At 43.3% G+C, this 461,373-nt stretch carries 382 protein-coding genes, 3 tRNA genes and 15 pseudogenes (1 of these 400 only partly in view); 203 read left to right on the top strand and 197 right to left on the bottom strand.

Features of this window, described 5'->3' with window-relative positions:
* From VIB_RS13765 to VIB_RS13755, 3 genes are all read left to right on the top strand, one after another.
* Positions 1-470, top strand: the 3' portion of a protein-coding gene (locus tag VIB_RS13765) for an IclR family transcriptional regulator (protein WP_004396815.1). 265 nt of this gene lie to the left of the window's left edge; only the last 470 of its 735 coding nucleotides appear in the window; the start codon falls outside the window, past its left edge; it ends in the stop codon at positions 468-470.
* 6 nt (positions 471-476) lie between these two features.
* Complete coding sequence (locus VIB_RS13760) at positions 477-1,307, top strand: arginase family protein (RefSeq protein WP_004396814.1); 831 nt, start codon at positions 477-479, stop codon at positions 1,305-1,307.
* A 172-nt stretch (positions 1,308-1,479) separates the two neighbouring features.
* A complete protein-coding gene (locus VIB_RS13755; RefSeq protein WP_004396813.1) occupies positions 1,480-2,232 on the top strand; it encodes a phosphatase PAP2 family protein in 753 nt (250 codons plus the stop codon).
* Between the two features lie 40 nt (positions 2,233-2,272).
* Here VIB_RS13755 and VIB_RS13750 read toward each other — a convergent pair whose 3' ends face one another.
* The 3 genes from VIB_RS13750 to glgX all read right to left on the bottom strand — a co-directional run bounded on the left by VIB_RS13750 (position 2,273) and on the right by glgX (position 7,121).
* On the bottom strand, positions 2,273-2,977 hold the full coding sequence (locus tag VIB_RS13750; RefSeq protein ID WP_004396812.1) for a DUF445 domain-containing protein: 705 nt from the start codon (positions 2,975-2,977) through the stop codon (positions 2,273-2,275).
* A gap of 158 nt (positions 2,978-3,135) precedes the next feature.
* Positions 3,136-4,980: an ABC transporter ATP-binding protein gene (locus VIB_RS13745; RefSeq protein ID WP_040905174.1), complete on the bottom strand. Its 1,845-nt coding sequence runs from the start codon at positions 4,978-4,980 to the stop codon at positions 3,136-3,138.
* A gap of 167 nt (positions 4,981-5,147) precedes the next feature.
* Positions 5,148-7,121 (bottom strand): glycogen debranching protein GlgX, encoded by a 1,974-nt coding sequence (gene glgX / locus VIB_RS13740; protein ID WP_004396810.1) that lies wholly within the window; start codon positions 7,119-7,121, stop codon positions 5,148-5,150.
* 446 nt (positions 7,122-7,567) lie between these two features.
* Here glgX and lamB point away from each other — a divergent pair, with 446 nt between their 5' ends.
* From lamB to VIB_RS13725, 3 genes are all read left to right on the top strand, one after another.
* Positions 7,568-8,758, top strand: coding sequence for a maltoporin LamB (gene lamB / locus VIB_RS13735; RefSeq protein ID WP_004396809.1), 1,191 nt, complete (start codon positions 7,568-7,570; stop codon positions 8,756-8,758).
* Positions 8,759-8,867: 109 nt separating this feature from the next.
* Positions 8,868-9,695 carry a MalM family protein gene (locus VIB_RS13730; protein WP_004396808.1) on the top strand — a complete coding sequence of 276 codons (828 nt, stop codon included), beginning with the start codon at positions 8,868-8,870 and terminating at the stop codon, positions 9,693-9,695.
* A gap of 271 nt (positions 9,696-9,966) precedes the next feature.
* Entirely contained in the window at positions 9,967-11,121 is a 1,155-nt protein-coding gene (locus tag VIB_RS13725) for a tetratricopeptide repeat protein (protein ID WP_004396807.1), read from the top strand.
* A 132-nt stretch (positions 11,122-11,253) separates the two neighbouring features.
* Here VIB_RS13725 and sstT read toward each other — a convergent pair.
* The 7 genes and pseudogenes from sstT to deoD form a co-directional block, all read right to left on the bottom strand.
* Positions 11,254-12,470 (bottom strand): annotated as a pseudogene (gene sstT, locus VIB_RS13720) (serine/threonine transporter SstT).
* A 373-nt stretch (positions 12,471-12,843) separates the two neighbouring features.
* Positions 12,844-13,767 carry a polyprenyl-phosphate transporter gene (locus VIB_RS13715; protein WP_040905172.1) on the bottom strand — a complete coding sequence of 308 codons (924 nt, stop codon included), beginning with the start codon at positions 13,765-13,767 and terminating at the stop codon, positions 12,844-12,846.
* Between the two features lie 390 nt (positions 13,768-14,157).
* Positions 14,158-14,811, bottom strand: a complete 654-nt coding sequence (locus tag VIB_RS13710) for a flagellar brake protein (RefSeq protein WP_244262445.1) — start codon at positions 14,809-14,811, stop codon at positions 14,158-14,160.
* Positions 14,812-15,094: 283 nt separating this feature from the next.
* Positions 15,095-16,675, bottom strand: a complete 1,581-nt coding sequence (locus VIB_RS13705; protein WP_004396804.1) for a GGDEF domain-containing protein — start codon at positions 16,673-16,675, stop codon at positions 15,095-15,097.
* Positions 16,656-18,152, bottom strand: a pseudogene (locus tag VIB_RS13700) (hypothetical protein). Before VIB_RS13700 ends, VIB_RS13705 begins: the two are co-directional and overlap by 20 nt.
* A 349-nt stretch (positions 18,153-18,501) precedes the next feature.
* Positions 18,502-19,971 carry a hypothetical protein gene (locus VIB_RS13695; protein ID WP_004396802.1) on the bottom strand — a complete coding sequence of 490 codons (1,470 nt, stop codon included), beginning with the start codon at positions 19,969-19,971 and terminating at the stop codon, positions 18,502-18,504.
* A 23-nt stretch (positions 19,972-19,994) separates the two neighbouring features.
* Positions 19,995-20,705 carry a purine-nucleoside phosphorylase gene (deoD, locus tag VIB_RS13690; RefSeq protein WP_004396801.1) on the bottom strand — a complete coding sequence of 237 codons (711 nt, stop codon included), beginning with the start codon at positions 20,703-20,705 and terminating at the stop codon, positions 19,995-19,997.
* Positions 20,706-21,109: 404 nt separating this feature from the next.
* On the opposite strand from deoD, the gene VIB_RS13685 reads away from it, so the two are divergent.
* The 7 genes from VIB_RS13685 to VIB_RS13655 all read left to right on the top strand — a co-directional run bounded on the left by VIB_RS13685 (position 21,110) and on the right by VIB_RS13655 (position 29,480).
* Entirely contained in the window at positions 21,110-22,066 is a 957-nt protein-coding gene (locus VIB_RS13685) for a YbgA family protein (RefSeq protein WP_004396800.1), read from the top strand.
* A complete protein-coding gene (locus VIB_RS13680) occupies positions 22,056-22,868 on the top strand; it encodes a MerR family transcriptional regulator (RefSeq protein WP_004396799.1) in 813 nt (270 codons plus the stop codon). Before VIB_RS13685 ends, VIB_RS13680 begins: the two co-directional genes overlap by 11 nt.
* Positions 22,865-24,292 (top strand): deoxyribodipyrimidine photo-lyase, encoded by a 1,428-nt coding sequence (gene phrB / locus VIB_RS13675; RefSeq protein ID WP_004396798.1) that lies wholly within the window; start codon positions 22,865-22,867, stop codon positions 24,290-24,292. The genes VIB_RS13680 and phrB overlap by 4 nt, the downstream gene beginning before the upstream one ends.
* Positions 24,282-25,202 carry a L,D-transpeptidase family protein gene (locus tag VIB_RS13670; protein WP_004396797.1) on the top strand — a complete coding sequence of 307 codons (921 nt, stop codon included), beginning with the start codon at positions 24,282-24,284 and terminating at the stop codon, positions 25,200-25,202. Before phrB ends, VIB_RS13670 begins: the two co-directional genes overlap by 11 nt.
* A gap of 643 nt (positions 25,203-25,845) precedes the next feature.
* Positions 25,846-27,072, top strand: coding sequence for a sodium/glutamate symporter (gltS, locus tag VIB_RS13665; RefSeq protein ID WP_004396796.1), 1,227 nt, complete (start codon positions 25,846-25,848; stop codon positions 27,070-27,072).
* Positions 27,073-27,448: 376 nt separating this feature from the next.
* Positions 27,449-28,675: a sodium/glutamate symporter gene (gltS, locus tag VIB_RS13660; protein WP_040905170.1), complete on the top strand. Its 1,227-nt coding sequence runs from the start codon at positions 27,449-27,451 to the stop codon at positions 28,673-28,675.
* Between the two features lie 418 nt (positions 28,676-29,093).
* Positions 29,094-29,480, top strand: coding sequence for a hypothetical protein (locus VIB_RS13655; RefSeq protein WP_004396794.1), 387 nt, complete (start codon positions 29,094-29,096; stop codon positions 29,478-29,480).
* A 160-nt stretch (positions 29,481-29,640) separates the two neighbouring features.
* Here the strand turns inward: VIB_RS13655 and nhaD are convergent, their stop codons facing one another.
* Positions 29,641-31,077, bottom strand: a complete 1,437-nt coding sequence (gene nhaD, locus VIB_RS13650; RefSeq protein WP_004396793.1) for a sodium:proton antiporter NhaD — start codon at positions 31,075-31,077, stop codon at positions 29,641-29,643.
* A gap of 241 nt (positions 31,078-31,318) precedes the next feature.
* Between nhaD and VIB_RS13645 the strand changes: the two genes are divergently transcribed.
* On the top strand, positions 31,319-31,603 hold the full coding sequence (locus tag VIB_RS13645; protein ID WP_040905168.1) for a DUF134 domain-containing protein: 285 nt from the start codon (positions 31,319-31,321) through the stop codon (positions 31,601-31,603).
* A gap of 69 nt (positions 31,604-31,672) precedes the next feature.
* Here VIB_RS13645 and VIB_RS13640 read toward each other — a convergent pair whose 3' ends face one another.
* Together VIB_RS13640 and VIB_RS13635 are read right to left on the bottom strand one after the other, a co-directional pair.
* Positions 31,673-32,287, bottom strand: a complete 615-nt coding sequence (locus tag VIB_RS13640) for a PGAP1-like alpha/beta domain-containing protein (RefSeq protein WP_040905166.1) — start codon at positions 32,285-32,287, stop codon at positions 31,673-31,675.
* 63 nt (positions 32,288-32,350) lie between these two features.
* Positions 32,351-33,067 (bottom strand): NUDIX hydrolase, encoded by a 717-nt coding sequence (locus VIB_RS13635; RefSeq protein WP_004396790.1) that lies wholly within the window; start codon positions 33,065-33,067, stop codon positions 32,351-32,353.
* Between the two features lie 294 nt (positions 33,068-33,361).
* On the opposite strand from VIB_RS13635, the gene pncB reads away from it, so the two are divergent.
* Both pncB and VIB_RS13625 read left to right on the top strand, forming a co-directional pair.
* Complete coding sequence (gene pncB, locus VIB_RS13630; RefSeq protein ID WP_004396789.1) at positions 33,362-34,669, top strand: nicotinate phosphoribosyltransferase; 1,308 nt, start codon at positions 33,362-33,364, stop codon at positions 34,667-34,669.
* A 159-nt stretch (positions 34,670-34,828) separates the two neighbouring features.
* On the top strand, positions 34,829-35,869 hold the full coding sequence (locus VIB_RS13625) for an oxidoreductase (protein WP_004396788.1): 1,041 nt from the start codon (positions 34,829-34,831) through the stop codon (positions 35,867-35,869).
* Positions 35,870-35,973: 104 nt separating this feature from the next.
* Here the strand turns inward: VIB_RS13625 and VIB_RS13620 are convergent, their stop codons facing one another.
* Positions 35,974-36,603 carry a response regulator transcription factor gene (locus VIB_RS13620; RefSeq protein WP_004396787.1) on the bottom strand — a complete coding sequence of 210 codons (630 nt, stop codon included), beginning with the start codon at positions 36,601-36,603 and terminating at the stop codon, positions 35,974-35,976.
* 160 nt (positions 36,604-36,763) lie between these two features.
* On the opposite strand from VIB_RS13620, the gene VIB_RS13615 reads away from it, so the two are divergent.
* On the top strand, positions 36,764-37,153 hold the full coding sequence (locus VIB_RS13615; protein ID WP_040905163.1) for a hypothetical protein: 390 nt from the start codon (positions 36,764-36,766) through the stop codon (positions 37,151-37,153).
* Positions 37,150-37,929 carry an EAL domain-containing protein gene (locus tag VIB_RS13610; RefSeq protein WP_004396786.1) on the top strand — a complete coding sequence of 260 codons (780 nt, stop codon included), beginning with the start codon at positions 37,150-37,152 and terminating at the stop codon, positions 37,927-37,929. Before VIB_RS13615 ends, VIB_RS13610 begins: the two co-directional genes overlap by 4 nt.
* 11 nt (positions 37,930-37,940) lie before the next feature.
* Here VIB_RS13610 and VIB_RS13605 read toward each other — a convergent pair whose 3' ends face one another.
* Positions 37,941-38,795: a hypothetical protein gene (locus VIB_RS13605; protein WP_004396785.1), complete on the bottom strand. Its 855-nt coding sequence runs from the start codon at positions 38,793-38,795 to the stop codon at positions 37,941-37,943.
* A 216-nt stretch (positions 38,796-39,011) separates the two neighbouring features.
* On the opposite strand from VIB_RS13605, the gene VIB_RS13600 reads away from it, so the two are divergent.
* From VIB_RS13600 to VIB_RS13550, 11 genes are all read left to right on the top strand, one after another.
* On the top strand, positions 39,012-39,608 hold the full coding sequence (locus tag VIB_RS13600; RefSeq protein WP_147280979.1) for a hypothetical protein: 597 nt from the start codon (positions 39,012-39,014) through the stop codon (positions 39,606-39,608).
* 82 nt (positions 39,609-39,690) lie between these two features.
* Positions 39,691-40,257 carry a hypothetical protein gene (locus tag VIB_RS13595; RefSeq protein ID WP_040905154.1) on the top strand — a complete coding sequence of 189 codons (567 nt, stop codon included), beginning with the start codon at positions 39,691-39,693 and terminating at the stop codon, positions 40,255-40,257.
* Positions 40,254-42,998, top strand: coding sequence for a TcfC E-set like domain-containing protein (locus VIB_RS13590; protein ID WP_004396783.1), 2,745 nt, complete (start codon positions 40,254-40,256; stop codon positions 42,996-42,998). Before VIB_RS13595 ends, VIB_RS13590 begins: the two co-directional genes overlap by 4 nt.
* Positions 42,999-43,094: 96 nt before the next feature.
* A complete protein-coding gene (locus tag VIB_RS13585; protein ID WP_004396782.1) occupies positions 43,095-43,718 on the top strand; it encodes a hypothetical protein in 624 nt (207 codons plus the stop codon).
* 21 nt (positions 43,719-43,739) lie between these two features.
* On the top strand, positions 43,740-44,843 hold the full coding sequence (locus tag VIB_RS13580) for a hypothetical protein (protein WP_004396781.1): 1,104 nt from the start codon (positions 43,740-43,742) through the stop codon (positions 44,841-44,843).
* Positions 44,827-45,882 carry an OmpA family protein gene (locus VIB_RS13575; RefSeq protein ID WP_004396780.1) on the top strand — a complete coding sequence of 352 codons (1,056 nt, stop codon included), beginning with the start codon at positions 44,827-44,829 and terminating at the stop codon, positions 45,880-45,882. Before VIB_RS13580 ends, VIB_RS13575 begins: the two co-directional genes overlap by 17 nt.
* Before the next feature lie 34 nt (positions 45,883-45,916).
* Positions 45,917-47,764: an Lcl C-terminal domain-containing protein gene (locus VIB_RS17095; protein WP_004396779.1), complete on the top strand. Its 1,848-nt coding sequence runs from the start codon at positions 45,917-45,919 to the stop codon at positions 47,762-47,764.
* 132 nt (positions 47,765-47,896) lie between these two features.
* The gene (locus VIB_RS13565) at positions 47,897-50,449 is read left to right on the top strand and encodes an Ig-like domain-containing protein (RefSeq protein WP_004396778.1); all 2,553 of its coding nucleotides are present in this window, start codon (positions 47,897-47,899) and stop codon (positions 50,447-50,449) included.
* Between the two features lie 153 nt (positions 50,450-50,602).
* Complete coding sequence (locus tag VIB_RS13560; protein WP_004396777.1) at positions 50,603-53,206, top strand: Ig-like domain-containing protein; 2,604 nt, start codon at positions 50,603-50,605, stop codon at positions 53,204-53,206.
* A gap of 156 nt (positions 53,207-53,362) precedes the next feature.
* On the top strand, positions 53,363-53,971 hold the full coding sequence (locus VIB_RS13555) for a response regulator transcription factor (protein ID WP_004396776.1): 609 nt from the start codon (positions 53,363-53,365) through the stop codon (positions 53,969-53,971).
* Positions 53,968-57,552 (top strand): ATP-binding protein, encoded by a 3,585-nt coding sequence (locus VIB_RS13550; protein ID WP_004396775.1) that lies wholly within the window; start codon positions 53,968-53,970, stop codon positions 57,550-57,552. Before VIB_RS13555 ends, VIB_RS13550 begins: the two co-directional genes overlap by 4 nt.
* A gap of 68 nt (positions 57,553-57,620) precedes the next feature.
* Here the strand turns inward: VIB_RS13550 and gdhA are convergent, their stop codons facing one another.
* Both gdhA and VIB_RS13540 read right to left on the bottom strand, forming a co-directional pair.
* Positions 57,621-58,973 (bottom strand): NADP-specific glutamate dehydrogenase, encoded by a 1,353-nt coding sequence (gdhA, locus tag VIB_RS13545; protein ID WP_004396774.1) that lies wholly within the window; start codon positions 58,971-58,973, stop codon positions 57,621-57,623.
* A gap of 294 nt (positions 58,974-59,267) precedes the next feature.
* Positions 59,268-59,729 carry a Dps family protein gene (locus VIB_RS13540; RefSeq protein ID WP_004396773.1) on the bottom strand — a complete coding sequence of 154 codons (462 nt, stop codon included), beginning with the start codon at positions 59,727-59,729 and terminating at the stop codon, positions 59,268-59,270.
* 649 nt (positions 59,730-60,378) lie between these two features.
* On the opposite strand from VIB_RS13540, the gene katG reads away from it, so the two are divergent.
* Positions 60,379-62,553 carry a catalase/peroxidase HPI gene (katG, locus tag VIB_RS13535; RefSeq protein ID WP_004396772.1) on the top strand — a complete coding sequence of 725 codons (2,175 nt, stop codon included), beginning with the start codon at positions 60,379-60,381 and terminating at the stop codon, positions 62,551-62,553.
* Between the two features lie 93 nt (positions 62,554-62,646).
* Here the strand turns inward: katG and VIB_RS13530 are convergent, their stop codons facing one another.
* Positions 62,647-63,282: a DsbA family protein gene (locus tag VIB_RS13530; protein ID WP_004396771.1), complete on the bottom strand. Its 636-nt coding sequence runs from the start codon at positions 63,280-63,282 to the stop codon at positions 62,647-62,649.
* Entirely contained in the window at positions 63,276-64,139 is an 864-nt protein-coding gene (locus tag VIB_RS13525) for an MBL fold metallo-hydrolase (protein ID WP_004396770.1), read from the bottom strand. The genes VIB_RS13530 and VIB_RS13525 overlap by 7 nt, the downstream gene beginning before the upstream one ends.
* A gap of 125 nt (positions 64,140-64,264) precedes the next feature.
* Here VIB_RS13525 and VIB_RS13520 point away from each other — a divergent pair, with 125 nt between their 5' ends.
* Positions 64,265-65,167: a LysR family transcriptional regulator gene (locus VIB_RS13520; protein ID WP_004396769.1), complete on the top strand. Its 903-nt coding sequence runs from the start codon at positions 64,265-64,267 to the stop codon at positions 65,165-65,167.
* A 109-nt stretch (positions 65,168-65,276) separates the two neighbouring features.
* Here VIB_RS13520 and VIB_RS17790 read toward each other — a convergent pair whose 3' ends face one another.
* The 5 genes from VIB_RS17790 to VIB_RS13500 all read right to left on the bottom strand — a co-directional run bounded on the left by VIB_RS17790 (position 65,277) and on the right by VIB_RS13500 (position 72,347).
* A complete protein-coding gene (locus VIB_RS17790) occupies positions 65,277-65,417 on the bottom strand; it encodes a hypothetical protein (RefSeq protein WP_004396768.1) in 141 nt (46 codons plus the stop codon).
* 138 nt (positions 65,418-65,555) lie between these two features.
* On the bottom strand, positions 65,556-67,004 hold the full coding sequence (gnd, locus tag VIB_RS13515) for a decarboxylating NADP(+)-dependent phosphogluconate dehydrogenase (RefSeq protein WP_004396767.1): 1,449 nt from the start codon (positions 67,002-67,004) through the stop codon (positions 65,556-65,558).
* Between the two features lie 13 nt (positions 67,005-67,017).
* Positions 67,018-67,734, bottom strand: a complete 717-nt coding sequence (pgl, locus tag VIB_RS13510) for a 6-phosphogluconolactonase (protein ID WP_004396766.1) — start codon at positions 67,732-67,734, stop codon at positions 67,018-67,020.
* Complete coding sequence (gene zwf / locus VIB_RS13505; protein WP_040905143.1) at positions 67,731-69,233, bottom strand: glucose-6-phosphate dehydrogenase; 1,503 nt, start codon at positions 69,231-69,233, stop codon at positions 67,731-67,733. The genes pgl and zwf overlap by 4 nt, the downstream gene beginning before the upstream one ends.
* A gap of 234 nt (positions 69,234-69,467) precedes the next feature.
* Positions 69,468-72,347, bottom strand: coding sequence for an HD domain-containing phosphohydrolase (locus VIB_RS13500; RefSeq protein ID WP_004396764.1), 2,880 nt, complete (start codon positions 72,345-72,347; stop codon positions 69,468-69,470).
* Between the two features lie 209 nt (positions 72,348-72,556).
* Between VIB_RS13500 and VIB_RS13495 the strand changes: the two genes are divergently transcribed.
* Positions 72,557-73,306, top strand: coding sequence for a phosphatase (locus VIB_RS13495; RefSeq protein WP_004396763.1), 750 nt, complete (start codon positions 72,557-72,559; stop codon positions 73,304-73,306).
* A gap of 142 nt (positions 73,307-73,448) precedes the next feature.
* Entirely contained in the window at positions 73,449-73,820 is a 372-nt protein-coding gene (locus VIB_RS13490) for a cytochrome b562 (protein WP_222434489.1), read from the top strand.
* Positions 73,821-73,870: 50 nt separating this feature from the next.
* On the opposite strand, the gene VIB_RS13485 is transcribed toward VIB_RS13490, so the two are convergent.
* The 3 genes and pseudogenes from VIB_RS13485 to VIB_RS13475 form a co-directional block, all read right to left on the bottom strand.
* Positions 73,871-74,806, bottom strand: coding sequence for a LysR family transcriptional regulator (locus tag VIB_RS13485; protein ID WP_004396761.1), 936 nt, complete (start codon positions 74,804-74,806; stop codon positions 73,871-73,873).
* Positions 74,807-75,193: 387 nt separating this feature from the next.
* Complete coding sequence (locus tag VIB_RS17090) at positions 75,194-75,502, bottom strand: hypothetical protein (RefSeq protein ID WP_050782754.1); 309 nt, start codon at positions 75,500-75,502, stop codon at positions 75,194-75,196.
* Positions 75,503-75,727: 225 nt separating this feature from the next.
* Positions 75,728-77,395: pseudogene (locus tag VIB_RS13475) on the bottom strand (S8 family serine peptidase); the annotation flags it as partial.
* Positions 77,396-77,956: 561 nt separating this feature from the next.
* Between VIB_RS13475 and VIB_RS13470 the strand changes: the two are divergent.
* From VIB_RS13470 to tdh, 3 genes are all read left to right on the top strand, one after another.
* Complete coding sequence (locus tag VIB_RS13470; protein ID WP_004396759.1) at positions 77,957-79,213, top strand: SGNH/GDSL hydrolase family protein; 1,257 nt, start codon at positions 77,957-77,959, stop codon at positions 79,211-79,213.
* A 295-nt stretch (positions 79,214-79,508) separates the two neighbouring features.
* On the top strand, positions 79,509-80,705 hold the full coding sequence (locus VIB_RS13465; RefSeq protein WP_004396758.1) for a glycine C-acetyltransferase: 1,197 nt from the start codon (positions 79,509-79,511) through the stop codon (positions 80,703-80,705).
* A complete protein-coding gene (gene tdh / locus VIB_RS13460; protein ID WP_004396757.1) occupies positions 80,702-81,736 on the top strand; it encodes an L-threonine 3-dehydrogenase in 1,035 nt (344 codons plus the stop codon). The genes VIB_RS13465 and tdh overlap by 4 nt, the downstream gene beginning before the upstream one ends.
* A gap of 83 nt (positions 81,737-81,819) precedes the next feature.
* On the opposite strand, the gene VIB_RS13455 is transcribed toward tdh, so the two are convergent.
* From VIB_RS13455 to VIB_RS13440, 4 genes are all read right to left on the bottom strand, one after another.
* Entirely contained in the window at positions 81,820-82,569 is a 750-nt protein-coding gene (locus tag VIB_RS13455) for a substrate-binding periplasmic protein (RefSeq protein WP_004396756.1), read from the bottom strand.
* A gap of 285 nt (positions 82,570-82,854) precedes the next feature.
* Positions 82,855-83,091: a hypothetical protein gene (locus VIB_RS13450; protein WP_004396755.1), complete on the bottom strand. Its 237-nt coding sequence runs from the start codon at positions 83,089-83,091 to the stop codon at positions 82,855-82,857.
* 127 nt (positions 83,092-83,218) lie between these two features.
* Positions 83,219-85,108: a sigma 54-interacting transcriptional regulator gene (locus VIB_RS13445; protein ID WP_004396754.1), complete on the bottom strand. Its 1,890-nt coding sequence runs from the start codon at positions 85,106-85,108 to the stop codon at positions 83,219-83,221.
* A 94-nt stretch (positions 85,109-85,202) separates the two neighbouring features.
* On the bottom strand, positions 85,203-86,288 hold the full coding sequence (locus tag VIB_RS13440; protein ID WP_004396753.1) for a glycerol dehydrogenase: 1,086 nt from the start codon (positions 86,286-86,288) through the stop codon (positions 85,203-85,205).
* A gap of 334 nt (positions 86,289-86,622) precedes the next feature.
* Here VIB_RS13440 and VIB_RS13435 point away from each other — a divergent pair, with 334 nt between their 5' ends.
* The 4 genes from VIB_RS13435 (at position 86,623) to VIB_RS13420 (ending at position 91,110) form a co-directional block, all read left to right on the top strand.
* On the top strand, positions 86,623-87,621 hold the full coding sequence (locus VIB_RS13435) for a dihydroxyacetone kinase subunit DhaK (protein ID WP_004396751.1): 999 nt from the start codon (positions 86,623-86,625) through the stop codon (positions 87,619-87,621).
* Positions 87,622-87,624: 3 nt separating this feature from the next.
* Positions 87,625-88,266 (top strand): dihydroxyacetone kinase subunit DhaL, encoded by a 642-nt coding sequence (gene dhaL / locus VIB_RS13430; protein WP_004396750.1) that lies wholly within the window; start codon positions 87,625-87,627, stop codon positions 88,264-88,266.
* A 372-nt stretch (positions 88,267-88,638) separates the two neighbouring features.
* Entirely contained in the window at positions 88,639-90,294 is a 1,656-nt protein-coding gene (locus VIB_RS13425) for a dihydroxyacetone kinase subunit DhaK (protein WP_004396749.1), read from the top strand.
* Between the two features lie 207 nt (positions 90,295-90,501).
* Complete coding sequence (locus VIB_RS13420) at positions 90,502-91,110, top strand: 2OG-Fe(II) oxygenase (protein ID WP_004396748.1); 609 nt, start codon at positions 90,502-90,504, stop codon at positions 91,108-91,110.
* An 88-nt stretch (positions 91,111-91,198) separates the two neighbouring features.
* Here VIB_RS13420 and VIB_RS13415 read toward each other — a convergent pair whose 3' ends face one another.
* The 9 genes from VIB_RS13415 to VIB_RS13380 all read right to left on the bottom strand — a co-directional run bounded on the left by VIB_RS13415 (position 91,199) and on the right by VIB_RS13380 (position 102,190).
* Positions 91,199-92,362, bottom strand: a complete 1,164-nt coding sequence (locus VIB_RS13415; RefSeq protein ID WP_004396747.1) for an oligogalacturonate lyase family protein — start codon at positions 92,360-92,362, stop codon at positions 91,199-91,201.
* A 139-nt stretch (positions 92,363-92,501) separates the two neighbouring features.
* On the bottom strand, positions 92,502-94,274 hold the full coding sequence (locus tag VIB_RS13410; RefSeq protein WP_004396746.1) for a sodium:solute symporter family protein: 1,773 nt from the start codon (positions 94,272-94,274) through the stop codon (positions 92,502-92,504).
* A 409-nt stretch (positions 94,275-94,683) separates the two neighbouring features.
* On the bottom strand, positions 94,684-96,114 hold the full coding sequence (locus tag VIB_RS13405) for an EmmdR/YeeO family multidrug/toxin efflux MATE transporter (protein ID WP_004396745.1): 1,431 nt from the start codon (positions 96,112-96,114) through the stop codon (positions 94,684-94,686).
* 9 nt (positions 96,115-96,123) lie between these two features.
* Entirely contained in the window at positions 96,124-97,764 is a 1,641-nt protein-coding gene (locus VIB_RS13400; protein WP_244262439.1) for a pectate lyase, read from the bottom strand.
* A 162-nt stretch (positions 97,765-97,926) separates the two neighbouring features.
* A complete protein-coding gene (locus VIB_RS13395; protein ID WP_004396743.1) occupies positions 97,927-99,210 on the bottom strand; it encodes an ABC transporter substrate-binding protein in 1,284 nt (427 codons plus the stop codon).
* Between the two features lie 18 nt (positions 99,211-99,228).
* The gene (locus VIB_RS13390; RefSeq protein WP_004396742.1) at positions 99,229-100,371 is read right to left on the bottom strand and encodes an ABC transporter ATP-binding protein; all 1,143 of its coding nucleotides are present in this window, start codon (positions 100,369-100,371) and stop codon (positions 99,229-99,231) included.
* 17 nt (positions 100,372-100,388) lie between these two features.
* Positions 100,389-100,613 carry an ABC transporter permease family protein gene (locus tag VIB_RS17960; RefSeq protein ID WP_244262438.1) on the bottom strand — a complete coding sequence of 75 codons (225 nt, stop codon included), beginning with the start codon at positions 100,611-100,613 and terminating at the stop codon, positions 100,389-100,391.
* A gap of 57 nt (positions 100,614-100,670) precedes the next feature.
* Entirely contained in the window at positions 100,671-101,303 is a 633-nt protein-coding gene (locus VIB_RS13385; protein WP_004396740.1) for a carbohydrate ABC transporter permease, read from the bottom strand.
* Positions 101,304-101,305: 2 nt separating this feature from the next.
* Positions 101,306-102,190: a carbohydrate ABC transporter permease gene (locus VIB_RS13380; RefSeq protein WP_004396739.1), complete on the bottom strand. Its 885-nt coding sequence runs from the start codon at positions 102,188-102,190 to the stop codon at positions 101,306-101,308.
* A gap of 493 nt (positions 102,191-102,683) precedes the next feature.
* Here VIB_RS13380 and VIB_RS13375 point away from each other — a divergent pair, with 493 nt between their 5' ends.
* From VIB_RS13375 to VIB_RS13360, 4 genes are all read left to right on the top strand, one after another.
* Complete coding sequence (locus VIB_RS13375; protein WP_004396738.1) at positions 102,684-103,415, top strand: oligogalacturonate-specific porin KdgM family protein; 732 nt, start codon at positions 102,684-102,686, stop codon at positions 103,413-103,415.
* An 84-nt stretch (positions 103,416-103,499) separates the two neighbouring features.
* Positions 103,500-105,728, top strand: a complete 2,229-nt coding sequence (locus tag VIB_RS13370; protein WP_004396737.1) for a right-handed parallel beta-helix repeat-containing protein — start codon at positions 103,500-103,502, stop codon at positions 105,726-105,728.
* A 99-nt stretch (positions 105,729-105,827) separates the two neighbouring features.
* Complete coding sequence (locus VIB_RS13365) at positions 105,828-107,864, top strand: methyl-accepting chemotaxis protein (RefSeq protein WP_004396736.1); 2,037 nt, start codon at positions 105,828-105,830, stop codon at positions 107,862-107,864.
* Positions 107,865-107,926: 62 nt separating this feature from the next.
* A complete protein-coding gene (locus VIB_RS13360) occupies positions 107,927-110,491 on the top strand; it encodes a pectinesterase family protein (RefSeq protein WP_004396735.1) in 2,565 nt (854 codons plus the stop codon).
* Between the two features lie 273 nt (positions 110,492-110,764).
* Here the strand turns inward: VIB_RS13360 and VIB_RS13355 are convergent, their stop codons facing one another.
* From VIB_RS13355 to kduD, 10 genes are all read right to left on the bottom strand, one after another.
* On the bottom strand, positions 110,765-111,388 hold the full coding sequence (locus tag VIB_RS13355; protein ID WP_004396734.1) for a bifunctional 4-hydroxy-2-oxoglutarate aldolase/2-dehydro-3-deoxy-phosphogluconate aldolase: 624 nt from the start codon (positions 111,386-111,388) through the stop codon (positions 110,765-110,767).
* Between the two features lie 10 nt (positions 111,389-111,398).
* Positions 111,399-112,331 carry a 2-dehydro-3-deoxygluconokinase gene (gene kdgK, locus VIB_RS13350; RefSeq protein ID WP_004396733.1) on the bottom strand — a complete coding sequence of 311 codons (933 nt, stop codon included), beginning with the start codon at positions 112,329-112,331 and terminating at the stop codon, positions 111,399-111,401.
* A gap of 456 nt (positions 112,332-112,787) precedes the next feature.
* A complete protein-coding gene (gene cydX, locus VIB_RS17390) occupies positions 112,788-112,889 on the bottom strand; it encodes a cytochrome bd-I oxidase subunit CydX (RefSeq protein WP_083797780.1) in 102 nt (33 codons plus the stop codon).
* Positions 112,890-112,905: 16 nt separating this feature from the next.
* Positions 112,906-114,042 carry a cytochrome d ubiquinol oxidase subunit II gene (gene cydB, locus VIB_RS13345; RefSeq protein ID WP_004396732.1) on the bottom strand — a complete coding sequence of 379 codons (1,137 nt, stop codon included), beginning with the start codon at positions 114,040-114,042 and terminating at the stop codon, positions 112,906-112,908.
* Positions 114,043-114,054: 12 nt separating this feature from the next.
* Positions 114,055-115,641, bottom strand: a complete 1,587-nt coding sequence (locus VIB_RS13340) for a cytochrome ubiquinol oxidase subunit I (protein ID WP_004396731.1) — start codon at positions 115,639-115,641, stop codon at positions 114,055-114,057.
* A gap of 131 nt (positions 115,642-115,772) precedes the next feature.
* Positions 115,773-117,200: an aminotransferase-like domain-containing protein gene (locus VIB_RS13335; protein ID WP_004396730.1), complete on the bottom strand. Its 1,428-nt coding sequence runs from the start codon at positions 117,198-117,200 to the stop codon at positions 115,773-115,775.
* 202 nt (positions 117,201-117,402) lie between these two features.
* Complete coding sequence (locus tag VIB_RS13330; protein ID WP_004396729.1) at positions 117,403-118,038, bottom strand: RpiB/LacA/LacB family sugar-phosphate isomerase; 636 nt, start codon at positions 118,036-118,038, stop codon at positions 117,403-117,405.
* Between the two features lie 51 nt (positions 118,039-118,089).
* Positions 118,090-118,413: a cupin domain-containing protein gene (locus tag VIB_RS13325; protein ID WP_004396728.1), complete on the bottom strand. Its 324-nt coding sequence runs from the start codon at positions 118,411-118,413 to the stop codon at positions 118,090-118,092.
* 14 nt (positions 118,414-118,427) lie between these two features.
* The gene (locus VIB_RS13320) at positions 118,428-118,949 is read right to left on the bottom strand and encodes a YgjV family protein (protein ID WP_040905139.1); all 522 of its coding nucleotides are present in this window, start codon (positions 118,947-118,949) and stop codon (positions 118,428-118,430) included.
* Positions 118,950-118,971: 22 nt separating this feature from the next.
* On the bottom strand, positions 118,972-119,733 hold the full coding sequence (gene kduD / locus VIB_RS13315; RefSeq protein ID WP_004396726.1) for a 2-dehydro-3-deoxy-D-gluconate 5-dehydrogenase KduD: 762 nt from the start codon (positions 119,731-119,733) through the stop codon (positions 118,972-118,974).
* Positions 119,734-119,989: 256 nt separating this feature from the next.
* On the opposite strand from kduD, the gene kdgR reads away from it, so the two are divergent.
* The 3 genes from kdgR to VIB_RS13300 all read left to right on the top strand — a co-directional run bounded on the left by kdgR (position 119,990) and on the right by VIB_RS13300 (position 123,442).
* Entirely contained in the window at positions 119,990-120,772 is a 783-nt protein-coding gene (gene kdgR, locus VIB_RS13310) for a DNA-binding transcriptional regulator KdgR (protein ID WP_004396725.1), read from the top strand.
* A gap of 83 nt (positions 120,773-120,855) precedes the next feature.
* On the top strand, positions 120,856-122,727 hold the full coding sequence (locus tag VIB_RS13305; RefSeq protein ID WP_004396724.1) for a DUF294 nucleotidyltransferase-like domain-containing protein: 1,872 nt from the start codon (positions 120,856-120,858) through the stop codon (positions 122,725-122,727).
* Between the two features lie 4 nt (positions 122,728-122,731).
* Positions 122,732-123,442, top strand: coding sequence for an exonuclease domain-containing protein (locus tag VIB_RS13300; protein WP_004396723.1), 711 nt, complete (start codon positions 122,732-122,734; stop codon positions 123,440-123,442).
* Between the two features lie 82 nt (positions 123,443-123,524).
* Here the strand turns inward: VIB_RS13300 and speG are convergent, their stop codons facing one another.
* Together speG and VIB_RS13290 are read right to left on the bottom strand one after the other, a co-directional pair.
* On the bottom strand, positions 123,525-124,052 hold the full coding sequence (speG, locus tag VIB_RS13295) for a spermidine N1-acetyltransferase (RefSeq protein ID WP_004396722.1): 528 nt from the start codon (positions 124,050-124,052) through the stop codon (positions 123,525-123,527).
* A 99-nt stretch (positions 124,053-124,151) separates the two neighbouring features.
* Positions 124,152-125,570, bottom strand: coding sequence for an aminotransferase-like domain-containing protein (locus tag VIB_RS13290; protein ID WP_004396721.1), 1,419 nt, complete (start codon positions 125,568-125,570; stop codon positions 124,152-124,154).
* 95 nt (positions 125,571-125,665) lie between these two features.
* On the opposite strand from VIB_RS13290, the gene VIB_RS13285 reads away from it, so the two are divergent.
* Positions 125,666-126,568 (top strand): DMT family transporter, encoded by a 903-nt coding sequence (locus VIB_RS13285; RefSeq protein ID WP_004396720.1) that lies wholly within the window; start codon positions 125,666-125,668, stop codon positions 126,566-126,568.
* Positions 126,569-126,623: 55 nt separating this feature from the next.
* Here the strand turns inward: VIB_RS13285 and malK are convergent, their stop codons facing one another.
* Positions 126,624-127,745, bottom strand: coding sequence for a maltose/maltodextrin ABC transporter ATP-binding protein MalK (gene malK / locus VIB_RS13280; RefSeq protein WP_004396719.1), 1,122 nt, complete (start codon positions 127,743-127,745; stop codon positions 126,624-126,626).
* Positions 127,746-128,458: 713 nt separating this feature from the next.
* Between malK and malE the strand changes: the two genes are divergently transcribed.
* The 3 genes from malE (at position 128,459) to malG (ending at position 132,201) form a co-directional block, all read left to right on the top strand.
* The gene (gene malE, locus VIB_RS13275; protein ID WP_004396718.1) at positions 128,459-129,640 is read left to right on the top strand and encodes a maltose/maltodextrin ABC transporter substrate-binding protein MalE; all 1,182 of its coding nucleotides are present in this window, start codon (positions 128,459-128,461) and stop codon (positions 129,638-129,640) included.
* Positions 129,641-129,719: 79 nt separating this feature from the next.
* A complete protein-coding gene (gene malF / locus VIB_RS13270; protein WP_004396717.1) occupies positions 129,720-131,297 on the top strand; it encodes a maltose ABC transporter permease MalF in 1,578 nt (525 codons plus the stop codon).
* A 13-nt stretch (positions 131,298-131,310) separates the two neighbouring features.
* On the top strand, positions 131,311-132,201 hold the full coding sequence (gene malG, locus VIB_RS13265; protein WP_004396716.1) for a maltose ABC transporter permease MalG: 891 nt from the start codon (positions 131,311-131,313) through the stop codon (positions 132,199-132,201).
* A 298-nt stretch (positions 132,202-132,499) separates the two neighbouring features.
* On the opposite strand, the gene VIB_RS13260 is transcribed toward malG, so the two are convergent.
* From VIB_RS13260 to VIB_RS13245, 4 genes are all read right to left on the bottom strand, one after another.
* Entirely contained in the window at positions 132,500-132,751 is a 252-nt protein-coding gene (locus VIB_RS13260) for a hypothetical protein (RefSeq protein WP_040905134.1), read from the bottom strand.
* Positions 132,752-133,125: 374 nt separating this feature from the next.
* A complete protein-coding gene (locus VIB_RS13255) occupies positions 133,126-133,377 on the bottom strand; it encodes a DUF2999 family protein (RefSeq protein ID WP_004396715.1) in 252 nt (83 codons plus the stop codon).
* 118 nt (positions 133,378-133,495) lie between these two features.
* Positions 133,496-133,744, bottom strand: coding sequence for a DUF3297 family protein (locus tag VIB_RS13250; RefSeq protein ID WP_040905130.1), 249 nt, complete (start codon positions 133,742-133,744; stop codon positions 133,496-133,498).
* 255 nt (positions 133,745-133,999) lie between these two features.
* A complete protein-coding gene (locus tag VIB_RS13245; RefSeq protein WP_004396713.1) occupies positions 134,000-134,494 on the bottom strand; it encodes an acyl-CoA thioesterase in 495 nt (164 codons plus the stop codon).
* Positions 134,495-134,910: 416 nt separating this feature from the next.
* Between VIB_RS13245 and VIB_RS13240 the strand changes: the two genes are divergently transcribed.
* Positions 134,911-135,492 carry an acyl-homoserine-lactone synthase gene (locus tag VIB_RS13240; protein ID WP_040905124.1) on the top strand — a complete coding sequence of 194 codons (582 nt, stop codon included), beginning with the start codon at positions 134,911-134,913 and terminating at the stop codon, positions 135,490-135,492.
* Between the two features lie 2 nt (positions 135,493-135,494).
* Here the strand turns inward: VIB_RS13240 and VIB_RS13235 are convergent, their stop codons facing one another.
* The 3 genes from VIB_RS13235 to VIB_RS13225 all read right to left on the bottom strand — a co-directional run bounded on the left by VIB_RS13235 (position 135,495) and on the right by VIB_RS13225 (position 138,312).
* Positions 135,495-136,217, bottom strand: a complete 723-nt coding sequence (locus VIB_RS13235) for a LuxR family transcriptional regulator (protein ID WP_004396712.1) — start codon at positions 136,215-136,217, stop codon at positions 135,495-135,497.
* A gap of 253 nt (positions 136,218-136,470) precedes the next feature.
* Complete coding sequence (locus VIB_RS13230; protein ID WP_004396711.1) at positions 136,471-137,235, bottom strand: DeoR/GlpR family transcriptional regulator; 765 nt, start codon at positions 137,233-137,235, stop codon at positions 136,471-136,473.
* A gap of 174 nt (positions 137,236-137,409) precedes the next feature.
* A complete protein-coding gene (locus VIB_RS13225) occupies positions 137,410-138,312 on the bottom strand; it encodes a DMT family transporter (protein ID WP_004396710.1) in 903 nt (300 codons plus the stop codon).
* Between the two features lie 97 nt (positions 138,313-138,409).
* On the opposite strand from VIB_RS13225, the gene VIB_RS13220 reads away from it, so the two are divergent.
* Entirely contained in the window at positions 138,410-139,201 is a 792-nt protein-coding gene (locus VIB_RS13220; RefSeq protein WP_004396709.1) for an AraC family transcriptional regulator, read from the top strand.
* Between the two features lie 124 nt (positions 139,202-139,325).
* Here the strand turns inward: VIB_RS13220 and VIB_RS13215 are convergent, their stop codons facing one another.
* The gene (locus VIB_RS13215; protein ID WP_004396708.1) at positions 139,326-140,258 is read right to left on the bottom strand and encodes a M14 family metallopeptidase; all 933 of its coding nucleotides are present in this window, start codon (positions 140,256-140,258) and stop codon (positions 139,326-139,328) included.
* Positions 140,259-140,332: 74 nt separating this feature from the next.
* Positions 140,333-141,361, bottom strand: a complete 1,029-nt coding sequence (gene pyrC, locus VIB_RS13210; protein WP_004396707.1) for a dihydroorotase — start codon at positions 141,359-141,361, stop codon at positions 140,333-140,335.
* 201 nt (positions 141,362-141,562) lie between these two features.
* Here pyrC and VIB_RS13205 point away from each other — a divergent pair, with 201 nt between their 5' ends.
* The gene (locus tag VIB_RS13205) at positions 141,563-143,386 is read left to right on the top strand and encodes a hybrid-cluster NAD(P)-dependent oxidoreductase (protein WP_004396706.1); all 1,824 of its coding nucleotides are present in this window, start codon (positions 141,563-141,565) and stop codon (positions 143,384-143,386) included.
* Positions 143,387-143,455: 69 nt separating this feature from the next.
* Here the strand turns inward: VIB_RS13205 and VIB_RS13200 are convergent, their stop codons facing one another.
* Positions 143,456-144,562: a 1-acyl-sn-glycerol-3-phosphate acyltransferase gene (locus VIB_RS13200; protein ID WP_004396705.1), complete on the bottom strand. Its 1,107-nt coding sequence runs from the start codon at positions 144,560-144,562 to the stop codon at positions 143,456-143,458.
* A 178-nt stretch (positions 144,563-144,740) separates the two neighbouring features.
* Here VIB_RS13200 and VIB_RS13195 point away from each other — a divergent pair, with 178 nt between their 5' ends.
* The gene (locus VIB_RS13195; RefSeq protein ID WP_004396704.1) at positions 144,741-145,349 is read left to right on the top strand and encodes a hypothetical protein; all 609 of its coding nucleotides are present in this window, start codon (positions 144,741-144,743) and stop codon (positions 145,347-145,349) included.
* 22 nt (positions 145,350-145,371) lie between these two features.
* Here the strand turns inward: VIB_RS13195 and VIB_RS13190 are convergent, their stop codons facing one another.
* Both VIB_RS13190 and VIB_RS13185 read right to left on the bottom strand, forming a co-directional pair.
* Positions 145,372-145,971: a hypothetical protein gene (locus tag VIB_RS13190; protein WP_004396703.1), complete on the bottom strand. Its 600-nt coding sequence runs from the start codon at positions 145,969-145,971 to the stop codon at positions 145,372-145,374.
* 127 nt (positions 145,972-146,098) lie between these two features.
* Positions 146,099-146,398 (bottom strand): YfcZ/YiiS family protein, encoded by a 300-nt coding sequence (locus tag VIB_RS13185; RefSeq protein WP_004396702.1) that lies wholly within the window; start codon positions 146,396-146,398, stop codon positions 146,099-146,101.
* A gap of 387 nt (positions 146,399-146,785) precedes the next feature.
* On the opposite strand from VIB_RS13185, the gene VIB_RS13180 reads away from it, so the two are divergent.
* Positions 146,786-147,256, top strand: coding sequence for a TetR family transcriptional regulator (locus VIB_RS13180; protein WP_040905120.1), 471 nt, complete (start codon positions 146,786-146,788; stop codon positions 147,254-147,256).
* Here VIB_RS13180 and VIB_RS13175 read toward each other — a convergent pair.
* The 3 genes and pseudogenes from VIB_RS13175 to VIB_RS13165 all read right to left on the bottom strand — a co-directional run bounded on the left by VIB_RS13175 (position 147,253) and on the right by VIB_RS13165 (position 149,924).
* Positions 147,253-148,032, bottom strand: a complete 780-nt coding sequence (locus VIB_RS13175) for a heme ABC transporter ATP-binding protein (RefSeq protein ID WP_004396700.1) — start codon at positions 148,030-148,032, stop codon at positions 147,253-147,255. The two genes, VIB_RS13180 and VIB_RS13175, sit on opposite strands and share 4 nt — an antisense overlap.
* Positions 148,032-149,064, bottom strand: a pseudogene (locus tag VIB_RS13170) (FecCD family ABC transporter permease). Before VIB_RS13170 ends, VIB_RS13175 begins: the two are co-directional and overlap by 1 nt.
* Before the next feature lie 5 nt (positions 149,065-149,069).
* On the bottom strand, positions 149,070-149,924 hold the full coding sequence (locus tag VIB_RS13165; protein WP_040905117.1) for a heme/hemin ABC transporter substrate-binding protein: 855 nt from the start codon (positions 149,922-149,924) through the stop codon (positions 149,070-149,072).
* Positions 149,925-150,120: 196 nt separating this feature from the next.
* Here VIB_RS13165 and hutX point away from each other — a divergent pair, with 196 nt between their 5' ends.
* A complete protein-coding gene (gene hutX, locus VIB_RS13160; RefSeq protein WP_004396697.1) occupies positions 150,121-150,624 on the top strand; it encodes a heme utilization cystosolic carrier protein HutX in 504 nt (167 codons plus the stop codon).
* A 22-nt stretch (positions 150,625-150,646) separates the two neighbouring features.
* A complete protein-coding gene (gene hutZ / locus VIB_RS13155) occupies positions 150,647-151,177 on the top strand; it encodes a heme utilization protein HutZ (RefSeq protein WP_004396696.1) in 531 nt (176 codons plus the stop codon).
* 102 nt (positions 151,178-151,279) lie between these two features.
* Here hutZ and VIB_RS13150 read toward each other — a convergent pair whose 3' ends face one another.
* A complete protein-coding gene (locus tag VIB_RS13150) occupies positions 151,280-151,852 on the bottom strand; it encodes a mechanosensitive ion channel domain-containing protein (RefSeq protein ID WP_040905112.1) in 573 nt (190 codons plus the stop codon).
* A gap of 578 nt (positions 151,853-152,430) precedes the next feature.
* On the opposite strand from VIB_RS13150, the gene VIB_RS13145 reads away from it, so the two are divergent.
* The 7 genes from VIB_RS13145 to VIB_RS13115 all read left to right on the top strand — a co-directional run bounded on the left by VIB_RS13145 (position 152,431) and on the right by VIB_RS13115 (position 158,970).
* A complete protein-coding gene (locus VIB_RS13145; protein WP_115152640.1) occupies positions 152,431-153,255 on the top strand; it encodes a tetratricopeptide repeat protein in 825 nt (274 codons plus the stop codon).
* A 308-nt stretch (positions 153,256-153,563) separates the two neighbouring features.
* Entirely contained in the window at positions 153,564-155,474 is a 1,911-nt protein-coding gene (gene speA / locus VIB_RS13140; RefSeq protein WP_004396694.1) for an arginine decarboxylase, read from the top strand.
* Positions 155,475-156,401 carry an agmatinase gene (speB, locus tag VIB_RS13135; RefSeq protein WP_004396693.1) on the top strand — a complete coding sequence of 309 codons (927 nt, stop codon included), beginning with the start codon at positions 155,475-155,477 and terminating at the stop codon, positions 156,399-156,401.
* A gap of 232 nt (positions 156,402-156,633) precedes the next feature.
* On the top strand, positions 156,634-157,800 hold the full coding sequence (locus VIB_RS13130; RefSeq protein ID WP_004396692.1) for a D-alanyl-D-alanine carboxypeptidase family protein: 1,167 nt from the start codon (positions 156,634-156,636) through the stop codon (positions 157,798-157,800).
* A 288-nt stretch (positions 157,801-158,088) separates the two neighbouring features.
* Entirely contained in the window at positions 158,089-158,433 is a 345-nt protein-coding gene (locus tag VIB_RS13125) for a helix-turn-helix domain-containing protein (RefSeq protein WP_004396691.1), read from the top strand.
* Between the two features lie 350 nt (positions 158,434-158,783).
* Positions 158,784-158,870 (top strand) — tRNA-Leu (locus VIB_RS13120).
* A gap of 26 nt (positions 158,871-158,896) precedes the next feature.
* Positions 158,897-158,970: transfer RNA gene (locus tag VIB_RS13115), tRNA-Cys, on the top strand.
* Between the two features lie 178 nt (positions 158,971-159,148).
* Here VIB_RS13115 and VIB_RS13110 read toward each other — a convergent pair.
* The gene (locus VIB_RS13110; protein ID WP_004396690.1) at positions 159,149-160,729 is read right to left on the bottom strand and encodes a BCCT family transporter; all 1,581 of its coding nucleotides are present in this window, start codon (positions 160,727-160,729) and stop codon (positions 159,149-159,151) included.
* A 328-nt stretch (positions 160,730-161,057) separates the two neighbouring features.
* Here VIB_RS13110 and VIB_RS13105 point away from each other — a divergent pair, with 328 nt between their 5' ends.
* A complete protein-coding gene (locus VIB_RS13105) occupies positions 161,058-161,531 on the top strand; it encodes a LabA-like NYN domain-containing protein (protein WP_004396689.1) in 474 nt (157 codons plus the stop codon).
* Here the strand turns inward: VIB_RS13105 and VIB_RS13100 are convergent.
* The 3 genes and pseudogenes from VIB_RS13100 to trxC all read right to left on the bottom strand — a co-directional run bounded on the left by VIB_RS13100 (position 161,520) and on the right by trxC (position 163,604).
* Positions 161,520-161,711 (bottom strand): DUF2986 domain-containing protein, encoded by a 192-nt coding sequence (locus VIB_RS13100; RefSeq protein ID WP_004396688.1) that lies wholly within the window; start codon positions 161,709-161,711, stop codon positions 161,520-161,522. The two genes, VIB_RS13105 and VIB_RS13100, sit on opposite strands and share 12 nt — an antisense overlap.
* A 102-nt stretch (positions 161,712-161,813) precedes the next feature.
* Positions 161,814-162,976, bottom strand: a pseudogene (locus tag VIB_RS13095) (MFS transporter).
* A gap of 193 nt (positions 162,977-163,169) precedes the next feature.
* Entirely contained in the window at positions 163,170-163,604 is a 435-nt protein-coding gene (trxC, locus tag VIB_RS13090; protein ID WP_040905111.1) for a thioredoxin TrxC, read from the bottom strand.
* 186 nt (positions 163,605-163,790) lie between these two features.
* On the opposite strand from trxC, the gene VIB_RS13085 reads away from it, so the two are divergent.
* Positions 163,791-164,882, top strand: a complete 1,092-nt coding sequence (locus VIB_RS13085; protein ID WP_004396686.1) for a ketoacyl-ACP synthase III — start codon at positions 163,791-163,793, stop codon at positions 164,880-164,882.
* 91 nt (positions 164,883-164,973) lie between these two features.
* Here VIB_RS13085 and glpC read toward each other — a convergent pair whose 3' ends face one another.
* The 3 genes from glpC to glpA are packed head-to-tail and all read right to left on the bottom strand — an operon-like array spanning position 164,974 to position 169,156.
* A complete protein-coding gene (glpC, locus tag VIB_RS13080; RefSeq protein WP_004396685.1) occupies positions 164,974-166,200 on the bottom strand; it encodes an anaerobic glycerol-3-phosphate dehydrogenase subunit GlpC in 1,227 nt (408 codons plus the stop codon).
* A complete protein-coding gene (gene glpB, locus VIB_RS13075; RefSeq protein ID WP_004396684.1) occupies positions 166,197-167,510 on the bottom strand; it encodes a glycerol-3-phosphate dehydrogenase subunit GlpB in 1,314 nt (437 codons plus the stop codon). The genes glpC and glpB overlap by 4 nt, the downstream gene beginning before the upstream one ends.
* A complete protein-coding gene (glpA, locus tag VIB_RS13070; RefSeq protein WP_040905485.1) occupies positions 167,507-169,156 on the bottom strand; it encodes an anaerobic glycerol-3-phosphate dehydrogenase subunit A in 1,650 nt (549 codons plus the stop codon). Before glpA ends, glpB begins: the two co-directional genes overlap by 4 nt.
* Positions 169,157-169,815: 659 nt before the next feature.
* Between glpA and VIB_RS13065 the strand changes: the two genes are divergently transcribed.
* Positions 169,816-170,670, top strand: a complete 855-nt coding sequence (locus tag VIB_RS13065; RefSeq protein ID WP_004396682.1) for an MIP/aquaporin family protein — start codon at positions 169,816-169,818, stop codon at positions 170,668-170,670.
* Positions 170,671-170,720: 50 nt separating this feature from the next.
* The gene (gene glpK / locus VIB_RS13060; protein WP_004396681.1) at positions 170,721-172,241 is read left to right on the top strand and encodes a glycerol kinase GlpK; all 1,521 of its coding nucleotides are present in this window, start codon (positions 170,721-170,723) and stop codon (positions 172,239-172,241) included.
* 103 nt (positions 172,242-172,344) lie between these two features.
* Here glpK and VIB_RS13055 read toward each other — a convergent pair whose 3' ends face one another.
* Complete coding sequence (locus VIB_RS13055; RefSeq protein ID WP_004396680.1) at positions 172,345-172,596, bottom strand: YgjV family protein; 252 nt, start codon at positions 172,594-172,596, stop codon at positions 172,345-172,347.
* A 323-nt stretch (positions 172,597-172,919) separates the two neighbouring features.
* On the bottom strand, positions 172,920-173,249 hold the full coding sequence (locus tag VIB_RS13050) for a DUF496 family protein (RefSeq protein WP_004396679.1): 330 nt from the start codon (positions 173,247-173,249) through the stop codon (positions 172,920-172,922).
* A gap of 390 nt (positions 173,250-173,639) precedes the next feature.
* Between VIB_RS13050 and VIB_RS13045 the strand changes: the two genes are divergently transcribed.
* From VIB_RS13045 to VIB_RS13025, 5 genes are read left to right on the top strand one after another with little or no spacing between them, the layout of a single operon-like run.
* Positions 173,640-173,843: a hypothetical protein gene (locus tag VIB_RS13045; RefSeq protein WP_040905109.1), complete on the top strand. Its 204-nt coding sequence runs from the start codon at positions 173,640-173,642 to the stop codon at positions 173,841-173,843.
* A 42-nt stretch (positions 173,844-173,885) separates the two neighbouring features.
* On the top strand, positions 173,886-174,518 hold the full coding sequence (locus VIB_RS13040; protein ID WP_004396678.1) for a YceH family protein: 633 nt from the start codon (positions 173,886-173,888) through the stop codon (positions 174,516-174,518).
* Positions 174,519-174,520: 2 nt separating this feature from the next.
* Positions 174,521-174,802 (top strand): GIY-YIG nuclease family protein, encoded by a 282-nt coding sequence (locus tag VIB_RS13035; protein ID WP_040905107.1) that lies wholly within the window; start codon positions 174,521-174,523, stop codon positions 174,800-174,802.
* Positions 174,803-174,852: 50 nt separating this feature from the next.
* Positions 174,853-175,944, top strand: coding sequence for a substrate-binding domain-containing protein (locus VIB_RS13030; RefSeq protein ID WP_004396677.1), 1,092 nt, complete (start codon positions 174,853-174,855; stop codon positions 175,942-175,944).
* A gap of 57 nt (positions 175,945-176,001) precedes the next feature.
* Positions 176,002-178,533, top strand: a complete 2,532-nt coding sequence (locus VIB_RS13025) for a LuxQ periplasmic sensor domain-containing protein (RefSeq protein ID WP_050782753.1) — start codon at positions 176,002-176,004, stop codon at positions 178,531-178,533.
* A 63-nt stretch (positions 178,534-178,596) separates the two neighbouring features.
* Here VIB_RS13025 and VIB_RS13020 read toward each other — a convergent pair whose 3' ends face one another.
* Positions 178,597-179,121 (bottom strand): hypothetical protein, encoded by a 525-nt coding sequence (locus VIB_RS13020; RefSeq protein ID WP_040905104.1) that lies wholly within the window; start codon positions 179,119-179,121, stop codon positions 178,597-178,599.
* 189 nt (positions 179,122-179,310) lie between these two features.
* Here VIB_RS13020 and modA point away from each other — a divergent pair, with 189 nt between their 5' ends.
* Genes modA through modC form a run of 3 tightly spaced genes read left to right on the top strand, consistent with a single transcriptional unit; the run spans position 179,311 to position 181,884 of the window.
* Positions 179,311-180,093, top strand: a complete 783-nt coding sequence (gene modA, locus VIB_RS13015; protein ID WP_004396674.1) for a molybdate ABC transporter substrate-binding protein — start codon at positions 179,311-179,313, stop codon at positions 180,091-180,093.
* Positions 180,074-180,772, top strand: a complete 699-nt coding sequence (gene modB, locus VIB_RS13010) for a molybdate ABC transporter permease subunit (RefSeq protein WP_050782752.1) — start codon at positions 180,074-180,076, stop codon at positions 180,770-180,772. Before modA ends, modB begins: the two co-directional genes overlap by 20 nt.
* On the top strand, positions 180,772-181,884 hold the full coding sequence (gene modC / locus VIB_RS13005) for a molybdenum ABC transporter ATP-binding protein ModC (protein WP_004396672.1): 1,113 nt from the start codon (positions 180,772-180,774) through the stop codon (positions 181,882-181,884). Before modB ends, modC begins: the two co-directional genes overlap by 1 nt.
* A 60-nt stretch (positions 181,885-181,944) precedes the next feature.
* Here modC and VIB_RS13000 read toward each other — a convergent pair whose 3' ends face one another.
* The 3 genes from VIB_RS13000 to yccS form a co-directional block, all read right to left on the bottom strand.
* Positions 181,945-183,204 (bottom strand): hydroxymethylglutaryl-CoA reductase, encoded by a 1,260-nt coding sequence (locus VIB_RS13000; protein ID WP_004396671.1) that lies wholly within the window; start codon positions 183,202-183,204, stop codon positions 181,945-181,947.
* A 133-nt stretch (positions 183,205-183,337) separates the two neighbouring features.
* Positions 183,338-183,631 (bottom strand): hypothetical protein, encoded by a 294-nt coding sequence (locus VIB_RS12995; protein ID WP_004396670.1) that lies wholly within the window; start codon positions 183,629-183,631, stop codon positions 183,338-183,340.
* Between the two features lie 92 nt (positions 183,632-183,723).
* Positions 183,724-185,877, bottom strand: a complete 2,154-nt coding sequence (gene yccS / locus VIB_RS12990; protein ID WP_004396669.1) for a YccS family putative transporter — start codon at positions 185,875-185,877, stop codon at positions 183,724-183,726.
* 184 nt (positions 185,878-186,061) lie between these two features.
* Here yccS and helD point away from each other — a divergent pair, with 184 nt between their 5' ends.
* Both helD and pncA read left to right on the top strand, forming a co-directional pair.
* Positions 186,062-188,125: a DNA helicase IV gene (gene helD / locus VIB_RS12985; RefSeq protein ID WP_004396668.1), complete on the top strand. Its 2,064-nt coding sequence runs from the start codon at positions 186,062-186,064 to the stop codon at positions 188,123-188,125.
* A 13-nt stretch (positions 188,126-188,138) separates the two neighbouring features.
* Complete coding sequence (gene pncA / locus VIB_RS12980) at positions 188,139-188,756, top strand: bifunctional nicotinamidase/pyrazinamidase (RefSeq protein ID WP_004396667.1); 618 nt, start codon at positions 188,139-188,141, stop codon at positions 188,754-188,756.
* Between the two features lie 109 nt (positions 188,757-188,865).
* Here pncA and VIB_RS12975 read toward each other — a convergent pair whose 3' ends face one another.
* The 4 genes from VIB_RS12975 to VIB_RS12960 all read right to left on the bottom strand — a co-directional run bounded on the left by VIB_RS12975 (position 188,866) and on the right by VIB_RS12960 (position 192,651).
* Positions 188,866-189,321 (bottom strand): methylglyoxal synthase, encoded by a 456-nt coding sequence (locus tag VIB_RS12975; RefSeq protein WP_004396666.1) that lies wholly within the window; start codon positions 189,319-189,321, stop codon positions 188,866-188,868.
* Between the two features lie 185 nt (positions 189,322-189,506).
* Positions 189,507-190,595: a calcium:cation antiporter gene (locus VIB_RS12970; RefSeq protein WP_004396665.1), complete on the bottom strand. Its 1,089-nt coding sequence runs from the start codon at positions 190,593-190,595 to the stop codon at positions 189,507-189,509.
* Positions 190,596-190,895: 300 nt separating this feature from the next.
* A complete protein-coding gene (locus tag VIB_RS12965) occupies positions 190,896-191,303 on the bottom strand; it encodes a hypothetical protein (protein WP_040905101.1) in 408 nt (135 codons plus the stop codon).
* Between the two features lie 199 nt (positions 191,304-191,502).
* Complete coding sequence (locus VIB_RS12960; protein ID WP_004396664.1) at positions 191,503-192,651, bottom strand: iron-containing alcohol dehydrogenase; 1,149 nt, start codon at positions 192,649-192,651, stop codon at positions 191,503-191,505.
* Between the two features lie 205 nt (positions 192,652-192,856).
* On the opposite strand from VIB_RS12960, the gene VIB_RS12955 reads away from it, so the two are divergent.
* A complete protein-coding gene (locus VIB_RS12955) occupies positions 192,857-193,765 on the top strand; it encodes an AraC family transcriptional regulator (protein ID WP_004396663.1) in 909 nt (302 codons plus the stop codon).
* A gap of 396 nt (positions 193,766-194,161) precedes the next feature.
* Positions 194,162-196,942: pseudogene (locus tag VIB_RS12950) on the top strand (chitinase C-terminal domain-containing protein); the annotation flags it as partial.
* A gap of 82 nt (positions 196,943-197,024) precedes the next feature.
* On the opposite strand, the gene glgC reads toward VIB_RS12950, so the two are convergent.
* Together glgC and VIB_RS12940 are read right to left on the bottom strand one after the other, a co-directional pair.
* Positions 197,025-198,239, bottom strand: a complete 1,215-nt coding sequence (gene glgC / locus VIB_RS12945) for a glucose-1-phosphate adenylyltransferase (protein ID WP_004396661.1) — start codon at positions 198,237-198,239, stop codon at positions 197,025-197,027.
* A gap of 392 nt (positions 198,240-198,631) precedes the next feature.
* Positions 198,632-200,032, bottom strand: coding sequence for a sensor domain-containing diguanylate cyclase (locus VIB_RS12940; RefSeq protein WP_004396660.1), 1,401 nt, complete (start codon positions 200,030-200,032; stop codon positions 198,632-198,634).
* Positions 200,033-200,228: 196 nt separating this feature from the next.
* Here VIB_RS12940 and VIB_RS12935 point away from each other — a divergent pair, with 196 nt between their 5' ends.
* The 4 genes from VIB_RS12935 (at position 200,229) to secF (ending at position 204,304) form a co-directional block, all read left to right on the top strand.
* On the top strand, positions 200,229-200,897 hold the full coding sequence (locus VIB_RS12935; protein WP_004396659.1) for a hypothetical protein: 669 nt from the start codon (positions 200,229-200,231) through the stop codon (positions 200,895-200,897).
* Positions 200,898-201,023: 126 nt separating this feature from the next.
* Positions 201,024-201,500 (top strand): hypothetical protein, encoded by a 477-nt coding sequence (locus tag VIB_RS17085; protein WP_050782751.1) that lies wholly within the window; start codon positions 201,024-201,026, stop codon positions 201,498-201,500.
* Between the two features lie 66 nt (positions 201,501-201,566).
* Complete coding sequence (gene secD / locus VIB_RS12925; RefSeq protein ID WP_004396658.1) at positions 201,567-203,399, top strand: protein translocase subunit SecD; 1,833 nt, start codon at positions 201,567-201,569, stop codon at positions 203,397-203,399.
* Positions 203,400-203,401: 2 nt separating this feature from the next.
* Positions 203,402-204,304 carry a protein translocase subunit SecF gene (gene secF / locus VIB_RS12920; protein ID WP_004396657.1) on the top strand — a complete coding sequence of 301 codons (903 nt, stop codon included), beginning with the start codon at positions 203,402-203,404 and terminating at the stop codon, positions 204,302-204,304.
* 162 nt (positions 204,305-204,466) lie between these two features.
* On the opposite strand, the gene VIB_RS12915 is transcribed toward secF, so the two are convergent.
* Together VIB_RS12915 and VIB_RS18230 are read right to left on the bottom strand one after the other, a co-directional pair.
* Positions 204,467-205,213, bottom strand: a complete 747-nt coding sequence (locus VIB_RS12915; protein WP_050782750.1) for a sigma 54-interacting transcriptional regulator — start codon at positions 205,211-205,213, stop codon at positions 204,467-204,469.
* Positions 205,182-205,463: a sigma 54-interacting transcriptional regulator gene (locus VIB_RS18230; RefSeq protein WP_256593213.1), complete on the bottom strand. Its 282-nt coding sequence runs from the start codon at positions 205,461-205,463 to the stop codon at positions 205,182-205,184. Before VIB_RS18230 ends, VIB_RS12915 begins: the two co-directional genes overlap by 32 nt.
* A gap of 236 nt (positions 205,464-205,699) precedes the next feature.
* On the opposite strand from VIB_RS18230, the gene VIB_RS12910 reads away from it, so the two are divergent.
* From VIB_RS12910 to VIB_RS12900, 3 genes are all read left to right on the top strand, one after another.
* Positions 205,700-206,287, top strand: coding sequence for an RBBP9/YdeN family alpha/beta hydrolase (locus tag VIB_RS12910; protein ID WP_050782748.1), 588 nt, complete (start codon positions 205,700-205,702; stop codon positions 206,285-206,287).
* A 259-nt stretch (positions 206,288-206,546) separates the two neighbouring features.
* Positions 206,547-207,542, top strand: a complete 996-nt coding sequence (locus VIB_RS12905) for an isopenicillin N synthase family dioxygenase (RefSeq protein ID WP_004396655.1) — start codon at positions 206,547-206,549, stop codon at positions 207,540-207,542.
* Between the two features lie 14 nt (positions 207,543-207,556).
* Positions 207,557-208,744 carry a trans-sulfuration enzyme family protein gene (locus tag VIB_RS12900; RefSeq protein WP_004396654.1) on the top strand — a complete coding sequence of 396 codons (1,188 nt, stop codon included), beginning with the start codon at positions 207,557-207,559 and terminating at the stop codon, positions 208,742-208,744.
* 71 nt (positions 208,745-208,815) lie between these two features.
* Here VIB_RS12900 and VIB_RS12895 read toward each other — a convergent pair whose 3' ends face one another.
* Both VIB_RS12895 and VIB_RS12890 read right to left on the bottom strand, forming a co-directional pair.
* The gene (locus VIB_RS12895; protein ID WP_040905099.1) at positions 208,816-210,447 is read right to left on the bottom strand and encodes a methyl-accepting chemotaxis protein; all 1,632 of its coding nucleotides are present in this window, start codon (positions 210,445-210,447) and stop codon (positions 208,816-208,818) included.
* 367 nt (positions 210,448-210,814) lie between these two features.
* Positions 210,815-212,098, bottom strand: a complete 1,284-nt coding sequence (locus tag VIB_RS12890) for a hypothetical protein (RefSeq protein WP_004396652.1) — start codon at positions 212,096-212,098, stop codon at positions 210,815-210,817.
* 135 nt (positions 212,099-212,233) lie between these two features.
* Between VIB_RS12890 and VIB_RS12885 the strand changes: the two genes are divergently transcribed.
* From VIB_RS12885 to VIB_RS12875, 3 genes are read left to right on the top strand one after another with little or no spacing between them, the layout of a single operon-like run.
* Positions 212,234-213,373, top strand: coding sequence for a hypothetical protein (locus VIB_RS12885; protein WP_050782763.1), 1,140 nt, complete (start codon positions 212,234-212,236; stop codon positions 213,371-213,373).
* The gene (locus VIB_RS12880; RefSeq protein ID WP_004396650.1) at positions 213,357-214,256 is read left to right on the top strand and encodes a metal ABC transporter solute-binding protein, Zn/Mn family; all 900 of its coding nucleotides are present in this window, start codon (positions 213,357-213,359) and stop codon (positions 214,254-214,256) included. Before VIB_RS12885 ends, VIB_RS12880 begins: the two co-directional genes overlap by 17 nt.
* Complete coding sequence (locus tag VIB_RS12875; RefSeq protein WP_004396649.1) at positions 214,256-215,038, top strand: ABC transporter permease family protein; 783 nt, start codon at positions 214,256-214,258, stop codon at positions 215,036-215,038. Before VIB_RS12880 ends, VIB_RS12875 begins: the two co-directional genes overlap by 1 nt.
* Before the next feature lie 79 nt (positions 215,039-215,117).
* Here the strand turns inward: VIB_RS12875 and dcuC are convergent, their stop codons facing one another.
* Together dcuC and VIB_RS12865 are read right to left on the bottom strand one after the other, a co-directional pair.
* Positions 215,118-216,485, bottom strand: coding sequence for an anaerobic C4-dicarboxylate transporter DcuC (gene dcuC, locus VIB_RS12870; RefSeq protein WP_040905096.1), 1,368 nt, complete (start codon positions 216,483-216,485; stop codon positions 215,118-215,120).
* 339 nt (positions 216,486-216,824) lie between these two features.
* Entirely contained in the window at positions 216,825-217,949 is a 1,125-nt protein-coding gene (locus tag VIB_RS12865) for an acyl-CoA desaturase (RefSeq protein WP_004396647.1), read from the bottom strand.
* Positions 217,950-218,137: 188 nt separating this feature from the next.
* Between VIB_RS12865 and VIB_RS12860 the strand changes: the two genes are divergently transcribed.
* Positions 218,138-218,758 carry a beta-phosphoglucomutase family hydrolase gene (locus VIB_RS12860; protein ID WP_004396646.1) on the top strand — a complete coding sequence of 207 codons (621 nt, stop codon included), beginning with the start codon at positions 218,138-218,140 and terminating at the stop codon, positions 218,756-218,758.
* A 106-nt stretch (positions 218,759-218,864) separates the two neighbouring features.
* Here VIB_RS12860 and VIB_RS12855 read toward each other — a convergent pair whose 3' ends face one another.
* Positions 218,865-219,335, bottom strand: coding sequence for an FKBP-type peptidyl-prolyl cis-trans isomerase (locus VIB_RS12855; protein WP_040905093.1), 471 nt, complete (start codon positions 219,333-219,335; stop codon positions 218,865-218,867).
* A 15-nt stretch (positions 219,336-219,350) separates the two neighbouring features.
* A complete protein-coding gene (locus VIB_RS12850; RefSeq protein ID WP_040905475.1) occupies positions 219,351-219,977 on the bottom strand; it encodes a thiol:disulfide interchange protein DsbA/DsbL in 627 nt (208 codons plus the stop codon).
* Between the two features lie 152 nt (positions 219,978-220,129).
* On the opposite strand from VIB_RS12850, the gene VIB_RS12845 reads away from it, so the two are divergent.
* The 3 genes from VIB_RS12845 (at position 220,130) to VIB_RS12835 (ending at position 223,689) form a co-directional block, all read left to right on the top strand.
* On the top strand, positions 220,130-220,756 hold the full coding sequence (locus VIB_RS12845) for an OmpA family protein (RefSeq protein WP_004396643.1): 627 nt from the start codon (positions 220,130-220,132) through the stop codon (positions 220,754-220,756).
* A gap of 167 nt (positions 220,757-220,923) precedes the next feature.
* Positions 220,924-222,483, top strand: coding sequence for a methyl-accepting chemotaxis protein (locus VIB_RS12840; protein WP_004396642.1), 1,560 nt, complete (start codon positions 220,924-220,926; stop codon positions 222,481-222,483).
* 3 nt (positions 222,484-222,486) lie between these two features.
* The gene (locus tag VIB_RS12835) at positions 222,487-223,689 is read left to right on the top strand and encodes an acetate and sugar kinases/Hsc70/actin family protein (protein ID WP_004396641.1); all 1,203 of its coding nucleotides are present in this window, start codon (positions 222,487-222,489) and stop codon (positions 223,687-223,689) included.
* 81 nt (positions 223,690-223,770) lie between these two features.
* Here VIB_RS12835 and tkt read toward each other — a convergent pair whose 3' ends face one another.
* Positions 223,771-225,765, bottom strand: coding sequence for a transketolase (gene tkt / locus VIB_RS12830; RefSeq protein WP_174900841.1), 1,995 nt, complete (start codon positions 225,763-225,765; stop codon positions 223,771-223,773).
* Positions 225,766-225,840: 75 nt separating this feature from the next.
* Positions 225,841-226,791: a transaldolase gene (gene tal / locus VIB_RS12825; RefSeq protein ID WP_040905471.1), complete on the bottom strand. Its 951-nt coding sequence runs from the start codon at positions 226,789-226,791 to the stop codon at positions 225,841-225,843.
* 488 nt (positions 226,792-227,279) lie between these two features.
* On the opposite strand from tal, the gene VIB_RS12820 reads away from it, so the two are divergent.
* Positions 227,280-228,269: a sugar-binding transcriptional regulator gene (locus VIB_RS12820; RefSeq protein WP_004396638.1), complete on the top strand. Its 990-nt coding sequence runs from the start codon at positions 227,280-227,282 to the stop codon at positions 228,267-228,269.
* Positions 228,270-228,309: 40 nt separating this feature from the next.
* On the opposite strand, the gene VIB_RS12815 is transcribed toward VIB_RS12820, so the two are convergent.
* The 3 genes from VIB_RS12815 to moeA all read right to left on the bottom strand — a co-directional run bounded on the left by VIB_RS12815 (position 228,310) and on the right by moeA (position 231,216).
* Positions 228,310-229,140, bottom strand: coding sequence for a sulfurtransferase (locus VIB_RS12815; protein ID WP_004396637.1), 831 nt, complete (start codon positions 229,138-229,140; stop codon positions 228,310-228,312).
* 79 nt (positions 229,141-229,219) lie between these two features.
* Positions 229,220-229,972, bottom strand: a complete 753-nt coding sequence (moeB, locus tag VIB_RS12810) for a molybdopterin-synthase adenylyltransferase MoeB (RefSeq protein ID WP_004396636.1) — start codon at positions 229,970-229,972, stop codon at positions 229,220-229,222.
* Between the two features lie 8 nt (positions 229,973-229,980).
* A complete protein-coding gene (gene moeA / locus VIB_RS12805; protein ID WP_004396635.1) occupies positions 229,981-231,216 on the bottom strand; it encodes a molybdopterin molybdotransferase MoeA in 1,236 nt (411 codons plus the stop codon).
* 150 nt (positions 231,217-231,366) lie between these two features.
* On the opposite strand from moeA, the gene folE reads away from it, so the two are divergent.
* Complete coding sequence (gene folE / locus VIB_RS12800; RefSeq protein ID WP_004396634.1) at positions 231,367-232,020, top strand: GTP cyclohydrolase I FolE; 654 nt, start codon at positions 231,367-231,369, stop codon at positions 232,018-232,020.
* 168 nt (positions 232,021-232,188) lie between these two features.
* Here the strand turns inward: folE and msrB are convergent, their stop codons facing one another.
* From msrB to gcvH, 6 genes are all read right to left on the bottom strand, one after another.
* Positions 232,189-233,313, bottom strand: a complete 1,125-nt coding sequence (gene msrB / locus VIB_RS12795) for a peptide-methionine (R)-S-oxide reductase MsrB (RefSeq protein ID WP_004396633.1) — start codon at positions 233,311-233,313, stop codon at positions 232,189-232,191.
* Between the two features lie 216 nt (positions 233,314-233,529).
* The gene (locus tag VIB_RS12790; RefSeq protein ID WP_004396632.1) at positions 233,530-235,269 is read right to left on the bottom strand and encodes a formate--tetrahydrofolate ligase; all 1,740 of its coding nucleotides are present in this window, start codon (positions 235,267-235,269) and stop codon (positions 233,530-233,532) included.
* A gap of 390 nt (positions 235,270-235,659) precedes the next feature.
* Positions 235,660-235,872, bottom strand: a complete 213-nt coding sequence (cspE, locus tag VIB_RS12785; RefSeq protein ID WP_004396631.1) for a transcription antiterminator/RNA stability regulator CspE — start codon at positions 235,870-235,872, stop codon at positions 235,660-235,662.
* A 312-nt stretch (positions 235,873-236,184) separates the two neighbouring features.
* Positions 236,185-236,421: an RNA recognition motif domain-containing protein gene (locus VIB_RS12780; RefSeq protein WP_004396630.1), complete on the bottom strand. Its 237-nt coding sequence runs from the start codon at positions 236,419-236,421 to the stop codon at positions 236,185-236,187.
* A gap of 178 nt (positions 236,422-236,599) precedes the next feature.
* A complete protein-coding gene (gcvP, locus tag VIB_RS12775; RefSeq protein WP_040905090.1) occupies positions 236,600-239,464 on the bottom strand; it encodes an aminomethyl-transferring glycine dehydrogenase in 2,865 nt (954 codons plus the stop codon).
* 189 nt (positions 239,465-239,653) lie between these two features.
* Positions 239,654-240,034: a glycine cleavage system protein GcvH gene (gene gcvH, locus VIB_RS12770; RefSeq protein WP_004396628.1), complete on the bottom strand. Its 381-nt coding sequence runs from the start codon at positions 240,032-240,034 to the stop codon at positions 239,654-239,656.
* A gap of 324 nt (positions 240,035-240,358) precedes the next feature.
* On the opposite strand from gcvH, the gene VIB_RS12765 reads away from it, so the two are divergent.
* The 3 genes from VIB_RS12765 to VIB_RS12755 all read left to right on the top strand — a co-directional run bounded on the left by VIB_RS12765 (position 240,359) and on the right by VIB_RS12755 (position 243,807).
* Positions 240,359-240,982, top strand: a complete 624-nt coding sequence (locus VIB_RS12765; protein ID WP_004396627.1) for a helix-turn-helix domain-containing protein — start codon at positions 240,359-240,361, stop codon at positions 240,980-240,982.
* A 239-nt stretch (positions 240,983-241,221) separates the two neighbouring features.
* Positions 241,222-242,355, top strand: a complete 1,134-nt coding sequence (gcvT, locus tag VIB_RS12760) for a glycine cleavage system aminomethyltransferase GcvT (protein ID WP_004396626.1) — start codon at positions 241,222-241,224, stop codon at positions 242,353-242,355.
* A gap of 345 nt (positions 242,356-242,700) precedes the next feature.
* Positions 242,701-243,807 carry a S1 family peptidase gene (locus VIB_RS12755; protein WP_004396625.1) on the top strand — a complete coding sequence of 369 codons (1,107 nt, stop codon included), beginning with the start codon at positions 242,701-242,703 and terminating at the stop codon, positions 243,805-243,807.
* 5 nt (positions 243,808-243,812) lie between these two features.
* Here VIB_RS12755 and VIB_RS12750 read toward each other — a convergent pair whose 3' ends face one another.
* The 3 genes from VIB_RS12750 to VIB_RS12740 form a co-directional block, all read right to left on the bottom strand.
* The gene (locus VIB_RS12750) at positions 243,813-245,510 is read right to left on the bottom strand and encodes an EAL domain-containing protein (protein WP_004396624.1); all 1,698 of its coding nucleotides are present in this window, start codon (positions 245,508-245,510) and stop codon (positions 243,813-243,815) included.
* 266 nt (positions 245,511-245,776) lie between these two features.
* Positions 245,777-247,081, bottom strand: a complete 1,305-nt coding sequence (locus VIB_RS12745) for an inosine/guanosine kinase (RefSeq protein WP_004396623.1) — start codon at positions 247,079-247,081, stop codon at positions 245,777-245,779.
* A gap of 165 nt (positions 247,082-247,246) precedes the next feature.
* Positions 247,247-247,723 (bottom strand): CreA family protein, encoded by a 477-nt coding sequence (locus VIB_RS12740; RefSeq protein ID WP_040905087.1) that lies wholly within the window; start codon positions 247,721-247,723, stop codon positions 247,247-247,249.
* Between the two features lie 171 nt (positions 247,724-247,894).
* Here VIB_RS12740 and VIB_RS12735 point away from each other — a divergent pair, with 171 nt between their 5' ends.
* Both VIB_RS12735 and VIB_RS12730 read left to right on the top strand, forming a co-directional pair.
* The gene (locus VIB_RS12735; RefSeq protein WP_244262437.1) at positions 247,895-248,428 is read left to right on the top strand and encodes a hypothetical protein; all 534 of its coding nucleotides are present in this window, start codon (positions 247,895-247,897) and stop codon (positions 248,426-248,428) included.
* Positions 248,429-248,728: 300 nt separating this feature from the next.
* Positions 248,729-249,430 carry an HAD-IA family hydrolase gene (locus VIB_RS12730; protein ID WP_004396620.1) on the top strand — a complete coding sequence of 234 codons (702 nt, stop codon included), beginning with the start codon at positions 248,729-248,731 and terminating at the stop codon, positions 249,428-249,430.
* 25 nt (positions 249,431-249,455) lie between these two features.
* On the opposite strand, the gene VIB_RS18280 is transcribed toward VIB_RS12730, so the two are convergent.
* Entirely contained in the window at positions 249,456-249,686 is a 231-nt protein-coding gene (locus tag VIB_RS18280; protein ID WP_040905084.1) for a hypothetical protein, read from the bottom strand.
* A 640-nt stretch (positions 249,687-250,326) separates the two neighbouring features.
* On the opposite strand from VIB_RS18280, the gene VIB_RS12720 reads away from it, so the two are divergent.
* The gene (locus VIB_RS12720; protein ID WP_004396613.1) at positions 250,327-250,950 is read left to right on the top strand and encodes a DNA-J related domain-containing protein; all 624 of its coding nucleotides are present in this window, start codon (positions 250,327-250,329) and stop codon (positions 250,948-250,950) included.
* Positions 250,951-251,059: 109 nt separating this feature from the next.
* Here the strand turns inward: VIB_RS12720 and VIB_RS12715 are convergent, their stop codons facing one another.
* The 3 genes from VIB_RS12715 to tesA form a co-directional block, all read right to left on the bottom strand.
* Positions 251,060-252,715 (bottom strand): ABC-ATPase domain-containing protein, encoded by a 1,656-nt coding sequence (locus tag VIB_RS12715; RefSeq protein ID WP_004396612.1) that lies wholly within the window; start codon positions 252,713-252,715, stop codon positions 251,060-251,062.
* A gap of 205 nt (positions 252,716-252,920) precedes the next feature.
* Positions 252,921-254,117 (bottom strand): enoyl-ACP reductase FabV, encoded by a 1,197-nt coding sequence (fabV, locus tag VIB_RS12710; protein ID WP_004396611.1) that lies wholly within the window; start codon positions 254,115-254,117, stop codon positions 252,921-252,923.
* A 154-nt stretch (positions 254,118-254,271) separates the two neighbouring features.
* Positions 254,272-254,889, bottom strand: coding sequence for a multifunctional acyl-CoA thioesterase I/protease I/lysophospholipase L1 (gene tesA, locus VIB_RS12705; protein ID WP_004396610.1), 618 nt, complete (start codon positions 254,887-254,889; stop codon positions 254,272-254,274).
* Between tesA and VIB_RS12700 the strand changes: the two genes are divergently transcribed.
* From VIB_RS12700 to VIB_RS12685, 3 genes are all read left to right on the top strand, one after another.
* Complete coding sequence (locus VIB_RS12700) at positions 254,888-255,583, top strand: ABC transporter ATP-binding protein (RefSeq protein ID WP_004396609.1); 696 nt, start codon at positions 254,888-254,890, stop codon at positions 255,581-255,583. The two genes, tesA and VIB_RS12700, sit on opposite strands and share 2 nt — an antisense overlap.
* Positions 255,580-258,021: an ABC transporter permease gene (locus tag VIB_RS12695; RefSeq protein ID WP_004396608.1), complete on the top strand. Its 2,442-nt coding sequence runs from the start codon at positions 255,580-255,582 to the stop codon at positions 258,019-258,021. The genes VIB_RS12700 and VIB_RS12695 overlap by 4 nt, the downstream gene beginning before the upstream one ends.
* A gap of 396 nt (positions 258,022-258,417) precedes the next feature.
* Complete coding sequence (locus VIB_RS12685) at positions 258,418-259,887, top strand: FAD-dependent oxidoreductase (protein WP_004396607.1); 1,470 nt, start codon at positions 258,418-258,420, stop codon at positions 259,885-259,887.
* Here VIB_RS12685 and VIB_RS12680 read toward each other — a convergent pair.
* Complete coding sequence (locus tag VIB_RS12680) at positions 259,884-260,615, bottom strand: 5-oxoprolinase subunit PxpA (RefSeq protein WP_256593218.1); 732 nt, start codon at positions 260,613-260,615, stop codon at positions 259,884-259,886. The two genes, VIB_RS12685 and VIB_RS12680, sit on opposite strands and share 4 nt — an antisense overlap.
* Before the next feature lie 260 nt (positions 260,616-260,875).
* On the opposite strand from VIB_RS12680, the gene galE (VIB_RS12675) reads away from it, so the two are divergent.
* Complete coding sequence (gene galE, locus VIB_RS12675) at positions 260,876-261,901, top strand: UDP-glucose 4-epimerase GalE (protein WP_004396605.1); 1,026 nt, start codon at positions 260,876-260,878, stop codon at positions 261,899-261,901.
* 155 nt (positions 261,902-262,056) lie between these two features.
* Here the strand turns inward: galE (VIB_RS12675) and VIB_RS12670 are convergent, their stop codons facing one another.
* The gene (locus VIB_RS12670) at positions 262,057-263,481 is read right to left on the bottom strand and encodes a methyl-accepting chemotaxis protein (RefSeq protein ID WP_040905075.1); all 1,425 of its coding nucleotides are present in this window, start codon (positions 263,479-263,481) and stop codon (positions 262,057-262,059) included.
* A gap of 231 nt (positions 263,482-263,712) precedes the next feature.
* Positions 263,713-264,918: an aromatic amino acid transport family protein gene (locus VIB_RS12665; RefSeq protein ID WP_004396603.1), complete on the bottom strand. Its 1,206-nt coding sequence runs from the start codon at positions 264,916-264,918 to the stop codon at positions 263,713-263,715.
* A 310-nt stretch (positions 264,919-265,228) separates the two neighbouring features.
* Here VIB_RS12665 and VIB_RS18225 point away from each other — a divergent pair, with 310 nt between their 5' ends.
* Both VIB_RS18225 and VIB_RS12660 read left to right on the top strand, forming a co-directional pair.
* The gene (locus VIB_RS18225; RefSeq protein WP_256593214.1) at positions 265,229-265,360 is read left to right on the top strand and encodes a hypothetical protein; all 132 of its coding nucleotides are present in this window, start codon (positions 265,229-265,231) and stop codon (positions 265,358-265,360) included.
* Between the two features lie 164 nt (positions 265,361-265,524).
* Positions 265,525-266,787 carry a DEAD/DEAH box helicase gene (locus tag VIB_RS12660; protein WP_004396602.1) on the top strand — a complete coding sequence of 421 codons (1,263 nt, stop codon included), beginning with the start codon at positions 265,525-265,527 and terminating at the stop codon, positions 266,785-266,787.
* Positions 266,788-266,850: 63 nt separating this feature from the next.
* On the opposite strand, the gene VIB_RS12655 is transcribed toward VIB_RS12660, so the two are convergent.
* Positions 266,851-267,630: a TetR/AcrR family transcriptional regulator gene (locus VIB_RS12655; protein WP_004396601.1), complete on the bottom strand. Its 780-nt coding sequence runs from the start codon at positions 267,628-267,630 to the stop codon at positions 266,851-266,853.
* A gap of 120 nt (positions 267,631-267,750) precedes the next feature.
* The gene (locus tag VIB_RS12650) at positions 267,751-268,266 is read right to left on the bottom strand and encodes an NUDIX hydrolase (RefSeq protein WP_040905070.1); all 516 of its coding nucleotides are present in this window, start codon (positions 268,264-268,266) and stop codon (positions 267,751-267,753) included.
* Positions 268,267-268,603: 337 nt separating this feature from the next.
* Between VIB_RS12650 and VIB_RS12645 the strand changes: the two genes are divergently transcribed.
* Positions 268,604-270,253, top strand: coding sequence for an ATPase RavA domain-containing protein (locus VIB_RS12645; RefSeq protein WP_004396599.1), 1,650 nt, complete (start codon positions 268,604-268,606; stop codon positions 270,251-270,253).
* Positions 270,254-270,266: 13 nt separating this feature from the next.
* The gene (viaA, locus tag VIB_RS12640; RefSeq protein ID WP_004396598.1) at positions 270,267-271,709 is read left to right on the top strand and encodes an ATPase RavA stimulator ViaA; all 1,443 of its coding nucleotides are present in this window, start codon (positions 270,267-270,269) and stop codon (positions 271,707-271,709) included.
* 3 nt (positions 271,710-271,712) lie between these two features.
* Here viaA and VIB_RS12635 read toward each other — a convergent pair whose 3' ends face one another.
* From VIB_RS12635 to VIB_RS12620, 4 genes are all read right to left on the bottom strand, one after another.
* Positions 271,713-272,372, bottom strand: coding sequence for a hypothetical protein (locus VIB_RS12635; protein WP_040905069.1), 660 nt, complete (start codon positions 272,370-272,372; stop codon positions 271,713-271,715).
* On the bottom strand, positions 272,293-273,036 hold the full coding sequence (locus VIB_RS12630) for a hypothetical protein (protein ID WP_004396595.1): 744 nt from the start codon (positions 273,034-273,036) through the stop codon (positions 272,293-272,295). The genes VIB_RS12635 and VIB_RS12630 overlap by 80 nt, the downstream gene beginning before the upstream one ends.
* A gap of 180 nt (positions 273,037-273,216) precedes the next feature.
* A complete protein-coding gene (locus tag VIB_RS12625; RefSeq protein WP_004396592.1) occupies positions 273,217-273,690 on the bottom strand; it encodes a peroxiredoxin in 474 nt (157 codons plus the stop codon).
* A gap of 193 nt (positions 273,691-273,883) precedes the next feature.
* Complete coding sequence (locus tag VIB_RS12620) at positions 273,884-274,576, bottom strand: tRNA (adenine(22)-N(1))-methyltransferase (protein WP_004396590.1); 693 nt, start codon at positions 274,574-274,576, stop codon at positions 273,884-273,886.
* A 105-nt stretch (positions 274,577-274,681) separates the two neighbouring features.
* Here VIB_RS12620 and VIB_RS12615 point away from each other — a divergent pair, with 105 nt between their 5' ends.
* The 3 genes from VIB_RS12615 (at position 274,682) to VIB_RS12605 (ending at position 276,612) form a co-directional block, all read left to right on the top strand.
* On the top strand, positions 274,682-275,089 hold the full coding sequence (locus VIB_RS12615; protein ID WP_004396588.1) for a VOC family protein: 408 nt from the start codon (positions 274,682-274,684) through the stop codon (positions 275,087-275,089).
* Positions 275,090-275,179: 90 nt separating this feature from the next.
* Positions 275,180-275,533: a GlpM family protein gene (locus VIB_RS12610; RefSeq protein ID WP_040905067.1), complete on the top strand. Its 354-nt coding sequence runs from the start codon at positions 275,180-275,182 to the stop codon at positions 275,531-275,533.
* A gap of 32 nt (positions 275,534-275,565) precedes the next feature.
* Positions 275,566-276,612, top strand: coding sequence for an AbrB family transcriptional regulator (locus VIB_RS12605; RefSeq protein ID WP_004396587.1), 1,047 nt, complete (start codon positions 275,566-275,568; stop codon positions 276,610-276,612).
* Positions 276,613-276,683: 71 nt separating this feature from the next.
* Here the strand turns inward: VIB_RS12605 and glpD are convergent, their stop codons facing one another.
* The 4 genes from glpD to ahpC all read right to left on the bottom strand — a co-directional run bounded on the left by glpD (position 276,684) and on the right by ahpC (position 281,605).
* On the bottom strand, positions 276,684-278,228 hold the full coding sequence (gene glpD, locus VIB_RS12600; RefSeq protein ID WP_004396585.1) for a glycerol-3-phosphate dehydrogenase: 1,545 nt from the start codon (positions 278,226-278,228) through the stop codon (positions 276,684-276,686).
* Between the two features lie 360 nt (positions 278,229-278,588).
* Entirely contained in the window at positions 278,589-279,026 is a 438-nt protein-coding gene (locus VIB_RS12595; RefSeq protein ID WP_004396583.1) for a DUF3069 domain-containing protein, read from the bottom strand.
* Between the two features lie 273 nt (positions 279,027-279,299).
* The gene (gene ahpF / locus VIB_RS12590) at positions 279,300-280,868 is read right to left on the bottom strand and encodes an alkyl hydroperoxide reductase subunit F (protein WP_004396581.1); all 1,569 of its coding nucleotides are present in this window, start codon (positions 280,866-280,868) and stop codon (positions 279,300-279,302) included.
* Positions 280,869-281,047: 179 nt separating this feature from the next.
* Entirely contained in the window at positions 281,048-281,605 is a 558-nt protein-coding gene (gene ahpC / locus VIB_RS12585; RefSeq protein ID WP_004396579.1) for an alkyl hydroperoxide reductase subunit C, read from the bottom strand.
* A gap of 318 nt (positions 281,606-281,923) precedes the next feature.
* Here ahpC and VIB_RS12580 point away from each other — a divergent pair, with 318 nt between their 5' ends.
* From VIB_RS12580 to VIB_RS18365, 9 genes and pseudogenes are all read left to right on the top strand, one after another.
* The gene (locus tag VIB_RS12580) at positions 281,924-283,063 is read left to right on the top strand and encodes an ISAs1 family transposase (RefSeq protein WP_004396577.1); all 1,140 of its coding nucleotides are present in this window, start codon (positions 281,924-281,926) and stop codon (positions 283,061-283,063) included.
* A gap of 125 nt (positions 283,064-283,188) precedes the next feature.
* Entirely contained in the window at positions 283,189-284,448 is a 1,260-nt protein-coding gene (locus VIB_RS12575; RefSeq protein ID WP_004396576.1) for a S1 family peptidase, read from the top strand.
* Positions 284,445-284,804 (top strand): hypothetical protein, encoded by a 360-nt coding sequence (locus VIB_RS12570; RefSeq protein WP_050782746.1) that lies wholly within the window; start codon positions 284,445-284,447, stop codon positions 284,802-284,804. The genes VIB_RS12575 and VIB_RS12570 overlap by 4 nt, the downstream gene beginning before the upstream one ends.
* Before the next feature lie 594 nt (positions 284,805-285,398).
* Complete coding sequence (locus VIB_RS12565) at positions 285,399-286,958, top strand: AbgT family transporter (RefSeq protein ID WP_004396572.1); 1,560 nt, start codon at positions 285,399-285,401, stop codon at positions 286,956-286,958.
* A 253-nt stretch (positions 286,959-287,211) separates the two neighbouring features.
* Positions 287,212-288,225, top strand: coding sequence for a UDP-glucose 4-epimerase GalE (galE, locus tag VIB_RS12560; RefSeq protein ID WP_004396569.1), 1,014 nt, complete (start codon positions 287,212-287,214; stop codon positions 288,223-288,225).
* Positions 288,226-288,311: 86 nt separating this feature from the next.
* Entirely contained in the window at positions 288,312-289,364 is a 1,053-nt protein-coding gene (locus VIB_RS12555; protein ID WP_004396567.1) for a UDP-glucose--hexose-1-phosphate uridylyltransferase, read from the top strand.
* Between the two features lie 99 nt (positions 289,365-289,463).
* Positions 289,464-290,624, top strand: coding sequence for a galactokinase (gene galK, locus VIB_RS12550; protein WP_004396550.1), 1,161 nt, complete (start codon positions 289,464-289,466; stop codon positions 290,622-290,624).
* Positions 290,625-290,633: 9 nt separating this feature from the next.
* Entirely contained in the window at positions 290,634-291,698 is a 1,065-nt protein-coding gene (galM, locus tag VIB_RS12545) for a galactose-1-epimerase (protein ID WP_004396549.1), read from the top strand.
* Positions 291,695-291,832 (top strand): annotated as a pseudogene (locus VIB_RS18365) (MFS transporter); the annotation flags it as partial. The gene galM and the pseudogene VIB_RS18365, both read left to right, overlap by 4 nt.
* A 73-nt stretch (positions 291,833-291,905) precedes the next feature.
* Here the strand turns inward: VIB_RS18365 and VIB_RS12540 are convergent.
* The 3 genes from VIB_RS12540 to VIB_RS12530 form a co-directional block, all read right to left on the bottom strand.
* On the bottom strand, positions 291,906-292,904 hold the full coding sequence (locus VIB_RS12540) for a substrate-binding domain-containing protein (protein ID WP_004396547.1): 999 nt from the start codon (positions 292,902-292,904) through the stop codon (positions 291,906-291,908).
* Between the two features lie 240 nt (positions 292,905-293,144).
* Positions 293,145-294,161, bottom strand: a complete 1,017-nt coding sequence (locus VIB_RS12535) for a substrate-binding domain-containing protein (RefSeq protein ID WP_040905065.1) — start codon at positions 294,159-294,161, stop codon at positions 293,145-293,147.
* A 153-nt stretch (positions 294,162-294,314) separates the two neighbouring features.
* Positions 294,315-297,419 (bottom strand): beta-galactosidase, encoded by a 3,105-nt coding sequence (locus VIB_RS12530; protein WP_004396542.1) that lies wholly within the window; start codon positions 297,417-297,419, stop codon positions 294,315-294,317.
* A gap of 691 nt (positions 297,420-298,110) precedes the next feature.
* On the opposite strand from VIB_RS12530, the gene VIB_RS12525 reads away from it, so the two are divergent.
* Both VIB_RS12525 and melB read left to right on the top strand, forming a co-directional pair.
* Positions 298,111-300,228, top strand: coding sequence for an alpha-galactosidase (locus tag VIB_RS12525; RefSeq protein ID WP_004396541.1), 2,118 nt, complete (start codon positions 298,111-298,113; stop codon positions 300,226-300,228).
* 328 nt (positions 300,229-300,556) lie between these two features.
* A pseudogene (melB, locus tag VIB_RS12520) lies at positions 300,557-301,907 on the top strand (melibiose:sodium transporter MelB).
* A 66-nt stretch (positions 301,908-301,973) separates the two neighbouring features.
* Here melB and VIB_RS12515 read toward each other — a convergent pair.
* Positions 301,974-303,676 (bottom strand): annotated as a pseudogene (locus VIB_RS12515) (FAD-dependent oxidoreductase).
* Positions 303,677-303,838: 162 nt separating this feature from the next.
* Between VIB_RS12515 and VIB_RS12510 the strand changes: the two are divergent.
* From VIB_RS12510 to VIB_RS12500, 3 genes are read left to right on the top strand one after another with little or no spacing between them, the layout of a single operon-like run.
* Entirely contained in the window at positions 303,839-304,159 is a 321-nt protein-coding gene (locus VIB_RS12510) for an ArsR/SmtB family transcription factor (RefSeq protein WP_004396534.1), read from the top strand.
* A 10-nt stretch (positions 304,160-304,169) separates the two neighbouring features.
* Positions 304,170-304,589 carry a YeeE/YedE family protein gene (locus VIB_RS12505; RefSeq protein WP_040905060.1) on the top strand — a complete coding sequence of 140 codons (420 nt, stop codon included), beginning with the start codon at positions 304,170-304,172 and terminating at the stop codon, positions 304,587-304,589.
* A gap of 33 nt (positions 304,590-304,622) precedes the next feature.
* A complete protein-coding gene (locus VIB_RS12500; RefSeq protein ID WP_040905058.1) occupies positions 304,623-305,054 on the top strand; it encodes a YeeE/YedE family protein in 432 nt (143 codons plus the stop codon).
* 103 nt (positions 305,055-305,157) lie between these two features.
* Here VIB_RS12500 and VIB_RS12495 read toward each other — a convergent pair whose 3' ends face one another.
* Positions 305,158-306,057, bottom strand: a complete 900-nt coding sequence (locus VIB_RS12495; RefSeq protein ID WP_004396532.1) for an endonuclease/exonuclease/phosphatase family protein — start codon at positions 306,055-306,057, stop codon at positions 305,158-305,160.
* A 289-nt stretch (positions 306,058-306,346) separates the two neighbouring features.
* On the opposite strand from VIB_RS12495, the gene nrdD reads away from it, so the two are divergent.
* The 4 genes from nrdD (at position 306,347) to VIB_RS12475 (ending at position 310,879) form a co-directional block, all read left to right on the top strand.
* Positions 306,347-308,467 (top strand): anaerobic ribonucleoside-triphosphate reductase, encoded by a 2,121-nt coding sequence (nrdD, locus tag VIB_RS12490; RefSeq protein WP_004396531.1) that lies wholly within the window; start codon positions 306,347-306,349, stop codon positions 308,465-308,467.
* A gap of 34 nt (positions 308,468-308,501) precedes the next feature.
* Positions 308,502-308,969, top strand: a complete 468-nt coding sequence (gene nrdG / locus VIB_RS12485; RefSeq protein ID WP_040905056.1) for an anaerobic ribonucleoside-triphosphate reductase-activating protein — start codon at positions 308,502-308,504, stop codon at positions 308,967-308,969.
* Positions 308,970-309,044: 75 nt separating this feature from the next.
* The gene (locus VIB_RS12480; RefSeq protein ID WP_004396530.1) at positions 309,045-310,229 is read left to right on the top strand and encodes an amino acid aminotransferase; all 1,185 of its coding nucleotides are present in this window, start codon (positions 309,045-309,047) and stop codon (positions 310,227-310,229) included.
* Between the two features lie 23 nt (positions 310,230-310,252).
* On the top strand, positions 310,253-310,879 hold the full coding sequence (locus tag VIB_RS12475) for an ATP-dependent zinc protease family protein (RefSeq protein ID WP_004396528.1): 627 nt from the start codon (positions 310,253-310,255) through the stop codon (positions 310,877-310,879).
* A 109-nt stretch (positions 310,880-310,988) separates the two neighbouring features.
* Here VIB_RS12475 and fruA read toward each other — a convergent pair.
* The 3 genes and pseudogenes from fruA to fruB form a co-directional block, all read right to left on the bottom strand.
* A pseudogene (gene fruA / locus VIB_RS12470) lies at positions 310,989-312,729 on the bottom strand (PTS fructose transporter subunit IIBC).
* Between the two features lie 152 nt (positions 312,730-312,881).
* On the bottom strand, positions 312,882-313,808 hold the full coding sequence (gene pfkB, locus VIB_RS12465) for a 1-phosphofructokinase (RefSeq protein WP_004396518.1): 927 nt from the start codon (positions 313,806-313,808) through the stop codon (positions 312,882-312,884).
* 10 nt (positions 313,809-313,818) lie between these two features.
* Positions 313,819-314,967 (bottom strand): fused PTS fructose transporter subunit IIA/HPr protein, encoded by a 1,149-nt coding sequence (gene fruB / locus VIB_RS12460; RefSeq protein WP_004396515.1) that lies wholly within the window; start codon positions 314,965-314,967, stop codon positions 313,819-313,821.
* 436 nt (positions 314,968-315,403) lie between these two features.
* Here fruB and cra point away from each other — a divergent pair, with 436 nt between their 5' ends.
* The 4 genes from cra (at position 315,404) to VIB_RS12440 (ending at position 322,751) form a co-directional block, all read left to right on the top strand.
* Entirely contained in the window at positions 315,404-316,384 is a 981-nt protein-coding gene (cra, locus tag VIB_RS12455; protein ID WP_004396512.1) for a catabolite repressor/activator, read from the top strand.
* A 74-nt stretch (positions 316,385-316,458) separates the two neighbouring features.
* Entirely contained in the window at positions 316,459-317,601 is a 1,143-nt protein-coding gene (locus tag VIB_RS12450) for an exonuclease SbcCD subunit D (RefSeq protein ID WP_004396509.1), read from the top strand.
* Positions 317,602-317,604: 3 nt separating this feature from the next.
* Entirely contained in the window at positions 317,605-320,649 is a 3,045-nt protein-coding gene (locus VIB_RS12445) for an AAA family ATPase (protein ID WP_004396507.1), read from the top strand.
* 53 nt (positions 320,650-320,702) lie between these two features.
* Complete coding sequence (locus tag VIB_RS12440) at positions 320,703-322,751, top strand: ATP-binding response regulator (RefSeq protein ID WP_004396505.1); 2,049 nt, start codon at positions 320,703-320,705, stop codon at positions 322,749-322,751.
* Between the two features lie 179 nt (positions 322,752-322,930).
* On the opposite strand, the gene cqsA is transcribed toward VIB_RS12440, so the two are convergent.
* Both cqsA and elbB read right to left on the bottom strand, forming a co-directional pair.
* Complete coding sequence (gene cqsA, locus VIB_RS12435) at positions 322,931-324,112, bottom strand: alpha-hydroxyketone-type quorum-sensing autoinducer synthase (protein WP_004396503.1); 1,182 nt, start codon at positions 324,110-324,112, stop codon at positions 322,931-322,933.
* Between the two features lie 591 nt (positions 324,113-324,703).
* The gene (gene elbB / locus VIB_RS12430) at positions 324,704-325,354 is read right to left on the bottom strand and encodes an isoprenoid biosynthesis glyoxalase ElbB (RefSeq protein WP_004396501.1); all 651 of its coding nucleotides are present in this window, start codon (positions 325,352-325,354) and stop codon (positions 324,704-324,706) included.
* Between the two features lie 94 nt (positions 325,355-325,448).
* On the opposite strand from elbB, the gene yjjG reads away from it, so the two are divergent.
* On the top strand, positions 325,449-326,123 hold the full coding sequence (gene yjjG / locus VIB_RS12425; RefSeq protein WP_004396500.1) for a pyrimidine 5'-nucleotidase: 675 nt from the start codon (positions 325,449-325,451) through the stop codon (positions 326,121-326,123).
* 53 nt (positions 326,124-326,176) lie between these two features.
* On the opposite strand, the gene rnk is transcribed toward yjjG, so the two are convergent.
* Positions 326,177-326,587 carry a nucleoside diphosphate kinase regulator gene (gene rnk, locus VIB_RS12420; RefSeq protein WP_004396497.1) on the bottom strand — a complete coding sequence of 137 codons (411 nt, stop codon included), beginning with the start codon at positions 326,585-326,587 and terminating at the stop codon, positions 326,177-326,179.
* A 240-nt stretch (positions 326,588-326,827) separates the two neighbouring features.
* On the opposite strand from rnk, the gene phnR reads away from it, so the two are divergent.
* Positions 326,828-327,547 carry a phosphonate utilization transcriptional regulator PhnR gene (phnR, locus tag VIB_RS12415; RefSeq protein ID WP_004396495.1) on the top strand — a complete coding sequence of 240 codons (720 nt, stop codon included), beginning with the start codon at positions 326,828-326,830 and terminating at the stop codon, positions 327,545-327,547.
* A gap of 88 nt (positions 327,548-327,635) precedes the next feature.
* On the opposite strand, the gene VIB_RS12410 is transcribed toward phnR, so the two are convergent.
* The gene (locus tag VIB_RS12410) at positions 327,636-328,424 is read right to left on the bottom strand and encodes a siderophore-interacting protein (protein WP_004396493.1); all 789 of its coding nucleotides are present in this window, start codon (positions 328,422-328,424) and stop codon (positions 327,636-327,638) included.
* 170 nt (positions 328,425-328,594) lie between these two features.
* Here VIB_RS12410 and VIB_RS12405 point away from each other — a divergent pair, with 170 nt between their 5' ends.
* Together VIB_RS12405 and VIB_RS12400 are read left to right on the top strand one after the other, a co-directional pair.
* The gene (locus tag VIB_RS12405; RefSeq protein WP_004396491.1) at positions 328,595-329,122 is read left to right on the top strand and encodes an NUDIX hydrolase; all 528 of its coding nucleotides are present in this window, start codon (positions 328,595-328,597) and stop codon (positions 329,120-329,122) included.
* A 127-nt stretch (positions 329,123-329,249) separates the two neighbouring features.
* Positions 329,250-329,753 carry an RNA-binding S4 domain-containing protein gene (locus VIB_RS12400; RefSeq protein ID WP_004396489.1) on the top strand — a complete coding sequence of 168 codons (504 nt, stop codon included), beginning with the start codon at positions 329,250-329,252 and terminating at the stop codon, positions 329,751-329,753.
* Positions 329,754-329,792: 39 nt separating this feature from the next.
* Here VIB_RS12400 and VIB_RS12395 read toward each other — a convergent pair whose 3' ends face one another.
* Positions 329,793-329,981: a hypothetical protein gene (locus tag VIB_RS12395; RefSeq protein WP_004396488.1), complete on the bottom strand. Its 189-nt coding sequence runs from the start codon at positions 329,979-329,981 to the stop codon at positions 329,793-329,795.
* Between the two features lie 117 nt (positions 329,982-330,098).
* Here VIB_RS12395 and VIB_RS12390 point away from each other — a divergent pair, with 117 nt between their 5' ends.
* On the top strand, positions 330,099-330,536 hold the full coding sequence (locus tag VIB_RS12390) for a TM2 domain-containing protein (RefSeq protein WP_040905052.1): 438 nt from the start codon (positions 330,099-330,101) through the stop codon (positions 330,534-330,536).
* Between the two features lie 76 nt (positions 330,537-330,612).
* On the opposite strand, the gene VIB_RS12385 is transcribed toward VIB_RS12390, so the two are convergent.
* Complete coding sequence (locus tag VIB_RS12385) at positions 330,613-331,845, bottom strand: L-lactate MFS transporter (protein ID WP_004396486.1); 1,233 nt, start codon at positions 331,843-331,845, stop codon at positions 330,613-330,615.
* Positions 331,846-332,241: 396 nt separating this feature from the next.
* Between VIB_RS12385 and VIB_RS12380 the strand changes: the two genes are divergently transcribed.
* A tRNA-Gly gene (locus tag VIB_RS12380) sits at positions 332,242-332,316 on the top strand.
* Positions 332,317-332,515: 199 nt separating this feature from the next.
* On the opposite strand, the gene VIB_RS17075 is transcribed toward VIB_RS12380, so the two are convergent.
* The 4 genes from VIB_RS17075 to clcA all read right to left on the bottom strand — a co-directional run bounded on the left by VIB_RS17075 (position 332,516) and on the right by clcA (position 338,895).
* Positions 332,516-335,125 carry an EAL domain-containing protein gene (locus VIB_RS17075; protein WP_167535090.1) on the bottom strand — a complete coding sequence of 870 codons (2,610 nt, stop codon included), beginning with the start codon at positions 335,123-335,125 and terminating at the stop codon, positions 332,516-332,518.
* A 203-nt stretch (positions 335,126-335,328) separates the two neighbouring features.
* Positions 335,329-336,279 carry a tripartite tricarboxylate transporter substrate binding protein gene (locus VIB_RS12370; RefSeq protein ID WP_004396483.1) on the bottom strand — a complete coding sequence of 317 codons (951 nt, stop codon included), beginning with the start codon at positions 336,277-336,279 and terminating at the stop codon, positions 335,329-335,331.
* Positions 336,280-336,424: 145 nt separating this feature from the next.
* Positions 336,425-337,381, bottom strand: a complete 957-nt coding sequence (locus VIB_RS12365; RefSeq protein ID WP_004396481.1) for a TDT family transporter — start codon at positions 337,379-337,381, stop codon at positions 336,425-336,427.
* Between the two features lie 116 nt (positions 337,382-337,497).
* Positions 337,498-338,895 carry a H(+)/Cl(-) exchange transporter ClcA gene (clcA, locus tag VIB_RS12360; RefSeq protein ID WP_004396480.1) on the bottom strand — a complete coding sequence of 466 codons (1,398 nt, stop codon included), beginning with the start codon at positions 338,893-338,895 and terminating at the stop codon, positions 337,498-337,500.
* A 471-nt stretch (positions 338,896-339,366) separates the two neighbouring features.
* Between clcA and VIB_RS12355 the strand changes: the two genes are divergently transcribed.
* A complete protein-coding gene (locus tag VIB_RS12355) occupies positions 339,367-340,350 on the top strand; it encodes a CobW family GTP-binding protein (RefSeq protein WP_004396479.1) in 984 nt (327 codons plus the stop codon).
* 73 nt (positions 340,351-340,423) lie between these two features.
* On the opposite strand, the gene VIB_RS12350 is transcribed toward VIB_RS12355, so the two are convergent.
* From VIB_RS12350 to VIB_RS17950, 8 genes are all read right to left on the bottom strand, one after another.
* The gene (locus VIB_RS12350; protein ID WP_004396460.1) at positions 340,424-341,128 is read right to left on the bottom strand and encodes an ABC transporter ATP-binding protein; all 705 of its coding nucleotides are present in this window, start codon (positions 341,126-341,128) and stop codon (positions 340,424-340,426) included.
* Complete coding sequence (locus tag VIB_RS12345) at positions 341,121-342,401, bottom strand: ABC transporter permease (protein ID WP_004396458.1); 1,281 nt, start codon at positions 342,399-342,401, stop codon at positions 341,121-341,123. The genes VIB_RS12350 and VIB_RS12345 overlap by 8 nt, the downstream gene beginning before the upstream one ends.
* Before the next feature lies 1 nt (position 342,402).
* Entirely contained in the window at positions 342,403-343,620 is a 1,218-nt protein-coding gene (locus tag VIB_RS12340; RefSeq protein WP_004396456.1) for an ABC transporter permease, read from the bottom strand.
* A complete protein-coding gene (locus VIB_RS12335) occupies positions 343,620-344,891 on the bottom strand; it encodes a TolC family protein (protein WP_004396454.1) in 1,272 nt (423 codons plus the stop codon). The genes VIB_RS12340 and VIB_RS12335 overlap by 1 nt, the downstream gene beginning before the upstream one ends.
* Positions 344,881-346,008: an efflux RND transporter periplasmic adaptor subunit gene (locus VIB_RS12330; protein ID WP_004396452.1), complete on the bottom strand. Its 1,128-nt coding sequence runs from the start codon at positions 346,006-346,008 to the stop codon at positions 344,881-344,883. Before VIB_RS12330 ends, VIB_RS12335 begins: the two co-directional genes overlap by 11 nt.
* 297 nt (positions 346,009-346,305) lie before the next feature.
* The gene (gene ylqF / locus VIB_RS12325; RefSeq protein WP_004396449.1) at positions 346,306-347,250 is read right to left on the bottom strand and encodes a ribosome biogenesis GTPase YlqF; all 945 of its coding nucleotides are present in this window, start codon (positions 347,248-347,250) and stop codon (positions 346,306-346,308) included.
* A 312-nt stretch (positions 347,251-347,562) separates the two neighbouring features.
* On the bottom strand, positions 347,563-348,234 hold the full coding sequence (locus VIB_RS17955; RefSeq protein WP_004396446.1) for an ABC transporter substrate-binding protein: 672 nt from the start codon (positions 348,232-348,234) through the stop codon (positions 347,563-347,565).
* Positions 348,218-348,649 (bottom strand): TroA family protein, encoded by a 432-nt coding sequence (locus VIB_RS17950; protein WP_004396444.1) that lies wholly within the window; start codon positions 348,647-348,649, stop codon positions 348,218-348,220. The genes VIB_RS17955 and VIB_RS17950 overlap by 17 nt, the downstream gene beginning before the upstream one ends.
* A 387-nt stretch (positions 348,650-349,036) precedes the next feature.
* Between VIB_RS17950 and VIB_RS12315 the strand changes: the two genes are divergently transcribed.
* The gene (locus tag VIB_RS12315; RefSeq protein ID WP_004396441.1) at positions 349,037-350,089 is read left to right on the top strand and encodes a FecCD family ABC transporter permease; all 1,053 of its coding nucleotides are present in this window, start codon (positions 349,037-349,039) and stop codon (positions 350,087-350,089) included.
* A gap of 1 nt (position 350,090) precedes the next feature.
* Positions 350,091-350,858: an ABC transporter ATP-binding protein gene (locus VIB_RS12310; protein WP_004396438.1), complete on the top strand. Its 768-nt coding sequence runs from the start codon at positions 350,091-350,093 to the stop codon at positions 350,856-350,858.
* Between the two features lie 54 nt (positions 350,859-350,912).
* Here VIB_RS12310 and VIB_RS12305 read toward each other — a convergent pair whose 3' ends face one another.
* From VIB_RS12305 to VIB_RS12275, 7 genes are all read right to left on the bottom strand, one after another.
* Positions 350,913-351,335 (bottom strand): hypothetical protein, encoded by a 423-nt coding sequence (locus VIB_RS12305; RefSeq protein WP_040905049.1) that lies wholly within the window; start codon positions 351,333-351,335, stop codon positions 350,913-350,915.
* A gap of 188 nt (positions 351,336-351,523) precedes the next feature.
* Positions 351,524-352,405, bottom strand: a complete 882-nt coding sequence (locus tag VIB_RS12300; protein ID WP_004396432.1) for an L-ribulose-5-phosphate 3-epimerase — start codon at positions 352,403-352,405, stop codon at positions 351,524-351,526.
* An 8-nt stretch (positions 352,406-352,413) separates the two neighbouring features.
* Positions 352,414-353,061: a 3-keto-L-gulonate-6-phosphate decarboxylase UlaD gene (locus VIB_RS12295; protein WP_004396430.1), complete on the bottom strand. Its 648-nt coding sequence runs from the start codon at positions 353,059-353,061 to the stop codon at positions 352,414-352,416.
* A gap of 5 nt (positions 353,062-353,066) precedes the next feature.
* Positions 353,067-353,888, bottom strand: coding sequence for a Cof-type HAD-IIB family hydrolase (locus VIB_RS12290; RefSeq protein ID WP_004396427.1), 822 nt, complete (start codon positions 353,886-353,888; stop codon positions 353,067-353,069).
* Between the two features lie 5 nt (positions 353,889-353,893).
* Positions 353,894-354,586, bottom strand: a complete 693-nt coding sequence (locus tag VIB_RS12285) for an L-ribulose-5-phosphate 4-epimerase (protein WP_004396424.1) — start codon at positions 354,584-354,586, stop codon at positions 353,894-353,896.
* A 7-nt stretch (positions 354,587-354,593) separates the two neighbouring features.
* Positions 354,594-355,076 carry a PTS sugar transporter subunit IIA gene (locus tag VIB_RS12280; RefSeq protein WP_040905046.1) on the bottom strand — a complete coding sequence of 161 codons (483 nt, stop codon included), beginning with the start codon at positions 355,074-355,076 and terminating at the stop codon, positions 354,594-354,596.
* A gap of 74 nt (positions 355,077-355,150) precedes the next feature.
* A complete protein-coding gene (locus VIB_RS12275; protein WP_004396420.1) occupies positions 355,151-356,911 on the bottom strand; it encodes a PTS ascorbate-specific subunit IIBC in 1,761 nt (586 codons plus the stop codon).
* A 391-nt stretch (positions 356,912-357,302) separates the two neighbouring features.
* On the opposite strand from VIB_RS12275, the gene ulaR reads away from it, so the two are divergent.
* From ulaR to dmsD, 7 genes are all read left to right on the top strand, one after another.
* Positions 357,303-358,058, top strand: a complete 756-nt coding sequence (gene ulaR / locus VIB_RS12270) for an HTH-type transcriptional regulator UlaR (RefSeq protein WP_004396418.1) — start codon at positions 357,303-357,305, stop codon at positions 358,056-358,058.
* Between the two features lie 123 nt (positions 358,059-358,181).
* Positions 358,182-359,249, top strand: coding sequence for an L-ascorbate 6-phosphate lactonase (gene ulaG / locus VIB_RS12265; protein WP_004396415.1), 1,068 nt, complete (start codon positions 358,182-358,184; stop codon positions 359,247-359,249).
* A 491-nt stretch (positions 359,250-359,740) separates the two neighbouring features.
* Positions 359,741-362,191 carry a DmsA/YnfE/YnfF family dimethyl sulfoxide reductase gene (locus VIB_RS12260; RefSeq protein ID WP_004396413.1) on the top strand — a complete coding sequence of 817 codons (2,451 nt, stop codon included), beginning with the start codon at positions 359,741-359,743 and terminating at the stop codon, positions 362,189-362,191.
* 15 nt (positions 362,192-362,206) lie between these two features.
* Entirely contained in the window at positions 362,207-362,821 is a 615-nt protein-coding gene (locus VIB_RS12255; RefSeq protein ID WP_004396412.1) for a DMSO/selenate family reductase complex B subunit, read from the top strand.
* A 1-nt stretch (position 362,822) separates the two neighbouring features.
* Positions 362,823-363,359: a DmsC/YnfH family molybdoenzyme membrane anchor subunit gene (locus VIB_RS17945; protein WP_244262436.1), complete on the top strand. Its 537-nt coding sequence runs from the start codon at positions 362,823-362,825 to the stop codon at positions 363,357-363,359.
* Complete coding sequence (locus tag VIB_RS17940; RefSeq protein WP_244262443.1) at positions 363,259-363,669, top strand: DmsC/YnfH family molybdoenzyme membrane anchor subunit; 411 nt, start codon at positions 363,259-363,261, stop codon at positions 363,667-363,669. Before VIB_RS17945 ends, VIB_RS17940 begins: the two co-directional genes overlap by 101 nt.
* A gap of 70 nt (positions 363,670-363,739) precedes the next feature.
* Positions 363,740-364,324, top strand: a complete 585-nt coding sequence (dmsD, locus tag VIB_RS12245) for a Tat proofreading chaperone DmsD (RefSeq protein ID WP_040905042.1) — start codon at positions 363,740-363,742, stop codon at positions 364,322-364,324.
* Positions 364,325-364,417: 93 nt separating this feature from the next.
* Here dmsD and VIB_RS12240 read toward each other — a convergent pair whose 3' ends face one another.
* The 6 genes from VIB_RS12240 to ltnD are packed head-to-tail and all read right to left on the bottom strand — an operon-like array spanning position 364,418 to position 370,504.
* Positions 364,418-365,920, bottom strand: coding sequence for a GntP family permease (locus VIB_RS12240; protein ID WP_004396410.1), 1,503 nt, complete (start codon positions 365,918-365,920; stop codon positions 364,418-364,420).
* Complete coding sequence (denD, locus tag VIB_RS12235) at positions 365,920-366,891, bottom strand: D-erythronate dehydrogenase (protein WP_004396409.1); 972 nt, start codon at positions 366,889-366,891, stop codon at positions 365,920-365,922. The genes VIB_RS12240 and denD overlap by 1 nt, the downstream gene beginning before the upstream one ends.
* Positions 366,892-366,934: 43 nt before the next feature.
* Positions 366,935-367,711: a 2-oxo-tetronate isomerase gene (otnI, locus tag VIB_RS12230; RefSeq protein ID WP_004396408.1), complete on the bottom strand. Its 777-nt coding sequence runs from the start codon at positions 367,709-367,711 to the stop codon at positions 366,935-366,937.
* Positions 367,711-368,343, bottom strand: a complete 633-nt coding sequence (gene otnC, locus VIB_RS12225; RefSeq protein WP_004396407.1) for a 3-oxo-tetronate 4-phosphate decarboxylase — start codon at positions 368,341-368,343, stop codon at positions 367,711-367,713. Before otnC ends, otnI begins: the two co-directional genes overlap by 1 nt.
* A complete protein-coding gene (gene otnK, locus VIB_RS12220) occupies positions 368,340-369,596 on the bottom strand; it encodes a 3-oxo-tetronate kinase (RefSeq protein ID WP_004396406.1) in 1,257 nt (418 codons plus the stop codon). The genes otnC and otnK overlap by 4 nt, the downstream gene beginning before the upstream one ends.
* Before the next feature lie 2 nt (positions 369,597-369,598).
* The gene (gene ltnD / locus VIB_RS12215; protein ID WP_050782744.1) at positions 369,599-370,504 is read right to left on the bottom strand and encodes an L-threonate dehydrogenase; all 906 of its coding nucleotides are present in this window, start codon (positions 370,502-370,504) and stop codon (positions 369,599-369,601) included.
* A 260-nt stretch (positions 370,505-370,764) separates the two neighbouring features.
* On the opposite strand from ltnD, the gene VIB_RS12210 reads away from it, so the two are divergent.
* The 18 genes from VIB_RS12210 (at position 370,765) to VIB_RS12120 (ending at position 394,719) form a co-directional block, all read left to right on the top strand.
* Positions 370,765-371,535, top strand: coding sequence for a DeoR/GlpR family DNA-binding transcription regulator (locus VIB_RS12210; protein WP_040905030.1), 771 nt, complete (start codon positions 370,765-370,767; stop codon positions 371,533-371,535).
* A 300-nt stretch (positions 371,536-371,835) separates the two neighbouring features.
* Complete coding sequence (locus tag VIB_RS12205) at positions 371,836-372,816, top strand: Bug family tripartite tricarboxylate transporter substrate binding protein (RefSeq protein ID WP_004396403.1); 981 nt, start codon at positions 371,836-371,838, stop codon at positions 372,814-372,816.
* A 102-nt stretch (positions 372,817-372,918) separates the two neighbouring features.
* Complete coding sequence (locus VIB_RS12200; RefSeq protein ID WP_040905025.1) at positions 372,919-373,410, top strand: tripartite tricarboxylate transporter TctB family protein; 492 nt, start codon at positions 372,919-372,921, stop codon at positions 373,408-373,410.
* 12 nt (positions 373,411-373,422) lie between these two features.
* Positions 373,423-374,925, top strand: coding sequence for a tripartite tricarboxylate transporter permease (locus VIB_RS12195; protein ID WP_004396402.1), 1,503 nt, complete (start codon positions 373,423-373,425; stop codon positions 374,923-374,925).
* Positions 374,926-375,517: 592 nt separating this feature from the next.
* Positions 375,518-376,828, top strand: a complete 1,311-nt coding sequence (ltrA, locus tag VIB_RS12185; RefSeq protein ID WP_000381813.1) for a group II intron reverse transcriptase/maturase — start codon at positions 375,518-375,520, stop codon at positions 376,826-376,828.
* Between the two features lie 114 nt (positions 376,829-376,942).
* Positions 376,943-378,598, top strand: coding sequence for an ATP-binding protein (locus tag VIB_RS12180; RefSeq protein ID WP_004396401.1), 1,656 nt, complete (start codon positions 376,943-376,945; stop codon positions 378,596-378,598).
* A 20-nt stretch (positions 378,599-378,618) separates the two neighbouring features.
* On the top strand, positions 378,619-379,305 hold the full coding sequence (locus VIB_RS12175; RefSeq protein ID WP_004396400.1) for a response regulator: 687 nt from the start codon (positions 378,619-378,621) through the stop codon (positions 379,303-379,305).
* Between the two features lie 222 nt (positions 379,306-379,527).
* A complete protein-coding gene (locus VIB_RS12170; RefSeq protein ID WP_004396399.1) occupies positions 379,528-381,123 on the top strand; it encodes an ABC-F family ATPase in 1,596 nt (531 codons plus the stop codon).
* Between the two features lie 525 nt (positions 381,124-381,648).
* The gene (locus VIB_RS12165; RefSeq protein WP_004396398.1) at positions 381,649-382,623 is read left to right on the top strand and encodes an autoinducer 2 ABC transporter substrate-binding protein; all 975 of its coding nucleotides are present in this window, start codon (positions 381,649-381,651) and stop codon (positions 382,621-382,623) included.
* A 67-nt stretch (positions 382,624-382,690) separates the two neighbouring features.
* Positions 382,691-384,184 carry a sugar ABC transporter ATP-binding protein gene (locus tag VIB_RS12160; protein WP_004396397.1) on the top strand — a complete coding sequence of 498 codons (1,494 nt, stop codon included), beginning with the start codon at positions 382,691-382,693 and terminating at the stop codon, positions 384,182-384,184.
* Positions 384,177-385,175 (top strand): ABC transporter permease, encoded by a 999-nt coding sequence (locus VIB_RS12155; RefSeq protein ID WP_004396396.1) that lies wholly within the window; start codon positions 384,177-384,179, stop codon positions 385,173-385,175. The genes VIB_RS12160 and VIB_RS12155 overlap by 8 nt, the downstream gene beginning before the upstream one ends.
* Entirely contained in the window at positions 385,175-386,134 is a 960-nt protein-coding gene (locus VIB_RS12150) for an ABC transporter permease (RefSeq protein ID WP_004396395.1), read from the top strand. The genes VIB_RS12155 and VIB_RS12150 overlap by 1 nt, the downstream gene beginning before the upstream one ends.
* Before the next feature lie 11 nt (positions 386,135-386,145).
* Complete coding sequence (locus VIB_RS12145) at positions 386,146-387,780, top strand: FGGY-family carbohydrate kinase (RefSeq protein WP_040905023.1); 1,635 nt, start codon at positions 386,146-386,148, stop codon at positions 387,778-387,780.
* 486 nt (positions 387,781-388,266) lie between these two features.
* Positions 388,267-389,253 (top strand): inositol 2-dehydrogenase, encoded by a 987-nt coding sequence (iolG, locus tag VIB_RS12140; RefSeq protein WP_004396393.1) that lies wholly within the window; start codon positions 388,267-388,269, stop codon positions 389,251-389,253.
* Positions 389,254-389,347: 94 nt separating this feature from the next.
* Positions 389,348-391,054, top strand: coding sequence for a solute:sodium symporter family transporter (locus VIB_RS12135; RefSeq protein WP_040905021.1), 1,707 nt, complete (start codon positions 389,348-389,350; stop codon positions 391,052-391,054).
* Between the two features lie 103 nt (positions 391,055-391,157).
* Positions 391,158-393,017 (top strand): DUF294 nucleotidyltransferase-like domain-containing protein, encoded by a 1,860-nt coding sequence (locus tag VIB_RS12130; protein ID WP_004396391.1) that lies wholly within the window; start codon positions 391,158-391,160, stop codon positions 393,015-393,017.
* The gene (locus tag VIB_RS12125) at positions 393,014-393,727 is read left to right on the top strand and encodes a 3'-5' exonuclease (RefSeq protein ID WP_004396390.1); all 714 of its coding nucleotides are present in this window, start codon (positions 393,014-393,016) and stop codon (positions 393,725-393,727) included. Before VIB_RS12130 ends, VIB_RS12125 begins: the two co-directional genes overlap by 4 nt.
* A 155-nt stretch (positions 393,728-393,882) precedes the next feature.
* Positions 393,883-394,719: a MurR/RpiR family transcriptional regulator gene (locus tag VIB_RS12120; RefSeq protein ID WP_004396389.1), complete on the top strand. Its 837-nt coding sequence runs from the start codon at positions 393,883-393,885 to the stop codon at positions 394,717-394,719.
* A 76-nt stretch (positions 394,720-394,795) separates the two neighbouring features.
* Here the strand turns inward: VIB_RS12120 and iolB are convergent, their stop codons facing one another.
* Complete coding sequence (gene iolB, locus VIB_RS12115; protein ID WP_004396388.1) at positions 394,796-395,620, bottom strand: 5-deoxy-glucuronate isomerase; 825 nt, start codon at positions 395,618-395,620, stop codon at positions 394,796-394,798.
* Positions 395,621-395,869: 249 nt separating this feature from the next.
* On the opposite strand from iolB, the gene iolD reads away from it, so the two are divergent.
* From iolD to VIB_RS12095, 4 genes are all read left to right on the top strand, one after another.
* Complete coding sequence (iolD, locus tag VIB_RS12110; RefSeq protein WP_040905015.1) at positions 395,870-397,918, top strand: 3D-(3,5/4)-trihydroxycyclohexane-1,2-dione acylhydrolase (decyclizing); 2,049 nt, start codon at positions 395,870-395,872, stop codon at positions 397,916-397,918.
* A gap of 352 nt (positions 397,919-398,270) precedes the next feature.
* On the top strand, positions 398,271-400,187 hold the full coding sequence (locus VIB_RS12105; protein ID WP_004396385.1) for a bifunctional 5-dehydro-2-deoxygluconokinase/5-dehydro-2-deoxyphosphogluconate aldolase: 1,917 nt from the start codon (positions 398,271-398,273) through the stop codon (positions 400,185-400,187).
* 20 nt (positions 400,188-400,207) lie between these two features.
* Positions 400,208-401,098 (top strand): myo-inosose-2 dehydratase, encoded by an 891-nt coding sequence (iolE, locus tag VIB_RS12100; RefSeq protein ID WP_004396382.1) that lies wholly within the window; start codon positions 400,208-400,210, stop codon positions 401,096-401,098.
* Between the two features lie 353 nt (positions 401,099-401,451).
* Positions 401,452-402,963 (top strand): CoA-acylating methylmalonate-semialdehyde dehydrogenase, encoded by a 1,512-nt coding sequence (locus tag VIB_RS12095; RefSeq protein WP_004396381.1) that lies wholly within the window; start codon positions 401,452-401,454, stop codon positions 402,961-402,963.
* 112 nt (positions 402,964-403,075) lie between these two features.
* Here the strand turns inward: VIB_RS12095 and VIB_RS12090 are convergent, their stop codons facing one another.
* From VIB_RS12090 to VIB_RS12080, 3 genes are all read right to left on the bottom strand, one after another.
* Complete coding sequence (locus tag VIB_RS12090; RefSeq protein WP_004396378.1) at positions 403,076-404,569, bottom strand: methyl-accepting chemotaxis protein; 1,494 nt, start codon at positions 404,567-404,569, stop codon at positions 403,076-403,078.
* A gap of 10 nt (positions 404,570-404,579) precedes the next feature.
* Positions 404,580-405,428 carry a type 2 periplasmic-binding domain-containing protein gene (locus VIB_RS12085; RefSeq protein WP_040905428.1) on the bottom strand — a complete coding sequence of 283 codons (849 nt, stop codon included), beginning with the start codon at positions 405,426-405,428 and terminating at the stop codon, positions 404,580-404,582.
* A gap of 92 nt (positions 405,429-405,520) precedes the next feature.
* On the bottom strand, positions 405,521-406,693 hold the full coding sequence (locus VIB_RS12080) for an iron-containing alcohol dehydrogenase (protein WP_004396376.1): 1,173 nt from the start codon (positions 406,691-406,693) through the stop codon (positions 405,521-405,523).
* A gap of 326 nt (positions 406,694-407,019) precedes the next feature.
* Between VIB_RS12080 and VIB_RS12075 the strand changes: the two genes are divergently transcribed.
* Both VIB_RS12075 and VIB_RS12070 read left to right on the top strand, forming a co-directional pair.
* Positions 407,020-408,387 carry a GntP family permease gene (locus VIB_RS12075; protein WP_224215228.1) on the top strand — a complete coding sequence of 456 codons (1,368 nt, stop codon included), beginning with the start codon at positions 407,020-407,022 and terminating at the stop codon, positions 408,385-408,387.
* Positions 408,388-408,539: 152 nt separating this feature from the next.
* Complete coding sequence (locus VIB_RS12070; protein ID WP_004396374.1) at positions 408,540-409,715, top strand: Gfo/Idh/MocA family protein; 1,176 nt, start codon at positions 408,540-408,542, stop codon at positions 409,713-409,715.
* A gap of 183 nt (positions 409,716-409,898) precedes the next feature.
* Here the strand turns inward: VIB_RS12070 and alr are convergent, their stop codons facing one another.
* Complete coding sequence (alr, locus tag VIB_RS12065; RefSeq protein WP_004396373.1) at positions 409,899-410,999, bottom strand: alanine racemase; 1,101 nt, start codon at positions 410,997-410,999, stop codon at positions 409,899-409,901.
* Between the two features lie 450 nt (positions 411,000-411,449).
* Between alr and VIB_RS12060 the strand changes: the two genes are divergently transcribed.
* The 6 genes and pseudogenes from VIB_RS12060 (at position 411,450) to VIB_RS12040 (ending at position 416,566) form a co-directional block, all read left to right on the top strand.
* Entirely contained in the window at positions 411,450-412,973 is a 1,524-nt protein-coding gene (locus VIB_RS12060; protein WP_115152582.1) for a YjjI family glycine radical enzyme, read from the top strand.
* Positions 412,973-413,782 (top strand): 4Fe-4S cluster-binding domain-containing protein, encoded by an 810-nt coding sequence (locus tag VIB_RS12055; protein ID WP_004396367.1) that lies wholly within the window; start codon positions 412,973-412,975, stop codon positions 413,780-413,782. Before VIB_RS12060 ends, VIB_RS12055 begins: the two co-directional genes overlap by 1 nt.
* 534 nt (positions 413,783-414,316) lie before the next feature.
* A pseudogene (locus VIB_RS17935) lies at positions 414,317-415,000 on the top strand (DUF1538 domain-containing protein); the annotation flags it as partial.
* A gap of 75 nt (positions 415,001-415,075) precedes the next feature.
* A complete protein-coding gene (locus tag VIB_RS17810; RefSeq protein WP_374058305.1) occupies positions 415,076-415,804 on the top strand; it encodes a DUF1538 domain-containing protein in 729 nt (242 codons plus the stop codon).
* Positions 415,801-416,166 carry a hypothetical protein gene (locus VIB_RS12045; protein WP_004396364.1) on the top strand — a complete coding sequence of 122 codons (366 nt, stop codon included), beginning with the start codon at positions 415,801-415,803 and terminating at the stop codon, positions 416,164-416,166. The genes VIB_RS17810 and VIB_RS12045 overlap by 4 nt, the downstream gene beginning before the upstream one ends.
* A gap of 13 nt (positions 416,167-416,179) precedes the next feature.
* On the top strand, positions 416,180-416,566 hold the full coding sequence (locus tag VIB_RS12040; RefSeq protein WP_004396362.1) for a CBS domain-containing protein: 387 nt from the start codon (positions 416,180-416,182) through the stop codon (positions 416,564-416,566).
* 65 nt (positions 416,567-416,631) lie between these two features.
* Here the strand turns inward: VIB_RS12040 and VIB_RS12035 are convergent, their stop codons facing one another.
* Complete coding sequence (locus VIB_RS12035) at positions 416,632-417,267, bottom strand: hypothetical protein (RefSeq protein ID WP_004396357.1); 636 nt, start codon at positions 417,265-417,267, stop codon at positions 416,632-416,634.
* A 521-nt stretch (positions 417,268-417,788) separates the two neighbouring features.
* On the opposite strand from VIB_RS12035, the gene VIB_RS12030 reads away from it, so the two are divergent.
* Positions 417,789-418,328 (top strand): cytochrome b, encoded by a 540-nt coding sequence (locus tag VIB_RS12030; RefSeq protein WP_004396356.1) that lies wholly within the window; start codon positions 417,789-417,791, stop codon positions 418,326-418,328.
* Positions 418,325-418,888, top strand: coding sequence for a YceI family protein (locus tag VIB_RS12025; protein WP_004396355.1), 564 nt, complete (start codon positions 418,325-418,327; stop codon positions 418,886-418,888). The genes VIB_RS12030 and VIB_RS12025 overlap by 4 nt, the downstream gene beginning before the upstream one ends.
* 112 nt (positions 418,889-419,000) lie before the next feature.
* On the opposite strand, the gene focA is transcribed toward VIB_RS12025, so the two are convergent.
* On the bottom strand, positions 419,001-420,455 hold the full coding sequence (gene focA, locus VIB_RS12020; protein WP_004396353.1) for a formate transporter FocA: 1,455 nt from the start codon (positions 420,453-420,455) through the stop codon (positions 419,001-419,003).
* 217 nt (positions 420,456-420,672) lie between these two features.
* Between focA and VIB_RS12015 the strand changes: the two genes are divergently transcribed.
* Both VIB_RS12015 and VIB_RS12010 read left to right on the top strand, forming a co-directional pair.
* Positions 420,673-421,578, top strand: a complete 906-nt coding sequence (locus VIB_RS12015; RefSeq protein ID WP_004396351.1) for a LysR substrate-binding domain-containing protein — start codon at positions 420,673-420,675, stop codon at positions 421,576-421,578.
* 163 nt (positions 421,579-421,741) lie between these two features.
* Positions 421,742-422,236: a DUF1097 domain-containing protein gene (locus VIB_RS12010; RefSeq protein ID WP_040905013.1), complete on the top strand. Its 495-nt coding sequence runs from the start codon at positions 421,742-421,744 to the stop codon at positions 422,234-422,236.
* Between the two features lie 210 nt (positions 422,237-422,446).
* Here VIB_RS12010 and VIB_RS12005 read toward each other — a convergent pair whose 3' ends face one another.
* A complete protein-coding gene (locus VIB_RS12005) occupies positions 422,447-424,078 on the bottom strand; it encodes an ATP-dependent endonuclease (protein WP_004396350.1) in 1,632 nt (543 codons plus the stop codon).
* A gap of 250 nt (positions 424,079-424,328) precedes the next feature.
* Between VIB_RS12005 and VIB_RS12000 the strand changes: the two genes are divergently transcribed.
* The 3 genes from VIB_RS12000 to VIB_RS11985 all read left to right on the top strand — a co-directional run bounded on the left by VIB_RS12000 (position 424,329) and on the right by VIB_RS11985 (position 427,871).
* The gene (locus VIB_RS12000; RefSeq protein ID WP_004396349.1) at positions 424,329-426,068 is read left to right on the top strand and encodes a bifunctional metallophosphatase/5'-nucleotidase; all 1,740 of its coding nucleotides are present in this window, start codon (positions 424,329-424,331) and stop codon (positions 426,066-426,068) included.
* A 405-nt stretch (positions 426,069-426,473) separates the two neighbouring features.
* Entirely contained in the window at positions 426,474-427,451 is a 978-nt protein-coding gene (locus tag VIB_RS11990) for a TerC/Alx family metal homeostasis membrane protein (RefSeq protein ID WP_004396348.1), read from the top strand.
* A gap of 228 nt (positions 427,452-427,679) precedes the next feature.
* Positions 427,680-427,871: a hypothetical protein gene (locus VIB_RS11985; protein WP_004396347.1), complete on the top strand. Its 192-nt coding sequence runs from the start codon at positions 427,680-427,682 to the stop codon at positions 427,869-427,871.
* Positions 427,872-427,966: 95 nt separating this feature from the next.
* On the opposite strand, the gene VIB_RS11980 is transcribed toward VIB_RS11985, so the two are convergent.
* The gene (locus VIB_RS11980; RefSeq protein ID WP_040905009.1) at positions 427,967-428,533 is read right to left on the bottom strand and encodes a PhnA domain-containing protein; all 567 of its coding nucleotides are present in this window, start codon (positions 428,531-428,533) and stop codon (positions 427,967-427,969) included.
* Positions 428,534-428,671: 138 nt separating this feature from the next.
* A complete protein-coding gene (locus VIB_RS11975) occupies positions 428,672-429,466 on the bottom strand; it encodes a M48 family metallopeptidase (RefSeq protein WP_004396345.1) in 795 nt (264 codons plus the stop codon).
* Positions 429,467-429,613: 147 nt separating this feature from the next.
* On the opposite strand from VIB_RS11975, the pseudogene VIB_RS11970 reads away from it, so the two are divergent.
* The 4 genes and pseudogenes from VIB_RS11970 (at position 429,614) to VIB_RS11955 (ending at position 432,998) form a co-directional block, all read left to right on the top strand.
* Positions 429,614-430,070: pseudogene (locus VIB_RS11970) on the top strand (hotdog fold thioesterase).
* A complete protein-coding gene (locus VIB_RS11965) occupies positions 430,067-430,300 on the top strand; it encodes a DUF3389 domain-containing protein (protein WP_004396339.1) in 234 nt (77 codons plus the stop codon). Before VIB_RS11970 ends, VIB_RS11965 begins: the two are co-directional and overlap by 4 nt.
* Positions 430,301-430,380: 80 nt before the next feature.
* The gene (locus VIB_RS11960) at positions 430,381-432,069 is read left to right on the top strand and encodes an SgrR family transcriptional regulator (protein ID WP_004396337.1); all 1,689 of its coding nucleotides are present in this window, start codon (positions 430,381-430,383) and stop codon (positions 432,067-432,069) included.
* A gap of 41 nt (positions 432,070-432,110) precedes the next feature.
* Positions 432,111-432,998, top strand: a complete 888-nt coding sequence (locus tag VIB_RS11955; RefSeq protein WP_004396336.1) for a LysR family transcriptional regulator — start codon at positions 432,111-432,113, stop codon at positions 432,996-432,998.
* 17 nt (positions 432,999-433,015) lie between these two features.
* Here VIB_RS11955 and VIB_RS11950 read toward each other — a convergent pair.
* Positions 433,016-435,703, bottom strand: a pseudogene (locus tag VIB_RS11950) (bifunctional acetate--CoA ligase family protein/GNAT family N-acetyltransferase).
* 279 nt (positions 435,704-435,982) lie between these two features.
* Here VIB_RS11950 and VIB_RS11945 point away from each other — a divergent pair.
* Both VIB_RS11945 and VIB_RS11940 read left to right on the top strand, forming a co-directional pair.
* Positions 435,983-436,558, top strand: a complete 576-nt coding sequence (locus VIB_RS11945) for an SPOR domain-containing protein (RefSeq protein ID WP_040905007.1) — start codon at positions 435,983-435,985, stop codon at positions 436,556-436,558.
* A gap of 195 nt (positions 436,559-436,753) precedes the next feature.
* On the top strand, positions 436,754-437,758 hold the full coding sequence (locus tag VIB_RS11940; RefSeq protein WP_004396333.1) for a D-alanine--D-alanine ligase: 1,005 nt from the start codon (positions 436,754-436,756) through the stop codon (positions 437,756-437,758).
* Here the strand turns inward: VIB_RS11940 and VIB_RS11935 are convergent.
* Positions 437,742-438,695: a tyrosine-type recombinase/integrase gene (locus tag VIB_RS11935; RefSeq protein WP_004396331.1), complete on the bottom strand. Its 954-nt coding sequence runs from the start codon at positions 438,693-438,695 to the stop codon at positions 437,742-437,744. The genes VIB_RS11940 and VIB_RS11935 overlap by 17 nt on opposite strands.
* 101 nt (positions 438,696-438,796) lie before the next feature.
* Here VIB_RS11935 and VIB_RS11930 point away from each other — a divergent pair, with 101 nt between their 5' ends.
* The 3 genes from VIB_RS11930 to VIB_RS11920 all read left to right on the top strand — a co-directional run bounded on the left by VIB_RS11930 (position 438,797) and on the right by VIB_RS11920 (position 441,067).
* Positions 438,797-439,183, top strand: a complete 387-nt coding sequence (locus VIB_RS11930) for a DUF3319 domain-containing protein (RefSeq protein ID WP_004396330.1) — start codon at positions 438,797-438,799, stop codon at positions 439,181-439,183.
* A gap of 18 nt (positions 439,184-439,201) precedes the next feature.
* Complete coding sequence (yciH, locus tag VIB_RS11925; protein WP_004396328.1) at positions 439,202-439,513, top strand: stress response translation initiation inhibitor YciH; 312 nt, start codon at positions 439,202-439,204, stop codon at positions 439,511-439,513.
* Between the two features lie 282 nt (positions 439,514-439,795).
* Positions 439,796-441,067 (top strand): O-acetylhomoserine aminocarboxypropyltransferase/cysteine synthase family protein, encoded by a 1,272-nt coding sequence (locus tag VIB_RS11920; protein WP_004396326.1) that lies wholly within the window; start codon positions 439,796-439,798, stop codon positions 441,065-441,067.
* Between the two features lie 346 nt (positions 441,068-441,413).
* Here the strand turns inward: VIB_RS11920 and VIB_RS17370 are convergent, their stop codons facing one another.
* The 11 genes and pseudogenes from VIB_RS17370 to VIB_RS11870 form a co-directional block, all read right to left on the bottom strand.
* Positions 441,414-441,578 (bottom strand): YoaH family protein, encoded by a 165-nt coding sequence (locus VIB_RS17370; protein ID WP_004396324.1) that lies wholly within the window; start codon positions 441,576-441,578, stop codon positions 441,414-441,416.
* 40 nt (positions 441,579-441,618) lie between these two features.
* The gene (locus tag VIB_RS11915; protein ID WP_040905005.1) at positions 441,619-442,782 is read right to left on the bottom strand and encodes a conjugal transfer protein TraF; all 1,164 of its coding nucleotides are present in this window, start codon (positions 442,780-442,782) and stop codon (positions 441,619-441,621) included.
* 58 nt (positions 442,783-442,840) lie between these two features.
* Positions 442,841-443,716: a DUF2861 family protein gene (locus VIB_RS11910; RefSeq protein WP_004396322.1), complete on the bottom strand. Its 876-nt coding sequence runs from the start codon at positions 443,714-443,716 to the stop codon at positions 442,841-442,843.
* Positions 443,717-443,719: 3 nt separating this feature from the next.
* Entirely contained in the window at positions 443,720-444,379 is a 660-nt protein-coding gene (gene vxrB, locus VIB_RS11905) for a response regulator transcription factor VxrB (protein ID WP_004396321.1), read from the bottom strand.
* Positions 444,354-445,163: pseudogene (locus VIB_RS11900) on the bottom strand (sensor histidine kinase); the annotation flags it as partial. The gene vxrB and the pseudogene VIB_RS11900, both read right to left, overlap by 26 nt.
* A gap of 24 nt (positions 445,164-445,187) precedes the next feature.
* Positions 445,188-446,498, bottom strand: a complete 1,311-nt coding sequence (gene ltrA / locus VIB_RS11895) for a group II intron reverse transcriptase/maturase (RefSeq protein WP_004396314.1) — start codon at positions 446,496-446,498, stop codon at positions 445,188-445,190.
* A gap of 534 nt (positions 446,499-447,032) precedes the next feature.
* Positions 447,033-447,719: pseudogene (locus VIB_RS11890) on the bottom strand (DUF3404 domain-containing protein); the annotation flags it as partial.
* Positions 447,720-447,904: 185 nt separating this feature from the next.
* A complete protein-coding gene (gene pntB, locus VIB_RS11885) occupies positions 447,905-449,281 on the bottom strand; it encodes a Re/Si-specific NAD(P)(+) transhydrogenase subunit beta (protein WP_004396312.1) in 1,377 nt (458 codons plus the stop codon).
* Between the two features lie 12 nt (positions 449,282-449,293).
* The gene (locus tag VIB_RS11880) at positions 449,294-450,835 is read right to left on the bottom strand and encodes a Re/Si-specific NAD(P)(+) transhydrogenase subunit alpha (RefSeq protein ID WP_004396311.1); all 1,542 of its coding nucleotides are present in this window, start codon (positions 450,833-450,835) and stop codon (positions 449,294-449,296) included.
* Positions 450,836-450,930: 95 nt separating this feature from the next.
* Positions 450,931-451,209, bottom strand: coding sequence for an HlyU family transcriptional regulator (locus VIB_RS11875; RefSeq protein WP_004396310.1), 279 nt, complete (start codon positions 451,207-451,209; stop codon positions 450,931-450,933).
* A 2-nt stretch (positions 451,210-451,211) separates the two neighbouring features.
* Complete coding sequence (locus VIB_RS11870) at positions 451,212-451,589, bottom strand: late competence development ComFB family protein (protein WP_004396309.1); 378 nt, start codon at positions 451,587-451,589, stop codon at positions 451,212-451,214.
* A 298-nt stretch (positions 451,590-451,887) separates the two neighbouring features.
* On the opposite strand from VIB_RS11870, the gene VIB_RS11865 reads away from it, so the two are divergent.
* The 3 genes from VIB_RS11865 to VIB_RS11855 all read left to right on the top strand — a co-directional run bounded on the left by VIB_RS11865 (position 451,888) and on the right by VIB_RS11855 (position 455,520).
* Positions 451,888-453,123, top strand: coding sequence for a GGDEF domain-containing protein (locus tag VIB_RS11865; RefSeq protein WP_004396302.1), 1,236 nt, complete (start codon positions 451,888-451,890; stop codon positions 453,121-453,123).
* Positions 453,124-453,276: 153 nt separating this feature from the next.
* Positions 453,277-455,034: a diguanylate cyclase domain-containing protein gene (locus VIB_RS17070; protein ID WP_050782743.1), complete on the top strand. Its 1,758-nt coding sequence runs from the start codon at positions 453,277-453,279 to the stop codon at positions 455,032-455,034.
* 153 nt (positions 455,035-455,187) lie between these two features.
* On the top strand, positions 455,188-455,520 hold the full coding sequence (locus VIB_RS11855; protein WP_040905003.1) for a PBPRA1643 family SWIM/SEC-C metal-binding motif protein: 333 nt from the start codon (positions 455,188-455,190) through the stop codon (positions 455,518-455,520).
* 145 nt (positions 455,521-455,665) lie between these two features.
* Here VIB_RS11855 and VIB_RS11850 read toward each other — a convergent pair whose 3' ends face one another.
* From VIB_RS11850 to gloA2, 8 genes are all read right to left on the bottom strand, one after another.
* Entirely contained in the window at positions 455,666-456,379 is a 714-nt protein-coding gene (locus tag VIB_RS11850) for a Fic family protein (protein ID WP_172465333.1), read from the bottom strand.
* 165 nt (positions 456,380-456,544) lie between these two features.
* A complete protein-coding gene (locus tag VIB_RS11845; RefSeq protein ID WP_004396299.1) occupies positions 456,545-457,144 on the bottom strand; it encodes a glutathione S-transferase family protein in 600 nt (199 codons plus the stop codon).
* 141 nt (positions 457,145-457,285) lie between these two features.
* Positions 457,286-457,687, bottom strand: coding sequence for a type II toxin-antitoxin system death-on-curing family toxin (locus tag VIB_RS11840; protein ID WP_004396298.1), 402 nt, complete (start codon positions 457,685-457,687; stop codon positions 457,286-457,288).
* Positions 457,687-457,857: a hypothetical protein gene (locus VIB_RS11835; RefSeq protein WP_001080654.1), complete on the bottom strand. Its 171-nt coding sequence runs from the start codon at positions 457,855-457,857 to the stop codon at positions 457,687-457,689. The genes VIB_RS11840 and VIB_RS11835 overlap by 1 nt, the downstream gene beginning before the upstream one ends.
* Before the next feature lie 189 nt (positions 457,858-458,046).
* Entirely contained in the window at positions 458,047-458,442 is a 396-nt protein-coding gene (locus tag VIB_RS11830; protein ID WP_040904981.1) for a DUF3465 domain-containing protein, read from the bottom strand.
* A gap of 150 nt (positions 458,443-458,592) precedes the next feature.
* Entirely contained in the window at positions 458,593-459,219 is a 627-nt protein-coding gene (locus VIB_RS11825) for a hypothetical protein (RefSeq protein ID WP_147280978.1), read from the bottom strand.
* A 153-nt stretch (positions 459,220-459,372) separates the two neighbouring features.
* Positions 459,373-459,732: a VOC family protein gene (locus VIB_RS11820; protein WP_004396253.1), complete on the bottom strand. Its 360-nt coding sequence runs from the start codon at positions 459,730-459,732 to the stop codon at positions 459,373-459,375.
* 149 nt (positions 459,733-459,881) lie between these two features.
* A complete protein-coding gene (gloA2, locus tag VIB_RS11815; protein ID WP_040904977.1) occupies positions 459,882-460,268 on the bottom strand; it encodes an SMU1112c/YaeR family gloxylase I-like metalloprotein in 387 nt (128 codons plus the stop codon).
* A 560-nt stretch (positions 460,269-460,828) separates the two neighbouring features.
* On the opposite strand from gloA2, the gene tnpA reads away from it, so the two are divergent.
* Together tnpA and tnpB are read left to right on the top strand one after the other, a co-directional pair.
* Positions 460,829-461,137: an IS66 family insertion sequence element accessory protein TnpA gene (tnpA, locus tag VIB_RS11810; RefSeq protein ID WP_040904403.1), complete on the top strand. Its 309-nt coding sequence runs from the start codon at positions 460,829-460,831 to the stop codon at positions 461,135-461,137.
* Positions 461,131-461,373: IS66 family insertion sequence element accessory protein TnpB (gene tnpB / locus VIB_RS11805; protein ID WP_040905415.1), on the top strand; the 243-nt coding region annotated here is incomplete at its 3' end. The genes tnpA and tnpB, both read left to right, overlap by 7 nt.

Raw genomic sequence — 461,373 nt, 5'->3', positions numbered from 1 at the left:
CAGTGGAAGCGGTGCTAAGTCGTTTACAGAAACAGACTGGTGAAATGGCGGCCTACATGGTTCCGGTGGGATATCGAGCTTTGTGTGTCAGCCAAAAAGAGAGCATGCAGGCACTTCGATGCAGCTTCGTCCAGGGTCAAAGTCAACCCCTGCTTCGAGGTGCCTCATCTAAAGTGATGTTGGCGTTTATGCCATCTCAGCGCTGTGAAAAAATACTGCGCTATTTTGGTGAAGATCATCAAATGGAAAAATGGCAAATCGAATTAGAGAAAATTCGTCGCCATGGTTATGCCGTGAGCACCTCTGAAATTGATCCTGGGGTTTCTGGGATCAGCGCTCCGGTAATGAAAGGGAGTAAATTGATCGGGGCGATTTCTGTTATGGCACCGGCTCATCGTGTCGAGACCCATCGGCAACGGATCATTTTACATGTATTACAGGCCGCGCGAGCGTTGCCACCAGAGAGGTAATTCATCATGCTCAGTCTATTCAAACGCTACCGTCTCAGTCGTCCTGAGCCTCAGTCGATGTCTGCTTTTACGTTTTGTACTGTGTGCGAACAGATAAAGCCAATGTCTCAAGTAGAATTTGAATTGGCTCAGCAAAGTTTAGAATTTGCCGCCGATTGGCTTTATCAACAAGGTATCCATGCCCACTATGCTGATGCTGGTCATTTAGTCTTACATGATCCTGCCGATACTCGTTTTCGTGACTTGCTCAGTCATCATTTTACCTTGCATTCTATTCCGGTGATATTGGGCAATTGCCATGAATTGTTGCTCAATGCCTTACCGTTGTTAGCGCTCGATAATGACGAACTCGGGATTATTCATATTGGCCATGAATTTGAATTAAAACAGACTTTAGATCGTCAAGTTGGGTCTGCTTATCATTTTGCATTATCTCGTTATGCTCAGACGCGGTTACTCTATTTAGGGATTGATGCCCAGCGAGTAAATAGCCAAACTTTAGATTATGCAGAAGATTTAGGTTGCGATTGGTTAACCGATCAAGAATGTCATTTTCGGCAACGAAACCAAGTCAAAAGCCAATTGAATCATTATATTGAGCACTGTGACCAATTGGTGATTTCTATTGATCTTGCTTCATTGATCCCATTGAATCGATTAGATGAGCATCATGTTATTGATTGCCAAATGGTGCTGCGTATGCTTCGTCAGCTTGTTCTCTCTGGTAAAGTAAAAATGATTCAGTTAATCGGAGCCAAAGATAAGTTGATCTACTCTAAGGAGACGAAAGCGATTATTGATGAGTTGAATCGTTTGTCTGTTGATATGGCTGGTTGAGCGTTTAAAGTGATGACGGTTTGTCTAAGAACAAGTACCGTGATTAGGCGTTGATTATTGTGTAACCGTCGAAGATCGCGTTTTTAAAAAATTGACAAAGAAATGAATAGAGTTTGATAGAAGTGGATAAAAACTCGTTTACACTCCCTAGCTTCAAAGTGGAGGTGTAAACGTGTTGAAGCAACCAATTACTCAATCTAAATTTGGATTGATGCTATTTATAGCGCTCATGCTGCTATTAATCCCCATCAGTCTTGTCGGGACACAAGTCAACTTATTCGCTTTAGACGATGATCGTCTGACCCAATGGCTGGTCTTACTCACTCACTCTGCCGGTAAAGAAGGGTTTTTGCTGACTTTAGTGGTACTGATGGGTTGGACTTGGTATCGCGTGCCTGAGTGTCGACGCCAATGGCTAGATAAAGCGATGCAACTCGGGGTACTGTTAGTTCTGGCGATGATCCTAAAAACAGGCATCAAACACGTGACTCAAAGCCCTCGTCCTTACACTGAAGTGATGACTCAATCACTCACTCTGCCTTCTCCGCAACACTTTTATCGCTTAGATGCCCAGCAACAAGCGTTAGCCATGGAGCAAATGAACGGTAAAGTCTCTTCGGCACGTTTAGCGGTGTGGGAACAAGAGCGAGATTACTCTTTCCCTTCAGGCCATACCGTGTTTGCTGCACTCTGTTTGCTGTTTTTTGGTGGTATTTGGTTAGAGCAAAAACATCGATTAAGCGCTTTGCTATTATTAGCTTGGAGTGGCTCTATCGCTTTTTCTCGCTTATGGGTTGGTATGCATCGGCCTGAGGATTTATTTGCAGCGGTTTTGTTAATCGGTGCCTTGTATCTCTTCGTTCCGAAACGGTATCCTTGGGCTTGGCGCTATTTACCGTCTTTTTTACGTTATCAAAAACAATAAAAAATGGGCATTACGCCCATTTTTTTCGAGTATTAATGGCCTATAGTGCACCGGCCACGACACCAATTAAACCGCCAAATACTCCGCCCCATACAACGAGCCAGCCTAAATGTTGTTTAATCATTTTCTGGACGATTTCTTTAACCATTTGTGGTGTTAACTCGTGCAAACGTTGATTGATGATCTGCTCAATATTGGTTTTGATTTCATCCAGCATCGCCGGAGACTCAAGCTGGGTTTTTAAGGCGTTTTTCACGGAATCGCTCTGACTGATGTCGATCATGGACGCTTGCATCTTTTCAACAAAAGGAGCTCTAAGCGGTTGCAGTGCGTCTGCACCGCCAAACATAGCCAGCATTCCACCAAAGGAAGATTGCTGAATCACCTCAACCAAGGAATCAAACGCTGGATTAAAGTCAACCTGAGCAATTACCGGTTCAAGATTGATGGATTGCGAACTGCTCATTTCTTGATTGAGAAAACGCTCAATATTCGCATCAGTAAAAAACTGCTCCATCATCAGGGTCTTAATCGCGTGTTTAAAATCATCGAATCGCGCAGGGATAACCCCTGAACCATAAAGAAAAGGCACTTTTTCAAATAACATATGAATGGCTAGCCAGTTGGTCACCGCACCAGAAAAAGCGAATAATCCTGCACTAAATATCATAGGATAAGAGAAGTAATAACCACCGATTAATACCAGTAAGGCAATGAGGTTGGTCATAATGCTTTTGTTGTTCATGATAAAGTTACACCAAAATGAAATGTCCCAAAGGGACGAAAGAGATAGAAAAAATTAGCTAATATTGTTGAGTCGACGTCGTATAAACGTTGGTTGCATGGGAGGCAGCCAGCATTCATAACGATGATGATAGGAAGTACTCACTTTATACCTATCGATTACGCCAAATCGTCTTCTTCACCACCAATAAAACCGCCAGTCTGATGTGCCCAGAGTTGTGCATAGATGCCATTTTGTTGAATCAACTCTTGATGAGTGCCCTGTTCAACAATGTGTCCTTTATCGAGTACAATCAAGCGATCCATAGCGGCAATAGTCGATAGCCGATGGGCAATCGCAATCACGGTTTTATTTTGCATCAGCTCATTGAGGCTTTCTTGAATGGCGGCTTCGACTTCTGAATCGAGCGCTGAGGTGGCCTCATCCAACACCAGCAGTGGCGCATCTTTCAGTAGCACTCGCGATATGGCAATCCGCTGACGCTGTCCACCTGAGAGCTTAACGCCACGTTCGCCAACCTGTGCATCATAACCGACGTTACCAAATGGGTCGGTTAAAGTTTCAATAAACTCATGAGAATGCGCCTGACGTGTGGCTCTTAACATCGCTTCTTCCGAAGCATTGGGGTTGCTGTATAAGATATTTTCACGAATCGAACGATGGAGCAAAGAAGTATCTTGCGTCACCATACCAATGGCAGCGCGCAATGAGTCTTGAGTCACTTCTGCAATATTTTGACCGTCGATTTTGATAGCGCCACCTTCTACGTCGTGAAAGCGTAGCAGGAGATTAACCAAGGTCGATTTCCCAGCTCCGGAGCGACCGACGAGGCCAACTTTTTCTCCAGGTTTAATGGTCAGGTTGAGGTGATTGATCACCCCTTTATTTTCACCATAATGAAAACTGACGTTTTCGAACTCGATTTTCCCTTCACGTACTTGCAAGGTTTGGGCATTAGGGCTGTCTTCAATCGCAATCGGTTTAGAAAGCATTTTCATACCATCGACCACCGTGCCCATGTTTTCAAACAGAGCACCAACTTCCCACATGATCCATTTTGACATGCCGTTGATACGCAGCGCTAAACTGATGGCAATCGCAATCGCTCCAACAGTGATCGCACTGCCCATCCATAAATAGATCGACATAGCAGCAATCGTAAATACCAAGACATAATTGGCGATTTCGACGCAAATATTAAAACCGGTCACTAAGCGCATTTGGCGGTGCACCGTATCGAGAAACCCTTCCATACCTTGCTCGGCATAATCGGTTTCACGTCGGCTATGAGAAAACAGTTTTACGGTCATGATATTGGTATAACTGTCAACAATTCGCCCGGTCATTAGCGACCGAGCATCGGCTTGCTCGGTAGAGATTTTTTTTAATTTCGGCACGTAGTGCACTTGAATCGCGATATAAGCGGTAAGCCAGAGCAACATCGGCAGCATAAGTCGCCAATCGGCTTGAGCTAAAATAAACAGCATGGCTGAGAAATAAACAATCACGTAGACAAAGACATCCAATGTCTTCATGACCGTTTCACGTACCGCTAAAGCGCTTTGCATCACTTTCGTGGCAATGCGACCGGAAAATTCATCTTGATAGAAAGAGAGGCTTTGTTTGAGTAAGTAACGATGTGCGAGCCAGCGAATCGACATCGGATAGTTACCCAGCATGGTCTGATGAATTAATAATGAATACACCGAAACGAGCAGCGGCATTCCCACTAAAAGGAGCAGCCCTAGACCTATCAGTGTATTGCGATTCTCACTGAGAAATGTCTCTGGTTGGCTGGTGGATAGCCAGTCGACCAAGTGCCCCATAAAACCAAATAAAGATACTTCAATGACGGCGATTAAAGTACTTAATAGCGCCATAGTGATTAACGGTTTTTCAAAACCTTTGGTGTAGTGTAAGCAAAAAGCCCACAAGGTATTGGGTGGGCGCTGTGGCTCTTGTTTGGGGAAAGCATCGGTCAAACTTTCAAATCGTTTATACATGCAAAAACCTTAATCTACGCTCTATAGTTTGGGAGAAATAGCGTTTCTAATAAATAGGGGACATCAATGAGGAAGCGCTGTTATAACAGAAGTGGTGTGGGAGATCAAAATCGCTATTATCGACAGCAAGTAGGTGGTCGAGCCGATGAACACCTACTTGCTAGAGGCTATTTGTGCGATTTTTTCCGCGGATGGCTGTGCAAAATCGCCATCGACATGGGAAGGAGGACAACCTCATCTTTTACCGAGTCTTGATGTACGGTGCGCATATTCGTATCACAGATCACACACCATTCTTGATCCGTTTCTCCTGGCAGTGTGAAGCGTGTATTAGCGTTGGTTTGATTAATCAAATAAGCGAGCTCTTGGCCATGATCACCAATGCCAATATGCAGTATTACCGAGTTACGTTGATTCCAGTCATCTTGCTCCATTAATGTACCGTCATTACGTCGCCAAAAAACGCGGTTTGAATTGCGAGTTTCACCACTGAAGGCGCGAATAAACGGCACCATATAACGCTGACGAGCAGCAACCATTTCACCGAGCCATTGTCTGAAATATTCTTTACGTTCCGTCAATTGCCAGTTTAACCAACTGATGTCGTTATCTTGGCAATAAGCATTGTTATTACCTTGCTGAGTATGTGAGACGACATCCGCAGTAAGAATATGGGGGATCCCAAACGCAAACAATAAACTGGCCATAAAATTACGTTTTTGTCGCTCACGAATGGTACGAATGACCATATTGTCGGTATCACCTTCGAAACCATAGTTATCCGAGCGATTATCACCATGACCATCACGATTTTGTTCGCCATTGGCTTCATTGTGTTTATGTTTGTAAGAAACCAAATCTTGCAAAGTAAAGCCGTCATGATAGGTGATGTAGTTGACGGTTAATTTATAGGGCCACTGTGATGCGCTGTATAAATCGCGTGAACCCATGATTCGTGTGGCAAACTCTTTTAAAAAGCCTTGATCGCCACGCCAAAAACTTCGCGCAATATCTCGTAATTTATCGTTAGTTTCATTCCAGCCAAAAGGAAAATTACCGACTTGATAACCATTTGGACCAATATCCCATGGCTCGGCAATCAACTTCACTTGTTGTAATACAGGGTCTTGAGCTACGGCTTTAAAGAACGCGGCTTCACGACTAAAATTATCGCCATCACGCCCCAAAGTGGCGGCTAAATCGAAACGAAAACCATCAATCTGATACTCATTGACCCAATAGCGCAAAGTATCCATGACAAGATTTAAGGTGGGCTGATAAGTGAGGTTAAGTGTATTGCCGCATCCGGTAAAATTAGCGTACATTGAGCCGTGCTTGAGGTAGTAATTAGGATCTAGCCCTTTCAGATTAAAAACGGCACCCCCTTCACCGCCCTCAGCCGTATGGTTATAAACGACATCCAAAATCACTTCGATGCCTTGTTTATGCAGTTCGCGGATCACGGTTTTCAATTCCTGTACCGCATCACTTTTGGCGTAACGTGGGTCCGGCACCATAAATAAATAGGGGTTATAGCCCCAGTAATTGACTTTACCCATTTCGAGTAGGTGAGGCTCATGCATACAGGCGGCGATGGGTAGCAGTTGCAATGTATTGATATTTTGTTGCTGATAAAAGCTCAGCATTGGTTCACTAATTAACCCTAAATAAGTACCGCGTTGTGATTTAGGGACATTAGGATTGAGTTTAGTCAGCCCCTTGACATGGGTTTCAAAAATAACCATCTCATCACGTGGCCGTTTAGGGCGTTGCACGCCTTGCCAGTCAAATTGATCATCGACCACGACACATTTGGGCAAATCAAAACTACCATTTGGTGTTAACGGCGGCTGATAGGTCAGTGGGCCATCTAAGGCCTGAGCGTAAGGGTCAGACAGATAAAATAGCTCGCCTTCGACTTGAGTAATAAAACCGTAACGTTGTCCCGCCTTAACGCCTTCCACGTAGGTGTGCTGGATACCGGCATATTCGTGATCCAAAGGATGGGTTTGGTAGCTGCCATCGACATGAAAAAGTGCTAACACAATATCTTTGTTAGCGGGGGCGAAGACAGCAAAATTGCATCCATCGTTATCGAGTGTCGCACCGAGTGGGTACGGCTGAGAGAGCATGGCTTTCATGGTAAGTTACCGTTGTTATTCTATTTTCAGTCACTGACTTATTAAGTAAAAGGCTTTGTCAGCATAAGGTCAAGCGCCTAGTCACAAATATTATTATGTAATTTTATTTCACTCTTGCGGTTAACTTATTGTGAAATAGTGATCGCTCATACATTTTGTATGAATTAATGGTGTTGGTTGGTACCTATCTCCCCCCTAATTCCGTGATCAACCTATTAAAAACACCATTCGGTAAAATCTCTCATCCTTTCTCATCCCCCCTAAATATAGTTAGGGTGGAGGACGTCACCCTTGTGTACTTTTAGTAACCTGCTCAGCAGCTGAAACAACGGGGGATTCATCCCGTCTCACCTCTACTTTTCGTTATTCATTTCTGCCTTTATGAGTCGCGTCATGGTTGAGGATAAAAATAGAGTGATAAAAGAAAACCCTAAATGGAGTTAACAATGAAAAAAGTAAGTGTAATTGCTGCCGCAGTGGCTGCTTCTTTAGCAGCAGGTTCTGCTTTTGCTGTCGATTTTAATGGTTACATGCGTGCTGGTACAGCCATCAGCAATCATGGTACTGGTGATCAAGCGTTTGAAAAAAGTGGCGTAGGTCGTCTAGGTAATGAAGATGACAACTACTACGAGTTTGGTTTTGCTAAAGAGTTAAAAACTGGTGAGCAAACTTGGAAAGTTGAATCAATGATTGCCAGCTCGGACGAAGGTAAGAGTGGTTGGGAAAGCAAAGAAATTAACGTTGCTCAGTTTAACGTGCAAGCAAAAGGTTTGTTTGCCTCAGATCCTGACGCGGTTCTTTGGGCAGGTAAACGCTACTATCAACGTAAAGATATCCACATTACGGATTTCTACTTCCTAAACACGTCAGGTACTGGTGGTGGTATTGAAAATGTTTCGATTGGCGATCAAAAGCTCTCTGTTGCATTGATTCAAGATGGTGCTCATGAAAACTCAACCGGCTATATTTTTGATGCTCGTCTAGCGAATATTGGTGTATGGGATAATGCTTCTTTAGAACTTGCTGTTGCTTATAACTTTGCTACTGATAAAGATAATGTCAGTGAGCAAGCAGATGATGGTGTACTACTCAGTGCGATTTTACATCAAGGCTTAAGCAATGGATTTAACCAAACTATTCTACAATACGGCACTAATGGTTATGGAAAACAAGTGGCAGATTTTGGCTCAGGTGCGTGGTATGACCGTGGTACGTCAGCGAATAATGACGCAAGCGCGTTTCGTTTGATTAACTGGGGTGTAATGAGCCTTGGCGAACAGTGGGAAATGGGCCACCAATTGGCTTATATGAACGGCTCAGATATCAGCGCTGCGAAGTTAAGTACAGACCAATACTCGGCAGTAGTACGTCCGATGTATAAGTGGAATGATACGATGCGTACCGTCTTTGAAGCCGGTTATCACGGCGGTAAGAAAGCTGCAGGTACAGAAACCGAAGACTTTGGTCATGCTAAGTTGACTGTTGCTCAAGCTTGGGCAATGGGTGATAGTTTCTGGTCTCGTCCGGAGTTACGCGTTTATGGTAGCTACCTACACGATACGAAAAATGATGATCGTTTCGGTACAGGTAATGATTCAGAGTTTGTTGTTGGTGTGCAAGTAGAAGCTTGGTGGTAAACTGCTAACAGTTTCACATTATTAAGTCCATAGATAAATAGCTGACTTAGGTCAGCTATTTTTTTAAAGGTTTATGCGAATCTTTAAAAAAATAAAATAGGGGATCCTTATGTATTTTCGAGCATTATTATTAGGAGGCTGCATTGCTTTAGCAGGGTGTCAGTCTAACCCGCTTATCGAACAGACTTCTGCAGATTCAGCAAGACAACAATTTGAAATGGTTGCTCAATTACAAGCTACCAAAGTGAGGTTGCCTAGCACAACAAAGGTCTCTATCACGCCTAGTACACAATATTTAAAGAATGATCTTATTTCTAGCCCTGTCGCGATGTTTGAAATCCCAGCAGATCGAGGCCAACTTTCTTTAACTATAACGAGTGAAATTAAAGATTCTGTTTTTTACCCACACGTTATGGTTACAGATAAGCAAGGTCAAGTGATTGAGTCATTTGATAGCGCGAGTTTTGAGTATCGTAAACCTCGGCTTAATAAAGGAAATCGTTTAGTTTCAGAACTGGATTTTTTTCCACCTCAAGGATATAGCACACTCTATTTAATCGTTTATACAAAATCATCTGATCTTCAAGCAAGTACATATGTTGCACATCCTGGCCGCATTGACGCAGAGGCTCGCGGTAACTATATGCCTGAACTTAAAGATATTCCAATACCTCATCATTTAACGGGGACCATTGAGCTTGATGTTGCCGGTCCAAGTTGGTTGTCATTCAATCGTTCTCCATCTAAAACGTCAGTATCAACCGAAGCAGCAACAGTTCAGCCAGATACTAAAAATTATTATCACACTGCTATCCAACAAGCGGTTGCTGCAAATGATATTCCTAAAGCACTTGGTCTGCTGGATGAAGCTAAAGCCTTAGGGATTGAGAGTGCACAAGCGGTATTTGTGAAAGCCGTTAATAGCAGAACTCACTAATGAGCGCTTTAGAACATTTGGGGTAGCGCTAGGGTTGATTTTTAAGCCATGAACATGCCGCATTTTCTAATGCGGCATGTTCTTATTTAATCATCGAATGTGTTACTCTGCCTTGACTTAATGGTTAAAACCAACGCATAGCTTTCTTCGTTTACTGAACGTTGTCGTCAGGAAGAATCATCAGTTTGATGATCATTAAGGTACTTTTATACACCAGCATCACTATTTTTCACGCTATGATTAGTCACAAACGGATTAAGAACTTTATTACATGAACACCATTGGAATTGCTATTGGCGCTACCGGTCTCTCACTCATCCTGATTTTTATCTGGATGATTTCGTTATCGATTCGTAAAAAACGCCTAGAAGCAGAGAAGAAAGCGCGTGAAGAAGCGTATCGTAAAACGTTAGAGCGAATGCGTGAGCAGGAGAAAAAGGATCGGCTTTTTAAAGCAGAGTCTGGTCATGTACCGACGATGCTGTTCCTTGCTAAAGAAGCGGAACGAAATAACCTTAAAGAAGCGTTATTTTGGTATGAACGTGCAGCGAATTTCGACAATATTAACGGTATGTACGGCGTAGTACGTGTCTGTGGGAAAATGCGTGAAGATGTTCTGATTAAAGAGAAAACTAAGTTTTGGCAGCAATTTATTCGAGCGGTTGAAGGTGATTTGGCAGCAAAACTCGCCACTGGAGAGGCGTTGATTTATGGCCGAGGGACGGAAATTAACGTCGTTAAAGGCGTTGAGCTCATTCAAGAAGCGGCAGAAAGCCAACACATTGACGCCATGCTGTTTATGGGAGAATGGTGTGTTTCAAAAGACAATCTATCACCATCACCACAAGATTCGTTTTATTGGTATTCAAGAGCGGCAGAGCTCAATAGCTTAGAAGCAATGATCAAGCTGGGTCTCAATTATCTTGAAGGTATTGGTGTGGTGCGTGATCATGCTAAAGGTTGTTATTGGTTAGAGCGGGCGGCAGAGAAAGGTCATCCAGAAGCGATGTATCTCGCGGGTAAGGCGTGGATAGAGCACGGAGAGAATGGTAATGAAGTCGCTTATATATGGCTATTTTTGTCGGCGGCTTTCGGTCATAAGCCAGCGATTTCTTTGCGGGATCAGGTGGGTACTAAGATTGGTGTCGACTCGGTTGTTGAGTTGCAATTTCTGGCGAAGCCACTACAAAGAAAAATAGCCACTTATACCGTCAACAATCATGGCATTATTCGTGCACTCAATAAGTTTTATAAGCGTTCGGTTCCCATTCCGAAGAAAGGGGAAGACGTTGGCCCAGAGGAGCGAGTGGAAGTTCCTCAAGATGAGGATAGCCCTCAAGTGAATGAGCTAACCGCCGATGTTGAAACCGATCCAGCACGATTGGACTTCTCACACAGTCCGATTGATAAACCTAAAACTCCTTAATCTTATCAAGCAATACAAAGTGGTCGTTGGCTGACTGAGCCATGCTATTGATTACCTCAGTTGAATAACTTGCCAACAAAAACGCCCCTTAATAAAGGGGCGTTTTGTATTGTGCACAGACGCTTTATCAGATTAAGCTTGGTTCTGTTTCGCCTGACAAACGGCAGCAGTAAACACCACATCGGTTGAGCTGTTGAGTGCTGTTTCAGCAGAATCTTGAATCACTCCGATAATAAAGCCAACCGCGACGACTTGCATTGCCACATCATTCGAAATACCAAATAAACTACATGCAAGTGGTATCAAAAGTAGCGAACCGCCCGCCACTCCAGAAGCACCACAGGCTGAAATTGCCGCGACAACACTCAATAATAATGCGGTGAAAATATCTATTTCAATGCCCATGGTATGAACGGCTGCTAGCGTTAATACGGTAATTGTAATCGCTGCACCGCCCATATTAATCGTCGCGCCAAGGGGAATAGAGACGGAATAAGTATCTTCATCAAGCTTTAATTTCTCACACAGTGCCATATTCACAGGAATATTTGCTGCGCTTGAACGGGTGAAAAAGGCAGTCACTCCACTTTCACGTAAACACTGGAAGACTAATGGGTAAGGGTTGCTTTTGGTTTTTGCATAAACGATAGCTGGGTTGACAATTAACGCAATAAAGAGCATCGCGCCTAGCAAGACAGCCAGCAGTTGAGCATAGCCGATTAGTGCATCAAATCCGGTTGAGGCAAAGGTGGATGCAACAAGGCCAAAAATACCAAATGGAGCTAAGCGGATAATAAAGCGAACAATTTGTGATACTCCGTGGCTAAGATCTTCAAATACGGATTTAGTGGTCGCAGAAGCATGATGATGCAGTGCTAAGCCAAGGCCAACCGCCCACGCAAGAATACCAATGTAGTTGGCGGACATCAGCGCGTTGACTGGGTTATCGACTAACTTGTATAAAAGTGTTTGGATGACTTCGCTAATACCCTGAGGTGGTGTCGCTCCTTCTGCTCCGGCAACCAGTGTCAATGTGGTTGGGAACATAAAGCTTAACAAAACCGCCGTTAATGCGGCCGCAAAAGTACCGAAAAGGTAAAGCACCACGATAGGGCGCATATAAGTGTGTTTGTTTTTCTTTTGGTTAGCGATTGAAGCGGCGACCAAGATAAACACTAAAATCGGTGCAACGGCTTTGAGTGCACCGACAAATAGATTACCAATCAGGCTCGCACTTTCTGCTCTTTCTGGTGAAATAATAGCTAGTGCGATGCCTAGACGATCCCAGCTAAAATTTGTAATACCAGATTTCCACGAGCAAAACGGGCAAGGAGAGAGTTGCTTTGCATAATTATCCCTGTGTTCAAATGTAATTATTAGAGTGTTGAGCCTTGAAATCGAACCAATGGGCAGATCTGATCAGTGTTCAACGACCGATTCGATGCGTTGAGCAGCCAATGTGGTTGGTCATCATCCGTTTCAAGGCATTGTTAGCTTCAGCGATCTTGTTTAGTCAAGATCCATCCGTGCTATTTACTTCAGTGATGATTGACTGAAGGTAGCCAATAATAATCCACCCGATATCTGGTGTCTAGGTTTAATTACTCACAATCATGAAAAATATCGATGTAAAATGAAAGTAATTGCATTGCCTTTATGTTGTTAGATTATCTCGGTTCTGTTGTTGAAGTGTGAATTCAATGGTGAGCACATGAACTCGCTTTAATGGCTCTGTTCACGCTGAGCAATTTTTTCTAGTCCAAGGACGATGATCACCGCACTTAGCATGCATAGTATGGCAATGCCTAATTGTGCTGGTTGAGTGGTGAGTTGCTCGTAATCCCAAGGCAATAGGTTGTGCTGTAATACCGGAACTTCTTGGCCACTGGAGTTGGTTCGCCACGTTAACGTTTCTTTCCACGGCCAAATTTTAGGTAGTGTTCCCATCATCAGACCCGTTAAAAAAGTCAGAGTGACATCTCGATAACGTTTGAGTAGCCATGATAAAAGATGGGAAAAGCTGGTAATGCCTAGGATACAGCCAAACATAAATAAGCTCAGCATATCAATTTGTAACGTCTTGACAGCATTGAGGATCGGAGTATACATGCCGAGTAATAGAAGAATAAAGCTGCCTGAAATGCCAGGTAAAATCATTGCACAAATCGCAATGCTGCCTGCTAGCACGATATTGAATGTTGTCACATCGAGTTGAATAGGATTAATCATGGTGATGGTATAAGCGAAGACACCACCGACGATAAAAGCGAGAAAACGTGAAGCCTGCCGTTTTTCTACTTGCTGCAGCATATGCCACACCGAGACCATGATTAATCCGAAGAAAAATGACCACGTGGGAATAGGTTGGTTAACTAATAGCCAAGAGATGAATTTCGCTAAGGTGAGTATGCTGGTAAAAATGCCACTGAATAAAACCAATAAAAATCCGCCATTGATATGGCGAAAAGTGGAGAGCAACCCATGTTGTCGCCAATGTTGGATTAGGTGTGGGTTAATGCGCCGAATACTTTCTAATAAAGTATCATAGATTCCGGTAATAAAAGCGATAGTGCCGCCAGAGACACCTGGAACAACATCTGCTGCTCCCATAGCGATCCCTTTTAAAAATGTGCTGAGATAATTCATTATACTGACCTAAAGGTGGCTATTAAGCGATGGAGAAGTATAGCGAAGTCCACTTCCCCCTCCTACCGTTGTTATTGCTAACCGCGATTCATCACTGAGCTTGAAGGCTTTAATCGCTGCCGTGTTTGAGTGTGATCTAAACCTTGTTTTTCTGAGTTTAATGATGTTTTTTTGCAATTAACCGAATGAAAATATTAGTAAATATAACGCCAGTCACTGATTGCAACTTTAAATATAATTAAACCTAGTGCATAATTTGTTGCGGCCCTTCTTAAGCCGAGGGCCGTTTTAATCAACTGACGTTGTTAGTGAACGACAATTTGTTCACCCAATACAAGCCAGTCGCCGTGTTGCGACTGGCTATTTTTTTGTTGTTAAGAAAATGATGTTTTATTGAGATGATTTCGTCAGCATCAGTTTAGTACCATTGAATTTCAACTGTCCGAGCAGCGTTTTCGCACTTTCTCTTCCTGACTCGTCAAATTTCAAGCCATACCGAACGTGATGAATCGAGCGCTGTAGATTGCAAATTCGTCCAGTTAGAGGCGAAAAAACTTGGCTATGCTGTCGCTCAGTCGAGATATCAATACTGACATGATCGCCAACTTGCCAATGGCGGCTTAATGGTGGTGTGATAAAACGGCAACCATTTTTCGATAGATCTCTCACCTCACATTCAGAACGCTGGTTTTCACAAGTCACACGAGCCGCCAAATTAACCTCATAACGGGGTTCTTGACGCAATTGCGTCACCTGCATGGTATTGGGGATAGAAAGTACCAAAAGAGCCAAAGGATCTTGAATGGTATGCAGCAGTTGGCTACGGAAATGAATTTTTGCCCCTTCACCGCGCGATGAAATAGCGCGAATATGGATCCAAAAACCTTGCTGGAAGTAATAATTCAAGTCATCGGCTGAAATTTTAGGCGTTTCAATCAGTAAATAAGTGTCTGAATGAGTACCAATAAACGCGGTTTTGCAAAGAAATTTTGTTCCTACCGGTGTGGTAATACTTAAGGTTAACTCACTGCCATGCTCTACCATCGCTAAAGCATCAATACTGTTGACCGTGGTGACGGTATCGGCTGTTGATTGTGGTTTAGGGTGAGCCAGTTTTTCATGATTGATTAATGACGTTGTATGCATAAATGCTCCGCGTTCAGACTCTTGGGTGTAATCGTTGCTTTGTCGATTTTTTATGGGGTCTGAATTCGCTTTTTGTTAAATTTATAAAAATAATCAATGGCCGATCTTAGGTGGATTCGAGGCCTTTTCCAAGCAATTTAAGCAAAAATTAAGCGTTTTAGATCAAGTTTGTAGTTGATGACTATTCACTACAAACTTGATTGCGGCCATTGGCTTTCGCTCTGTAAAGCGCTTTATCAGCACGATAGAAGGTTCGCTGAGTATTTTCACCATCACGATGGAGGGTTATACCAATACTGACGGTGAGACCTCGTTCGCCTAATATGGTTTGCCAATCGTAATTGACGATGCGTTCTCGAAAGGTATCGGCATGCATGATGGCTTGATCTAATGAACAGCCTTCAAGGATGACTAAAAATTCTTCTCCACCAAAGCGCACACAGGAGGCGCCACGAAACTTAAAATAATCGGCAAGCGTTTCAGAAACATGAGTAATCGCTTTATCACCGACTAAATGGCTTAATTCATCATTAATCGATTTAAAGTGATCAATATCCACCACTAAAAAAGCAAAGGACGTCTCGTGGAGCAGTAAATCTTTCAGCTTTATTTCTAACCAACGGCGGTTATGTAATTGAGTCAATGGATCGGTGAACACGTCTTGTTGTAATTGAGCAACGGTGTTTTTTTGATGCTCAGTCGTTTCTTTTAGCTCACGATTTTCTTGTTCAGAGAGAATCAGTTTTAATTGTGGCTCAAAACGAGCCAAGCGGCGCAGTTGAGCCGCACCCAGTTCACCAATCGGAATACGTTTTACTAAATCAGACTCTAAGCGAAAGCCTTTTTTCTCATAATATAAAGCGCGTTGATAGTCGCCTTGGCGTTCACACACTTCACTGAATGCCGCATACAGACTCTGCTCTAAAATCGGTACGTTAAGTTTCTTAAGACGTTTTTCCGTGGTAGTGAGTAGCAACGCGGCCATGTGTGCTTTATCTAACTCTAATAAGCAATAAGCTTGTTCAATGCGTATCATGTTAGATAGCCACATCGAATGGACGTTACCACTGACGTATTGGACATGGGATAGTCGAGTGACTGCTTGATCCAGTTGACCGTGTTGACGACATAACTTCGCTTGATACAGCGCAATTTGCCCCATCAAGGTTTTATCACTGACCAAGATACTGAGCTCTTCGCACTCCTTGAGTAAATCATAAGCCGCCGAAAAACGTTGAAGATGCAGATAGCAGGCCAGCATATGTAATTTATAACGTAAGCGTAACGATCGGCTACTGAGAGCGTGGTCAAGCGCATCGATTTTTTGGTAATAACGCAGCGCACGGTTATGATCGCCGTAGGCATCACATAAGTTTCCCATCCCAAGTACTGATTGTGCAAAGTCATCAATATAGCCATGGGTGACGGCAAGGTGGGAGATAGTCACGTATTCGTTGAGTGCCGCATGGTAGTGGCTAAGCTCAATTAAGCGTTCGCTGAGACTCTGTTTAATACTTAAAATTAGCTCAATGTTTTTGCTGGCACTGAGCAGTTCCAGTGCTGCATTTAACTCCTCAGAGCTGGCTGCTAATTGGTTTAGTTCCGCGCGATACTCGGCACTTAACGTAAGACACAAGGCTTTTTCTTCAGGAGAATTGGCGATATGTTGATAAACATGATGCCAAAAGATGATCGCTTCTTCCCCATTCACGGCGGTGACGTCTAACCCTGCATCCTGAATTTTATTGAGCAGTGTTTCCATTGGCCTCTTCCTGTGCTTGAAGTTGTTCTAATTGTTCTAATTGTTCCAAAGTAAACGGAAAACTCAATATATCATGCCAAGTTAATCGTGGTTTTGGTCCGGTTAAGCCTTTGCGTTGCCATGGATAAACATCCAATATTTGCTCAAGGGTATGATAAAACTGCTGGGCTTGAGGGCCGGTTTCCGCCAACAATAACGCTAATCGTGTTGGGCTTAAACGGGATAATAAATCCGGCGCGACACATAATGAATGGATGATTTCCGTACAGGTATCTCAATAGGAGGGATCGTCATGACGAATGATCAACACGCAATGTTTACTTTGCTTTAACTCTGCTTTGTAAAGCATTAGCTGCTCCCACCAGTAGTTTTCGGACACCACATTAGATAAATGTTTTTGTGGATCATATTCATACTGGGAGCGAATACGGTGAGTGAGTTTTCTAGCCCGCTGCTCCAATTGCCGTTTTGAGAGACGCGCCTTATCTAACCCTAAGTGCGCGGTATGTTCACGCTGCATGCTAAGAGAAAGCTGTCGATATTTTTGAAAGGCGGCCAAGGCTTGCGGATAATTGCCACTCTCTTCCGCGACCAACGATTGTTGATAGCAAATTTGCGAGAGCAGCTCTCGATCATCGAATTTCTCTGCAGATTGTTCGGCCAAAGCGAGTAACTGGCCAGCTTTATCGATGTTTTTACGCAATAATTCTAATCGTGCGCGGCTAATATAAGCGTGAGCTTTCATCCATGGCAGGTTATGTCGCTCAGCTAAATCATGCGCGCGTTGTGTGGCTTGTTCGGCATCCGCTAAACGTTCTAACCCCAATAATGCGAGGCTACGAAAATCCCATATTTCTGCTTGCCAAGTTTGATCGGCATGAGTTTGCAAGGCTTCTTCTGCGCCATCGAGCACAGAAAGCATATCTAAGTAATGATTGAGCAGATAAAGGTCCCAAGCCCATAAAATCCGAGCTTTGCCTTCTAACCAAGCGATTCGACAATTATTGGCGACTTTGACGGCTAATTCATGGGTAGAACAAGCCAGTTGATAGTCATGAGTCATGCGCCAAATATTACCCAGTCCGATAAGGCTTTCGATTAGGATTTCGGTATCATCGACAAGGGAAGCTTGCTCAAGCGCATTAATCCAATACTGTTGTGCGGTGTAATATTTTGCTTGTCCCCAGAAGTGCAGAGCATGAACATGAAAAATTTCGGCGAGATAATCATCATTATCTTGGCTGTGTTGGTGGAGATAAGCTTGCTTAATGGTTTTCAAACCAAGGCGATAATCGCCATTGACCCAAGCGCAACGTGAGAGAATGATCTGTGATTGCAAGATACCCTGAGAATAATCCAACTGCTCGGCTCGAGATAAACATTGCTGAGCGATAGGGATGACCTGTTGAGGTTCAGAATCAATTCTCGATTTTAGTTGTTTAATTTCCTGTTCGAGGAGGCGCTGATGCTTATCCAAATGATCATCCTTATCAGTACCATGCTGATTGATTAACCTTAGGCCATCTTTCCTAATCAAGGATGATTGAACCTTTTTGTGCATGGTCTTTAGGCTTAAGCTTATCTCTATCGACAAGTAATGTACTGTGAATTACTCGATGACACCGTATTTATTGATCTTAGTTCACATTTCTTGATTCACCCCAAGGTGCGGTAAGAAAGTCACTTCCCTCTTAGTTTAGTGTGAATACGTGATGGGGTCGATAGACCTTGTGTTCGAGTCTATAACCTTGATTGAGTACTGAATACCGCCCGCAGGGGATGAAGAGTGTTTTTGCGGGCGGTTTTTAATGCTGCCGGAGGCTGCGTTATGATAAAAGCTCTTTTAATGTTAAAGGATGTTGAGTTACGCCTAAGTTTTGTGCTGCGGTGAAACCATATTTATCTTGATAACAGAGGTTATGCCAAGCACGGAAAATATCCAATAACGGCAAGATGCCGCCGGGACGTAATTTACGACGCGGCTCATTAATCAGCGATTCAAACAGTAATTGGAAGCGCTGTTGGTAGAAAGCTATTTGACGGGTGGAAGCGATCGATAGCCAATGCTCGGGATCGGGCTGATTACCCGCTAAATAACAGATCCCTTTCGCGCTATTCTGATGATTAATAATCGCCCATCGATCTCGCCACCAGCCCATGAGAACGATATCGATTTTGTTGAATGCATGATGGTTTGACCAGGTTTCATCCTCTTCAACGTACATCAGATGTACGGTGTTATTTTGGATACGAGGTAAGCAAACACTCATTGATGCGGAGCGTAATAAGGGATCTTGTGGCATGAAAATCGTCACAGGTTTATCGCTGTGACACAGATCGAGCACATGCAGATAATGAGCATACGCGGTATAGGGCGGGCGAATTAATGCTCCTTTTGATGGATAATCAAAACGCGTTAAATTCCCCATTGGGTCTTCAACATTGCCTCGCGCTAAAATCGTTTGATATTTTTGATCAATCCGTTCCCGTAAAATAGATGAAGAAACTGACAGCGGGAGGTTTGATTCTGAAGAGTAATCTTTACTGACAAAACGTGCAGGTAGATGATAAGGATCGTGATCGTTCGTTCCTTGCGCCTGTTCATGGATTGAATAGTTGACATGCTGACACAAAATATAACCGGTTTTGGCATCACCCGTTGCCATCCACAGCGCGCCATTATTGCTGCGAGGTTGTAGCGGCAAATAATAAGAGGCTAACTGATACGTCTTGGCGTGATTGACCCATCGAGCGTCAATCATGGCTAATTTACGTCGACATCGGCTGGCAATGTGTTCGACGTGATCATAAAAAGTTTTAGGATTGATGTGTAACTTGCGGCAAATTTCGCGCACAGAATATCCGGTAAACAGCAAGCCGAGTAAGCTCTCTTGTAATAAAAGTTTATTATTCGAACCTGACCATTTATCGACAAAAGTCGAGTGGCACTGTTTACAGCGATAACGCTGTCTGTCGCCACTGTAACCAAAAGCGTGATAAAGGTGCTTGTGAGTGTGCACCGATAAGCCAAAATTTTGACAATTATCGCGCCGGCACGCGGGCAAACCATCACTGTGTTGCTGACGTAAGCGATGCAGCTCATTAAGCACATCGCGATTATTAAGTAAGGGGGGGAAAGCTCCACACTCACGACAAACCATCGTTGGCCGCTTTGGGTTCGCATGTTGCAGAACATAATGTTTTGCGTCGCTCAAGCCAAAGTTATCACACGCCAATGTTTTACAAAAGTTGAGTTGCAAACCTTCAGCGGCCGCTGGTAGTTGGTCGTTAGACACGATCTCCCCCTCGGGGTAAAAAATTAAAGGTTGATTGCTGTATCGAGCGCAATGGTCATCATCTCATGGAACGATTTTTGACGTTCTTCTGAGCTGAGTTTTTCACCACGCAAAATATGATCAGAGACGGTGAGAATAGCGAGTGCGCGAGCGCCGTGCTCAGCCGCAACACCATAAATACCAGCGACTTCCATATCGACACCTAAGATGCCTAGCTTTTTCATCTTTTCAAAAATTTCTGGCTCTGGAGTATAGAAGAGGTCGGCAGAGAAAATATTACCGACTTTAACTGGAATTTGATGAGCGCGGGCTTGATTGACGGCGGTTTCTAGCAAGTCATAATCGGCCACTGCAGCAAAATCATGTCCGCCGAAACGGATGCGGTTTACTTTAGAATCGGTTGATGCGCCCATCGCGATCACTACATCCATTAAGTTAACATCATCACGAACAGCGCCACAGCTACCGATACGAATAATATTTTTTACGCCGTATTCAGCCAGCAGTTCGTGTACATAAATGCTCGCGGATGGAATTCCCATGCCGTGACCCATAACGGACAGTTTGACACCTTTGTAAAAACCGGTGTAACCGAACATGTTACGGACATCACAAACTTGGGTCACATCGTCTAAATAGGTTTCGGCGATGAACTTTGCGCGAAGCGGATCGCCAGGCATCAAAATGGTTTCTGCAAATGCGCCTGCTTGTGCGTTGATATGTGGGGTCGCCATCATTTTTCTCCAAGAGTTAATCAGTCACAATAGTTAATTACGATTATTGTTGACTGATGAATGTTCAGTTACAGCAATACTATCTTGTCGTACCAGCACTCCGTGAGAACTAAGTCACAAAAATACCTTGATAATCTTTTGAATGCCCAGTTGATAACTAAATCTGTTTAATTTGATGGCGCAATCGATTTGTTAATCGTTTGAATCACAAAGCACTCGTTTTCTCGCTGTAATTTTAGGCTTTTTAGCTGCTTGATCGAATAGGGAGACAAAAGATGCTCAGTTTCATGTACAAAAAAATAATTTGTATAACTTTGCGGAGCTGTGCTATACCTTATACAAATAAAATAATTGTACAACCATGAGTGATGTTACCCAACATTATCGTCATTAGGAGAAAAAAGATGGAATCGACCCCTATTCGCGTTGGTATTAGCGCTTGTGTACTCGGTGAACCGGTTCGCTTTGACTCAGGGCATAAAGTAAGCAACTTTGTAACCAAAGAGTTAGCCAACTTCTTCGAATTTGTTTCCGTTTGTCCTGAAGTCGGTATGGGGCTACCAGTGCCGCGACCAACCATACGTTTAATATCGAATAATGAACGCATCGCCTTGGTGGAGACAAAAGATGCCAGCCGTGATCATACGGCGGCCTTACTCAACTATTCTGAGCAGAAAATAGAGCAGCTGCAATCTGAACATCTATCCGGTTATATCGTGTGTGCTAAATCGCCGACTTGTGGTATGGAAAGAGTCAAAGTCTACGGTGAACGAGGCGGTGCTGAAAAAAATGGCGTCGGGTTGTACACGCAACAATTAATGCAACGCATGCCTTGGTTACCGGTTGAAGAGGATGGTCGATTAAATGACCCTGTGCTGCGAGAAAATTTTATTACTCGCGTTTTTTGTTTAAATGATTTTTACCAATCGCTTGGCTCACAGCCAACGGCAGGTAAAGTCGTAGAATTCCATTCGCGTTATAAACTCTCTTTAATGGCTCATCATCCGATGTCCTACAAAGCTTTAGGGCGTTTAGTCGCGGAAGTGACCAAATATCCGACCGACACCTTTATCGAGCAATATCGCTTAGGCTTAATGCAAGCACTTACTCACCGTATTAGCCGTAAAAATAATACTAACGTGCTAATGCACATCCAAGGTTATTTTAAACGCTCTTTGACCGCACAACAGAAAGCCGAGTTAGCGCGAGTGATTGATGAATATCGTCAAGGTTTATTGCCTCTGCTCGCGCCTTTAACGTTAATTAAGCACTATTTATCCATGTATCCTGATGAGTATCTTAGTCAGCAGCGTTATTTAGATCCCCACCCACAAGCATTGAGATTACGTTATGGACTATGAGGCGAAGCACTATGCGATTCGTGAAGTTGCGGAGTTAACCGGTGTTAAGCCTGTAACGTTACGTGCTTGGCAGCGTCGCTACAGCTTGTTGCAACCTTTACGTACCGAGAAAGGGCATCGGCTGTATACCGAACAGGATATTCAGACGATCCAAACCATTCAGAGCTGGTTATTAAAAGGCGTCTCGATTGGCAAAGTAAGTCAGTTGTTACACAACAATCAACTACCGGAAAGTGAGGTGCTGGACCCGGGTGGAGAGCTTGAAGCGTGTTCGGCGTTACTGGACGCGTTGGCTAAATTGAAACGAGCTAAAGCCGCGAATGTGATTGCCACGGTAATGAAAGAATACCCTTTGGATATTATTGAAGCGCAGTTTGTGTTGCCGGTGATTGAAGCTCTGGAAAAGGTCAAAGGACCATTACGCTCGCTGCAAAAGGGGCTGTTTAGCAGCCTGATGCTCAGTAAATTATCGAGTATTCTCGAATCGGAAAATAAAGCGGCGCATCGTGGTCCTTGTTTGTGTATCAGCTTTGATGGACACGGTAGCATTCTTGCTTGGCTTTGGGCGGTAATGTGGGCTGAAAAAGGCTATCAAGTGACGTTTATTGAAGGCGTTGACGATATGAGTGGCTTGCTCCAGCACGAAAGTTTGCACGACTGGCAAGGAGTGAGTGTGTTTTCACATCGAAGTTTAGCAGAAGCGCAGCGCTCTGCGTTGGCTCAGTTGAAAACCCAACTGCAGGATCACTTGGTCTTATCCAGTGTTTTGGATGTCTTAACCCATCAGGAGAATGAGTCATGAAACTGGTCTGGTTGCGCCGAGATTTGCGCGCGATAGATAACACAGCATTACAGCAGGCGATTGCCAGCGGTGAATCGGTTTCGGCCCTTTTCGTGGCCACACCTCATCAGTGGCAACGTCATGACTTGGCTCCGATCCAAGCGGATTTCATTTATCGCCGTTTGTTTACTTTGCAGCAAGAATTAGCGGCATTAAATATTCCTTTATTTTACAAACAGGTTGATGACTATCAACAAGCAAGTCAAGTGGTCAGTGAATTTGCACAAAGCTTGTCGGTCAATCAAGTGTTGGTCAATCGCGACTATGAATGGAATGAACAGCAGCGGGATAGCCAAACTGAACAGGCATTAAGTACGCTCGGGATTGATTGGTTAGCTTGTGATGATAAGTGTCTACTTACGCCTGGGCAGGTATTAAATAAACAAGGCGAGTATTTTAAAGTCTTTACACCTTTCAAACGGGCATGGTTGAGTCGGTTTACACCGCCAGTCATCGTTTCAACGCCAACTGCCGCAGTCAATCCGTTGTTAGATTCTGAACACAACGCGTTGTGGAATGAGAGGCAAGACTTTGCTTATCCACGAGTATCGAGTGATCAATGGCCCGTAGATTTTGAAACTGTACGCCACCAATTACGTCAGTTTTGCCAGCAATCGATCGATGATTATCATCAGCAACGTGATTTTCCTGCTCAGGAAGGCACGAGTCGGCTTTCTCCTTATCTGGCGATTGGCATGCTCTCGGTCCGGCAATGTATTGCGCGAATGTATGCGCAATCGCAATCTGGCCTGTTATCTTCTGGCGCGGAAATCTGGTTGAGTGAATTGATTTGGCGCGAGTTTTATCAGCATCTATTGGTGTTTGAAAGTAAATTATCGAAAGGCAAAGCTTTTCATTCATGGGGTGATCAACTGCAATGGTCTGATGATAAGCAAGCTTTTGCTCGTTGGTGTGAGGGTAACACTGGCTATCCGATTGTCGATGCGGCGATGCGGCAATTAAATCAAACCGGTTGGATGCATAACCGATTAAGAATGGTCGTAGCGAGTTTTCTGACCAAAGATTTGCACATTGATTGGCATTGGGGAGAGCGCTACTTTATGCAGCAATTAATCGATGGTGATTACGCGGCGAATAATGGCGGTTGGCAATGGTGCGCTTCCACCGGTTGTGATGGTCAGCCCTATTTTCGAATTTTTAACCCGATCACTCAAGGTGAGCGGTTTGATCCCAGTGGGCAATTTATTCGCCAATGGGTGCCTGAACTGGCCAGTGTGCCTACTGCCTATATTCATACGCCTTGGAAATGGCCTGGTGTTAAGTCTCTGTTATATCCTTCACCGATGGTTGATCATAAAGTAGCAAGAGAAGTAACCTTACGTCTCTACAAAGAAGCAAAGGATAATCCTATTGATGTTGCGTAACGGGTTTCTCATCGGTTTACTCTGGTTAAGTGGGCTTGCCTCTTTGCAAGCGGCAGTCTATGACTTGCCTAAAGAGGGCAGTCGCCTAGTCGGGCGGATGCATTATCATGAAGTGCAAGAAGGACAAACGTTGGCGCAGATAGCAGGCCAATATGATGTCGGTTTTCTGGCTTTAATGGCGGCCAATAAAGGCGTCGACCCGTTTCTCCCCCAAGCGGGTTTGGTGTTGACGATTCCTTCACAGGTCATTTTACCTGAGGTTGAGTATCAAGGCATTGTGGTCAATCTTGCCGAGTTGCGTTTGTATTATTTTCCACCTAATACTCAGCAGGTGCATATTTTCCCGGTTGGAATTGGTCGAATTGGCCGTGATACGCCAGAAATGACCACACAAATCAGCCAAATGCGCCGTAACCCAACTTGGACTCCGCCGCAGTCAGTACGTAATGAGTATTTGCAGCGTGGTATTGAGTTACCCGCGGTGGTTCCCGCCGGTCCAGATAATCCGATGGGTAACTATGCGATGCGCTTAGCCTATGGTTCAGGAGAGTATCTGATCCATGGTACTAACAAAGACTTTGGGATTGGCATGCGCGTGAGTGCGGGCTGTATTCGTATGGATCCGAAAGACATTGAGTGGCTCTTTCATCAAGTGGATCGCGGAGTAAAAGTGCGGATCATCGATGAGCCGATCAAAGTCACCTTAGAGCCTGATCGCAGTGTATACCTTGAAGCTCATGAGTCTCTAACCCGTAGTGATGGGAGTAAAAAATCCCTTGATTTGCCAGTTGAGTTAACCTGGTGGCTGAGCGCCTCTCATCATTCTGACGCACGTGCTCGAGCGGTCATTGCTGCGCAAAATGGTTTCCCGGTACAGGTGGTGGCGCCATCGGTCAGTGATGATTGGTGAGAATTATTTACCTTTGTGATTATCCTAATTCATATTTTTGTCACATATTTGTAATAATGTGCGTTCCGCCAATGGGATAGGGTTACCTAAAATCGTGGTTCCTGTGCTATAGTCCGGCCCGGTTATGGCCATGCAGCCTGTTGCGAACTTGAGTTTTTCCTTGGTTTCGACTCACAACCTATCCATGAGTCAGAGTATTCCACTACGATAGGAACAAGTAAATTGCAGGCTAGGGCGTGTTGATTTTTAGCTGAAAAAACATCGCTAAAGGTCAATTCGCCCTAGGGACATCTTCTCTTGTTCTATCCCAAATGATTTGGCGATAGAGGTTATAGCCACAACGCTATCCGATAGCATCGGTCATTTCTGTTGATGTAAAGGAGCCTATTGGCCCAGAAAGACCCGCTTTCGCGCACGCTCAACAGCAAAAAGGAGCGCAACCACCCACTTGTGGTGTGCTCCTTTTTACATTTTAAAGGGTAAACAGCGTGAGTTAACCATCGCTTATTCCACCCATTAAATCAGCCTAAGGCGCACAACATTGGTTGAGATACGTATCTTTGTGAACGTGAGCTATCGAATAGACTATCCCATTAACCCTCAATCATCATGGAGGATGAAGAGCATATTATGATGAGGTTGTATGAATCATTTAATTTCAGTTGGGGCACTGGAGTCCTTTTTAGTGGCGATCAGCGTACTGTTTTTAGGCCACTTTGTTAATGCTAGGCTACCGATTTTAAATAAATTCAATATACCAGAGCCGATTGTCGGCGGTTTAATTGTTTCATGCCTGATCAGCATGCTGCATTTTTATGGTATGGATTTAGAGTTTGATTTACCGCTGCAAAATACCTTTATGCTGATGTTTTTTGCCACTGTTGGCTTAGCGGCGAACTACACGCAACTTATCAAAGGCGGGGCCAAGGTGTTTCTCTTTTTGGCCATCGCGTCGTTTTATATCATTATCCAGAATGGCATCGGAGTCTCTATGGCGACTGCGTTAGGCTTGGATCCATTAATGGGCTTAGTGGCAGGGTCGATTACGCTTTCTGGCGGACACGGTACTGGTGCCGCTTGGTCGCAAACTTTCCAAGAGATGTATGGCCTTGATAATGTGCTTGAGATAGCCATGGCATCGGCCACCTTCGGTTTGATCATTGGCGGCTTAATTGGTAGCCCGGTCGCTCAGCGTTTGGTAAACAAACACAATATGGAATCTGTGTATGGTCGAAGCTCTAAAACCCATGAACGGCATCCTGAAATTATCACTTATAACGAAAATGAGGAAGATAAAGTCACCGGAAAAAAGGTGGTTGAACAACTGTTCTTTTTGATTGTTTGCGTGGTTGGAGCGCGATACGTTTCACAATGGGCAAGTACTTTAGAAATCCAATGGCTGATGATCCCTGATTTCGTTTATGCTTTGTTTATCGGAGTGATCATCACTAACGTACTCGAAGTGACGAAAGTTCGTAAGCTCGATACTGAAACCATCGACATGCTGGGAACCGTCTCGCTGTCCTTATTTTTGGCGATGGCGTTGATGAGTTTAAAGCTGTGGAATGTGCTCGATTTAGCCATCCCATTTTTAATTATCCTCACTGTACAATCCATCGTCCTCGCTTTCTTTACCTATTACGTGACTTTTAAATTCATGGGTAGCAATTATGATGCTGCGGTGATTGCTGGTGGGCATTGTGGTTTTGGCTTAGGAGCGACACCAACCGCAGTGATGAATATGGGTTCGATTGTCAATCGTTATGGCCCTTCACCACAAGCCTTTATGGTCGTGCCTATTGTCGGTGCCTTTTTTATTGATATTGTTAACCTGATCGTTTTGCAAGGGTATATCAGCATCTTTGGTTAAGTCTCGTTTTGAGACGATGACTGAGGTTAGCGTTTGAATAGCCTTCAATAGAAAGAAAGCCCAAGTCGCTAAACGCCGCTTGGGCTTTCTTTTTTCCTTTCTCTTTTTCCGCGATTGTTTATATCTCCTTCCTACCTGCAACTCTAAGTTGTTTGGCTATAAGCAACCTTTTTCAATCATGATTCTGTTTGAGGGCTGATGCTTGCATTTTTCTCAAATTACGAGAATTAATAGCGATTAATTTGCTTTTTATTCTTATTTTTTGGGAATTAAACAGCAATTGGTTCTAGAAATAGAAGCTATTGCTAGGCACCCTGCCAAAGTACCCATTTCAATTAGGGAATCACCGAAATCATACATGCAGTTGAGAGGTAACATGAATCAGGTTATTGCTATTGGTCCCCTAGAGTCTTTTCTAGTGGCAATCAGTGTGCTTTTTTTAGGGCGTTCTATTAATTTTCACATCCCGATCTTGAAGAAATTCACCATACCAGAGCCGATCGTCGGTGGCTTGGTGGTCGCCAGCGTACTGACCATATTACATTTTAATGCGGTAGATATACGTTTTGATTTGCCGTTACAAAACACCTTTATGTTGATGTTTTTTGCTACCGTTGGCCTTGCCGCGAATTACACTCAATTGGTTAAAGGCGGTCTCAAAGTCTTTTTATTTTTGGCTGTCGCTTCTGTTTTTATCGTTGTTCAAAACGCCGTAGGCATTTCGTTAGCGACTTTGCTTGGGTTAGATCCGTTAATGGGGCTGATTGCGGGTTCGATTACCCTGTCAGGCGGTCATGGGACCGGAGCGGCTTGGGCACAGACTTTTCAAAATGCCTATGGCTTAGATAATGTGCTCGAAATTGCCATGGCTTCTGCGACTTTTGGCTTAATCATTGGTGGGATCATTGGCAGTCCAATGGCGAAAAGATTGATTGATAAACATCATCTACAATCTGACTACGGTATTGGCAATCAAACCCATCAGCGCTTTCCTGAGCTTGTCACGTACAACGAGCATGAAGAAGACCGTGTGACTGCTAAAAAAGTAGTTGAAAGTTTAGCTACGATTTTACTGTGTGTCACAGGGGCACATTATGTTAGCCAATGGGTGGCACATTTTCAGATCGCTTGGTTAATGGTTCCGGATTTTGTTTATGCGCTCTTTATCGGTGTTGCTATCACCAATCTGTTGGAGGTGAGCAAAATGGGTAAGATCGATACCGAAACGGTCGATATTCTAGGCACTGTATCGCTGTCATTATTTCTCGCAATGGCGCTGATGAGCCTTAAGTTATGGAATGTGTTTGATCTTGCGCTGCCCTTTTTAATTATTCTTAGTGTTCAATCGGTGATATTAGCGCTGTTCGCGTATACGGTGACTTTTCGAATAATGGGCAAAACTTATGATGCCGCGGTGATGGCGAGTGGCCATTGTGGTTTTGGCTTAGGGGCGACACCAACGGCAGTGATGAACATGGGGTCGATAGTCAACCGTTATGGACCTTCTCCCCAAGCTTTTATGGTGGTGCCGATTGTCGGGGCCTTTTTCATTGATATTGTGAATCTGATCGTTTTGCAAGGGTACATCACTCTATTGCGCTAATGTTGATTATCCCCTTTCGAGTTAAAGCGGTAGCGTTAAATCGGAAAGGGATAAGTTCCGTAACGCTCTCTCGATGACGATTAACGCTTTTGTAGGGGATTTTACTGACTATTCATTTTGCGTATCTCTAGGTACGATAACCAGATACCATTTGATACTCTCACCGTTAGTGACTGGCGAAAAGGTAGGTATCAGCAAATGGGTTTGGTTGATCACGCGAGGAGTTGGTTAATTAATCGACGATCACGCTAAGGTTAAGTCAGTAAATCGAATCTTGTTCTATACTTATGCATATTGTTCATTACCAAAATATGTGTATTTATTTGAGCGCTAGAGGTTGTGATGCTTGGCTCAACGGAATCAATCAGCGGTCGTCATTCGCAGGATAGTAAGCAGCACATAGCAGGAGGAGAGGAGCATGCATCGTCAGTGGTTTAAAACAGCAATTACCCTGCTGTTGCTTGCTCTGTTAGTCGCTTGTAGCCAAGAAGAATTAGAGCGTCTGGCAGATAGACCGACGTTCTCTTTTGAAGGTAAGTACGATAATCAACACAATCAAGATATGTTGCTCTTCAAAGACGGTGAAGTGGCGTTTGAGTCAAACGGTACTCGTTTGTGGCAACGCAGTTTTATCGTTAAAGATAATCAATTGGCGATACAGTTTCGGCAAAGTTCGAAAGAGAAGCGGGATGATTTAGTTATGCGTATTCACGGTGGCGGGGAAGTTTTAACCTGCAGTGCGTGTGCGTTGTATCAGATGAGCCATGTCTGGGTACGTTTAGATGCCGATCCACAAAACAACTAACGGCAGTGTATGGTTTAGCAGTACTACCGTAAATGCTGGTCGATGATCAATAAAATCAAGGCAGAGGATTTGATGATCATCATCCCTCTGCCTTGGTTTATTGAGCGTTGCTAGCGGTGTCGATGACTGTCTTCAACACCATAGCAATATTGAGACAAGATTAGGTAAATAGTCCTTGGTTGAGCAGTAGGTGCACGGCAATACTCGCTACGTAACCCAGCATGATCACCGGAGCCCATTTTAAGTGGCCGACAAAGGTGTATTTACCGTGTGCTGCCCCCATTAAAGCCACTCCAGCTGCTGAACCAATAGAAAGTAAGCTACCACCAACGCCCGCAGACAAGGTAATTAATAACCAGTTGCCGAGCGACATCTCCGGTTCCATACTCAATACCGCAAACATAACAGGGATGTTATCGACAATCGCCGACAAGATACCCAGCGCAATATTCGCCCACACAGGATCCCACTGGGTATACATCAGCTCCGACATCAGACCTAAATAACCGAGCAGGCTTAGCCCGCCGACACACATCACCACGCCGTAGAAAAACAGGAGCGTGTCCCATTCGGCATGAGAAATACGTCGAAAAACATCGAAAGGAACCACAGAACCGAGACGTTTTAACGCGGCCTCATCATTTTTCGCCATCGCCATTGCGGCTTTTTTAGCTAATGAGCTGGCTAATGTTTTTCTGAGGAAATATCCAAAGAATTGTAAGTACCCAAGCCCCATCATCATGCCAATCACGGGTGGGAAGTGGAATAGGGCATGAAAAGAGACCGCGGTTGCGACGGTAAAAATAAACAGCGCGACAATTCGTCGTGCGCCGCGCTTCATTTCTACCTGTTCATAAACCGCGTCTGGCTGCTCTTTAGGTAAAAACCACGACATAATGAAGGCAGGGATCAGATAATTGACCACTGAAGGTACAAACAGATCCATAAACTGCATAAACGTGACATGACCGGCTTGCCATACCATGAGAGTGGTAATATCCCCAAATGGACTAAATGCTCCCCCTGCGTTAGACGCTAAGACAATATTGATACACGCCAGATTGACAAACTTGGTGTTGCTACCACCAACTTTCATCACGACCGCGCACATCAGTAGTGCGGTGGTTAAGTTATCGGCAATCGGTGAGATAAAGAAAGCCAAAATACCGGTTAGCCAGAATAAAGTTTTAAAATTAAAGCCTTTACCGACCATCCAAGCTTGCAGCGCATCAAATAAGCGCCTCTCTTCCATCGCACTGATGTATGTCATGGCAACCAGCAAGAACAGCAATAGTTCTGCGTATTCCAGCAAGTTATGTTCGAGCGCTGCTCGTGCAATATCAACATTACCATGCTGTTGATAGGCATAGCCAATCATCGCCCAAATCAGTCCGGCAGCAAGCAAAACCGGTTTCGATTTACGCAGTTGTAAGTACTCTTCTAGCATCACCAGCGCATAGGCGAAGCAAAATAAAATTAAAGAGGCATAGCCAATCGTCGAATGAGTAAGTACAAGTGGTGCGTCATGGGTGGCATTACTTGCAGACGCGAGTTGAGGGATCAATAACAAGCCAAAACCGATCCACAGTCGATTCATTATAGGTACTCCAATAGTCAAAAACCGGCAGAGTGTACTGATTATTAGCTAAGTTGAATGTGAGATAGGTTATAAATGTTTAATTTGTTTTGCTTTTGTATCATTTTGTTAAATTTATCAATCAATAGCAGCATCAGCTTGATTCTAAAGCGTTACGTTGCCTTTTCTTGCTAAAATGACACAATACCGATTAACGGCGCTATGAATGCCCAGAAAAGAGAAAAGAGAAAAGAGAAAAGAGATGGCTCGTCCTAAAATTCCCAGACACATTTGTGGTGTGCCTGCACAAACGTGTTTCAAGCCTAACGGTATTCCGATGGCACAATTACCACGCGTCACATTAGCAGCCGATGAGTTTGAAGCGATCCGATTAGTCGATTACCAAGGTTTACAACAGCAAGAGGCGGCGTTGGTCATGGGCGTATCGCGGCAGACACTCGCTAATTTAGTCAAAGCGGCCAGACGTAAAGTCGCGGACTGTTTATTGCATGGTAAAGCGCTGATGATGGAAACGCCCTCTGAATAAGTCGTGGGTATGTTTTCAATCACCAGCGGTTTGATACGAAGTGCAATATCGTCTGAAGTTTAAACAGCTTTAGTGTCGGAAGCGGTCATAACGAAGAAAGTGGTCGATTTGCTCGGCAACGGAATGATTAAACAGCATGCTCGTATGAGTGGTCGATATCGCGATGTGATCCGTCATGCCAGCTATTTTGGTTTCTTGTACGGTAACGGTGCCATCGGAGTCCAGTTGATCACGCAGTAAAAGGCTGCGCAGACCTAAAGGTATTGTGCCGGCAATACTGCCAAGCTTTTGCGGATAGCGCCATTCGTCGTGGTGTTGTTTTAACCCAAATTCGGCAGAATTACCTAATGCTGCCCCTAAACCTAATTGCTCAATTTTATTGACGATCGAAGCGCCTTGCAAAGGAGAGCCAATGGCGACGACATGGGAGACGGTATCACCAGAAGGCGTGCGTGATTCTAGATAACGTTTAATCACCAATCCGCCTAAACTGTGTCCGACTAAAGCATTGTGGGAACCATGAGCGATCGCCCGGTCAAGGCGGCGGAAAATAGTCTCATCATCAATGGCTAGTGAGTTGTAGCTAATGGTTTGAGTACGATAACCCAATTTATGCAGACGATGGCTCAGAGGATGCATTACCAATCCATGCATATAGAGTCCATGAACAAGAATAATCTGCATTGCTTCCTACCTATCTATTATCAGTTGACCTCATCACCGTTACTGTACATGATTTTCGATCGGTTAACCTCGTAAACAGGTTTGAAAATAGGTCACTTCGTGACTAGCCAGACGATAAACGGTGGCTGGCTTGCCACCTTTGCCTTTACAAGAGGCGGCCATCTTATTGGTACTAACGATCACTCCGGTATTGATCAAGCGGCGTTTAATGGTCATACGATTGACTTCGACACCAAATTTGGTGTAGGCGTCAATAATGTCAGCCACTAAAAACTCTTTTTCTAATGAAAATAATACCACCGACGTGTATTCAACCGCAGCGCGTAATTTTTGCCATGCATGCTGAATTTGTGCGACATGATCAAAAGCCAGTGCCATTTCCCCGTTAAGTAGGGGAGGAAGATCAAACCAATTGGCTCGTTCGGGGTCGATGCCAAAATCTTCGATTTGTTTAACATTAGAAGCGTTTAATAAAGCGTAATGAGAAATGCTGACACTCCAGCCATTCGGATCGCGTTTGGGATTACCATCAACCAGCGGATCGCTGATAAAGTTGGGATAGGTATGGACTTTTTGCCGACAAATACGTCGTCTCGCCGCATCAAAATCCTCATCGACCGGTTCACCACCATGAGCGGTCATATCTTCGTCATAGACTATCCCACCGGGCAATGCCCATTTACCACAATCCGGCCGATTTGGATTAGAGCGTTTCACCAGTAAAACCTGGATAGATTTCGGCGCAAGACGCAGACAAATCATATCGATAGTGACAATCATAATGGCTTCCCTAATAAACAACGGGCTTATTTTAGGTAAGTGCATGGTGATGGTCAAATGTAAATAACACTTTGTGACAAACATAACTCAGATAACAAGCGTACTGTAATTGTTGTTATGGCTACGTCCTTACCCCTCAATATCCATAATTATAATAAGGCTAAATAACGACTGACTAGGTTTGTCACAAAAGTTGACAAACTTACAAGGGTACTTTATTGTTCGCCCAAAGTTAGCAACACGTTGTTACTAACGTAATGACTGAATGAAACCGAACGAAAGGATGGCATCATCATGAGCGCTCGCCTATTTTCTCCTCTTTTTATCCGCAGTTTATTGGATCTTGATGCCTATAAAATCAATATGATGCAGGCCGTTCATTCGTTGTATCCGGATGTTGAGGTGCGCTATGAATTGATTGTACGCAGCGATGAAGACATCAGTGGCTTATTAGAAGAAGTTCGCCAAGAAATCAATCATTTGGCTTCACTGCGTTTTTCGGATGTTGACATTGTTTATTTAGAGCAACATGCCCCGCACCTTAATCACACTTTTTTACAGTCATTACGCTATTTCCATTTTCAACCAGAGCGTCAAGTAGAAATGGGGATCATTAAGCAAGAGGGCAAACGCCAGCTACGCATAGCGATTCAAGGTACGTGGCGAGACACCATTTTATATGAAACATTAGTGATGGCTTTGATCTCGGAAGTTCGTAGCCGTCGTCACTGGGCGCAAGTGCCCGCCGAGTTACCGATGCAAGTATTGGCTGATAAAGTGCAAGCTTTAAAAGCAGAAATTGCTCAGCGTGGGATCAGCAACTTCTCATTAACCGAAATGGGTACGCGGCGACGCTTTTCCAGCCAAGTTCAGCGAGATGTGATTGCTTACTTACAACAAGAAATTCCCGAGCAGTTATTAGGCACCAGTAATTATCATTTTGCTCGTGAATTTAATCTCAAGCCGATTGGTACGATTGCTCATGAGTGGTTTATGGGCCATCAAGCGTTGGTTAATGTCGGAGACTCACAACGCGTTGCCCTTGAACAGTGGCTGCGCGCTTTTGATGGTCAGCTTGCTATTGCGCCAACCGACACCTTGAATATTGATGCTTTTCTCAACGATTTTAACGTCCATTTAGCGAAAGCGTACGATGGGGTACGGCATGACTCAGGTTGCCCATTTATCTGGGGTGATAAGATGATTGCTCACTATGAGAAGCTTGGCATTGATCCACGTAATAAGCTGTTTATTTTTTCTGACGGGCTTAATTTTGCGCGAGCACTTGATTTGTGTGAATACTTTGCTGGTCGGGTGCCAGTTTCGTTTGGGATTGGTACTTTCTTGACTAACGATCTGGCGGATTGGAAAAATGCGCAAGGCAAAGTCTATAAGCCACTGTCTATCGTGATTAAGTTAACGGAATGCCGCGGTCGACCCGTCGCCAAAATCAGCGATGAGCCACAAAAAGCGATGTGTGAAGATCCTATCTTCCTCGCCAATCTCAAACAGCGTTTCAATATCGAGGTCGATATTGATGCGTTGATAGCCGAGCTGAAACAAAAAAAGCATACGAAACGACATTACATCGCCGCCGCCTAATTGAGTTCTATTTGCTAACCACTATCTTTTTGATGGTGGTTTTTTCTTTTATGGGCTGCTGACTATCAAATGCTTTCTATGATAAACAAACCTTTACCCCAAGAGCGGCATTGGGCATGATGAAGATAGTCTCGACATACTAAAAGAGAAGATTCAATTATGACTTACCACCCAATAAAAACCGCCGTTATTGGCTATGGCTACTCGGCAAAAACCTTCCATTTACCTTTTATTCAAAGTTTACCTGAACTGACATTGTGCGCGATCAGTTCCAGTCAGCAAGCGGCGGTCGAAGCTGATTGGCCACAAGCTCAGTGGTATCAAGATGCAGAGAGTCTGCTGGATAATAGCGATGCTGAGTTAGTTATCATCACCGCGCCCAATGATGTCCATTTTCCTCTAGCAAAGCGAGCGCTAGAAAACGGTAAGCATGTGATCGTCGAAAAACCATTTGTCACCAGTGTCGAAGAGGGACGGGCCTTGATCGCTCTTGCGCATCAGCAAGGTCTGTTACTGAGTGTCTTTCATAATCGACGTTGGGATGGGGATTTCCTCACCGTGCAAAAACTGATTAAAGAGGGACGATTAGGTGAAGTACGCCTGTTTGAGTCACATTTTGATCGCTATCGCCCGCAAGTACGTCAACGCTGGCGTGAACAGTCACAACAAGGTGGCGGAATATTGTTTGATCTTGCTCCTCACCTACTTGATCAAGCGCTGGTGCTGTTTGGTTTACCACAAGCCATTAATGCCCAATGCCGTATAATGCGTCCCGGCGCGCAAACCATTGATTACTTCAACCTCATCTTACACTATCCCGATCACCTGGTGCATCTGCACGCTAACCTCTACAGCCCAGAGCCTAATTTACGTTTTAATGTGTTGGGCACGAAGGCCAAGTTTGTTAAGCAGGGGCTTGACCCACAAGAAGACTATTTAAAGCAAGGTAGGTTGCCTGACAGCCCCGAATGGGCAAAAGAAGACTTATATCTCTATGGGCAACTATACAGTGAGCAAGGCTCAGAATTAATCGAGACAGAAGTCGGTGGTTATCAACACTACTTTAAAGCCATTGCCGATGCGATTCGACTTGGCAGCGACAACCCAGTACCCGCAGAGCAAGCGCTACAAAATATTCAATTGATAGAGATGGCGCTGCAAAGTAGCGAGACAGGGAATATTCTAATTGTTGATATTTAAAGAATAAATCAGTCTTGCACTGTAACTATTATTTAATTAAAAAGGGGATTTTCTTATCCCCTTTTGATATATAATTCATCATGTATTAACCTTTTTATCACAATCTAATCGTTTTCTTGATCTACTTTATTATTTGCAATGTGAGATAACTCAATAATATTTTTCGCATTGAGTTTTTCTAATATTCTATTCTTATAAGTACTTATTGTTTTGCTACTCAATATCATTTCTTTTGCTATTTCTTTATTGGGCATACCAGAAACCAAATAATTGAAAACTGTCAACTCTCGTGGAGAAAGAATGGATAGATCATTATCTTTTTCTATTTGTTGTTTAAAATTTAACGAATCAGGAAAATATTTATATCCAGAAGAAATAGCTTTAAGAGCCTCAATAACATATGATATATCTGCATTTTTAGATAAAAAACCGGATGCTCCCGATAGAAGGGCTCGATTAGCATAAAAGTTGCTAGGTTGCGCAGTTAAAACTAAAACTTTAGGTGGATTATCAATATTCTCTAGCCTTTTTATAACTTCCAGACCATCTAACATAGGAATACCTATATCTAATAAAAGAATATTAGGTTTTTTAAGTTTAGTTAAATTTAAAGCATCTACACCATTATCAGTCGTAGCAACAACTTCGTAACCATGTTGAGTAAGTAAAGCTGACAGGGCCATTACAATAACTGGATGGTCGTCAACAATAATGACAGTGTTTTTATTCATCATAAGAGAGTAATCATCATAATACAGAAAAAGGATGTAAGAATAAAACAACTATCCCTGATTTTATGTAGGGTAATTCTTATGTCTCATTGGCTTTATTCCTATAGTTTAACTTTTAGCTGTAAACTATATTGGATGATTATTAAGTCACTTGGTGTTTGATATGATTGCGGCTATTGTTGATAATAATAATTCTTATTTCAAATTGATGTTAGAATGTAGAGAGTTAACTAAAAAATTACAGATTGATTCAATAATGTTTTTTAAAGATAAAGCAAGTTTAATGGAATGGGATTCTAATTATACTTATAATGATTCTAAGTTGTTTTTAGTTAATCCTGAGTTTTTAAAAAATGAAGATCTTATATACATGTTAAATAGAGAGGGTGGGGTGAGCAATTATTTGGCAATAATTGCTGGGAGAAGTGATAAAATAGATTTGTCTTGTTATATAGAATATGTGAACTGTAAGTATGTAGGTATGTTAGATAATGATTCAACTTCAATTAAAAAAGTGTTTTTTATATTAAAAAGATTAGAGTTATTACAATGAGAAATGAATGTAAAATTGATCTTAATATAATTAAAGATGGAATTGTCAATAATGAGTTTTTTGGTTTTTTTCAGATGAAAATTGATATTCATAATGATATGATAATAGGTTTTGAAGTTTTAGCTAGGTGGGATTGTAAATGGTTTGGAAAAATATTAGATCCTAAGTTTTTTTTAAATGGAGTTAAAGAGCTGAATCTTCTTGATAAGATGTTTATTTCCATTTACAAGTATGGCCTTGATTTCCATAAAAAATTAAGTTTTATAAAAAAAGACTTCACTTTTTCTTATAATTTAGATATTAGTCAGATAAGAAATAGAGAGTTAATGGAGGAGATTGATTGGCTGGCGGAAAAGTTTAAATTAGATAAAAGTTTAATTGAGATTGAAATAACAGAGGACGAGAAGGATTATTATCCAATTGAAACAAAAGAAAATATTTTATATTTGATTGGTAAAGGATTTAAGGTATCTATAGATGATTTTGGTACGGGATATTCTTCATTGGAAAGACTTTGTTATTATCCATTCTCAGCTATAAAGCTTGATGCTGTTTTTATAAAAAATATAGAAAACAGCACAAAGCAAAAAAACATAGTAAAAAATATATTAAATCTAGCAGATGATCTTGGTGTAGATGTTATATTAGAAGGTGTTGAATCAAAAATCCAGTTAGATACTGTAAAGTTGTTAGGTTGTAAGTATGTTCAAGGATTTTATTATTCTGTTCCTTTGTCTAAAAATAATACTTTTAAAAAAATAATAAAGTATCAATAGAAATTATATTATTAATTACTTCTATCGTTTACGCAGATAATGTTTAGTCTAGATGATGTTGGCATTATTGTACTTTTTCCTGTAAGGAGCAGTCCTTTTTCATCATGCCCCCAATAAGGTAAATCCTTTGGTAACTTCTCATCAATAAAAACTTCAGTTAGTAACAAATTTTTCCATTCATCATGAGATGGAAGTCTCATATTAATATATTCACAGACTTCAGTAGCTTCTACATAATTAAGTCTATTCCATGCCTGATTGTTCTCAACATAAAATGGAATTTTTGTTGATGTGACATAAGGAAGAGAAAATTGTAAATTTTTAACTATCTTAGACATTCTTATGCTTATAGGGTCGCCATTAAAATTTTTCTTCTCACTATTATTTATATTTTTCATATTATTCTTACTACTTATGGTATCTTTATTGGTTTTATTTGAATTTATAAAAACTTCGCGTAAAAACGCATTTTCAAATCCTTTGATTGATTGTACGATTCTTAGTGTGTCTTTAGCTTGGTCATATTTTTCTATTGGACCAATAAGGCATCTATCAGCTTTAAATTTTTCATCAGGTTTTAATAAAATATCATAAGATATTTTATTATGGAAATGACTAAGATCATTCAAAAAGAAAGGTTTTCTGAACATTCCACATTGAATCCAAAATACTGAATCGATATTTTTTGGTTTTTTATCATGCCATAAACCACTACCTATTGGACAGGAAGACTCTAATATAGGGGGTAGATTATTATTTTCTTGGTTAACTTTACAGGGGAAACCATTAGCAAATCCTTGAGTGGGAAGTAGAATGATAATGAATAGAGTTATGTATAAATACATTGATTTATTATTAAATTCCATAGTGTTACAAAATAGTTATTTAAAGAGTTAGTTTACAATATAAACTATAAATTTTATAAAAAAAGTAGAAATAATAAATTTTTAGATAAATATAAACCCAATCCATGCGAGGAATTTTCCTACATTCTACAAAGAATGATACTACATTCGAGGTGTTATTTTTAGTTTATTATATAACTGAATTGGTTAGCCCAATTGAAAAAGCAGTGTAACTAAATGAAATTTAATAATTTAATAGAGAGTAAAATTATGTTTAATAAAAAATCAGTCTTAGCCGTTGTTGTTGGTAGCTTGGTTTCAGGTGCAGCATTTTCAGCAGTGGATGACACTGCTCGTGTTGATAACCTTAAGTGGGTCGCTGATATTACTACTCAAGTACCAAATGGTAACATTGTTATTACAGATATTAATGATAAAATTATTGAAGCTGGTCATGAGTTTGACTTAGGTCGTGTAGCTCCAGATTTAAGTTTTGACTACAACTTTGGTAGTGAAGCGATTCTTAAAGCTTGGGGCTGGGAAGATGCGAATGACGACGGCAAACCACAACAAAATGAATTAACCGATCTTGTATCTGCGGCATGGACTGTGAATTCTGTCCGTTATCACGCTGTTTCAGGTGGTGCTGTTACGCCACTATCAAGCAATATCACTGTACAGATTAATGGTCAAGAGGTGACGTTAGGTGCTGAGGATATTACAGAAGCTTCACAACTTTCAATTCTTCTAAAATCTGATGCTCCAACGGAAGAACTAGAAAATGTCTCTAAAGTTGTGGCAACGATGTCTATTACTGCACGTCAAGACGTTTAATTAGTATAACGTTTCTAATATAGTCTTAGGCTGTATTTAAAAGCCTGCAGTAAAAACTGCAGGCTCTACTTTAGAGGGTGTTATGTCATTATCTATAAACCGCCAATTAGCATATTTTATTACAACTATATTGTTTTTGTTTAATAACTATGCACTTGCAAAACCTATAGCACATAGTATGACAGTTAGCACCTCAATTGACAAAAGTGCATTTTTTAATGGTGATATTTCCATTAAATTCAAAGATGAAATGCTTTATCCAGAGATAAATAAAGATACAGATGAAATAATGCCAGTGATGACACAAGTCTACGTTGAAGCAACATTACTTAATGATTCATCAAGTAAGCAAGTGAATCATGCAATTACATTAACCAGAAATGTGTCACAATGCTACAAATTTAACGAACAAGGGATTAAAACAGGTATTGATGATATTACAGATAATGATAGAAAAGAATTTACCACTGTATACTTAGATGGAATTATTTTAAAAGATAATATGCCATTGGTACTTCATTTTCAAAACAAAAACACAGATGAGAATTTTTCATCTTTGTATGAGTTTAAACTAAAGTTTGGAAAAATTCCTAATGAGGCCATTTCCTGTTCCGGTGATATCCAGTTGATGGTAGGGTTTGATCTATGATATTCAAGAAAACATTTCTCGTTACTGGCTTACTTATAACAAGTTTTAGTTTAAGTTCATCTCCTGTTCCTGATGAATTCAAAAACCTTTTTGAAGTTAAAAATCGTGAAGTTACAGCGGTCGGAATTGATGGAACGGAAGTTACTATCCTAATTTATTCTGGATATGATTATATTCAAATTAAAGATAAGGCATCACTAGAAATCTATAAAAATTTTTTAGAACGTAACGGAATTGAAAAATCGCAAGTAGATAAAATAATCTCTGAATTGAGCTATGGCCGAAAAAATAAACCAGTTTGTTCTGGTCTGATTGAGCGGTGTGTTCACATTCCAGAAAAATATGACATCTACTTTGATTACTATACAAATAAATTTTATTTTTATGCGAACCCAAACATTTTAGTTAAGAATATAAATTTTAGTGATGAAATTATTTATGTCGACCCTTTGAAAGAAAATTGGTCTATCATAAATCATATTGATGCTTATGCTAATGTATCTAAAGATAATGAAAATAGCTTTAGCCTTTATAATAGTTCGGTTTTAGGTTTACCATATGGGAATGTTGTTAGTGATATTTATTATCAAAATGGAACTAATGATATCAAGCTAAATGAATTAAATTATAATTTAGAAGTAGAAAACTATCGTTATGTTTTAGGTTTAACACGCTATGGAGCGAATACAAACTCAACCTCATTTTTAAACGCTAAGAATAATAATAAAGAAATAGGTTTAACGGTCAGTACATCAAAAAACTTGATATCTGGTCCTAAAAACCAGACTCAAAAATTATTTTTCTTTGCTCCTAATGAAGGTGTATTAACTGTATATAGAGATGACAGAATTATTTTGCAGAAAAATGTTTCTGCGGGTCAAGGATACATTACAAATGATGAGTTACCGAGAGGGCGCTATGAAGCTATTTTTGTGATTTCTTCAGGAGGAAGTGAAATATCCAAAGAAGTAAAAAGTGTTTATAACACCAATAGTGATGTACTTGCAGTTGGTAGTTATGACACTTCTTTTACTATGGGAATGTTTGATGGATATGCAAGTACTCAACAAGATGATCATGACTTTTCCGGCAATGGTTTCTTTAGAAGTATGCTTTCTTATCGCCCTTTTGAACCACTAGTTGTTGGAGCTAGTTCAGTTTTTACTAAAACAGACTCTGCTTTTACATTAGGAGCTAACGCCTATTTGCCAATGAATGCTCGCTTAACATTAATCGGTGAATACTTTATTAATGATGCTTATTACTATGACATGTCATTAAATATAATTGGATGGGATCTTTCTTACCAAAAGTTTAGTGGTTCAGAGGAAGCTGATTTTGCACGTTACTTCTATGGAAGAAATAATTTTTCTAGAGCGACGATTGGCAAAGGATTTGGCTTGCCTTACTCTATTTTAGGTTATATGAATTATTCATATTATAGCAATGATAATATATCATCGGAAAAATCAAATAAATTTGAATCATCTCTGTTAGGGTTAGGATTGAGTACCTATATTTTAAATGGGACCTCTTTACAGCTAAATTTAGACTATGACTTCAAACAATCTAATAGTGATAATTTTACAGCACAACTGGCAGTAAGCATTCCGTTCGGTAATGATTTTTCAGTTCGTTCTCGTATGGATACAAGAGGTGACGAACTAAGAAGCTTACGAACAACGGTAAAAAAAGAAAATTTATTTTCTAACACAAATAACATACAAGGTGATTTAACAATTGGTCATAATTACTATCCAGATAATCATGATGAACATACCTATGATATGTCTGTCAATACAACATTAACAGATGATGCTTATAAGTTAACCTCGTATGTGTACGCAAATAGTAATAATAATCTATCGGGAATTGGATCATTTTCTTCAAGTCAGATCATTACAAAAAATGGTTTTGCAGCAACAAAAAATAAATCAAATTCTTATTTAATTATTGATTCTCAAAACAAAATAGACTCTGAACATTGGAAAGAACAAACAAAAGGCTTATTGCTTGTTGAAGAAAATGGTAAAGCTAGAACTAAGAGGTTTATAGAGAGAAATAAAGAGGTAGTACCTCTTCGCGACTACCAAAAATATCGTTCTTTTATTGATAGTGATACAGTTGGTCTTAGAAATTCGGGTGAAAAATTTGCCGAATCCTATTCTTTACCAGGAACAGTAAAATATATTAAAACTGATATGGCGAGAGTATTATCTTTCATATCAGGTTTCAGAGATATTTTCGATAATGAGATTTTAGATATCAATTGTAAAGGTGATGCTTGCTTATCCAATGAGATGATTACTTACGGAATATATAAAGTCTCAGTAAAAGAAGGAGTAGGCTTTCATTTAGGAAACGAACAACTGGTATGTTTTATTCCACCAGTGGAAAAATCAACCATGTTGAATTTTGGTTACAATTATTGTGTGCCAAAATTGGAGCCTATGGAGCAATACGTAAGTAGAAACGAAGATCAATCAATAACACTAACATTTGTCGGTGGATTTAATAAAAAAGATTACAGCCAATTTATTAAAAAACAGATTGAATCAGTTATAGCTAAAAATGAAGATGTTATTGAAAAAGAAATTGGAGAAGTTGTCTATGTATATGTAAATAACCAACATACAGCGATGAGTAATAATAATGTAGAGTTATTGTATAACATACAACGTTTTGCTAAAGATAATGAGCTGTTAAATGGTGAAAGCATTTTCACTTTAGTTAATCTATAATCAATTAATTTAGGAAACATAGATAATGAAAAAGAATTTTATTTTTGGTTTGATTTTTTTATATCAAATATAGCTAACGCCCTGTCAATAGATACAATGTTACTTGTCGGTGATAAATCAGGTAATGGTGTTTTTACATTAACGAATGATGACTCATATACTACCTATGTATCGGGTTCTATTATCAAATTTGATGTTCAAGGAGAAGAAATCATTAGGACTCCATACGATAATTCAAACCTAATGGATTGGGAGATTACATTAACGCATCCACAAGTTATTATAGAATCAGGTTTAAAAAGAAATGTCGGTGTTCGTTCTTTATGTATTGGAGAATGTAATTTTGATAAAGATAGAGTATATCAAATTAACTTTGCTCCAGCTCCATACTCTGAAAATGAAGGGGAAGCTCCAGTCGTAGCATTAAATGTCGGCTATGCACCACTTTATATTATTCCAGCACATGAATCTAAAGTTTCATACAATATAGAAAACAATGGCGAATATCTTTATGTAGAAAATACAGGTAATACTTTCCTTAGAGTAGGTATTGATCAATGTACTAAAGAAATAATTAATAACTGTCGTGCGGCTTTTACTGTTTTAGCCGGAAGAAAGAAGAGCTTTTTGTTACCAGAGGGGATACAAAGCCATACACTGAATGCGGTGATTCTTAATCATGATAGTACTTATGTAAGAAGAGTTAGGCTGACACAATAGTAAAAACTCAGAGGAATTATAATGTATAGATGGCGAATAATAGTATTGGCATTTTGTTTTGTTGCATTTCCTAGTCTATCCGCAACACTAAATATTAGTCTTAACGGTGATGAAATGTTACTCAGAAATGCACAGCAAACATCATCGACTCACCTTTATACTTTGAGTGACTGGCAAGTAGTCAGTAATTTAGCTCCAACTACCCACTGGCAGCCGGGTATGATAATGACAGCGATTAATAAATTTGAACTAGTTGGGCCTGGAGGTAAAGTTGATTTGCCAATAAAATTAGTTGGTATTGAGTATAATACGGCAGGTGTTTCAGGTTTAACTCGTGAGGCTATTCCGATTGTCACTGGATCGGTTTGTAATAATGGTACTTCGTTTTCAGGAACGAGTGTTTCTCTTTCGGTCTTTCCTAACTCATTAACATCGATTGGTTTATCATCAGAAAGTTGTTTTTCTAATACCAGTTTTCTACTTTCAAGTAACGTTCAGCCTTTTTATTTTGTTAGACCTATATTTTATTTAGATAAAGATGCACTTGTCACTGCATTTGAAGGTTTAAGTGACCCCATTGGTGGTATTTATACTGGTAGTATACCTGTTAGTTTAAAATATTATTATAAATCCAATGGTATTATCACTTATCGTAATATACCCATGTCTTCATTTTCTGTACAATTAGAATATAGCCCAGAGTATTTAAAAGAGATCATTGCTGATTCCAAGAAAACTATTGAACCCATTTATGATACAACAAATTATACAGCATCAGGTGAAACACAATTCTCTATTAATGTAAATGGTTATTTTCAATCAGGTATAAGGATGGTTTTTCCGAATAGAGAATATAAAATGAAAAGGCTAATAAAAGATGAAACATTTTTCAAAAAAAGTGAGATAAACTATTACATACGTTGTCCTAGTTGTGAAGTGGTTTCTATTGTTGAAGATGGTCAGCTAACTGCACAAGCAGCTCAACCAGTAGAACGGCGAGTATCAACAGCAACTAATTCATTTGAATATGAGCTTTTAATTGGTTATGAACATGTCTCTGCAGAAGAGCTAGAGTCTGGTGAACATATAGATACGTTTACAGTTATTTTTGAAGAGATATTATAATGACTATACAAAAAAAATTACAATTATATTTTTATCATTTTTATCATTTTTATCATTTAATTTTGCTCATTCTAATGATGATGTTTATAATGAAAGCGAGAGTTATTTCTATGCTGGTCAGAAATTAGGATGGGCTAGGTATAGTAATAATTGTGATGATAAAGTAAATTGTAAAATAGATACTTTCGGATACTCTGTTTTTTCTGGTTTCCAGTTTAATCGTTGGTACGCTCTAGAAGGTTCGATCAGTAATTATGGTAGTCCAGATTATAAAATAAATTCTGATTTTATAGAGAGTAATACGAGTATTTGGGGTGGGGAAATATTAAGTAAATTTAGAGTTCTCGATATAACTAGTCATTTACATGCCTATGCTAAGTTGGGATTGGGGTATCAATACCTTAATCAACCTTCATCATATACAAATAAAAGTCACTATTTTGGCTTATTGGGAGCTGCAGGTTTAGAATATGACATAACAGATCAATGGTCTTTAAGAGCAGAGGTTCAGCATATAGATTTTAAAGAAAAAGAGGACAACTTTAATCAAGGTAAAGATGTTACATTTAGCTCAATTGGTTTGAGTTATAAGTTTGGTCAGTCCAGAACGAAGACAGTTTTTCAAGAAGTTGAAAAGATTGTTGAAAAAACTGAAATTCAGCAAGTAAATTATGAACTTGTTTCAGAAAGTTTTTATAGTAACTTTGCAAATGACAGTTATGAACTAATCTCAGCTAACGACATTGATAAGCTAATTCCTAAAATTAAAAAATCTCAAGGTATGATTACTATTATTGGCCATACTGATAGTATTGGTCGACCATTGTATAATTATCAATTATCGTATAAAAGAGCTCAATCAGTGGCAGATTATCTTATTAAAAATGGTATTAAATCCGACCAAGTTGTTGTTATTGGAATGGGGGAAGATAAGCCAATTGCAGATAACCTAAGCTATGAAGGACGAGCAAAGAATCGACGTGTTGAGGTTATTTTCAATAGATTATTAAAACATAATAATAATATTGAAACCTATTAATTTGATACCCATCATTTAAATGAGTATGTTGATCATGAATGATATAAAAATAATAAGTATTCTTCTGTCTGGATTACTTTTAGCTGGATGCAATGGAAGTGATGATAAAGATATTATCGAGCGGCCTCAATCTTCACCGAGTGCATCAAATATTAACGCCTCTTTGCATAATATAACTAGAACCGTGTTAATAGATAAACCTACGACTATAGCCTTAGCGAAGCGTAATAATGAACGTATTAGTGATATTGAATTAATTGCCGAAGTAAATGAGTTTGACTGCTATAATTTCAATATCAATGATTCAGAATTAGTAATAAATCCAGATACAGTGGGTAACTGTATCTATCAATATCAAACTGAGTCGTTTGATGGATCTTTCGGTAGTCAGGGAATTTTACACCTTGCTAAAAGCGCATCGTTATCAGCTATAAATACTACAGGTTCGTTAAATTCTTTGAATTTTGATGCACCGAGGTTGCCTATTTATAGCTATGCTGTACAAATTCAAGATAACCCTTTATACATTGATATAAATCAACTTCATTCAGATAAAGTTAATCAAGGATTTAGTATTAGTACTGCCGCGTTATCTGGCCCATCTGGTGCGATGTTTGAATTTTTTGAAAGTGGTTTTCGTTTTGCAACAGATCAAACAACTCAACTTGGTGCCTATCGTATTTATTATGGCTTGACTAATGGTATGGAAACCTATCTAGGTCAAATAGATATCGCTGTGGGAAATAAAACGAATATGGGATTTTCTGTACAAAGCTATCGGTATAACACGTCATTAGAGGTTGACCAAACTGTGACTATTTCATTATCACAGTTATCGAGTGTGGTTGATAATCCAGAAGGTGACACGCTTGAAATAGTTCAGGTTTCGACCATTAATGCGAGTGCAAGCACTGATGGTACGTCTTTAACTTTTTCTGCGCCCAGTCGGGGAGATTACAGTTTATCTTATTTGTTAACGGATAACCTCGGTGCTTTTGTAATGGGACAGGTGATGTTCTACGTTAAGGGGCCATTTGAAGATATTAAAACGCCCTTAGGAACTTTGATGGCGCCAATCACATTAGAAGATGCTTTAGAGATTGGTTTTGACTATTCTTCACCAAATGTAGACACGCAAAAAAGTGCCGAAATAGCAACGTTCACTTATGACGTTGCCGAAGCGATTTGTACCTTATATGGTGCAAAATTGCCGAGTAAATCAATCATCGACTCAATATATAAATTGTCGGCTATTAACGACATTAAGACACTATGGCCGATTGATAAGCCATATATTCTTCAGGGAATACAAACGGATGAACAAGGTACTCAAGTCTATACAGGGCAATCTTTTAAAACAGATATTTTGAATACTTTATATGTCGGTGATAATGAAATTATCCCAGAAACAAGTTACTTAAGTTGCTATAAGAATAAAGATAAAGTGTGTGACGATTTAACTGGTCCATGTATTGATATTTTTAATACAGGTAGTGGTAAACTATTTACTAACTCACCGTCTGTAGCCTTCTTTAATAGTATTGGTGGTAGTCAAGATGTAGATGCTATCATAAACAACGACATAGGTGGTAATTTCTACACATTCACCTGGTATAGAGCACGTGATCTATGTGTCAGTTATAACACCAATATTATTGGTGGACGAACTAATTGGCGTTTACCAACAGTAGATGAGTTAAAAAGCGAGCTGTTTAATGTCTTCGGAAATATGACTTCCGCTCGTGGTTGGCCAGTCAGTACTCCCTATTGGACGACGCTATCTGTTGCGGATAACTATTACCATGTGAACCTCGCTGATGGTTACAGTGGTGACATGTCTCCCATCAACAGTTTTTACACGTCCTGTGTATCAGAGCCTTAACATGTAATATGTTAATTTTTAAGTGCTAGAGTAACGGCTAGCACTTTATTTATTAGACGATATTTAATGTTCATATTGAGACTATAATTAGTTGTAGTTATGCTAATACGAAAATTTTTATTAGAAGGTCATATGTCTAAAAGTCAAAAAGGGTTGGTCATTTTATTTTGTTTACTTTTATTCGCTTGTAAACAAGAAGATAGTGTTTCTCCAATAACGCCACCACAACAAAAAGCAGTATCTTTGCATACTCAAGATATTACTCGGATGGTTAAACCTTATTCTCGTGCGGCGGTGATGATTGATCGCGATGTGATTGCATCCGATGTAAATGCAACGGTGACGCTGTTAAGTGTTGAGCCGCTAACGAATCATCAAGGCTGCCAAGTAACGAGTGTTGGTGATACCCAGTTTGAAATTGAGACTAATGATCCAACCACCTGCAGTTTCAAATACACAGTCAGTGCAAATCAAAGTCAAACACCAGTTACGGCAACTGGCTATTCACGTGTATTGGTGCAAGAAGAGGTATCGGTAAATACGGCAAGCTTAGCGTCTTTTACGCTACCACCAAAGTCAATTGCATTGGAAGCTCAAACTTGCTCATCCATTTCTTTGCAAGATGTTATCCCCAATGGGGCGAGCCTTCAGCCAAATATAGACGTGATTGGCTCAGGTGTGGTGAACTCCTTTGATTCCTCGATGAATACACTCAATTATTGCGTACAAGAAGCGGGTTATAACCGATTATTCTATAGCGCGTATAATAGCAATACGAGTCAATATTATATTGGTACCGTATTAGTTGGTGTGTCGGGAGAAGGCAACCAGCCGCCTGAGGTGGGGTCGTTCAGTTACTATTATGACCCAGGTAATATGATTAGAGCTGTCCCCGCTTATGAAGAGATCATCATTGATGTGAGTGATTTTATCTCTGATCCGGACGGGGATCCGTTACAAATTATTGATGTGCAATCAACGAATGCATCAGTCAGCCTCCCATTTGATTCGGAAAAGCTTGATACGATAGATTTTTATAATAAAAAAATTAAATTCTTAGCTAAAGTCCCCGGTCAGTATTACATTAATTATATGATCTCTGATCATAATGGTGGATATGGTGTTGGTGTGATAAATATTCGTGTTTCCTCACCAATAAAAGACTATTACTATGATACGGGTGATGTTAGATCCAGTTTTACTCTTTCAGGTCCTCTAGTGCAGTCGATAAGTGATAAATACGGTTTTAACTATCAAAGCACACAAACAATAGATGGTTTTGTTTCTGAACCACTTAATATCGCACTGTTTGATGCTAAAACAGCAGGAGCTTACTGCAAAGCAAAAGGAGGACGGCTACCTGAAACAGGAGAGATCGAGTTAATTACTAGCAAGCAAGCAAATGCGTTGGCAAATAATGCAGGATGGCCTCAAGGATTGTCGTACTGGACGGAATCTTTAAGTAGTGGGAAACTAAGTGTTTATAACGACATAAATCCAAGTGATGCGAGTGTACCCTCGGTCGCTTCTGTGGCTTGTTTAAACCTCAATTTATTAGATTTTAAAATACGTGATCCTAAATATATAGTTATTGATACCTTCAGGGATCTTGTTGTTAGATATACTAATTCAACGGGTGAACAGAGTATCTACACAAGGCCTCTTCAATGGCATTCAAGTGATCCATCAATTTTAAGTATCGATCGACTAACAGGTCGAGTGATAGGAAAAAGAAAAGGTATAGTTACGGTAACGGCTATTACACCTGATGGTAAACTTACTGATAAAATTGATGTTGAGGTTATTGACGAATTAGTTATTGTCGGCATGGGAACTGGAAATAATGGATATAATCTTGCAGTAGAATTTGGTAGTGGCGGAAGAGTCAATCCAGTAAATGCTGTTTTTAAAAGTCGTAATAATTTTGGTGATGATGGCACTGTAAGATTGCGAGCAACTCTCATTTTTGAAGATTTTGGTACGAATGATTCAAATTTAAGACGAGCTTTAGAAAGGGATCTACCACCTGCTGTTGTGCATATCGGCTACCCTTATTCTCCTAGTTCTACTACGGTTAATTTACTTCGGGACTTTCTCTATGATGGTGGCGTTATTATATACTTTACTGAAGGAGTAACATCAACTAGAAATCTTTTTAGAGCTATATTTGGTGATAGTGTTCAGGTTGGTCGTTTTGCTCGTTCTGGTGCGGTTCATCAATTTGAAGATATTGATGATCCTATAATAAATGGACCATTTGGTGATTTAAGAAAAGAATACTGGGGGCAAGATAGATCGGCTACAGATTATGTGTATAACTTACCAAAAAATTCTTACGTATCTTTAAGTAATGCATACGATTGGTCAGGAATGCGAGGAGCTACTTCTGATGAACAATATAAAAGTTACTCAACAGCTATCAGGCATAAAAGGTATAAATTTGTATGGGCAGGAGATGCTGGTTTCACGTCTTTTTATTCTGCAAATCCTAGATCGTCCATAGCAAATCTTACTGGTTATCCATTTAACGTTAAAAATTATGCAGATAATTTTGATGATATTGTTGCTGATTGGCGACCTGGGACAAAAGAGTTTGGTCATGGAGTTAGGTATGAGGTATCTAATTCCACTATGTTTGCTAATGCAATATCATGGCTTTTTGGCTCAGTTCAATCACAAGATTAAATGAATATATTATTATAACAATAGTAAGTTCAGTCACTACACTTAAGCTTTGCGTTTTCATATTTCAACCACCGCTTAGGCGGTGGTGACCCCTTTTTACTAGTATGAACTAAAGTAAAGGTGTCTGATTGTTAAACATAAACTGAGGTAGTTATGCTGGTACGAAAATCTTTATTAGAAGGTCATATGTCTAAAAGTCAAAAAGGGTTGGTCATTTTATTTTGTTTACTTTTATTCGCTTGTAAACAAGAAGATAGTGTTTCTCCAATAACGCCACCACAACAAAAAGCGGTATCTTTGCATACTCAAGATATTACTCGAATGGTTAAACCTTATTCTCGTGCGACGGTGATGATTGATCGCGATGTGATTGCATCCGATGTGAATGCAGCGGTGACGCTGTCAAGCGTTGAGCCGCTAACTAACCAGCAAGGCTGCCAAGTAACGAGTGTTGGTGATACCCAGTTTGAAATTGAAACTAATGATCCAACCACCTGCAGTTTCAAATACACAGTTAGTGCAAATCAAAGTCAAACACCAGCTACGGCAACTGGCTATTCACGTGTATTGGTGCAAGAAGAGGTATCGGTAAATACGGCAAGCTTAGCGTCTTTTACGCTACCACCAAAGTCAATTGCATTGGAAGCTCAAACTTGCTCATCCATCTCTTTGCAAGATGTCATCCCCAATGGGGCGAGCCTTCAGCCAAATATAGACGTGATTGGCTCAGGTGTGGTGAACTCCTTTGGTTCCTCGATGAATACACTCAATTATTGCGTACAAGAAGCGGGTTATAACCGATTATTCTATAGTGCGTATAATAGCAATACGAGTCAATATTATATTGGTACCGTATTAGTTGGTGTGTCGGGAGAAGGCAACCAGCCGCCTGAGGTGGGGTCGTTCAGTTACTATTATGACCCAGGTAATATGATTAGAGCTGTCCCCGCTTACGAAGAGATCATCATTGATGTGAGTGATTTTATCTCTGATCCGGACGGGGATCCATTACAAATTATTGATGTGCAATCAACGAATGCATCAGTCAGCCTCCCATTTGATTCGGAAAAGCTTGATACGATAGATTTTTATAATAAAAAAATTAAATTCTTAGCTAAAGTTCCCGGTCAGTATTACATTAATTATATGATCTCTGATCATAATGGTGGATATGGTGTTGGTGTGATAAATATTCGTGTTTCCTCACCAATAAAAGACTATTACTATGATACGGGTGATGTTAGATCCAGTTTTACTCTTTCAGGTCCTCTAGTGCAATCGATAAGTGATAAATACGGTTTTAACTATCAAAGCACACAAACAATAGATGGTTTTGTTTCTGAACCACTTAATATCGCACTGTTTGATGCTAAAACAGCAGGGGCCTATTGTAAAGCTAAGGGAGGACGGTTGCCTAGTGCTGAAGAAATTGAATTAATTACTCAAAAACGCTCGAATCAGTTAGCGAAATCTGCAACATGGGCTAAGAATTTAAACTATTGGCTTAAGGATGTTGGGACAGAAGAAATAAGTATCTATCAAGATAATCGCGGTAGTGTGTCTAGTGGAGAAGAAACCCAGCTTGCATCTGTAAGCTGTCTGAATCTAAATATTAGAGATTTTGAAATTCGAGATCCATTCTACATTATTACTGGAACCTATAAAGATCTAGTTGTCACTTATACTAATAGTACTGGTGACAATACGTTCTATACTAAAGGTCTAACTTGGACAACAAGCGATCCATCAGTTTTAACTGTTAATACGATGACAGGAAGAGCAGTAGGGCGAAGTAAAGGCACAGCAACCGTTACTGTAACCAGTCGTGATGGTCAGTATACCTCTTCAAGAGTGATAGATGTCATTGATGAAATATTTATGTTTGGCATGGGTAGCTTAAATAATCAGTCTTATAGTGGATTTAATTCTGCTGCTGAAGTTGATCCTGTATCTAGACGAACAATTGCTGCAAATGCAGTGTTAAAAAGTAAGCTTAACTTTGGTCCGGAAGGTAAAGTGGGTTTGGATGCACAGTGGGTTTTTGAAACTGCACGAGATTATCAATATGCGGTGCTACGCGCTGCGTTAGATAGAGATTATCCACCAGCTATTGTTCATATAGGTTACCCTAATCGACCAGATGCGGTAACCACAAATCGATTAAGAGATTTTCTTTATGATGGCGGAGTATTAATGTACTTTTCACAAACTAACGCATCAACTAGGGATATTATGTTTGCAGTATTTGGTGATCAAGTTAATTATGGAACTACTTCTGCCGCTGGTGGTGTTTTTCAGTTTAAGGATATCGATGATCCACTTGTTAATGGTCCTTTTGGTGACATCAGAAATAAATACTGGGGACTTGATCAATCGAGTGTTTCTTATGTTCATAACTTACCCAAAAATAGCTATGTCGCTTACAGTAATGGATTTGATGTATCAGGCAATACTCAGCCTAGAGAAGGTGATGCTGCCATTACGGCATTAAGACATAGCAAGCTAAAATTTGTATGGACTGGTGATGCTGGTTTTATTGGATTCAGAGTTTCAGGTACTCCACCCAATGATAATAATAGAGCGTATCCATTTTATGTAAAAAATTATAAGATTAATTTTGATGATCCTGAGGCGGATTGGACGCCTGTAGATAAGCCAAACTATGGTAGAGGTGCTCGTTATGATGTATCAAACTCTATCTTTTTTGCTAATGCAGTTACTTGGTTATTTGGTGCTGATCCTCATGAAGAGGATTAATTCCCTATTAATTGATTTTATTTAGAAACATAAAAAAGCCCAAATCGTTGGGCTTTTTTATTGCACGTTAATCAGTAACTGCTAAACTGATAACGAACATAAAAACTTATTATTATAAATGATAATTATTTTCCTTATTCTTTCATTAGGAGTGTTATGACAAATATTATTTTAGTTGATGATCACCCAATTGTATTGATGGCTGCAAAAGTTATATTAGAGAAAAACAATTTTTCTGTTGTGGCTGAAGCTAAAAATGGTGTGGAAGCTATAAAAAAAATAAAAGAATATCAACCACATATTGTCGTTATTGATATTTCTATTCCCTTGATTGATGGGATATCCGTTATCGAACGTTGTACTGCAATGGGGATTACAACAAAGTTTTTGGTATTAACGTCACAGCCTAACTCACATTTTGTGAGTCTATGTATGCAGGCCGGTGCTTATGGTTATCTTTCAAAAGAAACAGGTTTAGAAGAGCTGGTTACTGCAATGAAAGCAATTGCTGCTGGGTATAAATTTTTCCCCGACTGTGTAACTCACTTATCAACTGTACAAGATCAAAATGATTTATCTATCTTATCAGCTAGAGAAATAGTCGTGTTTAACTATCTAGTTTCGGGACTTTCTAATAACGAAATAGCAGAAAAAATGTTGATCAGCAACAAAACTGTCAGCACGTATAAAAAAAGAATTATGGATAAATTAAATGCTAAAAATATAGTTGATCTTATCTCTATAGCAAAGAGAAATAATGTATGAGATTTGTATTATCGATTCTTTCAAAATCTATTTTTATTTTCATTTTCTCTTTTAATTGTTACACATATGAAATAAGTAGTTCAGTTAATTATCAATCTTATGATTTAGATTCGATTTCAAGTTATTTTCTAAACAGTTATTCAGGGTATAAACCTGAAAAGTTGAAAGTAGGTTTTGTTTTAAATGACTTTTCCCCTTATGATACTGTAAGCAGTGGTAGAAATGTTTTTTATGAGGGATTAACCGCTGATTACTTAAGAGTTATTGAATTGATAGCTGGTATTGAAGTGACTTTAATACCATATCAAAATCGAGTGGATGCTATTAATGCCATAAAAAAAAGTGAAATAGATTTATTAACGACCTCTAACTCATATGAAGAATATTTTGGTCTCCAGTTAAGTTTACCTTATAAGCAAGATGTACCATCTTTATTTACTTTGAGAGATTTATCTGAAAATGCTTTAATAAATAAAATAGGTATGGTTAATGAGTATTTAAAAAATGAAGATATATTAAAAATGTTTCCAGATTCAAAATTGACTCTATACAAAACACCATCTGAGGTTATATCTGCTTTGATTCAAGGTGAGGTCGATTATATTATTCTTGATTTATACTCAGCCAATTATCAAATTAACCGAGAGTTTATCGGTAAAATAAAGTTTCATGATTTGATTGAAATTGATTCTAAAGGATTCGCCTTTTCAGCTAAAAAGGAAAATTATCAGTTAATAGAATTTATCGACTTTATTTTATCTAAAATAGATAGTAATTTATCTTATAGACTATCTAACTATTGGAATGGTGGTGGTATGTCTGTTCCAGAAAGAGATACCTTATTGTATGCAAGATCTTTAGCGAAAGAAAATTTTAAGAGCAGTACTATAAATGTTGTACTTTCTAAATATTCAGCACCTATCAGTTATTTAGATGCAAATGAAATTCCGAGAGGGATTATTATAGATGTTTTGGAGCTTTTTAGGCTTCTTAGTGGTATTGAATTTAAATATCAATTTGTTACTAATGAGCGGGAGCAATTAGATATTTTAAATTCAGGTAAAGCTGACCTTACTGTTTTACCAAAGTCTAATTTGAATGATAATACTCAAGTTTTTAATCGATTTGTTGCGAAATCAACTTTAGTTACTATTACTAAAATGGGCTTTAATGGTGATTTTGATATTGTTTTTATTCCAGAATCAGAAAGTTTGAAAAATAGTATCAATGAGTTGTATCCTGATAAAAAAATTGTGATGTCAAAAAATTATTTAGAAGCTTTAACTGATTTAACAAAAACATCGAGTAAAGCCATATCAATAGCGCCTCTAATAACAAGCAACTATTATTTAGATAAATATTTTAGAAATGAATTAATGATAAAAGATTTAGTAACCGAAATTAAACCAGATATTTTTAATTTTGTTATAGATAAAAATAATGAAGAGGTTATTAACATTAATTACGAATTGTTGAAATTAATTACTATTGAAGATATGAATCTTATTGCTAATCGATGGCAAAGAAATGCAGTACCTGTTTCACAAACATGGAGGGATTATCGATATACTATATATACAATGATAGTATCTGTGTTTTTTATTTTGTTAATTATTGTGTTAAGTGGTGTATTTTTATATAGGAGCTATAAGAAAACTTTACTTGTAAAAAAACAGCTTCATCAGCAATTAAACTTTATGCAAATAATAGTGGATAGTATTCCACACCCGATATATGTGAGAAATAGTAATTTGGAATATATTCTTTATAATAAAAGCTATAGTCGATTTATAGATAAGGAAAATGTAAATCTTGTCGGAAAAAAAACTTCTAATAGCTTCATTGCTCATGAAACTAGACAAGAAATTCATAGTGATCATCTAATTTCTATTAATGAAGACTCAGCAATTTTTAAAGATAGAAAAGTTTTCAAAGATAATAAAATACTTTATTTATATCATTGGATACAGCCATTTAGAGTAAAAAATGGAAATAGTGTTGACGGTGTCATTGGTGGATGGATAGATATTAGTGACCGTGCCGAACTAACTCAACAACTATTTGATGCTAAAGAGTTGGCCGATTCAGCTAATATTGCGAAAAGTCGATTTTTAGCAACGATGAGTCATGAAATTCGAACTCCGATTAATGCTATTGTTGGTTTATTAGATTTAGCCTTGAAAAAATCAAAACATCAAGAGTTTGATTTTCACTCTATTAGTATTGCTAATGAAGCTGCACAAGATTTATTAACCTTAATTGGTGATATATTAGATATTGCAAAAATTGAAGCTGGACGATTAACGTTAAAACCTAAAAGGAATAATTTAAAGAACTGTGTTAATTCTATATATAACATATATAGTCATCTAGCTAAACAAAAAGGCATATCTTTAACTCTTCATTTTGATGAGAATATTTTCGAAGATTTTACTTTTGATGAGACACGAGTAAAACAAATACTGCTTAATATTATAAGCAATGCAATAAAATTTACAGATAAAGGTGAGGTTAATGTTAGCATAACACTAATTGATAAATCAGAAGATATTCGCATTATTAAACTTGTAGTCAAAGACACTGGGATTGGTATTCCAGAATCTGAATTAGAAAATATATCTGAAGCTTTTAATCAGGCGAATAACCATCTAGGACGAGGTGGGACAGGGTTAGGTTTAATGATTGTTAAATCGATTTGTAGCTTAATGGAATCTTCGTTTAGTATTGAGAGTACAGAAAATATAGGGACCAAAATTACTATTATTACGCCCTTTATGATAGCAATTGATAATAAAGACGAGTCATCAAAAGAAGTTAGTCATATTAATATGGAAATTAAAAGTATAAACATATTAATTGTTGATGACTATTTCCCTAATAGATTGTTACTATCTGAGCAATTGAAGTTTCTTGGTCATCAAGTTGATGGAGTTGACGGTGGGCGCAGTGCATTGGATTTAATTAAGAATAAAAATTATCAGATTATAATAACTGACTGTAATATGCCAGATATTAATGGTTATGAATTGGCAAGGAAAATAAGAGAATATGAGAATGAAAATAATAATGGTCCAGCTTATATTATAGGTTACACTGCAAATGCTCAACAAGAAGTAGTTAATGAGTGTCTTCAGTCTGGAATGAATGATTGTTTATTTAAACCAATCACAATTGATGGATTGGAAAAAGTGTTACTCGATATTTCCATGGAAAATCAATTATATTATATTCCGGGAAATGAAATTAAGAAAAAAGATGAATTATTAGATATTAATAAGCTTGTATCGCTCATTAATAATGAAGAAGTTGTGCTTGAGATATTAAGACAGTTCTTAATTCAAAATGAAAAAGATATTAATATGCTAACTTCCTTTGTTTCAGATGGAAAAATAAAAGAAAGCCAGTCTTTAGCTCATAAAATGAAAAGTGGTTCTAATATAATAGGATGTATTTCGATGTCTGAAAAATGTGCAATGATTGAACAATCTCAATCTATAGAGGAAGTGATATCTATAATTAATGATTTAGTTGAAATTAATAGTAGTGTAACAATCACGATCAATGAATATTTAAAAAAATAGCTAACAATAAGTATGTTTGATTATGGTCGGTAATGATGCATGAGGGGGACGATTCCCCCTCATTTATTTTAAACCACGCCTTGCTCTATCATTGCGTCGGCAACTTTACGGAACCCCGCGATATTAGCGCCTAGCACTAAGTTATGTGGTTCGCCAAATTCTGCTGCCGTATCACGAGCGCTGCAGTAAATGTTTTTCATGATGACTTTGAGTTTTTCATCGACTTCATCAAAACTCCACGTTTGCATGCTCGCGTTTTGCGCCATTTCTAATTGGCTGGTTGCTACGCCGCCAGCGTTTGCGGCTTTCCCCGGGCCGTAATAAATTTTAGCGGCAAGGAAGACTTCTACAGCATCTTGAGTGGATGGCATGTTGGCCCCTTCAGAGATACCGATAATTCCATTGGCGACGAGGGCCTGTGCATCTTGTTCCGTCAGTTCATTTTGTGTCGCGCATGGGAAGGCTAACTGAGCTGGAAAGCGCCAGACGGCGTGTCCATCTTGTGGATAATCACTGGCTGGGATATAGCAAGCGTCAGGATGCTCAGTGAGATACTCTTCTAAGCGCACTTTACGTACTTCTTTTAATGTTTTTAACGTGGCTAAATCAATCCCGGTTTCATGATAAATCGTCCCGTTAGAGTCTGAGCAGGTAATCGGTTTTGCGCCCAGTTCGTAGAGTTTTTCTATGGTGTAAATCGCGACGTTGCCAGCGCCGGAAACTAAGCAAGTTTTCCCGCTTAGCGAGAGGCCGTTGTCTTCCAACATATTTTGTGCGAAATAAACGCAGCCATAACCGGTGGCTTCCTTACGTACCAAAGAGCCGCCCCACAGTAAGCTCTTACCAGTAAAGACACCATCATAACGGCCAGTTAACCGTTTGTATTGACCAAACATATAACCAATTTCACGGGCACCAACGCCAATATCGCCAGCCGGGACATCGCATGTCGGTCCGATATGACGATACAACTCATTAATAAACGATTGGCAAAAGCGCATGATTTCGCCGTCGGATTTGCCTTTAGGATCGAAATTGGCTCCGCCTTTACCGCCGCCAATCGGTAAACCGGTCAACGCATTTTTGAAAATTTGCTCAAAGCCTAAGAATTTAATGATGCTCGCATTGACGCTCGGATGAAACCGTAGCCCACCTTTGTATGGACCTAATGCAGAGTTAAATTCAACACGATAGCCTTTATTGACCTGAACCTGTCCTTGATCGTCTACCCAAGGCACTCGAAACATGATTTGGCGTTCAGGTTCAACAATTCGTTCAATAATCGCATGCTGTTTGTATTTATCGTTGGTTTCTAGAATGGGCTGTAAAGAATCTAAAATCTCTTCTACCGCCTGATAAAATTCAGCTTGTGCAGGACTTGTTTTTTGTAATTTGACAATGGTGTTGTGAATATAAGTCACGATGTGGTCCTTGTGATGTTATCCCTGATACTGGACGGTATTCGTTGGTCATCAGATGATGATAGCGATACCGCCTCCTCGTCATTAACAGTAACAGACTGAGCTTTGGTTATTTTTATAACTGTCACCAATGAGAAATAATGCACGGAAAGTAGTTAAAAATCTATGGCAAAACAAAGGGAAGAGGAATTTTTTGTGAGGAGGAAAATAAAAAGGGATGCGCGATTACACCCCTTTATTGATTTTTTAGACGTTTAACCTTGATAGGAAGTCAAACGAGGAGCGTTATGACGCTTATCGGTAAGTAGCGCGTAGCATCCATGCGGTTTTTTCATGGACACGCATTCGGTCAGAGACCAGTGAAGCGGTAGATTCATCGTCTGCTGCTTGAGCGAGTTTCAGTACATCACGGCAAGTACGGATCACTTGTTCATGAGATTGAGTAAGGATGTTAACCATCTCCACGCCATCAGTTAGCCCTACCACTTCTTTAATTGAGCTAAGCTCAGCAAATTCTTTGTAGGTTCCCGGCGCCGCTACGTCTAAAGAGCGGATACGTTCGGCGATATCATCCACTGCAACCGCGAGCTCAGTGTAGTGCTCTTCAAACATTAAATGCAGCTCACGAAATTGTGGCCCAGTAATGTTCCAATGGAAATTATGGGTTTGTAGGTACAGGGTGTACGAATCGGCGAGTAACCGTTTTAGTCCTTGGGCAATGTTAATGCGATCAGATTCATTGATACCAATATTCATCTTTATCTCCTTTATTGACTTATACCTTTGCGACTTGAACTTACGTGCTGGTAGCTAGGTTCGCTCGCCCCAATCACATCGTTGTCTATGGGGGCTTACTCACTTACCGTCTTTCTGTAACGCCAAATTGTTTAGGTATATAACTTTTTAGTTGAAGCTGCAGTGTTGGTTTACTTTGCTTATTTCACGCCCATGATCATCTATGTTCATAGGCTAAACTCTCTGACTACCTACCTGCAACGTCAACGGGTTTAGGTATGAGCACCGATACATACTTCACATAATGGGATAGAACTCGTGATAGATGCAATACAGTTTGATTATGGTTAATGTTATCGAATGCCATCCAACTACTATCTACCTACCTTACTGAATCTTCAAGTTATTTGGACAGTTACCTATCAGATTAATCGTTCGAGGCGATTAGCCGCCATAAGCGATATTGTCTATTCTATGCATAACGCACTGAACGTTGAGAAGATTTTCTCTAACTCGTGAAGGTACGCAAGTTTATTGATGGCAGAAGATTCAGTTTGTTCTAAAGTGTACTAGAGCAAAAAGTAACGTAATGAAAGCATAAGATTTTTTGATAGAAATCTACCCGTGAAGATGATGATTCATCGAAGCAATGTGTCGCAAGGAGAAGATAATGGAAAACAATAACACCTCGTCAGGTGGCAAATGTCCAGTTATGCATGGTGGCGTGACGTCCAATGACATGACCAATATGGATTGGTGGCCTAAAGCGCTCAATCTTGACATTTTGCATCAACACGATGCGAAAACAAACCCAATGGGGGCTGATTTTAATTACCGTGAAGAATTAAAAAAACTCGACGTTAATGCCTTAAAAAACGACCTGAAAGCGTTAATGACCAATAGCCAAGATTGGTGGCCAGCTGACTGGGGGCATTATGGCGGTTTAATGATCCGCATGGCGTGGCACTCGGCCGGAACTTATCGTATTGCTGATGGCCGCGGCGGTGCGGGTACGGGTAACCAGCGTTTCGCTCCTCTCAATTCTTGGCCAGATAACGCCAACTTAGATAAAGCTCGCCGTTTACTGTGGCCAATCAAGCAAAAATACGGCAATAAAATCAGCTGGGCTGATTTGATGATCCTTGCTGGTAACATGGCCTATGAATCGATGGGTCTTAAGACCTTTGGTTTTGCTTTTGGTCGTGAAGATATTTGGCATCCAGAAAAAGACATTTATTGGGGTTCAGAAAAAGAGTGGTTGGCTCCGAGTGGCGCTAAAAACAGCCGTTATTCGGGAGAGCGTGATCTGGAAAACCCACTAGCGGCAGTAATGATGGGGCTGATTTATGTCAATCCAGAAGGGGTTGATGGTAAACCAGATCCACTGAAAACCGCTCATGATATGCGCGTTACTTTTGAACGCATGGCGATGAACGATGAAGAGACGGTTGCGTTAACAGCTGGTGGTCATACCGTTGGTAAATGTCATGGTAATGGCGATGCGGCGAATTTAGGCCCAGCGCCTGAAGGCGCTGAACTGGATGAGCAAGGCTTAGGCTGGATGAATCATACCAAGCGTGGCATCGGTCGTAATACGGTGACCAGTGGTATTGAAGGGGCTTGGACAACCCATCCAACTCAATGGGATAACGGCTATTTCTATTTGCTGTTTACTTATGATTGGGAACTGAAAAAGAGCCCAGCTGGCGCTTGGCAATGGGAGCCTATTAATATCAAAGAAGAAGATAAGCCGGTTGATGTTGAAGATCCAAGTATTCGCTATAACCCAATCATGACTGACGCCGATATGGCGCTGAAAATGGATCCTGCTTATCGCAAGATTTCTGAGCGTTTTTATCAAGACCCAGCTTATTTCTCTGAGGTGTTTGCTCGCGCTTGGTTCAAACTGACGCACCGTGATATGGGGCCTAAAGCTCGCTATATTGGTCCTGATGTTCCTAAAGAAGATTTAATTTGGCAAGATCCAATTCCAGCGGGACGTAGCGATTATGACGTTGATGCGGTGAAAGCGAAAATTGCCGCCAGCGGCTTAAGTATTAGCGAAATGGTCTCCACCGCTTGGGACAGTGCTCGTACTTTCCGAGGATCCGATAAACGGGGTGGTGCGAATGGTGCGCGGATCCGTCTCGCGCCACAGAAAGATTGGCAAGGGAACGAACCACAGCGTTTGGCGAAAGTGTTAGCGGTATTAGAGAAGGTTGCTGCTGAAGCAGGGATCAGTGTCGCTGATACTATCGTACTGGCTGGTAACCTTGGGGTAGAAATGGCGGCCAAAGCGGCGGGCGTGGCTATCACCGTACCGTTTGCTTCTGGTCGTGGTGATGCGACACTTGAGCAAACGGACGTTGCTTCGTTTGATGTCCTTGAGCCGGTAGCTGACGGTTTCCGCAACTGGTTGAAAAAAGATTATGTGGTCAAGCCTGAAGAGCTGTTATTGGATCGCGCACAGTTGATGCGTTTGACCGCTCCAGAAATGACGGTACTGATCGGCGGTATGCGTGTACTGGGGACTAACTATGGCGGTACGCCGCATGGTGTATTGACCGATAACGTGGGCGTATTAAGTAACGACTTTTTCGTTAATTTAACCGACATGCGTTATACATGGAAACCGACGGGGCGTAACTCGTATGAGATTTGTGACCGGAAAACGGGTCAGGCGAAATGGACGGCAACACGAGTCGATTTAGTCTTCGGTTCAAACTCGATTTTACGTGCTTACGCTGAGATTTATGCGCAACAAGATAACCAACAAAAATTTGTGCATGACTTCGTTGCTGCCTGGAGCAAAGTAATGAATGCCGATCGTTTTGATCTGTTATGATCATTGATTGATTTAATCTGTAAACGTCAATAGCCCCCAAATCTGGGGGCTATTTTTTTAGTCGCCTTATGGCTAGATGTTAAGAGAATCTGGCTAGGATGAGGCGGCTATCATTGACTGCCAAAAAGCTTGCCACGCTTCAGGTTTACCATAGTAGGCACTCGGCTGTACCGAGCGCCACTGTCCATTTGCCAATTCAATCATCATCGATGGGAATCCCCGTAATTGATACTGAGCCATCAGTTGTTTGCTATTGGCAATCGTGGCTGGTAAATCAGATTTGGCTTGCTGCATGGCGTTGTGCCATTTATCTTGATCAATACCTAATTGACTTGCTAACTGAGCCAATACCTCTGGCTCGGCAACGGTTAATCCTCGTTGATAATGGGCTTGCTGAATTTTTTTCAACATCGCCAACCCTAGGCCTTGCAATGCCTCAGCAGCGATGATGGCCTGAGCGGTAAGGTAAGAGTCAACGATGAGCGGCTGCTGGCTGGCAATTCGCGAGCGGTACGCTTCACCAAAAACTTGTTCAGTCACCAGGCTAATCTGTTGGTCTGCTTCTAATATATGCGCTCGAAACTCGGCGGCCAACTCGGAGCGTGGCAGCATACCTCCAGGATGTAACTTGAGTGTGATAGTCGGCATTTCAGCCAGTGTTTCTAGTAGTGGGCTAGCACCGAAACACCAGCCACACATTGGGTCAAAAAAGTAGTGTACCTTTACCATTGCATTTCACCCATATGTACTTTCGCGCCAATCTCTAATGCCATTGGTAAACCGGCTTCAGGGTAAAGCTTAAGCATACGTTTGATTAATTGTTGGCTATCTTTACTGGTTTGTTTCGCTTGGGCAAAATCCGCTAAATAGCGCTGAGCAAAGCTAATCGCTGAGGCATCTAATGGAGTACCGGCAATCATGTGGCCAGGGATCACCACTTCTGGTTTTAAGGCTTGCATGCGCTCAAGCTGCTGTGCCCACGCTTGACGGCTCGCATCGCTTTGCGCATCGGCCATCCATAGGTGAACGTTACCGTAGACCGCCACATTGCCCAAAATGGCTTTGTTGGCTGGGATCCATAAGTAAGGGCGATGGGCTAGCTCACCTTCTGCATCGTGGATCTCAATAGTTTGTCCATCAATGGTCAGTGTTTTACCATGATAAGCAGTCGGCAATACTGGCTTCACTGGCGCGTTAGTCCCCATTTTCGGAGCCCAGAACGCTAATTTGCCATCGAGCTTCTCTTCAATCGTCGCGCGAACTCCCGGAGTGGTGAGGACTTTTGCATCAGGGAATAGCTCATGCAATACTTCCGCGCCAAAATAGTAATCAGGATCCGCTTGGCTAATAAAAATCGTGGTTAGGTTTTTGCCTGAATCGATGACTTTAGCGGCAATGCGTAAAGCATCGGCTTTGGTAAAGCCAGTATCGATCACCATGGCTTCTGTTGCGCCGTAAACTAAGGTTGAGTTTACATGAAAGCTATTGCCATCGGCGTTGTAAACGTCCAGTGTTAGAGGTTGCTGCGCTGCAAATGCAGTGCTGGTGATCAGTGTGGTTGCGGTCAGTAGAGTGAGTTTTTTCATGATGATTTATCCTAAAATAGAGTATCGAAAGTCGGTTATCGGTTCGGGAGCTATCATACGAATTAGACTTGTTCGGATATATAGCTAATAATTGACATCATTGTTTCTTAATTCGAACTAATAAGATGGATAAACTGACCGCTGCTCAGGTATTTCTCGACGTTGCGATTACGCAAAGCTTCACGGCCACAGCCGATCGACTGGATATTTCGCGCCCGATGGTGACACGGCATATTGAAACCATGGAAAGCTGGTTACAAACGCGATTACTGAATCGAACCACACGTAAGGTGTCGTTAACCACAGCTGGAGAGCAGTGTTTAGAGGCGATTAAACTCTGGGTCGAGCAAGCTCAGCAGTTAGAACATCAACTGATGGATAGTCAGTCGTTAGCGGGAAAAATTCGTATTGCGACCAGCATGTCGTTTGGTTTTGCCCAGCTTATCCCAGCGGTAAAGCCGTTCCTCGCCAAGCATCCGCAAGTTGAGATCGATATTGATGTGCAAGATAAAACGGCGGATCTGATTGCTGAGCGGATTGATTTGGCAATTCGGATTGCCGCCGATCCGGATCCTTCGCTAATTGGTCGCCCGATAGCAAAATGTGATTCGATATTAGTGGCTGCACCCAGTTATTTAGCCGCGCATCCGGCGATCACGCAGCCGAGCGATCTTACTCAACACGCTTGTTTAGGATATAAAAATTTCGAGCGACATATTTGGCATCTCACAAAAGGTGAGACATTACAATCGGTGGAAGTGAGCTGCCGTTTGACCGCCAATGAGGCGACCACTTTGCTTCACGCTGCAGTGCATGGCATGGGTATCGCGTTGCAGCCAACGTATTTAACCAGTGGTGCGTTAGCAAAAGGTGAGGTGGTATCGGTTTTAGCCGACTGGCAGCCAAAAACCATGTCGATTTATGCTTTGTATCCGTCAAGGCGACATTTATCACCGGCGGTCAGAGCATTGATCGATCATTTAGCGGATTACTTTGCTAGTCATGACTGGCAGGATATTGTTTTATAGTTATATCCCCGTCCTACCTGCAACTCCAAGTGATTTGGGTATAGATAAACGTGAAGAGTAAGTAAAGAGAGGTAAGCAGAGCGAGCAATGAGCTGGCTCTGCTTATTGATTAAGCCAGTGCGCCTTGTTGTTGCGCTTGTTTTACCAATGCTTGACGTTGAGCTTCCATTGCTGATTGCACTTCACTCTCCGTATGTGCGTCTTCTTCCACTGCCTGTGGGACAAATACATAGAACTTGTTAATGGTCATCGTTGGATCTCAATGTTGGTGTTGGAAACAAAAAATAGAGGATGTTAACTGAGTTAACATCCTCCTTGATGCTTATTTTTTAGGCGTAGATACTAAGGATGAATTTATCAGTAGTCAACCCTTTCGCTAGCCAATCGTTTAGACATCATACGTCGTGGAAGCGGTGTCACCACCAGTACCAGTCCAGTTAGTATGGAAAAACTCACCCCGTGGGCGATCAATACGCTCATAAGTGTGTGCGCCAAAGTAATCACGCTGAGCTTGCAGCAAGTTCGCTGGTAAACGAGCGGTGGTATAGCCATCGAGGAAGGTTAATGCAGAGGTCATGCACGGCATCGGGATGCCCACTTCCATTGATTTCGCCGCGACTTTACGCCATGCGCCAAGGCAGTTGTCCAAAATACCTTTGAAATAAGTATCAGAGCCTAAGAAAGCAATGTCTGGATTGGTTGCAAACGCATCACGAATATTACCGAGGAAAGCGGAACGAATAATACAGCCGCCGCGCCACATTAACGCTACGTTGCCGTAGTTAAGATCCCATCCATTTTCGTTAGAAGCTTCACGCATCAACATAAAGCCTTGCGCATAAGAGATGATCTTCGATGCCAACAAGGCTTGACGAAGCGCATCAACCCATTCTTGTTTATCACCTTCCACTGGAGTGATGGTTTTTGCAAACAGTTGTTCCGCTGCAACACGTTGCTCTTTAAGTGCGGATAAGCAGCGAGAGAATACGGACTCAGTGATGAGCGTCAGTGGAATACCCATGTCTAAGGCATTAATCCCCGTCCATTTACCCGTGCCTTTTTGACCAGCGGTATCAAGGATTTTTTCCACTAATGGTTGGCCATCTTGATCTTTATAGCCAAGAATATCGGCGGTAATTTCCACCAAATAGCTATCAAGTTCAGTTTTGTTCCACTCGGCGAAGACTTTTTGCATCTCGTCGTGGTTCATACCCAAGCCATCTTTCATAAACTGGTAAGCTTCAGTGATGAGCTGCATATCACCGTATTCGATACCGTTATGAACCATTTTCACGAAGTGACCAGCGCCATCGTTGCCTACCCAATCACAACAAGGTTCACCGGCTTCAGTTTTGGCTGAAATACCTTGGAAAATCGGTTTGACCGCTTCCCAAGCTTCTGGTGCGCCACCGGGCATAATGGATGGGCCAAAGCGCGCGCCTTCTTCACCACCCGATACGCCAGTACCAATGAAGTGAATGCCTTTTTCGCGTAGCGCGGCCACACGGCGGTTGGTGTCTGGGAAGTTGGTATTACCACCGTCGATAATGATGTCACCTTTATCGAGTAAAGGAACTAATTGATCGATAAATGCATCCACCACATCTCCAGCACGGACCATCAGCATGACTTTGCGAGGCGTGGCGAGCTTATCGACTAAGTCTTGTAGTGAGTAAGCACCGACAATCTTGGTGCCTTTGGCTGGGCCTTGTAAAAACTCATCCACTTTCGCGGTAGTACGGTTATAAGCCACCACGTTAAAGCCGTGATCGTTCATGTTGAGAATTAGGTTTTGGCCCATCACTGCTAGGCCGATTACACCAATATCACCTTTCATTTATTTCTCTCCTTTACGCAATCTTTTTCGCTGCGTCTAAATCTAAAAACCACTCTGTTTCACCCGTTATCGACTGAATTTTTGCTGCTGGATAAGGTAAATCCTCGGCAGGAGTAGTGTGAATTTCATGGACGATGTCTGCTTTACCTGCGCCAAGCACAAGATAGCTGATCCGTTTCGCCGCTTGTAAAACTTTGGCGGTTTTTGATACTCGTAACTGACCTGATTGAGGGTGAGTTGCCACTACCGATAAATGTGGATCATGATAATCGGTTACATCAGGGAACAGTGACGCCGTATGGCCGTCGGCACCGACGCCAAGTAATATCCAATCGAAGACGGGAGTACCGTTCTCGGCAGTCATGTATTGCAGCATCTCAGCGGCAAAGCGCTCAGCTTCGGTTTGTGGATCCGCTTCACCGCGAATACGATGAATATTTTGTGCAGGGATCGCGACTTGGCTAAAGAGTAACGCATTGGCTTCACCGTAGTTGCTTTCTGGATCATCCGCCGCAACGCAGCGTTCGTCACCCCACCAAAAATGCAGATTTTGCCAATTAATGGCATCCGCGTAGGGCGCACTCGCTAATCGCTGAAAGAGCATTTTTGGCGTGCTGCCACCAGAAAGGGAGATATGTACGGGGTGGTTTTGCTGGCTGTAGCGCAGCATCTCATCCGCCAGCGTATCCACCACCTGTTGTGGTGTTTGAAAAATTTTATGATTGATCATAGTTCACAATAATCCGTGTCAGTGAGATTCTTACAAGGGAAACGCCATGCGCGACCATCTCGCTCCAGTAGTTGATCGGCCTCTATCGGCCCCCAGGTGCCGCAGGCATAACCAAACAATGCTTGTGGATCTTGTTTAAAATCGAGGATCGGTTGCACAAACTTCCAGCACGCTTCCACTGCATCGGTGCGGGCAAATAAGGTCGCATCACCATTAAGTGCATCCAATAAAAGGCGCTCATAAGCGGTGAGCATTTTGGTTTCGGCCAGTGAGGTGTAATGAAAGTTCATCGACACTTCTTTGGCTTTAAATCCAGCGCCGGGTTCTTTTAAGCCAAAGCTCATTTGAATGCCTTCGTCCGGTTGAATACGAATGATCAGCTTATTGTCAGGGGCATTTTGGCCAAACACTGGGTGCGGGGTACGTTTGAAGTGAATAACCACTTCGGTCACGCGGGTTGGCAGGCGTTTGCCAGAGCGCACATAAAACGGAACCCCATTCCAACGCCAGTTGTTGATGAACATTTTCAGCGCAACATAAGTTTCAGTGCGCGAATCATCGGCAACGCCCGGCTCGTCTCGATAACTGGGCAGGAACTGGCCACGAATGTCTGATTCTGTATATTGACCCAGTACGAGGTTATTGCGTAAATCCGCCTCTGAAAGAGGTTGTAAGCTTTGTAAAACCTTGTTCACTTCATTACGGATAGAGTTGGCATTGATTTCTGCAGGTGGTTCCATGCTGACCATCGCCAACACTTGCAGTAAGTGGTTTTGGAACATATCCCGCACAGCGCCAGAGCCATCGTAATAGCCGCCACGCTCTTCAACCCCTAAAAATTCCGCGCCAGTGATTTCGACGTAATCAATAAAATTACGGTTCCAAAGGGGTTCAAACATGCCATTGGCAAAACGGAATACCAGCAGGTTTTGCACCGTTTCTTTACCCAAATAATGGTCAATGCGATAAATCTGGTGCTCAGCAAAGTGACGATGAATTTCAATATCGAGCGCTTGAGCTGACTGCAAATCGTAACCAAAGGGTTTTTCGATGATCAAGCGCTTCCAGCCGTCTTGTTCATCATTTAAGCCATGAGCTGCGAGGCAGGCAGGAATGACGCCATATAAACTCGGTGGGGTGGCGAGATAGAATAAGGTATTGCGTTGCTGTTGTTGATACTGCTCGGCGAGCTCAGTCAAACGCGTTGAGAGTTTGGCATAATCGTCCATGTCGGACGTATCAAGTGCTTGATAGTGAAGATGTTCACAAAAGGCATCAAGAATAGCTGGCTCGGTTTGCTCTAATTCACGCAGTGAGCGTTTTAATTTTTCACGATAAGAATCGTCACTGTACTCTGTACGACTGACACCTAAAATAGTAAAGGATTCAGGTAGTTGCTTACTTGCATATAAATGATACAGAGCAGGCACTAACTTTCGATAAGTTAGGTCGCCCGATGCACCAAAAATTACGATGCAACTGTTTTCAGGTATTACCATCATCTTTCCCTTAAAAACGAGGTACTTAGCATGCGCCAACCCTAGCAGCGCAATACCAAAATAAAAAGTAGGTTTTGACTATTGTTGGTATCGTCAAAACCGATATACCTGACCACTTGAGGCGATACGTCCAAGTCGTGAGGTATGGCTTAATCACGCTGGCTAGCGTGATTAAGCGAGGAGGGTATTGTCTACGACAATTTGACACACATCAACTATTGATAGCGCAATCGATTAAATATTAACGCTATCTCGTAAATAGGTTTTTACGGTCGTGATGTAGGATGAGGGGTCAAAGCTAGCTAATTCTATGTTGGTTAGAAACTGTTGTGCATAATCGAGATACACGTGTTGTTCTAAAAAGAGCAGATAGAGTTTAGGGTCAATATGCCCGCTGGTGGCCATCGTCGTCATGATTTGCATGGCTTCTTCCAGACTCTTGCCTTTTTTATAGGGACGATCGCTAGAGGTCAGCGCTTCAAACACATCAGCAATCGCCATGATCCGCGCAGGAATCGACAGTTGCTGTTCGTTTAATCCTCGTGGATAGCCTTTACCGTCCATACGTTCATGGTGACCACCTGCAATGTCAGGCACTTGCTTGAGGTGCTCAGGATAGGGAAGCCGTTTTAGCATCACAATGGTTTGTACAATGTGATCGTTAATCATAAACCGCTCTTCTTCGGTTAAGGTGCCGCGGCGCACTCTGAGGTTATACAGCTCACCTCGGTTATAGCGCAGCGGTTTGGGCTTAAGCACAAAGCCTTCTTGTTCTATTGTGGCTAGCGGATCGCTATCCCACGGAATCTGGTGAACGATTTTATCGGCGAGCACGTTTTCCATCACCGGTAAATTGGGCTTGTTGGTGTGGCGCTGTGCTTCTAACCAAGAAATACCAATCTGATCGTCTAAGGTACGCTTCCATTGCCGTTGAGCAATCTGTTCAAGACGGGCGATATCTTGATCCGTCATTGATTCACTGCCGATGTTGCACTGTGCGACAAAGGCAAAATCATCATCAAGGGCTTGCTGTTGCTCAGAGAGCGTTTTTTTAAGTAAATCAGGGTCGCCTCCGGTAGCGAGCCCTTGCCAGTAATCGGCTTCAGCCTGAACTTTAAGTAGTTCAAAGCGCATGCGAACTTCATGAATTCGATCATAAATGGTTTCCAGTTTGGTGGCTTTATCGACCACGAATTCTGGTGTGGTGACTTTGCCGCAATCGTGCATCCAAGCGGCGAGCATTAATTCTTCCCACTGCTCAGTTGATAAGGTGAACTCTGGGAAATAACGCTTATCTTTGGTGGCGGCTTTGGCGAGCATTTTGGTTAATTCAGGTACTCGTTGGCAGTGACCGCCGGTATAGGGAGATTTAGTATCAATAGCTGAGGCGATTAAGGTAATAAACGCATTAAGCATTTGTTTTTGTTGCTGCATTTTATCAATATTATCTTTGGCAATTTCAGCAAAACTAAGCACTTCACGTAGAAAAGCGTGTTTATCCGCTTGAGCCTTAGTGATGGCTCGTTCGTAACCTAAATTCAACACACCAATCAATTGGCGTGATTTATTGAGCAGCGGGAAGAGATAAATGTCGCTGTTATAGAGCTGTTCTTTCAGTGGGAACAACACATTGTCGTTACGATTCAAATGCACTGTTTGTCCTTGGCGAAGTTCAGCCAATAACCAAGGTGTATTTTGCACCAGTGAATTAATATCAATTTTAAACGGAATGATCGCATGGTTGGCCGCCGTGGTGAAATGCTGCTGCTCGTGGTTGTAGGTATAGAGCAAGATCGTTTCGGCTTTGGTGATTAAATAACTTTGATGGGTAATGGTTTTCGCAAATACCTCAAAGTCTTGGTTAGAGGCGGTATCACGCAGCAAGCGCAGTAAATCATGTAAGGTATGTTCCATTAATTCGATGGATTTCGTTAAATCCGCTACTTCTTTAATGATGCTTTTCGGATAGCGAGTTTTTTGGAAATCAAAGCGAGAGATATTATCGGTTTGGACGACTAAGTTACTGAGGGGACGAGCAAGACGCTGAGCAACAAACCAAACGATAATGAAACCTAAGCCGAGCATCATAAAAGCGGCCCCAATTTGTCGATTACGCATACTGAGCAATGCGGCAAGAAGTTCCTTTTGGGGGGTTGCTTGAGCTAACGATAATTGAACGTGTGGACTTAATGCAATAGGGATTAAGGTAACCGACCAGGTTTGCCCACTAAAAGCCACATCGCTAAATATCGCTTGTTGGGTAACACGTTGTGCTACACCAGCAAAGACACTGGTGGATAATTTTTGATTAGTGATCAACGCATCATCGGTTAATGATAGTGGACTATTATGTTCGGCTAAAAGACGAAACTGTTGATCAAATAAGGCTAATTGAGTGTTAGCCGAGTAAGCAATCGTCGCCAATTGTTGAGATAAGCTATCAAGAGTGAAGTCTGCGCCGACTACAGTGCTGTTATCCCTTGAACGACGTGAAAGTGTTACTCCAAAAGTTTGTAGAAAGTGGAAAAAATAGGGTTCCGTTAAACGAATCTGACCATCCTCATGGGCATTTTGATACCAAGGACGCTCACGCGGATCAAAGATATTGTTACCATGTTCTTGACGACCAACGGTGAGAAAATTCTCATCTAAGAAAATAACAATGTCTCGACCATCCATTTTTGTTTGATTTATGAATAGTCTAGCCTGATCAGGTGCTTGAAAGCGTAATCGAGTTTGTGGGTTGAAGAGTGGACGAATCATGGTGAAATCACCCTTGTGATTACCAAAATAGAGGGCGACAAGATTATCGTTGCGTTCAAACACTAAACGTAGTGAAGCTAAAAAATGAGAATTTTCTGTTGGTAGTTGCTCCATTTCAATAAAATGACTTAATGCCATAAAGTCGAGAGTGGTTAAAATAGGGGTAATACTTTGTTGAAAGGCAACTTCAACCTTTTTGCTATTTTCATGGCTGATATTATCCGCGATATTACCCATCAGTTGACGTGAATGGTAATAACTGATGGAAATAAGAGTGATACCAATCAAGCTCACTAACACCATAAATAGTGTGCTGATTTGTATGCTGAGAGAGAAATAACGCTTCACCATGACGATGCCCTAAGCTATGCAATGGAGTAAGTATTGTTCACGTCGATTGACTTGCCAAGGTAGCTGATCGATTGTGTGAATCTAACCTGACTTTCTTGAGTAGGAATTGGATAGATCAATAGATTCGTAGCGAACTCGTATTACAGCTGATTGGTAAGCCGATGGTAGGACTGGTAAACTGTAAGCTCACTAAATAAAGGGAGTTGATTATGAAACTTGCCGTCGATACTCATACCCATACCTACGCCAGTGGTCACGCTTATAGTACCTTGATTGAAAATGCCAAAGCGGCTCAGGAGAAAGGGCTGCAGATGTTTTGCACCACCGACCACGCCCATTCGATGCCGGGCGCTCCCCATTACTGGTTTTTTTCCAACCAACGTATTTTGCCGCGATTTCTACATGATGTGGCGATATTACGTGGCGTTGAGGCGAATATACTTAATCTTCAAGGAGAGATCGATCTCCATCCTTCTGTTGATCAAAATCTCGATTGGGTGATCGCCAGCTTTCATGAGCCCGTATTTAAACCCAGAGATAAAGCAACCCATACCCAAGCGTTAATCAATACCATCAAAAGCGGTCGAGTGGATGCGCTTGGTCATTTAGGGAACCCGAATTTTGATTTTGATTTCGCGGAGGTTGTCGCTTGTGCTGCTGAACATCATGTGGCGATAGAAATTAATAACAGTACCCTAAAAGGCCATAGTCGAGTAGGCAGTGTTGATCGTTGCTATCAGATAGCCGAAGAAGCCAAAAAGCACGGAGCATGGTTAACTACGGGCAGTGACGCCCATTTTTGTCATGATATTGGTAACCTGACATTAGCCAGTGAGTTGTTAGACAGCTTAGCGATGGATAGCGCTAAAGTGATTACTCACACTCCTGTACAGTTTTTAGATTTTTTAGCATTAAGAGGAAGGGCCAGAATTAGCGAATATCAGGATTACTATCGTTAATGATGTGTTGGGATAAGTTGTATGGAGTCATGAGTGGTTTTCGACTTTTGGTGACGTCACTTTTTTCAATCATTGACTATAATGGTGCAGTAGAAGTCTTAGATAGCAAATAACTAATACGATAATAACAAGGAAGCCAGTGATGCAAAAAAGGATCATTCAATCGAGTGTGTGGTTAACAATCGGATTACTGTTGAGTAGTCAAGTATGGGCAGCGGATGTCGATTTGCGCCAAGTGATGCGTCAAATGAGAGCTGAATTTTCTCAGGCGGCGAGCGCGCAAACCGTGCAAGAAATGCAAGTGCCTGTCACTAAGTTAACGGAGTTAGTAAATAAAGCCCAACAAGGTCAATATCCTCCTCGTCGACATGATGTTTATCAAGAAGGATTCACTAAGCTAATAGCGGTGTTGGATCGGTTGAGTGATGAACTTGACAGCGGTCAGTTAGCTCAAGCTAAGCTCACCTTGAGAGAAGTTGATCAATTACGTATGGAATACCATCGAAGACGCTAACGATTTACCTTTTGTTATCATCAAGCCCAAGCTCATTGCTTGGGCTTGATTTATTCGGGCGTCGGCATGGTTAATTTGGGCTTTAAATGGGCTAAGACAAAGTCGATGAAGACTCTTAAGCGCGCTGGCATGTACTTAGTCTGAGCATATTGCATGGCAATCGCCCCGTGGTAGTTACTTTTTATCGTCCAGTTTTGCAGCAGTTGCACCACTTTTCCCTCGGCGATGGCATCTTGAACTACAAAATCATGGAAGATACCAATCCCTAAGCCACTTTTTACCGCATTTAAGCGGATTTGGGATTGATTGACTGCGTATCGACCGGTGACAGCAACGGTATGAAATTCATCCTCTTTAAGAAAATCCCAAATATGATCGCGTTCGGTTTCAGCTAAATAGAGACAGTCGTGCTCGATGAGTTCAGTGGGATGAGCGGGTACTCCACGTTGCTGAAGATAATCTGGGCTAGCGCATAGCACCAAATTTGTTTTACAGAGTTCACGCATCACTAAATTTTCATCGGGTTTATCGGTCAGCTTAAAGGCGACGTCAATATTATGTCGAAATAAATCGATTTCACCATCGGCGGCTCGTAGTTTTAATTGGATATAAGGATATTGCTTAAGAAAAGGCAGTACAAAAGGCTGCAGCACCGAATGCAGAAAAGCTTCAGGGGCGGCGACGGTCAGTGAACCGGATGGCTCACTATGATCAGCATCAGATAAGTCAACGGCTTGTTGAGCCGCGTTAATCATCACTAAGCATTGGTCGTAAACCCGTTGCCCGGCTTGAGTGATCATTAATTTTCGTGTGGTACGCTCAAACAGTTTGACATTGAGAGCCAGCTCTAAGCGAGTGATCAGTTTACTGAGCGCTGAGGGAGTGACCCCAAGCTTATGAGCAGCAGCAGTAAAACTGCCTTCATTGACGACCAGTATAAACGTCGCAAGATCAGGAAGTAGACTGATAAGTTTGGTGTTAAGCATAGTGCCTGTGCTTATCTAATTAAGTGTTAATAATATTAACCTCAACTCCCAACTTAGGAAGGAGGATTGGTTTTGCTTACCGCTTTTAACAACAGTACTTTTAACAATAGTGATCGGTTCATTTTTTCTCGTGGCGACACAGAGACGAAATCATCGGCAATATGGTTGTTTACTTTACAGAGTGCAATGCGGTTATTTTGAAAAAGCGCATCATTTTGGCAGATTAATAACCAAATCGTCGCTATGTATCATTATTAATATTTACTTTTGTGACTTGTGCCAGAGATTTTGTAGGGAGAATGCAGTGTGGGATATATGCCATTGATTAATTAGTCATTATTTATATGAAAGGTGATGTAATCCCCTTCCTTAATAACCCGCTAATCATTAAAAAAGAGAGCGAATAGGAACGGGTTCCGTATATTCAATCGATGGACTATCGTTGAGTAATTCGACAATCGATGATTCACCTTCGACGACGAGCACCTGTTGGTCATCGAAGCTATCAATTAAGGTCAGTTCCAAACTTTTTAGTAATTCGAGCGCCACGGCTTTTTTATCGGTATGGTATTTGACATAAAAACGTGACGTAGATTGATTTTGTTCGATGGTGCTATCCTCCGCAAGAAAATTGGTCTGAGTGGCAGTGGGGAGTGGTGATAAGCTGGTTATTATCAATAGTAAGGATGCTAACATAATGGCCTCTCTTCCTTAATCAATATCCTCTGCCTCTTTAAAGCTGCAGCGGTGTTGGTTTCTCTTTGTTCACCCTGCCTGCAACTTTTAGAGGTTTCGATAGGGTGTCGTCTTATCATCGTTTATATTATTGAAAATAACGATCCCCAAGACAACATGGACAGTAAATCAAGGGGATCGCGCCGTTTGACTGGCTTGACATTTTAAGCCTAACGAGAGGAATTAACCTCGCGGACCATTACACCCCGCATCCAAATAGTTTTTCGCTGCGAGTGCATTCACTAACCCGTAGCCAGTGCGATTATCTCGACCCGGGACATCCAAATCCAGAGCGGTTTGAGTTAATGCTTGGCGGATTTGTTTTGCAGAGCACTGTGGATGATAACTCCACACTAAGCCTGCAACGCCTGACACGTGCGGTGTTGCCATCGAAGTCCCATTATAGTACTGATAATCTTCACCGGTACGAGTGGATACGGTAATGTCTTGCTCGACTAAAGCCGCCAGTTCTTGTCCCACGGTGCGATTAACACTGACAGACAATAACGGATGAGTGTCGTATTGATCGAGAACAAACGGGTTTTGGAGGCCAGGACGTTGCTGATTACTGTAGACAATTGCGGCTAACGCGCCTGCATTGTTACAGGCTGCAACAGCATTAATTTCTGGACGAACGGATGGCGTTTCATTAGCGATTCGTTCAGTGAGACAAATTTTGCCACGCATATCGCCACATTGATAGCGACCAGAGCTCGTATCACATAACGCTAAAGGTGCGGTGTATTGCCCTGCAATCGGTGCCGATTCAAAACCAAAACCATTATTATTTAAGCGATTATGTGGCACGACACCACGGCGAAAATAATCACGATCTTCAGTGATTATTGTTGATAAAACCCCTTCACCTACACTGACGGTAGAGAGTACGGCAACTCCAGGCGCAGCGATTTCTACTTGGTTAGTAGCTTGAGAGAACGAAGCATGATCGTAATTGCTGTCGACGGCAGCGACAGACATCACTGAATCATAAGAGGCAGGATAACTGTGTGCGGTATTACCGGAGTTACCCGCAGCGGCAATCATTAATACTCCTTGTTCATACAATGCATTCATTGCATTTTGTTCGGTGCGGCTTGATTGACTACCCCCTAAGCTCATGTTGACAATGTTTGCCCCATTATCCGCACAGGTTTGAATCGCTCGCACGAGCGTCGATGAATAGCCCCAACCGGATTCATTGAATACTTTGACAATATGTAGGTTAACATTTTGATTTGGTAGTAAGCCTTTTACACCTTCGTTGTTGGCGATGGCGGCAATCGTACCCGCGACATGGGTGCCATGAGCATTGCTGCTACCCGGAATGTACCATTGCCCAGTTCCACGATCGTTCGTCCCTGTGACTCGGTTACCGCTCAAATCGTTATGGGCGAGATCGTAACCAGAATCAATAATACAGATGGTTTGATTATCAGCTTGACTATCCTCTAACTGATCGGCTTTAACGGCAAAGTAACCCCAAGGTGTGGTTTCGCTCATTAAAAAACGCGGTGGGTCGATTTCTACATACTCGACATCGGGGCGTGAACGGAGGGCTTCAACGCGCTCTTCTGCAAGTTTCGCGCTGTATAAAGCATCATGACCAATAGGTTCAATATCACTGGCTTGTACCTGTGATAATAGAGCTTGCTGACCAATTCGTGGGCCCCAGAATGGGTTATTGGCCATCGAGAATGGCTGTTCATCTTGTTTAAATTTGACAATGTAACGAGTAGGAATACTCGCTTCATCAAATGCAAGCGTTGGGTGAGCCATCGCGGAAGTCGCACTACCGGCGACAATCGCTATTGTACCTAGTTTAACGTAACGTTTTAATTGGTTTTTTTTTATCATTTGCCCTGTCCTTTTTGAGCGATATTTTTGCAGGTTGATCATCCTATATTACCCAGTTGACTTGCAGCTACTGCGCTATTTGGTTCACTCACTCCAATCGTGTTGTTACTGATACTCATGGATAATCATGGATTTGTCAGCAACGTCAAGTCGGTTGGTCAGATCGTATAATCAACCGCGAACATTTCATATTTTAATCATGTCACTGCGCGAGATTTCATAATCAAGACTAATGACTTGATCACGTATAGCGCAAAATAATTAAACAGAAAAGAAAACAATTATAATTAGTATTTTTATTGAAATAAGATCACAAAATAAACGAATTAAGTTAATAGGTTCTGATTAACCCACTGATATTTATGTGGTTATTTTGTTTTTTCTTATCAGGATGATATCGGTATGAAAATAAATGACGATAGGAGAATCGCGAATTTGACCTTAGTGCCACAATTTTTATCAGTCACTACTTATTGTCATATAACTCAGGGTAATATGTTTTGATTCACTAATCAGATAATGATGTACCAATTATCTACCGTATACATATGGGGTATAAATATGAATATATCAACGTTTCTTTTAAGTGTAACTTTACCTATTGGTACATCGGTTACTCCTACTCCCACTTTTTCTATTCCTGAAGCTGCGCAGTCAAACTACTCAGTGGCTCCTACAGGTAGACAAACTTATACCTATGTGCGTTGCTGGTATCGCACGAGTCATAGTCGTAATGATCCTGCAACCGATTGGCAGTGGGCGACAAATAATGACGGCAGTTATTTTACCTTGGAAGGTTACTGGTGGAGCTCGGTCGGGTTAAAAAATATGTTTTATACTCAGACCTCACAAAATACCATTCGTCAGCGCTGCGAACACACTTTAAGCATTAACCATGATAATGCGGATATTACCTTTTATGCGGCGGATAATCGTTTATCTTTAAACCATACGATTTGGTCGAATGATCCTGTGATGCAGGCTAATCAAATCAACAAGATTGTCGCCTTCGGTGATAGCTTGTCCGATACGGGCAATATTTTTAATGCCGCTCAGTGGCGTTTTCCGAATCCAAATAGTTGGTTTTTAGGACATTTTTCTAATGGGTTGGTATGGACAGAGTACCTTGCTCAGTCTAAAAACATGCCGGTCTATAACTGGGCGGTTGGTGGTGCAGCGGGGGCTAATCAGTACGTGGCTTTAACCGGTGTCACTGGGCAAGTAGATTCTTATTTACAGTACATGGGTAAAGCACAAAATTACCGTCCAGAAAATACCTTATATACTTTGGTCTTTGGCTTGAATGATTTTATGAATTATAACCGCGATGTTGCTGAGGTTGAGGCAGACTTTACGACAGCGTTACAACGTTTAACGCAATCGGGTGCGCAAAATATTTTAATGATGACGCTACCAGATGTGACTAAAGCACCGCAGTTTACCTATTCGACACCGGCGGAAATTGATTTAATTCGCGGTAAAATTACCGCATTGAATACCATTTTAAAGCAGCTAACCGCGCAATATATCGTACAAGGTTACGCCATTCATCTCTTTGATACTCATGCATTATTTGATTCAATGGTCGCTGAACCTGAAAAGCATGGTTTTACCAATGCCAGTGAACCCTGCTTGAATCTCACCCGTTCTTCTGCAGCAGATTATTTATATCGTCACCCGATCACCAATACCTGTGCTCGTGATGGTTCAGATAAATTTGTATTTTGGGATGTCACCCATCCAACCACGGCGACTCATCGCTATATTTCACAAACGTTGTTAGCTCCTGGTAATGGACTGCAATATTTTAACTTTTAACTTTTAACTTTTAACTTTTAACTTTTAACCTCTTGCGTGTTTTTTAGTCATCGAGTCAGCCTGAAGATGCTTTGTGTCTTCAGGCTTTTTTATTCTGATTGCGTTCGTCGAGCGGTATCGCTTGCTCTTATGCGATGGTTGAGTACATTGGTCGCTAGTTATTAGTCAATGAAGTCTATTTGTGAATTAAGTTCATGAATGCTTTTCCGCAAAGCGAGATAATCCCATTCATAGGCTTCTATTACACTGACTATCTAATTTGCTGGAGATAACGGCAACCAATAAGGAAAATGCAATGTCTTGTGATTTTTATCAACAAATACGCCAACAGCTGGATGATGTTAAAACCGAAGGCCTCTATAAATCTGAACGCGTGATCACCTCACAGCAACAAGCGGCGGTTTCTATCTCAACCGGTCAAGAAGTGCTTAACTTTTGCGCCAATAATTATCTTGGTTTGGCTAATCATCCGGCTTTGATTGAAGCGGGCCAGCAAGGTATGGCGACCCATGGTTTCGGGATGGCTTCGGTACGTTTTATTTGTGGAACGCAAGATATCCATAAACAGCTTGAAGAGAAGCTATCAGCCTTTTTGGGTAAAGAAGACACGATTCTTTATACCTCGTGCTTTGATGCGAATACTGGGTTATTTGAAACGTTACTTGATAAAGAAGACGCCATCATCTCTGACGCGCTCAATCATGCTTCAATCATTGATGGCGTTCGTTTATGTAAAGCGATGCGTTTTCGTTATAGCAATAACAATATGCAAGAGTTGGAGCAGCAGCTGATTGCTGCCGACCAAGCCGGCGCACGCCATAAGCTGATTGTCACCGATGGTGTTTTCTCTATGGATGGCGTAGTGGCGAACTTGCCTGCGATTTGTGATTTAGCGGACAAGTATCATGCTTTGGTGATGGTGGATGACTCCCATGCGGTGGGCTTTATGGGCGAAAATGGCCGCGGGACTCATGAGTACCATAACGTTATCGACAGAATTGATATTATTACCGGAACGCTAGGCAAAGCGATGGGCGGCGCTTCTGGTGGCTATACTTCCGGTAAGAAAGAAGTGATTGATTGGCTACGCCAGCGTTCACGTCCTTATCTGTTCTCAAACTCGGTTGCACCAGCAATTGTCGCCGCCTCTCTGCGAGTTTTAGATCTATTAGCTGAGAGTGGTGAGTTGCGCGATAAATTGTGGAGCAACGCAGCACATTTTCGTACTCGTATGGAAGCGGCAGGTTTTACCATGGGCGGCGCTGATCATGCGATCATCCCGATTATGCTGGGTGATGCGAAAGTGGCCGCTGAGTTTGCTGAGCGTGCATTAGTGAAGGGCATTTACGTGGTTGGTTTTTCATTCCCGGTGGTACCAAAAGGTCAGGCGCGGATCCGCACGCAAATGTCAGCGGCTCATAGTCGCGAGCAGCTCGACAGAGCGATTGACGTCTTTATTCAAGTCGGCCAAGAGATGGGGCTTATCAAATGAAAATTAAAGCATTAGCAAAGCTAAAACCCGAGCAAGGCATCTGGATGACTGAAGTGGATATGCCAGAGCTGGGTCATAATGACTTACTGATTAAAATCAAAAAGACCGCGATTTGCGGTACCGATGTGCATATTTACAACTGGGATGAATGGTCGCAAAAAACCATCCCTGTGCCGATGGTGGTGGGTCATGAATACGTTGGTGAAGTAGTTGGTATTGGTCAAGAAGTTCGCGGTTTTGAGATAGGGGATCGCGTTTCCGGTGAAGGTCATATTACTTGTGGTCACTGCCGTAATTGCCGCGGCGGTCGTACTCACCTTTGCCGCAACACCATTGGCGTGGGGGTGAACCGCACCGGTTCATTCTCAGAGTATTTAGTGATCCCAGCGTTTAACGCGTTTAAGATCCCCGATGGTATTTCTGATGATCTCGCGTCTATCTTTGACCCGTTTGGTAATGCGGTTCACACCGCTTTATCGTTTGATTTAGTGGGCGAAGATGTGCTGATCACTGGAGCAGGTCCAATCGGGATTATGGCGGCGGCGGTGGCGAAACATGTTGGTGCGCGCCATGTGGTGATCACTGATGTTAACGAATACCGCCTAGATTTAGCGCGCAAAATGGGTGTAACGCGAGCGGTTAACGTGGCGGAGCAAAAGCTTGAAGATGTGATGAATGAACTGGGCATGACAGAAGGCTTTGATGTCGGCCTTGAAATGTCTGGAGTGCCAAGTGCGTTTAGCTCAATGCTGCAAACCATGAATCATGGCGGACGCGTGGCTCTGCTGGGCATTCCACCTTCATCGATGGCGATTGACTGGAATCAAGTGATTTTTAAAGGCTTAGTCATCAAAGGCATTTACGGTCGTGAAATGTTCGAAACTTGGTACAAGATGGCCAGCCTCATTCAATCTGGCTTAGATTTAACGCCAATCATCACCCACCACTTCAAGGTCGATGATTTCCAACAGGGTTTCGACGCTATGCGTAGCGGGGCTTCTGGCAAAGTGATTCTTGATTGGCAAGCGTAAATTTTCTTGGGTAATTTTATCCGTATCAACTAAAAAGGAGCTTATTGAGCTCCTTTTTTATGTCGTCATTGAGGCATATCTTTCTATCTATAGTTAGCAAGTACGGCCTCGATATGACCTTGCAGTCGAAATAGCGCCATTTGTCGATTAAATTCAGGGAGCAGGGTGTTAAAGGGTGAACTTTTGCCAATGCATAACGAAAATTCTACTTCAGCCAGTATGATTGGCAGCTCGACAATCAATCCTTGAAGACTTAGTTTAGCCATTAAATAGTCCGCAACGATTTTATCCGTCGCAATCACATCGCCTCTACCATGAGCCAACATAGTTAAGGCATTGGATAAGTTTGAGGTTAACAATCGGCGAAAGTTATCTTCAGGAAAATGCTGATTACCCCAGTTATTACCTTGATAATCGAGGATTAAAAAAGGACTTAGATCATCCGTTGTTTGGACATGCTCAATTTGAGTGAGATTGCTGTTGCTTGGGTTAACAAACAAGTTCATGGGGCCAACAATAACAGGTGCACTCGACACATTAGTGTATTCGCGCCGTGCTTGTGTGGCGACGGTGATAAAGGCGTCAGCTTCTCCCAGTTCAACCATTTTCTGCGCTCTTGCCCATGGATAGCCTTTATGAATAATGGGTAATCCCATCTTTTCTTGTAAAACCTGATCGGCGATATCAATAAAAATACCTGCCATGTTACCGTTTTCATCTCGAAAAGAGTAAGGCGGAAAAGAGTCATAATAAACAATCGTCATTGAAGGTTTGGTAAACGCGGATGTGCTCACCAAGGATAAAACCAGTAGAAACAGCACTCTTATCGACATAATTCACGTTCATTAATAATAGTCTTATTATTATAGTCAATTCTGAGTCACGCCGAGTGCTTTGTTATTCATCATTATCGTGAAGAGGGAAAATCAAACGTTAATAGTTTGAGAAAGAGCGGAAGCATAATGCAATCTGCGTTGCAAAATGAAATTGTTGCATATCGCCTGGTTGATTAAGGAGTAGTGGTTTGTGCTTGAGCTCTATGACTAATGTGCGTTAACCACTCTGTTTTGGTTAAAGCACATCAGCGATATGTGGCTGGTCTCGTGACAATGAATTCGTTAACAAGCGATCTGATTATCCAGCACTTCGAACTGACTTTTATCCCATTCGGTGAGATTATCGGTGACTTTGCCAATCAATGGCAGTAAACGTCCGGCGTCTCTTTCTTTAAAAGGGTGATTGGTGATCACCGCAAACCCTGCGATGCAGCATTTGCCCCCTTTGGCTTGAATGAATTGAGCAAGTGTTCGCACCGCTTCTTCGCTGTAAGATTCAATTTTATAGAGATGGCCCATAATGCTTTCCTCTAAACGTGGTATTCAGCATGATGACAAGTGAGTGCTGAGTTATTTTTATTAAGCATATTTGGTGCCAGTTTATATTGATTGAAGACGATTGATGTCAGGCATTTCTGTTCGTTAGCTAAGAAGATTCAACAATCGCGGTTTCATCAATGTCGTATTTGCGGATCTTACGCCATAAGGTTGTCCGGCCAACGCCCAATGCTTTAGCGGTTTGTTGCAAATGCCCCTGATGATGTTTTAACGCATGAATAATGGCATTTTTTTCCATTAATTCGAGGCTTTGAATGGGTTGCGCTTGGTCGGTGCGTTGGCGAATTCTATCGGGAAGATCGCAAAGGCGGATAACGTGATGAGCCGAACTGAGCAGTACTTTGTCCATCACACTCAATAGCTCACTGCGATTACCTGGCCAGCTATAATCCAAGAGCCTTTGCAAAGCGTCAGCGGCAAGCGTGTAGTTGGCTCGGTGGACAATATGCGAGATAAGGCTACGAGTATAATCGAGCGCTTCTCGCTGCGGAGGTATACACACCTCAATCCCTTGCATGGCGTAACACAATTGACGGCTAAACAACCCTGATTCGACTAACTTGTCTAAATCAGCACTGCTTGTGCTGATCACGCGCACATTAACGGGAATCACTTGCTGACTATGTAAACGAGTGAGAAACCCGGTTTTTAAAATCGCTAATAAGCTCGCTTGTAAGTTAGGCGGTAGATATTCGATATGTTCTAAAATCAGCGTGCCATTGTAAGCCAGTTCAAATTTCGATGGTTGGCTTTGCTGATCATCCCCAAGTAGTGCTTGGGCTAATTGCTCCGGTTGTAAAGCAGCACAATCAATAATCATCAGTGGTGCGAGACGTTGCTGGCTTTTATGATGAATGGCTAACGCGAGAGAGAGTTTACCGACGCCATCTTCGCCTTGCAGTAGTACCGGTACTGAGACTTTGGCTGCCTTTTCAATCCGCTGCTGACAAGGGTGGCCTTCCAGTAACCACAGGTTTTCGCCCGGCTGCCAATAGTCGCCGCCAATAAAGTGACGTTCATGAGGTTGGGTTAGTGGTTCGCTAGGATGAAACAGTGCCATCACTTCACCGCTACTTAGCGGCTTAAGAGAGAGGATCACTTTCAGCAATTGTTGCTGACAATCCACCATGACTTCGACTTTTTCTAGTTTGGTTCTCTCCGCTAAGGCTTGTTCAACCACGGGCGGAAAATGAAATAACGCCTCAATGTGTAGGCCAATATGACTTTCATCTAAGCCTAACCACTGCCGAGCACAGTGATTAATGTATTGCACGTATCCTGACGCTTGCCAAGTGACCACGCCTTGTTCTATTCCCTCTAGCAGTACATCACGCTGGGTCAGTAGCGTATTGGCTTGAGTCAGGCGCTGCTCTGAGCTGAGTAGCGTTTCAATTTCCCGGGCGGCACTTTCCATTAATGCATCGATCATGATGGTGTGTTGTTGGGTTTCCCCAATTAACGTCAAGCTTGCCAGTAACTCGCCCATGGGATCGAAAATAGGCACCGCCGAGAAAAACCAAGGATGCAGCGCTTTACTCAGATGTTCGGCTCCACTTGATAACTGCGCTTGATGAGTGACCAAACAGCGCTCGATAGCGTGATTACCGATCCGTTTATCTGTCCAATCTGCTCCGACGCATAAACCTAGGCTTGATAGCGCTTGGCTAATTGTTGCCGTACCTTGCAGGTGTAAGGTGATCCCTTGTGCGTTAGTGATACAAAATAACCAGGCGGGTGCGCGTAGTTTTTCGGTAATCGCATCTAAGACTCGCTGAGTAAAACAGAGTAGATTTTGTTGTGACTGCAGAGTCTCGTTAAGCGTTGAGCCTCTTAAGTTTTTGGGTGGTTGCCAAGCTTTCGCTTGGCAACATTGGCTGGCTTGCTGCCACTGTTGATAGAGTTCGGTTTGCTGGCCTTTAGTGGGTAACCAGCCAGTATCGACAAAAATTTTCCATTGTTTATAGGTATCGGCAACCATAAATACATCTACGGGTAGGGAGGCTGGGGATATCGTAACAAGAAGCTCACCAAAAAACGAATCCCCCAAGCAAGATGGGGGATAAATAGTACCGTTAGGCGGTGGTTAAGGCATGGGTGGTGAGTATCGCCGCATAGACTTGGTCTGCACTCACTGGGAATGGCATGTTATGGATGGTTTCCCCTTCCGCACAGGCCATTTCTGACACCGCCATGATTTGTGCTAAATCGATAGTGGTGACGCCCATTTCGTGTAAATTAGTCGGTAAGCCTACTTGACGGCAGAAAGCCAACACTTCGGCGAACTCTTCTTTAGGGGCATTCTCTAATACCAATTGAACTAGGGTACTGAACGCGACTTTTTCACCATGATAGAGGTGATGACACTCTTCCAGTACGGTTAAACCGTTATGGATCGCGTGTGCGGCCGCCAGCCCGCAGCTCTCAAAGCCGATACCACTTAAATAAGTATTGGCTTCAATGATGTTTTCCATCGCTGGAGTAACCAGACCTTGTTTACCCGCCATCATCGCGCTGTAGCCGTCTTCCATTAGCGTTTGATAACAGGTTTGAGCAATCGCAAAAGCGGCTTTGGTGGCGAGGCCCCCTGCCATGGTCGCCTTACCAGAGGCAATGGTTGCCCGCGCTTCAAAGTAAGTGGCGAGTGCATCACCCATTCCAGCAACCAATAAACGTACCGGAGCTTTAGCAACGATTTCGCTATCGACCAACACCATATTCGGATTTGCAGGGAAGAATAGATACTCGCTAAACTCGCCTTGTTCGGTGTAGATCACCGCCAGTGAGCTGGTTGGCGCATCAGTTGAGGCGATGGTAGGAATGATCACCACAGGCAAACCTAAGTAGTAAGCGACACTTTTCGCGGTATCAAGCGCCTTGCCACCACCGATGCCCATAATCACTTGAGCCTGATCCTCTTTGGCGACCTGAACTAAGCGCTCAATTTCATTACGGCTACATTGACCATGGAAAGGCGATAGAGTGAGATGCATGTCGAGGCCAGCAAACTGAGTCGCTAGGCTATCTTCAACCAGCGGTAGAACCATCGGGTCGGTGATCGCGAAAGCCCGTTGACCAAAGCCCGTAACATGACGAGCTACTTGATGAATAGCGCCTTTGCCTTGAATGTATTTGCTGGGTGAGATTAAGATTTTTTCCACGTTATTGATCCTTATTATTTGCATGAACCATTTTTATAGTGAGCCTGACGGTGAGAAGAGATGCCGTGCTCGGTTGGCTCTAGTAGTAAGTGGTTAGGCTTGGCTTGGCAATCAGTTTTGCCAATCTGATCGCCAATCAAATCCTTGTTTCACATTTCATTGCTTTTCGCCGCCTCTCGTTAAACAAGGAAAGACACAGTTCACAAATTTAACTCGATTGGTTCATCATGAAACGCTGGGGTAGCCCTGAGAGTTTCATAATGAAACCATTGGCTGATAAATTGCTTAATTTAGCGCTCGTGGTAGAGTTTTGGGCTAAAAATAGCCTGGAGCGATGTCTGTGTATAATGTGTTTGATGGCCACTTTTTGAGCTATTCTCCTTCCCCTGTTGCGGTGATTAGCGGTGGTGGTCAAGGCCACGAGCCTCTGCACAGTGAATTTGTTGGTCGAGGGATGCTGGCCGCTGCGTGTATCGGTGAGCATTTCACCGCGCCATCGGCACTGCAAATTACCGACCATGTGAACGCGCATTTTTCATCGTCAGTACCGATTTTGTTTTTAGTGAAAAATCACACCGGTGATGTGCTGAATTTTCAAATGGCTACCGAGTGGTTAACCGAGCAAGGTTATTGGGTCGATTTTTGTCTGGTTGATGATGATTGTGCCCCTTTGCCAGACCACTGCTCGATGGGGGGCAAAGGACTGGCGGGGATCGTCTTACTACAAAAACTGCTGGGTGCTTACAGTTTACAATTGGCCGGTTCGGGATTGTCTGGTCAACAACAACTCAGCGTTTTGGTGGAGCAGGCCCGGCAATGGACAGCACAATGTCATACCATCAGCGTAGGTTTTGTAGGGGCTCAAGCTCCCGAGCCAGATCAAGTGCTTGAACAGATCAAAGTCGGGGTAGGTCTGCACAATGAACAAGGGATTATGCAGTTAACCTCAGGGACATTTTCCGAGGTGTTGCAACATTTGCAGCAGCAGCTAGCGAATGCGCCACAGCGCGATCGATTACAAATCCAGTGGTCGAGTGCAGCCCATGACTGGCAGCAGCAATTTATCACGATGCCTTTGGTGGCACATCCGCGGTATTTATTATTACTTAATGGCTTGAGTGGGCAAAATCAGCAGCAGTTGGGCCACCTTTGTCGATTGGTCAGTCAGCAATTAGCCCAGTGTGAGATGACTATCGTTGACTCGATTGCGCAAGCGGTATGCCGTGGCGCGCACCCTAATGCTTTTTCTGTGACTTTATTCGCCCTTGATGATCGGGCTTTATCTTGCTGGCAAGCTCCAGTGGACACTGCCTATTGGCAATGGGGGAAATAAACCATGCTCAGCCAAGCGATGGTCTATCACTGGTTACAGTTGCTCAGCCAAAATTTACTCCAACACAGTGAATACCTTAATCAGTTGGATGCCGAAATTGGCGATGCCGATCATGGTGTGAATATTCAACGTGGCTGTACGTTACTGGTCAGTAAGCTGCCGAGTTTAGCAGACATGAGTATTGCTCATTTATTACAAAATTTAGGGTTTGTGTTTCTTTCCGGCGTTGGAGGTGCCAGCGGGCCTTTGTACTACACCTTATTTCAGCGCGCGGCGCACAGCGTTGAAGGTAAAACGGCGCTCAGTGTTGATGATCTCTATCGAGCGTTATTGAACGGCCAGCAAGGGGTAAAAACGCGCGGCTATGTACAGTACCAAGATAAAACCTTATATGACATTTGGTATGTCGCGACACAAACCTTACAGCGCTGTGTGGTTAATCAACAGACGATGGCGCAAAGCTTAATTGAATTGGAGGATGCTTGCCAACAAGCGGCCCGTGATTCGATTGCCCTGCCAGCTAAGCGCGGTAGAGCGGCCTACTTAGGCGAGCAAAGCTGTGGGTATTTGGATCCTGGGATTGAATCAAGCCGAGTGATGATCGCCAGTTTACATCAAGCGTTTGAGCATCTCTCTGCCGCGTAGTTCTGTTTCTTCCCCCTTCTTCTCTTGATCTTGTCTGTTCATAAAGCAGCACCAGTATCGGCTGCTTTACCTTTCTATTCACGCTCCCCACAGTAACGCAGCATTTGGTAAGATTTTTTCGTTACCATGAAAGTGGCAAAGCCCAGTCTTTCTAGTGATTCATCAACGTTTAGGGTCAATCATCTGGCTCTTTTCACGGCATATTGTCTAAGCTCACAATCTAATTTGAGGGACGGTTAACGGTGTTTCATTATGAACCAATCGTGGGATTAATGACGTTTCATTCTGCAACGTGAGATTTTTTTTGCTGATCCCTGTTCTCATACGCACAATCAAGGCTGTTGATTTACTTTCAATCCAAGGAATAACGTGATGACTCAATTTTTTATTAATAATAAAGAGCAATTAGTAAATGAAGCGATTGAAGGGGCCGTGTTAACCAGCCCTTGGCAAAACCTAGAGCAACTGGATATCGACCCACACATTCGCATCGTGGTTCGCCGTGATTGGGATAAAAGCAAAGTAGCGATTATTTCTGGCGGTGGCTCGGGCCATGAGCCCGCTCACGTTGGCTTTGTGGGTAAGAATATGCTGACCGCCGCGGTGTGCGGTGATGTGTTTGCTTCGCCCAGTGTTGATGCGGTGTTCAATGCCATTGTTCAAGTGACCGGTGAAGCGGGCTGTTTGTTGATTGTCAAAAACTACACCGGCGACCGATTAAACTTTGGTTTAGCGGCAGAAAAAGCTAAGCGTCTCGGTTATCAAGTTGAAATGGTGATGGTCAGTGATGACATTGCCTTGCCCGATAATAAGCAGCCTCGTGGTGTGGCTGGTACCTTATTTGTGCATAAAATTGCCGGCTATGCGGCGGAACAAGGTCAATCACTGTCTGCAGTCGCTGAAGCGGCGCAAGTGGCGATTCAACGCACCGCCAGTATTGGCGTGGCCTTATCCAGTTGCCATTTACCGGGTGAAACGCACAGCGAACGAGTCGCTCCGGGTCATGCTGAGCTAGGGTTAGGCATTCACGGTGAGCCCGGAGTTTCGGTCTTAGCAACCCAAAATAGCCGCGATATTCTGGCGATGATGATTGAAAAGCTGCTGAGCGCTTATCCGTTAACGGGTGATGATAAAGTCGCGGTGCTACTCAATAACTTGGGTGGCGTATCCAATCTTGAAATGAGCTTGTTAACGCGCGATCTGTGTCATTCTTCTCTTGCGCCCTCAATCCAGTATTTAGTGGGTCCAGCGCCCTTGATGACGGCGTTGGACATGAAAGGCTTCTCTATCTCATTACTGCATTTAGATGCGCAGCTGGAAGCGGCATTATTGGCTCCAACCGAGGTCAGCAGTTGGCCAACGCCTTTAGCGGTCAATGATGTGGCGCGTCGCGCAGTCGAAAAGCAAGCCGATCAACTGCACTATCAAGCCTCCGAGCATGCTGAGCATCAAATGATCGTTAACTGTATTTGCCAGACCTTGATTAATCATGAAAGTGAGCTTAATCGTCTCGATAGTTTAGTTGGCGATGGCGATACTGGCTCAACCTTTGCTGCTGGTGCACGACAAATCTATCGTGAGAGCCAAGCTAATCAATTGCCATTCGCGCAAGTTGATAAGTTATTAGGCGTAGTGGGTGAGCGTCTTGCCACCGTGATGGGCGGCTCAAGTGGGGTGTTACTGTCGATTTTCTTTACCGCTGCGGGTCAGCAGATGAGTGAAGGGAAACCACTGGCGAGTGCATTAGTGGCGGGATTAAATAAAATGAAACAGTACGGCGGCGCTGAGTTGGGTGACAGAACCATGATTGATGCGCTGCAGCCAGCATTGGAAGCGTTAGTCGCTGGGCAAAGCCTAACCGAAGCAGCAAGCGCCGCTGAGCAAGGCTGTGCTTCCACCGCATTAATGAACAAAGCCAATGCTGGGCGCTCGTCTTATTTAGCCAGTGACAGTTTAAGTGGTGTTAAAGACCCCGGTGCGGTAGCGGTCGAAAGCGTCTTTGCAGCGCTGACCAAGCTGAATCGCTAAGCTTTAGCGATTAACGATTTTTTATCTTAGCCACCGGTTTTCCGGTGGTTTTTTATTATCGAAGCAACTCAATATTCCTCGCATCGTTGTGTTGCGCCTATTATTGACAACGATAACGATTATTATCCTTATGGATTAACATCGTGATTTGTGCGGCTAACCGAGTCTGGTTATAACCCATGGTTCGTTAACCAAGTAGTGAACATCATGGGATTAGAGAAGTTGCTGGACGCGATAGCGGAGCAAGGTTGGTATGTGTGGGATGATTTTTTGACTCCCGATCAAGTCAGCCGTTTACGATCTTGCGCCCCTGAAAGTTGGCAGCAAGCACGTATCGGCCGGCAAGATGAAGCCCAGCGAATTAGCCAGATCCGCAGTGATAAGATTCAATGGCTGAGAGAATCGATGGGTCAGCCAATACAAGATTATTTGGAGCGGATGGAGCAAATTCGCCAGCAAGTGAATCAAGACTTCTTTTTAGGATTATTTGAATACGAAGCGCATTTTGCGAAATACGAAGCCGGTGATTTGTATAAAAAACATCTCGATGCGTTTCGCGGTAATGAAAATCGTAAGCTAACGACAGTGTTTTACATGAATCCCAATTGGCGCGCCGCCGATGGCGGAGAACTAAAACTTTATGATTTGAACGATCAGCTGATTGAGACGATTGCGCCTATCTCAGGTCGCTTAGTCGTCTTCTTATCGGAAAAATTCCCTCATGAAGTGCTGCCGACCCAAGCGGAGCGGATCAGCATTGCGGGTTGGTTTCGAACCAACGGGGTGACGGAAAACCGTTTGGATATTGCTCGTTAATCCACTCGTCATTTACCTGTCTGCTGCCTCAAGTGATTTTTGGATAATGATTGTAAAAAAGTGGAAGCTTACGCCTCCACTTTTTACGTTATTTAAAATTATCAGGAAGATCTGCGATATAAACCGCAGGAACGCCTTGGAAATCACTGGTAAAAAGCACTCCGGTATCATTAGGAGTAAATGATGGGTGTGGATGAGTGATCTGACGGTCACCGTCTAAGACCTCCCAAGATGTACTGTGTTTCGCTAACTTGGCATACGTTTTCTCTTTGGTATTGAGAATATACAAGAAAGGGTCGTTTTCAATATCATAGCTCTGGGCATCTGCAACATCGACGGGCGCATCACAGCCATCACCAACCATTAATGATCCATCAAAATTACTCATTAGATGTGAACAGGGGGGCATGACCATGATTGCTTCATTTTCTAATGTTTCTGGATTTGCTTTATAGATAACGCGCTCAGTTTGACCTTTAAAATAAGAGACATAAGCCATTGCGCTACCATCCGGGATCCAAAACTCATGTGTACATGACTCTCCCGGATCTTGTGCTTTAATTTTACGTACATGACGACCATCTTCGTTGACTAGCCACATGCGTGCATCGACTAAATCGTGCGGACCTTCATGACAAAAACCGATGGTTGAATCATCAAACGGACGGTAAATAGGGTGGCCTAACCAAGCGTTATCTTGATGAACTACCTCTAACTCTCCACTTTGAATATCCACTTTGATCAAACGGCACGTTGGCTTGGTGTGATAAAACTCAGCAAATTTTTCCCAAGAGGTTAATGGTTGCCAATCACGTTTAAGAATCTCAATGCCCACTAACTTTGTGCACTCTGAATTTGCGACCCAAGTTCCATAACCTTTCCACTCATCATCCACGGTGTAAATGATCTGCTCTTCTAGGCTGTCGAGATCAACTTTAATTAAATTAAGCTCATTTTTTACATAGAAAAAGGCGCGGTCATCGTGAGAGATAAAACCACCAAAAGTATTATCGCCTTTTCCTTCTGTAAGCTGAGTTGCTTGTTGAGTGGTAAGATCGACTAAATAATAATTACGGTTACCATCAAAATCTCCGGCAAACAATAAGTTATTACCATCTTGGGTAAAGCATTTTTGATAAAAGTAGTTGCGGTGACAAATCACATCAATAGGAGTAAGACGGGTGACTTTGACTTGTGTATCGCTATCGATAAACGTATCAAATTTAAGTTGGACTATATCGCCTTTGGCCATAAAAAATCTCCGATAAAGGTGCTGCCAAACCAGTTGGCAGCAAAAATGAATCGATACTCTTTCAACGTGAAGCGGTCGTGGGAACCCCAATCACATGCTTGTTTTCAATTTGGGGGTATCGATGAATAACGAATATCGATTAACGAGACGTCGATATCACTGGTTTAGTGAGGCTGCTTTCCAGCCCAGCACTGCGCTTGAGGGCGTAACCGACAATCCCAATAGCAACCGCGCAGCCTAAAAACAGCAAGCGCCCCCATAATGGATTAGGGATCAGCACCATTAGCGTTAGACCAGCAGCCATGTAGATGACTAATGTCCCTAGTTTATTACGTTGCAAACGGTCAACAATGTCTTGCCCCTCTTCAGCAATACACTCGGTGTTGACGTCTTCAAAGAAGCGTGTTGTTTGCTCTTTATAGGGGTCATTGGCTTCTTTGTAGAACAGTGTGGTTAGGCAGAAAAAACCTGCTGTTAAGAATAAATGGGCAGCGATGGTGATCATGGTGCGCATCTCACCAATTTCACGGCGAGTGAGTTCTTCCATATTGAACCATTGCCCCACGGTTTGTGGTGTAAATACATTAACCACTAACCACGAGACGAACATACCAAAGACAACGGTTGCCCAAGGTGCCCATTTAGGCGTCTTGCGGATGATAATGCCCAAAAACAACGGAACTAGGATTGGAGATTGCAATAGCGTCGCGACTTGCATCATCAAATCAAACAAGCTGAGATGTTTCAGTGAGTTGAAAAATTGCGCCATAAAAATGACCAAAATACCATTCACTAAACAGGCAACTTGCCCAGCACGGAGTTGCTCTTTATCGGTGGCTTTCCCTTTGCGTAAAATAGGTGCGTAGAAACTGCGGACAAAAATACCAGAGTTGCGGTTTAATGCTGAATCCATTGACGACATGGTCGCTGCGAAAAGGCCTGCCATCAGTAGGCCAACCGTGCCTAACGGCATAGTTTCACGAGCAAAAACAAGGTATACCGCGTCACTGGCTTTTGCACCAAGTGCTGAGTATTCCGATGCCGCATCTGGATAAAGGATGGCTGAAGCCCAAGGAGGAATAAACCAAATTACAGCACCAATCACCATCATGCCTAATGCTAACAATGCTGCTTTGCTGGCATTTTTCGAGTCTTTCGCATTTAAAAATCGGTAAGACTCTTGCATGTTATTGATGCTTTGTAATTGTTTGACAACAAAGAAGATAAAGGTACAAACCAGTAACAATGGGTAGTTCATGTCTGGCCCCATCACGAAGCCACCGGGGAAATTATTAATAATTTCGCCAGGCCCACCCACCGCATAGAGTGCCACTAACGCACAGGCAACGGAAATGACGGCAACTACTAATGTTTGAATGAAATCTGAAGCGACCACTCCCCATGCACCACTTAATAGTGATATGGCGAGTACGGCTAAGCCAGTAATCCAAATAGTCGTGACGATATCGGCATTAAATACGGCAGAAGCAAATACGCCCAAACCGTTGAGCCATACCCCAGCGTTGATCACGCTTAACGGAATAATTACCCAAGTGAAAAATTGTTCGTTAACTTCTCCGAAGCGGCGTTTTACTCCTTCGGTTGGTGTATCGACTCGCATCTGACGGAAACGGCGAGCAAAAAAGAAATAAGCAAACACATAAGCGACCATATTGCCGATAAATACAGCAAGTACAGCAAAGCCATCAGTAAACGCTTTGCCGGCTGCACCGGTAAATGTCCAAGCTGAAAACTGAGTCATAAAGGCGGTTGCTCCTACCATCCACCAGAGCATCTTACCGCCGCCACGAAAGTAATCACTGGTACTGTTACTGGCCATCTTTTTGAAGATTAAGCTAATCGCTATCATTAGGGCAAAATAGCCCGCAATGACAAGATAATTGTATTCCATGTATAAACCTCGAAACGGTGTTTTGATTTATATTTAGTATAAACAAATAACATGAAACGATATGTGATAAAAATCGAAACAACGGTTCATTTTTTTATTTTTTTGCCAGTTGGTGATCTATATCATAAATTAATCCACTTGACTGATGATGGCAGGTTCGATGTGTTTTGAGAGTAAGAAAGAGTGTGTGAGTATAAAATCGCTTTTCAGCATAAAGGAAAAGACGATTTATATTCATAATATAAGGAAGAAAATAAGAAATTTGTGACCCCACCCAATGCATCAAAATGCATTAGGTGGGTTTAATTATCCAGCTTTGCTGTTCACGGAGCTAGCTTACATGATACATAAAATCGGATTAAGGGTAACGCTTCGGGCATTTCAAATGGTAATAAGATTACACAATACATTAACGGTCTCTATGGGAATAGAAAACGTGTAACCAACGTTGGGTAACCATACGGTATAAAAACAGTAAGCCTCGAATCCACCAATCGGCAAACATGCCAAGCCAAATGCCATAGATACCCATTTGCCAATGGATCCCGAATAGATAGCCTAAAACAATTCGCCCCCCCCACATACTAAGAATGGCTACCCACATACTGTATTTTACATCTTTGCCACCTTTAAACGCTGAAGGTAAAACAAAAGAGGCCGCCCAAATCGGCATCATCAAGGCGTTGAGGAAAATAAGGTTGACGACTACATTAATCACGGCTTGGTCATCCGTGTATAAATGGGCAATCGCACTAGCAAAGGGGAGGCAGACTAACGCCAGCACGATTAACGCTATACTGGCAAGCCAAAACAGCAACTGCATTTCTATTTGTGCGGTCTGACTACGGTTTTGGCCGAGTCGTTGCCCAATTAAGATAGTAGCAGCGGTCGCAAGAGCATTACCGGGAATATTAATGAAGAGTAGCGCCGAGAAAGTGATCACATTACCGGCCATCGCGACTGTGCCCATTCCTGCAACCATAACTTGAGTAATGAGTTTACCAATATTAAACATTAATGATTCGATGCTGGCAGGAATGCCAATCGCAAGGATTTCTCGGGTGATCAAAAGGCTAAATGGCTGTATAAAAGTGTTGATAGGCATACGTAATGAAGGGTTACGCGCCAGAGAAAATACAATCATTATTGCCCCTAACCACCTTGAAATCGTCAAACCTAAGGCCGCCCCTTGCATATTTAAACCAGGCCATGCTAGTGCATCAACGCCATAAATAAGCGGGTAACTGAACGAAATATTAACCAAATTCATAACAATATTAATTGTCGCAGGAGAGCGAGAGTTACCCACTGCACGTAAAATGCCGCTGGCAGCAAGAGTGATCGCCAAAGCGGGGTAGCTCAATAGTACAATGAGTAAAAAGCGTTCGGCTAAGACAATAACCGCCGGCTCAGCACCATATGCGACGATCGTCAGTAAAGGGTGAGCAAACATACTCATGATGAGTGAAGTCATAATGCTTATAGCCAAAGCTAAATGCATGGTGTGACTTGCTCCACGTAGAGACTTAGTACGATCCCGACGGGAAAAAGCTTGTGCGATCATTACCGATCCACCTAAAGCGACGGCAGTTAAAAGAGAAAGCACAATGAATGTGATGCTCTCTGTAATACCGACTGCAGCGGTAGCGTCTTTACTGATGCGACTGACTAAAATAGTACTGACAATCCCCATGAATACCACACCAATCAATTCAATAAGGATGGGTAAAGTAAAGGGAAGAATACGTCGGATTATTAAGACCTTGTGACGGTAACGAACCCTAGCTAAGACATTTACTTTACGCCATTTTGCTAGGGTTTTAGATGGTTTTTTGGTCAAAGTGGTGCCTTATTGCGCTGATACTACGTTGTAAATTACCTCATAGTCATAGACGGTTTTGAGTTCATCACCGTATAGCCATTCACCATGTAAGTAGCCTCCTTTGGAAATGGCGAGAGGAATCTGGTTATACTGCCCGGCATAAGCCGCTTCCAGCGCTAATAGAGCATACGGAATAGGATCATCAATACGTGCATAACGGTGCGCTGCGCTGGGTAGGAAAAATCCATGATGGTAGTGTTGCTCGATTAAGTTATGAGCAATCACGTCGGCTAATTTGAGTAAGCGTCGATCTTGGTTGAGTTGGTATAATTCAATTAAGGCTAATAATAAATAGGCTGAGCAAAGAGAGCTATGCTCAGAGATCGATTCTATCTGTAAGGTATCAGGGTCAAGTGCACCTAATGAAAATCGATGAAACATACGACACAGTAACTGACGTAATGTTGGGTCGGGGTGGATAGCATAAGCTCTCACTAACGGTAATAAGTAAGCTGGGTCTGCCGCTTGTCGAGTGAGTTGGGTTCCTTTATCACCATAATAACCATCACGAACAAACCGGTAGTTGGTCATATCTTGGCCATTATTCCACATCGGAACGATTTCATTGTTTACTTCATCCCACGCATAATCGAAATAAGCAATGATGCCTTCAATGGCCCATGTCGCCATTTCATCATCGTCAAGGAGCTTGGCGCATTCAAGGATAGCTAGTGGGTTATCGACCACCACAGGCCAGCTATCACGAAACAGAACATTAGCCTCTTTGGCAATCTCTCCAAATTCTGGCCCAAACTGGCGTTTCGCTCGGTCTCCAAACCATGAATAGGTTAAACGATCATCCTCGGGGATTGGTTGGCGTTGTAAAGGTGATGAAAATTGATAGACCGGCATCCGTGTTTGTGGATGACGCGCGAGTACAAACTGATGATAGAGGTGTTTTGCCCACCGTTTTGCTTCGTGATCACCCGTATATTTGAAGTAGTGGCTTGCGGCGTAGATAAGGTCGGTAGAGGCATTAACAAAGGTTAATCCTATTGTTTCTGGTAAATTTGGCCAGCAGGATGGGTCCACTACGGGGTTGGGTATATGTAAAGAAAATAACGCATCAGGAAAAGACTGCTGATATTGGCCGTGGCGGCTTAAATCAAGGCGCTGCCAGTCGGTGACATGCGCCGCCCAAAATCCGGTCAAGAAACGTTCGGTGGCCTGAGGATTAACTTCATGAAGTAAGTCATAGAAAGGAAAATGATGCTTGAGTTCATGCACGCACTCTTTACTCGCGGGCCCCTCTATGGTGCCGTCTTCAAGATGAATAAAGCGATGCCCGCCCCAATGAAGTAACCCACTGATCGGGTCAACATAGTGGGTTAAAAAATATTGACTTAATTCGGTCGCTTGACGTTGATAAGCAGGGTTTTGGGTTAAGGTAGATAAGGCGACTAAACCGCGTAAGAAATTTTGTTGGCTGGCAAAGTTACTCATTGGTACGCGACTCCCATCAGGGTAAAGCCAGCAGACAGGGAGCAAAGATTGGCTATCTAAGCCATCGGCCAGCAGAGGTGAGCGTGTGGAACGCGCATGTTGTAAAATACGTTGGTAATAATCGAGCAGTAATGGAAAGAAACTTGTGCGCAAAGCTTTCATCATACACCTCCAAAAATATTGATAAATCTAAATAAACTTGCCATTTTCCCAAAGGAAATTACCCTCCAGAAGAAAATAAATGGAGGGCTTATTGTTCCTTAAGGGCACTATCCCTCGCGGCTTGCTGTGGCAGTGATATTGGCAAACCGCGTGGCTATTAATGGGTTAGTTCATACGAGCCAGCACTCGATTTCCACGGCGCAAGAAGTTTTTCGCGGCTTGCTCTACGTTAGACTTTCCGTAATCCAGATGCTGCATCTCTTCACTAAACAGCTCCATTAATTGAGCGTTATCGGTATAAGTTGTTGGTAAGACTACTTGAGGCAGTTGCTGGGCTTGCTCATAGCCTAGGAAAGACAAACTCTCTTTCTCAATGTGACCTGCGGCTTGTAGGGTACTTAAACCTTTTTGACTCATAGGTATACCGCGAGTTAGGCCTAGTGCTTCAATACCTTGAGGATCATTAAGTAAGAAATTTACTAATTTTGCTGCCGCTTCCGGATGTCTGGTATTACGTCCAATAGAAAACATCATCGATGGACGAGCCAATAAACCAGCATCTTTGGCATTTGGCAGCATTGGATAGGGGCCTAATTCTAATGACATTGGCGGTTGAAGGTTATCCGCGTATTTTTCTACTGCGGTATCCCACATGTATAAGCCACCAAATCGGCCATCAATCCAAGGGCGCATTTCATATAGGTTGCCTTTACCATAAGAAGAAAACTCTCTGGTGGATGGGAATACATGGTTATTGATTTGGTCCACATACAATTGGAAGAACTCAATCATTTCTTGCTCATTAAGATTGAGTAAATTAGTTTGATGGTTGATGATGTCTTTACCGTGTTTTTGAATATAAAGAGATCGGTTCATGGCAAAGATATCACGCGCTTCAATCACCAATGGGTAATGGTCATTGCCTAATTTTTCTTTAAAGGTTCGCCCTGCCGCCAGTAGATCATCCCATGTAGTTGGGTAGGCCACTCCCGCCCGGCTCCAAATCTCTTGGTTATAGTAAAACACACGAGAGGTCATACTGACCGGAATGCCATTGACCTTGCCATCTATCGTTGCCATATTGATCGCTTGGGTAGGGAACTCGTTCAATTGCAAAATATCAGACTGATTATTCATATCGTAAAAGCCGCGGCCATCACGAGAGAAAATGGGTAACCAGTTCCAATTAGTTTGCATTACATCAGGCTCAGTATTGCCAGCGACTTGAGTCGTTAGGCGTGATAAATGCCCATCCCACCCCGTGTATTCGCCTTTAACGACAATATCGGGGTATTGATCTTGAAAGCGTTTGAGTGCTTCTAAGGTTGCCTGATGGCGAGCATTTCCTCCCCACCAAGACATACGAAGTTCAGTTTGAGCATAAGCAGTGACAGAGAGACTACCGAGCATCATTGCGGTGATGGTAGCCAGTAGGGTTTTGTTGGTCATAATAGCCTCCGAGCTATTTTATTGTTGTAGAGAGATGTTTTTTTCTGTGTCTTTATCAAAGATGTGTGCTTTGGTCATATCGATCATGAACGTCACTTGCTTCTTTAACTCCATATTCAGCTTGGCTTTTACGTCATCCACAGGCACTCGAGCGGTAAATTCATTCACGCCAACACGGAAATAAACGAATACCTCATGCCCCATATTTTCCATACGGATAATATCTCCGGTGAGGGTTTGTATGCCTTCAGGATGATCGTCAGTTAATGATAGGGTGATATTGTCGGGACGAATGCCTAGTACTGTATTGCGATAGCCATGAGCTCGAATGTTGGCGACCTTTTGATCAGGAATGCGCAGGTGCTGCCCATCCAAGTTAACCAACAATTCATCACCGACATCTTCCAGCTTAATATCGCGAAGGTTCATTTCTGGTGCGCCAATAAATCCAGCAACAAACATATTGACTGGGTTGTTATACAGCTCTTCAGGTGTATCGACTTGCATGATTTCACCCAGTTTCATTACGCAGATACGATCACCCATGGTCATGGCTTCAGTTTGATCATGGGTTACATACACTGCCGTCGCGGGGCGTTTTTCCGCTTTCAAGTGCTTATGTAAATCGGAAATTCGTACCCGCATCGAAGCACGTAGCTTGGCATCAAGATTGGAGAGTGGTTCATCAAATAGGAATACTTCTGGCTTTTTAACAATCGCTCGTCCCACAGCGACTCGCTGTGCCTGTCCGCCAGATAACTGCCGAGGAAGGCGATCCAGTAACTCTTCTATTTCCAGTATTTTTGCTGCTTCATTAACGCGTTGCTCAATTTCTTGTTTAGGGAGTTTTTGCAGTTTTAAGCCAAAACCTAGGTTTTCCCGTACGGTCATATGAGGATAAAGAGCGTAGTTTTGAAACACCATAGCAATACCACGATCCTTGGGGGCCAAATTATTGACGACTCGTTTACCGATAGTAATTTCACCGCCAGAAATATTTTCTAACCCAGCCAACATACGTAACGTGGTCGATTTCGCACAGCCTGATGGACCAACGATAACCAAGAACTCACCATCACGAATCGTGAGGTCAATACCGTGTACCGCTTTAAATCCGTTTGAATAGACTTTTTCTAGTTGTTTAAATTTCACTTCAGCCATTGTCTTTACTCCAAAAATTAACCTTTAATACCGCTGTTATTGACACCTTCAACGAAATATTTCTGAGACATGAAGAACACGATGATCGATGGAATAATCGCAATCGAAGCCATCGCTAAAATTTCATTCCAACGTGCGCCTTCGGTGACGTCGATAGACATCTTCAGTGCGAGCGCAATTGGGTATTTCTCGACACTGGAGACGTAGATCAGAGGTCCCAAAAAGTCGTTGACAGACCACATGAATTGGAACAACGCGACTGAGATAATGGCCGGACGAATAACGGGCACCACCACATACTACAACACTTGGAAAGAGTTACAACCGTCAATCATCGCCGCTTCTTCCATATCGGTTGGTACTCCACGTAGAAATTGCACCAACATAAAGACAAAGAAGCCTTGGGTAGCAAAAGCCAGTGGTAAATAAAGTGGTAAGTAGCTATCAAGTAAACCCATCTCGCGGAACATTAAATATTGCGGGATCAATAGAACGGATTGAGGCAACAAAATGGTACCAATTAGAGTCGCAAACCAAAACTTCTTCCATGGAATCTCAAAGCGTGCAAACGCATAAGCAACAATGGTTGAAGAGACAACGGTAAAAAAGACTTTAGGAAGTACATACAAAAAGGTATTGATGATGTAATGACCAAAAGTAAATTCAGTGCCGGTTTTCCATCCATTAATAAATCCTTCTAAGCTCCATTGACTTGGAATCAAGCTCATTGAAGAGAATATTTCATGATTAGGTTTCATGGCTGCAGAAAACATCCACAACAGTGGATAGAGCATAAGAATGCCAACAATGATTAATACCGTATAACGAATAAAAGCATTGATTTTTTCTCGACGTAGCGTGCGTTCATTTTCAAGATTATTGATTAAGGAATCTTGAGATTGAGTAGAGACTGTTGTTATGCTTGAAGACATTATTATTTACCTCCCTTATCGCCAGAGTAAAACACCCAATATTTTGATGAACGGAATGAAATAGCAGTAAAAATAGCCACCACAATAAACAGTGACCAAGCCAGAGCACTGCCATAGCCCATATCGAAGAACTTGAATGCCGTCTCATAGATGTAGAGTGAAATCAAATAGGTTGATTTCATCGGTCCACCTCCTGTAACCACATAAGGCGCAGTGAACTCTTGAAATGCTTGCGTCGTTTGCATAATAAAATTGAAGAAGATAACCGGCGTGATCAAAGGAATGGTGACTTTCAGGAACATTTGCCATTTACTGGCACCGTCAATCATCGCCGCTTCATATTGTGATTGCGGTACGTTTTGTAAGGCGGCCAAAAAAATCACCATCGCAGAGCCAAACTGCCAGGCTCGTAATAATGTGATGGAAAAAAGGGCAAACGCGGGTTCTCCCAGCCAGTTGATGGGATCAATGCCAATAAAGTCCAGCATGCCATTGAGTACACCATCAATGGCGAACAACGCACGCCATAACACTGCGATTGCAATGCTACTGCCTAAAATAGAAGGGATGTAATACGCGGTGCGGAAAAAGCCGATGCCTTTTAGCTTAAAATTAAGAATAAAAGCGATAAAGAGTGCAAAGGCTAACTTTACTGGAATGGTCAAGAAAACGTACAGAAACGTAACGCTCATTGATTTCCAGAACAGATCATCTTCGCTAAGCATATAACGATAGTTCTCAATGCCGACAAATTTCGGTGCCGTCATTAGGTCATAATCGGTAAAGCTCATTAAAAATGATGATACAAACGGAAAAGCGGTAAACACTATCAACCCTATAATATAGGGCGACAGGTACGCTAGTCCCAGTTTACGACTTTCATACATTTTCTCATCCTCATAAAGTTTTGTTGTTACGGGAGAGTTGAATGCCTTTTACCTTGATAACTCGCCCGCTTCTGATTTTTATTTAGCCTATGATTTCTGACTATTACTAGATGATGAAAAGATATTTGTGATCTGAGATATCATTTTTTAATATTTAAATATAAAAATGTGAAACATCGTTTCTTTTTTGTGTTTTGGGGTTATTTGACATATGCATATTGTTTTTTTATGCTGTAAAGCATTTTGGATTGTGTTTTAATTTATTGTTTTATAAGGTTTTTATTTTTGTTTGCTAGTGTTTTTCTGTAAGGTTTTGGTTTTCAGTTTTCTTGGTTAAAAATTGAAACGATATTTTATTTTGATCACATAATTGATATTAACCCGAGATTAACTTGACTGTTGGATCACGTTTTTATTTTTGTTGTCTTTATTGTTTTGAGTTGAATGTGTAACTTGAAAATCAATTCACAATAAAACAAAACGGTGTTTCAATATGAAAAATAAGTTATTATATTCTGCCATCCTACTTGCTTTTACCTCCACAGCCGTTAGCGCAGCTACGGTTAACGTCCGTCATGAATACAAGCCAAAATTTGGTGAGCAAGGCGCGAGTAACGTTGACCGAGTTGCAGTGAGCCATCGTTTTAAAAATGGCATAGGCTTTGAAGTCGAGGCAAAGTGGAAGTCAAATGTTAAGACGGGTAAAACCAACGCTGCACCTCTTGATTTTGATCAAATGTCGGGCAATGGGCAGCAAGCCAACATCAGTTATGCTTATAAATTGTCAGATTCATTCACCTTAACTCCCCAATATAAATGGGAGTCGAATGACAGTAAATTCGGTCAACAATTTAACCTGACCTTAGGTTATCGAGTGAATAGTGATTGGAATGTTTCATTCCGTCAACGTTATCACTATGAAACTAGACCGAATAACGATAAAAGCTCTCACTATAATCGTTGGACATTTGGTGCAGGTTATCGAGGCTTAGAGAGTTGGAACTTAGGTACCAGTGTCGATTATACCTTTAAGCAAGATGGGCAAGTGGTTTATAAAGATAAAGATGCCTATTTTAGTGAAGTGAATTTCACCTTTGAATATACCCAGTTAGAAAGTGGCTTCCGTCCTTTCGGTGAAATTGGTTTTAACCCATCAAGAAAAGACACGAGAGAAGTTGACGCTTGGCGTCCGATGTTTCGTGTGGGCGTGAAATATAGCTTCTAAGTATTCCCTTCCTGTTTACTGTCGTTTATTAGGGCTAGCTGAGGGTGACCACAAGTTAGCCTTTTATTTATTAAGGTGATTATTATGAAAATAACCCCCGCCGCGCTGTGTCTTTCATCCTTTATCGCGATGACCGCATGTTCATCAACCGTGTTGGATAGTTATGATGTCAGCCAGCTCACTTGGCATGCGATGACTTTTGGACAATCTACCGACCTAAACTTTGGTTCGACTATCTTGCCTGAAAAAGTTGGTCTAAACCAAGTGACTGTCGAAGGTAAGCTTGTTGAAATTGGCCCTATTGCGGAAACCTTTACCATTGAAAGCCGTGGCGGGAAAATTGCCAATTCTCATGAAGGTGGCACTTTTTATTACACTCAACTACCAGCTGATGTCAATTTTAGATTATCCGCACAAGTGATTGTTGAGCAGCTTGGTCCAGAAACGGGATCAACACCAAATCGTCAAGAAGGGGCTGGGTTAATGGTGCGTGATATTCTTGGTGAGCCACGCTTAGATCCTCAACCTGATGGGCTGGAGGAGTTTCCGGCAGCATCGAATATGGTAATGAACCTTATTCGAGCTAATAAAAGAGAGCACAATGGTTTAGTTGACATCGATGCGACGTATCGTGAAGGCATTTATCAACCTTGGGGTACCGCGGGAAACCGTATGGGACGTGATGCTTTTGTCAAAGGAGTTGAATTTGGGGTCGATAACCCTTATCGGATGACCTTGACTCGAACCGACGCTGGTTATTTAGTGAGTTTTGATGATGGTAAAATATTTCAAAGCCAAGAAGTGAAAGGGGCTCATGCGAATATTGTACAGATGCAGGATCCTCAGTATCAATACGTCGGTTTTTTTGCGTCTCGTAACGCAAAAATCACCATTACCGATGTCGAGCTAACCTTAGCAAAAGCGAACACGGTGAACGCGCCTCGCTATCAAGCGACATTAGAAAAGCCAGTTGTCCAGCAAGCCTCCCCCGAGGTTTCAGCACTAGATAATTATACATTCCAAGCACGAGCGAACTACACGGGTACTTTCAGCTTGACTCAAAATGGGCAACGACAGATTGACCAGCAGCCAGTCTCGGCAGGAGAGATGTTCAGCTTCCCGACCACATTATCGCAAGCGCAAACCGCTTTTGAGATCACTTATATCCCAATTGAAGGACCGGATTTGCAACCGATTAGTTATCAGCAGACGGTCACCAAACAAGCTGTGAATAACCCGATGGAAATCCGAGTCAACCCGCAAGGAGATCAGGGCCGTTTAACCCTAGCCAAAGCAGTAGAGCTATTACCACCGGGCGGAACGATTTTACTTGAAGATGGTGATTATGATGGCTTGATTATTCCTGTATCTGCTAGTGGAACTCCCGAACAGGTTAAAACCCTACAAGCGATAGGTAGTCAGGTTCGCTTTGTTGGTGAATACTTACATCAGGCTAATTATTGGAACGTCTCGGGAATCGAAGTTTTTGGGGCTCGTACCATCGTCCATGGGAGTCATAATCACTTCTCGCAGATGGTGACTCATGGTGCGCCTGATACGGGCTTCCAGATCACCTCACCAGATAAGATAGGCCGTGCATTGTGGGCCAGTTTTAATACCGTGACCGATAGTGAAAGCTTCAACAATATGGATAAGTCACAGATTAATGCCGATGGCTTTGCAGCCAAAATGCGCATTGGTGATGGGAATACCTTTATTCGTTGTATCGCTCATCACAATATTGATGATGGCTGGGACCTATTTAATAAAGTGGAGGATGGAGCTAATGGAGTCGTGACCATTCTGGATTCAATATCCTATATGAATGGCCAAACAATGGAGGTTCCTGCCAAAGGTGGCACGCGCGGTAATGGTTTTAAACTCGGGGGGGAAGGTTTGCCCGTGGCGCATGTGGTCAAAAACAGTATCGCTTTTCGTAATAATATGGACGGATTTAGCGACAACTTTAATCCAGGTGCTTTGATACTAGATAATAATCTGGCCATCGACAATGTTCGTTTTAACTACCTATTCCGTAAAAGTCCTTATGCCGCTGCAGGTAAACAAGGCTCGTTCATCAATAACCAATCTTACCGTTTTTATGTCAATAGCCCTTACAGTGACGTCATTAACGCCGATTACCTTGAAGGAAATCGATTCATTGTTGATGGAAAAACGCGTGACCAACAAGGGCGAGAAATCAGCGCTCAAACGCTGGATCGGTTAAAAGCAGAGGTGCAGACTCAAGAATCAGGGCGTCTTAGCCAAGCACAGCTTGAACAGCTCCAACATCACTTGATGTCGTTTCACTAGCAAGCTGAGTAAGGCTTACTGCGACTTGATCAGTCAGCCTTACTGCTTCTTTTTTATCCGGGGTAGTTCATCGCTTATCACAGCGAAGCAAGGATCATTATGCGCGCTTTTTTTGTTAATCGCAGTGTTGGGTTTCAGTTAAAATCGATTATTCTCGGCTGTTTACTCTTGTCGTTTCTGAGCATTGCCAGTTTTGTGTATCGTCATGCGTCAAATGCGATGCTAGATAACTCATACAATGAGCAATTCTCGAAAATTAATGCGGTCGCTGAAACCGTCAGCGGTCAGTTCAATGCCTATGTCGATACTACACGGGTATTGAGTTCGACTTTTAAAAATGGATATCTGGCGGGTTTTGAAGTCAGTGATCAAGTCGTTGAATACGGTGGAAATCCGATTCGTAATCTTCATCTTTATGGTCTGCCATTGGTTAATAATACCGATATTATCGATATTTTTACCCAAGATACAGGCGCACTGGTCACCATTTATGTTGCATCACGCGACCATTGGGTGAGTATTGCGAGTTCGTTTCGTGGTGCGGATAACCAGCGTTGGTTACAGCGTCGGTTAGATGATACTCATAATGGATTTCAACATTTAAAGCAGGGACAAGCGTTCGTTGAACAATCGACTAACGCTGGTCAAAGTTATATCAGTTATTACGATCCGATCGTCGATTCGCAAGGAGTCGTATCTGCAGTTTTTGCCGTTGCTTTACCGGTAGCACAAGTGACCGCAGATATTTTGGACTCTCTTCAAAATATTCGCTGGGGAGAGACGGGTCAAACCGTAGTGGTGGATCGTAATTCTGAGCGATTAGGGGACTACTTACTTGGCTCTATCGCTGGAAATCAAAATGACCGTAATATTTTCCAATTTCGTGATGAGAAGGGAATTGCTTCTTTTTCTGCTTTAGCCACCGAACAACAAGGTATGATTCACTACCGGACGCTCGTGAATGGAGAACGGCAAGAGCAGTATCGGCTCTACACTTATATTCCCGGTTGGGATTGGATTCTACTGGGAGGAACTTCTACAAAGGAAATGACCGAAAGTAGTCAGCATTTATTGATGTTGATTGGGGGAATTTCTCTGATCGTTGGTCTAGTCACCTATTTAGTGATGACTTGGGTTATTAATCTTATGCTCCAACCTCTTAAACAACTGCATCTTTGTATGCGGCAGCTAGGGAATGGGCAAGTGAGTTTGTCTCTTCCTCGTACTTCGTCAGCAGACAACGAAATCGCTCAGTTGATGGCAGGGGTTGGAGCGATGGCTAATAAACTAGAGCAGTTAGTTGGCGGGATTCGAGAAACCAGCGGTCGAATCAATCAGCAATCACGCAGTATTGCCCAAGATGCGCAAGATAATCTTCGTCAGTCTGATCAGCAACAGCAACAAGTTGAACAAGTGGTGACGGCTATCGAACAGATGGCAACCTCTGCGAGATCATCCGCTAGGCAGGTAGAAGTGATTGCTGAAAATGTGCGTTGCGCAGATGCAGATACGCAAGCGGGATTGGCCGTTGTAGGGTCGGTACTTCGTTACGTTGAAGCCTTAAATCAACAGTTGAACCATTCTACTGCGGCGATTCTCCAAGTGGGTCAAAACAGTGAACGTATTCAAAAAGTCACGCAAATGATTGATGAAATTGCTGAGCAAACTAATTTGTTGGCCCTTAATGCCGCTATTGAAGCAGCACGAGCAGGGGAGCAAGGACGTGGCTTTGCTGTGGTTGCGGATGAAGTCCGTACTTTAGCTCACCGAACGCAAACATCGGTGCAGGATGTTGTGAGTATTATTAATGAGTTACGTGCCTCAACGGAGCGATCCATCCGCTTGACCGAGCAAAGTCAAACTCAGGCAAGCGAAGTATTAATTCATGCCCAAGGCGCAGGATCTGCTTTGCAAGCTATCGCTAAGCAGGTGCAGTCGATAGCGGTTGAATCAGAAGCTATAGCGACGGCGGCGGAGCAACAAGCTCAAGTATCATTACAAATTGCCAGTAATGCGACCCAGATTAGTGAACTGAATAAGAATGGCCGGCAAAGCAGTGTCAAAAGTGCGAAAAGTGCACAATCACTTCAGCAAGAGGCGACGGCTTTGAATGAACAAGTGGCTTATTTTCATTAATCATCAGACGCAATGTGTGATGTGCTTACGCATGTGTCTATCCAATCATAATAAGGGTGAGTATGAATCGATTATCTCAATTGGCTTGGGCAATCTCTACGCTAGTATATGGCTGCGCGTTAATGGCTCAGCCTCTTTATCATGTTGTTGTTGATCAAAGTGGAAACGGTGATTTTACTTCAATTCAGGCAGCGATTAACCATGCTCCAGCGGGCGACTCTCCATATGTGGTTTATATCCGCAATGGTGTCTATCAAGAAAAATTATCTATTGACCGGCATCACGTTTATTTGATCGGTGAAGATAGAGATCGCACCATCATTACCGCGACAACCGCAAATGGCACGGTGGATGATCAAGGTAAAAAATATGGTACGTCTGGGAGTCGAACGGTGTTGGTCAATGCTCATGACTTTAAAGCCCGTTCTTTGACGATTGAAAACGGGTTTGATTTTATTGCAAATCAAGCAAAACGCGATGATGACCCGAGTAAACTCCGTGATACTCAGGCGGTTGCTTTACTGATCGCGAAAAATGCGGATCGGGCTCAGTTCAAAAACGTCAGTTTGAAGAGCTATCAAGATACGTTGTATTTACGAGGTGGCCGCACGGTTTTTGAACAATCTCAGATCAGTGGCACGATTGATTTTATATTTGGTCATGGTACAGGGTTATTCATTAACAGCGATATCATTGCTCGTAATCGTAAAGATGTTGAGCATGGTAATTCTTATGGCTACATCACGGCTCCTGCAACCAATATAGATCAACCTTTCGGATTGGTTTTCAAAGACTGCCGTTTGAAAAAAGAAACGGGTGTCCCCGCAAAAAGTTATGCCCTTGGTCGGCCTTGGCATCCAACGACGACCTTTGCTGATGGCCGTTATGCGGATCCGAATGCGGTTGGTCATGCGGTATTTATCAATTGTGAGATGGACGATCATATTTATGGCTGGGATAAAATGAGCGGTAAAGATATTGATCAACAAACGATTTGGTTTTATCCCGAGGATTCACGTTTTTGGGAATTTTCCAGTCGAGGAACTGGTGGAAGGGGCGAAGATAAACGGCCGCAATTGAATAAAGAAATGCGCCAGCATTATCGGCCAACCACTATATTATCTGGCTGGCAACCGACGCTTTCTCTTGGCGAGCAAAGTCAATTAGCAGGAGAAGTCTTACATCGGCAAATTCAGTTTCCGGCTTTAGTCACTATTCAAGACAGTATTGGGCAAACCGCCGTCACGCAAACTAATCTTCAAGGTCACTATAAGGTCTCGATAGCGAGTATGACGCCGCCGTTATTGGTGAGTGTGGACGATCAAAGTGGTGAGTCGTGTTTATATAGTGATCAAAAACGCTCCGTTTGTTTGAGCGCATTGGTGGTAGAGACTCAGTCTAATCAGACGACCCGTGGTCACGTTAATCCATTTTCTGATTTGATCGTGTCGAATCTTGCCATTCATGAAGGCATTGATGGGCCAGCACTCTTAGGACAACGCTCAGTATTGCCTGCCTTTTCTTATTCGGTGTGGTTAAAGGCTAATCAACACTTTCGTCAACAAATGCTGGGTTCGGTGGAATCTCAGCCAGACCCTGTCAGCTATCTACCAAGCGATCACGTTGTCATGAATACTCTCATTCAGCAGGTTGTACACAATCGCGGTTACAACACCACAACCGGACAGGCATCAAGTGTTTATTTAACTGATTTGTCGTTCCGTCCGATCATCGATCTCAGTCCGATTTCACAGTATTTATCTACAGCGACTTCCTTAGCGGATAGAGCTGAGCGTATTGAGAAGGCCTCAACCCGTTTATTTATTGTCGGTGATTCTACCGCTGCACATTATGAGCCTGAGGTGTATCCAAGAATGGGCTGGGGACAGGTATTAGCGGAACGTTTAGAAGATCATCAAACTCTGATGGTGGTGAATGCAGCGCGATCAGGCCGTAGTTCTCGTGATTTTATTAATGGCCGCTGGCTTGACTATCTGGAGCCTATGGTTCGAAAAGGAGATTATCTGTTGATTCAATTTGGGCACAATGATGCCAAATGTAATGGCGCCGATATTAGCCGAGGAGCTATCGATATTGCTAATTTGTGCACTTATCCTAATGATCAACAAGGACAATTACAGGCACCGGATGGAGCTGAAGAGTACTCTTTTCAATATTCACTACAACGCTATTTGACGTTTGCTCAGCGGCATCAGTTACAGGCCATATTACTGACCTCAGTGCCAAGAGCGAGAGATATAAAAAACCAACCAGGTCTGCCGATTAATCCCAAACAACATGAGACAAGACAAAATAAACAGCAAGGTTACCAGTATGTCGGCAGTTACTATCAAACCGTGTTAGATACTGCAAAGAAAGAGCAAGTACCGCTGCTGGATATTCAGCAACGGATGATAACAGCCGCTAATGAATACGGCGATTGGCGTTCATTGTGGTTAGCCGTTGACCCAGAACACTACCCGTATTATCGAGAGCGTACTGGGAGCTTATCAAAGCCAGATACTACCCATTTTCAGCGTCAGGGTGCCGAAATGGTGGTGGAGATTGTGCTAGATGAAATTCGTCGTCATCCACAGTTGACCCTCCTAGCTGAGCAGTTGCAATGAGTTAAGGTCCCCTTAAGCCTACAGATTTTGCTTGAGATAAAAGGCTAAATTTATATTTGGCCTTTTTGCTTGATGAAGATATTGCGTTGGCGGCTATCACAACACAGGTAACGACTGAGTCGTAAGAAAGAGGCGGTAAGATAAAAAAAGCCCATCGGTTGATGGGCAAGGAGCAACTATGCTAAAACTCTGTTTCTCAGTCAGTATTAACGGCGACTTTCGTTTCAGAGTGAACATAAAAAAGAGTGCTGATCTTTGGTAAAGGGTTAGCGATTAAGCGATGATCGTCGCTACTTCTTTGACTAAAGCCGCCAGTTCATCCCATTGCTCATTGTCAATCAGATCATTCGGGACCATCCAAGTTCCCCCGCAAGCCAGTACGGATGGAATTGCTAGGTAGTTTTTCACATTACTTGGGCTTACACCGCCCGTTGGCATAAAGTGAATAGGGTATACGGCGGTTAGTGCCTTCAGCATACCAATACCGCCGGATGGCTCTGCAGGGAAAAACTTCAGAGTGTTTAAACCCATTTCCATGGCTTGTTCAACTAAACTTGGTGTGTTGACTCCGGGAATTATGGTGATTCCACGTTGTTGACAATATTTTACTGTGGTCGGATTAAAGCCTGGGCTAACGACAAAATCGACACCAGCCTCAATCGCTTGATCCACTTGTGTCGTTGTCAGAACAGTACCAGCGGCAATCAACATCTTCGGGAAGGCTTCACGCATATTCTTCATGGCTAATGCCGCTTGCTCGGTACGAAAGGTTACTTCAGCACACGGTAACCCATTATCAATTAATACTTGCGCTAATTTAACGGCTTTATTGGCATCCTTGATTGCAATCACGGGGATCACTTTAATGTGCTGCAATTGGTCATTCAGGGTCTTCATTTTTCAATCCTTATAGTTTAGGCATAGCATTATGGGTAATGATAGCGCCGCGATGCTGAATCACAGCGCCAGCTAGGGTGTGTCCGGCAATGGCTGATTGCAAAGGATTCCCCCCCGTCAGACGTTTAGCTAAATAGCCAGCACTGAAAGAATCCCCGGCGGCGGTGGTATCGATAATCTTTTTAACGTCAACATCACTGCTTGGTACGGTAAACCAGTCATCGCCGACCACCACATAGCAATCATCAGCGCCACGCTTGATGACAATTTCTGACACAGCAAACGCTTGTGTTCGTTCAATGGCTTGTTGTTCATAGGTATCGCCATATAGCATCTTTTCATCATCAAAAGTCAGAAACGCAATGTTGGTCAGACGCAGAATACGTTCATACGCATGACGAGCCTCTTCGGCAGAACTCCATAGGGCGGGGCGGTAGTTATTATCGAAAACGATCTGTACGCCATCTTTACGGCACAATGTCAGCAACTCAATCAAAGTATCACGACAATCGGCAGGTAAAATGGCTAAGCTTATTCCGCTCAGATAAATGACTTGATGTTGGCTAAGTTTTTGAGCAAGGTTGAGCTGCTTATGCTCGCGCAGCCAATATTTAGCTGCGGAATCGTGACGCCAATAATAAAAACTTCGTTCCCCTTCAGGAGTGGTTTCAATAGCGTAGATTCCCGGTAGCTTAGTCTCAGAGATTTGCACTAGGTCAGTATTAATCCCCTCTTGTTGCCAATTATGGAGCATTTCTTTACTAAACGGGTCAATGCCAAGACCTGTTAAATAAGATGTCGTGATGCCATAGGACTGAGTCAGACGAGAAAGATAAACCGCAGTATTGAGCGTATCGCCGCCAAAACTTTGCTTTAGTTGCCCATCTACTTTTTGCAGCTCTACCATACATTCGCCGATGATGGCGACTCGATTCACCTTCATAATAGAAGTACTCCTCAATGTTTTCTGACGACAGTATGGCAATTATTTAAATACTAAACAATAAAATTAAAACGATGGTTCATTTAATTTGTGAGTTAGATCTTCGTTTTTGTTAAATCAGTTCGGGTGATATGACCTTTTAATCCACAATCATCAAGTTACGGACTGGTCTCTGCGTCTTGGGTTGAGGGATAGATAAGCGGTTCGATGAGTTGCATTAAGCGAATTCTTGATTAGGGTTGGTGGTAAATTAAATGTATATCCTTCCTACTTTAAGCTGCAGAGCTGTTGGCTGCGTTCGTTCACCCAAATCACATAGTTTGTCTATGATCATGGGGATTTATCCACTTGCCGCCTACCTGCAACTCCAAGTAGTTTGGATATATGTAGAGAGGCCAATAGTTAATTGTTTGACTTTATAAACGATGTGTTTTTGTACGGCAACGACGAGACACACTAAGATTCAATTTCTGAATCACTCTTTTCTACCCTAACCACATGCCAAATAGTGAATGAAGCGGCTAAAAATAAACCCAATATCCAAATAAAATACCACATAAAAATTCCTTAATTTTTAATATAACGAATGGTTGTTGCGTTTAATGTATTCACTGTCCAATCGCCCAAACATAGTTCGATAACTGAAAGCGGTATAACACAGAATGATAGGGACCATAACAAACGCAACACCAGTCATGATATTCAAGGTCAGCTCACTGGATGTTGCATCCCACAAGGTTAGACTGTGGCTTGGGTCAAAGCTTGATGGAATAATGAAAGGGAACATTGCAAACCCAGCGGTTAAGATAATGCAGGCGTTGATGAAACTAGCACTAATGAATGCTACAGCATCGAATTTTAATCTTGCACTGAGTAATGCCAATAATGAAATAACGACGCTGCCGATGGGCGCGAACCACATCCAAGGATAAAGCTCGAAGTTAGTTAACCAAGCCCCAACAACCATAATTGCTTCCTTATTTAATGGGTTAGACACTGAGCGATGATCCAATGAACTGATGATTAAATAGCCATCGATGTTGTTCACAATGAATCCTCCGATAACTAACAAAATAGCCGTACATAACGCACTGATTTGTGTAACTAACCGGGCTTTTTCATAGAGTCTATTGGTTGTTTTCATCATTAACCAAGCACTACCTTGTAGTAGCGCCATGACTAATCCAACAAGACCACACAAAAGGCTAAATGGATTAAATAATTGAATAAACGATCCATGATAATCAACCATTAATAGGTTATTGAGTGAAAAAGGTAATCCTTGCAGTAAATTACCAAAAGCCACACCAAATAAGATCGGTGGAAGGAAACCTGAGAACGAAATTGAAAGATCGCAAACCTTACGCCATATTGAACTGTCTATCTTTGCTCGGTACTCAAGAGCTAGAGGGCGTAACCATAGCGCGATCAGTGTCAAATACATTGCGCCGTATAGACTTGAAAATGAGGTCGCATAGACCAGTGGCCAAGCCGCAAATAACGCTCCTCCTGCGGTAATTAACCACACTTGATTACCGTCCCAGTGCGGAGCAATAGAGTTGATCATCACCCGTCTATCCGACTCTGTTTTACCAAGAAAAGGCAATAAAGCACCCACTCCCATATCAAAGCCGTCGGTCACCATAAAACCGATTAGTAATACACCGATTAGAGTCCACCAGATCAAACGTAAAGTGTCGTATTCAAACATGAGTTATCTCTCCTAGTGTTGTGTTTGATAGGCTAGTTTGTCTTCAAGTGAGGCTGGCTGTTGTTCATCATGATAACGACCAGTTTTTAAGCTACTTGGGCCCTTTCGAGCGAAGGTGATCATCAGATATCCTTCAATGATTATGAAAACAGTGTACAGGCTGAGAATAACGATAAGAGATGTAATCAGGTTTTCAACCGGTTGAGAGGATGCGGCAATTGCCACAGGGAGAATTTCACCGATTGCCCAAGGTTGACGACCATATTCAGCGACAAACCAGCCCGCTTCTATAGCAATCCAAGGTAGGGGAATAGACCATAGTGCGGCTTTTAACACCCAAGGTTTTTGAGTGATTTTTTGCCGATACGCCTGTATGAATGCAGCCCCAAAAACAAACAACATGATAAAACCGCAGCCAACCATGATTCTAAATGACCAAAAAAGTGGCCATACTGTTGGAATTGAATCATCCGCGGCTTGCTGGATTTGTTGTTCGGTAGCATCGGTAACGGTATCGGTATAGCGTTTAAGTAATAGACCATAACCGAGATCTTGTTTTTTTTGATCAAATGCTTGCTCTGTTTCGTGAGACTTATCTCCATCACGTAAGCGTCCAAGCAGTTCATAAGCCTTGATCCCATTACGAATTCGAACCAAATGTTCAGATCGCAAATCATGAAGTCCGATTACTGGTTTATCTAAAGAACGAGTGGCGATCATTCCCATCAGATAGGGAATTTTTATTGCATAATGCGTTTCGCCTTTTTGTTGGTTTGGTAACCCCAATATGGTGAACGCTGCAGGTGCAGGTTCGGTGTACCATTCCGCTTCAATGGCTGCTAGCTTGACTTTTTGAACATCACCCAGTTTATAACCAGATTCATCGCCCAGTATGATGACCGAAATTATCGAAGCCATACCGAAAGAAGCCGCTACTGCAAATGAACGCCGTGCAAAAGCGACATCTCGATTTTTCAATAAGTAGTAAGAGCTCACCCCAAGAATAAACATCGCACCACAGGTATAAGCAGAAGTGACCGTATGTAGAAATTTAACCTGAGCTATAGGGTTGAGCACAACTTCGGCAAAGCTGGTCATTTCCATACGCATGGTTTGATAGTTAAACTCGGCTCCAATCGGGTTTTGCATCCAACCATTTGCAACTAAAATCCATAGAGCTGAAAAGCTAGAACCTAAAGCAACCAGCCAAGTTACGACTAAATGTTGACGTTGAGATAAACGTTCCCAGCCAAAAAAGAACAGGCCGACAAAAGTTGATTCAAGGAAAAAAGCGACCAGTGCTTCAATCGCGAGAGGAGCACCAAAAATATCCCCTACATAATGGGAATAGTAAGACCAGTTAGTACCAAACTGGAACTCCATGGTTAACCCCGTAGTCACACCTAATGCAAAGTTAATCCCAAATAGCTTACCCCAAAAACGAGTCATATCTTGATAGATCTGTTTGCCAGTGAGTACATAGATCGACTCCATAATGGCAAGTAGGCAAGACATTCCGATAGTCAGCGGGACGAAAAGAAAGTGAAACATGGCGGTTAACGCGAATTGTAAGCGTGATAATTCAACAACATCAATCATTAAAGCTCCAAACATCATTATGATGGTCTTAATATCAAGAACTGGAGCGCATTTCAGCACAGTTATTGCAAACTAAACTAGAACAGATTGATGGTTAAAAAACAGAACAGAATAACTGAGAGCATGTTTAGTTAATTGGCTCGAGTCTGTACTTCCATTGTTCGAATGAGAGTACCAAGGGTTTTAATGGCTTTCTCTATTTTTTCATCACACACGTATGAACAGTTGAGTCGGATATGATGAGAGAAGCGTTTATCGCTACTAAATATAATCCCGGGTGCAATGGATATGTTGTGCTCTAGGGCTTGTTCATAAAGTGTTTCTACACAAATACTGTCGGGAAGTTCAATCCATATAAAATATCCACCTTTATTTCTGTGAATAATCACACTGGCTGGAAAAGAGGTTTGCAATAAATCAATATGGTTTTTTTTACGGTCATTCAAAATCTTACGTAGCTTTTTAAGATGATTGTCAAAGCTATAAAAGGTTAAGTAATGGGATAAACCGAGCTGAATTGGAATGCTGCTTGAAAGTGTCGAAAAATGCTGCAAGCGTTGTATTTTTAATGCATGGTTACCAGCGACTACCCAGCCAATTCTAAATCCAGGTGACAATGATTTTGAGAATGAACCGCATAACATGATGCTCCCTTCTTTATCATAAGCTTTAGCTGGCAATGAACTTTGATTCCCTGCATAAAGTTCACGATAAACATCATCTTCGATCATAGTGATCTCATGCTGATTAACTAACTCGGCTAAGCGTTTTTTACGATGATTACTCATTGAATAACCAACCGGATTTTGTGATTCTGTCATGAACCAGCAGGCTTTTATATCCATAGAGACAAACACAGATTCTAATACATCAAGATCGATTCCATTTTCAGGGTCGGTGGGTATCTCAACCGCCGTTAGGTTAAGTCTTTCAATCACTTGTAATACGCCATAAAAAGCAGGGTATTCTATGGCGACTAAATCACCGGGTTCAGTACAAGATTGTAAACATAGATTTAATGCTTCCATTGCTCCTGAAGTAATGACAATGTCGTCAGGCAATACATTTAACCCGCTCACTTGATAGCGTTGAGCTATTTGCCGGCGAAGCGTTTTACTACCGGGAGGTAAATTAGTTAACATACTATTACCAAGCATTTGTCGGCTGGCATTCGCTAAGCTACGTGATAGAGCTTGATGAGGAAACAAAGCCGGGTCTGGAAATGCAGAGCTGAATGGGATGATACTCGGGTCTTTGGCTCGCTGAAGGACATCGTATAACAAATCACTGATTTTAACCGGGTACGGCTTTATCACTTTTTGGGTAGAGTTCTCTGAGGTTAGCTCATTTCTTCTAGGGAGAACAAAATAACCTGATTTAGGTTTTGATCGCACATAGCCTTGATCTTCTAGCTGTTGGTAGGCTTGAAGTACAGTTTCAATACTTAGTTTATAGCGTTGACACGCTGCTCTAATGGATGGAATCTTCTCTCCACTGAGCCAAATGTTCTGTTCTATTTGACTTTTAATGGTATTGGCGAGTACTTGTGATTTCTTCATCAAAAGCCCTTCTTGATAAATAGCTTAAATCGATTGAGATTATCTCAACCTTAAAACACAGCTAAGAGAATAACTCAAGTGAGAAATAAAATACCTTCAGAAAAGATCATACTTAAGGTAAGCGATTGAAACACCGCCCATAGCAAAAAAGCCAGCATAAGGCTGGCTAAAGTGACACATTGAAAAAGTAGTGGTGCGGTGATTAGTTAAGTAGTGATTGAACGTATTCTGCAATTTCTGGTACTTGGCAATGCGCGAAGAAACACTCTTGGAAACGCGCACCACCTACCGCAGTTTTGACCAAATCTTGATCAATCGAACGTAGAGCCGTCACCACGTCTTTTGCTACGGCAGATTTCACTTGGCTAAGAATGCCTGCGTTGCGCTGTTGTGGCTCAGCGCGCTCAATGGGGTAGCCTTGACCTCTTTGACCTGTAAAGGCTTTTTCAAAAATGTAGCGAACATTTAATTCGCCCGCCCAACCGAATCCTTTAGCAAAAGCTAATGCGAGAGCATTGCCATTGTTGATCTGGTTAAATAAGAAAGCATCTGAGGGCTCTAAACAGTAACCACAAATAACACCGGGATGAAGGTTACAAGACATCATGGCGCCTTGCCCTGTACCACAACCTGTAACAACAAAATCGACCGCTTTTGAGTTTAGCAAAATACTGGCCATGATCCCTAAATGGATATAAGTCAGGTGATGGTCATTGTCATCGGACATACCGACGTTGAATACATCGTTGCCTAATGGTGTCGCGACGGTGTTCAGTTCATTCAGTACCATAGCATTCTTCGCTGCTTGGCTGTTTTCCATCATCAGTGCGATTTTCATGGTGTTTCTCCTGCGGCTAAGCCGCTTAACATAAGAGTAAAAATAAAGTGATTATTGAATAAAATCTTTGCGCATCGGAGTAAAGTTATCTAACAATACGCCAGCTTCTCGGCAGACACAGCCATGCATAACATTCGGCTCTTTGTATAAGGCATCGCCAGCTTTGACGATTTTGGTTTCATCGCCAATGGTGAATTCGAACTCTCCCGACAGCACATAAGTTAATTGCTCATGTGGATGACTATGCATTGGGCCTACGGCCCCTTTCTCAAAGTACACTTCGACACTCATTATATTGTCACTGTACGCGAGAATTTTGCGTGATACACCTGCGCCGAGATCTTCTAGCTTTACCTCTTTGTTATAGACAAACATCGTATCTCCTTCTTTTATAGAGTTTGGGTTGCGATGATTCGTTTTTGATCACGTAACAGCCGATAAATGGTCACACTATTGACCATGATCACGGTTAGTTCGAGCAGAGTTCCGCCGATGGAACCGATCAAAATATTATTGGTTAGCCAGCAACATGCGCCAATTAAAAAGGCAATGCGCATTGATACACCACGCAACATGAAAATAGCAAACGTACCAATCATAGTGCCGATGACTGGCCATAAATCCGACCAGTGTTCAGCAATCGATATCCCTAATACGCCTCCCGCAATCAAAAAAAGCATCGCAACATATTTGGAGGAGGTATAAATAGAGCTGCCTGTTCTTAATGCAGATAGTGCCGCGCTGAACGCGGATACCATCGAGCCAAGCAAGAAAAAGTGGAGAAGATGATTGAGATTAAAAATCAACATAATGATTTTTAATCGTCGGTCGTCTTTTTGGTAAAAAGTGGAGATCCCTAAAGCAAAACTAACCAACCCTAAAGCTTGAGCCAGTGATAAATCTACCATCATCTTCTCGAATACTTATGTGTGATTAACGTGCTAACCAACCACCATCAACGGCAATCGTGTAACCATTGATATAATCAGAGGCTGAAGAGGCTAAAAAGATAACCGGGCCAGCTAAGTCATTCGGTGTTCCCCAGCGACCGGCTGGAATGCGGTCAAGAATTTCTTTACTGCGTTCTTCATCAGAGCGAAGAGCTGCAGTATTGTTGGTTGCCATGTAACCTGGAGCAATCGCGTTGACATTTACGTTGTGCTGAGCCCATTCATTGGCCATCAGACGTGTAATACCCATTACGCCACTTTTGGATGCTGTATAAGAAGGAACACGAATACCGCCTTGGAAAGAGAGCATTGAAGCGATGTTGACGATTTTCCCGCCTTTACCTTGTGCAATAAATTGTTTGGCTACGGCTTGTGACATGAAAAATACCGATTTGATATTGATGTTCATGACATCGTCCCAGTCTTTCTCGCTGAATTCGATGGCATCATTACGGCGAATGATACCTGCGTTATTAACTAAGATATCGATATGTCCTAGCTCGGTCACTGCGCGATCAACAATTGATGGAATATCGTCTAACACCATGAGGTTGGCACGGATATCGATAAACTTACGTCCCGTTTCAGCCATTTTTTCTATGGTTTCTGTTGGCTCGACAATATTTACTCCAACAATATCACATCCAGCTTTAGCGAGACTGAGCGCCATTCCTTGACCTAAGCCTGTATCACAACCTGTAACGATGGCAACTTTGCCTTCTAAGTTGAATGAATCAAGAATCATAATATTTTTCCTTCATAGCAGTGGTGTTGTGATTCGGCTAGATTCGCCATCTCACCCAGTAGTTGTATCGTCCCTGAAAATTAACCTAAACGCAAATATTTTTGAAAAGCTGTTTTAAAAATATTGATGCCGGTCTTGTTTTTTTGTCATTGAGATTTGCGCGGTTTCAAAATATTGAAAAGGCTTTTTAAAAATAGTGGTTAACATAAAGTGAATGGTTATAATAAAAACACAAAAGAAACAGCAAGGATCAATAATGGAAAAATCAACGCAGCCAGAACCAGTATCTTCTGTTCTGAAAGTCTTTAGCATTCTTCAAGCTTTGGGTGAGCAAAAAGAGATCGGTGTTTCTGAGCTTTCTCAGCGCTTGATGACATCGAAAGCTACCACTTATCGATTTTTACAAACAATGAAATCGATGGGCTACGTGGCTCAAGAAGGCGAAGCTGATAAATACCGCCTCACTTTAAAATTGTTTGAACTCGGTTCTAAGTCACTTGAATATGTCGATTTAGTCGAATTAGCGGATAAAGAAATGCGCTTTATTTCACAGCAAACGAATGAAGCACTGCATTTAGGTGCGTTGGATGGTAACGGCATCATCTATATTCATAAAATTGATTCTGGCTATAACTTGCGGATGCAATCACGCATTGGGCGTCGTAACCCATTGTATAGTACGGCTATCGGTAAGGTGCTCTTATCAGACAGAGAAGAAATGTTTGTTCGTGACACATTAGCGGATGTCGAGTTTATCAAACATACCGAAAACACATTAGAAAATACCGATCAGTTGATCGCCGAGCTAGAACGAGTTCGTGCGCAACATTTTGCGCAAGATAATGAAGAGCAAGAACCTGGTTTACGCTGTATCGCCGCTCCTGTGTACGATCGGTTTGGCCATATTATTGCTGGGTTGTCGATTTCTTTACCAACCATTCGCTTTGATGAACAGCGTTTGGATTATTATGTGGGTTTATTACAAACGGCAGGGCGCAATATTTCCGCACAGCTTGGTTATAACAATTACCCCGCTTAAGGGGACAAATAAAGCAGCCTTAGGCTGCTTTATTTGTCGATGTGTAACTTAATGAAACGTCGTTTTAATATCTAGAGGTTCATATGGGTTCATCACTAACGCCTAATATTTATAATTTTTTAGTCACAATTGACCCGTTTGATAAGCTTCCCAAAAAGATGGTTGAGTCATTAGCAAATCAAGTCAAAGTGCGTTATCTGGCGCGAGGAGAGCGAATTGAGTTTAGCGCACAGTGTGAAGAACGTTATCTGTATATTGTTCGAACGGGGGCAATAGAACAACGCCGCCGTGATGGTGAATTACGTGCGCGTTTAGGAGAGGAAGATCAATTTGGTTTTACTTTTTTAGAGCCGTTGAAAGAAGCTGAAGATGGCTATCAAGCTGAGGCTATCCAAGATTCATTATTGTATCTCGTGCCACATCATAATATGTTGAAAATCAGTGCTGAGCATCCAGAGTTTGCGGATTATTTTGCGGCTCAAGCACGACTACGATTGAACTCTGCGGTGGAACATACCTGTCGAGAAGAAGAAAAGGGGCTTTTCTTTCGTCGAGTCTCGGAAATCGCGAGTGATAACATTACCATCGCCGATGAAAACTTGTCAATTCATCAGGTGGCTCAAGCGATGTGTGGTGAGGAAGGGCGCTTTAGTTCATGCGCGGTGATTACCCGGCAGGATGAAATTGTCGGTATTGTTACCGATCGAGACATGACGCGTAATGTAGTCGCTGCAGCGGTTAATATTACTCAGCCTATTCGTCACGTGATGACCAAAAACCCACAACTTATCCATGCCGATGATAAAGTGATTCAAGCCATTTCTATTATGCTGCAATATAACATTCGTTGTTTGCCTGTGGTCAATGGTAATCAGGTTGTTGGGTTATTAACGACTTCACATCTGGTTCACAATCATCGAACACAAGCGCTGTTTTTAATTGAAAAAATTAAATATGCCAGCTCAGTTAATGCGTTAGCTGCGTTAAAATCAGAAAAACAGGCTATTTTTGAATCGTTAGTTGAAAGCGGAGTGAGCGCTGAGATACAAGGGCGAGTCATGTCGATGATCATGGATGCTTTTACACGTCGCTTACTGCAAATTACCGAAGAGTTGTTAGGCCCACCACCTTGTGAGTATGCTTGGGTAGTTGCGGGCTCACATGCACGCAATGAAGTCCATATGTTATCAGATCAAGACAGTGCCTTGGTATTAGCCGATAATGCAAAGCCAGATGATAGGCTCTACTTTACTCATTTAGCGATGCGTGTTTGTAATGGGTTGGCTGCTTGTGGTTATCCATTGTGTGATGGTAAATATATGGCAGCGTCACCCAAATGGTGTCAACCGCTGAATATCTGGAAAAAATATTATCATAAATGGGTTACGAGTCCAGAATACAATAAGCTGTTGAGTATTAGCGTTTTTCTAGAAGTTCGGTCCATTTACGGTAACAGTGAACTGGTTGAGCAGATGCAGCACTACCTTCATGAGTGTTTACAAAATAGTCCGATTTTTTTACCAGCGTTGGTACGTGATGCTATTGATACTCAGCCTCCTTTGGGCATTTTTAATCATCTTGTTCTCGAAAAAGGCGGAGAAAACAGTAACACTCTTAATATTAAGAAATTTGCTTTAAATTTAATCATCGATCTAGCACGTATTTTTAGTTTAGCTGCAGGAGGCTCGATGACTGGAACGGAAGAACGATTTAGGTTTGCTGTTCAGCAAGGCATGATGTCAGAAGACAGTTGCCAAAATATAATTGGAGCGTTTAAGTTTATTACTCAAGTTCGCTTTCAGCATCAGTTACAAGCCATTCGTGAAGGGAAGGAGGCCAATAATCATATTGCTCCTGACTCGTTCAGCAGTTTTGAACGAAAGCACCTTAAAGAAGCATTTAAAATCATCAGTGAGCTACAGGACGTCGCTAAGATCAGATTCTTAAAGGGATAAACTCATGTTTCAAGCACTTAAACGCCATTTCGAATCGTCAAGTAAACGTTATCAACAGCAACAACATTTAGCAAAGAATGCCGAGTGGTCTCCCGGTTTAGCCCATTATTTGAATACTCCTCTGCCTTGTATTGAGGCTATGATTGTTCAAGTCGATTTCGTTGCTTTCGATTTTGAAACGTCAGGGGTTAACGCTAGACAAGATCATATCTTGAGCTTAGGCTGGGTTGATATGACGCTGGATGAAATCGATCTTGCTGCGAGCGAAGAGTTGTTCGTTTGTCATCCACAATTTATTACCGCCCAATCGGCACAAATTAATCATATTACCCCTAAAATATTATCTGCAGGATTAACGCTGGATGAGGCAATGGATCGCCTTTTTATTCGCTTGGCAGGAAAAGTCGCATTGGTTCATGGTTCGTGTATTGAGCGTGCTTTTGTAGAACGCTATTTACAACAGCGTTATGGCTTAGAGCAGTTCCCTTGTGTGTGGATAGACACATTGCAAATCGAAAAGCAGATGACCTATCAAGGGCAAACGGATATACAACGCAGTTTTCAGTTACATGATGTTCGGGCTCGTTATGGGTTGCCTCAGTATAGTGCTCATTCGGCAGCTATGGATGCTCTGGCCACTGCCGAATTATTTACTGCGCAAGTGAAATCGATCTTTAGAGGGCATATGCCAAGAGTTGAAAAGTTGATGATGTAAATTGAAGAGCACTATTTTACTTAGCAAGCAGAGAGCTAAGCTTAACTCTCTGCTGCGATAGCGTTGATTATTTTGAAAAGGTTTATTCTGGATAGGTTTTTTTTAAATAGTCGCTTTGCAGAATGTACATCCGTTTGACGTCTCGGTAACGACCATTAATGAAAAACTCTTGTACTAAATGCCCTTCTTCAATAAAACCACATTTTTCATATAGATGAATCGCTTTATCGTTTTCAATCGATACATGCAGATAAATTTTGTGTAAATTGAGAATGGTGAAAGAGTAATCCAGCGCACGATGAATTAAGGTGCGGGCAAACCCTTTACCTTGATGCTCTGGGGTAATGATGATTTGAAATTCAGCACTGCGGTGGATGTAGTTAATTTCGATGAGCTCGACTAAGCCAATCAGATCTTTTTGCTGATTCTCAACCACGAAACGCCGTTCGGCGTTGTCATGAATGTGTTTGTTGTACAACTCTTCCAGTTCATCAAACGATTCATACGGCTCTTCAAACCAGTAAGACATAATGTTGCGGTTATTATTCAAATTATGAATAAAGCGCAAGTCGCCGCGCTCTAAAGCTCTAAGAGATAGCTGGTGTTTCATGGATAATCCTTATTATTCTTTTATTGTATTTAACTGTACATCATAGTGGTTAATGGGGGCGGATCTCTGCGAACTAAGATGATTTGCTTCGGTTTATCTTTATTTTAGTTGAGCCGTGATCATCTGTGCGAGAAGATTTAAGCTGGGTTGCCATTTTTTTTCATCATTCAAATTTGCCACGCTAAAGCGAATACAGTGAGTGAATTGATGTTGGGTCGCAAATAGATGCCCTGGCAAGAAGCTGATTTTTTTTGGTAGACATTGTTGGTAGAGCTCGTAAGTATCGATATGAGACGGTAGTGTTAGCCAGTTTAAAAAGGAACCTTCTGGATGACTGAGGTGGTATTGTCCCTGTAATCCTTGTTGGCCATTGAATGCTTGGTTCAACATGGTGGTAAACTTTTGCTGGCGATATTGATATAGGCGGCGCATTTTAGCAAGATGAGTTTTGTATTGGCCTGAAGAGAGAAACTCAGCCACTGCTGATTGTATTAAATTTAGGCTGCCCATGTTCTCACTGAGTAAAATCTTATCTATTTTTTCCATGTATTGTCCAGCAATTATCCAGCCAATTCGAAGTCGAGAATCTAACGTTTTAGACAGCGAATTAATATAAATAACTCTATCGTGGTTATCCAAGCTTTTTAAGCTGGGGATTGGGTCGTTAAATCCTAAATAACCAAAGACATCATCTTCAATGATTGGCAGTGAGGATGTTTTTTCTAGCAGTATTTTACGGTGTAGCAGTGGCATCAATGCCCCTGTTGGATTAGTAAAATTAGGCGTAAGCAATAACGCTTTGATTGGCCAGCGCTGTAAAGCATCAACCAGTGCATCTAGATCAATGCCAGTTATTGTGTGGCTGGGTATTTCCACCACTCTTAACCCTAAAGACTCGATTAACAATAAGGTACCAAAATAACAAGGCGACTCGACGGCCACGATGTCTCCCACTTGAGTGAGCGCTCGAAAAGCTAAGCTGATGGCTTGTTGTGCTCCATGAGTAATGGCAATGTCTCGACTCTGGGCAAAGATACCGCTCTCTTGCGAAAGTTTTGCTAGCTGTTTTACGAGTTGGTTATTCCCCGGTGGCAGTTGATAGTGACTGGGAATATGCGTTTGTTTACGACTGTGACGTCCGATATGTGCATACAAACTACGAATGGCACTAGAGTCGGTATTCGGGTGTGCGGAACCTGCTGACATCTCATAGTGTTTGATTGGATTGGCCAGAATGTCTTTCGACATTGACAACAAATCGACTTGGCGAGGTGTTTGCTCACTGATTTCTAACGATGACGGTGGTGGCGAAACACAGTAACCACTTCTTGGCTGAGCGTACACCCATCCTTGAGCTTCTAACACTTGATAGGCTCGAATGACGGTATTTTTGCTCACCGATAGGGCAAGGGCTAATTCACGAATGGATGGTAGTTTTTCGTGTGAATTAAACAAACGTTGCTCAATGGCATGGCGTAAATACGCTTCAACTTGTTTATATTTGCAAATTTTGACCATTCTGTACCCGTTGAAATAATGGAAACTGTGCCTTTTTGTTTTTCTGTACCCAATTAAAGTAGCGTAATTGTTATCCTCATGGCGAGAGATTTTCTATGTTCATTAAAATGATCCCTTTTCTGTTTGTCATATTATGGTCTTCAGGCTTCGTGGGTGCTCGTTATGGGCTGACTTATGCTGAACCTATGACATTGCTCAGCTTGCGTATGCTGTTAACGGTACTTTTATTCGGAGGTTTGCTGGCTCTTTTTAAACGGCAATCTATCCCAAAAGGGAAAGCACTATGGCACGCAAGTGTTGCTGGTTTACTGATTCATGGGTTGTATTTGGGCGGAACTTATCAGGCGATTTATTGGGGGATGCCGGCAGGGTTAACCTCATTGTTAGTCGGTACTCAACCTGTGATGACCGTTTTGCTGTTGGTTATCATGACGCCACAACGTTTTACTGTTAGTCAATGGATTGGGCTGGGGATAGGATTTGTCGGTATCAGCTTGGTCTTGCTTGGTAACCTTGAGTGGCAATCAGAAGAGAAGCAATGGGCAGCGGTAGGAATGTGTCTTCTCTCTTTGTTTGGTATCACTGTTGGCACTTTGTACCAGAAAAGATTTTGTCAACAGAGTGATCTATTGGGGGGAACCTTGGTGCAATACATGGCGGCTTCCATACTATTTATTCCTCTTGCGCTTAAGGTTGAAAGTATGAGTATTCAATGGACGACGACGTTTGTGTTGACCATGGTTTGGTTAGTCGTTGTTTTATCATGTGTTGCCGTTTTACTTTTGCTGTACATGGTCGAGCATGGTGCTTCATCCAATGTCGCTTCTATTTTTTATTTGGTTCCGCCGACGACGGCGATTCAGGCATGGTTTGCGTTTGATGAATCATTGGATGGATTGGGGATATTAGGTTTTATATTAACCGCGTTAGCGGTGTACTTTGTCGTCAAAAAGCCGAAGCTATGGGGACGAAAACGAAGCTTAATATTGGAAAATTAAGTTACTTTGAATACCGCAGACAACGGTTTCAGACCGTTGTCTGCAAGGACGAGACTTAACGCTCAATCACAACGCCTTTTTCTTGATGTAAGCGTTGACATGCACGGCCGTCACTGTGGAATAAATGGCAGCGATGAGCGGGCAGGCCAATGGTGAGCGTATCCCCGACTTCGATATCGAGCGTGTCTGGCTGGCGGTAGATGATGTCAGAGTCTGAGCCTTTCACATTCATATACACTTGGGTTTCATTGCCGAGTTTTTCAACAATCATCACTTTGCCATCGATGGGCGCATCGCCATCTTCTGGTAAGAGTAAGTGCTCAGGACGTACACCGAGTGACATACGAGCACCGGCGGTGACGGTGGTACCATCAACAGGGATCCAGAAAGAGAAACCGTTAGACAGTTTGACTTTTACGCGCTCTTTCTCTGCTTCTTCAATCGTGACACTCATAAAGTTCATTTTTGGCGAGCCAATGAATCCAGCTACAAAGCGGTTTTTCGGGTAGTGATAGAGCTCAAGCGGTTTACCGACTTGCGAAACAAAACCAGCATCGAGAACGACGATTTTATCGGCCATGGTCATCGCTTCGACCTGGTCATGGGTTACGTAGATCATCGTGCAACCGAGTTTGCGCTGTAGCTTGGTAATTTCAGAGCGCATTTGTACACGCAACGCTGCATCTAGGTTAGACAGTGGTTCATCGAGTAAGAACACATCGGGTTGAGAAACTAGGGTCCGCCCAATCGCGACCCGCTGACGTTGACCGCCAGAAAGTGCTTTAGGTTGACGGTCTAATAGATGGCTTAGTTGCAGGATATCAGCCACTTTTTCTACTCGTTGGCTAATGTCCGCTTTACTGGCTTTGGCTAGTTTGAGGCCAAACGACATGTTGTCGTATAAATTAAGATGCGGATAAAGGGCATACGATTGAAATACCATGCCGACACCACGTTTTGACGGTTCGACATCGTTCATGCGTTGATCGCCGATATAAAGGTCACCAGAGGTGATCTCCTCAAGGCCAGCAATACAGCGTAATAAGGTGGATTTGCCACAACCTGATGGACCTACGAAAACGACAAATTCGCCTTCTGGGATTTCTAAATCAACATTTTTAGAAATCAATACATCACCATAAGCTTTACATACATTTTTTAACGTGACACTCGCCATGTAGCTCGTCCTCGATCAAGATTTTTTAATGATTACTGCCTATCATTATATGAATTATCTTGCAGGCAATAACAGTAGGAATACATTAAGGTGAATCATTTTTCATGGTGAATGCCGATGATTCTGCAGCGATGCTGCGTTACCTCTCATTTCATTAGTAAGAAAAGAAAGGGTGATGCCTACAACGTCATTGACTTGTAGAAAACATCACCCATCAAAGCCAAGAATCAGTTTGCTTCCCCCGCCATGCTCGAACGTCTCCCCCGTACAATAATTACCACGAACGCTCAAGTGATGACAGCAAACCCATTCGGCAATGCAAGCCAGCACTGCAATAGATACTGGAAAGGGTTCTTACCATCCACTCTTGGATGTGCTTAGTTTCCTTGATGATGTGGTTGCTCACATCCTCCCGTTGCTTTTTTTTATAGGGGGAGTAGCCAAGGATGAGGCGGAGGAGGGGATAAAACCATCATATAGATCCAGTTCAAATTATTGATTGTCATGAAGTTGAACTTCATCACAGTCAACGCTTTTTTTGTGACTATGATCGCTAACCTGTGACGATGTAGATCACGAAACTAGGCCATAATGGCTAGGGCGTAGGGAGTAGGAGGATGAGTCACCCCCGTTTTTTGCTGATGATAGATGGCGAAATACGGCAAAACCTCAATCGGTGTTCGCCCTACAACACAAATAACAAGGATATGAAGATGAAAAATGCCCTAAGCACTGTCGCGCTAAGCACTTTGGTTGCGCTTGGCTCATTTGGTGCAAATGCTGCTATTCAAGAAGGACAACTCACAATCTGGATCAACGGTGATAAAGGTTATAACGGCCTAGCTGAAGTTGGTAAGAAATTCGAAGCCGACACGGGGATTAAAGTTACCGTTGCTCACCCTGATGGTTTACAAGACCGTTTCCCGCAAACGGCAGCAACGGGTGATGGTCCTGACATTGTGTTTTGGGCGCATGACCGATTTGGTGGCTATGCCGAAGCGGGTTTATTAGCAGAAATCAAACCTTCACAACGCATTAAAGACGGTATTGTTGATTTTGCATGGGATGCCGTTCGCTATGATGGCAAACTGATTGGTTACCCCATTGCGGTTGAATCTCTCTCGCTGATTTATAACAAAGATTTAGTTCCTAACCCGCCAAAAAACTGGGAAGAAGTGGCTGAGCTTGATGCAAAACTCAAGAAGCAAGGTAAATCTGCGATTATGTGGAACTTAAAAGAACCTTACTTCACTTGGCCACTGATGGCTGCTGATGGTGGCTATGCCTTTAAATACACTGGCGGCGGTTACGATATTAAAGACGCTGGCATTGCCAATAAAGGCGTTAAAGATGCGATGAACTTTGTAAAAGGTTTGGTCGATAAAGGCGTCATCTCTGCCGATATGGATTATTCGGTGTCGGAAGCGGCCTTTAACCAAGGTAATACCGCGATGACCATTAATGGTCCTTGGTCTTGGAATAACATTGAGCGTTCAGGCATCAATTATGGTGTGACCACGCTACCAAGATTTAATGGTCAAGCCTCAAAACCATTTGTTGGCGTATTAACCGCTGGGATCAGCACCGCTTCACCTAACCGTGATCTTGCCGTGGAGTTTTTGGAAAACTACCTGCTGACCAACGAAGGTTTACGTATGGTGGATAACGATAAACCATTGGGTGCTGTTGCGTTGAACTCTTTCCAAAGTGAACTCGATTCTGATGCTCGTATCGCAGCAACGATGGATAACGCACTGAACGGTGAAGTGATGCCAAACATCCCACAGATGAACGCTTTCTGGGGAGCGGCGAAGAGCGCTATCATCAATATCGTTGATGGACGTCAAACCGTTGATGCCGCTTTGGCGGATGCAGAAAGACAAATGACGCGATAATTTTATTCGATAGTACTTTTTGAGGAGAGGGTAACCTCTCCTTATTTTCTCAGTTTTCATTTCGCTAGCAGGTTGTTATATGCAGTCAATTCAAGGTACAGAGGCGATATCAGTTTCAGCCAAAATACGATCAATCAGCAAAGGCTCAATCCTTAAATGGGCCGTTTTAAGCGCAGTAGGTATCGTGAATGGCTATACAACGATTTTAATGTATTCTCGCGGTGAGCTGGCATTCGCTATGCTTACTCTGGTTCTTACTGTTTTAGCTTTGTATATTTTTGGTAGTAAGAAGACCTACGCTCATCGTTATATTTATCCAGGGGTAGCAGGGATGATCCTGTTTATCCTTTTTCCTCTTGCTTATACCGTCAATTTAGCATTTACCAACTACAGCGCTAAAAATCAGCTCTCCTTTGAGCGAGCGCAGACGGTGTTATTAAATCGTACTTATCAAAGTGGCGATAGCTATCCTTTTACATTGCACAAGGCGGATGATGGCTATCGTATCGCTGTGCAAGACGGTGATGAGTGGTATATCACTGAAAGTTTCCCTCTGACAGGTTCTGTCCCTGCTGATTTGTATCTTGCTCCGCTTGATAGTCCACTGGGTGAGCCTGAACCGGTACGCACCATTGTTGGCTATCGCAGTACCTTATCGGGGATTGATTTGCACTTCCCATCAGGCATTGATATTCGGATGAGTGGCTTACGCCAATTTGCCGGTGTAGTCCCTCTTTACACGGTGCAAGAAGATGGTAAGACGCTATTCAATAATCGAACCGGTGAATGGTTACGTCCGAACATGGAGGTCGGCTTTTATCAGGTGATAGACGAACAAGGTGAGTTTGTCGGTCCGACAGTGTCTCCCGGATTTATCGTGTCAATTGGTACGCATAACTTTGAGCGAGTATGGAAAGATGATGGTATTAAAGAGCCATTCATCAGCATCTTTATCTGGACGATTGTCTTCTCGGTTTTATCCGTCGCTTTTACCTTGGTGATTGGTTTGATATTGGCGAGCTTGGTACAGTGGGAGTCGTTAAAAGGTCGTGCGGTGTATCGGGTCCTATTAATCTTGCCTTATGCAGTCCCTGCGTTTATTTCTATCCTGATTTTTAAAGGGTTATTTAACCAAAGTTTTGGTGAAATAAACATGATGCTACAAGCCATTTTTGGCATAAGCCCTGCTTGGTTCTCGGATCCTTTCTTGGCGAAAACCATGGTGTTGATTGTTAACACTTGGTTGGGTTTCCCTTACATGATGATTTTATGTATGGGTCTACTAAAAGCGATTCCCGATGATCTTTATGAAGCTTCGGCGATTGATGGCGCAAACTTCATACACAATTTTACTCGCATTACTTTGCCTTTGATGATTAAGCCATTAACCCCATTACTGATCGCGAGCTTTGCTTTCAACTTTAATAACTTTGTGATGATTCAGTTATTAACTCAGGGTGGCCCTAACATGATTGGCACATCGGAACCTGCTGGTTATACCGATCTGCTGGTGAGCTATACCTATCGTATCGCGTTTGAAGGTGCGGGCGGTCAAGACTTTGGTCTGGCTAGTGCGATTGCGACCTTAATCTTCTTGTTAGTGGGAGCGTTAGCGCTGTTCAACTTACGTTTTGCCAAAGTATCAGAAACTAAATAGGAGCGAAGAAAATATGGCTATGGTTCAAGGAAAGTCGCTCAAATATCGAGTTTGGGCCTCACACATCGCGTTATGGGCATTTTTATCACTGATTATTTTCCCATTATTGATGGTTATTGCTATCTCATTTCGTGAAGGTAACTTTGCGACGGGCAGCCTTATCCCCGATCGGCCGTCACTTGAGCACTGGAAATTGGCATTAGGTATGACGGTTACGCACGCCGACGGCACGGTGATCCCGCCGCCTTTCCCAGTGCTGACTTGGTTGTGGAACTCGGTTAAAGTTGGGGTAATCAGCTCGGTGTTTATTGTGGCTCTGTCGACAACATCGGCTTATGCGTTTGCGCGGATGCGTTTTAAGGGCAAAGAAACCATCTTAAAAGCGATGATGATTTTTCAAATGTTTCCTGCGGTATTGGCTTTGGTCGCCATTTACGCGTTGTTTGATAAATTAGGTCAATACATCCCGTTTTTAGGTTTAAATACCCATGGTGGTTTAATCTTTGCTTATCTTGGTGGTATCGCGTTACATGTCTGGACGATTAAAGGGTATTTTGAAAGTATCGATAGTTCGTTAGAAGAGGCCGCGGCCCTTGATGGTGCCACACCTTGGCAAGCGTTTAGATTGGTTTTACTGCCATTGTCGGTGCCAATTTTAGCCGTGGTGTTTATTTTATCTTTCATCATGGTAGTTGGTGAAGTTCCGATAGCATCTTTATTACTATCTGATGTAAACTCTTATACGTTGGCTGTTGGAATGCAACAATACCTTTATCCGCAAAACTATTTGTGGGGTAATTTCGCTGCGGCGGCGGTATTGTCAGCATTACCTATTACTGCGGTCTTTTTAATTGCACAGCGCTGGCTCGTTGGAGGCCTAACCGCTGGCGGTGTGAAAGGATAACAATAATAAGGGCGACCATCAGGTCGCCCATTTTGTATCGACTCAACACTTTTGGTTTGGCCGCCGATCAGTTGAGTTCGATATGAGTTCTGGCGTTACGCATAGCTGGCTGTTAGCTCTATTCCTTACTAGCTTCATGACTAACAGTTTTTGTAACCGAAACCTGAGTTTAACTCAGGTTTTTTTATGCCTGACGTTTGCCGAGTTCGCTACGGTTGAAGATGATAAACAATAAGCAGAGAACAAACAGCAGAATGCCATTTGGATGCGAGGCAGATCGAAGATTTTGTATCGCGGGTTACAGCTCTCGAGTCGAGGGAGCGCAGCTCATGTACTGCAAAAGGACATATAAGCTTTCTTGCTTTAGAGCCACCTTTCGAAACAGATCGGCAAAGGTGTCATCGCCGCCAAAGCAGGCTTTGATGTAATGGTTAATCTCATCGGCAGAGTAGCCTTCGACATACAATGAACGAACCCATTGATATTCAACGGCTTTTGCATCGAGTAGGGTCGATTCACTGAGCGTAATTTTATCGAGTGTTAAGGACATGGTTTTTCTCGTTGTTATTATTTAACCTCAATCGGGGATAAGAGTATGTTCATCCCACGGGGTAGAACACGGACTCTGCCCAGTTTGGCCGCTTTATGATTGCATGAGATTGGCGTCAGTTGTGCGGGTATTATCGGTGCTACAGACCAATTAAAGCAAAGCGAGATGACGTTTCAATGACAGGAGATGTCGTTATCCCCTTCGTACTTGAAGCTGTAGCGGTGTTGGCTGGGGTCGTTCACCCCAATCGCATCGTTTGTCTATGCTCATGGGGATCGACTCACTTGCCGCTTACCTGCAACTCAAAGTTTTTGGGTATAGAGAGGCAATAGGACTTTGCTTTAAGGTTGAACGAGAAAAAGACGATGAAGCGCTTAGTTACGAAGCTTGGTTTGTGCTTCTTCGACTTTTGAAAAATCTAAGCCAAGCTCTTCGACGGCTTGTTTAATTAACGCTGGATTTTGCATTACTTGAGCGAGCAACAGTTGCAATTTATCTTGAGGTAAGCCCAGTTGGCTGATGGTGGCCATTGCTGCGAGTGGATTTTGTGTCAGTGCTTGAAACACGTCATTGATTTGTTGGTCGCTGATCGCGTGCTCTTTTAAGAGGGCTATAATTGGATTCATAAGATTACCTTTATTTTCTTCTCTTCTCTGGTTTATCCATGCATATCAGGCCCATTGATCCCGATTCGAATTCATCGGGATCAATGTTGCCTTTCTTAACGCATAAATAGCGGGAGTATTATACGTAATACGCTTCTACTGTACCTTTGAGTTGAATCAGCATTGGATTACCGTAACGATCTTTCGCTTTAGGGGAAGGAATTTTAATCCAGCCTTCACTGATACAGTATTCTTCTACATCACCGCGTTCTTTGCCGTTAAAGCGAATGCCAATCGCATGATCAAAGCATTCTGCGACAAAGAAAGGGCTACGAGAATTACTGGCTAGACGATCGGGTAAGGCTGGTTTTGCGGTTGTATCATTCATCATATGTGACCTGAAGTTACGAAAAAGTGCGCTATTGTAGACAGTGCGAGCGGAGTGTTCAAGCCACGTTTATCTCCCCTCTATTTGCAGCTGCCGTGGTGCGTAATGATCGATAACTCGGCAGCATTCCTCCGTCCCAATTAGATGATTATCGATGCTGATAGATGAATGCTCACCATCTACCTACAACACTAAGGTGCTTGGGCATACGACAACGCATAAAGTATTAGCTATCTTTTACCATTAGAGTGAAGCTTAGGTTTTGGGTTTTAGGTATTTGACGTGAGCTTCCATCTCTTCGCCAATTTCGGTACGCATGTTCATTAAACGTATCGCCGACTCACGTAAAGCGATGTCTTCAGCTGAGGTGGGTTGCCATTCTGGTACTGGGGTTGGTTTACCTTGTTCGTCGACGGCGACCATAATAACAATGCAATGTGTTGTGAGGCGATTGTTTAGTGCGGTCGGCTCGCTGGCTTGCACATCGATCGCGACATGCATAGAGGTTTTGCCTGTGTAGATGACTTTAGCGTTGACTTCGACCAAGTTGCCCACATGGATTGGGGCAACAAAACGAATGCCACCGGCATAAGCGGTAATACAATATTTACCACTCCAGCCAGCAGCGCACGCATAAGCGGCAAGGTCGATCCATTTCATGACCGCGCCTCCGTGAACTTTACCGCCAAAGTTAACATCGCCAGGTTCTGCTAAAAAGCGTAGGGTTATCTCTCGTTTGCCAAAACTCATGTATACATTCCTTAATGTGACTATCGCTATCTCGATAAGATTACTATAGATCAAGCAAAGCGTATCTTAACGTCATTTGGCTTTGTGAAGTTGTCGTTATGCAGATAAGGTAAATAGTTGATGCTCTGAGCGTTGTGATGCGCGTTTGGTTGCAATTCCATTCAGTGGAGTATCAATGGATCAACGGGATGCATCTCTCGGGTGCAATAAAAACCCCTCTAAAAGAGGGGTTTTTACACGGTACGAATTAAATTTTTTGAAGTATGTACCTAATCAATTTGCCAACTGATTGTTAGTAATTCAGCTGACCTGATCATAGAGCATCAAGGTGAGTGATGTAACTGTTCGATCGAACAGGTTTCTTGTGCGTCAAGTTTGTATAGCGTGATTTCTCCATTAACCAAAGGAGAAGTCTCATGACCATTTCTATTTACAGTCATTCATTCACGACATTGCCTGAGCAAGACTATGTTGCATTATTAGGCTTACGTTATAAGGTTTTTTATCAGCGTCTTAATTGGCAGTTAAAAACCGCAGGGGGCTTAGAAAGCGATGAGTATGATATACCCCAAGCGCATTACTTATATGCCAAGGGAGAACAGGGACAGATAGTGGGCTGTTGGCGAATTTTACCGACGACCTCGGATTATATGTTAAAAAACACTTTCCCAGAGTTACTTGGGGCGATGACTGCACCGCGAGATTCGCAGGTGTATGAATTGAGCCGTTTTGCGGTGGATAAGGAGTTCTCAGCACTGGCTGGTGGGGTGAGTAACGTGACGATGAAGATGTTTCAATCGCTTTATCATCATGCGCAACAGCAGCGTATTACGCGTTATGTAACCGTAACGTCGGTTGGTGTCGAAAAACTCATTCAACGCTTAGGGATCCCTTGTGAAAGGTTAGGCAATCAACAAGTGCATGTACTCGGGTCAACACGATCTGTGGCGTTATCTATCCCAATGAATGAGCGGTACCGAGAGAGTGTCGGCGCTTAACATTATAAATAAGGGTTAATATAACCGCCTAAAATCGCTTTGGTAATGGCTTGGTAGCGATTCGTCGCACCAAGCTTTTTGCAAGCGTTAGAGAGATGAAATTTCACCGTTCGTTCGGAGGTATTAATAATTTGCGCGATTTCCCAAGCGCTTTTTCCTTCGGCCGCCCAACTTAAACATTGCCCTTCACGACAGGTTAACTCTGCTCTGGGCTTTGCATCACGGTGGCAGCGCACAATATTGTCTATGTTTTGTGCCAATAAGGGTACAAGCAATTGCGAGGCCTGAATAGCCGGCAGGTTAAGGTCGTAATGGCGTGTGTCTGAGGTCGCGAAACTGAGCATCCCGAATTCGCCTCTTAATCCGTGAACTGGAATCGAGAATCCCTCTTTTAAGCCATTAAGGCGAGCTTCTTCAAAAATGATCTGGCTATCTTGATGATGTGCGCGAATCTCCGACCAGCGGATCGGTAAAAAATTGGTCATACTGTAGCGAACAATCGGGTCAATCAACATAAATTGGGATTCGTCGTACTGTTGACGCCAAGCGAGAGGGTAATTATCGGCGATGAGGGTGTCGTTGCTGGTTAATGTCGTCTGTAAAGAAAGGCCAAATAAAAAGTATTCATGCTCAATAAGATGATTCATCTTAGCCAACGTAGGTTGCAGAGCTTGAAAACTATCAATAAAAGGATTTTCTTGGATCAGGCGCAGAATTTTTTGCATAAATGACCATTGACAACAAAGGCGCGAACTGAACTGATAATATACTTAAATAGAGGTGATGTCCGCAATTATCCTTATGGTGTTATCCCTTTTTCTTACTGCTGTAGGGTTAATATTCGATTATCCCAATGACATCGTTTATCTGTGCTTATCGCAATGGTGAGAGCCTACTTTGACTCTCACTCGGCGCTGCCAATCGATAGGTCGATGATCTGTCGTCTATTGCTCATGCAAAGTATTCAGCGATAAACCCTTAGAGCGTAACTTGGATAGTCACTTCGTGCTCTTTGGCAAAATGTTCAATTTCCTTTGGAGGTGCTTGATCGGTAATGATCAAATCGATGTCGGCGAGTGTGCCTAATTTGACCATGGCATTACGTCCAAATTTACTGTGATCAACGCCTAAATAGACGCAACGGCTATTTTCGATGATCGCGCGTTTGACCCGTACTTCATGATAATCGAAGTCGAGCAGCGATCCATCGTAGTCGATACCACTGATCCCCAGAATACCGAAATCGAGCCGAAATTGAGAGATGAAATCGAGAGTGGCTTCTCCGGTCACACCACCGTCTTTATTCCGCACTTCACCGCCTGCCAGAATAATATTGAAATCAGGCTTACTCATCAAAATGGTCGCCACATTAATGTTGTTGGTGACAACGCGTAAGTGGTGGTGCTCTAACATCAAGGCGCGAGCAATCGCTTCTGGCGTGGTACCAATATCAATAAACAGCGTTGCGCCATCAGGAATATGTTTGACTAAAGCCGCGGCGATTTTTTCTTTTTCCGCTTGCGAGGTTACCTGACGAGTATGGTAGGAGGAGTTTTCCGAACTGGTGGCGATGGTGGCTCCGCCATGATTTCGACGGAGTTGGTTAGCATCGGCTAACTCATTAAGATCTCGACGAATGGTTTGCGGGCTCACATTAAATCGTTCGACCAGTTCTTCAGTACTCACAAACCCTTGGGTTTGCACCAGTTCAATGATTTCTTGATGACGTTTAACCGCTTTCACAGGCCTATCCTTATACGTTGAAGTGCGCTAAGTGTACGGTTTAATGGACTAAATTCAATCAACGAGAGCAAATTATTCGTGTTTTTGGTTCGTTTTAAGCTTCGTTTCACACAAAACGAACATGAATATTGGTTCCATCGACCAACGTTCGTTGAGCGAACCGTTGGCTGTGGTTTATGGTGTTGAGGCTTTTTCTATCGGTTCTAAAGTCGAACGACGTCGAATGCGTACTTGGGATAAAATGACTCCGCTAATGACCATTAAACCGCCGATGAAGTGGTATTGATGAATGTATTCACCCAACAAGGTGGCGGCTAATGTCACAGCGACCACTGGCAATAAATTCATAAACATCGCCGATGAATCGGCACCAATGGCATCAATCGATTTTACCCACATCCATGGTGCAAGCAGTGAAGCGGCAATACCAGCGTAAGCGATGAGTGGCAATGACCCTTCGGTAGGCAGAAGTTGTTCGCTGGTCAACCATAATGGAATCAGCATGAATACGGCTAATACGCCTTGTAAGTAGATGATCGTCCAGCTACTTAGTGGCATCTTCCAGCGTTTGAGCAGTACGCAATACAAAGCATACACCAGCGCCGCCAAGACCATTAAACCGTCTCCGGGAGTGATCGATTGATGAAGGAAAAATAACACATCGCCTTGACCGAGCATTAATGCAAGACCGACCAATGACAGCAGACCTCCAGTAATACTCAAGCCAGAAATGCGTTTATTGAGCAAGGGAACGCTAATAAACACACTCAATAGCGGCACCAATGAGGTGATGAGTGACATATTTGAAGCGCTGGTGGTTAATCCCGCGTAATAGCCTAAAGATTGATTCAACACCATGCCCAGTAATGCTAGGCCAGCGAGCTTGGGCAAATAGGGCTGAATGATGTGACGCTGCCGAATAACGGTTGGTAAACAAAAAGGACTTAAGATCAGCATCGCGAGCAACCAGCGATAAAAGCTCATTGCGCTTGGCTCTATGGTACTGGCGGCCATCTTATTGATAATGGTATTGCCACCCCAAATCAGCACGGTGAACAAAGGGAGAAAATAAATCATCGCTGCCTCAGAGTCGGTTATTGTTGGCTATAGTTTGACAGGTCTCTATGATTATATATATCTTTAAAAAGACACTTTGAGCGATAGGAAGACAAGTTTGAATCAACGCAGCAGAAACCTTCATCCCTCCCTGTCTATTGAGCAGGCTCCGTCAGCAGTATTCATGAATTTTGAGGCTTTTCTTTCTAATACGGAGACTCGAGAGCATAGCCATGCTTGGGGGCAAGTGCAGTTAATTTCCGGAGGTATTCTTGAGATGGAGGCAGAAGAAGTACGTTTTTTGGCTCCGCCCCATCTGGCTATTTGGGTACCCGCAGGGATCCGCCATAAAAGTTATAACCGACGTCCGTTAGCGTACTGTTCGTTAAATATTGCGACTGAAATGACCGAAGGTTTCCCACAAAAAACCAGTCTAATTAAAGTCACCCCGATTGTTTCGGCGATCATTGATGACTTTCGTCAGCGCTCAGTGAGTGTCGCAACCCGTCGTGAAGATCAGCGTTTAGTACAAGTGTTACTCGATCAATTAGCCACGCAGGAGACGCAGCACCATTTCCTGCCTTCTAGTCATCACAAATATTTGTCGCCGATACTCAAAGCGATTGAAGAAAATCCAACCGATGAAACAACACTTTCGCAATGGGCACAGCGTATCCATACTACCGAGCGAACGTTAGCCCGTTATTGTCAGGCAGAATTAGGCATGAGTTTTACCGAATGGCGATTGCGAGTGCGTTATTTGCATTCGATGGAGTTATTGCGTCATGGACAATCGGTCAAAGAAGTAGCATTAACCTTGGGCTACAATCAGGCCAGTCCCTTTATTAGTATGTTTAAAAAATACTCCGGACAAACGCCGGAGCAGTATAAGAACCGATTGCTGTCTTAAGCTTATCAAGCCAGTATCCGCTTCCGACTTGAAGTGGCAGCAGTGTTGGCTACGTTCGTTCACCCCAATCACATGATTTGCCTATGCTCATGGGGATTCACTCACTTGCCGCTTACCTGCAACTTCAAGTCGCTTGGGTATGAATAGTTTTTGGGTATAAATAGTTTAAAGCGCCCACGATCGCTGCCACTTGAGCCGCATTACAGTCGTCACTATTGACCCGTGGACTGTCTGGGTACACTTCGGTGGTTGAGCAGTACTGGCTATTTGTGACTGAAGCGCATAAGCCGAGTTCTTTTACTGGGTAAACAATTACCCCTTCTTGGATAACCGGTGAGCCAATAATCTCACCTTGTTGATCGGCGGGCGCGATGTGAGTGACTTGGCGTACCGACTCAATAATTGCAGCTTGAAAATCCAACTGCGGATTCTCGCTGTCTCCTACCGTATAAAAGCCATCAGGAATATGCCCCGGCTGATAATCGACACCATCGCGCGCCGCTAATGCGGGGCGAAATTCGTTTTCATCACTGTCGGTGGTTTCGTGCAAGTCAATATGGGCAAGTATCGCCGGTAGTTTGTCGACCAGCGCCATCAGGGAAGCCGACTCTTCTGCTGGACTGTTTGGATAAAAACAACGATTAGGATCTAACGCATTGGGGTTCCAGCGTTGAATCGTTTCGTACCCCCAAGGACTGACGCAAGGAACTACGACAATATTCATCTGTTCCGCGTAGCGGTAAGCCTGTTCGGTTAAAAATTGTAGAGCACCAAAAACACCACTGGTTTCATAACCATGTACTCCGCCAGTGACTAAAAGGGTTGGTTTATCCGTATGCCAAGGCTGAGTTTTAACACACAGCAGCGGATATCGCTCAGGGTCGTAAGACAGTGCGCCGTATTGCTCAACACAAAATTGCTCCGATAAAGCATTAATCGCCTCCACCACCGCTTGATAAGGGCGCTGAATCTTAGTTTGTGCACGCCAAGCCTGACGTTCTTGTTCGGTCCATGGTTGACCGCGTGTGCCAATGGGGTAACGATAAGCAGTAGTCATGACTTTCCCTAATGAGAGTTAGAAAAGTCATGAGCTTAAGCGTTATAAGCGGGTACTGCAATTGGTGTCTCGGTTTATTTCACCGTCCAGTGAATAGATTCACCAGCTCGTATTGGAACGACCATGTTGTTGCCAAACGGCATCGTATTAGGCACGGACCAAGCTTGCTTAGTTAACGTCACAGTATCCGTATTACGGGGTAAGCCATAAAAATCAGGCCCATTATGACTGGCAAATGCGGCGAGGTTTTCAAGCTTAGCTTGTTTCTCAAACACTTCGGCATACAGCTCAAGAGCGGCGTGCGCGGTGTATGATCCTGCGCAGCCACACGCGGACTCTTTTTGGCCTTGTGCATGGGGCGCGGAATCAGTGCCTAAAAAGAATTTTTTATTGCCAGAGGTGGCCGCGGCAACTAGGGCGTCTTGGTGGGTTGCTCGTTTGAGTATTGGTAAACAGTAGAAATGTGGACGAATGCCGCCGACCAACATGTGGTTACGATTGAACAGTAAGTGATGTGCGGTGATCGTCGCGGCGACATTCTCCCCAGCTTGTTTGACAAAGGCGACGGCTTCTGCGGTCGTAATGTGTTCTAAGACAATTTTTAAGTTTGGGAAGTCGTTGACGATAGGCGCTAATACGGTCTCTAAAAAGGTCTTTTCGCGATCAAAGATATCGACATCCTGTGTCGTTACTTCGCCATGCACCAATAACAGTAATCCTTCTTGCTGCATCGCTTGTAGAACTGGGTAGATTTTTTTCGGGTCAGTGACACCAGAGTCAGAGTTGGTAGTCGCACCGGCTGGGTAAAGTTTCGCCGCTACAATCGCACCGGATGCTTTGGCTTTACGGATTTCATCAGGCGAAGTATTGTCGGTGAGATACAGAGTCATTAAGGGTTGAAAGTGAGCGCGAGGTTTAGCCGCTAAGATGCGTTCACGATAGGCAAGAGCCATATCAGTCGTGGTGACTGGTGGGACGGTGTTGGGCATGATCAGTGCACGTCCGTTATAGCGGCTAATGTCTCGAACCGTATCTTGTAAAACATCACCATCGCGTAGATGAACATGCCAGTCGTCGGGACGAGTCAGGGTAAAGGTTGTCATGAATTGCTCCCACCATGGAAAAGTTGAATGATTGGAGCCTAAACCATGTTCACGTACTTATGACGCAAACGCTTCCGTTTAGGCGACAGGATGATAGAGGAAAAGTGGTTTAATATCATCTTTTTCTTTGTTTTCGGCTTTTTATTTCCCTCGCTTTTCCGTTAGGCTTAGCGTCAATAAAAATACCAATAAGGAATCACCATGTCGGCTGTGCAGCTTTCACAAATTAGTATTTATCCCGTCAAATCGACGGCAGGTTTATCGCTGTCTACGGCTTGGGTTGAAAAACAAGGGTTGATGTTTGATCGCCGTTTCATGGTTGCTTTGGCGGATGGCAGTATGGTAACGGCGCGAAAGTACCCAGCTATGGTGGCGATTCGCTCAGCATTAACCGCCGATGGATTGATTTTTACTGCGCCAGGTCGTGAGCCCTTAACGCTGCGTTATAGTACGTTTAAACGCCAAGTGGCGCAGGCTCAAGTCTGGGATGATAATTTTACCGCTTATACCACCACCGACGAAGCGGATGATTGGTTCAGTGCTGCGTTGGGTCAGCGGGTTGAATTACTCTTTACAGGTGAGCAGTCCAATCGAGTACGCGAGAAAGTCGGCAGCAATGTCAGCTTTGCTGATGGTTATCCCCTGTTATTAATTAGCCAAGCGTCGTTGGATGAGTTGAACCGCCGTAGCCCAGAGCGACATAGCATGACGCAATTTCGAACCAACTTGGTCGTTTCTGGCGGTGAGCCTTTCATCGAAGATAGCTGGAAGCGGATCAGAATTGGTCAGGTTGAATTTGAACTGGTCAAACCCTGTGAACGCTGTATTTTGACCACGGTTGATATGAGTACGGGGCAGTTTCGCCCCAGTACGGAACCGTTAAGAACCTTAGCTCAATTTCGCGCCAATCAACGCGGCGGCGTGTTTTTCGGTCAAAACTTGATTGCCAAAAATGAAGGAATGATCTCGGTTAATGATCCGATCGAAGTCTTGGAATACAAAGAAAAAGAGCACTACCTTGACCAAGGACAGCGCCACTATCAAATGCGTTGCGTTGAACGCGAGACTATCGCCAATAATTTTGTGACTTTTTGGTTAGAGCCACAACGCAGTGATTTCCCCGAGTATTTCCCCGGCCAACATTTACCGATTGAAGTGATTATTGACGGTAAAGTGCATCATCGTCGCTATACGCTTTCTTCAAGCCCTTCTCGGCCGGGGCGTTTAGCGATTTCCGTTAAGGCGATCGATGGTGGGCAAGTGTCTCATTGGTTATTGGAACATCTTCAGGTGGGGGAGAGTTTAGTCGCCCAATCTGTTGAGGGAAATTTTCATTTGCGCGATGAGCATTTATCTCAGCCGCTATTATTCTTGTCTGCGGGCAGTGGCATTACGCCGATGTTATCGATGCTGCGTTATTTAGCGGACCACCAAATGATGCAAGATATTGTATTTTATCACCAATGCCGTAGTGAAGCCGATATTCCCGCTCGTGATGAGCTAGACGCTTTACGCTCTGCTCATTCGGGCTTAACGCTGATGATCAGTTTGACTCAGCCTTCTATCGATTGGCCTGCTTTAAAAGGACGCCTATCCTTATCTCATCTCAAAAAAATAGAGAATGTGATACAGAGGCAGGTTTTTGTCTGTGGGCCAGATGGATTTATGCAAAAAGCGAAAAACCTGTTGCTGAAACTGGGTGTCCCAGAAACGGCTTATCACCAGGAGGTCTTTACGGTGACACCATCGGTTAATCGAGCGTATCAGCCCCTCACCATCACACTCGATGGAAAGGCGTTTCAAGGCGATAACCAGACCACGTTGCTTGAGCAAGCCGAGCGAGCGGGTTTAAAAGTGGCCAACAGTTGTCGCGCAGGTTTTTGTGGCGCTTGTAAAGTGACGGTGCAGTCGGGTCGTGTTGAACAACCGGAGTCATTGGCTTTGCCCGATCATGAACGCCATCTTGGTAAAGTATTGGCGTGTTGCAGTGTTCCTGAAACCGATATTGAAGTAATAAGCTCATAAATCGGCGACAGGCCAAAAGAAAAAGCCACTCTTGAAATGTCAGGAGTGGCTCGATTAAGTGGACAACAATTAAGCTTTATTGCGTACAGGATTGGCGTAACTGTCGAGCAAATAACGTTGAGCATCAACAGGGAGTTGAGCTAACTTCGCTTCCAGTTGCACTTTATGCTCATCCTGTATCTCCTCGTGGTCGACATTCGCCGCCAAGTAGTTGATTGGATAGAGACGATAATTAGCGTGAATTTGGCGATCAATTTCATCGGCTAAGGCTTCTGGAGTAGCAAAAGGCTCGCTAATTACGTCACCAAAGGCAACATGGATTCGTCCTTTTTCGCCAACAATCCCTTGAATAATGCTTTCAATATCTTCAAATTCGGCTTTTTGGTATTGGCCGTGAGTCGCTTTTTCATACAGTTCGCGTGCTTTGGCGACGTCGCAAGGGTCATTTTCATAAGCAATTGATACCGGTACAATATTAAGTGATTGCATATATTCAGCAAAATCAACTTTTTGTTTACGTCCTTCGACATGAAACATTTTTAAAATCGCTGCATCAGTAAAATCGTTACCATCTTTGGCCCGTCCTTCTTTCTGGGCGATCCAGATCGAGTTGCCCGTCTCCAGCGAGTGCTTAATGTAGCCTGATAGCGTACCGAGCATCTTCATCATTTCGCGCGGTCCTTTAGCAGAACGTTGCACGATAAAGCTTTTATTCAGACGCATTAATTCCGTGGCACAGGGTTTCTTCAATAAGTTATCGCCAATCGCAATGCGTACCGTTCGATGGCCGCTTTTATGCAGACCATAATTAACTAACGCAGGATCCATGGCGATATCGCGATGATTAGAGATAAAAAGGTAAGAGCGATTTTTATCTAATTGATCAAGCCCACTATAAGTAACGCCATTGGTGGTATGTTCCAAGGTTTGATCGAGATATTTCTTTACCTCTAGCTGAATGGCTTCAACCGAAGTCAGTTTGGCCCACTTAAATTTCAAATAGATTTTTACGATAGGGCTCAATAGTGGTCTGAGCCAAGCAGGTTGGTGAGCAAAACGGTGCTGCAAAATCGCCGAGATAAATTCTTCATCATTGATTAAACGGTCAAGCGCCGCAGGAATTTCATCGTCATTATAAGGACGTATATCTAAATAAGGATCGTTGGTTGAGGTCATAGTATTGTACATCAAATAAAAAGCTCGCCTATTCTACGCATACTCTGAGTGACTCGCAGCTATCATAAGCACATAATTTACAAGGTCAGACCAGAATCAGTCTGATAAGGTTCAGTTCAGTTGGCTTTTTTATCAAGAAGCGTTACTCTTAGCGCCCTTAAAATGCATGAGGCCAACCATGAACTACGCGATTCAATCTGAAACTTGTACTTTTCCTTATTTGCAAGTGACGGCGCGAAAACGAACGAGTAAGCATAGCTTAATCCAAGTGAATCACGGTTTAGTCTTATTTCGACTTGGCAAACATGAATACGCCATAGAAGCCCACCAAGCATTATGGATCCCCATCGATTGCTTGTGTGCATTAACTTTTTTTCCGAATACTCAAATCACACGAGTGGATTTTTCAGTGCGCTTGCGCTGTCCGTTTCCTTCGCAGGCTGGAACGATTAGACACAATGACTTGAGCAGCAGTATTTTACAACGCTTACAACAGCCTGTCTCTACAACTCCAGTGTATCCTCATTTATTGCAAGTGCTGAAGTATGAAGTACAAAACTTTGAACCCAAACTCAAACTCACCGGTTTAAGCCAAGTATTGAGTCAATGGACGCCAGACAGCCATCTTGGGATCAGTAAAGAGTATCATTTGGCATTATTGGTGCGTGAGGCACGAAAGCGCCGTCTATCAGGGGTAAAAGAAGCGCTAATTATTGAGACTCTATTTGCCAGTCAAGTTGAACAGTATCAACAACTGTGTCAATTGATTTTAGGTGAGCAACCTTAATTCATTTCAGCCAAGCTAATCCTTATCGGGCGACGGCTCCGCCTAAGGTAAGATTGGTCGGCCATTGTTGAATCTGATTCCCTCCTAAAAAGATGTTGCCATTGACCGTCATGGTGTCTGGAAAACGGGTGATCTGGGAGCCGCCAATATACAGATCACCTTGAACGACCAAGCCTTCTGGAAGTTCGGTTAGCGGGGTTCTGACGACGCTTAGATCTCCCTTAACGACCAACCTTGGCGGTAGCTGCTCAAGCGGGGTATCGGTCAAATTGATGTACCCTCCGACATTAACGCCAGCAGGCCAACGGGTGATTTGTGAGCCGAGTAGATTCGCATAACCACGAATAAAGGTTCCGCGAGGGATACGTTGCAGTTGGCTATTACTCGCTTCCAAACTGCCTTCTACGCGAAGTTGAGGAGGCAGACGTTTAATCGAGGTTTGCGCAATATTAAGGTTGCCTTTGACTTCAAGGCCATTAGGCAATTCAGTATAAGGTTTATTGCGTAAATTGAGGTTACCATAATTATCCAAATGGTTGAGTATTTTATAATAATCAAGAGGGATGGCGAGCAAAGGCAGTGCGCATAGTAAGCTCAATACACCCAGTAACCAGCGCCGCATGGCTGACATCCTTGTATTGGTGACCACGGTAAAAGTATCGGTCTAATGCTGCGGATTTTCAATGAATGGTTGTACCTTTGTATTGCTGCGGGTATCAGGCGAGCGAGTGATCGCTCACCTGAGCACTTTAGCGGAATAATGAACGCGACTTAAGCTCAAAAATCAACTTTTCCGCACTGACTTCAAACTTGAATTGAGCATGCAGTTTATTGGCTTCTTGAGTAGGAAGAATTTGATATTCAACGTTGGCACACACTTGTTGAGCGAGTTGTAGGTATTTATCAAACTCTTGTTGAAGTAAATCTTGTTCGGTCGCAAAAATGGTGACTTCGGCAACTTCGTCACCTTCTTTAATGATAAATCCCATTTCTCCGGCAACACCACAGGCTTCACATACTTCATCTTCTACGTAGCATTGATTGGTCATCTCATTATCCTCTTATAAAAACTAAGGCTATTTTAGCCTGCTATGATGTTGCTTACCACTTAATATCCGCTTGCGATGGAATTGGTTAATGTTGATATCAGTTGAAGTGGTTATCTGGGCATAATCTAGATAAATCAATTATTCATACTATGATTGAGTAGTCAGTGAAGCGTAGATGAACGATGAGTACGTGGCAATATCTTGTGATATGCGTCAAGAGTTTGTGCGAATGAGTGACAGTTTTTTGTCATAATGCTACCGGTTTCATTGTCTTCATTAAGACTTTGTAAGATGATCCCGACGGTTTGCTGACTATTTAACCTCGCAAGAACAACAGTCTTTGAACTATCTAGCCGAATAATCACCCTTTGATGAAGAGCATGAGCCATGCCAAAACGTAGTAAAGAAGATACTGAAATTACGATTCAAAGAATTATGGATGCCGTTATCGATCAACTGCTCAGGTTGGGATACGACAAAATGTCTTATACCACATTAAGTCAGCAGACTGGGGTTTCGAGAACGGGTATTAGTCATCACTTCCCCAAGAAAACCGATTTTGCGTTAGCGTTAGAAAGCAAAATTTTTCACCAATTCACGGAACATTTAGAGCTAGAACAAGGGTTGAATGAATTTGCAGAAAGCTGGTTGAAGGCGCTGCGCACAACTCCGGCTTTTATGGCAACACTGCGTTTATTGTTTCAACATGTGGTCATGGCGGAGCGTGCCGAGTTTTTTTCAGCGCAAATGATGACTCGGCTTTATAAGCTGGTTGATGACAAATGGGGACCACAGAGTCGCCAACAATTAGAGTGGTTGATTGGTAAATCGATCATTGCGATGAGTGAGCTTGATTAAACTGGGTAGACCATCGGAAAATCTAACGTTGGGTGTGGTGCTATCATCGAATCATGACCATAGATCTGCTTGATCATCTCGGCGCTCAGAGCTTGCCACGGTGGAGCATCACAGACAATGTGTCCTTGATGGAGCATTATCATCCGATCGGCGTATTGCGCCGCTAAGTTCAAATCATGTAAGACAATCACGACGGCACATTGTTCTTCACGAGCTAACTGACGAGCGATAAGCAAGGTTTTGTGTTGGTGAGCTAAGTCCAATGCAGAAGTTGGTTCATCAAGCATTAAGACTTTTTGCGCACCGGATTGATGCAGTTGGGTGAGCACTCTTGCTAAATGTAAACGCTGTTTTTCTCCGCCTGAGAGTTCAGGATAGAGCCTATTAGCTAACGGTAAAACATCTGTCTTTTGCATATAATAACGCGCTAATTGCCGAGTTTGTCGATGACCAATATCAAGCGGGATCGCACCAAGTTCGACCACTTCTTGAGCTGTGAATGGAAAGTTTAACGAGCTACTTTGCGGTAAAATACCGACATGTTTTGCTAAGGTCTTTGCTGACCAGTTTTCGCGAGGTTGGCCGAAGAAACGAATGTGAGAGTGGGTGTCAATCTCGCCGCTTAACGCTTTCAATAAGGTACTTTTCCCCGCACCATTAGGACCAAGTAAAGCAGTGACTTCGCCATGATGGAGTTCAAGATTGATATCTTTTAATATCGATTTTGAATGAAAACAGACCGTTAAGTGATGCGCTTGAATCGCTGGAGTAAGCATTAAAACAGTTTCCCTTTTTGTTTAAACAGTAAATAGAGAAAAAAGGGAGCACCGACGAGTGCTGTGACAATCCCGATCGGTAATTCACTTGGTGCAACCGCAACTCGGGCAAACATATCGGCGCAAGTCAGCAATAATGCACCAAGGAGAGCGGAGACGGGTAATAAATATCGATGATCAGGGCCAACGAGCATACGCCCTAAATGGGGCACGACCAAGCCGACAAAACCAATCATCCCAGCCACGCTGACCGTGATACCAACGCCTGCGGCGCAGAGTATGATCAGCGCTCGCTTGAGTTGCTGAGTGCCAATACCTAGGTGGCGAGCTTCCGATTCACCCAGCAAAAGCGCATTCAGTGCCATCGCTCGACGATGAAAGCAATAAGCTAATATTCCCAGTGCGAATAGACACAAATAGATTTGTGGCCAATTAGCGCCAGCAAATGAACCCATCGACCATAGGGTTAGATCACGCAGCATTTGATCGTCAGCCAGAAAATTTAAATAGCCAATCCCTGCCCCAGAAAGCGCACTGATCGCTACGCCAGCCAATAGCATGATGGTCACTGAAGTTCCCAATTGACTGGTGCCTAGTCGATAAACCAGTAACGTTGTTAATACTCCGCCGATAAAAGCACACAAGGGGAGCGTGAACATGTTCATCCATGTGGCATTCAATTCAAAAGAGGCGAGTAATACAATGGCGAGCGCTGCGCCTAATGACGCACCTGCAGATACCCCAATGATCCCTGGTTCAGCGAGAGGGTTACGAAACAAGCCCTGCATAACAACCCCCGCAGAGCGCTAATATTGCGCCAACCAATAAACACAGGAGAGTGCGTGGGAGACGAATTTGGTGAATAACCAGATTAATATGAGTCGCAATATCATCAGAGCGAAATAGTAAGCTATATAGGCTATCTCGAAAACTGATCGACATAGGTCCAACGGTAATGGAAGCTAAACTTAATATTCCCAAACTTAGCGCTAAGGCAATAAGTAATAGATGAATAGGCACATGACGTAACACGGCTATTATCCCTTTGGATAGAGCAGCGCTTGCAAACGCAGTGCTTCTTGAATGGTTTTCAGGCCGACGCCGCCGACGAGTGCATGACCATCAATGGTAATGATGCGTTGATGGATACCCGCAGGTGTCGCTTTTAACATCGGCAGTGCTTCTAGAATCGCCTCTGCTCCGCCGAGCTGATCATAGCTACGGCCGCTGACCAAAATAACGTCTGGCTGCATGGTGATCAGCGCTTCCATCGATAAGGGTTTATAGGCTGAAATCATCTCCGCAGCAGGATTACGAGCGCCAGCTAAAGTGATCAGCGTATCAGGAATGGTATTTGAGCCCGCGACGTTGGCTGCTCGCCCTTCATGGAGCAGTAAAAATAGCACCTTGAGTGGCGATTGATCAGGCTGTCCCTCTTTAAGTTGCTCTAATGTCCCATTCACTTGATGTTTTAATGTTTTCGCTACCGATTGGCGGTCAATTAACTGGGCGATTTGGTCGATACGTTCAAGCAAACCTTGCGGATGAGGATCACTGTTGATGATATTGACTTTGACACCTGCAGAGCGTAGCTGGCGTAGGGTACTTTCTGGTCCCATTTCCTCTGAGCCAATTAATTGGGTTGGATTCAACGCTAACAAGCCTTCTGCCGAGAGCTGTCGGTGATAACCCACTTGAGGTAATTCACGCGTGCGCGGTTCATTGCTGGTTACATCAACCGCAATGAGCTGATCTTGTCCACCTAACGCAAAGATAAGTTCAGTAACACTGCTCCCTGCACTGATCACACGCTCCGCTGCCGATAAATGATGAGCGCACAAGAGGAATAAAACACTGGCAAGTCGCCGAATAAAAGGTATGGACAATTTCATAATGCTGCTCATTAACTAAATGGGCCACGTTATACCCAGCCTACGTGAAGCTGCCGCGGTATTGGCTATTTCTGGTTTCAAGAGCGCAAATTATTACTCATAATACAAACAATATCAATTATCAATTGCATTATCGTTTGTGTCTAATTATTCTTAGCCGCGTTGAGGTACTCACGTAATTGTATTGGATAACAAAATGGAACAATTATCACACCAAGTGGCGCAGTTATTAAATGATGAGCCCGCATTACTCCCAGCACAGATTGCTGAACGTTTAGGCGTGAGTGAATTTGCTGTCGTGTCTGCTTTTCCTAGCGAAATGGTTACCCTGCTCTCGGGTGATGATGCGCAGATGGTATTAACGGAGATTGCTGATTGGGGGACAAACGTGACCACTATCGTGCAGTCATTTGGCTCTATTTTTGAAATCAAAGCCCCGTTACCTAAGGGTAAAATGGCGCGTGGTTACTACAACTTGTTGGGGCAACCAGGCCAACTTCATGGCCACTTAAAATTAGAGTTGATTGATCACGTTGCTTTGGTCAGTAAACCTTTTATGGGGCGAGAGAGCCACTATTTTGGTTTTTTCACTCAGCAGGGGGATTCTATTTTTAAGATTTATTTAGGCCGCGATGACAAGCGAGAGCTTATCGCTCAGCAGGTCGATCGTTTTCAAACGATGCAACAACAATTTAAATAATCGCCTGGTAAGGAGAACGTCAATGGAACAGCAAGTTAAACAAGAAAGACTACAAGGCCGTTTAGAGCCAGAAATTAAAGAGTTTCGTCAACAGCGCACGACATTACAGCTCGCGACGGTTGATGCACAAGGTAAACCAAATGTAAGTTATGCTCCCTTTGTACAAAATCAAGCAGGCTACTTTATTCTGATTTCTCATATTGCGCGTCATGCGCGTAATTTAGCGGTCAACCCTCAAGTATCGATCATGATGATTGAAGATGAATCGACGGCTAAACAGCTGTTTGCTCGTAAGCGGTTAACGTTTGATGCACAGGCCAGTATGGTTGAACGTCACTCTCCACTATGGCAACAGGTGATTGAACAAATGCAACAGCGGTTTGGTGACATTATTGATAACCTCAGTCAACTTGAAGACTTCTCACTATTTTGCTTAAAGCCAGAGCATGGATTGTTTGTGAAAGGTTTTGGGCAAGCGTATCAAGTGTCAGGGGATGATCTGGTTGATTTTGTTCATCTTGAAGAAGGGCATCGACAAATCGCTAACGCGTAGGTGCTAATGCATAGTTGCTAACGCCGAGTCGTTCGGCGATACACAGTTTGGACATCAAAGGCTGATTATTCAGCCTTTGATCAATGTAGTGATGAGTCCTCATCAATGATTCGACGTGGTTATTCTCGGTAATTGTTTTTTTTGTATTTTTTTGGCACTTTTTTCGGGAGCTTTAGCGAGAACCACAACTGGACGAACAATAAATAAATTATTCGGATAGAGAACTCGATTACCGTCTAAGGTTTCGAGTACGACATTAAATAGCGTCATATCTACCAATCGTCCTTCGATAAAATTACCCCCATCGATGATTTTTACCCAAGATCCGATTCGGCAGTGATTTTGGATAAACAGCACTAAGAAGGAGGTAATATTACTGAGTAAAGACCAGCTTGCGAATAAAGCCACCCCGATCAAAGCAAACAGCGAAGAGCCGATCACCAACAGCCCACGTAGTTCGATCCCCCAGATCATCATGATCCCTAAGAGAATCATCACAAAAAGCGAGGTTTTGAGTAGCCATTTAACCCGCTGTAATCGGTCACTATCTTCCCGTTGCCCAACGGTTTTATCCAATATCCGCAAACTCAAAAAAACCAGTTTAGGATAGAGCAGTAAGATGAGCACAGAGAGTGCCCATTGGTAGTTATCTTGTAATAAAGAAAGCACTTGCATAATACAGTTATCCTCTTCCTACTTGAAACGCAGCGATGCTGGCTACGTTCATTGCTCTCCAACGTATGGTTTATCTATCTATGTTTATAGAGATGATGAGAGTCATGCTCGACTCTTACCTGCCGCCTACCTGCCACGACAAGTGATTTAGGATGACCCCATTAAATGGCAGTGAAAATAACTGAAATACACGGAATTTCAATCGAATTCTTTTCGTGGAGGCAGGATAAAGGAAGTATTGATAGAGTTCGAAACACTTTTCATGCTGCCTTTTAAGCACCTTGATGATTTTTTGACTTAAATTTGTTAATGTTGGTGCTTAATTATAAAAAATATGCCTGTTTTTTGGTTTTTGATGCTTTGAGTTGAAATCTTTTCCATTGGCATCTCTAAGTCATATAAGGTGAGTGGTGGATGAACAGGGTGTGTATTTCTATGATTCTGATGATCATGTGAAAGTCGAAATCATGCCGTTAATATCTACATCACTGTAAGCCAAATCAACCGCTAAACGAAACGTGGCAGTAAAACAGTAAGGAGCGTAGTACGTGCGACACATTTACCGAATAATCTTTGCCATGGTGATGCTGATAGGGTCAGTCGCTTGGGCACAGGAAGATCGTGAGCCGCCATATTCAGAATCGTCACTTTTGGATAGGCCATTAGTCGAACGTTACATCCTCGATGAATTGAGAGCATTACGTCAGGATCAACAAGATTTAGAACGTCGCTTAACCATTCAAATTACCGACCGTGAATTGTCCGTCGCCGATCGGTCACTGAGTTATTCTAATGTTACCGTGACTTACTTTTTCTATGTCATTGCTGGTGTGGCTTCTTTAGTGGCTTTAATTGGTTGGCAATCGCTGCGTGAAGTAAAACATAATACTCGGGAGATGGCCGATAAAAGCATTAATAAAATCGCTCAAGAATATGAACGTAAGTTTGTCGCTTTAGAGCAAGATTTAAAGCGCAAAAGCCGGATTATCACTGACAATAACCGTGAAATTGAAGTGATTAATGAGATCCATAATTTATGGCTGAGATCGCAAAGTGTGCAGACGGCAGAACAGCGAATTGAAGTGTATGACGAAATCCTCAAAATTCGTCCTGGCGATCTCGAAGCGTTAACCTATAAAGCTGATGCCGTTATGGAAATGCAAGAATATCACTGGGCGATGAGTTTATGTAACCGAGTGTTAGAACTCGATGACGATAACGGGCCAGCGTTGTATCAGCGCGCGTGTGCTTATGCTCGTTTAGGCGCAGATGAACAAGCGTTGGAAGATATTCAACGGGCGATAGAGATAAGCCCTTCAATGCGCGATTTAATTCTTGAAGAGCCCGATTTTGAATCGCTGTACAGTAACAAAAACTTCAATGCGTTAATCAACCACAATTAAGATTGTCCTTTGGTACTTAAAGCCGCGATAGCGATTTGGATAATTTTGGCGATTTAACAACCAAATGGCTCAGGCTTCTCTAATCGATGAAAGGCGTTCATTGACTGTCTATGGAGCGATGGAATACGGAGGTTTTTATGATTTTTGCTCATTGGTGCTAGCCATAACTAAAGCTTGTCTTAACGACAAATTATTATCATTAGACACACCCTCTCTTTTCACCGATAAAGCGCGTGACATTTAGGGTGTCAGGTGTGATGGCATGATGTGGCTGTCACTACATTCTCTCTGTTTTTGTGAGATATCAAGTGGAAAAATCATCCAAATTAGATCGTGTTCGTGCGGACTACAATGTTCATTATTGGAGCCAAGGTTTTTATGGCATTGATGACCATGGTGAAGTGACCGTGTCACCAAGAAAGGATAATGCTCATCCGACCGCATTGAGCTCGATAGTCAAACAACTTGAAGCTCGTAATCTTAATCTTCCGGTATTGGTTCGTTTCCCACAGATTCTGCACCAACGTGTGCACAATATTTGTGACGCTTTTAATCAAGCGATTGAAGAGTGTGATTACCCTAATAAATATTTGTTGGTCTATCCGATTAAAGTGAACCAACAAAAAGAAGTAGTGGACGAAATATTAGCCAGTCAAGCTGAACTCGAAACTAAGCAATTGGGCCTTGAAGCAGGCAGTAAACCCGAGTTGCTCGCCGTGCTAGCGATGGCGCAACAAGCCAGTTCAGTGATCGTTTGTAATGGTTATAAAGATCGCGAATACATTCGTTTAGCGTTAATCGGTGAAAAATTAGGTCACAAAGTTTTCATCGTCTTGGAGAAGCTTTCAGAACTCGACCTGATCCTAAAAGAAGCCAAGAGTCTTGGCGTGAAACCTCGTCTAGGGCTCCGTATTCGTTTAGCGTCGCAAGGGGCGGGTAAATGGCAATCCAGTGGCGGTGAAAAATCCAAATTTGGTTTAGCAGCTTCACAAGTGTTAACAGTGGTCGAGCGTCTGCGAGCTGAAAATCAACTTGAAGCTTTGCAACTGGTGCACTTCCATTTAGGTTCACAAATGGCCAACATTCGTGACGTACGTAATGGGGTCAATGAAGCTGCTCGTTTTTATTGTGAGCTCAGAGAGCTTGGTGCGCAGATCGATTACTTTGATGTCGGCGGCGGTTTAGCGATTGATTATGATGGTACGCGAAGCCAATCATCGAACTCGATGAACTATGGTTTACAAGAATATGCACGTAACATTGTCAATGTTGTGGCCGATATGTGTAATCTGTATGAGCAACCGAAACCGATCATTATCTCTGAATCCGGTCGCTCAATCACCGCTCACCACGCGGTGTTGATTACCAATGTTATTGGTACTGAAGCGTATATGCCTGAGCAGATCAGCGAGCCAGAAACGGATGCGCCGGTGCTGATGCAAAATATGTGGCGTAGTTGGGAAACCTTACGTGAAGGTACCGATGCACGTGCATTAATTGAAATTTATAATGATACGCAAAGTGATTTATCAGAAGCGCATACTCTGTTTGCTTCGGGTGTGATCAACTTACAACACCGTGCATGGATTGAGCAGCTTTCACTGCGTATTTACTATGAATTACGCTTGAAAATGAGCACTAAGAACCGTTTCCATCGCCCCATTCTTGATGAACTGCAAGAAAGATTAGCGGACAAATTCTTTGTCAACTTCTCTTTATTTCAATCATTACCGGATGCATGGGGTATTGATCAAGTGTTCCCTGTGCTTCCTTTGTCCGATTTACAAAATGTTGAAGATCGCCGTGCCGTCATGCTAGACATCACCTGTGATTCAGACGGTGCGATTGAGCAGTACGTTGAGGGGCAGGGGATTGAAACTACCCTTCCGGTACCGGCTTGGTCAAAGGATAAACCGTATTTAATGGGCTTTTTCTTAGTGGGTGCTTATCAGGAGATTTTGGGTGATATGCACAACCTGTTTGGTGATACCCACAGTGTGGTGGTCAATATTACTGACAGCGGAGATGCGGAAATTACCTCGATCAATGAAGGCGATACCGTAGAAGACATGATGCGCTATGTGCATATTGATGTTGATGCGATTCGTGCTAATTACCGTCAATTGGTCAGCCAACGTGTGGCGGCCGCAGAGCAAGAGATTGTTTTAGCAGAGCTAGAGCAAGGCTTGAGTGGTTATACTTATTTAGAGGATTTTTAAATGAATGATTTGTTTACGAAAACTGATTATTCACTCTACTCCAATGCGATGACTTTTGTCCGTCGTCCGTATGTGAGAAACCCGATTGATAGCGATGCAGATGTGGTCGTACTGGGTGTGCCGTTAGATATGGCGACTTCAGGTCGTTCTGGCGCTCGTATGGGGCCAGATGCGATTCGTCGTGCTTCAGTGAATCTTGCTTGGGAAGGAAAAAAATTCCCATGGGATTTCAACTTATTTGCCCAGACGAAAGTGATTGATGCTGGTGATTTAGTGTTCGATTGTGGCGATGCGGAAGATTTTACCTATCGCCTTGAAGCGGCTGCGGGTGAAATCATCAAAAATGGTAAAACCTTGTTGGCTCTCGGAGGCGATCACTTTGTGACCTTACCGATTTTGCGTGCTCATGCTAAGCAGTTCGGTGAAATGGCGCTGATTCATTTTGATGCACACACTGATACTTATGCCAATGGCAGTGCTTATGATCACGGGACGATGTTTTATCATGCACCGAAAGAGGGATTGATTTCCCCTAAACATTCGGTGCAAATTGGCATTCGCACTGAGTATAAGCAAGAAGGGCATGGTTTTAATGTTATCAATGCTATGCAAGCCAACGATATGTCGGTGGAAGAGATTGTGCAGCAAATTCGCATTATCATTGCAGACAAACCGGTATATTTAACCTTTGATATTGATTGCCTCGATCCTGCATTTGCTCCAGGTACTGGTACACCCGTGTGTGGCGGACTGAACACCGATAAAATTTTGAAAATTATTCGTGCATTGAAAGGTATCAACTTAGTCGGGATGGATGTGGTTGAAGTCGCTCCGGCCTACGATCAAAGTGAAATGACCGCGCTAGCGGGGGCTACCATCGCACTAGAATTGCTGTATGTATGGTCAGCCAATCAAAATAAAGCCTAAGTGGTTTGGCGCATCTACTTTCAAACCGAGTCAACAGACTCGGTTTTTTGTTAACTAACGCACACATTCTCAGTGATAAAGACGAATTATTGGCACTTTTCGCTTTTCCAGTGGTTAAGTATGGGAAGGCTTGTTACGTTCATTTACACTACTGTAAGAGTGAGTAAAGAAAAACAGGGTAATCTAGTCAGTTAGTTATACTATTTTTCTCTTTGATTTTGGGATGCGAGTTATGAAAAATATCAAGTCTATTGTCGTTTCTGCGACGTGCTTGTCTTTTATTCCCCTGGTAAGTGATGCAACACCGATTGTGGTACCCAATCCTCCGCAGCTTTCTGCGAAAGGTTATGTCTTGATGGATTACCATACGGGTACGGTTTTAGTTGAACATAATGCTCATAATAAATTGAATCCAGCGAGTTTAACGAAACTGATGACGTCATACGTTGCCGGACAAGAAATGAAGCGGGGTAACATTAGCCCTGATGATCAAGTGGTGATTAGCCAAAGAGCATGGGCGAGAAACTTTCCCGATTCCTCAAAAATGTTTATTGAGGTCGGTACCAAAGTCAATATGATGGATTTGTATCGCGGCTTGATTGTTCAATCTGGTAATGATGCGAGTGTGGCTATCGCAGAACACGTAGCGGGCTCTGAAAATGCGTTTGTTGATTTAATGAATTCTTGGGCTGCAACGCTTGGGCTAACTAACACGGCGTTTACTAATCCTCATGGCTTAGACAGCTCAGGTCTATACAGTACGCCTTATGATATTGCTAAGCTGGCGCAAGCGATTATTCGTGATCTACCGGAAATTTACCCGCTCTATAGTGAAACGTCGTTTACTTATAATGGCATCACTCAATATAACCGTAATGGTTTATTACGTGATCGGAGCATGAATGTTGACGGTATGAAGACTGGGTTCACTAGCGGGGCTGGTTTTAGTCTAACCACCTCGGCGACCAATGGTAACATGCGGTTAATCTCAGTGGTTATGGGTTCCAATAGCGCTAAAGGCCGAGAAGCCGATAGTAAGCAGTTGCTAAGCTATGGCTTCCGTTTCTTTGAAACCATAGCGCCTCATCAAGCTGGAGAGCCGATTGAGCAGGCGAGAGTGTGGATGGGCAAAAAAGATCAGTTACCTGTTGGGGTCGCTGAGACAACCTATTTAACTGTGGTTAAAGGTGAGTTACCTAAGCTCAGTGGCTTGATCGAAATGAATAAGGATTTACAAGCTCCGATCCAAAAAGGTGATATTGTTGGTAAAGTGATTTATCAAGTCGATGATCGCAAGGTCGGTGAAGCTTCCTTGGTGGCTTTAGAAAGCGTTGAGCAAGGCGGTTGGTTTAAACGAACCTTAGATAGAATCAAACGTTTATTCGCAAGCTGGTTTTAAAATCCCTTCATCATGAATGACACAGCAGAGAAATTTTTTCTCTGCTGTGTCTCTTTTCTATGTATGGTGATGCAAAGGAGGTTAGGTTATCGATATCTCTAGTGCTCGCTCATCCTATTTATCGCTTGATCAATGTATTTAATGAGCTAGCTATCGCCAGCGGCCGAGTGATATTAAAAATTAAGTTAAATAAATTTAAACAGACCTTAACTTCCCACTGACATCATCACGGAGCCTTTTTGTCATCCTGTGCAATGATTACCTGTTGCACTCGTTAAAGGATAAATAATGGAGTTTAGCGCTGAAGACCGCCAAGCCTTATACAACGTATGGATGTCACAAAAAGCCAAAATGCATTTAACTCAGATGCAGATGGCGAAACGACTCAACTTAACCCAAGTAGAGTTTTCTCAACTTCTGCGCGGTGATAGTCCTTTGTCGATGACTTTTATTAGCCAGTTTTGTCGACATTTGCATATTGAACCCCATATGGTGATACCAAGTTTAAAAACGGCGGCTGCTTATAATCAGCAAGCGATCAGTTTAACCAGTCGTGTGATCATTGATGGTGATATTCAGCATGTGTCAATAGAAGGTAATCAAGTGATTATTGAATATGTTCATTATGCTTAATGGTTGTAAAGAATAAGGTCCGGTAGTCTAAAAATTAAAAAAATTCTGATGGGCTAATACATTGAGGCTGCAATGCTGAGGGGTGAGATGATGTGGTTGGCCCCATCATCATCAAGTAATGCAGAAATCTTACTTTTATTTTAAAGCATCAATCTAGAGAATAAAGCCTACTCGGTGTTTGAACTTTGTTCGGTTCGGTTGTCTATTATACTGCATGGTTCATTTATTGATCACTTGATTGATAAATCACATTTTTTTATTGACCTTGCTGAGGAATACGGTAAAGTACGCCTCGTTCTCAGGGCAAAGCCCGAAAGAGCAGATGGTGTTGCCATACCGCAATTTGCGTTGCCCTGGTGGTGAAATTGGTAGACACAAGGGATTTAAAATCCCTCGACTTTCGAGTCGTGCCGGTTCAAGTCCGGCCCGGGGCACCATCAGCCAAGATAGAAACTGATACAAAGGCGCGTTGGCAGAGTGGCCATGCAGCGGATTGCAAATCCGTGAACCTCGGTTCGACTCCGGGACGCGCCTCCATATTTTAAGTAACCAGCCTAGATGCTGGTTTTTTTGTCTCCGTTGTTTCTAATTTTTCATTTATATCGCCGCGATATTAATCTCTCTATTTAACTTAATGATATTGAGTGCGGATATTCCAATTAGAAAAAAGCCAGCCCATTAATCGTGGCTGGCTTTTTTATTTTGATCAGATGGATTAAGAGTAAAGCGCTTGCTCGGTTCTTAATCCTTTGATTAAGCTTACACACATCAGTAGCAATACAAAGCTAAAAGGCAGAGCTGTGGCGACGACGCCGGATTGCAGCGCTTGTAGCGCCTCTGAACCCCCAACCCAAAGTAGTACGGCAGCAATTGAACCACCAACCGTTGCCCAGAATATACGTTGTAATACCGGAGCATCCACTTTTCCTCCTGCGGTAATACTATCGATGACCAGAGAACCAGAATCGGCTGAAGTAATGAAAAAGATCAGGATCAGTACGATCGAGATCAGCGATAAGGCGTTACCGAGCGGTAATTGCTCGTAGACATGGAATAATGTTAACGAAATATCGGTTAATCCATGTGTGCCTAGCTCTCCGATTTGGTTAGAGACCTGCTCTAAAGCGATCCCACCAAACACTGACATCCAAACGATGATCAGTAAGGTTGGAATAAATACCACCGCAAGAATAAATTCACGTACCGTCCTGCCTCGTGATACCCGCGCAATAAACATGCCGACAAAAGGTGACCATGATATCCACCAAGCCCAGTAGAAGACCGTCCAACCATGCATCCAGATTTCATCATCACGACCATGAGGATTACTTAGGGGAAGAATGTTTTTTACGTAAGCCATGAAGGTCGCAGGAATCGATTGTAGCGTGGTATTAAAGCTAACACTGATAATAAAAATCAATAAAGCGAGAGCAAAAGCCATATTGATATTACTCAATACTTTAACGCCGCCATTGATACCGCGTACCACTGAGATGATGGCAATCAAGGTCACAAAGACAATCACGGCAAATTGCATCCCGATCCCACCTTGGGTACCAAACACGTAGTTAATACCACTTGTGGCTTGCTGAGCGCCTAAGCCTAATGAAGTCGCTAAACCAAATAAAGTGGCTAATACGGCCATAATATCAATAATATGACCGAGCCAGCCCCATGCACGGTCACCAAAAATAGGATAAAACACGGAACGAATGGAGAGTGGGAGGCCTTTATTAAAAGAGAAAAAACCTAATGCTAAGGCGACAATCGCATAAATCGCCCATCCGTGAATCCCCCAGTGAAATAACGTTGCACCCATGGCAAGAGATTTTGCTTCTGGTGTATAAGCCTCGACATTAAAGGGCGTTCCCCACCAATTGGTATAATAAGCGGTTGGCTCAGCGACACTCCAAAATAATAAACCGATGCCCATGCCTGCAGCAAAAAGCATCGATAGCCACGATATTCTGGAATGATCAGGGGTTGCGTCTCGTCCACCAAGGCGAATTTTACCTAAAGGGGAGATCATTAATCCCATAGCAAAGAGCAGGAAGAAATTGGTTATCCACATGAAATAGGCATCAAAATGTTGAATAATGCCATTTTTAAGTGTGTCGAGTGCAGATTTGGCTATCTCCGGACCGACCCAGATGATGGAGATAAGAAACAGTAGAATGAATCCGGCACTAATACCGAAGACAGGATTATGAACATCAAATCCCCATTTTTGTACATTGTCTCTACCGACATGGTAATCGGTCGTTTCAATGCTGTATTTGTTAAAAGCGTTTTGCATACGATGACTCAACAAGTGCTTCGCATTCGTCACTCGTCTACGTGTAGACAAGTGATGAATACGTCAAAAGGTAAATAAATGATTAGAGTACAAATCATTTTTCGATGCAGATAATAGCGACAATTTTGTTTTAAAGTCAAATTTATAAATTTTTATGCTGTTTAAAATACTAAAATAGTTGCTTATTTTATGTGAGTGAACATTGTTCGCTGTGGTAAAGTTTGCATCATCGGTGGACGAAGTGCGATTGTTGATAGTCCGCTCTCGTATTTCCGAAAACGCCAAGTCATTGGGGCTATGTTGAATTTGATAAAATAAGCAGGATGAGATGGAAAAAATTGCCATTTTGGTTGATGTACAAAACGTTTATTACACCTGTCGAGAGCGATACGGGCGTCACTTTAATTATAACCAGTTCTGGCAACAAGTGACTCAAGGCCGTCACGTATTTAAAGCGAACGCTTATGCGATTGCCAGTAAAGAGCCTCAACAGCGGCAATTTCATCATATTTTACGCGGTGTAGGTTTTGAAGTGATGCTAAAGCCTTTTATTCAACGTAGTGATGGCAGTGCGAAAGGAGATTGGGATGTGGGAATTGCGCTTGATGCCTATGAGCTAGCTCAGCAAGTCGATACGGTTGTTTTAGTGTCCGGTGATGGGGATTTTGAACCCTTGGTTGAACGTATTCAGCAGCGCTTTCAGGTTAAGGTTGAGGTTTATGGTGTACCAAGACTGACGGCACAAAGTTTAATTGATGTCGCCAGTCAATTTGTTCCGATAGAGCAAGCTTTATTGCTGTAATCCGTTATCCGCCTGCTGTTCAGCATCGGTAGTTACGGTTTCTAAAGCGGCTTGTTCTGCTTCTAATTTGGCGCGCTCCGCTTTAGAAATATAACGAGGTTTATTGGTGCCATGTAGCTTGGCGTTTTTCTTTTTAAGATGCTTTTGTAGTGTTTGATTAATTTTCTTTTTACGGTTCATGCTTCTGTGCTCGATGACGATCAATTTAGGGCCAAGTGGCCCTAAAGCCGCGCAGCATACTGGTTTTTAAGGGCGAACTCAATCAAGTTTATTGCGTGTTGTTTATTCTCCAGCTACCCATTGACGTTTGGTTTTCACGCTGGCCAGCAGCATGTACACATGTACAAACAAGTGATCAATAACGTCACAAAAAGATAACCAAGTAAGCTTTGATTGGTGTAGATAAACCAATCAGCGATAACGGGCCCTAATACAGAGCCGATACTGTAGCTAAACAGCATCACTTGAGTGGCTGAGACAATGTAATGGGCATCTAATTTATCGCAGCCTAAATTAATCGCAATCGGGTAGAGAGCAAACGTTGCCATACCGAGCACAAACAAACTGATCGCGAGAAGCGTAACGCTACTGTCTAATAATGGTAATACCGCCGCAGAAGCGCCTAATAAACAAAAGAAAGCCATTAATAAGGTTCTGCCAAGATGCTTAGATAGCCAAGGAACAATCGGTTGTACGACCATCGCACCCAGAATAATTAATGCCATTAAGCTGCCGATTTCTGAGTGACTAATGCCACGTTGTGTCAACTCTATTGGCATCAGTCCATAAATAGCGCCCAATATCAGCCCTGAAACTAAACAGCCAATGATGGCAGCATGACTTAATTTGGTCATTTGTTTCCAAGACAGACTTTGTCCTGCTTCGGTAGACGGTTGATCAGATTGACCAAAGATTAAAATCACCGTTGCGAAGCATAATAAGGAGCCAATCGCAATAAATGGGATTAAGCCATTAACGCCTAAGTATCCAATCCCTAATTGTCCCATCGCTGTACCGCCATAGAGCGATACCATGTAAATACCTAATCGTTTTGCGCGGCCACTTTCATTACCATGCAGTAACCACGACTCAACTACAACGAATACCCCCGCAACAGCAATACCAGCGATAAAACGTGCACCAAGCCAAGTTAGACTATTGGCAAAAACGGGCAAAATCACGATAGACGTTAACAGCACTAATAGACAGCCAATGAAAGTATTGCGATGTCCGAAGCGATTGACTAACTGCTCCATAAACAGCGCGCCGAGCAATAAACCGGCATAAAACACACTAGCTAGCCAACTGGCTAAAGAGAGTTCCAACCCATAATGTGGCAGCATGAGTGGGATGACACTCATCAAATATCCTGAAGCGACGGTATACAGTGTGAGCGCAATAACCGGTACTGAAATACGATGAACGGGAGAAGTAATCATGTCCATAGTTATCGCCTCGAATTAAGAATAGGACTGGGTTTCGCGGCGAATATGGGACTTAAAAATAGAAAGGTAAAACGAAAAATAATGCTCATGACGATAAAATAAATTTATCAAGTCATAAGCTATGATTAAGCGTAGTAAAGTTGGCATAATCGGCGGTGAAATGCCAACTTTAAATGTTATTTTACGGGATAATTTATTTGGTTAATGCTTGGTTTAGCCATTGTTCAAACTGACTTTTTGGTAACGCACCATTGAGAACATCGACTCTTTTGCCTTGTTTAAAGACCATCAGGGTGGGAATGCTACGAATCTGATATTTTCCTGCCAACGCCTGTTGAGCTTCAGTGTCGATTTTTATAAATCTCACTTGCCCTTGACGTTCGACGGCTACGTCATGAAAAATGGGGGCAAAACCGACACAAGGATTACACCAAGGAGCCCAAAAGTCGATGACGACCGGTTGTTCACTGGCTAATAGCGCTTCTAGATTATCCGCTGTACCTTCAATCGGAGCCCCATCAAGCAGTGCGGCTTGGCATTTTCCACAGCGCGGGCTTTCAGAAACTCGGGCTGTTGGGATACGATTAAGCCCATGGCAAGCTGGGCAGCGAGTGGTGAACGTTGACATGGTTTCCTCTTTTAGTTTTGTTGCTTTGCCGATCAGCGCTTAACGTGATTAGGCAAATCAGCGTATACTAGTCGTTTTGTTAGGTGAATGCGCTTAACATCGCCAATAATAAATGAATGCCTATCTCCTTGCTATTTGATCAATCTTACCAGTAGCAAGAGCATAACAACGAAAAGCAGGATTATAATGACTCAATATTATGCTGAAATTACCGGTTGGGGTAAATGTTTGCCACCGGCCACGCTCTCAAATGATGATTTAAGCACCTTTTTAGAGACTAATGATGAGTGGATCCGCACTCGCACTGGGATTGAATCTCGCCGCATTAGCCACGTGAATACCTCAGAGTTAGCTACCGTAGCGGCTCAACACGCGATTGCTTGTGCCGGGATTGACGCTCAAGAGATTGACTTGATTATTGTTGCCACTTGTTCGCCCGATTCTCTCATTCCTAATATCGCTTCAAAAATCCAGCAGAACTTAGCAATAGATAGCGCAGCCGCTTTTGATCTTAATGCAGCCTGTACCGGTTTCATCTACAGTTTAGAAACTGCCACTCGCTTGATGCAGGCAGGTCGCTACCAACATGCTTTAGTGATTGGCGCAGAAAGACTGTCTTTTTATATTGACTGGACCAAACGCGATACCGCCGTTTTATTTGGTGATGGTGCCGGTGCGGTAGTGTTGAGTCGTACAGAGCAACCGGTTGGGTTACAAGAAGCCAAAATTGGTTGTGATGCTCAAGGGCGTGATATTTTGGCGGTGCCGAAGTTTGGTAGCTCAATGGATCGCTTTGCTGCCGACAATGGTTATTGGGCATTTGATTTCGTTGGTAAAGAGATCTTTAAAAGAGCCGTTAAAGGCATGGGCGCGGCGGCGCAGCAAGTGTTAACCACCAGTGGTTTAGCTCAGCAAGACGTGGATGTGGTCATCCCACACCAAGCCAATATCCGTATCATTCAAACGTTATGTGATTTATCGGGTATTAGCCAAGATAAAGCGTTTATTAATATTCAGAAATACGGCAATACGTCGGCGGCAACGGTGCCGATTGCCCTGTGTGAAGCATTGGAACAAGGTAAGATTCAACCCAATAATAACGTGTTACTCGCCGCGTTTGGTGCAGGATTAACTTGGGGCGCTGGCCATATTAAATGGGGCTCACGGGTAACGCCTCTGGGCAGTAGTGATGCACAATTACCATCCTGTGAGCAAAGCGCACTGCAATTGCTAGAAAAAGCGATTGAACATTGTCAGCAGCGGCCACTATCTCAATAGCCGCTGAGCAGCAACGGCAAATCTGTTCGGTGTCCGTGGATTAGCGTCATCGTTGATAGCCAGCGTCAATGGATACGCTGGCTATCGCCTTTTAGGCTAACGCCATTGCCAGCAGTGTGATCGGGTGAATGCTTTCGGCAGTGGTGTTTTCTTCTATCTGCCATTTACAGGTTTCACAGTCGGTCACCGCAAAATCTGCGTTGGCGGTGTTGATCGACTCAAATAGGTGTGAGCCGATCTTCATCGAAACATCGTAGTTTTCCGCTTTAAAGCCATAAGTGCCCGCTAAACCACAACACTCACTGTCTAAAATCACCAGCTCTAAACCTGGGATCATTTTCAGAAGTTCAATAGTAAAAATAACATTACCACTGCGCTCCAAATGACAAGGAGTGTGATAAACCACTTTGAGGTTAACGGGTTTCATCTTCGGCGCATTGCCACTCATGAATTCTTTGAGTAGAAAACGCGTGACATACTCAATGCTTGCCACGACTTGGCTATTATCAACGCCTAACACATGCGGATACTCTTGTTGCAGAGTAAAAGAGCAGGTCGATGAGGTTGAGAGTACCTTAGTCTGTCTCTCCAAGACGGCCGTTTCTAAGCTTTTGACATTCAGTAGAGCATTACTGCGCGCTTTATCGTGAAAGCCATTGGCAATCAAAGGTACGCCGCAGCATTTTTCTTTATCCAACAAGCTGACGCCGATGTTCATCGCGTTCATTACCCGAACAAAGTCTTTCCCTAACTGAGGATGATTGTAATTGACATAGCAACCATGAAAGTAACTGACTTGGCGGTTATAGCTGGCTTGCTGCTGTTTTTGTTGTTTGAACCAACGGCGAAAGGTGCCATGAGAATATTTCGGTAGGGCTTTGTGATCATGCACACCGATGGTTTTGTGCATGATTTTTTTGACCAGAGGTAGCGAGGTGGCAAAATTGACGACTGGTGCAAAAGGCGTAGCGAGGGAGCCAAATAAATCGGTATGACTGAGCACATAATCACGCATTAACTTCGGATTGAATGGCTTTTTACCATACTTGCCTCGTGCCACGGCAATCAGGTCGCCAATCCGCACGCCAGAAGGGCAAGCGGTTTCACAGCGCTTACAGTTGGTACACAGTTTTAGTAAGTCATCGTAGTATTCCGCGCTTTTGATCCGCAAACGCTCGCCATCTGGGCCGCATTGTTTTGGCCCAGGGTACAGTGGATTCGCTTTAGCAACGGGGCAGTACACGGTACACACGGTACATTTGATACATTGATCAAATGAGGTGTTTTTCGGTGCATTGGCAATAAAGGAATGATTCATACCAGAGCCTCCTGAGTTGAAGCTTGCGCTTGCCATTGAGCGATAATTTGTGACGTAGCATGATAAGCAGTTGCAATCGCGACGCCACCACCACAACCTTCAAACACCGGATCATAACCTGCGAGCATAGAGCCGCAGCAATAGAGGTTATGGATAGCCTCCCCCTGACGGCTAGGGTTTAATGAGGCGGTCGTTGTGACGCCAAATGTCATAAAAGGGTGAGAGCACTTAGCAAAAAAGTCGTGATTACGCCATTGTGCCCGCTCTTGAGCACTTTCAACGTCGAGTTGGAAAATAGGCTCACTGATCCCCTGATGGTTAGCTGCTAAGCCTTGGCTAAAATAACTTCCTGTCGCCATGAGAAAATGATCAGCATAAAGCGCCATATCGGTCAGGTTTTTGGTGTATATCGCGTTCAATCGATGGTGATTAAACTCGCCTTTGGTGACTTTATCGCCTTTTAAATGTATACCACCAAGGGATAAGAAAGCACGACTGAGCGACTCCTCAATCCGGATCCCCATCAAAGAAGGTGGCATGGTCGGAACTTCATGCAAGGATAATCCAGTAGTGGCGTGTAATTTATCGAGTAGGTGCAATCCGTCACCGTTACCCATGATCGCTGGGAGAATTACCAAATCATCACCGGTGGCTACTTGCGTTAATTGATCACAAAACGCTTGCCATGCCTTGGGCTGCTTGAGCAACCTTGCAATATCAATTGAGCGCAGTTCATGAGGATTATGGCGCAGTTCAGCAAAACCAGGAATCGAGATCGAAACAATGGTACTGGGAATGGTTGAAAATTCAGGTAAATAACGTAAGTTATCTTGTAGCATCGGCGGTTGAAAATCGCGGTAACCTTCGATGGACACCAACACAAGCCGTTTAAAATCGCACTGTTTTTTATGTTGATATACATAAGGCTGCGAAAGCCAAGTCGCTTTAAGCGTTCCCATTGAGGTGATCCGCTGATGATTACTGTGATCGGCTTGATGACTTAATGGCATCCCATGTTGCTGAAGAGTATGTTGAAACCACAGTAATCCTTGCTGGCTGATCGCTGCCCCAATCTTACTGTAAGGATGTTCCGGAGCTTGTTGAGCGAGCTGTTGGATTGCTTGAAAAGGAAACTCAACGGCGCTACCGCAGGGTAGTTTACCTAAGACATCAATCGAACCTGATGAAAAATGCAGCGCGCTTTGTCCTTGGCTGATCAGTGTGGTTTTTAAGCCTGCTTGTAAGCAGCGGATCCCTGCACTATAACCTGCAATCCCAGCGCCGATAATGATCACGTCATACTTCATCATAGCGTCTCCTCCTGGCTCGATTGAATAGAAGGATGAGGAAGATCGCTGGCACCCAATAATCCTTCATAGATCCAATAACTAAATTCTGCCTCGCGCAGTGCATCGCCCCAGAAAATCGGTTTAATGCCTTTCCAGCGCTCTTCTAAAAATTCCACCAACAGTTGGCTTGATTGTTGACCAGAGACACCGCCATAGTCTTGAAATAAACTGGCGGCTCGGTAACTGCATAATTCACCTTGGCATGGCCCCATGCCAAGGCGCGTGCGGCGGCGTAAATCGACGAGATTATTAACATCTAACTGCTTAATCGCGTATTCAATCTCACCCGCGGTGACCATTTCGCATTCACAGATGATGGCTTGGCTTTTACTGTTTGCCGATAAAAACTGCTCAGCTCGCTCACCGTGACGATAAAGCGCCGATTCATAGACGGGTTTTGCTAAGCTGGCGGTTTTTTTGACCGGCTTTTCGGCTTGATTTGAACCAGGAAGAGGGCGGGTATGGGTAGAGCATGCCACCGTATTGCCCAATTTTTTGGCAACCATATCGGTGGCCCATTCGGCCATTAATCGATAGGTCATCAATTTGCCGCCAGTAATGGTGGTTAGCCCTTTCAGGCCATCGCGTTCTTGGTGGTCTAACAATACAATCCCGCGGCTGATATTACGTCCACTACCATCATCATCGACCGCCACTAACGGTCTTACCCCTGCGTAGGCACGTAATACCCGAGTGTTGGCCATGATCGGAGCCAACTTCGCCCCTTCAGAGAGCAAAATATCTACTTCTTTCTCGCTGACGTGTAGATTGTCAATCTGGTCGTAGTCAATGTGTTCGGAGGTTGTGCCAATCAAAGAAATGGTATCACCGGGGACTAAAATATCGGCATCGGAAGGTTTACGACAGCGATTAATCACTAGGTTATTGATGCGATAGTCGAGAATGAGTAGCGATCCTTTGGCTGGGAACATCTTGATATTCAGATCAGCATACTCACAGATATTTTGTCCCCAAATTCCAGCCGCATTGATCACTTGCTTAGCAACAATATTAAATTGACGATGAGTACTAAGCTGCAGGCAGTGAACGCCGAGTACAGTATCACCTTGGCGAATAAGACCAGTAACTATGGTGCGGTTAAGGATCTGTGCACCATGCTCTTTGGCATCAAGTACATTAGCGGCACATAATCGAAAAGGATCTAAGGTACCATCGGGGACTTGTACGGCGCCAATTAAAGCAGGGTTAACATTCGGTTCAAGACGCAGCGCCTCTTTAGCGCTGAGTTGTTTGGTGGCAATGCCCGCCGAGTGGCAAGCGTTAATAAAGGTTTCTTGAAACGTAATATCATCTTCGGGCAGTGTGATGAACAGACCTTCCGTTGCTTCCACACAGTGCTTAGCAATCTGTTTTAAAATTAGGTTCTCTTGGATACACTCTTTAGCAGATTCATGATCAGTGACGGCGTAACGAGCGCCAGAATGAAGTAGGCCGTGGTTTCTTCCGGTTGTACCTGAGGCGATATCGTCTTTTTCAACCAGAATGCATCGAATACCACGCAAAGCGCAATCACGCATAATCCCGGTTCCCGTCGCTCCGCCACCGATGATCACCACATCGGTTTCGATGGTTTGCTTCGTTGTCATGCTCATGACCCCTGCCTTAATTCTATTTACAATAAACTTACCATTAGTGTGCCATTTTAAGTTGAATATGTTCGATAGATTGCTCACAAAAGTTCGAACGAAAGATTTTTGGTGAGTGGTTATCGTCAAGTTGCTTATAGATAGCAAATGGATAAACAAAATAGATGGGATTAGATGATTTTTATTTACTTATTGTTCACATGAGTTTTCGGCAGGAAAGCAAAGCAATATAACGAATGTAAACGCAAATTTTTGAATACGAGTGAATAAAAAGTGCCATTGTTCTTGATGTTAACTATCGATCTCTTCTCTACTATTCATCAGTTTTGAGCTTTTATTTTGATATATCGCCGACGTTTATATTAATTTTTTCGGATATTTAGTTGTAAATATGTCGTTCATCGTTCTTATGATATTCATCTCACCACGTGAGCGATGGTCGCTAAGAACGACGATTTCTAACCATAATGGCGAGGTTTTCTGAGATCAAAATATGGCTCTAATTAACAAAAATTACTCTTATTGATTACAAAATTGTGTTCGAACGCTCATTTGTGAGGTTTTTTAATTTTCGAAGTGATCTTTTTGTGCGAGATTTTGCCCCGTATCACCCTATGACGGTGTGCAATAACGGTGTAAACGGAAAAGGACACTTACTTATGGCTCGAACAAAACAACAGACTCTTTTAGGAGAGTGTATCGCAGAGTTTATCGGCACAGGATTGCTGATATTTTTTGGCGTAGGCTGTGTCGCTGCGCTAGTACTGACTGGAGCTCAATTTGGTCAGTGGGAAATTAGTATTATCTGGGGACTTGGGGTCGCCATTGCTATTTATTGTACCGCAGGTGTTTCTGGTGCACACATTAATCCAGCGGTAACCATCGCTTTAGCTGCGTTTCATGGTTTTGATAAAGCGAAAGTGTTGCCCTACATTATCGCACAACTGCTCGGTGCATTCTGCTCTGCGGCGCTCGTTTACGGCTTGTACAGCAACCTTTTTGTCGATTATGAAATCGCCCACAATTTTGTCCGTAGCAGTGAAGCTGGTTTAGCCACCGCAGGGATTTTCTCGACCTATTCTCATCCTTCTCTTTCTTTTCTAGGAGCGATATCGGTTGAATTTGTGATCACCGCCGTGCTGATGTTTGTCATTCTCGCTCTCGGTGATGAGAATAATGGTGCGCATCGCAACGCGATGAACCCACTATTGATTGGTATTTTGATTGCGGTGATTGGTGGCTCGCTTGGCCCACTAACTGGCTTTGCAATGAACCCAGCTCGTGATTTTGGACCTAAATTATTTGCTTATTTTGCTGGTTGGGATTATGCCCTAACGGGTGCAAAAGAGATCCCATACTTTATTGTGCCGATTATTGCGCCGATTGCTGGAGCTTGTTTTGGTGCATGGGCTTACCCTAAATTTATCGCTGCTTACCTGCCAACTGAAGGAACGGGTTGCACCATACCTAATCAATGCGATGTAGTAGAAGATAACGAACAAGCACATGTTTAACGTGCATAATTTATTAACCCATTTATTAGAACGTGAATAAGGAATAGACCATGACTGAGCAAAAATATGTGGTTGCATTGGATCAAGGTACAACCAGCTCAAGGGCAGTCGTGCTTGACCATGATGCCAATATCGTCAGTGTTTCTCAGCGTGAATTTACTCAGATTTATCCACAAGCGGGCTGGGTAGAGCATGACCCAATGGAAATTTATGCTACACAAAGTTCGACATTGATCGAGGTGCTTGGTAAATCAGGTATCCGTAGTGATGAAATTGCTGCCATTGGTATTACTAACCAGCGTGAAACGACGATTGTTTGGAACAAAGAAACGGGCAAACCAGTTTACAATGCGATTGTGTGGCAATGTCGCCGCACCGCTGAAATTTGTGAGCAACTAAAATTGCGTGAAGGGCTGGAAGCGTATGTGCGTGAGAACACAGGCCTATTGCTTGATCCTTACTTTTCAGGCACCAAGGTCAAATGGATTTTAGATAATGTTCCAGGGGCTCGTGAAGACGCACAAGCGGGTAAACTCCTGTTCGGTACCGTAGATACGTGGTTAGTCTGGAAGATGACTCAAGGCCGTGTTCATGTTACCGATTACACCAACGCTTCTCGGACTATGCTATTTAATATCAACAATTTACACTGGGATGAAAAAATCCTCAAAGAGTTTGATATTCCATTAAGCATGATGCCTGAAGTGAAATCTTCTTCAGAAGTGTATGGCCAAACTAACATTGGTGGTAAAGGTGGAACCCGTATTCCTATCGCGGGGATTGCCGGAGATCAACAGGCGGCGCTTTACGGTCAAATGTGTGTCGAAGCGGGGCAAGCAAAAAACACCTATGGTACGGGCTGCTTTTTGTTGATGAATACCGGCAAAGAAAAAGTGACTTCAAAAAATGGTCTTTTGACGACGTTAGCCTGTGGGCCGAAAGGTGAACCAAGTTATGCGCTCGAAGGTGCGGTATTCATGGGGGGCGCATCGATTCAGTGGTTACGCGATGAACTAAAATTAATTTCCGATGCTCACGATTCAGAATACTTTGCCACTAAAGTCGATACTGCTAATGGCGTCTATGTCGTGCCGGCCTTTACTGGGCTAGGAGCGCCTTATTGGGATGCTTACGCTCGCGGTACTATTGTCGGTTTAACGCGTGGTGTGAATTCGAACCATATCATTCGTGCGACATTAGAAAGTATTGCTTACCAGACCCGAGATGTTTTGGATGCGATGCAAGCAGATTCAGGGATTAAGCTAGCGGCACTGCGCGTTGATGGCGGAGCTGTCGCCAATAACTTCTTAATGCAGTTCCAATCCGATGTGTTGGATACTGAAGTTCATCGTCCAAAAGTGACCGAGGTGACGGCGTTGGGTGCGGCTTATTTAGCCGGTATCGCGGTTGGTTTCTGGGATAGTTTGGATGAGCTGAAAAATAAAGCAGAAATTGATCGCTCCTTTATGCCACATCACGATGAAGAAAAACGTCAACGTCGTTATAAAGGTTGGAAACGTGCGGTGAAGTGCGCTCAATCATGGGCGGCTGAGCATCACGAAGAGGATTAAATTGATATTGCTGATGGATAAACTAGCCTTAAACTAGTGAAGATAAACCACGCGTCCAGAGTCTGTTATTTTCCGACGCGTGGTTTTTTATTGGTTACAGAGTTTAAGCGGCGTTCTGTACGCCTTCACTCTTTTTTGCATGTTGCATCCGAGCTAAAAAGTAGACATTAACACAAGCGATGAAGGCGTTGGTTGCGACCACTGGCCAAGCATCGATCATCAGTCCATAGCCGACAAATAAGCTACAACCAATAAAGTTAAGTACGCGAAGTTTTACGATGTCTTTCATCGTTAGGGAAATAGCCACCATGATAGAGGCTGCATAGCCCATAATATCAACCATATTCATATCCATTATTTGTGTGATCCTCTTGCAGTTGGCCCAAGCCGGGTCAGTCGCGCTACGCTGATTTTCACGATGAAAAATGAACAACGCTTTACCGATAATGGCTGGATTAATTTAACTAACTCAAACTATAGCAATGGTGAATGTGTGATAACACCCTCAAAAATAGCTTCGGAGAGGGTTAGCGATTACGCAAACGATTAATGCTAATAATAGTTTTGTTATTACATATTTTGTTGATTATTGAATTGATGGCAAAAGAAAGTCCGCTTGATAGCGGACTTGCATCGCGGCGAATAAATCTCATGTTTATTCAGCTTGCTCATATAAAATCAATTACTTTTTTTAGCGCCACCTTGAGTCATGAGCTTATCTTGTTCCGTTAACTCACGGATTCGGCGGCTAATATCACGACGCTCTTTAGAAATTTCAGCACTTTTAATGATGTGATCATCGACGCGATCTTCGTAGTCAGACTTCATGTTTTTCACAATCTCAATGATCTCTTCTTGAGTCATATCCGGTTTGATGTAATCGACTAAGTTTTCCAGTAAATCTACACGTTTACGGTTATCGCGAACCTTTTTCTCGTTATCGAGTAGTTCACGCTTTAGTTTGTTCTTACGACGAGCCAAGCTCACAATTTCAAATACGCTGTTCATAGATCCCTTTCCTATAATGAGTGCCACTATCTACCCAAGTGATATCAAGACGCTAAATTCAGCGTGGTACGAATGCGTTGCCTCTTGAGGTAACGTGGGCAGAGAAATTAAAACACATTGCAAAGGCGCATAACAGACCTAAGATCAAACCTCCCTCGGTATTGACTAAGAAATCACCAATAAATGGCCAGGGTGTAGATTTTATTGTATAGGGGCTTGTATTGTTTGCTTGAAATACGTTATACCCTTCCTACTTAAAGCGGTAACCAGCGGTATTTGCTCGGTTTCATGGATTCTCTCAGCGTATGGGGATAGAGTACGCCTATTGCTCTCGCTGGTCTCCGTTATTGAGTTACTTATCTTTGCCTTAACGTATAACAGGACAATACTTTGCCACTCAGTTTTTCAGACATTGTCATTCCTAAACCACCTGCGTCACACCATGAAAGCAAAGCACATCAACAGCTTCGCCAAGCTTATCTTCATGAAAGAGAACAGTTATTAGCCAGTGAGATTGAGTTAAACCGCTCGAAGGTGATCGTGATTGATGAGCAAGGAAGAGTCATACGATTGAGTTTGATGCTTGAACACTAATTGACTGTACAAGGTACAGATTCTAACTAGAAGGAAATTAACATGCATAGCGAACTGTCTGCTTTAGAAGCACGAGTCATTGGTTGTCTGATCGAAAAAGAGATCACGACGCCAGAATATTATCCGTTAACACTGAACAGTTTGGTGACCGCTTGTAATCAAAAAAGTAATCGCGATCCCGTGTTGAATTTGTCTGAGGCACAGGTGCAAGATACGGTTGAAGCGCTGATTGCCCGTCGCCTTGTCAGTGATGAAAGTAGTTTTAATCGTCGTACACCTAAATATCAGCATCGTTTTTGTAATACAGAGTTTGGCGATTTAAAACTCAATAGCCAAGAATTAGCGGTTATCTGTTGTTTGCTGTTGCGTGGTCCACAAACACCGGGGGAATTACGCACTCGTACCAACCGTTTGTGCCATTTTAATGATGTGAAAGAAACCGAAAGTATTTTAGAACAGTTACTAGAACGCGGTTTAGTGGTTAAGTTAGCTCGCGAACCCGGGAAACGAGAATCGCGTTATCACCATTTATTCTGCGGTGAAGTCGATACGCACAGTGTCGCTGCGAGTACAGAGACGGAGTTACCATTATCACGTATTGATGAACTGGAGCAACAAGTGGCGATGTTACGTCATGAAGTGGCTGAATTACGTGCGTTGATCGCCAATCATTAAGTATGTTAGCTCCCATTCAACACTCAGATTGGTGGGTCTATTTGATCCGAACATCGAAAAATGCACTATATTGTGGGATAACAACCGACATCAATCGACGTTTTATCCAGCATCAGCAGGGATGTGGCGCTAAAGCTTTGCGTGGTAAAGGCCCACTCAGCTTAGTGTGGCAGCACCATGTTGGACCGAGTAAAAGCCAAGCTTTGCAATTAGAACATCGGATCAAATGCCTGAGCAAAACGCAAAAAGAGCGTTTAGTTATGGGGGGATTTGATCTTTCCTGATCGTTGAGTTGCAGATAACCGAAACCGAGCCATAAGGAATAACAAGTGGGATGAAAATAAGACTGCTGATCGTGTTACTGAGTTGGTTTCCTATGGCCGTGTTCGCTAATCCCTCACAACTGCTGAGTGATTACTGGTCCTATCAAGCGTTTTTAGAGGCACATCCCGAGCAACAGACATTAACCGATTTATTGGCGAAAAGTGTCCAGACTCGAGCCGAACCCCTACCTCTAGCTCAAACTCGCCCAGTCACGATTTCAGTCATCTATCCCGGTCAGCAAGTGTCAGACTATTGGTCTCGTAATATTAAAGCGTTTGAAGCTCGTATGCATGAGCTTGGCATTACATATCAATTACACCAAGTTTTTACTCGACCTAGCTTAGATGCCCGTCAGCAAAGTATCTCCTTAATGGAAGCGATGCAAAATAAAACCGATTATCTGATTTTTACCTTAGATACCATGCGCCATCGAAAATTTATTGATCATCTACTGCATACCTCTGAGACAAAAGTCATTTTACAAAATATCACCACGCCCATTCGTGATTGGCAAGGTCGTCAGCCTTTATTGTATGCTGGGTTTGACCATGAAATTGGCGCTCAGCATTTGGCTGAGTTTTACCAACGCAAGCTGCCACAAGGTGCAGATTATGGGGTGTTATATTTTTCAGAAGGGTACATCAGTGAAGCGCGTGGAGACAGTTTTATCCATAATGTCAAACACCGTTTTCATTTAGCCTCGTCTTACTACACCACCGCCACGATGGAGAGCGGCTATCAAGCGACGCTCGATATCGTTAGTAATAATCCTCAAATTACCTTTCTCTATGCTTGTTCGACCGATATTGCGCTTGGAGCAGCACAAGCCTTGCGAGAACTTGAACGTGAAGATATCTATCTCAATGGCTGGGGGGGAGGTTCGGCAGAGCTTGAGGCATTGCAAGATGGCCGATTAGCGGTCACCGTCATGCGTATGAATGACGATACGGGCATTGCGATGGCAGAAGCCATCAAACGAGATCTGGCTGGTTTGCCAGTGCCACTGGTTTACTCTGGTGAATTTGAACTGGTGACTCAAAATACCACCACTGAACACATTGAACGACTCAAACAACGTGCGTTTCGATATTCTGATCGCTAATCATGACGGGAGATAATTGCAGTGCCAAGACCCATCGTGGCTGATAAAAAAAGGCATATGGCCACCCTGATTAGCCGAGCCATCGTGATGGCATTGAGCGTGTTAACGCTCGGTATTTTATTTCATACTTATCAAGTTAGTAGCCGATTAATTACGCAAGAAGTGATACGGACCACCAATCAAACGGCGAATTTGATCCAGAATATATTTAATTCTCGTCTGACTATTTTAAAAATTCATCAAGACAGCAGTGCGAAAAATGCCACTTTAGTTCATGCCTTACATGGCCACTTAACTAATGAGCTTGAACAGTATTTTCTCAGTGTTGATCGCAGTGATATCAGCCATATGGCGGACTTTCGGTTTATCGCTAATGTTACTCAACCGATCTGGGATGATGGTAATGCCCAGTTTTATGGTTTAACTGACAACACGTTTATCCATATCATTGAACAAGTCGCGTTTAGCCATGATTGGCACTTAATCACTACGCGATCTTTAATTGGCGATGTGTATCTTTTGGTTCGCCGTACGCCGATTATTGATACCGTGAGTGGTGAATCCCTAGGTTTTTTATACATCAGTGTGGTGCTGAACAATAATGTTACCTTAGTGGAGAACTTACGTGAGCGCAGTGACTCACAGCAACTGGTACTTGCTGCGGGAGGTGATGTTTTAGCCTCGACATTGATAGGGACAGAAGCTTATCAAGTGGATGAGGTGGTCAAAGAAGGCGAAGAAGGTTACGACATCCATGGCAAGTATGTGGTTAGTCGCACGCCATTAACTTTAGCCGGAGCGCCAACCTTTCTCACGGTATACGCTGTGCAGAGTAACCAAAACGCGCTCGCTCTACGTAATAATTACTTATTTTGGATGTTTGCTGTCGTTGCGGCGATCGCTGTCGTTTTCATTATTGTTCGTTGGTGGCTACAACGTAAAATTGAAAACGAAATGACGCGCTTAATGTCTTATACCCATCAAGTGGTTGAGCTACGTGAAGGTGCCTATTTCCCTGGTTCTCAAATTGTTGAGTTTGATCACTTTGGGCGCACGTTAGAAAGCACTTTTCATCAACTGGCCGAACAAGAAAAACAGTTTGAGGATCTCTTTAATTTTTCGTTATCGCCGACGCTATTGTGGACGGCCCAGGGGGGATTGATTCGCATGAATCCGTCGGCTGAGGCTTATTTCTTGAGTCATTATTCTCAACAGCATTCGCTTTTTGCCCGCGTTAAGCCTCAGTTGATTATCGCGGTTCAGCAAGCGGCACAAGGTAATATTGTCAAAGCGCTCAAAACAGAGTTCGATGGTAAAACCATTCTATGGGAATTATCACCGATCATATTGGATGAGCGGATTGTTTCGATCATTACTCAAGGACAAGATATCACGTCGATGGTGGAAGCGGAGCAGCAAAGTCGCCTTGCTCGTGAACAAGCGGAAGAGTCCGCTCGATTACGGGCTGATTTTCTCGCCAAAATGAGCCATGAATTACGGACGCCGTTAAACGGTATTTTAGGCGCTTCTCAATTATTAAAACAAAATTCGCTCACTCAGGAGCAGCAAGAGTTAGTCAATGTATTGTGCAGCAGCGGTGAGCATCTGCTCGCTGTTTTGAATGATATCCTTGATTTTTCAAAAATTGAGCAGGGAAAATTTCTGATCCAAAATAGTGATTTCCCAGTCGTAGCTATGGTTTCAGCGATTCGGCGTATCTATAACCCTTTATGCAAAGAGAAGGGACTTGAGTTGATCATTGAGTGCGCGATTGAACCGGAAATTCGCTTACACAGCGATCAAATACGCTTAAATCAGATTTTATTCAATTTACTCAGTAATGCCGTTAAGTTTACTCATCAGGGGTCGATTTGCATTAAATTAGCGCTTATTCAACAAGGCGGCATCGATAAGTTAATGATTAGCATAGAAGATACGGGGATCGGGATTGCGGCGACGGATTTACAGCGTATTTTTGCCCCTTTTGTACAAGCAGAATCGACCACGACTCGGGAATACGGAGGTAGTGGTTTAGGCTTATCGATAGTCAGCAGTTTAGTTGAATTATTGCATGGTGAGATCACGGTAAAATCAGAGGTTGGTTATGGTACGCGCTTTGATTTGCTGTTTCCTATTCGTATTGTCGTGAATGAGGAATTGAGCGACGCCGAACAGACTAATACGGATCGCTATCAATTATTTACTCAGCCTATACGCGCATTATTGGTAGAGGATAACCGTACGAATGCTTTTATTTTACAAGCATTTTGTCAGAAATATTCAATACAGGTCGATTGGGTGAGTGATGGTTTACAAGCCATTGAGCGGGTAAAGGAACAAGATTACGATCTGATTTTCATGGACAATCAGTTACCGTATTTGGGGGGCATTGATACCGCACGAATCATTCGGCATGAGATGAAACTGTCGTTACCGATCTATGCCTGTACGGCCGATGGCTTGCTAGAGACACAACAAGCCTTCATTGAGGCCGGAGCGGAATACGTATTAGTGAAGCCGCTCAAAGAAGAGATGTTTTATCAAGCGCTGTGCTTTTTTAAACAACAATGTGCTAATTCAGAGCGCTGATAGTTTTGGAACGATCAGCGCTCAAGTCGATCTTATGCAGGGGAGATTTGTTGTGCTAACCCATTAAAAATGGAAGCGAACCCCCATACCAATTTGCGGTCCCCAAATACCAGCATTGCGGACTTCAGCCGTTAATGCCATTTGTTGGGTTGAGTGGAAGCGGATGCCCGCGATAAATATCGAGTTATCTTCATTACGGCCAATACGCAGATGCCCTTCTAAGGTTTCGGTTAACCAAACACGAGTACCGACGTTGAGCTCGATCATCATATCGTTTTTATTGCCTTCTTCACGACTGCCTCGTGTGCTGTGGACGAGCATTTGTCCATAGATATCGGCAAAAGGATTAATTGGACCATTGAACCCCATTCCGACGGCGGCATCCCAATCGCCCTCAAAACGCGAATCGACTCGGCCAATGAGGTGCGAATTTTCGGTAAAATAGGTATTAAACTCTCCCCCGAATGACTCGGGGTTTAATGCCGTTCTGATTTCAAAAAAGTTGTAGTTAAAATTGTTGGCGAAAGCAGCATGAGAGGTCAGTGTTGCCAACAATAAAAGAAGGCTGCTAGAGAGTCTTGTGAGCATGAAATATTCATCCTAAGAAGAAGAAAGCGTAAAGATACAATAATCGTATGCGAATTACAGGCCATTTCAGTAAATTAATCAATCTTCTATTCAGACTTTGCTGGTAAAATAGGCGCAAAATGAGCGGTTAACCAAAGTTCGAACTTTGCTTAACCCGTTTTGGTCGCCATTTAGGGAAGCGATATCACTATGTTCAAAGGTTTAAAGCGTGCGTTTTCATTATTGCTACTGTCATTCAGCCCATCATTGTTTGCTCAAGAGACGCTTCATTTGTATGCCGCTTCATCGATGACCAACGCCGTCAACGAATTGATTAAGCACTATCAGGCGAGCCATACCACAAGGGTCGTGCCGGTCTTTGGTGGATCTTCTTCTTTGGCCCGACAAATTGAGCGCGGTGCGCCTGCGGATCTGTTTTTGGCAGCGAGCGATGACTGGGCACGGTATCTGATCGATAAGCAAGATATCGGTCCTGAGCATGTAACTTTAATTGCAGGTAACCGTGTGGTGTTGATCCAGCCTGCTACGGCTTCCTCTGCACCATTTGATGTCGCTGACTCGCAGCAATGGTTACAGCGATTAGCCAAAAGTCGTTTGGCGGTTGGTAATACGGAGGCCGTACCTATTGGTATTTATGCTCAGCAGGTACTGGACGCACTGGATGTTTGGGATGACGTTCGACCTCATTTGGCTCCGACCAATAATGCCCGTTCAGCACTGGCTCTCGTGGAGCGTGGTGAGGTCGCATTAGGTATGGTTTATCAAACGGATGCTCAATCGACGGATAAAGTCACGACCTTAACCGTGTTCGATGACAGCTTACACGATACGATTCATTATCCTTTGCTAAGACTGAGTGATAAATCCAGTAATCAAACTTTTATTGATTACGTCACGTCACCGGTTGGAAAATCGATATTGGCTCGTTATGGTTTTACGACAGACATGGAGCATGAACAGTTTGCTCAGTGATTATGAATGGCTTGCTCTGCAACTCAGTCTGAAAGTCGCTACTTATACCATTATTTGGTTGTTACCGATTGGTATTATCCTTGCTTGGGTATTGGCGAGAAAAACTTTCATTGGTAAAGGTCTCCTCGACAGTCTTATTCACCTCCCGTTGGTACTACCCCCGATTGTGGTTGGCTATCTATTGTTAATTACTATGGGCAAACAAGGCGTCATTGGTCGCTGGTTAGAGACATGGCTCGGTGTGTCTTTTAGCTTTAGCTGGCGTGGAGCTGTACTCGCTTGTTTTGTGATTTCTTTACCTTTAATGGTCAGAGCGATTCGTTTGAGTATTGAAATGGTTGATCCTCGGCTTGAGCAAGCCGCGCGCACATTAGGGGCGTCGCCGCTGAAAGTTTTTTTTACTATCACCTTACCGCTGACTTTACCTGGGATTATTACCGGCACTATGCTCTCTTTTGCGCGCAGTCTCGGTGAGTTTGGTGCGACGATCAGTTTTGTCTCGAACATTCCGGGAGAAACACAAACCCTACCGTTAGCGATGTTCAATTTTCTTGAGACTCCTGGCTCAGAAATGGAAGCGGCGCGTTTGTGTATTATTTCGATTGTGATTGCCTTGGTGTCGCTGTTTTTTTCTGAATGGTTGAATCGGCGTATGCGTCGTCGGTTGGGGATGAAGTAATGACTGACATCCATCTAAAAGTGAAAAAGCAGCTTGGTTGTATGCAGGTTGATGTCGATTTGCACTTACCCAGCCGTGGTGTCAGTGCCATCTTTGGGCGTTCAGGTGCTGGAAAAACGACGTTAATTAACTTGTTTAGTGGGTTAGAACAACCCGATTCCGGTTATATAAAAACAGCGAATCGAGTGTTATTTGATTCTGAGCAAGGGATTAATATTCCTATTGAGCGGCGTCGAATTGGCTATGTTTTTCAAGAGGCGAGACTTTTTCCTCATTATCGGGTGCGTGGTAACCTGACTTATGGTGTATCGGTGGCTGACGATGACTATTTTACGTCGATAGTGAGTTTGTTAGGTTTAAATGCGTTATTGGAACGTTATCCGCATGATTTATCGGGGGGTGAAAAACAGCGAGTCGCGATGGGGCGGGCTTTATTATCCAAACCAGATTTATTGTTGATGGATGAGCCTCTGGCTTCGTTAGATTTACCTCGCAAGAGAGAAGTCATGCCTTTTTTAGAGCGCCTTGGTCAGCAGATCAACATTCCCATCTTGTATGTGACTCACAGCATGAGTGAGATTTTGCGTTTAGCAGATCACCTAGTGTTATTAGATCAAGGACGAGAACTGATATCGGGACCGATTGAGCAGGTATGGTCCTCCTCGTTGATGCGTCCATGGCAATCGTTTAGTGAACAAAGTACTTTGTTATTGGGCAAGGTTACTCATCATCGTCTCGATTATGGGCTGAGCTATGTCTCTTTGAGTCAGGATGTTGGTTTATGGGTACAGCAAATTGAAGATGCGATAGAGGGGCAGAGAGTTCGTTTGCAAATCCGTGCTACTGATGTGTCAGTGACGCGACAGTTTCCTCAAGCGACCTCAATTCGCAATATTTTACCAGTCAGAATCAGACGTATCGAGCATCTCCAGCAAGGAGAAGGACGCAAAAGTGTTGCTTTGCAATTAACGATCGGCGATGACTGTTGGCTATGGTCAACCATCACCGAATGGGCGTTACAAGAGCTAGGTTTACACGTTGGTATGCAGGTTTATGCCCAGATTAAAGGGGTGAGTGTTACCCAGCGAGATATTGTGGTAACTCATCCCTAGGTGACGCTGAGTTCAAGCTGCGTTAGGAAAGGGAAGGGTAACCTTCCCTTTATGAATGGATCAGCGCGCAAGTTTATGGTGGGCTCTTGAAAAATGCCCTGCGCTGAAAGCCCCAGCAATCGATAGCTCTCCTGCTAAACATAAACCTGCCACCACTTCGGCTAAGGCTCGTGCGTTACCGCTTCCCGTTAGCCCAAGTAGTGCTAAGCACGCTTTTTGGCTAGGCAGTGAGGTGCCACCACCGACGGTGCCGACCATCAAGTTCGGTAACGTAACACAAGCGTACAATCCGCCTTGTGAGTTGAGTTCCATCCGCGTTATTCCCACGGCAGATTCCGCCACACAAGCCGGGTCTTGACCACAAGCAATAGAGAAAGCGGTGAGAGCATTTGCATAATGTGCATTGATGCCAACGCTACCGCTCAGTACTCCTCCAATCGTAGTCATTTCGGCAAATTTCACCATCGTTTCAGGAGTGGTATGCAGGTATTTTTTGATCAGTTCCGCGGAGAGATGCACTTCCGCGGTGACTTTTTTACCGCGTACATGACGTAAAACATGGCTATTGGCTTTTTTATCACCCGATAAATTGCCATCCAAAAAAGCATGTCGCGGCTTAATAGGAGAATGATGGACGATAAATTCAAAGACAGCGTTAGTGGCGATGGTCACCATATTTTGCCCGCAGGCATCGCCGGTTAGGTAATCAAACACCAGATAAACGTGGTTACCTTCCATGGTGACGTTAATATCATGCAGTTGACCGTGGGCGGTCGTTGCTTGAGCAAGCTGTTTAAAATGCTCATACTGTGTGGTTACCCAAGCGATAAATTGCCCGGCTTGCGCAAGATGATCAAAAGCAAAGACTGGAGTACGCGTAACGCCTTCATTTAATAGCATCACGCTGGTTCCGCCAGCGGCGGTGATCAATTTACATCCTCGATGATAAGAAGCGACCAAGGCTGCTTCAGTCGTCGCTAAAGGGATCAAAAAGTCGTCGTTAGCATGCAGTCCATTGACTCGTAGCGGACCGGCCATGCCAACAGGGACTTTTACGGTGCCGATAAAATATTCAATATTTTTACTGTAATGAGTGAGATCACGCTGAGTCTGGTCGTCCCATAATTGTGCCTGTGCTTCAGGTTGGTTAAGGGCTTGCCAACGTTTTTCTACATGGTGTGGGGTCATTTTTGAGCTTGCGATCAGCGTCTTGCTCGCTGGCTCAAAATGCGGTGCTAAGGCATCTTGTAATGAATCAGCAGATGAAAGCGCGGAGAAAGCGTGACTTTCTCCGCACGATGGCAGAGTAAATTTGGGCATAGAGATCACAATTAAAATTTTTCGAGCATTGTACTGAGCGAATCAGCAAACTCAATAACTAGTCATCGGTGCTGACAATTTATGGTAGTCAATGGCATCAGTTGATGATGACTGATTATCGCTGAGCGAGGGATTATACACGAACATCCAGTAAGCTACCGATCATCTCTTGTTCACGTTGAATGACGCTTGCTCCAACACGATTGTATTGTTGAGCTTGGTTGAGATTCATTAATGCGTTAACCGTATCAGGCTTTTTGCTTGGGGGAGTGGGTTTCTCTTCAAGAGAATTACGCTGCAAAGCAGGGTCTTGCGATGCGCGAGAAGTGTGGATTTGAGCCTGTTGAATTTCATGCGCCGCTTCGCCAGCCATTTTTGATGACTGCTGAAGAATAGGATAACCAGAAGAGACGGCAGAGACAGACATAATACTTCCTCGCTGTTTTTTTAAGCATACTCTGGTCCGTCTTGGAGTGCAACTTTATCCCATCGCGGGTGAGTCGTGGTTGCTATTCACTATCAATGCACTCGGACGGCAAATTTACTCGCCAGAGAATGCAGTTCTGGAAACATTCGATAAATAAGATATAGCTGCTGTAGCACCATACGTGCAGAGCTATCATCCTCTTCTCGCCATTCAGAAAGCCGTTTCTCCAAGCCAATATTGTCGATATCGCTGGTATCACATTGTTCACAATGGGTAAATAATTGCTGATACAACACTTCAAGATGTTGATGAATAACTCGATGGGCATCGAGCACTAATTGATGGATGCTTTCATCATCGATTCGAGTGCGGTGTGCGCCGAGCGCTGAAATATAACTCAGTAATGCATGATTGAGGGTTAAAAAACGAAAGCTTTCATCGGTTGCCGATCGATACTTTCCCGGTTCTGCGAGCATATTACTGACCGCGGCAGCAAGCGCAGCATCGTGATTATGGGCATCACGCCGTGCAATCCGATAACTCAGACTGTCCTTTTTACCGATACGATATTGACCAATGATTTGCGCTAAATATTGTTTATTGGCTTGGACGGCTTCGGCCATGACCTTATGTAGACGTTTTGACTGCCAGTCTGGAAAAATAAACACCACCGCGGCAACAGCAAGAGCACAGCCAATCAGGGTGTCAGCTAAACGTGGTAGTACCACTGCGTAACCGGCACCGAGCTGGTTGAAACAAAACAGCACTAATAAGGTAATAAATCCGGTCGCGTAACCGTAGTTATTGAGACGAAAAGCGAAAAACATCACGCCGGAAATCACAATAAATGCTAACTGGCTCTCTTGTGAGGGAAAAAGTGTTAGGAGAGGAACGCCAATCAATAACCCCGCGAGGGTGCCAATAATACGGGAAACCAGCTTTTGCCGGGTTGCCGCGTAGTTAGGCTGACAAACAAACAAGGTGGTTAATAAGATCCAGTATCCACGGTCTAAATCCAATCCTTGTAAAATCCCATAGCCAGCGGTGAGAGCGATAGACATACGAACGGCATGACGAAACAGTAATGAGTCGCGATGAAAGTTGGCTTGAATTCGTTGCCACATGGCCTTTATAGAGTGTGCTTCCGTATCATGTAAGACATCATCTTCGGTCTTTTGCACATCGGGATTACTGACGTTACTGAGCTGTTTTTCAACCGTAGCAAGATTGTTAAACAAATAGCTGAGCTGAGCTAATAATTGCTTCCACTCTAACTGTTGTTGCTCTTGTAAGTATGTCAAAGAGAGCTGTAATTCGTCTAAAGCGATGATCGAATCGCTACGGTGCTGATAGCGTTGGCCGAGCTGAATAGAGAGAGCGATATCGTGGCAGGCTTGCGCTTGAGCTTGCAACAGATGCTTAAAACGAAACAGTACATCACTACGTGCAAAAGACTCTGCGAGCTCTTGGTAGCGATAATGGGTCGAACTGGCTCTCTCGTGGATATCTTGCGCCACAAAGTACAGACCAAGGAAACGGTCACTGGCACCATCCACATGCCCTCGTTTTGAGCGGGCAAGCAAGGTCGCTTTGCATTGGTTCAGCGCGTTAACGGTTGCTCCATTTAAATTGGCTTCATTAATTCGATGTGGCTGGGGGGCTAAATTGGAGACAGGATAAAATAACTCGGCTTTAGCCTCAAAATAGTGGCCGAGTTGAACAAATACGTTGGCTAAACTTTGTTGGACAGGTTGCATTGGCCAAAATGCGTGCCACAGCATTGACAGAAGGTAATACCATGCGCTGCCCGTCAGTAATAGTAACGGTTGGAACCAAAGGTTCGTACTTTGGTCGGCACCGAGCATGGCGTAAATGGCGATCAATAAAGAGCCGAAGGCAATACTGGCGTAACGAGTACCGATGGCACCCAGCATGATAAAAGTGAAGGTTGAAATAAAGAGTCCAATCGCAAATAGCCACGGTGTATCAAATAAAATTTCGATAGAGAAGGCGGCTATCGCAAAACAAATAAAGGTCAGGACGATCGATTTTAAGCGGCCAGTAAATTTATCGTCTTGCTCTGCTAAGGCGGCGGCAATGACCCCAAGGATCAGGGGGGTTATCCAAGTGTTAACTTGATAGTGCCAAGCGGGAATGACAACACCTAAGAGCGTGATCAGGATCAGTAGGCAGTAATTAATGGTTTTGTTTGCCCAATAAAGGCGAAGTAAATGAAGTCGCTGCACAGTGAGATTCGATGTCAAACCTTAAAACACACAGTTTAGCAGAACTTTACGCTAACATTCTGATCAAGAATAATAAAAGTATCATTCTGTCTTAGTGAGTTGTTGATTATTGACATTAATTTTTCATTGCTATTGATGATTGAGTTATGATGTAGGTCGATAAAATCGAGAGGAATCGCCGAAAATGCAGCTAAGTGCAACCCAAACTGCACAATTTTTTATTGCTAATGAATATCACCATGTTGGCTTAGAAAATCAGCGTTTGGTGCTTTCTTCGCTGCACAGTGAAGAGCGGATTCCTTTTACCGTCTGGAACGGACAAGTGAAGGTGCGACGCGGGATTTTGTGGGCGGAGTTACGATTTTTTGCTCATCCAGAGCAAGATACGCAACGCGTTTGGGTTGTACAAGGTTTGCCTTGGCCACAAGCTCGACAGTTTGCGCATCATATTGTCAACGTCTATCAACAATGGCTTGAGCAGCAATGTCAGCAATTGAGATTACATTTACCTCAATGGCAGCAAAAACTGCACCATTTACAACATTTACCGGCTTTTTTACCGCATTCACCGCTAGAGGAATGGATCAATCACGTTTTTGCTGATCTAACCGCGATGAACATGAGTTTAGAAGAAGCCATCAAACATTTACCTCATGTCATGGAACCATTAGTACCTTGGTTACTGACTCCCGATCAAGCCTTACAAGCCCGCAATCAAGCTTGGTTAGACATTGAGCGTCAAAATTGGACGGTTCTTTTTTCACAACTTGAATCCTCTCCGCTTAATGTATCTCAGCAGCAAGCGGTGTTGATCAATGATGATCATAACTTGGTGCTTGCTGGTGCGGGTTCAGGTAAAACCAGTGTGCTCACGGCTCGAGTGGCTTATTTGTTACAGAGCCACTTAGCGCAAGCGGATGAACTATTGTTGGTGGCTTTTGGCAAAGACGCCGCGAATGAAATGGATCAGCGTTTAAAAAGTAAGATTGGTCTTGCCGCCGATAAGATTCGTGTTAACACCTTTCATCAACTAGGGTTGTCGATCATTAACCAAGTGGAAAATCAATCCGTCGTGATTTCGCCGTTAGCATTGGATGATAAGCTGAAAAAAGCATGGTGTACGGACTGGTTAAAGCGCCACTGGATGACACCTACCAACTTTAAGCGTTGGCAGAAACATTTGGCGCAGTGGCCGATTGCTTATCTAGTCGGTGATGATGAGCTAGGCAGCCACGTTGAAAACCCTAAATTGATCGCATGGTTGGAAAAGCAACTCGATCAACTCGCCCAATTGGGCACGACGAAAAAAGCGATTCAGCAATACATCATTGATCATGTTGATTATCCTCGCTTGAACAGTGAGCTTGCTTTATGTTGGCCTTGCTACCAAGCATGGCAGCAAATGCTGAAAGATGAGCAGCAGATCGATTTTAATATCATGATCAGCCAAGCAACGGATTATGTACGCAAAGGCAAATTTTCTGTGCCTTGGAAATTCATCATGATTGATGAATACCAAGATATTTCACCTGCTCGTTTGGCGTTGATACAAGCGTTGTGTGAACAGGGGCCTAATCATCCTAATTTATTTGCGGTCGGGGATGATTGGCAGTCGATTTATCAATTTGCGGGGTCGGATGTTCACTTAACCACGGAATTTGCAGCGCGTTTTCCGCAATCGACCATTCATCATCTTGATACGACTTATCGTTTTAACGATCAAATCGGTTTGGTTGCCAATCAGTTTGTGCAGAAAAATCCTCATCAGTTACCCAAGACGCTAAATAGTTTTAAGTCGCAGAAGCAGCGAGCGGTTGTCCTGTGTGCCAGTAATCAAATTGAAAAAATACTCGATAAACTTAATCGTCAGGCTAAAGTGCCGAAACAGGTGTTGTTATTAGGTCGTAACCATTATCATCAACCAGAGCATCTGGCAGAATGGCAACGGCGATATGCCTCACTGCAAATTGAGTTTATGACCTGTCATGCGAGTAAAGGCAAAGAGGCCGATTTTGTTATTATCTTAGCGGTTAATGAAGGGCAGTTTCCCGCGCGAGTGAAAGCCCGTCATTTAGATAGCGCCTTGACCCAATCTAAAGTGGATTTTCCATTTGCAGAAGAGCGCCGTCTATTTTATGTCGCCATGACCCGAGCCAAAGAGAAAGTCTGGATAACTTACAGCGGTAATGGCTCTTGTTTTATCCAAGAGTTGCTCACCGAGGGATATCCAGTCAGTAAATCGATATGAATAAAGGAATAGTATGTATAAGGCTTTGATTTTAGTAGATGTGCAAAATGATTTTGCGTCCGATGGTGCTTTGCCTGTCCCTGAAGGGCAGAGTGTCGTCCCAGTGATTAACTTATTAATGCCTCATTTTGATCATGTGATTGCCACTAAAGATTGGCATCCTGCAGGGCATGCGAGCTTTGCTTCTACTCAAGGTAAAACACCCGGAGAAGTTATCATGCTCTCTGGCATTGAACAGATATTATGGCCGGATCATTGTGTACAAAATACCGCCGGATCGGAGTTTATCGCAGGCCTTAATCTCGATGCTATCGAACATATTATCTACAAAGGGACTCATCTTGATATCGATAGCTACAGTGGTTTTTTTGATAACCAACGTCGCCATGCAACAGGATTAGCCGAGTATTTACAGCAACATGCGATCAGCGATGTGTACATTGCCGGACTGGCTACAGATTACTGCGTGAAATTTACTGCGTTGGATGCTGTGTCATTAGGATTTAAAACTTGGGTCATTAAAGATGCTTGTCGAGGCGTTAATCTATCACAAGGTGATATTGATAACGCTTGGCAAGCGATGGAAGAGGCCGGTTGCAGAGTGATTTTATCGCAGCAGGCGATGGTCTGAGTCGGTATTGAGGCGTGATAACACGCCTCTTCTCTTACGGCCATCATTCATCGATCACACGACAGTATTTAAAGATCCATCGTCGCTTATCGATATGGAGTGAAGTGCATTACGTTCTATCAGCAAGATAGGCCTGATAATCAGGGATTTCAATCTCGACTTCTTGCTCCATGAGTATGGAATTAAAAAGAAATTTTGCTGTGGCGCGGTTAGTGGCTACAGGAATATTCCACACACTCGCAATGCGCAATAAAGCTTTAACGTCTGGATCATGCGGTACAGAGTTAAGCGGATCCCAAAAGAAAATCAAGGCATCAATTTTCCCCTCGGCAATTTTAGCGCCTAATTGCTGATCGCCGCCCATTGGCCCGCTAATCATGCTGGTAATCGCTAATCCGGTTTCTTTATTGAGCATATGCCCAGTCGTGCCCGTTGCGTACAGTTCATGTTTTTCAAGCTTAGACTGGTTTTCAACCACCCAACGTAGTAGCTCACCTTTGTAGTTATCATGAGCGACTAAAGCGACGTGCTTTTTCGCCGCCATGATCCGCGTTGTTTTTTTCATTATGCTTCTTTCCTAATCGGTAGAGGGTCAGAGTTAAATAACCAAAACTATACGCTTATTCAATGACTTTACGATAAAAACTCGAACTGACGCTTACTATGTGTACTCTTTAACCGGTTTTATTCAGCTTTGATCTCAACTCCTCCAGCAATACGGCCGTAGGCCGATGATGGAGGAGGAAAGCGTTAGTCGAAAATCAGTACAATATAGATAAAGAACAAAAATAAGTGAGTGACTCCATTAAGGATATTTGTTTTTCCATGTCTGAAGCTAATACTTGCGACCATTAAACTTGCGATCAACAGAATCATTTGTGCGGGCTCTAAACCTAATATAATCGGTTCCCCAATCATATTAGAGATAACAATGACCGCTGGTACGGTAAGTGATATCGTTGCCAATATCGATCCAAAGAATAAATTCATGGCTCTTTGTAACTGATTATTCAAAGAAGCTTTGATCGCCCCCACACCTTCAGGAGCGAGTACTAACAATGCCACGACTAGCCCACCTAATGCAGCCGGTGCTCCTAAGTGTCCAATACTTGCATCAATAGGTATAGCAATACTCTTGGCAAGAAAAATAACCACAATCAAATAGCCAAATAATAATAAAAAGTGATAAGTATTGCTGCCTAGAATACTATGATGTTCATCGGTATGATCGTTATCTTCATCGATAAAGAAGTAACTATGGCTTTTTGTTTGAACATACAAAAATATGCCATAAAGAATAATAGAGATAACCACCAAAGCCGAAGCAAGGATGAAGGACATTTCACCAAACTCATTCTTACTGGTAAAATTGGGTAGTATTAAACATAAAATAGTTAAGGGAACAATAGCCACTAAATAAGAATTAATGCCTTGAATATTATATTTTTGTATATGATATTTATGGCCCCCAATCAGTAATGCTATACCGACTAAGCCGTTTAGTATCGACATGATGACAGCAAACATGGTGTCTCTAGCTAATACGGGGTTCGAGTCTCCAGTAAGCATCACCGATGAAATCATGATCACTTCTAAGGAAATCACTGATAGCGTTAATATCAAAGTGCCTAACGGGTCGCCAAGATTAATTGCTAATGCATCAGAGTGTTTTACAACACCAAAGATAGACAACATAACAATAATAAATAGAAAACCAGCGGCAGACCAATACAAAACGCTACTGCTAGAACCTAATAAAAGATCATTACCGATCGTTTTGAAAAACAGGACGGTCAATAATCCTATAAATAATACCCATTCATTACGGATGAATTTCATTGTACACTCCTCATGTAGGGTTATAAGTTGAGATGATATTATTGATAACAGGTATATGAGGTGCAGACCAAGCAGTAAAACTACTCATAATAAAAATGAGTATTAATAAAGAAAGAATAAGTTTATGTTTAAGTTTCATCGTATATAGCTCGTTATTAGTTAAAAATATTTAAGTGGTTAGAAAGATAAACCATTATCTTACTGATAGTTAGTTGATTAGGTATAGAAATACATACCGTCTATCAAAGAAGATCAGTTTTTAGCAATATGGTATTTATGAAAGACTAAACCAGTCTTAAATTAGTAATGACGAGAATGGGTAAACTTGTATTGTAAGTTGTTATTGTTACAGCCATAAATACAGGTTGATGAACGGTGTGTATAATAAGACCAATCAATATTGTGGTTGAACAATGGGCGATAGCCAATCGATAGAATAGCAATAGGCAATAAGACAATTTCAGCGAGTAAGTAGTAGATAGGGATCAGCCCCAATGAGGCGTATTCATCTTCGCTATTTAATCGGTAATGGTTTAAATGGGGGATAGCGTGATGAGGTTGCACGGCTTCTTTATTGTCGTTGACGTTACTCGACGTCTGAGTTGCGGCGCTTGTATCATCTTGAACAACAGTAGGATGAGCGTTACTCAATGAAAGTGTCGGATGATTTTGTGAGTACACTGTCGCCTGAGCAAAAAACAAGCTCATCAACAATACTAATATCAGTATGTTAAGGCGATGAATGGTCACGATGGTCTACTATTCAGATGAAAAGCTGTGCAAATAGTAGAAGAGATTCAATTTACCGTCAATAAAAAATGATGGCGGTCACAAATTTAAAAATCTTATTATTTAGGCTTAAAAATAAGGTGGGGAAAGAGCAGCACCGCAGTGCTGCTCAAATTGATTAAATAAAGGCTTGCGTAAGAATATCGCGCGATTGCTCAAGGGTGATCGCTTGATGTTCACCCAAAGCCACCATTCCATGCGCTTCCAGTTGTTCAATCACCTTATCGACAGCTTGCTCTGCGGTCATATCGGGCGCAGAGAATTGAGTATCGACATTCAACTGATGATAAAACGCTTCAATCGCATCAATAGTCCGTAAGGCTAAATCTTCACTCGGCGCTAAGTTAAATACGCGTTGCCCCATTTGTTCCAGCTTAGCTTTCTTAGCCGCTAATTGGTTGCGCAATAGTGCTGGTTGGACAATGGCCAGTGAGCGAGCATGATCAACCTGCCATAATGCAGTCAGTTCATGGCCAATCATGTGTGTCGCCCAATCTTGGGGAACACCACTGCCAATTAATCCATTCAGTGCTTGGTTTGCCGTCCACATCAAATTCGCACGCCAAGCGTCGTTATCTCTTTGCGCAAAATCTTTGCCTAACACCAAGAGATTTTTCAATAGGGCTTCAGCGTAGCCATCTTGGACCATCGCTTGGGTTGGATAGGTGAGATACTGTTCGCAAATATGCACCCAAGCATCGACTAAACCATTAACGAGTTGACGCTCCGGTAGTGTTTTCATGACGTCGGGGTCCATCACGGCAAATTTAGGTTGCACGTATGGTGATAAGAAAGAGAGTTTATCTTGAGTTGCTGCTTTGGTGATCACCGCACCAGAGTTTGATTCAGAGCCAGTGGCTGGCAAGGTGAGAATCGCACCAATTGGTGTTGCATCGGTGACATGATGTTTACCTAACATGATATCCCAACCATCGCCTGAGTATTTAGCGGCGGCTGCGACGTATTTTGAACCGTCAATCACTGAACCCCCACCAACGGCAAGAATAAAATCAATCGCTTGCTGTTTAACGATAGCAACGGCTTTATCAAGGGTTTCTTTGGTTGGGTTTGGCTCGACACCGGAAAATTCCAGCCAAGTATGTTCTTGCAGGGCATCGACCACTTGCTGATAAACGCCATTGTGTTTAATTGAGCCACCACCGTAGATGACCAGAACCTTATGCTGACGTGGAATCGCTTGGGTAATTGCCGCGATCTGCTGCTGACCGAAATAAATCTGAGTCGGATTGACATAGGTAAATTGCATTACTCGTACCTCTTATTAGGAATATGACCACCGTTTGGCCTTTATTAAAGACACAGTATTCGCTGCTATGGGCTTCGTTTTTGGCGGAGTCAAGAGTTGGGTTGATACATTGCAAGATGCATAATAGTAGAATAATTGTGGTAGCAATAGAGTGATTCCTGTAAATTTATTGCCTATTTCTACAATAAACGATGGTGTGAACAGAATGGTCAATCAAACGGAAGAAAAGCCAGATCTGGCGCAATTGATGCAAAACTATGTTGATAAATATGCGCTACATCACCTTGAGGGCTGCACTGATACTGCGATCCCTGGAGTGTGGTTTTATCGCAGCAGTCAAGGTAACTCGCGTCAGCCGTTTATCTATCAGTCTGGGATTGTCATTTTGGGTCAAGGGCAGAAACGCATTCATTTAGGCGCTAACGCCGTTGATTACGGACCGAATGATTATCTGGTGGTCGGTGTGCCGATGCCACTTGAATGTGAAGCGGTAGCTAAACAGAATCAACCATTATTAGGGTTAACCATTGATATTGATCATTCACTATTGCTCAAGCAGGTTGCCGCCTTAGAGGAAAACGGTTTTAAACCGCCAGTTGATGCGAATAATCCTTGTGGCCTGAAATCGGTACAGATGAATCATACCATGCTTAATAGCTGTAAAAGGCTGATGAATGCTTTAATTGATGGATTAGAGGCTGAGTTATTAGGCGGATCTTTGCTTGAAGAGATGGCTTTTCGAGCTCTGACTAGCTTAGAGGGACACGTGCTGTTTGAACTGGCTCATCACGAAGGACACTATGCCCGAATCGCGAAAGCGCTGAGTAAAGTGCATCGTGATTATGCTACATCTTTAACAGTTAATACGTTAGCCGAAGAAGCGAACATGAGTGTCTCGGCTTTTCATCAAGCCTTTCGTGGCGTCACCATGGAATCACCCTTGCAGTATCTTAAAAAAGTCCGTTTAAATAAAGCCAAAGAGTTAATTCAAATCGAGGGTAAGCGGGTTAATGATGCTGCGCGACTGGTTGGCTATAGCAGTCCTTCACAATTTAGCCGAGAGTATAAACGCCATTTTAATCACACTCCTCGAGGTGCTCTAGCGAAAGTTTAATCATCGCCATTGTGAGCTTATTGTTTATCGATTTGCTACGCAGTATTGAATCGTCGTCATTGCCTATCATGCACCAACCTTGAAAGATAGCCTTTCTTCAATAAGTTAGCTCTTGATGCAAAATAAGTATGTAAACCTTGCTGGCTTTAAGCGGTCATTTGCGAGTGATTCTTAACTTTGACACTTTATTAGGTGCTAAATAAGTGGACTGTTCTACAGTTATTTCACGAAAGATTTAAAGCATGCAGAGTAAGGACTGTTTGCTTTAATATTTGGAAACAATAACTTAAGGAAAAAGACATGCACTTAAAGCAAGTAAAAGTACCCAAAGGGGTATTTACACTCAGCACACTTTCTGTCTCCTGTTTACTGGCGTTAAACAGCTATGCCGCCGTGAACTGTGATGGATTGGAAGATTGGCAGTCTGGTGCGGTATACACTAGTGGTGCTCAAGTTCAACATGATCATGTGGCCTATCAAGCGAAATATTGGACACAAAATAATAACCCAGCCCAATTCTCCGGTGATTATGCGCCGTGGCAATTACTTGGTAGCTGTGATAATGGCAACGCTGGTGAAGATGGTGATACGGGTAGCGATGATAATCAGCCGCCAACGGTTGAAATAACGCTGTCAACTAACACGGCTGAGTTGGGTGATACAGTAAGAGTTTCTGCGGACGCCGACGATAGCGATGGTCAAGTGGCTAAGGTAGAATTTTTTATCTCCGGCCAACGCGTTGCAACGGTATCACAAGCGCCATATATTTTTGATTACGAAGTCATCCGTTCTGGAAATTTAGCCATCCAAGCTAAAGTGACGGATGATAAAGGTGCGCTATCCAGCTCTTCGATATTAACATTAACCGTCGCCCATTCGCCTATTGCCAATACGTGTCGTCCTGACGGTTTGTATCAAACTGAAGGCGTTAATGTTCCTTATTGTACTGTCTACGACGAGCAAGGACGTGAAATCATGGCAGGTGGTCAACCAAGACGTGTGATTGGTTATTTCACCAGTTGGCGAGCGGGGGATGATCCTCAAACCTCCTATTTAGTGAAAGATATTCCTTGGCAAAACCTGACCCACATTAATTACGCGTTTGTCGGTATTGGCTCTGATGGCAAGGTCAACATCGGTAATGTTGATGACCCCAACAACCCTGCGGTTGGAAAAGAATGGGATGGGGTTGATATTGATCCGACACTGGGCTTTAAAGGTCACTTTGGCGCGTTAGCAACCTATAAAGAACGTTATGATGTCAAAACCTTGATCTCGATTGGCGGATGGGCGGAAACGGGTGGTCATTTTGCCGATAATGGTGAGCGAATCGCCGATGGTGGTTTCTACACTATGACGACCAATGCTGATGGTTCTATTAATCATCAGGCGATTTCTACTTTTGTTGATTCCGCAATAGAGATGATGCGTCAATACCGTTTTGATGGTTTAGACATTGATTATGAATACCCAACCTCGATGTCCGGTGCCGGCAATCCCGATGATAAAGCCTTCGCTGAATCACGTCGTCCTTATCTCATGCGCTCTTACCATGAATTAATGCGGGTGCTGCGTGAGCGATTAGACATCGCTAGTGAGCAAGATGGTATTCACTATATGTTGACTATCGCCGCCCCTTCATCGGCCTACTTACTACGTGGTATGGAAACCATGGAAGTGGCGAAGTATCTCGATTATGTCAACATCATGACTTATGACTTACATGGTGCTTGGAATGATCATGTTGGACATAATGCGGCTCTTTACGACACGGGTAAAGACTCTGAACTTGCTCAATGGGGCGTTTATACGACAGCACAATATGGTGGCATCGGCTATCTGAACACCGATTGGGCTTTCCATTATTTCCGTGGTTCAATGCCAGCGGGACGGATTAATATTGGTGTGCCTTACTATACGCGAGGATGGCAAGGGGTGACGGGAGGTGAAAATGGCCTTTGGGGACGAGCACCTTTACCGAATCAAAATGAGTGTCCAGCGGGTACTGGAGAAGGAGAAAAGAATAACTGTGGCTACGGCGCTCTCGGCTTGGATAACATGTGGCATGATTTGGATGCCAATGGTAATGAAATGGGCGCAGGTTCTAACCCAATGTGGCATGCCAAAAACCTCGAAAAAGGCATTTGGGGATCCTATTTGGCCGCTTATGGATTGCATCCTGAAAGTACACCGTGGGTAGGCCAATACCAGCGTCATTTTGATAGTGTTGCGATTGCCCCTTGGTTATGGAACTCGGAAAAACGAGTCTTCCTTTCTACCGAAGATAAACAATCGATTGATATTAAAGCGGACTACGTTATTGATAAAGAAATCGGCGGTATTATGTTCTGGGAATTAGCCGGAGACTATAACTGCTACGTACTCGATGCCAATGGTCAGCGTGGACAAATTGATTGGACAGAGCAAGCTTGTGCTAGCGGTAATGGTGAGTACCACATGGGTAATACCATGACCAAAGCCATGTATGAAAAGTTCAAATCCGCTTCCCCTTATGGTAATCGATTGGCAACTGGCGCAATCCCTGACCAAGTGGTGGATATTCGAGTCACCATCGATGGTTTTAAAGTCGGCGATCAAAACTATCCGATTAACCCTCGTTTGACCTTTACTAACCATACTGGGGTTGACCTTCCTGGAGGAACGCAGTTCCAGTTTGATATCCCTGTTTCTACACCGGATAACGCGAAAGATCAATCTGGTGCTGGCTTAGCCGTTATTGCTTCAGGCCATACGCGAAGTAATAATATTGGAGGGTTCGATGGGACGATGCATCGTGTCGCCTTCTCATTACCAGCATGGAAAGCATTACCGGCGGGAGAGAGCTATGAACTGGATATGGTGTATTACTTACCGATTTCTGGGCCAGCGAACTACAGCGTTAACATTAATGGCAGAGAGTACGCTTTTAAAGCTGAGCAACCAGACTTACCGTTGGCCGATCTTTCTGATGGTAATGGCGGTGGTAATGGTGAAGATCCGGGCAATGGTGGTGGCACCCCTGGAGACGTTGTGCAATGGCAACCCGGTGTTAGCCAAGTCGCTAATGGCACGACAGTGACGTATAACGGAAAGTGTTTTATTGCTAAAAATAACCCAGGACCTTGGGAATCACCGACTCAAACTAATTGGTTTTGGGATGAAGTGGCTTGCCCATAAGGATTAGCATGACTCCTTAACGGTAACAAGACCGCCGATACATGGCGGTCTTTTCTATGCTTAACGATTCACAGTCGAGGCTTTAAAACTGGTAACTTTCCGGCACGACAACGATGCCTTTTTCCGATAGCGTAAAGCGTTGTAAATCAGCAGCGCGATCGACACCAATTTTGGTATAAGGCGGAATTTTGACGTGTTTATCGATAATACATCCGACTAACTGGCAGCCTTCGCCGACTTCCACATCATCAAAGAGAATACTATCGACAATCGTTGCCCCATCATTGATTCTGACGCTGGATGAGACAATAGAGTGTTGTACCGAACCGCCGGAATTGATGACACCATTGGCAATGATCGAGTTAATAAAAATACCTTCATTACCCGTGGCTGACGAGACGGTACGCGCAGGAGGCAGTTGAGGCTCATAAGTGCGGATCGCCCAGTTTTTCTGATAAAGATTCATTGGCGGGACAGGCTCAAGCAGATCCATATTGGCTTCATAAAACGAATCAATGGTGCCGACATCTCGCCAGTAACAGTCTTTGGCAACTCGCCCTTTTTCATTAGCAAATTGATAAGCAAACACGCGACCCGATGGAATCAGTTTGGGGATAATATCTTTACCAAAATCGTGGCTTGAGTGCTCAAGATCTGCGTCTTCAAACAGTGCTTGTCTTAGTGTTTCCATAGTAAAAATATAGATGCCCATTGATGCCAAACTGCGATCGGGATTATTGGGCAGAGCAGGTGGGTCGTTTGGTTTTTCTACAAAAGAACAAATTCGTTGCGCTTCATCAATCGCCATAACACCAAATGCTGAGGCATCTTGGCGAGCCACTTCCATGCAGGCAATCGTCAATTCTGCTTGATTTTCAATATGTTCTTCCAGCATCGCGGCGTAGTCCATACGATAAATATGATCACCAGAGAGCACGACAACATACCTTGCATCACTGCGCGATAACAACCACATATTATGGAACAGTGCATCGGCCGTGCCTTCGTACCATTTGCCACCTTTACGCATCTGAGGAGGGACGACGGTAATAAATTCCCCCAATTCTGGATTAAAAATCGACCAACCATCGCGTAAATGTTTTTGTAAGGAGTGGGATTTATATTGCGTGAGTACCAAAATACGCCGTAGACCCGAATGTAAGCAATTGGTGAGAGTAAAATCAATAATGCGATATTTACCGCCAAACGGAACGGCGGGTTTTGCTCTGTCATCGGTCAGGGGAGATAAGCGTGAACCCATTCCTCCAGCTAAAACGACGGTTAAGGTATCTTGCATCTTTTGTCTCCCTATTATTGTGCAATCGACGATTGTATACAGAATAGTACAAATATTGGGCCAAAATAGTGAAATGCTAGTCATATTCTCTTGGCCGCTTGACGTGACGGCATTCTTGTTCACATCAAGTAACGTTACTATGCATTCTCTATCGTTGGCTCTATTCAGGCTAGGCTATAGTTGTGCAACGATCATGCAAATGGCTCGTAGACAAAAAACAGTCACTAATTGGTTGATTACCGTCCCCGTCGTATGGCTTTCGAGCCGGTTCACAGAGTAAAAAACGTCATTATTAACGCCCCAGCACGACAAGAAGTCGGTTCATGCTGCTTGTTTTTGCACCAGTATCGTGCATGTGCACTAAATGGGTGAGAGGCTGAGTGATCATATACTTAGTTTGCCATTTCTTGACTGAGTAATATGGAAACTTGATTGCGCCCCGTGGCTTTCGATTCATACAGGGCTTTATCTGCTCGTTGATAAGTCTCTTGCTCCGACCCCATGATGTCACTGATCCCAGCGCTAATCGAAACATTTTGGGCGTGAAGTTGATACACTTTGATCCGTAATCGCTCAATCACCGCTTGCGCTTCCTCGATAGGGGTATGGGGTAAAATTATCGCAAATTCCTCGCCACCAATACGTGCTAAAAAATCCGATTCACGCAGACCATCACGTAGCGTTTCAGCGACAGATTGAATAACATAATCGCCATGACTATGGCCAAACTGATCATTAATTCGTTTAAAGTGATCAATATCTAAAATGGCGAGACAAGAGTGCTCGTGCTCTGGATAACGTTTAACACGATGACATTCAAGGCGAATTTGTTGGTCAAATTTACGACGATTCCAAATCCCCGTTAAAGCATCTTTCTCACTTTGTTCACGCAGTTTATTTTCTAACGCTTTGTGTTGAGTGATATCGACAAATGAAGCAACGTAGTATTGAATGACCTCTTGATCATCCAAAATGGTTTGAATTCGGAGGATTTCTGTTAGCTGTGAACCATCTTTGCGCTTATTGATCACTTCACCTTCCCAAAAGCCGTCTTCTTGTAGCGATTTCCACATATCAACATAAAATTGTTGGTTGTGTTTGCCTGAGGCAAATATCGACGGCTGCTTGCCTTGCACTTCTTCTAAACGGTAGCCACTTAAACGGGTAAACTCTTGATTGACTCTAATGATCCGGTTTTGTCTGTCAGTAATCACAATCGCAGACATACCGTTCATCGCCGCTAAAGCTAATTTACTTTCAAGGCTATTTTTCTGGTGAGTGATATTCCAAACCACACCGCTTCCAGCCACCAGACTAAGCAGCAAGAAGACACTGATGGCTTGCACAAGTAGATCGTGACGTTTCGCGGTGCGTTGTTGCTCGACGGTTTGTGGATCATGGCTATTAAAAATCAATAAGCTTGTCTCTGTTATCTCCGTCTCTGGCAGTGATAGTTGCATAAAATGATAGTGACGGCCTTGATAAAGCAATAAGCCCTGAGCTTGCTGTTGAATCGATTGCCAGAGGGCTGGCGATTGTTGCGGTAAATCGGCAATAGGATCATTGGCGTCGTGTGTGGATGCCGATGATAAATGAAGAACGGCGTCGCCATGATGATTTAAAACCGTAAATTGCGAGGTATCGACCGCGATGGTTGATTCTGCGTTAGGGAGTTGTGCAGTGTGATGATCGAGTTTTGCAAGCTCGTGAGCGAAATAGAGAAAAGGTACACACCCGAGTATGCACAATACAATCAAAAATTGAGTGAGATATTTAGCCTGTGACGATGACATGATTAACTTATAATGATTATTAAGCCATGATTATAGACCTTTAAAGCGAGAGATTACTTCCAATATGTTGAGTTCGTGCGCTCGCTCAACATTGGTGCATATATGGTAATCAGGAAAAATGAAAATTTACAATGTAAACTGAGTATTGGCTAACAAGAAAACCTTTAGTAAAAGAGAGAATGAGGAGTTAACGATTATGAAGAAAGTACTTATGCTGCTGCTTCTCATTTTTGGTTTAGCGTGTGCGGGTGCTGGCTATTACCTATTTTATTACAAGCCAGAGCAAGAACGATTAGAGGCTTTAAATCAACGTTTGACGCCTGAAATACCAATATCTGAAGAGTATGAGCCAAGTGATCCTGCTTTTGTTATGCCAGAGATCATGGACTATTACGTCAATGAACCTACGCTTGGTGTGCGCGAGCAACCTGATAGAGATGGATTTGTCCATCGGTTACTTTATCGTGGCGAACCGGTGTTTTTGTATGAAAAACAACAGGGTTGGGGGAGGTTAACGCCTTTTTACGTCTATGAAGAAGGGGGCCCTGAGGTAGCAGAGTGGATTCCGTTGGATGGATTGGTGGTTGATCCACCCGTGATCACACCTGAAGAGCGCCGAGAAACTGTGCTGAGTTATATTATGAACTCGGATGATTTAGATATTTTTCAAACCATGTTTATTCAAACCACCGATCGACTCTTGAGTGACAAAACCTGTGTGCCCGGTGATTTTAAAGAGCTTGGGGGATGGGTGCGATCCGTTCGTTATCGGTCTGAGGACGTTTATTTTGTCTATTGTGGTGGTTTAAACCAAGCGAATAAAATTTATCTTAATGCACAAACTGGAACGATTTTTTATCAATAATCATGAGGACGCGATCTACGGTTTAGGATTAGCGATAGAGGCATTAGTTATATTTGACGAAAATTTTACTTGAGTCACACTTCACTCAGTTCTACACTGAGCTGTCCTATTAAGAATGAACTGATCATGCTTGAACGTATAACGTATTTTTTCTGGCTAGCTTTTCTTGCGTTGTTATTGCCTTCGCAAGCATTGGCGTGCGCGGAAAATTACCCTACCTCAAGTATTACTCTCAACCATTCTGTTTTAGATACAGCTTCACACAGCGTACAAAATCCATTTGAGTTTGATTCGCAAGAGAGTCCGATCGATGTCGATTCGGTGCCAACCAGCGACACGTTGGCGAAAAGTATTACCCAAGCCATTCTTAATCCGCCTCGCTTGCAGCTCACCGAGATCAACTTACCTCTCGATAATGGCTTTGATTTTCCTCATCTTGAAGGAAATCACGCTCTGCCTCGTTTTATCGATGCAGAGAGCTATGCTGCCCAAACTTGGATTTCCATTCCCTATCAGCATTTTCATGCCTCACATCGTCTTTCTGGCTGGAAAGAGACCAACGCGATGTACGTGGCATTAAATAGCCATTTCCTTTCTGCTTAATCTCACATTTACGTGACAATGTCACAATTTTAGTTTTTTAACTCGGCTATGCCCGAGGAGAGAGTTATGCAGAGAAAAACCGCTAAAACGCCAGCGCGTATTATGAATCGCTATGCGACATGGAAATACGTGGTATTGGTTATAACCGTTGTCTTACTTGGTTTAAGTGCTATTCCTACTTGGTATGGTGAACAACCATCAATTCAAATTGAGTCTAATCAAAAAGACAGCCCTTTAAATAATGTAGTAACCGTTAATCAACTGCTGCAAAAGCAGGGAATTAATGCACAAGAAATCCGTCAGGAAAATAACCACACCACGTTGGTTTTTAAAACCGAAACAGAGCAAACTCAAGCGCGTAAACTTTTAGATAATCTCGTGCAAGAAGGAGAAAGTTTAACTTTTTCTTACGTTTCAGTCGCTCCACCTTGGTTCACACAAATGGGATTTACTCCAATTAAGTTCGGTTTGGATTTACGCGGTGGCGTACAGTTTTTGCTTAATGTCGATGTCGATAAGGCGTTTCAAGAGCAACGAGATGGCATTACTGATGAAATAAAAGAGATGCTCGTTAATCAACACATTCGCGGTGTGAGAATTGAGCATGAAGGTAATGATGGCTTTTTAGTCTCCGTCAACTCACGAGCCTCACTCAATAAAATTAGTCAGTTTGTCAAAGAAAATTATCAAGGTTGGGAGGTGAAGTCGTCTTCTGATCAACTGACAGTGCAACCCAGTAAGCAAAATAAGTTGGATTTTCAATCAGCGACCATCCAGCAAAACTTGAAAATCATGCGAGATCGTATTGAAGAACTTGGCATTACCGAAGCTTTAGTTCAGCGTCAGGGTGAACATAGTATTCGTATTGAGTTACCTGGGGTACAAGATCCTGCGCAAGCGAAAAACGTCATTGGTGCAACGGCAAGCTTAGCGTTTTATGAAGTCAATACTAGCGGTATAGCTGGCCGTGATGATTTACAACTGAAAGACAATAATGGTCAGTTAGTGATCTTGCATAAACGTCCAGTTTTAACAGGTGATCATATCGTTAATGCTCGCGCGGGTATGGACAAAATGGGCCTTTCTGAAGTCAATATCTCGCTTGACCACGCAGGTGGCAAAGTAATGAGTGACTTTTCGGCCAAGCACATTGGCAAACCCATGGCTACCGTGTATCGAGAGTACAAAACCAATGCTAATGGAGAGACGGAGCGCAGCGAACGCGTGATCAGTGTGGCGACTATTCAATCGCAATTGGGGAGCCAGTTTAGAATTACCGGTGCAGGCTCAAATCAAGATGCTCAACAATTAGCGCTATTATTGAGAGCCGGCTCACTCACGGCTCCAGTGACGATTGTCGAAGAAAGAACCATCGGTGCATCACTCGGGGCAGAAAATATTGAAAACGGTTTTGCTGCCTTGGCATTGGGCATGGCATTAACGTTAACCTTTATGGCGTTATGGTATCGCCGTTTAGGCTGGGTGGCGAACGCGGCTCTACTGATCAATATGGTCTGTTTATTTGGTTTAATTGCTCTGTTACCGGGGGCAGTATTAACCTTACCGGGGATCGCTGGCTTGGTGTTGACGGTCGGTATGGCGGTGGATACCAACGTACTTATCTTCGAACGAATTCGCGATAAGTTAAATGAAGGGCGTAGTTTTGCCCAAGCGATTGATAAAGGCTTTAGCAGTGCGTTTAGCACCATCTTGGATGCCAACGTTACCACGATGATTACTGCGATTGTGTTGTATTCGATTGGCAATGGACCGATTCAAGGCTTTGCATTAACGCTGGGATTAGGTTTGATCACCAGTATGTTTACCGGTGTATTTGCATCGCGGGCATTAATTAATTTGATCTGGGGACGTGATAGTCGCCGAGATGTGAGGATATAACGATGGTGACTTATCTAAAACAACATATTCGACAGATTCGACACATTACCAATATCGTTTCGATTGCTTTAACCCTGTTAGCATTAGCGGCTTTTGCGATTCGTGGTCTTAATATGGGACTGGATTTCACTGGCGGAATGGTAACTGAAGTCAGAGTGGATAAATCATTAACCCACGATCAAGTGTTGAACGTTCTCAAGCCGGAGCTGGGCGATTCTACCAGTGTGATTCAGTCTGGTGAAGAAGGGCGCTGGGTCATTCGTTACCCGTTAGTAGAAGAGCAGCAAAGTGCTCCAGAAATAGAGACGTTACTGAACACCATTTCATCTCAGATTGAAGTGGTGAGTAATAGCATGGTCGGCTCACAAGTTGGTGAGGAATTGATCGATCAAGGTGGCTTAGCATTATTGATCTGTATCTTATGTATATTAGGCTACCTTTCATTTCGTTTTGAGTGGCGGTTGGCGAGTGGTGCCTTACTGGCGCTATTGCATGATGTGATCTTAGTGCTCGGTTTTTTTGCGGTGACGCAAATGGAGTTCAACTTAACCGTTTTTGCCGCCACCTTAGCAATCTTAGGGTATTCACTGAATGACTCGATCATTATTTCCGATCGGATTCGTGAACTACTGGTTGCCAAACCCAAAGCACCGCTGGCAGAGATCAATGATCAAGCGGTGATCGCAACCTTCTCTCGCACGATGGTGACTTCAGGGACCTCATTAATGACAGTGTCTGCTCTTTGGTTAATGGGCGGCGAACCATTACAAGGCTTTGCTATTGCCATGTTTATCGGGATTATTTCTGGCACGTGGTCATCCATTTCCATCGGTACCGTGCTCCCTGAATGGTTACATTTAGAGTCCAAGCATTATCTGCCAGTTGAAGTTGATATGGCGCCTTAAACATCGGAACCCCCTTGATAATCTCAAGGGGGTTTTTTATACCGTTTATCCCCTTGCTACGTGAAGCAGCAGGAGTGTTGGCTACGTTCGTTCACCTCAATCACATAGTCTGTCTATGCTCATCGGCGCTCACTTGTCGGTCAAGTGGTTTGGGTATAGATTTTAGGAACGGTAATGATGGCAAGCATGACGAGATATATTTAATTTACGCATTTTTGAACGTAGCGTATTTGGATTAATAGCGAGTAGTTTCGCTGCTCCAAAAGGACCTTCTATTCTTCCGTGGCAATGACGTAAAGCATTACAAATATGGTCATATATCACCTTCTCTAAACTAAGGAATGATGAGACTTCCGAATGACTTTCACTGCTTAGTCGAGATGTGGTCGGCTCTTGCAAAGAGTCAGGTTGTAAGATCAACGATTGTTCAATGGCAAGATATTTTCCCTGTCCTAAAATCGCCGCTCTTTCGATGATGGCTTGTAATTCCCTGACATTACCTGGCCAATGGTAGCGTTTTAAGTAATCTATCTGTTCATCACTTGGTAAACAAAGAGGTAAACCTAGACGATTGGACGCTTTGTGAGCAAAATGTTCAGTAAGTTGTTGCATATCACCAAAACGTTGGCGCAATGCTGGCAGATGAATTGGAAAAATATTAATACGAAACCACAAGTCCTCTCTAAATAATCCTTGCTGGACAGAGAGTTCTAAATTTCGATGTGTAGCAGCAATAATACGAACGTTAACGCTGATTTCTCTCTCCCCTCCAACCCGAGTAAATGAGCCTTCTTGTAATACTCGTAACAAACGCACTTGAGCCGCTAAACTTAATTCACCTATTTCATCTAAAAATAACGTACCGCCATCAGCGCGTTCAAACCATCCTTTTTTTTTGAGAGATTGCACCAGTAAAGCTGCCTTTCTCATGCCCAAATAATTCTGAATCAATCAGTTCCGAAGGGATCGCACCACAGTTTACTCGAATAAAATCGTTTTGAAATCGCTGAGAGTGATTATGGATATAACGGGCAATCACTTCTTTTCCAGATCCGGTCTCCCCAAGGATAAGAGCTGTAGAATCAGTCAGTGAAACCAATTGTACTTGCTGCATTGTTTGTTTTAGACCGTTATTTTCGCCAATAATCATTTTCGTCATACTCATTTTTCGAGGAATACCTGTTAAATGTAAATGGTTTATTGTTATTTAGAAATGAGTTTTTATTCCATATAGTAATAAAAAGTTATATGGAATTTTTTAGCGAAATAGAGATGTAAAAACCATTAATTTTCAGTTGATTACATTGATGTTTAACTAATTTATAAAATTCACTGATTTGGCATGACTTGTGCAATCAATAGGTTACATTCATCTATATTGATTAGGGATTGAGTATGATAGATAAAATTTTGGTGATTCCAGGTTATAAAGGCAGCCCTAATGGGCATTGGCAAACATGGCTTCAGACTCAATACCCTAACACGGAGAGGATAAAGGCGATTGATCACCATAAACCGATTCTTAGTCAATGGTCAGCACAAATCCAGCAGTATCTAGACCAGCAAACGCTACCCATTATCATCGTTGCTCATAGCTTCGGTTGCTTAGCCGCTTTAGATGCTATCGCTCGAAAACAGTTACAATCGAAAGTGAGTGGTGTCTTATTTGTTGCACCGGCTTCCCCGTATCGATTCACTTCTTATGGTCATAGGGCTGATTTTCCGAACGAACGTTCGATTGTTGAAGCGTTAACAATTCGCGCCCTTGGTGTTTTGGGGACCATGGTAGTGAGTAGGAATGATCCTTGGATGAACTACGACCATGCTTGCTGTTTAGCTTCTGATTTGGGCTTACTGACTTACGATGCGGGTTATGTTGGTCATATTAATATTGACTCAGGACATGGACCATGGCCGGAAGTAAAAGCACTTATTGATGATATTCAATTACAAGTCCAACGAGATGTTAATTCATTTAAATAATATTTATTTAAAATTAGTAATTAGATTTAAATTTAGGGAGGAGTAATAGATATCAATATCCATGATTAAAAACTACTAGATTATCTATTAATAGAATATTTAACTTTACCTAAATTTAAATATCACTGTTTTTATGGTGAGGGCCTATTAAATCTTAATTTTATGATTTATTAAACACCTACGTTTTTACTCACTAGTCATAACGTTTTCGTGATAATGGTTTTATTAAAATAAAATATAAACTACGGAGGAAATAATAATGCATGAATTACCAACGCTATCTTTATCCGAACTTTACTCCAATAGAGACCAATTTATTTATTCACTTAGCCGAGTTGCAAGAGAAGTTGGTTTTTTTTATCTATCAGATTTTGGTGTTAATAATGAAAAAATCAATCATATTCATCATATAGCTACTGATTTTTTCACTTTATCTTCAGAAGAGAAAAATAAAGTTTCCATGATTAACTCCCCACATTTCAGAGGTTTTTCTGGTATTGGAGAGGAAAAAACCAAAGGGAGCATAGATATACGTGAACAGTTTGATGTCATGAATGAAGAACCAGTAAGGCAATTAGAAGACTCACCGTTATGGATGAATATTTATGGTCCTAATCAATGGCCAGAAAGTATTCCTCATATGCGTGAGCTTATTTTAGACTTTATGAATGATCTGTCTTTTATTGCTCAAGAGTTGTTATCAGCCTTTGCTTTGGCGTTAGAACAAGATCCCGATGTATTTAGTCACTCGATAATGGGTAATCCATATCAACATCTAAAGTTGATCCGTTATCCTTATGTTGATTCGGCACAGAGCTCTTCACGTCAAGGCGTAGGAGCACACAAAGACCCAGGTTATTTAACTTTACTTCTCCAAGATAAGGTTAGTGGTCTCGAAGTATTAATTAATGATAAATGGCTCGCGGTTCCGCCGAAAAAAGACACCTTAATTGTGAATATTGGTGAATTACTTGAGCTTGCTTCAGATGGTTACTTAAAGGCGACTGAACATCGTGTAGTTAGTCCTAATCATGGACAGGAGCGGTTCTCTATTGCGTATTTCATGGGGCCTAGATTAGAGAGTCGAGTGCCTAAATTATTTTTACCAGAAAGGTTAAAAAATCAAGCTTTAGGTCCAACTTCAGATCCTAATAACCCACTATTCTATCAAGTGGGAGATAATGTATTAAAAGGGCGTTTAAGATCTCATCCTGAAGTGGCTAATAAATATTATAAAACAATCGTTAAAAACTAAAAAAGTAGATAAATATGAATAATAAAACACAATTACTACACAGTAGTGTAATAGAAGATCAATTTGGCTCATTAACTATACCCATTTATCAAAGTAGTGCATTTGAATACCATAATTTTGAAAATGGTAAAAAGATTTTTTCAGGCGAAGAAAATGGTTATGTTTATAGCCGAATGCGTAATCCAACCATTAGTATGTTAGAAACTCAATTAGCGAATATGGAGGGGGCTGAACAATCTTTAGCTGTTTCGAGTGGTATGTCAGCAATCAGTAGTGTATTACTCTCTTTATTAGATACCGGCGATGAATTAGCGATTGTCGATCCTATTTATGGAGGAACACAAAGTTTATGCGATAACTTACTGGTTCGAATGGGCATAAAAGTTGTTCATTACGCTGATGTATCGGATTTAACTCTGCGAGCAAATCCCAATACTCGAGTTATATTTTTTGAATCTATCTCTAACCCAACCGTCAGAGTTAATGATATTCATTCAGTTGTTAGTACAGCTAGAAATATAGGTGCGATTACAGTCTGTGATAATACTTTTTTATCTCCTGCTGTACTCAAGCCGATAGAATTGGGTATTGATATTGTTGTACACAGTGCCACCAAGTATTTAAGTGGTCATGGAGATATTATTGCTGGCGTGATTTCAGGGAGCGACCATTATTTAAATCTCATCCGTGGAATATCCAATAAGCAGCTTGGATCATACCTTGGTCCTCAAGAAGCCTACTTATTACATCGAGGTTTAAGGACTCTATCTTTGAGAATGGAACAGCACCAAAATGGAGCATTTAAAGTCGCTGAGTTTTTAGCAAAGCATCCTCTGATAGCAAGAGTCTATTTCCCTGGATTAGAAACCGAAAGTCGTGATGATAAAAATCCGCCAGTATGGGGAGCGATGGTCAGTTTTGAATTAAGATCCGATCTTAATGCGGTAAGAAAATGCCTAGATAGTCTGGTGCTATTCAAACAATCGGTAAGTTTGGGTGATTTGGAAAGTTTAGCTTGTCATCCTGCGACGACAACTCATTCTGGCTTAGATAAAGAGCAGAGGGAGAAGTATGGGATAACCGATAAACTGATTCGTTTAAGTATCGGTGTTGAGCATCCTGATGATCTCATTGCTGATCTAAGCCAAGCGATAGCGTTGGCTCATGATAAAGTTAAGGGGGCATTTGTGTCTGTTTTATAATAAAAATGGCGAGCATAAAAGCTCGCCATTTTCTGTATTCAATATTAAAAACAGGTTATCAAACCATCGCTTTATACCCGAAAGCGATTGACCGTGCTTTGTAATTGAGCGGCGAGTTGACTGAGTTCAACGCAGGCTTGAGCGGCACTTGATGAACCTTGCGCGACTTGTTTCGCTGACTCATTAATCCGTTCAATGTTGCGGCTCAACTCTTCACTGACGGAATCTTGCTCACCACAAGCGCTGGCAATTTGAATCGTCATATCAGCAATTTGCGCACTTTGGGTGCTGATTTGTTCGATGGCTTCTTGAGTCTGATGACTTTGATTGACACATTGGCCCATTAACTCGCTGCTTTGTGCTGTTGCTTGACGCGCTTTTGCTGCGCAACTTTGTAAGTTCTGGATAATAGCCACAATGTCACCTGTTGATTGCTGAGTTTTCCCTGCAAGGGCTCGCACTTCATCGGCAACTACGGCAAAGCCACGACCTTGTTCGCCAGCTCGCGCGGCTTCAATTGCGGCATTGAGAGCAAGCAAATTGGTTTGGTCAGCAATATTGCTGATCACATCCACCACCATATTAATTTGTTGCGCTTGATCTTCCAGTTCTAGTACGCGTTGCTCGGCTTGAGAAATCTCTTGTGTCACTTGGATAATAGAGTTAGCGACTGCATTCATTTGTTGTGCGCCAGTGATGGCTTGTTGATTGCTATCACGCGCAGAATCTGAAGCCACTTCGGTATTACGTGCGACTTCTGCTACTGTGGATTTCATCTCTGTCATTGCGGTCGCAATTTGCATCACTTCTTCTTGCTGCTCGCGCATACCTTGTGAAGTTTGTTCTGAGACGGCGCTGACTTCATCAACCGCTTGAGTTAATTGTGTTGCACCGGCGACAATTTCTTCGACCATCACGCGCAAGTTATTTTGCATGGTGGTGCAAGCGTCAGCGAGTTCACCGAGCTCATCTTGGCCAATTTGTTGGCGATCCATTTGATGGCCTAAGTTACCATCAGCAATCGCGTTGGCTTGAGTAACCACTTGTTGTAAAGGACGGCAGATTAAATTCGCCAGTAGCCAAGTCATGAAGACCATAAAGCCAAGCAGGGCAACAATACTGGAAATAGAGAATTGACTAATAGTATCAATTAAATCTGTTAATTCAGTGCGGTTATTATCGACATAGGAAAGGTTCAGTTTTAGTAACTCATCCACCGCCAGTTCTAGACGCTCAAACGTTGGTAAAGCATTTTGTAAATCTTGTTGAGCCTTTGTCATGTTGTGATTCATGACATCATTATTGAATGAGCCAAGAACACGCAGATACCCTTGCCATAAGTTTTTGACTGGCATAAAAATTGAGCGCTCATGATCGCTCCAAATACTATTTTCATAGCGGGTTAAATCTGCTTGAATAGTCCGATAGTGGTCGTCCATCCAGCGCATATCCTCAGCGATCTCGTGGCTATCCGTTGAAGAAAGTAAACCAATTTGTGCTCGACGTACCGATGACATATTGTACTTAATGGTATTGACCATCATCATGGATGGTAAGGTATCGTCGGTCAGGTTAAGTACATCGTGTTGAATAGAGTTAAGAGAGCGGTAAAGGTATGCGCCAAAGATAATATTGACGGCAGCAATAATACTAAACGCCAGCGCAATTTTTTTGCGGATAGCTAAATTTTTTAAAAACGACATGGTAGTGGGTGACCTCGCGGTAAAAACTAATCGGTCACATCCGTATGATGATATACCCTTGCTGCTGGAAGATAGCGGTATTGCATGGTTTTCACCACAAAGCTTCTCTTTGTGTATCAAGCATACATTTACTTGCTATATAGCGAGCCACTTCAAGTACTGTGGGTAAGTTATCCCTAGTAATAGCCAGTGTGTAAGAATTATCTGACTATCTAATTGGCGCGGATTCTAGCACGAAGCGTAGGGTTTAGCCAAAAAAATATGATACTAATCACATTAAAACGCTGAATGTGATTAAATGTTGAACGATTGGTGGGCTAAATGACTATATTGCAGCCCAGCGAAACGATGGGCTGCAAAGACAGGTTTAGTGATGATGCTCGTGTTCAGTAGTGCCTAACCAAGTAATAAACTGAGGGATAAAGCCTAATTGGTGACGCTGTACAATCCGTGGCTCAGTCACACTGAGTTGCAGCACCGTTTGGTCAGCCGGATTGGTGATGAATAACTGTTGATTTCTCGGATCGAAGGCCATTTGGATCCGTTGGCCTTCTGCTAATGTTGGTACATTGTCCCAGAGCGATAAACTGAATTGCTGAGCAAAATTATCCGCCGCATGATAAGCGATCAACCGTGCTTGTGGCGTAACGATGAATAAGTACTCCTCGGTGGTTAAATAGGCGAGGGTGCGTTGAGTTTGCTCGGTTTTCCAGTCGATTTCCTGAAAATGACCATTTTTCAAACTAAAGAATTGCTGGTTATTCGCCACCGCAAGTAGCGTGTCATTAGCAGGATAGCCAAATAACGTTCCAAAGCGAGTACCGTTGTTAAACGTTGGATTATTGATGGATTGTGAAGTTATCGTTTCCCCCTGTACATTGACGACAAGCACGTGCTCTAAACACGCAAAAGCGACCAAGTTTGCCGTTTGCGCACTGCCATGTAAAGCAGGGCAGTCTTGAGCCGTGAAGCTCTGGACGCGATGAAAATGGTCACCGTGTCTTTTCAGTGCAATCACTTTATCCGGCAAGCTAGTGGTGCTTTGATCTTTAATGCCAGTAAAAGCGAAATCTCTCAGTAACTGAGCAGTACCATGCTGGGCATGGTCAAAGGAATGGATAGCGACACTAGAAACTTGACCTATCGATTGCTCATCTAATACGCGAAATTGCGCGTTTGCGCTAGTCGTGTTATCACCATCAAAGAACAGCGCGACTTGATCTTGTGTAACGTCATAGTGGGTTGGCTTTACTCCCTGATAGCGTTCAGACAACAATCTCGGACTATGATTGTGCAAATGATAATGATCGCCATGTTGTTCGGCGACAATACCACTATCAATCACTTCGACGTGATCAAAATTTCGTTGCAGAGCTAGGGCGTATCGCCCCTTTGGACTGGTTTTCAGCCCTGAGGGTGTTTGTTGCAAAGTAAATTGAGTGCGCTGACGCCAAGCTTGGCTATCAAACAGGTGTAGTGTTTGGCTATTGTGTTCTGAAATCAGCAGCCGAGAAGTAATCATTGAGTGATGATGATCGGAGTCTTCGTTACTGGTCGCGTTATTTTCACCTTCTTGACAACCTAATAGCAATAATACGCTGAGTGACAGTGCCGCCAGCCGAGGGGCTTGACGATGAGATAGAGATAACATGGATTTTTCCTTAAGTACCATAGTAGTAGTTGATTGTTGATATGTTATAACATAACATTCGTTGCCATCAATAGGTAATCAATAATCATTGTGTATATTTATAGGAGAAACTCGGTGAATAAATCAGTCATAGCGATGCTTGGGTTTGGTGTAATGGGCTTGAGCGGACACAGCTTAGCATCCCCACAGGTTGATATTGGTGTTGTTTTGGATGGTGCTTATCAGAGCGAAAATCGCCATTGGGGAAGTCGTGACAAGGGATTTGGCCTTGGTCATTCTGAGCTGATGTTAAGCAGTAACATCGATCATAACTTTAAAGGTCAGTTGGTGGCGGTATTAGATAGCCATGGTTCTAAAACCGAGTTAGAGCTGGAAGAGGCCTGGATAGAAACCATGAGTTTACCGTTTGGCTTAAAGCTTAAAGCAGGACGTCTGTTATCCAATGTCGGCTACTTAAACAGTAAGCACATGCATGAAGACGCCTTTGTTGAGCGTCCGGCAGTGTATCGCGCCTTACTTGGCGGCCATTATTTTGATGATGGTGTGCAAATGACTTGGTTATTACCAACCGATTTTTATCTGCAAGCCAGCGTCGAAGCGTTAGGTGGTAAGCCATTAGATGCTGGTTATGATAAGCCCGCGACGGTGGGTGTCTACACGGCTAATCTCCAAGTGGGGGCTGATATTGGACTTGAACACAGCTGGCGTTGGGGAATCAGTTCACTGTATAACGGTAATGGCCGTCAGTTTTCAGGCGCACACGATCACAGCCATGATCATGACCATGATCACGATCATGCCGGTCATTCTCATGGCCCCTCATTAACGGGTCGTAATTTATACGGTACGGATTTCACGTGGAAATGGGCACCGGAAGGTAATTATCGTCAACGTAATGTGAGAGCGACAACCGAGTTTTGGTATTTGGACAATCGCTTTGATACACAAATGGCGACAGCTCCAGGCGCGAAACAAAGTGCTAATGGTTGGTACGCAGAAGTGGCTTATCAATTTAATCCGACTTGGACAGTAAGTACACGTTATGGAGAAATGCGCACCGTGAGTGGAGATGTCCATGCTCATGATGATCATTTCCATGGTGAATTCAGTCGTGATGATTTGAAAGAGTGGGATCTAGCATTAGATTGGCACGCTTCTCATTTTGGTCGGGTACGTGGACAAATTACCCGTGAAAATCACACTCAGGGCGATCAAACCCTCTTTAGCTTACAATATGTCATGTCTTTTGGAGCGCACCATGCTCATGCGTTTTAAATTATTGAGTCTATTAGCTTGTGTCAGTATGCCAGCGATGGCGAGCTTAAATGTGTTTGTTTGTCAGCCCGATTGGGCTGACTTAGTCTATGCCCATGCGCCGCAGGCACAAGTTTTTTCAGCAACCACGGCATTGCAAGATCCTCATTATGTACAAGCTCGCCCTTCGCTCATTGCGCGCATGCGCAATGCCGATTTGGTGGTTTGCTCGGGAGCTGAACTGGAAATTGGTTGGCTGCCTGAGCTGCAGAGGCAGAGCCGTAATCGTCAAGTACAAAATGGTCAGCCTGGTTTGTTTTGGGTCAGTGATTATGTGCGTTTACTGGATGAACATGATCACGTTGATCGCTCCATGGGCGATGTTCATGCACATGGTAATCCCCACGTTCAGTTTGCGATTGGTGATATGATTGCTGTGTCACGAGCATTGAGTGATCGTCTGGCATTGCTAGCCCCCGATGATGCTCCGAAGTTTAAAGCTAATGGCGCGCGCTTTCGCTGGCAATGGCATAAAAAAATGCAAGAGTGGCAAGAGCGAGCAGCTCCACTCAATGGGCGAGAAGTGGCAGGCTATCACACTACCTTTGCCTACTTATTTGATTGGTTAGGTATGGAGCAAGTCGCGGATTTAGAACCTAAACCCGGTATCCCACCAACGGCTGGTCATTTAAATCGCTTGGCACAGCAAGATTGGTCGAGTTTATCCGGTATTGTCTATGCCTCTCACCAGCCCAAAGATGCGGCTTATTGGTTAGCATCGCGTACCAATGTGCCGGTAGTGGAACTGGCGCAAAGTGTTGGTGGACAGCCGAATACTGCCTCATTGATCGCGCTGGTTGATGATTCTATTGAGCGCTTATTGAGACTAGTTAAGGAGCAATAATGAGTGCTTACGGATGGATGTTAGCCCCATTGTTGATTGGCTTTATTTCTTTATGGATCAACTGGATTCTGGGTAGGCAGGTGCTAGAGCGAGGGGTGATATTTATTGACCTAGCGATGGCGCAAATGGCGGCGGTCGGTATGTTAGCGATGGAGTTATGGTGGCCACAATACAGTAGCTCCTTATGGTGGAAAATGCTAGCAGCGAGTGTCGTTACTTTTAGTATGGCGGGGTTGTTGTGCTTTTTTGAGGGGCGAATCAAAACTCACTTGGAAGCCTTCATTGGCCTGTTTTATGTGTTAGCCGCTTGTGCAGCAATGTTATTGGTTGCTCAGCAGCCGCATGGTAAAGAAAGCATAGAGAGTCTACTAAACGGTCGCTTATTGTGGGCTCAATGGCAAGACATTATTCCCGTATTGGTTATTGCTCTCGCGATGTTAATTGTTGTGCGTTATCGTTCTGCTTGGCTACAAGGTAAAGCGTTTTATTTTCTATTCGCTTTTGCCATCCCGCCGCTCGTGATTAACTTAGGCGTATATTTAGAGTTTGCGTCACTTATCATACCTGCTTTAGCGGTATGCTATGTAACTTGGCAACGTAAAACCGCTGTCGGTTTAGCGATAGGCTATATAGCGATGATAGCTGGCTTTGCGGCTTCTCTTTATTGGGATTGGCCGATTGGTCCTGCGGTGGTATTTGCGATGATGTGGTGCGCGGTAGTGATGGTGTTTGGCGCTCAAGTAAGAGCCTTGCGTCAACAAGATTCAGCTTTTAACCCATAACTCAAAAACCATAATTAAAAAATAAGGCGCAGTAATGCGCCTTATTTTTTAAATCTATCAATGAAATGCAGCAGTGACACTAAGCCATCATTGGTACCAATACCATAGTGCCGATAATAACAGTAATAAGACCTGCCAACACCGGAACAGAAGTACGTTTAACCACCTCAAAAGGACTGATTTGCGCCATACCCGCGGTGGCAACTACTACGCCTGATACCGGAGAAACGGTTCGGCCTAAATTTGAAGCTTGTAACATCGGAATAATTAAAAACGCTGGATTAACGCCCATTTTCGCAGCTAACGCTGGGGCAAGTTCTACAAACGCATAAAACGGAGCGTTACCCGAGCCTGTGGCGATAGCTGCAGCCATGGTTAAAATGGTTAAAATTAGCATCAGTGCTAAACCACCAGCGCCCGCGGTTTCGGCTAATCCAAGTAGGTTGTCAATCGCACCAATCGACATCAGTCCTTGAGCAAAAACCCCTGCTGCAACCAATAGCATGACCACGCCTTTAAATGCCTCTGCCATACCTTCATAGCAAGATTCCAGATCTTCGAGAGTTTTCTTACCATCAAAGCGTTTGGTGATGAAATCAATCACCGCACCAGCAAAAATCGATACGACAACAATGGTGTAAATGTCCAACGATAAGCCGGGGATAGTTTCACCATTAAATAGGAAAACGCCAATAATCGGTAAGAAAGGCAGAATCGCGTAATAGGCTGGCGCTTTCACTTCAATGGCAGAAACGTCTACGCGCTCCATTGGAGTATTGTCTCGCTTATCAAGGTATTTATTCCAGAAGAAGGTAGCGATTGCCATCACGATGATCGCGCTGATAGAAACAGGAAGAACGGTTTCCACGGCAAAGACATGCAAAGCTAGCCCAGACTTTTCTGCCGCGATCACCACATCACCAGAAGTCGGCGATAAAATAATGGCGGCTGGCGAGGCGCACACTGCCACTGCTGCAGGACGAGAAATACCCATCGCCGTCATCATGGGGAAGAGGGTTGCCATCAGTAGCACACCCAGCCCTGTTGCAGAGCTTACCGCAAGGGACATTAAGCAAGCGACAATGTAAGCCGCAACCAGTAAGACATAAGGTGAGCGGATAATCGAAAGTGGCTTAGAAAACTGTTTAACCACCACGTTATTTGCCCCGATATGGGTCATATAAGCGGCAAAACCGCACAATAACATGATTTGCATACCTAAACCGCCACCACGGTTTTGCAGGGTAAACTTCACATATTCCATTGAATCGGTAATCAAGTTACCGGTTGGTGTGATTGAAGCGGGTAAAATCGCGTAGCCTAATATCCCAGTCATTAATAACAAGGCTATTCCGGCGGTTAGCAATACCCCCGCTGGTTTATAACCCTTAACAATAAAATAACCGACCGCAATGGTGACAATTGCGCCAATAAGCAGCTCAAGCATAGTCTTCTCCAGTAAAATGGGCTTCACCCATGTAACAAATTATGGCTTTTTGTAACTGGAGAATTTACTGAAAACTTGGCAATAGCACGAGCTTAACTTGCTACTAGTATGATCTAAAACAAATGAAAATATTGGCAGAATAAAAATCCGTATAAGCACGTTACTGTGTTGATTTTTATTGGTTATTGGTGTGTTAAATCGATAATTATTGCTGATTGTTCTAATGCGTATTTTGGTGGTAAGTGATATGGCAATACGGAGAATTTTCGCCGTATGAACATTCAATCATCATGTTCATACGGCAGTTTGTATCACCCGTTTGAAGAGGTAATGAATAGCTTAATAAGCATACGGCTTGGTTAATAGCTGCCAACGTTGCTTTTTCTCTTGTAGACGCATTTTTACTTGTCGATAGCGTATGGTGAGGATCGAGCGTTCATAACTCTGTATCGCTGAATTGGCTTTGCTTTCTAACAACTGTTTTTTCAGATCGTAATAATCGTGAAGTGTTTCAACAAAACCATCAAATTCTTGTTGAATATGAGTAAAGATCCGCTGATGTTGCAACTGTTGACTGAGGATTTTTTTCGCATACTTTAAACGCATTTCTGCCCGTGCAGTTTCAATTTTTAGGGCAGGCGCGACGCGTAATTTTTTCGCTAATCCTAACCATGAACATACTTTGATTACCCATTTGGTTGGGTCATAGTGCCACCACTGAATTCCATTACGGTAATCGTTTTCAAAAATATGGTGATAATTATGGTAGCCCTCACCAAAGGTAAAGAAAGCCAAAATTCCGTTATCACGTGCGGTATTTTTATCGGTATAAGGCTGCTTACCCCAAATGTGGGCCAGTGAATTGATAAAAAAAGTGGTGTGATGATTGAGCACTAATCTGACCGCGCCGATAACCAGTAACATACCGATAATATCTTGATACCACCAACCAAGCAGTAACGGTACACCTATATTCATCGTGACTGCCAGTGGTAGGTAGTATTTGTGTTGCCACATAACGATTTTATCTTTCTGGAGATCGCGACAATTGGTGTAGTCAGCATACGTAGCCTGATTATAGTGGCGCAGCATCCAGCCGATGTGTGAATACCAAAATCCACGCTTGGCGGAATAGGGATCTTTATCATTTTGATCGACAAACTTGTGGTGCACTCGGTGATCCGATGCCCAGTGTAGAGCACTATTTTGTAAGGCAAATGCACCACCTAACGCACACAGTAAGCGCACTAACCAATGGGCTTCGAAAGCTTTATGTGACCATAGACGATGGTAGCCTACGGTAATGGATAAATTACAAAATGAAAAGCACACCACTAGCCAGAAAAGATGTTCCCAGCTATAGCCAAACTGCCAGCCATACCAAGGGGCAACGAATGTCGCCAGACCAAAGCTGAGTGAAAAAATCATGACATTAAGCCAGATCAATGGTGGTTTATTAACCATATAAAAGCGCCCTTTAGCTTACAACTGTGCACCAGAATATCAGCGTACACTTGTAAGTCAAAAAGGTTTTGCTACAAAGTGTGATCCGAACATCACCGACGGACTCAATCGCTGATTAACCATTCACTTGCTGTCTTACCGTATTTCAAGTAGCGTAAATGACCATTGCTGATCTCTTGGAGGAATAAATGACACTCAACTTAAGCCAATATGATGGGCTGATTTTTGATATGGATGGTACTTTGATCGATACGATGCCAGCGCATCTTCAAGCTTGGCAAGCGACCGCAGACCACTTTAATTTTCCGTTTGATGGCCAGTGGCTTCACAGTATGGGAGGTATGCCGAGTTTTAAGATTGTCAGTGAGATCAATCGACGGTTCGACTTAGATCTGAATGCTCAGCAGGTCGCTGACCATAAAATGCATACCTTTGCACAATTGGCCGATAAGGGAGGTTTGATTTCTGCGACCTATGACATTTTTTGTGCTCAGCTAGGTAAAAAGAAAATCGCGATAGGCACAGGCAGTCAGAGAGGATCAGCGGAAAACTTATTAGCTCAGGTTAAGGTGCTCGATAAACTTGATGCTTTAGTCACGGCAACGGATGTGGAGCATCATAAACCTCATCCTGAAACATTTTTACGTGCTTGCCAACTGCTTGAGTTAACACCTAAACAGTGCGTGGTATTTGAAGATACTGAACTTGGTATGCAAGCGGCGCATGCAGGCGGGATGGATTGTGTATTAGTGACCGCTGCGGGATTAGTTTTCCATCCAGTTAATCGAGTATTAACGGTAACCGCTTAAGATGGGAAAGGGGTAATCAGTCTGTTAGATACGGCTAGATAAGAGTCATTATGATGAGTTTTATTCACAATGACTCTTGTTATCGGTGATGCCTGACTAAGCCGTATTATTGGATTTCAATCAGTTCAACATCAAAAATCAACGTTGCTGCAGGAGGAATTGGACCCGCCCCATTTTTGCCGTAAGCCAAATGACTAGGAATAAAAAAGCGCATTTTTTGTCCTTCCACCATCAATTGCACACCTTCTTGCCAACCTTTGATGACTTGATTTAAGCCAAACACAATTGGCTCATTACGTTGTATGGAGCTATCAAAGACGCTGCCATCAAGAAAACGGCCCTCATAATGCACTTTTACTCGACTCGTTGGGCTAGGATGAGTTTCACCAGTACCCGCATGTAAGAGTTGGTACTGTAGGCCACTTTCAGTTTCAATGACGTCGTGTTGTTGGCGGTTTTCTTGTAGAAAGCGTTCTCCTACCGCATGATTTTGTTCAGCTATCTTACTGTTATTCCAACTTCGATAGATAAAAAATACGGCTAATAATATAACGAGAACAATCAATATTTTATTCATGATACAGATACTTTATTAAGGTTGTTTAAGTAAATAAGTCAGCGTTTCTGCCATATTGGCTAGGTCACTATGACCACTAGTCAGTAGCAGGTATTTACCGTTGACGATGAAAGTTGGGACCGCATTGATTTGCGCCTGTGCTGACATCTGTTCTACAGAAGCGAGCATTGTCATTAGCTGTTGTTGCTGCATTTCATTAAAATCATAAGGGCTAATAATATGTCGGCTATGAAAGGCATGATCAATGGCGGCTTTACGCTCTGCTGGCGTAGTGCCTTCAGGCATTTGTACGGCAGCAAATAGGTCATCCATCATATCGTGATCAGGGATGCCATCCAACTGCATCATTGCACTGTAATAAATCATCGCACCTAATTGAGCACCTTGATTAAAAGTAACATGCAGTTTGCCGAAACGTTGTCCAGTGAGTTGCTCAAGCTCAGGTATAAAGGTTTCCATGGTTCGGCAGTGAGTACAAGTGAGTGCGAATACTTCTGTGATCGGCGCAAGAGAAGGAGAGCTCAGAGGTTTAGATAATTTCTGGTAATGAACACCTTGCTTCGGGCCTGTTGACTCGCTACAACCAAGAATCAACACTACGCTAATGATCAGTCCACAAAAGCGAATAAGATTTTTTTTCATAATCAACCAAATTAAAATCATAAAGAGGGTTCAGTCTAACCAGTTCTGTTTGTGAGGCAAACAACAGAAGAGCAAATTGTTAGCAATACATCATAAAGTTTTGCGCTGGCGGCCGATAACCAAGGTGATACTAAAAAATGGGAACCTAACGGATGAAAGTCTTCATATTATCGCTGCTACTGTTTTTATCGGGGTGTGGATCTCTGGCAACCGATAAAATGTTCAAAAGTAATTTATTAGACACAGCACCGAAAAATGATGCTGAGGTTCGTTATCCTGACTGGCGTTTGGCTCCTGCTTCACTTATGGCCGCAAAAACCGAGTCTATGCCTGCTACGCATCAACCGATGAAAACCCTCTCCGATAGTAGTTTAGAAAGTTTCTTGTCCGCCAATGGCTTAGATTATGAACTTATCCCTGGCGATCATACAATGGTCAAACTTAAACGTGCAGTGCAGTTTCAAACCGGATCGGCGGTGGTGCCAAGTGCATCAGTACAATGGCTCGCCCAACTCGGACGCTATTTGGCTAATACGCCACAGATTGATATTGTGATTGAAGGGCACACCGATAATACGGGGACTGAGCGATTTAACGATGGCTTGTCGATGCGTCGAGCTGACACAGTGAAGAATATTTTGTTAGAACAACAAGTATCACTAGCCGCAATTTATACCCGTGGTTATGGCGAGCATACTCCTGCTTGCACCAATCAAACGTCTCAAGGCCGAGCTTGTAATCGTCGTGTTGAATTGTTGATGATTATGGATAGTCAGTAAGTAATGAGCGATGTGGTTAAATGTGACTGACTGAATAGTTTTTACGGTTCATTTAAGCGTAGATTGATAGTTTTCACGCTTGTGCAACTAAAATGAGACAATACTTTGAAACATTTCTCTATTTTGTGTATACAGTCGCCACAAAACCAATCATAGGTTACGAAATTATGTCAGGCCGTCAGTTTTCCTCAACAAAAGAAGTTCCCGTTAGCCAACACGATCAACTAGTTTCAACCACCGATTTAAAAGGTGTGATCACCTATTGTAATGAAACCTTTTGTCGTATTGCCGGATTTACCGAACAAGAGCTATTAGGGCAAAATCACAATATTGTACGTCATGATGATATGCCTAAAGTGGCGTTTGCTGATATGTGGAAGCGTCTCAAACAGGGCCATGCTTGGCGTGGAATAGTCAAAAATAAAACCAAAGATAATGGTTATTACTGGGTGGATGCTTATGTGACGCCTATTTATGAAAATGGAAAAATATCCGGCTATCAATCAGTACGGGTCAAGCCTGAACGCCGTTGGGTTGATATTGCTAACAAAGCCTATCAAGGGCTGCGTCAAGCTGAACGCTCTGGTCGGAAATTTTCACTGACAATCGCGGATTCTGTTCGTTATGCGATATTGCTTGGTTCATTGAGTGCACCTATTGCCGCCTATCTGTGGGGTGATCAGAGTACTCAGCTTGTGGCAAGTGTGCTCCCTGCTCTCTCACTTGGCTTATTTTTCCGCCAAGAGCTGATTGATACACCGCGTCAGCTCGCTCAACTGCGCCAACAATACGACAGTATTAGTCGATTGATTTATTCAGGTAACCATCAGTTTTCCATTGCCGATTATCATTTAAAAATGGCGTCAGCGCGGATTCGAACGGTATTAGGCCGGATGATGGATTCGGCTAAACCATTACAAACCATGGCTCAGACACTGCATCTCACCAGTACGGAAGTAGCGCAAGCGTTAACCGAGCAAGAAAAAGACATTCGTCGAGTAATGCAAGCTACCGATGAGGTCGAAACTGCTGCAAATGCCGTCTCTGACAATACCCAAGTCTCCTATGCGTTAATTGATCAGGCTCGTGCGGAGTGTACTCAAAGCAGACAGAGCATTGATCTGACTCAGCAAAACTTATTACAGCTCAACGAGCAAGCAGAAAGAGCGACTCAAACCACTTATGCTTTGAGCGATCAAGCGCAGCGAGTGAGTCAATTGATGGGAGAAATTGGCGGAATTGCTGATCAAACCAATCTATTAGCATTGAATGCGGCGATTGAAGCGGCGCGAGCGGGTGAGCAAGGACGTGGTTTTGCCGTGGTTGCTGATGAAGTTCGTGCATTATCGGGACGTACGCAAAAAGCTACCGAGCAGATCCAAGCGAGTATCAATGCGATGTTGCAAGCGATTGATGGATGGCAAAAAGAAATTCATCAAAGTCAGCAGCAAACTCAGGCTTGTGGCGAGGTTGCTGAGCAAAGCGCTTCTCGTTTACAACAAGTTGAAAGTTTATTACTAGAAATGCACGATACGGTGGCGGATATGGCGAAAGCAGCACAATCACAACGTGATATCACTCATCAAGTCAATCAACATATTCACTCGATTGCCTCTGCCGCCACTCAAAATCTTGCTGCAACCCATAAAGTTGAAGAATATAGCATTGAAATGAATCATAAAGTGGATGATTTTCATCAGCTTGCAAAACGGTTTGAAGAGAAATAAACCATGTATCAAAGTAGAAAACAAGGTATGACATTACTGTCTAAGCGCATGATAGTCGGCAGCAGTTTACTTATTTCGTTGTTGTCAGCAACGAGTGCCTTCGCCAGTGACAAGAACCCCTGTCATATTATTTATGATGCGGGCAGTAGCGGTACGCGAATGTATGTCTATGAGCAGCGTTCAGACCAATGGAAAGTTCATAAAGGTCCTAAGATGGAGGCTTTAGCCGATCCTATTCGCCAGCATCGAGGGAAAACAGCGCAAGATATTCCGCTGGTGGTTACTCAGTTGGCTGATACATTACAACAGATAAAGACAGAAGGGCCGCACAATGAGAAGGGCAAGCCAGCATGGCGAGCCTTTAATTGGCAAACGTCCTGTGAACTGCAGTCGGTGATGGTATATGCCACGGCAGGCATGCGTATTGCTGAGCAAAATAACCCGCAACAAAGTCAACAAATGTGGCAAGCGCTGAATCAAGCTTTACGCCAGCAATTACCGGATTCGGTTGACGTGGTGACGAAAACCCTTTCCGGCTATGAAGAGGGATTATACGCTTGGTTAGCGGTACATGATGAAGTGCAAAATACGCAATTTGGTATTGTAGAAATGGGCGGAGCTTCCAGTCAGGTTACTTTCCCATGCCCCGATTGCGAACCTAATGATGCATTACGTCGTGTCAAAGTAGGAAATCAAGAGTTACCCATGTACAGCTACTCATTTTTAGGCTTAGGGCAAGATGAGGCGGCGAAAGTATTGGGCGTTGCTGAAAGTTGCCAACATGGTATAGGCAGTCGTCAAAAAAATTGGCAGTTATCAGCGTGTCAAGAGACGCTGAAATTGACTCAGTCAGGCGATATTTTAGATCCTTATAACTATCAGTATCAGCAACAAGCCCAGTATCGAAAAATCCCAACTGAACAAAATAGGCAAGTTGAATGGTATTTGACGGGAGCGTTTAAGCATCGTCAAACGAATGATGAGCAGCAGTGTTGTATCAATAGCGGTGCTTGCCATAAAGCAGAAACGTCGTGTTTTCGTGTCGCTTATCTACCCAAATACCTGCAAGCATTAGGCGTACCCAATGATGCAGCAGTCACAAAAGACGCCGATTGGCCACTCGGAGCAGCGATCTGTCGCAGTAATGATTGTTTAGCCAATGCTGAGCCTCCGGTATGTCGATGGAATAAAAACGGTTGTTTATAATCCTCGGTTGAGTCTAACCATACAGTTTGAAATAAAAATCCCGCCTTGGCGGGATTTTGTTTATCAGCTTTCGGTTAACGATTAAGCCAGTAGTTCTTTAGCCGTTTTCACCACATTTTCAGTCGTAAAACCAAACATCTTGAACAGTTGATCCGCTGGTGCAGATTCACCAAAGGTCGTCATGCCGATGATTTTGCCGCCAAAACCAACGTACTTGTACCAGAAATCAGCAATGCCAGCCTCAATCGCGATACGCTTGGTCACGTCTGCCGGTAATACCGCTTCACGGTAAGCCGCATCTTGCTTATCAAAGGCATCGGTCGATGGCATTGAAACCACGCGAACGTGCTTACCTTCAGCGGTTAGCTGCTCTGCCGCTTTCACCGCGAGCTCCACTTCAGAGCCGGTCGCAATCAAGATAAGCTCTGGTTTGCCAGCGCAATCTTTAAGGATATAACCACCTTTGGCGATATCAGCCACTTGCGCTGCCGTACGAGGCTGCTGAGCGAGGTTTTGACGTGAGAAGATCAGCGCTGATGGCGCCTCTTTACGTTCAATCGCCAGTTTCCATGCTACTGCAGATTCCACTTGGTCACAGGGACGCCATGTGCTCATGTTTGGTGTTAAGCGTAGAGAAGCAACTTGCTCAACCGGTTGGTGAGTCGGACCATCTTCACCCAGACCAATCGAGTCGTGAGTGTAGACTTGGATATTTTGGATTTTCATCAGCGCCGCCATACGCAGTGCGTTACGGGCGTATTCCATAAACATTAAGAAGGTCGCGCCGTAAGGGACAAAGCCACCGTGCAACGCGATACCGTTCATAATGGCGGTCATACCAAATTCACGCACACCGTAATGAATGTAGTTACCAGAGAAATCTTCAGCGGTGAGTGATTTTGAGCCAGACCACATGGTCAGGTTTGACGGTGCTAGGTCAGCTGAGCCACCCATAAATTCTGGTAATAATTTACCGAACGCTTCAAGGGCATTTTGTGATGCTTTACGTGAAGCAATGTTGGCCGGGTTAGCTTGTAATTCAGCAATGATAGCATTGGCTTGCTCTTCCCACTGCGCTGGAAGATCGCCATTAACGCGGCGTTTAAACTCAGCCGCTTCTGCTGGGTACTCGGCGGCGTAAGCAGCGAACTTCTCATCCCAAGCCGCTTCTTTAGCTTGACCTGCTTCTTTAGCGTCCCACTGAGCGTAAATATCAGCAGGAATTTCAAATGGGCCATATTGCCAACCCAGGAATTCACGAGCCGCTTTAATTTCATCGTGGCCTAATGGTGCGCCGTGGCAATCATGAGAACCTGATTTGTTTGGTGAGCCAAAACCGATGATGGTTTTAGTACAGATCAATGTTGGACGCGGATCAGCTTTGGCGGCTTCAATCGCCGCGTTGATGGCTTGTGCATCATGACCATCAACCGCTGGGATCACATGCCAGCCGTAAGCTTCAAAACGTTTTGGCGTGTCGTCTGAGAACCAACCTTCAACATGACCGTCAATCGAGATGCCGTTGTCATCCCAAAACGCGATAAGCTTACCAAGGCCAAGCGTGCCTGCCAGTGAGCAGGCTTCGTGAGAAATGCCTTCCATCAAGCAGCCGTCGCCCATAAAGACATAAGTAAAGTGGTCAACGATGTCATGCCCTGGCTTGTTGAACTGAGCCGCGAGCGCTTTTTCAGCCATCGCCATGCCCACCGCATTGGTAATGCCCTGACCTAGAGGACCAGTCGTGGTTTCAATACCGGGTGCATAGCCGTATTCTGGATGGCCTGGAGTTTTGGAATGCAGTTGACGGAAGTTTTTCAAGTCGTCAATCGACAGTTCATAACCAGTTAGATGCAACAGTGAGTAAATCAGCATTGAGCCATGGCCGTTAGACAGTACAAAGCGGTCGCGGTCAGCCCATTGTGGGTTTTGTGGGTTGTGATTTAGGTGCGAGCGCCACAGCACTTCAGCGATATCCGCCATACCCATTGGCGCACCTGGGTGACCAGAATTGGCTTGTTGAACCCCATCCATGCTTAATGCACGAATTGCGTTAGCGAGTTGTTTACGTTCCATAATAATTACCGACAAATAGTAGATTTAGAAAGGAAAGGGGAACGTCAATCGTTCCCCAAATTTTAATTCTTGAGCGAATTACAGTTTTGCTGCAATCATGACTTCCAGTTTACCTTGGTCAACGGCGAAGTTACGGATACCTTCAGCCAGTTTTTCAACTGCCATTGGATCTTGATTATGTTCCCAGAGGAATTCTGCGTGAGTCATTGGTGCAGGGCGAGCTTTGCTGCCTTTTGAATCGACTAATTTTTCAACCACTTCACCTTCTGCTGCTTCAAGCTCAGCCAGTAGTGATGGGGCAATGGTTAAACGGTCGCAACCAGCAAGCTCTAAAATTTCACCAATATTACGGAAGCTTGCACCCATCACGACGGTGTTGTAGCCGTGCTCTTTGTAATAGTTGTAGATGGTTGTTACTGATACGACGCCTGGATCTTCTTGCGGTGCAAAATCACGACCTTCTTTTGCCTTATACCAGTCCATGATTCGACCAACAAATGGTGAGATGAGGAAGACACCAGCTTCAGCACATGCACGAGCTTGCGCGAAAGAGAACAACAGCGTGAGGTTACAGTTGATGCCTTCTTTCTCAAGAATTTCCGCAGCGCGGATACCTTCCCACGTTGAAGCGAGTTTGATCAGGATGCGATCGTTACTGATCCCAGCATCGTTATACATTTTGATCAGTTGGCGAGCTTTGGCGACACTGCCTTCGGTGTCGTAAGAGAGACGAGCATCGACTTCAGTTGAGATACGTCCAGGAATAGTTTTCAGGATCTCTTTACCAATGTTCACTGCCAACATATCGCAGGTATCTTGGATTTGTTGTGCTTTGTCTGAACTTTGTGATTTTGCGTATTCGATAGCAGCATCAATCAGTGGTGCGTATTCTGCGATTTGGGCAGCTTTTAGGATCAGCGAAGGGTTGGTGGTAGCGTCTTCAGGTTGGTATTTTTTAATGGCATCGATTTCACCAGTATCCGCAACCACAGTAGTCAGTTTACGAAGTTGCTCTAATTTGTTGCTCATATCGTTCATCCTATTTCTTTTGGCCAAGCCAATGTATGGCAGAAAAGCTAACGCAATTATGATCAGCGACCGAACTTATGTTATGAACATTTGCTCGTTCGTTGAGTAAATGATGTGACCATCTTTATCTTATCCAGTTAGAAAGTCAATCATAGTTAGTGGCTTATGGTGATGTGAATCAACAATTTTATGTTATTTATTTCGCAGGTAGAAAAAGAAACGTTTGCCTAATCTAAGCTAGTCACGACAAGGGTTGATTGAGAGAAACTTGTTACGCTGAGAAAATGTCATTGTCATGAACAAATGTTGCAAATGAAGGCGGACTTCACTTATCCTAGCATGATGAGCATATGCTCAATGTTCGTTTTTTTGCGCGCCTGATCCTTCCTGTTTGAAGCGTTAATCGTCAGCGTGCTCATGTTTTTTTGTTATCCACCTATTCACTGCGGCTCTCAACTTCAATGGGTTTGCAGAATAAAGAGATCATCATGACGACTTTGCATCAAGATATATCTGTCGAAAGTACCGACTTACTCACGGAAGTTTCTGTCGCTTATTATCAAGATGGAGCGACCCAAGAAGAGATATCTAAAAAATTTGCTATCTCACGAGCGAAAGTTGGACGTATGCTCAAGCAGGCGCGTGATGAAGGTATTGTCGAAATCACCGTTAAATACCACCCTGTTTTTAGTGCGAAAATTGAGCAGCGATTGATTGAACGTTTTGGCATAAAACGTGCTCTAGTAGCCTTGGATCAACCGAATGAAGAGCAACAAAGGCAACAAGTTGCGGGCTTAGTTTCAAATTATCTATCCGGCACGTTAAAAAATGGCATGGTTGTGACTATTGGACAAGGTCGAAATGTCTCGGCAGTTGCCCATCATATCGGCGTCATTACTCCACGAGATTGTAAGTTTGTATGCAGTATTGGTGGTATTCATCCTCGTGGGGGGATGTTTAATGCCGATCATATTTGTCGCCAAATGGCCAAAAAATACGGCGGCACATCGGAAACGCTATACGCTCCGGCTTATGCGGAAAATCGCGCGCAAAAATTGGCTTTTATGCAAAATGCGACGGTTAAGCAAACCTTAGATTTAGCTCGTAAAGCCGATATTGCCTTAGTAGGGATTGGCGATATGAGTGAAAACAGCTATATGGTTGACCTCGGTTGGTTTACGCCTGACGAAGTCGTTCAGTCTCGCTTACAGCAAGGTGTGGTTGGTGATTTTGCTGGTTACGATTTCTTTAATATTCATGGACAAATCGCCAATACCGTGATGAGTGATCGGGTAATTGGATTAGGGATTGAAGAGTTTCGGCCCATATCTGAAGTGATTGCCATTGCGGCCGAAAACAGCAAGCCGCTGGCGCTGCTGGGAGCCTTACGCACCGGAGCGATAGATGTTATTGCCACGAGTGTCAGTAATGCTCTGACGGTATTAAACCTCGATGAACAGATGCGCAACGTACAGTAGATGATTAACGCAGAGCCATCCGTCAATGGCTATGACGCGATCAGGATGGCTCGATAGGTAGCTCATCGCGTTGTCCCCACTCTGTCCATGAACCGTCGTAAATGGCGAGGTTTTGATAACCACAAAGATAAGCGGCGAGAAGGACAATACACGCCGTCACGCCTGATCCGCAGCTAAACAGATACTCATCAGCAGCCGATAGACTATCGACGAGAATAGGGGTTAATTCGTCGATTGGTTTTAGCTCGCCACCATTCACCAAGTGAGTAAATGGCAGATTGCATGAATGCGGGATATGACCACTTCGTATGCCTGGGCGAGGTTCAGGAATCTGAGCCAGAAAACGTTCTGCTGAGCGTGCATCGATGGTAAGGCTGGCCGGATCGTTGAGTTTGCTCAATACGTAGTTAGCATCAACAAAGTAACGCGGCTCAAGCTCACCAGTAAAATCACCGTTCTGTACGGTCGTTAAGTACGCTTGAGTCAAAGGATAGCCTGCCTTTTTCCATGCTGGTAATCCACCATTGAGAACATAGACTTGCTGATGACCGAAAGCACGGAACATCCACCAGGCGCGAGGAGAAGCAAACGTCCCACTGTTGTCGTAGACGACAATCACTGAATCTTGGTTGATGCCCAATTGTTGTGCGAGATGGTTAAAACGCGCTTGGGCAGGCATCATGTGTGGCAACGCACTATCAATGTCACAAAACTCATGGTCGTAATCAAATCGACGTGAGCCGAGGATTTTGTTTTGCCAATCTTTTTCACCTTCGCTCGGAATCTGAAATTCAATGCTGCAATCCAAAATGACTAACTGAGGTAAGCTTAAATGTTCATAGAGCCAAGTTGGAGTAATCAGTGGGGACATGCGGCTTATTCCTTATAATAAGGGGGAGTAGTGATCATGCGGCGCAATAAAAATACCGCGTTTTTCACGTCGTTATCCTTCAGGTGTGGCAAATTGGGCAACTGGCCTGTTTAGGTAAAGTCATCTCACGCCAGGTCATTGATAAGGCATCCAAGATTAAAAGCTTACCCAGTTTGGTGTGTCCATAATCGGCGATGATTTTGATTGTTTCCATGGCTTGGACCGCGCCAATAATACCGACGACAGGTGCCATTACTCCCGCTTCAACGCAAGTGAGTACGTGGTGGCCAAAAAGAGCGCTCAAGCATTGGTAGCAAGGTTCATCAGGATGCTGATATCGAAATACACAGACTTGGCCTTCCATACGAATCGCCGCGCCAGATATTAACGGCGTTTTCGTTGCAAAGCAGAGTCGATTCAATTGATTACGCGCCTCGACATTATCCGAAGCATCGACCACTACAGTATGTTGTTCGATTAAGCGTTTTAACGGCGCGTCAGTCAAACGTTGATCCACCGTATTGACGGTTAGATAAGGATTGAGTTGGCGCAATGATTCTGCAGCCGAATCGACTTTTTTACGTCCGACATCGGCATCACTATGTAACACTTGGCGCTGTAAATTCGATAGTTCAACGCAGTCATCATCGATCAAGGTTATCGTACCGACACCTGCTGTTGCAAGATATTGACTGGACGCACATCCTAAACCACCAGCACCTAAAATTAATACAGAGCTTTGTTTAAGCGCCTCTTGTCCTTCAAAATCAAACTGGTTAAGGATGATTTGCCGATTATAACGCAGCATCTCTTGGTCAGATAAAATATCCATGGTGTTCCTTAAGATAAACAGGCATTAAACAACTGAATATTCACGATTTCACCAGCTTCTACTCGCCCGCGGTCCTGCTCTAATACCACAAAACAATTGGCAAGGCTCATTGAACGAAAAGCGCCAGAACTCTGATTACCAGTGCTTTCTACGACAAACTGCCCATTTTCAAGGTGATAAATACCACGCTGATAATCGGTGCGGCCTGGCGATTTTTTGAAGGGACTTTTAGTTCGAGCTGGAATAGACTGAGGCGCTTGCCATTCGCTGTGTCCTGCCAGTTTGGCCAGCATAGGCTGCACCAGAACATACAAGGTCAGCATCGCCGATACAGGGTTTCCCGGTAAACCACAAAACCAAGCGTTTTCTAATCGACCAAAAGCAAAAGGTTTACCTGGTTTTATCGCGAGCTTCCAAAAACCGATTTCGCCAAGTTCGGCAAGGATATCTTTGGTGTAATCAGCCTCGCCGACACTGACGCCACCAGATGTGACGACGACATCCGCAAGCTGTTGCGCTTGATTAAAGGTTGCTTTTAATGTCGCTGGGCAATCAGGGATGATCCCCAGATCGATAGCCTCGCAGCCAAAATTTTCAATCAACGGTTTAATACCATAGCGATTGCTATCGTAAATCTGTCCTTCAGAGAGCGTCTCACCGAGTGGTTTTAGTTCATCTCCGGTAGAGAAAAAGGCGACTTTAGGTTTACGTAATACGTTCACATGACTGATACCCAAAGTCGCGATCATTGGGATATCACGAACGGTTAAGCGTGAACCTTTGCGCAAGACTAGATCATTGTGTCCGATATCATCGCCCATCGGACGAATGTTGGCATTGGGTTGAACATGGTTCACAGAAAATTGAATACCGTGCTCGGTGACTTGCGCTTGCTCTTGCATGATCACCGCATCGCAACCGATTGGAATTTGTGCGCCAGTCATAATCCGAATACAGGTCAGTGGTGGCCACTCTCCAGTAAATGGTTGACCTGCAAACGATTTTCCTGCTACGGGCAAGGGTTGATTATGGACGATATCAGCGCGTCTGATGGCATAGCCATCCATTGCTGAGTTATCAAAAGGAGGCACAGGAATCGGAGAGAGAACATCTTCGGCTAAGACAAACCCCAGAGCTTCAGCAAGCGGAAGTTGCTGTGTTTGATTCACTGGGGTAATACGAGAAAGCATGGAATGCAGCGCATCTTCAATCGGCATTAAGCCCGGCGCATCACAACAGCCCATATTGTTGATCCTATGGTGGTTATTTTTGTCGGTACTTTAACACAGAAAGGGCATGACAATAATGTCCGCCCATAAAATAGGGATGTAATTATTCAAAAATCCGAGTATTCTTGTCTGCCATTCGAGAGGGGTAATGAAGAGGTAGGGGAAATGTCAATTTTGAGCGAATCCGCCCAGTTAGTGAAAGCAGCACTAGAGAGCCGCGGTCAGGAAACGCCAATGCAACCCAATGCAATTAGCCGTGAAGAGAAAAAAGCGCAAATTGAATTTCATATGCGTGAAGTCTTAACTCTTCTGGGTCTAGATTTAGCGGATGATAGTCTACAAGAGACACCGCATCGGATTGCCAAAATGTATGTCGATGAAATTTTCTCTGGGCTTGATTATAAAAACTTCCCAAAAATTACCGTCATTGAAAATAAAATGAAAGTCAGTGAAATGGTACGCGTCAAGGATATTACCGTGACCAGTACCTGTGAGCATCATTTAGTGACCATCGATGGTAAAGCTGCGGTCGCTTATATTCCACGTGGTAAAATCATCGGCTTATCAAAAATCAATCGCATTGTACGTTTTTTTGCTCAGCGCCCTCAGGTGCAAGAGCGTTTAACGCAACAGATTTTAGTTGCGTTGCAGACGTTACTTGAGTCGGATGATGTTGCGGTAACGATTGACGCTACCCACTATTGTGTAAAGTCTCGAGGTGTCATGGACGCGACAAGCGTAACCACCACGACCGCTTTAGGGGGGATATTTAAATCTAACCCTGCCACCCGCGCCGAATTTTTGCATGGATTACGTTAATACCTCGTTGTGGTGTTAATAGATAAAAAGCCTCTCATCAGAGATAATGGGGGGCTTTTTATTTGCCGCTGGCGCGAGTGATGAGATTACACGACGTTATCGAGTTAAGCTCAATCTCTCGGGTTGTAGAGCAACAACCTTATTCGTCCAATATCAGCCCAATTCATGCTACAAGGGCAAATAATCGCCATATCCTTCCGCTGCCATTTTCTCTTCTGGAATAAAACGCATTGCCGCAGAGTTCATACAGTAACGCAGGCCAGTAGGTGCCGGACCGTCCTTAAAGACATGACCAAGATGTGAGTCGCCGAACCGACTGCGTACTTCCGTTCTGGTATAGAAAAGACGAAAATCGCTTTTGGTAATAATGTACGCTGAATTAATCGGCTTGGTGAAGCTTGGCCAGCCTGTTCCTGAGCGAAATTTATCTTGCGACGAAAAGAGTGGTTCCCCAGTGACGATGTCTACATAAATACCGCGTTGATCATTATCCCAGTATTCATTATTGAAAGCGCTTTCCGTGCCTTCTTGCTGAGTGACATAATATTGTACATCAGTTAGCTTGGCCCGAATCTCTTCAGGCGATGGCTTGTGGTAGGTTTTGATGTTTTGTTCTGCAAGCGATTTGTCAATCAATTGACGTAATGTGATGGGGTTCTTATTACGCTCACGACCAAAAATTTGGTCTAAATATTGATCTCGTCCTGAAGCATGACGATAGTATTTATAACGAATCGGATTCTTTTTATAAAAATCTTGATGGTACTCTTCCGCAGGCCAAAATTCGGTGTACTCAATCAATTCAGTATTCAGGGGCTTTTGATAAATACCTAAAGCATCCACTTGTTTTATTAACTGTTGAGCGATCTGCTTTTGGATTAAATCATGGTAGAAAATCGCTGGTCGATATTGTAGCCCACGATCTATAAACGAACCTTTTGCGTCTGTTGGGTCGATGTGGCGTAAGAAATAATCCAACACTTGTTCATAACTGACCAGATCATCATCAAAAGTGACTTGAATGACCTCAATATGTCCCGATTTTCCAGATGATACTTGCTGATAGGTTGGGTTTGCTAATGTACCACCTGCGTAACCAGAGACAACATTGACGACGCCCTCGAGTTTTTCTAAATCGGCCTCTGTACACCAGAAGCATCCTCCCGCTAAAGTCGCGATTGTATAAGACGACTCTGTTGTGGATAAAGACGGATTATTCGCTCGAGTAGTGATAGAGAATAGAACCAATAGCGTTAGCACGCTGGAGGAAAACCATATTGTAAAACGCTTCATCTTGCCCTTTACCTATTTTATTTGGATGACCAGTGATGGTGATTATTGTCTATTTTAAACGGCCGTCGTGCTAAAAAGCGGAGTGTATTACCATTGTTTAAGCACGCTAAGCAGTAGTGTCTTATCGACAATATCAAGACTCTGTTATCTATACGTAAAATAGAGCAAGAAAGAGCAACAAAGTGAAGAAATTGCTTTTGCTGATCATGTTATTGGTTAACTCAAACCAATGATGTTGCCATCATCATCGAGATCAATTGCCATAAAACTGGGTTTTGCTGGAAGTCCGGGCATGGTAAGCACGTTGCCACATAAGGCATAAATGAATTCCGCACCAGCACATAGTTTTAACTCTCTAATGGTGAGAGTAAAGGCTTTGGGCGCACCCTTAATGGCTGGATCTCCGGTGAGAGACATCGGATTTTTAGCCAAACAAACGGAGAAATGCTGACAAGGTAGCGTTTCTAATTCGGCCAGTTGTTGCTTAGCCAGTGCACTAAGCTCGATGGTCGTTGCGCCATAACTTTTCGCAACCGCAGTGAGCTTATTGAGCAGTGAATCTTGCGCTTGATAAAGAGGTTTAAAATGTGTGGCTTTTTGGCATTGAGCGATGACTTGCTGGGCAAGGTCTAGTGCGCCATACCCTCCTTGAGAAAAGGCATCTGAAACGGCGACTTTGACATCATTAGGTAGACGTTTAATCAAACTAAGTAGTTGCTGAAGCTCTTCTTCGCTATCTTGTGGAAAACGATTGATGGCCACCACGGCTGGAATACCATAGCGATTCACATTATCAATATGCCATTGTAAGTTGGTGAAGCCGGCGGTCAGTGCCGCGTCGTCGGGCTGAAAAAGTAACTGACTGTCTATTTGCTTCAGATCAAATAGCCCTGAATTAGCTTTAATTCCACGTAAAGTTGCGACGATAACGGCACAATCTGGGGCTCTATTAGCTACATTGGCTTTAATATTACACGCTTTTTCAAAGCCCATATCAGAGCCAAAACCAGCCTCTGTCACGGCATAATCCGCTAGCTTACTGGCAATCTCATCAGCAATAATCGATGAATTACCATGGGCAATGTTGGCAAAGGGACCCGCGTGAATGAGGGTTGGAACGCCCTCCAAGGTTTGCATTAACGTTGGCATTATCGCGTCTTTCATACAAACCGCCATAGCCCCCGCGACCTTGAGATCTTCGGCGGTGATCGCTTGTCCATCGAGATCATAAGCGAGAATAATCTGACCAAGTCGGCGACGTAAATCGGCTAAGTTTTTCGCCAGCGCTAAAATCGCCATCAATTCAGAAGCGGCGGAAATATCAAAGCCGTCTTCTCGTTCAATGCCGTTCGTTGTTTGGCCTTCAGGATTACGGCCGACAGTGATGTAACGCAGGGCGCGATCGTTATGATCGACCACTCGTTTCCAAACAATACGTTTAGGATCGATTCGCAGTGCAGGTAACCCTGTCTGTGTGGAGAAATTTTCGTAACCAAGACGAGTTTCGTGGTATAGACGGGCATCAATCGCTGCTGCGGCTAAGTTATGCGCCGAAGTTACGGCATGAATATCACCGGTAAGATGTAAGTTGAGCTCTTCCATCGGTGCAACTTGTGAATAGCCACCACCTGCCGCTCCGCCTTTGACACCAAAAATCGGTCCCATGGAGGGTTGACGGATACAAGCGATAACGGATTTATTTAAGTGCGCAAGGCCTTGTGCTAAGCCTATCGTGTTCACCGTTTTACCTTCGCCAAGTGGCGTAGGAGTAATGGCCGTAACTAAGATCAATTTTCCTGAAGAGACATTTTTAAGGCGTTGTAAGCAATGTAATGAAACTTTGGCTTTATAAGAGCCTTGGCTGTGAAATTCATCAGTCAATAAGCCAGCTTTTTTAGCGATGAGCTCAATGTTTTGTAGGGGAGTTGTACGGCAAATCTCACTATCTGACAGCATAAAACCCTCGTAGTAAGGCTAAATAGGGTGAAGAAGACCATTTTGCTGCGATAGTAACGTGTAAAAAATGCTTGTAAAGGAGATTGATAGTAAAAAGAGACATCTCAGCCTTCCGTTACATGCTGACGAACTAATGATGTCAGCAGGCTAATCGGAGGTATGATGGTTAAGCAGAGCCATGGATAACAGGCAATAGATTAAGACAAAGGAGAGTTATTTGTTGCTATAAAAAGCTTCTTTCTTGCGAGACAATTTGTACCATTGACGTTGTCTGGTCGATCTTCTAGACATAGATTTCCTAATAAAGTGAGACTGCAATAAGCGGAGGATAAACGAGAGTGCAGGGGGGAAGTAAAACGCAGTGCAGAGCACTGCGTTTTGAAATTTAGCTTACAGAGGCGTTACTTCAGTCGCTTGCGGACCTTTTTTGCCTTCTTCAACATTAAAGCTTACTTTTTGACCTTCAGCTAATGTTTTGAAGCCATCAGAGACAATGGAGTTGAAGTGAACAAACACGTCTTTACCGCCGTTGTCTTGAGAAATGAAACCGAAACCTTTAGTTTCGTTGAACCATTTTACTGTACCAGTCGTTTTACCAGACATAGTTACCTCTAAATATCTTAAATTTAATAGAATGAATTTTGGCTGATAACGCAAGCTATTGAATGGTCTATCTAGGTGAAGTTGACACAGGTTTAACGAAAGGTTTCGCGACTTGTATAAAACAAAACTTACACTGAATTTACATTAACAACTCTTCTGTAAGAGCCAACTTTAACTATACACACAGAATCCTAAATAGCGAGAACTATTTTTCATGTCTGATTGTTTTTAGGGAGCTTGTGTATGAATAACAAAGAGTTAGGGTGTATGCTTAACGCCTAATATCTTGTGTATACGCTGTGTAAAAAACGCTTAATCGGCTTTTTTAACACGAATCTTGCTTTTATGGACATCGCTTAAATTGAGATTCGCGATGGCTTGTTTGGCTTCTTCGAGATTTGGCATTTCGACAAATGCAAAGCCTTTTGAGTGACCTGTGATTTGGTCCAGTACTAGATTGCATGCTTTTACTTCACCAAAAGCGGAGAATAAAACGCGGATGTCTTGTTCGGTGGTAGTACGGGATAAATTTCTAACTAACAGTTTCATGAATAATAATCTTGTAGGAATTGACGCTGTATTGTCTCAGTTTCTCAAGGTGAAACCAAGGAAATCTTTGTGTTAACAGTGTTTGTCTTGATAAGAGAGGATAAAAGGCGAGCCATTAAGCTCGCCATTGATTTTTCAAATTAGCACAGAACTAGGGACGAGTGACCGTCACGGTTTATTACTCTTCGTAATTATCAATGCTTGGACAGGTACAGACCAGATTACGATCGCCATAGACGTTGTCGACGCGATTGACGGTTGGCCAGTACTTGGTGGTTTTGCTGTGCTCTGATGGGAAACAAGCGATTTCGCGAGAATAAGGATGTGACCATTGCTCAACGGTTAAATCGACTTGCGTGTGCGGCGCATTGACTAGTGGGTTATCTTCTAATGGCCACTCGCCAGTTTGCACTTTGTTTATCTCTTGGCGAATAGCGATCATCGCCTCACAGAAACGATCGATTTCAGCTAAGCTTTCAGATTCGGTTGGTTCAACCATCAGTGTACCCGCAACCGGGAACGACATAGTTGGCGCATGGAAGCCATAATCCATTAAGCGCTTAGCGATATCTTCTTCACTGATGCCGCTTTGCTCTTTTAATGGACGAATATCGATAATGCACTCATGGGCTACTCGACCATTATGACCACGATATAAAACAGAGTAGTGCGGACGCAGGCGCTCCATAATATAGTTGGCATTAAGAATCGCCAGCTTGGTTGCTTGCTCTAATCCCGTTGCTCCCATCATGGTGATATAAGCCCACGAAATAGGCAAAATGGAGGCACTGCCTAAATCCGCAGCAGAGACGGCATATTCTGTGCCTTCGATACCGCCTTCAATATGCCCAGGTAAGAACGGAGCTAAATGAGATTTTACTCCAATAGGGCCCATACCTGGACCACCGCCACCGTGTGGAATACAGAAGGTTTTATGTAGGTTAAGGTGCGATACATCTGAACCAATAAAACCGGGAGAGGTGAGGCCAACTTGTGCATTCATATTGGCGCCATCGAGATACACTTGGCCGCCAGCTTGGTGCACCATTTCACACACTTGGCGTACTTGTTCTTCATAGACACCATGAGTCGAAGGATAGGTGATCATAATCGCAGACAGGTTCGCTCGATGTTTATCGATTTTCGCCGCTAGATCAGTCAGATCAACGTTACCATTATTATCGCATTTCACAACCACCACTTTCATCGATAACATGGAAGCGGTCGCAGGGTTAGTACCATGAGCCGAACTTGGGATTAAACAGACATCGCGGTGTCCTTCACCACGGCTTTGGTGATAACGCTGAATAGCAATCAGACCCGCGTATTCACCAGATGCGCCAGAGTTTGGTTGCAGTGAAAAGGCATCATAACCGGTGATTTCGCATAATTTTTGTTTTAGATCTTTGGCTAATGCTGCGTAACCTTGCGCTTGTTCTTTGGGGGCGAAGGGGTGTAATGCGCCAAATTCTGGCCAAGTGACTGGGATCATTTCAGCGGTGGCATTAAGCTTCATGGTGCAGCTGCCAAGTGGAATCATACCGTGAGCCAAAGAGAAATCTTTATTTTCCAGTTTCTTCATATAGCGCAGCATTTGCGTTTCGCTATGATGCGTGTTGAACACAGGATGAGTAAGGAAGCTTGATTGGCGGCGGCAAGATTCAGGAATCGCGGCAAATTCATTGTCAGCAATGGCGGTCGATAAATCGTCAATCGTTTCGTTAACGTCAAAAACATCAAATAGGGCTTTGATATCTTCAACCGTCGTCGTTTCATCCAAGCTAATACCAATTTGCTGCGCCGATTTACGTAGATTCATTCCGGCTAGTTGCGCTTGCTGATAAAGCTTTTCTGTTGCCGAACCAGTGTTGATGGTTAACGTATCAAAAAAGCTATGATGATCTAACTCATAGCCCGCTTTGGTTAAACCGGCGGCAAGAATCGCTGTTAAATGATGGGTTCTACGAGCGATGGTTTTAAGGCCTTCAGGACCATGGTACACCGCGTAGAAAGCGGCCATATTCGCCAGTAGTGCCTGTGCGGTACAAATATTTGAGGTGGCTTTTTCACGGCGAATATGCTGCTCACGAGTTTGCATCGCCATACGCAACGCTTGATTGCCTTTGGCATCGATGGAAACCCCAATCACGCGACCTGGCATGGTGCGCTTATGGGCGTCACGAGTGGCCATGAATGCGGCATGTGGACCACCATAGCCCATTGGTACGCCAAAGCGCTGTGCTGAACCAATCACGACATCAGCACCCATTTCTCCGGCCGGTTTAAGCAGTACACTGGCCAGCAAATCAGTGGCGACGGTGACTAAAGTTTTATTGTGATGTGCTTTTTCGATGATGGCAGTCAAATCGCGCACTTCACCGCGAGTATTTGGGTATTGCAGTAATGCGCCAAACACTTCTTGCTCCGCCAAACTCTCGATAGGCGCGACATTCACTTCAAAACCAAGGAAGCCAGCTCGGGTTTTGATGACTTCAATAGTCTGTGGATGGACATCGTCCGCGACAAAAAAGACGTTACTTTTGCTTTTACCAGCGCGATGGCATAACGCCATGGCTTCTGCGGCCGCTGTCGCTTCATCTAATAATGAGGCGTTTGCGATCTCCATACCCGTTAAGTCGATGATCATCTGTTGATAGTTAAGCAGCGACTCTAAGCGACCTTGAGAGATTTCAGGTTGATAAGGAGTATAAGCCGTGTACCAACCAGGATTTTCGAGTACATTGCGTAAAATAACGTGAGGCGTAAACGTATTGTAGTAACCTTGACCAATAAAAGTACGCTTAATCTGGTTTTGTTGAGCAAAGGTTTTCAGCGTCGCGAGCATGTTGGTTTCACTTTGCGGCTCACCAATATCAAGGGCGGCTTCTAAGCGAATATTAGCGGGGACGGTTTCGTTAATTAGCGCATCAAGACTCGAAGCCTGAATAGTGGCTAACATGGTCTGTTGATCATTGACGCGTGGTCCGTTATGGCGTGCAATAAATTCGTTTTGTGTGCTTAGGCGGTGCAGTAACTCGGTCATTTTCCCTTACCTATAGATAGAGCTGTAGTATGGCTTACCATCATGTTCGATAACGCTAATTATACCGATAAGCGTTGACGGATAATTGATATCAATGGGTTGTCGTGAATAAGAATTATGATGAAAAGCTGCCTTGGTCTTCACCATATCAGGTGGCTTTAGCCCATTAGGTGGCAGCTTGTTGATCAATTAATCTTCTTCAATCAACGTCAGATATTCATCGGCATCTTTAAGATCATCGAGTTCAGAAGCATCGGACATTTTAATTTTAACAATCCAGCCAGAGTCATAAGGTTCTTCATTGATCAGCTCTGGGCGATCGGATAGTTCTTCGTTAATTTCGATAACCATGCCCGATACTGGAGCATAAATGTCAGATGCTGCTTTGACCGATTCAACCAAGGAAAAATTATCTCCTGCGTCAAATTCACTCTCTAGCTCGGGCAACTCAACAAACACCACATCACCCAGCATCGCTTGGGCATGTTCTGAAATTCCAATCGTGACGGTACCGTCGCCGTTATCACGCACCCATTCATGGCTATCAGTAAACTTCAGTGTTTTATCCATTGTTTTTTCTCCAAATTGGTAGCGAACGCTCGCCGAGCGAGTGTGCAATAGTTCAAAAAGAACTTTTGTGTGCTTGCTCACTGAATTGAGCCAATCTGTTCTTTTTGAGGGTATTGAGCGTCATTGAACCAAACGATTGCTTGGCTAACATGTTGGTAACATACCCCTTGCCAAATCAACAATCAATTAAAAATTTCCTATAGGAAACAAGAGTGCTGTTTTTGCTACTTAAAGCACGCTTTACTTGCGAGTGACTCTTTTTTCTGTGTCAGGCTTGATGCACAATGATACTTATTGATAGCGGTTCACTACAGGATAAGAAGCATGACAGAGCCCATTCATGATGAGTATCCATCCATGACATTAGCTAAAGAAGATCGCTCAGAAAACATCGAGCCACTTAAATTAGGGCCACGCATTAAGCAAGTTAGAGCGAATTTGGGAATTACCCTAGAAGAGGCGAGTCAGAGAACGGGATTGGCTCGCTCTACCTTAAGTAAAATAGAGAACGAGCAGATTTCGCCGACCTTCCAAGCGATGCAAAAACTCGCGCATGGATTGCAAATCGATATGCCTCAACTCTTTGACCCACCAAAGAAAATTATCGCTACTGGCCGTCGAGATATTACCCGTAGCGGGCTAGGGAAACCACATCCAACGCCTACTTATGAACATGAGCTATTGGCAACACAGTTGACCAATAAAAAAATGATGCCGTTCAAAAGCACCATCCGCGCTCGAGATTTTAGCGATTATCCCGATTGGGTAAGGCACGACGGCGAAGAGTTCCTGCTGATTTTGAGCGGTGAAGTGCTGTTCTATAGTGAGTTTTATGAGCCAGTGCCTCTTAGCGAAGGCGATAGTGTCTATTATGATGCGACGATGGGGCATATGTTAGTGTCTGTTAGTGAGCAAGACGCCTTGATTTTATGGGTTACGGCAAAGTAACGGACCTGTCGGTTGAAGCCATTTTGTTGCAAAGACGGATAAGTAAATTGTGATCTAAGTGTTAATTCTCGCAGCGTGTCTTGGCTGCAACTTGTTCGGCAATCAAAATAAGCGCATGCTTGTTTTTCTTGTTTATTATTGGAAACTTAAGCCAAACACTTGAGCGTGATGATATGGCTATCAAGAGAGCGCTCAATCAACTGGCGGCTTGATCGGCAACTCGCCACATGGAGAAAACAATGACGCAACAACCCCACTCAAATTCGCTACTGACTACTCCTTTGCATGCTGTGCACGTTGAATTAGGCGCAAAAATGGTCCCTTTTGCTGGGTATGATATGCCGGTTCAATACCCGCTCGGTGTTAAAAAAGAGCATTTACATACGCGTCAAGCGGCTGGATTGTTTGATGTTTCACACATGGGACAATTGCGTTTGCATGGTGTTGATGCGGCGGCGGCTTTAGAGCGTTTAGTTCCGGTTGATGTCATCGATTTACCGGTTGGTAAGCAGCGTTATGCGATTTTCACCAATCCACAAGGTGGTATTTTAGATGATTTGATGGTGGCCAACTTAGGCGATCATCTTTTTTTAGTGGTTAATGCAGCCTGTAAAGCACAGGATATAGCCCATTTAACCGCGCATTTACCTGCTGGGGTCCACTTGGAAGTCATTGAAGACAGAGCACTACTTGCTCTGCAAGGTCCAAAGGCGGCTCAGATATTGGCTCAGTGGCAACCTGCGGTAGCAGATATGCGTTTTATGGATATCCAAACTTTAGCGATCAACGGCATTGAATGCATTGTCAGTCGTAGTGGGTATACAGGAGAAGACGGCTTTGAAATCTCCGTACCTGCTGATAAAGCTGTCGCGTTTGCACAAGCATTAGCGGAACATCCCGATGTGGAGTGGATAGGCCTTGGAGCTCGTGATTCGCTACGTTTAGAGTGTGGCCTGTGTTTGTATGGTCATGATTTGGATGAAACCACCACGCCAGTAGAAGCCAGTCTGCTTTGGGCGATACAACCCGTGCGCCGGATCGGTGGCGAACGGGCTGGAGGGTTTCCCGGTGCTGAAATCATTCTTAAACAGATAGAGAGCAAACAGGTTGATCGTAAGCGAGTGGGATTAGTGGGCCAAACTAAAGCGCCTGTTCGGGAAGGAACAGAGTTGTTCGATTCTGATGGTAATAAAGTGGGTATCGTTACCAGTGGAACCGTTGGGCCGACAGCAGAGCAGCCTATTTCAATGGGGTATGTTCGAGCGGATCTGGCGGTGATAGGTCATGAGTTGTTTGCTGAAGTCCGTGGTAAAATGCTGCCGATGACGATTGAGAAGATGCCATTCGTCCCACAACGCTATTATCGAGGATAGCGAATTATTGACTTATCTCTTCTCGGTTAATGTTAAGAATAGAGCAGCGCGACCATGCTGCTTTATTCTTTTTCTCTTCGCTCAAACGCCTCAATTTTTCAATGACTCACTCGGTAATTGTTTGCAAAATACCACGAGTCTAATGGTTTTCTTTTCTCTTTCCTTCTTACAATTTGAATCGCTAATTAGGTTGGATCAGTTCGCCGATTCTAATCCTATTATTGACCTCTGTTTATTTAGGTTGATGGGCGTACTATTTACTTGCGGCATCAAGTTTTTTAGGTTGATTCCGCTATCTAGAACTACACTTTAATTATCTTACTTAGCTAGATATATGAGGTGTTTATGATAAAGAACCCCATTCAAATGGTTATTTTATGCCTCACGCTATCGATGAGCCCCATGGTTTTTGCTGAGCTGACATCACGTATCGTTAATGGTAAACCGACGACGATTACCACTTATCCTTCATTCGTTAGCTTATTTTATGATCGTATTGAATATGATCGCCGCTACAGTGCGGCGAGTTTTTGTGGTGGAACTTTGCTTGACGATCGACACGTATTAACTGCAGCGCACTGTTTGTTTGATGGAAGAGGAAAGTTAGATATTCCGTGGCTACTATTTACCGTGGCGACCCAAGTCGATAATGAATCGGATTTTCCTAACGGTAATATCACCACAGTACGTGGTGAAGCGTTTTTCTATCATCCCAATTACGACGATTCCGTTAACTCATTATGGGCGAACGATATCGCGATAATCCGTTTAGAACGAGGGCTAAATGGGCAAGGGTTTGTTAATCGACCGACGAGCCAAGCTTATCGACTTGGATTTAATGGCAATGATGATGACGATAATGACAGTATTTTTGAAGCGGTAGGTCACGGTAATACGCGATCAGGATTTGATGAAGATGACCGATTACTGTTTACCACTATGCAGTATGTGTCTAATGCTCGTTGTCAGTTAGATATTACGCCATTCGCGTTAGCGTTAAATCCCCATCACCTCTGCTTTAAAGGGGACGGCATTAATCCTGATAGCCGTCTTGCTAATGGGACTTGTCAAGGGGATTCGGGAGGTCCTATCTACTGGAATAATGCCGGTCATTTAGTGCAAGTGGGCATCACAAGTTTTGGCCCAGCGGAATGTGGCGTAGGTTTCTCACAATCACAGGTTACCTCGGTATTTACGGAGATTTATGGCTATCGTCAATGGATAGATCAAGTATTGAATGGACAATTGACGGCCAACTATATCGTTACAGAAGAAGCGCGTTTAGCATTTTTAGCGGGGAGTGGTAATTCATCGGTTTCTCCTTCACCGATTGCTACAGACTCGGGGAGTATTGCGTCGCCGAACGCTTCGGGAGGTGGTGCTATTGATGGCTTGATCAGCGCTGTACTATTGCTTTTAGGGTACGCACGTTATCAGCAAAAGAGGAAGTGATACGTTTAATTGAGTAGGGTATAGCGGCTGGCGGTGGCTAAAGAAAGAGGTTTCGAGAACCAGTAACCTTGTAGATAGTTGACACCCATTTGGCAAAATTTTTGCTGCATTGCACTGTTTTCTATCCCTTCAATCACAATATCCATGCCTCTTGAGCGGCATAGCTGGACAATAAATCGCAAATACTCTTCAGAGGCGGTATTCGTGAGTGTTTTCAAAGCCATCGTTCGATCAATTTTGATCTGATTTAGGGGCAAATCAAAGAAGCTATAAATTGAACTTAAGCCAGCGCCAAAATCATCCAATGACAGCTGAAAACCCATCTTACTGAGCGTATTCAGTTGATTTAAAGCATGTCGGTTACCATCCAATATCACGGTTTCGGTCAGCTCGAGCACGATGGATGAAGGGCAGACGCCAGCGGCATCAGCCATCATTTTGATATTGGCAGGAAAATTACTGTTGAGTAGTTGCAAAACAGACACATTGACGTTCACTCGCGTACTTGAACCATGTTGAACATGGTAACGATGAATAAACTGACAAGCTTTTTCAAAGACTTGATAGCCTAACTCGGTGATCAGTCCCTTTTTTTCCGCTACCGGAATAAACTCATCTGGATAGATCTCACCAAACTCTGACGATCGCCAACGAACTAAAGCTTCGAAACTGGCGACTTTACCAGTTTGCGCATGAATAATGGGTTGAAATTTAACCGATAAAGAGTGATGACATAAGGCTTCTTTTAAACCACGTTCAATAAAAAAGTAGCGATCCACCGTATGCTGAGTTTTTCCAGCGTAAATCTCGATTCGTGATCGACTTTTCTCACCTGCGTACTGACAGGTTTGTGCCGCAATGTTGAGGATTTGTACGGCGCTTAACTGCTCAGAAAAATGCGGCAAAACACCAATGTTCATTCGGTCACCCAATAGGTGACCTTGCTCTTGAGCAGAGTGAGAGTAACGCTCAAGAATCGATTGACACAATAGAGGTAAATCTTGATCTGACACAGGTTCGCGTAATAAAATTGCAAAATCGTCGGAACGTACGCGATACAGTGTCGAGTGGTGATGAATCAGATTACTTAAAGCATTGTGCATATGATGAAGAATATGTTGAATGACTTCAGCGCTGTATTGATTCAGGTAGGATTTAATATCTTCAATTTGAATATAAATGAGTGTTGCTGGCGGTGAGGTACGTTTGGCATCATCAATATCTCGTAATAATTTTGTGGTATTCGGCATGCCGGAAACTACATCATAAAACGCGGCTTGTTGCAGAAAAGACGTCATCTTTTTTTGTTCAGAAATATCTCGATGACTGCCGACCATAAACATTTCACCATCGTCAACGTTAGTTACTGCAGTACCAAGCAGCCAAACATAACGTCCATCCACTGTTCTTGCGCGATATTCGGTGGTGACGCGACCTTCTTGATGAAGATGACCATCCACTCGTTGTTCTAGCGGTATTCTATCGAGTGGGTGGACCAACGCTAGCCAATCATCTAAACCAATAGTGGTCGAATTAAAGCCAAACTGCTGATAAAAGCTCGGATTATAAAAAGTCATGGTTCCATATCGGTCCATATGGAAAATACCTTCACTAAAGATATCGAAGATATGAATCAAACGCTGTTGGTGACGACTGAGAAGTGAATGAGGCGGTTCGATAGTGTTTTCTTCTGTCAACAACATGCCAGTACACCTGATCTTAATATTGTTATCCGTAACCTACTATAACGTGTCGTTCAGTAGCGCTCAATTAACAATGTGTATTATCAGTCAGTTATAAGTCAAATTTGTGATAATTAAGGAAATCTCGATGAGTTTTCTTGAGTTTAACAAGATGCTGCTCGATTCGATAAAATTGACCACAGCTAGGTTGAGTCCGGCTGTGGTCAAAAGTGATGACGTCTCTTCAGTCATCGTTTTATGTCATGCACGAAGGTGGGTTAGAGAGATTAACGATCCCAATACGCTTCTTCTAAACTGTCTTCACGTTCAGGTAATGAACTCGATAGACGAGGTGAGTGCTGTGTTAAAACTTCATAGCTGACTCGGTTGGCATAACGGCAAACCTGCGAAAGAGATGAATACGTTAGATAAGGCAACGCATGTTTTGCTGAGTTAGGTACATTGTTTTGATGATAGCGGTTCGCCGCCATATCATGCAGCAAAGCGGACAGAGCACCATCACCAGCGCCATTGGTATTTTTGATTTCTAATGGGCCACCTAAATAGGGGCCAATATGCGAATAGACTTTTATCGGCTGTTGACAATCTTCCTTACGCATCGCGCGGCTAAATTCATAGCGGTTAAACTCAGGAATGTTACCAGGCAGTAGCGGTAGTTCAGTATCACGTTTCGCTGAATCATCAACATAACCTGCCATGTATAATCCAACAGGGCCAGCAGTACACAGCACTAAATCTACCCAATCTAACGCTTTATTGGCAGCTAAGAGCGGATCTTTCTCTCCGGTTAAGGCTTCCCCTTCTTCTTCATTCATCGCTAAGACGGTGACATGTTGCTTAAGATATTCTTGCCACCAAGTTTGATTACCTTCGATGACGTATTTTGTCCCCAAGGTCAATACCACTGGCACATGATGAGCTTTGGCTAATCCGATCGCTCGTTGTACCGCTTGTGGCATAGGATCTTCGGCTTTACCGCGCATCAGATAAGAAGAGACGACCAATGCAGAAGCTTTAGCAAAGACTTCTTCAGGAATACTCTCGGCGCGCAGCTTATTCATATGTCCTTCGTTAATCGCAAACGTTCGTTCGCCATCTTCTGAGATCAAGGTATAGCAACGACCGATAGGACCATCCACCGTTTGTAGATGGTTTAAATTCATGCGTGAAGAGGTTTGACATAAATATCGATAGGCGTAAGAGCTCACTTCGATATTTTTAGACATGACACCCAGTAAGACAGATTTACTATCGGCGAGCACAGAATAGTTGTGCAGCGTATTACCAATGGTATCGCCAGGGTATAGATGAGTAATGAGTTTGCGTTCGATCAGTTCTTCGTAAAGAGCGTCGGCTTGACTCTCTTCTAAAACGAGCGAGTGGCCTTTGCTTAATTGATATTTGGCTAAAAAAGCATCATCTACTCTGGCTTCAATATCAACAATCGTTTGCCCAACACCAACCACAGTTGGATGACGAAGCTTAGGCGTTTGTTGTATTTGGTTTACAAGTGGATCACGGGCGTGAATAGGGAAGTAGTGTTTCGATTTGCGTTGTCCGGGAAACTTCATGTCCAGAGTCATTGGTAAGGAAAAGTTTCGCGGATATTATCACAAAAAAATGAAACAATTTATAATATTTACATTATTACGGGTTCGCTAAGGAGAGAGGAACCAAGCTTGTTTGCGATGGTTGCTCTTATTGGTGATAAAACCATCGCTAAAGTTTATCTATCTCTAAGGCGTCGTATGAGCCACGGGTGGTTGATAGGCCGCGGTGCCCCACAATGGCACAGTGGAAAGACTGTGCTTAAAGCTACCTGAAGTCTCTTTGGTCGAGTAAGACACATACATTAAGGTTTGCGTTTGCGGATCATAAATACGTCGGATTTTCATGCTTTTAAAGAAAATGCTCTTCGATTTTTTAAACACGACCTCACCAGATTTGGATTTGTCGATGTTAGCGATCATCTGTGCAGTAATTTCTCCGGTTTGGCGGCACGAAATTGATGAGTCAGAAGGATCGGCTAGGCTCAAATCTGCTTCAATACTGGCAATGTGGCAGGTGACCCCCGTAACGATGGGATCCGTTAAATGATGGAGTTTAATGTCTTTCATGGTAAACAAGCCTAAGCTGACATCACCGACGGCAGAGCGATCACAGCCGGATAGTAATAAAGTACTTACGGCTAGGATGGTTAATTTTTTGAGCATATCTGGGATCCTCGACAAAACAGAGCATGATAATAACAGTAAGCAAAACAAAAGCGTGTAGATAACTGTGCTATGATAGGAAAAATATTGAGAACCTATCCTAACTTTGCCTCTTCACCCTGCGATGGGTAAGTGCTTTGGGCAAAATTGCTCGCCAAAGAAGAAACGACTATGACACATTTATCTTCATCTAACGACATGCAAGCGCTGATTGATGCGAAGAATCAATGGCTGTATGACCAGGTTGATGTCCAGTTCCCGACGCCAGAAAGTCTGCAAGGCCTTACGGTTTATCAGACATTAAATCAAGCCTTACCCAGTGAAGCGTTTACGGCGCAGCATCACGTTGCCGAGAGTCATTTAGCGGCCATTTATTTGGTGGACTTTCATCGTTTAACCATTATGTTTGCGTTATTACAAGCGACGCGTTGTGAGCAAGCGGCCCAACAAGCTTTATTAGTCGAGTTTTTCACGCAGATCATTTATTCGCCGCCTTGCCGCTTATATTTGGGATTTGCTGACGCTCAACCGATGGCTGCTGCCATTGTGACCAGTGATGGCTCGTCACTGCTTATCTCCGATGTGGTGATGCAAAACAACCCGATCTTTACCTCTAGTGATGAGTTTGTTTCTGCTGTCGTGGCTAAATATCAGCAAGAAAACCTAGTCTCCGGTTCTATCTATATTGAGCATTCCCAGCCATAACACTTTTCGGCGTCGTTGAGTTATTGCATTCACCTTGCTTCTATAGAAGAGAATCGTGATGTTGCTTGAAGATACGGGATTATTGTCGGTCTTTTCCTTTATTTTGTTAACTCTATCATCCGAGTGCTATCTCATCGGTATACACTACTTTGGGGCTTATCCCTTTCCCCTGAAGTCGCCTTGGTGTTGATGATTAACGCTATAGGTTATCAATCAATGATCGGCAATGAGTGATAAGGTTAAATCGCATAGGGATTGTTTAACTGCCGTTAGCCATCACAAAGCATAATAAGGACAGCCATGAAAAACCGGACCATTCGCTGTGTGATTTTTGATTGTGAAGGAACGTTGATTGATAGCGAGCGTTTGAGCTGTATCGCGCTAGTGCGAGTGTTTAATGAGCTGGGTGTTTCATTAACGCTTGAGAATGTTTTGCAGCATTTTTCTGGTGGTAAAATTGCCGATATTCTGGTTAATACCTGTCAATTTGTAGGTATCAGTGCTGATATTGATCAACTAGAACTTCGTTACCGGCAAGAGCTTACCTCATTGTTTGATACTGAGCTTAAGCCTATGCCAGGTGCGATTAATTTGTTAGAGCAGCTCAAACGGCATAATATTGAATATTGTGTTGCTTCAAATGCGCCACACGACAAAATGGTCGCTGAATTAAGATTAGCGGGTCTAGAGCGCTATTTTACTGGTGGGCGCATTTATTCCGCCTTTGAGGCGAATAGTTGGAAACCTGAACCCGATCTGGTGCGCTACTGTGCCATGAGTATGGGATTCTCATTAGCGGATTGCGTATACGTCGATGATACACCGAAAGGTGTTGAAGCGGGGATCCGTGCTGGAGTTGTGACGTTCCAACTGTGTTCACCGCTACTTGTTCATCCTGTATCGCATGCTGATGTCATTGCCCTTGATCATTTGGATCAATTAATGGCGTTTCTTAACTACTCATTAACCGATAGCAGGCAAGCTCAGGCTCTTAAGCGCTGAGCATTTTATGCTGCCATTTTTCGTGTCAATGCTGAGTTGGGGTTAAGGGATGCAACTGATGGGGGAGATAAGTTGCTGCCAGTGTGACAGGTGCTTGTTTACTTAATAAGACTTGTTGTTGGATCTGCGGCAACTGATGGGTATGAAAACCGCATTGTGCGCAAAAAAACTTTTCGCCATTCTGAGAGATGAAAAACTCGTCATGTTGACATAATGGGCAAGCGTCAATATCAATTTTTGGGGTTATTGTTGTCATAATTGTTACTCAGCAGCATGAAAAAAATTGCTCATCTTCCCTCTCTTACCTTGAAGCTGCGACAAACTTCGCCATTCGCTCCATTCTTGAAATTATTTCGACCATTCCAAGCGGTATCGGGGTTACTTTTATTAGGTCATCTATTCATCTTATCTGATGCTATACCCTTCCTACTTGAAGCTGCCGCGGTGTTGGCTACGTTCGTTCACCCCAATCACATAGTTTGCGCTCATGGGGATTCACTCACTTGCCGCCTCCCTGCAACTTCAAGTCGTTTGGGTATACAGCAAAGATGGCGGTTTTTATTATCAGCAATTTTCCGCGCTCTAAGCATGAGTGTTTAGGAATAGTGCATTAAGCATAATCGGCTTTGTGACGACACTGAGTAAATAAAGATGGCTTTGATTCATTTTTGAGAGTGGTTTCATATTTTCTGTTTTATTTGTGATATTGATCGGTTGAGGTGATTTTTTGTTCTGCTTCAGTAAGCCAGATAAGTGGCAAAATGAGGATTTACATTCAACAATTACATGAGAAGCGCAGACCAGTTCAAAAACTGACGCTAAGCTGCAGATGGAAACTCGACAAATGCCTAGCTTTAGCTTTGAATGGGAATGAGACAACGTAGCGTGAGTAGAGTATGGCGAATTCACAGGCTTTGAGTACCACCTTTCAAACCTATATGGAAAACCCTTTGTTATGGCCGATCCTAGAAGTTTTGAAACGGCAATCTTCTGGTTGGAAGGTACATACCTTAGCGGCTCATCTTAGCGAGCAGGGCTTAATTCCTGTGCTTGATAGTGCTGCTGATAAAGATCTTTTTAAGCGAAACTTTCTGATCATGAACGCGTTATACCAGTTACAAGAGATGTTGTATCCGAAAAACTGGTTACAAGTTGAAGCGATGGATATTGCGCTATTGCCAGTATTTAGTCATTCGCACTATGCGATAGATCCTGATGATCCACTGCGTGATTATTATTCGCGTTGGGAGCACTATGAAGTCAGTGAAGGGGAAGTGAAGCGGTTACTGAATGAATTTTGGACCCGTTATCAGCGTTTTGTGGGTGGGGACGACATTAAAACCCTCGATCGTTCTCAAGCTTTGCGGTTATTCGAGTTACCTGCTGATGCCTCTTCTTTTGAAATTCGTAAGACTTGGCGTCGATTAGCGTTGCGTTGGCACCCGGATCGCGATAATGGTAATGCTACTCAATTTCGAATCTTGTGCGCCGCTTGGAATGTCTTGAGGCATGAGCATTAGATAAGATTGAGTATTTATCGTCGTTGTATAATATCCCCAACTCACAGAAACGGTTTGTTATCGTGGTGTGTTGGGGATATTAAACATGACCATCTTTAAGCGGCGTGGATTATTCGGCTATTTTAAATTGTGCTTTACGCAGACGATTTAAGGTGGCCATCGCATCTAGAATACGTGGTTTAGCCAAATCGCCTTGATTGGGCATCTTGCTGTACCATTCCCCTTCTAATAACGCTGCTAGTTCTTGTACCGGATGAGTTGCCCAACCGGGCTGCTGGGCAAGTTGAAAACAAAGCCAGCCGATAGCGTTAATCTCGGCAGAAGACTCCAACTGCTCCAGTGCCGAGATATCAGCAAATTCTTTACCAAAGCGTAGTGAACTGGTGCCTTTAGCAGACACTCTAAATTTACCCTCTGCCAATATTTTTTGTAAGGCGCTACGGTTTAACGAGCGGGGTGGGAAAGCGGTTAATGGCGTTTCACACTCATTGCGACGTAAAGTTGGATGCTGTTGGATCACTTGTTGTGCTTTCGCAGTAACGTCGATCGCTTGGTAATCATGCATTTGAATCACGGTATCTGCGATATCTAAATAATCTCCCGAGCCACCCATTACGATCAAGGTTGAAATGCCGAGTTCATCTCTTAATTGACCAATTCTATCAACCAATGGCGTGATGGGCTCATCGCCTTTTGCGACTAAAGCCTGCATTCTTTCATCACGGATCATAAAGTTGGTGGCAGAAGTATCTTCATCAATCAACAGAGTGCTTGCGCCTGCTTCAATAGACTCTTGTAGCCAAGCGGCTTGTGAGGTGGAGCCTGAAGCATCTTGAGTACTAAAATCATGGGTGTTTTTACCCATAGGTAGATGATTGATGTAATTTGATAAGTTTAAATTGTGAACACAACGTCCTTCTTCCGCACGAATTTTCATTGCTTGTGGATCGGTAACAATACCTTCTCGACCATCCCCAGGGATGTGATTGTAAATCGAACGCTCTAATGCGGTTAATAAGGTTGATTTACCATGAAAACCACCACCGACGATTAAGGTAATACCTTTAGGAATTCCCATGCCGGTGATCGGGCCTTGGTTTGGCGTCGTGAGTGTTATCTGTAGAGTTGTTGGCGCTTGAAAAGGAACCGCTTCTTTCATCGGTAGATCGCAGTTACCCGCGACACGAGGTAAGACACTACCATTAGCAACAAAAGCAACCAATCCATTAGCTGATAACTGATCGCGCAGAGCTTGCTGATCTTCAACCACTTGGCAATGAGTAATTAATGCAGTCTTATCGAGTTCACGCTCTAAGGTGGCTCGACGGATAAACTTAGGTAGATGAAACGTCAAAATATTAATGGCTTTTTTGGCCAGAATATCACGACCTTCTGCAGGTAAATTGATTCGAAAACGCAGCTCAATACCTTGCTGATTAAACAGAACGGAGGTGCTATCCAGTACGGTTTGCCCGGTCAATGAGATAGATAAGCTGTTTTCTTGTTTGGCTAATTCAGCAAAGCGGCGAGCGATAAAGTCGCGGGCGGCTTGTTGATATGTGGCTGAGCAGTCTTTTAACCACTCTAATCCAGTCAGTGACCAAGCACGTTGTGCTCGCAAACGAGAGGCTGATGCGTAAGGATCGGACTGAACGTGATCGATAGACAGGGTAAAATCACCAAAGTCATACTGGCCCTTAATTTTCTGATAGGCACGGTAGTTCTGTTTTTCGAGTTTTTTCAGGTTTGCAATTAATAGATCCATCTCGAGTATCACTTATTGAGAATGACAAAGGCGCGATTATAGGGACCGCTATAGACAGAGTAAAGCAATCATCCGATCTTCTCATCACCTTTACCTATTAAGGTTTACGGCTTTACTGGTTTAGTACCATCATCCCCAAGCGCAAACTTATGAATACATCATGGGGAGATGAAGGTTTATTGACCGGGTAGAACACCCATCGCTCTTAAATGTGGTCCATAAAGGGCGAAAGGTTGACGTCTTGTTGGTAGTCAATCTCCGCAAAACCAAAGCCGTTTAAGCGTAAAAACTCTTGCTTGAAGCCTTGATAGTCACCCAATTCAATAAAGTTAGAGGCATTCATTTGATGAACCAGATCTTGAACTTGTGCTTGAGTATCAGGGTCTAATTCCCATTCATCGACTCGCACTAATCGCTCACTGTCGACAGGAACAGGTTTCCCTGTATAAAGCTTATCGCTAAATAGACGTTGCATTTGCTCAATACACCCTTCGTGGGTACCTTTTTGTTTCATCACGCGATACAAGGCAAGCATATAGGGGGTAAACGCGGGGATAAACACACTGGCTTTTGTTACTAATGCTTTACAGACAGCGGCGTAAGCGTTGCCATCATAATTAGCAAGTTTCAAATTTAATGCATGGCTGGTTTGGTGCAGATCGACTTTTGCTCGGCCTAATGTACCATCAAGGTAGATAGGATGAGTCAGTTCAGAACCCACGTAAGAGAACGCTATGGTTTTACATCCTTGGGCTAAAGAATCGTAGTTAATCAATGTGTCGATCCAGTTTTCCCAATCTTCGCCGCCCATCACTTTTAACGTGTCTGCAATCTCTTGCTCTGAAGCAGGCGGTAAGGTGGTGTCTAGCCACTGATCATTTTCTAGAGAGACCGTCGCACCCGTAACACTGTCACCAATCGGCTTGATGACGGAATGCCAAAATTCTTCGCTATCGCCTTTGCGGCGCATACCACTGGCAATACTATAAATCACTAAATCGACTTCATCTTCAAAATAGGTTTCAATCGCTTCCACCACTTGGTCTCTGATGTTTTTCGAAAAAACGTCGCCATTAATATTAATCGCTACTCGTCCCGCTTGTTCCGCGTACTGTTTAAAGAAATGGTTATTATAAAACCCCGCACTGCCAACGCCTTTATTCGAAGGTCCGCGTTCTAATGAAACGCCGATGGTATCGGCGTCTGCACCACCAAAGGTCAAGGCAATGCGAGCGGCGAGTCCAAAGCCAGATGATGCCCCTAAGATCAACACCCGCTTAGGGCCTTGACTGATCGATGGCGCGGATTTTACGTAATGAATTTGTTGAAGGACGGCTTGCTGACATCCATAGGGATGAGCAGAGCGAGCAACCATGCCTTGAATGAGTGGTTCAATGCGCATAAAGATGGCCTGTGTGCAGTGGATGAACCAATAAAATAACGTAAAGCATGGTAAAGTTTATTGAGCTGAACCATTAAATCAGACAGTTTTAGGCAATTTACGGTTGCTAGGGTGATTAAATCGTCAATCTGATGTTGCCGTCATGAATGATTATTTACAGTAACGGCGTGAGCTTTTGGGCCATAAATTGAGCGATCCAAGGTTGAGCGGCTGAGTTTGGGTGTAGCCCATCGCTCATCATCCACTCGGGATTGATGATCACTTGCTCAAGGAAAAAATCGATCAGGGGTAGGTCAAACTCTTTAGCTAAGCGAGGGTAGACGTCAGCAAATGAGTCACTGTAACGTTTACCATAGTTGGGCGGCGTTTTAATTTGCATTAACACAGACTGTGCATTGGCTTGTTTAATTTGTTCAATCATTGTGCGCAGATTGTTTTCTACTACTTGAGGTGGAAAACCACGTAAGCCATCATTCGCGCCAAGGGTAATCAGTACCGTTTGAGGTTGATGCTGCTCAAGCAGTGCAGGAAGTCTCGCTAACCCGTTACCTGTGGTATCTCCAGAAATGCTGCCATTAATAATCGTAACCTCGTGGTGTGATGCTAATTGGCTTTCAAGTAAGGTCGGCCATGCTTGCTCAATCGGCATTTGATAGCCAGCGCTCAAACTATCACCCAAAATTAGTAAGGTTTGACTGCTTGCCGTCGTTGTAAATAGCATCATGCTAGAAAAAATAAACCCTAAAAATAACAAAGGAAGTCGTTTCGCCATGCAAAGCTCCGTTAGCTCAGTACCATCTGTAATTTCAGTACAGTCGGTTTCAAAAGTGGTCTCCACTGAACAGGAGACCTTGACCATTCTTCATGATATTAATCTTACCATCGGTGCTGGTGAAAGCGTAGCGATTGTCGGCAGCTCTGGCGCAGGTAAATCAACCCTAATGACGTTATTAGCCGGTTTAGATACGCCAACACAAGGCGAAGTGTATCTACTTGGGCAGGGACTCTCTTCACTCGATGATGAAGCGAGAGCGGCGATCCGCAGTCAATCGATTGGGTTTGTATTCCAGAGTTTTTTACTGATCCCAAGCTTATCGGCGCTCGATAATGTCACTCTACCTTGTCTCTTAAAAGGGGAACCTGAAAATCGAGCGCGAGCTGAGGCGTTATTGACCTCGGTTGGTCTTGCGCACCGTTTACACCATTCACCCAATCAACTGTCTGGCGGTGAGCAGCAGCGCGTGGCCCTTGCTCGGGCTTTTATGGTTGAACCTCAGGTGCTGTTTGCCGATGAACCCACCGGCAACTTGGATCAAGAAACGGCCAGTAAAGTGATTGATTTGCTGTTTGAACTCAATCAACAACATGGCACAACGCTAGTGTTGGTGACTCATGATCCTAAACTGGCAGCACGTTGTCAGCGCCGTTTTTACATGCAAGCGGGTAAGCTGGAGGAACGCGTGTGAAAACAAGCCCATCCCTTACTTTGAATCAGCGATTTTTACGTTGGAGTTTGAGTGAAATTCGTCATGGTCAGTTGTGGCCGATTTCGTTGGCGTTAACCTTGATTATTGCTTGTTTGTTTGCATTAAGTGCTTTAGCTGAGCGCATGGAACAAGTGGTCGTCAAACAGGGGAAAGACGCGCTTACCGCCGACAGCGTGTATGTGTCTGCTAATCCTATTCCAGACTCTTTATTGGCGCTGACGGAACAGAAGTCGTTAAGTACTTCGCAGATGACGCGTTTTGCGACTATGGCGTTCAGTGATCATGGTATGCAATTGGTCGGAGTTCGCGCGGTGGATTCATCCTATCCACTACTTGGCAAAATGACCCTAAGTGATGGTGTTGAGCTGTCTCATCGTGTGCAAGCCAACCAGTTATGGTTAGACGATCGCGTGTTTGCTCAACTTAATGTAGAGATAGGTGATACGGTTACTTTGGGGGATGCTGATTTTCAGGTCAGTGGTCGAGTTATTGACGAGCCAGGGTTAAGTTTTAATCCTTTTCAACAAATGCCGGTGGTTTATATTCATCAAGCGGATGTAGCGAAGACGGGGGCCCTTCAACTGGGTAGCCGTGTTCAATATCGGTTATTTATTCTCGGTGCGGATCATCAAATCGAGCCATTAAAATCATCGCTCGAACTCGGACCAAGTGACGAATGGCGAGATCAAGAAACCACAAATCAGAGTAATGAAGTTTTTGAACGTACTCAGCAATATTTGTCGTTAACCGTCGCGATTGTGATCATGATGGCGGCGACGACGTTAGTATTAACCTGTCAGCACTATGTTTCGACGCGCCAACGTACGATTGCCATGTTAAAAAGTCTTGGCGCGAGCAAAAAATGGATCGTGCGTTGGTTAACGATTCAAATTGGACTGTTGCTACTCTTTGCTGCAATAGGCGGTACTCTGATTGGTGTTGGATTGGAATTTTTACTCAGAATACCTTTGGTTGATTTATTGCCTGATCCTCTACCGACTTATGGTTTTCAACCTGTCGCGGTGGCGTTGTTATCAAGTATTTTGATTGCCGTACCCGCATTAGGCATTCCTCTTGGTTATCTACTGAATGTTAACGCTGCCAGTGTCATACAGCCCGTTAAAGCCGCTCGCCGTCGCTTATGGAATACACTATTACTCGCCGTACCATTGGTACCTATGCTGGTGGTTTACTGGCAAAACCAACTGGTGTGGATCATCTTATTTGGCATTCTTGGGCTGTTTTTTGTCTTAGCCGTGATCAGTATGTTGTTAATCCGCGTATTGGGTTTGTTACCGCTGAATACGGCGATGCGTTTAGCATTGAGCCGAATCAATCGTTCGAGTGTTGCTACAGGGCTGCAGTTTGGCGCGTTATCGTTATCGCTAATGTTATTGGCTGTGATGTGGCTGGTGCGTACCGATTTACTAGCGGATTGGCAAAAAGTATTACCTGCCGATGCACCGAATGCTTTTGCAATTAATATTGCTGATTATGAAAAGCACGCTTATTTGCAAGCCCTTGATGAGGCGGGTCTTGAACGCTCCGAGGCGTTTCCGATTATTCGTGGTCGACTAACCCATATTAATGGTCAAGTCGCTCAGGAAAGAATTGAGAATGGAGATGGCCCTAATGCGCTGCGCCGTGAGCTCAATTTTACTTGGGGTGAGACATTACCGAGTTATAACACGATTGTGGAAGGGCAATGGGTAGCCAGTCAGGCCGTTTCAATTGAACAATCCCTAGCTCAAGAATTAGGGATTGAAGTGGGGGATACGCTGAGCTTTATGATCAGTAGTCAAACCATTAGTGCGGTCGTTAATACGATTCGTCACGTAGAATGGCGCGAAATGAAACCGAATTTCTTTTTTATATTTTCGCCGGATGTGATGCAAAACGTATCAGGCAGTTGGATGGTGAGCTTTCGGATTGAATCTGATCACCAACCCTTGCTCAGTGAGTTGTCTCGCCAGCATCCGACAGTGAGCTTAATGGATATCCGAGCGATGGGTGAAAAGATTCAGCAGCTACTGACGCAAATCGTTTGGTCGATTACGGTATTGGCAGCGCTTGGTATGTTAGCTGGTATTTTGCTGATTTTTACTTTGTTGCGTTTAAGTCTGAGTCAACGTCAACAAGAAATCCAGCTTTACCGTACGCTTGGAGCGAGTCGTCGTCGAGTAACGGCAACCTTATGGGCTGAATATGGAGTCATGGCGTTAATAGCTGGGTTGGTGGCAGCAATCAGTGCCGATGTAATTGTCGGCAGTATCATGTATTGGGGGTTTGACTTATCCCCAGTGGCGCATTTTTCGATGTGGTTGGCTCTACCAGTGATGACCTTTGTTACTTTAGCCCTTGTGGTTAGTAGCTTGTTACAGCGATTGTTAACGCCGATTAACCGAGCCTTGAGTTAATCGTATCTTGAGTAAGTAAAGAACTTATCCACAAAAACGGTGGATAAAGGTTGGGATAACTTGATTGGTCATGGATAGCGATCAGCATGCTAAGCCAATACCGCTCAAGCTTACTGATGATTGGTTATTCACAGTGGGCGACAGTTGAAGATAAGCGGATAATCAGTCAAGGCTTTTTTGATAAATTTTGCACAGTTGATAACGGTGCCACGTTACATCAAACCTCGGTTATCCTGTGTGCATTTAGGGAAGGTCTCGCGACTCATGGCTTTCACCGATGATCGGTTGAGTCCATCGTGGAGAGAGCGAGACCCATTTGGGTATAACATCGATAAGACCTTGTGAAAAATGTGATTTTCATAACCTTTTACACGTTTTAGAATAGGCAGCAACGTAATGACCAACGGCAGTGAAATGTTACTTACTAAACCAGAAATACAAGCCCCGAGCCTCGCCATTATTGGTGGTGGTGTCGCAGGTGCTACCGCCGCGGTGCATCTCAGTGAACTCGGGTTAAAGGTGACCTTGTTGGAAAAGAGTGCTGGTCTCGTCAACGGACCGCCGATTTGCCATCTTCATGCAGGCGGTAATTTATATCGAGAAATTTCTCAACAGCAGTGCATTGAATTACTGCGTCAATCGATAGAAACCGTAAGGTTATATCCGCATACCTTAAATCGTCGACCCACAGTGATCGCCATTCCACACAGTGATCCTGGCTCTGTGCAGGAAGTGTTACCGAGACTAGAAGTCATTCGTTCCGCTTACCAGCAGCTCGTCGCCGAAGACTGTCACAATAAAATGCTCGGTGAACCCAGTGACTATTTTCGTCTCTATCAGCAAGATGAGCTTGAACGCCTTGCACTTAAGTCACAACCGAAGGTACCAACCAGTTTCGATGATTGGTTAATCCCTTTTGCTCAGCATACGGATTTATCTCAGCTGAAATATCCGGTGGTTGCCGTGCAAGAATATGGTTGGAGCGTCTTTCGATTAGCCGCCAGCGCACACTTAACGCTAGACGCGTTGCCAAATTGCCAAGTCATCACCCAAGCGACGTTGGTTGACTCCCAGTTCGTCGATCAACAGTGGCAGTTAACCTATCAAGATCGTCATGGTCATCAGCAATTGTTACAGTGTGACTACTTAATTAATGCTTGCGGTTATGAAACGGGTAAAATTGATGATTTAACTCAACATCCTCGGCAGCGTCTGGTTGAGTTTAAAGCCGCGTTTGTGACCCACTGGCCGCGTTGTCATCAAGAGTGGCCTGAGGTGATTTTCCATGGCCCGAGAGGCACACCACAAGGAATGGCTCAGCTAACCCCTTATGCGGATGGTGTTTTTCAATTGCACGGTATGACACAAGACATTACGTTGTTCAGTGACGGCTTGGTGTCTTCGACGGCGGAATCCTCACAACCTTGTTTGCCCGCTTATCTGCAGGAAAAGCTGACTCAAGGCTGGTCAAGCCAAGCGCTAAGTGAACGGACTTTAAGAGCAATTCAACACATGAGTCAATTTGTGCCCGAATTCGCTTGTGCAGAGGTTGGTGGAAACCCATTATTTGGTGCTCAGCAGATCCCAGGTGTCGATGCATCACTGCGAGCGGCAGATGTTACGTTTGAGGCCAACCAGTATGCTCGCATCGAGGTAGTAAAAGGCTCATCGGCTTTGGAAGCAGCGAGACGACTGGTTTCGACATGGCAATTAGCCGACGTTGATTCTGGATTATCGATTGAGCAGCAGCACCCGGTGTGTTTAAGTTTTAGCGAGCAACAAATTGAGCAAAAAGCCATCGAGTTAGCGGAGCAGCGTGGTTATCCGATTGCGTTAGCTAAGGTTGTTGGCATTAGTCATCATTAACGCAACTGCTCACGGATGCGGTTGATCAATTCAACCGCTTTTGGGTGTCCTGGGTTGACGCATAAGGTGTCTGCTTCAATCGCCAAAATAAAACCGTCTGCACTGGTTACTTTTCCATAACGAGAGATTTGTTTGACTTGGTTTAATACCGCTTCTTCGCTATGCAGTATCGCATTAGGTAGCGTGTCGGGCGTTAATTGCCCGTTAGCCAGATACGTTCTATCGGCAACCGCTTCAAATAACAGCGGCACATCAAAGCGATCCGCCAGATCGAGATAATCTTGGTTATTCGGCGATGCTAAAATCATCAGGGGAAGATTAAAACAAGAGACTGCATCGACCATCGATCGGAAAATATTTTTATCACTCATCATGTCACGATATAACGCGCCATGGGGTTTGACATAGCTTAGCTCGGCATTTTTGCTCTCACACAAAGCCTTGAGCGCACCAACTTGATAAATCACAATATCGCATATCTCTTCATCCGATAGGGCAAAGGAGCGTTGACCGAAGCCTTGTTTATCAGGATAGCCGGGATGAGCACCAATCATGACGTCATTTTGTAGTGCTAAATCAATGGTTTTACTGATGAGATGTGGATCGCCAGCATGAAATCCACAGGCGATATTAGCCATATCGATATGAGGCATGATGTCTTTATCAGCCCCCATCTGCCATGCACCAAAGCCTTGGCCCATATCACAATTCAGTTTGATCGTTCGTATCGTACTCACAGAGGGTGATCCTTATTGGTTATCCCTTATTTATCTGGCGTTGAATATTAGTCATTGTTTAAGTCCATTTATCATTATCTTATAGGATAAGATCGACACGATGACAGTTTTTTTCTTGGATTCTTTATTGGTATTTTGAAACAACTTAACGATAGAATAGGTTTATGAACGTGGTCAATCGTGCTGCAATCGAATCGATGACTCAAACGGATAACTAAGATGTGCAAATTAACGAACAAAGGTAGCTAGGTATGAAAGTGTTAGTCACCGGGGGAATGGGCTATATCGGTAGTCATACTTGTATCCAGATGATTCAAGCGGGCATGACGCCAGTTATTGTTGATAACTTATACAATAGTAAAGCCTCGGTATTGGACAGAATTGAGAAAATATCAGGTTGTCGCCCCGTTTTTATTCATGGCGACATTCGTGACAAAGCGCGGTTAATGAGCATTATGGCCGAACATAAGATTGAATCGGTGATTCACTTTGCGGGGTTGAAAGCGGTCGGTGAATCGGTACAAAAACCGCTCGAATATTACGATAATAATGTCAATGGTACCTTAGTGCTCGTTTCTGCGATGCGTGAAGTGGGAGTGAAATCATTAATATTCAGTTCTTCTGCGACCGTGTATGGTGATCCTGCTAGTGTGCCAATCACTGAACAGTTTCCGACCAGTGCGACCAACCCCTATGGGCGTAGTAAATTGATGGTCGAAGAGTGTTTGCATGATTTTCAATGCGCTAATCCAGATTGGAGTATCACGCTTTTACGTTATTTTAATCCGGTTGGCTCGCATCCATCGGGAGAGCTTGGTGAAGATCCGCAAGGGATTCCGAATAATTTAATGCCGTTCATTTCTCAAGTAGCTGTCGGGCGTCGCGAATGTTTGTCTATTTTTGGTAGCGATTATCCTACCAAAGACGGTACTGGTGTACGCGATTATATTCATGTGATGGATTTGGCCGATGGACACATTGCGGCACTACAAAAAGTCGGCATTCAGTCAGGGCTGCATATCTTTAACTTAGGCACAGGCCAAGGTTACAGTGTGTTAGAGATGGTCAAAGCCTTTGAAGCCGCTAATCAGTGTCAAATACCGTATCAGTTAGTGGCAAGACGCCCGGGTGATATTGCTGAATGTTGGGCAGACCCAAGTAAAGCTCAGCGAGAGCTTAATTGGCAAGCGACACGCACCCTACAAGAGATGGCGCAAGATACTTGGCGTTGGCAGTCACAAAACCCTCAAGGTTATCCGGATAGCGAAACGATATAACTAAACAACCTTACTAACCATTACTTATTTTGAGTGATGGTTAGTCGTTATTGATCATCAACAAATGGTTATCAATAAAAAAGCCAGTCACATGAGTTTGACTGGCTTTTTAACAAATCACTTCTCGTCTCAAGTCGAGAGGGGAAGACTGTGGATTAATTTGTTTGGTAGCGGCTCAATATCTGACTAAGATTTTGTGTCGCTTGACTGATTTCATTAATCCCAGACGAGGATTTTTCTGCGACACGACGAATGGTATTGGACTGACTACGGATATCGCTCAATTCTGATGCGATATCATTAGCGACCGAACTTTGTTCTTCTGCAGACGTTGAAATTTGTACACTCATATCATTGATCATCCGTGCCGAATGAGCGATTTTTTCAATATCTTGACCAATTTCCATCACTAAGCTGCTGCTACTTTGTGCTTGGCTCACCGTTTGTTCGGTCATTTTTGCTATCGTACGACTTTCATTTTGCAGTTTTTCAATCATCGATTGAATATCGATAGTGGCTGATTGTGTACGGCTAGCGAGAGTGCGAACTTCGTCAGCAACGACAGCAAATCCTCGACCTTGTTCACCTGCACGGGCGGCTTCAATCGCGGCATTGAGTGCCAGTAGGTTAGTTTGTTCAGAGATAGCGTTGATGGTGGTGATCACTTCATTAATCTTGATCGCATTTTCATTTAAGGTTGTTACCGATGAGGATGTTTGACCGATAAATCGTGATAATTGTTCAATTTCGTTGATCGCTTGAGTGACTCGACGATGACCAATCTCGACTTGTTTCGCATCTTGTTCCGCTTGTTGAGTCGCTTGACGCGAAATGCTCGACACTTCCTGAGCGGAGGCCGTCATTTGCTCCATTGCGGTGGCAACCGAATCTAGCGACGCGTACTGATTATGAATTTGTGTTTCACTCTCTTTCATTTCACCAGCAAACACTTTTGAGGTATCGGTGAGTGTCGCTGAGTTGTTTTTTACTGTGACGACTAATTCAGTCAAGGTATCCATGGCTTTATCTAGTGCGCAGCCAATGGTGCCAAACTCATCACGCCCGGGATGAAAACCTAATCGAGAAGTAAGATCACCTTTCGCAATTTTTTGCGTCGTAGTGTAAAGATCCCATAGAGCTCCACCTAAGAAAGTCGCAATCCAATAGCAAAGAAGACCGAACGGAAGAATCCACAAGTAACTGAATAAAAGCACCTTGAAAGCGGCAGAGCGCATTTGCTGCTCTTGACGAGAGAAATCTTCCATTAAACGATAGACCTGCCCATTCTTGCTTTGAGCCGTCGCCATGACTCGACCTTGTTGATACTGTGTATCTTGCAAAGCAGCGCGAGATTCTAATCCCGGGATCAGGGTAATGTCATTTTGACTGATGATCCCTTGTAATTTGTACTCTACGGCTTGTTTCGCTTGAGTTTCAAAGTTAGCGATGGTGTGCATATAGCGAGCGCCAGCTAGGGCGCTTAGTGTGATAAAAAAGAGCGTAAACACGGCCCACATCTTATCGTTGATGGATATTTTGATGAATACACGATCAATCATCCTGAATGGAACTTGTTTCATATCTTCTCCGGTGTAGCACTATGGCGTGGGGGTTGAGCGATTTTACGGCTATCTGAGCGATTAAAGTGTGTAATATCCCATATATTTATGAAATATATATGTACCAATGTTTCAGAAGTGAGAGATAGATCGATATATTCAGCATTTATATAAAAGCCCGAATAAGGATTCTTATTCGGGCTTTGAGAAAGGTCATAAAGAATTCAAAGCAGGGCGCTTGAATGGCAGTGATTAGCCGAGAGCAGGAAGTGCGCCAATGGTGATCATTAATTGGGCGGCAACAATTAATAAGCCGATGACTCCCGTGATCATCAAGGCTGGTTTACCGCCAATGACTTGATAATATTCAGATGAGGAGGCTTGGCTTCTAACGCGCACGACCATTGCAATCGGTAAAAATATCGCCAACACCGCCAAAGCAATCGCCGCATAACCTAAAGCCATAATAAAGCCTTGTGGGTAAAACAAAGCAAACAAAAGCGGAGGGGTAAAAGTGGCGACAGAAGCGACGAACCGATTCACACCTGCGCCTTTTTTACGTAACGTATCACCCATGAACTCAAACAAACCTAAGCTAACGCCGAGGAAAGAAGTCAATAACGCTAAATCCGCGAAAATACCGATCATGCTCCCCAGGCCTGATTGGTGTGCACTGCGTGCTAATGTGCCAATTAAGGCAGATAAACCACTATTTTGAACCAGCTCAGCTTGGCTGACGACACCGAGTGTGGCTAATTGCCACAGAATATAAATGATCAGTGGAATAGCCGAACCAAAGACGATGGCTTTACGCAGTGATGGGGTATGTCCATCAAGGTAGTTGACGATAGCGGGGATGCTGCCATGAAAACCAAACGAGGTGAAAATTACGGGTATAGAAGCAATGATCAGCCCCTGTCCAAGTGGCATACTCAATAAGTATGACTCAGTAACATTAGGGGCAAGAAACGTGAGCACCATGATCATGGCAATGATTTTACCAGCAAACAATAAACGGTTAACTTTATCGACCGTCGCTGTACCGATGGTGACTACGGCAGCGACAATAACGGTAAACAGCAAAGTGCCTGTTGGCGCAGATATGGTGAATCCAGTAAATTCACTGATCCGTTGAGTAAACTGCCCACCACCTCCAGCGATATAAGCAGCACACAACGAGTAAAATAAGAACAGCATCGCGAAGGTCGCTATCCATTTGCCTTTTGTGCCGAGTATCTCTTTTGCGAGTGTGTGCAACGTGGCGTCTTGACTTGAGTATTGATGGATTTCGATCATCAATAATGCGGTGAAGGCCATTAAGGCCCATAGACCAAGCATAATCAGTAATGCCGTCGAAAATCCAAGCCCTGCGGAAGCCAAAGGCAGAGCAAGCATACCTGCACCAATCGTCGTTCCTGCAATAATTAAGCTACTACCTAACAGTTTTGATTTGATCATATTGTAAACTTATCTGTACGTTTATTGGGGGTTAAATGAGTGCAACGGGGTCAGTCAAACAATAATTAGGTCGCTGCTTACGTTTTTTGGTTATTCTGAATAAATTAATCAATAAGGTCAATGGTGTTGTAAAAAATTAAGTTCATTGGTGTAATTTTATTTATACACTTAATTTTGGCTAGCATCTGACTGGTGATGCATCGCTGACTGTGCTAAATGTGTTGTCGCTATTATTTTTGTTAAGTACGGTATAACACCACACGGAGTGGAAAAGTGATGCACTTTTCCAGTAATAACACAGGAGGTCGGGATGACAGACCAGATAAACATTAACGATGATAGCTTAGAGCTATTGGACGCTTTGGAAATTGGTTGCGAATTGAGTCACTACGATACAACGGCTTATGACACTAGTGAGGCTGACGTTACCTTACTCTGTTAGTTCTCATCATGATTTCCATTTGCGTACAAAATAATCACTATAGGTGGCGATTCTCATTTTCGCAAAGCCAAAGCCATAACTATTTGCTATAATCCGCGCCCAGATTTTCTTTACGCTCTGCGTCGAACGCTGGGCGTTTCTTGTATTTTTAAAAGGAAAGTAGCATGTCTTCACCCTTCAAAACCTTTTTAGACTTGGGTATTGCACCTACTTTAGTTGAGAGCCTGAATGCGTTAGGTATTGAGACGCCAACAGAAATTCAAATTCAGGCCATCCCACCCGTTTTGGCAGGACACGATGTCCTTGCTGGAGCACAAACCGGAACAGGTAAAACGGCGGCCTTTGGTTTACCGCTTTTACAGCGCTTGGCAGCATCGAAAACGGATGTTGATGTGAGCAGTAAGGATATTCGTGCTTTGGTGTTGGTGCCAACGCGTGAGCTTGCCCAGCAGGTATTTGACAGTTTGACTGCTTACGCGAAAGGCAGCGAGTTAAAAGTTGTTGTTGCTTATGGCGGCACCAGTATGAGTGTGCAAAAACAGCATTTGCGTGGTGGTGCTGATGTACTCATCGCCACACCTGGGCGGCTTTTGGATCACGCACATGTGAAAAGTCTTTATTTAGGCAACGTACAAACCTTAGTGTTGGATGAAGCGGATCGAATGTTGGATATGGGCTTTATGCCTGATATCCAAAGAGTCTTACGTAAGTTAAATCGTGCACGACAAACGTTATTCTTCTCTGCCACCTTTGATCAAAAAATTAAGGCATTGGCTTATCGGATGATGCATGAACCGATAGAGGTACAAGTGACGCCAGCGAATACGACGGCAGATACGGTGTCACAAATGGTTTATCCGGTTGATAAAAAACGTAAAAGTGAGTTATTGGCGTATTTGATCGGTTCACGTAATTGGCAGCAAGTGTTGGTCTTTACTAAGACCAAGCAAGGGAGTGATGCTTTAGCTCAAGAGCTAAAGTTGGATGGGATCAAAGCAGCTTCGATCAATGGTGATAAAAGCCAAGGCGCGCGACAAAAGGCGTTGGATGATTTTAAAGCTGGTAAGATTCGGGCGTTAATTGCCACGGATGTCGCCGCGCGCGGGATTGATATTTGCCAGCTAGAGCAAGTGGTTAATTTTGATCTGCCTTATAAAGCGGAAGACTATATTCATCGCATCGGTCGCACCGGACGGGCAGGACAATCCGGTTTGGCGGTCTCTTTAATGAGCCCACAAGAAGAGCCGTTATTGCAAGCGATTGAGCGGTTGCTGGATCAGCGCTTACCACAAGAGTGGTTAAAAGGTTTTGAGCCATCGGTACGAGAACACGATGACGATATGTCTTCTCAGCGATTGAGCCGCTCTGCGGAGAAACGTCAATTAAAGGCTAAGCTGAAAATTCACGCCAAACGTGGCAAAAGATAGTTAAACACATAACCCTCCTTCAAAGACGTGAGCCTTTAGGAGGGTTATGTGTTAGATATTGGCTTAATCGGTTATCGTTGATGAGTCTTCATCAATGGAGAGATTATCGGATGGCTGAGAGAGAGCACACTGTTTTCGCCAATCGTACTGCACATCATAGACTAGCTCTTTGACAGAACGAGGAGATAAAGCGTACTCATCGGTTATGCGGTATTTTTGAATCATTAACCCATTAAACAGTTGCCAGTGGTTGAGTAAGCACTGGTCGAGATCCGCTTCTTCATCTCGCCATGTTTCTTTAAGAAAAGGCGTTAAACTGGCTGCACTGTGGGTATACATGATCATTTGCCATTTCACTTCCCAAATTTTGATCGGTGCTTCAGGGCAGTGTTGATTATACTGTTCGGCAAACCCTTCAATTAATCGTTCTATTTCACCCGAAGTATCGATAAAGTAGTCGATTAATGCATCTTCTTGACGCACAGCATCGGCAATCAATTGGATGGGTTGCTTAACAATCAATCCATGAGCCAATAAACGCATGATAAACAGATAGACTTTCACGTTAGCTGGCATGGATTCTGGGATCTCTTTGATCACCTTACGCATATAATGCTCAACATACAGATGTAGGCCATCACTAATGCTGTGCCAAATTTTCTCTTTACTACCGAAATGATGACGAATCAAACTGTGTGACACTCCGGCTTTTTCACTAATGTTACGCAAAGAGACTCGTGCATAACCGAAATCACAAAACAGTTGTGCTGCAACTTTGAGGATATGATAGCGAGTGTTCAGTGCATCTTCAGCACTGCGCCGCCCTTGTCGTTTTTCCGTCATGGCACTTCTTCATTGATTGATTACTGTGATGTTTTACCAGATCTACCGCGCAGTTTCACGGATAACTGATCCCCCAAGAGATTGATTGCACAAAACCTCACCTCACTGAGTCGTGAATGTTCATACATAACCGCAGAGTTTGGCTTTACTTAAACAGGCGATGGTTTTCGCATCACTGATGTCGCCATTGATAATGTGTTGTTCTAGCTCTTCAATGCTCAGACTTAATACCTCTATCAGTTCATCATCATCACACTGAAAGCGTTGAGTTTTCGTCAGTTGTTTGGCGACAAATAAGTATTGAATTTCGTCACAAAATCCGGCCATCGGCGTCACTTGGCCTAATTCAAAAAATTGTTCACCACTGTAGCCCGTTTCTTCCTCTAGCTCACGTTGTGCACATTCAAGCGCAGTTTCATTATTTTCGATAGTCCCTGCGGGTAATTCGATTAACCATTTTTTTAACGAAGGTCTGAATTGACGAATAACGATCACTCGTTTATCGGTTGTTATTGGCAATATAACCGCTGCACCCGGGTGTTTGATGGTGGTATGGACCAAGGTTTGTCCGTTTGGATAGATAATGCTTTCTTCAACCAGTGCAATGTTTTTCCAGTGGTGTATGGTTTTTATCATGGACTAATAATCTATTTTTATCTGTTGAAATGCCGTGGCAGTCAGCGATGAATAAAAGCAATAAGGTATCAACAGAGGGCGGTTATCGTTAAGCGACTAACCTTACCCCATTTAATAGGATACCCCAACTCAATTGAGGCTCAGACGTGACGTTTCTACGAGTTTGTTATTGAGTCATCAATAGCTTGGGAGGTAATTCTGCAAACTTTGATCTCAATCCTTTTCTCACGATTGAGATCTGGTATAAGGCAGGCCCGAGTTTAAAATACAACTTGTAACAAATTAATAACGAATGTATAAATCCCGCTGTACCCTCAGCCAGCTACGGAGCGTTTCTATGATTTCCCCTTCTTCTCATGCACAAAAAGCGTTACTGGCAGAAAGAATTAATAAATTAGCCAAAGCATTGGCTGATGGCGTGTATGAGCGTGAAAGTACGATTAAGCTCTGTTTGCTCGCAGCCCTGACGGGTGAAAGTGTTTTTTTACTCGGCCCTCCCGGGATTGCAAAAAGTTTAATTGCCAAACGTCTTATCCAAGCTTTTGAGAGCAGCAGCTATTTTGAGTACTTGATGACTCGATTTTCTACCCCTGAAGAGGTATTTGGCCCATTAAGTATTCAAGAATTAAAAGATAATGGCCGCTATCTACGCCTAACGGATGGCTACTTACCGACGGCACAAGTGGTTTTTTTGGATGAAATATGGAAAGCGGGACCGGCAATTCTTAATACATTGCTGACGGTCGTTAACGAGAAGACGTTTAAAAATGGCAGTGATATTGAACGTGTTCCGATGCGTTTGTTGATTTCGGCTTCCAATGAATTACCTGATGAAGAGAGTGGTCTTGATGCTTTGTACGACCGTATGTTGGTACGTGTTTTTGTCAATCGTATTCAAAATAAACAGAACTTTAAATCGATGTTAACGGTAGGCACGCCACAAGAAGCGAAAATTCCGGATGGGCTGGCAATCACCGATCAAGAATATCATCAATGGTTAAGTGAGTTAGATAAGCTGACGTTAACCGACCCGCTGTTTGAAAAACTCTATCTGTTAAAAGCGCAATTAGAACAAGCGGCGCAAGAGAGTGGTTTACCGGCCGATGATGTCTATGTTTCTGATCGTCGCTGGAAAAAGTCGGTGAAGTTATTGAAAGCGTCTGCTTTTTTTAATGGACGAGATCAAATCAGTCCGCTGGATTTACTGTTATTACAAGATTGTTTATGGAACAGTCCCGAGTCTCGTGAATTGGTGTATCGAGTGACACGTGAGTTTGCGTTACGTGATGCATTTGATCAATCTCAGGTTGAGCAACAAATTGACCGCTGTCGTATTGAATTGACGTCCATTCAGCAGGCGTTAGAAAGTGAATTAGCGATGGAGCCGTCACTAGAAACTACAAACGGGTTAAGAAAAAAACAATTTCATCAATACGATCTCAGCCAAGCTAAACTTTATCAAGTGGGGCAAACAAAGAATCTCGTTAAACTGGTATTGCTGCAAAACAATTTATCGGTTGCTGAAGCAGAAAAAGGCGATAGTCGATGGATTTACCTTAGTAAGCCTGAGCTGCAAAAGGCGATTAAACAAGGACAGGGAGAGATTTACGGTTACGTTAACCACAATCCGAATGTATTCCGGTTACGGATCGAATTGGATGGACAAGGGAAGTTAGTTATCAAAGATATTGCCAATCGTTCCGTGTTATTAGCCTTGGTGACTAAGCAAGGGTTAGACGAACAACAGTATCAACTTTGGTTACAACAAGCGGAACAGGCGTTGGCACAACTCAAGCAGACGGAGCATCATTTACGTCAAGTGCGTTCAGATTTTCATAGTGCGTTACCACATAACTTTATTGATCCAGAACTGCCTGTGGCGATGCAGTCGATATTGCATGAGTTACAGCAGCAATTAGAAGAGACGCACAGTGAGTTTGAGAAAACCGTTCAGCGCTTTAGACAGTTAAGCGATTTTTTTAGTTAATTGAGGTCTGATTATGCTTGGTGCAGACAGCTTGAATATTGTTTTAGCCATCGCGGAATCTGGCATTATTGAAACCGCCGTCAATGATCTATTAGCACGCTCACAAATGATGATGGTTGAAAATGATGGTATTCGTGCCTCGGTAAAAAATCATTTAGCGAAGTGGCATAGTCAAGTTAAGCAACAGATTACTCAAGTCACAGAGAGTGAGCACTTTCAAACTGAAATGGCACTTTACCAACAAGTGATTCATTGGGATGAAGAAACCTTTTTTAGCAAACTACCGGAACTGATCAAGCAATTAGAAGGGGTGTCACCTTTTTATCTGAAAGCTCGTCAATTAATGGAAGACAACAACGCACTGAAGAATCCGATGTTTGCCCATTTTTTCTGTGACCAATGGTACAAAGCTTTAAGCGAAGAGATTAAACAAGCGCAGATTATTGAGCTTGAAGCGAGTAAAGAACAGGCTTATGCCGAGTTGTACCAGCGGATGGAAACGTTGCGTAATATGGATGATGTCGCTCAAGCTGGGGATGAAAATCACGTTGGACGTTTATGGGATATGGCGGCCGCTAAGTTAAGCCGAACCGATCTAAGCGTCATGAAGCGTCACGCTGACTTCCTCAAAAAACATAAAGGGCTACAAGAAATCGCTGAGCAACTTGGACGAATGGCCAGTCAAATTGATGATCCTTTGCTCAATCCAACGCTAAATGAACATCCCGAGGTGGTGGAAGAGAAATCTGATCAAGCGACCGATGATATTGTTGGCATTCACCCTAGTGATGATCTCAATAAGTTACTGCCGAATGAAATTCTTTTCTTGAGTCATCCAGAACTCGAAGTGATCTTCTATAAGCATCTAATAGATAAGCGCTTAATGAACTATCGTATGCAAGGTAAGTCACGCACGCTGCGTAAGGTTCGTGCTCAATCTACCGAGCATGCACAGTTAGAATTAGAAAAGGGGCCGTTTATTATTGCCATTGATGCATCAGGCTCAATGAAAGGTTTTCCTGAGCAGTGTGCCAAAGCGATGGCTTACGCTTTGATGCAAATTGCGTTAGCCGAAGATCGTGATTGTTTTGTGATGCTGTTTTCAACGCAAGCGATTGTCTATGAGCTCACGCGGCAAGATGGTCTGCGTGAAGCGAGTGATTTTTTAAGTTATACCTTTCATGGCGGGACTGATCTGCAGCCAGCGTTAGAAAAAGCGATCAGCTTAATGCAAGGTGAGCGATACAAAAATGCCGATCTAATGGTAATTTCAGACTTTATTGCTCCCAAGCAGAACGAATCGATTTTGCAGCAGGTCGAGGATTTAAAACGTAGCCGCAACCGCTTCCATGCGTTAACCTTGTCTCGTCATGGTAATCCCGAACTGATGACCATGTTTGATCACTGTTGGCATTACCATCCTAACTTATTGGGTAGACTGGTGAAGAAATGGTAGTCTTCAACGTTTGCTGTTAAGGATCTGTTGAATACGTGGGTTGAGCGTTTTCCCGTGTTGTTGCTCATACTCTTCCCGTTTGAGATCATTAACGTTTTTCACTGAATGGGACGGTAGTAAATTATTAGGCAATTCAGTGACTAATTTCCCCTTTTCTTCAAGCCTTTTCGCTTCCAAATAATATTTCTTAAACAGTTGATCTAACTTGGCTTCCGCCACTCGTTTTAAGTCATACAGCTTGTTTTGAACTAACCATTTCTCAATGTTATTCTCCGGTTCGCGAGAGAGTACGCGGATCCGGCTATCCAGTAGCTCTTCGGCAGTAAGGGCATCACGCAGTACCCAAAGCTCGCCCATTTGTGGTGGCCAGCTATTGCCCAACTGAATACGTTCATGACAATGTTTAAGTACTCGGTTGAGACTATTAGGGTCAATCGATTCAGCGAAATCAACAAATTTCCCTGTAGGCAAACTGCCATACTGATATTCCCATTGAGTTTCATAAACACTCAAGAACGAGCCAAAAACATGTAAGCACCAGTCGGAAGGCTCCTCAGGATGAACACTATCGGCCACGATGGGCTCAGAAGGTGGGCTTTTTTCCTTTTTGGATAAGCTGCTGTCGGAAGCGCTCAGATGGGCTAAGCTTTGGTTTATACCCATTCCCCGTAGTTTGCTCTCGATTTCCTGAATGTTCAGAGGTTTTCGCTTGCTGTCTTTCATTGAGTTTCTCGTTGGTCAACCAATACTGGAGTTTGTTTTCTAATCGGGCGACAGTTAATAGCTCACTGGCTTTGGATTTGTGCCAGAGAACAAATTTTTTCCACACTAATAGATGATCATTATTAATGCCAGAGAATTTAAAAGCCCGCTCTGCCCACATAGGGATTTCACTCTCATCCAAATCATGAGTCGCAATCGCGTTCCCTTGCAGTAAATTAGACGAGTTATTGCGATATTGTAACGCTTGCTTTGGCAGATTAGGAAAGTTTTCCTGTGGTGCAGGTGCAGGTGCAGGTGCAGGTGCAGGTGATTTCATCGCTATAGGATGGTGCTCTTGATCACTGATTCGCATCTGGAAAATATGCAGTTCATGACCATGACGATAGTCTACTTTGATTTTTTCAAGCCGTTGCTGCTCACACAAAGAACGTAAACATTCGGCCAAACCAAAGGTAGATAAGCAGCAGAGCGGGCCCATATGTTCTAAGTTAACCGTCACATAGCCCATATCATCGGTGCTATCGGCAAGCATTAATAACACCAGTTTTTCCGCTGCGCTTGCACAGTTGAGTTGCCAGGCTAGATGGGTATATTTTGCGCTCACTTATCTCGCTCCGACTTTATGTAATATTAAAAGGAAGCGTTATTGTATGTCAGTCGTATAGGGAGTTGTAGGCTTGAGAGTAATTAAATTCATTTGCACAATAGCGATACGCCAAAGAAATGAATTGGCCCCATGATGTTTTGGGGCCATAAGTATTATCAATGTTGGCTTAGGCGTTGATTACAGTAGCGTAAGTAAGGTTTCTGCTTTACTGGCTTCGAATGTTTTCGCTTCTTCAACATTGAGGGTGGTGACCACACCATCTTCAATGATCATCGCATAGCGTTGTGAGCGAATGCCACCAAAGCCAGCAGTATCCATTTCAAGGCCCAGAGCTTTGGTAAAACTGGCATCACCATCGGCAAGCATTAACAGTTCAGAGGCATTTTGCGCTTCGCCCCATGCTTTCATTACAAATGCATCATTAACCGCAACACAGGCAATCAGGTCAACGCCTTTCGCTTTGAAAGTATCGGCATGAACCACGTAACCAGGTAAGTGGGCTTCTGAACAGGTTGGGGTAAATGCACCTGGAACAGCAAATAAAACCACTTTTTTGCCCGCAAACAATTCTTGAACATTATGATTAACCATACCATCTGCGGTCAGTTGGCTGAGTGTTGCCGCAGGTAAAGATTGTCCTTGCTTGATCATCTTGGTTCCTTAATCGTGAGTTGTCCCTGCGGTTTGAAAATCAAATCGCCTGAGGGAAGAGATTACTCATCCAGTGTAACTCTAAATACGATGACCAACCACCGACAAACTGTAGGGAAATCATGATGAGTTAATGGCGTTATTATGGTTGCTACCACTTGTTATCGATGCTCCCCAGTTTATGGCTGGTATTTCATTCTGATAACGTGATTGAAACGGAGTGATAAGCACGGACAATTGGCGCGGCTTTTTCAGGGTGACTTTTTTCAACACGCTGATAATGGCTAAGTAACTTAGTTAAATATCCTTGAGCTTGCTGATATTCGGCGAGGGTCTTGACTTGCCAGAGTGAGTCGCCCACCAGACTGATCGTTGGTGCGTTATTATCAGTAGAAGATGGGGCTGCGATATACAGCACTTCATAATAGCGGCGGTTGTCTTCGACAAGGCTTTCATGATACAGCTGGCAGGACAACTGACGTAACTGTTGTCTTAAGCGATAGGTATGATAAACCGGACAAAGTATAAAATCGATCGATTGGTTTGGATGAGCCGTGATGATTTTGCTCACCAACTCCGCGGTTAAATCACCACCGACACCCGCGATGATCACTAAATGACGACCATGATGCTTATCAAGCGGCAACCTTGCTACATCCATGCAGTCGGCGCTCCACTGAGTTTGATTAGGGTAGTGGCGAGAAAGGCGCTGGCGTAATACGTCAATCAGCTCGGGGACAATATCAACAAAATGAATGCAGCTAGCCGCTTGGCGCGTTAATAGCGCTTGTCCCAACCAACCATGATCACAACAGCAATCCCAAATATGATCATAAGGCTGGGTAATCAGTTGCTCAATGTGTTGTAGGCGTTGGCTTAGCTTCATGGACAATAACGGTTAGTCAAATAAGGAGGCGGATTATACTCAACTTAACTCGCGAACCATAATTCTAGATGCAAAACCAATACACATAGTAATAAGGAGAAGATAATGTTAACCATCCATGGTTTGGATCATGTGGTATTACGCACCACTCAGTTAGATAAGATGCTCTATTTTTATGGCACCGTGCTTGGTTGTCCGATAGAACGCACTTTACCCGATGAAGTGGGATTGATTCAGCTACGAGCTGGTTCAGCTTTAATTGATATCGTTACTGTTGATAGTGAGCTGGGTAAATTAGGCGGTAAAGCGCCACAACAAGATGGCCGAAATGTTGAGCATATTTGCCTGCAAGTCTCTCCACTCGAAGAGGCGGCTTTATTAGCGTTTCTTGATCAGCACGAGATTCCGCATTCTGATTTTGACACTCGTTATGGCGCACAAGGTTTTGGGCGTTCGATTTATATTGAAGATCCAGAAGGCAACGTGATTGAGTTAAAAGCTTTTCAAGTGTAACTGTCGATTTTCACGGGTTGAGAACTTAATCTTTACATCTTGTAACAACTGGTTATAGTAAGCAACGCGTTGAAATGAGAGAGGAATGCCATGCTGGCTCTGTTTTTGAAATGCTTACTGGGCGCAGTAGCGGTGTTGATTATTGCTCTTCTCTCGAAGAGTAAAAGTTTTTTTATTGCTGGTTTAGTGCCCCTGTTTCCGACTTTCGCTTTGATTGCGCATTATATTATTGGCTCTGAGCGCACCATGGCTGATCTGCGTATCACGGCTTTATTCGGCCTCTATTCTTTGATTCCTTATGCCGCCTATCTATTAGCGATTTATTATTTTAGCTATCACTTCTCTTTGCTTTGGACATTGAGTTTATCGACTTTGATTTGGCTAGCTTTCGCTGGGGTGTTGATTGTGAGCTGGAGCCGTTTTCATCCAAGCATGGCCGTGTGATAGGCGGTGTTATCTGTGAAGTGGGAGTCAGTATGTGCACTCGAATAATAAGCTTTAACCTAGTGGTGATTACCCTAATTGCTTTGTGCTCCATGTTAGTGGGAAGCTTTTTTTCCTTACCGTTAAGCGAGTTATTTATCGCGGCTATCGTGGTGGTGCTATTGCGTAAGCAAGCGCAGATAACATTGAATTTACCAAAAAGTCTGTTGATGTTTGTGCAGGTGATATTGGGGATCAGTGTTGGGGCGACGATTTCGCTGATTGAGTTAGGGCAAACCCTGAATGTCTCGGTAGTGGCTGGATTAATGGTCTGTCTACTGTTACAGACAGGCGGCGGTTTTTGGTGGCTACATAAACGGGAAGGTTGGCACCCGTTTGAAGCATTATTGGGCGCCATTCCCGGTGCGATGGCGGCGATACTGGTGATCAGTGAGTCGGGGAGTAAGCCATCGAGTAAAGTGGTTTATGCTCATTCAGTTCGGTTAATTATTTTAATCCTATTAGCGGGGGTCATTTCCCTTAATGGTACCCGTATCGCGGTTAGTCATCCGTTGATGGGCAGTGAACAATGGTTAATGTTAGGGACTATTGTTGGCCTAAGTATGCTTTGTGGCAAACTCTCGATAAAGCTGGGCATTCCCGCCCCCTATATGTTGGCCTCATTACTGATCGCTGCTGCCTTTAATAGTTTCGTCCCTACATTTTCTTTTGCGGTGCCGATCAATTTGGTGCTATTTGCCACCGCGTTATTGGGAGTGTTAATTGGCGTGCGTTTGGCAGAAACGACATTGCGTGAAGCTGCTTCTTATTCTAAAGCTGGGGTGATAGTTACCCTGATTGGCTTAATGGTTGCCGTAGGCGTATCTTGGATTGCTGCCCATCTACTGGGTATGAGTTGGTTAGTGTTACTGTTATCTTGGGTGCCCGGCAGTGTTGAAGCGATGACTGCGGTGGCGTTACTACTCGGTTTAGAACCCGCTTTTGTGATGGTCAATCATGCCATTCGCTTACTGCTTTTATACACCATGCCAGCACTGTTTAAGAAGCAGTTAGAGCAGTTACGTCCTTCGGAACAGTAAATAAATTCATCGCATAAAAAAACCACCGCGTAAGGCGGTGGTTCAATCATGGTTGTCTGTATTGAAGGGGCTTAACCAACGGCCCGTTGGCTAGTGTCTGCCTCTGCCTTAGCGGCTAAATATTGTGTTACTTGTTCAACACAGGTCACATCGTGATCGATACCTAATTTAGTACGACGCCAGAAGATATCATCCGTTTGCTGTGCATACTCATGTTCAATCAAATAATCGACTTCGATTTGATACAAGTCATCACTAAATTGAATACCTAAATCCGCTTGGTTTTGCACGCCATCAAGCATGGTATTACAGCGCGTACCATAGTTAGTGACCCAGCGCTCTAACATTGCTTGATTGACAAATGGCAGCTGTTGTTGCAGTTTGGCCAGTAGCTTATTGCGTGCAAAGGCTTCCCCCCCCGGTAAAGCAGATTGTGCTGTCCAACTTGGTTTCATCTGTGGGAAGAAGGGCGCAAGCTGCTTCATCGCTGATTCGGCCAATTTACGATAGGTGGTGAGCTTACCACCAAAAATCGACAGCAGTGGAGCTTCATCACCGTGTTGGTCGAGAGATAAGGTGTAATCACGAGTAATCGCTTGTGGTGAGTCTGATTCATCATCACACAAAGGACGCACACCGCTAAACTCAGAGACGATATCACTGACAGCAATCTCTTTCGTAAAATGCTTATTGACGATATCAATCAGGTACTGACGCTCTTCTGCTGAAATCGTGACTTGTCTTGGATCGCCTTTATACTCAACGTCTGTGGTGCCGATCATTGAATACTTACCCAAATAAGGGATAACAAATACGATACGCTTATCTTCATTTTGCAAGATATAAGACTGCGGCTCATCGTGAATTTTTGGCACAATGATGTGTGAGCCTTTGATAAGACGAATGCCATAGGGCGAATCGATTTGGATATTGTTATCTAAAAATTGCTTAACCCAAGGTCCGGTAGCATTGACTAAGGCATGGCTTTTACGCACAAAACGGGTTTGCGTTCGCTCATCAAAGAGCGTAACAGACCAGATATCATGTTCACGAGTGGCTTTTTCTACTCGGCAATAATTGATCACTTCCGAGCCGAGCTCTTTAGCTTGCATCGCATTCAGTATCACCAATCGAGCGTCGTCTACCCAACAATCAGAATATTCAAAACCGACCGACATTTCAGGTTTCATTACGCTGCCTGCCTGCAAGGCGACTTTTTTACTCCCCGGCAGTGAAGTGCGTTTGCCTAAATTGTCATACAGGAATAGACCCGCACGAATCATCCATGCTGGGCGAAGAAACGGGCGATGAGGAAGACGAAAACGCATCGGCGTGACAATGTGCGGTGCTTTTTTAAGTAAGACTTCGCGTTCAGCTAATGCTTCACTCACTAAACGAAACTCATAATGTTCGAGATAACGTAGGCCACCGTGGATTAGCTTTGAGCTGGCTGACGAGGTAGCGCTGGCAAAATCTTGTGCTTCATAGAGCCCGACTTTTAAACCACGCCCAGCGGCGTCGGCGGCGATGCCGGCACCATTAATGCCGCCACCCACCACGATAATATCTAACACTTGGTGTTCGTTAAATTGCGTTGAACTGTGCTGTTGTTTCATTTTGATGGCCTTTGTGTTCGTTTTTGTCTTTTAATGTTCGTATGAAACCATTAAATGGTCAAGATTGGCAGTTGTTACGTGTGATTTTTTGATATGGATCATATTTAATGCGCGTTTGAAGGTTTTTATTGGTAATTGAACGCTCTATTGCGCGTTTATTTATATTAATGATAGGAGAAACGGCTCATTAGATGAGTATAGGGTATGTCGATAACGACGAAATAAAAGAAACCAGGAGGGATGACAACAGGCTATTAGGGATGGTCTATAGGTGAAGCGAAATAACGTGAGTGTTTAGAAAATAAAAAAGCTCGCGATTACGGTTAGATAACGGCGAGCTAGGTATCAATGGTTATTGAACTATTTAACAAACACGTCTTTAAAATCACGTTTTAAAATAGGATCACGACGGGCTTTTTTGATTTGTTTGACCATGTCTTTAACACAGTTATGTAAGACTTGATCGAGCAATTCGGCGCGGTACTCTTCTTTGTCTTGCTCACTCATGTCTTTAGGTAATTTTAGTGTCGGAAACTCTTCCATTACATTGACGCCGGCAAATGCTTGGCTTACTGAGATCAGTGCATGGAACTGCTCAAAGTTATCAAGAATGTTTTGCGCACTAGCAGGAAGGCTATTCCATGCTTCTCTAACGACCTCTTCTGAGACTTCATGAATCGAAGCCACCATGTTGTACATTTGCTCGGGTACTTGGTCAAATTCAATCACCTGACGCAGTTCAGGGGATACGGTATCCAAATTAACGATCGGTGCTTCAGTTTGAGTCGTGTCTGACATGAAAAATTTCTCATCAAGGAAAAACCTCATGCTAAAAAGTTACACTGAAATGTCAACCTAAACGTGTCAATAAAGCGCTAAGCGCGGAGATTTTGTTCGTCTCATCAGTATCAGCCACAGGAGGCCGTGGTTGATGATGATCTTCTTCGTTAAAAACTCAGCTCACAACCGAATGCCTTTTTAACTTATCATCAAAAAAAGACTCTCACGACAGCGACCTAGAAAAGGAGTCAGCCGCGTCGTAAGAGTCATATTGGTTGTATTAAGCCGAGATTAGTTTTGTTGGCGAATCAAGTAATCAAAAGCGCCTAAGCTGGCTTTAGCTCCTTCGCCCATCGCAATGATGATTTGTTTATAAGGGACCGTTGTCGCATCACCAGCAGCAAATACACCCTCAAGGCTGGTTTCACCACGACTACCGATTTCAATTTCACCACGCGGTGATAAGTTAACCGCTGAATCTTTCAGCCATTCAGTGTTCGGTACCAAACCGATTTGTACAAAGATCCCCGACAATTCAATGTGTTTAATTTCATCAGTATGACGATCTTTGTAGTTCAATCCGGTCACTCGTGTACCGTCACCGATCACTTCAGTGGTTTGCGCCATCGTGATGATATCAACGTTTGGCAATGAGTTAGCTTTGTTGATTAATACTTGGTCAGCGCGCAAAGTATCAGCGAACTCTAGTACCGTAACATGCTCAACGATACCCGCTAAGTCAATCGCCGCTTCAATACCTGAGTTACCACCACCGATCACTGCGGTTCTTTTGCCTTTAAATAATGGACCATCACAGTGTGGGCAGTAAGCCACGCCTTTGTTGCGATATTCTTGCTCTCCTGGTACGTTCATTTCACGCCAGCGAGCGCCGGGGCTCAAAATCACACTGCGGCTTTTAAGGCTAGCACCGCTTTGTAAACCGACATGAATACGTCCATCATCAGTAAATTCTGCGCCCATTAATTTATCGGCTTGCTGTTCAGTAATAATATCAACGCCGTACTCTTTTAAATGCTCAGTCAAATTAGCAGTAAGCTTCGGACCTTCAGTATGTTTGACCGAGATAAAGTTTTCGATAGCCATGGTATCCATTACTTGACCACCAAGACGCTGAGCAACAATACCGGTGCGAATGCCTTTACGAGCAGCGTAAATCGCTGCTGTTGCACCAGCTGGACCACCGCCAACCACCAATACGTCGTAAGGGGCTTTCTCATTGAGGCTGGCCGCTGCTTTTTCGGCGGCGCCATCGTCTAACTTATGCAGTATTTCAGTTAGGCTCATGCGTCCTTGGCCAAACAGCTCACCATTCACGAACACACTTGGTACCGCCATAATGTCGCGCTGTTTGACTTCATCTTGGAATAGAGCACCATCGATCATCGTGGTGCGAATATCAGGATTAATTGCCGACATCATATTGAACGCCTGCACGACATCGGGGCAGTTTTGGCAAGACAGTGAAATAAAAATCTCTACGTCTAATTTTTTGTCTAACTGGGCAATTTGCTCAATTACTTCTGACTCCAGTTTCATTGGATGGCCGCCAGAGTGAAGCAAGGCAAGAACTAAAGAAGTAAATTCATGGCCCATAGGCACACCAGCAAAACTTAATTGGGTTGCTTTCTCTGGGTTACTGACCGTCATAATAGGTTTACGCGCACTGGCATTATCGTCACGCTCGACCGAAACTAATGGGCTGAGTTCAGCAATTTCATTAGCCAGAGCTAGAATATCTTGCGCTGCTTTACTTTCATCGAGGCTGACCACTAAACGGACGTCTTGTTTCAGATTACTGAGATATTGTTTTAATTGTTGTTTAATCGCTTGGTCTAACATAGAAACACCTTGTCGAATACGTTGAAAAAAATGGCCACTCTGGATGAATGTTTTTAAGAGAGAGCAAGCCAGGCATTTAGGTCGTCAGAGTAAAACACCCAGCCTGCTCTTAATCGATTAACGTCTGTGCTTGCGGATGTGGTTTAACACCACAGGTTCGCTATCAGCGTTAATTAGAATTAGATTTTGCCTACAAGGTCTAAAGATGGCGCTAGCGTTTCTTCACCTTCTTTCCATTTTGCAGGGCACACTTCACCTGGGTGAGAAGCTACATACTGAGCCGCCTTGATCTTACGCATTAGGTCTTGTGCATCACGGCCAATGCCTTCAGCGGTGATTTCCATCGCTTGGATAACACCTTCTGGATCGATAACGAAAGTCGCGCGGTCTGCTAGGCCTTGACCTTCACGCATCACACCGAAGTTATTGGTGATGTTGCCAGTTTGGTCGCCGACCATGTAGTAGTTGATTTTACCGATCGTGTCAGAACTGTCGTGCCATGCTTTGTGAGTGAAGTGAGTGTCAGTAGAAACTGAGAACACTTCAACGCCGCGTTTTTGTAACTCTTCATAGTGATCAGCAAGGTCACCAAGTTCGGTTGGACAAACAAACGTGAAGTCAGCTGGATAGAAGAAGAACACGGCCCATTTACCGAGAACGTCTTTTTCTGTGATTTCTACGAACTCACCGTTTTTGTATGCAGTTGCGCTAAATGGTTTGATTTGAGTGTTAATCATTCTTTACTTTCCTTTTCTGTAAGTTTTTGATTTCGCAATGTGTTGCGCTCGGTAAGTATATTCCCACTTTGACTTGATAAAGGAAAATTGCTTATGTCTATCCTATTGATAGGTGAAAGCTATTTAATGAAAGCTATGTTATCCAGGGAAAAATCATGAACATGCCCATGTTTAAAGGGTTTATGGCATAGTAAGTTCACGGTTTTCTTGTTCCGATCGATAACGCTATCACACAACAAGCAATTAACCGATGATCAATTTGACGATCATTTTCAGTGTTTTCTAATACCTTCATAGACAAAATGGAGGTCAAAAACGATGAGTAACCAGCACCCATTTATGCATTTCGATGTCATCCCAGATTACCGTCAACAAGGTAAAGTCGAACACAAGTTAACGGATATCATTTTGTTAACAATCTGTGCAGTACTTTCCGGACAGGATGATTGGAAAGCCATTCATCTTTACGGCACAAGGTGGCTAGATTTCCTCAAACGCTTTGGTGATTTTAGTCATGGTGTTCCTTCTGCTATGACCATAGCTAGAGTGATGGGCATGATTAATGCGACACGCTTACAAAAGTGTTTTATCGAATGGATGAAATCGTGCTGTGAACTCACTGACGGTGAAGTGATAGCGATAGACGGTAAAACTGTTCGAGGGTCTTATGATGATTCTCGTGGGCTTGGTGCGATTCATATGGTTAATGCGTTTGCCACAGAAAATGGCGTGTGTCTGGGACAGCATAAAGTTTACGAGAAATCTAATGAGATAACCGCCATCCCTGATCTGCTTCAAGTGCTTGATATATCAGGTTGTTTAGTGACCATTGATGCGATGGGTTGCCAAAAGAAAATCGCACGAAAAATCCTTGAAAAGAACGCAGATTACTTGCTGGCAGTAAAAAGAAACCAAGGTCGTCTTGAGCAAGCTTTTAATCATTATTTCAATATGGGCATGCTGCAACAACATGACGGTGATTCTTACAGTACTCAAGAAACATCGCGAGGCCGAAAAGAAACACGATTAGCCTTAGTGAACGAAGATTTAAGTGTTTTGGGTGATCTTGAATTTGATTGGCCGGGGCTTAAAACGATGGGAATTGTGGTATCTATTCGTCAAGAATCAGCAGTGGCTCAAGAATCGGATGTAACGGTTCGATATTATATTAGTTCGAAAGCGCTCAGTGCTAAAGAATTGTTAAATGCTTCGCGCTCGCACTGGTTAGTTGAGTCGATGCATTGGATGTTGGATACAGAATTTGGTGAAGATGCTTGCCGTAAACGAGCGGAAGCACGAGCAGAGAATTTCGCAAGGATCAGACAGATGTGCTTAAACATGCTAAAAAGTGAAACGACGCTGAAAGCGAGCATTAAACACAAACGAGCGATGTGCGCGATGGATCCAGAGTATCTTTTGAAGGTTTTGGGAAGCCTTTATTTACGGGAATGCTCATGATTTTTCCGTGCTATGTTATCCAGATATGTTTGAAAAATACAAACCAATACAAAAAGTTGCTGTATTTATCAGTCACTAAAATTACACTGGATGCATATCATAAGGATGAGAGGTAAGGATTATTTATGCGTAACACAATAGGTCTTTTATTGGTCGGTGGATTGGTTGCTGGACCAGTAGTGGCAACAGAATCGACAGAAGGGCAAACCAGTTTCTCAACTCGTATTATTGACGGAGATGAAGCACAAAAAGATCAATGGCCTTTTATGACTGCGTTGATAAGAAGCCAAGCGAGCAATAGCTATCAAGGACAATTTTGTGGGGCGAGTTACTTAGGTGATGGGTGGGTGTTGACCGCAGCCCACTGTGTGGAGAGAATCAACTTTAACGATTTCCATGTGCATATTGGTGTGCATAATTTGCTCAAAACGATTGGCGAAGATGAAAATGAAGGTGAACGTGCCGAGATTAAAGCAGTTTATGTGAATGAAAGTTATGCTGAGCCTGGTAATTACAGCAATGATATTGCTTTGATTGAGTTAAGGTCGAAACCTAATGCTGACGCAGTAGCACTAAAAACAACTGAAGGAGATCTGTCGGAAGGGCAAACTTTAACAGTCATGGGCTGGGGCAATACTGTGCCTGATCGCAATACGAAACCTAATTATCCGTGGATACTTAACCAGGTCGATGTGCCTTATGTACTGAGAGCAACTTGCCAAAATCTTGGTGGTGATTATAGCGATATTGGTGATGATGCCATTTGTGCTGGATTTAGTGAGGGCGGTAAAGATTCTTGCCAAGGTGACAGTGGTGGGCCATTAGTGAGAATCCTTAATGGCGTCACAGAGCAGGTTGGTGTGGTGAGTTGGGGAGACGGCTGTGCTCAGCCAAACGCCTATGGGGTTTATGCTAATGTTGCTTATTTTCAAGATTGGATCGCTGAGATAAAAGAATCGGGTATCAGTTATACCCAATATACTTATCGTAAAGTCACTCAACCAACCGTAGAAGAAGAGTTTGTCATAGAGAATACCTCTGATACGGCATTATCTATTCTTGACATAGAACTTGAGCCTGATTCCAAACTCACCATAACAACCAATACTTGTATTGATGCGCCTTTGGCTCCTTCTGATAGCTGTAGTATCCGTGTCACATCAGCCTCCAAAAAACTGTTTACTCAACCGGATGATATTCGCGAGGTACAACAGTTAGTAGTGAAGACTGACCGCTTGAATGATGAATTATCGCTTTTCTTGGTGTTTGAACGTGATAAACCAGCCTTGCCTTCTTCTTCCGGCTCAGGCGGCAGTATCGGTTGGTCTTTATTTGGGTTAGGCTTACTCGGCTGGTTCCGTTTTCGTAAAGGAGTAAGATTGTGATAAGAGTCGTATTCAGTACATTATTAGTATTCATATTGAGCGCTTGTAGCGGCGCTGAGAGTGCAGCAACTGACCCTGTGGTTGGAGATAAAATTCCTCTACTGAGTTATCAAGTCAACCCCAATCATATCGCCTTTGAAGCGCTAGGTAATGGATGCAGTCAAGCAGATCATTTTGCGCTACAAATCGATTCAATTCATCGACAAGCAGCAACGGTATCAGTGATACGCGTTAAACAAGATATGTGCCGCCGTATGCCGATGTGGGAATCGTTCACGCTTGCTTTACCTAAAGAGCTCCAAGGTAAAACCCTTTCTGTGACCAACCCCCAAGGGCAGGCAGATAGTAAAGGTTAATAATCACAACGTGTTTATGGTTTGTGAGATAAACCAGCGGCGCAGTGCCTAGTTATGGCTGCGCCGTTTTTAGTCGTCACGCATTAGGTCATCGACGAGCGATAGTGGCTGCCATTCAGAACACTCTAAATCGTTAACTAGACGATTCAACGTTAATCGAGCCACTATTGAAGAGGATCATTCGGTACAAAAGTTAATCCCGATACTGACTCTTTCTCCTTTCTTTTTATCTGATTCTTCAACAAATAATGATATCAGTGCTAATTTTTAAGCTTTTCTACCCTTTATTGGTCGATAATACTTGAAATGTCCCATTAACTTTTGATTTACTCTGCGGCAGCATTACCAAGCTGAATGCAATTGACTTGGTGATATATGCTGAGCTGATGGACAATAGCCACCATTTGTCTATTGAGATAGCCACTCAGCTCATCGCAATAACTCAGCTTACTCTCTTTCTACTTACTGTGATGGGAGCGTAAACCATGGCTATTTTTCCTCATATATAGTGATGATTGAGGTCGATATAGAGTGTTTCGCTAAGTAGTTTGAGCATGGCAATGATTAATGGATGACATAAGGATAGAGAAATCAATGAGTGAAATCGCGGATAAGGAATCAACGCAAGGCCGTGGTGTACTGCGTTTTATTGCCCTTGCGGGACAGAAAATCCCAGACCCTATTGTGATATTTATGGTGCTATTTGCTGTCTGCTTACTCCTCACTGGGGTGATGAGCGGTGTGCAGTTTGTAACCACGGGGGCGGATGGCGCGAGCACCACGCACAGCATTAAAAACATGCTGGCAACCGAGCACGTGCGTTGGGTATTTGATAATGCGTTACTGCAAAACTGGCTAGCCTTTGGTGGCGGTGTACTGGGCGTCATTTTGATCGTCATGATTGGTGTCGGCATTGCCGAGCATTCCGGTTTATTGAGCACCGTAATCAAACGAGTAGGCACTAAAATCAGTGATCGTTGGTTACCTTTGCTACTGGTCTTTTTAGGGATTATGAGCTCGATCGCCAGTGATGCTGGTTATTTAGTCTTAATTCCTTTAGCTGGTATGCTTTACGCTGGTTTAGGTAAAAACCCACTAATTGGTATGAGTGCGGCATTTGCGGGTGTTTCTGCCGGCTTTAGTGCCAACTTGATCCCAGCTACGCCTTCAGACGTGATCATCGGCGTTAATGCCCGAGTCTTTGCTGAAGCACAAGGTGTGCCGTTTGTGAATGCGGCGGGAGAGGCGCTTAATCCTGCAACAATGCACTATTATTTTATTTTTGTTTCCACCATTTTGCTTGCCGCTGTTGGTGCTTGGGTGACGAAACGTTTCGTTACTCCACGCTTAGAGAAGATGAGTTATCAGCTTCCTGAAGATTTGAATTTAGATGACTTTAAAGTTACTGAGAAAGAGCAAAAGGGATTACGCGCTGCAGGAGTGGGTTTAGTTCTTGCGCTGTTAATGGTGTGGGGACTGATTGTTGGCCCATTAGCAACCTATACTGATGCCTCTGGTCGTGAAGTTACGCCGTACCTGAATAATGTCATTTTATTGATTGCCTTAGTTTTTACCATTATTGGTGTGTTTTTTGGTGTCGCGAGCGGTAAATTCAAGAAAGTGCAAGACGTTGTACAAGCGATGGTTAAGCAGATGAACACCATGGGCTATATCTTAGTCTTGACCTTTTTCTGCTATAACTTCTTGGCTTTACTTAGCTATTCCGGTCTTGGCACTTATATTACCTATCTTGGTGCGACTTTCTTGCAATCTCTTGGGCTGCAAAAATTCCCGATCTTATTGATTGTTGGTTTCTTGCTGACCACTGCGGTGATTAACCTCTTTGTGGGTGGTCTAACTTCGAAATGGATGCTATTAGGCCCTATTTTTGTGCCAATGCTCTATCAAGTAAACCCGAATATGACGCCAGATTTAGTGGCTGCTGCTTATCGTGTTGCGGATTCATCAACCAATATCATTACGCCGATGATGAGCTATGCTGGGGTTATTTTAGCCTTTATGCGTAAGTACAAACCGGAGCTATCGTTTGGTGATGTGATTGCGATGATGATCCCTTATTCTGTTGCCTTCTTAGTTTCTTGGACAGTATTACTGATTGGTTTCTTCACACTTGGATTACCGTTAGGTTTCTAAAGTGATGTTATTCTAATAAAAAGCCCGATTGACTATCGGGCTTTTTTTGCCTCTCTGTCTTGGTTTTTGACTTTTTATTGTTATCGTTACCACTGTTTTTGGCCTTTAAAATTTAAGATTTAAATGTTTATTTTATTTCATTTGAATGATCTTGTGTAAACGTTACCACTTTGAGGTTTTTATCACAGAAAAATAGATCTCTCTACTGATAGACTGAATGTCATTGAGGCAACGTTGAAGAGTAAGAGGGTTTATGAGTGTTTTGATTACTGGTGGGATGGGCTACATTGGCAGCCATACTTGTGTTCAGATGATTGAGGCGGGCCTTGAACCGATTATCATCGATAACCTATGTAATGCAAAAGTGGAAGTGTTAAACCGAATTGATGCGTTAACAGGAAAGAAACCTATCTTTTATCATGGTGATGTACGTGATGAGGCATTTTTAGATTCGGTCTTCACGCAGCATGATATCCAAGCTGTGATTCACTTTGCGGGCCTCAAAGCAGTTGGTGAATCGGTGGCAAAACCACTTGAGTATTATGATAATAACGTCAATGGTTCATTGGTCTTGACGCGCAGTATGCGTAAAGCCGGAGTGAAAAGTCTCGTCTTCAGTTCGTCGGCGACAGTGTATGGTGATCCAGACATTGTACCTATCACTGAAGATTCTCCAACAGGATCAACAACGAATCCATATGGTCGTAGCAAATACATGGTGGAGCAGTGCCTAAGTGATCTGTTCCACGCTGAAAACGACTGGAGTATTACCTTGCTGCGTTATTTCAATCCGGTCGGCGCACATCCATCGGGCCTGATGGGGGAGGATCCGCAAGGTATTCCCAATAATTTGATGCCGTTTATTGCACAAGTCGCGGTAGGTCGAAGAGAAAAACTCTCTCTATTTGGTAACGACTACCCAACACCAGACGGTACAGGTGTGCGTGACTACATTCATGTGATGGATTTGGCCGATGGACATCTTGCGGCACTTCAGTCTGTGGGAGAGAAATCGGGGTTGCACATTTACAACTTAGGTACGGGTAAAGGTTCTAGCGTACTTGAGATGGTTGACGCTTTCAGTGAGGCTTGCGGCAAACCAATCCCTTATCAAACATGCCCACGTCGTCCGGGTGATATTGCTCAGTGCTGGGCGAGTACAGAGAAAGCAGCGCGTGAATTGGGCTGGAAAGCGACGCGTAACGTAGCTGAAATGACGGCGGATACGTGGCACTGGCAAGTTAAAAATCCGAATGGCTATTCTTAGCATAATTGAACACATTGCTGTTTACTGTGCTTCTCACGCTGTTGGGAAGCTCAATTTGAAGAATCTTTAAAAGTTGAGTAAGTCAGATGTCAAATATTAAATTTAATCCCGTGGATCATCCTCATCGCCGTTATAACCCGCTGACGGGGCAATGGATTTTGGTTTCCCCTCATCGCGCAAAACGTCCTTGGAGTGGCGCTGACGAAAAGCCAGCGCTTGATGAGTTGCCAAATTATGATGACAAATGTTTTCTTTGTCCGACTAACGAGCGTATCTCGGGCGATATCAATCCAGATTACAAGGACACATACGTATTCAGTAACGACTTTGCTGCATTGATGGTGGGTTCTCCAGATGCGCCAGAGTCGGACAATCCACTGTTCAAAACGCAAGGCGTTCGTGGTTTAAGTCGAGTGATTTGCTTCTCTCCTGACCATAGCAAAACGCTGCCAGAGCTACCCGTTAATAAAATTCGCAACGTAATTGACACATGGAACGAACAAATCGAAACCTTGGGTAAAGAGTACGTATGGGTTCAAGTGTTTGAAAATAAAGGCGAGACAATGGGCTGCTCTCAGCCGCACCCACATGGTCAAATTTGGGCGAACAGTTTTTTACCCAATGAAATCGAGCGTAAAGAGCATCATCTCAAGACGTACTACCAAGAACATGGTACTAACTTGTTAGTCGACTACGCACTGGCTGAACGAGCAGATGGTTCGCGAACCGTCGTTGAAACGGAACACTGGCTTGCAGTAGTACCTTATTGGGCAGCATGGCCATTCGAAACGATGTTGCTACCGAAAGAGCATATTCGTCGTATGAGTGAACTCAGTGATGAACAACGTGATGATCTTGCTGTTGCCATCAAAAAACTCACCAGTCGTTACGATAATCTTTTCCAATGCTCTTTCCCTTATTCAATGGGTTGGCACTACGCGCCGTTTTTTGAACCGAGCACCAACATCGAACATTGGCAATTGCATGCGCTGTTTTATCCTCCATTGTTGCGCAGTGCTACCATTCGTAAATTTATGGTCGGTTATGAAATGCTAGCAGAAAGCCAGCGTGATTTAACCGCTGAGCAAGCCGCGCAGCGACTACGCGATGTCAGTGATGTGCACTATAAAGAACAATAATTTTGATTATTGTTGAAGCTCTACCTATTTAAGAGATGTGATAATCGTGGCTTGAGATTTGCGCTGCGATTAGAGAATTAAACTGTTTGAGAATTTACTATGTCTGATCTAATTCAAAATGTGAAAGCGTCTTTTGCGCAGGTGTTTGGTTACGCACCTAGCCATATTGTCCAAGCACCTGGTCGTGTAAATTTAATTGGTGAACATACCGATTACAATGATGGTTTTGTCCTGCCATGTGCCATTAATTATCAAACGATGGTGGCGGCAGCAAAGCGTACGGATAACCTCGTGCGCGTGGTATCAGTGGATTACGGTAACGAGGTTGATGAGTTTGATATCACTGAAGACATTCTCTTCCAACAAGACAAAATGTGGGCCAACTACATTCGTGGAGTGGTGAAGTGTCTGTTGGCTCGCGGATACCAGTTTACTGGCGCAGATATTTCAGTGAGTGGCAACGTACCTCAAGGTGCTGGCTTGAGTTCATCTGCAGCATTGGAGGTAGTTATTGGTCAAACGTTTAAGGTGCTGTTCAACCTCGAAATTAGTCAAGCAGATATTGCGTTAAACGGCCAGCAAGCAGAGAACGAATTTGTCGGTTGTAATTGTGGCATCATGGATCAAATGATTTCGGCTGAAGGACGTGAAAATCATGCCATGCTCTTAGATTGTCGTAGCCTAGACACTGAAGCGGTATCGATGCCAGAAGATATGGCGGTTGTGATCATTAACTCAAATAAAAAACGCGGTTTGGTTGATAGCGAATACAACACTCGTCGTCAGCAATGTGAAGAGGCGGCCCGAATCTTTGGCGTGACAGCATTGCGTGATGTGACGATTGAGCAATTTAACGAAAAAGTCGTTGAACTGGATGAAATGATCGCAAAACGTGCTCGTCATGTCATCACGGAAAACGATCGTACTTTGGCTGCTGCTCAGGCTCTTCGGGCGCACGACATGAAGCTGATGGGGGAGTTGATGGCGGAATCACACGCATCGATGCGAGATGATTTCGAAATCACTGTACAAGAAATAGACACCTTGGTTGAGATGGTCAAAGACGTGATTGGCATTCAAGGGGGCGTACGCATGACAGGTGGTGGTTTTGGAGGATGTGTAGTTGCTCTCGTTCCGCCAGCGTTGGTCGATGCAGTAAAAGCAACGGTTGAAGCAAAATATCAAGCAGCGACAGGCTTAACTGCGTCAATTTATGTGTGCCAAGCCAAAGATGGTGCCAGTTTAGTTGAAGTCTTGTAAGGGTATTTGATGAACGCACATTTTGAACTTCTAGAACAAGCTATGGCTAAAACGCCGTCGTTTGATGGCCAAGTCGCAAATTTGATTCATCTTACTAACGCGAATGGTATGACCGCATCGTTTATGGATATCGGCGCAACGTGGCTGAGTTGCACACTACCAGTGAATGGTGAGAATCGTGAAGTGCTATTGCGTTCGCCAAATATGGCTGAACACATGAAGCAAGGCGCTTACTTTGGTTCTATTGTTGGTCGTTTTGCTAACCGAATTGCCAAAGGCCAGTTCGAGATAGATGGAAAATCGTATCAAACGGGTATCAATAATGGTGACCATTCACTGCACGGTGGGTTGGATGGCTTTGATAAGCGACGTTGGAAAGTCGAGGAACAAAGTATTCAACATGTGGTTTATTCGCTTCAATCGCCAGATGGTGACCAAGGTTATCCTGGTAATCTCGATATTAGTGTGACTTACAAGCTCACTGATGATAATGAATTGTCTATCTCCTATGACGTGACGACGGACAAAACATCACCAGTAAATTTAACCAATCATACTTACTTTAATTTGGCCGGTGAGGCAAGCCGTGCGAAAAGTTTAGATCACGTTTTACAGCTTCATGCGGAGTATTATTTGCCTACTGATGCGGGGTTAATTCCTCTTAGTGAGCAGAAGTCGGTTTTAGGTACCAGTTTTGATTTCACTGATCTCAAACCGATTGGTCAAACCTTTCTTGCTGAGCAGGATCAGAAAATGGCTGGTGGTTATGATCACGCTTTCGTATTCGTACCAGAAGTGACCGATGGCATATCTACCGCCGCGATTCTGATTGCACCAGAAAAAGAGGTAGTGATGACGATTAAAACCACAAAACCAGCCGTCCAGTTTTATTCGGGTAATTTCTTAGCTGGCACTCCTGGTGCAAGTAAAATCTATGAATCTTATGATGGTCTTGCTTTAGAAACACAGTACTTTCCAGATGGCCCAAACAAGCCACAATGGGGACGAAACCGAGGGATATTGATGCCGATGGAACGTTACCAACATCGGACTATTTATCAATTTGAATGTTAGTGCGCATCTTCATTATGTCCCGTTATACATTTACTGAAGATCAACACGCAATTTTACGAGAGAAGTTGCAGCGAGGTGAATTTGCTGAAGGTGTAGATGTTAAGTCTGTAAAACCACATGAAGCATTGAGCTAGATACCCACAATTGTTTATAGTTAAAGCCCGCTTAATAAATAGTGCGGGCTTCTTATCGTAATTAGATTGCTGATCAGCAGCGTTCGACAGAGTTTCTACGTACGAGAGTTGGGGTGAATATGGCTGTTTCTTCTTCAATCACGTCATCACGTGATAATGCCAAAGCTAAGTGAGCGGCGCGTTCAGCCATCATCTCAATAGGATAACGAATCGTAGTAAGACTTGGATGAACAAAACGAGCAATTAATCCATCATCAAAGCCAATGATAGAAATCTGATTGGGCACTTCAATCCCATTTTGTTCTAAGGTCACCAATGCGCCTGCCGCCATATAATCGTTATAGGCGACGACTCCCGTGATCTCTAATGACTTTGCTAATAGATTAGTCATAGCGAGTTCGCCGCCATCGCTATTAGGGTGGCCGTACTCGATGTAGCTTTTAGGTAGCTCAATACCATAGTCACTGAGCGCGGCTTGATAACCTTGTAGACGTTCATCGGTATCTTCTATGTCTTGTGAGGAGGCAATACAAGCAATTTTTCGATGACCATGACGAAGTAAATATTCCGTTGCTAAGAATGCTCCTTTGCGGTTATCGAGTGAAATACAGCGCTCGGCTAGCTCTGGGATATAGCGATTAATCAGTACCATACCTTTGACCTCTTTGGCGTAACCAATCAACTCCTCATCAGATAAGCCTTTAGCATGCACCACGAGTGCATCACAACGGTTGTTGATGAGTAACTCTAAGGCTTGGCGCTCATCATTGGGGTTATGGTATCCATTACCGATCAAGATGTGTTTACCATTTGCTCGGGCAATGGTATCGACGGCTTTGACTAAAATACCAAAAAAGGGATCAGAGACATCTGAGACTAAGACGCCCATTGTTTTTGTGCTCTGACTAACGAGAGCACGAGCGGCCGCATTGGGTCGATAACCGAGGGCATTCATTGCTTCTGTAACGGCGTGGATTGACGCTTGACTGGCTTTCGGGGATTTATTGAGTACGCGGGAAACGGTAGCAACGGATACGCCCGCAGCTTTTGCAACATCTTTAATGGTAGCCATGGGTAATATATAACCTTTCATTTTAATTAAGTGATGAATACACTCACACAACGGTTGGTGAGCGGACTACGTTAATAGCCTAAAGAGAGGTTCTCATCAGCGTCTTTAATGGCAGATTTAGCCTAGTAAGTCAGATTGATAATAATACCATGAATCAATAATAATTTTTCGACTAATTGATTGAATAATATATTGATTAATTATTCAAGCTGCGTATTTTTTGACTACCAATTAATCTTCTTAAGGGATGTTTTGATTGATAACGGCCACAGTAGAACGTCTAACCAGTATCGGTAAGAATAGACGTTGGGTATGGGATTGTATTGCCTCTTTATTTATCAACTGAGTTGAAAGTTTGACGGCTTCAGCGGCCATGACTTGTATGGGGTAACGAATAGTGGTTAGGCGAGGGTAGATGTAACGTGCGATATGACCATCGTCAAAGCCTACAATAGAGACATCTTGAGGGATTCGTATTTCATTTTCTTGTAGTAATGCCATACAACCTGCAGCCATATAGTCGTTATAGGTTGCAATTGCAGATAATGGTATATTTTTGGCGAGAAGGTTGACCATGGCTAACTCTCCGCCTTTTTCGTCTGGTTCTTCAAATTCAATATAACTTTCTTTTATCGTAATATGATTATCTCGCAGGGCATCATAGTAGCCTCGGAGTCGATCATGTGCATCTGCAATATCATGACTAGAACAAATATAGCCAATATCCCTATGACCATTTTTAATTAAATATTCAGTTGCAATGTAGGAGCCCTTATAGTTATCTAAAGCAACACAGCGAGACTCTATCCCAGGAATACTTCGATTAATCAGCACCATTCCCGGAATTTCATTAGCCAGTAGTCGAAGTTCTTCATCGCTCATACCTTTGCTATGTACAACTAAAGATTCGCATTGGCTATTGATCAGTAGGTTGATGGCGTTTCTTTCTTTATCAGCATCATGGTACCCACTGCCTATCAGTAGTTGTTTTCCTTGTTCGCTAGCGACGGTATCGATGGCTTTGACCATGCTGCCAAAGAATGGTGATGAAACATCGTTGACCAATACGCCAATAGTATTGGAGGATTTACTTACTAGCGCTCTAGCGTTTGCATTGGGTCGATAGCCCAATGCTTTCATTGCTTGTTGTACGGCTTTAACCGCTTTTTCACTCGTTTGGGGTGAGTTATTGATGACTCGAGAAGCGGTCGCTATGGATACACCTGCAGCTTTTGCAACATCTTTGATGGTCGTCATAAGGTTCTCTAATATTGTAGGCTGTGCCATTTAACACCCCATCACTAGAAAATTCAAACCCTATCAATGTAATTGTTGTGTTGTTTCAAGATATTGAGTTAACGACTTTAGAAAAAGCCCCTAGAGATAATCAAGGGGCTAAATCAACTTTAGTTAACTAACGGTGTTAAGTATGGATTTTAAAGTGAGACGATATTGATAGGATTTCGCACAAAGTTGATACTCTTTATGTACGCTTGGGCTCCATGAGTCGTCACCACCGACCCCCATATGTTGATGATCAATCCTTACATATATTTTATCTTCTATGATCAGTTCATTGGTATGTTTTGCTTGGGTTAACTGTTCTTGATTATATTGACTAACACTAAATTGAAAGTTTCCTATAATTTCTAATTGGTTAAGGCTTAACCTTTGAACGTTGCAACGTAGCCCGTTATCGGTCGGGAAGATATAGGGTGTGTGCATTTGCTGTAATGTTTTTTCGTAACAGCCAAAACGTGCAGCGGACAAGCGATCTGGATAGTTTTCAAATGGACCTAAGCCTTGCCATGTAATGATAGGATTTTTCTCATTCAAGGGCAAAATGAGCTCCAAACCAATGCGTGGTATTGGAGGGAGTTCGTCGGCTAGTTTTACATCAACGTTTAGTTGCATCTCTCCACTATTTTTTAGTGTTTGTGTCCAAGTGGTGATCGCTTGAATGACGCCATTAAACTGATAAGCGAAACTTGAAGTTACTTGCACCGAGTGTGTTAGTGTTTCACTATAACAGCTTACACATTCGCGCTTCCATCGGCCAATACCAGCGTTGTCCCAACGGCATACCCAAGCGTTTGGATCCACATTATCCACTTCACTTATACCGATGTCGTTATCCAGTGGTGCTCGGAAGAAGTTGTCTTGTGGCGCAGCTAGTAGCTGAGCTTTACCGTTGACTTTCCAATCAATCATCAAGCCTGTTTGGCTATCCCAACACCATTGATGCTGACCATCTAGGCTCGTGACCATAATCATGTTGTTGGTTTGGCTCGTTAGTGGTGGTGGTTGGATTTCCAGCTTCGGCATCATTAGGCCTTTGCTATGACAAAGTGCAAACTGTTCCGAAGCACAGATGTGGCCAGCGGGTGCCCAAAGTGTCTTTTCAACCAAGATAATGTCAGTATTTAAGTGATATTGTGCGTCTAATCGGGGGGCAAAATTTAAATCAACCGATATGATTTCTTGGCTATCTGCCTTGATATTCAGTGCGATTGAACCAGATTGAATCGCTTTGCCATTTTCCAACAGTGACCAGTTTAATTGTTCGTTATCGGTAGTACGGAATAAATGTTCATTTGTCACTAATAGCTGACAAACTCCATTCGTTTGTTCTTGTAGTGAAACGCTAATCATACGTTGACAATGTTTGGCTTCTTCTAACGTAGGGTGTACCGTGCGATCTGGGAAAATCAAACCATTGATGCAGAACTGTCGGTCGTTGATTTCATCACCAAAATCTCCACCATAGGCCCAAAAGTGTTGTCCATTCTCATCCCACTGGCTTAAGCCTTGATCAACCCAATCCCAAACAAAACCACCTTGAAGGCGAGGGAATTCTCGAAATGCATCCCAATACTCGTTAAAACTGCCTAGACTATTGCCCATGGCATGGGCGTATTCACATAATATTAGTGGGCGAGTTTCATTGGGTAAAGAAATCCATTTCTTGATTGACCATTTTGGTACGGCTTCATCTTTTATCGTTGTATTCACGCGGGCATACATAGGGGCAATGATATCCGTTGCCTCTGTGTTAGCTCCACCTCCTTCGTATTGTACTGGACGAGAAGGGTCGTAATTTTTTGACCAAGCGTACATTGCATTATGGTTACTGCCATGACCAGATTCGTTACCCAACGACCAAATAATAATCGACGGGTGATTCTTATCACGCATGATCATTTGGGTATAGCGACTCATGTAGGCGTGTGCCCATTGTGGATCGCTTGAAAGGCGATTCATCGGTTGCATACCGTGAGTTTCGATATTGGCTTCATCGCATACATACAAACCGTATTGATCACACAGTTCATACCAACGTGGGTGATTGGGATAATGAGCGGTACGAACTGCGTTGAAGTTGTATTGTTTCATTAGACAGATATCGCGGATCATATCTTCTTCTGTCATGACATGGCCTAGCTCTGGATGATGCTCATGGCGGTTAACGCCACGGATCAACAAGGGTTTACCATTGAGTTTCAATTGACCATCACGGATTTCTACTTTTCGAAAACCAACTTCATATGCTTCACTTTCTTGGTGGTGACCATTTTCATCCAATAATGAGACGATTAAGCGGTATAGATGGGGAGTTTCTGCGGTCCATTTTTTAGGGTTATGTAGATTCAGCGTCTGGAATACCACGTCATTCCATGTACCACGCTCATCAATACGACGGTTATGTGGTCGATCAATTTTTGGTTCTGTTACTGCCTGCTCGCCCTCAAAAAGTTGGACTTGAACTTGGTAAGTGTCTGGCGCTGAAATGTGAGTCACGATAGACAGAGAACCATCACGATAACATGCGTCGAGATCCGGAGTAATGAAGACATCTTCAATGCAGTGCTTAGGTTTAGAAAGTAGGGTGACATCTCGGAAAATACCACTGAGCCACCACATGTCTTGGTCTTCTAAGTAACTGCCGTCACACCAACGAATCACCATTACGGCAAGCGTATTTTCGCCTACAACAAGGTGTGGTGTCAGGTCAAATTCAGCGGGTAAACGACTATCTTGGCTATAACCCACCCATGCCCCATTACACCAAAAGTGGAATGCAGAGTTAACACCATCAAAGATGATGCGTTGAGTATGGGTAAGATCGTCTGCTGATAGTGAAATGATGGTTCGGTAGCAGCCCGTTGGGTTCTCTACTGGAACAAATGGTGGTTTTACCTCAAATGGATATTTGACGTTAGCATAGATGGGCTTGTCGTAACCTTGTAGCTGCCAGTTGGAAGGAACCGTGATCTCATCCCAGTTTTCATCATTAAAACTGGTTTCAATGAATTGTCCATCGACTAGTTCTGGTTTATCGAAGAGCTTGAATTTCCACTGACCATTGAGTGATTGACGTTGAGCATGAATACCATCACGAGCATGGTCAATGTGACGAAAACTGTGAAGTGGGCTATGTGCTTTTAGGCAGTGAATGTTCACGGACTGCGGATTCTCCCAGTCACGTCGTTGAATAATATCTACAAATGTTGTCATGAATTCTTTACCTAATCATCGGTTTTTAAATAAAGTTTTAAGGAGAGCTTAAGCGTTTTAGTTAACGGTAACCTATGGTTGTTGCTAATTGATTGACTCGCCAAATTTCAGCTTGTGTATAGAGGCTAAATCCCAGCGTTCTCACTTGTCTTTTTACTTTATGTCTCTGGATTTATTTTTCGCTAAGCTTCTAATCTGGCAAATAGTATAAATAAATTTGGAAACGTTTTCATGATGAAGGTAGCATTTTAATATTGACTATTGTTAGGGAGTTGTTTTTGTGATTCTTATCATGTTTTCATGAGGCGTTAAATAAGTAAGAGACAAGAATACCTAATAGAATGTGCTGGCATAGGTAAGGAAAAAGAACAGGTTTACACACGTGATAACGGATCTCAACGTCTTGAGAAAACGAGTATTGATCTCAATCGCTAGCAGTAAGGTTGGCTAATGGAGAAGACTATAATAACAGGACGTGCGCTATTTCATTGGGTCGGATTACGTTTTTGACGCACTAAACTGTGCCTTCTTGTTTTCTGACTCTTTTCGTCATAAAAATAACTAATGCTAATAAATATTTCCAAAGCTTTGCGCATGAAATGGAAACGTTATCATTATTTGTCGAAGCTCACAGTTTATTTCGTCAATTTATTTATCATACCAAACTGTACCCAACATCAAGGTAAGAAACATGCGGCAAAAAACACTGGTTCAACTAACAGGTAAGCAGACTCAACTCATTGTTGAGCTTGGAGATTATGCTGAAATCTTATATTGGGGGATAGATGTGGGGGATGGCGTTGAGCGATCGCGTCTCGCTTTGTCTCGTCCTGTACCATATGGGCGTTTAGATGATGATGTACCAATGACTTTGCTTCCTGAGCTTGGCCGCGGAGTGTTTAGTAGTCCGGGTTTGGAAGGTCATCGTGATGGTCAACATTGGGCCCCCGTATTTGTGATAACTCAAATCGAGAAAAATAAAGATAATATTGTTATTGAGAGTGAGGATGTCACTGCTGGTGTTCATTTAAAAACGGAGTTAAAACTCGATGAACATGATGTTTTGCAAACTCGCAGTACGTTGACCAATATTCGAGCAGGAGTTTACCAAGTTAATCGTTTTGCTAATACGCTCCCTCTGCCTGTTCGTGTTAATGAGTTGATGACCTATTATGGGCGCTGGGTGCATGAGTTCCAAACTGTTCGTCAGCCCCTGTTACAAGGTGGTTATCAACAAGAGAACCGACGCGGTCGAACTTCTCATGAGCATTATCCTGCGCTTGTTGCTGGGACTTCGCATTTTGATGAAATGAACGGAGAGGTATGGGGGTTCCATTTCGCTTGGAGTGGAAATCATCGATTAAGAGTCGATGTAAAAGCAGATGGTCGTCGTTACATGCAAGCTGAAGTCATTTATTTCCCTGGAGAAATCGCGCTCAAAGAGGGTGAAAGTCTCACAACTCCTTGGCTTTATGCAAGTTATAGTCATTCGGGGTTGAATGGAATGAGCCATCATTTCCATTCACACGTCAGGGATGCCATTTTATCGAAAAGCTTTCGTGATAAACCTAGACCCATTCATTTAAATACATGGGAAGGTATCTACTTTGATCATAATCCTGAATATATTATGTCAATGGCAACCCAAGCAGCAGAGATGGGCGTTGAGCGTTTTATTATTGATGATGGATGGTTTAAAGGAAGAAATGGCGATAAAGCTGGCCTAGGAGATTGGTTTCTATGCCCATCTAAGTACCCGAATGGCTTACAGCCTATTGTTGAACATGTGAATCAATTAGGTATGGAGTTTGGATTGTGGTTTGAACCTGAGATGATCAATATAAACTCCGATCTCTTTCGCGCACACCCAGAGTGGTTGCTAGCTATTGATGGATATGAGCAACCCACTGGACGCAATCAATATGTGATTAATCTACAGAATGAAGAAGCTTTTAACTTCTTATTTGAGCGACTTGACTATTTTTTATCAACCTACAATATTGCCTATATCAAGTGGGATATGAACCGTGAAGTTGTTCAACCGGCTCATCTAGGCCAAGCCTCAGCGTACAATCAAACATTACGTTACTATGAATTGGTCGATAAAGTTCGATTCAAACATCCTCAAGTTGAGATTGAATCGTGTGCTGCTGGAGGAGGGCGTATTGATTTTGAGGTGCTTAAACGAACACATCGTTTCTGGGCTTCAGATAATAATGACGCACTAGAGCGTCAAACGATTCAGCGTGGGATGAGTTACTTTTTCCCGCCAGAAGTGATGGGAAGTCATATAGGATCGAGCCATTGTCATAGTACCCGAAGACGGCACAGTATAGAATTTCGTGGTTTGACTGCGCTATTTGGCCATATGGGGATAGAGTTAGACCCTGTTAAAGAAACAAAATCAGAAAAAAAAGGTTTTGAGCGTTATATTAAATTACACAAGCTATTGCGTCCATTACTACACAGTGGCAGAACTTGGCGAGTCCCTTCAGATGACCAAGCGCACCAAATTCATGTTGTGGTAGCGAATGATCAATCTGAAGCGGTTGCGATGATCGCTCAGCTTGCGATGCCAACTAATTCATTAAGCGGCCAACTGAGAGTTCCGGGATTAGCGCCACAAGGCTTATATCGAGTTTTTCTTCTAGATAAACCTTCAAATTACGATGATATTGTTAATTATCAGCCCCTCTGGACTGAGTCTGGTTGTGAAGTTTCGGGTTTATGGTGTGAGGAGGTTGGTCTAACAATGCCAATTTTGGATCCTGAAACGGCAATATTGGTCAAGTTCGAACGTATGGATTAAGTGTATTCGTTAAATCCTCACTGTTGATATTTTTAGGCCGTTTAACCTTCTGGTTAAACGGCTGTTCGCGTTGCTTAAAAGTAATGTTAACCATAATTTGATCATTATAAAGTTTTGATTTTAATCGTTTTTAATGTTAGTTAGGGATTATTTATGTGCTATGTCTCATTTTTTAAATCTCCAATGTAAACGTTTCCATAAGCTGGTGATAGATCACAGTAAGGTATCAGGTGTATAGATAGCATTAGTGTCGAACAATAAATAAAAGACATTGATGCCATGAGTTCTTATCAAGAAACTCATGGCAGTACGATACTAAGGAACGATTATGTCTGAGAAAATTACGCTACAAACTAAGGTCTCTTACGGCCTTGGTGCACTCGGTAAAGATTTTGCCTGTGCTCCTATCTATATCTTCTTAATGTTCTACTTCACTGACGTTGCAGGTTTACCCGCAGCTTTCGTTGGTACCTGCCCGTATTATTGATGCGATTACTGACCCTATGATGGGAGTCATTGTCGATAATACGCGTTCAAAGTTTGGCAAATTCCGCCCATGGATTGTCATTGGTACACTTTTAAATGCGGTTGTTCTAGTTGGCCTGTTTAGCACACACATGTTTGAAGGTACAACGCTTTATATCTATGCTGCCGCCGCTTATATTTTGTGGGGATTAACATACACCATCATGGATATTCCTTACTGGTCAATGATTCCAGCACTATCCAGTTCTCGCCAGGAGAGAGAAAAATTAGTGGTATGGCTGCGTTTATTTGCAAGTCTTGCTTGGTTTGTGACCGGAACTTATGGTCTGTATATTGTTGGCGAGCTAGGGCAGGGTGATCAAGGTAAAGGATTTTTTAATGTTGCGATGCTGATTGCTGTACTATTTATTATGAGTGCTTTTTTAATTGCGCGTAATGTAAAAGAAAAAATAGCCCCTCCGATGACGATGGCAAAATTTAGCTTTAAAGATGTATTAACGATTATTGGAAAAAATGATCAACTTAAAGCACTGATTGGTACCGTTCTTTCATTTCAAATCGCGAACCTTCTTGTTGGTGGTTTTGCTATCTATTATTTTTCTTATGCATTAAATAAAGCAGAATTATTTCCTGTTTATATGATGTTTGCCGGTATTGCTGAGGTAGCTGGTGTGTTTTTATTCCCGAGAATTGCAGCCTTATTACCTCGTAAATATTTGTGGATGATTGCCTGTGGCTTTCCAATTTTATCCTGCTTTATTTTATTAATTATGGGATTTGTTGCTCCGGCCAATGTAATTATCATTGGAATCACAGGGGCAGCTATCAAATTTGGTGTGGGTATTGCCAATGCTCTTCAAACCGTAATGTTGGCTGATGTCGTGGATTATGGTGAATATAAAACTGGACGTCGTAGTGAAAGTGTTATTTTTTCTGTGCAAACCATGCTGGTTAAATTTGCTGGTGCAGCAGGCGGTTTTATCGTGGGTATAGGTCTGAGCGTTATTGGATATGTACCCAACGTTGAGCAAACAGAGAGTACGATCGCTGGGTTAGAGTTCATCATGATAGGATTACCTGCCGTTTTAATGTTAGTGAGCGGTATGATTTATCAGCGTTATTACCATTTGCATGACGGTTTTGATGCAACCAAAATGAAAGAAGAGACTGTTCGAAAGCAAGTTGTAGCATAATTATATGATGAGCATCCTACGCTGACTGTTCAGGATGCTCGATCTCTTCGATATATAAAGTGGTTATCACACTTTGGAATAAAAATAGGTACGATAACCACCAATCAAATTGCGAGCTTTAAAGCCATTATTCACTAACTGGCGATAAGCGACGTTACCGCGTAACCCAACTTGGCAGTAGATGATGATCTCTTTGTCTTTAGGTAGCTCATTAAGCCGTTGGCGTAATTGATCAACCGGAATATTGATATCCCCTTGTAGATAACAACCCTCTTGGCGTTCTTCAGGATTGCGCACATCTAAAATGATCTGATCGTCACTCAGGGTTGCGAGTTGATCAAAGTGAATCGCTTTTGCATCACCTTTCATCAGGTTGGTAGCCACAAACGCCGCTTGGTTTATGACATCTTTTGCACTACCGTACGGTGGCGCGTAAGTTAACTCTAGGTGCTGAAGTTGTTCAACGGTCATACCAGCACGTTGCGCTACGGCCATCACATCAATACGTTTATCAATTCCGTCTTTGCCAACCGCTTGCGCGCCGAATATTTTGCCGCTATTGGGATCAAATAACATTTAAATGAGACAATTTCTGCTCCCGGATAGTAGCTGGCATGACTGGCGGTATGGACGTAGACTTTTTCGTATTCGATCCCTTCACGTTTTAACTGTTTTTCGTTTTTACCCGTTGAAGCAACGGCAAGATCAAAGACTTTACAAATAGCGGTGCCTTGCGTGCCTTGATAAGTTCCTTTGCGACCGAACATATTGTCGGCCGCCATTCTACCTTGCCGATTCGCTGGACCTGCCAGTGGCACGAGTGTTGGTTTACCCGTTACAAAGTCTTGCTCTTCAACCGCATCGCCAACGGCATAAATGAAAGGATCACTGGTTTGCATTTCTGCGTTAGTCCAGATGCCACCGAGTTGACCAATCTCTAATCCTGCTTGTTGCGCTAGTGTGGTTTCAGGCCGCACGCCAATCGCCATAATCAATAGCTCAGTAGTTAACGATTCGCCATTGCTTAATGTTAATGAAAGTTGGCCGCACAAATGCTGAGTAGAAGCTTGCTCGCCAGCATCAGTATTAGCAATGGAAGTGGTTGCAACAAACTCAACCGATTTTAATGCAACACCTAAACGTAAATCGATGCCTTGACTACGAATTTCATGGTGGACAAAGCCGGCCATTTCTCTATCGACGGGGGTCATGACTTGATCGGCCATTTCAATCAGCGTGGTTTTAATCCCAAGTTGATGAAAAGCTTCCATCATTTCTAAACCAATAAAACCACCACCCACTACCGTCGCGTGGGTAGGCTTATTCATCTGGATCGTTTGGATAATGCGATCCATATCGGGAATGTTACGCAGCGAATGGGTAAGTGGATTATCAAGACCAGCAATAGGAGGAACTATCGGACTTGCCCCTGGGCTAAGGAGTAAGAAATCATACGATTCGTGATATTCTGTACCATCGACAAGGTTTTTCACGGTAACCGTTTTTTCTGAGCGATTGATCGCTATCACTTCATTCATCACTCGCACATCCACGTTAAAACGAGCGAGAAAACTTTCTGGTGTTTGTAGTAGCAATTTGCTGCGATCTTGAATATCGCCGCCGATGTGATAAGGCAAACCACAATTAGCAAATGAAATAAACTGCCCCCGTTCAAATATGATAATTTCTGCATCTTCACTTAAACGACGAGCTCTGGCTGCGGCAGATGCGCCACCTGCGACGCCACCAATAATAACGATCTTGGTCATGATTACCTCTTCTAGCTTCTAAAAAATAGTTAGCTTTTAAAAATACTGGCAACAGTATAAGGCAATGCATTAGGTTTTTCTAATTTTTATTAATCTAAATAAGGGTTGACTAATTTAGTGGTTGGTTACTATTATATTGACAGTGTGACCGGAGAGAAGCGTATGGCTGAGATAAATATTGATCAAATGCAAGTTCATATTGATGAGGTCACGGAATTATTAAAAATTATGGCCCATCCTGAACGGATGATGGTGCTGTGTCAGTTAATTGAAGGTGAAGTCGCGGTAGCTCAGTTACAACAAGCGTCTTTATTGAGTCAATCAGCGTTATCGCAGCACCTTGCTTTACTGCGTAGACAGCGATTGATTAGCGCACGTAAACGCTCTCAACAAGTTTTTTATTCTTTGGCCGATCAGCGTGTTCAACAACTGATTGCCAGTTTACAACACATTTTTTGTCACCCAAATAACGCTAATTCATGATGAGGTAACTATGACATTTTCAATTCCTTGGTATTCGCTATTCGGCGGAATGTTACTCGGAGTCTCCGCTACTTTGTTGTTATTGCTGAACGGTAAAGTCGCTGGGATCAGTGGTATTCTTGGTGGTTTGTTAACTCCTAAAGCGCAAGATACCGCATGGCGCTGGCTATTTATTATTGGCTTAGTGGTGGGAGGCGTGTTTGGGGTGCGTTTATTGGCTGCGGAGGTGCCTTTGCAGTATTCATCGAGCACAGGGATGCTAATCATCGCTGGCTTACTGGTTGGTTTAGGCACTCGCTTAGGTAATGGCTGCACCAGTGGTCATGGAATCTGTGGGATTGGGCGTTTGTCGCTGCGCTCTATTGTTGCGACGGGGATATTTATGCTGGTTGCTGGCATTACCGTCTTTGTCCGTTTGCATCTTCTTTAAACGCATTACCCCTTTTATTAGTAAGGATAGATCATGAATACGTTCTTATTTCGTTTTACGTCACTGGTAACCGGCTTATTGTTTGGTCTCGGTATGGTGATTTCTGGTATGGCGGATCCGACCAAGGTGATAGGCTTTTTAGATGTTGCTGGCGCTTGGGACCCAAGCCTAATATTTGTGATGGGCGGTGCGTTATTGGTCTTTATGCCAGCTTATTTTATTGTGATTAAACCAAAAGCTAAGCCGCTTAATGCCTCTAGTTTTAGTTTGGCGAATAATCCCCATCTCGATAGTCGTCTGATTAGCGGTGCGGTTATTTTCGGCTTAGGATGGGGGATAGCAGGCATCTGCCCAGGGCCAGCAGTGTCAAGTTTGGCACTAGGTAACCGTGACGTATGGGTATTTTTTGTGGCAATGTTGACCGGTTTATTCGTCATGGGACAATGGCTAAAAACCAAAAATTAGTGACGGTATGTTAGTTATTTAAGATGTTTAGGTCTATGGCGTATTGAAAAATGTCATTCAATACGCCTATTTTTTTATCTGGTCTTAATAGACTGTAAAAGAATTACCAGTGAAATTGACCATTGATCGGACAATGATCACTCAGTCGGTAGCGCAGCACTTCATCAGCAGGAAAAACGATTTGTTGTATCTGTTGATACACGACTTGGCTGCTGACAATCATATGATCAATTAACGAACGAAAACGGTGCAGTGTATCTGGCTGACGGCGAGAGCGAACTTGGCAGCGTGCGGGCGTTTCTTGAGTCGCGAGTTGCACTGGCTTGTTTAACTCTTGGTTAATTATTTTCCATAGCCAATCGCCTTGGTAGGCGAGATTATGATTGAAATCCCCTAAGATCATAAACGCGTGTTGATGACGCTCTCGCTCTTGTAGCCAACGATTGAGTGCTTTGCCCTGAGTTTTTAAAATTTGGCAACTGTCAGTATTGGGATGGAAGGCTCCAGCGCATCCAGCTTTTAAATGCACTGAAAGCAAGTGGATCTCGTTCGGATTATCAGGATAGAGAATCACATACGTGGCGAAGCGTAGTTTATGATTAGCCCGTCCATAGAGATCAATATCAGCTGGTGTATCAAAAGGGATCGTTGATTTGATAGCAAAACCTGTATATTGATTGAGTTTACTGAATTGATGCTGCTGATGTTGTGGCATGGCGCGTTCAGATAAAACAATTCGATACTCATTACCCACCACCTTTTGGATGGCAGCAATACTATCCACTTCTTGAAAAGCCAGTACATCAGGTCTGAAACGCTGAAAATGTCGAGACAAGGCTTGAAAATCCGCTTCGCTACGTTTGCCCTTATCGTCAGGCGCATCGGGATTTAAGGTCAGCCATTCTATATTCCAGGTTGTGATACTGATCGGTTGTGCATAGCCACAAAATGAGCTGAGCAACACCACACACAGAGTCAATCGTGACAGAAATCGGGTTATCATGGTTATTTTCATCCGTTGAATCTTAAGTCCTTAGCCTAGCAGGCTTTTTAAAAAATCAATACGTTGTTTGAGAAAATGCCTATTTTCATCGTTTCTCAATAGATTGCGATCTCTGACCTCAATATCGTCTTCTTCTTGTCCATGGTCTGGTTTTTATTGATCTAAATCAATACGCCTCATGGCGGCATTTCGTCTAATGTGCCACAACATATTGTGTTAGCGGTGCAGACTTTTATCTATATGGTGTATTTGTGGATAAGCGTGTGGATATTCTGGGTAAGGAGATATCATGAAACCAATCGTAATCAAGCGTGACGGCTCTAAAGCGTCGTTTAGCCGAGATCGTATTCAAGCGGCGGTAGAAAGCGCTGCTGATCAAGTCACCAGCGAGATTGCTATTTATGCACTCAATGTCGCGTTAGCGGTTGAATTACAACTTGAGGGTCAGCAGCAGGTTCATATTGCTGAGATTCAAACCTTGGTTGAAAATGAACTGATGCAAGGGCCGTATAAAGGTTTGGCTCGCTCCTACATTGAATATCGTCACGATCGCGATATTGCCCGTGAAAAGCAGAGTACGCTAACCAAAGAAATTGAAGGTCTGATTGAAGAAAGTAATGCCGATCTACTCAATGAGAATGCCAATAAAGACGGTAAAGTGATCCCAACTCAGCGAGACTTATTAGCGGGGATTGTTGCTAAACATTACGCCAAAACCCGAATTCTCCCCCGAGATATTGTACAAGCCCATGAGCAAGGCGATATCCACTATCACGACCTTGACTACGCGCCATTTTTCCCAATGTTTAACTGCATGCTGATTGATTTGCAGGGGATGCTTACTCATGGTTTCAAGATGGGTAATGCTGAGATTGATACACCGAAATCGATTTCTACCGCCACGGCAGTAACCGCGCAAATTATCGCCCAAGTCGCTAGCCATATTTACGGTGGCACCACAATCAACCGCATTGATGAAGTGCTTGCCCCTTACGTGACGGCAAGCTATCACAAACATTTGGCGATTGCCGAAGAGTGGCACATTGCTAATGCACAAGATTTTGCTATGTCTCGTACCGAGAAAGAGTGTTACGACGCCTTCCAATCGCTGGAATATGAAGTCAATACCTTGCACACGGCTAATGGGCAAACCCCTTTTGTCACGTTTGGTTTTGGCTTAGGTACGTCGTGGGAAGCGCGCTTAATTCAGCAATCGATCTTAAAAAATCGTATCGCTGGGCTTGGTAAAAATCGTAAAACCGCCGTATTCCCGAAATTAGTCTTTGCGATTAAACAAGGTTTGAACCATAAACCCGGTGACACCAACTACGATATTAAGCAGCTGGCTTTAGAGTGCGCGTCGAAGCGTATGTACCCCGATATTCTTAATTACGACAAAGTGGTTGAAGTTACCGGTTCATTTAAAACCCCGATGGGATGTCGAAGTTTCCTCAATACATATCAAGAGCAGGGTGAGCTTGTTCATGAAGGGCGTAATAACTTAGGTGTGGTGAGTTTAAACTTGCCGCGTATCGCACTAAAAGCCAAGGGGGATGTCGACCAGTTCTATTGCTTGTTAGATCAGCAGTTACTCTTGGCTCGTCGAGCATTAGAAACTCGCATTAGCCGTTTAGAAAATGTTAAAGCGCGGGTAGCTCCGATTCTTTATATGGAAGGGGCTTGTGGGGTTCGTTTGCAAGCCGATGATACGATTGCGCAAATTTTTAAAGATGGCCGAGCGTCTATTTCGTTGGGTTACATTGGCTTACATGAAACCATTAATGCGTTATTTGGCTTACAACAACATGTTTATGATAGTGCGGCTTTACGCGATCACGCCTTAAACATCATCAGTCGATTACGCGCAGCGGTGGATCAATGGAAAGAAGAAACCGGTTATGCATTTAGCTTATACGCTACGCCCAGTGAAAATTTGTGCAGCCGTTTCTGCCAAATTGATAGCAAAGAATTTGGGATTATTGCCGGAGTGACTGATAAGGGCTATTACACCAATAGTTTCCATTTAGATGTTGAGAAAAAGGTTAATCCATACGATAAAATTGACTTTGAAATGCCATACCCAGCGATATCCAGCGGTGGTTTTATCTGTTATGGCGAATTTCCTAATATGCAGCTCAATATTGAAGCATTGGAAAACGTCTGGGATTACAGTTATAGCCGAGTGCCATACTACGGCACCAATACGCCGATAGATGAGTGTTATGAGTGCGGATTTACCGGTGAATTTTCTTGTACCAGCAAAGGCTTTGTTTGTCCGAAATGTGGTAATCATGACTCTGCAAAAGTATCGGTTACGCGCCGAGTTTGTGGTTATCTCGGTAGTCCAGATGCAAGACCGTTTAACTTCGGCAAACAAGAAGAAGTCAAGCGACGAGTGAAGCACCTATGACGGCTTTTATCATCAGATCATCAGTGGTTGAGTTATGAATTATCATCAATATTATCCCGTTGATGTGGTGAACGGGCCGGGGACTCGCTGTACTTTGTTTGTCTCTGGCTGCGTACATCAATGTAAAGGCTGTTATAACCAAAGCACTTGGTCGTTAAACTCTGGTTTGCCTTTTACTACGCAGCTGGCCGATCAGATCATTGCTGATCTCAACGACCAGCGCATTATTAAGCGGGGTTTGTCACTGTCCGGTGGTGACCCTTTGCATCCGAGTAATGTCGTTACCATTTTAGCTTTGGTGCAACGAGTTAATCAGGAATGCCCGGGCAAAGATATTTGGTTATGGACGGGTTACCGTTTATCAGAATTGAACGCTCAACAACGTCAAGTGCTCGATCATATTGATGTATTAATTGATGGTAAGTTTGAGCAAGACAAAGCAGACCCCAGTTTACCGTGGCGGGGTAGCCATAATCAGGTGATACATAGTTGTAAAGTGTAAAAATTACTTTCGGTTTTATGGTTTCTGGTGTTTACTTGAAAGTCATTACTTGAATTTCAAAGGGTTGTGACTTTCATGCTTGCTCATTTACCAGAACCAATATTAGATCCTATTCTTTCTCTCTCCGTCGCTTTTCGCCAAGATCCCCGTCCTGAAAAGGTCGACTTAGGCATTGGCGTCTATAAAAACAGTCAAGGCCAAACGCCGATCATGCAGGCGGTGCAACTGGCTCAGCAAAAGGTGATCCAAACTCAAACCAGTAAATCCTACGTTGGGCTTGCCGGTTGTGAAGAGTTTAACCACAGTATCACGCAATTGGTCTTGGGTGATGGACACTCATTATCTGACCGTTTAACCACCATTCAGACTCCCGGAGCCAGTGGCGCATTGCGCATGTTGGGGGATTTGATGCGTGTCGCTCAGCCCGATACGACGGTGTGGTTAACCAATCCAAGCTATATTAACCATAAACCGGTGATGGAAGCGGCAGGATTAAAAGTAAAATACTATGCTTATTTTAGTCCGGAAACCAAAATGGTTGATCTTGCCGCCATGATGAGCGATCTGGCTCAGGCGGGACCGAAAGATGTGGTGTTACTGCATGGCTGTTGCCATAACCCAACGGGGGCGGATATCGATTTTACGGTCTGGCAGGCGATAACGGAATTATCACTCAAACAAGGTTTTACTCCATTTGTGGATATCGCTTACCAAGGCTTTGGTGAATCGTTACACGATGATGCACAAGGTGTACGTTATATGGCGCAGCGCGTAGAAGAAATGTTGATTACTACCTCGTGCTCGAAAAACTTTGGTTTGTATCGTGAACGGACAGGAGCGGCAATCGTATTAGGTAAAAACGCTCAGCAGGTCGCCAATGCACGAGGCAAAATGCTGACCCTAGCACGAGCCACTTACACTATGCCTCCAGATCACGGTGCGGCTTTGGTGAAAACCGTGTTACAAGATGAAAAGTTAACCAACCTTTGGCAGCAAGAATTGACAGAAATGCAGCAACGATTGTTAAGCCTTCGTCAAACCTTGTGTAATGAGTTGAGAAATCAACACAATACGTCACAATTCGGCTTTATCCAAAGCCACAAAGGGATGTTTACCATGCTCGGTTTTAGTCCGGAACAGATGGGGCGTTTACGCGATCAGTTCGCGATTTATGCGGTGGCTGATGGTCGAATTAATATCGCCGGTCTAACGGAGAAAGACATCCCTTATGTAGCAGAGGCGATCGTTAGCGTGTCATAACAGTAGTTGAATGAGGTAAATGAATGAAACAACCATGGAAAATCCTTCTAACGTTGCTGCTCAGTGGTGGTTTAGTCGCTTGTGCGATGGTACCTTCTTCTGAGCAAACTGAAACCTCAGCCCAAATTGAGCAACCCGAACCAGAAACGGAATCTGCAAAACCGGAAGTAGAACCAGAACCACCAGAGATTGTTGAGCCCGAGGTGCCTGCGGCGACCAAAACATCCGATGGTAAACTGATTTTTGGTGAAAAAGAGTGGGTTTATGTACCGGCAATAGAAGAGAGCTTTCGGGCTCGCATCGATACCGGAGCCACCACATCTTCGATTAGTGCAGTCGATGTTGAAGCTTTTGAACGGGATGGAGAAGATTGGGTCAAGTTTCGTATTGAACATGATGGAATAAAAAGTGGTGAGATCAATTTACCTGTTGAACGTTGGGTACGCATTCGTCAATCGTCCGATAACAGTTATCAGCGTCGTCCGGTGGTGATGATGTGGGTACAACTTGGAGAGATGAAAGATCATACTCAATTCACTTTAGCCAATCGAACCCATCTCACCTTTCCTATATTGTTAGGGCGGAGCTTTTTTAGGGATGTGGCGGTGGTTGATGTAAGTCGTGAATATGTCCAAGGTAAGCATCAATAACATCCACAGTGGTAGAAGTAATGAAACAAAAAAGTCAGCGTATCGCTGACTTTTTGCTTTTTTGAACAAGGAGCACAGAGCCTGATGGCTTGCACCATGGTTGAGAGGTTTAAGCTTGAACGGCTTGTGTACTTGCCGCTGCGCGTGATTTTAAAAACGCATAGCCTACACCGGTCACGATGGTACCAGCAGCGATCGCGACCAAATACATCAATACTGGGCGTGATGGCATTCGGGATCAACAAGACAAATAGTCCACCATGCGGTGCCATGAGTTGTGCACCAAACAGCATGGATAGTGCTCCGGTTAATGCTCCGCCCACCATACATGCCGGGATAACTCGCATGGGGTCTTTGGCTGCAAAAGGAATTGCCCCTTCAGAGATAAAACACAAGCCCAGTACAAATGAGGCTTTGCCTGCTTCACGTTCACTTGCGGCAAATTTATTTTTGGCTAAGAAAGTGGCAAGGCCCATCCCTAATGCAGGTACCATCCCTGCCGCCATGATCGCAGCCATGGGCGCATAGGTGTTTGACGCTAATAGACCAACACCAAAAGTATACGCCGCTTTGTTGACTGGGCCACCTAAGTCAAAGCACATCATCGCACCAAGAATAATGCCTAACAACACGGCATTGGTTGATCCCATGCTATTTAAAAACTCAGTCAGCGCCGACATGATCCCAGAAACAGGGCCCCCAACGATATAAATCATCACCAAGCCGGTGACTAAGCTGGCGATAAACGGAATGATTAAAATCGGCTTAAGCGCTTCCATTGACTGAGGCAATGATACGTTGTCAGCAATCCATTTTGCGCTATAACCGGCAATGAAACCGGCCGCTATGCCACCTAAAAAGCCAGCGCCCGTTGAGCTAGCGAGCATGCCACCAATCAGACCAGGTGCCAGACCAGGACGGTCGGCAATCGAAAAAGCAATATAACCAGCCAGTACGGGGATCATCAATGCAAAGGCGGATCCACCACCTATGGTCATCAAAGCGGCGGCAAGGGTGCCTTCTTCTTTAAAAGCTTCAATACCAAACACGAAAGAGAGGGCGATCAATAAGCCACCAGCAACGACCACCGGGAGCATATGTGAAACCCCAGTCATCAGGTGTTTATAGACGCCTTTTTTCTCGCCACTAGACGATGCACTACTTGATCCTGAGTGTTGGTAAGTGGTGGCTTGGACCAAGGCTTTATCCATCTCTTCAGCCGTTTTCTTCAGTGCTGGGCCAGTTTTGGTGCGATACAGCGCTTTACCATTAAAGCGCTCAAGAGGCACTTCAATATCGGCGGCAATAATCACTAAATCGGCCTCGGCAATATCTTGCTCAGTGAGTTGATTTTTGGCACCGACCGAGCCACGAGTTTCGACTTTGATTTGGTGGCCGCGGCGTTTGGCTTCTTCTTCCAGCGCTTCCGCTGCCATAAAGGTATGAGCAACACCGGTTGGACACGCGGTGATAGCGACGATCTTTTTCACCGCTGACGCGTTTGATCTACTGGGTGCAGTGGTGGTCACGGCTGAGGCGTTCAGTACTTTGGCTTGTTCTACTGCTGTGGTTAAGTACGTGCTCGGATCGCTGGTGCACGCTGAAATCTCACTTTGGTAGACTTTTTTACCGACAAAACGCGAGGTATCGACCGGCGTATTAGCAGCAATGATCACGACATCGGCTTGAGCAATGTTGGCCTCGGTTAAGGTTGTCGTGTCGAGTATCGAAGAGTGACACTCGACAGCGGCATTCCAGTTCAGTGATTTCGCAGCTTGTTCTAATAAACCGGCGGCGATAATGCTATTGGCAACCCCGCTGGGGCATGCGGTAATGATGGCAATATTCATAGTGTTGACCTTTTGTCGTTAATGGTTAGTTCATAGACTAATCAATGGTTTACCCTAGTAACTTAAGACGATGGCGGTTTTAACAGCTCGGTATATTGTTTCTACCCAGTTACCTAGCTGTCGTTGGTGACTGCTTTCGTCAAGTCGTGTGGTTATAATTGGATATCGTTTTGTAGAGCTGTGACTTTGTTGATGTCAGGAACGCCAACGCCCACCTGCGTTACCGCAAGAGCGGATAGCGCGGTTGCAAAGGTGATCAATGACGATTTATCCATATTTTGCATATGCCCCCAACACAAACCGGCCACTAAGGTATCGCCAGCACCGACCGTGCTCACGACCGGCATTTTGGGTGGTTTGGCGTGTAGCCATTGGCCTTGATTAAGCCACATCGTGCCTTGTGCCCCCATGGATACCACAATATTAGCGATACCTTTATCGGCGAGTTGTTGAGCGGCGGCTTGACACTCTTCAGGGCTATGCAGAGGGTGGCCAACAAACTGAGCCAGTTCTTCTTCATTGGGTTTAATTAACCATGGCTTTGCATCGACTCCGGCGATCAATGCCTCGCGGCTACTGTCAAACAACACTTTTTTACCCAGCAATCCCAACTGTTCAATCCATCTGGCGCAGCGCTGTGGGGAGAGACCGGATGGTAGACTGCCTGCAATGATGAAGTACTCGTGATCATCAGCGAGCTGGAACAGTCTCTGCTCGAATCGTTGAATATCTTGTTCATTAACATGAATACCAGGGAAATTGATGTCGCTGACTTGCCCGGATTGTTCGACTAGTTTGACATTAATCCGCGTTGCTCCAGGTAGACGAATAAACTGATCGTTTGCGCCTATTTCAGCAAAGAGTTGGCAAAACATTTCTTGGTTGTCTTGACCAAGAAATCCTGTCACCGTGACTTGAGCACCAAGATCGCTGAGCACTTTGGCTACATTGACCCCTTTACCCGCCGCATGTAATGAACCTTGTTGGACTAAGCTCACTGAACCAAGACGGAGCTTTTCCATGCTGCCAGTGAGATCAAGTGCTGGATTCAAGGTAATGGTAACGACTTTCATACTCATCATCGGCTCCTTAATGCTCACCAAGACCGGATTTAATCGCTGCGCCAATCGATTCAAGGGCAAGGGCGGCATCTGGCCCTTCAGCGCTAAATTGCAGTTGGTGGCCGTGTTTCACACCTAGGGCGATAACTTTCATTAAGCTTTTCGCGTTGGCCGCTTTACCATCACCATCTAAATTGACCACCTTGATGTTGGCTTGAAATTTCTTCGCTTCTGCGACGAGCATCGCTCCGGGGCGGGCATGCAAACCATGTGAATTGGTAATTTTAAAGATCGCGGTTTCAACATTAGCGTTGGTTTCTGGATGACTAGAAGCAACTTGGGCGTTGTCTTGAGAAAATAACGCGACCAATTGATGGGCATCCGCTTGTAATAATTGCTCTTGCTGTTGGTTGAATACAAGCTGGGTTATGATATTAAGAAACGAGCGATGGGCATCATTACAAGCGGCAATCGCGATCAAAGCTTTGACAGCAATGCCTTGGTACTCACAATGATTAGCGGTAGAAACAAATGACATCGCGCTGCGCGTCACACTTTGGTTACTGCTGACTAACCATAACCCTTTGCCTAAATGGGTAGGGGACTTGGTGACCAGATCGGCGACAAAAGCACTATCAGTACAGCCAGTATTTTTCAGTAAACCACCCGCCACCGCGGTCATTTGCAGCATGTCACTGGCAGGAAAGTGCAGTTGAATCAAAGCAGGATCAAAATCAGCGGCAAATTGCACTTCGCCATTGAGTAGTGCGACTAAATCACTCGCTTGTTGTACTTGTTTGAGCTGATTCTCAACGCCATCGGCAGAGAGCACCTTGGTCAGTTGCTTTAATATGCCTAAATGTTCATCGGATTTGGCTGCAATACCAATCGCGACATAGACGATATTACCCTCACCCCAATCAACGCCGTTGGCAAAATGATGCACGGTGACGCCAGTCTGCTTAACCAGTTCGCGAGTTTCAATCGTGCCATGGGGAATGGCGATACCGCTGCCTAAAAAAGTTGAATTTTGCGCTTCGCGGTTAAGCATACCTTGAACATAGCCTGACTCGACCAGTTGTTTTTCAGTAAGGTCTGCCGCGATAGCACGAATGGCATCTTGTTTGTTCGAGGGTGTCTGCGTTAATCGAATATCTTGCGTAGAGAGTTGCAACATGTTTGGCCCCTTAGCCAGAAATGGCTTGTGTTGATAATGCGAGTCGCTTTTTCTGACTATCCCCTTCCTACTTGAAGCTGCAGGGGGGGCTATGTTCGTTCACCCCAATCATAGAGCCTATCTATGCTCATGGGGACTCACTCACTTGCCGCCTACCTGCAACTCCAAGTTGTTTGGGTATAGAGTCGCATTATTGTGATTTATGATTAAGCTGAATCGTTTCAGCTTTAAGTTTAAAAAAATTTAGCAAACGCTATAGTTTATTAATCAGTCGCTTTCATTAGGTTTAGTCCAAAAAACTCGACTTAGCTACCAATTTAAACTTTTGCTGAATCCTTTCAGCTTTGATACTGAATCGATTCAGCTTATAATTCAACTCAATTAAGGATCAAAAAATTGTTTCTATGATCCCACGCACAGAACCCGAGTAGTGGATATGACACTAGATGAAATAGCCAAATTGGCAGGCGTCTCAAAAACAACGGCCAGCTATGTGATTAATGGCAAAGCGACCAAATATCGCATTAGCCAAAAAACTCAGCAAAAAGTGCTCGCGATTGTTGAGCAGTATGATTACCGCCCAGATTTAGCCGCATCTTCGTTAAGAGCGGGCAATAGTCGCTCGTTTGGCTTGATTATTCCCGATTTAGAAAACACCAGTTATGCCAAATTAGCCAAATTACTTGAACACAATTCACGTCAAGCGGGTTATCAAATATTAATTGGCTGCTCTGATGATGATGCAGAAATTGAGAAAAATGTTGCCCATGCTCTCGTCTCTCGGCGGATTGATGCCTTATTTGTGGCCAGTAGCTTGGCGGATGCCAGCGAATTTTATTGGCAGGTTCAACAAGCGGGCACGCCGGTGATTGCCATTGACCGACCTTTGGATGATGAACATTTTCCTTGCGTGGTCAGTGAGGATTTTAGTGCCGCCTTTGAACTCACCCAATCGGTATTGAGCGATGAGGTGAAGTACGTTGGTTTGATTGGCGCATTGCCTGAATTAAGTATCTCTCAAGAGCGGCAAATGGGCTTTGAATCGGCGTTGAAGCAGGCGAATAAGCAAATGGTTCTGGGTTATGGCGAGCACTTTAATCGCGAGGAAGGGCGGCGAGTGTTCGCACAGTGGTATGAGCAAGATAACATGCCCGATGCCGTGGTAGTGACGTCTTATACCTTATTAGAAGGGGTATTAGACGTATTATTAGAGCGTCCAGCACTGATGGATAAACTAAGGCTGGCGACCTTTGGTGATAATAGATTATTAGACTTTTTACCGATTAAAATTAATTCATTACCCCAGCAGTTTGAATTGATCGCCGATAGTGCGATGGCATTAGCGTTGAATGCGTCGGCAAAACGTTTTTCTAATGGTATTGAACTGATCCCGCGTCGGTTGAAAGTGCGCCGCTGATTGATGAAAGCAATGATCTTATGATGGCTTAAGGTTATCATAGGCTTAACATCACCTTTGCTTATAGGCTGGCAATGAAGTTTTTACACACTTCCGATTGGCATTTAGGCCGCCACTTTCACAATGTCTCTTTATTGGATGATCAACGGCAGGTCTTAAACCAACTTATCGATTATATCACTCTTCATCCGGTGGATGCGTTGTTGATCGCCGGTGATATTTATGACCGCTCAGTACCACCGACCGCCGCAATTGAGCTATTGGATGAAGTATTAACGCGCATTTGTCAGCAATTACATACTCCAGTGATCATGATTCCTGGCAATCATGATGGCGCGAAACGTTTAGGCTTTGCCGCCAAACATATGCAGTCGTCTGGCTTGCATATTATCAGTGACTTTACGCAAATGTTACAGCCTGTGGTGCTTAGTTCAGAGCAAGCCGGGGAAGTGGCTTTTTATGGTATGCCTTACAGCGATCCTGAGCAGGTTCGTGATGCGTTTAAAAATAAGGTCAGCACTCATGATCAGGCGCATCAATTTCTTTGTCAGCAGATCGTTGATACGTTCAATCCTGCCCAGCGTCATGTCTTGCTTAGTCACTGTTTTGTCGATGGCGCAAGTACTTCAGATTCAGAGCGACCGCTGTCGATTGGCGGCGCTGACTGTGTGAATCACCAGCACTTTTTACCCTTTGATTATGTTGCATTAGGGCATTTGCATCAGCCGCAATATAAAGGTCAAGATTATATTCGTTACAGTGGCTCACTGATGAAATACAGCTTCTCTGAGCAATATCATAAAAAAGGCATGACTTTAGTGGAATTGAATCAAGAGGGTTTTGTGTCGGCACAACCGATTCCGCTTACCGCCCCCCATGATATGCGTATTATCGAGGGAGAATTAGAGACCTTGTTGGCTCAAGGTCAGCAAGACCCTCATGCGGATGATTATCTACTGGTGCGTTTAATGGATAAGCATGCCATTTTAGATCCGATGGAAAAGCTGCGCAAAGTATACCCAAATGTGTTGCATTTAGAGAAACCGGGTATGTTGATGGATAGTGAGCAGCCAATGGGTCGAGCTCGTTTGGCGCGTGGTGAGCTGGATATGTTTCGCGATTTTTTTCTTGAAGCCAAGCAAGAGCCGTTAACGGAATTGCAAACGCAGGCGATTAGCCAAGTCATTCAGTCACTCAAAAATCAGGAGTCAAATTAAGTTATGCGTCCAATTACTTTGACTCTGCAAGCTTTTGGCCCGTTTGCGAGCCAGCAAGTAGTCGATTTCAGCGCTTTTGGTCATGCGCCGCTTTTTTTAATCAATGGTCCAACTGGGGCGGGGAAAAGCTCGCTGCTCGATGCAATATGTTATGCCTTGTATGGTGAAACCACGGGTAGCGAACGTACTGGCGATCAAATGCGCTGTGATTATGCGCCGGATTCTGTTCTGACGGAAATAGAGTTTGTGTTTGAGCTGCATCAGCGGCGGTTTAAGATCATTCGTAGCCCAGATCAGCAGGTGGCGAAACAGCGCGGTGAAGGTACCACTAAAAAATCCCATGCGGCCAGCTTAATTGAACTGATAGCTAATGAGGAAGAGAAGCTTCTGGCTCATAGCCCGAAGCGTGTTGCTGCCGCTGTGTTGGAATTAATTGGCCTAGATGTCAAGCAATTTCGCCAAGTGATGGTGATTCCGCAAGGTAAATTTCGTGAATTACTGGTGGCGAACTCAAAAGAGCGCGAACAAATCTTTGGTCAGCTATTTCAAACCCATATTTATACGCAAATTGAACGGGAATTGTTTGAGCGAGCGGCAGAGATTCGTCGCCAAAAAGAGCAATTTGATCAGCAAATAAAAGGGGCGTTGAATGTTGTTGCTATGGCCAGTGAAGAGGAATTGCAGCAAGCACTAACCAGTATTGAGCCAAGCTTAAAAAACAGCGAGCAAAGCCATCAACAAGCGCAGCAGAAGCTTGATGTTCTTAAGCAACAATGGCACGCGGGGCAAGAGTTACAAGCGAAATTTAGCCAGCAAGAGCAGTTGGCTTTAGAGCAAGCACAATTAACCGCGCAACAGGCTGAGCTCGATGAGTGGCAAGTAAGATTGCAACAAGACCAAAAAGCGGCGCGGCTCGACTTACCTTATCAACAATTATCTGATGTACGGCAGCAATTGACGCTGGCTGAACAAGCGCAAAAAACGCATCAACAAGCGGTGAGTCAAACACAGCAGCAAGTGACGGTGGCAACGGTAGCTTATCAGCAGGCAGAGCAAGCCGCACAGCAAATTGAGGCGCTCAGCCAACAGTTATATCAACTGGAAAGTATGGGTAAAAAATGGGTTGAGTTAGAGCAACAACGGCATCAGCAGACTAACGCGTTAGCGGCGTTGAAGGCGGCGCAGACTCAGCATCAGCAGTTGAAAAAGCACCTTACCGATTTAGAACAGCAGCGCCAAGATCAGCAGCAAGCATTAGAACGGGTGATTAGCCAACGAAGCGGTTTGGAAACCAAACAGCTACAGTGTAGCCAACTGAATGAGCATATTCAGCTACGTGTCAATCAGCAATCTTTAACCCAACAAATCAACCAGTTACAGCAAGCGTATCAACAAGCTGGGCAAGCTTATCAGCAGGCTCAGCAGCAAACGTTGCAGGCTAGCCAGCATGCCGATCAGTTGGAATTTTATTGGCACAGTAATCAAGCCGCAGAATTGGCACAGAAACTCGCACCAGGTAATCCATGTCCAGTCTGTGGTAGTGAGCATCATCCTCATATCGCACAATTTTCTGGTCAAATGGTGAGTAAAGATCAGGTTCAGCAAGCTCGTCAGGCTCAGCAACATCATCAAGCGAATGAAACCGAACAACTGAAACAATACCAAAAGGCTGAAAACAATCTTAGTCATTATCAGCAGCAGCTCAAGCAGTTCGAGGAGCAAATCGAGCACAAGGCATTGCCAGAATTAACCGCATTGCAACATCAACATCAAGCATTAACTGCTGAAATTGAGCGTCTAACGCTGTTAAATCCGCAAACCTTTGAGCAGCAACTGAGCCAAATCACCGCTGCACTGCAGCAAGCTCAGTTACAACTTGAGCAGCAACAACATAAAGTCGAGCAAGCCAGTAAAGCAGAGATTGAAGCACAAACCAAAGTCACCAGTTTACAAGCTGAAGTGGCTAGTGAGTTTACGGATGCCGCTCAAGTGCGTGAAGCCTATGGACGGGTGAAAAAACAGATCACCGCGTTGCAGCAAGCTGAATTACAAGCTCGAACCCAGTTAGCTGCGGCTCAACAGGCTTTATCTTCTGCTCAAGCAAGCTTAATCAGCGCCGAGCAGCAAGCGAAACATTGGTTGGACAGTGAGCAGCGTTTAGCCCAGGAATGGCAAGCGGCGCTTAACGACAGTGCTTTTTCCTCGCTAGAGGATTATCTGCAGGCCAAGTTAGCAGAAGAGACTCGCTTATCCATAGAGCAGAAAGTTCGCCAGTTTGAGCAGCGCCTTGCGACGCTACAAGGCCAGTGGGAAGCGTTGGCTAAGGAGTTGCATAACCAAACGCCGCCGAATCTCACCGAATTCAAGGCTGCGGTAGAACAGCAACAAGCCCATGTTACGCTTTGCTTGCAGCAGCTCAGTGAAGTTCGTTCACGTTACGACAGTTTACGCCAAGTGAGCGACAAGTTGGTTACGCTTTATCAGAACAATGTGCAACTTGAAAAAGAATATCAAATTTACGGCACATTAAGTGATATAGCCAATGGACGCACGGGCGCTAAAGTCAGTTTGCACCGCTTTGTGTTAGGGGTGCTGCTGGATGATGTCTTAATTCAGGCTTCACAACGTTTGCAAAGGATGAGTAAAGGACGCTATTGGTTAAAACGTAAAGAAGATCGCGCTAAAGGTAATGCGGGTTCAGGGCTCGATTTAATGGTCGAAGATGGCTATACCGGAAAATGGCGCGATGTGGCGACATTATCGGGCGGAGAATCTTTTATGGCGGCGTTAGCATTGGCATTAGGTTTATCCGATGTAGTGCAAGCCTACAGCGGTGGGATTCGCCTCGATACTCTGTTTATTGATGAAGGATTTGGTAGCTTAGATCCTGAATCGTTAGATTTGGCAATCCAAACCTTAGTTGATTTGCAGCAAGGGGGGCGGTGCATTGGTATTATTTCTCACGTTGCTGAGCTTAAAGAGCAAATTGCTTTACGGTTAGATATCGTGACCTCAACCCTCGGCAGTAGCATTAAACTTGTTGTATAGTTCAAAGATAGGATAGAGGATTGATCAATGGATCATAGGCAGCGATAACTCATATGGATGCGGTAAAAAAAATATACCAATACGCAGAACCAAACTTAACGTTAGTTGGATGGATGGGCTTCATCGGTTTTCCGATTTACTATTATGTATGGACTTACCTGTTTCCCCAAGGCTATGAATCGTTTTGGCTACGGGGATTTTGCTCGCTATTGTTTGCCGGAATTGCTTTTCGCCACTCATTTCCCAAAGCATTACAGCGCTATTTACCGTATTACTATCTGCTTTCAATAGGCTTTTGTTTACCTTTTTTCTTCTCTTTTATGATGTTGATGAACGATTGGTCGACAGTCTGGGCGATGTCTTTTATGGCATCGATTTTCTTGCATATTCTGCTAGTTCATGAAACTAAGGTGATGTTGCCACAAGCGATTATTTCCGTATTACTCGCTTACTTCTCGGTTTATGTTGTCGTTGATGCCGCCCCTAGTCAGATGATTTCTTGGACTTATGTACCTATTTTTATCTTTACTTATGTATTCGGTAATCTGTTCTACTTTCGCAATCAGGTATCACACGAGAGCAAAGCATCATTAGCAAAATCGTTTGGTGCAGGAATTGCACACGAAATGCGTAATCCACTCAGTGCGCTTAAGTCTTCTCTTGATGTGGTGCGTACTCTAGTTCCTTCCCCCCATTCAGGCCAAGCAACTCATATTATTAATCAACAAGATTTACAACAATTGCATGAAATATTAAATGATGCGGATGAGGTGATTCATTCTGGTAATGAAACCATAGATTTATTGTTAACGTCAATTGATCAGCATCGTGTCTCAACGTCGACCTTTCGAAAATTATCCGCTGCTATGGTGGTTGAAAATGCTATTCATTCTTTTGCCTACAAACGGGCCGTCGATCGAGCAGCCGTTTCATTAACCGTTAATCAAGATTTTGATTTTTTTGGTAGCGATACCTTACTTAAGTTTGCGTTGTACAATTTACTGAAAAATGCTTTTTATTATCAAAGTAGTGAAGTGTTTACGATTAACATCGAATTGAATCGAGTCGATGAGCAGAATGTGATTACTGTCAAAGATAATGGGATTGGTATTGAAGCAGAACAGCTCGAAGAAATTTTTAAGGACTTCTATACCTTTGGTAAACATAATAGTTATGGGTTAGGGCTGCCTTTTTGTCGAAAAGTTATGCATTCATTTGGCGGTGAAATTATTTGCCATTCCGTCTTCGGTGAATGGACCCAATTTACCCTTCAGTTTCCAGATGTTGAATCCGAACGTATCAAACAGATAAAACACGATCTACTAAAATCTAAATCGATTTTATTGATTGGTGAACCGAGTTTATTAAGTCGGCATCTGAATGAACAAGCTTTTTATTTAGGGTTTACTTTGCATATGCTCACTCTCAGTCAAGCGATGCAAAAAGAAGCGTATGAATTTGAATTTGATCTTATTTTTATTGATTTAGCTCCATTTGAAACACAGTGGGATAAATTGAGCTTACTGGAAGGTCAATTACATTTTACTGAAGCCAGAATTAGTTATATTTATGACCAATCTAAGCGTTATCCTATTAATATCTCTCGTTACTTAACAATTTATCCAATTGAAATACGTCATTTGTTAAAAGACAGTATTGGAACCATCGAGAAGCTATTATTTTCGATTGATGAGCTTGAGGTTGAAAGGGGAAATATACCACAACGAGAAGTCAATTATCAAAGAAGCATCTTATTAGTCGATGACAATGATTCTTTACGAACGTTTTCTGCTATATTATTAGAAAAGCAGGGTTATGATGTTTATCAAGCTCATGATGGTCAACAAGCTTTAGAGATATTAAAACAACATACTATGGATTTAATCTTAATGGATGTTGAAATGCCAGTTATTGATGGATTACAGGCGACGAATATCATCCGCAGTTCAATGGCCGAATACCGAAAAACGCCTATTATTGGCTATACAGGGGATAATAGCTCAGAAACGATAAATCGTCTCTACCGTGCTGGAATGAATGATTATATTGTTAAACCTGCTGATAAAGATAAATTATTAAATAAAGTGGCCGATTGGTTATAGGATACAAGGTTTCCCCCTGTATCCTATATCCTTCCTCCTTTAAGCTGCAGCGGTGTTGGCTGCATTCATTCACCCCAATCACATCGTCTGCCTATGCTCATGGGGATGAACTCACTTGCCGCCTGCCTGCAACTCCAAGTTGTTTGGGCATAATTCTCTTTCCTTGAATCGATCTTTAATTATTTAAAATAGAGTTGCTTATTGTGTATCGCAGACTCACAGACTGAGAGAATTTTTTGAATGTCAGAGTCTTTTAGTGAGCTGTTTAACGATAATCGAATAATGTTTTTATTTTTTGCCGTGGCAGGGCGACAAAAGACTGCGCCAAATACGCCATTATTCTCTAGAAAATCACGAACATTTTCGGTATTACGTTCATCGCCTGTTTCTAAAGCAATAATTTGCGATTGACTACGAATCGTAAAACCAAGTTCAAGTAAGCCATGACGTAACTGCTCACTGTGACGAAAAAGTTGTTTTCTTCTTTCATCCGCCGATTGGATTACCGATAACGTAGCACTGAGCGCTGCGACTTCATAAGGCAGAATTGTCGAGCTAAAGATCGCGGGATAACCGACAAAAGGTAAACAGCGATCAACATGGTTATTCGCCCAGATAGCGCCAGCTCGATAAGCAAAGCTTTTCGCTAAACTCACCGTCATAAAATCAACCTGTGATGATAAACCAAGTTCAGCGAGCAAACCGGCACCTTTAGGACCATGAGTTCCGAGTGAATGGGACTCATCAACTAAAATAGCGCAACCATACTGTTTAGCTATCGCAACTAAATCTGCTAATGGGGCGACAGTACCAATTGTACTATAGATAGAATCGACCACGATCAATCCGGGTCCATGACGTTTAATGAGCTTCACTAAATGATCACAGTGATTATGCATAAAAGGGTGCAGATGAGCATTGGCATAGCGAGCTCCCTCCCAAAGTGACATATGAGCAAAAAAGTCGATATAGACGTTGGTATCGGCTGAGCAGATCGTTTGTAATAGTGCGGTATTCGCATTCCAGCCAGACTGCGAAAGTAGACACGTATCAAATTGAGCAAATTGGGCAAGCTGTTGCTCAAGATCAGGTTTGTCAGCCTCATCTTGTAAAAAGATCGCCGACATAAACACACTATCGGTACTATCATCGATGGCTTGTTTTAAGTGAGCCTTAATGAGCGGATGATGAGATAAACTAAGGTAATCATTACTCTGTAAAATAATATCATTAGTGCTCGGACGCTTGCCTAGAACCAAATGTTTGCCATTATTATTACTATCAATAAGGTCGTTAATAAATAAATCTAATCGTTGTTGAATAAATTCAGGTAGTTGTTTTTTTGAGGTGCCATATTTCATGGTTAATATCCTTTGTTGAAAGTAAGCGCCAGCTGACAAAGGATATATTGTCGTATAAAAAATAATGTCATTAATGAAATATTATTATTTTGCTCGTGTTAGCAAACTCAATTATAGTGCCTTTATTATGTGTTGTTGATCCGTAGGCTCAGAGAGTCTAATTAATGTGTAATAAATATAATAGCTCAAATTATTGCTTACTATTTATATACCCAAACCACTTGGAGTTGCAGGAAGGCAGCAAGTGAGTGAGTCCCCATGAGCATAGACAGGCTATGTGATTGAGGTGAACGAACCTAGCCAACACCGCTGCAGCTTCAAGTAGAAAGGGGGGTAGCTGCTGTAGGTTTGTCTACGTCCGTATACCAAATGATAGTGAGAGATATCCTCGCTCTCACCAACTATCAATCTACGGTGGTGAGCATTTACACCAGACAAATTTATCACTGGCGCTGCACATTGCTAAAAATCAAAGTAGTTTCGATATACAGTCAAATCAGCAATAAAAAATACCGCCGAAAAGGGATATCTTCAGCGGTATATCAAGCATAGTAATTTAATGTTATTGGTCTCGAATAAAAGTGACTCGCTTTAGGCCAACTGAATTAAACGTTTAATTAATCGATCAATGCCGAGTGCTGCTTGTGATAGATTTTCGGCCAACATATAAGCTGGAGTCGAGAGAACGTTATGACGTTGATCGTAAACATAATCATCAACGGGACAATTCACGTGTTCTCCGCCCATTTGATTAAATGCATTGGCCGTTTGTTGGTCATGGCCAATGGTGCCTTCTACTCCGGTTGGATAAATAAGCGGGATGAGTGCAGGAGAGATGCATAAATAACCGGCGGGTTTACCACTTTGAGCAAAGGCATGGCAGACCTTAGCGACTTGCTCATTGAGCGTGCAGTTGGCTCCTTTGGTTGCAAAATCGCTGAGGTTTTTGGCGACGCCGAATCCACCTGGGACCAGTAATGCATCAAAATCTTGAACATTGAGCTCCGCAATGTCTTGTACTTTACCACGAGTCAATCTTGCTGATTCAACCAGTACGTTCCGATTTTCAGACATGATCTCACCAGTGAGATGGTTAACTACTTGCGTTTGCTCAACATTCGGTGCAAAACAGGCCCATTGCGCACCTTGTTTTTCAATCGCATAAAGGGCAAGTACCGACTCATGAATTTCAGCGCCATCGAAAACCCCGCATCCACTTAATATCACAGCAATCTTTTTCATCACTCTGCTCCTTAATCAGTTAACGGATCTAATATGAGATTAACATCTTATTAAAAACAATCTACACTTGCTCAGCAAATTTGAGGAGTAAATGATGAAGTACGATTGGATTTTGTTTGATGCGGATGAAACCTTATTCCATTTTGATTCTTTTAAAGGAATGCAGTTGATGTTCTCCCGTAAAGGCGTGGATTTCACTGAGCAAGATTTTATGGAATATCAAGAGGTTAATAAGCCTTTATGGGTGGACTACCAAAATGGTGATATTACGGCAGAACAGCTAAAGCACACGCGATTCGAACTCTGGGCAACAAAATTGGATACCACGCCGGCTGAATTAAATAGCGCATTTTTGACCGCGATGGCTGACATCTGTACTTTGTTACCAGGGGCCCGAGAATTATTGGAGGCATTACGTGGTAAAGCAAAGCTTGGCATCATCACGAATGGATTTACCGAGCTACAAGATGTTCGATTAACCAAAACCGGCATGAAGCACTATTTCGAGCATATCGTGATTTCAGAACAGATTGGTATAGCTAAACCAGATGCAGGTATTTTTGCCTATGCCATGGAAATGATGGGCCACCCAGCTAAGGAAAAAGTATTAATGGTGGGGGATAATCCACACTCTGATATTTTAGGTGGATTGAACTTTGGACTTGAGACATGCTGGTTGAATACTCATCAACATCCAAAACCAAGTGGTATCGACGCGCACTATGAAGTGGCTTCATTACACGAATTAAAAACGATTTTGCTGGCTTAATTGGGGTAGGTAAAACCTGATGCAAAGTTAGCCTTTGCATCAGGTCAAAGCGTTTAGCGGTTATATTCGCCGTTGCGCTCAGGTTGATCGATAATATCGATGATTTCGATGGTCCGCTCAACGCCATTTGGCATTGGCCAAGTCAGTTGTTGGCCTTTAGAAAGTCCAAGTAGTGCGCTACCAACGGGAGCGAAGATAGAAATATCATCATTACCCTTCACATCATGAGGGTACACCAAGGTTTTTTGCATCACATCGTCGCTGCCTTGAAACTTAAATTTCACGGTAGAGTTCATAGTGACGACATCCGCAGGGATCTCTTCCGGGTTTAAAACAGTGGCTCTGTCGAGTTCATTTTCTAGACGTTCTAATTCTTTAGACAACTTAGGTAGTTTGTCCATCAGTGCGCTAATTCGATCCATATCCAGAGTGGACACGATAATCGCGTTATTATTGTTTGGCATTTTATTTTCTCCAAAAAGAAATACCGCCCTGAACGTATCAGGGCGGCATAGAAACTGATTTAATGGTACCGCTTGGCACCTATTGTGTTATAGAACATAAACCGAATGGAGAGAAAATACAATCTATATGCCCATAGTTTTACATTTTTGCGCTACTATCGACATGTCAGGTATGGTTAGACTCTACATTTAGCGCGGTCGATATGCATATCAGCACTATCATTTCAATCAAGGACTATCGTGCAGTATTTAGCGATTAAAGACATTATCATCGAACAGATAAGTTCTGGTCAGTTATCCGCCAGACAAAAACTGCCTTCGGAACGTAAGCTGGCTGAATCATTCTCAACCACAAGGGTAACGTTGCGTGAGGCACTCTCTTTACTTGAAGCCGAGGGGCGGATTTATCGAGAAGATCGCCGTGGTTGGTTTATTTCTCCTTCGCCACTGCGTTATGACCCAACGCAAAATCTAACGTTTGAACAATTGGCAAAAACTCAGCAACGTTTTCCAACGGTTCAATTGCTCACGGCTAAAAGTAGTTTAGCCAATCCGCAGGCCAGTCGTTTATTGCAGCTCAAGCCTTTTTCAGAAGTGTATCATCTTGAGCGTGTCCGTTGCTTAGAGCAGAGACCTGTTGCTTTTGTGACCAATTATCTAAGCCCAGAGCGTTTTCCGAATTTACTGACTTTAGAGTTAAGCCAATCACTGACCTTGCTTTATCAGCAACACTTTTTTACCGAGTGTGCAACGATACGCTATCGTATTACCAGTCGATCTCTGTTGGGGGAGATGGCACAAGCGTTGCGTACAACGCAAGGAACGCCAGCGATGGTTATTGAGCGAGTGAGGTATGATGCACAAGGTGGATTAATCGATACGGAGATAAGTTATTGGCGTCACGATGCCATTGTGATTGAATCTTTGTTGACGATGCAGGAACCATGCTACGACGATTAAAAATGATAAAACGCGACGGGATATAAGTAGAGTATCAAGCCGCGTTTTAATTAAGCCTAAACCAATGATAGGCAGAAGTCAGTTAGCCTCAACTATTGGCTTCTGCGTCTTCTCGTTTTAGCACTTTATGCCCATCTTCCGTCACGCCATTTTTCCAATAGCTGCTGATGTATATATGATCGCGTTCCACTTGCTTGTCATTGCGAAAATATTGACGAAGTTCACGCATTGATTCAAATTCACAAGCACACCAAACGGTGCAAAGTCCCGCCAACCAAGGTTGAGCTTTTACCGTCTGAGTTAATGTCTCCCCCTGATCAGTATGAGCCCAGATGATTTTTACTCCTGGTGGAGCAACTAAAGGTTGTTGATCGTCAGGATGAGAAATTTCAATTACGGCATAGCCTTGAGTTTTTGGGTCTAAGCTCGTTAGTGTTGTTGCTAGAGCAGGAAGTGCTGTCATATCAGCAGCTAGACAGACCCAGTCGGCTGCCCAATTCGGGCCCTGGCTTTTACCTGGTCCGGCGATGAATACTTCATCTCCCACTTTTGCGTTTTCTGCCCAGCGAGCGGCAAAGCCACAGGATAGATCCTCGGTAATATGTCGGACGAAATCGACCGTCATTTGATTGCTATGAGGGTTGAATTCACGAATCGTATAAGTGCGTAAAATCGGTCGCTCGGTTGGGGTTAAACGCGAGAGATCAGGATCACCTTGTGGGGTAAAAACCAATTTAAAGTAGCCGCCAACACTTTGTTCACCAAAATGGGCAATCGTGTCGCCTTGTAGCGTAATACGTTGAATGTTCGGAGAAAGACGCTTGGTCTCGGTGACTGTAACCCGATAGAAGTCACGTTGTTTTTCTTGAGTTGCCATATTTATTCATCAAAGTAGGGAATCATTTTCTCTATTACCTTAGCGGTAAATGAATCATTCGGCAATGATAATCGTTGTCGTTTCTATCTATTCAGAAAAACACAGAGCGAGTCTCACGCCGCGTTAAGGATCATGATAAAATCGGTCATTAAGAAATAATAAGGTAGTTTATGAAACATTTACACACCGCGACGCATCCCGAGGTGACTGAACTCAGTCAACACACTATTGTCCAACGCCAAGCTGCACGAGCGATCGTTACCGATGGCGATGATATTTTGCTGCTCTATACTGAGCGTTATCATGATTACACCTTACCTGGTGGGGGCATTGATGAGCATGAAGATATTATTCAAGGCTTAGTCCGTGAGCTCGAAGAGGAGACGGGTGCTAACAATATTCACCATATTCAACCTTATGGTATTTATGAAGAATTTCGTCCTTGGTATCGAGATGATGCGGATGTGATGCATATGATCTCCTACTGTTATACTTGTAAAGCTGATCGTCAGTTAGGTGATACTCGTTTTGAAGATTATGAAATAAAAAATGGCATGCGGCCGATGTGGGTGAATATCCATCAAGCGATTGCTCATAATGAGCAGACAATTGCCAGCAGTGATAAAAAAGGCATGAGCATTGAAAGAGAAACCTTTTTATTACGTTTAATTGCTAAAGAAATGGCGATGAAACCCTAAAATAAGTCATGATACCGCCTAATCGACAGTCTTGTTGGCTAAGATAGGTATGACAAGCCCTGTTTCTGGTCTTGTCTGTGAGTGTATTCGGTATACACTAGCGCGAAATATTGAATGAGAAATGATCATGAGTCAGAGTGTTGACGACCAGCAAGAAGTAGAAATTGAAGCGATTGGCGTAGAAGTCGATAATCAGCCGATTGAATTATACAAAGTACTCAAATTAGCGAATGCAGTGAGCGGTGGTGGAGAAGCGAAGCATGTCATCGCTGAAGGTTACGTTGCGGTGAATGGCGAACTAGAAGCGCGCAAACGTCGTAAATTGTACGATGGTGATTTGATTGAGTTCAATCAAGAATATTATCTGGTGATCTGTGATGCGCCAGTGACGGAAACGATTGAACGTCCATTAAGTGCAGAAAAAGCGCCAACTAAGAAAAAAGCTACGCCTTCGGCACCTAAAGCTAAAAATACGCAATCTAAGCTCACTCAGAGCTCAAACCGTCAAACTGACCAAAAGAAAGCAAAAAATAAGATTAAGAATAAGACAAGCAAAAAAAGTGTCGATACATCAGTCGTTGATGATCAACTTGATAACGAAAGTGGACGCAGTCGAATCCGCTTTTTTTAGTGTGATATAGCAAGGGAGCCAATGACTCCCTTACGTTATTTATCGCCAATCATCGTCAATAAACGTTCTTCCTTCGAGTGCATAAGGGTCTTCATCGAAAGGATGCTCCATTTTGCCTCGAAGTTGCTCTAACTGTTTTTCAAGGTGGTTGACCGTTTGGAAATCACCTTCTGAACACGCAACATAAATTTGTTGCTCTAAAGCATCAATGTTATCTCTAATGTTCATCTCACACCTCCGGTTGTTTACGTGAGTTGGGAGTTACTGGCTATTCATGGTTAGTATATACCCTGTTTTGGGAATGTGCAGAGATGGCAACATTCATTATCTGAGGTATAAGTAAAAATGAAAGGCACTGTTATTGATTTCAATCAGTTCGACCGCACTGGGCTTATTTCCGGTGAGGACGGTAATCGATATCCACTGACAATATACGAGTGGAAAGGCGAACAAGGACCAAAAATTGGTCTTACTGTTGATTTTTTTGTTCAGGATGGTCAAGCCACAGCGATTTATCCATTACCGAGTAGTAAATCATCGAAGAAAATTGTGGCCGCTTTACTGGCGTTTTTCTTCGGCTCGCTAGGGGTACATAAGTTTTACTTAGGGTATATCAAACAGGGGTTGATCATGTTGTTTGCCTTTCTGTTAGGCTTTTTGTTACTTGGTATCCCTTCAGCGATCATTGGGATTATCGCTTTTGTTGAGTTTCTTATTTATGTGACGAGGTCCGATGAAGAGTTCGAGCAGACCTATATTCTGAGTCGTAAACCTTGGTTTTAGAGTGTCCGAGTATATAAAAACGCGCTGCCTTTTTAGAGCAGCGCGTTTTTTTAGGGGAAAATGTTGAGCCACAAGATTAAGCGGTTTTCAACTCTAATACTTCGGGGCGAGTAATGGGTTTGGTTACTAAAGCCAGCAAAATACACAGTGCCATCATCGCGGCTGAGATACTGTAAGCCAGCTGATAACCGCCACCATGGGTCATCGAGTAGCCGACCACGGCTGCGCCAATTGCGCCACCAATACCCCATGAGGTATAAAGAACGCCATAGTTGGTGCCGTAATTTTTCAAGCCATAAAATTCAGCAGTGATCGATGGGAAGACAGCAAGTAACGTACCGTAACCGACAGCGGCGATGGCAGTACCGATGATCAGTGTCCATTCAGAGTCAAATTGAGCAAACAACATCATATTGGCTCCTTGCAGTAAAAAGGCGATCAGTAGAGTTTTTACGCCGCCGATTTTGTCGGACAATACACCTGCAGCAATGCGCCCACCTGAGTTGAAAATCGCTAAAATAGAGGCAAGATAAACGGCATTAGGTAAGCTTGCTTGTACGCTGGCGATATTGGTTATATTACCAATAATCATTAAGCCGACCGATGCGGCTAAGGCATACATGACCCATAAGGCGTAAAACTGTGGAGTACTTAGCATGGCTCGCCATGTCATATCATTATTGATAGAAACTTTTTTCGCTTGCTGACCAGCTTTTAATGTTGGTTCAGCGGGCACATAATCACTTGGCGGATTATTGATGGTGCATGCTAACGGTACTGCAATGACCAGTACACCAATACCCAGTAAAATAAAGCTAGTTTGAATACCATAATGAGTGATCAGTGCTGAGGTTAAAGGAGCAAGATAAATAGCGGCTAAGCCAAATCCAGCAGCAATTAATCCATTAACCATCCCTTTCTTTGAAGGATGAAACCACTTCATGGCCGATGGTGATAGACAAGCATAACCAAAGCCAATGCCGGCACCAGTGATGATCCCAAAAGTGATATTGAGCATAGCAACCGATGAAACAAATCCGGAGGCAATCATGCCTAATCCGGTTAACGAGGTACCAAGAATAAGAATATTACGGGGTCCCATCTTATCTTGTAAGACACCAGCGATCAGCAATGAAACCGAGAAAGCGATAGTGGCAAGTGCGTAAGGGGACGAAGCATCGGCTGCACTCCAGCCAAAATCATTGACGAGCGCTTTATTAAATACGCTCCAAGCATATAGGATGCCAAGACAAAGGTTGATACAAAAACCAGCTAGAAGAATACGTAGCGCTTTATCAATCTTGCTCATTAGTTGGGATACTCAAAGGTCAGTTCAGGAAAATGCCAACGGCATTAGTTAAAAATTAGTTTGCAATTATCAACACAAATCACAAAGCGCGCGGATTATAACCAATATCGGTGTGATTGGAATCACTTTTCACATTCGATTGATGAAAATAATTGATAGTGGTTTAGTAGAAGCATGAACTATTTCTGTGGATGATGGAATAGGGCTGATTAGGCGAACAAAATTGACATTTCGGGAGAAAAAATGCCTCTCATTTGACCTGACAAGATTAAAACTTAACCCATTGAAATCAATTTGTTTATTTTACAAGCAAACAAACTGAAATTCTAAAAAAAGGCTTTTCTTTTCTTATAACTGTGGCAATATACACCCCGTAAGCAAGCCAGACCAAACAAAGCGTGCGTCGTATAATGGCTATTACCTCAGCCTTCCAAGCTGATGATGCGGGTTCGATTCCCGCCGCACGCTCCAAGCTTACTAAAATTCGTCAGAAGTCATCAAATAAAGCGCTTAGATGCGCTATTTTTTTATCTTTATGTTTAATAAATGTTTTTCCTCTCATAACCGTTTACCATTTGCAAGAAAGCCTCCAGTTTATCTTTGACGTCTGTCTACCCAGTATCCAAATCTATCAAAGCCGGTTTCTGATAATATTAACCACAGAGTTGCGTTAATTTGTTTTGGCTGTTGTCGGAATACCATCAGGATAATTAAATGGGAAGGCTTCGAGAGGAACAGGACGAGAAAATAAATAGCCTTGGAAATCCAAACAACCGTAGCTAGCGAGAGCCAGTCTTTGTTCTTGTGTTTCGACGCCTTCAGCAATCACCGCTAAGTTCATGCTTTTCGCCAATGAGACAATCGTACGAGCAATATCCGCATCATGACTATTGGTGAGTAAATCACGCACAAAAGATTTATCAATTTTGAGTTGATCTAAAGGTAATCGTTTTAAGTAGTTGAGTGATGAGTAACCCGTTCCGAAATCATCGAGAGAAAAACTCACCCCATATTTTTTTAGTTGCGACATTTTTGTGATGGTATCTTCAAGATCTTCATGAAGCATACTTTCTGTGAGTTCCAGCTTAAGACGATCAGGATTCGCTCTATAACGTTGCAACGCTTCTAGAACTTGCTGAACAAAACCAGTTTGATGGAATTGCTTGGCACTGATATTAATGGCGAGAACCAGCGAGTCAGTGAGTGGTGAGTTTTGCCATACAGCAAGGACTTGGCAAGCTTGATCTAATACCCACTCGCCTAAAGGAAGAATTAACCCGGTTTCTTCAGCAATAGGAATAAACTCTATTGGTGAAATTGTCCCCTGTTTAGGATGTTGCCAACGAATAAGGGCTTCAGCGCCAGTAAGTTGACCATCATGGGTGACTTGTGGTTGATAGTATAAAGTGAATTCATTACGAGTTAAGGCGTGGCGAATATCATTGGCCATGGCAGCATGCTCTAACACTTTGGCTTGCATTTCTGGATTAAAGAATCGATGTGTATTGCGACCCGCTCCTTTAGCCTGGTACATGGCTAAGTCGGCATGCTTAAGTAATTCATCAATCCCTTTGGTCTCACCGAGGAAAAGGGTAACGCCGATACTTAATGTGCTAAAATGTTCAATATTATCAATGTAATAAGGCTTGGATAATGTATCAAGAATCTTTCTGCACAATAAATCAGCACGTTTAGAGGCGATGTCTAAATCCGAATCCAGTTGTTCAAGAATGATCACAAACTCATCGCCACCGATTCGAGCAACGGTGTCCGTTCTACGTACACAATCAAGTAATCGTTGACTGACTAAGGTTAAAAATTTATCGCCAGTATCATGGCCTCGAGTATCATTTAGAGTTTTAAAATCATCCAAGTCTAAATATAAAATTGCACCGTACTGGCCATTTCTTTGGCTATTTAGTCGAGCTGATTCTAAGCGCTCCATTAATAACTGACGGTTAGGTAATCCAGTTAATTGGTCATAGAAGGCGAGCTGTTTTATTTTGCTTTCTGCGGCTTTACGTTGAGTGATATCAATTAACGTGATCACATAATTAATGATTTCATCTTCATGATCACTGATGACGGCAGTGATCATTGTCCACTGTAGATACTCTTCTCCATTTTTACGTTTATTAAAGATTTCACCTTGCCATGAACCTTGCGTTTTTAATTGCAATTCAAGTTCATCGTAAAAGCTTTGATTATGACGACCCGAGCGAATGACTTTTATATGATGGCCTAGTACATCTTTTGGTTGGTAACCGGTAATATCAGTAAATGCTTGGTTCACTCTAAGAATGTGTTTTTTTTCATCGGTCACAACCATACCTTCGGCTGACTCAAATACCGTGGCGGCAATTTTTAGATTTTCCACCATATGCTGCATCGCATCTCCCACTTGATTGTATTCATATATTCCAGTAGGAGAAAATGATACTCTTAGTCCTTTTTGAATACCTTGAATATAGTCGGTCAATTGGCTTATCGCTCGGCTATGACTTAGATGTAAAAGCCAAGCGGCAAGAATCAGCAGCAGTAAAAAAACACCAGATAATAAAAAGAATGTTTGCCAATAATGTTCAGAAACAGAAGTAAATCTCTGCTTATCGATACCCATTTTTAAGTTTAAGGGATATGCTTTATTGTTAATGTTCAGGGTTGCATTTAATAGATATAGATTTTCATAAGCACGCATCTGTGATGACGTTGTTTCTTCACTAGAATGTGCAGGAAGCGCGATACTTGGACTGTATTGAATCAGTCTTGCTTGCTGATAATGAATAGAAAGAGCATCTAAATCGGCCCGTTCAGCGAGAGTCTGAATAAAACTTCGGTTTTGACCAATCGCCAAACCAATAAACATATAGCCTCGTAATTGAATGCTCGCGGGGTCAAAAATTGGAGTCGCTTTCAGTAAGGCGGTTAAATTTGGACTATGCACTAATGCCCATTCACTTGTGTAATGTAGCGGGGAGCGTAGTGAATTTAACATTGGTTCAATATTGTATAAAGGGAGTCCTGCATCCATTAAAACCTTGCCCGAGGAATCGGTTAAAAAGAAAATATCAAGGTTTGCTCCTAATGCTGAATCTTGAAACATATAGATCATATCTTCAGCAATGTTATTAAACTCAAAGTTCTCACCAGTTAATGAAGTGAACACTTGATTAGATGCAGTCGTGTGTAAATAAACCTCTAATAAATCTAGACGATTTTCTATTAAACTTTGTACGGTTCTTTGTCGCTGCGCTAAACTATTTTCAATTTCTGAATGCAAACTGATTTCTGCAGTACGTATTGAATAAAACATGGAAATAAGAAGGGTAAACAAGCTTAGAAAACCAAATAGCAAAGTAATTCGGGTAGTGAATTTGAGTTCCCACCTATTTTTTTTGCTTTTTTTTCCTATTTCTGAGCTTGAAGGCATTAATGTGTCTCTCCGAAAATTTTATTATTTTATAATTCTAACTATTGCACTATTCATTGAGACTCTGCAATTAATTGTTTGTACTCTTTTACTTGGGCGTTGAATAATTCAATTAATTCGGATTCATTCATAAATATAACGGGCATTTTTATTGTCTCTTCTGTGACTTTTTTAAATCGTGCGTCTTGAGTCACTGATTGAAGCGCTTTGGCTAAAATATCGACTTGATAGTCAGGAGTATTGGCTGGAACGGTAATCACACGGATCGCATGCATACTTACGTCGTAACCGAGTTCTCTTAAGTTAGGTACTTGTGGATAATGGGCAAGCCTTTCATCCGCCAAACTGGCAAGGACTCGCATTAGTCCTGAGTCAGTATAAGCGCTATGTGTGCCGCCACTAAAGGCAAGGTCGGCATCCCCAGAAAGGATTAATGGAGCCATACCCGCTCCTCCGGTCGTTGGCATAATACGTAATGTAATGCCTTCACGCCGCATGATTCGATTGATCACGAATCGATCTTGAATGTTTTGCGACGCATAAACTAAGCCGGGATTAGCTTTGGCATAAGTAATAAACTCGCTCCACGTAGCAAATGGAGTATTAGGACCGGTGACTAAAGCAATTTGATCAAGAGTAATACCAGCCACGTATCGAAAACTGGTTAACTGGTAAGAAGCCGGAGTTGCTAGCGGTGCGAAGGTATAAGGCAGAGAAAGTCCAAATTGAAAGGTGTAGCCTTGATCGCGACTGTTTGCCAGCATGGCTGCCGCTGAAGCTCCTCCAGCACCAGGATGGTAAAGAATATTAACGGGTTGGCCGAGTTTTTCGGAAAGAACTTTCGCGAGGACTTGCCCTTGAATATCCGTACTGCCACCTTGATTAAAACCAATCAACATAGTCAGTGGCTGGGTAGGAAAGTTAGATTGAGCAAACGTTGGTACTGTTACTATCAATGTTAATAACAACAGTACTAGGTGAGCTAATTGTTTGGTTTGTCTCATTATCGTGCCACCTATTTTGTTGAATTATTCTAAGTTTAGGAGCGGTTTATGGTTCTGTCTATGGCAAGCGATCATGATAAATTATCAATGATTAACGATGATGGTTTATTTGCCCATATTGAGTATCGACGTGGTCGTTGATGATTTACTTTACGATGACGGGAGGGGATGGCCAATACATTTTCCAGTACCCCCAAACAACCCAAGCGACGAGTCCTGTAGCGACAAGAAGTTCAAATAAACCAAACAGATGTAGCCAGTACCAGTGTGGGTAAAATTCTGAAAAATAATCGGTTAAACGATGCATCGCGATAGCGCTGATCACCGAAGGAAAAGTAAGCGCAGCAATTGAAGGTTGAAAGGCTAAACGCAATAGTCTGAAATAACAAAGATAAATTAATAGCGTCATGGTGATGGCAATACCCGCTAAAGCACCAGTGAGGATTGGATCCGGGGTAGCAAAATTGACCAGATAGGTGGCGAGAGTAAGGTTAATCGGCGCAGCCATGATCGCTAAAGTTGGACGTGCCCGTCTGGGCAGCATGCCTTCAAAGACTAAGCGATAGAGTACCACTGGTAACATCACAAAATAGATAGCAACACAGACACTAACCAGCGTTTCAGAAAAAACAGTATGGCCAAATTGTGTCCCAGCAAGAGAACTGCTAATCAGACCGACTGGGTAGAGAAACCAACTGGGAACAATATTGGAGATTTTAAAATTCAGGAGTTGAAAGCGAAAAAACAGGACCATCATGGTCATGTGCAACAGTAGGGCTAGAGCCCATATTGGATAAGCAATACTTGGAGAAATAACCGCTAAATAATCACATAAAATTAATAGTGCCATACTCATTGGAGCCATTAAACTGCCGTGTAGAGGATGACGGAGATCATTAATAAATGAAGAATAACTAGTGAGATATTTACCTAAAACGGGCAGTAATAATAAACTACCAAACAGCGCAAAGTAGGGATGGAAAAGAGCTCCCCAGGTTGGTGAGTAGAGTGTCCAAGCTTGACCTAAACCAATAATGCCCAATGCCAAGGCTGCTTGTGAAGCGGGTACGCTTTGTACATGCAGTAATTTTTTCCAGTGCAATGTTCACTCCATTGAGACACATAACGAGCCATAAAAACAGCGGCGATTCTAGCAAGTTATGTCTAACATGGGTAATCAATCACTAGATGATTATCACAAAATGATCACATTTATAGCTAATGACCATTGGGTAACTCCTGTTGGCGCAGTTTCTCTTTTTTGATGGTTCTGTGCAGCAGCTGGCTGTAAATAGGTTTGCCGCCTAAAAGCTGAGCAAAAATGACTGCGCCGAGACTGGTAATGATTAATGGCAAGATTAAATAGTAATTATTAGTCATTTCTATCACCAATAAAATACCAGTGATCGGTGCTCTAACCGTGGCAGCAAACAGAGCTCCCATGCCGGCGATCGCAAACATGCCTGGTTCGATATTGAGCTCTGGAAACCAGCTTTGAACAATTAAACCAAAGGCGTAGCCAAACAATGTCCCTAATGCCAACATGGGAGCAAAAATGCCACCGGGAGCACCAGAACCGAAGCAGAGTAGAGTCGTAACAATCCTTCCTAAAAACAATAACAGTAATATACCGGTCGTATACTCTCCCATCGCTACTGAGGGTATTAAGCCAATACCTCCACCGGTAAGTTCAGGGATGTAGAGCAGAGTTAAACCAAAGCATCCTCCAAGTAGTGAGCCAGTAAGAAGGTAACGATGACGGAGGTTATGGTGAATGCGAACAAAGAGGTCTTGACTCAAGGTGATCAGTTTATTGAAGAGCACGCCGAAAGCACCGAATAATATGCCAAGTAATAGGAAAAACAGTAGGGATCTCAATTCTGGGGCCGAATATTGTGGCAAAGTAATCACCGCTTGTTGGCCATTAATGACTCGGTACACAATATTGGCTGACACGGCTGCAATGATCACACTTCGTACAGAAATAAAGCTGTAGCGAAATTGTGGACGCATCTCTTCCAATACGAACATAATGCCCGCAAGAGGCGCATTAAACGCGGCGGCAAGACCACCAGCAGCCCCAGCAGCAAGCAAAGAGTGTCGAGTATCATCGTTTTTTACTCGAAAAACATCAGATACCATTCGACCCACGGCACCGCCCATTTGTACGGTTGGACCTTCTCTTCCCAAAACCATACCTGAGCCAAGTGCGCCCATACCGCCGATAAATTTAACCGGTAAAACGCGCCACCAGCGAACTGGACGAATGTTATCCATTGCTCCTTCAATTTCTGGTATACCAGAGCCTGCGGCTTCAGGAGCGAATCGATGAACGAGGTAGTAGCCGATTAAGGCTAGTCCAGCGCTGATCAAAAAAGCGGCTAGCCAAAGAGGAACCAGTGAAGTAATCGAACCCACTAACCATTCGGTGCGTGACTCTGAGACGAAATGGACGGCAAGTTCGAAATACGTTGCGATCAGTCCGGCGAGTATCCCGACGATCATAGATAGAAATAGGATCGATAATGAAAGCTTATCGTTGGCAAGAAATTGGCTAAAGCTGTCTTTAGGTATTTTATTGAACAATCGATGAGAGAATTTCTCGCGGACAAGCATGTACACAATAGCCTTATAGAGGTAACAAAATGTAAATTATACTTAGCCAATCCTTTAACTGTAGTTTTAAAAATGAAATATTGAATTGGAAAAATAGCTATTGTATCGCCATTAATGATGATTTTTGAACAGGATCGCAAAGTCATATTTCAACCGAAAAAAAGACGATAAAAAAATGGTGTTTTTCTGAAAATGAGCGATAGTTAAGACGTAAGGCAAACAGAGTATTTCAACAGGAGGAAACGCAAGCCTTACCTACAATTTGGATGGATTCAACCTACAATTCAAATAGCCTCGATTATGATCAGGTTGCAACTATAGCCTTCCTGATTCGCACAACTCACGATTGAGTTCCGAGGATTAAGGCGCGCTCATACAGTGCGCCTTTCGCTGTTTAGGCGCTTCTCCTCAGCTCGTTTCAGTCTACACCTCTTTGTTTTTTGTATATACTCCGCGAAAAGGAGTACCACGATGACAAAAAAAGTACCGACCAATATTATTACTGGCTTTCTTGGCGTTGGTAAAACGACCACGATTTTAAACTTATTGAAGCATAAACCGGCGGATGAAAAGTGGGCGGTGCTGGTTAATGAGTTTGGTGAGATAGGTATTGATGGCGCGATAATGTCCGAACAAGGGGCATTAATTAAAGAAGTCCCGGGTGGGTGTATGTGCTGTACGGCGGGTGTACCGATGTCTGTGGGGATTAATACCCTGTTAAGGCAGAAGCCCGATCGTTTATTGATCGAACCGACAGGCTTAGGGCACCCCAAGCAAGTTATCGCCACTTTAACCTCTGCCCAATATCAGCCTTATGTTGACCTCAAAGCGACCATTGCACTGGTTGACCCTCGTCATTTAAGTAATGATAAATATTTGATGAATCAAAACTTTAATGATCAATTAGCCAGTGCTGATGTGATTGTTGCCAATAAAGTTGACCAAGCAACGCCAACAGATGTTGAGATGTTCCAGACTTGGTTCGCCAGACAGCAACCAGCGAAAGCGGCTTATCAGTTAGTCAGTCAGGGCAATTTATCGCTCTCGATGCTTGATATGGAGCGTAGTGCGGAAAGTGCATCAAGCCATATCGAAGCTCATCACCATCATCATGCCCAATTAGAGCCACAGTTTGCTTTAGCACCGGAACAAGCATTTCTACGTAAAGAAAATCGTGGTCAAGGCTACTACAGTTGTGGCTGGTTATTTGGTGCAGAATATCAGTTTGATTTTGATGAGCTGTTTTCGATGCTTAGCGCCTTAACCGCTGAACGGGTCAAAGGGGTTTTGAACACGACCAAAGGCTGTTATGCCTTTAATGCCAATAACGGGGTGTTATCGGTTAACGAGTTAACCCTACAAGGCTTTGAATCTCGTTTAGAAGTCATTGATTCACAATTGATGCCATGGGATCAGTTGGAGTCAATTTTATTGACCTTAGCCAACATCAAATGATGATTGATTCAGAAAGATAAGAAGGCAGTGTCTCAGCCTTCTTATCTTCTCTCTAGAGTAGTGAGTTTCAGCGTCATTCGCTTTGATGAACAGGCTTATCCGATAACACTTTACCATCCTTAATAGTAATGATCCGCCGAGTGCGCTGCGCCAGTGCCACATCATGAGTGACAATAATTAATGTTCGACCTGCTTGATGAAGCTGATTGAATAGCGTTTCGATCTCAGCACCCGATTTGGAATCCAGTGCCCCCGTGGGTTCATCGGCCAAAATAATTTGCGGATCATTGACCAATGCACGGGCAATGGCCACTCGCTGCTTTTGACCACCAGAGAGCTGATTCGGCTTATGATAACGACGATCGCCGAGGCCAACGCTGTCTAATAAATGCTCGGCACGCTGACGCCTCTCTTTTAGCGTTGTGCCGCTATACACCAGTGGCAGGGCGACATTATCAATCGCATTCGCATAATCAAGTAAATTAAAACTTTGAAAAACAAAACCAATTTTTTGATTTCTTATCTTGGCTAACTGGTGATTGGTTAACGATGATACCCGTTTATCTTCCAGTATATAGTCACCGCTGGTTGGTGTATCTAAACAGCCGAGAACATTCATTAGGGTTGATTTTCCTGAACCTGATGGACCAAGAATCGCAAGGTATTCGCCTTTATCGATATTCAGTGAGACATTATCCAGCGCTTTGACTTGTTCTTCACCACTTCGGTAATGTTTACAGATATTGGCGAGTTGCACGAGAGGAGATTGATCATTCACTTTGTAATGCCTCTAATGGAGTGATGTTTGCTGCGCGATTAGCGGGAAACCAAGCCGCAACGACGCCGATGATGACTAATGCCGTCATCACCAAAAATAGAATGGGCCACGACAGCTCTGGCTGGGGTTTTCCCAACTGTTCATAAAGAAAGTTACCTTGTAGTGGCAGGTGTTGGACTAAGCGTATAAGGCCGTAGGTGAAACTCAGTCCGACGATACCGCCCATCCCCATGGTTAGTATGGATTGAACTAAGTAATGAAGACGAATGTTGGCGCTGGTGGCGCCAACCGCCATTCTCACGCCAATATCTCGTGTAGCGCGTTTGACGGTCGCATACATCACATTGGCGATGCCAATGCCCGCGACACTCAGAGTAACAAGACCAATCACACCTAAAAAACTTTGCAGACCGAGTAAAAAGCGTTGCATACTTTTTTGTCTGAGTAGCATATCTTGGCTTTGAATTAACTGCTCATCACTCGGATCGGCAGAATATTTTCTGGCTAACACTTGTTTGATCACTTGAGCTAACTGTTCACGATCCGCTTGCGCAATGGGCTTGACGTTAATTGCGGCAATCGGTTGGTTGGGATGAAAACGTTGCCAAGTGCTCAAAGGGACAAACAATGCATAATCAATGGGTAGGCCTTGCTCTATCAGTGAAGCGTTGGATTTTATTACACCAATCACGGTAAAATCTTCATCACCGACTTTAACGATTTTGCCGACTGGATTGATGGTTAACACGGGCGACTGCAAAAAATCCTCGTCGCTCTCTTGATTGAATAGCTGGCTTGCAGTGGTATAACCCAGCACGATGACTTTACGTTGTTGCTGATTATCTAATTGATTAAACCAGCGTCCCCCGGGCATCATTTCTATTCCTGTCAGTTGAGCATAATCAGGACTAACCGCATACGGGGTTTGCCAACTGCTATTTTCCTGATAACGGACGGTTTTATCCCACACGGCGCTAATCTCAGCCTGTTGCACGCTCGGTAATGCACGAACCACATCGACATCTTGCGCTTGTAAGGATAAAGCTTGCCCAGTAAAGAAACGACCACTGTTGATACTGGCGTAGCCTGGTGTGATATAAATCAGTTGACCATTGCCGCTTTGCGAAGCACGGCTTAAGCCTTGTCTTAAGCCTTCACCGCTCGCTAACATCATACTGATGCATAGCGTACCCCAAGCAACAGCAAGAACGGTTAATAAAAGACGCTGTTTTTCTGCCAGCATTTCCTGAATAATTTGTCTGATTGGCAGCATGCTATCCTCTCGCACTTAAAGCTAAAACTGGCGTTAAATGTGCAGCACGGCGAGCTGGAAAATAAGCGGCACATAACGCTAGACAGGCGGTGATAAGGAGCGATCCAACGATCGAAGCACTGGTGATGATCGGCGTACCCAACCAGTCAGGTAAACCAAGCTGATTCAGCGTGGCAATGGCCAAATACGAGAGCCCAACACCTATCGCGCAGCCGAGGGTAACCAATAACGTGCCTTCGAGTATAAATTGCCAGAGGATAATTTTGGGTGTCGCGCCAACGGCCAGTCGCACGCCAATCTCTCGCGTTCGCTCGGTTACCGACAAAAACATAATATTGGCAACCCCCAAAGCGCCGACAGCGAGGGTCATCATCCCGCTGGCACCTAAAAACAGCTGAATACCGCGAAACAGGGCATTAATAAACTGAGCACCACTGCTGAAGTCTGGCAAATAAACCGCTTCGCTGTCGGTTGGGTCATAATGCTGTTGCTTGGCAAAAAACGTTTGTATGGCATGACGTAAAGCTACGCCGGGAATATCCGCTTTGGGTTTTACTAACAAAGAATAGGGGTTACTTTGCCATAAATCAGTAAAGGTGGTGCTGGGAATCATTAGTTGATTGCTCTCATTATTTAACGACACTCCACCTTCTTTTTGCTCAGTGATACCAATAATAAAAAAGGGTATGCCATTCACCTTAACGCTATCGCCTAGCGCCAATTGACCGACTTGGGCTAATTGCCAACCGATGATCGCTACTCTCGCATGATTGAATACATCATTAGAGGTTATCGCACGTGAAGCTGGACGTAAGGTTAGGCTTTGTAAAGCAAAATAATGCTGATCAACTCCAGCGACATAACCTGGTAGTGAGCGTCCTTGAGCGTTGGTAACCGTAGCATCCCATTTTCCGTACATCACCGAAAGTTGCTCTATCGCTGGTTGTTTGGCTAAGGCATGCATTTGCTCCTTAGAGATCCGGATCGGTCGTTTGGCTGGAAGCCCTTGCCATGGCTTAGCGGTTTGACCGGGAAAAGCCATCTGAGTATCACTCATCAGTAACGCAAAGGATTGAGTATTCACTCGATAAAAACCTTCACCTAAAGCGACCAAAACCAGTACCGACAGCATTCCCCAGACAATGGCAATAATGGCTAATGTGCTGCGTAAGCGGTGAGCCAATAAGGTTTGGGTAACTTGCAGAAATAGAGTGTTCATTACTGCAGCACTCGTGCGATTAACGCGATATTCTCATCATCCAATTTGCCCACTGTTTTTAGTAAAGCAATACGATGATACCAGTAGTCGTACAGACGGGTTTGTAAGGTATGTTTGCTATTAAACAGCGCATTATGAGCGGTGATCACCTCAGAGGCTTCTGTCATGCCAGCGTTATAGACCGCTTGTTTACTTTCCAGCGCGGTTTGTCGCGCCAGCACTTGTTGCTGGGCAATTTCAATCCGTTGCCATTCCAATTGCAGTTGATGAAAGCGAGTTTGAATTTCTTGTTGAATGTCAATCTCGACTTTTCTCACCGCTTGCTTGTTGTTTAAGATAGTGAGTTGAGCGCGATCCACACTAGAACGTGTCGCTCCATTTAAATCGATAGGCACGCTGAGCGTCAGCCCTGCATTCAAATCACCATCACGACCTTGATCAGTACTTTGATAGGACACGCTACCTGATAGCGTCGGGTAATATTTGGCTTTAGCGGCGTCATGTGCAAATTGAGCCGCAGTTAACTCTTGTATGCTGGCTAACAAGGTCGGACTGTTGTCTTTGGCAAGCTTAATCCATTGTTGTTCAGTCGCAAAAGGTAAAGTGGGCTGCTCTGATACCTGCGTATTGATTTCATGGATTTTATCAACTGGCTGATTAATGAGTGCCGTTAACGCATATTGTTTGCTAGCAAGAGCCGATTGTGCGGCGAGTAAAGCTGCTTGCTCATCAACATGGTTAGCGCGCATATCTTCTAACTCTGTGGCGCGAATTTTACCGGCCAGATAGCGTTGCTCGGTCACATGCAGTAACTGTGCGCCTTCTCGCCATTTCTCTTGAGCAAGAGTGAGATCACCTTGGGCGCTGGCCAATTCAAGATAAGCGGTTAGTAGACGTGCGGCGAGGCTATTGTATTCCGCTTTTGCCCGCAGTTGCGTAGCGACATAGTGAGCTTGATACTGATCAAGCGCAGACCAAGCAGAGCTATCCCAAAGGGTTTGACTTAATGTGGCGCCATAACCCCTTTGGTTGTCACCATCTTGGTTCCAACTGGTTTGCGCCGTGATATTCAGCGATGGGCGTAATACGCTAGTGGCAGTGGCAACGTCAGTTTGACTAATTTGTGATTGGATTTGCGCCTGCATGTAGGTTGGATCAGCGGTTTTTGCCGCTTGCCAAGCTTGTTCTAACGTAATAGCAAAAGCGGGCTGACTGATCGCAAGTGCTAATAATCCATAACGGGTAAAATTGATCAAGGCATTAGTTGGCATAAGAATGACCTAGCATACTGTTATCAACAATCGTTTGTTGGTTTTCAAGCCCAGAGATAATTTGCACATTGATGCCATCGGATAACCCTAATGTTACCGGCTGTGCAGTGAATCCATGTTCTGAATCATCAGCAATTAAGACTTCGGCTTGGTTACCTTGAAAGCGTAATGCGCGCTCCGGTACCGTCACCACATTCTCTACTTTCTCTAAGATGATATGAGCGGTGGCTGAAAAGCCGGAGCGAAGGGTGATATCCTCTGGAAAGTTGAGCTGGCTAATTTCGACTTCAAAGCCATTATCAAACCCCGTGTTATTGCTCGAACTGGTGTTATTGAGTTTTTCAGATTGCACAGCGACTTTGCTTAACACGCCCTCGATATTTAGGGTTGGAAAGGGGGCGAGTATCACAGTGACAGGCATCCCAACCGCGAGTTGTGCCGCATCGTGTTCACTGACGCTGCCTTTAAAAATCATATTCTTCATATCTGCAATCGACATCAGTTCAGTCGCGGCTTGGCTAGAGGCCGTAGAGATGATCGGCTCACCCACCTCTACTTTTAAATTTAAAATAGTGCCATCGATCGGAGCGGTAAGGGTTGAGGTTAATTTAGCATCACCAATTGAGGCCTCGCCGCTACGGATTAATTCTAAGTTTTGGCGTTTTTGTACCACATCGGCCAATTTTGATTTCAAATCGGCTTGAGCTTGAATGTAGTCGCCGTAGTTTTTAGGAATAATATTCTGTTTAACCAGACGTTCTAAATTGGTAACGTTTTGTTTTGCTGACTCTAAACTGGCTTCACTTTGCATTAACATCGTGGTTGCTTCGGTCAGTGCCTGCGGAGTTGGGTTAGGGGTGATTTTAATTAATGGTGTTCCCGCATTCACATGCGCACCAACATGGTGGAATATCTCACCAACAATACCTTCAATTTGTGATTTAATTGAGACTGAGTGAGCCGGAACGATTTGTCCCACAGCGATGGCTTGTTTTTCAATTTGGCCTAATTGTGCCGTTAAGGTCGGTAGTGATGCTTTGGGTTTTGATAAATGAGCGCTACCCCAATAACCGCCAGCCATTAATACAATGGCGACTGCAATCCAGCGTTTGTTCATGTTAGGTTCCGTGAATGATATAAGAGCATGAATGTATGATGATAAATTGGTGATTAGGTTCCGCAGATAATTATCGGGCGGTTGTTTATTAAAGAGAGGTGTTCATCTCAGATCCCCGATAGCCTACTAATCATGATTGGATTTGTCACTCAGTGGTGTGTCTTGGAATGTACGTTTATGTATTGTGTACACAGGATGTTGAGAGTCGAAGTGTTGATGTATAAGAGGCAAGAACAAAAAAGTCACAACCATAAGTGACGCTGTGACTTTTTAATGCAAGAAGTTCTGAAGTGAGTGTTAGCGCTTATTACGTAGATAACGTTTACGGCGTTCTTCTTTAATTTTCGCTTTTTCTTCCGTTTTACGGATTTCTTCTTGTTCGACTTCGATTAACTCATTAGGGATCATGTCTGGGCGTTCTAACGTAATTTTACCCAGTACCCCTTGGCGAAGTTCATGCAAGAGAATTTCCGATGCTTTATGCAAATCCACTCGCCCACCAGCGCGAAGAGCACCACGCTTTTGGCCAATGGCTTCCATCCATTCCACATCCGATCCAGGTGTGCCATCAACTTGATAGCGTGCAATAAGATTATCGGCATAATGTTTGGCAAGATACTCGACAGTATAAAAAGCCACATCCTCATATTCCATCGCGGTATCTTTAATCGCGCCAGTCGCAGCAAGACGAAATCCACTGTGAGGGTTTTCAACTTTAGGCCACAAAATACCAGGCGTATCAGACAGCACGACACCATTTTGTAAATTGATCCGTTGTTGACGACGTGTCACCGCCGGCTGGTTACCGGTTTGGGCTATCGCTCGACCAGCTAAGGTATTAATGATGGTCGATTTACCAACGTTGGGGATCCCCATGATCATAGTGCGAACATTTTTACCCACTTCTTCACGATGAGGGACCATCTTACGGCACAATTCTAAAATCCGATGGACTTCTTGAGGATTAGCGGTGGTGATGGCCATTGCTTTCACCCCTTGCTCTTGCTCTAAATGAGCAATCCACAACTCGGTCATTTCAGGATCGGCTAAATCACGCTTATTGAGTACTTTAATACAAGGTTTATCGCCGCGGAGCTGAGAAATCAGTGGGTTTTCACTACTGTAAGGAATACGCGCATCGAGCACCTCGATAATTACATCAATTTGCGGAATTGCTTCTTCAATCTCTTTACGAGCCTTGTGCATGTGGCCCGGAAACCATTGAATTTTATTGTTAACCATTTGAGTTTGTAGCCTTTCGTTTTTTGGTTTTAGCTGGTGAGGTATCAGGTGGGCATCACAACAATCGATGAGTTTGATTGGATCGCCATACCAAACTAACCATAATTACAGCAGCTCTTATGTTGAGTATTTTAGCATTTTTATCATAGCGCGGGAATCTACATATGATGAGGTTTGTGTTTAGTTCGTTAGCGAAGATGAAAAGTGAAGCAATTAATAGGTTGTGAATAATGAAAAAGTTTACAGGAAAATGAGAATGATGAATCGATAAGCATCGAGCCCAACGAGAGCGTTGAGCTCAATGGCAAAGGATTAAGGGAGCTGAGCAACAAAGGTGCCTTTAGGGGTAACTGGCAAATATTTTTGATAGAAATCCAGATAGGCTTGCTCGGGGTTGAGATCAGTAAAGACATCAGGGTAGAGCGCCTTGGCATAAAACTGAATCATTGCGCCATCCATAATGGTTCGACATGCGCCATGATAGGCGGCATACATTCGGTTATTTTTTACTGCATTAATGGAAGACCAACCCAGCCGCTGTTTAAAGCCCACTAGCCGTTGTTTTGCCGTTTCTTCGGCGACGTCTTGCCCTATGAGCATTGCATTGCTGGCAGTGCCGGATTCATACCCTGTAATAACAATCACATCGGGGTTGCTGGCAATAATTTGTTCAGGGTTAAGTTTTCCCCACCATTCGACATAAGGGGCTGAAATATTATCGCCACCCGCCATGGTTGAGATAGCTCCCCACATATTTTTACCAAAGGTGTAGCCCACTTCATTTACACCGCTTGCACCATATTCGGTATAGATTTTTGGTTGAGGTTTATTTGCCGCAGCCAGTCGTTGAGTTATCTTCTCGACACTTTCCTGATATTCATTCGCAATGGCTTCAGCCCGTCTTTCTTGCCCCGTGATGGTGCCAATCAGTTGGGTGCTTTTTACATGCCGTTCTACCGTTTGAGCATTATAATCGACAACCACAATAGGAATCCCCCATTGCTTCAAGGCGAGAGACTTCTGTGCTCAAGGCTTTATATTGCCAATCGGCTAATAGGATAAGGTCAGGGTTTAGGCTGATCACTTTTTCTATCGAAAATGAATTGGTATCTACTCGGCCAATTTCAGGGATATCATCCAGTGAGGGACGATGGTTAACATACATCTCCCAGTTGGCTGGCCGAGCTTGCCAGATGTATTTTGACATACCAACGACGTTGTCATAGGCCGCTTCTGTACCAATAGCCATATAGTCTTCAGGGTAAAACCCAACAATAACGCGTTGAGCGGGAGCGTTAAAGGTAACTTGCCTTTCTAATACATCAGTAACGGTAGTCATTGCTGAGAGAGCTGTGGTGCTAAAAGCCATTGCAGCCATGATCAGGAATTTTTTGTACATACGATAAACTCTTCATTTGCTATTAAATGCATATTTGGCGCTTGAATGCGCCGGACCATTGACATGATTATAAGAATAAACTAAATAATTATGCAAATAGTTATTATTTAGATACTCAATATGTGGTAATTATTATTTATTGAATGGTAGTATTCGCGGCCAAGGCCGCATAATGCGCGCTGATTCAATGCTGGTACGAGTCACGCATATACAGGCGTGTTCGAGAAAATAAGAATGAAAAGAAAGACTTTGCTCACCTCTTTTACCATTATCTCAGCATCAGGTTTGATCACTGCAAAACTAAAAATGCTCGAGGGTGTTGTCAGGTTGCCATTGAATTTCTTCTCAACGAGTTGTTTTGGCTACGAAAAACTGGATTAATAAAAAATGATCTCTGATACATTACAAGATGCTGTTATGACACAGCGAGAAAGTGAACGTCGCCGTAGTTGGATGTTATTTGGCTTCGGCTTATTGCTGATTGCTTCCTTTATTCTAGATATTATGACCGGTCCCTCGATGATCGATGTGACCTCGGTACTGCATGCATTATTGGAATGGATCGGGCTTCCTTTTCAGGTTGATGCTTCGACACAAGTGATTGTCAAAAATTTACGATTGCCTATTGCATTAATGGCTATCTTCGTAGGTGGATCGCTTGGGGTCGGCGGTGCAGAAATGCAAACGTTGTTGAATAATTCAATGGCGAGCCCTTATACGTTGGGAATGGCTGCCGCAGCTGGATTTGGTGCCGCTTTAGTGCTTTATGTTGGTTCGCTAGGCATAGAGAGCCATTTTGCGGTTCCCTTGGGTGCTTTTGTGTGTTGTATGCTTTCTGCTTGCTTTCTCTTTGCTCTTGCTTCTGTACGTCATATTGGGTCTGGGCAATTGATTTTAGCAGGCATAGCTTTGCTGTTTTTATTTCAATCTTTACTTTCATTAGTGCAGTTCATCTCTTCACCGGAGCTAAGCCAGCAAATTTTGTTTTGGTTGTTTGGCAGCTTATCGAAAGCAACGTGGAATAACTTGATGATCATCGCTGTCGTGGTCAGTTTGAGTGTTGTACTGTTACTAAAAGATGCTTGGAAGTTAACGGCATTGCGTTTAGGGGAAGAGCGGGCAAAAAGCCTCGGAGTGAATATTGTTAGGCTCAGGTTAAAAACATTATTTCTCGTTGCACTGATGACGGCAACGGTGACCAGTTTCGTCGGTATTATTGGGTTTATTGGTATTGTCGCTCCCAATATCGCTAAGATTTTGGTCGGTGAGGATCAACGTTTCTTTCTTCCCTTATCCTTTTTAATTGGCGCATTTTTACTCTCTACCGCCTCTGTATTATCGAAAGTAATTGTTCCAGGAGCACTTTTCCCAATTGGTATTGTTACTGCCATTGTTGGAGTGCCCTTTTTCTTTTGGCTCATTATTGGCAAGGCGCGTTAATATGTTACAGGTTAACAATCTTCATGTTCGATTTGGTGATTTAGTCTTGGCGGATGGGGTCAGTTTTTCATTGCAACCGGGTCAAGTAACGGCAATTCTTGGTCCTAACGGTACAGGAAAAAGTACCTTACTCAAAACCTTGTTTGGTGATATACGATGGCAAGAAGGTGAGATCCGTTTTCATCAACAGATACTCAATAAGCACCATCTTGCGCAATGGCGTCAACAGTTTGGTTACATGCCACAAGATATTCATCTTGATGTCAACTTGTCGGTGATTGAAGTGATATTGCTTGGGCGTTTGGATGCCTTGAGTATGCGCATTGATGATAGGATGTTGAATGATGGCTTGTCGATCCTCTCTCGTTTAGGTTTACGTCATTTGGCGCATCGAGATGTCAGAACCTTAAGTGGAGGGCAGTGCCAGATGATCTTGTTTGCTCAAGCATTGATGCGTAATCCTTCCATCTTAATGCTGGATGAACCTGTCAGTGCGCTCGATTTACACCATCAACATGTGTTGCTTGAGCATTTGGTTGAGCAAACTCGTCAGCATCAATACACTACGATTATGGTGTTGCATGATCTTAATCTTGCCGCGCAATATGCAGATAATCTTTTAGTGATGAAACAAGGGCAGTTGTTAGCTCAAGGGAAACCGCAAGATCTCTTGACTTCCGAATTGATATATCAACTGTATCAGGTGGATGCAGATGTACTGGTCGATGATAAAGGGGTTCCTTTTGTTCGTACTCGACGTTCGGCATAGAAAGTTTTGATCTTCTGGGATTGTTGTGAGAATAAACCTTGGCTCGTATTTGAATTATGTTGTTTGAATAAATTTGCTGTAGGTACTGACTCGACCGTTGATGTACTCAATACCGCAGTGAATGCTGTGTTCGTTATGGCCAACAATCTGATATTCGACAATAAATTCACCGCTGATCACTTTGATAAATAACAAACCGTCGATGACTTTCCATAATCCTTGCAGTGTTTTTTCACCAAACAGATCTCGTTCGACCAACGTGCCATTCGGCTTTAAATGCAAGGCAGAAGAAAAACCGTCTACATTCACTTTTACCCAAGTATGCTGGTGGGCCTCAAAGCTTAATATTTTGCGTCGACATTTGACCCACTCTATCAGCGCTTGTTCTTGGGTTGGCGTCAGTGTGGGGAGCGCTTCCATTTCTAAAAGGGTGTGATGCTTTTCATACCAGAAGAGTTGTAAGTGAAGTAATTTCATTGGTTCTCAGAGTGTTATGCATCGGGGCGTTATCAAGAGGCAACTCTGCGCGATTGTGTTGGCGATGTCAATATTTGCCAAGAAAAGAGACCGCGCTGACGGGGGAGCGGGCGCGGCCATATCCAAGTTCAGGATAAATAATGCATAAAAGATGCATCGGAGCACGATTTATCGATTGAATAAACGAGCTATAGGTTAAATAAACGAGGTAAATCTGCGGCGTCACACGCTTGGTTTAATCGCTGTTGAGCGGTACGAATGTCGCGCTGCCAATATTCATTTTGTGCCCACATCTCAATCACCAGCGGAGCAACGCAGTGTGTCTTTTTCAAGGTTTGGAAAATGGCGTCGAAATTAACCTCTCCTTCTCCAATCACTAAATCTCGAAATTGGCCAGCGTAGTTTGGGGTGACACAATAGGTATCTTTAAGATGGATTTGCGTGATGTGTGGCATGGCTAAGGTCAATTCTGTGCACACATCGTAGTTCCAACCTGAAATGTTGCCTACATCTGGATACGCCATAAAATAGGGTGAGGGCACTTGCCGCTTGAGAATTTCGAACTTGCTGAGTGAATTAAGGTAGCGGGTATCCATGATCTCCACCGCCAGCATCACGCCAGCACGCTCGGCCAGTTTGGCGGCAAGCTGCATGCCTTCAATGAAGCGTTGATGAGTTTCTTCATTAGCGGGTTCGTAATAGACATCATAGCCAGCGAGTTGAATGGTACGAATGCCCAGTTTGTAAGCTAAGGTAATCGCTTTCTCCATGTGCAAAATAGCTTGCTCTCTAATGGCGGGGTCTGACGAGCCAAAAGGAAACTTGCGGTGTGCACTTAGGCACATCGATTGCAGCGGGATTTGGTATTGCTCACACCATCTTCGTAGCTGATAGATGGTTGCATCATCCCAGTCTAAGCGTTGACGACGTTCATCCGACTCATCAACAGATATCTCTAAAAAATCAAACCCCAGATCTTTCGTTGTGGCGAGCTTTTCTTCCCAACGGAAATGATTGGGGAGCGCTTTTTCATACAACCCGATACGTTGGCGTGGCAAATGTTGATACATACGGCCTCCTAGCACCAAAAACGATCGATTTGACTGCGCAGTGCTTCGGCAGTGACGCGACCTGTTTCACCGACCAATGCACGCCCCGCAATGAAGGTTTTGGCCTTAATGCCTTCAAATAAATAGAGATCTTCTGGCACGATGCCACCTGTGATGGAAAGTTCAAGCCCCATATCGGATAGCGTTCGCATCTTCTCAACATCTTCGCTTGTCCAACCAATACCAGCCAGTTCGGCATCTCTTGAACGGTGATAAATAGCTTGGGTGATGCCAAGATCAATCCACGCTTGTGCATCAGCAAAGGTCCAGTTGCCGTAAATTTCGATTTGGATTTCACCATCCAGTTCATCGGCGACTTTCTTACAAGCGCTGATGGTGGCGATATGCGCTGCGGCAGAAACGGTGATCCAATCCGCGCCAGCTTCAAATGCCATCCGCGCTAAAATAGCGCCGCCATCGGTGGTTTTCATATCGCAAACTAGAATATGGTCAGGGTGATTATGGCGTAACGTTTTTACGGCCTTCATGCCTTCAGCAAAGGCGAGGATGGTGCCCACTTCGATGACATCAACAAAGCTTGCTACGTTTTTTGCCACTTCGATGGCAGAAATAAGGTCAGTTTGGTCGAGAGCGATTTGGATCATTGGTTTGGTCATGAGAGTTATCCTTGAATTTTGTCACGGATCAAACGGGCTAGCCCGTCGTGATTGTTATCGGTTGTACAAATCAGTTTGGCGTGGGATTTCACCGTCTCGTCGGCATTGAGCATCGCCACACCGAGCCCGGCGTAGTCGAGCATTGAAATGTCGTTATGGTTATCGCCGACAGCCAGCACGTGATTAGCGTGGTAGCCGAGCGATTGCACATATTCAGCCAAGCGCTGACCTTTACTGTTGCCTTTGGCAGCAAAGTCGACGCGATTCGACCATGAACGCTCACCGTTGAATGTCTCTTGTACCCAAGCTTGTTGGGCAAGGCGTTCAACGGAACTCGGTAGCCCTTCAACCACAAATTTCCAAATAAACGTTTCTTGCTCGACGCGGTGATGAAACGAGTCAATTTGCTCGATTTTGGGCTGTGCTGTTGGTGGGTACTGGCTGGCCCATTTTTCTAAGGCTTGCATGTAAGCGATTGGGCTATGCTTGGAATAGGTCATCGCGTCGGTCACATACATCACCAGTTTCATTTGAAACTCTTTAGCCAAAGCGAGAAAGCTCAATGCATCGTGCTTGGCAATCGCATTGTGCTTGAGCACTTTTTCATTTTGGTAGTCATACACATACGTGCCGTTACAGCAGATGATGGGGGTTGTGAGCCCCAATTCTTGATAATAGGGTTTAGCCGCCGTGTGGTGACGGCCAGTCACGATAACCACGTTGCAGTGTTGTTGCGCCTGTTGAATCGCCCGTTTTAGCTGTGGGTGAATGGTGTGTTCATCAGTCAACACCGTGCCATCAAGGTCGAGCGCGAGAACTTTATACATAGCCGCTACCTTTGACCGTAGTAAGCGTTATCACCATGCTTACGTTGATAGTGTTTATCGGATAATTCCGGTTGAATTTTGATGCCACTGTTGAGCGAACGAGTCGCGAGCGCCATGGCGGAAATCTCCTCCAATACGACGGCATTATGAACTGCATCGTTAGCATCTTTGCCCCAAGAGAAAGGAGCATGCCCAGCGACAATCACGCTTGGCACCGCCATCGGATCAATGCGCCGATGTTTGAACTCTTCGATGATCACAAGGCCGGTGTTTTTCTCATACTGGCCAGCGATTTCATCGCAAGAAAGTTTGCGTGTGCAGGGGATGTCACCGTAAAAATAATCGGCGTGAGTGGTTCCTAAAGCAGGAATGTCAATGCCCGCTTGCGCCCAAATAGTGGCACTGCGCGAATGAGTGTGTACCACACCGCCAATCTCTGGATAAGCTTTATAGAGTTCAAGGTGAGTGGCGGTATCACTGGATGGATTGAGTGTGCCTTCCACAATCGCGCCGTTAAGGTCAACGATCACCATGTCATCGACTTTCATCACATTATATTCCACGCCAGAAGGTTTGATGGCGATGACGCCCTTCTCGCGGTCTATTTCTGACACATTACCCCAAGTGAAAGTGACTAAACCGTATTGGGGAAGCTTAAGGTTTGCCGCAAATACTCGCTGTTTTAGTTCGCTATACATGACATCCTCACTCGACCAATTGCGCCGCTAACGCTTGATCAATCACTTGGTGAACATCCTGCGCGGTACGACAACGGCGCAGTTTATCGAGATCAACGCCTGTCTCGCTCTCTTCATCATCCAGCACTTGGGTTACTTCCATTAATCCTTCCATATGCTGATCAGATGAGCTGCCCGCTAAGGTGATCAGAACATCGACCGGTTCATCTTCGCCGTCAAAATAGACAGGTGTTTGTAGCGTCACTAAAGCAAAGGCGGTTCTTATCACGCCATTTTCAGGGCGAGCATGAGGCAGGGCAAGATTAGGCGCGATGACGATGTACGGGCCTAATTGTTCAACGCTGCTGATGATAGCATCGTGATAACAGGGGTGGATGGCTCCTGATTTGATCAGCCTATCCGTACCGATTTTTATCGCCTCTTGCCAAGTGCTCGCCTTTGCATTTAATTGAATGGAATCATTGTCGATCAGTGATTGTTTCAGTCCCATGGTTCTATCTCCAGAGTGGGTGCCAGAGCGTCTGGCACCTATTGTTTTTGTACTTATCGTTTTGTAGTCAATAGCTATTTCAAAGTGACAAAGTTTTTATCGATGATATCGAGCAGCTCATCACCAAAAGAGTTCGGATTCAGCATGTTTTGTACGCCGAGCACAAACTTGCCTTCTCCGGGCTCCATCTCACCAGAGAGATGTTTTGATGAGACGATGATGTCGGTTGTGGCGAGTTTAGATTTATAATCAGACACTGCGCAGGAATCCATCACATGTGGAATGCCTTTCTTCTCTAGATACTTACCGATTTTCATCTTCATCATCATTGAGGAGCCTTGTCCATTGCCACACACGGCTAAAATGCTGACCGGGCGCACGCCATCACTGACTTTCAGTGCTTGTTCGACGGCGGCGATGACTTCTGGATCGTCACTGATGTTTACCAAACCTTGTGCATCTTCCTCTTCACGCAGTTTTTTAGAGGCGAAGAACATGTACACACCAGCCAATGCAATCAGCACAAAGAAGAACAGTTTTGAGACGGATAAGCCTTGCATGATCGGTGGGAAGACTAGCGCCCAGTCGGCCATGCCCATCCAACCACTGAATTCGGTGCCGTATTGGTTGAAGATGTGAATGGCCCATGCGGAACCAGCTACTTCGATGATACCCATCACAAAACAGATCTTCATGACCGCGCGCCAGCCGCCAAAGTGGTTGGCAAAAACACCAATGGTTGCGTTGGAGAAGAACATCGGAATAAAGCCGGGAATGATCATGATTGGTGCATCAAAAGCTAGCATGGCCAGCACCGCGGTAAATTGACCAATCGCACCCCAAATGAAACCAAACACCATGGCATTAGGCGAAAATGCGTAGATAGCGGCGCAGTCAATGGCTAACACCGCGTTAGGGATCACGCGCTCTGAGATGCCTTTAAAGGCTTCAGACAGTTCGGCAACGAACATGCGCACCCCTGCAACAATGACTTGAATCGCTACCGCAAATTTAAGGCCAGTTTCCAGAATGTAGATAGACCAATGGGTTTTTCCCGCCATCGCTTGCAGGTTGTCTAAACCAAAGGAGAGCAAAATAATGCCGAAAAATAGCGTCATCACAATCGCGGTGGCGGCAATACTGTCGTGGAAAATGTGCAACCATTTAGGCAGTTTAAGGTGGTCGACACTCTCGTTTTTGTCGCCTAACTTGGGTGCAACCTTAACCGCAATCCAAGATGCCACTTGCTGTTGGTGGCCGATGGAGAAACCGGCACCGCCTGTAACTTCTTCAGTGGGTTTGAACATAATGTTGGAGGAGATCGACCAGTAAAGCGCCATCAAAACAGCTGAATAAAGGATGGTTTCCCACATGCTCGCACCGAGTACAAGGTAGAACACGGCAATCAATCCCGCTTGCTGGAACATAATGTGTCCCGTGAGCATGATGGTACGAATGCCCGTGTAGCGGCGCAGCAAAACGAGCAAGATGTTGATCGCCAGTGCCAGTAGCACGGTATAGCCGACCCAAGAATAATCATCCCCCATGATTTCCATAGTGGCCATCATCGAGGTGTACGGGTCGATAACCGAGCCTGTTAAACCATGATATTCCGATAATTTCTCAATCACAGGCTTAAAGCCTGCCACTAAGGTCCCTGCACCCACTTGTACCAACATAAAGCCGACGATGGTTTTGATCGACCCTTTAATGATGGTAGTGGTGTCTCTTCTTAATAACCAGTAACCGATAAGGGTGACTAAGCCCAGCAGCAAAGGTGCTTTAGTCATTACTTGGCTATAAAAAATGTAGAAGATATCGTAGATGAACTGCATATCTTTACCCCTTGATTCTCTTATTTATCGTTATGTGTATTCCCGTCTTACTCGAAGCTGGGTGTAGGTCAGAGTGGTTCAGCAAGGTGATGCTGATTTCCATCTTGTTTTGCTCACGAAATAGACTTTACCAATCAAAACTAATCATTCAATGCTCGTTTGTGATTATTTTGATTTTTATCAATTTCTCCACCAGCGGGAGACATTATTTGATACTCAAGTCACAGTTGAAACCTTATATCAAACAAAATCAATGACTTGAAATTTATTGTGAGCGAGAGGGAAGTTTTGTCCGTCCAGTGTTTGACATTGTGATGGATGAGAAATAGAATCAAAAAAAATCATAAATAATCACCAAGTAATCACTTGATGAAAAGATAAGGTGATAACCATGAACGAAGTACAAAGACATAACGAGATACTGTCTTTGCTAGACAATATGCGCACCATCAACGTCACGCATATTATTGAGAAATTTAACGTGTCACCAGCAACGGCCCGCCGTGATATTTCTAAGTTAGATGAGCTAGGTAAGCTGAAGAAAGTTCGCAATGGTGCTGAACGCTTAGAGATTAGAAAGCGAGCGTGGACGCCGTTAAATATCGACAGTACGGATCATTTTCATGAAAAATCACAGATTGCCATGGCCGCGGCTAAGCTCTGCAAACCCGGTGACAGTGTGGTGATTAACTGCGGTTCGACCGCCTTCTTGCTCGGTAAAGAGCTGTGCGGCCAAGATGTTCAAATTGTGACTAACTATTTTCCACTGGCCAGTTATTTGATTAATGAAGATCACAACGATGTGATCATCATTGGTGGACAGTACAACAAAGCGCAAAACATTTTCCTCAACCCCGCCCCAGACTCGTTAGGCGGTTACGCTGGAGATTGGATGTTCACCAGTGGCAAAGGGCTGACGGAAAATGGCCTCTACAAAACCGATATGCTCACCGCCGTTGCCGAGCAACAGATGCTGGAACAAATTGGCAAGTTAGTGGTGGTGGTGGACAGCTCTAAAGTGGGGCAGCGTACCGGCATGTTATTTTGTCCGGCTAATAAAATTGACATTGTTATCACTGGTAAGGCGGCTGATCCGCAAGTTATCCAAGCACTACAACAGCAAGGGACAGAAGTGATTCTGGTATAGAAAGCACTTCGCTCTACAGATTCTAATAATAAACACAGGCTCAGTGTCTTCGCTTTGGATGAAGACGCTTGGCTCCCTACATCCAAAATTTGTCTAACTGATCGTGAAATAAAAGGTGTTGTTATGAGTAAAATTGATGAAATTACACGCGATTCATGGGTTCTAAGTACCTTTCCTGAGTGGGGAACTTGGCTGAATGAAGAGATAGAAAAGACCGAAGTGGAAGCTAACACCTTTGCTATGTGGTGGCTCGGTTGTACCGGTATTTGGCTAAAAAGTGCCGGGAATACTAATCTTTCGATCGATTTTTGGTGTGGAACGGGTAAGAAAACTCAAAAAAATCCGCTTATGAACCAACAACACCAAATGATGCGAATGGGGGGCGTGCGTGAACTGCAACCCAACTTAAGAACTTCGCCTTTTGTGTTGGACCCGTTTGGCATCAAAGAGATTGATGCGGTGTTGGCGACGCATGATCACGCTGACCATATCGATATTAATGTCGCAGCGGCGGTGCTACAAAATTGTGGTGAACATGTGAAATTTATTGGGCCACAGGCTTGCGTTGACCTGTGGCAAGGTTGGGGAGTACCGAGTGAGCGCTGCATTGTGGCTAAAGTGGGCGATTGCATTGAAGTCGGGGATATCAGTATCCGAGTGCTGGACTCGTTTGACCGCACTGCGTTGATCACGCTGCCTAAAGGTGTTTCATCTTATGATAAAACGATTCTTGATGGTATGGATGATCGCGCGGTCAACTATTTGATTGAAACCTCCGGTGGTTCTATCTACCACTCGGGTGATTCGCATTATTCAAACTATTATGCAAAACATGGTAATGACTACAATATTGATGTGGCGCTACTCTCATACGGTGAAAACCCACGTGGTGTGACCGATAAAATGACCTCTTCTGATATTTTACGTGCCGGAGAGTCATTAAATTGTGAAGTGGTGATCCCATTTCATCACGATATTTGGGCTAACTTCCAAAATGACCCACGTGAAATTGAAGTGTTGTGGCAAATGAAAAAAGATCGTCTGCAATACGGTTTTGCACCATTCTTTTGGCAAGTGGGTGGCAAATACACCTACCCAACCGATAAAGAGCGTATGCATTATCAACATTTCAGGGGCTTTAGAGATATTTTCGTTGATGAGCCGGAATTACCTTATAAAGCCTTTTTATAACACTTGAAAATTTTATTAAATATCATAACGCCACCTAATGTTAAGGTGGCGTTATGATTAGTAAGGTCATATTAATCTGTAGAAAGATCATATCAAGTATTAAGAATGATTTTCAATAACTCAAAACCATTCATGTTATAAATGATTATTTCTAATGTATTTTTTGAATCTATTTTTATGTATTTATTGGTTTAGCAATAAATGATTTAAATCAACACCAATAATTTATCAAACTATTATAATGAATCGATTTATATTTTTGTTGAAAAGGTATTTCCTGGATAATCCTCATTCAATAAGGTTTACGATTGATTTTGGGGTTATATTAGAATAAGCATCAAAAAAGAAAATAGTTCTCATTTGTACTTTGGTGTTGGGTTATCCCATTTAATAAACGTTTGAGTGCAATTGATTATTATTTGAAAAGTTTAAGGATAGGCTAATTCGACAAGTTCTTTTGTGCTATATATGGCCATGTATGGGTAATGTTCATGATGATCAAAAACCGATTTAAAACCTTATTGTCACCCGATATCACGCGGCGCGGATTTATTAAATCCAGTTCGATGCTTGGAGGACTTGCGGCCGTTACCAGTTCTCTTCCTCTTCCTTTTAAATCGACGCTTGCTCAAGCTAAAGAAATAACACCTAAAGCGGATGAAAAAGTGGTTTGGAGTGCCTGCACGGTTAACTGTGGTAGCCGATGTCCGCTTCGTATGCACGTAGTGGATGGCGAGATAAAATGGGTAGAAGCCGATAATACAGGCACTGATAACTATGCAGCAAAAGATGTACAAGTTCGTGCTTGTTTACGTGGTCGTTCGATGCGTCGTCGAGTTTACAATCCAGACCGTCTCAAATACCCATTAAAACGAGTTGGGAAACGAGGGGAAGGCAAATTTAAGCGTATCAGTTGGGAAGAAGCTTACGACGACATTGCGAATAATTTGCAACGTATCATTGATGATTACGGTAATGAAGCGGTATACCTTAACTATGGTACAGGAACATTAGGTGGAACAGTCACTCGTTCTTGGCCACCGGGTAAAACATTAATTGCTAGATTGATGAACTTAAAAGGGGGTTATTTAAATCATTATGGCGATTATTCTACGGCACAAATTGCTGAGGGACTAAATTATACTTATGGTGGTTGGGCAAATGGTAACTCGTTCTCTGATTTGGAAAACGCCAAACTGATTGTGCAATTTGGTAATAATCCTGCAGAAACGCGCATGTCTGGTGGTGGGTTAATTCATCATTATGTAGAAAGTAAAGCAAAATCGAATGCGCGTACTATTATTGTTGACCCTCGTTATACTGATACGGCGGGTGGACGAGAAGATGAGTGGATTCCTATCCGTCCGGGTACCGATACCGCGTTTATTTCGGCAATGGCGTATGTGATGATCAAAGAAAATTTGGTCGATCAACCTTTCTTAGATAAATACTGCGTGGGTTACGATGAAAAAACATTACCAGCATCCGCTCTGGCGAACAGTGATTATAAATCGTATATTTTAGGACTCGGTGACGATAAAACCCCAAAAACACCGGAATGGGCGGCGGCCATTACCGGAATTCCGGCTGACATTATCATTAAAACGGCCCGCGAAATTGGTTCAATCAAACCTTGTGCCATTCACCAAGGTTGGGGATTACAACGTACCGCTGCGGGAGAAATTGCATCTCGAGCTGTGGCGATGCTGGCCATTTTAACCGGTAATGTTGGTATTAGTGGTGGCGGTTCAGGCGCTCGTGAGTCGGATTACAGCATTCCGTTTGTTCGTTTTCCTACTTTGGATAACCCAGTCAAAGCCTCCATTCCGATGTTCCTATGGACGGATGCTATTGTGCGCGGCCCAGAAATGACAGCATTAAAAGACGGTGTTCGTGGTAAAGATAAATTGGATGTGCCGATTAAATTTATTTGGAATTACGCTGGCAACTGCTTAATTAACCAACATTCTGATATCAACCTTACTCATCAGATCCTGCAAGATGATACTACTTGCGAGATGATCGTCGTGATTGATAATCACATGACGTCCTCTGCGAAATACGCGGATATTGTATTGCCAGATTTGACCACTTCAGAGCAAGCCGATTTTTGTATGGATGGTAAAGCAGCCAATATGCCGTATTTCATTTATGCTGATCAAGCGATTAAGCCTCAATTTGAAGCTCGTGGAATTTATGAAATGTGTTCAGAGCTTGCCAAACGACTTGGTGTGGCAGAAGCCTTTACTGAAGGGCGAGATCAAGAAGGGTGGCTACGTTATCTGTATGCGGAAACGCGAAAGCTTGATCCTAGCTTGCCTGATTTTGAAACAGTTCGTCAACAGGGTATCGTGAAACGGACAGATCCTAATGGTCATTATGTCGCTTATAAAGCATTCCGTGACGATCCACAGAATAATCCTTTATCGACACCTTCGGGTAAGATAGAGATCTATTCTGAGCGGTTGGCGGAAATTGCGCAAACTTGGGAGCTCCCTGAAGGTGATGTGATTCATCCTCTACCAGTTTACACTTCAAGCTTTGAAGGGTGGGATGATCCAAAACGTTCACTATATCCATTGCAATTAACCGGTTTCCACTTTAAAGCTCGAGTCCATTCTACGTATGGCAATATCGATATTTTAAAAGAAGCAGCTCGCCAAGAAATGTGGATTAATCCGATTGATGCTAAAGCTCGTGGAATTAAAAATGGTGATCGTGTACGTATTTTTAATGACCGTGGAGAGACACGTATTCCAGCTAAGGTCACACCACGAATTATTCCTGGCGTGGTTGCATTAGGTGAGGGAGCTTGGTATACGCCCGATGGTCGAAAAGTCGATCAAGCAGGCTCAATTAATGTGTTGACGACTCAACGGCCAAGCCCATTGGCGAAAGGCAACCCTCAGCACACTAACCTTGTTCAAGTTCAGCGCGTATAACCCAAGGACTAACTTATGAAACAGTATGGTTTTTATATTGATTCCAGTAAATGTACGGGCTGTAAAACGTGCCAGCTCTCTTGTAAAGACAATAAAGATCTAGGTGTTGGCGTTAACTTTCGTCGTGTCTACGATTATGAAGGTGGAAATTGGGTCGTTGAAGGGGAAACCTTTCGTCAAGATGTCTTTTCTTACTATCTTTCGATTGCTTGTAATCACTGTGATGAGCCAGCATGTGCGAAGGTTTGTCCATCTGGAGCTATGCACAAACGCGAAGACGGTTTTGTGATTGTTGATGAAGCGGTTTGTATCGGCTGTAAGTTGTGTGCGATGTCTTGTCCTTATGGTGCACCGCAGTATAGCGAAGAAAAAGGTCACATGACGAAGTGTGATGGATGTTATGAGCGAGTAGGGCAAGGTTTGGAGCCTGTTTGTGTGACTTCTTGCCCATTGCGAGCACTCGAGTTTGGTCCCATTGATGAATTACGAGCCAAATACGGCACTAATGCGGATGTTGCTCCTCTTCCTTCATCGTTCATTACGAAGCCCAACATTGTCATTAAACTCAATAAAAATGCTCGTCCTACGGGCGATAAAACGGGTTTCTTAGCAAATCCGAAGGAGGTGTAAGATGGCTTGGCATGAATTTCCGTTAGTGATCTTTACCGTTTTCGCCCAAACGGCAGTAGGCGCTTTTTTCTTGGTCTGTTTACTGTTTTTATTTGGCAGTCCGAGTGAACAGCAAAAAATGTCCATGATGAAAAGCTTATTTTTTGTTTGGGTTTTGATGGGTATTGGTTTTGCTGCGTCGACGTTCCATCTAGGGAGTCCACTACGTGCTTTTAATGCTTTTAATCGAGTTGGACATTCTTGGTTATCTAATGAAATCTTAACGGGTAGCCTTTTTTTTGCACTCGGGGGATTACTGTGGTTGCTGAGTGTTCTCAAGGTAGCTTCAGCAGCATTACGTAGAGGCTTGATGGTGACCGCAATGGTGATGGGTATCATCTTTATGTATGCTATGGCTCGGCTATATATGATTGAAACCGTTCCAACTTGGGCATACGCTGTATACACCATTAAGTTTCGTATTAACGGCAGTTATTTCGGGGAGCATCGTTGCTTGTACACTACTAACTGGCTCCGGATATCGCACAACTATCGTTGAGAAACAGCTGCCTCTTTTAGGCGTACTGGGTGTGGTTGTGAGTGTACTAGCCAGTTTTGCTCAACTACAGGAACTGGCGCATATCCAAACCTCTATTGTGTCAGCGGTCGATCTGCTGCCTAATATCGGCATGCTCAAGAGTATCCAATACTTATTATTAGTTGTGGCGCTAGTATTATGGTGGTGGCCTACTTGGCAGCGTTCCCAACGGGCACTACTGCCTATTTCACTGGGTGTAGTGTGTGTATTGTTAGCAGAGTTTTTGGGTCGTGGTATTTTCTACAGTTTACATATGACTGTCGGTTTATAACCTCACGTTAATTTACACGTAAAAAGGGGGCGGTAGCCTCCTTCTTGGTAGATAAAGAGAGTTTATTTATATGAATGATATTATTACGCTAAGCTCTGTTTTAGGGAGTTTGCTGTATTACCCATTATCGCATCCTAAGAACCAAGAAATATTACATCAGTTGGCCCAGTGGTCCGAACAGCCTTCTCATCCCTTTATTGATCTACTGGTTGCTCTGAAAAAAGACACACCAGAAGCGATCCTAGACGATTATCAACAGCTTTTTGAAGGTAGAGAAACCATGTTAGCGCCACCGTGGGGTTCCGTTTATTTAGATAAAGAACAAGTTATTTTTGGAGAGACGACGTTAACGCTACGTACTTTCTTACGTCAACATGGACTTGAAATTGATACAGGATTACGTGAACCAGAAGACCATTTTGGGCTTATGTTAATGCTACTCAGCCAACTGCTTGGTAATGATACAAGTCAAAAGAGTGTTCAACTATTACTGTCTCATCATCTGTTACCTTGGAGTTACCGTTACCTTACGCTGTTGAAACAATCGGCAAATACACAAGCCTATCAATGTTTGGCCGATATTGCTGAGCAGTGGTTAGAATATTTACAACAAGTTTTTTCAGTCCAAGCCGTGGTGATGAAACTCTATCGGTAATTTGGGTATTTTTATCGAGAATAAACCGATGAGGGTAGCTATCTTCATCGGTTTATTTAAATCATTCCGCTTTTATAAAAAGGGAAATGGATATTAATGATTTATTTTGGTAAGGCTCTGACTCATTGAACGACTCTGTGAACTCATAAAATAGAGACACCAGCCGAGAATAACAAGAGGTAATAGAGGATCATAAATAGAGCCAGCGGTTCCAAAAATAAGGTTCAGTGTCATGATCAACGTACCGCCAATCGCCCAAGCAAGAGTGGTTGGAATGGTCCAAATCACCAATTGTTTGCGAACTTCTGTCACTCCCATTAGACGGTTGACAATATGGAATAGGCTGTCATTAAAATACCCCGCGAATAGACTGCCCATTGTTGCAGCGGAAGCGGCAAAAAGCATGTTCACATCTTGAATCTCGGCTAAAACTGGTGCAGAAATGGATGCCGCGGTAATCATTGAAACCGTCCCACTGCCCTGAATAACTCGCACTAATGTTGCGATAATAAACGGGATCATGATTGGTGAGATGGGCAATGAGGCGACTTGGTTAGCAATTTCAGCCCCAGCGCCTGACTCGCGTAGTACGTTACCCAGAGCGCCGCCAGCACCAGTAACGAGAAGGATGATCCCTGATGTTGAAATGCCTTGTTCCAGCTTCGCGGTTGTCTCTGCTTTGTCTAGGTATGGCGTCAAAGTGTATACCGCCAGTAATGTACTGATCGATAGTGCAATGATCGGGTGACCAAGGAATTGAATAGCCTGACCCAAAAAGCTGGTGCTAAATCCCGTTAATCCGAGTTGTTTCTCTGCCAGCTGTGTCAGCGAATTTGCTAGGATCAGTAAAATCGGTACCACGATAGGCATGATTGATTTAGTCAAAGAGGGTAATGCTTTTTCTGACTTTGACGCCATATAGTCCGCGTGAACTTTCTTCTGCTCTTCTGGTGCTTTAGCCAACGTCACTGGTGTCGCGTACTCAGGGAAATGCTTCTCTAGCCAACGCGCATACATGACAATTCCGGCCACTGATGGTAAAGCGATGAGCAAGCCAAAACCGAGCATCGAAGCGATATCTACACCAAAAATACTTGCTACTCCCAATGGTCCAGGTGTTGGTGGAATACAGTGGTGAGCGACGACAAGACCACCTGCTAGTGCGACCGTAAGAGTGAGAATCGAACGTTGAGAAGTCTTAGCCAAAGACTTAGCAATTGGATAAAGGATGATTAAGGCACTATCGACAAAGACGGGAATACTGACAATGTATCCGGTGATCGCTAACGCCAGCTCTTCCTTTCGTTTACCTAGCCATTTAATGAAATGATAGGCGATGGATTCTCCAGCACCAGAGGTTTCCAAAATGGCTCCCATCATGACACCCAGACCAATGACAATGCCAATGCCACTTAAGGTACCGCCAAATCCTTGGCTGATGGCCGACATAGTTTCATTAACACTTAATCCACCAATCAAGCCCGCAATACAAGCGGCTGCAAGCATTGCGATCAAGACATGAACCCGAGTGCGCAGAACCAGAAATATCAAAACAAATACCGCGATGATCAAACCGATAACGGAAGTAGATAACATTATGCATCCTCCATTTCTACGACTGAGCAAGTCGTAAGGTAGCGAGAAAGAACGGCATTGAAATTGGCATCAACACTGAAACCTAGGTTGAGTTCCTTTGTATTATCAATAGCTTGAGGCCAGCTTGCTACGATCGATTCAATCGCTTTATCTTTTTTAATGGTGACGAGATCAGTGCGAGAAGGAGCCACTTGCTCTGCCATGGCAGCAAGCATAGTGCGTGGCGTAACTCTAATACCGGGTAAGTTAAAAGTTCGATAACCCTGGATAGCACTACGCTCCAGTCGGCTTGCGTGGATAATATTCTGAATGACAGTTTCTGGGCTGGATATCCACAGTCCGAGGTCAAGATCCACTGGACAGTTGGATGTTTGACCTTTTAGCGGTTCGCGAATCATGCCACTCACGAACGATGACGCGGCCTGATTGGGGACTCCGGGACGGATACAAATCGTTGGCAGACGAACGCTGATCGCATCAACCAGATTTTTGCGACCATAATCGTTCACCAACAGTTCGCCTATGGCTTTTTGTGTACCGTATGAAGAACTGGGCTGAGTCGCCGTCATTGGCGTCACTACCTCTGGTAATGCTCCACCAAACACCGCGAGCGAACTAGAAAATACAAAGCGTATCTCTGAATTGACTTGACGACACTGTTCAAGCATTAACTGTGTTGCCGTCAAGTTGACCTTGATTCCAAGATCGAAATCTTGTTCTGCATGACTCGATACAATCGCAGCAAGGTGAAATACATGAGTGGTTTTCGGACCAATCAAGGTAGCCACCTGTTGTGGATCGGTGATGTCGGCGACGATGGCACTGACTCGTGGATCTTCAGTGATAGCACCGTTGGGTTTGACTCGATCGACAATCATTAAAGACTGAATCGAACCTGAATCTTGTTGGAGTAGGGTTTGAGCTAGTAGAGATCCGAGAAATCCGGCACCACCAGTGATTACGATGTTCATACACATGTCCTTGTTGTATTGCTTGTTATTATTGTTATGAGCGTTATAAGTAAGGCTTGACCCAGCCTAAGCCTTGTTCGGTAGTGGTTTTAGGTTTGTATTCGCACCCGATCCAGCCGTCATAACCGGAGTTATCCAGTACATCGAAGAGATAGGGGTAGTTGATTTCACCGTCACTAGGTTCATTACGGTGTGGCACTGACGCAATTTGAATATGGCCAGTAAATGGCGCTAAATCGCGGATCAGAACATCCAGATCACCATCCATGATCTGTGCGTGGTACAGATCGAGTTGTAATTTCACATTCGGACGATTAACCATCTGAATCAATTCAACGGCACGCCGTTGATGAGCAATGAAGTAATGAGGAACATCGCGATGGTTTAAAGGTTCAATCAGTACATCAATGCCATGTTCGGCAAAGGTATCCGCAGCGTAACGAATGTTGGCGATAAAGGTATCGATGTGTTGTTGCAGGCTGTACGCTGGATCGATGATGCCTGACATAGCGTGTACTTTTTTGCAGTTGAGTGCTTTGGCATACATCAGTGTGGTGGCGACACTTTGCCTAAATTCTTGCTCACGCCCCGGTAGAGCCGCGAAGCCTTTTTCACCGGCATCCCAGTCGCCGGGAGGCATATTAAACAGCGCTTGTTCAAACCCGTATTGCTCTAATTTTTTCGCCAACACTTGTGGTTCGAAAGCATAAGGAAACAAAAATTCGATCGCCTTAAAGCCAGCACGATGTGCATGCTCAAAGCGTTCTATAAAAGGCACTTCGTTGAACAGCATGGTAAGGTTCGCAGCAAATTTAGCCATTACTTTCCTCTCCCTTTTAGGTCTTCCACCTCGACCTCTGTGAGGTAACGAACTGGATGGTTATTGAGTAAAAACATTAACTTGGCGGTTTCTTCTAATTCTTCAGCGTTATCCACGGCATCTTCTAGATCGGCGCCAGTGATGACTGGGCCGTGGTTAGCCAGTAAGAATGCACGGTAATCAGCGGCACGTTTAGCCAGTTCTTCGGCAATACGTGGTTCACCCGGGCGCAAATAGGGAATGACAGGTAATTGGCCGATACGCATCACGTAGTAGGGTGTGAAAGGGCGAATAGCATTATCAGCATCGAGATTATCGATGCAGGAGAGCGCTGTCAGATAAGTAGAATGCAAATGCACAATTGCGTTACATTTCGGATTGTTTCGGTAGATAGCTAGATGGAAGGCTATCTCTTTTGAAGCACGTTTGCCGGAGAGCTGATTACCCTCAATATCCACCACAGATAATTCTTCGGCGATTAAACGGCCAAATGAAGAGCCTGTTGGTGTAGCGAGAAAATGGCCGTTCGGTAATTTCAATGATAGATTTCCTGCACCACCCGTGGCATAACCACGTTCAAACATGGAGCGTGCAAGGCTAACCATCTGTTCTCTAAGTTGTTGTTCTGTCATAGATAAAAATCCTGTGCTTTTTCGAAGAAGCGTTCATCGCCGAAGTTACCTGACTTAAGTGCCAACGATAGTGAACCGTCGATAGATTGGACCCAAGGCACACCTGGGGCGATTTGTGGTCCGATGTGAAAACCTGTGACACCAAGGCTTTGGGTTACAATTCCGGACGTTTCACCGCCAGCAACAATAAAGTTTTTAACCCCAAACTCTTGCAATTGATGGGCAAGTTGACTGAAAAATTGCTCTACCGCTTCACTTGAAGTGGCCGCACCGTATTGCGCCTGAATGGCTTTGAGTTTGTCTGGATCTGCGGTGGCATACACCATGGGTGCGTAGTGACTATCAAGTTGCGCGGTGACCCAAATAAACGCTTGTTGTACATAGTTTTTATCGCGTAGACACGCTTCGACGTCGACGGCAAAATGCGGTGCTACCGATTGATAACGGGCGACTTGTTGATTCGTCATGACTGAGCAAGATCCAGAAAGCACGACACCGGGTGCTTTTGTCGGTAAGCCTGCCGATTGAGCTTCGCTTTGATCGGCCAGTTTGTTGGCCCAATTTTGAGCGATACCTGCAGCTAAGCCTGATCCACCAGTAATAAATTTGAGTGATTCCACTGCCTGACCGAGAGTAATCAGATGATTGCTATTAATGGCATCAACAACCGCGTAGTGTTTTCCTTCCTCTTGTAATTGAGCAAAACGTGCAACAACGGCGTCTACACCTTGCTCAATGACTTGATAATTAACCAGACCACATTCACCTTGAGATTGGTTATTCATCAGACGAACTAAGCTCGAATCTGTCATTGGTGTTACAGGATGGTGGCGCATGCCCGATTCGTTCAGGAGTTCACCAAGCACAAATAGATAACCATTGAATACGGTACGGCCATTAACTGGCAGTGCTGGGCAAACGATAGTGAAGGTTTCATTTAGTTCTGCTAGTAGGGCATCGGTCACCGGACCGATATTGCCTTGTGCAGTACTATCGAAAGTCGAACAGTATTTAAAATAAAACTGCTGGCAGCCCTGAACTTGCAACCAACGAAGCGCTTCTAGTGATTGGTTGACGGCTTGTTCAGCGGGACATGAGCGGGATTTAAGGCTGATGACCACAGCATCGGCGTCTACATGAATGTTTTTCTTTGGTATGCCGTTGAGCTGTACAGTGCGCATGCCATTTTCAACCAGAAAACCTGCAATATCGGTTGCGCCAGTAAAATCATCAGCAATGACTCCAAGTAACATAATTATTTCTCCATGCCAGGTAGATTGATGCCATCAAAAATCTTGATCACTGCGCTGTCATCTTCTTGACCAAAACCTGCATTACTAGCAGAGATAAACATGTTGAGTGCAGTACTCGCTAGTGGGAGAGGGAATTTCAGGTCTTGTGCGGTATTGGCGACCAGATTAAGGTCTTTAACAAAGATATTGACCATTGATTTTGGCGAGTAGTCACCATCAACAACGTGTTTCATTCTGTTTTCAAACATCCAAGAATTACCTGCCGCGTTAGTGACCACGTCGTACATTAAATCGAGAGGAATATTGGCACGAGCGGCCAGGGCCATCGCTTCAGCTCCGGCAGCAATATGTACACCTGCCAAAAGTTGGTGAATGATTTTGACGGTAGCACCAAGACCAATTTCGGTACCGATGTTATAAACTTTGCCTGCCGTTGCCGCTAACACGGGAGCCAATTTAGTGAACGCCTCTATACTTCCGGATGCCATGATGGTCATATCACCGGCTTCGGCTTTTATTGCACCACCGGAAACGGGGGCGTCTAACATCAGCAGGTGGTAAGACTTAAGGCCCGCTTCAATATCTTTTGCATCTTGGGCAGAGATGGTGGCAGACACCATGATGGCTGTGCCTGGTTTTAGGTTGGCGGCTAAACCTGAATCGAACAAAATCGATTTCACTTGCTTGGCGTTGATGACTAACAATAAAACCGCATCGAGTCCGTGAGCAAATAGATTGGCGTCGCTAGCTACCGCTTTCGCCCCGTAGTTACCTAGTGTTTCGAGAGCGATTGGGTTGAGGTCAATGCCGTACACATCGAGTCCTGCGCGAATACAGGATTTTGCAGCCCCCATCCCCATAGATCCTAATCCGATCACCGCTATCGATTTCACGGTTTGATTATCCATATACTTATCTCGCATTGAAGATTGATGTTAATTTGTGTTACTAATTGTGATTCTATGTGATAGTCGGCGAGGTGTCATGCGTCATTTGTCACAAATGTTAACAATCATTAGTAATAATATGGAAAATAACTAGATGTTCACACTTTACAGCTTCAGTTTTTCTCCAGAATTTGTTTGTTTTTAACAATAGTTAACACAACTTCACACCATGGCTGATGACTGATAATATGAGTACACTCATTACTTATAGCTAAGTCATTATGATTCCAGCAGAACGTCACAAAACTATCCTATCTCTGCTTTCACAACAGGAAGTGATCAGCATTAACGAACTGGTTGAGCAATTAGAGGTGTCGCACATGACCATTCGTCGCGATATCGCTAAACTCGAAAAATTGGGTAAGGTATTGTCCGTGTCAGGCGGTGTGCAACTGACTAAAGTGCTGCATCAGGAGCCTTCTCATGATGCTAAAGCGACGCAACACGCTAATGAGAAAGCGATGATTGGCCTTATTGCTAGCCAGTTGGTGCAACAAAATGCTACGGTTTATCTTGATGCTGGGACCACTACACTGGAAATCGCTCATCAACTTGCTAGCCGTGATGATCTGCTTTTTATTACTAACGATTTTGTTATTGCGGCTTTTCTAACCCATCACAGTAAAAGCGAGCTTTATCATACGGGCGGACGAATTGATCGTGAGAATCAGTCCAGCGTAGGGAGTAAAGTGTCAGACTTTCTGGCGGGAATGAATGTGGATATCGCGTTTGTCTCAACTTCATCATGGAATCTGCGCGGTATCTCTACGCCCAGTGAGCCTAAGGTCATTGTCAAAAGGGCAGTCGCAGCGGCAGCACAAAAAGTCATCCTTGTCTCTGACTCTTCTAAATATGGCAAAGTTGCCACCTTTCATGCGCTCGATATGCAGTGTTTTGATGTGGTGATCACTGACCGGGCATTTCCAATCAGTGTCCGACAAGAATTAGCAGAAGAAGGGATTTCGGTGTTGATCGAGAGTAAAAACTCTTAATCATTATTTCATAAACTCGTCATGTTTTTTCAGATTGGTGTCAGCTACTACTTAGATCAATGGTTTAGCTGACGTCTACCTTTGTCGGTCAATAATTAACATCATAAAAACCATAAACACCATAAGCGGTATGGTAAAAAGTGTCCTTTCTCTCGTTAATTTACTTTATTGTCACTTAATGTAAACAAGTTGAAAGCATTATAAGTTGTTTTAATTAACAATTGTTAGTAGAGCAACAATATAAGCCAGATTAAAAACTATAAAAATAATTTACATTAAGTCAGACACAAGGATAGAACGATGAATAAAGTAAAATATATCTCTGTAACATGGTTGATAATACTTAGCTCTTTATTAGGGGTATCCTCTGCTTTTGCGAAATCATATCCTCCAAGAACCATTAATATGGTTGCTCCAGCGGGTGCGGGTGGAGGATGGGATATTACGATTCGTACCGTAGCTAAGACATTAAAAGATGAGGGGATTATTAATGCGAATCTACCGGTGATTAATCGTCCCGGTGGCGGAGGTGCAGTAAATTTGGCTTATATGCAAAGTCAGAAAGGTAAAGGAGACTTAATTTCTGTTTATTCTCCTCCGATCTTACTGACTCATTTAGTCGGTTTAACACCATACAGTTATCAAGATACGACCCCTATTGCGCGCTTAATTACGGATTATGCCGCTTTTGTTGTGCCTAAAAATTCTCCTTATACCTCAATTAATCAGGTTATGGAGGCGCTAAAACAAGATCCTAAGTCTATTAAAATAGGTGGTACATCCGCTGCTGGCTCAATGGACCATATTCAATTTCTCTTAGTGGCGAAAGCTGCTGGGATTAATAATTTAAAAAATATAGATTATATATCATTTCAAGACGGTGGAGTTGTTGCTCAGGTTTTAGGCGGACACATTGATTTGATCTCAACGGGGTTAGGCGATGTAGCTGGTTTAATACAAAGTGGTGAGTTGAGAGCATTAGCTCAAACTGCTGATAAACGAGTAGGTGAAGGGATGATGGCCGAAATTCCTACCGTTAGAGAGCAGGGAATTGATGTGGTTTTTGAAAATTGGCGTGGCTTATTTGGACCGAAAGATATGCCAGAAGAAGCCATCAATTATTGGCGTAATGCTTTAGAGAAAATGATTCATACTGATAGCTGGAAAGCCGCATTACAACGCAATGGATGGGATGATGCTTATCTGGATTTTGATGATTTTCAACCATTCTTAGAAAATACGAATCAACAATATAATGCCTTGATTAAAGAAGTTTTCTAGAGTTATATAAATTTTCAATACAGAAATAAACCAATCGCCTAGATAAAAATTATCGTTATAGGTATTGGTTTATTCTCTTGTACATTTATGGATGATATAAATATGAAAGATTATAGTAAATCTAATTGGGATGGATTGACCGGTATTATCAGTATTCTCTTTGGCTTAAGTTATGGTAGTTACGCCTATTTATTACCAAGGCCTATATTTGGTAATGAGTGGGAACCGATTATTATGCCTTTGTCGATCTCGATTTTTATGATTGTGATTGGATTATTATTAGTCGTTAGTGGTCGATTTTCTCCATCAATGACAGCAATAATGAAGACGATTGATGAGCATTCAAAAAATAAGATTAATACATATAGGGTATTATCAACATGTTTAATTTCCTTGCTGTATTCTTTTATGTTTGAGCCTGTTGGCTTTCTTATAAGCACGATGTTTTTTATGCTGATGATGTTAATGGTTACATGTGGTATTAAACGTTGGAAGCAATCATTAGTCATTAGTGTGGTTTTTTCTGTTGGGATTTACTTCATTTTCAATGAATTATTATCCATTAATTTACCTAGCGGAACACTTTTTAGTTAAGGAAAATTAACTATGACAGATATATTTACGAATCTTTTTAATGGCTTTGGGATTGCTTTACAGCCTTATTATCTTCTACTGATAACACTTGGTGGGATCATGGGAACGATTATCGGCATGCTACCGGGTCTTGGTCCGGCGACGGGCGTTGCCGTTCTATTGCCCATGACTTATGCCATGGGGCCTACGGCATCATTAATTACGATGACAGGGATCTATATGGGGGCGATGTTTGGTGGTTCCCGTAGCTCGATTTTAATCAATACACCCGGAGACGGTGCTGCCTTGGCGGCAACCTTCGATGGTTATCCGATGGCAATGAAAGGGCGTGCAGAAGCCGCACTTGCTATCTCAGCAATCGCATCATTGATCGGAGGTACTATCGCTGCGGTGCTCATGACCTTTCTTGCTGAGCCTGTAGCCAATTTTGCGATTAGATTTGGTCCAGCAGAATATTTTATGTTAATGCTAGCCGCCCTTTCGATGACGGTTTCTATGTCTAAAGGCAATATGCTGAAAGGTTTCTTCTCTATGGCAATAGGGTTAGCGATTGCAACAATCGGCATTGATGCTCAATCCGGATTAAGTCGTTTTACTTTTGGTTCCCTTGAGCTCCAAACAGGTGTTGACTTCTTGGTGGTGATCATTGGCATTTATGCATTAGGAGAAGTGCTGAAAAGCATGACAACCTTAGGTGATGGTAGTAAAAAAGCACAGACTCAGTTTAAACGGATTTGGATCAGTAAAGAGGATTGGCGCAGATCGAAATGGCCCATTTTACGCAGTGCCCCTGTTGGTTTTATTGTCGGGGCACTCCCCGGCGCAGGGGGAACAATGGCATCGTTACTTTGTTATAATAATGAGAAACAACTCTCACCCAACAAAGATGAATTTGGCAAAGGTGCGATAGAAGGCCTAGCCGCTCCTGAATCAGCAAATAACTCAGCATCCATTGGAGCGATGATTCCTATGCTCTCATTAGGTATTCCTGGTTCAGGTACGACGGCAGTCATGATGGGGGCCTTATTAATGTTAGGAATACAACCTGGGCCGCTTTTATTTACCCAGCATCCAGAAACAGCGTGGGGATTGATCGCAAGTTTATTTGTCGCGAATATTATTCTGGCTTTTGTAAATATTCCATTAGCAGGTATTTTAGTTCGTATGCTCGCTATCCCTGCGAATGTTTTATATCCTATCGTTTTAGGGCTTGCTTTCGTGGGCTGCTATGCCATTGGGAATTCTGTGGTAGATTTTTATATCTTAATTTTATTAGGTATAGTTGGGTTTATTATGCACAAACTGGTTATTCCTACTGCACCAATGATTCTTGCTGTTATTGTTGGCAGCCAAATGGAACAGTCGTTTAGGCAAGCATTTCGGATCTCTAATCAAGAGTTCAGTATTTTTGTTCAATCAGGAATTACTCAATTTCTATTGATAGTGACAATTTTTTCAATCTGTTGGCCATTAATAAACTCATTTAGAAATAAAAGCCTTTCAAACATGGCTTAAGATAACTATTTCAAAGGGTAAAGTCATTTTGTGACTTTACCCTTTTTTGTGCGCCGAGCATGGCGTTGATCTAGGAGGTGAAAGTCCTCTACGGGCTCAGTCGAGCGGGAACCGTTAGCCTATGCAAGGGTGTTCATCGTGAGGTGAAATCTGAAGGAAGCAAATGGCAAAACGTGGTGATGACGAACAGAAATCTGATAGTAGGCTGTGTCGACTTGGGTAACCTAGCAATAGATAGAATAGCCCAACGACTCGACGAGAAGTGCGATGCAGTAAATCAGGCATGACCACGAGAAAGAACAACGTCTTACCTCGGGAGATCTTATTATCTGTTTCGGACGAAACTAAGCAGCCAGTGATGGATGCTGATGGGTAATAAGGAGTCAGCAGAAGGCATAGTACCTTGAGGAAGTACAACTTAAGGGAAGGCCGGAACTGAATAGGTCAAGAAGCAGTCGCCAGATATTCAAATCAGTGGAGTAACAGTAACGATGCGACCCATCTCTACGTTCCGATTGGTGAAGCCAAAAGTGGAACTGACGGAAACGAAGCGTAACAAGCTGATTTGGCATAGAAAGAAGGACGAGTCTTGATGGACACCACTCGATTACTCGAACAGATGTTCAGTCCGGGTAATTTAAACGCTGCGACCAAACAGGTGAAGCGCAACAAGGGGTGCGGTGGGGTAGATAGACTGACGATCACAGCGACCTTGGAAAAGCTTCGCCAGTTGGATAATGGGCAGCAACTTCGCCAGTCTTTACTGGATGGAAGTTACCAACCGTCTCCCGTTCTGGGTGTAGAAATCCCCAAGCCAAAAGGTGGAGTACGCCAACTGGGTATCCCAACCGTTCAGGATCGCATCGTACAACAAGCGATGGCACAGCTCCTGACACAGTTGTATGAGCCGAAGTTCTCAAAGAGCAGCTTCGGGTTCAGACCAAGAAGGAGTGCTCATCATGCTTTGTCGAAAGCGAGTGAATACATTCGAGAAGGGCGGGGATATGTAGTCGATATAGATCTGGAGAAGTACTTCGATACCGTCAATCACGACAGACTGATGTATCGGCTGTCTCAAGATATCGCGGATAAACGGGTGCTGAAACTGATCAGGAAATATCTACAAAGTGGTCTGATGCGAAATGGAGTGATAGAGCGAAGACAAAGAGGAACCCCACAAGGAGGTCCTCTGTCGCCGCTGCTCTCTAATATCGTATTGGATGAGCTTGATAAAGAGTTAGAACGTAGAGGTCATAAGTTCTGCCGATACGCAGACGATTGCCAAATCTACGTAGGTAGTGAAGCAGCAGCGCAACGGGTGAAAACCTCGGTTACGGAGTTCTTGGAGCAGACGCTTAAATTACGGGTAAACCGTGAGAAAAGTGCGGCGACCAGAGTGAGTGAGCGTAGCTACTTGGGACACCGCTTCAACGATGATGGTGTGATAGGTATCAGTGATGACGCCATGCATCAAATGAAGAAACGAGTGCGACAAGTCACCAAACGAAATAGAGGACGAACGTTCCCGGCAATCATCAAGGAACTATCGACGTATCTACGAGGTTGGCAGAACTACTTTAAACTGGGCTTAAGGCCGTCATCGATGAGTCACCTAGACAGTTGGATAAGACGCCGACTGCGGTGCTACCGTCTAAAACAGAAAAAGCGGAAATACAGCATAGCGATGTGGCTGATTAGTTTAGGAGTCGCCAAACCTAATGCATGGAAAGTCGCAGGTTCAGATAAAGGATGGTGGAAACTCTCACGGACGCCCCAAGTCAATCAGGCTTTACCCAACAAACGGTTGGAAGAGTTGGGGTTATACTCATTGTTGGAAGGGTATGAAACATTGAAAATCTATTCGGAACCGCCGTATGCGATCCACGCTTGTACGGTGGTGTGAGAGGACGGCGGGAGTGATCCCCGCCTCCTACTCGATTTGTTAAATACTGGTAGTAAAGTTGTTGTCTTTAGGTATGCTGTGGAATACGTAAGTTGTGTAGTTATATGAGTGAATATGTATAAGGTAATGCGTAAAAATCTGGACGTGATTCAGATAAATAGCAATCGAAACCGATGTTTTTTTATGCATTTACGCTTTCGTAATAAGATATTCTTATTGCTTACTTTTTTACTCCTCATTCAATTCCTTTACATGACCTGGGGATTCTATCAAGCATTATCCTCTTCTATTGATGATCAAGTTCGTACTCGTGCATTATTACAAGCTCAAGATATTGCTAGTGATCCAGAGTTGATTACTTTAGTAGAAACAAAAAACATTACAGAAATTCACAAGGCGATTGAGCGTATCATGCATTATTCTGATGCGAGCTTTATTGTTATTGGTGATCAAAATGGTATTCGCTTATTTCATCCAGAGCCGGATCGTATAGGTTATCCAATGCAAGGTGATGATAATGCGGGAGCTTTATTAAGAAAGGAATCATATACTTCTTTGCGAGAAGGGAGTTTAGGTTATGGTATACGAGGGAAGTCACCGATTATTGATAGTCAAGGTAATATTATTGGTGTGGTTTCAGTCGGTTATCTGTTAACACGGTTTCAATATTGGCTTAAAGACTACTTTCGTCCTTTGATTGTTGATACCTTATTATTAATTTCTATTTCATTATTATTAGTCTGGTTGTTTTCTCGGCACATACAAAGAAAAATGAATAATATGGAACCAGAAGAAATTTCGCTCTCTTGGGAAATTCAGCAATCTATTTTATATGCTGTCTATGAGGGTATTATTGCGGTTGATTTACAAGGTAGGGTAATTGTTATAAATCCAGCAGCAAAACGCTATCTTCCATGCTGTTCAGAAGAAAATATTAACATTAGAGATTATCTTAATGATTGTAGTTGGTTAGATAATAAGAGTTCACTCATCGATAAGCAAAAAGATGAGTTTTATCGATTAAACCATCATCAAATTATCGCTAATCGAGAACCCATATTACATAATAAAAATCTTGTTGGTTGGGTTCTGAGTTTTCGTGAGCAGAATGATGCGTATGCGGTCTCCGCAAGTTTAAGTCAAATTAAACAATATAGTGATAACTTTCGTGTTCTTCGTCATGAGTTTTCTAATAAATTAACGACACTTTCTGGATTGTTAAAAATGGGAAAAATCCAAGAGGCAATGATATTAATTAATAATGAAAGTGGGAGTAAACAAGAGCTGTTAGACTTTATTCAGCATTCTATCCGCGTCAATCAAGTCGCTGCATTTTTACTAGGAAAAGCTTTACGTGCACAAGAGTTAAATATTGATTTTCGTTTAGATCCCACTTGTCAGTTAAGTAACAATCAAACAAAGTTAGATGATCATCAATTATGCACAGTATTAGGAAATTTGATTGAGAATGCCTTTGATTCATGTCGAATAAATCAAACGAAGAGTCCTTATGTTGGAATTTTAATTACCGATGCAGGACAAGATATTTTGATTGAAGTGTCTGACAATGGAAGTGGTCTGTCTATACAGGAAAAGGAAGTAATATGGAATCGAGGTGTGACTCGTAAAGATGATAAGGAAGATCATGGTCTTGGGCTATATCTTGTCGATCACTATGTAAAACAAGCGGGTGGTTTTATTAACATTGATAATGCTGAACCTCAGGGATGTATTTTTTCTTTATTTATCCCCAACTATATTAATAATTAGCATAATGTCAGGAGGGAGGAATGGAAACGATTGATATCGTTATTGTTGAGGATGACGTAAATATTACTAATATTTATTTGGATATCATTCAAGGTTTTAGTCGATTTACTGTTGTCGGGATCGCTGAGTCTCAGAAGATAGCTCGCACTATTATTCAAGCTTATCAACCACAGCTTATCTTACTCGACAACTATCTGCCAGATGGTTTAGGTATTGATTTATATCGTGATATTCTTGCTCAGAAAAAGAAAAGAAAACAAGATGTTGTACTTATCACAGCATCAGATGACGTAAACACGGTTCAAGAAGCGATGCAGCTTGGTTGTTTTGACTATTTACTCAAACCTATATCTTTTGATCGATTTCAACAAACATTACAACGGTATCTAGATCTCAATAATGCAATGAAAGCTTATGATAATTTAAATCAAAAATACATTGATGAATTATTTAATATTCAGCATAGAAAGCAGCAAGTTAGCCTTCTACCTAAAGGTATAGAGCAGATAACATTAGATAAAATTATTCGTCTATTATCTTTAAATAATGGCGATAAGTTTACCGTTGAAAAGGTAAGTCTACATACTGGTGTGAGTAAAACGACAGCTCGGAGATATTTAGAATACTGTGCTACTCATGGTCTTATTATTAGTGAAAACGAATACGGTAAAGTTGGTCGTCCCGAGCGTGTTTATACTAAAAATTAACCTTTTTTATTTTAAATGATCATTTTGGGTCAATAATGCTGTATTCAAAATTGGATGTGTTTTTCATATTGATTACGGTTTATTGTCTATTTTGTTATGTGAACGATTTGTCTGCAAATTTAGGTGATATTTGTCACAAAAAATGCTATCATCGGCGGCATTTTTAAAGGTTAGTTTTACTTACCTTTATGTTTATCATCATCCAACAACTTGGAATTTTTTGTGTTAACGACTGCAAACATCACCATGCAATTTGGCGATAAGCCATTATTTGAAAATATCTCGATTAAATTTGGTAATGGCAATCGCTATGGCCTGATTGGCGCAAACGGTTGTGGTAAATCCACCTTTATGAAAATCCTTAGCGGTGAACTTGAACCCTCTTCTGGTACGGTTTCCACTGATCCCAATGAGCGGATGGCAAAGCTGGGTCAGGATCAGTTCGCTTTTGAGAACTATACCGTGGTCGATACGGTGATCATGGGTCATAAAGAATTGTGGAAAGTAAAAGAAGAACGCGACCGCATTTATGCGTTACCGGAAATGACCGATGAAGATGGTATGCGAGTTGGCGATCTTGAAACTGAATTTGCTGAAATGGACGGCTATTCAGCGGAAGCTCGCGCTGGAGAGTTGCTACTTGGGCTTGGCATTCCTGAAGCACAGCATTTTGGTTTAATGAGTGAAGTGGCTCCAGGTCTGAAACTTCGAGTTTTACTGGCGCAAGTGTTATTCGCCGAGCCAGAAATTATGCTGCTTGATGAGCCAACCAACAACTTGGATATGCATACTATCGCTTGGTTAGAGCAAGTGCTATTGGCGCGCAACTGCACCATGATCATTATTTCTCACGACCGTCACTTTTTAAATACCGTATGTACCCATATGGCGGATTTAGACTATGGTGAACTGCGTCTTTTCCACGGTAACTACGATGAATACATGAGCGCCGCTGAACAAGCTCGTGAGCGTTTACATGCTGATAATGCCAAGAAAAAGGCGCAAATTGCTGAGCTACAAACCTTTGTGAGCCGCTTCTCTGCTAACGCTTCAAAAGCGAAGCAAGCTACGTCGCGTCAAAAGCAGTTGGATAAAATCCAGCTACAAGAGGTGAAGCCATCAAGCCGTCAATCACCGTTTATTCGTTTTGACCAAAAGAAAGAGCTATTTCGTAATGCTCTAGAAGTTGAAGGGCTTAAACAAGGTTACGGCGATAACATCTTGTTTGATAACGTGAACTTAATGGTAGAGGTGGGTGAGCGCATCGCCATCATTGGTGAAAACGGTATCGGTAAATCAACCATGCTCAATACCCTTGCGGGTGTAATGGAGCCGATGGCTGGCATGATCAAATGGTCTGAAAATAATAACATCGGTTTCTACGCACAGGATCATGCGCATGATTTTAGCGAAGAGATGACCTTGCTGGACTGGATGAGTCAATGGAAAAACGAAGGGGAAGATGAGCAAACCGTACGGGGTATTTTGGGGCGTATGCTCTTTTCGCAAAATGACATTAAAAAGTCAGTCAAAGTGATTTCTGGTGGTGAACAAGGTCGAATGCTATTTGGTAAGTTAATCATGCAAAAACCGAACATTTTGCTGATGGATGAACCAACCAACCACATGGATATGGAATCGATTGAAGCGTTGAACTTAGCTTTAGAGAACTATAAAGGCACCTTGCTGTTTGTCTCTCATGACCGTCAGTTTGTTTCCTCTATTGCAACGCGCATTATTGAGATCACCAAACAAGGCGTGAACGATTTCCACGGCACCTATGATGAATATTTGGCTAAACAAGGCCTGATGGGTTAATTGGGTACATCGTGAACCTTTATGAAGCCATCGCACCGTGCGGTGGCTTTTTGTTTATTGGCTGCAAACTGAAACTCTAGGACAAAGAACCGGTTACTTAGTAACAAAAAAACGAGCATGAGGCGGTTATAACATTCGTTGTTGAGTGTTTTTTGTTCGTTCAAGAGTCAAAGTTATGATGGTATTGAAGAGTAAAAGTGATCTTATTCATATATTTATCAAAATACGGTTTTTAGGCTAAGAGCTTACTGACTATTTTTTTTGTTTTTAATTTTTTGATTTATTTTGTTTTTATATTGTTAATTTAATGATGATTAATTGATCTTTTTCATGGCTTTTTTATTCGTAATTTTACACCTTTCTATGATTTTTACTGATATGAAGTGTTATTTTAACTAAATATTAACATATTCGTGTCTGCATCACGTTTTCTCTATTGGCTATCAATATTGTCTTGAAATCCGATTTAACATTCTTTCATCGATTCACCTTAACCCTACATACCACAAGAAAGGATTGATGAAGATGAAAAAGGTCTTATTAAAAGCCGCCGTATTAACGCTTGCTATTGCTGCTGCGGGAGCACAAGCGAAAGATTACGAGATTGTAAACGTAGTAAAAGTCTCCGGTATTCCTTGGTTTAACCAAATGAATAAAGGGATAGAACAAGCCGCCACCGATTTTGGTGTGAATGCACGCCAACTGGGTCCTTCTACGCCAGATCCCGCTCAGCAAGTGAAAATTATTGAAGATTTAATCGCAAAGGGTGTGGATGCGATTACCGTTGTCCCTAATGATGTGACCGTGCTTGAGCCCGTATTTAAGAAAGCACGTGAAAAAGGCATTATTGTTTTAACCCATGAATCTCCTGATGGTCATAGTGCCGATTGGGATATCGAAACGATTGATAATCAAGCCTATGCGAGAGCGACCATGGATGAACTCGCAAAGAATATGGGAGAGAAAGGCGGCTATGCCGTGTATGTGGGTTCATTAACGGTGCCTCTGCATAATAACTGGGCAAATTTAGCCATCGATTACCAGAAAAAAACCTACCCCAATATGTATGAAGTCACTAGCCGTATGCCAGTGGCGGAAAGTATCGATCAATCTTATGCTGCCACTAATGATTTGATGAAAGCGCACTCAGATATGTCTGGCATTGTCTCTTATGGTTCACTTGGCGGTATTGGTGCTGGGGAAGCGATCAGAAAGAAACGAGCAAAAGATAAGATCAGCGTAGTGGGCATCATGATGCCAAGTCAAGCGGCTCCTTATTTGGCTCGTGGGGAAATTAAAAAGGGTTTCTTATGGAACCCCGCCGATGCAGGTTATGCCATGGTGGCTGTAGCGAAGCAGATGCTAGAAGGCAAAGATGTCTCAAAAGGCGTGACAGTTGAAGGGCTTGGTGAGGCGGACATTGATACCGAAAATCGTGTCATCAAATTCAATAGAATCTTAGAAGTGGATAAAACTAACGCTCGTCAGTTAGGTTTTTAACGGCTTAACGTTCTACCTCTACTTATTTGGGCGGTGCAACGCCGCCCTTTGACTTCTGGAGATTCTTATGTCAGGTACTCCTTTTATTACCCTTAAACATGTCGCAAAGCATTTTGGTTCAGTGAAAGCTCTAGATGGCATTGATCTTACCTTTAATCAAGGTGAAGTACATTGTTTAGCGGGCAAAAATGGCTGTGGTAAAAGTACGTTATTTAAAGTGATCTCCGGTGTTCATGCACCAGAGAAAGGAGCAGAAATTATCCTTGGAGGTAAAAGCTATGCAAAGCTTACCCCACAACAGTCGATTGAATACGGTATCCAAGTGATTTATCAGGATTTGTCATTATTTCCCAACTTAACCGTTGCAGAGAATATCGCTATTCAAGATCACATTGAGTGGTCGAAAGGGTTGGTGCAAAAAAAACGAATTCGAGACATTGCACTTACCGCGATGGCAAAAGTCGGTGTAAAGTTGGCGTTAGACAAAAGGGTTGAACAGCTCTCTATTGCTGAATGTCAGCTTGTGGCAATTTGTCGTGCTATGGCATCGGATGCCAAATTAATGATCATGGATGAACCTACCGCATCGTTAACTCGCACGGAAGTTAACCATCTGATTAATGTGGTTGCCGATCTCAAATCTAAAGGCGTCACGGTCGTCTTTGTGAGCCATAAATTGGATGAAGTGATGGAAATTTCTGATCGAATTACCGTTATTCGTGATGGAAAAACGATTGGAACGTATCAAGCCTGTGATGTTGACAGTGACAAGTTGGCCTTTTTAATGACGGGGCAGCGCTTTGAATTTACTCCGCTGGCACCTTACCACGAGCAAGGTGAGATCAAACTGGAAGTCAAAGGCCTGACGAAAAAAGGGCAATTTAGTGACATTTCTTTCTCTGTTCGCGCGGGTGAAGTGGTTTCTATTACGGGATTACTGGGTGCTGGCCGAACGGAGTTATGTATGGCGTTATTTGGTATGACAAAACCAGATGGTGGTCAGATATTGATCACCGGACAGCCGGTTTTCTTCGAATCCAACCGAGAGGCGATTGCTCATGGTATTGGGTATGTATCAGAAGACCGAATGTCGACTGGGCTGGTTATGGATCAAACCATTCAAGACAACATTACGGCCGCGGTGTTGGATCGATTGCAAAAACCGTCGGGTTTTCTCGACCACATCAAAGCGAATAAGCTGGTGGAGCTTTTGATTTCATCACTCTCAATTAAAGTGGCTGACCCTCAATTACCAGTGACCAGCCTTTCTGGTGGTAATGCACAGCGCATTTCTATTGCAAAGTGGATAGCGGCAGAACCTGAGGTGCTGATCCTTGACTCTCCGACCGTTGGCGTTGATGTCGCCAATAAAGAGGCGATTTATGCCATCGCCAAAGATCTTGCCGCAAAAGGAATGGCCATCATCATGGTCAGTGATGAGATCCCTGAAGTGTTTTATAACAGTCACCGTGTGATTGTAATGAAAGAAGGACGTTTTACTCATGACTTCTACCCCGCTTACACCACCGAACAAGAGATTATGGAGGCCGTCAATGGTTAATTCATTTCGCTGGTCTCTCACGTCGTTAACGAAACATCATGAATTTTATCTGTCGATGATGATTGTTCTCATTGTGGGAGCACTAACAGCGACCTCTGAAGATTTTCTAACCTTAGGTAACTTATTTGATATGTCCGTCAGCTCAGCCATTCTTGGTATCATGGCTTGTGGGTTATTTGTTGTTTTGATCGCTGGGGGAATTGATATCTCTTTTCCTGCCACAGCGGCGATAGCGCAGTATGTGATGGCGACTTACCTTTTAACGCTCGGTGGCAATTTTATGCTTGCTTTTGCCATTGCTACCATGGTGGGGATTTTACTGGGAATGATCAATGCGATCCTTGTTTACAAGTTAAAAGTGCCCGCCATCATTATTACCATCTCCACCTTAAATGTTTTCTTTGGTTTGCTGATTTATGTCAGCAATGGTGAGTGGTTATACGGTTTTCCCGACTGGTTTATGGATGGTATCGAGTTATTCACGTTCACAGGTAGTGATGGCTATGACTATGGTTTGTCACTTCCGATCTTGACGCTCATTGTGATGGTTCTCGCCACTTCTTTTTTAATGACGAAAACTCGCCTAGGACGACAAATTTATGCGGTTGGTGGCAATGCTGATGCGGCGAGCCGGATTGGTATTAACCTTTTTGGCATTCATTTATTTGTCTATGGGTATATGGGGGCACTGGCGGGCATCGCTTCAGTCGTGCAAACCCAAATCACCCAGTCGGTTGCACCAAATTCACTGATGGGGTTTGAGTTGACCGTGCTCGCTGCTGTCGTGCTGGGGGGAACCAGTATGACAGGAGGAAAGGGAACATTAATGGGAGTGATCCTTGGGGTTATCTTACTGGCAATTGTAAAAAATGGATTAACGATTCTAGGGGTTCCTTCTTATTGGCATACCGTTGTAACCGGTTTAATCATTGTATGCAGCATTAGCATAACGGCGATCAACGAGAAAAAACAAGCGATGCAGGGGGCATAATGGAAGTCATTCTCAATAAACTACAACTACCGACGGATAAAAATATTCGCTATTTGTTGGTGATATTAGTGGGTATTTTACTGTCCATGGGATTTTTGGCCGGTCCCTCTTTCTTTTCGTTTAATAACCTACAGTCGATGTCTTCTCAAATGCCATTATTGGGTTTGCTCGCGCTGGCAATGGCAGTCTGTATGTTAACCGGAGGCATTAATTTATCCATTATTGCCACGACCAATGCCTGCGGTTTGGTCATGGCGAGCATCATTACTCAAGCACCAGACAGTGCGGCGATGCTGGTGATTGCCTTGGCTGGAGGCGTGGCAACAGCAGTCATGATTGGGCTGTTTAACGGGGCGTTAATTGCCTATGTTGGTGTTTCTCCCATTTTGGCAACACTAGGAATGATGACATTGATCAATGGGCTAAATGTTCTTATTTCAGGAGGAAGCGTGATCTCTGGGTTCCCGAATACATTGTTGGTGCTGGGAAATGGGGTATTTTTCGGTATTCCCATGCCTCTTATTTTGTTTGCTGTCTTTGCGATCGGGCTTTGGGGTCTACTCGAGCATACCCGCTTAGGACGAACTATTTATTTAATGGGGTCGAATGAAAAAGCCACCCGTTTTTCAGGGATTAACACGAAAAAGGCCACCTTAGCGGTTTATGTCCTCTCATCCATATTATGTTGGGTGGCAGCATTGGTCATGATGGCAAAATTCAATTCTGCTAAAGCCGGATATGGCGAATCTTATTTACTGATTGCCATTTTAGCGTCGGTGTTAGGCGGTATTAACCCTGATGGCGGTTTTGGGAGAATTATTGGTATTGCGCTTGCCTTGATAGTGCTTCAAACATTAGAAAGCGGCCTTAACTTGCTGGGAGTGAGCAGCTATCTCACCATGGCTTTATGGGGCGGTATCCTGATTTTATTTATTTTCTTACAAAAGAATAAGGCTTAACGGTGAAATCTATGAGTATTTATTTTATCGGCGTTGATGTAGGCAGTGGTAGCGCACGAGCTGGGGTATTTGATGCCAATGGACATAAAGTAGGTGAAGCGAAACGCGATACGCTTATGTTTAAGCCACAAGCCGATTTTGTTGAACAATCGTCGGAAGATATTTGGCAGTCGGTGTGCCTAGCGGTGAAAGATGCGGTATCTCAGGCCAATATCGACCCGATTCAAGTCAAAGGGATAGGGTTTGATGCGACCTGTTCTCTGGTGGTATTGGACCCACATGGTCAACCTTTAACCGTGAGCCCAACGGGGCGTAGTGAACAGAACATTATCATGTGGATGGATCACCGAGCCATCGTTCAAGCCGATCGCATTAATAAAACGGAACATCCCGTGCTGGCTTATGTGGGGAATCGAATTTCACCTGAGATGCAAACCCCAAAGTTACTCTGGCTAAAGCAAAACATGCCGAATACGTGGTCAAAAGCGGGGTATTTTTTTGATTTACCGGATTTTTTAACTTGGAAAGCTACCTTTGATGATAGTCGTTCATTGTGTTCAACCGTCTGTAAGTGGACCTATCTGGGCCATGAAGGTCGATGGGATAAAAGCTTTTTCAAAGAAGTGGGTCTTGATGATTTACTCGACAGTAATGCGAAAGTGATTGGCGAACGTATTTTGCCAATGGGGCAACCAGTAGGAAATGGGTTAACCGCTCATGCGGCTTCAGATCTCGGTTTAGTGGTTGGAACGGCCGTTGCGACCTCCATCATTGATGCCCATGCGGGGGGAATTGGTGTTTTAGGTGCGGCAGGAATGACGGGAGATAAAGCGGATTTTAATAGGCGGTTAGCCTTAATTGGTGGCACTTCCTCTTGTCACATGGCCGTTTCAAAAACCGCTCGATTTATTGATGGGGTATGGGGAGCTTACTACAGCGCCATGATCCCGGGGTACTGGTTAAATGAAGGCGGTCAGTCTGCAACCGGAGCCTTAATTGATCATGTGATGACTTCCCATCCACTGTATGACAGTGTCAAGATACAAGCGGGTAAAGTAGGAAAAACGGTCTACCAGTTGTTAAATGATCGTTTGCTGAGTTTAGCGGGCAGCAAAGACAACATTGCCTTTCTGACCAAAGACATTCACGTACTGCCATATTTTCATGGCAATCGTTCACCGCGAGCTAATGCGCATCTCACGGGGACGGTTACTGGATTAAAAATGTCCCAAACCATGGATGATATGGCATTACTGTATTTGGCAACTATTCAGGGAATCGCTTTGGGAACTCGCCATATTATCGAAGTCATGAACCGCTCAGGCTACGAAATTGATACCATCATGGCTTGTGGGGGAGGCACCAAGAACAGTATTTTTCTGCAAGAACATGCGAACGCGACAGGATGTATTTTCTTGTTACCAGAAGAGAGTGAAGCTGTCATTCTTGGCTCCGCAATGTTAGGAGCCGTGGCCGCCGGGTTTTATAGTGACATTCCAGATGCCATGAATGCGATGAGTCGTATCAGTAAAAGTGTGACGCCACAGACCGAAAAAATTAAGCATTTCTATGACATGAAATACACTATTTTCCACAAAATGTATGAGGATGACATGGAATATAAACGGCTAATGACAGATTTCTAATCCATTCGCACTAGAAGCGTGAAGTGTCACCAATGAACGAAAGCCACAAAGAGAAGCGCGATCATATTGTGGCTTTTTTGTTCGAGATCGTTCGGAAATGCGCGCGGTTTTTAGTTGATATGAAATATTTATTTCATATCATTCCCTATTTTGTGAGGAGAGTAATAAAAAGCCTTTATATATCAATAATGTTTCTATTTTATTGATCAATGTTCTTCAATTCCTCTCATATTATCCTTAATGAATACAGCCTCAAGGTTCATGGTGAGCAAAAATGTTGCGATACTCTCAATTCTCAAAAACAAAATAAAAATTTCATTTTAAATTATTGCGGAATTATTTTTTCGTTGCTATGGTGTGTTTGTCATTAACAAGAACTCATTGTTTCCATCCCGCTCATTAATGAAGTGAGAAAGCCGACACTCGTTATGCGGTAAAGCTTCAATGAAAAGATCATAAAAACATCCTGTAGAAGGAGAGTACCCTATGTATAACATTGCTTTGTTTGGCGCTGGTAGAATTGGACAAGTTCACGCCGTCAATATCGCTGAACATAAAGAAACCAACCTCTACTCTGTCATTGACCCTTATGGTGATGGTGCATCAAAACTGGCCGATAAATATGGCGCTAACATTCAAACCACAGAACAAGCTCTGGCCGATCCCAATGTCCATGGGGTGCTGATTGCCTCTGCGACGGATACCCATGCAGAGCTGATTGAACTGGCTGCACGAGCTGGGAAAGCTATTTTTTGTGAGAAACCTGTCCATTTAGATATTGAACGAGTCCGTGAATGTTTAGCCATTGTCAAAGAGTATCAGGTTCCTCTCTTTGTCGGATTTAACCGCCGTTATGATCCACAGTTTCGAAAAGTGCGTGAACAACTGAGTGCGGGTGTCATTGGTAAAGCGGAGTCACTGCTGATCACTTCCCGCGATCCATCGCCACCTCCTGCTCAATATGTCAAAGTTTCTGGTGGCATGTTCCGAGATATGACGATTCATGACTTTGATATGGCTCGTTTTATCATGGGAGAAGATCCTGTCTCTATTTATGCACAAGGCAGTAATCTTGTCGATCCTGAAATTGGTCAAGCGGGGGATATTGATACCGCATTCATCGTGATGAAATTCCCATCAGGGGCGATGGCGACGATTACCAATAGCCGTCGCTCTGGTTACGGTTACGATCAACGTATTGAACTGCATGGCGAAAAAGGTTTACTGCGCGCTAATAATATCCATGAAGATGTGGTGGAAGTTTGGGGCGAACAAGGCTGTGTGGCCGCAAAACCTGAACACTTCTTCTTACAGCGTTATGAAAAAGCGTATCGCGCAGAATGGCAGCACTTTGTGGATGTGTTATCTGGCCGAGCGAAGCCTGAATGTAGTGGTTATGATGGTGAGCAAGCATTATTGCTCGCGGATAAAGCGTTGGAATCACTGCACTCAGGACGTGAAATTACACTGTAAATTGTCATTAGCCTTCGCTAATCAGGTTGGCTAATTTATCGCCCAGCATGGAGATATAAAGGTGCTGGGCGTAATAAAAGCTTTTGGAGGAACCATGCTCGCTTTTATTTCATTTATCGGTTTTACGCTGTTCGTTGCGGGATTTGCCTACTATAAAACTCACAACGCACACCTTACTGATTCAACAGAAGGATATTTTCTCGGCGGTCGGTCGTTAACTGGGGTTTATATTGGCGGATCCATGTTGCTGATGAACCTCTCCACAGAACACCTCGTCGGACTCAATGGCTTATCTTTTCGTACTGGTTTTATCGTTATGGCATGGGAAGTGATGGCAGCCATGACCATCGTTCTTTTTGCGATTTTCTTTCTACCGCGTTATCTAAAACTGGGTATTTCGACCATTCCTGAATACTTAGAAAAGCGGTTTGATAAACAAACGCTGACCATTACGTCGATTCTATTCTTAGCCATGTATGTCATTTCACTCCTACCTATTGTGCTTTATACCGGTGCGATCGCTTTGGAAAGTTTGTTCCAAGTATCCAATGTATTTAGTGTCGATAAAGATACCGCTTTATGGCTAATGGTTTGGGGTGTGGGTACGATAGGGGCCATTTATGCTGTTTTTGGTGGCATTAAAGCGATTGCAGTGGCCGATACTATCAATGGTGTTGGGTTAATTACTGGCGGCTTGATGGTCACGTTGTTCGCTCTGGCTTATGTGGGCAATGGTGATATTTGGGGCGGCTTAGTGGAAGTCTATCAAGCTCACCCAGAAAAATTTAACTCGATTGGTTCTGAAGATTCGATGGTACCATTTTCGACCTTATTTACTGGGTTGATCGTCTCCAATATGTTCTTCTGGTGTACCAATCAGTCCATTGTACAAAAAGCCTTGGGGGCGAAGAACCTAGCAGAAGGACAAAAAGGAGTACTGCTTTGTGCTTTCTTTAAGCTGATGATTCCAAGTATCATTATTTTACCCGGTATTATTGCCTTCCATGTTTTCAGTGGGCAGATGGATAACCCTGACCATGCTTATCCTAGCCTTGTACAATTGGTTCTACCGGAAATGTTGGTCGGTTTCTTCGCTGCAGTGGTCGTGGGCGCGGTATTCTCTACCTTTAGTGGCGGGTTAAACTCTTCGGTGACCCTATTTACCGTCAATATTTTCCAAAAATCGCTTAAACCTGATGCAACGGAAGCACAAACGGTGTCACTTGGAAAATGGCTAGGGCTAAGCTTAGCGTTAATCTCTATGATTGTGGCCCCCTTAGTTGCCAACGCACCAGATGGCCTGTTCTATCTTATCCAGCAGTTACAAGGTTTGTTTAACTCGCCGATTCTAAGTGTGGTACTGGTTGGGTTATTGACCAAACATGTTCCCGCCATTGCCGCTAAACTTGGGCTACTTTTTGGTGTGTCAGCCTATATTCTGTTTAACTTTGTGTTCCAAGTAGACATCCACTTCTTCCACCTTGTTGGGTTATTATTTGTTGCCAACGTTGTCTTTATGTTGACGGTTGGGTATTTCTATCCTCAGGAAGATCATGAAGATGTTTATACCGAACAAGTAGATATTACGCCTTGGTCTATGACACCTGCGGTGGCGGTATTGATTACGCTAGCTTCAGTCTCTATGTATGTTTTTTTAGCGCATAATGTGCCAACTTGGATCATGACTGGATACTATTTATTGGCTATGGGTTCACTGGGGTATGTCTTCTGGATCATTTTCCGTGAGTTAATGCGTAGTCCACGAGCCAAAATGATCAAAGCTCAGAAAGACGCTCAATAGTGACAAGTTTTTACCTTGCCGCTTACTAGAGTGAAATACGTATACCGCTCAATCTTTTCGCAAAAGGATTGAGCGATTTTCATTGATAGAAATAGGCTCTGCGATGGAACGTTCACTTTTACCTAATATTGTTAGTTATCTCTCTTCGGTTGATCCCTTTGAGCGATTAGGAACACAAGAGCAAGAAGCCCTAGCGGCGGCAGTGGATATTCTCTATTTAAAGCAAGGCAAACCGCTTGCTGGAGAGCATATTGTCGGGCAGGGATTGTACCTTGTGCGAACAGGCGCGGTAGAGCAATGCCACGCGGATGGAACCTTGCGGGCTCGACTCGCAGATGGTGATCTGTTCGGTTTTAGCCAGTTGTATCGTACGGGTGAGTGTGATTACCAGCTAGTGGCGTTAGAAAATACGTTACTGTATCGCATTCCGAAAAGGGTTCTGTTACAGCTCATGCAAGATAACCCCGCGGTTAGAAATCACTTCTCTTCCAAAGAATCGGTGCGTTTGGCTCATTCCAGTGTGAAATGGGCCGGTGAGGAAATGCTCTATTTAAAACGTGTCAAAGAGGTGATGAATCGTAGTGTGGCAAAAGTCCATACCGATACTCTGGTACAAGAAGCGGCACAAATTATGGTCAATAGTCACCGTTCCAGTGCGTTAGTGATGGATAATGATCAATTAGTCGGTGTGGTCACTGACAGAGATATGACCAAAAGAGTCATTGCGGCAGGGTTAACGTTAAATACGCCCATCAGTCAAATTATGACTCAACATCCTCAAACCATTCAGTCTGATGCTTTGTTGCTTGAAGCGATGGAAATGATGATGTTACACAATGTACGAAGCTTGCCAGTGTTGGAAGGGGAGCAGGTTGTCGGGGTATTAACCGCCACCAGTTTGACAGAAAAAAGCCATGTTCATGCGGTGTTTCTGATCAGCCGAATTTACCGGCAGGAGTCTTTGATTGAGCTAGTGAGTCTGGTTCCTCAACGACAAGCTGTATTTGATGCATTACTCTCTGCCAGTGTTGCCCCCACCATTATCCAGCAGATGATGACCTTGATCGCCGATGCCTTTAATAAACGGCTACTGCAATTGGCTGAGCGTGAATTTGGCCCACCTCCGATGGAATATGCTTGGTTTGCCGCCGGATCTCAGGCTCGCCAAGAGATGCATTTAAATTCCGATCAAGATAACGGCATCATATTGGCCAGAGAAGCCAACCATGATGAGCAAGCTTATTTTCACAAATTAGCACAGTTTGTTTGCCATGGGCTTGATGCCTGTGGTTATCCATTTTGCCCAGGAGAAATGATGGCGAATCAGGCTCGCTGGTGTGTCTCTTTAGAGCAATGGCAAAAAAACTTCAGGCAATGGGTGGTATTGCCTGAACCTCAGTCATTGCTCGATATCAGCGTATTTCTGGACATGCGTTTTTTATACGGAGCAAAACCTTTGGTTGAGGCACTTAACCAAACCTTGCTGACTTGTGTCCGAGGAAACCAGCGCTTTCTTTCTATTATGGTGGCAAACTCTTTGCGTGTTAGTCCGCCACTAGGCCTGTTTCGTCAATTTGTGTTAACCAAAGATGGGGATAATCGCCAAGTGCTTAATATTAAACAGCAAGCGGTGAATTTACTTATTGAGTTAGCGCGAATTTATGCCTTAAATGCAGGGTGTTTTGCACCGGAAACGCACAAAAGATTAGCGTGTGCGGCAAAACTTGGGGTGATCAGCCATGGCAGCAAGCAAGAGCTACAAGAAGCGTTGAACTTTATCAATCAAGTTCGCTTTCACCATCAAGGTGAACAAGTACAACACGGGCAACCCCTGAATAATCAGGTAGCGCCGGGTGAGTTGACGGCATTTGAACGTAGCCATCTTAAAGATGCATTTCGAATTATTGCTCGTTATCAAGAGGCGGCGAAACAACGGTATCATGCAGGAGGGCGCTTACGGTGATAAAGCATTGGTTTCGTCGTCAACACCCGCTCAGCAATAGTGATAAGTTACGATGTCATGCTTTGGCGCGATCTCGAATTCCGTCTCATGGCCTGCCACTTTTTAAGAAACCGTACCCTGATCCTAATACCCCGTTATCGCAGTTAAAGTGTGTGGTGTTAGACTTTGAAACCTCAGGGCTCAATCCAAGGCAAGATGAAATTTTATCGGTAGGGATGATCAACATTCATTACCCGGTGATGTCTCTTGCCACGGCTCAGCATTATTATGTTGAGTCTGAGCACTGTATTGAGGCAGAAACAGCGGTCGTTAACCATATCGTACCGGAAACATTGCTCGGAGGCATTTCACGTCATGAGCTGATTGAATGTTTGGTCGAAAGTTTAAGCGGGAAAGTGGTGATTGCTCATGGTGCTGAAATTGAGAAGCAGTTTTTACGTCAGTTGCTATCGCTAGAAGATTCACTCCCTTTACCCCTGATCTTTTTAGATACGATGCGATTAGAACGCTCGCTTATTAAGTATCGAGGGATAATGTATCCTGATTTACGATTGGCTCATATTCGAGAACAGAAAGGGTTGCCTCCTTATCTCGCGCATAATGCTTTTGCCGATGTAGTGGCTACTGGCGAGTTGTTTCTGGCGTTGGTCGAGGAAATTTGTGAAGATCAAACACCGTGTTTGGGACCTTTGGTATTGCGTTCATTATGATGAATGCATATTGCTGTCAGCTCTCTTGAAAAATGAACGCTACAAAATCGTGTTTGGTCTAAATTTTTTACTTTATTCGTATAAAAACAGAAAAAAAATTTCATTGTTGTTTTATTTTGAATAAGATTGTCTAAAAGAGATGATGGAGTGTTGGAATGTTATCGGCAACAACCTTAAGTGAATTAGAAGATCAAATCCGTACTCGTTATGGTGAACTCAGCAAAAGATTGCAACAAGTGGCTGCTTATGTTTTAGATAATAAAAACAGTGTCGCTTTTGAAACGGTTTCCGCCATTGCTGAGCAAGCGAATGTTCCACCGTCAACCTTGATCCGCTTTGCCAATGCGTTTGGTTACAGTGGCTTTAATGAAATGAAACAACTATTTCGCAGTAATTTATTAGAAGAGACGTCCAGTTATACGGATCGTGTTCGGTTATTGAAAGAAATGGAAGGGGATACCACGCCACCAGAACGCCCGATGGATATTCTACAAGAGTTTGCACGAGCAAATAGCAATGCTATGCATCAGTTAGCGGCGCAAACCCCGGTTGAATATTTGGATAGCGCGGTTGAGATTCTCGCTCAGGCAAAGAATATCTATGTGGTGGGTTTAGGTCGTTCATTTTCTGTTTCATCGTATCTTGTTTATGCATTGCGCCACTTAAACAAGCGTGCTTTCCTCATTGATGGATTGGGGGGCATGTTTAAAGAGCAGATGAGTACCATTGAAGAAAATGATGTATTGATTGTGATTAGCTTCTCACCCTATGCAAAAGAAACGACTGCAATCAGTGAATCATTAGTCGGTTCTGCGATTCAGCAAATTATCATTACCGATAGTCAAATTAGCCCATTAGCCTCATCGAGTGATGTCTGTTTTGTGGTGAAAGAAGCAAAGGTGGATGCATTTCGCTCTCAAGCCGCTTCCTTGTGTTTAGCTCAAACTCTTGCTGTATCGCTCGCTTTTCATGATTCTGCAAACAAAGAGTAAGTAGCGGATTTATCCTTAGCATAAAAAACGTCAGCAATCAGTGCTGACGTTTTTATATAACAATCAAAATACCCAACTAAGCATGTTTGGCCTTATAAACCGGACCATTGACCCATTCATGGTCTGGCTCCCAAGTGAAGCACCATTTTCTTGAAGGGCCAGCCATGACATTTAAGTAATAGTTATCGTAACCGGCAATGGTCGCTACAGGGTGATAACCTTTTGGTGCTTTGACCACATCTTTATCATAAACCGCCATCGATTCATCTAAAGATCGATCATCGGTATAAACACGCTGCAAGCAGAAACCTTGGCTAGGGTTAAGGCGATGGTAGTAAGTTTCTTCTAAATACGTTTCATGAGGTTCGTTAGATTGATCGTGCTTATGGCTTGGATAGGAACTAGTGCAACCTTCATCAGTAAAGACTTCCACGACCAATAAGCTATCTGCGGGTACATCATCAGGTAATATGTTATGTACATAGCGTCGGTTATTACCTTGGCCTCGTGCTTCAGCTTGGATATCTTTTGGTGTAATTAACCGAGTGGCATAGGTTCCTTTACCCGGTGCTTTACAGACGGCCAATTCTAGTGGCGTTAATGCTTCAACCTCACAACCTTCCTGAGCGGAAACATAAACAGCGTATGGTTTTTTTCGTTCAAAAGGGTTCATCCGCTCGCCGATGTTTTCAAAAATCGCTGTTTCTGTTCTTATGCTTGCTTTGCCCGCGACCAGAACTAAGCAAAGTTCATTACTTGATGCAGGTAGAACCAGTTTTTGCCCTGTTTTCAATTCATAAACTTCAAATCCGACATATTCCCAGCCTACATTCTCAGGGGTTATTTTTTGCGTACACCCTATTTTATCTGGCGCTTTATACTTTGATAATAGTGTAGACATGCGATGTTCCTCAGTGGTTAGCAAGCCCATTTCCCCAGCGTATTCACGTTATCTAGGTGTGGTTTGTTCTTCATGACTTGCTTCTGGTTGAAATGAGTTTAAGTTTTCAATTATTCATGTTATGAAATAAATGTTTCAATTTCAAGGTGAGTTCATGAGAAAAACTCGGCGACATTAAGAAATTTACGTTTAATTTTGACAATTGTACTCCGATCACAAAAGTCAAATTTATTCCAAATATAAATTGAAATGAAATTTATATTTCATATAGTGATTTCAAGAAATAACAGGATTGCGGTAAGTCACGAGAACAGTGATGGAACAGTATCAATGCTTCTCTTAGCGAATTTTGGAGATGATCGGGTGATGAAGACAATAAGAATGACAACAGCGCAGGCGCTGGTCAAATTTATGAACCAACAATACGTTGAGTTTGATGGTCAGCAGCATAAGTTTATTCATGGTGTACTAACGATTTTTGGTCATGGCAATGTAGTAGGGCTTGGGCAAGCGTTAGAACAAGATTCAGGAGATTTGATTGTTCACCAAGGGTGTAATGAACAAGGAATGGCGCATATTGCAATGGGGTTTGCTAAACAGCATAAACGCAAGAAAATTTATGCCGTGACTTCATCCGTTGGCCCCGGTGCTGCCAATATGATCACCGCGGCAGCAACGGCAACCGCAAACCGAATTCCTGTACTCTTCTTACCGGGTGACATTTTTGCTTGTCGGCAACCAGATCCGGTGCTTCAACAAGTTGAGCAATATTATGATGCTTCAATCAGCACCAATGATTGCTTTAAACCCGTTTCTCGTTATTGGGATCGTATCAATCGCCCTGAGCAATTGATGTCTGCGATGATTCATGCCATGCGCGTTTTGACCGACCCTGCTGATACAGGAGCCGTCACCATCTGTTTACCCCAAGATGTACAAGGGGAAGCGTATGATTTCCCAGAATATTTCTTTAAAAAAAGAGTACATCGTATTGATCGCCGACCTGCGACTGACGCCATGATCGATGAGGCGGTTCGCTTAATCATGACGAAGAAAAAACCACTACTTATCTGTGGCGGTGGGGTTCGATATTCAGAAGCTCACGAAGCATTTCGTCAATTTGCCGAAACCTTCCATATTCCTTTTGGTGAAACACAGGCAGGAAAAAGCGCCATTGTGTGTGATCATGCCCTTAATTTAGGAGGCATTGGTACCACGGGCGGTTTGGCTGCTAACCTCATTGCGAAAGAAGCCGACTTGGTGATTGGAGTAGGTACCCGATTTACCGATTTTACCACGGCTTCTAAATCATTATTTCAACATCCAGACGTCGATTTTTTAACCATCAATGTGTCGGAATTTGATGCCTGTAAGCTTGATGCTACTGCGGTGGTCGCGGATGCAAAATCAGCCCTTGGGGCGATGGCAAGCCACTTAATTCAGGCTGGCTACACCAGTGGTTATCACAATGAGATCAAGCAAGCGAAATCACTGTGGCGAGAAGAAGTCGCGCGTTTGTTTGCTACACAAATAGGGCAAGAATACCAACCGGAGGTGGAAGGGCATTTTGATGATGAATTGCGTGAGTATCGAGACGCTCTCAATACTGAGTTAACGCAAACCCGTGTTTTAGGTTTGTTGGATCAACACTTAGAAGATGATGCGATTGTGGTCGGGGCCGCAGGTTCGTTACCGGGTGATTTACAACGGCTATGGCAACCGAAAGTACCTGATACCTACCATATGGAGTATGGTTTCTCCTGTATGGGATATGAAATTGGGGCTGCCGTGGGGGCGAAGATCGCTTGTCCTGATCAACCCGTTTATACCTTATTAGGTGATGGCTCTTACATGATGCTGCATTCTGAATTACAAACCTCTATTCAAGAAGGGGTGAAGATCAACGTAATTTTGTTTGATAATGCCGCTTTTGGGTGTATCAATAATTTACAAATGAGCCAAGGGATGGGGAGTTTTGGAACGGAAAACCGCTTTCGAGATCCGAAAACAAACACGTTGACCGGGCCACTAGTTCCGGTGGATTTTGCTATGAACGCCGAAAGTTATGGATGTCGAGCCTATCGAGTTTACAACGAAGAGCAACTGATCAGTGCGCTTGAAGAGGCAAAAAAACAGACGGTATCGACCCTGATTGATATCAAAGTGTTACCCAAAACCATGACCCATGGTTATGAAGCTTGGTGGCGCTGTGGTACTGCTCAAGTGGCCGATAAACCAGAGATTGAGCAAGCCGCGAATGACATTAAGCAAGTATTAACGACAGCCCGTCAGTATTAAACGGATAATACGAAACCACCCCCCGATTTCCCACCACGAAATGTGGTGGGCTTTTTCACTTCCATTTTTCTGTTTTGACTCCCGTCTAAATTTAAATCTTTCTATCCCATTGTTTTATTAGTTCTTTTTTCTCTTGAAGTATTTATTCTATTTTTTAATATTTATAAATAAAAATTCCATCACGATCACATAATGAAATATTACGGTAATTTTTTATTGAAAATGAAATAAATATTCCGTATAAATGGTGTTGTGAAATGATTGTGCAATAGAGTGTAACACGGCAAGAACGGTCTATCCCCTTAAGGGAAAAGAGGACTTGTTTAGCACAGAGGTACTTAAGGAGCGAACGGTGAGTACAGAAAAGAATTTAGATGTGATTTGCATGGGACGAATTGCGGTTGATCTCTATGGACAGCAAATCGGTGCCCGCTTAGAAGATATGAGCTCTTTTAGTAAATATTTGGGTGGCTCATCGGGTAACGTGGCTTATGGTACCGCAGTACAAGGGCTAAAATCCTCCATGCTGGCACGTGTTGGTGATGAACATATGGGCCGCTTTTTACGTGAAGAGTTACAACGAGTTGGCTGTGACACCAGCCATTTACTGACAGATAAAGATCGGCTAACCGGGCTTGTGATCCTCGGTATTAAAGATGAAGAAACCTTCCCACTGATTTTCTATCGTGAAAACTGTGCTGATATGGCGATCAGCAAGGAAGATTTCAGTGAAGAGTACATTGCCTCTGCACGTTGTTTGGCAATCACCGGAACGCATCTTTCTCACCCTAAAACACGAGAAGCGGTGTTGACGGCATTGAAATATGCTCGTCGCAATGGTGTTAAAACTGCCTTAGATATTGATTACCGACCGGTGTTATGGGGGCTCACCTCTTTAGGCGATGGTGAAACTCGTTTTATTGAATCAGAAAAAGTTACCGATCAACTGCAAGAGGTATTAGGTCTTTTTGACGTGATAGTCGGGACTGAAGAAGAGTTTCATATCTGCGGCGGTTCAACTGATACCATTCAAGCGTTAAAAGCCGTTCGTGAAGTTTCTCAGGCTGAGTTGGTGTGTAAACGAGGGGCGTTAGGTTGCTCCGTATTTACGGATGTTATTCCCGAAACTCTTGATCAAGGAATCACCGTTTATGGCGTTCGAGTGGATGTGTTGAACGTATTAGGAGCAGGCGATGCCTTTATGTCGGGCTTATTGCGTGGCTACTTAAATGGTGAAGGTTGGGAAAAAGCGTGTGCTTATGCCAATGCTTGTGGCGCGTTAGTGGTTTCTCGCCATGGTTGCGCTCCGGCAATGCCAACGAAAGCCGAGCTGGACAATTACTTACTACGGGCTCAGCAAGTGAAGCGTCCTGATCTCGATAGTGAGCTTAATCATCTCCATCGTGTCACCACGCGAAAATCTCCAACACGAGATGAGCTCTGCGTGATGGCGTTTGATCACCGAATTCAATTTGTTGATATGGCGCGGCAAGTTGGGGCAGACATCGCTCGTATTAAGCCACTGAAGAAACTGATTCTACAAGCCAGCCGAGAAGTCGCCGTCGAAGCTGGGCTGGAAAAAGGACAAGCCGGGTTATTGTGTGATAGCTCCTTTGGTCAAGATGTATTAAATGCCATTACTGGACAGGGGTGGTGGATTGCACGTCCTATTGAATTACCGGGATCACGCCCGCTGGAACTGGAGCATGGTAACATTGGCTCACAACTCGTCAGTTGGCCGCTTGAGCATATCGTGAAATGTCTGGTGTTCTTTAACCCAGAAGATGATCACACGATGCGTTTACAACAAGAACATCAAATTCAAGAAGTGTATCAAGCCTGTTGCCAATCTGGGCATGAGCTGTTACTCGAAGTGATTTTACCCGCAGGCATCGAAAAAGAAGATGCCCTCTATCTACGAGCGATGAAACGCTTTTATAACCTAGGCATAAAGCCAGATTGGTGGAAGCTTCCTCCATTAGATAAAGCGAGCTGGCAGGCGATCTCGACGTTGATTGAAGAACGAGACGCTTACTGTCGAGGAGTCGTTATTTTGGGCTTAGATGCCCCGCAAGCAGAATTACAGCATGGTTTTTCACAAACAGCAGGACAAAACATCGTGAAAGGGTTTGCTGTTGGTCGCACGTTATTTGGAGAGCCCTCACGTGCGTGGTTAGCCGGTCAAATGGATGACCAAACACTGATTTATACCGTGAAAGAAAATTATCACAACTTAATCACACTATGGCGTCAACGCGGCGAAAAATAGTGCAATAAAGGAGACTTTTGATGAGTGTTCAACTAGGTATTAACCCACTCACGTGGACCAATGACGATATGCCAACACTGGGAGCCGAAACATCGCTAGAAACCTGTTTAAGCGAAGGAAAACAAGCGGGGTTTGCAGGCTTTGAGCTGGGGAATAAATTTCCACGTCAGGCGAGTGTGTTAGGTCCAATTCTCGCTAGCCATGATCTGAAACTGGTCTCTGGTTGGTATTCCATGGAACTCTTGACTCGTAGTGTGGAAGAGGAAATTGAAGCGGTACAAGAACACCTGACCTTATTGCGTGAACTTGGCGCAACAGTGATGGTCGCCTGTGAAGTGACGAACTGTATTCATGGAGCAAAAGAGACACCCGTTCACTTACGCCCACTGTTTCCCGCTGATCGTTGGGAAGAGTATGGCCGTAAGCTAACAGAGTTTGCTCAATACACACAAAGTCAAGGTGTCCAGATCGCTTACCACCATCATATGGGAACGGTGATTGAAACCGCGCAAGATATTGATAATTTGATGAAGCACACAGGCCCTGAAGTTGGCTTACTATTAGACACTGGGCATTTGACGTTTGCTGGTGAAGATCCGGTAAAAGTCGCGCAGTGCTGGGCTGAGCGAATTAACCATGTGCATTGCAAAGACATTCGAAAAGACGTACTTGCCGATGTGAAAAATCGCAAATTAAGCTTCTTGGATTCTGTTCTAGAAGGCGTTTACACCGTACCGGGTGATGGTTGTATTGATTACCCCTCGGTATTTCATGTGTTGAAAGAGGTCAATTATACGGGCTGGCTTGTGGTTGAAGCTGAGCAAGATCCTGCGATTGCTCACCCGTTGACTTATGCCACATTGGGCTATAACAACTTATCTAAATTTGCCAAAGAAGCTGGGCTTTTATAGCGCCAATTCTTTGAGTAAATCGCTAACCTCTTATTCCTGATAGCGCCTTTTTAGGCGCTTTTTTTATCCCACCATTCTAGCCAACAAAAGCCAGAATGGTCAGCAGTATTCCTTGGTTTTATGTGTGTTAAATGAAATTAAGATTTCATTTAAATTCGGTAAATTGGGTGATTTCGGCCAAAATTTAGAAAACATCTCGCACAGAATGAAATGAAGCAACCCTTTTTCATTGAAAGTGGAATGTTTATTCTGTATAAAGGGTAGCATTGTTAGAACGGTTCAAGCAGTACGGAATACGTAGTGACAGCAAAATAATAATGATGTTCCAGTCAAGACAGCCGAAGGAGAATACGATGAAAACGGTGCTGAATTTTATTAATGGTCAACACAAAGCAAGCCAGAGTGAACGATTTTCTGCAATCTATAACCCTGCAACAGGTGAGCAAACCCGACAGGTCCAATTAAGCCAAAAGGAAGAAGTGGAAGAGGCGATCAAAGCGGCGGAAAAAGCGTTTGCCTCATGGGCGAAAACCAGCCCATTAAAACGTGCGCGAGTTATGTTTCAGTTTAAAGCGTTACTGGAGCAGAATATGGATAGATTGGCTCGAGTCATCTCCAATGAGCATGGTAAAGTTTATTCTGATGCGGTGGGGGAAGTGACTCGAGGGCTTGAAGTGGTTGAGTTCGCCTGTGGTATTCCTCATCTGCAAAAAGGAGAACACTCTGCCAACGTGGGGACGCATGTTGATAGCCATTCTTTAATGCAGCCACTCGGTGTTTGCGCTGGCATCACCCCGTTTAACTTCCCAGCGATGGTGCCAATGTGGATGTTTCCCATTGCTTTGGCAACGGGTAATACCTTTATTTTAAAGCCGTCAGAGAAAGATCCGAGTACAGCGTTAATTCTGGCGGAGCTGCTCACCGAAGCGGGCTTACCTGATGGGGTGTTTAATGTTGTGAATGGGGACAAAGAAGCGGTCGATGTACTGCTTACTGATCCGAGAATTCAAGCGGTCAGCTTTGTTGGTTCTACCCCGATTGCGGAATATATCTACAGTACCGCTTCTGCTCATGGTAAGCGTTGCCAAGCATTAGGGGGCGCTAAAAATCACTGCATTTTGATGCCAGATGCCGATATTGATATGGCAACCAATGCGATTATAGGCGCAGCTTTTGGGGCTGCTGGAGAGCGTTGTATGGCGCTTTCTGTCGCCGTGGTTGTTGGTGATGAAACGGCTGATCAACTCATTGAGCGGCTACAACAGAAAATCGCCACCATGCGAGTGGGCCCAGGGATGGTCGATGGCACTGAAAATGATATGGGGCCAGTTATCTCAGCGCAGCATAAACAAAAAATATGTGACTATATTCAATCGGGACAGGATCAGGGAGCGACCTTAATTACCGATGGCCGAGATTGTTCCGTTGAGGGGTATGAAGCCGGCTATTTTGTTGGTCCAACGTTAATTGATCATGTTTCACCCGAGATGACCGTGTATCAAGAAGAAATTTTTGGCCCAGTGTTGTGTGTGGTACGGGTTGAGAATTATCAAACCGCGTTAGCATTGATTAATCGCCATGAATACGGCAATGGTTCAGCCATCTTTACCCGCGATGGTGAAACGGCTCGTCAATTTAGTGAAGAGGTCCATACTGGCATGGTTGGTATCAATGTCCCGATTCCAGTCCCTATGGCGTTCCACAGTTTTGGTGGTTGGAAGCGCTCAATATTTGGGCCGCTCAATGTCCATGGTCAAGATGGGGTGCGTTTTTATACCCGCATGAAAACCGTCACCAGCCGTTGGCCTACAAGTGTTCGGTTAGAGCAACATGCCAGCTCTTTCTCGATGCCCACAATGGATTGATCGATTTTTCTCTATACAAAAAAGCGCCTCCTGCTATGCCGGAGGCGCTTTTTTACTCTATGGATCTATAGAAAGGGTAAACGGTTTTTTGACTATTTGTCTTGTTGAACCGTTACACTTTAAATTTATTTAAATCCTCACGTATGTGTTGGCAAATTTCATCTAACTGTTCACTTAACACGCGTACACCTGCAATATTATTCGTGACTGAAGTGGTGCTATCATTAATGATGTTGATTTTTTCACTGATATCATTGGCGACGGTATTTTGTTCTTCGGTCGCCGTCGCTATTTGGGTGTTCATATCATTAATATCGTTTATGTGTTTAATAATGTTGTTGAGTGCGAGTGTGGTTTGTTCGGACTCAGAGACCGTTTGGCTTAAGGTAAGACTTGTCGCATTCATTTGAGTATTGGCATTTTCTGAACTGGTTTGAAGATCGTGAATGATATGTTCGATTTCCTCTGTAGAGTGGTGGGTTCGCAACGCAAGAGCTCGAACTTCATCCGCAACGACCGCAAATCCACGGCCTTGTTCTCCAGCTCGGGCGGCTTCAATAGCGGCATTGAGCGCCAGTAAATTGGTTTGATCTGCTACTCCTTTAATCACTTCTAATACGGTGCTGATGTAATCACTTTTTTCTTTCAGTTCAGAGACGGTCTCAGAGGTAGAATTAATCTCATCGCCAAGTTTATGAATAGCCAGTACGGTCTGTTTCACGACCTCATTTCCTTGCTCAGCAAGAACATTACAACTTCTTGTTTTATCCGCTGTATTATTCGCATTATGGGAAACTTCGTGTGAGGCTGAAGCCATTTCATTCAGCGCCGTGGCAACTTGTTCGATCTCTCTTAATTGTTGCTGAGTCTCATGGCTATTTTGTTCACTGTTAGCACGGATTTTTTCAGCACATAAAGCAAGTTCGTTCGTGGAAGAGATGATACGAGTTACCAAAGCATGAAGGTTTGAAATAAACGTATTGAATTCACTCGCTAATTGGCCAACCTCATCGTGATGACGAATCGTTAGCCTGCGGGTTAAATCACCTTCACCTTGGGCGATTTTTGACAGTGCTGCTGTGACTTGGTTAAGTGGTGTTATCACTAATTTTGATAATACGCCCCAATTAATGAGTTGTAGGGAGAATAATAACAAAACCGCAATGAGCATGAACATTTTCTTTATGGTATTTAAAATCGCATTATTGGCATCAAGACGATAATCAATCACTAACGATCCTATTTTTTGCCCATTTTCCCATAATATGTTTAAGGTAAAGGATTTTAAATCAGAAGAGGATGGTATCGGCCGATCAGATTTCGCTTCTCCAATGATATTATTACGATGATCAAATGCCTTGATTTGATAGAGGTAGGGATAATTAACAAAAGATTTTGTAATATTATCAATTAAATGGTTATCATATGAAAAGATAGGTTCTTTTAAAACGACCGATAATGTTTTATTCGTGTCATTAATATCTTGTTCCAACTGATTGGTTAAGTATTCTCTTGCAAAAAAATAGCTACCAGAGAAAACGGCAGCCATAACCACTAATGAAATAATGATCAAAAGCAGCATGGATTTATATTTAATAGAGTTCATAATGGATTCCCTATAACTGGTTGATATCTAGCCAGAACTTTTTGTTCTCATATGGGGTGTCTGGATGCATATAAGGGTTATCGATCCGTAAGATGGTTCGTTGCCCTAGATTGGCTTTAGCAAGAGTGTCTTTGATAAGAGGATGATTGAAAAATAACGAATCAAAACTCCCATCATCGATAGCTGATATAAATCCTTGATATATTTGATTATATAAGGGTTGATTGTCTCTACTGACATAAAAATATAAAGCAAAGGGATAAATAAGCATCAAATCTTTTTCAACAGCCAAATTGAGTTGAGTATGTTGGGCGACCTCTTCCCAAGGCTCAAGAACACCGCGGGGAAAATAGTCGTACCGTCCTCCTTCTAGCATTGGAAAAAGATTGTTGTATTTGATCGTGGTGACGATGGGCAAATTCGCTTGTTTAATGACTTGTGTATCTCCCCAAAAAGTAGCTTGACCGGCTTTTAATGCTCTGAGTTGTGATAGATTTTTTATTTGTGAGAATTTAGCTTGATCTCCCGATCTAATAATAAAAAGTCGATGCCCCATAAGCCCTTTAAATATCGGTATTCGAATAGCAAGTAACTTTTCATCCCTTTCCGATGAAGCGCCGGCCCACATCACATCAATATTATTGGCTTGAATTTCCTCAGTGAGCCGTGTTTCATTATAATTTTGATCAATTTGATTAATGATTACGTCAGGAGAGCTTTTAGCTAACACTAATTGCAATATATTAAATGCCAGTTGTTCTTTTTCTCCTTCGACTTTATTTACCGTTATCGTTTGTGCCGCAGTGCAGTGAACATTGAAGAACACTGCAACGAGGATAAATATATTTTTTATTTTCATGATCTCTCCATTTAGTCGACCATTCCACGAGCTTTTGTTACTTGAAGTTGCTATAGCGACAACTTCAAGTGATTGAAATACAGCGAATAGACTTATCTTTCTCCATCCGCCCATACTTTTCGGTAGAGTTCTATCATTTCCTCAATCGTTGGAACTTTGGGATTATTTAGCGGTGAACCGGAATTGAATGCTTGCTGAGCCATTGTGGGGAGCAAGTCGAAAAACTTTTCTTTTTCAATGCCATAAGAGGAGGGGGAGGGAACGTTAAGGTGTTGATTCAACAGCCGTAGCTCCGCAACCAATTTTTGGCAGGCGACGGAATGATGATCAGAAAGCAGTGCCACTCCCATTGCTCGTGCACAGTCTGCATAACGTTCTTTTGCTGCAGGAATAGAATATTCCGTAATAACAGGCAATAACATGGCGTTGGATAACCCGTGCGGGACATGAAAAAAAGCCCCAATAGGTCGGCTCATGCCGTGAACTAAAGCGACAGAGGCATTAGAAAACGCAATACCGGCCAGTGTTGCGCCTAACATCATTGCTGAGCGTGCAAGTACGTTCTGTGGCTCATGATAAGCTTGACGGATATGGGTTCCGATCATTTCTATTGCTGAGAGAGCTTGAGCATCCGTAAAAGGGTTAGCCTTTTTACTAACATACGCCTCGATAGCATGAGTTAGGGCATCTAGTCCACAATCTGCGGTCACTCTGGGGGGTAACGACAACGTCAATTCAAAGTCGATTAATGCGGCCATTGGCATAAACCCAAGCCCCATACAGAGCATCTTTTCATCATTGGTGTCATCAGTAATCACCGTCACTCGTGTCACTTCTGAACCCGTTCCTGCGGTGGTTGGAATCGCAATAATCGGTAGCCCATTTTCAGCCACATCGTTTGGAAATCGGTAGTCACTGACTTGTCCACCCAATTTACCCACAATTGAGATTGCTTTTGCGCTATCAATTGGACTACCACCGCCAATTGCAATGATTGAATCAAAATGACTTTTTTGCACTAAATCCACACCGGCTTGAATAGAGCTAACCGTTGGCTCTGGCACAGTATCTGAGTAAACCGTACTTTCGATACCGTCACAGCGTAACCTTTGTTGTACTCGCTCGGCATAACCTAGCTTAACCATCATTTTATCTGTCACGATGAGAGGGGAATGAACATGGAGAGTTTTCATCACCTCCGCCACCTTCATGGACGCCCCTTTCCCTATATGCATGATTCTGGGTAATACGATACTTGTGCTCATGATTGATTCCTCAGTTTTTCAAAGTTGAAAAATAGTAACCAAATCATACTATCATTGAAAATTTTATTTCTTAAATAAATTAATTGAAAAATATATTCTAAACAGTCGCTGACCATAAAACTGGAAATGGAAAATCCTTATCTTACTAATAAGTAATTGTTTTTTATCTTTTATGTCGAGATTTTTAGTAAAATGTGAGCATTGTTACATAAATCAACCTTCCAAAATTATGAAATGAATGATTCAATTTGGGTTGGTTTTAAAAAGTTAAATTTTGCCAGTCACCAAATCTGGATAGCAAGGAGAAGTCTCTCGTGGAGCTTGGAATGGTTGGAATTATTCTGTCGTTAGTGATGCTAATGTACTTAGCCTATCGAGGTATGTCTGTGATATGGCTAGCCCCGATTCTTGCCTTATTCGCTGCAATTTTTTCGTCGGGAACCCCTTTGATGGCCAGTTATACTGAAGTTTTTATGTTGAGTGCTGCCCAGTACGTAAAGCTCTATTTTCCAGCTTTTTTATTGGGAGCCGTCTTTGGCAAAATTATGGATGTTTCTGGTGCAGCAAAAACGATTGCGCAGGTGATCACATCAAGGGTTGGAGCAAATAATGCCATTTTAGCGGTGGTGCTTGCCGTGTCGGTGTTGACGTATGGGGGCGTCTCCATGTTTGTGGTGGTGTTTGCGGTCTATCCTATTGCGGCGCAAATTTTTCGGGATAGTAATGTTCCCAAGCGGTTAATTCCAGGAACCATCGCTTTAGGATCGTTTACCTTTACGATGACAGCATTACCAGGCTCACCACAGATTCAAAATACGATTGCTATGCCATTTTTTGGTACGACGGCCTATGCCGCTCCCATGCTCGGTTTAATTGGCGCGAGCACGATGTTTGGATTAGGCATGTTGTGGCTGAAAAGAAGAGAAGCGGTTGCCCGTGCGAATGGTGAAGGCTATGGACATCACCTTGGTATCGACGTTGACGATAGTGAGGAACCAGACACTTTACCTTCTCCACGACGGGCATTTATCCCAATCGTTATTGTACTGATGCTTAATTTTTTGTTGGTCACGTTTTATTACCCCAATATTGAAGCCCATTACCTGTCTGATTACGGTTCAATGCTCCAAAAAGTGAAAGGGATGTGGAGCCTGATCATCGCGTTAACGACCGCGATTGTCGTCGCTCTGATTCTTTTTCGAAAACAGATTGCTCATGCACGAGAGGCGATTAATGACGGTGGAGAGAGTGCCATTATGCCCATTATGAATACGGCAGCTGCGGTGGGTTTTGGTAATGTGATCAAATCATTATCTTCATTTGATTCGATTAAAGAGATGATTTTGTCCATTCCAGGCTCCCCGCTACTGTCATTTGCCATATCCACCAGTTTACTTGCTGGAATTACCGGTTCTGCTTCTGGTGGGCTAAGCATTGCTTTGGATGCACTCGGTGATATTTATATTCAACAAGCGTCAAATTTAGGGATCAGCCTAGACGCGTTACATCGGATTGCTTCGATTGCCTGCGGCGGGTTGGACTCATTACCTCATAATGGCGCGGTCATTACATTACTTAGCATTTGTGGCATGACACATCGAGATTCTTATAAAGATATTTTTGTTTGTACATTAGCGATTCCCATTGTTGCTACGGGAGTGGTGCTGATATTTGCGACGTTTGGCGTGGTGTAATGAACGTTGAGTTCAAATAGGGAAAATGAACCGAATGAAGGGTTACTCGATTACAAATTTAGGAATGTACATTTCATTAACTCAATTATTCGACCACAGAGCATATCAAACTATCTGTTGGGATAACCCCCAATAACTAGGAGAAACAACACATGTTTAATGAAGAACAGCGATTCAAACATCCTATTCGTTGGGGTATGGTTGGAGGAGGTCGTGGCAGTCAAATCGGGTATTCCCACCGTAATGCAGCTATGCGAGATGGTCTGTTTACTTTAGTGGCAGGCGCTTTTGATTTAGACGCTCAACGTTGTCAAGATTTTGGAAAGAACATCGGTCTAGATCCTGAACGTTGTTACTCCTCTTATTCCGTATTATTTGAACAAGAAGCAAAGAGAGAAGATGGCATTCAAGCCGTATCGATTGCGACACCGAATGCAACACACTATGAAATTTGCAAAGCGGCACTACAAGCAGGATTGCATGTCGTGTGTGAAAAGCCCATTACCTTTACTAGCAAAGAGGCGGAAGAACTGAAGTCTATTGCAAAGACTAAAGATCGCGTGCTCGGTGTGATGTATGGTTATACCGGTTTTCCGATGGTTCATCAGGCGCGTGAAATGGTTGAAAGGGGAGACCTTGGTGAAATACGGGTGGTTACTATGAAGTTTGCGCACGGTTTTCATAATGTTGAACATGAAAAAGATAATCCCAGTTTGAAATGGCGAGTGAGTCCAGAAGTCTCTGGGCCAACGTATGTGATTGGAGATATTGGTACTCATGCATTTTATTTATGTGAAATGATCACAGGACTTAAAGTGAAACGTCTCTCTTGCATGCGTCAAAGTTTCATTCAATCACGTGCACCTTTAGAAGATAATGCGCATGTAATGATGGAGTTTGATGGTGGGGCGGTCGGCACACTTTGGGCTTCAGCGGTTAATTCAGGTTCGATGCATCAACAAAGAATTCGAATTGTCGGAGAAAAAGCCTCGATAGAGTGGTGGGATGAGCATCCAAATCAATTACGTTATGAAGTTCAGGGAGAACCAATTCGGATTTTAGACAGAGATATGGACTACTTATATAAAGATGTGGCAGGAGTGGCTGCTAATCGAATAGGGAGTGGGCATGCCGAAGGCTATTTTGAATCATGGTCAAATCTTTATCATCGCTTTGCTTTAGTGATGAATGCCATTGATTGTGATGATAAGCAAGCGGCCCAAGCCATCTGGTATCCTGGAATTGAGGCTGGAATCAGTGGCGTGAAATTCTGTGAAAAATGTGTGGAGTCAGCGGATAATAAATCTACATGGGTATACTTTGATTAATATAGGGTAAGTAATTCTATCAATTCGAATCTTCGGGCTTCGAACGATAACATTTTTTATTATTCTACTAAACAGTAGGGCTTGAAAGTCAGTAAGTTGTTTTAGGAGTTTTATATCCAAAATAGCTGACGGCAGTGGATTCTAGCTGCCGTCACTGCATATGCTATCATTATTGACATCATGTTATGCAATACAAAAATTCGGAACTTTATCCATATAATGACGAGCTACGCGATTGGTTAATTTAATCGTTAATTCATAAGGAATGGTACCAATATGCTTGGCTACCGTTTCTACCGGTAAGTTTTTTCCCCACATTTCTACGCTATCACCTACTTTATCCATCGCATCAGGCCCAAGATCTACGGTTATCATGTCCATGGATACTCGCCCAACAATTGGCACTTGGCGGCCATTAATAAATACTGGCGTACCTGCTGGGGCAGAGCGTGGATAACCATCACCATAGCCCATCGCGATAACGCCGATTTTCGTATCTCGTTTTGCATACCAAGTTTCACCATAGCCGACAGGTTGATTCGCGGTATGTTGACGAACAGCAATCAAACGTGTGGTGACGGTCATTACCGGCAGTAATTGGTGATCTATTCCCGAATGATAAAGGCTAGGGGAAATGCCGTACAAAGCTATCCCTGCTCTGGCGACATTGAACTGTGATTCTGGCCAAAATAAAATACCTGCCGAGTTAGCCAAACTTTTCGGGCCGGAATACGGAAACGCCGCTTGTGAAAAACACTCGATTTGTTTCAGTGTTGCAGGATGAGAAAGATCGTCGGCACAGCTAAAATGGCTCATAAAACCGAGTTGACCTTTAAGTTTTCCGCTTCGTTCAATGCGCTGCACATATTCTGTCACTTGTTCTGGCTGAACTCCAAGCCGATGCATTCCAGTATCAATTTTCAACCAAATACTGATAGGGTTAGCCAAGTTACTTTGTTCTAAATCTCGTAATTGCTCTTCACAGTGAATGACGGTTGCGAGTTTGAGGTCGGCGGCACGTTGTAAATCGTCAGCACAGAAACAGCCTTCCAGTAGCAGAACTGGTTGATCAATCCCATTAGCGATAAGCTCTTCTGCTTCTTCGACTCGTGCTACGGCAAACCAATCTGCCATTGGGAGTGCTTTTGCCAACTGGACGGCACCATGGCCATAGGCATCCCCTTTGATAACAGCAATCAGTTTTTGCTGTCCAGAGAGTGACTTTAAACGTAAATAGTTATGGCGAAGTGCGATTAAGTCTATTGAGGCCTGAGCGGTTTTCATACAACATCCTATGTACTCGAAATTCGTTTCTCTACATCAGAGATAACGGTCAACTTTTGGTTATTATGTAGCAAATTTGTATGGGTTGTTAGTGTTTTGTGGTTTCATTGACTGTGATCTTGCTAATAATGTTGTGTAAAATGTTGTTTGTTTTTACTTGGGAAGAACGCTGTACCTTTCTCAAGGTGATTTTCAATTAAAAATACTGGCTTTAAGATAAAAACAGAATGTTTGATTTTGGTTATATAAAGATAGCTAATCGGGGAATGGGTTTCTGAAAGGGGGGTAAGTAAACCATCTCTATCGTATAAGTTTTTGTTTTAAAAATAGTTAATACGTGCTGCAGTTCATACTTTGAGCCATCGTAATGGTCTATGTCTTGATTCCGCTTTCCCACTAATAAAACCATTGGTAGCATAAGGTTTTTGATGAGTAAACGATGTGGATACGATGATGACCGATGATCTTTTCTCTATTGTGACCAATCCAATCTTAAACCCGAAACAAAAAACGTTTGCCTTAGCGGCTCAAGCAGAAGCCAGCTTACCTTATGTCTCTCGCAGCCCAGAATTAATTGAGGCGATGGAGCAAGGCATTATTTGTGATATGTATGAGGGCCATGCACCGTTTAAACCTCGTTATGTCTTACCCGATTATCAACGCTTTCTAACTCAAGGTTCGCGCTATTTAGAATTAACCCCTGCAGAAGATTTTGATGATGCATTAATGAAATTAATGGTGTTGTATCATCATGTACCCTCAGTGACCAATATGCCGGTATTCTTGGGCTACCTTGATCAACTGTTGCTACCTTATTGCGATGATGTGACTGACGAGCATCTTTACCGTTCCTTAAAACGTTTTTGGATTCAATTAGATAGAACGCTTCCCGATGCCTTTATGCATGCGAATATTGGCCCAGAGGATAATCGTGTTTGTCGCATGGTGTTAAAAATCGATGCTGAATTACAACAAGTTGCTCCTAATTTAACACTCATGTACGACCCACAGCGCACGCCAAACAGCTTACTTCGTCAAGCAACGGATAATATTATCCACTGCAGTAAACCACATATAGCGAATTGGCCTTTACATCAAGCCTTCTTTATTGAGCAAAATGTGCAACCTAGTTTCGGCATTGTCAGTTGTTATAACGCCTTGCCTGTTCGTGGCGGTGCAAATACCTTGGTACGCTTGAATCTTAAAGCCGTTGCTGAACAAGCACAAAATATCGATACGTTCTTAAATCATACGCTGCCTTATTATTGCCACTTGATGTATGAGTTGATTGAGCAGCGTTGCCGTTTTTTACATCAACAATCCAACTTTTTTCAAGGCTTTTTAGTCACAGAAGTGCTGATTGAAGAAGCTCGCTTTGCGCCAATGTTTGGTGTTTATGGCATGGCCGAAGCGGTCAATCATTTATTATTGGGTAAGGCAGAATATGGGCGCGACCCTGCGGCTAACCAACTCGCATTAACGATCAGCCAAACTTTAAGTGACATTGTCACTACAACGCCAGTCACTTATGGCTTAGCCAATCGAGCTTTACTGCATTCGCAAGGTGGGCTATCCATTGATACGCAGACCACACCAGGAATTCGAATTCGTTATGGTCAAGAGCCAGATCCGGTTAGCCATTTATTAGCCTTAGCACCGCAGCACGCTTACTATCCTTCTGGAGTCAGTGAGATTTTAACTCTAGACGAAACCATTAAAGCCAATCCTCAGGCGTTAACCGATCTCTGCTTAGGCGCTTTCGCTCATGGAATGAGAGAGTTTACGGCTAATACTCACGGAAATGATTTAGTGAGAATTACTGGTTATATGGTGAAAAAATCGGACTTAGAAGCGTATTATCAACAAGGCTCTCGCACGAATACGACGGCACTCGGCGCTGAAGCGTGCACCGAAACAAAAGTCACTCAACGAGCACCAAGAGTGGTGAGTCATGAATTTATTGCAGGTGAGTAATGCAGACCACAGTGATTTCGGATAATGATGAGATAACGATCCAACGCTCAATAACGGGGCAAGTTGCTCGATTGCTGCCTTATTCTGTGGTCGATGGGCCCGGCAATCGCTTGGTGTTTTTTCTCCAAGGCTGTAATTATCGCTGCCCTGCTTGCCATAATCCACAAACGATTGCCCGCTGTAGTGAAGATTCTCAAGCGATGACTGTGTTTGACGCTGTTGAGCAGATCTGGCAGCGGCGACACTTCATTACCGGAATTACTCTCAGTGGTGGTGAGGCGAGTTTACAAATCGAATTTGTTCGCGAGCTATTCAAAGCGGTGAAAACCATACCCGAACTGTCATCATTGACTTGTTTACTCGATAGTAATGGCAGTCTTTCGCTCAAGCACTGGCAAAGCTTGTTGCCTTGGATGGACGGGGCAATGATCGATTTAAAAGCATGGCATGAAAGGTGTCATTATCAATTAACTGGGCATAGCAATGTGCCCGTTAAACGGTCGTTACACTTTCTGGCTGAACATGGCAAATTAAGCGAAGTGCGTTTATTACTCATACCTGAAAAAACGGACTACGACTTATATAGTGACCCATTAGCGCAATTTTTAAATCAGTTACAACAGTTACAGTCAGCAAAGGGCTCGGCTTTTCGACTCCGCATTAATGCTTTTGCCAATCATGGTGTTTCTGGCATTGCCAAGTCTTGGCCTGCGGCTACCGCAGAGCAAGTAAGCCATTTGATGACAAAGCTTACTGGCGATGCTTTACCGAATAATCTTGAGCTAAATATCAGTTGTGTAATGGATTAGTGGTGGTTATGATTTCGTCTGCAAATTAATATCTAACAATGTCAGTAGGCTTAATATCACAAAAGCTAGGTGCTAACAGGCCTAGCTTTTTCTTTTCTTGTTAACTTCACCCCTCCTACTTGAAGCTGCAGCGGTTTTGGTTATGTTCGTTCACCCCAATCATACAGTCTGCCTATGCTCATGGGGACAAACTCACTTTCCACCTGCCACTCCAAGTTGTTTGGGTATACCCCTTTTGATGTTGCTCTTTTACAAACGGTGTTTATTTTAAGTTCGTTACGAAATGTGAAATAGAGTAACCATGTTTTGCTTTGGCTATTTTTTTCTCTTTATTACGTATCATTTTTGCGTGAGTTAACAAAAAATCAACGCTATTTTTGAATAACATTATGTTTTTTCTTATCGTTTTATATAATTGTTTGGCTACTTTTTGTCGATGTAGTGTATTGTTTAATATGTACTTTTCAAATAACAACGGTTAATTATCGTCCATTTTGACAGCGCAATGGACTCTCTTCACGTAAAACAGGAATAATGATGTTATTTATCAAGGATTTTTATCATGCGCTTTTGCATGCGCTAAAAAATTTATTGCCGATTGTTGCTGTCGTGCTTTTCTTTCAGCTCGTGATATTACGCCAAGTTCCGGATGATGTATGGACAATGACGTTTGGTTTATTAGTCGTAGCGATTGGTGTCGCTCTCTTTCTACAAGGATTAGAGCTAAGTATCTTTCCTATCGGAAAAAGCTTAGCCAACCAATTTGCATGGCGTGGCTCGATTCCTATTCTGCTCAGTTTTGGGTTTGCTATCGGCTTTTCTGCCGTGGTCGCTGAACCAGCACTGATTGCGGTGGCTGAACAGGCGCAAACCATCAGTGAAGGACGAATTGATAGTCTTACCTTACGTTTATTAGTCGCAACGTCGGTTGGTTTTGTTATTGCATTAGGCGTTTTTCGTACCATCATGGGATATCCCTTACGTTGGTTTATGATTATCGGATACTTATTAGCGATTGCTATTACGTATTTTGCACCGGAGGAGATTATTGGGATTGCGTATGATTCGGGGGGAGTAACGACCAATATTGTAACGGTACCATTAATTACCGCGATTGGTGTTGGCTTAGCGAGCTCGATTCGTGGGCGAAATCCACTGATTGATGGTTTTGGCTTAGCTGCGATGGCTGCGATGGCACCAAGACTAACGGTTCAACTTTATGGTATCTACGTCTATTCTTTTGATACATCTCAAGTTTCTTCTTTTATTAGTACTCTACCCACAGATGAACATTTGATTTGGTATGTCCCCTTTATAGAGCTTCTAGGAACCGTGAGGGATGTATTACCTATAATGCTAACTATTTTATTTTTCCAATATTTAGTGTTAAGGAGGAGATTAAATAATCCGAGAAGCATTATTTTTGGTTTTGTTTTAGTGGTTATTGGTTTGCACATTTTTGTTTTAGGTTTAAAACTGGGGCTTTTTCCAATAGGCAATTCTATGGCAGAACAGCTGATTATGAGCGGTAATGTACTTTACGTATATCTATTTGCTTTTATGATCGGTTTTTCGGCGACAATGGCTGAACCTGCTTTAATTGCGGTTGGCAAGCAAGCTGAGGAGTGTGCTTCTGGTAAAGTAAATGGTTCATTGATTAGAATATTTGCCGCTTTAGGTTTAGCGATAGGTATCACTATCGGAGCTTATCGAGTTGTCAATGGTGCATCGCTTTATGAATTTATTGTTGGTGGTTATGCGCTAGTTATAATATTAACATTAATGACGCCAAAATATATTATTGCATTAGCGTATGATTTGGGAGGGGTAACGACATCTGACATGACCGTTCCTCTTATTACCGCTCTTGGTATTGGCTTAGCGACTCATATCGAAGGCCGAAACGTATTGATTGATGGTTTTGGTTTGATTGCCTTTGCCTCAATTTTTCCGATAGTTACAGTAATGATCTACGCCATTTTCACACAATGGTATTTTCAATTTTCAAAGGTGAAATCATGAAGTTTTCCGTATTAGTTGCCGTCGTACCCGAAGAATTCGAGCAAGAAGCGATTGATACCGCTCGTGAGCAAGGCGCAGGTGGTATTACCGTATTAGCAGGCCGAGGGATCAGTAATGAGACCAGAAAAACGTTTTTTGGCTTAACCTACGATGGTAGTCAATCCGTTTTACTCATGGTGTTAGAAAAATCTCTTTCTTTACAAGTCTTAAAGTCGTTACAAGCACTGTTACGTCCAAGTGAAGAAGATTCAAGAGGAATTGCTTTTACGATTGGATTAGAACATTTAGCAGGGATTGACCTCAATCAACTGGATAAATTTGAACAGCAGCTGTTCCAACAGCAGTTAAAAGATACATTATAAGGATAAACACCCTATGTTAGTAAAAGACGTTATGATTCGTGACGTTGTCACAATATCGCCGTTCGCTAAGTTACGTGAAGCCATGATGTTGATGAAAAAACATCATTTAAAATCTCTGGTCGTTGAACAGCAAAATGCCAATGATGCGTTTGGTTTAATCACTTATACCGACATTGTCAAAACAGTGATCGCGGAAGGTGGTGATATTGACTTGTTGAATGTCTATGACGTATGCGCCAAACCGGCGATATCCGTTGGTGAAAATCTGGCGTTAAAACATGTAGCGACGCTGATGACTCAACAACATATTAAACGTCTACTGGTTTTAAATGATAATCAACTGCTCGGGTTCGTATCGATGGATGATATTATGGATGCCTTACTGGCGCGCATCGATTAATATCATGACAGGCTCCAGCTTTGAGTACGGCTTAGGTGGACACCTAGGCCGTAGTATCTATGGTGTTAAGCGCCCTGTAATACGGCATAAAGCTGAATGTATTTACGTACGAGTTGTTGATTTTTAGAGCGTTTAAGAGGATGCCCATATTTAATATAACAAGGTGTCATGGTAAAAGTGGATTCTAAGGTTTGCAGCAGTTGTGATTCACTTTCATAGAGAGTGATGCCCTGTGCTTGATAGTCAGCCAGCTCATCAGGCAAGCGTCCTGTCCACCAATGCAACAACTCACGACTTTTTTGGCTGCGACTTATCCAATGATCGGTGAGCAAGAGTAATAGATCATTGGGTTGAATGGCATAAGCATATTCTTGTTTCCAAGCACAAATATCGCGCAATAATTTTGCGCGGCACGTTTTCCCCGCACTCACCATATGTTGCGTTAATATCCACACCGTCTCTACATCACTACTCACTCTAAAATGATAAGGAAGTTCATTGTTGGGCATAAAGTCTAACGGCATGTATTCACAGGTATGACCAAATTCAGTTAACGTGCGCGCTAGTCGCCGGGCAAAAGCTTGGCTGAGGTGATGTTGACTCATTCCTTGATTATGAATAGTAGGGTAGTGCTTTTCACATAGTTTTAGACAATCGGCTTGAAACTCATTGACACTTTGCGTCACTATATCCAACAGCAAGGCGATGTACTCCTTAGCAAAATTTATTTAAACGATCCCACTTTAATCGCTTCCTAAAATTCAAATCCCATTGCTCTCGAAAAAGTTAACCTTCACACATCCACCACCCAATAAATAATGGTGGATGGTCAATCAGTTGGCTTTGACTAAAAGAGCACCATCGCTAGTGACATGATGAAGCAATCGCGCTGATCTTGGCAACTGAAAGCAGTGTAGAGTGTGCTTTAGCATACATTTTTCTTTTCATTTTTCTGAGTCAAGCGAAAGCATATCAAGGCAATGTGTTTCATAATGTTACCATTTAAGTTGAAGTGCATATAAGCCAATTTCATTAACTCGTTGAAATTAAACAATGATTTGTTCTTCGGTGTCAGTCACACTGTGTGAAATATGGCATGAAAAAGTTTCTTCAAATAAATTGAACAACATCATCAATTGCCTTGTCTATCCAGAGCGGTACAAATGGTAAATACTCTGTTATCAAGATGTATCAACTCGGCACTTTTACAAAGAGAAATCCTATGAAGACCCAAGTGACACATTACAATCGACCGCTGCAAATTATTCATTGGCTATCCGCTATTGTCGTTATTGGTATGTTTGCAGCGGGTCTATGGATGGTCGATTTATCCTACTACAGCCAGTGGTATCACACGGTCCCGTATTGGCACAAATCGATAGGTATATTACTGGCAGGGTTAACCTTATTTCGTTTTATTTGGAAGTTGGTTACGCCGTCACCCTCCGTGGAAGGTAAACCACTTGAGCGTATCGCTGCCAACATTGTTCATAAGCTTATCTATGTGAATTTAGCCGTGATCTTTATTTCTGGTTACTTAATTTCTACCGCCGATGGACGAGGCATTTCGGTGTTCGATTGGTTCACTGTACCTAGCCTTGGTAGTTTGTTTCCAAGACAGACGGATATCTCTGGTGATGTTCATTTTTATGCCGCTTGGTTTCTGATCATCATGGTCTCGATTCATGCACTCGCGGCATTGAAACATCACTTTATCGATAAAGACAATACCTTACGTAAAATGACAGGAGCAAAAAAATGAAAAAGAGCTTACTTGGATTAGCGTTCGCTTTGGCATTACCTTTTAGTGCTAACGCTGCTGACTATGTAATTGATACTCAAGGAGCTCATGCTTCTATCAACTTTAAAGTAAACCATTTAGGTTTTAGTTATATTAAAGGTCGCTTTAATACCTTTAATGGTGAGTTTTCTTATGATCCTGAGAATATTGCAGCTTCAAAAGTTACGGTAAATGTTGATACACGCAGTCTCGATTCTAATCATGCAGAGCGAGATCGCCATATCCGCAGTGCAGATTTTATCAATGCCTCGCAATTTTCTACCGCGACATTTACCAGCACTCAGGTGGTGGATAAAGGCGATGGTAACTTAGCGATTACTGGTGATCTTACTCTGCATGGCCATACTAAACCAATTACTATCGATGCTCAGTTTATTGGTGCAGGTACGGATCCTTGGGGTGGACAGCGTGCCGGATTCATGGGTACGACTCGTCTAGAATTAAAAGACTTCGCGATTAAAGTGGTTGGCCCATCAAGTTACGTTGACATGGAACTGCATGTTGAAGGCATCAAGAAATAGTTAGTCGATGTCATTCTGTTCGATTGATTAAATAGAAAATTCCCTGAATTATCAGGGAATTTTTTTGCCTATCATTTATCGTGTGTATCGGCCGATAATGATGAGTCGCTGTTTAGGCTCTTGCTAACTCTTTTTCTGTTTTAACCGCCGTCACTCGTTCACCATAAATCGCACGTAGCTCGGCCAACACATGATTGCGATTCAGAACACCGACAAATTGCCCTTTGTCCAAAACTGGCAGCACATGGGGTTTACTGACTTTCATGCTTTTTGCCCGCTCTTCAACTGACAACGCATTAAATCGAGTGGCAATACCCATACTGGTCGTTGGGAAAAGTTGCTCTTTATCGATGCAAAAGAACTCCGCCACATCAACTAAACTATCACTCGCATTAATAGCAATGACATCACGAGTCATTAAATCAACAACTTTTTGTTCTGCATTCGGTAAATAGTCTTGGCACCATAGCTCGACCATCACATCGTGAGCTGAGAACATACCGATCAAACGACCTTGACGATCGACGACAGGGGCGGCGGTAAGATAATTATCCAGCAGAGTATCGATAGCGAAGGGTACAGGTGTCTCTGCACTGAGAGTAATGGCTTTTTTATCCATCATATCTTGAACGATAATTGCGTTTTTCATAGTAGTTTCCTTAACCGACTGAAGAGGGGTAGTTTTTGTTATTGTGCTCACATGAGCGGCTTTTAAATGTGGACGACGATAAATTGACCAATTTGCTAAACCAACCAGAACGGCACCGCCGACAATATTTCCTAAAGTGACAGGGATAAGATTGGCCGTAATAAAAGCAGAGATATTGAGGTCGGCGTACTGAGCGGGAGTGCTGCCGACCTGTATCCAGAAACTTTCCGGAGCAAAGGTATGAATCACAATACCAAGAGGGATCATGAACATATTGGCAACACAGTGCTCAAAGCCACTGGAGACAAACATCGCTACTGGCAATATTGTCATCGCGGCTTTAGTCATCGCATTGGCTGAACTAAAAGTTAACCAGATGGCTAAACACACCAAAAGGTTACAAAGCACCCCTAAGGCGAAAGCTTGAACGGCCGTATGGTGCAGTTTATGTTGAGCGATATTTAGCGCATTAAGCCCCCATTGACCGTTATCTAATTGATACAAGCCCGCAGCAGCGACCAACAAAAGTAGGAACATCGCACCAATAAAATTGCCCACGTATACTTTGCCCCAGATAGCGAGCATTTTGCTAAAGCTTATCTGTTTATTGGCCCATGAAATGCTTGATAGCACTGAGCTGGTGAATAACTCACCACCACAAATGACAATCAGTATTAGCCCCATACTAAAAGCAAGGCCACCAGCGAGACGACTCAATCCCCAGCCAGCACTCTCACTCCCTGTGGTCACGGTAATGTAAAACAAAAAAGCCAAACCAATAAATGCACCGGCCATTACCGCTAGACTTAGCGTCAGTCCACTGGTTTTTTGCGCTTTACTTAAAGCAAACTTTTCCGCTTCAGCCATCATTTCATAGGGTGAAAAATAGTGTTGATTTTCAGCGTTGGCTGTCGACATACGCGCTCTCCAGACTCACATTCATAATTACCTCCTGACAAATTAAACAACGCCGTATGGGTTGTTACCAAACCAGACTAGGGCAGACGAGCAGGGCGGTAAAATGGATAATTCTTGGTTACCCTATCAATTTTATTGATATAGTTGGGTGAGCCAGTAAAATGAAACGAATTGCTCATTATGGGCAAGGTAATGATGGCTATAAAAAGGATGTAGAGTGCGATATTCATTAAAACAGTTGGCCGTTTTTGATGCGGTAGCGGATTCCGGTAGTGTCAGTGTCGCGGCAGATAAACTCGCCTTAACTCAGTCAGCCACCAGTATGTCGCTCGCACAGCTAGAAAAAATGTTAGGGCGTCCACTATTTGAACGTCAAGGCAAGCAGATGGCACTGACTCATTGGGGGATGTGGTTGCGTCCGAAAGCGAAACGCTTACTGCAAGATGCTCAACAAATTGAAATGGGCTTTTATGATCAGCATTTATTGAGTGGAGAGATTCGTCTTGGTGCGAGTCAAACTCCTGCGGAACATCTTGTCCCCGATCTTATCAGTATTATTGATAGTGATTTTCCAGAGATCCGCATTGAGCTGGGCGTCAGAAGTACCCAGAGCGTGATCGACGGTATTTTAGATTATCGCTATGATTTAGGGATCATCGAAGGTCGTTGTGATGATAGCCGAATTCTCCAAGAAGTTTGGTGTCGTGATCACTTATGTATTGTTACTTCCGCTCATCATCCGTTTGCGAAACGCGATGTGGTGAGTTTAGCCCAATTAGAACAAGCGAAATGGGTATTACGTGAACAGGGCTCAGGGACGCGTGGTATTTTTGAGAGTGCAGTGCATAAGCTTATCCCGGATTTGGATGTATGGCGTGAATATGAGCATGTTCCCGTGCTGCGTAGTTTGGTAGAAAATGGCCCCTATTTAACCTGTTTGCCTTATTTGGATGTCGAACGATTTATTCAAAATGGTCAGTTAGTGGCGCTGAATGTTCCCCAGCTGAGTATGGAGAGAACATTAACTTTTATTTGGCGAGCAGATATGGCTGAAAACCCGTTAGCGGAATGTATTCGGCGTGAAGGATTACGGATGATGAAGGGTAAGCCCTATGTTCTTTAGTTCCTAAATCTGTTGATTTACCGTTTGCGTCACAATTTTATGTATTAAACTTCAATTGTTACTTTAAATATGTGTTCCTGATCACTGGTTATTGTGTTTGTTCCCCTTTACTATGCCGCTCATTGATAAGGTTGTTTGCAAGCGAGTCACTGCGGAGAAGATCATGAATATACTATTCGCCATTTCACTGACAACAGGGATCTTATCGGGTCTTTGGGGATGGATTGCTGTCTCGTTAGGGCTTCTCTCTTGGGCTGGTTTTTTAGGTTGCACCAGTTTTTTTGCTACGCCCAATGAAGGGATCAGAGGATTACTGCAAAGTTTACTGTGTAACATCAGCGGGGTTTTCTGGGCGTTAGTGATTATCTACAGCTCTTCGTGGATGGGGGTTGATGTATTAGGTTATATCATTACTGCAATGGTTGCCTTTATGATGTGTATTCAAGCGAGTAAAAGTTGGCTTGCTTATATTCCCGGTACCTTTATTGGATCTTGCGCAACATTTGCCGCAGCAGAACAATGGCCTTTGGTGATCCCTTCATTACTGCTTGGGGGAGTTTTTGGTTATTTGATGAAAACGAGCGGAGTGTGGCTTCATCAACGCGCACAAAATGCTTCTCAAACTAAACGCTTAAAATCCATCAATCGGGTCAGTTAAATCGTTTACTTGATAACGGATCCATTCTTCAAAATATGATGGTTGGATTGCATTGCTTATTTTTGTATCAATGACCTCATATCATCTTTTCTGATATCGACATTCATATTTCCCCTAAATGTGACTGTTTTGCTCCTTTGATACTAAGCACAGCCTAAAGTTAACTGGCTGTGCTTTTTCTTTGTTTATTGATCGAACGTTCGGTGCTCTCTAGCCATGACCGTTTGCCATCGTAATCACGCGTTTCAGTGTCCAGCGTAGTAGGACCGGGATAGATTCAAGACCATTTTTATCGCAGTGAGAAACAATCGCCAAAGCTAAGTCAGGTTTTGCGTGTTTTTTGAGTACGCGGCTAACCACTTTTTTAGCTGGAATAGGATGATCATGAGGGATCTTGACCATGTCTTTAAAAAAGTCTTCAAAGCCGTGAGAATAGAGAAAATGCTCGATATCACGATCAGGGAGTTCGGTTAATCGATGTCGAGGTTGATCATTGCCCAACATGCCGATCACTGTTGCCGCGTATTTCTTACCTGCAGGATCGCCGTCAGTAACCACATGCCATTCAATAGAAAAAGCTTTAGCCACTTTGATCAACGACTTTAATCCTGATTGGGCAAACTCGATAATTTGTACGCCTTCTGCAGCTAAGTTATAACCACATTGTCTTGCTAATTCACTAAATAACCAAACTTCAGTTTCGCCTTCTACCAATAGCCAACAGCGAGCGAAAAGCGCACCAGAACGATGAAAACGAATATGAAAACCAATTCTCCTTAACTCATCTCGGCTAACGCCATGGATCGGCATGCTGGTGGCGATCGTTTTATCTGATTGTCGAACTAAACGACGGATCGAGTGCAGGGGGACTGAGCCGAGGAGATCGCCACTATTAGTAGTTAAGATCTTTTGCATCGGTAACAACTCTAAAAGACTCCAGGCTCTGGCTAAGTGAGTGGGGTGTAAACGCCCTTCCGGATCTTCAACGATTAAAATCGGTCGCGCATAACGGCGAAGATCATTGGGTCCTTTCGCTTGAAGATAAGCATTAAGTAGCCCGAGCAGTAACAAACGCGTTTGGCGATTTTTGGTTTCATCGACAATTTGCGTTAAGCTTTTATCGTTGCTTGGTGAAGCGTAGACTAAGCTTTCGCGTTCACGACGTGGGTTTTTACGTTTTTGATCTTTGAAAGAAAAATAATGCTCGACTAAGGCTTGCATAGCACTCAGGCTACTGCGCATTTCACCTTTATTGACATGGCCGGGAATCGCCATTAAGCGGCGACATGTATTATTAATGCGTTTCTCAACGCGAGTGTTTTTACCGTTACCTTCGACAAAGGGGCGTTCAAATTGTCGAGAATCTCGCAGTCGGATCACCGGATGTAAATTCATCAGAGTTTGAGCGATTTGTGCGCTGTCATGAACTAAAATAGGATTACCGTCTAAATCTAAGAAAGCATAATCGGTTGAGATATCGTACTGTACCCGTGTTCCGCTGACACGATAAATGATTCGTTGATTGCCCTGTTCGTCTTGTCGCCACACGGGTTTCAGCTTGCGGTAACGCCCAGCTCGGTGTTCGCGAGGTTCTGTGGTGACAAAACTTAAAATGATTTGAATATCTTGGGTTTGGGGATGAGAGACAGAATAATCGACATGGAAATCTTGCAATTCGAACTGGTAAGGCCGACCATCGGCAGGTAGCATGATAGAGAGTGCATCCAATAACGAGGATTTACCCCACGTATTCTCACCAATGAGGGTGGTCAACTCATCAAAAGCGAGCGATAAACGGCGAATGCCACGAAATCCTGATATTTCAATACGTTCTAGATGCATCGGCAAGGTCCTTTTTCTCAACGCGTGCCTGCTTACGCTGAGCTTTTCTTTTAGCATAAAGGAAAAAGTCTGAAAAAGCAGACCGTTAAGGCTTGAAACTTGTCCTCATCTCACAAATTCATCCCTTTTATCTCGTATTACGTAATAAACGATAGGACAGTCGAACACTTTTTTTGCAAACCTATTTCATAAAAGTCACGATTCTGTCATGATTTTTCCGCTAGGATGAGCGCGAAAGAGAGAGAAAGTTATGAAAAAAATAAAAAATATTACATCAATCACTCTGGCTCATATCAATGATACCCATTCTTATTTTGAGCCAACATCATTACAACTGACCTTAAATATTGACGGGCAAACGATGACGCCTTTTGTCAGCGCAGGCGGTTTTGCACGTATTGCCACTCGTGTTGAGCAGTTAAGAGCGGATGCTAAGCGGATGCAGCGAGAGTTTATCTTGGTTCACGCTGGTGATTGTTTCCAAGGTACGCTCTATTTTTCGTTATTCAAAGGATTAGCGAACGCAGAAATGCTCAATTCACTGGGCCTTGATGCTATGACTTTAGGAAACCACGAGCTGGATATGGGTAATGATCCGGTGGCGCAATTTGCTGAGCGTATCCAATTTCCTTTACTTGCCGGTAACTGGGATTTATCGCAAGAGCATGAAGATAAACCTCACCGTTTAGCGACTAACCCGCGCGTGCATGCCTTTGATGTAGATAAACAGTGCGCTCGGTGGATGGTTAAATCCGCGCAGGGGAGCGATATCGCTCTCTTCGGTTTATCTTTGGATAAAATGGATGAGATAGCCAACCCAGATGCTGATACACCATTTATCAACGCCTTAGAAACAGCTAAGAATACCATTCAACAGATCCACAATGCTGGGATTAATAAAATTATTCTCGTCAGCCACTTAGGCTATGAAGCTGACAAAGAGTTAGCGGCGAAGGTTGATGGGATAAGTTTAATCGTTGGTGGTCATACTCACGTATTGCAAGGTGATTTTAGCTCACTAGGTTTAAGTTGTGAGGAATCCTATGGACAAAAAATTAACCAAACTTACGTTGTTCAAGCTGGGCTGTATGCATTGGCGTTAGGCCACTGCCAGATAGACTTTGATGAACAAGGTAACGTAGTGAATTTCTCAGGGCGTAATGAATTATTGCTGGGTCGACGTTTATTCCTTGATGCGAGCATGAGTGAAGCAGGCAGTGATTCTGCTTATCTCGATGCTTGTGATTTTGTCAACAATCATCCTAATGTTGTGGTGTGTAAAAAAGATCCGCAAGTGCATGCTATTTTGCGCAATAAATACATTCCTCGCGTGCGAGAGTTGCAGCAGCAAATCATTGGTCATGCTACTCAAGCACTACGCCATGTGCGTATTCCCGATCAAGAAGGCCCCAGTGAATTAGCTCCTTTAGTGGCGAGATCCTTTATGCATGTGATGCGTAAACGCGGCTATCCGGTTCAGTTTGCGATTCATAATGCGGGTGGTGTGAGGACCTCCTTATCTGCCGGTGCTGTTTCTGTTGCCGATATTGCCGGAAAATTGCTTCCGTTTGCCGTGCCGATTGGCGTCTATCGTTTAAAAGGTAAAAGCCTGGCTAAAGCCCTTGAAGGGGCAATTAATAACGCTTTAAATAATGGTGTCGAGGGCACGGGAGCGGGAAGTTATCCTTATACTCACCATCTTTCCTTTGAGTATCTGCCCGAACGACCGCTCGGAGAACGGATCGCCAATTTACAGATCTGGCAAAAGGGACAGTGGCATCCCGTACAAGCGGAACAGGAATATTGGGGAACGTCTTCGGCTTATACCATGAAAGGGAAAGAAGGCTATCAAGGACTGACCGAAATGAAAGGAGAAGGGAAAATCACTACGATTTCGATGGCCGATGCCTTTATTGAGTTTTTAACCGATAACCCCTCGATACTCAGTAATGACGCTGAACGACAAGAAACGGGACAATACACACGTTAATATGGCGTGTTCTTTGCAAAGCATTATGCGCTGTGACTCAAACAGGGGAGAAGCCAATGTGGAGCAAAGACTGGTTAGATGCTTTAGTGGTCGTCGTTTGGATTAGTTTATGGGCAGGTTTAGTGTATGCTTTGCCCTTCGCAGGGATTTAATTGCTATAAACTCTAGACGGAAGTAGTGACTAAGCATAAAATGGCGACGTTTGGGGAGTAGTCGCCATTTGTTTATTTGTCGTCATCACGTTAAGCATCGCTTATCCGGCAAATATAAATAGTTTGTTTATCACTTCTATTTCGACGAGACCAACGCATTCCATACTGCTGATTTAGGCAGTGAACTAACTGGTATGCGGAAGGTGTCGTTTTCCTATCGAGAATCCGTTTTCCTTCCGCCTGTGGAGGAATCATGACCCCGATCATCTATATTTCGTTTACGTTGTTAACCTTTGCTCTGGTTGCTATGGATATTTGGCAAACTCGTGGTAACCGAATTACCCTGCAACGCGCGTTAAGCTGGAGCTTGGTCTGGATTTTACTCGCGTTTTTGTTTGCGGCAGTCCTTTATCTATTTTGGGATGATTATGCTGTTTATAGCCCTTATAGCGCCTCGCAAGCAACATTAGCTTTTCTAACTGGTTATCTACTCGAAAAATCGCTCAGTATTGATAATTTGTTCGTCTTTGCGATTATTTTTCATCAGTATGCTGTGCCGGAGTCACTTCGTCCGAGAGCGCTTTTGTTCGGAGTGATTGGCGCTCTTGTGTTGCGTGCAGTGATGATTATCGTTGGTGCTCAATTACTCGAACAATATCATGGCTTATTGTATGTGTTTGCCCTGTTCTTAATGTGGACGGGTGTGCAATTATTGCGAGAAAAACCAGCGAGTCACGTCAATCCATTAGCAGAAAGAATCATCCGACGTTGCTGTCGAGTGACGAATCAATACCAAGGACATGCGCTTTGGGTACGTGTTGGCAAACGCTGGTGGGTTACTCCGATGTTGATCGTTGTTGGTGTGATCGCCTGTATGGACGTGATGTTTGCACTGGATTCTATTCCAGCCATCTTTGCGGTGACCAGAGAGCCTTTTCTCGTGCTCGCTGCTAACGTTTTCGCTTTGCTTGGCTTGCGTTCATTATTTTTTGTTTTACAAGGCTTGCTGGATAAGTTTATCTATTTAAAACCGGCGTTAGCTTTCATTATGATGTTTATTGGCGTAAAAATGTTACTGGTTGGATCCCGCTGGGAAATCCCGACTTGGATATCATTGTCGGTATTATTAATGACCATGCTATTTGCGATCATCGCATCACTTGTTAAAGGGCAGGCTCGATCTCAAGCTTCTGTTATTAAGTTAGAAAATAGTGACTTTACGCGAGAGTAAAATATTTGTTAATGAAAAGTCTGAAAAATCGTAGAGCGATTGTCCTTATGCATTTGATGGTTAAATAGTAGCTTTAAATGCGTTTGTTTTGAATATATATTCCGCAGTTGTTATGGGGTTGTTTCATTAGTTTTTTTTAATTCGAAATGACAAATTTTGTCACTTCTTTTGTAGCAATAGCTTGCTTAAAATGCGCGCAAATAAGTTACCGAATTAAGAGAGGCTCACATGGCACAAGCAATGCGTTTAGGTACTTTAACAGCACCCACCTCTATGGATAAAAAAACCTATGCGGTTAACTTCAAAGGATTGATAGCTCATTTGGTGGATATTCTTTTTGTGGAAACGAAACAAACAACGTATTACCACACTGCGGAATTATCTAGCCATATTCAACGTGATATTGGATTAACACGTTAAGCAAAAAGATAAGTTGTTAAAAGACAAAAGCCGACGAAAACGTCGGCTTTTTGCTATATACATTTAGCGCTTAGCAAAGATAAGCACAAAGTTGCTTATTTCTTGCGGCAATACTCAGCGATAATGTACATAGTTTGACCATTAACTTTACCCTGAATGTGCTTTGGATCATCGGTTAAGTTAATACCACGTACCGCCGTTCCTTGTTTGATGACCATGCTTGAGCCTTTCACTGGAAGATCTTTGATCACCGTGATGTCATCGCCTTTTTTGAGCTCGACACCATTCACGTCACGGGGTTTATCTTCATCATCGTTCATACCAATTTCGGCCCATTTTTGAAGATCTTCTTCCATATACATCATATCCAGCAAATCTTGCGCCCAGCTTTCTGTTGCTGATAAGCGCTTGAGTTGACGCCATGCCATTATCTGAACGGGCGCCACTTGGCTCCACATACTGTCATTTAGACAGCGCCAGTGATTCGCGTCCATCGTTTCAGGTTGTTCGATTTGTGAGCTGCAGGTGGCGCAAAGCATGATAGCGTGATCGACGGTGATCTGTGTATGCGGGGCAACCACATAAGGAGACAGCGAGCTCTGTGCTGCGCACAGTTCACATTTTGAGTCACAGCGTTCGAGTAAAGTTGCTTCAGTAGACATTGATTCCCACCTCTATAAGATTAAGTTCGCGGGTATTATCCACTTTATGCCTACGATTGGAAGGGTTAAACCCCGAGAATGTTCTGCAACTCTCGGGGTAGTGAAGACAATTAAAGTCGTTTTGAACGGGATGTTAGTTTATGGTCCACAATTGGGCGCTTGTCGCGTGGTATCTGGCAATGTTGAGATCTTCGCAGCCAGATCATTAATGCGTGTGCTGTGGGAAGGATGGGTCGATAGTAGCTCAGGCGGTTGCTGTCCCATCGAAGCTCTTGCCATATTCCGCCATAGTTCGATACTTTGTGTCGGATCAAACCCAGCTTGGGCCATTAAGGTTAATCCTAAGCGATCCGCTTCTGATTCTTGGCGGCGGCCATAAGGCATAATCACGCCATATTGAACACCGACACCTAAAGCCGCCATCGTCAAATCACGATATTGTGCATATTCTGAAGCACCTAAAGCAACATCAGTGACTTGTAATCCGACATTGGCCAGTTGGGCTTGAGAGAGGCGTTCATTACTATGATTGGCAAGTACATGAGCAATTTCATGACCAATCACCGTTGCCAGTTGATCTTGATTGACGGCAACGCTTAGTAATCCGGTATAAACTCCGATTTTGCCGCCAGGTAGGGCAAAAGCATTCACTTGTGGACTATCAAACAGGACAACTTCCCATTGCTCGACGCTAGGCTGCGCTGGGACGTACTGAAGAAGGGCATCGGTGACGCATTGTACGTAGCGAGTCAAGGCCGCATCTTGACTGATCGGCAACTCACTTTTCATTTGACTAAAAGATTGCACGCCGAGCGTGCTCATTTGGGTATTCGAGAACAGCAATAGCTGGTTGCGCCCAGTTGGCGAAGCGCTGCAAGCGGTTAAACCCATCAACGTTATCATTAAGCCTAAGATTTTTATCCTTAAACGCATAACACACCCTTAATCATAATTATCCCTATAATGACTCGGTAGGATAGATAGCCAAGTGGTTGTACAATATACCCAAGTTTGTTGGAGATGCAATATTGCTGGATGCGCGTTGTTGACGGCTATTGATGTATTTTATTAAGGGTGAACATGGAAATTTGGAAAAAGCCAATCAGCTTAGAGCGATTAAATGCCACGTCAAAAAAATACCATGATGGAGCATTTGAATATTATTTATACCGAGATCACGGAAAACACTATCTCGGCAACCATGCCTGTTTGTTCGTATACACATCAACCATTGGGCATGTTGCATGGCGGAGCCTCAGTGGTTTTAGCCGAAACCTTAGGCTCCATTGCCGGTAATTTTGCCGTCGATGAGACTCGCTATTGTGTAGGATTAGACATTAATGCTAATCACTTACGGGCTATGCGACAAGGTCAGGTGATTGGCACGGCAAAACCTATCCATATCGGGATTTCCACTCAAGTTTGGCAGATAGATATTACCGATGAACAAGGTCGCTTAGTCTGTGTCAGCCGTTTAACGTTGGCGGTCAAACAGCAGCGCAATAAAGTAAGCCAAGATAGCGAGGCAATCGAATGATGATTGAATTTTCCGGTGGGAAAATTATTGCCACCGCACATGAAGTGGTGGTGCGCTTACTGGGTGAGCATTCAATTAGTTTACAATCTTCAAGTGACAATGTCACTTTGCTTGGCGGAGGCGCGAATGTAATGCTGGCCAACAGTGGCGGTGTAAAATGGTCGGTTAAACTCGATAACAGCGAACAATTATCTGAGCTTGCTCAATCTTTAGGTTGCGATATCTCCTAAACTGGTGGCCGGCGCTTGCACTGAAGGACCTAAATAGAGGAAACTGTAGTAAGTTTTTAAGATATAGAGTTTCCTCCTTTATGAGTAGCCCTCGCTTACGTGTCCAATTTGAAACCTTATTTGCTCATTTTCATGGTCAAGATGCAGAGACGCAATTAGACGATATTACCGACATTTTATTTTGCACTCGACGTAATGCGCGTATTGTACTTAACAAGTTAGAAGATGAGGGATGGATTGAATGGCATCCCGCTCCAGGACGCGGCAAACTCTCACAGCTTATTTTTAAACGTAGTCGGGCAGATGTCAGTGAAAACCTTGCTCGCCGTTATCTGCAAGAAGGCAAAATAGGTCAAGCGCTGGCGGTATTGGATCAAGATGCCGCCAAGCTAACTCAAGTTATCCAGAGTTACCTAGGTGTACAACACCAAGAAGGCTTGCAAGTGGTGCGCTTGCCGTATTATCGACCACTCTCTATGCTCAACCCTACGAAGCCGATGCGCCGTTCAGAGCTGCATATTGCGCGGCAAATTTATTCTGGTTTGACTCGTTTAGATGAAGAAGAGCAATTGCAAGCCGATCTCGCGCACCACTGGCAAGCGTTAAGTCCAACACACTGGCGGTTTTATTTACGCCCAGGAGTACGTTTTCATAACGGGGAATTAATGACCACAGAGATGGTGGTGCAAAGTCTATGGCAATTACGTTTAGTGAATTTATTTGCGCACATTGACGCCATTACGACTCCGGATAATTGGGTTGTCGATATTCATCTAGCCAAACCCGATACTCGCTTACCGTTATTGCTGGCAGAATCTTGTGCAAAAATTTTATTGCCAGAGTCATTAAGGGCGGATGACTTTGATCAAAAACCGGTGGGTAGTGGTCCTTATAAGGTATTCGTTAATGATGAGAAAAGGCTAGTACTACAAGCATTTGATGGCTATTTTGGTTTTCGTCCGTTGCTGGACCGTGTCGAAGTATGGGTTATTGATGAAGTGCACTCCTCAATGGTATTTCCGAGCTTAACGCATCCGATGAAAAGTCAGCGCGGCTCATTTAGTGAAGATGTTGAACTCGATCCAGGTTGTACTTATTTATTACTCAATCGTCGTAACGGGATTGCGTCTAATGAGGCTTGGGCTAATTATTTACAAACCAAACTCAGTGCGCTGAATTTATTTCGTTTGTTACCAGAAGAAAAGGTGGTTGAACTGGGCGTATTGCCTGCTTATGGATTAAAGCCGGGTTGGTATCATCAAAATGGGCCAATGTCAGCCGTTGAACCACCAATCGGTAAAACCGTTACGGTTGCTTATCATGCTCAACATCCTATGTTTCCTACTTTAGCGAAGTGTATTGAACGCCTACTTAAAGAAGATGGTATAGACGTCAGCTTCATTAAATATGAATTAACCGTCGATGATGTCGATCAGGTAGACATTTGGATCAAAGCTATGGGTATTGCTAACCATCGGGATGATGCACTGGCTGGCTGGTTATTGGATTACTCTGATATTGAACCAATGAGTCAAGCTGAGGATTTTTATCGTTGGTCTGGATTGATTGATCAATGGCGTGCGAGCGATGAATCAACCCCTTTTCCCGCTCAAGAGCTCGGTAAGTCCTTAGTCGCCAGTAAACAGATCATTCCAATGTTTCATTGCTGGTTAGGGGTGAATAAAGATCAATGTGGTGCGTTACAAAATGCAAAGTGCAATGCCTTAGGCTGGTTTGATTTTAGCCAAGTATGGGTAAAGCCAGAGTAAAACGATCGTCTAATCACCGATCTTGTATGAGGAAAGAAGAGATGCAAAGCCCGATTACTTTAGAAGCGCTACATATCCTTGATGCGATTGATCGCCGTGGCAGTTTTGCTGCCGCGGCCAATGAACTGAACCGCGCACCAAGCTCATTGAGTTATCAAATTCAAAAGCTTGAACAAGATTTGGATATGATGATTTTTGATCGCTCTGGTCATAAAGCCAGTTTTACTGATGCCGGACGGTTGATCCTTGAGCGTGGGCGAACCATTTTGTCGGCCGCCGAGAAGCTAGTTAACGATGCGACGTTACTTGCTAACGGTTGGGAATTGGATATTACATTGGCTTTTGATGGCATCATTCCGGTCGCGAACTTTTTTCCTTTGGTGGATGCGTTAGGCAATGTCAGTAAAACTCGAATTCGTCTACAAGAAGAGATTTTAGCCGGAAGTTGGGAGTCTCTCGCTACAGGAAGAGCCGATTTACTGATTTGCCCCAAGATAGACAGTTTACCGCAAGAAGTAAAATCAGAGCGATTAGGCTCAATGTCACTGATTTGGGTTGCTGCGAGCGATCATTATGTTCATCGCCGTCGTGGTGAGTTTGATGAGCAGGCTCGACAGAAGTATCGAGTGATTGCGATTGCCGATACAGCGCGGGAACAGCCAGCGATGAGTATTAATATCTTAGAAAAACAGCCGCGTTTGACGGTGAGTAATTTTAATGCCAAATGCCAAGCGCTGGTGGAGGGATTAGGTATTGGTACGTTACCGATACAAATCGCGCAGCCGTTGATTGCCAGTGGGCAGTTGCAAAAGATATCGGGCAGCATGGATAAACATATTGATATTGTTATGGCGTGGCGCAGAAATACGACGGGTGAAGCCAAATCGTGGTGTATTCAATATTTGAAAAAACATTGGGATCTCGTCTGATCTACCAGAGTCTTGGTTTACGGTTCGGTCAGGGTTAAGAGCATATCTGCCGTTCCATCTTCAAAATGGATCTCGATACTAAAGCCGAGTTTTTGGGCTAAACTGAGCATCCCTTTATTGCTAGGCATGGTCATACCTGAGATGCGGGCAGTGCCTTTCGTTTGGCAGTAATCAATGATCTTTTTCATTAGTAATGATCCGAGCCCTTTACCTTTAAGATCGGAGCGGATCAAAATGGCAAATTCAGCATCACTATTATCATGGTTGATCAATGCTCGTGAGACGCCAATGATCTCTGCTGGTGAGGTTTTATGGCTGACAGCAACAAAAGCCATCTCTCGGTCGTAATCAATTTGGGTAAAGTTGGCTAGCGCTTCGTGATTAAATTCACCGACATCCGAAAAAAAGCGTTTGTACAGATCTTCTTTTGAGACTCGATGAATGAAAGCGGCATGTTGTGGCTCATCTTCGGGGAGAATCGGCCTAAGAGTTAGCGGCTCCCCATCTTTAGCGATGACATTTTCTACCAATTCAGAAGGATAGGGACGGATAGCTAACCGACTTTGCGCATCCCCTTCGAAACGCTGTAATATCAAATCGGCATCTAGAATCGTAAATTGATCACCATTGACCAGTAAAGGGTGGATATCCAATTCATGTACTTGTGGACACTCAATAATCAGTTGGGAAATTCGGACTAAAAATTCGGATAAACCGTCAATGTTTATTGGTACTGGTTGTTTTTGTAGACGAATTTTACCGCTGCGTAGCGCCCGAATAATTAAATATCTTGCTAATGTACTATTTAATGGCGGTAATGCAGCGACTGCATCCAGTGACTCTTCCCATTCAGAACCACCTTGCCCCAGTAAAATCACCGGACCAAAAATAGCATCGTGTTTGACTTTAATACGTAACTCTTCTCCTCCGCCCAACTTGGCCATCGCTTGCACCAACAAGCCATACACTCTAGCTGCAGGGTAGGAAAGTTGGGTTCTATCAAGGATCGATTGCGCGGCATTAGCCACTTCGTTACGGTTGCGTAGGTTAAGCATAACGCCTTGCACATCGGATTTATGACTAATGTCTGGAGATCGCAATTTTACCGCAACCGGATAGCCAATCGTTTCTGCTATGTGTACCGCCTCACTACTGTCTGAAGCAATCCAGGTAGGTAACACATTAAAATGAAAGCATTTGAGGAACGTACCTATTTGATGAGTATCAATATGTACACTTTCTTGTTCGCTTAAATGTTCGGCGATCCACACTTTGGCGCTATTGATTTCTGAAGCGGTCACCAACTCAGTGGTCGTCGGTGTTTCCATCAACTGTTTTTGGTTACGCCTAAATTCAACCAAATGCATGAAAGCGACGACGGCACTTTCTGGCGTGCGGTAGGTCGGGATGCCAGCTTGAGTAAAAATGTGCCGAGCCGGGCGGGCGGTGAGTTCCCCAGACCAATTGGTCAGAATATTAAAACGTCTCGCCCGAGGATGGGTTTTAATCACCTCAACAATAGCCATTGCTGTTTGCTCTGAGTGCGCGATGGCGGAAGGAGAGTGCATAATCAGGATAGCATCGATATCATCACTATCGAGTACCGCTTTTAACGCATTAACATAACGAGTGTGGTCAGCGTCCCCAACAATATCAATCGGGTTGTTTTGCGACCAACTGCGCGGAAGGCATTGATCAAGTTGTTGGTAAACGGTATGGCTTAATTGTGCTAATTTACCTCCGCGTTCGAGTAACGTATCGACAGCCATAATAGCAGGCCCACCACCATTAGTGATGATCGCCAGCCGCTCGCCTTGGAGTGGTACTGCATGAGTTAACGTTTCAACGGCCGCAAACAGCTCATGCGTATTATTAACCCTCAACATACCGGTTCTGCGAATGGCAGAATCGTAAATAATGTCTAGTGTATCTTCGCCTCCAGTGTGTATTTTAGCTGCTTTTCGCCCTGCAGCGGTTCTCCCCCCTTTTAAAACAAGTATTCGTCGATTACGAGACGCGGCGCGTGCCGCGGATAAAAAGCGGCGTGCATCTTTGATGGTATCGACATACAACAAAATTGCGTGGGTATGCTTATCGATACTGAGCGAATCGAGTAAATCAGCGAAGTCGATATCGCAGGCGTTGCCCAGGGAAACAAAAGCCGAAAAGCCAATTTGTTTATCATTCGCCCAATCGAGAATTGTAGTACAGACGGCTGCTGACTGAGAAATAAAAGCAATATGGCCCTTTAAGGCATTGACTGGAGAAAATGAGCCATTGAAGTGTATCCAAGGCAGAATAATACCAAGGCTATTAGGACCTAGTACGCGAATACCGGCTTGCTTGGCAATCGTTAGGCACTGTTGCTGAATTTCATGCTGTTGAGTATCTTCACTGTACATATCGGCGGATAATACGATAACTCATGAGACGCCTTTCTCTGCCAATTGACGAAAAAGTTCAAGATTACGAGAAGCATGAGTACAAAGAATCGCAATATCGGGGACGAGAGGTAAATCAAGCACAGTCTTATAAGCCAAGACCCCACACACAGAAGGATAACGAGGCGTTACTGGCATAATTGCACCATCGAAACCGCCCTGAAGTAGGTTTTTCATGACGATATTACCGGCACGAAAAGATCGCGTTGAAGCGCCAATCACAGCCACAGATCTTGGATTAAGTAGCGGGTTAATAGAATTCATGATGCAAAAGACCTAAAAGGTAACGAGCCAATAACTAAGTTTTGCCTTTAGCATGAAATCTTCACCAAAGGTCAATACAGCCATATCAACAACACTGTAGTTAAAATTATCTAATGGTGTTGATGTATTTAGTCTGGATGTGATCTTCATGACATCATCTCTCTTTCACTTTGTGCCACAAATCACAGGATAATCAGAGATAATCACATCCTATACTTGATTATAAGACGCGCTATCGGCATGATTTACATTACTTTCTATCTAAGGTGTTATTGGTTTATGAAAAGAATTGCGATTGTTGGCTTGTGCGCGCTGCTGGCCGCCTGTGCCTCAGAAAATTATATCACGGATGTAACAACTCAAAGCCACACGGAAGAGTTTGCCGTGGCTGATATTCCTAAACCTATTGTCTCAGAAAGGGGTAACGCTGACGGTGTCTCCGAGCGTAATGTTCAAGCTCAAGTGATCAAAATGGCTCCGGCTGAAGAGAAACAAATCGTCAAAGCAACGCCGCCAGCCAAACCTAAAGTCACTATTGCACCACCAACCGAACAGCAATTAGCAATGAATCCACGTTATGGCTTCACCATTCAAGTTGTTGCCGTTGGGGCGCAAACTAAGGTTGATCAATTTGCGAATCAGTTACCTAAAGATGAACAACCGATCTGGGAAAACTATAAAGTCGTTAATGGCACGAAATGGTACACGGTCTTGTATGGTGATTACGCCACTCGTCAGGAAGCGTTGAACGCCTTGCAAAGATTGCCAGAAGAATTCCGTGACTTGAAACCATTCGTTAAGAGCATTGATAGTATTAAAAATTCAGATTTCCCCACACTAAATAAACTCAACTAATGAACGTTTACAACAGGGGCCTTTGCCCCTGTACTGTTTATTCTCTACACAATTAAACTAAGATTAGGTAATAAATCCTCTTCTATGGTGTACCTCTGTGCTGAATTGTCTATCATAGCCGATAAAATGAATGTAGTTACTGCATCACTTGGCCTCGTGGCCTGCAACCGAATTTTGGTGTAACGGAACAGTGTAATGAAAAAAACAACAATTTTACTTTTATGTGGTGGGGGCTCATCAGAACATGAGATCTCGCTAGTTTCCGCTGATTATTTGCAGCAACAACTGACGTTAACGCCATCGTTCGACGTGATTCGAGTAGAGATGAAACCTGCTGGCTGGTTTACTGAGTCTGGCGATATGGTTTATCTTGATACGAACTCTGCCTCACTAAACAGTGAGCATGGATCTCATCGCATTGACTTTGTTGTGCCTTGCATCCACGGTTATCCGGGAGAAACGGGCGACATCCAATCGATGCTAGAGCTGGCCGGTATCCCATATTTAGGATGTGGACCAGAAGCCAGTAGTAATAGTTTCAATAAAATCACGTCGAAACTATGGTATGACGCACTCGGTATTCCTAATACACCCTACTTATTTTTAACAGAAAATAACGATGAAGCTTTGTGTAAAGCTCAGCAAGCCTTTGATAAATGGGGTGCAGTGTTTATTAAGGCGGCTCGACAAGGTTCATCGGTTGGCTGTTACAAGGTCACCGATAAGCAGCAAATTGCTAAGGCAATTGATGATGCCTTTACCTTTTCTGATCAAGTGCTGGTTGAACAAGCCGTCAAACCACGAGAATTAGAAGTCGCCGCTTATGAGCTCGGTGGCAAACTCCATATTACTCAGCCTGGCGAGATTATTGCTCCTGATGATGCTTTTTATAGCTATGAAGAGAAATACAGCGCAAATAGCCACTCAATGACTAAAGTGACTGCGGATAATATCACCGCAGAGCAAAGAGACCTCATTAAGCGCTATGCAGAGAAAGTTTTTGTGCATATGAAATTAAGACATCTTGCTCGAATTGACTTTTTCCTTACCTCACAAGGTGAAATTTATCTTAATGAAGTGAATACTTTCCCGGGTATGACGCCCATTTCAATGTTCCCGAAAATGCTGGAACACCACGGCCACTCATTCTCCGTGTTTTTAGCTGATTGTGTCCAACGTTCACTTATGTCCAAGGTTTAATTCGAGTAAATTTTATTTTAGCGACTGCTGCGGTGTGTAACTTACCTAAGTATTGGTTAGGCATCGCAGGGCTTAACCAACGGCCAAAACTTTGAATATCTTTAGTATGATAACCTTGTTCGGCTAACTCTTTTACTGCACCAATTCGGGTCGATTGACCTGAAAACTTTAAATGTGGTAGCGCTAATAAATCACCAGCACGCCTTAATATACGATAGATGGATGAATCATCTAAAGGTCGATTATTGATATTGCCATGCCTATCAATTGAGCGAAAAACTGCGCCGTCTTGCTGAGAGATTAATGCTGTCCAACGAGCTAATATTTGCTGGGCGGAAGGGGATAATTGATAGATTTCATTGCCGATCCTAAGTTGACTATGATCTTCTGTAATATCCGTGAAGCTGAGCTTTTTAAGCTCTCCTCGTTTCATGGCACATTCAAACATCACGTGATAGATAGCTAAATCACGTATCGTGAGGCTTTCATTACTTTTAACCATCAATTGATAAAGTGATGCCAAGTGTTGACGAGTAAAACATTCAGCTTGTTTCTCATCGCCGTATTTTTCTGCCCTTAAGCGTTGAAGAAGTTGACGAACTTGAACATTCAACGTCGGATCTTTTTGATTCAGTAAGTAATGAATCATACCGATAGTGACAGAGTAACGTCTAATGGTACTAAACTTTCTTACCTTGGCTTCACTTTCAAGAAATAACCTAACGGCGGTAACGGAGGCCGGTAAAGGGTTTACTGATTTTCTTTGGCAAAATTCAGTGAAAATATTCCAATCTTTACTGAAGGCGAGTAATGAATTTTTTTGATAGTGTTCTCGGGTCAATAGAGCAAGCTGCTGTGGTGTGATAGGATGCTTAAATTCCAATAGCTTAGCTTTAATCTGTTTTGCTTCGGTCAATTGTACAAGAGGTCTTTTCATGTTAATGCACTATAACTTTCTAATTAGTTACTAAATATACTTGCGTACCGAGAAGATACAATTATTATTTAACTATCAATGACAAAAATAAGTAGGTCATCATGGCAATCACTACATACCGAGGATTTACTCTAAAATCTGCAGATAACTCACCAGACATCTGGCAAGTGCAGATCAAAAAAAACATTTTAACTGGAAACCTCGCTGCAGTAAAAAAAAGTATTGATTGGTTTTGTGATACGGCATCGCTGATTGACCCAAGTGAATTTGAATCGATTGGCAAAAAACGAGAAGGTGGTTCACAAACGATTCAAGAGCAATTCAACGGTTTTATGTTAAAAAATGATACAGGGGAACCCAATGGATGGTATTGCTTTTTCAATGGCCGCTTGATCAAAGGAGCAAAAGTTGCTATTCAAAAACATATCGAAGCTTATCTGATTGCAAAACAGAAAGCGGAAGCTCAACAAACTCAATTAAAAAAGTAACAAAGAACGAAGTATATTATGACTCTTGTATATTCAACGGAAACGGGCCGTATTAAGCCTGAAGCCCCAAGCATCGAACGTCCGAAAGGTGATGGGATTGTCAGAATTCACAAAGAAACGAAAGGTCGCAAAGGCAAAGGTGTATCAATTATTAAGGGTTTAGACCTTGATGATGCACCCCTCAAGCTGCTGGCTGCTGAGCTAAAAAAGTCCTGTGGCTGCGGTGGCTCGATCAAAGATGGTCATATTGAAATTCAAGGTGAAATGCGAGATAAAATTAAGCAATTACTTGAAAAAAAAGGTTACACGGTAAAGCTTGCTGGAAGCTAATAACGACACTTGTATATCGATAACAAGAGTAGTTATTAGCTATTTTATGGTAAATAGACCTTATGTTTAATCACTGAACTACTCAGAGTCGAAGTAGAGTAAGGTCTATCTCAAGCTCTCTTTTTATAGCCCACATAAACTAGATAAAACCACCTTTACCTTCGCCGGATTATATTTAACATAACAATGATAATGCGCACTAATGTGTGCCATTAATATTGACATCAATATCATGCTCATGGTTCTATACATGCCTTACGTTTATCACTATAAGGATATGTAATGAAACGTGAAACGATCGCTTTACACCATGGTTATCAAGCTGATAATCAAAACTCCGTTGCGGTACCCATTCATCAAACCACCTCATTCAGTTTTAATGATGCACAACATGCTGCAGATCTTTTTGATTTAAAAGTCCAAGGTAATATTTATTCTAGAATTATGAATCCGACCTGTGATGTGCTTGAGCAACGTATCTCAGCACTTGAAGGTGGTATTGGCGCACTGGCGGTCGCTTCTGGGATGGCCGCGATTACTTATGCTATTCAAACTCTTGCTCAAGCTGGTGATAACATTATTTCAATTAGTGAGTTATATGGTGGAACTTATAATTTATTTGCTCATACTTTGCCTAGACAAGGTATTGAGGTTCGATTTGTAGATAAAGACAATTTTACTCAGTTAGCTCAAATGATTGATGATAATACCCGAGCGGTTTTTTGTGAAAGTATCGGCAATCCATCCGGCAGTATCGTTGATATTGAAATGATAGCTAACCTAGCCCATCAACATGGTTTACCGTTAATTGTTGATAATACTGTGGCTACGCCCTTTTTGTGGCGACCTTTTGAACATGGTGCTGACATTGTGGTTCACTCTGCTACAAAGTATATTGGCGGTCACGGAACCACGATTGGCGGTCTGATTGTCGATTCAGGTAAGTTCCCATGGCATGCTTATCCGCAGCGCTTTCCATTATTAAATGAGCCGGATATTTCATATCATGGAGTTAACTATGCTCAAGATATTGGTGCTGCGGCTTTTATCGCTAGAGCGCGTGTTGTCCCTTTGAGAAATATGGGAGCGGCGCTGAGTGCTCAGGCGGCTTGGAATCTATTACAAGGATTAGAGACATTAGCTTTGCGGATTGAGCGAATTAATCACAATACTTTTGCTGTAGCTCAATGGCTTAGCCAACATCCACAAGTGAATTGGGTAAATTACGCGGGTTTAAGCACTCACAAAGATCACTCACTTGCCCAAAAATATATGCATGGAAAAGCCTCTGGCATCCTAAGTTTCGGTATTGTCGGTGGCCGAGAAGCTGGGGCGCGTTTTTATGATGCATTAAATCTAATTCTTCGTTTAGTTAATATTGGTGATGCAAAAAGTTGCGCCGCGATTCCTGCATCGACGACTCATCGCCAGCTCAATGATCAAGAATTACAAGCTGCAGGCGTTTCAGCTGATATGGTTAGGTTATCAATAGGCATAGAGCATATTGATGATTTGCTTGCTGATCTTGAACAAGCGTTACAAGCTACCGTGTAAATCTTATTCTGATATCTGAATCATGGCCTTGATGGGATCCCTGTGGCCATGATCGGAAGAAGAATCCTGAAGCTCCTCTCTATTAAGCTATTTTATATTTATTATTTCTATGGGGGTTAAAAACATTTTCTGGTTTATGTTACAACGCAACGTAAGTTATAGTGCGTTAAGATAAAAACTGATAAATATTTTATTACATCAAGCCCTCTTGCCAGATCCAACGTAGTTAATGATTCTGTTGTACATTCATGAATATAAAATAAGCTTTTGTTTGGTACAATGAAGGCGTTATTGACATAGAAAATCAAAGAAAAAGAGCACATGAGTGCTCCTCTTAAATAGACAATTATTCTGCTTTATTCTGCTGATCCTCAGCATACTGACGGCGAATTTCCTGAGATACAATTTGAATCGCCTGTGCGGTACTGATCCCTTCTGCCATCATTTGCTGAATTTTTTCGACAGCGGCTTGCTGTTCACTGTGAGTTAAAGTCGGTATATCGTCAAACATAAATAGGCTCCTATTGGGGAGCCTCACTATAAAGAGACTATCAGTAACTAGCAAGGAAGTTTATATATGCACCCATAGCATTTTCATTGGTATAGCTCGCTCCGATATCGAGCTGAATGATATTCAATGGTGATAATCCAATTCCAGCAGTGATGGTACCGTCTCGACCACTGTAGGCAAGATTTTTGTTATACCCTACTCTCAATTTTAATTGACGCATGATATCCACTTCACCACCAATACGGATCATTTGCGTATCATCGGCAAAGTTATTAAATCGACGATCGGTATTCAAATCATAATCCACACTCAAGGTCGCATAATCAGCAACGATGCCAGCACCGAGCGTGATTTGTGGACGAATTTGATAATCATACTGAACAGAGTTTACCGTTTGCGTTGAAATATCTCGACTGATCAAATTGGTGGCAGCCGCTCCTAAACGATAAGGCCCATAAAACCATACCGCACCAGCATCAATGTTAAATGTGGTTTCTCCCGTACCGTTATCTAACAAATCTTTGAATTCATAGTTGTTAAAGCTGGCTTGATAAAGATAAGTATAAATGCGTTGTAATTTCGGAGTGATACCAAAAGCCATATGTTGACCGAGGAAGGTTTGATATTTGGCTAACGAGATACCAACTTCAGTAACGGCAATAGATACAGCATTAATACCGCTATTTTGTGCCTGCTCAAGAATACATTCAGGGCTGCTAGGATTAGCACCACTGACAGGGCAATCTGATGCGATGCTGGGAGCGGCATACACTTCTGTGTACGCTTTGCCAAATATATTGGCAGATATATAGCGGTTTGGTATACCAAAAGCGATAACCCCACCAAGATTAGCATTGAGTGTATTACCGTCAATATCATTAAGCGCAGTCTGTAATTCGGTGGCTTTACTGGGATCATTACTATTAATGAGATCAGCAATATTATCGATACTTTTCACTAATTTATCAGGATCGTTATAGGTAAATCCAATGCTGGGTAAAATCATCCCCGCGTCATCATTACGTCGATAAATAGCGACTAAAGCAGGATTATAAAATGGAGCAGTAAGATAGTTTGCAGAGACCACGCCAACGCCGCCCATGGCATCTCCGCGAGCTTCAATAGCATAATTCGCCGCAAGAGTCTCTGTGGCAACCAGCAACGCGGGAAGCGTTAAAAGCCAAATGTGTTTTTTACTGTTCATATCCAATAAACCGTTGGTTACTTTGTTGTTATAACGGCTTATTGTCTATCAACTTTAACTATTCCTCTAGAGAAACATTATAGGTTTTACTGATAACTTGAGCTTGCTCTATGATTATTGGTCCTTGCCAGCGTTTATGAGTCATTGAAACCGCTAAGATGTAGCGATCCGATGTTAGATCAGTTAACTCAAGCTGAGTCGGATAGTTTGATTCATAACTCTGTTGCCAAATTTCTTTATACTCGCCATCAAAATAATCGTACACCGACACATCTAAGCGAGGCAATGGACAGTGGCGATTCAATAATGCGTTTTTATCAACCGTCCATTGATCTTTACTCGACCAACGCACCGTTTGCTTCGCTTTGGGTTCTCCAAAGATAACCCAAGTGCTCCACGAATCTTGATCTTCAGCCGTGATATCGATTCGGTACAACCCCATCGATAACTTGGAATTCAGATTATAATGTTTACGAAAGGTTGCTCCTCCCTCAGTGACGCCGTCACTTGAGCGGGTGAAGCTACTGTCGGTAGAAATAGGCCTCTCGACCCATTGAGTTAACGTTATATTATTGAGTGCTTTATCGCTTTGTGCTTCTAATATGACTTGATATGCGTCACGACCAGGGCTTTGAATATCTACCTTACGAATGACGATACTATTTAGCCATACCGGAAAGGTTTTGCTGGCTAGTCCCTTACCACAGTCCACCGATAACGATTGGATCAATAAATCGTTTAAGTGTGTTTTGGTATTCTTCGTTTGATTAAGTTGCCAAACTTCAACCAGCGAATGAAACATTCGATCGAGATCATTGTTAAGTAGATGCTGATGCACTTGAGTTAATGGACTACTACTCTCAAACCATTCAACACTTTGTGCATAAAAAGGCACGCACACTAGCGTGCCAATAATACATAGTTTACTGTGCATGATTTAGGCTTTCATCTTGTACCCAACACCACGAAGCGTTTCTATTTCTAACCCGGGTAGCTTTTGACGCAATTGCAATACATGCGTATCCACCGTTCGTGTCGTTGGAAAATGATTGTAACCCCACACATGATCCAATAATTCATCACGGGTAAATACTCGGCCTAAATTACTGGCGAGGAAAAGCAATAAATCAAATTCCGTTCGTGTTAAGGTAATGCATTGTTGATTAAAAAATACTTCTCGAGTGGCTTTATCGATCACCAAGTTTGGTGTGACCACTTTGCTATCATCATTATCTTCACCATCCGGTGAACGAAGCTGCGCTCTGATCCGCGCAAATAATTCAGCTTCAGCAAACGGTTTGGTGAGATAGTCATTTCCTCCCGCATCTAAGCCTGTCACTTTATCTTTAACGGTCACTAAAGCGGTCAATAAGATGACAGGGATCTCTTTTAAAGCTTTCCACTCCGCGAGATGAGAAATTGAATCACCATCAGGTAATTGTCTATCTAAAATGACTAAATCCGCTTTTTCCCAGTATTGATCCACTGCGGCGATAGTTTCTGCATGTAAACAGTCATATCCCGCTTGCTCTAAACTTACCAGTAAACCGTCAGCAAGGTTTTTATCATCTTCAACGAGAAGCAATGTCTGTTTCACAAGGTATCTCCAAAATAAACGTGGTTGGTGGTCCGATTAAGGTCAAACGACCTCCCATTCTACCAACCATCGATTCAACAATCGTTAAGCCAAGTCCTAAGCCACTTTTACTTACAAAAGGCTTACGTAAATGACGCCAATCTTTATGGGTCAGCGTTCCTTGATCAGTCACCTTGATGGTAACTGAATCAATTGTTGACGTGACTTCTAAGGTTACAGGAGCAACGCCGTATTTTACGGCATTGCGAATTAAATTATCGATACAGGTCCCAAGCCAATATACGTTGAGCTTTGCCGCTATATCTTGTTCAACAATTAACGCTATAGGTTGAGTAAACTCTTCTTCTACTTTATATTGCAACCATTCTTCAACTGAGGGAACCCAAGCGGTCGCGAGCGGTTTATTATCCGACTGTAGATAATCTTTACTGGCTTCGGCAAGCTGTCTTAAACGGCGAGAATCCTCACAAAGACGACGAAACTCATCGTATACAGTTTCGGGTAAATGTTCAAATTCTCGGCGAAACCCTTCAACCGTTAATGATAAGCTAGCGATGGGCGTTCTCAACTCATGGGTTAGAATTTGTAAGATTAGCATCCTACTTTTCATTTCTTGTCGTTTAGAGTTCCAGCGATAAATTGACCAACTGATCACCAAGAAAATATTTGCCAACACCAATACAAACATACTGATACGAAGTAAATCCGTATGATCTTGTACATTCCAGCATAAATTGCCTCGTTGAACAAAACATGTACTATCACTTTCTACAATCGAGTAGGAGGCGGGATCACTCCCGCCGTCCTCTCACACCACCGTACAAGCGTGGATCGCATACGGCGGTTCCGAATAGATTTTCAATGTTTCATACCCTTCCAACAATGAGTATAACCCCAACTCTTCCAACCGTTTGTTGGGTAAAGCCTGATTGACTTGGGGCGTCCGTGAGAGTTTCCACCATCCTTTATCTGAACCTGCGACTTTCCATGCATTAGGTTTGGCGACTCCTAAACTAATCAGCCACATCGCTATGCTGTATTTCCGCTTTTTCTGTTTTAGACGGTAGCACCGCAGTCGGCGTCTTATCCAACTGTCTAGGTGACTCATCGATGACGGCCTTAAGCCCAGTTTAAAGTAGTTCTGCCAACCTCGTAGATACGTCGATAGTTCCTTGATGATTGCCGGGAACGTTCGTCCTCTATTTCGTTTGGTGACTTGTCGCACTCGTTTCTTCATTTGATGCATGGCGTCATCACTGATACCTATCACACCATCATCGTTGAAGCGGTGTCCCAAGTAGCTACGCTCACTCACTCTGGTCGCCGCACTTTTCTCACGGTTTACCCGTAATTTAAGCGTCTGCTCCAAGAACTCCGTAACCGAGGTTTTCACCCGTTGCGCTGCTGCTTCACTACCTACGTAGATTTGGCAATCGTCTGCGTATCGGCAGAACTTATGACCTCTACGTTCTAACTCTTTATCAAGCTCATCCAATACGATATTAGAGAGCAGCGGCGACAGAGGACCTCCTTGTGGGGTTCCTCTTTGTCTTCGCTCTATCACTCCATTTCGCATCAGACCACTTTGTAGATATTTCCTGATCAGTTTCAGCACCCGTTTATCCGCGATATCTTGAGACAGCCGATACATCTGTCTGTCGTGATTGACGGTATCGAAGTACTTCTCCAGATCTATATCGACTACATATCCCCGCCCTTCTCGAATGTATTCACTCGCTTTCGACAAAGCATGATGAGCACTCCTTCTTGGTCTGAACCCGAAGCTGCTCTTTGAGAACTTCGGCTCATACAACTGTGTCAGGAGCTGTGCCATCGCTTGTTGTACGATGCGATCCTGAACGGTTGGGATACCCAGTTGGCGTACTCCACCTTTTGGCTTGGGGATTTCTACACCCAGAACGGGAGACGGTTGGTAACTTCCATCCAGTAAAGACTGGCGAAGTTGCTGCCCATTATCCAACTGGCGAAGCTTTTCCAAGGTCGCTGTGATCGTCAGTCTATCTACCCCACCGCACCCCTTGTTGCGCTTCACCTGTTTGGTCGCAGCGTTTAAATTACCCGGACTGAACATCTGTTCGAGTAATCGAGTGGTGTCCATCAAGACTCGTCCTTCTTTCTATGCCAAATCAGCTTGTTACGCTTCGTTTCCGTCAGTTCCACTTTTGGCTTCACCAATCGGAACGTAGAGATGGGTCGCATCGTTACTGTTACTCCACTGATTTGAATATCTGGCGACTGCTTCTTGACCTATTCAGTTCCGGCCTTCCCTTAAGTTGTACTTCCTCAAGGTACTATGCCTTCTGCTGACTCCTTATTACCCATCAGCATCCATCACTGGCTGCTTAGTTTCGTCCGAAACAGATAATAAGATCTCCCGAGGTAAGACGTTGTTCTTTCTCGTGGTCATGCCTGATTTACTGCATCGCACTTCTCGTCGAGTCGTTGGGCTATTCTATCTATTGCTAGGTTACCCAAGTCGACACAGCCTACTATCAGATTTCTGTTCGTCATCACCACGTTTTGCCATTTGCTTCCTTCAGATTTCACCTCACGATGAACACCCTTGCATAGGCTAACGGTTCCCGCTCGACTGAGCCCGTAGAGGACTTTCACCTCCTAGATCAACGCCATGCTCGGCGCACAAACTAAATGCCAGTCCCGCTTGACTGGCATTTTTCTGCCAAATGCTATCATCGAATAAGTAGTACTCATCGCCTTTTCTTAACCAAAGCTCATCCTTATCACCAAACATAATCGCACCAGCGATCAATGCATTCATCGCCTCTTCGTTCATTCTCTGCAAACGGCCCAACAAAGATTGACTAGGCGCTTGCGCTCGCTCTTGAATATGCATAAAAGGTTCAAGTTGTGCATACTGATCAGGATAAACTTCTGCGTAGCGTGCAGCATAAGTACCACCACCAGGATGAATCAATGAGCTTCTGGCAAACCAACGTACGGGTAATTGACTTCCTTTACACAACGCTCGAGTAAAGACTAAAGGTTCCGTCACTAAAGGGTTCAGAGGTAAATTACCCGAGCAGTTTTGTGCTAACTGATACAAGAGCTGAATATCTTTTAATGGATAGGACGCGGTTTGTGGCAACATGCTTTCTGGTGTTAATAATCGAGTAGGATACTCTTTTTGAATCGTACGAATATCATAGGTGACCATAGCTGCCTGCTCATCAAACAGCGATACAAACAGTTCAATCCGCTCTGGTAGGGAATCGGCAAAAGCTGAAACAGTAAAAGTACAAGCGGCTAGCACTAAGCTGCGGATGAGTGTTCTTGTCAATGTGAATAATCGTTTGATCATAAAACCATAAAGTGATGATGTATTATCTATAAATAGAAACAACGCTTGTTATATCACTGTCAATAATATACCAAAGTATCGATCTTATTGGTTCGGAACATTTTCCCTGCCCTCTTGAGCTTTGTTCGTATACCAGAAAGCATGAAGCCAGCAAATTGCTGGCTTCATGCTTTGATGTCATCAGATTACAACGCTTTGGAGATGGCGTCTACACTCTCTTTCGCATCCCCAAATAACATGAAGGTATTGTCTTTGAAGAACAACGGATTTTGCACTCCTGCATAACCCGTATTCATTGAACGTTTAAACACAATCACTTGTTTCGCGTGCCATACTTCTAATACTGGCATGCCTGCAATTGGGCTATGAGGATCATCTAACGCCGCTGGATTGACCGTATCATTCGCTCCAATCACTAAGACGGTATCGGTTTTGGATAGGTCATCGTTAATTTCATCCATTTCTAATACAATATCGTAAGGTACTTTAGCTTCTGCTAACAGTACGTTCATGTGGCCCGGTAACCGACCAGCCACAGGATGAATCCCAAAACGGACATCAATCCCTAATGCTCGCAACTTCTCGGTGATTTCATAGACAGGATACTGCGCTTGCGCGACAGCCATACCATAACCCGGGGTAATCACGACTGAACGAGAGTTTTTGAGAAGTTCTGCCACTTCTTCAGCATTCATTTCTCGGTATTCACCTTGCTGTTCATCGCTACTAATCACTACTTCTTGACCAAAGCCACCAGCAATAACACTGATGAATGAGCGATTCATCGCCTTACACATAATATAAGACAGAATCGCCCCAGACGATCCCACTAAAGCGCCGGTCACAATCAGCAAATCATTGGCGAGCATAAAACCAGCGGCGGCGGCAGCCCATCCCGAATAAGAGTTGAGCATTGAAACCACAACCGGCATATCAGCGCCACCGATTGAAGCAACCAGATGGTAGCCAAAGGCTAAAGCAATTACGGTCATGATGATCAACGGCAATAAGCCGCCATCCATCTTTAAAAATTGCATGAGTAACAGAACCGATATCACTAACGCCGCGAGATTTAACTTATGCTTGTGTGGCAAATTTAGAGGCGACGAGCTAATGGAACCGCTCAATTTACCAAACGCGACGATCGACCCAGTAAACGTTACGGCACCGATGAATACTCCGATAAAAACTTCAACCAAATGAATTACATGTTCCGCATGAGTATCCACCAAAGGAGCATCGAGCAAACTGTTATAACCGACCAATACGGCAGCCATACCGACAAAGCTGTGCAACATCGCAACGAGCTCTGGCATCTGTGTCATCTCTACTTTATTGGCGAAACGGATCCCAATGACGGCCCCAATGATCATGGCCAAAATAATCCAGCTTAGCCCTTGTGCCTCAGGACTGAAGATGGTGGCTAGCAGCGCGATCGTCATACCAGCCATACCGTAATAGTTACCGGTAAGTGCTGATTCTTGTTTCGATAATCCCGCTAGACTCAAAATAAAACATAAGGCAGCAATAATATAAGCCGCGTGTACTAATCCTGCAGACATTATTATTCTCCCTTAGTCTTTACGGAACATGTCAAGCATACGTTTCGTGACCGTAAAGCCGCCAAAAATATTGATGCTTGCAATCAAAACGGCAATAAATGCCAAAAAGGTTACTATCCCATTACCTTGGCCGATTTGTACTAAAGCACCGACGATAATAATTCCAGAGATAGCGTTGGTTACTGACATTAAAGGGGTATGTAGTGCATGAGTTACATTCCACACCACGTAATAGCCAACTACGCAAGCTAGTACAAACACCGTAAAATGGCCGAGAAAAGCCGCCGGAGCTACCGATGCTATCCAAGCAAATGCACCGACGCCAGTTGCTAAGCCAACCAACTTGTTCCAAGGTGATGCTGGTTGCTTAGCTGGTTTTTCTACCATCGGTTTGTTTTGGACAGGCTGCTGTACAGAGACAGGGATAGGCGGTGCGGGCCAGGTGATCTCACCTTGCTTAATGACAGTGACCCCGCGCAATACTACGTCATCAAAATCAATGTCAATAGCACCATTCTTCTCTTTGCAAAGCAACTTCAATAAATTGACTAAGTTCGTCGCATAAAGCTGAGAAGCTTGGGTGGGAAGGCGACCTACCATATCGGTATAACCAATGATTTTTACGCCATTATCAGTCGTGATCAGTTGATCTTTGACCGTATACTCACAGTTCCCCCCATTTGCAGCCGCTAAATCAACAATCACACTACCCGGTTTCATGCTGTCTACCATCGATTTGGTGATGAGTGTCGGTGCTGGTTTACCAGGGATCAGTGCGGTAGTGATAATAATATCGGCTTTTTTTGCTTGTTCTGCGTAAAGCTCTGCTGCTTTTTGATTGAAATCATCCGACATTTCTCGAGCGTACCCATCACTCGAAGCAACCGTCGGCAGATGATCAATTTCCAGAAACTCAGCGCCCATTGATTGCACTTGCTCTTTAACTTCTGGACGAACATCGAATGCTCTAACAATTGCGCCAAGGCTTCCTGCTGCACCTATAGCGGCAAGGCCCGCTACCCCAGCACCAGCGATAAACACATTCGCGGGAGGGACCTTACCTGCAGCGGTGATCTGCCCAGTAAAGAAACGGCCAAATTGATGCGCCGCTTCAACGACAGCTCGATAGCCAGCGATATTCGCCATTGATGATAATGCGTCTAAGGCTTGAGCTCGAGAAATGCGAGGCACGCAATCCATCGCTAATACATTAATGCTTTTCATTGCCAGTTTTTCTAGCAACTGAGGATGTTGAGCTGGCCAAATAAAACAGATTAATGTCGCGTGCTCTTTTAATAACGAGACTTCATCGATTTGCTCATTGTAAATTGGCGCATTCACTTTTAATACAATATCGCAATTCCATACTACCTCGGAGGGTTCAACCATCGCACCAGCCGCTTGGAATGCACTGTCTTCAAAACTCGCTAATGAACCGGCTTGAGATTCAACCACAACCTCAAAGCCGAGTTTTATCAGTTGCTCTACTGATGAAGGTGAGGCTGCAACTCGCGTTTCCCCCGCTAGCCTCTCTTTTGGCACACCAATTCGCATATCATTTCCTTGATTTTGGGACAAAAAATAAAAGAACGCTAAGCATAGCGACTTAGCGTTCTTTTATTCATGACTTCTGTCAACGACTGGAGAAATTAGTTAAAGATCTGACCACTCATCTGATCAATGAAAAGCTGAGCTTTTTTTAACATTAACTGATCAGCCTCTTGTTTATTCGACAAAATATCAGAACGAATAAAACGATGGGTCTGTAACTCACCATTAATCTCTTGAGTAATTCGGCCAGCGACTCGGTATTGGCCGTTTTCCGCGATCGATTCTTGATAAATGAGCATACCTTTATATTCAACAGGCTGAATTGATTCTGGTTGCTTTTTCTCTCTTCCCCCAAACCAGCGAGCAAATAATCCCACAACTACTCCTTATGTTTCTTATTGTTCTTCAGAATTGGCTCTTCATACCATTCTAACGGATTATCGTGATCAAACCGAGCTTGAGATAAAATAACGGGAATGTCTTTATCTCGCATAGTACGACGATCTTCAATGATCATGGGTTCCGCCGCTTGAATGGCAGCGAGAGCTTGTTGTTTTAAAATCACCAACCGCTCTTCAGGAAGGGCTGAAAGGAAGTCGACATCATGTCGGATATAAACCGGGCGCATTTGACTCAATGCAAGACAGGCCAGATCCGCTAATTGGTCATGATTGTATTTCTCACTATATTGACGCTGAATCAATACTTGTCCTACTAACGTTTCCATATAGTTATGTACATCAACATTTAACTGCATCCGTTTTCTCCTGAATCATGCGAACTTATCCTTAAGCCTATGTTTCGACCAATGATACTAAAATGAGCTATACCCTTCCTACTTAAAACTGCAGCGGTGTTGGCTACCTACAACTTCAAGTCGTTTGGGTATATCTGAGTAAAAATGTGAAAGCATCCGATTAACACCTGTTCAGTGTAGCAAAAAACTTGGCAATTATTGAAATCAACGTATTCTTATAACCAAAGGGACTTAAACCATTTGCGTAACTTTTCACCAATAAGGGACTGCATTGATTCAAATGGCGCATGAATAATCTATGTCGACAGATTTTGCTTCTTCATCTTGGTTTCGTTTTGCCTTCCCTATCCTGTTACTTATTACAGTCTGGATCGGAATCGATAACCTCGTTATGGTCGTGCAAAGCAATATTGGCTTTGCGCAAAATTTACCTTACGTGCTTTTTGTCAGCGCTATTGCTATCGCTCATTTATTTAAGCAAAGTCGGATAGCCATGATCGCCAGTGTGTTGCTGGTAAGTTACCTGATTGTTCAATACCGACTGCAATCCCCCCTATCCGATGGTTCAACATTACTTGAATTGTCTCTCTTGGCAACGCTACTTCCCGTGGCTTGTCTCATTAGCTATGCTTTTTATAATCAAGGGCTCGCTACACGCAGTTTTGCCAAATTCATCGGGCTGTTACTGATGTTGTTACTGTGGGGGATGTTGAGTGTTACTCACTTTTATGATGGCTCTGTCATTGATTTACATGAAGGTCTACTTTACAGCGTTCCGCAAATTTCTCGATTACCCTTTATTCTAGTACTTTATCTTTTCGCTTTAGTCGGTGTCTGTGCGATTTTAGTATTAACCAGAAATCGTATGATCGATGCCACTATTTACAGCGCTTTATTGTTAACCAGCACTACCTTTATTTTTTTCCACGTTTCCTTTATATCCAGCATTCTTTTTTCACTCGCTGGTGTCTTATTGATCTTGTATTTGATCGCAGCAGGTCATGCATTGGCTTTCAATGACCGATTAACTCAACTGCCTGCCCGACATGCTTTGGATCTTGACCTGCAGCGTTTAGGGAAAAACTTCACGATTGCAATGGTTGATGTCGATCACTTTAAGGCATTCAATGATACCTATGGCCATGAAACTGGTGACGATGTGCTAAAACTTGTTGCCAGTCGCTTACGGCTCGTTCCCGGTAATGGACGAGCTTATCGTTATGGTGGTGAAGAATTTACTTTGCTTTTTAAAGGCAAAACGGCAGAACAAGCAAAACCACATTTAGAGTGGTTACGTCACGATATCGAACATTACGATTTAGTTATTCGAGATACAGACACTCGCCCCGCTAATCATCAAGAAGGTTCAAAAAAACGTAAACGTCATAAAGCGTCATCCGTTACTATTACTATTAGTATCGGCATTTGTGATAGTCACGTAGAGCCCACCTCAAAATCTGCATTAACCTTAGCCGATCAAGCTTTGTATAACGCTAAAAAAGCTGGGCGAAATTGCATAAAAGTCATTAAGTAAGTAACAATTGTTATCACCCATCGCAACTTATCAAATAAAAGTATGCTAATGTTTTCTTGTGATTAATTTTTTAACCGCACTGTATAGAGAATCGATGCATTGACCATTTTTTTTAACGTCATTAATAAATATCTTATTAAAATGCTATGCCTAATGACATTAGCCTTTCCCGCTATCGCATGGGCTGACCGGGATTGGTCACAGCAAGCTGTACGGATGTGTGTCGATCCTGATTGGGAACCTTTAGAGAAAATCACCCCTGATGGTCAGTTTGTTGGCATTGCAGCAGATTTATTACGAGTGATTTTTCAGCGAGCCAAGCTGGAGTTTGTCGTAATACCAACAGTGAATTGGAACGAAAGCTTAGTCAAATCCCAAGCTGGGGAATGTGATATTCTGGCGTTACTCAATAAAACCGAACAACGCAGCCAATGGCTTAATTTCACTCGGCCGTATCTTGTTAATCCTAACGTCTTAATTACTCGACACGAGCATCACTATGTAGATAACTTAAACGATCTCGCCAGTACCGATAGTAGTATTGTTCTGCCTATCGGTACCTCTGTGTATGAATTTCTTAAACGTGACTATCCAAACATCAATTTAATCCCTGTTGATACCGAACGAGAGGCTTTCGATTTAGTGGATAGAGGGCTAGCCGATGCAACATTACGTTCATTATTAGTCGCAGCGTATACTATTAGAAACGAAGGCTGGTTTAATCTTAAAATCGCAGGTGAAATCGGTGACTATAAGAATTTGTTACGAATCGGTGTACTTCACCAGCACCCATTATTGCTAGAACAATTAGATCAGGCCATTGCCACATTGACTGTCGAAGATATCAATCAAGCCATTAATCGACACGTACCTATTTCTGTGAGTTATCGTTACGACTGGATAATGATCGTAAAAATCATCATGATTTCTATGATCATTATCTGTGCATTATTATTTGCCGGGTTACTACAGTACCGCTCTCATCGACGTTTATTAGCACTAAAATCTCAATTAGAAACCACGTTAGTGGAAAAAGATAACATTGAATTACGACTTCGAGAAAGTGAACGCTTTTATCGCTCATTGGTTGATACTGCTCATGAAGGGATTGGCGTTATTCAGAATCAACGTTTTGTATACGCTAATCACTATTTAGCGCAAATCGTTGGTCTCAGTATTGAGCAACTTCTTGAGCTTTCTTCATTCCTCGACCTAGTGAGTCCAGAATACCAACCTGCTGTGTTAAAAGCCCATCATCAGCGTCTAAGTAAAGAAGCAACACCACCGCAACGCTATCAAGCACAGCTAATTCATGCTAATGGACATATCATTGATATTGAAGTCAGTGGCGTTATGGTTGACTGGTATGGTGAACCCGCTTCTTTAAACTTTATCAGTGACATTACGGATAGAAAAAAAGCGGAACGTGAAATTACCCATCTCGCTAATCATGATACGTTAACTGGACTAGCAAATCGCAGGCTACTTATGGAAAGAATGGAACAGTTAATTTTACAAGCTAAACGTAATCCTATTCAGTTTGCCGTTATCTTTATTGATTTGGACAAATTTAAACCTGTCAATGACTACTGGGGACATCAAGTGGGCGATGAACTTTTGCAGGCGATCTCACAACGTCTGACTGAGAGTATTAGAGCATCGGATACTTTAGCTCGTATCGGGGGTGATGAATTTGTCATTTTATTGCCTCATTTACCAAGCGAACATATCAATGATGTGGTACGAAAAATCGAACATACCTTTCAAATACCTTTTGTTTTAAAAGAAAAAACATTATCGATTCATGCTAGCCTCGGAGTAGCTAACTTCCCTAATGATGGAGATACCGCTTCAGAATTGCTTAATAGAGCTGACCGAGAAATGTATCGCAATAAGCAAGTGAACGTATAGCAACGTTGAACTAACGATACTGCTAGTAACTTTACACACAATGAAAATGCCCAACTTTATATACCGCCTATTGTAGGAACTTCTTTATCAATTGCCATTGTGCCGTATAATCGCGACCAAACTACACCACACCAATCTATCAGTGAGCTGCAAATGTCCAAACTATTTTTCAAAGGTCGAATCGATGCTAGACAAAACCACGTTATGTCAGGCTACAACGTAAAGCGTGATATAAAAACAGGCACTGAGGAAGCTCCAATTAATATTGTCGTCTCAACCGAGGCTCGTAAAGCTGAGATAGAGACTTTACTTTCTGAGCACTCGATTGTGGCTCATATTGTCATAGACTCAAAGCAGCCAGAGAACACTATTGAACTTGATACACTACTAAACAAACCTAAAACTATTACCTATGACAAAACACCAAACCGTAATGAATCGTGTATTTGCGGAAGCGGAAAAAAGTACAAAAAGTGCTGCGCTTAAAATATAGACAGTTAGATTAAAAACCGTCTTCTGACGGTTTTCTTATAGGGCTGACAACGCTACTACCAACTTTCCGTATTACACCGTAATCACCAAAATCAACGCATAATAAAAATGCCACGCGTTGGAAGTCCCTCTTGAAGCGTTAGCCGATTTTCAGATCTAGCTTGAAATTACGAATGATTTTTTCATCCAAACAGCTGCGTAAAAACTTATTCATTGCTGTCATGTCATTAGAAGAATAGAAGTCCAGCATGAGCGTATTAAACTCTTGCTGACGCTTGGCTTGCACATTAATGATAGGGAAACCATTAGCTAACAAAATACCGTTCATCATGAACCGTCCTGTACGTTTGTTAACATCCCAAAAAAATTGAGCGCGTGCCATTTGTAAAAATGCAGTAATTGCTTGATCGTAAACATCAGATTCGCTATTCACCTGACTCTCAACTTCAAGCCATTTTTCGTCCAACTCATCTGGAGCCGGAGGCTCATACTCTGAACCCGTAATAGAAACGTAACCAGAGCGAAATTTACCCCACTCCAACGCTTCTTCTTTGCCTGCGATATTGTGGATTTTTAAGGCGGTTTCTTTATTAAATTGGAACTCACCTTGATCAACTAAGCCAAAAATAAACTCCCATGCTCGAGCTTGGTTCATTGCCATATTTTGATCACTAATTCGATGACCACCTACGGTGATCCCATCTAAAATAGTTTGCACCTCAGGCAAAGTCATTGCAACACCCTCGAGGTTAACAGCGTCATAAACCAAAGCTGGTACATCTCTTTTGGCAAGTTGTTTAGCCAGCGGTATATTTGGTTTCATATTCCACATGTTATCTGTCAATGCTGTCATAGTGATCTTCTTCAATGTAAGTAAAACTCGGCTAAGTATACACTTACTGATGAGTAAGTTGATAGAAGTCGGCTAACGCCCACTTAAGGGGCAGCCAACTTTCCGCATAACAAACCAACGCATAACAAAAATGCCACGCGTTGGAAGTCCCTCTTGAAGCGTTTGTTATGTTTGTGGTTCTGAAACGGCTACCCTTTCATTTTTTCTAATATAGATCAGATGGTTATTATAAAACTCACTTTCACCATAACCATGTTGGAGAGCTTTTTTATAAATTGACGCTACAAAAATATCCGCAAGGCTAAAAGCCTGACCAACAATAAAACCTGATTCATTACAAATCGTCTGACTTAACTTATCAAGACACAACATGATCCACTCTCCCCGAATTTTCCGTTTGGATGTTTCATCTAGGTCGGGGCGAAAAAAGTTAAGCACAGTTCGGTTTTGAGGTGAATGAATGCTGGAGTTCACGTATTCACAAACTGAGCGGATTTTTGTTTTTTCCTCAAGACTTTGGCCTAGCAATGGACTCGTTGGAAATCTCTCTTCGAGGTATTCAGCAATAGCCATTGATTCAGTAAATACGAAACCATCAACTAACAATGAGGGTACATAGCCAAATGGATTCATCACACGATAAGTTGTAGTAAGCTCGTCCGAGCTGACTTCAATTCGTTCATACGGAATACCTTTGAAATTAAGCATCCATTCAACCCTTTCTGAGCTGTTGGAACCCTTTGCGCTATAAAGTGACAAGTCCATTTTAACTCCGAAAAACATAACGCCGCGTTAAGGGGTGAGCAACGCAACTACCAACTCACCGCATTACACTAAAAACTAATAAAATTAACGCATAACGAAAATGCTACGCGTTGCGAATCCCTCTTTAACGCCTTGTTATGTTTAGAGAACTGAATTTTGTTCTTTTGCGTATTGTGCGTAGAGAATGTCGGCAAAATCTGTTTCGTTGATAATGCCGATAACAAGATCTCGAACTGCATCCGCAAGTAAATCGTTTTCCTGCGTAAGCTCAAAATCGTTAAGTGATAAATACTCAAGTGCCACAGCCAAACCTGTGCGTTTGTTGGCATCTGGTAGCGCATGTGAAACCGCTATACAAGCAGTGTATTTAGCTGCGATTTCGAAAACATCATCCAGTCCTTCATAAACGATCGCATTATCGATTCGACCTAGCGCCCCTTGAAGCTTAGGAATATCAACTGCCCCTTTCATTCCTGGTTCTGTTTTTAGGATGAAAGCATTAATTTCGACCACTCGTTCAAAAGGAAAACAGATGATATCCATTACATATCAGCCAATTTAGTGAATGTCTTCTGATGGGTACGCAAAGCAAGTTTTGTTTCAGACTTCACAATTTGACGACCAGCATCACCAGTTAAATCAAGCTTTTTGCTAGCCTTAATTTTCGGTCTTTCAACAGCATCAACGCCGTAAGCTTCAACTTTTCGATTCATATCACACCTACTATCAATAAAGGTTTGACCGATTATAGCCCCAAAACGTGATAAAAAACATAACGCCCGGCTAAGGGGTTGACAACGCACCGCCAAACTCAAAAAACACACTGTAAACACTGGACTTCAATTTTGAACTAAAGCCGCCACGCGTTGGCAATCCCTCTTGAGCCGTTTGTTATGTGAATTTTACTCGTACGTCTTGCTGTTGTGCTTTAACCAACCGTGCGGGTGTTTATTGTTTGGATCCTTGTGCGTCCAGTGCATGACACCACCTTTTTTGTTCCATTCATATTCACCGTAAAACTGGACTCGATCGCCAACTTTTAGATTTGAAACCCTAGGAGCTAAATCAATATTGTGAGCAACAAGTAAAGTTTGTTTACTGTCCAGTTTCAATATGAATTTTTGATGCCTACTCCCTTCGTTATCATCAGGTAACAAGCGAATGACCGTGCCTGAGCCTTGAACTTGAATATCACTTTGATGATTTTCATGCGCATTTTTTAACTGATGATCATTAGCTTGAGCACCAATCGAAGCTAGACAAAAGACGGCTATAAATATAGCGATTAACTTCTTCATATACTCAATTTCTCCAATTCACATAACGCCCGCTTAAGGGGCTGACAACGCTACTACCAAGTTTCCGCATAACACTGAAACCACCAAAATCAACGCATAATGAAAATGCCGCGCGTTGGAAGTCCCTCTTGAAGCGTTTGTTATATTCATTTACCAATGTGCCGTTTCTTTAGCGATTTTTTCAACCAAGTCAGAATTATCAACTTTGTACTTTGAAAACACTGGCTGTGCCTTAGTTTGAAATTTGTTTTCGTTGACGAACTTAAACTTTTTTTGCTGTTCTACAAGCAGATTGAAGTGGTACAACAAATCTACCAAGAAAAATACAATTTCTTTAGATTTGACAGGTGAGACTCGATAGATACTAGTGTTTGGAATTTTTTCAACACGCCCAACATCCATCTTGCAGATTCTTTTCCACTGAGAACTTAGATTCAACACAAACTGACGATGATCAGAGCTAGGGATATTTTTCGTTTTATATAGTTCAAGAAAGAGGGTATCAAGTACGCTAAAGTCTATTTCTAACGGTCCACTGAAGCTTTCATTTTTAGCCAAGTCTATTTTTGACTTTTTAGACTCAGAGACTACAGCAACTAAGAAACTCCCCATGATGTTAGACAGGAATTCAGCCTCTGTGTAAAAAGCACTCTTCACATTACTTTCTCTTTTTAGATCAAGGTATAAACTAGCTAGAAGTCCACAAAGCGAACCAACGAAAGCGCCAACTAATGCTCCAGAAATTGCCCAAAAACCATCGTTTGACAGTTTTTCCATTAATATCTCGATCACCCTACTTACTCCAATGAATATAACGCCGCGTTAAGGGGTGAGTAACGCAACGACCAACTCACCGCATCGCACTAAAAACCAATAAAATCAACGCATAATGAAAATGCTACGCGTTGCGAATCCCTCTTTAACGCTTTGTTATGCGCGTGCTTCAGACCAAACAGCAAATTCATTACCACTTGGCTCTATAAAATGAAAACGACAACCACCAGGAAATTCAAAGATTGGACGGATGATATCGCCGCCATTTTTCACAACTTTCTCCAATGTGCTTTCAATATCTGAACTATAGAAAACTAAGAGTGCGCCACCATTTTCAGTCCGACTAGAACGCTCAGATTTGAAAAAACCACCATCTAAACCTTCATTTGAAAAAGCTGCGTATTCAGGCCCATAGTCAACAAAGCTCCAGCCAAAAACCTTTGAAAAGAATGCCTTCGTTGACTCTAAGTCTTTCGCTGCAAATTCTACATAATTGAGCTTTTCATGCTGATTCATTCTTCTGTCATTTTTCCAATTAGCGCATAACGCCGCGTTAAGGGGCAGCCGACGCTACTACCAACTTTCCGCACAACACCGTAATCACTAAACTCAACGCATAATAAAAATGCCACGCGTTGAGGGTCTGCTTGAATTGTTTGTTATGTTTATTTTTCGTACAACTCTAAGGGTAAACCATCTGGGTCTTTAAAAAAGGTAAATCGTTTACCTGTAAATTCATCAACTCGAATTGGCTCAACATCAATTCCGTGTGATTGTAACTCGTTAGCTGTCGATTCCACCGAGTTAACAACAAACGCCAAATGCCTTAAACCTTGAGCTTCTGGGTTACTTAATCTGGACGGTGGCTCTGGAAAAGAAAACAGCTCAATTTGTCCACCATTTGGTAACGCTAAATCTAATTTGTATGAATCTCGGCTTTCTCGATAATTTTCGGCAAGGATCTTGAGACCTAATATTTCAGTATAAAATGACTTAGATCGTTGATAATCTGAGCAAATAATCGCTACATGATGAATACTTTCTAAATTCACAACATTCTCCGATTTGAACTTTATCCGAGTAAACATAACGCCCGCTTAAGGGGCTGACAACGCTACTACCAAGTTTCCGCATAACACCGTAACCACCAAAATCAACGCATAATGAAAATGCTGCGCGTTGGAAGTCCCTCTTGAAGCGTTTGTTATGTTTCATTACCTATTGATTGCATTGGATTTTTACAATGCTTATTGGTTCAAGCAACTTTAACTCAAAATGATAAACTTGCCTACTTTCAGCAATCATTGGTGCAGATAAGATCCCAAATAAGCTGCAGCGAATTAGCCTGCGGAATCAAGGGACAAACAACACCAAAGGAAGAGACCGTTCAGCAAAAACAGAACCTTTTGCGTACACAATTTATCAGAGCAAAACCCGACAGAAACACAAAAGTATCGTTCAACTTTTAATAGCCACCAAAAAGAACAATAAACTCATAATATCAACAAATTAGAACAGAGAGCCTCTTAAATCAGACGTAAGCGTCTATTTAAACCCACCTACCAATAACTCAGCATTCTAGGCATAGTGATTTCGCAACCAAGGAGTCACTATGAACCAATCGAACAAAACTCAATTCTGGGCAGAAATCATTGAGCAACAGAGCCAAAGTGAGTTATCCATTGTCGCGTTTTGCAAGGCAAACCAACTGACGGTAAATACCTTTTACTACTGGCGCAAAAAGCTTTATGGGGGCGAACAGCAACAAGTGGTGCATCCTGTCCTGATAGAAGATAGCCCGAAAAGCATAGGGGAACGCCAGTCGGTTATGCTTTCACTACCAACAGGAATGACCGTTGAATTTCCCTCTAACATGCCAGCACACCAAATCCAAAACTGGTTACAGGCTCTGACGTGTTAATACCGAACTTGGGTATTTACCTGGTCTCGGGCATAACTGACATGCGCAAGTCTATTGATGGCTTGTCATTGATTGTGGCTGATGTGTTGGAAATGGATCCGTTCAGTGAAGCCTGGTTTATCTTCTGCAACCGCGGCCGAGACAAAATTAAGATCTTGTTCTGGGATACTAATGGTTTTTGGCTTTATTACCGCCGACTGGAAAAAGGTCGTTTTAACTGGCCTAAACCCAATGCA

Source organism: Vibrio metschnikovii CIP 69.14 (assembly GCF_000176155.1).
Lineage (GTDB): Bacteria > Pseudomonadota > Gammaproteobacteria > Enterobacterales > Vibrionaceae > Vibrio > Vibrio metschnikovii.
The sequence above is the reverse complement of the archived record's forward strand: the minus strand, read 5'-3'. Positions and strand labels throughout refer to the sequence as shown.

Bases quoted from the DNA above. Each gene is read 5' to 3' on its own strand.
- VIB_RS13715 (WP_040905172.1), bottom strand. From the start codon at position 13,767: ATGAATTATCTCAGCACATTTTTAAAAGGGATCGCTATGGGAGCAGCA.
- VIB_RS12010 (WP_040905013.1), top strand. From the start codon at position 421,742: ATGAATATACTATTCGCCATTTCACTGACAACAGGGATCTTATCGGGT.
- tal (WP_040905471.1), bottom strand. From the start codon at position 226,791: ATGAGCAACAAATTAGAGCAACTTCGTAAACTGACTACTGTGGTTGCG.
- gcvP (WP_040905090.1), bottom strand. From the start codon at position 239,464: ATGACCGAGTTACTGCACCGCCTAAGCACACAAAACGAATTTATTGCA.
- VIB_RS13550 (WP_004396775.1), top strand. From the start codon at position 53,968: ATGAGATTTGTATTATCGATTCTTTCAAAATCTATTTTTATTTTCATT.
- VIB_RS11855 (WP_040905003.1), top strand. From the start codon at position 455,188: ATGTCCAAACTATTTTTCAAAGGTCGAATCGATGCTAGACAAAACCAC.
- VIB_RS13285 (WP_004396720.1), top strand. From the start codon at position 125,666: ATGTTCATTAAAATGATCCCTTTTCTGTTTGTCATATTATGGTCTTCA.
- VIB_RS13100 (WP_004396688.1), bottom strand. From the start codon at position 161,711: ATGAACCGTAAAAAGAAAATTAATCAAACACTACAAAAGCATCTTAAA.
- phrB (WP_004396798.1), top strand. From the start codon at position 22,865: ATGAAACTGGTCTGGTTGCGCCGAGATTTGCGCGCGATAGATAACACA.
- viaA (WP_004396598.1), top strand. From the start codon at position 270,267: ATGCTTGGTGCAGACAGCTTGAATATTGTTTTAGCCATCGCGGAATCT.
- VIB_RS13035 (WP_040905107.1), top strand. From the start codon at position 174,521: ATGTTAGCTCCCATTCAACACTCAGATTGGTGGGTCTATTTGATCCGA.
- VIB_RS12510 (WP_004396534.1), top strand. From the start codon at position 303,839: ATGGCTGAGATAAATATTGATCAAATGCAAGTTCATATTGATGAGGTC.
- VIB_RS13165 (WP_040905117.1), bottom strand. From the start codon at position 149,924: ATGAAATTGTCCATACCTTTTATTCGGCGACTTGCCAGTGTTTTATTC.
- VIB_RS11985 (WP_004396347.1), top strand. From the start codon at position 427,680: ATGGCACAAGCAATGCGTTTAGGTACTTTAACAGCACCCACCTCTATG.
- fruB (WP_004396515.1), bottom strand. From the start codon at position 314,967: ATGTTGCAACTCTCTACGCAAGATATTCGATTAACGCAGACACCCTCG.
- VIB_RS12195 (WP_004396402.1), top strand. From the start codon at position 373,423: ATGACAGATATATTTACGAATCTTTTTAATGGCTTTGGGATTGCTTTA.
- VIB_RS13175 (WP_004396700.1), bottom strand. From the start codon at position 148,032: ATGCTTACTCCAGCGATTCAAGCGCATCACTTAACGGTCTGTTTTCAT.
- VIB_RS13620 (WP_004396787.1), bottom strand. From the start codon at position 36,603: ATGATGAATAAAAACACTGTCATTATTGTTGACGACCATCCAGTTATT.
- VIB_RS13040 (WP_004396678.1), top strand. From the start codon at position 173,886: ATGCATAGCGAACTGTCTGCTTTAGAAGCACGAGTCATTGGTTGTCTG.
- VIB_RS12080 (WP_004396376.1), bottom strand. From the start codon at position 406,693: ATGAGCACAAGTATCGTATTACCCAGAATCATGCATATAGGGAAAGGG.
- ulaG (WP_004396415.1), top strand. From the start codon at position 358,182: ATGAGTAAAATTGATGAAATTACACGCGATTCATGGGTTCTAAGTACC.
- VIB_RS12895 (WP_040905099.1), bottom strand. From the start codon at position 210,447: ATGTCGTTTTTAAAAAATTTAGCTATCCGCAAAAAAATTGCGCTGGCG.
- yjjG (WP_004396500.1), top strand. From the start codon at position 325,449: ATGAAGTACGATTGGATTTTGTTTGATGCGGATGAAACCTTATTCCAT.
- VIB_RS12210 (WP_040905030.1), top strand. From the start codon at position 370,765: ATGATTCCAGCAGAACGTCACAAAACTATCCTATCTCTGCTTTCACAA.
- VIB_RS12935 (WP_004396659.1), top strand. From the start codon at position 200,229: ATGAAGAAAGTACTTATGCTGCTGCTTCTCATTTTTGGTTTAGCGTGT.
- VIB_RS11845 (WP_004396299.1), bottom strand. From the start codon at position 457,144: ATGGACTTGTCACTTTATAGCGCAAAGGGTTCCAACAGCTCAGAAAGG.
- VIB_RS13455 (WP_004396756.1), bottom strand. From the start codon at position 82,569: ATGTCGATAAGAGTGCTGTTTCTACTGGTTTTATCCTTGGTGAGCACA.
- VIB_RS12865 (WP_004396647.1), bottom strand. From the start codon at position 217,949: ATGGTTAATAAACCACCATTGATCTGGCTTAATGTCATGATTTTTTCA.
- VIB_RS12625 (WP_004396592.1), bottom strand. From the start codon at position 273,690: ATGATCAAGCAAGGACAATCTTTACCTGCGGCAACACTCAGCCAACTG.
- VIB_RS13750 (WP_004396812.1), bottom strand. From the start codon at position 2,977: ATGAACAACAAAAGCATTATGACCAACCTCATTGCCTTACTGGTATTA.
- VIB_RS13215 (WP_004396708.1), bottom strand. From the start codon at position 140,258: ATGACTACTGCTTATCGTTACCCCATTGGCACACGCGGTCAACCATGG.
- VIB_RS13520 (WP_004396769.1), top strand. From the start codon at position 64,265: ATGGATAAACTGACCGCTGCTCAGGTATTTCTCGACGTTGCGATTACG.
- VIB_RS12580 (WP_004396577.1), top strand. From the start codon at position 281,924: ATGAGTAACCAGCACCCATTTATGCATTTCGATGTCATCCCAGATTAC.
- VIB_RS12755 (WP_004396625.1), top strand. From the start codon at position 242,701: ATGATAAAGAACCCCATTCAAATGGTTATTTTATGCCTCACGCTATCG.
- VIB_RS12555 (WP_004396567.1), top strand. From the start codon at position 288,312: ATGTCAAATATTAAATTTAATCCCGTGGATCATCCTCATCGCCGTTAT.
- VIB_RS11975 (WP_004396345.1), bottom strand. From the start codon at position 429,466: ATGCGTTTAAGGATAAAAATCTTAGGCTTAATGATAACGTTGATGGGT.
- VIB_RS12815 (WP_004396637.1), bottom strand. From the start codon at position 229,140: ATGTCCCCACTGATTACTCCAACTTGGCTCTATGAACATTTAAGCTTA.
- VIB_RS13725 (WP_004396807.1), top strand. From the start codon at position 9,967: ATGAACACCATTGGAATTGCTATTGGCGCTACCGGTCTCTCACTCATC.
- galE (WP_004396605.1), top strand. From the start codon at position 260,876: ATGAAAGTGTTAGTCACCGGGGGAATGGGCTATATCGGTAGTCATACT.
- VIB_RS12820 (WP_004396638.1), top strand. From the start codon at position 227,280: ATGACGACTTTGCATCAAGATATATCTGTCGAAAGTACCGACTTACTC.
- VIB_RS11840 (WP_004396298.1), bottom strand. From the start codon at position 457,687: ATGGATATCATCTGTTTTCCTTTTGAACGAGTGGTCGAAATTAATGCT.
- nhaD (WP_004396793.1), bottom strand. From the start codon at position 31,077: ATGAATCGACTGTGGATCGGTTTTGGCTTGTTATTGATCCCTCAACTC.
- VIB_RS13495 (WP_004396763.1), top strand. From the start codon at position 72,557: ATGAAACTTGCCGTCGATACTCATACCCATACCTACGCCAGTGGTCAC.
- VIB_RS12880 (WP_004396650.1), top strand. From the start codon at position 213,357: ATGCTCATGCGTTTTAAATTATTGAGTCTATTAGCTTGTGTCAGTATG.
- VIB_RS17085 (WP_050782751.1), top strand. From the start codon at position 201,024: ATGCTTGAACGTATAACGTATTTTTTCTGGCTAGCTTTTCTTGCGTTG.
- VIB_RS13400 (WP_244262439.1), bottom strand. From the start codon at position 97,764: ATGATGAAAGCTTTGCGCACAAGTTTCTTTCCATTACTGCTCGATTAT.
- nrdD (WP_004396531.1), top strand. From the start codon at position 306,347: ATGAAACCAATCGTAATCAAGCGTGACGGCTCTAAAGCGTCGTTTAGC.
- VIB_RS13325 (WP_004396728.1), bottom strand. From the start codon at position 118,413: ATGTTTGTCTATAACAAAGAGGTAAAGCTAGAAGATCTCGGCGCAGGT.
- VIB_RS12180 (WP_004396401.1), top strand. From the start codon at position 376,943: ATGTATAAGGTAATGCGTAAAAATCTGGACGTGATTCAGATAAATAGC.
- VIB_RS12165 (WP_004396398.1), top strand. From the start codon at position 381,649: ATGAAAAAGGTCTTATTAAAAGCCGCCGTATTAACGCTTGCTATTGCT.
- VIB_RS13530 (WP_004396771.1), bottom strand. From the start codon at position 63,282: ATGGTAAAGGTACACTACTTTTTTGACCCAATGTGTGGCTGGTGTTTC.
- VIB_RS12085 (WP_040905428.1), bottom strand. From the start codon at position 405,428: ATGAAAATAAAAAATATATTTATCCTCGTTGCAGTGTTCTTCAATGTT.
- VIB_RS12290 (WP_004396427.1), bottom strand. From the start codon at position 353,888: ATGTATAAAGTTCTCGCGCTCGACCTTGATGGCACGGTGTTGACTGAT.
- gcvH (WP_004396628.1), bottom strand. From the start codon at position 240,034: ATGGATAAAACACTGAAGTTTACTGATAGCCATGAATGGGTGCGTGAT.
- VIB_RS13290 (WP_004396721.1), bottom strand. From the start codon at position 125,570: ATGGTCAAAATTTGCAAATATAAACAAGTTGAAGCGTATTTACGCCAT.
- VIB_RS12735 (WP_244262437.1), top strand. From the start codon at position 247,895: ATGACACATTTATCTTCATCTAACGACATGCAAGCGCTGATTGATGCG.
- VIB_RS11915 (WP_040905005.1), bottom strand. From the start codon at position 442,782: ATGAACAGTAAAAAACACATTTGGCTTTTAACGCTTCCCGCGTTGCTG.
- glpD (WP_004396585.1), bottom strand. From the start codon at position 278,228: ATGAAACAACAGCACAGTTCAACGCAATTTAACGAACACCAAGTGTTA.
- VIB_RS13730 (WP_004396808.1), top strand. From the start codon at position 8,868: ATGTATTTTCGAGCATTATTATTAGGAGGCTGCATTGCTTTAGCAGGG.
- glpC (WP_004396685.1), bottom strand. From the start codon at position 166,200: ATGAATCATTCCTTTATTGCCAATGCACCGAAAAACACCTCATTTGAT.
- VIB_RS11870 (WP_004396309.1), bottom strand. From the start codon at position 451,589: ATGCAGTTAAATGTTGATGTACATAACTATATGGAAACGTTAGTAGGA.
- VIB_RS13025 (WP_050782753.1), top strand. From the start codon at position 176,002: ATGGCCACCCTGATTAGCCGAGCCATCGTGATGGCATTGAGCGTGTTA.
- VIB_RS13425 (WP_004396749.1), top strand. From the start codon at position 88,639: ATGACTCAATTTTTTATTAATAATAAAGAGCAATTAGTAAATGAAGCG.
- VIB_RS12955 (WP_004396663.1), top strand. From the start codon at position 192,857: ATGGTCAATCAAACGGAAGAAAAGCCAGATCTGGCGCAATTGATGCAA.
- VIB_RS13435 (WP_004396751.1), top strand. From the start codon at position 86,623: ATGTCTGTGTATAATGTGTTTGATGGCCACTTTTTGAGCTATTCTCCT.
- VIB_RS12145 (WP_040905023.1), top strand. From the start codon at position 386,146: ATGAGTATTTATTTTATCGGCGTTGATGTAGGCAGTGGTAGCGCACGA.
- glpB (WP_004396684.1), bottom strand. From the start codon at position 167,510: ATGATGAAGTATGACGTGATCATTATCGGCGCTGGGATTGCAGGTTAT.
- VIB_RS13000 (WP_004396671.1), bottom strand. From the start codon at position 183,204: ATGCCCAAATTTACTCTGCCATCGTGCGGAGAAAGTCACGCTTTCTCC.
- VIB_RS12305 (WP_040905049.1), bottom strand. From the start codon at position 351,335: ATGAAATTACTTCACTTACAACTCTTCTGGTATGAAAAGCATCACACC.
- VIB_RS11865 (WP_004396302.1), top strand. From the start codon at position 451,888: ATGTCGACAGATTTTGCTTCTTCATCTTGGTTTCGTTTTGCCTTCCCT.
- VIB_RS12780 (WP_004396630.1), bottom strand. From the start codon at position 236,421: ATGAAACTGTTAGTTAGAAATTTATCCCGTACTACCACCGAACAAGAC.
- VIB_RS12440 (WP_004396505.1), top strand. From the start codon at position 320,703: ATGGATGCGGTAAAAAAAATATACCAATACGCAGAACCAAACTTAACG.
- pntB (WP_004396312.1), bottom strand. From the start codon at position 449,281: ATGTCTGCAGGATTAGTACACGCGGCTTATATTATTGCTGCCTTATGT.
- modC (WP_004396672.1), top strand. From the start codon at position 180,772: ATGACTGACATCCATCTAAAAGTGAAAAAGCAGCTTGGTTGTATGCAG.
- VIB_RS12400 (WP_004396489.1), top strand. From the start codon at position 329,250: ATGAGTCAGAGTGTTGACGACCAGCAAGAAGTAGAAATTGAAGCGATT.
- VIB_RS12745 (WP_004396623.1), bottom strand. From the start codon at position 247,081: ATGAAGTTTCCCGGACAACGCAAATCGAAACACTACTTCCCTATTCAC.
- VIB_RS12040 (WP_004396362.1), top strand. From the start codon at position 416,180: ATGTTAGTAAAAGACGTTATGATTCGTGACGTTGTCACAATATCGCCG.
- VIB_RS17370 (WP_004396324.1), bottom strand. From the start codon at position 441,578: ATGTTTGACGATATACCGACTTTAACTCACAGTGAACAGCAAGCCGCT.
- dhaL (WP_004396750.1), top strand. From the start codon at position 87,625: ATGCTCAGCCAAGCGATGGTCTATCACTGGTTACAGTTGCTCAGCCAA.
- VIB_RS12970 (WP_004396665.1), bottom strand. From the start codon at position 190,595: ATGAAATTCATCCGTAATGAATGGGTATTATTTATAGGATTATTGACC.
- VIB_RS13195 (WP_004396704.1), top strand. From the start codon at position 144,741: ATGAACTACGCGATTCAATCTGAAACTTGTACTTTTCCTTATTTGCAA.
- VIB_RS13490 (WP_222434489.1), top strand. From the start codon at position 73,449: ATGCAAAAAAGGATCATTCAATCGAGTGTGTGGTTAACAATCGGATTA.
- iolD (WP_040905015.1), top strand. From the start codon at position 395,870: ATGAAATTTATATTTCATATAGTGATTTCAAGAAATAACAGGATTGCG.
- VIB_RS12905 (WP_004396655.1), top strand. From the start codon at position 206,547: ATGCATGAATTACCAACGCTATCTTTATCCGAACTTTACTCCAATAGA.
- VIB_RS12535 (WP_040905065.1), bottom strand. From the start codon at position 294,161: ATGACGACCATCAAAGATGTTGCAAAAGCTGCAGGTGTATCCATAGCG.
- pgl (WP_004396766.1), bottom strand. From the start codon at position 67,734: ATGATCAATCATAAAATTTTTCAAACACCACAACAGGTGGTGGATACG.
- VIB_RS13365 (WP_004396736.1), top strand. From the start codon at position 105,828: ATGCGCGCTTTTTTTGTTAATCGCAGTGTTGGGTTTCAGTTAAAATCG.
- VIB_RS12715 (WP_004396612.1), bottom strand. From the start codon at position 252,715: ATGGATCTATTAATTGCAAACCTGAAAAAACTCGAAAAACAGAACTAC.
- VIB_RS12450 (WP_004396509.1), top strand. From the start codon at position 316,459: ATGAAGTTTTTACACACTTCCGATTGGCATTTAGGCCGCCACTTTCAC.
- VIB_RS13200 (WP_004396705.1), bottom strand. From the start codon at position 144,562: ATGACCTCAACCAACGATCCTTATTTAGATATACGTCCTTATAATGAC.
- VIB_RS12890 (WP_004396652.1), bottom strand. From the start codon at position 212,098: ATGTTATCTCTATCTCATCGTCAAGCCCCTCGGCTGGCGGCACTGTCA.
- VIB_RS13110 (WP_004396690.1), bottom strand. From the start codon at position 160,729: ATGCAAAACGCTTTTAACAAATACAGCATTGAAACGACCGATTACCAT.
- cydX (WP_083797780.1), bottom strand. From the start codon at position 112,889: ATGTGGTATTTTATTTGGATATTGGGTTTATTTTTAGCCGCTTCATTC.
- VIB_RS12855 (WP_040905093.1), bottom strand. From the start codon at position 219,335: ATGAATAAAATATTGATTGTTCTCGTTATATTATTAGCCGTATTTTTT.
- VIB_RS12200 (WP_040905025.1), top strand. From the start codon at position 372,919: ATGAAAGATTATAGTAAATCTAATTGGGATGGATTGACCGGTATTATC.
- modA (WP_004396674.1), top strand. From the start codon at position 179,311: ATGTTCAAAGGTTTAAAGCGTGCGTTTTCATTATTGCTACTGTCATTC.
- folE (WP_004396634.1), top strand. From the start codon at position 231,367: ATGTCAATTTTGAGCGAATCCGCCCAGTTAGTGAAAGCAGCACTAGAG.
- moeA (WP_004396635.1), bottom strand. From the start codon at position 231,216: ATGGGCTGTTGTGATGCGCCGGGCTTAATGCCGATTGAAGATGCGCTG.
- VIB_RS13150 (WP_040905112.1), bottom strand. From the start codon at position 151,852: ATGCAAGTGCTTTCTTTATTACAAGATAACTACCAATGGGCACTCTCT.
- VIB_RS12345 (WP_004396458.1), bottom strand. From the start codon at position 342,401: ATGCTGCCAATCAGACAAATTATTCAGGAAATGCTGGCAGAAAAACAG.
- modB (WP_050782752.1), top strand. From the start codon at position 180,074: ATGAACAGTTTGCTCAGTGATTATGAATGGCTTGCTCTGCAACTCAGT.
- VIB_RS17945 (WP_244262436.1), top strand. From the start codon at position 362,823: ATGGCTTGGCATGAATTTCCGTTAGTGATCTTTACCGTTTTCGCCCAA.
- VIB_RS13255 (WP_004396715.1), bottom strand. From the start codon at position 133,377: ATGAATCCAATTATAGCCCTCTTAAAAGAGCACGCGATCAGCGACCAA.
- VIB_RS13185 (WP_004396702.1), bottom strand. From the start codon at position 146,398: ATGACCAATCAATGCTACGTAGAAGATGAAGTATGTGAAGCCTGTGGT.
- VIB_RS12505 (WP_040905060.1), top strand. From the start codon at position 304,170: ATGACATTTTCAATTCCTTGGTATTCGCTATTCGGCGGAATGTTACTC.
- gltS (WP_004396796.1), top strand. From the start codon at position 25,846: ATGAATCATTTAATTTCAGTTGGGGCACTGGAGTCCTTTTTAGTGGCG.
- VIB_RS17070 (WP_050782743.1), top strand. From the start codon at position 453,277: ATGACATTAGCCTTTCCCGCTATCGCATGGGCTGACCGGGATTGGTCA.
- VIB_RS13055 (WP_004396680.1), bottom strand. From the start codon at position 172,596: ATGGATATGAATATGGTTGATATTATGGGCTATGCAGCCTCTATCATG.
- VIB_RS13370 (WP_004396737.1), top strand. From the start codon at position 103,500: ATGAAAATAACCCCCGCCGCGCTGTGTCTTTCATCCTTTATCGCGATG.
- otnK (WP_004396406.1), bottom strand. From the start codon at position 369,596: ATGTTACTTGGAGTCATTGCTGATGATTTTACTGGCGCAACCGATATT.
- VIB_RS12395 (WP_004396488.1), bottom strand. From the start codon at position 329,981: ATGAACATTAGAGATAACATTGATGCTTTAGAGCAACAAATTTATGTT.
- VIB_RS12965 (WP_040905101.1), bottom strand. From the start codon at position 191,303: ATGAGCTTGTTTTTTGCTCAGGCGACAGTGTACTCACAAAATCATCCG.
- VIB_RS13705 (WP_004396804.1), bottom strand. From the start codon at position 16,675: ATGGAAACACTGCTCAATAAAATTCAGGATGCAGGGTTAGACGTCACC.
- VIB_RS12530 (WP_004396542.1), bottom strand. From the start codon at position 297,419: ATGACAACATTTGTAGATATTATTCAACGACGTGACTGGGAGAATCCG.
- VIB_RS12575 (WP_004396576.1), top strand. From the start codon at position 283,189: ATGCGTAACACAATAGGTCTTTTATTGGTCGGTGGATTGGTTGCTGGA.
- VIB_RS11910 (WP_004396322.1), bottom strand. From the start codon at position 443,716: ATGCACAGTAAACTATGTATTATTGGCACGCTAGTGTGCGTGCCTTTT.
- VIB_RS12960 (WP_004396664.1), bottom strand. From the start codon at position 192,651: ATGCAATTTACCTATGTCAATCCGACTCAGATTTATTTCGGTCAGCAG.
- hutX (WP_004396697.1), top strand. From the start codon at position 150,121: ATGGAACAATTATCACACCAAGTGGCGCAGTTATTAAATGATGAGCCC.
- VIB_RS13190 (WP_004396703.1), bottom strand. From the start codon at position 145,971: ATGCGGCGCTGGTTACTGGGTGTATTGAGCTTACTATGCGCACTGCCT.
- VIB_RS12285 (WP_004396424.1), bottom strand. From the start codon at position 354,586: ATGTATAGCGAACTAAAACAGCGAGTATTTGCGGCAAACCTTAAGCTT.
- VIB_RS11945 (WP_040905007.1), top strand. From the start codon at position 435,983: ATGAAAAGAATTGCGATTGTTGGCTTGTGCGCGCTGCTGGCCGCCTGT.
- VIB_RS13580 (WP_004396781.1), top strand. From the start codon at position 43,740: ATGTATAGATGGCGAATAATAGTATTGGCATTTTGTTTTGTTGCATTT.
- malG (WP_004396716.1), top strand. From the start codon at position 131,311: ATGGCTATGGTTCAAGGAAAGTCGCTCAAATATCGAGTTTGGGCCTCA.
- VIB_RS13065 (WP_004396682.1), top strand. From the start codon at position 169,816: ATGGCTCGAACAAAACAACAGACTCTTTTAGGAGAGTGTATCGCAGAG.
- VIB_RS12910 (WP_050782748.1), top strand. From the start codon at position 205,700: ATGATAGATAAAATTTTGGTGATTCCAGGTTATAAAGGCAGCCCTAAT.
- VIB_RS12030 (WP_004396356.1), top strand. From the start codon at position 417,789: ATGAAGACCCAAGTGACACATTACAATCGACCGCTGCAAATTATTCAT.
- pyrC (WP_004396707.1), bottom strand. From the start codon at position 141,361: ATGACAACCTTTACCCTGACTCGTCCCGACGACTGGCATGTTCATCTA.
- VIB_RS12615 (WP_004396588.1), top strand. From the start codon at position 274,682: ATGTTAACCATCCATGGTTTGGATCATGTGGTATTACGCACCACTCAG.
- ltnD (WP_050782744.1), bottom strand. From the start codon at position 370,504: ATGGATAATCAAACCGTGAAATCGATAGCGGTGATCGGATTAGGATCT.
- VIB_RS13420 (WP_004396748.1), top strand. From the start codon at position 90,502: ATGGGATTAGAGAAGTTGCTGGACGCGATAGCGGAGCAAGGTTGGTAT.
- VIB_RS12205 (WP_004396403.1), top strand. From the start codon at position 371,836: ATGAATAAAGTAAAATATATCTCTGTAACATGGTTGATAATACTTAGC.
- VIB_RS13555 (WP_004396776.1), top strand. From the start codon at position 53,363: ATGACAAATATTATTTTAGTTGATGATCACCCAATTGTATTGATGGCT.
- VIB_RS13670 (WP_004396797.1), top strand. From the start codon at position 24,282: ATGTTGCGTAACGGGTTTCTCATCGGTTTACTCTGGTTAAGTGGGCTT.
- tnpA (WP_040904403.1), top strand. From the start codon at position 460,829: ATGAACCAATCGAACAAAACTCAATTCTGGGCAGAAATCATTGAGCAA.
- VIB_RS13615 (WP_040905163.1), top strand. From the start codon at position 36,764: ATGATTGCGGCTATTGTTGATAATAATAATTCTTATTTCAAATTGATG.
- VIB_RS11880 (WP_004396311.1), bottom strand. From the start codon at position 450,835: ATGCGAATTGGTGTGCCAAAAGAGAGGCTAGCGGGGGAAACGCGAGTT.
- VIB_RS12175 (WP_004396400.1), top strand. From the start codon at position 378,619: ATGGAAACGATTGATATCGTTATTGTTGAGGATGACGTAAATATTACT.
- VIB_RS12025 (WP_004396355.1), top strand. From the start codon at position 418,325: ATGAAAAAGAGCTTACTTGGATTAGCGTTCGCTTTGGCATTACCTTTT.
- VIB_RS12565 (WP_004396572.1), top strand. From the start codon at position 285,399: ATGAGTGAAATCGCGGATAAGGAATCAACGCAAGGCCGTGGTGTACTG.
- VIB_RS13450 (WP_004396755.1), bottom strand. From the start codon at position 83,091: ATGGGCCATCTCTATAAAATTGAATCTTACAGCGAAGAAGCGGTGCGA.
- VIB_RS12875 (WP_004396649.1), top strand. From the start codon at position 214,256: ATGAGTGCTTACGGATGGATGTTAGCCCCATTGTTGATTGGCTTTATT.
- lamB (WP_004396809.1), top strand. From the start codon at position 7,568: ATGAAAAAAGTAAGTGTAATTGCTGCCGCAGTGGCTGCTTCTTTAGCA.
- VIB_RS18280 (WP_040905084.1), bottom strand. From the start codon at position 249,686: ATGACAACAATAACCCCAAAAATTGATATTGACGCTTGCCCATTATGT.
- VIB_RS12075 (WP_224215228.1), top strand. From the start codon at position 407,020: ATGGTTGGAATTATTCTGTCGTTAGTGATGCTAATGTACTTAGCCTAT.
- VIB_RS12540 (WP_004396547.1), bottom strand. From the start codon at position 292,904: ATGGCTACCATTAAAGATGTTGCAAAAGCTGCGGGCGTATCCGTTGCT.
- VIB_RS11940 (WP_004396333.1), top strand. From the start codon at position 436,754: ATGAAAAAAACAACAATTTTACTTTTATGTGGTGGGGGCTCATCAGAA.
- VIB_RS12405 (WP_004396491.1), top strand. From the start codon at position 328,595: ATGAAACATTTACACACCGCGACGCATCCCGAGGTGACTGAACTCAGT.
- VIB_RS13305 (WP_004396724.1), top strand. From the start codon at position 120,856: ATGGGTTCATCACTAACGCCTAATATTTATAATTTTTTAGTCACAATT.
- VIB_RS12665 (WP_004396603.1), bottom strand. From the start codon at position 264,918: ATGATCAAATCAAAACTGTTAGGTAGTAGCTTAATTATTGCAGGAACG.
- trxC (WP_040905111.1), bottom strand. From the start codon at position 163,604: ATGTCAACGTTCACCACTCGCTGCCCAGCTTGCCATGGGCTTAATCGT.
- ylqF (WP_004396449.1), bottom strand. From the start codon at position 347,250: ATGGTTAACAATAAAATTCAATGGTTTCCGGGCCACATGCACAAGGCT.
- VIB_RS13260 (WP_040905134.1), bottom strand. From the start codon at position 132,751: ATGTCCTTAACACTCGATAAAATTACGCTCAGTGAATCGACCCTACTC.
- kdgR (WP_004396725.1), top strand. From the start codon at position 119,990: ATGGAAAAATCAACGCAGCCAGAACCAGTATCTTCTGTTCTGAAAGTC.
- VIB_RS12000 (WP_004396349.1), top strand. From the start codon at position 424,329: ATGAAAAAAATAAAAAATATTACATCAATCACTCTGGCTCATATCAAT.
- glpA (WP_040905485.1), bottom strand. From the start codon at position 169,156: ATGACAACGAAGCAAACCATCGAAACCGATGTGGTGATCATCGGTGGC.
- galM (WP_004396549.1), top strand. From the start codon at position 290,634: ATGAACGCACATTTTGAACTTCTAGAACAAGCTATGGCTAAAACGCCG.
- VIB_RS13590 (WP_004396783.1), top strand. From the start codon at position 40,254: ATGATATTCAAGAAAACATTTCTCGTTACTGGCTTACTTATAACAAGT.
- secF (WP_004396657.1), top strand. From the start codon at position 203,402: ATGGTGACTTATCTAAAACAACATATTCGACAGATTCGACACATTACC.
- nrdG (WP_040905056.1), top strand. From the start codon at position 308,502: ATGAATTATCATCAATATTATCCCGTTGATGTGGTGAACGGGCCGGGG.
- VIB_RS12475 (WP_004396528.1), top strand. From the start codon at position 310,253: ATGAAACAACCATGGAAAATCCTTCTAACGTTGCTGCTCAGTGGTGGT.
- rnk (WP_004396497.1), bottom strand. From the start codon at position 326,587: ATGCCAAACAATAATAACGCGATTATCGTGTCCACTCTGGATATGGAT.
- galK (WP_004396550.1), top strand. From the start codon at position 289,464: ATGTCTGATCTAATTCAAAATGTGAAAGCGTCTTTTGCGCAGGTGTTT.
- VIB_RS12975 (WP_004396666.1), bottom strand. From the start codon at position 189,321: ATGAAAAAAACAACGCGGATCATGGCGGCGAAAAAGCACGTCGCTTTA.
- secD (WP_004396658.1), top strand. From the start codon at position 201,567: ATGCAGAGAAAAACCGCTAAAACGCCAGCGCGTATTATGAATCGCTAT.
- VIB_RS17095 (WP_004396779.1), top strand. From the start codon at position 45,917: ATGAATGATATAAAAATAATAAGTATTCTTCTGTCTGGATTACTTTTA.
- VIB_RS12150 (WP_004396395.1), top strand. From the start codon at position 385,175: ATGGAAGTCATTCTCAATAAACTACAACTACCGACGGATAAAAATATT.
- VIB_RS13320 (WP_040905139.1), bottom strand. From the start codon at position 118,949: ATGATGGTAGATTTATCACTGGCTCAAGCTTTAGGGTTGGTTAGTTTT.
- deoD (WP_004396801.1), bottom strand. From the start codon at position 20,705: ATGGCGACCCCACATATCAACGCACAAGCAGGCGCATTTGCAGAAACC.
- VIB_RS12055 (WP_004396367.1), top strand. From the start codon at position 412,973: ATGCAGACCACAGTGATTTCGGATAATGATGAGATAACGATCCAACGC.
- VIB_RS18225 (WP_256593214.1), top strand. From the start codon at position 265,229: ATGACAGACCAGATAAACATTAACGATGATAGCTTAGAGCTATTGGAC.
- VIB_RS17960 (WP_244262438.1), bottom strand. From the start codon at position 100,613: ATGTGGTCTGTCAACGACTTTTTGGGACCTCTGATCTACGTCTCCAGT.
- VIB_RS12850 (WP_040905475.1), bottom strand. From the start codon at position 219,977: ATGAAAAAAAATCTTATTCGCTTTTGTGGACTGATCATTAGCGTAGTG.
- malF (WP_004396717.1), top strand. From the start codon at position 129,720: ATGCAGTCAATTCAAGGTACAGAGGCGATATCAGTTTCAGCCAAAATA.
- VIB_RS12410 (WP_004396493.1), bottom strand. From the start codon at position 328,424: ATGGCAACTCAAGAAAAACAACGTGACTTCTATCGGGTTACAGTCACC.
- cqsA (WP_004396503.1), bottom strand. From the start codon at position 324,112: ATGAAATATGGCACCTCAAAAAAACAACTACCTGAATTTATTCAACAA.
- VIB_RS13625 (WP_004396788.1), top strand. From the start codon at position 34,829: ATGACTTACCACCCAATAAAAACCGCCGTTATTGGCTATGGCTACTCG.
- VIB_RS11830 (WP_040904981.1), bottom strand. From the start codon at position 458,442: ATGAAGAAGTTAATCGCTATATTTATAGCCGTCTTTTGTCTAGCTTCG.
- ahpC (WP_004396579.1), bottom strand. From the start codon at position 281,605: ATGATTAACACTCAAATCAAACCATTTAGCGCAACTGCATACAAAAAC.
- VIB_RS12090 (WP_004396378.1), bottom strand. From the start codon at position 404,569: ATGAACTCTATTAAATATAAATCCATGCTGCTTTTGATCATTATTTCA.
- VIB_RS12595 (WP_004396583.1), bottom strand. From the start codon at position 279,026: ATGTCAGACACGACTCAAACTGAAGCACCGATCGTTAATTTGGATACC.
- VIB_RS13465 (WP_004396758.1), top strand. From the start codon at position 79,509: ATGTCTTGTGATTTTTATCAACAAATACGCCAACAGCTGGATGATGTT.
- VIB_RS12900 (WP_004396654.1), top strand. From the start codon at position 207,557: ATGAATAATAAAACACAATTACTACACAGTAGTGTAATAGAAGATCAA.
- iolG (WP_004396393.1), top strand. From the start codon at position 388,267: ATGTATAACATTGCTTTGTTTGGCGCTGGTAGAATTGGACAAGTTCAC.
- VIB_RS12255 (WP_004396412.1), top strand. From the start codon at position 362,207: ATGAAACAGTATGGTTTTTATATTGATTCCAGTAAATGTACGGGCTGT.
- VIB_RS13300 (WP_004396723.1), top strand. From the start codon at position 122,732: ATGTTTCAAGCACTTAAACGCCATTTCGAATCGTCAAGTAAACGTTAT.
- VIB_RS11980 (WP_040905009.1), bottom strand. From the start codon at position 428,533: ATGTCTACTGAAGCAACTTTACTCGAACGCTGTGACTCAAAATGTGAA.
- VIB_RS12240 (WP_004396410.1), bottom strand. From the start codon at position 365,920: ATGTTATCTACTTCCGTTATCGGTTTGATCATCGCGGTATTTGTTTTG.
- VIB_RS13500 (WP_004396764.1), bottom strand. From the start codon at position 72,347: ATGGTGAAGCGTTATTTCTCTCTCAGCATACAAATCAGCACACTATTT.
- VIB_RS11920 (WP_004396326.1), top strand. From the start codon at position 439,796: ATGAAACGTGAAACGATCGCTTTACACCATGGTTATCAAGCTGATAAT.
- VIB_RS12355 (WP_004396479.1), top strand. From the start codon at position 339,367: ATGACAAAAAAAGTACCGACCAATATTATTACTGGCTTTCTTGGCGTT.
- VIB_RS11955 (WP_004396336.1), top strand. From the start codon at position 432,111: ATGCAAAGCCCGATTACTTTAGAAGCGCTACATATCCTTGATGCGATT.
- glpK (WP_004396681.1), top strand. From the start codon at position 170,721: ATGACTGAGCAAAAATATGTGGTTGCATTGGATCAAGGTACAACCAGC.
- VIB_RS12340 (WP_004396456.1), bottom strand. From the start codon at position 343,620: ATGAACACTCTATTTCTGCAAGTTACCCAAACCTTATTGGCTCACCGC.
- ulaR (WP_004396418.1), top strand. From the start codon at position 357,303: ATGAACGAAGTACAAAGACATAACGAGATACTGTCTTTGCTAGACAAT.
- kdgK (WP_004396733.1), bottom strand. From the start codon at position 112,331: ATGAAGGTGAATCGAGTCGCCATCATCGGCGAATGTATGGTAGAGCTG.
- otnC (WP_004396407.1), bottom strand. From the start codon at position 368,343: ATGACAGAACAACAACTTAGAGAACAGATGGTTAGCCTTGCACGCTCC.
- VIB_RS13030 (WP_004396677.1), top strand. From the start codon at position 174,853: ATGAAAATAAGACTGCTGATCGTGTTACTGAGTTGGTTTCCTATGGCC.
- malK (WP_004396719.1), bottom strand. From the start codon at position 127,745: ATGGCGAGTGTCACGTTAAAAAATGTATGTAAAGCTTATGGTGATGTA.
- VIB_RS13355 (WP_004396734.1), bottom strand. From the start codon at position 111,388: ATGAAGACCCTGAATGACCAATTGCAGCACATTAAAGTGATCCCCGTG.
- VIB_RS11820 (WP_004396253.1), bottom strand. From the start codon at position 459,732: ATGAATCAGCATGAAAAGCTCAATTATGTAGAATTTGCAGCGAAAGAC.
- VIB_RS12860 (WP_004396646.1), top strand. From the start codon at position 218,138: ATGACACTCAACTTAAGCCAATATGATGGGCTGATTTTTGATATGGAT.
- VIB_RS12685 (WP_004396607.1), top strand. From the start codon at position 258,418: ATGACCAACGGCAGTGAAATGTTACTTACTAAACCAGAAATACAAGCC.
- VIB_RS13415 (WP_004396747.1), bottom strand. From the start codon at position 92,362: ATGGCCAAAGGCGATATAGTCCAACTTAAATTTGATACGTTTATCGAT.
- VIB_RS13050 (WP_004396679.1), bottom strand. From the start codon at position 173,249: ATGAACAGCGTATTTGAAATTGTGAGCTTGGCTCGTCGTAAGAACAAA.
- VIB_RS13180 (WP_040905120.1), top strand. From the start codon at position 146,786: ATGCCAAAACGTAGTAAAGAAGATACTGAAATTACGATTCAAAGAATT.
- tdh (WP_004396757.1), top strand. From the start codon at position 80,702: ATGAAAATTAAAGCATTAGCAAAGCTAAAACCCGAGCAAGGCATCTGG.
- VIB_RS13145 (WP_115152640.1), top strand. From the start codon at position 152,431: ATGGTGATGCTGATAGGGTCAGTCGCTTGGGCACAGGAAGATCGTGAG.
- VIB_RS13485 (WP_004396761.1), bottom strand. From the start codon at position 74,806: ATGCTTAACACCAAACTTATCAGTCTACTTCCTGATCTTGCGACGTTT.
- VIB_RS11990 (WP_004396348.1), top strand. From the start codon at position 426,474: ATGACCCCGATCATCTATATTTCGTTTACGTTGTTAACCTTTGCTCTG.
- ltrA (WP_000381813.1), top strand. From the start codon at position 375,518: ATGGACACCACTCGATTACTCGAACAGATGTTCAGTCCGGGTAATTTA.
- VIB_RS12620 (WP_004396590.1), bottom strand. From the start codon at position 274,576: ATGAAGCTAAGCCAACGCCTACAACACATTGAGCAACTGATTACCCAG.
- VIB_RS12645 (WP_004396599.1), top strand. From the start codon at position 268,604: ATGATTTCCCCTTCTTCTCATGCACAAAAAGCGTTACTGGCAGAAAGA.
- VIB_RS13105 (WP_004396689.1), top strand. From the start codon at position 161,058: ATGGAAAAAATTGCCATTTTGGTTGATGTACAAAACGTTTATTACACC.
- VIB_RS13655 (WP_004396794.1), top strand. From the start codon at position 29,094: ATGCATCGTCAGTGGTTTAAAACAGCAATTACCCTGCTGTTGCTTGCT.
- VIB_RS13380 (WP_004396739.1), bottom strand. From the start codon at position 102,190: ATGTATGAAAGTCGTAAACTGGGACTAGCGTACCTGTCGCCCTATATT.
- VIB_RS13390 (WP_004396742.1), bottom strand. From the start codon at position 100,371: ATGGCTGAAGTGAAATTTAAACAACTAGAAAAAGTCTATTCAAACGGA.
- cra (WP_004396512.1), top strand. From the start codon at position 315,404: ATGACACTAGATGAAATAGCCAAATTGGCAGGCGTCTCAAAAACAACG.
- katG (WP_004396772.1), top strand. From the start codon at position 60,379: ATGGAAAACAATAACACCTCGTCAGGTGGCAAATGTCCAGTTATGCAT.
- VIB_RS12940 (WP_004396660.1), bottom strand. From the start codon at position 200,032: ATGTCATCGTCACAGGCTAAATATCTCACTCAATTTTTGATTGTATTG.
- VIB_RS13525 (WP_004396770.1), bottom strand. From the start codon at position 64,139: ATGAAAAAACTCACTCTACTGACCGCAACCACACTGATCACCAGCACT.
- VIB_RS13410 (WP_004396746.1), bottom strand. From the start codon at position 94,274: ATGGAATACAATTATCTTGTCATTGCGGGCTATTTTGCCCTAATGATA.
- VIB_RS12610 (WP_040905067.1), top strand. From the start codon at position 275,180: ATGCTGGCTCTGTTTTTGAAATGCTTACTGGGCGCAGTAGCGGTGTTG.
- VIB_RS13340 (WP_004396731.1), bottom strand. From the start codon at position 115,641: ATGATTGATGTTGTTGAATTATCACGCTTACAATTCGCGTTAACCGCC.
- VIB_RS13710 (WP_244262445.1), bottom strand. From the start codon at position 14,811: ATGGTAGAGCATGGCAGTGAGTTAACCTTAAGTATTACCACACCGGTA.
- VIB_RS11825 (WP_147280978.1), bottom strand. From the start codon at position 459,219: ATGGAAAAACTGTCAAACGATGGTTTTTGGGCAATTTCTGGAGCATTA.
- VIB_RS12370 (WP_004396483.1), bottom strand. From the start codon at position 336,279: ATGAGACAAACCAAACAATTAGCTCACCTAGTACTGTTGTTATTAACA.
- pncA (WP_004396667.1), top strand. From the start codon at position 188,139: ATGTATAAGGCTTTGATTTTAGTAGATGTGCAAAATGATTTTGCGTCC.
- VIB_RS17950 (WP_004396444.1), bottom strand. From the start codon at position 348,649: ATGTACAAAAAATTCCTGATCATGGCTGCAATGGCTTTTAGCACCACA.
- VIB_RS12840 (WP_004396642.1), top strand. From the start codon at position 220,924: ATGTCAGGCCGTCAGTTTTCCTCAACAAAAGAAGTTCCCGTTAGCCAA.
- otnI (WP_004396408.1), bottom strand. From the start codon at position 367,711: ATGGCTAAATTTGCTGCGAACCTTACCATGCTGTTCAACGAAGTGCCT.
- VIB_RS12750 (WP_004396624.1), bottom strand. From the start codon at position 245,510: ATGTTGTTGACAGAAGAAAACACTATCGAACCGCCTCATTCACTTCTC.
- VIB_RS13470 (WP_004396759.1), top strand. From the start codon at position 77,957: ATGAATATATCAACGTTTCTTTTAAGTGTAACTTTACCTATTGGTACA.
- VIB_RS12790 (WP_004396632.1), bottom strand. From the start codon at position 235,269: ATGCTGTCAGATAGTGAGATTTGCCGTACAACTCCCCTACAAAACATT.
- VIB_RS11835 (WP_001080654.1), bottom strand. From the start codon at position 457,857: ATGAATCGAAAAGTTGAAGCTTACGGCGTTGATGCTGTTGAAAGACCG.
- clcA (WP_004396480.1), bottom strand. From the start codon at position 338,895: ATGCTTGTCCGCGAGAAATTCTCTCATCGATTGTTCAATAAAATACCT.
- dmsD (WP_040905042.1), top strand. From the start codon at position 363,740: ATGAATGATATTATTACGCTAAGCTCTGTTTTAGGGAGTTTGCTGTAT.
- VIB_RS12500 (WP_040905058.1), top strand. From the start codon at position 304,623: ATGAATACGTTCTTATTTCGTTTTACGTCACTGGTAACCGGCTTATTG.
- dcuC (WP_040905096.1), bottom strand. From the start codon at position 216,485: ATGCTTGAGCTGCTTATTGGCGCAATTGTCACCATTGCGGTCGGTTAT.
- pncB (WP_004396789.1), top strand. From the start codon at position 33,362: ATGAGCGCTCGCCTATTTTCTCCTCTTTTTATCCGCAGTTTATTGGAT.
- VIB_RS12280 (WP_040905046.1), bottom strand. From the start codon at position 355,076: ATGGGACTGAAACAATCACTGATCGACAATGATTCCATTCAATTAAAT.
- VIB_RS13085 (WP_004396686.1), top strand. From the start codon at position 163,791: ATGACTCAATATTATGCTGAAATTACCGGTTGGGGTAAATGTTTGCCA.
- VIB_RS13760 (WP_004396814.1), top strand. From the start codon at position 477: ATGCTCAGTCTATTCAAACGCTACCGTCTCAGTCGTCCTGAGCCTCAG.
- VIB_RS13240 (WP_040905124.1), top strand. From the start codon at position 134,911: ATGACCATTTCTATTTACAGTCATTCATTCACGACATTGCCTGAGCAA.
- VIB_RS12445 (WP_004396507.1), top strand. From the start codon at position 317,605: ATGCGTCCAATTACTTTGACTCTGCAAGCTTTTGGCCCGTTTGCGAGC.
- fabV (WP_004396611.1), bottom strand. From the start codon at position 254,117: ATGCGCATTGAACCACTCATTCAAGGCATGGTTGCTCGCTCTGCTCAT.
- elbB (WP_004396501.1), bottom strand. From the start codon at position 325,354: ATGAAAAAGATTGCTGTGATATTAAGTGGATGCGGGGTTTTCGATGGC.
- VIB_RS13205 (WP_004396706.1), top strand. From the start codon at position 141,563: ATGTCGGCTGTGCAGCTTTCACAAATTAGTATTTATCCCGTCAAATCG.
- VIB_RS12835 (WP_004396641.1), top strand. From the start codon at position 222,487: ATGTATCAAAGTAGAAAACAAGGTATGACATTACTGTCTAAGCGCATG.
- VIB_RS13645 (WP_040905168.1), top strand. From the start codon at position 31,319: ATGGCTCGTCCTAAAATTCCCAGACACATTTGTGGTGTGCCTGCACAA.
- VIB_RS12060 (WP_115152582.1), top strand. From the start codon at position 411,450: ATGATGACCGATGATCTTTTCTCTATTGTGACCAATCCAATCTTAAAC.
- VIB_RS12765 (WP_004396627.1), top strand. From the start codon at position 240,359: ATGACAGAGCCCATTCATGATGAGTATCCATCCATGACATTAGCTAAA.
- VIB_RS11850 (WP_172465333.1), bottom strand. From the start codon at position 456,379: ATGACAGCATTGACAGATAACATGTGGAATATGAAACCAAATATACCG.
- VIB_RS17090 (WP_050782754.1), bottom strand. From the start codon at position 75,502: ATGTTAGCATCCTTACTATTGATAATAACCAGCTTATCACCACTCCCC.
- cspE (WP_004396631.1), bottom strand. From the start codon at position 235,872: ATGTCTGGTAAAACGACTGGTACAGTAAAATGGTTCAACGAAACTAAA.
- yciH (WP_004396328.1), top strand. From the start codon at position 439,202: ATGACTCTTGTATATTCAACGGAAACGGGCCGTATTAAGCCTGAAGCC.
- hutZ (WP_004396696.1), top strand. From the start codon at position 150,647: ATGGAACAGCAAGTTAAACAAGAAAGACTACAAGGCCGTTTAGAGCCA.
- VIB_RS12720 (WP_004396613.1), top strand. From the start codon at position 250,327: ATGGCGAATTCACAGGCTTTGAGTACCACCTTTCAAACCTATATGGAA.
- VIB_RS11930 (WP_004396330.1), top strand. From the start codon at position 438,797: ATGGCAATCACTACATACCGAGGATTTACTCTAAAATCTGCAGATAAC.
- VIB_RS12295 (WP_004396430.1), bottom strand. From the start codon at position 353,061: ATGACCAAACCAATGATCCAAATCGCTCTCGACCAAACTGACCTTATT.
- VIB_RS12335 (WP_004396454.1), bottom strand. From the start codon at position 344,891: ATGCCAACTAATGCCTTGATCAATTTTACCCGTTATGGATTATTAGCA.
- VIB_RS12650 (WP_040905070.1), bottom strand. From the start codon at position 268,266: ATGATAAAAACCATACACCACTGGAAAAACATTGCACTGGTTGAAGAA.
- galE (WP_004396569.1), top strand. From the start codon at position 287,212: ATGAGTGTTTTGATTACTGGTGGGATGGGCTACATTGGCAGCCATACT.
- VIB_RS13235 (WP_004396712.1), bottom strand. From the start codon at position 136,217: ATGCAAAAAATTCTGCGCCTGATCCAAGAAAATCCTTTTATTGATAGT.
- VIB_RS11965 (WP_004396339.1), top strand. From the start codon at position 430,067: ATGATGATTGAATTTTCCGGTGGGAAAATTATTGCCACCGCACATGAA.
- VIB_RS13680 (WP_004396799.1), top strand. From the start codon at position 22,056: ATGGACTATGAGGCGAAGCACTATGCGATTCGTGAAGTTGCGGAGTTA.
- VIB_RS12390 (WP_040905052.1), top strand. From the start codon at position 330,099: ATGAAAGGCACTGTTATTGATTTCAATCAGTTCGACCGCACTGGGCTT.
- ltrA (WP_004396314.1), bottom strand. From the start codon at position 446,498: ATGGACACCACTCGATTACTCGAACAGATGTTCAGTCCGGGTAATTTA.
- msrB (WP_004396633.1), bottom strand. From the start codon at position 233,313: ATGAAGCGTTTTACAATATGGTTTTCCTCCAGCGTGCTAACGCTATTG.
- gcvT (WP_004396626.1), top strand. From the start codon at position 241,222: ATGACGCAACAACCCCACTCAAATTCGCTACTGACTACTCCTTTGCAT.
- VIB_RS12300 (WP_004396432.1), bottom strand. From the start codon at position 352,405: ATGTATCAACATTTGCCACGCCAACGTATCGGGTTGTATGAAAAAGCG.
- alr (WP_004396373.1), bottom strand. From the start codon at position 410,999: ATGAAAACCGCTCAGGCCTCAATAGACTTAATCGCACTTCGCCATAAC.
- VIB_RS13250 (WP_040905130.1), bottom strand. From the start codon at position 133,744: ATGAATGATACAACCGCAAAACCAGCCTTACCCGATCGTCTAGCCAGT.
- VIB_RS12315 (WP_004396441.1), top strand. From the start codon at position 349,037: ATGATCTCTGATACATTACAAGATGCTGTTATGACACAGCGAGAAAGT.
- denD (WP_004396409.1), bottom strand. From the start codon at position 366,891: ATGAACATCGTAATCACTGGTGGTGCCGGATTTCTCGGATCTCTACTA.
- VIB_RS13130 (WP_004396692.1), top strand. From the start codon at position 156,634: ATGAAAAATATCAAGTCTATTGTCGTTTCTGCGACGTGCTTGTCTTTT.
- VIB_RS12005 (WP_004396350.1), bottom strand. From the start codon at position 424,078: ATGCATCTAGAACGTATTGAAATATCAGGATTTCGTGGCATTCGCCGT.
- kduD (WP_004396726.1), bottom strand. From the start codon at position 119,733: ATGATTCTTGATTCATTCAACTTAGAAGGCAAAGTTGCCATCGTTACA.
- VIB_RS11960 (WP_004396337.1), top strand. From the start codon at position 430,381: ATGAGTAGCCCTCGCTTACGTGTCCAATTTGAAACCTTATTTGCTCAT.
- moeB (WP_004396636.1), bottom strand. From the start codon at position 229,972: ATGGATATTTTATCTGACCAAGAGATGCTGCGTTATAATCGGCAAATC.
- VIB_RS12670 (WP_040905075.1), bottom strand. From the start codon at position 263,481: ATGAAACAAGTTCCATTCAGGATGATTGATCGTGTATTCATCAAAATA.
- VIB_RS12385 (WP_004396486.1), bottom strand. From the start codon at position 331,845: ATGAGCAAGATTGATAAAGCGCTACGTATTCTTCTAGCTGGTTTTTGT.
- VIB_RS13685 (WP_004396800.1), top strand. From the start codon at position 21,110: ATGGAATCGACCCCTATTCGCGTTGGTATTAGCGCTTGTGTACTCGGT.
- VIB_RS12095 (WP_004396381.1), top strand. From the start codon at position 401,452: ATGAAAACGGTGCTGAATTTTATTAATGGTCAACACAAAGCAAGCCAG.
- VIB_RS12995 (WP_004396670.1), bottom strand. From the start codon at position 183,631: ATGTCTGTCTCTGCCGTCTCTTCTGGTTATCCTATTCTTCAGCAGTCA.
- VIB_RS12275 (WP_004396420.1), bottom strand. From the start codon at position 356,911: ATGCAGTTCATCTACGATATCTTCTACATTTTTTATAGCCAAGTAATG.
- VIB_RS13565 (WP_004396778.1), top strand. From the start codon at position 47,897: ATGTCTAAAAGTCAAAAAGGGTTGGTCATTTTATTTTGTTTACTTTTA.
- iolE (WP_004396382.1), top strand. From the start codon at position 400,208: ATGAGTGTTCAACTAGGTATTAACCCACTCACGTGGACCAATGACGAT.
- VIB_RS12605 (WP_004396587.1), top strand. From the start codon at position 275,566: ATGTGCACTCGAATAATAAGCTTTAACCTAGTGGTGATTACCCTAATT.
- VIB_RS13600 (WP_147280979.1), top strand. From the start codon at position 39,012: ATGAAATTTAATAATTTAATAGAGAGTAAAATTATGTTTAATAAAAAA.
- VIB_RS13610 (WP_004396786.1), top strand. From the start codon at position 37,150: ATGAGAAATGAATGTAAAATTGATCTTAATATAATTAAAGATGGAATT.
- VIB_RS13445 (WP_004396754.1), bottom strand. From the start codon at position 85,108: ATGGTTGCCGATACCTATAAACAATGGAAAATTTTTGTCGATACTGGC.
- VIB_RS13330 (WP_004396729.1), bottom strand. From the start codon at position 118,038: ATGAAAATCGCACTGATGATGGAAAACAGCCAAGCAGCGAAGAATGCT.
- VIB_RS12700 (WP_004396609.1), top strand. From the start codon at position 254,888: ATGCAAAGCTCCGTTAGCTCAGTACCATCTGTAATTTCAGTACAGTCG.
- VIB_RS13745 (WP_040905174.1), bottom strand. From the start codon at position 4,980: ATGTATAAACGATTTGAAAGTTTGACCGATGCTTTCCCCAAACAAGAG.
- VIB_RS12135 (WP_040905021.1), top strand. From the start codon at position 389,348: ATGCTCGCTTTTATTTCATTTATCGGTTTTACGCTGTTCGTTGCGGGA.
- gnd (WP_004396767.1), bottom strand. From the start codon at position 67,004: ATGAAAGGTGATATTGGTGTAATCGGCCTAGCAGTGATGGGCCAAAAC.
- VIB_RS13560 (WP_004396777.1), top strand. From the start codon at position 50,603: ATGCTGGTACGAAAATCTTTATTAGAAGGTCATATGTCTAAAAGTCAA.
- speG (WP_004396722.1), bottom strand. From the start codon at position 124,052: ATGAAACACCAGCTATCTCTTAGAGCTTTAGAGCGCGGCGACTTGCGC.
- VIB_RS18230 (WP_256593213.1), bottom strand. From the start codon at position 205,463: ATGACGAAAATGATTATTGGCGAAAATAACGGTCTAAAACAAACAATG.
- glgC (WP_004396661.1), bottom strand. From the start codon at position 198,239: ATGCAAGATACCTTAACCGTCGTTTTAGCTGGAGGAATGGGTTCACGC.
- VIB_RS13635 (WP_004396790.1), bottom strand. From the start codon at position 33,067: ATGATTGTCACTATCGATATGATTTGTCTGCGTCTTGCGCCGAAATCT.
- VIB_RS13640 (WP_040905166.1), bottom strand. From the start codon at position 32,287: ATGCAGATTATTCTTGTTCATGGACTCTATATGCATGGATTGGTAATG.
- gltS (WP_040905170.1), top strand. From the start codon at position 27,449: ATGAATCAGGTTATTGCTATTGGTCCCCTAGAGTCTTTTCTAGTGGCA.
- VIB_RS12495 (WP_004396532.1), bottom strand. From the start codon at position 306,057: ATGATAACCCGATTTCTGTCACGATTGACTCTGTGTGTGGTGTTGCTC.
- malE (WP_004396718.1), top strand. From the start codon at position 128,459: ATGAAAAATGCCCTAAGCACTGTCGCGCTAAGCACTTTGGTTGCGCTT.
- VIB_RS12525 (WP_004396541.1), top strand. From the start codon at position 298,111: ATGCGGCAAAAAACACTGGTTCAACTAACAGGTAAGCAGACTCAACTC.
- VIB_RS13245 (WP_004396713.1), bottom strand. From the start codon at position 134,494: ATGAGTTTTGGCAAACGAGAGATAACCCTACGCTTTTTAGCAGAACCT.
- VIB_RS12310 (WP_004396438.1), top strand. From the start codon at position 350,091: ATGTTACAGGTTAACAATCTTCATGTTCGATTTGGTGATTTAGTCTTG.
- VIB_RS12635 (WP_040905069.1), bottom strand. From the start codon at position 272,372: ATGGGTATAAACCAAAGCTTAGCCCATCTGAGCGCTTCCGACAGCAGC.
- VIB_RS12045 (WP_004396364.1), top strand. From the start codon at position 415,801: ATGAAGTTTTCCGTATTAGTTGCCGTCGTACCCGAAGAATTCGAGCAA.
- VIB_RS12330 (WP_004396452.1), bottom strand. From the start codon at position 346,008: ATGAACAAACGCTGGATTGCAGTCGCCATTGTATTAATGGCTGGCGGT.
- glgX (WP_004396810.1), bottom strand. From the start codon at position 7,121: ATGAAAGCCATGCTCTCTCAGCCGTACCCACTCGGTGCGACACTCGAT.
- VIB_RS12730 (WP_004396620.1), top strand. From the start codon at position 248,729: ATGAAAAACCGGACCATTCGCTGTGTGATTTTTGATTGTGAAGGAACG.
- VIB_RS12160 (WP_004396397.1), top strand. From the start codon at position 382,691: ATGTCAGGTACTCCTTTTATTACCCTTAAACATGTCGCAAAGCATTTT.
- VIB_RS12885 (WP_050782763.1), top strand. From the start codon at position 212,234: ATGCTTGGGTTTGGTGTAATGGGCTTGAGCGGACACAGCTTAGCATCC.
- VIB_RS13335 (WP_004396730.1), bottom strand. From the start codon at position 117,200: ATGAAGAAATCACAAGTACTCGCCAATACCATTAAAAGTCAAATAGAA.
- VIB_RS12740 (WP_040905087.1), bottom strand. From the start codon at position 247,723: ATGCTCAAAAAATTAACCATCCTAGCCGTAAGTACTTTATTACTATCC.
- ahpF (WP_004396581.1), bottom strand. From the start codon at position 280,868: ATGTTAGACCAAGCGATTAAACAACAATTAAAACAATATCTCAGTAAT.
- VIB_RS12845 (WP_004396643.1), top strand. From the start codon at position 220,130: ATGAAAGTCTTCATATTATCGCTGCTACTGTTTTTATCGGGGTGTGGA.
- iolB (WP_004396388.1), bottom strand. From the start codon at position 395,620: ATGTCTACACTATTATCAAAGTATAAAGCGCCAGATAAAATAGGGTGT.
- VIB_RS13595 (WP_040905154.1), top strand. From the start codon at position 39,691: ATGTCATTATCTATAAACCGCCAATTAGCATATTTTATTACAACTATA.
- VIB_RS12070 (WP_004396374.1), top strand. From the start codon at position 408,540: ATGTTTAATGAAGAACAGCGATTCAAACATCCTATTCGTTGGGGTATG.
- VIB_RS13125 (WP_004396691.1), top strand. From the start codon at position 158,089: ATGGAGTTTAGCGCTGAAGACCGCCAAGCCTTATACAACGTATGGATG.
- VIB_RS12480 (WP_004396530.1), top strand. From the start codon at position 309,045: ATGCTTGCTCATTTACCAGAACCAATATTAGATCCTATTCTTTCTCTC.
- VIB_RS13540 (WP_004396773.1), bottom strand. From the start codon at position 59,729: ATGAATATTGGTATCAATGAATCTGATCGCATTAACATTGCCCAAGGA.
- zwf (WP_040905143.1), bottom strand. From the start codon at position 69,233: ATGGTAATACCTGAAAACAGTTGCATCGTAATTTTTGGTGCATCGGGC.
- VIB_RS12130 (WP_004396391.1), top strand. From the start codon at position 391,158: ATGGAACGTTCACTTTTACCTAATATTGTTAGTTATCTCTCTTCGGTT.
- VIB_RS13385 (WP_004396740.1), bottom strand. From the start codon at position 101,303: ATGTCTTCAAGCATAACAACAGTCTCTACTCAATCTCAAGATTCCTTA.
- VIB_RS13360 (WP_004396735.1), top strand. From the start codon at position 107,927: ATGAATCGATTATCTCAATTGGCTTGGGCAATCTCTACGCTAGTATAT.
- VIB_RS13395 (WP_004396743.1), bottom strand. From the start codon at position 99,210: ATGACCAACAAAACCCTACTGGCTACCATCACCGCAATGATGCTCGGT.
- helD (WP_004396668.1), top strand. From the start codon at position 186,062: ATGCAGCTAAGTGCAACCCAAACTGCACAATTTTTTATTGCTAATGAA.
- VIB_RS11935 (WP_004396331.1), bottom strand. From the start codon at position 438,695: ATGAAAAGACCTCTTGTACAATTGACCGAAGCAAAACAGATTAAAGCT.
- speB (WP_004396693.1), top strand. From the start codon at position 155,475: ATGAATGATTTGTTTACGAAAACTGATTATTCACTCTACTCCAATGCG.
- VIB_RS12260 (WP_004396413.1), top strand. From the start codon at position 359,741: ATGATGATCAAAAACCGATTTAAAACCTTATTGTCACCCGATATCACG.
- VIB_RS12660 (WP_004396602.1), top strand. From the start codon at position 265,525: ATGTCTTCACCCTTCAAAACCTTTTTAGACTTGGGTATTGCACCTACT.
- VIB_RS13375 (WP_004396738.1), top strand. From the start codon at position 102,684: ATGAAAAATAAGTTATTATATTCTGCCATCCTACTTGCTTTTACCTCC.
- VIB_RS17790 (WP_004396768.1), bottom strand. From the start codon at position 65,417: ATGACCATTAACAAGTTCTATGTATTTGTCCCACAGGCAGTGGAAGAA.
- VIB_RS13020 (WP_040905104.1), bottom strand. From the start codon at position 179,121: ATGCTCACAAGACTCTCTAGCAGCCTTCTTTTATTGTTGGCAACACTG.
- VIB_RS13585 (WP_004396782.1), top strand. From the start codon at position 43,095: ATGTTACTTGTCGGTGATAAATCAGGTAATGGTGTTTTTACATTAACG.
- VIB_RS13225 (WP_004396710.1), bottom strand. From the start codon at position 138,312: ATGATTTATTTTCTCCCTTTGTTCACCGTGCTGATTTGGGGTGGCAAT.
- cydB (WP_004396732.1), bottom strand. From the start codon at position 114,042: ATGTTTGAATACGACACTTTACGTTTGATCTGGTGGACTCTAATCGGT.
- VIB_RS13605 (WP_004396785.1), bottom strand. From the start codon at position 38,795: ATGGAATTTAATAATAAATCAATGTATTTATACATAACTCTATTCATT.
- VIB_RS12155 (WP_004396396.1), top strand. From the start codon at position 384,177: ATGGTTAATTCATTTCGCTGGTCTCTCACGTCGTTAACGAAACATCAT.
- VIB_RS12120 (WP_004396389.1), top strand. From the start codon at position 393,883: ATGTTATCGGCAACAACCTTAAGTGAATTAGAAGATCAAATCCGTACT.
- VIB_RS12655 (WP_004396601.1), bottom strand. From the start codon at position 267,630: ATGACGGAAAAACGACAAGGGCGGCGCAGTGCTGAAGATGCACTGAAC.
- pfkB (WP_004396518.1), bottom strand. From the start codon at position 313,808: ATGAGTATGAAAGTCGTTACCATTACCTTGAATCCAGCACTTGATCTC.
- tesA (WP_004396610.1), bottom strand. From the start codon at position 254,889: ATGGCGAAACGACTTCCTTTGTTATTTTTAGGGTTTATTTTTTCTAGC.
- focA (WP_004396353.1), bottom strand. From the start codon at position 420,455: ATGTCGACAGCCAACGCTGAAAATCAACACTATTTTTCACCCTATGAA.